We start from the raw sequence: 461,373 nt of genomic DNA, 5'->3' as shown, positions 1-461,373 counted from the left end.
TCAGATGGTCTTTAAGCTGATGAGCCAACGTATGCCCCTCTCTCACGGTAATTTCACTATCCACAATAGCATGTAGGTCAACGTGGTATTTTGTACCCGATTTGCGCACGTAGCATTTTTCCGTAGCTTCTATACCCGTGACCTCCAACGCATACTTCCGGATATCGTCAATAACTTCTTCGTAAACATTTTCATCCATGATCTCACCAAGAGCAGGTCTAAAAATATGATAACAATTATATAAAATAAAGCCAGCTGCAAATAGCGCTGCATAATCATCCGCATTTTCATACCCTTTACCTAATACTAAAGCGATAGATATACCAATAAAAGCGGCCACTGAGGTAATCGCATCGCTTCGATGATGCCATGCATCCGCTTTCAGCGAAGAACTATTGGTCTCACGGCTCTTTTTCATAACGATTCTATAGGAACATTCCTTCCATATAATAATCCCCCCTAAGACGATTAATGTCCATGGTTTAGGCAATTCATGAGGTGTCCCAATATTTTCGATGCTTTCATAGGCAATAATCGTCGCTGAAACAATGAGAAAACCTACAACGATAAAAGTAATCAGCGGTTCTACCCTTCCATGTCCATAAGGATGATTTTCATCCGCAGGCCGCTGCGCATATTTTAATCCAAGGAGCACTAAAAAGGAAGAAAAAATATCAGCTGTGGATTCAATAGCATCTGCTATAAGTGCATATGAATTCCCAAAAAAACCGGCCAACCACTTCAGCAAAGCTAACATTGCATTTCCGACAATACTGAAATAAGTAGTTTTTATTGCTGTATGCTCTTTGAATTCAGACATATTACTATTATTGTGATGTATTACGAAGGTAATATTTTTTATAGTCAACTAAAAGAAGACATAAGATTCAATACTACGACATACTATTAAAAGTTTTCAATAATTTTAATACAAAATTATTTTTGGCTTAAAATTATTATCAGCTATGATTGAGATTGTAAACGAATACACTAAGTTTGGACCTTTATTTTTGGTCGATGAAGAACACTATGCTGAATTTTGTAGTTATCTCAAACTTGCAACCTATAAAAAATCAGATTTTTTTTTGAAAGAAGGCGAAAAATGCCAATACCTAGGTTTTTTAAAAACCGGTTTTATGCGGACCTTTTATATCAATGATAGCGGAGAAGATGTAACCTTCAATTTCCATTTCGACAATAACTTTTTTACCGATTACGAAAGTATTCTTTGTGATACCAAGTCTCGTATGAATATTAAAGCGGTATCAGATGCTGAAGTAATACTTCTTCACAAAAATGACCTTCAAAAACTCTATCAAAAGGATGTTTATTGGCAAGAATTTGGACGAAAGATGACCGAAGTTATTTATCTCGGGGCAAAAAAGAGAATTGAAGAGTTGTTATATTACTCACCAGAAATACGTTATAATAATCTACTGACCGAAAATGCACAGATATTTCAGCTCGTGGCCCAAAAGCATATTGCCAGTTATCTCGGTGTTAAGCCACCCTCATTGAGTAGAATCCGACGGCGAATTTTAAAACGTTAACTTAAGTTAATGTCTTTAATAACAACTTAAACATATCTTTATCCTATAAACTTCAACACATATGGAAAATCAGAATGTAACAATTATTTTAGTCCATGGAGCCTGGGGAGACGGATCCCATTGGAGACATGTTATTACGAATCTTCATGCGGAAGGATATACGGTACGAAGCGTACAAAATCCATTGACATCTGCCGAAGACGATATCCAAAAGACCAAAGATTTGATCGACCTGCAAGCTGGTAAGGTTATTTTGGTGGGTCACTCTTATGGTGGTGCAGTAATATCCGCCGCTGGACATCACGAAAAAGTTGTCGGATTGGTGTATATCGCAGCCTTCGCACCAGACAAAGGCGAAAGCTTGGGTGGCATCTTCGGCCGTAGAGAACAGCCATCCGGTGCAGCAAACCTTGTTCCAGATAAAAAAGGATTTATATGGATCAACTATGATAAATTCCACGAAAGCTTCGCTCAAGATTTAGACGACAAAGAGGCGGTCACGATGGCTTTGGCACAGAAACCGACACATGGAAGCATTTTCGCCGCAGAGGCAGGTGAACCAGCGTGGAAAACTAAACCCAGCTGGTATCAGGTATCGGACGAAGACAATATGATACCGCCAGCGACTCAACAAGAAATGGCCGAACGAATTAATGCGCGAAAAATTATTCATTTACCGACCAGTCACGCTTCACTAGCAACCCATCCAAACGAAATTACAGCATTGATCAAAGAGGCTGTTGCAGCAGTATCCTAAGTCAAGAATTACAAAAAGAGCTAAATAGGCTTTAAACCTATCTAGCTCTTTTTTTGCTTGCGAGTTGCACAATGCTTTAATAACCTTAATTTGCTTTTGTCAGTTCTTCTAAAGCTTTAGCAATCTCAGGTGCAGCATAATCTCTGCTACCTTCCAGGCGTTCTACAATTTTTCCATTTTTATCCAGGATAACTGTTGTTGGAATGGATCCACCTAAAAATTCTGGAGGTATCTCTCCAGCCGCTGTATATAACGGTAAATCATATTTATTCTCCGTCATAAATGCAGTCGATTGATCAATGTCATTGTCTACATCCACCATGATGAATTCAATATTTTTATTGTCTTTGAATCCTTGCCTTAATGTGTTGATGGACGGCATTTCATGTATACATGGCGGACACCAGGTTGCCCAAAAATTGATAAAAACAACTTTTCCTTTCAATGCACTCAGCGTAACCACATTACCGGCTTTATCCTTAAAGGAAAGGTCAGCAACCTTAGGGGCCTCAACTTCTTTAACACCTTGCTCTTCTTCCACTTTGGGTTTGTTAACTTTTATGGCGTTTCCACAGGCAGTCAAAATACTTACTGTAATAATAAAAAGCCCAAAACCTGTAATAATCCTATTAAATTTTATATTCATTATAACATATATAAGTTTCTATATTTTAAATATTTATACGCAAAAACAAAACCTAGTTACGATTTATTTACCCTAAGCTCTCCCACAGGTGAATATTGAGGCTGTCTCAAAGCCCAGAAATCGCCCCTTCTGTCAGCGCTTTGGTTCCATTTTTTATTGGAAGGATGTAAACAATACAAGAATAAACATTAAAGAGAATAGTAAGGTGTTGCCCATAGCTGCTGAGAATACTAGATTTAACTTCTGCCCATTAATGGCTAAAATAAGCTTATTTGTGCAAGGACACAAGCAACTTGTATTATTTTATTTGTTTTTAAAGACCAATCCTTATCTTTAACGATATCAAACCCAATAGGATCTCTTTATGAACAGATTGGCTATACCACTCAAAAAAAATATTGTGCTCTGCTGCCTAATGATACTTTTTGCCCTGACAAGCTTTAGTCAAAATAGGCCCACGATGTTTGATAAGGTTTATGAGCAAATTAAACTTAAAAACTTTTTTCGTGCGCGGGATCTTTTCGAATCATACAGCAAACATATAGACACTGAAAAACAAAATATTATCCTCATATTTCTCAACAATGCATTCAACAAACCGATGATATCCAATCAGAAGATCAACACATTTTTTCAGTCCGGATCTTCACAACCTGATTCCCTAATACTAAAAATATACCGCGTCCAAGAAGACAATTTTGTTAAACTACACGACTATAAACAAGCACAACAGGTTGTATTGAAAATAATCAATAAATTCAAGCAACAGCTTTCTACGGATGAAAAGGCTGACCTGGAAAATAACCTAAAAATCTGGACAGCCCTAGCCGCTGTAAATCCGCAAAAAACCGTTATTCATTCCGACACACGTATCAAAATAGAAAGAGATAAAGCAGGATTAAAAAACCTACCCGTAGACATCAATGCTGTCCGTACAAACTTTATTTTTGATACAGGGGCCAATTTATCCACTGTCTCCCTTTCTAATGCCAAGCGTTTAAATATGCAAATTATCCCGGCCAATATAGCTGTTGACGCGATTACCGGGATTTCCATCAAGGCCGACCTCGCGGTCTGTAAAAAACTGAATTTAGGTAATATCACTATTGAGAACGTTATCTTCCTGGTTTTTGCTGACAGCGCGCTTCATTTCCCTCAGCTTAATTACCAGATTAACGGTATATTGGGATATCCCGTTATAGAGGCACTCAGGGAAGTGCAACTTACACAGGACGACTATTTTATCGTCCCTAAAGTTGAAACAAAAAACGATACATTATCCAATTTAGCCATTAACGGCCTATCACCACTTATTAATATCGAGGGGCAACATTTTACATTTGATACCGGAGCCGAGCAAACAATACTTTATGCAGCCTTCTACGAGCAATCTAAAAAGAAATTTGATCAGCAGTATACTACGACAAAGATTAGAATGGGCGGTGCTGGCGGAACAACCGAATATAGCGGATTTAAGATTGATCCTGTCTTTCAAGTCATGGGCAGGTCCATTTCACTTAAAAATGTCAGTTTACTCACGGCGAAAATTGATAAAGAGACAGTTTACGGCAATATTGGTCAAGATTTAATCCGTCAATTTAGCAAAATGACGATCAATTTTGATCAAATGTTTATACGTTTTGAATAGCAGCTCCCTGCATAGCAATATGCATACAAGCGAGAAAGTCGTCCCTTATCCGCGACGACTTTTTCTGATTCCTGCGCTCAATTTATTCAACAAGAGGTGCGGCTATGAAACCTTTTCTTTTAATGATTTCAATGACTTCCTCTTCAGAGATACCGTTCGATTTCACTGATAGAATTTTATCGCTGTTTGACGTATCCACGCTCCATTCGCAGATCCCAGCGGCATTGTCTAGATCCGCACTCACTTTTGATACACAACCTCCACAGTTGAGGTTTGTTTTGAATTGAATATTTTTGTTTTCCATGTTATTGAATTTTAATGTTATTATTTATGATTACTTATCTATTTTTTCCATTTTAAACGTAAGCTATTGCTGACGACACTAACGCTACTCAAGGCCATTGCCGCTCCAGCGAGCATGGGATTCAAAAGAAAACCATTAATTGGGAAAAGTATACCTGCAGCAACCGGAATACCGATGACATTGTATATAAACGCCCAGAACAGATTTTGTCTGATGGTGGCCACCGTTTGTTTGGATAGCCGGATCGCTTGCGGTATTTTAGTCAAATCCGAGGAGATAATGGTCATTTTTGCAACATCCATAGCGATATCACTTCCTTTCCCCATCGCGATACTGACATCTGCTGTTGCCAGCGCAGTGCTATCATTGATACCATCGCCAACCATCGCCACCACCTTTCCGCGTTGCTGGAGTTCTTTCACAAAATCCGCTTTCTGCTGGGGCATTACTTCGGCTTTATAATGCTTAATGCCCGTTTGTTCTGCAATAGCTTTGGCTGTAGATTCATTATCACCAGTGAGCATATAGAGTTCAATACCCATTTCCTGCATTTCTTGTATCGCCAACACCGAGCTGTCTTTAATTTTATCAGCAATCGCGATGACCGCTAATGCTTGGGTACTGTTAGCAAACCAGATAACCGTTTTTGCGGCTGCGCTCCATGCTGTTGCCTGCTGTTGCAATTGCTCTGCCACAGCGATTCCATTTTCCATCAAAAGTTTTCTGTTACCTACATAGTAGGTGTCCGAACCATGATTGGCTTTTGCGCCCTTACCGGTAATACTATCAAATCCCGATATTGATGTCGCCGATACAGCACTAAGGTGGTTGACTACTGCTTCTGCAAGCGGATGTTCCGATTGTTTCTCTATACTCAATAATATCGCGCTCGGGCTGTCATCTTCGTTCAACCAGCGGATACCTGTCACCTGTGGCCTACCTTCGGTAATGGTACCGGTCTTATCCAATACAATGGCATTTACACGCTTGGCAAGTTCTAAGCTCTCGGCATCTTTGATCAGGATACCATGCTCTGCTCCTTTACCTACACCGACCATGATCGCAGTCGGTGTTGCTAGTCCTAGCGCACAAGGACAGGCAATGACCAATACCGTCACTGCAGCGAGCAGCCCCTGTACCACCGCATTATCGCCGCCCAGGATAACCCACAATGCAAAAGTCAATATGGCAATACCAATCACTACCGGAACAAATATTCCAGCAATCTTATCAACCATTTTCTGCACCGGAGCCTTGCTGCCCTGCGCATCTTGTACCATCTTAATGATCTGCGCCAGCATCGTCTCCTTACCGACTTTAACTGCGCTGAATCGGAAGCTACCTTTTTGATTAATCGTTCCGGCAAAGACCTTCTCATTTTCTTTTTTTAGTACGGGAACAGGTTCGCCGCTCAACATGCTTTCATCCACATAGGAGTCGCCCCAAATGACCATCCCATCCACGGCAATTTTCTCTCCGGGTTTGACCAGAATAATGTCTCCGGCTTTTACGGCTTCTATAGCGACCTCGCGTTCAGACCCATCGGCTTGTATGACTACTACTGTTTTGGGCTGTAGTCCCATCAACTTTTTTATAGCCGAAGAGGTGTTACCTTTTGCTTTTTCCTCCAATAATTTCCCTAACAAAATAAAAGCGATAACCACTGCAGCAGCTTCGAAATAGACATGCGCATGCAGACCACGCTGATGCCAGAAATCGGCAAATAACATATTGAAAACACTGAATATATAGGCGATTCCCGTGCTCAATGCCACCAGCGTATCCATATTTGCGGATCGATGTTTGGCTTGTTTCCACGCATTGATAAAAAAGTCCTTACCTAACCAGAGTACCACAGGTGTTGCAAAAAACCACATGATTGGATTCGCATAAGGCATATCCATAAAAAACATACCGATCACCACCACAGGCAGAGAAAGGATAATCGCCCAGATTGTTTTGGTTTTAAGGGCCCTGAATTTTTCAGCGTGGATAGATTCCAAAGTTTCCTGTTGTGTTGCTTCGTCTTCCACTAACAGATCGTACCCCCCGGCCTGCACTGCTTTTTGGATTTTGGTCGCATCAGTGATATTCGGAAGATATTCTACGGTCAAGTTTCCGGTTGCAAAATTTACGGATGCATTCACTACACCTGGTTCGTATTTTACCATACTCTCTGCACTGCCTGCACAAGAAGCACAAGTCATTCCCAGGACAGGAAATGTTTTAACTACTGTAGACACGCCATAGCCAAGATCCTTTACCGCTTTCACCGCACTGGCTACAACCTCATTATTTTTGACCGTAATAGCCGCCCTATGATTATTCAGCTCAACTTTGTGGCTTTCTATCCCTTTTATTTGGGCCAGTTCTTTTTCAACAATTAATGCACAGTGTTCGCTGTCCACATCTTCCAAAGGAATATAAATTGTCTCGTTATAATTATTTGTAGCCATATCTGTATGTTTTAATCTTACATTACAAATTTGGCTACAAACCTGGAGGATATCGTTACATAATTACAGAATTGATTTGTAATATTATGGCCTATTTTCTGTCCTCCAATTTTTAAATGAAGAATGAAAATTCTAACCAAGTACAGCAGTATGGGCTAGCCTTTAGATGCTAGGCCATTTTTAAATGTTTTCTTAGATATACCGCCGTCGGTGACGTCTTATCCCTCAATAGATGGGCCACAGTTCCTTCGAAGAGCAGCTTACCACCATATTTACCAGCTCCGGGACCAATATCTATAATCCAATCCGCCTGGGCAATAATATCAAGATTATGTTCGATCACAATAACAGTATTCTTATTTTCCACCAATCTGTCTATAAAGTCCAGTAGCTTTTGGGTATCCGATGGATGCAATCCCGTACTTGGCTCATCGAGAACGATAATGCCGTCACTGTGGTTGAGTTCCCGTGTCAGTTTCAAGCGCTGACGTTCACCACCGGAAAAACTATCCAAGCGCTGTCCTAAGCTGAGATAACCGAGGCCTAGACGAGATAACATGTTAAATACCCCATAGAAAGGCTCCTCCGGAAAAAATACAGCTGCCTCTGCAACCGTCATATGCATTATATCGACTATATTTTTGCCTTTATAATCATAATCTAGTATCTTGGGCGTAAATCCTGATCCATGACAGCGCTCACAGACCTGCTCAATATCATCCATAAAAGCCAGATCAATTCGCTCAAGCCCTAAGCCCTTGCAATTTTCGCATGCACCTAAACTATTTCTACTGAACAGTTTATCAGATACATTATTGGCCTTTGAAAAAAGTTTCCTGATAATATCTGATAAATTAAGATAGGTAAGTAGATTTGAGCGCGCGCTGGAAGCAAATAACGCCTGATCAACGACGGTCACCTCTGGATAATATATGGGCAAAATTTTATTGATCAGCGTACTCTTACCTGAACCGGCAACACCTGTAACCACCGATAGTACCTGTTTTGGTATCTTCACATGGATATTCTTCAAATTATGTAAACTCGCGTTTTTAATCTCCAGGTAACCTTGGGCTTGACGTGGATGCTGATTAAAATCAAAACTTTGGCTAAAATAAGATCCCGTTTTTCCTTTTGAATATTGAAGTCCTTCAAACTCACCTTCGTAGACTATTTCACCGCCCGATTTTCCGGATTCTGGCCCCATATCGATAATCCAATCTGCAATTCGGATGAGATCCGGATCGTGTTCTACAATAATTACGGTATTGCCCTTTTCTTTGATCTGTTGAATAATGGTCGCGATATTTTGCAGATCTTTAGGATGGAGACCAATACTAGGTTCATCAAAAATATAGAGTAAATCAGTTAAACTATTACCGAGATTACGTACCATCTTGATGCGTTGCGATTCCCCTCCGGATAAGGTATCTGTCCGTCGATCTAAAGTCAGGTACTGGAGGCCGATATCGATTATATGTTGCAATTTTTTCCTCAGTTCGTCTAATAAAACACCATAGGTTTTGGAATTTATCATACCCACAAAATCGAGCAGCTCGTCCACTGATAGCGATGCACAATCTGCGATACTTTTACCTAATATTTTACACGATAGCACCTTACTATTTAGTCTTTTACCACTACATGCAGGGCAGCTTTTTTTAATTATGATACCTTTGAGAGCTTCTTTACGAGTCCTGTTCTCCCTCGAATCTTTTTTTAAAAATGCTTTTTCTATACGCGGAATCAGGCCTTCATATTTCACTGTCTTTCCCCACTGTTTGTCTGGAGATTTGGGCTTATGTTCCACTGCATTTAGGAGCATCTCCAGCTCGGATTTGTCATAATCTTTTAATTTCTTATCATTGTCAAAGTATCCAGATAAGGTATATCGCGTTAAACGCCAGCCGCCAGGCTGAAATGTCGGAAATGTTATTGCACCTTCATTCAAAGATTTTTCCATATTCAAGAGCTGGGTAATGTCAATTGTCTGTACAAAACCGAGGCCTTCACATTCCCGGCACATGCCAAGCGGGTTGTTAAATGAAAACACATTGGAATATCCTACAAATGGAGTACCCATTCTTGAAAAAAGCAACCGTAGTGAACTATAGATATCCGTGGCTGTACCTACGGTAGAGCGGGCGTTTCCTCCTAGTCTCTTCTGATTGATAATAATAGGTACATTCAAATGTTCAATCTTATCCACTTCGGGGACACCGATATGCTGTAAGCGGTTTCGGATAAAACTGGCCTGAGTTTCGTTAAACTGCCGCTGTGCTTCTGCGCCAATTGTTTCAAATACCAAAGATGACTTTCCCGAACCGGATACACCTGTGAAAACAATGATTTTTCTTTTAGGAATATGGAGCGATATATTCTTTAGATTGTTTTGCTTTGCATTTATAATAACAATATTATCCATTTTAATTATCTTTGATATTAATTAACCAAGTTAAATATAATACTTAACAAAGTTAACTAAAGTATTGTTTTATGAATAAGAGTGAAACCAGTTTCTATCAAGTCTTTACAGACCTACAGTGTTTTATATTGGCCAATATGAATCGAGGAAATATCCATGGGGTGACGGCTACACATTACAATTTAATTGAATATGTTTATAGGCATCGCGGGGTTACAGCGAAGCAGATTGCTGAAGCCTTTCAAATTAGTCAGGCCGCCGTTTCCAAGCAGCTTAAATTTTTGACGGAAAATAAATTGATTGAGCAACAGCAATCCGCGGCCGATCGTAGATTTTTTGAGCTGACCGTGACCGATGCAGGTCGGTATATCATAGATAATTCAGAAAACTTCCGGGAAGGTATGGCAAAAAAAGCCTCGCGGACACTCACAAAGGAGGAGTTGAAAACACTTACTTCACTTCTTTATAAGCTCATGCAACAAGTAAAATAGGGATGCCATTGTTTCGTATTGCTATTGACAATCTGTTGTCATCTACGGCTGCTAATTTTGCCTATCGTTTACAACTTATCAAAATGATACTTTATTCAAGTAAATGTTGTTATACGATGCCATACTGCATGTCGGTATGTAAATTAAATATATGCTGAACTATATATACTATTTATGAGTCTTATAAAGGATATTTATTCCAGGAGTTTTTATCAACTACTTGCTGATCAATTTGGTCGTGTAAAGTCCGATTTCGATGGAGAGCAATTTATCACAAGAATCTTCAGCAGTAATTTCGACCATATGGAATGGAAGCAAAGGACCAAACATACGACACAAACTTTGCATGAATTTATGCCGTCCCATTTTCCGGAAGCAATAGCGTTAATCACTCAGGTTGTCGAGAATTTGATTGCGGCTGGATATTCCGGTGGGCTTGAATTTATGATATTCCCCGATTACATCGAAACTTATGGCATTGATCATTTCGAAACCTCCGTTAGATCGCTTGAAATAATCACACAGTTCATATCCTGTGAATTTGCTGTCCGCCCCTTTATTATCAAGTATAAACAACAGATGATTACCATAATGGAACAATGGGCTTGCAGCCCGCATGCACAGGTACGTCGCCTGGCAAGTGAAGGTATTCGCCCACGACTTCCATGGGCTATGGCGATACCCTTTTTGAAGAAAGACCCGGCTCCCATCTTACCCATTTTGGATTTACTGAAAAATGACCTATCAGAAATGGTTAGAAGAAGTGTCGCCAATAATTTAAACGATATCTCTAAGGATCACCCGGATATTTTGTTGACCATTGCAAAGAACTGGAAAGGGATCGGTAGAAATACTGACGGAATTATTAAACATGGCTGCCGTACCTTGCTAAAACAAGGACACCCGGAGATTTTGTATTACTATGGCTTGGACGGTAAAGATTTCGAGGTTTCTGATCTTCAAATCGGGACACCTTATGTGAAAATTGGAGAATACCTTACTTTTTCATTTCAGATCGAAAATACCCATGTACACTCAAAACCACTTCGGCTGGAGTATGGATTGTATTATCAAAAATCAAATGGCCTAATGTCCCGCAAAGTTTTTAAAATTAGCGAAAAGACCTATCTATCGGCTGAAAAAAATAGGATTGAACGCAGACAATCATTTAAAATAATTACAACCAGAAAATTCTATATTGGCAAACATAAGATTTCAATTATTGTCAATGGCAGGGAAACATTGGAGAAGGAATTTGAATTGGTTGAATAATTTTCAGTGAATAGATGTGCTGATTGATTAGGGTTAGAGCTTCCAGCTAAAACAAAGTGGTGGGTAGGATGTTTTTATCCATAGGTTCCTGTCTAAGATGACATTGATTTAAAGGTTTCACCACAAACAACATGGTTATGAAGAAGCTACTTTTGGTGCTATTGCTATTACTGATTGTGATTTTTATTGGTCTATTGATCAACACATTAGTCTTCCCTTTCGCCAAAACAAAAAAATCCGATACACCAGCATTTAAGCCCTCTTCCGACGATAGTACCTTATCCAGATTAGCTGGGGGAATTAAAATACCATCGGTTTCCAATAGTGACCCTAATCTATTTTTATATGCCCCATTTGATACTTTTAAGCAGTATATCGCAGCGACTTATCCCCTTCTTCATCAGCAATTGGAGGTCTATACGGTTCATTCTTATGGTTTAGTTTTCAGACTTAAAGGCAGCAATAACAACTTATTACCCCTCCTATTTTTATCCCATTACGATGTTGTTCCCCCCGGCTCAGCTGAAATTAAAAACAAGTCCGAACAGATCTTCCGTCCATCAGATCCCCCTAGCCCTCCAGTCACCGCAATAGCTGAAGATTGGGATTATGCTCCTTTTTCAGGCGTTGTAGCGGATGGTCGGATTTATGGGCGAGGGACCTTAGACATGAAAGGGATGCTCTTTGCGTTGCTTGAAGCTATGCAAAAAATAGTGCTGGATGAGCAAAGACCACAACGTGATATCTATCTCGCTTTTGGTTTTGATGAGGAAGTAGGTGGCAAACTCGGCGCAAGCGAAATAGCCGCCGATTTTAAGGGTAAGGGACTTCGGTTTGAGGCTGTCTACGATGAAGGTGGACTCATTTTGGAACAGGGATCTGTTAATGGAATAAATTCTGATGTAGCATTAATTGGCTGTGCCGAAAAGGGATTCCTGTCTTTAAAAATTAAGGTTAAAGGCTTAGGTGGGCATTCTTCAATGCCACCTTCGGAAACGGCTATTGGCAAAGCAGCGGTGATCATGCAGCGGCTTGAAGAACAACAGATGAAACCAATGATCAGCCCCCTTATTCAGCGTTTTTTTCAGCAGATTGGCGGTTCAATGCCATTTGTTTCCCGTTTTGCCATCGCAAATAAATGGTTGATGGAACCGCTGCTACTTGCCCAGTTGACTAAAAATCACGCTACAAATGCTTTGGTCCGCACCACAACGGCTCTTACCATGATGAAAGGTAGTGATGCGCCCAATGTACTCTCACCAGAAGTCGAATTTGTTGTCAATTTTAGGTTATTGCCTGAAAATACAATTCAGCAGGTGCTAGCTCATGTTAAGAAAGCGACCAGGGGTTTTGATGTCGAGGTAGAACAAGTGGATAATGCCCGAGAGGCATCCAATGTATCTCCTAGTGATACTAAAGCTTACCAGATGATGGAATCTTCGATCCGAAGGTTATACCCAGATCTGATTGTCACGCCATACCTTACCGTCGGTGGCACAGATGCCGTCAAATACCAGGAACTCAGCAAAAATATTTACCGATTTATGCCCATCAAAATCAATCATTCCGAACAACAGAGCATACACAGTACCAATGAATATATCAGTGTCGAAAACTATATGAAAATGATTTCGTATTTCTATTATATTATGCGTAATTATGATGAGCCAACGCCTTTATCTAAATAAGACCGATCAGTCCCATCCTATGGTTTTCTGAATTTCAAGCAATCGTGTGCGATCAGTTTCCACTTTTAAAAGTCAAAAAAAACGTATGTTTGTAATAACCACTGATTAAACAAAAAAATCAGAAATTAATAGCACAGTCATGTGTCTGCTGTTATTTTTGATTCAGAGGCCCAATAGCATGTCGCTAAGATATAAGTAGAGAAATATAACCAATTGGATGCCTGATGGTATCACAAATCTTAAAAAACTCAGAATGAAAATTAAAATCATATTTTTATCACTCTTATCTGTTCTTTTCTATAATAAAGGTATTGGCCAACAAAAGAACAGCCCCTTGAAAGTTGGCTTAATAGCAGACCCTCAATATGCGGATCAGGACACAAAAGGGAGTCGATTCTACCGTAATTCACTTTCGAAATTAGATTCAGCAACAAAAGCTATCAATACAGCCGGAGTGGATTTTACGGTTATGGTGGGAGATTTAGTCGATATGGGAACAAAAGATCTGGCTCCAGCCTTACAGCGCCTGAACAAACTCAATGCGCCAGTCTACAATTTGCTGGGCAACCATGATTACGTCAATGTAGAAAAGGGAGCCACACTCTACAAGGCCTATTGCATGCCAGCTCCCTATTATACTGTAGAGAAAGAACATTGGTTATTTGTTCTCCTCAACACCAATGAACTCAGCGAATATGCAACTACAGCGACCTCAGCAGAACGCACGGCATGGCAATCTTTAAATAATCGGCTAAAACTTGAGCAACGGAAAAATACTCAGCCATGGAATGGCGGGATCAGCATACAACAGCTTAAATGGTTGGAAAAGCAGCTAGAAAAAGCAGAAAAGGAATCCAAAAACGTTATCATTTTCACCCATCATCCTTTATTTCCAGAGAATGGACTTGAAGCACTAAACAACAGAGATATATTAGCGCTTATCGAAAAATATCCTGCTGTGAAGGCAGTTATCTCGGGACATCATCACCCCGGCAACTTCGATTACTATAAAGGGATTCCTATGATTACCCTTGAAGGAATGATTGAAACCAACAATGAAAATGCTTTCGGGGTTTTGGAACTATCCCCAGGTCAAATAGAACTGAAAGGTCAAGGTCGCATGACCTCCAGAAAATTTAAATTTTAATACGATGACTTCAACCTTGATGCTATTCAATCTCAGATTTCGCATTCCCTTAAGCAAGCCTTTTTTCCTTTGATAACGCATTCATGGATTGATATGTTGGATAACTCATTGCCAAAGTGTTAGCTTACTGTTAAATTAGATTCGATTCAAATTACAATTAGATGCCTATAAAGAGGCAGAAAGCTAAGTTTTAAAATTATCTTTAACCTGCTAAATATAATGAGCAACGGATATGGAAAAAATCAGAACTTTTCAGCAATATGAATTAAACAAAATCAGGAAAACCGGTAAAGAGAGCGGGCTGCAATTCGAAAAGTTTGGAAGATCTTCAAATATAATGGATTATTCTGATAGAGAAATCAACGAGATGATCCTAGGCATCTATAAAGATAGTAAGCATTTAATGGTTGATGGAGGTTATTTTATCGATGTTTCGACTGTTCAGAAGGCTACTTGCGTTTTAACCGACATCTCCTATTCTCGCAGGATAAAACTGGATAGAACCGTCCCGATCAAATTAAAAAATATCAGAAACTTTTATATTCAGGACTATTTCCTAGAGACAAGTGAAAAGTTTTCAAATTCAGCTAAGCACAAAATAACCGGATACCTAAAAAAAATAGGCGGAATCAGTCTCGGCAAGGGAAAATACAGTCATGCTTATTCTATTCCAAACGATTTCAAAACCTTCTATCAGGGTATCCCAATCGACCTTTTTTACCCCATTCAGCATTATATCAATGGCCTATTTTTCGGAGATGATTACCACATATCAACTTTCGATGTAGTCACTGATTTAACGATCATAGACGAGTAGGCTTTCCATTCTCCCCCAAACAAAGCCGATCCATTCCAACATCTGTAATTGAGCAAGTTGCACAGCTTATTTTCCATCAGTCAATATTCCCCGGTTTTTTTTAAATTTAATTCACACAATACAACCATGGGATATGAGAAAAGTAATCGCGGCAATAAATATGAGTCTGGACGGTTTTTGCGATCATACGCTAATGCTTCCTGATGATGAAATTCATCAACATTATACGGACTTATTACGTGAATCTGATACCATATTATATGGTAGAATAACCTATCAACTCATGGAATATTGGCGGGCCTTCCTGTCGACCTCGAGTGGCAATAAGTCCTCAGATGAATTTGCGCAGGTCATGAACAGCATTCCCAAAATCGTTTTTTCCAGAACCCTAAAAAATCTGGATTGGGATAGTGCCAGATTGGCCAGCCGAAATATCGTCGAAGAACTTACAGTCCTTAAAGAACTACCGGGCGGAGATATCTTGGTAGGAAGCCCGAGTCTAATTGTTGCTTTAACAAAAAGTGGCCTAATAGATGAATATCAAATTTGTATCCATCCTATTATAGCCGGAAGTGGACTGCCCTTATTTAACAACTTAAGTAAAAAAATACTGCTGAAATATCTAAAAACAAAAAACTTTGGTGGTGGTGCTACAATTCTATATTATGAGCCAATACGTCAATAAGACACTCCTGTTCTTATAAGCACCAACAGCCATGAAAATCAACTGAAGGTTCTTTCTGTTCAATAGAAATCAGACACTTTCAGATTTCACAAAAAAGCGCCGCCCCCCCGCCTATGACTGATTCCCGACAATGCGTCTTAAAAGCTTTAGCCTAGTCTTTAGAACACAGAATAAGCTAAAGTGTGGCTTATTTTAAGTTTATAAACCAAAACTGTTCAAAAAGTTTTCCAATTCTTCTATCGGAACCTGGTTTGCCGAAGCAACAACAGCATAGCGATTGCCCTCTAAGTATTGTATACTTGTCATGCCATCGCTTTCGAACATACTCCAGTCAAATGAGACGAGCCAGCCCTTATAATTTTTCACTGCAGACTTGTCTTCCGGTGTATAAATTTCTTTCAGTTCTAAATAATTCAATAAATTAGCTTTCACCTGCTCAGATCCGGGTCCCGCACCATCCGTTATCATGAGATAAATATTCCCTCCATCCTTTGCATAGTTGGCCGAGGCAAAGGAGCCAGTTTCCGGGTCTTCAAATGCCTTAACTTCCGTCAGTTTAAATCCATTGATCTCTTTTTTAAACTTTGCTTCAAAATCAGTGGTACGGATAGGTTTAAGTTTCTTTAATTCTTTCACCAGATTCTCCACTTTTGTGGAATCCGAATTAATCTGCACGTTTTCAAAAGAATGAACACTTTGTTGATGGCCAGAAACAGTATTATAACGCATCATTAGCGCTAATCCGACACCTAACGTTGCCATCCCTAAATAAAAAGATTTCATATTGATATAAATATTTTAAATGTCAGGCTACACAAAAAACGCACCAATTCCCACCTTGAACAGCATCTTTGGTAATTATTTGCTCCACATTATTACAATCCAATTAAAATAAACAACTTATAAATATTAAAATATGGCCTAGGAAAATACTTTTTTTTCATCACGCCATCGGATGGTCGAACTTCAGTAACTCTTGGCAGAGACCATTTCGATAAGCACATTCGACGGTTTTGCAGCAGAAATTTGACAAACATTGATTATTAGGAAATAAAAAGTATGTAAAATAGCCCTTCTTTAGCATTTAAACTAAATCAAGTCGCTTTTAAGTTTTTTTTACAAAATCAATTAAACCAATAAGTTGTAGATATCAAACTACAGTTTCAATAATCACTAGGAGGGCAATTTACAATGGGCATGACTTTTGCAAATTAAATTAATAAGTAATAAATAAAAAAGATCTTGAGAAGAACACCCTATACAACAACTGTCATCGTTTTATTGGTCATATGTGTTGTCGTATTGATGACAACCTGTACTAGCCTCGTTTAATTGCCCCTGCGAATTCCGGCCCAATACAATAGACCGATAAAAGACCAGGTGCTTACTGCACCTAGTCCTCTACTATTGATGCCGCAACATCACTAACAGCCTATGCTTACACTATTTGAAATAATAGCATTTTTTTTGATAACAACAATACCATCGCAGATGGTATGCGTCTGAAAATCGCCGTCTTTCAGATGTGAGCCTCCTTTTATTCTGACATCATTGCCGATCCTGCAATTTTTATCCAAAATAGCATTTTCGATATAACAGCGTTCTCCCACACCGACCGGTGGCGGTTTTTGTGTATTCCCTAATTCAATGACCTCTTCAAGTTGCTCGTAATAGTCCGAGCCCATCATATAAGTAGACTTCATGACTGTACCTTCACCGATACGCGAACGTATACCGATCACAGAACGTTCGAGTTTATCTGCATTAAGAATGCAGCCATCTGCGATGACCGTATTATTCAGTGTTGTTCCCGAAACCTTAGAGGGTGGTAACATACGCGCGCGTGTAAATACGGTCTCATCAAATAAATTGAAATCAGGAACATCTGCAGTCAGGCCAATATTGGCATCAAAAAATGATCTAATCGTTCCGATATCCGTCCAATAGCCATCGAATTGGTAGCTGAGTACTTTATACTTGTTAATCGCATCTGGCAGTATTTCCTTGCCAAAATCCATACCCGGATTGGCAAGCAATAAATTGAGCAGGACACCTTTCGAAAAAACATAAATACCCATTGACGCCAGATAATTCCGACCACATTTCGCCATCTCACCCGAGACCTCTGAAGACCAATTTAACAGCTCCTCTTTATTGGGTTTTTCGGTAAAGGCTGTAATTACATTTGCTTCGTTCGCTTTAAGGATACCAAAGCCCGTTGCATCATGGACATTAACAGGAATGGTTGCAACGGTGATGTGCCCACCATTCTGCACATGGAAGTCCACCAAAGCCGAATAATCCATTTGATAGAGCTGATCACCCGATAAGACCAGTACATAATCGTAGTCAACATTCAAGAGGTGCTTATGTGTACGTCGCACAGCGTCAGCTGTCCCCTGAAACCAACGGTCCCCCTCATTTGTTTGTTCCGCAGCCAGAATATCCACAAAACCCTTACTGAAAATACTGAAATTGTAAGCGTTTTTGATATGTGTGTTCAATGACGCGGAATTGAACTGCGTTAAAACGAATATCTTATTATATCCGGAATTTAGACAATTCGAAATAGGAATATCGACCAGTCGATATTTTCCAGCAATAGGAACAGCCGGCTTCGAACGCTGTTGTGTCAATGGATAAAGTCGAGACCCTCTACCCCCTCCCAAAATAAGGGAAACTACTTTGTGTGCCATACCTCAAATTAAATAATTGGTTTATAAATCTAATTAACTATCGAACGCATCCCCCAAAGGATCTATATGACAATCCGCCTGATCATATTTAGCTATTTTATGCCCGGCACAGGATATTCTTCTCTTGTCTTTTGTTTAATTTGACGCAATTGGTTATTATTAGCCTTAGCTTACCGCCCCTTTTGGACCACGCTAGGCTACCTAAATATAATAAAATAAATCTCCGAAACAAAAAAATATTGGCCAACCTAACCCTCGGACAACATCGTCACCGCAGTACCCGAAAACTATAAACCCGATTTTTTCAGCGTGATAACAGTAATTTCTGGCCATACACCGATCCTACCTTTGAATCCATGATAACCAAAACCCCGGTTAACATACAAATATTTACCTTGTTTTTGATATAAGCCCGCCCACTGTTCGTAGAAATATTGTATCGGGCTCCATTTAAATCCAAATAACTCTATCCCAAATTGCATCCCATGGGTATGCCCCGCCAATGTCAGGTGCACGTGTTTGTCGTGATCTAAGGTCACATGATCCCAATGTGACGGATCATGTGACATCAATATATTAAAGGAGTCCGTCGACAGCCCAGATGTCGCTTTGTTCAAATCCCCATATTGATGGAAACCACCCTTTCCCCAATTTTCCACACCGATCAATGCAATGCTTGAACCCTTTTTCTGAATAGTAATAGATTCGTTCAATAATAGCTTAAATCCCATCTCCTGATGAATTTGTTTCAACCTGACAAGATTAGACGCCTTTGACGCAGCACTATCCCAGGCGGTATAATCTCCGTAATCATGATTTCCGAGTACAGAAAATTTGCCAAAAGGAGCTTTTAATGAAGTAAAATCCGAGATCCAGGATTCCATCTCAGCCGCTTTGTTATTCACAAGATCTCCCGTAAACAGAAGCAGATCACTCTGTTGCGCATTCGCCAATGCAATCCCTTTTCGGACAGCCTTTATGTTGGATAAACTCCCGGAATGTATATCCGAGATCTGTGTGATCTTAAATCCATCAAACGCATCGGGCAGGTCCGAAAAACTCAAAACTTCCTCTCTTACCCGATATAAATACCGCCCTCTGGTAAGGCCAAAAGCAATAATTAAAACCATTACTAGCGCCAATGCGAGTACAAATTCGCTCAAATACGTATTTCGTGGTGGAAAATTCTGCAATACCCGGAACAAATCTTCAGTCAATAAGATTGGAAACGCCGGTAATTTGGGAATAAATACAATTAAAAAAGATGTAACCAGATTTCCAGCCAATTGTTGAATATCTTTCCCTTGTTGCCGAAGAACAATAAGGGCAAATACCCCGATAAGCAACAATAAATCCAAATACCAATAAACCTTATGTAAAAATGCGGTATGAATAACAGTTGTAAATGCCTGAAAGAAATAAACATCAGCAACTACAAACAGCATGAATATAAGCAATAACCTCTTTGCCATGTTTTAAATTATTTAAATCTAAACCGGCGAATGATATGCCAAAAAAAAGGACATGACAACAAGAGCGCTTCCTAAAGAGAATAGTGATAACACCGTGACAATAGAAGTGCTTATCAATCGAGTCCCTTTTCTATTAGGGACAGATTGGCAGTGCTATACTTTGTCTCCACTTTCAATCCGATCTTTTTCATTTTCTCCATAGGCCCAAGAGAGAATTGTTTTAACCGCATTGCGAATTCTGTCCAAACCATCAGCGTTCAGTTCAATCTCACAGAAGGTGCTGTCTGTATTGATGGAATGAAGTACCAAATAATAGATCCCTGCGGTAAGAATACTACTGATAGCCCGCAAATCGACATTTTTACCCTCCATTTCCCGATCGGCGAAGGCGAAAAACAAAGCGCTCATCTTTTCTCGTTCCCTTGTGATCTGCGACATAATTTCAGACTTTTCACTGATCTGCCAAAGAACGGCTTTCTGCATTTCAGTGTTCTCCAGAAAGCTATCCATCTGATTGAGCAGCAATGATTCGAGAAAACCTTTTGACCCCTCGGTTGGGGCAGTACCAAAATATTCAACGGCACCTAGCGTAGCAGCTACCCAGTAGTCTTTACTCCTGATGTACGTTTCCACTAAATTTTCAACGGAACCGAAATAAAGCGAAATGAGCTTCCTATCAACACCTGCTGTTTTAGAAATATTAGCAATTGTTAATCCGGTATATCCCTTATCCCGAAGAACCTTACCAACAGACAAAATAAGTTTGTTCATGGTACGTTCTTTATCATTCTTTTCTCCTTTATAAGTTTTACGCATGCGTTATTGATATGGTATTGATCTGAACCCTAAAATTAAGTATTCAGATCAATATAATAAATATTTAAATAGTATAAGATTTATTTATCTTGACTTTTTTAAACTTACGAGCTTACTGATATCCGCCAATGTATTTAATACTTTATCCAAATGTTCTTTGGTATGAGTGGCCATCAGGCTTGTACGGATACGGGCATCCTTTTTTGCCACACCGGGATAGACAATGCAATTGGCATAAACACCACGTTGTAATAACATACGCGATATCTGTGCGGTACGGATTGGATCACCAATCTTGATTGGAATAATTGGCGAAGATGATGCACCGATATCGACACCCAAAGCAAGCAATCCATTCTTAAAATAGTTTACATTATCCCTAAGCCTTGTCCGCCAGTAAGGTTCTTCATCAATTAAATCAATGGCCTTCAATAGACCAAAACTTGCCGGTGTTGACGTAGAAGAAAATACTTGTTGCCTGGACTGATACCGAAGGTAATTGATGATTTCTGGCGTGGAAACTATAAAACCGCCGATATGACCGAATGCCTTACTCAAGGTACCGGCAATGATATCGACTTTGTCCAGAAGATTATAGACTTCCATGACCCCTCTACCGGTATCGCCCATCACCCCTATGCCATGCGCATCATCCACCATTAAATAGGCACCATACTTCCTTGTTAACGCATAAATTTCATCCATTGTCGCTAAATCACCATTTTGGGAATAGACACCATCAATGATCACCAGTTTGGTTCTGAACTTATTCTCCGCGTCAGCCAATGCACGTTCAAGATGAATCATACTATTATGGGGAAAGCGTTTGACATTTGTATTCAATAAACCCTCATAGACGCTAGCATGTACTTCCATATCAACAATAGCACAGTCTTCCTGTTTCAATAAGCTCAGTAACGTAGCGCTATTTGCAGTATATCCAGTTGTAAAAACGATACTCGATCCTTCCGGACGATTGAAAAATTTACAAATCTTATCTTCCAGTGCGACATGATATTCATGGTGTCCTCCTATCAACGGTGATGCACCGGCTCCAGTACCATATTTCTCTATTCCAGCTATGGCTGCGGCTTTTACTTTGGGATGTTGGGAAAAATTAAGATAATCGTTTGACACAAGACTAATGCATTCCGTTGGTTTCTCTAAAAATGCTGAGCTAACTATAGCAGTCGGACCGCAGCCCTGTGTTACAAACCTAAAGTTAAGATGTTGATTTTCTTTCATATAATTGATATAGGAACTGAAATACTTTGCAGTATCCACCATATCAAGGCCAGCAATATTCTCAAATTCTTTGAAACTTGCTGTCGCAAAATCAATGTGATCATTAATTTTCATAGATAGTTTTTTAGGTATTCATAATAATACCATAAATATAAAGTAAAAATCAGATCGTTATCTCTTCGGCAAGCCATTTAGAAGAAATTATTCAGCATGTCATTGGAATAGCACAAAACAACCCAGTCTGGAAAAATCCAATTTTAACAAAAAACATCTGGGACGACGAAACATCTGGCGAAGAAAAGAAAATAGGAAGGCCAATAAACCGCGATTATAAACAACAGTGGCAGCCCCTACAGCTACCACCGTTAAATTATACACCTACCTACAGTATACATATCAAATTTACATTTTATAGGGAAATACCCCCTATTTAAAAGCTTATTCAGATTGCGCATTAAAACCGAATAAGTAAAAACGTCGTATTGATGTACAAATATAAAAAAATAAAATTTCCCTTGTATGTCAAAATTAAAAAAAAATAATAAAAATACTTTTGAGCGCCTCTGGCCACAGTTTTATACAAAACCAAATTACGTGTTTGAACTTTATAACTATAGTTATGATATTTTTTCATTCCTATAAGAAAATACCAGTACTATCCTCTATTTGAATAATAAATTTTCTCAAAAGAAGGAATATTATAAATTATTGTTATAAATTTGAATAGTAAAAAGGGATAAAATAACCTATTGTTACTTTATGCAATATGTCAGGCGAATTAGCAGATGAATCAACCATAAACTCCGCATAGCGTAATAAAAGAAAAATGGCCACTAATCTGTTGATTTGTAGCCATTTATGATAGGTATACTGTAGGGTGCTGCGCAATAATGCTGTAAATCTACGGAAAAATACTGTAAAACATTTCTTTTTCGTAAAAAAAAATGTTTAAAACACAGATGAAATTAGTAATAATGTAGATAATAATTTCCTTGAAACCTATTGAAAAATCCGTAGGATATCTATCTCACCCTATCTTATTTATTGAATTACCATGACAATAGTCCGCCGTTGTCACGCTTCATTGAACAGCTTCTTCCTTTGGATTAAGAAGATGTGGGCCAATTCTTATTGTGCAATCTTTGCTTTATCTTTCGAAGTAAATGCTTTTACAATGACCGGCGCAGTTGCAATTAATACAATAACGATAATAACAAGCTCCAGATTTTCCTTCACCCATACATTCTCGCCCAACAAGTAACCCAGGGTAACCAGGCTTCCTGACCAGACAATTGCGCCAATCACATTGTACAACACAAATTTTCTGAATTCCATTCCAACAATACCGGCGACAATGGGCGCAAAAGTACGAACAATAGGAAGAAACCTTGCAAGAACAATGGCACCGCCCCCCCTTTTTTCGTAAAACTCCTGTGCTTTAAAGATGTAGCTCTTTTTGAAAAACCAGCTATCCTCCATGCTCATAATTCTCTTTCCAAAAACCTTCCCACACCAATATCCTACAAAGTTACCCAAAATTGCAGCTAAGGACACAAGCACAATCCAATACAATAAAGTCGGTATCTGCTCCGAAGGTGAAATGCTCATATTGGAAACTATCATACCAGCAATGAACAGAATAGGGTCTCCGGGAAGAAAAAATCCAATAAGTATACCCGTTTCAGCAAAAATAATAAATAACAAAAGGTATAAACCGCCATGAGAAACAATCCAATCCGGATTTGTGAGGTTATTTAGAAATTCAAAAAAAACATCCATCAAATAAGTCGAATAATATCAAAAACAAAAATAATCAGTCTCTCTTCCAACGACGACCTGACGCCCTTATCCTACCAATGTATTAAAATAAGATACAAATGAAAAATAATTTTTTTAAGTATCAAGCGTTCAGTTAAACCCACCAAGAGCCCGAATATCGTATAGCCATGTGATCTTTAATTAAAGGCGCAAGATAGAAAATAGCTTCCAATTGTAGGCAATTTTTCGCACTTATTTTTGGAACAAAAAATCCATTTTAGAAGAGGTCTGTTGGAGGGGATATTTGGATTAGAAATATGGCGTTCTTACGGATTCGATCGGTCTATAAAGATCCTTTTTAGTAGATTTTGCAAATCGTCCCCCCTTAGGTTACGGGCAATTATTCTTCCTTCTGGATCGAGCAGAAAACTGGCCAGAATAACATTGATTCCATAAATTTTTGCAGCGAGACTATCCCAGCCTTTTAGATCAGAAACCTGAGGCCATAATAGGTTGTCTTTCTTTATGGCTTCGACCCAAGCATCTTTCCGTGCAGCATCGTCCAGGGAGATTCCCAATATCTCAAATCCTTTATCATGATATTTTTGATAAGCTTTTACCAGGTTGGGATTTTCTGCACGACAAGGGTCACACCAACTCGCCCAAAAATCTAACAATAAGTACTTCCCAAATAGTCCGAAATTTTGATGGCCTTCCCCGCCGGGTTGTTGAGCGTTAGGTCTGGCGCCTGCTGCCCGACTTTGGTCTTGAACTGGGCTTCTAACTGCAACGGAATTACCTTTCCTAACGGACTTTCTTTTAGCCTATTCGAAAGACCATCATACGCTGATTTAGCCGATGCATAAAATTTCTCCTGACCGGCAACAAAACTTAAACCAATTACACTGATGTATGAATCAGGATGGCTTCTAGCAAAATCCAGATAGACACTGTAATTTTCATCCATAAGATTCTTTTCACGCATGACAAACTGGGCAAATATGACAGAATCTTTCTGTTGTTCTGGTGGAAGTTTGGCAAATTCTTTATTTAATGCATCAAATTTATTGTCAACAGTTTTTTTCATCTCTAGGAGTTCCACATTTTCCGTGTTGAGCTTGGAACCATTCCACACAATATTTTTTAGTGAATCCTTCGCATTCATTCCAATCTGAGCAGCTTCTAGATAAAAGCGGATGTAGTCCAGCTTTTCATTGGGCTGCAACTTGGTTGTATAGGGATTTTTATGGAGATAAAGTGTAGAATAAACCGGATACCCGAGCTGCCCCTTAAAGTTAAAACGCCCATCTTTGGCTGCTGTTGAATCGACAAACGAAACACCATCATTGTTATAGACCAGAAAAAGCTTACTGCCATCTTTCAATTGATCTACTTTACCTCTAATTATGTAATGACCCTGAGCAAAGGTCAAAATAGGAAGTAGCAAAAATAAGGATAAACACCGTAAAGAAGTTCTCATCAAGCTCAGCTTTAAGCCTATTAATCAGATAATTATTAAAAATAGTAAATTTATTTCAATCAAATGAATAGTTAAATATCCTGAGATATCCGTGTATGGGGAAATAATTTTTTCATGACGGCAATCAATTGCTTAATTTCTTTCATATCAGCACCTATTGGAACGGCGATATGTGAATCTTCTAAGTTATATAAAGCAGGATCCTTTATCTTCAGAAGCATTTCACTTTTGCTCTTTCCAAGGTAGCGTTTAAAATTGATCTCCTGGATATCATTGACAAAGACAAATTGATAATCACTCATGTATATCCCCTTGGGAGCCAACTTGATGATTGTTTTCGTGCTAAATGGACTCAGCAAAAAATGCCCGCCAAGAAATAAGATGAAAACTCCAAAGATTGATTTCTCGTACAACATACCAATTCCCGAAAAGCAAATAATTGATCCAAGAATCATCATCGCTAATATACTTTGACTTACTGTATATGTCTCTTTGTAATTTATCGTCCCTTTACTCAATGAGCGCTGATGAACTGCTTTATATTTTTGTATAAACTCCCTTTTTTTTGCATCTTTTTTCCATTCCAGGAAATAATATAAATTGATCAGGGTCAAACCAATAACACAAAAGCTGAGCCCTGTCGATTTCATTTCGAATCGATAATACAACAATAGACTGGATACAACATACATGACATTGTATCCTATGACCCTATAAACTCTTTTATTATTCATCCAGCATCCATTAATTATCTACAAAGATAATCATTCCACCTATCATTCATTCCTTAGTCAACTGACATCACATGTTCATTTATGAACAGACCGCACTTACCCAATCAGCAATAAAATTGACGTTTCAATCCACATTTACATAGGTAATTTACGTATATTTATTACCGCAATTAAGTAATCAGAGATGTCAAGCCCGTTAGTACAATTATGGTTATATAACGATTGGGCGAATAACCTTCTCATCGAAAAAATGAAACAGGAAGTTGAAAAAACTCCCCCGGTTTGTCTACGGCTATTCAGTCATATAGTGAATGCGCAACTGATATGATTATACCGGTTGGATGGAGAAAAACCACCCGTAGGAGTTTGGGATGAGCACAGTTTGTCAACATGTGAACACTACCATGGACTCGCTTCTTCGGGATTTAAAGCAAAAGTCCTCGCTCAGGAGGCTGAGATAGCAAAAACTATATCCTATACCAATACAAAGCATGAGCAGTTCCAAAATTCGTTTGGAGATATCCTTTTACATGTGTTTAATCATGGCACCTATCATAGAGCACAAATAGCTTCCGAAATGAGAAGAAATGGACTTGAACCTATCAACACGGATTATATTTCTTTTGTTCGAACATAAAGTTGGTATTAAAAAGTAGAAATTAATAAAAAATGCTAAATTCATTACATGAGTTTCAAACATTACTTTAAGGCTGGTTTAACCTGGTTTCGCCAGGAACAGTCGGCATCGTTATCCAAAATATACCACAAGAGTCATCGGATTTCCATCCAGGGCAAGGCGGATTTACAGGTTTCGGCAGCAAAAGCCTTCAAAGGTGATCCAACATTACACAACCCCGAAGATCTTTTCCTAAGTAGCCTTGTTTCCTGTCATATGATGTCTTATCTCTATGTATGTTCCAAAAATAACATCGACGTGATTTCTTATACGGACAATGCAGAGGCCGTTTTAGAAACTCGTTCTGATGCCAGTGGTAGATTTGTGCAGGTTGACCTGTTTCCAGAAGTCATTATTTCGGATCCTGATAAAATAGCGTTGGCGACATCACTACATCAAGAAGCAAATCAACTTTGCTTTATCGCCAATTCCTGTAACTTCCCCGTACGACATCATGCTGTTTGTCGCGCTATTTAGGCGCTGAAAACAGGGTCAATACAAATTTATTTTATCCGGCAGATTCGAGACTCACAACATGAACAGTGGCATGATCGGGCAATTTTCTCAATTAGCCCGATAGTTTACCACAAATTAACCTTTTAAAATATAGATATATTTTTCAGGAATTTTCTATTTTTAGGCCATGATTGACAACTCCAAGAAAAAGGCCGCCATAGGCTTTATATTTATCACTTTACTTATTGATATCACAGGATGGGGTATTATCATTCCAGTGGTCCCCAAGTTGATTGAAGAACTGATCCACAGCGACATCAGTGAAGCTGCAAAATATGGTGGCTGGCTGGGTTTTGCTTATGCTTTCACACAGTTTATATTCTCACCTGTAGTGGGTAATCTGAGTGACAAATATGGACGAAGACCGATTATTTTGATTTCGTTGTTCGGTTTTGCAGTAGACTACATTTTTCTGGCCCTCGCCCCTTCTATAGGTTGGCTATTCTTGGGACGGGTTATTGCTGGATTGACCGGAGCAAGTTTCACGACTGCCAGCGCTTATATTGCGGATATTTCTACCGATGAGGATCGGGCCAAAAACTTCGGATTAATTGGCGCTGCCTTCGGCTTGGGCTTTATTATTGGCCCCGTAATCGGCGGATTGCTTGGCCATTATGGCGCGCGGGTTCCTTTTTACGCAGCGGCAGGCTTATGTCTGTTAAATTTTCTGTATGGGTATTTTATTCTGCCCGAAAGTCTGGATAAGGATAAGCGACGGGCTTTTGACTGGAAACGTGCTAACCCCATCGGATCCTTTCGCTTTCTGGGAAAACACCCCGAGATTTCTGGTTTGATCGTAGCATTGATCCTAATCTATATTGCAGGCCATGCCGTACAGAGCAACTGGAATTTCTTTACCATATACAAATTTGATTGGACCGAAAGAATGGTTGGTATCTCACTTGGCGTCATCGGTCTTTTGATTGGTCTGGTACAAGGAGTCTTGATCCGTTGGACCACACCAAAACTCGGTGAGCAAAAAAGCATTTATTATGGGTTGATATTTTATGCAATAGGGTTATTATTGTTTGCATTTGCCAATCAGGGCTGGATGATGTTTGTCTTTCTTATTCCTTATTGCCTGGGTGGAATATGTGGTCCTGCACTGCAATCTGTCATTACCAAAAATGTCCCATCAAATGAACAGGGCGAACTTCAGGGAGCATTAACCAGTTTAATGAGTGCCACATCGATTATTGGCCCTCCGATGATGACCAATCTGTTTTACTTTTTTACACATGACAATGCCCCATTCAAATTCTCGGGCGCGCCCTTTTTTCTCGCGTTTATTCTAATGACAATCAGCGTCATTATCGTATATTCAGCCTTTAAACGAAAGCGTAAAGAACAGCTTGAAAATTAAATTTCGAAGATTATACCATCCAACAAAGGCCAGCCCATTTATTGATGGGCTGGCCTTTGCTTTAATCAAATATCAATCTGATTCATCCCACGAATTAAAACATATGTATATTCGCATAGAGAAAACAAGCTGTTATGAATAAGATGCTCCGATTTTTTGATCTGCACCCGGGAGAGGAACGAAAAGAGGCCGTTCTTGATAATGTGATCAGCAACATTTCATTCCGTGGCGCCAATGCATGGATCTTGGCATGTGCCATTGTGATTGCTTCTGTTGGTCTAAATGTCAATTCAACAGCGGTAATTATTGGTGCGATGCTTATCTCCCCACTCATGGGCCCGATTGTGGGAGCCGGCTTTGCGCTGGGTACATTTGATTTTCAGCTCTTAAAGAAATCCCTTAAGAATCTATTGATCGCAACCCTGATCAGTCTGGTTGTATCCTCTTTGTATTTTCTTCTGAGCCCATTTAAAGAAGCGCAATCCGAATTGCTCGCCCGTACTTCACCCAATATCTATGATGTACTTATTGCACTTTTTGGTGGCTTGGTAGGCGTAATTGCCATAACCCGGGTCGATAAAGGTAATCCAATACCCGGGGTGGCTATTGCAACAGCTTTGATGCCTCCGCTCTGTACCGCAGGCTATGGGCTGGCTATAGGAAATTTAAGTTACTTCGCTGGTGCCTTATTTCTATATATTATCAATTGTGTTTTTATATGCATTGCGACATTTACGATCGTGAAATACCTTAGATATCCCAAAAAACATTATGTTGATCCTAAAAGAGAAAAAAGAATAAGCCAAAGTATCAGCCTGATTATCCTTGCCTTAGTAATACCGAGCTTATATTTTGCCTACAATCTCCTACAGGAAAAGAAATACACAAATAAGGTTAAACAATTTGTTCAACAACAATTTAGTGATAAAGGTTATACGGTCGTCTATGAAAAATTGCTCACCAAGCCGAAACGTTTGGAGCTAGCCTTCTTAGCAAAGAAATTTAGTGACCAGGAAATTGCTGCATTAAAAAAATCCATGGAGTCATTTGGCATCACGCATACCGACCTGATCATCCGTCAGGATAGCCTCGATCTCAAAACCACAATCCTCAGTGAAATCGACAAACGAAGTGCTGCTGTGAATGATAAGGATTTAACCATCCGGGCACTCAACAATGAGCTTGCTAAATATCAGGTCGCAAGCCCACAATTAGCTAACGACTTAGCAGTACTTTTCCCCGAACTACAGTCCTATAGCATAGGACAACAACAGTACTATGCAAAAAAGGATAGCTTAGCAAATATGGTTGCCTTTATTTATTCATCGAAAGTTCCTTTAGCTGAAATACAACAAATAAAATTGCGTCTTTGGTTAAAAAACCGTTTTCCAAAAGACAGCCTCGAGATCATAGAACGGAACTTCAAATAATCCGTGAACTATTCAATTTCCAAGTATGAACAGTTGATCGAACAGGGATCGTCTATGGAGCAATCCGGTATTCACCGGTTCCGCTGTGCACTTCCAGTCGTATTTTGCACCGAGCTGCAGAGAGAAACGTCTCCTGCTCCATATGGTAGTCCCAATTATAAAGATATAATTGGGACTGTTTTGCACCTGCATCTCGCTTAAATATTTCGAGCACTTTCCTCAATAGGTCAATGCACATATAGGGAGCGAAATTTAACCAAGCCCCTTATCTGAATCCGTGAAAACGATTCTGCTTTATTTATTGAATTCAGGATAAGGAAAACCTTTTCCTGTTTCACACAAAAATTTCAGGCTCCTAAAGAAAAGCGCCCAATCATAGCTACAGGAGGCAAATTCCTCACTATATTTAGCCCAACCGTCATGATGGAACAAGAGCGTACAGCCTTTCTGATGTGGAATCAATTCAAATGTCAGTGTTGTTCCTATCCATTCCTCAAAGCCCTCCTTACATTGCCATGCGACAAGTGCATAAGGATATAATGCAAGGACTTCCATTTTTTTGAAATAATCAGGGCCAAAGCCAAACCGCAAGATGCTTCCTATTTCCGGTGCTGCAATGGTATCGGGCGTCCACCAGCCCGCCAGCCCTTCCTGAGTAGTGATTGCCCAGTATACTTTTTCAACTGGTGTTTTAATCAATAATCTATGATAAATACTTTTACCCTTTTGTTTTGCCAACAATTGCTCCCTAATTTCCGCTAAGGACAATATGTTCTCTTTGGGCGTAGCAAGCCCCTGTCCTGTTAGAATCAATTGCTGCAGACTTTCTTGGATATAATATGTCCATGCAGCCTGACAGACATCATAACATTCCATATCAGGCACCAGCCCCTGATGAGTAAATTTTAATTGCGTCTTACCGCCGAGATCAATGATATCAAAGATCACATAGCTCTCCACCCATTCCTGTTTATCGGTCGTAAATTTGAAATCGTTCTCCAACACCCGCCATACAACTTTGACATTGCTCTGCACTTCAACGAGCTTTACTTTACACTCGTGTATATCCTGGTAGTGATAAGAAAATACATCATCTAGTGCTGCTGTGCCGCCTTCAATGTTTTCTGACCACCAGCCACGAACATTGATAATCGCGTCAAATACCTGTTGCGGCTTCGCTCCAACGATTATATCGGTTGTAAAATCTTTTTTTTCCATCCTCTATTTTTTTGTTAATATTTATTTTTCAACCACTTAAATATCCAGCCTCCACTAGAATAAGTCAAAGTTATAGACATTTAAGATTTAAAATAGGGTGCCAAATAGACATTCTGAGCGGTTGATTTGGACAACACATTTCCTTATATTTGAATAATACACCACACATCGGATCATTCAATTTTAAACCAAGAAAGATGAAACACTTAACAATTTTGGTACCTGAAGTTCAGACTGGCCCAAATACACTTTCATGCATTATTGGCACTTATCATATCTTTACCGAAGCCAATAGGTACTACCAACAACATCATGATAAAACGGTATTTGAAATTGAACTCGTCGGACTTTCCAGACAATCCGTTTTTCTGAATGGTTTACTCGCTGTAATGCCGCAGAAAGAAATTACTGCCGTCCAGCGGACAGATCTGATTGTAATTCCCGCCGTTGCCCCAGACTTCACTGTATTAAACACCGAAAACAGACCATTTATAGACTGGTTATGTAAACAATATCGCAATGGAGCTCAGGTTGCCAGCATGTGTACCGGAGCCTATATCCTTGCCTCAACAGGTCTTTTAGAAAAGAAAAACTGTTCAATCCATTGGAGCGCCGAAACAAATTTCAAACAGTTATTTCCCAATGTCATCATGAAGACCGACCGAATTATAACAGATGAAGAAGGCATTTGTACCAATGGTGGTGGATATTCATTTCTGCACCTGCTCATTTATCTGGTTGAAAAGTATTATGATCGAAAGACGGCAATCTATTGCTCCAAGATATTCCAGATTAACCTTGACCGGCAACAACAATCTGATTTCGTTATCTTTAATGGTCAAAAAAGGCATGGCGATGAAACGATCATCAAAGCTCAGGAGTATATTGAGCATAATTTCGCCCAGAAGATTTCCATTCAACAACTTTCAGAACGATTTACCATTGGCCGACGGAACTTCAACCGGCGATTTATAAAAGCGACAGGTAATACACCAATTGAATATCTCCAAAGGGTCAAAATTGAATCTGCAAAAAAAGAACTGGAAATCTCCGGAAAAACAGTGAACGAAGTCATGTACGAAGTAGGCTATTCCGATTCAAAAGCCTTTAGGGAAATATTTCGCAAAGTTACCGGCCTCTCTCCTTTGGCCTATCGCAACAAATACAACAAATCCGCAATGAAATAATGATTCTTTGTCCTGCATTCGTAATGGGTCGGTAAAAATTATTTCCAATCTCATCAGGATAGAAAATAGAAAAATACAACAAATGTGATCCTTTCGGTGTTCTACGATTATGGAAAGACACTATCGCAAAGGAAACAGCATTTACAGTGGTCACAGTGCCCACAAGGGGGACAATACAAGAAAGTACATCGTCAGTGAAATTATCCGCGATGGTGAGCTTGCTGGCGTGGGCATTTATTATGATGGAACTGAGGAACTTCGTGCCGCTGTCATAAAGAATGAGCAAGGGCAAGCTGTTGAAATCCGCAATTTACATGATGAGCATTATCCCGAAGCCCAATCAGATGACGACTTGACAGTACTCTGGCCGCTCTATGAGAAACTTTTAGCAGAATAAGCATCAGTTCCCCGTCACTCGATAACTCTTTTGTTAAAAAAAAGTATATAAAAAATATACTTTTACATCGATAACACTAAAATAATTCATTTTCTTATATTTAATAGCTATACAAAATCTAAAAAAAATAATACATTTTAAAGAATTAAACAAACATTATTATAGCTTTTAGGAACAGAGTCCGAGTCTTTTCGCTTATTCGACTTATAGTTGGCCCTTCTTTTGGACTTAATATGCCTTTATTCGCCCCTCAGTCGATATGCGAGCATAGTCAATACATCGTCACACCACCATGAAACCGTGTTAGACTCGGACTCACCACGGATGCATGTTGGACACAGAACGAAGCAGGTACGACGCAAGGCAGACGGAGGTTCGACGAAATCCCATGCGATACCCGAACCCAGCTAAGACATCAGAAGCCTACCCTTCCAGCATTTCAGCCCGAAGGGTAAGCACATCTTTAACGAAAATTAATTTAGAACTTCATCTTCTGAATGCGAATCGCGTTGAGTATGGCAATAAGTGAAACACCAACATCTGCAAACACAGCTTCCCACATGGTCGCCAGCCCTCCGGCGCCAAGGATTAGAACAACTCCCTTGACCACAAATGCCAACCCTATATTTTGGTAAACCACTTTTTTGGTCTGTTTACCAATATGAATCGCCATTGGTATCTTTGATGGTCTATCATCTTGGATAACTACATCTGCCGTTTCGATGGTTGCATCACTGCCTAGTCCCCCCATAGCTATACCCACATCACTCAAGGCCACGACAGGCGCGTCGTTGACGCCATCACCAACGAAAGCCACACTTTCACCAACAGAATTTATCTCCTTGACTTTATTTACCTTATCTTCCGGAAGAAGATCTCCAAAGGCTTTATCAATCCCCAATTCGTTTGCCACATACGCGACAACCGTACTCTTATCGCCACTGAGCATGGTTGCTTTCACTCCAAGTTTGTGCAAGAGTTGTATGGTCTGTGCAGCATCTTCTTTGATACTATCTGCAATGGTAATATATCCAACGAAGCGATTATCCCATGCAATGGCTATTGTGGTATAAACGATTGTATCCGGATCGATGGTATAGCTGATATTAAACTTGTCCAAAAGCTTAAAGTTACCAACCAAAAATACCTTGCCGTCCACATTACCCTTCAGTCCATGCCCTGGTATTTCTTCAACATCGGTCAGATTTATAGATTCATCGACCTCTCCCACATATTCCCTGATTGCTGTGGCTACAGGATGGCTGCTATGACTTTCGATTTTATTGACCAATCTAAGCATGGTTGCTTCCTCAAAACCTGGTTCCAAACGAACTTCCTGCACCTTGAAAACCCCTTCGGTCATTGTTCCGGTTTTATCCATGACTACATTCTGTATCGCTGCCATCGCATCCAGAAAATTACTTCCTTTGAACAGAATACCGTTTCTACTCGCCGCACCGATACCACCAAAATAGCCCAATGGGATCGAGATGACCAAGGCACATGGACAGGAAATCACGAGAAACACAAGCGCGCGATAAAGCCAATCGCTAAATACGTATTGCCCGACAAAAAAGTAAGGTAGCAGACAGATCGCTATCGCCAAAAGAACCACAATCGGCGTATAGATTTTTGCAAATTTCCGGATAAAGAGTTCCGTAGGCGCCTTCTGCGAGGTCGCATTTTGTACAAGCTCAAGGATTTTGCTCAATTTACTGTCCTGGTATGCTGTTGTCACCTTTACCAGACTCACGGTATTCATGTTGATCATTCCGGCCAGCACAACTTCACCTTTGGTCTTTGTGTCAGGTTTACTTTCTCCCGTCAACGCCGCCGTATTGAAGGAAGCGGTATCGGAGATAAGTTCCCCGTCCAAGCCCAACTTCTCCCCGGGCTTCAGTTGGATGACATCACCGATTGCTGCAGCATCAGCTTTGATGACCCTGCTACTACTTCCCTCAACGATCGTCACCTCATCTGGACGCTGATCCAGAAGCGCTTTAATATTACTTTTGGCACGACTGACCGCCAATGTCTGAAACACCTCACCTACCGCATAGAAAAGCATTACGGCAACTGCCTCGGGATATTCTCGAATTGCAAAGGCTCCAATGGTGGCGATACTCATCAATAAGAATTCAGAGAATATTTCCCCTTTTCCAATACTTTTCAATGCATCTTTAATCACGGGCAGACCAACAGGAATATAGGCCAGCACATACCAGGCAATCCGGATCCACCCTCTAAACCATTCCTGCGCTATCCAATTGTCGAATGCAATGGCTGCAATCAGCAGGACAAATGAGATTATTGCTGGCAGAAACAGCTGCAATGTACTCCCTCCTGCCACTGAATGATCATGACCGTCATCATCACTGTGACTGTGTGCCTGATCCTGTGCAGCTGCGCCCTGTATTAAACGTTGGGCGCCTGCCTGATTATATATTTTTTCCGTCTGTGTACAACAAAGTTGTTTACCTTGTGCATCATAAATATGTTTGTGTTCCATAGCTTATCATGATTACTTTGTTAACAAATGCGACTACTTAATGTTCATGCCCTCCTGTATTGCTCATCTTGGCATTGATAAAAAATGCCCCTTTCACAACGATTCTGGTCTGCGCAGGAATTTCCTGTACTGGTGTAATTGCTGTATATCCCAATGCGGAGACACCTTTTTGAATTTCAATTTTCTCAAAATTCACATTCTTACCCTGTTCAGTGGCATGTTTAGCCGCTTCTGATTCATTTTTATGTTCGTGCTTAGTCTCACCCTCATCATGCGCATGTCCATGATCATCGTGTCCTTCTTCATGCTCTTCGACCTGCTTACTTGTTTCTACGAAAATGTAGAACTTACCATCCGCTTCCACAATCGCGTCATTTGGAACGGCCGGAGTGGTCACATTATTGATTCCGATCATCCCGGTAATATTCATACCGTCTATCAGACCAACCTTGCTACCGATCACAGTACTATGAACAGCAATTGTTTTACTATCATTTTCAAAAGACGATCCTATCGTAAATACTTTAGCTGAATAAGTTTTATCAGGGTTGTTTGTCAGCTGAAAATTTATAATCTGCCCAATTTTGATCATAGGAAGATCCTTTTCAAAAACCTGAAGATCAAGGTGCAATAGACTATTATCTATAATCTCAATAACCGGCGATGAAACATCCACATAACTACCTATTTTGGCAAAGACATTACTCACAGTACCGTTAATAGGACTTGTCACCACAAGTGAAGACCGCAAATTGGAAAGGCTCACAGTGTTGGGATTGATGCCCATCAGTTGGATCTGCTGCTGCAGCGATGCTTTTCTGGCGCGAAGGCTATTGAAATCAGCCGTCGCGGACTGCAAGTTTTTCCTTGCTCCGGCGTTGCCCTCATTGAGCTCTTGCTGTCTTGCCATCTCCTGTTCTGCAAGCGTAATTTTACTCGCCAGCGCAACATATTCTTCCTGAAGCTGAATAAATTGTGGATTCGTAATGGTTGCTATGACCTGGCCTTTGCGCACGATGTCACCTAGTTGTACATTTAAAGTCTTAATTACGCCACCATACAAGGTTGTTGCATTGGCTTTATTGTTATTGGGAACACTCAGAAGACCATTGGCTTTGATCGTCGCTGTCAGCTCCTTTTCCTCAATCGTTCCGAAAGCAATACCTACAGCCTTTATCTGTTGTTCACTCAAGGCTGCTACGGTCACTGGCCCTTCCTCATGGCTTTCTTCGGCAGCACCTTTCCCTTCCTCCTTCTTGGCATCGCCAGCACCTTTTGAATCTGACCCGCAGCTATATAAAACTGTTGTAATCGCTAGTGCAAAAAATATTTTTATGATAACTCTCATTGTTGACTTATTTATTATTAAAGTAATTGTATTGGATTGCTGATTGATTATATTGATTGAGCACATCTAAATAGTTCTGTCTGATCCCGATCGCCTGACTCAAGAACTGGCTCATCTCCGCAAAACTTATTTCACCGGTTCTGTAACCAAGGCTTGCGGCTTTGATGATGGCGTCAGCTTGCTTGAGGCCCGCGGATTCATAGAACTGCAATAACGCCGCATTTTTTTCAATATCAGCCAATGCATTCACCTTATTCGTCTGAAAAACTTGTGTATCATATTCCAGTTGTCTTTGTTGCGCCTCCATTTCCGCGTTTGCAGCCTTTACCTTGCTTTTATAAGCACCCAGGCCAAATACAGGAAATGACGCCGATACCGAGAATCCTGTAAAAGGATCTTTTGCGCCCCAAAGGCGCTGCGAAAAGAATCTGCCCGAAAATTCAGGCTTATTTGTATTTTTCTGTACCGCAATATTGGAGGATGCAATATTGACATTCTGTTGTTGCAAAGCTAAAACAGGATGTGAAGCATCAACCGATGGATTTTGTACATCCACGTCCATTTTTATCTTTTCCAGCGATTGCTCTACAGGCAATATCCATTCATTGCGGTTCAGGAGCATCATCAATTGCTGCTGCTGAACCAACATATTCTGCTTGTTTTGAACCAATTGAGCCTGCAGTTCCCGTAATTTCGCCTCCGCGGCAATTTTATCCAATGCTGCGACATCTCCGGTTTTGAAACGTAATTCGGTCGCCTTAAACATCGCCGAGTAGATACTGTCCAGCTCCACATAGAGCTTCTGTCTATCTTGAAGATACCAGAGCTGATAATATGCCGTGCGTACATCTTTCTTGATATTGGCGTTGAGCACTGCGGTATTCAGATTGGCATATTTTAGCTGCTGCTTAAAATATTCCTTACGCGCCGAATAGAGTCCCGGCCAAGCAATGCTTTGCGTGATACCGATTTTCATGATCCCTGTCTTGTCGCTGGGTCGGTAATCTTCATTCTCCACAAAAACACCTGTCTTTGGGATTTCATTGGCGGTCTTGACATTATAAGTCGCTCCGGTTATTTCAGCCGCATTGACCTGAAACTGGCGATTGCTCTTCAATGCCATGCCGATTGCGTTGTCAATCCCGATGCGTTCTTGTGAAAACGCCTTAAATCCAGTGGCAGAAAATAGGAAAACCAATATGGTCGTAATAGTTTTACCCGCATTTCCTTTTTTCATATTCAGTTTTGAGTTAAAAATAATATAAAGTAAAGGCAGTACGAACAAGGTCAGGAAGGTTGCGGTCACCAGTCCACCGATCACAACTGTGGCCAGCGGTTTTTGAACTTCTGCACCAGCACTCGTACTGATTGCCATGGGGAGAAAACCCAGCGACGCTACCGTAGCAGTCATCAGCACAGGGCGCAACCTGGTCAGTGTTCCCTCCTTTACACGCTGAAAAATATCATCCATACCCCCCTTCTTCAATTGATTGAAAGTCCCGATCAATACGATCCCATTTAGTACAGCAACACCAAAGAGGGCAATAAAACCGATTCCCGCGCTGATACTGAAGGGCATGCCACGGAGCATCAGGGCAAATACACCACCAATTGCGCTCATCGGAATTGCCGTAAAGATCAGTGTTGCTTGCTTAAAGGAATGGAATGTAAAATACAATAACATAAAGATGAGCAAGAGGGAAACAGGCACCGCAATCATCAGACGGGCACTCGCTTTCTGTAGGTTCTCAAACTGGCCACCATAAGTAAAATAATAACCCGAAGGCAATTTAACCTTGCTGGATAGCTGCTGCTGAATATCTTTGACCACGCTTTCCACATCTCTCCCTGCGACATTGAAGCCAATGACAATGCGTCGTTTACCCGCTTCTCTACTGATCTGTGCCGGACCGAGTTTATAATCAATGGCCGCTACCTGCGATAGTGGAATCTGAATACCAGTATCAGTCGGAATCATCAGATTGCGTACATCGTCTATACTATTGCGATGTGTCGTATCCAGACGAACAACTAAATCAAAACGGCGTTCATTTTCATAGATCTGTCCTGTGCTCTTACCTGCGAATGCTGTACTCACCACATCATTGACATCTTGAATGGTCAGACCATAATTGGCAATGCGCGTACGGTCATAGATGATATTGATCTGTGGCAATCCCGATACCCGTTCCACCTGCGGGGAAGTAGCCCCTTTAACGGACTGGATCTGTGCTGCAACAATATTAGCGTAGGATGCTAGAGAATCGATGTTCTCACCGAAAATCTTCACGGCGACATCCTGACGAATTCCGGTCATTAGCTCATTGAACCGCATCTGTATCGGCTGGTTCTTTTCAAAGAAAACACCAGGGATAACTTCCAATTTCTCCAGGATAGCAGCTCCGAGTTCATTATAACTGCAACCTGACTTCCATTCCTTTTGAGGTTTCAGTACCACCATCAAATCTGTCGCTTCGGGAGGCATAGGATCGGTAGGAACCTCCGCGGCTCCGGTTTTTCCCACCACCATTTTTACCTCATCAAACTCCTTAATAATCCGGGAAGCCTGCATGGAGGTTTCTATACTTTGCGAGAGCGAGCTCCCCTGTGGTAATATGCAGTGAAAAGCATAATCCCCTTCCTGTAATTGCGGGATAAACTCTCCACCCATATTTTTAAAGAAGAAAACAGCTATGGCCAAAAAAGCCAGCGTCAAGCTAACGATGATATATTTGAAACGAATGGCTTTCTGCAGTAAAGGCGCGTAGATCCGCTGAAGTTTTTCGATAAAACGATCGCTAAAGGTCTTCTTGTCATGATGCTTTTTGGGTAAAAACAGCGCACACATCATCGGAATATAGGTCAGTGAGAGAATTAGTGCACCAAAGATTGCAAAACCCACTGTTTGAGCCATCGGACGGAACATCTTTCCTTCCACGCCCACCAATGTCAGGATGGGAATATAAACAATCAGAATAATAATTTCACCAAATGCTGCACTGGTCCGGATTTTTGACGCAGATTCAAAGACCTCATGATCCATTTCCGACTGCGTCAGCCTTTCAGTAGACTTGCGTAAGCCAAGATGATGCAGCGTCGCTTCCACAATAATGACCGCGCCATCGACAATAAGACCAAAGTCTATTGCACCTAAACTCATTAAATTGGCACTCACACCAAAAACATTCATCAGCCCCAAAGCAAACAGCAGGGATAATGGAATGGCTGAGGCGACAATAAGACCGGCACGAAGGTTTCCCAAAAACAGCACCAATACAAATATAACGATCAGCGCTCCCTCGATTAGGTTCTTTTCAACAGTACCTATTGCGCGGCCAACAAGATCTGTCCGGTCCAGGTAAGGCTCGATCACGACATCATTAGGTAAGGATTTTTGGATCGTAGGCAGCTTCTCTTTTACACGCTTGACCACCTCATTGCTATTTTCCCCCTTCAGCATCATCACGACACCACCCACGGCATCCACTTCCCCGTTATATGTCAGCGCACCATACCGGACCGCATGTCCAAAACGCACGTCGGCTACATCTTTGACATAAATAGGTACAGCACCCGTCTTTTTGATCGCAATATTCTTCACATCCTCCAGTGAGGTTGCCAGCCCAATGCCGCGAATGAAGTATGCATTCGGTTTTTTGTCAATATAGGCACCTCCGGTATTCTGGTTATTCTTCTCCAGTGCGGTGAAAATTTCGGGGATAGTGATATCCATCGCTTTCAGACGGTTAGGGTCTACAGCGACCTCATATTGTTTTAATTCACCACCAAAGCTATTCACTTCGGCAATACCGGGCGTACCGTACAGCTGGCGGGCAACGATCCAGTCTTGCATGGTCCGTAGATCCTTTGCATTATACTTGCTTTCGCTTCCCTTTTTGGGGTGAATGATATATTGATAGACCTCTCCCAAACCTGTACTGACAGGAGCAAGTTCGGGCTTACCGATACCTTGGGGAATTTGGTCCACCGCTTCCTTTAACCGCTCGCTGATAAGCTGGCGGGCAAAGTAAATATCGACCTCTTCTTCAAAAACAACGGTAATAACCGAAAGTCCAAAACGTGAAATACTTCTGATTTCTTCGATCTTTGGCACCGTAGCGATCCGCTGCTCGATCGGGAATGTAACCAGTTGCTCTACTTCCTGACCGGCCAAGGTCGGACAGGAAGTAAAAATCTGTACCTGATTATTGGTAATATCCGGAACGGCGTCTATGGGCAGCTTTGTGGCACTCCAACCACCCCAAATAATAAGTAACAAGGTCATTAAACCAATAATGATCTTATTCTTGATGCTAAATTTGATAATACTATCTAACACAATATGCTTGATTTATGCTTAAATAATAGATATATATAGAATATCTCATTTCCCTGTAAACCCAAAGGTTACAGCCACACACCCGTCGCTAACATAAATTAGAAAAGCAGTATTTTCCAATAATATTTGCGTACGGTTATAAAAAGTTGAAATTAAGCATCTACCTTAGGCGGCTGCCAGATAGTTCCGAAGTAGTTAGATGAAATAGGTATATCGAGAACGGGCATACGATTATCAAAATAAATTGAAATCGGAATACCTTCGATTTTTGGTAACTGATATTCGAAGACTGTAATATTTCCGCTACAACAGTTACAATAGCAGAAAATAGAACAGCTATCGTTCGTGTCTTCAGTATGGTTATGGGGTTCGTTCAGCTGCGTTTCCATGGCTGTCACCTCGCTGCGAATATTCGCATCACTGCATGGAACAAAGGAAAGTCCCAAGATATAGGTGATCAATATGAAAACAATTACCCTCATTGTTATACAAATGTAGAAAAATAATTCAAAAATTTATTCTTTTATAATAAGGCCGCTACCATATTTACCCAGCCATATAAATAGTTTATAACTTTTCATACGAAAACTGTGCCATAGCATTCAGGCTTGCTCTCCTAGGAATCAATCCTGCTAGGTTCCCATCCGCTTATTTAATGTTAACCAAAAGGAAAATATTCCCCCAGTAGATTTATAAATAAAAAAATAAGCAATTAATTGCAAAATGCTAAAAATCAGCACTTAAAGAATAATGCTTGCTTGTAGAAGTTTCTCTACAAGAAAAATTACTTAGTGAAAATCATAATGATTAAACAGGATGTGATATCTATAATTGCAGCGGAAAATTTAATACTGATCAAAAAACATGATGAAAATAGGTTTTAATAATTATTAATGTCACGGACAAAAAAAGTAAAAATCAAAACGTACAAATCAATCAAAAACACTACAAAACCAAGTTAAATTAAAATGTCTACTTACATGAAAACGAAAAGTTATCGCAACCTTAGAAATGGACTCATAATGGGCTGTATGGTACTGGTTGCTTCAAGTATTTACTCTTGTAAAAAGAGTGGTGAAAACACAGCCTTGACTGATGAAACAATTGTCAAGATCAATCTCCAGGGAGTTGAGGCTTATGGTGCAGATGGTAGCAACAGCATTGGCCAGAAGCAGGGCTCTACAAAAGCTGCAGCCAACAATGCTTCTGAAATACAGGAGATGACTGTCCCCTTTGGCAATAGTTCTTCCATTGATGTTGTCTTGACAAGTAGCTCTGCTCCCGCGGTCAATAAGGGATTATCGGCCTCATCGGGTAAAGCAGCAACTTCAGCTCAGGTAACGGAGAAGAAGCTGGACAAGGATGTCAAATATAAAGTCGTTGTCTATGACAGCCAAGGCAATTATGTTACCGAAAAGACCTATAGCTATGGTGGAGAAGCTGCAGCAGAAGGGATTGCTCTTGATGCCGGAAAAACGTATACCTTTGTCGCTTATTCGACCAATAGCACGAGTACAGTACCGAACCTTAGCAACCAAAGCACTTTGTCATCGGCAAGCCTTAACAATATCAGTGGCGACCTCATGTATTTCGCGAACACGCTGCAAGTAAATAAAGGTGTCAACAACCTGAATGTCATCTTAAAGCACCGTTTCAGTCAAATCACAACAACAATGACCATGGATGCCAATATGACCGGGGCAATTACTAAGCTTGAAAATGCTGTATTTAACCCTAGTCATACTTCGGCCAACCTCAAACTGTCGGATGAAGCACTTACCTACAACGGTTTGAACGATGCTGGTGTAGCTGCACAATTTCCGGCTTTGGGTATCGGTTTACGTACAGTTGTCAGCACTCCTTCCCTGTTGATCCACCCTGCGACAAATGCGGGAACACTGAAATTGGGAACATTGACCATTGATGGTGAAACCAAATCAAATGTCAGCATCCCAAATGTAAAAATCAACCCAGGACAGAAGTATGACCTGCAGCTTAATTTCAAAACCTGTACACAAGATGTGACCACAAATGGACTAAACTGGAGCTACCCTGTCGCATACTCCAATGGGAAACCGGGAATCCGGATCGACGGTGTCTTCTATCCGAGCGGAACGACAATATCCAAAAGCTTTACCGCACCTGCAGCAGATTATGGATTTGTGTTTGACATTACCGAACTGGACAATGCCTTCAACATGGAGATAAACGGCGTAAAACTGGCAAAAAACGAAATTCAGTTTGAGGTTGGCGCATCCTCAGCACAAAACATCCAATTCCTTGACGGAAGTAAATATGCGGGTACAAATGTACAAACAGGCAGAAGAATTGACCAGATTTACAATATGCAGGGAACTGCTGCCAATCCATTGATCAAACTTGTGATCAGCAGAACCGGTAAAGTGACGATGTTCGGAAGCAAAACAAACGGCGGACCGCTTTATGAGCTTGTATTGGTCAATGGCAATTCCTTCAATACTTTCCCATGGGGAAACACACAGAGCAATACCGTAAAAGTCACTCAACTGGTTGATGGCCGTACAATCATTAAAGGTGTAGGCGCTGGAAAGAAGAAAATACCTTGCAACTAAGCACCTTTAGATCAAAATAAAGACAAGTTTATCACATACAATAATAAAGACTATGAAAAAGAAAATGGCCTATATCGCACCGGAGGTTAAGGCGCACCTGATCGAACTTGAGCAGGGCATCGCAGCCGGTTCAGCAAGCGCTAGACCCGAAGACTCCAACGGACAAGTCAGTGAACAATGGGATCTTGGCGACAATGACAGCAGAACGATAGACTGGTAACAAGCCCCACAACATCAGTATGCATAAAGCCGTATTAAGCACAACAATAGCTGTGTTTAATACGGCTTCATTTATTTTTATGGTTATATTATGCCAAGATTTTCTGTAAACGTTTTGGAAATTCTTCAATCTTTGAAATACTCAGCTGTTTCATTACCTGAAATAAGTGTGCTTTGAACATATTGATGGTATGTTCTCCCCCCGCGTTTCCTAAGGCGCCAACACCATACATAAATGGCCGCCCCATAAAGTTAAATTCAGATCCAACAGCATGCGCACGGGCCAGATCCACTCCGGAGCGGATACCACCATCCAACATAATCTTGATTTTGCTTTTATAATCTGGATTACCCGCTAGATGAATCAAGGAGTTAATGGATGATTCACTTGCATCAAGCTGTCTGCCGCCGTGGTTAGAGACGATAACCCCGTCTACCCCCAATGCAATGGCAGCCTGCATATCTTCATCGGTCGCAATTCCTTTCAATACCAAAGGCCCCTTCCATAGATCCCGGATAGCCCTGATCTTTTCAACATCCACTTTACCGGTGAATGTTCTGTTCATAAATTGCCCCAGCTGCGCCAGATCCAGGCCTTTGTCCATATAAGGCTTTAAAGTCGCAAAAGACGGAATACCATGTTTGAGGGTTTCAATACCCCAGGTAGGACAGGCAAATGTCTGTAAGATATTGGCGATGTTCATCTTTGGAGGCATGGACAGCCCACTTTTAATCTCTTTGTACCGAAGTCCAAAAGCCGGAACATCGACCAGGACAACAAGCACAGGACATTCCACTTCCTTCAGACGTCGTAGGATATCATCACGCAGCTTGTTCTCTGTCGGATGATAAAGCTGAAACCAGGCTTTACCCTGTGACACTTCGGCAATACGTTCGATACTACTGGTCGATACGGTACTCAAAATATATGGAATATCATGCGCTGCAGCAGCTTTTGCCAGAATTTCTGGTGCATTGGGCCACATCAGCCCTTGCAGACCAATAGGCGAAACCCCAAACGGAGCACTGTACTGGCGACCAAAGAGCTCTACAGACATATCAATCTCCCCGCTCGCCTGAAGGTACTGCGGCTTTAATAGAATGTTGTCAAAATCATTTTCATTTCGCGCAAGATTCAACTCTTCATTGCAACCGCCTATTAAATAGTCAAACGCAAATTTTGGAATTCTTTTCTTGGCTTGTTTTCTCAAGTCTTCAACAGCTGGAAATCGGGTATTGTATGTAAACTTCTGGCTCATGATTGATGTATTAATATTGGCAGCGATTTATCTGCGCGCCAAATATAGTATATAATTTGAAATTAGTTCATCATTTATCATTAATCTCCTCACTATTCCGTTTGGCAGCCAAACACAGTTCCCCACCGAAATGCAGTTCATGCCCGAGATACAGCCTGCCTGATCGGAGGCAGAATTTGCTGGTACGAACGGGCTCTTTATCATCCCGCAGACCTAAGGACTAAACTGGACTTGAATGGATAGCATCAGGGGCAGCTTCGGTATATAAGGATAATCTTTTTTATAATTTTAATTTTTCCTTCAGCTGGAGCAGCAGCGCTACATCCGTATCCTTGATACGTCCCTCCCTGTTTGGTCCAACATTCAGAATCAGGATATTATCCTGTGCCGTTGCCGTTCGGTAGATCTCCTCCAGTTCCGCAAGTGTCTTGTACTTTTTGTCAGTCGTATTATAAAACCAGCGTTCGCCAAGCACAACTGTAGTTTCAAAAGGCATATAGTAGGTATTTCCCTGTGCGGTAAAGAGTTTGGGATCTGAACTACTTGGTAAATAGGGATCACCTAAACGGAAGTCACTGGGGAAATAACGTATGGGAAATAAATTCTGCTGATCCTTGGGCAGTACAGCATGTTTATCTGCATTTTCAGGACTACCAATACTCCAATTAATACCTACCTGACACTGAGGCACCTTAGTTTTGACCAAGGTATAAATTTCCTGCGCTGGCCATCTGTAATTCGCCTTTTCCCAACCACCATCCAACCAAAGTTCGACGATATCTGTATATTTCTTCGTCATGTCAAGCAATTCATTCAATTGATTAAGCATGTAGGTATTATAGGCTCCATCCGCTTGGCTGTCATTTACATTTCCATTTTGTTTCCTGTCCCACAGCGAGTAATAAAGCCCGAGACGGATACCCTGCTTGCGGCATTCCTTAGCCAATTCGACAACAACATTCGTCTTATTCGCTGAATTTGCCACGTCATAATCGGTATATTTACTATCCCATAAGCAAAAACCGTCGTGATGCTTGCTTACCAATATGATATATTTCATTCCCGCGGCTTTCGCTGTAGACACCCATTGTTTTGCGTCAATAGTTGTAGGCGCGTAAGAAGCGGCAGGTTTCGATCCATCGGTCCATTCCTGATCGTGAAAGGTATTCATACCAAAATGTATAAACATGCCGTACTTCCGATCGATCTGCTCCTGTTGATAGCGGTTGGGTTTATCAGATGCAGTAGGTACAACAACTTTCGTCTGGGCTAACAGCTTAGCTGCCAACAAATAGAAGGTCAAACTAAAAAAAACCAGCTTTTTCATCGTTTTTGTTTTAGGTTATTATTCGGTTTTTATTGCGTCAATCAGTTTATATAAAACACCACTTCCATATCCCACCGGATAGGCCCTTTCGCACAAGGGCTGACCGGGTATTTTTGATATCGTTACCCCTTTTTTAAACATCGCTAAGCTACTATTCCTGGGAGAATAAAACTGTACCTAGATTGCTCAATATTGACACTATATTAACAGTGTTTAGATTACTATTTCATATTTAAGATAAAATAAGCTATTTTTAACGTCCAAGTAATAATTCAATAACCCTAAATGAAACCCATCTTCACAAGAATACTGGAAGGATCCGAGATTGCGACATATGCCACAAAGGAAGTTTGTCAGCCTTTTTTTTCTACAGAATTCCATTTTCACAGGGCCTGCCAGATGACCTATATTGTCCAAAGTGAAGGTAAACGTATTATAGGCGACAGTATCGACAGCTTTTCGACCGATGAATTGACTTTCGTAGGGCCTGACCTTCCCCATGTTTGGTATAACAACAGTTCAAACCGGGATTCTACACATTTATCGCGCTCAATGGCACTTTATGTGGAACCTAAATTATTGCTAGAGGTATTTGGGCAGCTATTTAAAACACATAAAATCGAAACTTTTTTGACCGCATCCAAGCGGGGACTTCTATTCCGGGGCGAAACAAAACAGCAGCTAAAACACAAACTGGAACAGATGCTTCAGCTTGACTATGGTTTTAAAAAAACAATATTGCTTCTTGAAGTCATTGAATTATTAATCACAACCGATGAATATGAATACCTTTCCAGTCCAGGTTATACACATAATTACAGTTCGATGGATAACGAGAAAATCGACCGTATCTTTAAATTTGTTTTCAACAATTTCACAAAAGAGATTCCATTGGATCAGGTTGCGGCACTAGCGAATATGTCCAAACATTCGTTTTGCCGTTATTTTAAGTCGCGTACACAAAAGACTTTCGTACAGTTCGTCAATGAAGTACGCGTCAGCGAATCATGTCGGCTGATTACTGAAAACAAATTACAGATCACCAATATAGCCTTTGCCTGCGGATTCAATAGCTTATCTAATTTTAATAAGATTTTTAAAGGTATAAAGGGTATAACGCCAAGTACATACAGAGCTCAGTTACGGATATAAAACAATAATTCCATATAGAAAAATCTGCATCAGCGATCCATCTCCTGAAGTCCTGAGGTCGCTGGTCCGTTCAATAACTTGCCTTCAATATCAAAACGGGATCCATGGCAGGGGCAATCCCAGCTCTTTTCGGATGGATTCCAATTTACCGTACAGCCCATGTGTGGGCAGACTGAACTTAGACAGTGCAATACAGCCTGTTCATCACGATAGACAGCAAATGTCTTGCCCTCGTATTTCACGATGCGTCCTTCCTCCAATGGTATATTTTCAAATGCATCAATCTTATCGGCGGACAATTTATCCATGATAAAATGCTGCGATGCGCTCCATCCTTCCGACAGTACACTTTTTGCACTAGCTATCGGCTTAATACGGGCGGGCGAGAGCAATTTGGCCAATGCTGTTTCTTTATTTAATAACAGGTCGGGAATAATTAATGAAGCCATTGAACCGAAGGTCATTCCATTTCCACCATAGCCGGTAGCAATATACACGTTAGGTTCATTCGGCATACGACCAATATAGGGTAAACCGTCAGCTGATACATAATACTGAGATGACCATTGCGCTGTTACTTCCTGGTATTCAAAATTCTTATTTACCAGCTCTTTGAGATCGTAAAAATGTTTTTCTGTATCCCGTTCATCCCCGGTTCTATGATCAAAACCACCGGCAATGAGATAGTACCCGTCGCCAGTGCGATGATATCTAAAGTAATGATAAGGATCATACAGGTCTGCGGTCTGGGCAAGCATCTCCGGCGCATGCTGAAGTTTCAACGTAAGGGCATAACTCCGATAGGGTGCTACCAATAGATCAAACCTATTTCTCCCAGGTGGTATATGGGTAGCCCAAACGATATTTTTTGCTGTAAAGATGCGTTCATCACTTGTTTTCAAGGTGATTTCGCCCTCTTTATTTTCATATGCGACAATGGATTGATTTGTCAAAATCGCCCCGCCATTTTTCCCGAAAGCATCCAGGAGCCCAAGTAGATATTTCAATGGATGAAATTGCGCCTGACCTTCAATTCTGATCGCTTTTACAAATGGAAGGCTAAAAGGCAAGGTATTACTGGGAAGAGTTTTTAAACCCAATTGTTGATGTGCGGCAAGAATACGATCGAGCTGTTCGTTCTGACTTTCTTCGGCACTGAAGAGAAAAAAATCACATTCTTCAAAATCGCAATTTATATGGTACCTAAGTACATTCTTCTTTATATGATCCAAGGTATCCTTCGTACTATTGACCAATAACCGAGCGGCCTGTTCGCCAAAATTCGCGATAATTTCATCGTAGGATGCATCGTAAAAATTATTGATATGGGCCGTTGTTCCACCTGTGGTGCCGAATCCGGGGTTTTCCTTATCCAGAAGCAGACATTTCACACCGCTATCCTGCAGTTTCTTCGCGAGGGTCACACCAGTGATTCCTGCTCCAACAATAATGGTATCAAACACCAAGTCAGTAAAATCCGTGGAAAAATTTTGCCCCTCGAGAGTCTGCCAAAAGCTCTTGTTTCTACCGTCACGTTTCATCTATGATTCAATTTTAAAGACTGGGCGCAATGCGCCCAGTCTTTGGTGGTATAACTAATTATGATTTGTAAGGAAAGAACCAATCCCCCAGATAATCGTTTTGGGAAGAAATACGTAAAAAAAAGAAGAAGTACGCCATCGAATACTGGACCAAACCTTCTCAATTCAGCCATTGTTCTTCACGAAACAAGCAAAAAGTAATATGACAAATCACCCCAACGCGTATGTAAATTCCGTTATGCATCCCTGGATAAAGGATAAAAAGATAATGATTACCGGCGGGACTACAGGTATCGGCCGGGCCACAGCCCTATTGCATGCCAGCCTAGGCAACGATGTTTTTATTTGTGGTCATCATGAAAGACAACTCGAGGATACGTTGTCTGATTTCGAAAAATTAAATGCCTTGGGTTCGCTGACAGGGCTTGCAATTGATTTAGCCACAGAAGAAGGCATAGCTGAGCTTTTTAAAAAATTCGACAGTATGTATGATCATATAGATGTCCTTGTTAATAATGCCGCAATTGCTTTTCAATCGGTCAAGGAAGGCAGCTATGACGATCAGGCTTACATCTTACGAACCAACATCCTTGCTTACCTTTCCTGTGCGCAGGCTGCATTGTACCGCATGGAACCACGAGGTGAAGGTCACATCGTTAATGTAGGGTCGATGAGCGCGGATGTAAGGGAAGCGCAAAGCTCGGTTTATGTGTGCACAAAAGGTGGAATTCAAGCTTTCACCGAATCCTTGCGTAAAGAAGCTAACCCCAAGGGCATTCAGATATCACTTATCGAACCAGGATCTGTTGGAACAGACATGCAGCCCTACTCTCCAGCAGAGCAGCGTAAAAAAATTGAAGCGATGGAAATGCTATACGCGGAAGACATCGCCCGATCCATCGTGTTTATGCTATCTCAGCCAACACGCACCTCAGTCGTAAGTATGCAGGTAAAACCTCTACGTCAAATTATATAGTAAAACGGCGTGCAGCCTGTATCAATATAGCAAATGATTATACGATCAAAATAAAACGCATGAAAAAGAAGAAAAATTTATTCGAACGGTTTTCGAACTGGGCCACACATGCTACCGGAAGTTCAGCGGCATTTATTTTGGCAACCTCCACTGTTATTGCCTGGGCAGTAAGCGGTCCTATCTTTGATTACTCTGAAACCTGGCAACTGGTGATCAACACAGGTACAACAATTGTTACCTTTCTCATGGTATTTCTCATCCAAAAATCACAGAATAAAGATTCCAAAGCACTCCATTTGAAACTCAATGAGCTGATTGCATCCCATGAAGGAACGAGCAACCGGATGGTGAGCTTAGAGGACTTGAGTGAGGAGGAATTGGACCAGCTTGCCAAGTTTTATGCACACATCGCAAAACTTGCCCTCAAAGAGAATGATCTCACCCATACACATTCCATTGATGCAGCGCAGGAAAACCATAACTTTAAAAATAAACAGCGTCAAAAACGAAAAGACAGTAGTCCGTCAACAAAACAGCCGAAGGACTTATAAACAAAACGTATAATTTAATTCCGCATCCCATCAAACTTATCGCTTAATCCATATTTATTTATCCCAGGAGCGGGAAAGAATTAGCGGGCCTAAAAATCTGTTAAGCAATAGTTTTAAAACAAAAAAAACAGGATTGTCCAAATTCTTTGGACAATCCTGTTTGGTTTTCCTTCAGTCAGAAGAACAGCGATCCTAGTCGTGGCCTTCAGTTTTAACGATCTTGTTGTAGATACCCAATAATAAAAATGGTGCAGCCCATTGTCCAACGAACAATGCCGTTTTATCTTGCATCATACATTTTAACGTAGCCGATAAGCCCATTGCGAGTAAAGCTGCCCCTAAGAATACCGTTGAAGGGACTTTAGAAGTTTGTTTTTCAATTTTTTTGGTGATTTCACCCTCGTTTCCAGTTATTAGTGCCATAATGCTAAATGTTTATGCTCAAAGAGCGGTTCATTTAACTAAACAGCGTCAAAAGTTCATTCGTTCGCTTAGATGATTAGAAATCTTCAAAACACGCATATAATCCTTATAAAAGGTAAAAACCTCATTTTCAAACGATAAAACCGCGTTGTATAAAATGATTGCTTTTACGTACTAATCGTCCCCGAAATCGTACTAATTCTACTAACTATTTGCAGAATAGATCTGTTCGTCCTATGAAACTAATATAAAATAAATGAACAGCAATCTGATTACGCAAGAAAGGTATCAAGGTATACCGATCATTGCATTCACCGTCATTCAGGGTGGTCCAAATGATTTTCCGGAGGATATACCGGATCGACCCGAAGAAGAGTTACCGGAAAATGATCCCAATGATCAACCCGAAATCGATCAGGAGGATCTGGACACAGAGGAAGAATTAGACCTTGGTGAACAGGAAGAAGTTCCTGAGCTAGATGAAGAAGAAATCGACGAAAGCGCCAACGATGCGGAAGGTGTCCCCGTAGAACCTCGAAATCCCCCTTCGGACTTAAATGAGACAACTATTTAACAAAAAAGGTATGCATAATGGGCCGTATTAATTTCAATACCGGCCCATTTATCTGGCTTGACAATGCCATTAAGGCAGCGAATCATTTAACTTAACAGTTTGGTTTTAAATCCAAATCGGATCAATCCGGCTGTATTGCGGGAATTTGTTTTCTCCAATAGTTGTTGCCGATGCCCTTCCACAGTACGTTTGCTTAAAAATATTTGGTCCGCAATCTCGGCATTGGTATAACCTTCGGCAATTCGTTCCAGTACCAATAACTCACGCTCAGAGAGTTCATACCTTTCCATAACATCGTTTTTATTTACCGCCCTAGGGATATGCTGGGACGAATAATCCATCAGATCAAATGAGAGTGCTGAACTGATATAACGTCCGCCGCGCTGAACCTGTCTGATGCCAAATAGAATCTCATCCAGGTGTGAACTTTTGAGCAGATAGCCATCAACACCGAGATCAAATGCGTCAGCTACGAGATGAAAATCATTATCCATGGTTAATATAATAATTTTGATGTCCGGAGAGCGGGCTTTTACCGCCTTAATAAATCTTATCCCATCCATTTTATCCATATGGAGGTCCGTAAGAATGAGGTCCGGCTGAGGAGCCCCTACAAGATACTCCAAGGCATTTTTACCATTTTCTGCCTCTGCAATTACAGTTATATCTTCTTGAGCCTCTAAAATTAATCGGAAACCTGAACGTACCAGTGCATGGTCGTCTACTAAAAGTAACTGTGTCATAGCTCTCTGTTTTGTCTTCGTGGTTTAAGTATGAATAAATTTATTTTTTACTGTAACAATTCACCTCGGGGAATAGTTTTTTTAATTTGTTTTCCTCAAAAACGCACTTCTACGATAAGGCTGCGTATCAGTCTCAAATTTTGCTTTAAATACCTAAAATAATGGTTTTCAAAACGCAGCCTTGTCCAGCCATGTTCCTAAAGTAACATTTTAAAGGAGGAAGCTATGTTTACATCTATTATTATTGGTATTGTCTTTATCCTGGTGGCTACTTACATCATTATTAATTATAGGCACCGGAGGAGCGGTACGCGCAACAGGAAGAATCGTTAATATTAAATAATTGCATTATGAAAATCATTTTAAGAATCGTTGGCTTATGTATAGCCATAATGACCTGGACAATGGTCATTTACGCACAGGACAACAGTCAGACCCAGGCACAGTCTGGCGATATAGACTTTGCTAGCAAAGCAACAGCAAGTAATAACTTCGAAATCCAGGCTGCAAATATTGCGCTGACAAAATCGCAGGATCAAAATGTCAAGCAATATGCGCAAATGATCGTCGATGATCATACAGCCGCCGGAAACGAACTGTCAACATTGGTTAAAAACAAAAACTGGCAATTGAGCACGCCCGATAACCAAAATTACACGCAGTTAATCGATCAGTTGAACAATGCGGACCCAGCCAATTTTGATCGTACTTATGTTGATCTGATGGCCAAAAGCCACCAGGATGCCATCACCCTGTTTAAGGATGCCAGCACCGGCACTGCCACTACAGACGCAGAACTGCGTAAATTTGCAACTGACAAAATTCCGGCTTTCCAGAAACATCTCGATCAGCTAAAGACGATGCAGCCCGCGGCAGATACCACAACAAAAGATACATTAAAAAATACGAGCCCAGGCGCACCAAGCCCAAACAAGTCAAAAATGCCCAAACCCATGTTAAAATAAATTATATTACTCCAACTTTTCAATGTTGAGGACAAAGTTATAGGCTTTGTCCTCCTCTTTTTAAATAAACTTTTTTATGGAACAGACATTCGATTATATACACGAACTTTTAAATAGACAGATGGCCCTTCGGGCGAAAATTGAAGCTAGTCCCAGCGCCGGTGAAATTAGTTTTAGCTATGGCGAGGATTATTATCAAGAAGAAGTCAGGAGTATGGGCCTGGCGATGATCCGTGAGGGCATGAACGATGAAGGTGAGCAACTGATCCTCGACTTTACCCAGGAGCATTATCCAGATAAAATTGATAATGAGCGTCTATGGATACAAAAAATGATGCGCTATCTAAATGCCATTACCGATACATTGATTGATAATTTACATGCGGAAGGTTACAAATGGCTACAGGGAAACGTCGATATGCCCAACGAGCATGCCATATTCTATCCCCTGTTTGACCTTAATGCCGATAGCTTACAATCGTTGGAGCTGGGACTAAATACAATTGTTGATTTGAGTAAGCCCGAGGAATTGGAAAGTCTACATGGCTGGCTTTATTATCGATCCGAAAAAAAATGCTAATGGTAAGGGTGCATTGTTTCGCTAGGCAGAACTAACTTTCGTGTCGTATTTAATCGCTTCAATCCTGACGGTCTCCAGAAACTTACTTCTGAAACGTTCGATCTGTTGTACATTCTGAATCCCAACCTGCACCGACAGAATATAGGCTTCTGCTGTTATATCCTTGGTGAATATTTTCAATGGGATTCCCGGATCAATTTCGTCAAAGGAAGGGATTATCTCCAGAAGCCATTGTTTCCATTGCGCAACAGCTCTTGTGGAAATAAAAGTCAATTGTAGATTTAAGCGGATATCAGCTTCACCAAATGTCCAATTAACCAAACGTCCGGACAGAAGGTCACCATTGGGAATAATGACCTGAGCCCCTTGGTCAGTAAGCAATATACTGGATCGGATACCGATCTGCAATACTTGTCCTTTTTTGTCGGCTAGCTCTACATAATCACCGACTTTAAATGGTCGTTCAAAAACCAAAATAACCCCTGAAACAAAATTATTAATAATGTTCTGCAGGCCCAAACCAATACCAACACTCAAAGCACCTACGATTACCGTAAGTTTATCCATGCTGAGCCCAAGAATTCGTATACCGATCAGAAAGCCAACGATGAAAATAAATACACGGACCAAAGGCAGAAGGGCCGTCCGACGCTGATTTTTCTTGGAGATCGGATCTTCCAGCAGGTCTTTCAGATTTTTTTGTATCCAGTTTGCAAGGGCAATTACCGCAATTGCGAGAACAACGTCACCATAGGTATATGTTAGACCTCCTATACTGTGACTGCTATTCAACAGTCTATCCAGCAGACGGCGCACCTCACTTGTGAGGTGCAGGCTATTTGTCCAAACGATCAGGACAAGGATAAAAGCAAAAAGCCCCACAATCCGGCCCAATGCCTGGACCATTTTTGTCTTGTCGAACCGGCGTATGAATCGTTCCTCACCTGCCTTCTCGTAAGAATTGACCAGATCATGTGCTAACATATCCCGAAAAGCCCGTAAAGATAAAGCCTGTAAAAGGCCGATACCGACCGCGATACTGCATATCCGTGCTAGATTTAGAAAACCAAAAAGGTTAAATAAAATGGCGCATGTACCTACCAAAATCAATATCCATCGCATAAGATAATGCAGGTGATCAAAAGGATTGTCTTCGTCCGTCTGTTTTCCTAAAGCCCAGACCAAACGTAAGCCAGCCAAATTGACAGCCACAGCAATGCCTCTAGTCAGCAAATCGCTGTCCACGACCAGGTGAATTCCTAACAGGGCAATATAATAAAGGAAAACTAAACGCATAATGCGAACTTTCACGGCCGAAAGTTCAACATGAAGTAGGATATATAAAAAGGTAAATATTAAGAGGTAGCTTAATTCGAGCACCAGCACTGGAATACGGAATGATGTCAGGGGCAACATAATAAGAAAGAAAATCGCAAATTTTAACAAAGGAATCCACCAGGGCTGATTACGGTGAAGTGGTAGCTCCTCCCCGGCCCCTACGGCTCGCCGCCGCATCAAATATAAGCAATACAAATAGGTTAGGCTCACCAATATCAACAGCAGCCGCCCGTCCCAGGCGGAATCGTAATAGCGTAACGATAATCCATCCTGCTCGAGATTTTTCCGTACCACTTTCTGTAAATGTGACCAAAACGTACCTGCTTGCGCTGCCTGAATGACCTGTTGCTGTTGTTTTGCTTTTATGCCCATATCCCTCAAGTCAACAAGCAGCTGTTCGGCATCGGTTGCCAGGGCAGCTACACTATCTTGCACGCTTTTCCAGGATGAGGCCAGGGAGTCTGGCAGTATGACCTGCTTCTGTGCAATTCTGATTTTATTTCCTAGATTCTGTACCGGTGGAATGGTGCGGCTGATATAGCGCTGTACCTCCCGTGGAATCGACTGGTTGTATTCTTGACGCTGCCAGGCGAGCATACGCTTGACGCTGTCCAGTTCGGAATAATAAAGATCCAGCTGTGCCCGCCATTGATGGGCATAATTTCTTAAGGTAATAAGGGGGCTCTCCGGTAGCGAGTCCCTTAGACTTGCTGAATCTAAAGCAGCCTTAGTTGAATCTAGCGGCTGCCCATACAGCAGCGCACAAAAGAGGCTCAGGTAAACTAAGCTACCCAGCCTCCAAATGCTGCATTTTGATAGAATTCTTCTTCCAACCACCATAACTGGTATTCAGGCTCACTATTGTGGTTTCGCCGGAGATGGCTGACGTTGTAGGCTATCCGTACTATCTGAAGCAAGCGTATCCCTGCCAGCTGGAGGAGTCTGCCCTTCGTCCGGTGTCATGGATGAATCATAAGAACCGTTTGCCTGATTTCCCTTATTGCTACTGTTGTCGCATCCCCACAATCCGAGAAGTAATACGACTAAAAGACTGATTTTTTTCATATACAAGTGTTTAAGTGTTCAAACTATTTGGATGTTGAACCTTATCAAAAATGGAAAAGTTCTCCTAACTTCCAATTTGAGTACTTCCTTACAATAACAGGTAGAACTACGTAAACTTATTCGCCGTCCTTTTCCCGGTCAAGATTGTCCAAAGGAACACCCTGCTCTTTCATGGCAATACTGTCCTGAAGTGTATCTGCGGGGCGACTACGGTGAATATTATCCAGCGGGACACCCTGACTGTTCGCTGCGGTATCGGTTACAGGTATATTGTCTTCAGCGGTTTTATCCGTTCTGTCCCTGCATGCAAGCAGCACGAACGTTAGAGCTAGGACGCCCATTATTAATTTCGATCTTTTCATTTTAATCCAATTTATATTGATAATATTCTGAATCTGTATAGATCAGTTCTTTCCGGTTTGCGCATGTGGCGCATCTACAGGTTTGGATTCCGGAGATCCTTTTTGTCTTAAGAAAATGGTAAAAAATACAATTGACAGTACGGATAAAAATTCACTCTGCCAGTTTTGAAAGGTTTCAAACCAGAATTGAGGCATCAGCAGATAAGTCCAGACGGCATCAGGCGGCAAACCATCAAGTATTTGTTCCATATTATGCTGGCGCCAGCTTCCATAAAAATGTACGACCCAACTGATCAGGAATAGCAGCGCAAAACAAATAAACAAGGATGAACTGTATATACGCAGCAGCCATCCTCCTTTTCGAACAGGATAAGGTGCGTCCGGTCCGGGTTTTGGTTCACGGTCCACCTCCTCAGGTTCATCCAGCTTTTTTGATTCCGCGGATCCCCATTGGCGCAATCCCACCGTAAGCATGACGTAAAGCGCCATCTGTAAAAATTCACTTTCAAAATTTTCAAAAGTGGCTGAAATAAAATGTCCGGTTCTGAGGTAGGAAACTAATGTCAAAGGCGCTTGCTGCGCTTGTTGTAACTCCTCGTTGTGTACCTTCCAACCTGTGACAAATTGCATTCCGAGCGCAAAAATAAAAAGGATTAAGAATACCAGGCTCAAACCATTCCGGTATAAAAAGGAATAAGAATCTTTCGTTTTCATAACTGTTATTTTATGATAAGATATTATGCTTTTGTTTTCAGGGTAAAGCTGATCCTACCGTTGGGTTCCATGAATGCGATATCAACTTCATCGAGATGCTTACTGTGCGTCTCCAGGCGCAAACTGGTCAATAAATCTGTTCGGCTAACTCCCAAACGATCCATCTGATCCCATTGAATCTGATCATTTTTATATAATACAGCAGGTTTCCCTTTGACGAGATTACCCAAATAAGGGAGGCGAGCCGATACTTGCGCCAAAATCTTATTGACCATAATCATTACAGCTCCTGCAAATACAGTCGACATAAAAGGCGATGCACCTACTATGCCCCGTGCCAATACCGAACCCAACATGATTATAATCACAAAATCCACTCCTGATTTTCTGCCCAATATCCTGATTCCACCCAAACGAACTAAAAATAGGGCTACCATAAACATAATCAATGCACGCATTCCCATCTGAACCATTGAGAGCTCCTCACCCGAGCCGAATAAACTTTCCATGATTTTTTCAGTTTAATTTAATTGTTCGATAAACAAGAGTAAAGCCGTTTAGGGTTGAATCCTTTGTCATAAAACAGCTCCTTTTGCTTTAATGAGAACCTCTGCAGGCATCGAAGCGGTTTGCCTGAGAATGGAAATCAAGTACTTATACCCGAGCTAAATGTGGGGAATACGTTTTCATGAGCTAAATCCAAACTACTACGATTTTAAGGCTGTTTTAACTAAAAATGATACTATGATCGATCTTGATAATCCCCCTAAAGAATGCATTACATTCTTTCAGGATACACTACAGCTGCTAAACAGCAGCGGCAGCTCTTTTATGGTTGGCGGGGCACTGGCAATGTTTCATTACACGGGGATTATCCGGCCCACCAAAGATCTCGATATTTTTTGCAAAAGCAGTGCTTATCCGGCAATACTGAAACATTTTGCCGCCAATGGTTACCAGACTGAATTGACCGATGTCCGCTGGCTTGCCAAAATTCATAAAGCACCTTATTTTATTGATATCATATTCGATAGTGTCAATCATAACTGCACGATAGAACAAGATTGGTACGATCGTGCACCGGAAGGCATCTTATTTGACACGCCGGTGCGCTACGTTCCGGCAGAAGAACTTGTCTGGTGCAAATTATACGTACAAAATCGGGAACGTCATGATAGTGCTGACATTAATCATCTGTGGCTCCGTTATGGAAAACAATTCGACTGGAATCATTTATTGATGCGCATGGATCAACATTGGCATCTTCTACTGGCGCAGCTGATTATATTCCAGTTTACTTATCCACATGATTATCGCGATATTATCCCACGGGATTTGTTCGACGAACTGATCAAACGTGCGCAGGAACAGTATGATCTTCCTCCCTGCCTCGAAAAAGTGTGTTTGGGTCCGCTGATTGATCAGACGCAATACCAAATTGATATCAAAGAATGGGATTATAAATCATATACGATAAAAACTGTATAGCGATGGCAAAGAAAACAACAATTGCAGCAATAGGTGATATTCATATGAATCAGAGCCAACATGGAAAATGGAAAACTATATTTGAGGAAATTTCCACAAAAGCCAAAGTTCTGCTCTTATGTGGCGATCTGACAGATACGGGTGACGAAGAAGAAGCGGAAATGCTCGTTGCGGAATTACAGCACTTAAAAGTTCCGGTGATTGCAGTTCTAGGGAATCACGACTATGAAAAAGGCCGTCAAAAGCAGATTCGTCAGATTCTGACAGATAGCAAGGTCAGCGTCCTGGATGGGGAGGCTATTGTCACAGCAGGCATCGGTTTTGCTGGCGTGAAGGGGTTTGGCGGCGGCTTTGACCGCTATATGCTCTCGATGTTTGGCGAAGATGCGATGAAAAGTTTTGTTCAGGAAGCAGTTAACGAATCCCTCCTATTGGATCGGGCGCTAGCAAGGCTAGAGCAGGAATATACAGACATAAAAAAGGTAGCGCTGCTCCATTACGCTCCCATCGCCGAAACTGTAGTGGGCGAACCCAAAGAGATCTACCCTTTTTTGGGTTCTACGCATCTGATGGAACCTATTCAGCGCCGAAATGTCACAGCCGCATTCCACGGCCATGCACATGCGGGCAAATTTAAAGCGCAATCCCCCGCAGGCATCCCGATTTACAATGTGGCCGTTCCTGTTTTGAAGGCGCATCATGGCGATGATACCAGTTTTGCCCTCATCGACATCTAGCGGGCGACCGCCCCCGGCCTTGCTGGGCAGTCCGGGCCTTAGCTTATTCCTTGGCGGGGAGATCCTTCCGTTTCAAAATCTGCTTTAACTGCGCATGTAAAGTAATAATATTCCCCACGAGCAGACGTTCTTTTAACCCGGCCCGAAACCGCTTTTTCATAATACGCTTTACCAATTGGTGACTTACCTCCCCGTTTTCCTGCACTTTGCCAAGCCAGCGGAGCGAAAAAAAGGCCAGTATTGAAGCCAGTAGAAACAGAAAATTCCATTCATGCAGATAAATCAATTTTGCGACGGATTCCAAATTCGGACTTTTCCAGGAAATACTGATCTGCAGTTCGCGCGTCGCGAAGTAGTCTACCAGTAAACCGCCCAATATTGGCCCCAGTGCGGTAAAAAAAGAGGCGACCATATTCTTTACGGTGATATATATAATAGCGTCAGTTTTTGGCGCGAGTTTCAGGCCAATATTTGTGAGCGCCAAATTGATGCCTCCAGTCGAGATTCCGGTCATGATATGGAGAAGAACCAAAAGAATCAGGTTGGGCAGTGCCCGGGAATAGATGCCAACAAATATCCATAAAAGAATACAACAGATATAGATCGGTGCCGTCAGGTAAATTATACTTTTATTACTATACCGATCCGACAATTTGCCCCATAAAGGCAGGCCGGCAACACTGGCGACCTGGCTGACCACGGTCAGCAAAATAACGACTTTCATCGACAGCCCCAAGGTTTTAAGCATAAACACGGTGAAAAAGGGAATCGCTAAGTTAATGGCCAGTACCCATGCCGCATTAAAAATAAGCAGATTTTTAAAGTTTGTGTTTTTTAGGGGCTCAAGCAATAAACTTCCTAAATTCCCGCCAGATATTTCCTGTTTGGGTTCGCTGACCTGTACGAGAAAGAACGCACCAATTGCACCTATCAGACCAGCAGCAAAAAAATAAATGCCGTACAGATTGGGTAATTCATCCCCCCTGTTCCTGGTATAGTAATCAACCAACGCTGCCACAGCCAGACTTATCGCAATATTTGTTAGCTGCATGAGCCGTGTACGTTTGGAAAAATAAGTTCCCAGCTGCTGTTCGGGAACAAGATCCTTAATCCAGGCATTCCAGCCGGCCCCACCTAGGGCACTCAGAAAATAATGAATAAACATAAAAATCAGCAGGATACTGAAGGATAGCTGTGTATTTCTCCATAGCACGATTCCAATAATCAACAGCGGTATCTTTGCCAGAAATACCGCTAACACCGTAATTAACTTTCTGTTGGGGTAACGTTGTATCAATAAAATGGTAAGCAGTTGTGCCAAGTTACAAAGCGTAGGAAAAGAAGCGAGTAGGCCGATCTGGAAATTGCTTGCTCCGAGCAGCAGTGCAGCACCGATTAAAATCGCGCCACTGCTCAAACAGACAACCACTTCAGAACACAAGCCATCGATAATGACCATGCGCAGACTTCGATTAATTTCTGCTGGTTCCAGATGCAGCTTTGGCTTGATATCCATAACGTTTTCTGATGTAACGTCTGCCTAGATAGTTTGGTTGCTCAAAAGTTAAAATATAGTTTTTATACGCAACACGGCGTATTTCTTTCCTTTAAAAGGGTATTAGTCCATTCAACCAACTGCCGCCGTCAGCAGTTCATTAATCAAAAGATAAGTTGACTAGGCTTGGTCGGGACGAACGTGACCTCGATAGTTGGATTGATCCTTTTACATTTTTATTAAACAAGAAAAATTATGGCACACAAACCACGCGTCCTCACTTGGCACATCCATGGTTCTTATTTATACTATTTATCCCTGGGGGATTACATTCTTTATGTTCCCTATACCCCGGAACATGGCTCAAGATATGTCGGCCGGGGCAGCACCTTCCCTTTTGGAGAAAATGTGATCGAGGTTCCGGCGAGCGAGGTGCGGAATCTTGAACTGGACCTTATTCTCTTTCAATGTGATGAAAATTATCTGCAAGATCAATATGATATCTTATCGTCGGAGCAGCGTCAACTCCCGGGTATTTATATTGAGCATGACCCGCCCTGGCAGCATCCCTGTGATGAGGTGCATCCCGTGACAAATCCTGCAGTAACATTGGTGCATGTGACGCATTTCAATCAATTGATGTGGAAAACGGATCTCCCGGACGTACGGGTTATCACCCATGGTGTGGAAGTACATGGCGTTAAATATACAGGTCTTCTCGACAGAGGGATTGTGGTTGTTAACAACCTGCCTTCCCGTGGTCGCATGCTGGGTAGTGACTTATTTGAGCGCGTCCAAAAACAGGTGCCGCTAGATCTGATCGGCATGGGCAATGAACCTTGGGGTATTGGAGAGGTATTGCATCCGGAACTCCCTGAATTCATTAAAGACTATCGTTTTTTTTTCAATCCGATCCGGTATACGAGTCTCGGGCTGGCGATCTGTGAAGCGATGATGGTCGGCTTGCCCGTAGTGGGTTTGGCGACCACTGAGCTATCAACTATTATCGAAAATGGAAAAACGGGATATATAGGTTTGGACATCGACATTTTGGTCGAAAAAATGAAAATGCTACTTGACAATCCGAAACATGCGCAGCACTTAGGCGAACAGGCCGCACAGAAGGCCGCTGACCTTTTTGATATCCAGCGTTTTGCACAACAATGGACTTATCTCATTCATCAAAAAATTAACTAACTCAAAATATCATGCAAAAGAAAATAGCTTTTATCAGTGATCATGCCTCTCCATTGGCCACTTTAGGTGGCAAAGATAGTGGTGGGCAAAATGTTTATGTTGCGGAGGTAGCCACTCAGCTTGCTTTGCTGGGCTACCAGGTCGATATCTATACACGAAAGGAAAGCGAGGAGCAAGAACAGATTATCTACTGGAAACCGCTGATCCGTGTGATCCACGTGGAGGCTGGTCCAGCTCATATACTTCCGAAGGAAGAGCTTTATGGATGCATGGACGAATTCAGTTCAGCAATGATCAAGTTTATCCAAGGTAATGAGCTCAGCTACCATTTGGTCCATGCCCATTTTTGGCTTTCAGGGATGGTAGCGATGGCACTAAAAAAACAACTTAAAATCCCTTTTGTTATTACTTTTCATGCCCTAGGTGCTGTCCGTCGATTACATCAGGGCTGTTCGGATAAATTTCCTAAAGTGCGGGAACAAATCGAAAAAGATATCATTTGGCAGGCTGAGCGCATTATCGCTGAATGCCCAAATGATCTAAAGGATCTGATTCAACATTATCAGGCCCCACAGGATAAAATAGAAATTATCCCATGCGGTTATAACCCCAATGACTTCCACCCCTTGGACCGGACAGAAGCAAAAGAAAAGTTGGGACTCGATCCAGCATTTACCTATATTTTACAGCTTGGACGTATGGTGAAACGTAAGGGCATCGACAACGTGATCGAGGCGTTTTCCCATGCCCAGCACCTGCTTCCCGAATTAAGGCTGCTGGTTGTTGGCGGGAACCTGGAGGCCGCGGATGACCAAGCAGAATTTATGCGTCTTCAACAGCTTTGTTCCGCGCTGAATGTAAGCGATAAGGTGATTTTCACTGGACAGAAAACACGGGATACACTCAAATATTATTATGCTGCAAGTGAATTGTTTATTACCACCCCTTGGTATGAACCTTTTGGTATCACTCCTTTGGAGTCGATGGCCTGCGGTACACCTGTTATCGGTGCAGACGTCGGGGGTATTTCCTTTACCGTACGCAACGGGGAGACAGGCATCCTGGTGCCGCCGCAGCAACCGCAACAGCTTTCCGCGGCGATAGTGGATTTAATTAATGATGAGCGAAAACGTACCCGGTTCGCGGTTAATGCACTGAAACATATGCGAAGCTTTACCTGGAACAAAATCAGTGAAAGTATTGCGCAACTTTACGAGCAATGTATACCAATGCGGCGCGAAAAAGAAGCGATTGAGCAGATTAAGGATACTTTTATGGGCTCTTCCCGGACCTTTGAACTGGCGGCCGAAGTTTTGGCCGGAGGCATTGCCAGACTGGCTTACAAAATGGTGGATGTCTTGCGTCAGGGTAAGAAGATCATGATCTGTGGTAACGGCGGCAGCGCTGCTGAAAGCCAACATTTTGCGGCGGAGCTGATCGGCCGTTTTGAAATTCCACATCGGCCGGGGTATCCTGTAATTTCCCTGAATACGGATTCTTCGGTCCTGACCGCATGGGCAAATGATTTCGGTTACGACAGTATTTTCTCACGGCAAGTTCAAGCATTGGGACAGCCGGGGGATATGCTTATTTGCCTGAGCACGAGCGGAAAATCGGAGAATATCATCAATGCACTTAAGGAGGCTAACAAGATGGATATTACCTGTGTAAACCTCCTCGGAAAAGACGGTGGACAGGCGACAGCCTATGGCGAATACAATCTGATAGTTCCCTCCGAGAACACCGCACGCATCCAGGAAGTCCAGCTCCATATCATCCATCAGCTCTGTGCCCTGGTCGAGCAGCAGATGAACCTGGGTTCCATTTCCAAGCAACATCATCTCGTTCACAAAAAACTGATCGCATAAACAATGGAAAAAGCAATATTTCTGGACAAAGACGGAACGCTCATCAAGGATGTGCCTTACAACGTTGATCCTGCCCGTATCAAATGTTACCCTGATATTTTTCCTGCGCTCCGGCTACTTCAAAAAAGAGGCTATAAATTAGTCGTGATCAGCAACCAGTCTGGCATTGCCAAACGGTATTTTACCGTAGCAGATCTGGAAATCGCGTTTTCGGAGCTACGGGATCAGCTGAAAACCGAACATATCATCTTGGACGGGATTTATTATTGCCCACATTCGGATGTGACAGCGGAGCCACAGTGTGACTGCCGTAAACCACTGCCCGGTTTACTTTTTAAGGCAGCTGACGACCTCCACATCGACCTCAAAAAATCCTGGATGATCGGTGATATTCTCAACGATGTAGCCGCGGGCCGGGCAGCGGGCTGTCATACCATTCTGGTAGATAGAAACAAAAGAGAACGTTTAGACGACCGGATTAGCAATCCCAAATTTACACCCGATTTTGTTCTTGATGATTTCACGGAGCTCAATCAGCTTATTGCGTTAAAAAACAAACATTATGAAGGATACGAGATTAAATGAATTGGTAGAGAATGGATTTAACAAACCAAAGGTTTTGGTTCTTGGAGATTGTATGCTGGATATCTATCTTGACGGTGCGTGTAAAAGGCTTGCGCCCGATGTAGGTGTTCCGGTACTTGATGTGAATACCGTTGTGCATTGCCTCGGCGGAGCTGGAAACGTCATCGTTAATCTTCACAGTATGGGAGCAATCGTATCTGTTGTTACCGTGCTTGGGGACGATTCCAATGCTGCCCTTATTGCAGATCAGCTGCAGCAAAAAGGAATTGAAACTAATGGAATTTTGTATAGTAAAAGCTGCCAGACGCTTACCAAGACACGACTGCGAAGGGAGCAACAGTGTTTGCTACGTTACGATATCGGTCAAAAATATAGCTTTGACGATGCCATGCTACAATACTACCTGCTAGCGGTTAAAGATGCCCTTCAATCGGTTGATATTGTTTTCATTGCGGATTATGATAAAGGCAGCATTCCGGACGAATTAATTCAGATGCTCTATCAGGAGCAACAACTGCATCCTAAAATAATTGTTGTGGATAGTAAAGATTACCGGAAATACAGCTGCCTTCGTCCGAATCTGATCAAACCGAACTATGAAGAGGCGCGCCTGATATTAGGCCAGCGAGAAAATGAAGATCGCGCCCGTCAGGGGATGCAGTGGTCGAAGCAGCTGGCTGAAGTCGCCAATGCGCACTGGGTGGCGCTTACATTAGACAAAGATGGTGTTATTCTATTCAAAAGGGACGGCGCCCCTATCCATTACCGGGTGCCTGAGATAAAAGAAGGTAATTTTTCGGGCGCCGGCGATACATTTCTGACGGCGCTCTGTCTCGCCTATTTTAACGGGCTCGATCAGGATAACGCTATTGATTTGAGTATCAAGGCAGCACATATCGGAATAGCAAAAAGTGGAACCGCATCTTGTAGCTTTCAGGAACTGGCGCAAAAGATCCGCGAACCGAATAACAAAGTTATAGCTGAACTGAACGAATTAGAAGCACTATGCGATAGGCTCCGCAAAGAACATCGCCTGGTCTTTACCAATGGCTGTTTCGATATTTTCCACGCCGGGCATGCCCATTACCTGGGCAAGGCGAAAGCAACGGGCGATATCCTTATCGTAGGCATCAATACGGATGATAGCATTAGCCGGTTGAAAGGAGCTTCGCGCCCAGTGAACAGGCTGGAGGATCGTATTGAAGTGCTTTGCGCGCTGGAAGCCGTGGATTACGTCGTCCCTTTTGGCGATGCAGGCTCCGATAATCCGATCCCACTTTTAGAAAAGGTAAGACCACATGTATTTGTAAAGGGCGAAGCTTACCGGGATGAAGATATACCCGAAAAGGGATTGTTGCACTCCTTGGGGACCAAATTGGTTTATGTTGAGCATGTGCACCAGCAATCAACGACCAAAATCATCCAGCGTGTGCAGGAAAATAAGCAAGTATTAAAGAAAATAAGCTAATATGGGACAGTGGAAAGATTGTAGAAACCTATTGGTCATTCGCCTCGATAATATGGGTGATCTTATTATGAACAATGCAGCGCTCCAGGAAATTAAACATCAAATGCCATCCTGCAAAATTACGCTGCTTGCCTCAAAAATGGCCATTCCAATTATACCGTATCTGGGGACTATTGATGACTATATCCAATACGATGCCCCCTGGATGAAACTAACAGAGCAAGATTCAGCAGCAAGCACCGAAGCCCTTATTCACGTTATCAAAGCACTGCATTTTGATGGCTGCCTGATTTTTAACGTTTATAGCCAGAATCCCATGGCTGCTATCTTCCTGGCGTATATGGCAGGCATTCCCAAACGGGCAGCGTATATGCGGGAGAACCCCTATGCCCTGCTTACTGATTGGGTGCCAGACCAAGAACCATTATTTCAGGTTCAGCATCAAATTATACGAGATCTGGGGCTGCTAACTCATTTAGGGATCTCATCGCATACAAATAGGCTTCCTACCTTAAAAATGCCGGATCATCCCTGCAGTTTAAGATTAGCAGCGCCACTTAGTCACTATATCATCCTTAATTATGATGTTTCGGAAGAAAAGCGGCGTATTCCGGTAGAAATCGCGCAGGAACTTATTCAAAAGTTGCTCGACCAGCATTATCCGGTGCTACTCGTGGGTAAAAATGATAACGATTATTTGGCTGCCTGCCGAAAAAATATCGGGTCGCGACAAATGTTCAACCTCATCGGTAAGACATCTATCCCGGATCTACTCTCACTTGTCAAGGGTGCGAGGGCCGTGATTACAGTCAATACAGGTTTGGTTCACATGGCTTGTGCCTTAAAGACCCCGACCCTAGTGCTTTATGCACAGACAAATCCTCAACATATCCCTTGGTCGCAGGAGTCTACCTTTATATTATACCCTGTCAGTGCTGGCAAACGCTCCAAAAATTCCATCAATATTTTTGTCGATCAGCAACACACTCAGGCGGAATATACCCCATTCACGGTGGATACTATCCTCGAGAAATTTTCGGAGTTGCTGCTACGTTTTGACCGACGGGAGACTGAAATTCATGAAGGGAATCAATTGCACTAAAAATATCAGTTAATTGGATGGGTTTTCTTGCGTCAAAGGTTTTATGTATGCACTTATTCTGAGGTCCCCATCGTTCGGGCTCGCCGTCCATGCTGAGCACAATACTTCGGGTTTCCAAGGCGGCCGCGATATGTGAGATTCCCGTGCAGTTACAGATGACCAGGAAAGCTTGCTGCACAAGACAGCCCAGTACGCCCAGATCGAGCTGCGCGCATAGGTTGAGCACCTTGAAAGTCAGCAGGTTTTCAAACGTAGCGATCCTTTGCTTCTCCGCTGAGACTCCTGTCAGCACAATTTGGTAACCTTTGGCATGGAGGTGCTCTGCTAACTGTACAAAATTTTCAAGCGGCCACTGCCTGTTTGTATCCCGGCTTCCCACATGAACAATAACAAAAGGATAAGCAAGCCTATTTTTTATTACTTCAAAGCCAGACCAATCCGAGCTAAATAAAGGATAGTACATGGTCCTATTTGGAATTTGGAGACCCAAGAAGTCAATAAGTGCCAAATGCCGATCTACTTCATGCAGCTTATCGGGATATTCAAGCCAGCCGCTGTCCTCCGCTGATCCACTCGGTCGAAAGCCAACCAACCGCTTGGCTCCAAAATTCTTTAAGAAATCATTTACGATTGTACCATTTCCTTGTAGTTGTAGAAGGAGATCAAACTTTTCAGCTTGCATTCGTTTTACAAAATCTGCCAAAGCCAAAGGATGACAAGGGAGTTCCGGGAGTTCGGGATGCCCAGGAAAGGCTATAAATTCATCCACACAATCGAAGCGCTGCAATAGCGGCCTCATATGCGGGAGGCCAATAAAATATAACCTAGATTCAGGATAATTATATTTTAATGCGGTGATTGCGGGCATTGCACAGAGCAGATCACCCAATTGAAGCGCACGGAAAACAGCAATTTTAAGCATCATAGTATGATTTACAAAATGGACAATGTTCAAGGACAAAGGGTTTGCGGAAATGCAGTTTAATTTCAGATTAATCAAACTTTCCATGAAGGAAAACCGTTCAATATAAGAACAAAACATATAAGAACAAAACATTTCTTCACATGGAAAAATTAAAAGATAAAAAGATCGCTATCCTGGTTGCCGATGGTTTTGAAGAAATCGAGTTGAGCAGTCCGAAAGAAGCATTGGAAAATGCAGGTGCCAAAACCCATATTATCTCACCTTCAAAGGATAAAGTTCGCTCAAAAAAAGGCGATGAATGGTCTAAAGCGTATGCTGTCGATGTCACGCTTCAGGAGGCCGAGGAAAATAAATACGACGCCCTCCTACTACCCGGTGGTGTCGTCAATCCCGATAAACTTCGCACCAACAAGACTGCCATTGCATTGATTAACGCTTTTTGGGAGCGTAATAAACCAATTGCTGCCATCTGCCATGGGCCACAGCTTTTGATCAATGCAGATCTTGTCAGAGGCAAGAAAATGACTTCGGTAGAAGCAATTAAAATAGATTTAATCAACGCTGGTGCCAATTGGGAAGATAGTGCTGTTGTCATTGACGAGGGACTAATAAGTAGCCGTACACCTGATGATCTACCGGAATTCAATAAAGCAATTATTAAAGCTTTTGCAAAGACATAAATCCCTTAAAAAGACGTAGAAGTACATGATCTTTACGTAGTAAATCGGTCAACATTTAGGTTCACTAAGCTGTTCAGCTATTAAGTAACACGTAAATCAAAATATTATGAACACAGCGAAACGTACCGCCAGTAACACGTCCAAAGGACAGTCACATGGCAACACTGACAAAGCAAAAAGCATGAACAAAAGTAACACAAAAGGTTCGTCAGCTCAACGAAGTACCGAAAATGGCAATGCCAGTAAAACAAAAGATGAACTCTTGCAAATGGCCAAAAAACTTGAAATCACTGGCCGTCACGATATGACCAAGGATGAGCTGATCAAGGCTATTGAGAAACAAGGCAAAAACTAGGAAAAGGAAATAAAGAAAGTCGCCTACTGAAGCGACTTTCTTTATTTCCTTTTCTCTTTGGGCCGGTCCGTAGGATCATTTGGCATATCATTCAGTTGGTCAACCTGCGGATCCACTCCCGCTTCAGCGTCCCCCCTATCTTTATGATCCACATCTTTTAACACTTCACCATCGGTACCAAGTTTCACTTTTTTCTTTTTCTCCATTTCTTTTCCCACCAGTCTATTTTCATTTTTTGTCGCCATAACTATTTATTTTATTAATGTAAAAGCATATTATGAAAACCGAATCTGACCAATTCAGCTGTATTTCTCGTTCTCGTTTTTTCGATCAGGCGCTGCCGATGTCCTTCCACTGTACGTTTACTTAAAAATATACGGTCAGCGATCTCTGCATTGGTATAGCCTTCTGAAATCAATTCAAGCACAGCCAATTCCCGTTCAGAGATATCATATTTAGTCATTATAAACCCTTTATCCGGATTATTTTCCATGTATAGTCTGTAATTCTCTATACAGGAAAGGCCTAATGAAACACTTAGGTATTTCTCTCCGTTCGCAATCTGGCGAATCCCAAAGACGACCTCATCAGCGGAACTATCTTTGACGAGATAACCGTCTCCGCCAGCACGTAACACTTCAAAAACTGTCTGTATATCGTTCATCATCGAAAGGGCAAGTACTTTGATTTGCGGATATTTTTCCTTGATACGTCCTATGAATGTGATGCCATTCATTTTTTCCATTTTCACGTCCGTTAAAATGATATCCGGGAGCTTATTTTGTGCCAACAAATCCAAAGCTCCTTCCGCACTCTCGACATCAGCCAATACAGCCATATCTTCTTGAGTTTCCAAAATTAGTCGAAAACCATTTCTCACTAAATGATGGTCGTCTACAAGCATTAACTGTATCATAATTTCCAATTTACATGAACTTATTATCTATACTAATAGGAACATAAGTAAACTGTAAAAAGTTTTTCACAAAAATATATCAACGTATAGAGCTACTAAGACGGGGGGGTATCGAATAGATAATCAAAAAAACTAAAATTTAAAAAATTAAACGACTTTTGAGATGGAGCTGTTCTATTAATACAATGCCTGCTTGACAGCGCAACAGATTAATAAATGTAATCCTTATGAAGAAGACAACGAAAGCCTTTATGGCGGCATCAGCCATTCTATTCGCAATTTACGGATGCAATGGTAAAACCACTGATCAGAAATCGAGTGAATTAATGCGTGATTCTGTACCAAATGACACGACAACAATCCAGTATCGAGATACGAATTCAAGGGAATCGCGAGGTGATATTCCGCCTACGCCACAACCAGACACATCTGCAAAAAAATAAAACGATATGGTTTTGATTATTGTTCATCCAGTGATAATAGCATAATTATGTGCTCTTCCGTCGGGAGACGGCCGGAGATAGATTTATTGTAGGAAGCTAGACACCTCCGTGTCTAGCTTTTTTTATTTTACCCAACAAGCAGTGAATTTATTCGAATGTCAGGTTGATTTTTGAAAATCCCAATCCTTGTAATAATGGTTTAAAGACCGTAGTTGCATTTGCTTTGGTCTGCTGCAGAATATCGGATTTTTTCACATCATCGGCTACCGCTTTTTCAGCAGTTTTATAGGCTTCATCAACCAGTTCTGCCTCTCTTAGGAAAGCCATCTTCGTATCATAGACTTTTGAGGCCTCGTGGTCAATCTTGATGTAACAAATTTCCGGTGCTGGCAGTTTAATAGAAACAGAGTCTCCAACCACCTTAATATCCTCGGGTGTCAGTTTTGTTAAATTAACACAACCAACGGCATCAGCCTTCACAATAAGCAAAACGCTAGCCGTAGGCAAAAAAGTATTGATATTTTTATGTTCTACGACATCGCTGTAACGGTATTTGACCAATTCCAATTTCCCCATGGCTTCAATACGGTCCACCAAAAGCTGGTGTTTACTTTCCACTCTGGGTCCACTGTTATACTTTTGATAAACAAACCAAGCCCCCACTGCCAAAATGGCTAAGATAATTAAAAATTTTAAAAATTTTCCCATAAATAGTAATGTACAAATAATAGACCAAGGTCCAATAATGGATATTTGCAGCGAAAATATTACGCGAATATTATCTTTTACCGCCTTATCATACCATCTGATAAAAATATACCATTTGATAGACAATTGTTTAATTAAAAAGTTTAAAAAACATTTGGAAGATATGGCGTATAATACTACTTTTGTGACATCAAAATCACGGTAGGTATAGCTCAGTTGGTTAGAGCACTAGATTGTGGTTCTAGGGGTCGTCGGTTCGAGCCCGATTACTTACCCAAAAAGGCAGATCATAAAATGATTTGCCTTTTTTAATTTATAAGGCATTTCAACAGCCTTTTATTCCTAATCTTTATTTTTTGCCAACCATTCAATTGATAGCCCTGTTCATTTCCTGTAAGCTTAACAATACGAAGATGAAAAAGGGAAAGATTTATGTAGGAACATCAGGTTGGCATTATAAACATTGGAAAAACACGTATTATCCGGCGGGGCTTAAGAACGAAGACCTGTTGAATTATTATTCGAAACATTTCTATTCCGCAGAGATTAATAATTCATTTTATAGGTTACCTACAACGGGAATGTTTGAAAATTGGTATAAACAGGTTCCTGAGGACTTTGTGTTTGCGGTAAAAGGTAGCCGCTTTATCACACATTTGAAAAAACTTCACGTCGAACCTGCGGACATCGACCAATTTATCGAAAGAGCGTCTTACCTAAGGAAAAAACTAGGACCTATCCTATTTCAATTGCCACCAAAATGGCGGGTTAATCCAGAACGTTTGGCGTATTTTCTAAAATTGTTGCCTGCCGATCACAGGTTTGCATTTGAGTTTCGAGATCATTCCTGGAATGTTGCGGAAGTTTACCAACTACTTGAGCAGCACAATTGCGCCTATTGCATTTATGACCTTGCTGGATATCAAAGCCCACAACTGCTGACGGCAGATTTTGTTTACATTCGTCTGCATGGTCCCGGAAACAAATATGAAGGGAGCTACACTAGGGAAAATTTAGAAGCTTGGGCGGACTACTGCACAAACTGTCAAAAAGAAGGAAAAGATGTTTACCTCTATTTTGATAACGACCAGCAGGCTTTTGCGCCAGCGAATGCGCAGACAATACGAAATTTTTTCAAATAAAGCATTCATTAAAAATGATTTTAAAAAGAATCAAACCATCACTTTCTTAGCGCTGTTCCCTTTATAAAATTATAAAATATTAAAATTATGGCAACATCAACGCAAAACAATCAACAAATGCCGAATGCGCATTTACATGAGTTATTCGTAGACGAGTTAAAAGATATCCTGGGTGCGGAGAAACAACTTCTGAAAGGCCTTAAAAAGCTGAGCAAGGCAGCCGAGAGCGATGAGCTGAAACAAGCATTTGATCAGCACTACGAACAGACAGAAGGCCATGTTGAACGTTTAAAAGAGGTCTTCTCCAGTTTGAATATGAGTGCAAGAGGCAAAAAATGCAAGGCAATGGAAGGTTTGTTAGAGGAAGCTGACGAGATTATCGACAGTTTTGAAGGCGACCCTGCATTGGATGCAGCACTTATTTCGGCTGCACAAAAAGTAGAACATTATGAGATTGCGAGCTACGGCTGTTTGGTGACCTATGCAAAACTTATGGAGCATAGCGAAGCTGAACAACTGCTCCAGCAGACTTTGGATGAAGAAAAACAAACAGATAGCCTGCTGACAGATATCGCGATCTCCAGCGTTAACGAGTCTGCATCCTAACGATTAAAAATGCCCGAAGATTCGGGCATTTTTAATTTTAATTCTGACCTCTCCTTTAAAAAAAAATGGAACAGCAAGGTGTTCGTTTCCTCCCAAAATAGTGCATCAAATTTTGCCATCGCAAGGTTTACTTTATGTAGTAAAGAAGCCAACAAGACTTTTAATCATTTCAGGCTATCAATAATAGCCATGAGGATGCCCAAGGTGTTCGAACCGAAGCGATATAAAAGAAAATAGCTAGGTTGGAAAGAACCTAGCTAAAAAAAACTTTCTTCATGACTGGGACAAGCAGTCTTCACTAAAAGGACAAGAGCTAACATGTGTTTGTTTGCACTAAATTATTTTTCTTTAAATAGCTAACAGTTTATATTAATATATCTACCATTTGACAAACCATATATCTCTCACTCGCAAGATTTGAAATATTTAATAAAACTTTTGCTGGAGCAGCACGCTTCATCAGCTAGTTGGGAATAATAGGCCGAAGAAAAGAAGCTTTAATTTTGATACTATGATAAACCCTGTTACACCATGGATGGCAACCGTTCAAGCAGATATCGCTCGACATAAGCATATATGTGAACTGTCTATTGAAAATTACAATATCAAACTATTCAATACTGGAGATTCCATATGGTTAGTTTCCACCTGGCCAAATGGTGGGCGGATCGCTTTCAGACTGGCCTTTGGAATGAATAGTAACTTTGAAAAAGTAAATATCGACGAGAAGCCTAATGAAATTCTTGTAACCGCTACCACGCGATTAGGATACTATCGTATGACTATATCGATTCCTGCTAATGAAAAAGCAGTATTTCGTTATACAACCAGCTTTCGGGGAAACTTACCAATATTGATACCCTTCTGGCCACGGGATATCGCCCCTCTTACCAAGGAAGGGAATGTCCAAAATACGGCCGGTATTATTCATGCACATCAAGTAGGAACAAGGTCGGGCCAGCTTTATTTTAGCATGACCAAACCGACTGTCGGTTCGGTGTTTTATTTCCAAAATCTGACGGCAATATCGGCATATTGCCAGGCAACCGAAGCGTCCCTTCGGGAAACTGTAGGTGGGAACTGGCCAGAGATAGGTTTCCAGCTTCCCATAAACGCTCAAAAGCCGCTTCCAGCGGATACCGAATATATCCTATCCGATGCATTTGTTTTGTTGGACCAGCATATCCCCGTAGCGGATAATGACATTGCTACAAAATTTCTCGATCATTTATCCAGCATTTATACCCTCATACCAAAACCCGAACCAAAATATCATGACTGGATAGCGATCGCCAAGAATGTAATGAACGATCTCTATCATAATAAGGGCTGCTGGACTCAGACGAATGGTATTCCTTTTCTAAATGCCTATGTAGCAGATTACGAAACTCCTAGTGAAATTATGGTGCAATTGGCCGTACTTTTGCCCTTACAGGAATATTTGACATGGGATGGTTCTGATCATCCGCTTTTTAATGATCTGGATAGCGGGCTGAAAGTGTTTTACGACGAACAGCTAAAAACTATTGTACGCTGGCATCCAGCACTCGAAGACAAGCTCGACAAATCCGAGGAACAGAAACGTGAAATGGTAATGGATTCCTGGTATCTTCACCATCCGCTGTTGAATCTTGCGCGATTGGCATTACGGGGTGGGCAGACGGCAAGAAAACTTTTTTTGGATTCAGTGGATTACGCTATTCATGTAGCCAGACATTTTGAATATAACTGGCCGGTGTTTTATAAAATGACGACCCTGGAAGTATTAAAAGCGGAAACTTCGCCCGGGAAGGGCGGTGAAAAAGATGTTCCGGGTTCCTATGCTCATGTGATGCTGATGGCCTGGCACCTAACAGGCGAAAAACGATTTATTCGTGAGGCCGAAAAAGCCTTAAAAAGCCTGGATGGCTTGGCTTTTGACATCTTCTATCAGGCCAATAATACCACCTTTGCTGCAGGCGCATTGGTCGAAATGTACAAAGAAACGGGAGAATCACGCTACTTAGAATTGAGTTACTGCTGTCTGGCAGGTATATTCAAAAACTGCCAGATTTGGGAATGTGATTACGGGTATGGGCAAAATTTCCCCTATTTTTTTGGCGTTTTTCCATTAAATGATGCGCCATATACAGCAGCTTATGAAGAATTGGAAGTGTTTGCAGCCCTTCATCATTACCTGGAGGTCAGCAATGGAATAGAAATTCTACCCGCTTTAAAAATACTTATTCCAGAATTTATTAAATATGCGCTGGATAGGTTAGCTTACTATTTTCCACCAATGTTACCTCGTGAAATAATCTCGGAGGATGTTAAGACGGGAGAAGTTCAAAATGATCTATGGATTCCCCTTGAAGATCTCCACGACGGCTGGGAAAAAAACGGAACCGTTGGTCAGGAAGTATACGGTGCGGGTCTCGCCTTTGGGATTGTCCCGCGACAATATTACAGGCTAGCTGATCCAGATCTCCTTATCTTTATAGATTATCCGGTCACAAACTTTCAGACCAGCAAAAAGTCAGCCTCATTCGATCTGACGGGCAGTTCTCGATTCAAGTGTACGATCAGGCTGATCCGCACTTCCCAAATAGGGCTTTCAACATTTGAAGTCAGACAGAAAAATAAATCCAACTATCAGACCATTAAAGAAAAATCGCCTGGCCTGTTTGAGCTAGCAGGAACGGGTACAGTACGGATAACCTGGAAATAACGCATTACTGTTCAAGCACTTTCATATTTATCCGGCCAACTTCACGGGTTAAATTTTTCGAAAAAATAATCGAAAAAGCCGCCTATGCAGGTGATGACTCGATTGCCATCAAATAGAAATGACGATTAGGTTTATAATTTTTATGAACTATTTCGAATTTCCAGCGGTTCTTTTTAGCGAGAGATAAGTTAAACTTAAAATCAATACTATGACACAATTTAAAAATCCACACACGAAATATCCAGTTCCCCCTTTTCCTAAACAAGAACAACAGGTGCCCGGCATTGAAGCCGAAATGAAGCCTTTGGCCGATCATGGTGAAGAAAGCTATGTCGGCAACGGAAGGCTTAAAGGGGCCCGCGCCATCATCACTGGTGGAGATTCAGGGATAGGTCGCGCCGTAGCCATTGCCTATGCCCGAGAAGGGGCAGATCTAATCATTAGCTACGGCTATGATATGGAGGACGGGGATGCGGCCGAAACTGCCCGTCTGGTGGAAAAAGCTGGTCGCAAAGCCATTCTTTCCAAAGGCGATCTGCGGGACGAAACCTATGCTAACGGACTTATCGATCTCGCTGTCCGAGAATTGGGAGGAATAGACATTCTCGTCAATAATGCCGCCTACCAGATGGCCCATAAAACGCTGGAAGAACTGACGTCCCAGGAATGGGACCGCACCTTTGAAACGAATATTCGCAGTATGTTTTATTTATGTAAGGCAGCCGTCCCGTATATGGAGGCCGGGAGTTCGATCATCAATACAGCCTCCGTCAATTCCTATCATCCCAACGCCGTGCTACTCGATTATGCTGCAACGAAAGGCGCCATTCAGAATTTCACGGCCAATCTTGCGCAGATGCTTCTCGAACAGGACAAAGGAATTCGCGTCAATGCCGTTGCTCCCGGTCCGGTGTGGACGCCGCTAATCCCTTCAACGATGCCCGAACCTGAGAATTTCGGGAAGGATAGTCCTATCAAAAGACCTGCACAACCAGCCGAAATTGCACCGGCTTATGTTTTCTTGGCCTCAGAAGAGAGCAGTTATATCGCTGGAGCTACGATCGCTGTTACAGGTGGGAAAATTGCGATGTAAGTTGTATTGAATTGTCCAACCCCTTGTCGGGTTGGCAATTACTTTATTTCTTGGCCTTTCTACAGCAAAATAAGAAGACCTTACAAGACGATTGCCCAATTTATCAAAGTGTGAATCACAAAAATCAAACAACAACACGGGAAACCTTTAAAGTGGAGTCCACGAGTTGAAGTTTGATTTCACTTTGTAATCATAAAATAAACAGTGGAAAATTAATTCAATTTATATAATTTAAGCTGCTTCTGTAATTTTTTACGGGATACATGAATCCGCGTCTTTATTGTTCCTTCTGGCATATTAAAGTAGTCGGCAATTTCATTGTATTTATAACCTTCCAAAAACAAGCGGAAGATCTCATAGTTTTCAGGTGTTAACTTACACATTGCTTTCTCGATATCTTCTGCCATAAATTTATTAACTTCCTTATTATGGACTATATTATTGGAGCTTTCTAAGGCAACATATGTATCCTGAATTTCATCAACGCGTTTTGTTTTACGGTACTTATTAATATAAACATGTTTCATAATCACATACAACCAGCTCATTAATTTAGGATGCTGTACAAACTTATCGAGCGATTTTAGGGCCCGGATCCAAGTTTCTTGAATCAGATCTTCCTTTTCATCCGGATCGGTGGTAAATTTAGCTGCGAAGTGATTTAACATACCTCTTTTCTCGTTAATAAGTACATTTAAATTGTAGTTGTCCATAACTTATCCTCTCTTTTGTTTAAATTGATATTATTAAGGTTGATCTGTACATGGTACTACAAGAAGGGTGCTAAGAGTGAAGGCATGTATCAACAGCAATATGCCTTCGACAGTTTAGCGTAGTAATACGTTTTATCAATAGAAGGTAGAAAGGAGGAAGTTTTAAATTTGTTTTAAGGTATTTTATTTACAATTATTTAAAAAAAAGTAACTAAACTGAAAAATAAAAATTAGGTAATAAACCGTAGCGGTAATGTTAGAAATACCTTGTTATTGTACAAAAATCAACGATTATGGCTGCGAGCAGTGTAGCTTTTTGCAGACCCTCCACATGCCTGCCGAGGAGCGTTGATTCGATTGATTAAGAAAAAGGATAAAATAGCGCTCCAAACCCTGATTAGCGTACAGCATGCTCACGATGAAGGATTAGAAATTCAGATGGTCTTAAACCTGATTTTAGGATTAAAAACCCTTAGTTCACAAAAGGAAGCTGTGAACCAAAGGGTGACGAAAGTTGCAATGGGTAGTAGGTAGCCCTATTGGATAGCCAGCTATTTTTCATACTTAAGCGCCCTATACTGGCTAGGAGTCATACCAGTGCTCGATTTTACAAACCGTGTCAATGTCGATGCCGAAGCAAAGCCATACTTGTCACACAAGGTTTTCATGCGAATTTCCGTTGTTGTCAAATCTTTCTTAATGCGCTCCACTATAAAATTCCGTAAAAACTTTGCAGGAGATAAACCCAACACATCTGCCGATATCCGCTCTAATTCCAGTTTTGAAATATTAAGCTTGGACAAATAAAAATCCAGTCGTTTGTGTTTATGAAGATACTGCTCAATGAGTGTTTTAAATGCAAGGATTGTTTCCTCATCATTTTTTTTCCAAAAATCTCTTCCGTTGATCATCATCGTTATAAATTATGTTTTAATCCAATCTATACGTTACTTACAGCAACTCAATAGATTCTTCGTTGGCAATAAAGTTAATATTCACTTTGCGTTTAGATATAGGACGAAAACCTCAATTAATGGAACAGAAACAGGAAATATTGGTACAATTGATGACTACCTTCAGATCTTACCCGAAATACGCGATTCGAATACCCTACTCTTCAACTTCGCGCTTAAAATTGTCTCATTGGCCCTGCCCTCCAGCGTAACTAAAAATAACTTGTACATAGCAGCTCGTCGGACTCCATTTTCGGTATTCTATTGATACAAAGAGAGCTGTTCCCTGGCACAGCTATAGCGCTTGTCAAGCCCCCACAATGCACTTATTTATGACAAGGTCGTATGTGTCTCTATGGAGCCATAACAGGAGATAAGGATTGTTCCTATTTACCTTGTTTAGAACCTGTAACCTGAATAACGCCACTGCAGGACCTGTAACAAGGTAGAAAACTAAGGGCGCCAGATTTAAGGGCACCCTTAGGTAAGATTTAGGAAAACTAATTTTAACGTATCCTGGTTTTCATTAGAACTTATAGGCGAGGTTTAACCTGAACCCCTGTGGGTTGACCGTCCGCCAGCCATAATGGGTATAGCCCCAGGCTCCGGGATAGAAACCAACGTAATTATAGCGGTTTGTCACGTTATTGACCAAAAGTGCAATGTGATAGTTATGTTTCTGATAGGACGCGCCCAAATCTATAGAAAACAGATCATCAGGTAGGTACTTATGATCCTGGACAACTGGCCAGGTTGCACGCTTGGCCTGATATTCGTAGCCTGCGGAAAATCCAAGGCCTTCTAAACTCCCTTCTGTAATTGTATATTTTATCCATGCATTGCTAATATGACGGGCTGTACCGTATAACATTCCACCGATCTTTTTGGGATCTTTATCTTTCGTAACCTTGGCGTCAGTATAAGCATAATTGAATACCAGATTCCAGTTTTTGTTAATAAGCCCGTTGACATCCAATTCGATTCCCTTTGAAGTTGCTTCGCCAGATTGTTCAAACTTTCCGGGATTGTCCACTCCGGCTGCAGTAAGCATATTGGTCTTCGTCAGATGATAAGCGGTCAAATTGGTTATCAGTTTATTCTGAAACCAGGTTTTCTTCAGGCCGACCTCTTTATTTCGCCCGTAGGATGGTTCGGCAGTTCCTCCATTCAACAGTACCCCAGTCTGTTCCTGAAATGTCTCGTCATATAACGCATAGAGGGTAAAGGTAGGCGTCAACAGCCCTGCCACACTAAATCGCGGTGTAAACGCCTCATTTTTAACTTCATTACCCTTATTGGCCATAGACACTTTCTTCGTCTCCGTATACCTTAGGCCGGCGGCAATCCTCAACTTATCCTCTAAAAAATGGACTTCATCCTGAATATGGACAGAAGTATACGAATAATCCGATATATAATTGGCGCCACGTTCCCGCAATGACTTGGATCGATCATACACTGGCAACATATCCTTGGTCAAATTGCCATAGATAGGATTATAAATATTAAAGATCACCTCTCCATCGGAATTGACCGGCAGCCTTTTGCTGGGATCGATAATACTACCGGCTTCGGACCAATCCGCCACATAGAATTTCTTGCCCATGTCTAATCCTGCAAGAATATGGTGGCTGATCTCTCCTGTTTTGAATTTACCCCGCGTAAATATCTGCCCGACAGTTGATGTATTCAATGCATCGTTTATACTGAGGTTACGGGTTACATCCCCCTTTTTTACACCATCAGCACCATCTTTTAAAGCAATCGTATTGTAATTCGCATACAGGGAAGCTCCTTCCATTTCGGAGCGGACGTAACCGAACTGTGCCGTCAACAGCCAGTCTTCGTTAAAGTTATGATTAATTGTACCGAAAATGTTGTGTTCCCAGGACTTGGTCGGATCTATAATTGGATCGCTAAATGAAAAGTTCTTCTTTACCTCCTTAAAACCATCAATACCATAGGCATATTTTGCAAATCCACCCTCAAAATTATTTTGTGAGAGAATATATTCAAATATTACATTCGTATTTTCGCTGGCATTATACTTAAAGGATGGGTTCAGAACAAATTGTTCGTGAGCGACATTTTGCTGAAAATTTCCTTTCTTGGTTCCCATAACGTTAAACCGGCCTAAAAACTTACCATCACTGCTCAAGCGCTGGTCAATATCAACCGCGGCGCGTAATAAATTGTAGCTTCCCAAGTTCATTTGCGCTGTTCTTTGATTATTTCCAGACGGCTTTTTGGTCACGATATTATAGAAACCGCCAGGCTGCGTATTACCCATCATAAAGCCTGCCGGCCCCTTCACGAATTCAACACGCTCCACAAAAGCCATGTCTTCACGTAGTGGTCCAAAACTACCACTTACGTCCATCCCATTCCGAAGATTTGATGCTTGAAATCCACGTACAGCAATTCCAACACTGCCCTCTTCCTGATGCGTGATCGTTCGCACACCACTTACATTGCGCGACAAACCTTCCGCAGTCGTTAATATCATCTGATCCTGGAGCAGACGCTGATCGATAACCTGAATATTTTGCGGTGTCACCAAAAGGTTTTCACCAAGACGTAAGGTCGAAGAAGGTATTGTTGTTCTGTTAGCAACAACGTTCGCTGTCGATAGCACATAGGATTTTGTACTATCCACCTTTATGGAGTCAACTGCAGGATTTATTTTATTCTTCCCTTTTTCTGTCTTGTCGCTTTGTGCCAATACAACAGTGGGTAAAACCAAGATGCTCCAAAGGATACTTTTCTTTAACATACTCTACTATTTAGAATTAATATAATTAAATTTACACCGCAAAAGTAGAGCACATTTGGGCAATCAAATTTCGAATTCGGGAGAAAAACATTAGAATATGGGAGCAATTAAAACAAATCGGGAACTGATGGATGAAGTATTATGTTTTTACGATCAGGACGCGGATGAGCAAACCGTAAAACATCTGAAAACCCCATTAGGCAGTTTTACGACAACCTATATTTACGAAAGCCCAGAATTTATCATTAGAGATTACGCATATACCTATGCTCAAGACATCACATTAACGTATAAAACTTCGACAAAAAACTATATTCAGGTCGCCTTTTTCCTGAATCAACATGTGCTAAAAGACAGCATTAACAAAAAGTACAATAGCTATCTACCGCAGCATAATTATATCTATTTCACACCATCTGAATCAGATGTGGAAATATTTTTCAGGAAAGGTATCGCTTATCGCAATTTCGATATCTATGTGGAATCTGACTATTTCCATCAGTTTGTTGCGGAAACACAGCTGATAGATTTATTTATCGCTCAGGTTGACAAGAATAATTTTGTCCGACTTGTCGAAGAGGGCATTCCAATCAGTCCACAGATGCTTCATATCCTTGAGGAAATGAGATCCTGCCGCAAAAAAGGTATTCAACGACAGTACTTTATGAAAGGTAGAACGATGATCCTACTACAATTACTATTTGAATGGATCGATCAAGAAGAAACGCAAAGCGATATGAGCGGTAGTTTTGGAGAAACTGATGCCAATTTATTCTATACGATCCAGGATTTCATCGTGAAAAATACCAGAGAATTCTATACAATCGAGCAATTAGCTATCAAATTCGGTGTCAATGAATATAAACTGAAAAAGGAATTTAAGAACATATTTGGCATGGGCCTCTTCCAATTTGCAACAAAAGTACATATTCGAGAAGCAATCTCCCTATTAAAAACAACTGATCTATCCATTAAGGAGATTGCCTTCAGAACAGGATATTCATCGCCCTCGTCCTTTTCGGTCGCATTCAAAAAGCAATGTGGCATAGCCCCCAATCAATTTCGAAAGAAAGCGGATACATATGCTGAGAAAGATTCAATAAAATAAAATTTACGGCAATCTGCTATTCTTCTATCACCGGTTTATTGTTTTCACAACGTACGCCTTTGGGAGAAGCAAGTAAATTTTCACATTTTACATAGCTGGGATCCAATTTAGCCAGTCTACGAGATAAGGCTTGATGTTGACGATAAATAGCATTAAAATCCCTTCTGCTTTCGTTATTTGAATCATTTTGAAATAGTACATATTTCAATTTGCAGTCTTTAACTATCGGTAGCGCATACCAATTACTCGGGTCAGCACAGATTGGGTTAGCATAGAAAGTTTCTAATGCGCTTATATTCGTATTCAATTTTTCTCTCGTTTGCTCGAGGTTAAAATCTGATGCCAACAGTACTTTCGGAGAACCATCCATACAACCAATTCCAAAATGAGGCTCAGATTCAACCAACATAGTCAATATTGGCCGTTCATCTAATTTTCTAGCGGCCTCCAACAATGACATATACTCGGATTTCAGTTTGTTGTAGGCATTTTTTGTCTCATTACCTACGGGAAAGTATCTGTAAACAGCATTGTAACCACCATTATACCCACCAATAACACTATCAATTCGCAAACTGCTGAGATTGCTACAAGATGATGTCTTGATCAACTCCTCAATTTCAACAATTTTTTCATCAGCCTTTTTATAGAGCTCTTCGTAGGACTGATTATCTTTTTTACAAGCTGCACAAAGAACTATCAAGGAAAGCAGTCGGGTTAATTTCATAATTATTTGGTTTACTATAAAATGTGCTATTTACATCATACGTAAAACTTATCTTCCACGCTACAAAAAATAAAAAATATTCACATAAGTGTTATAGAGAAGTCCAATTCGCTTAATCTTCTTCCAAATAAATATTATGGACGACAAACCTAATATTTTTGCTGAATAATAGCATATCCTCGACATCATCCGAATCAATCGCATAAAGCGTATCCTGTTCTCCCCCATCCAAAAGCTCCGAATCAGGTATTAGCTCAAAAAAGGTAATCCCTTCGATGGTAGACAATTCTTCTACCTTAATATAGGAGACATCTTGGTTTTTCCAGATCGATAGAATCTCTTTGGAAAATAATTGATAGCTATTTGCATGCATTGACATATGTGCAAATTAGCAAAAAATTAGTTCATTACACTTTTATTATAAGGTTTCTAAAATCTTATTTGCTTTTTCATTTTTAGGATTGATTTCGAGCAGCTTTATATAGCACTGCTTTGCTTTGTCTCTCTGACCTGCTTTCAGATATGCTTCTGCCAGACTATCGTATACATTTTCGCTCTTTGGGTATAAAATTGTATTGACCTTAAAAATATCGATCGCTTGGGTCAATTTCTTTTGAGAAAGGAGCTCATATCCTGTGCCATTCAGAAAACCTTCTGAAAGCAAGCGATGCCCACTGTCCTCTTGTTTTGCCCGTTGATAAGCTTTAACTCCCCGTTCAAAATGACCTCCTAAAATCAGCTCCAGCGGAATCATATCGCCTGCATTAAGTTTTGGATTTCTGGCATGGATTGTTTTATCACGCAAAATCTGAACAAGCTCCTGCTTACCTGTAGCTTTATCTTTTACAAAGGCCATTTTAAAATCCCAGTCATGCATTGCGAAAGTGTCTACCCCAACTTTAATCAGTTCAACGGGTGCGTCCAGATTCTGAATAGCCATCAGTTTATCATTTTCCATATAGACTTTGATGATTCCATATTTATCAGCACGATAACGACCAACATATGAACTCAGCTCTTTTGCGCTTGACGGTAAAATTTTATTAGCTGGAGCAATGTAATTTGACCATTGATAGGTTAAAGCGACAGCGCGAACGAGTTCGTTGACAAATAAGGGTTTGTTGGTATTTGTTAGTACAACAACCCCGTCACCACTTGTCTTGCTTCCTATAAAATAAGAACTAAAACCTTCATTCCAGCCGCCATGACAAAAGTAAACCGCTCCGGCATAGTTTTCAATGAACAGCCCTAGACCGATAAAGGATTCAATGAAAGGACTGGTAAACTCTTCTGCCGTTTTTTTGGAAATAACTGTACTGCTTTTGCCTGCCAATGTATGTTGAATATCAATCACAAACTTGGCGTAGTCTTCAGCTGTAGACCACAATCCTGCTGCAGCCTGCTCCGGATAAACATGATATCGTCCTTCAACAGGCTTTCCATCTGCAGAATAGGCTGTGGCGGCAAGCGCTGCCTGTGCGGCTGGAAGTGGTTGTGCGAATGTGCTATTCTTCATTCCCAATGGCAGCAGTACTTTCTCATTCATAATGCTTGTGTAATCTTTCCTCTCAATATCGATAAGCATCTGTTGCATCACAGTATATCCACCTCCTGAATAGCGAAAATTTGCTCCCGGAAGCTTATCGACAAAGACTGCAGGGGTATTGGCGGGCTTTTCCCCTTTCAACACCTCCACTGCCGTGGGAATAGGATCTGTTACCTTATATCCTGGAAATCCACTTACCGTGAAACCAGCAGTATGGCTGACGATATTCTTGAGGGTGACTTTTCTCGTTTTGGTCCATTCGTTTACTGGAACTTTCCATGACGTTAAAAATGAATTCACATCCGTATCTACAGCTAACTTACCAAGCTCTACTTCTTTTAACGCAGCATAAGCACTGACCGGCTTACTCATCGAAGCAACCTGAAACAATGTTTTAGTAGTGACTGGAGCCTTGGATTCAAGATCTACAACACCGTAGCTCTTACTCCAGATGACCTTGGAATCTTTGATAACAGCTATACTCACACCAGGAATATTATAAAACTTCATGCGTGAGGCAATATCCCAAGATGGCTCCCCCACAAAGCGGACAGGTGGTATCAGCCCCGATTCAACAGCAGAAATTTCTTTTTGGAGCTGACTTTCGGTTTGCGCACAAGCTGTTGCGACCATTAGGCCGAAAATAAGGGCAATAGGTAAAGATTTTATGACCTTCATAAGATGTTAGGTTTTAGATTCTGAGTAATATAATTCATGTCGCTTTTTTCGGTTTTTGTTGCAAAAAAGCGGTTGATTTTCGCTTGATCTTTTACGCAATTTTCTCGATTAACTTCCTAATCAACTCGCTTGCCAAAACAGTATACCACTGTTAACCAACGCACTAAAATATATTTATAATCAGAGATTGATCATAATCGGACACCAAATGTTCAGAATCGAACGATACGACAACCATTCCAAAATTAAATATGCAAGCTTAAATCCAAAACAGGAAAAATCACTAGCACTAGCGATTTTTCACTATTCGGGACTTCTGTAAATTTGGAAAAAATCTATTATTATGAAAATGATATTAATCGTAGCCAATTTTCTTTGGCAAGGTCCTTTTCGTTTAATTGTGTCCTGAAATTCATATACACAGTAAAATTTATAAAATAAAACGCAGAAAGCTGATGGGATATCAGGTTACAGCGAATTAAAAAGAAAACCATTAAAAAAACGAGAAATGAGAACCGTAAATAAAAACATACTTGTCAATTTGACAAAGGAGAAGTACGAGCTACCTCAAATAAAAACCGTACATGTTAGCATGGAGGCTGAAATTGCTGCAGGTTCGGCAACAACCAAACCTAATAGCAATGTAAATACGGAGTGGCAGAACATGCCGGAAACATCAACAGACCTCGACTGGTAGCTCAGCTGAGCCTGAAGATGGGGACGCTACTTGATAAGAATAATTGACTAACGGACTTACTATTAACCGAAATAGAAAAAATGAAGAATAAGATTTTCAACAACAGATTCAATTCTATCTGCGGAATGACGGCTTTACTTTTTATTGTTTTGTTTGCCCTCGCAGGCTGCCATACAAAAGATGACCATTCTGCTGTCTCAGCAGAAAAAGCTGTGGTTAAAGTCAATATACTGGGCAACCATTATGACAACGAAGAAAATATAGAAAAAAAATCAGCAACAGGACTTCATACCACCGATAATAACAAAGTCCAGTATCAGGAGACCGCTTTCAATGATGAATACACGCTGGTTGCAGAGCTGGCTCCGGCCTACTTGCATGAGCCTATTACGACGAAAGCAGGCACCAAAGCCAGTACAGAAACAAAACCGCTTGATCCGGGAATACGTTATAAAATGGCCGTGTATAATTCCTCCGGGGAATATGTCACTGAACGGGATTATATTCGTGGAAGCGAAAACAGTACCACCCAATTGAGTTTGGATGCCGGACAAAGTTATACCTTTGTTGCTTACTCCGTAAACAGTACAACAGATCTTCCTTCGATTACTTTTGCGAATCCAGCAAACAAAACATTAACGACATCAAGTTTAGTGGGCGTTTCCGGCAGTACGGACTTTATGTATTTTAGGAAAGACAATATGGTTGTCAGTGGCAACACAGTCAATTATATAGATATCACATTGGCACATAAGATGAGCATGATCACCACAATCATTGATGCTTCGGCGACTGGATATGAGGTTACTGCCATCAGTGCTTCGATTAGCCCTCACTTTCTGACAACGACTATTCAATTATCTAATGGCGTGCCATCGCAATCGGACGAAGTCGGAAATGTTCCACTTATATTTCAAACGCTTAATACGGCAACTATTGTTTCAAATCCAGTAATCTTGAATGCCACGACCTCTACTGGTAAGCTTAACCTAGCATCTATTACAATTGGACCTCTGACCCCGCAAAATATTATCTCTCTTAATAATCTGGTTATCAGCCCGGGCGTGAAATATGATCTCCGGATCCGTATCAATCCAAAAGATGTTTTCCTGGATCATCAGGGACAAAAAGCAGCGCGTATCAATGGGGTCATCTGGATGCGCTATGACTTGGGTGCCCCAGGTGCCAGCATCAACATCGACCCTGATCAGGATCCTTCAACGATGGATCTCTACGGTAATTTTTATCAATGGGGAAGAATACCAGCAATAGGAACCGCGAACTGGCCCGGTGTAACGAATTGGAGTTCAAATATTGTACAACCAGACAATGCCTGGAATAGTGGCACTGAAAATGCACCCGTAAAAACTGCTGCCGATCCTTGTCCCAGTGGTTATCGCATACCCACCAAAAGAGAAGCTGAGTTCCTGATCAACGGCACAACAGCAAGCAATATCGGGTCATGGGCCGCTAGTCAGTCTAATTACAGTGCTGCAAAAGTTCTGACCAGTATACGCAACAAAAATGTGAAATTGACTCTTCCTGTAGGTGGCCGTGTTCAAACACATGATTATGGAGGTATTTATGGTCCACTGGGCTATGAACATCGCGGACAATTTGCTTATTTCCATACAAGTTATACCGAGGGAAACAATATCTATTATCTACAGGGATCTTCTATGGATATGGTGGTAAATACACCCGGCGACAATAATGTTATGAATAAATTTCAAGCTTTTCCGATCCGTTGTGTAGCCGAATAAAGAATTTACCGCATTTTTTAATCCCCTAAATCAATGAACCTATAAGAGAGGAGCTGTAGCTCCTCTCTTATAGGTTATGTCCCAAAGTCAGCTTTCCTAATTCAGGTTTTCTCTTGTCTGTTATCTGATAGCTTTTAGAAAAGAGCCGCCCTTTCCTAGATATTGCCATGGTATTTGTCCTTTTGTCGTTTTTCCCCCTTGAAATTGTCGGATATGCGGTCTAAACCCAACATCAAAAATGGATAGATTTGCTTATAAAATTTTAACAATCAGATAAATATGGAAACCAAAAAAACATTAGGGCGAATGATGGTAATATTTTTCACATTATTACTATCCTGTCAACAGCAGAAAAACGATCGTACGGACTCTCCAGAAAACAGGTCGATTGCTAAAACAGCCAAGCCATCCGAAACGGGTTATGCTGATGTGAATGGATTAAAAATGTATTATGAAGTTTACGGCGAGGGTAAACCTCTTGTATTACTTCACGGATCTTATATGACGATCCCATTGAACTGGTCTCAGGCTATCCCCATGTTTAAAGGTCGGAAAGTAATAGTCGCGGAAATGCAGGGACATGGACGGACCAGAGACATTGCACGAAAAATCAGTTATGAGGGGATGGCCGATGATGTATCCGGCCTATTGAAACATCTTCAAATAGATAGTGCCGACATATTGGGCTACAGCATGGGGGGTGGCGTAGCATTTCAACTGGCTATACGGCATCCCGAGCAGGTACGAAGGCTTATTGTATTGTCAGGTAGCTATGCACATGACGGATGGTGGCCTGATGTAGAAGCATCCTATTCGTCGATAACTGCGGATATATTTAAAGGTTCGCCAATCGAGAAGCAATACGACAGCCTCGGTAATGATCCAAAACATTTTCCCGAATTTGTAAAGAAAGTGATCAGCATCGATCTAGAACCCTATGACTGGTCCAAAGACGCAAAACAAATAAAAGCCCCCTTATTTATGGCCATCGGCGATGCCGATGGAATACAGTATGAACATGCATTGGCATTATTTCGTGCCTTAGGAGGTGGGAAAATGGGCGATATACACGGATTACCCAAATCTCGTCTGGCTATCCTCCCTGGAACAACACATATCGGTATGATGTACCGCATGGATTGGTTAGTTCCGATGATTGACGACTTTCTGAATTCTGATCTGAACACCGCAGCACCGGCATTTTAGTGCTTTTTGACAGATCCGTATTGCGTTTATACCTGCAAAGTAAAGAGTCGACCCCAACGGGTTGACTCTTTTCTCATCATCGACTTGTACTTTTTTGTGACTTTTACTGTAAAGATTACGGATAACACTTCATGTTTATTATAGTCATCAATGCGTGTTAAAGGAACCAGCTTTCCAGAGGAACATTTAAATGCGCTTTCTTTGGTATAAATTTTAAATGGGCCTTAAATCTTTTTAAAAATTTAATATATATTTATGCATCTAAAACGAATAAATGTTAGAAAATTTCGCATTCTATCTATTTTTGGTTCTGCTGATTACCATGCTCATTATGCTGGCAAAAAAAATTCAGGTAGCTTATCCTGTTTTGCTTGTATTGGCGGGACTTTTAATAAGTTTTATTCCGGGAGTACCAGCCATAAAAGTAGAACCTGAATTAATATTTATTATTTTCTTACCACCATTATTGTATGAAGCGGCTTGGTCAACCTCTTGGAAGGAACTTTGGCGATGGCGCCGGATTATTTTTAGCTTTGCTTTTGTGGTGGTATTTTTCACCGCATTATCAGTAGCGGTTTTTGCGAACTATTTTATTCCCGGATTTTCTTTAGCCCTTGGATTTTTATTGGGTGGAATAGTTTCTCCGCCTGACGCTGTGAGCGCTGGTGCAATATTAAAATTTGTGAAAGTACCGAAGAGACTAGCTTCAATTCTTGAAGGCGAAAGCTTGCTGAATGATGCTTCCTCGCTGATTATTTTCCGCTTTGCGATGATAGCTGCTGCTACAGGTCAATTTGTATGGTACGAGGCCGCAGGAAGCTTTATCTGGATGTGTGTCGGCGGCGTAGGTATAGGACTTGGACTTGCCTATATTTTCTTGAAAATGCACAAGATTCTACCAACTGATTCAAATACAGACATATTGCTCACTTTTATTGCGCCATTTTCAATGTATCTGGTCGCCGAGGAGCTGCATGCTTCCGGAGTTTTGGCGGTGGTAAGTGGTGGTCTATTTCTTTCCTACCGCAGCCACGATTTTTTGAGTAGCGCATCTAGAATACGTACTGTAACGGTTTGGGAAAGTTTTTGCTTTTTGCTGAACGGAATTGTTTTTATGCTCATTGGTTTGGACCTGCCTGAAATCGTAAACGGATTGGGCGATACTGATATATCTACCGCAATCGGTTATGGAGTTGCGGTTACTGCTGTTCTGATTATTGTAAGAATCTTCGCCGGCTATGGTGCAGTAATTACCACACTAGTGATGAGAAATTTCATCACCGTGGCCGATGCACAGTCTCCGGGCTGGAAAACACCCCTGATCATTGGCTGGACAGGAATGCGCGGTGTCGTTTCCCTAGCCGCAGCACTTTCAATTCCCCTTACCTTAGAGAACGGTACACCTTTTCCCCAAAGAAATCTGATCCTTTTCATCACATTCGTTGCTATCCTGTTAACATTGTTGGTACAGGGACTCACCCTCCCTTTTTTATTAAAGAAATTTCCGCCGATAGATCGGGATTTCGTACGAACAGAAAAGGAGATTGATTACGAAATTCAAAACAAACTTGCTCAAGTAGCGGTAGAGAAAATCCGTAAAGATTATGCTGACAAAATAGATAGCTTTCCGACTTTGAAAGACCAGCTGCAGAAATATGAAAATCAATTGACCAGTTCGGAAATCATCATTAACTATGCCGAGTACCGAAAAATCTATATCGACATCCTGGAAGCTCAGCGGATCTGGTTAATCAATAAAAATCGAGAAGAGCTTCTGTTGGACGAAGAAATCATTCGAAAACATCTTCGTTTACTTGATCTTCAGGAAGAACGAATGAATATGAAAAGTTAATCGTAATTTGGATCTCAGTTCTACTCATTCTACGCTTAAAAATACGATTAGATCACTATTTTTAAGCGTAGAATGAGCTTAACCTATTTCCGTAAAGCGATTAATTATGCGGACGGATATTCACCACATCGATATGACACCAAAAATGGGGTAAGACAAAACTAACCTATAGAGAAACCCAGGAGGTCATAAAAAATGCAAAAAAGAATTACATAGATGCGGCGATAGCGTTCATTGAAAACACAAAAAATCTTTAGTAATTATTTTCTTGGTCTATATGAGGGTACCACTTATTCTTTCCGGCAAGGGGTTTTATTTATCAAAAATAATCCAACAAGTTCTTTTGAGCGGCCTTTTATCTAATAATCTCCAGGGAGGTCGATCCTTTGGGCATATACAACAGCATATCGACAAAAGTTTTTCTATTTAGGCCGTTTTTATCGATGTCTTCATAGCCTAACAAAGATTCACCCTTATTAGCGCCATACCGCGACTCTAGCCGAACCAATCGGCCATCTCCGTAAAATTTCAGATCGTAATTCTGGAGCGAATAAAATGTACGTGAATTTCGCGTTGAAGTTGATAAAGTTATTGCAACGGACTTCCCCTTCCTACCCTTTGTCGTTTGGAACTTTGTAATAATATCTTTGGGGAAGTACAAGGCTTGATACCATTCCGCATCCGCCTTTAGGAATTTTGTATTTAGATCATCGAATTCCTTGTTTTCAAAAGCAGATAACATCTGTTTATAGAAGCTGAGAACCTGCTGTTCTAACTGTACGCGATCCAATTGGGTCAAATCCTGCCCATTTGTCCATCCCTCGAGCTGATAAGGAACATCGGCTTTAAAATGAATATCTTTTTTGTACGTTTTCAATTTCGCTAAATCTGTTGTTTCATTAGCAGTTTTATACAAAACAATTTCTTCCGGAGTCTTCAAGTTACCACCTTTATCCCAACCTGTTTTCTCAATTTTAAGGGAAAATTTGCTACCGTTTTCGAGATACTGTTTGACCGTGCCTTGGCCATCGTAACCAGGATAAAGCGCTATAGTAACCTGTTGTTGACCACTTTTAAGGATATATGGATTGATATCCACTCTCGCCATTCCAGGCCTTTGATCAAAATTCGAATAAACAGGACAGCCATTCATCAGAATACTGAAACTCAAAACACTTTCGACCTCCAGCTGGTACAGTGGCTCTTGCTTGAACCGACGAACCTTTTCAGAAAGATAGCTTATCCGATCGCCGCTTGACATTACCTTATCTTTTACCTCCTGCGCACATCCACTGAAATACAATATTGTCAACAGTAAAGCCGTTGTTATTTTATTCATATCTATCGTATTACGAGGGTACAAATTAACACGCTATTTATCATTTTATAGAGAACCTTTTAATATTCGTCACGGTCTATTTACTATCTGCAAAAACTCCACAAAGTGTATTTTCCTGAAGCTTCCAATGCTCCCTCTAATTAATTTGGGTATGCATAGATGACCTATTTTGTAGCGGACACTTTTGATCAAATAAAAAAGAAGGGAATGTCGATTACACAGTCCTATTTAGAAAGTCATGCTATAGGCTCTCGACCAAGTGCCAACCTAATAACAGGCCAATAATGAGAAAGCAAGCCGACATCAAAGCAATTCCGTACGAACCGTAAGTAAAGTTCTCCGCTTCAATCTGTTTGGCCACTTTCCTATATTTGATATAAGCCAATACAACAGTAACAGAACCTATAAGAACGATGGAAACACCAACAATCCCAGAATATTCCGGTTCAATATCCATGGTCTTTTTTGAGTTAAGCATTAAGGTTACCTGCTGTATAAACAACGAAAACTTAACGACGACAAAACCAAATCCCATGATACCCAAGCTGGTGGTTATCCAGGCTAAAAAAGTGCGCTCATTGGCCAAATGATCATTGATTTTTTTTGAATTATTCTTTTCTATCATATCCTAATAAATACTGTTTAAGACTTCACATATTCTCGCTGTTGTGATTTCGTACATAAACCATTATCTGGCGCTTATTGTTTAGAATGAGGATAGAAAATAAATAGCTATGACAATACCTTTTTCAATCAAGGAATAAATTTCCTCACTAAGAGAAAAATACTTAGTTGCGGTGTTTTTTTGCGGTTAATGCCGCAAACTTTACGGATTCGGCATTTGAAAACTACGGGTATGATATAAATACGGTCTTTTGGGTACAGCTTTTGATTTACAAAAGGAAAACAATATACCACCTTAATCATAATACTTAATATGGAAAATAATATAGAACAACAAGCAAAAAAAATGGGACTAGAAAAGGGATATTATCTATTACTGATGGCTATTTTGGATATCCCGGTAAATAACGAGAAAGAAGAAACAAAAAAGGCCTAGGTATTATGCAAAGAATCGTTATTATAAGCACTTATCCACCCCAGGAATGTGGATTGGCAACGTTCTCAAAAGATCTTAAACAAGGCATGAGCGCGGACAAAGATATTATCGTCGATGTAATCGCCGTTTCAAAATCTGGCATTGAAAAGTTCGACCCATCAGTACGCTTTGTTATAGATAAGGAAAGGCTAGACAGTTATATCCAAGCCAGCCATATTATCAATGCCGAGTACGACTATTGCATTGTACAGCACGAATATGGAATATTCGGTGGCGCCGATGGGGTATTTATCAATCAGCTGATCAATCATTTAACTATACCTTTGTTAACTATATTTCATACCATATTACTATCGCCCTCATTGCGTCAAAAGGAAATTATGGAAGCGCTTCTTATAAAATCGCAAGCCGTGGTAGCCTTATCGCCAAAGGGAAGTGAATTGTTAAACGAGCTATTTCCGATGGTTGACCCTAAAAAAATCAACGTTATACCACATGGTGTACCACAATTTGACTACAAACAGGGGCTATCAAAATATCGATTGGGTCTTCAGGATTATTTTGTGATGATGACTTTTGGATTGATCGGCCGAAGTAAAGGACTTGAGTACGCCATCCGCTCGTTGGAAGGCCTAGATTTACCAAATTTCAAATATCTCATTGTCGGCAAAACACATCCGAATGTATTAGCCCACGAAGGTGAATCCTATCGGTTTGAATTAAAAAGTCTGGTAGAACAGTTGCAATTGCAAGATAAAGTGGTTTTTGTGGACGAATTCTTAACGGATGAGCAGTTAAAAGAATATTTAACTGCTTGTGATATTTACTTGTCTCCTTATCAACATGAACAACAGATCAGTAGTGGTACCCTATCTTTTGCTGTTGGCGCGGGAGCCGCTGTTATATCAACACCTTATTGGCATGCAGCAGATCTTTTGAAAGATGATCGGGGAATTCTCACACCATTTAATGATATCAAAAAAATGGGTCAGCATATCAAATTACTCTATAAGTCTCGGCGATTACTTGCATGGCATCGCTTCAAAGCACGTAGTTACGGGGAACAGACAACCTGGAAGATGGTCGCTAAATCATATATAGCACTTTTATCGACATTGACCACACCAATAAGGTCCTTAGTCCACTATAAGGATTATCACTCGTTTGATTTAAAGCAAGAAGCATAAGGAATAGGAGCAGTCCACAAAAGGCTGCTCCTTATATTTTGTCTAATCTTTTAAAATGATTTTTCTAAGGTCAAACAAAATGCCTGTAGGGCTTTCGTAGTATACGTAAACTGAGCCTCCTCAGCTACGGTTTGCGGATCCAGCTCAACTTTTTCGGTAATTAAAACCTGACCTTGGTAAGCGATTGAAAAAAAGGCATATAGTTTTCCTTCTGATTCGGGTACAATCGTTGCATAACCCGTGGTCGCAATGCCCCATCCCGTCTGAAATAACGTAGTTATCCTAGCCGCCATTTGTTCTGTAATCCCCGGAGAGACACAATCACATTGCTCGGCTTCCTTGACATCGACTTGTAATAAACGAGTCTTTTCTTCGATAGTATATGCTGTAATGCCTCCAGCAAATACATCTGTCGCATTTTCCATCTGCGCGCAGGCAAATTGCAACATACCCGCTGTGACACTCTCAGCCACGGCTAAACGCTCCTGACGAGCAAATAGCGAATCCTTAATTCGCTTGAGCAATACCTCGGAAAACTGTATTTTGTCCATACTTGTTTGAATTGAACTTCAGAAATTATCTCTTTCTTACTGGAATAACTGTTCCACAAATATCGGCACTATAAAACGGTATAAATTCTGATCTCAGGTGTATCTACAGCAAGGGATTTTAATGCGACAAGGATATCGTTATTGAACAACTCGGTCGATAGGAAAACGTGAGCGTCTTCTGCTGTATCAAAAACATGCAATAGCTGAACATGCTCATCTCCAACGAGTAGTTCCATTGCGATCGCGCCTTTTATCTGATCAAGAAACGCGTCCTGAAATTTGTTATATATGCCTGTTACTGCACCTTTTTCACTAGGATTGATTTTTAAGGTTATTTGTAAATACGCTTTTGCCATTGTGTTCTTTTTTTGAGTTTATCCTTCTTGAATAAAAGGGAAACAATATATCGTAGATTATTCAACTTCAGTAAATAGAAACTTTAACAGATAACCGTAGTCAGCAGCAGATCGTTTGTTTTTTTTATTATAAAACAATCATCAAACGGCTGTTGTTCTTAGTGAAAAATATATCAATATTATGGGAAATTTATTATACATCATTGCCGTCATTTTGGTAATCATTTGGGCAATCAGTTTTTTTGGAGGTTATGCGACAGGAAATATAATCCACATCTTGTTGGTCATCGCAATTATAGTTGTGTTATTACGGGTAATCCGGGGTGCGGCTTAATTGAATTATCTAAAAGCTGGGAAACTTTGAAACTGGCTTTTAGATAACTTTATGTTTAAAATTAAGGCTCCAACAAAAGAGCTTCTTAAAAAATGTCTTTGCAATATTAAAAGATAGCACTATGATACAAATGACACAAGTGATTATTCACGCAGCACGATTAGGAAACGTTGCGGTACTACAAGAACTTATCCGACAGGATATTGATTTGAATTGTCGTGACGATAAAGGCTATACGCCATTAATTATTGCCTGCTATAATAATCAAATTCAAGCTGCACGAGTTTTGCTGGAAGCAGGTGCGGACGTTAACGCTCAAGATCTGGGAGGGAATACTGCGCTTATGGGTGTTGCTTTTAAAGGATATAAAGACATTGCGGAACTTTTAATCCACTATGGCGCTAATTTAGACCTACAGCATGGAAATGGTGGAACAGCGCTTATGTTTGCTGCCATGTTTGGCAGAAACGAGGTATTACAACTTCTGTTGGAAAAAGGGGCGAACAAAACCTTATTGGATGTGCGTGGACTTTCGGTTATGGATCTAGCTGTACAACAAGGTAATGAAGCCGCCATTACAATATTGCAAAACTAAATAAGTATTTCAAAGTAAAGCCCGCTTAAAGCGGGCTTTACTTTTGTATGGCAAATTTGCATTAAGCTGGCACCTGCCGCAGTTTTTCACGTTCCCAAAATCGGTGTTTTGCAATTGCTTTTATAAACTGATCCGCCAAGATAGCGGGATCCTCTCCAATAAAAACTCCATCAGCCAATGTCGGAACTTCAGAACTTTCAGCCGGCAATTTTTCGAAAAAATAAGTTTGCCGCAAGATCTCCTTTGCTTCGGCATCAATCGCGATTGCCTTACAGTGCTTGAAAGCTTCATTCAAGAAATGGATCGCATCGGGTTCTTCTGCCAGTGTTGCTACACTACGTTTTCCTCCAGGCACATATACCGCATCGTATAAGACGGATGCTCCGGTCAATAAGCTCTCTTCCACCAATATCTTTGACTTGTTAGATGCAATTATTTCACCGTGTTTAGGAGCAATAACATGTACAACGGCACCCTCTCCCATTAGCAGTTCTGTAACCTTCATTAAGGATTCCCCATTTACGCCATCCGCAGCAAGTACAGCAACTTTTCGACTCCGAATGGTATTTTTAACTGTGTTTTCCATACTCAAAGCATTAGATTTCTCCAGGGTTGCTTTCACCTGAATAGGCTCATAATCGGCTGGATTACCATCAGCGAGGATACTGTGATTAATAGGTTGTTCTGGTTTTTGGGGCAGCTTGAGTCCCAGTCCAGCTGCCACTTTAGTAGCCAATTCTACGTCTACCAGTGACAGGATACCAATCATACGCTGGCGTACAGAGACAGCTTTAACCTTTCCTAATTCAAAACGAAAGGCATCGATCAGATGATTTTTTTCGGGTTCGGACTGGCTATGAAAAAATAACCGTGCCTGGCTAAAATGATCGCGGAAGCTCGCGCTTCTGCCTCTTATTTTTTTAGCATCGATGCGTTCTTGATAGCTCGTAAAACCTCCCTCGGCTTCTTTAACCTGAGCCGGATAATTGTTACCCAAAGAATTGGGCCCATAACTCGTCTTACCTCTGTCAATGCGCTGACGCATAAATCCATCACGCTGGTTGTTATGTGATGGGCTTATGGGCCGATTAATCGGGATCTCGTGAAAATTAGGACCGCCCAGGCGTATCAGCTGAGTATCTGTATACGAAAATAGCCGCCCCTGGAGCAAGGGGTCATTCGTGAAATCTATCCCAGGCACGATATTCCCAACATGAAAAGCACTCTGCTCTGTTTCGGCAAAAAAGTTATCGGGATTTTTATTGAGGGTCATCTTTCCAATCCGCTGGACAGGCACCAATTCTTCAGGCACGATTTTCGTCGGATCCAATAAGTCAAAATCAAATTTAAATTCATCGGCTTCAGGAATAATCTGTATACCTAGCTCCCACTCTGGAAAAACCCCGCTTTCAATTGCCTCCCATAGATCACGCCGATGAAAATCGGGATCCTTCCCCGAGATATTTTGCGCTTCATCCCAGGCTACAGAATGCACACCGAGCAAAGGTTTCCAGTGGAATTTCACAAAATTTGACTCCCCCTTTTCATTAATAAGCCGGAAAGTATGTACACCAAAGCCTTCCATCATCCGATAACTCCGCGGGATAGCACGGTCACTCATGAGCCACATGACCATATGGGTAGATTCGGGCATTAAGGAAATAAAATCCCAAAAAGTGTCGTGAGCCGATGCCGCTTGGGGAATCTCATTGTCGGGTTCAGGTTTTACCGCATGTACCAGATCTGGAAATTTCATGGCGTCCTGAATAAAAAACACAGGCATATTATTGCCCACCAAATCAAAGTTACCCTCTTGCGTGTAAAATTTAACCGCAAAACCACGTACATCGCGAGCAAGGTCTGTTGAGCCTCTGGAACCTGCTACAGTTGAAAAACGTACAAAAACAGGAGTTTCGATTTCAGTGTTATTCAAAAAGCCAGCCTTTGTTAAATTACCCAACGATTTATATAACCTGAAAATACCATGCGCTCCCGCCCCACGGGCATGTACCACACGTTCAGGAATACGTTCATGATCAAAATGGGTAATTTTTTCCCGGAGAATAAAATCCTCCAATAGCGTGGCACCCCGCTCGCCAGCTTTAAGCGAGTTTTGATCATCATTGATCCTAACGCCCTGATCTGTTCTCATCTGTTCACCACTTGCATCAGAGATATGCTGGTTTAATGATCTTATTTTTTCATTTTCAATCTGATTTTCTGCTTTTTCAATGCGTTCTCTTTTCTTCGTCATAATAGATTTTGTTTTATTACTCGATGGATAGAATTGTTAAAATGACCTGTGGTCTCTCTTATGAACTCATCCTGAAAAGAAATCGTTTTGTTTAATTCTAAAGTAAGTTGTGTGTCACTGGCTTTGTCTTCTCATAACACTGCTGGGCTAGCAGAACACTAAATACTAATTTTAAAATTTTTGTCGGTCGCAAGAAGGATAATACTAAGCATACACATTAGTAATGAATTATAATAATGATTATATTCCTGATGAGCCATATGTGCCGTAAAAGCACCAATCGCAAATGGAAATAAAAGTAAAATTCCTACTGTTTTGAATTCTGGTTTGTACAAACCTATAAGAAGAAATATAACACCCAGCAACTCGCCTATTCCAATGCCTAATGTCCAGGTTTTGTTAAACCCCAAAGAATCCATACTCTGCATCATGGACTGTTTCTGAAAAACTTTAAATAAGGAAGCATAACCAAATACATAGAGGTAATAGGCGTAGCTCAACCAATGAACGATAGATTTTGTTGTTTCCATTTTTATACTTTATAAGATGAGCTACAAATTTCTTTATTAAATTGCATCAATAACAGTACGCACGAAATTGTATGATACCAACAGAAAAGTAAGTATGAATAACAGAAAAGAAAGCTCCACCAATAATATCAACGAAACTTTCTGGAAAGGTCATTGTGGCATCGCTTTCACTTTATCCGTAATTGGGGGAAGATGGAAAATAAATATCCTCTCCTATCTCCTACATGAAGAAAGGTTGCGTTATGGTGAATTGCGAAAAAGACTTGTCGGTATTTCAGAGCGCATGCTGATTGCCAAATTGAAAGAACTTGAGCAGGATAAACTGATCAATCGGATCGTTTATCAACAAGTACCACCCAAAGTAGAATATGAACTAACAGCATTGGGGCGTTCATTGGAAAAAATTTTAGTACTTATGGATGAATGGGGCGAGACAAATATGTAAGCTACAGATTCTGTAAATTCAGAAACTGTAGCTTAGTGCTGTAAGCGTCGATCCAATCCCAGCTTTTAGCAGACCGTGGGCCTAATTTTTAGAAAGTGCATAAAGTGCAAAAGTCCCCAACCAATGGGAGCCCATATAGTCATCCTTGGAGGTGATATTTGGTAATGAATATTTTAAGTGCTTATTGGCGAGACCATGTAGATGATTCAGCTCAGGCAGTGCCTTAGCAATACCATTTAAACAGGTGGCCCGGCTAAAATTCAATCCATCCAAGTGAACTAGATGCCCATCTGTACGATCTTTTACAATGCCGGGTTCCAAATTAAAGTCTGGATTAAAAAGCTCCGGAAGAAAGTCCTTTAGCCATTTGCGATATTCATCTTGCCCCAAAACCGCACTCATGCATAGCGCCTCTTCAAGACAAGGGGAAAGAAAATCACTACCGCTAGGCTCAAAGGAAATATTACAATTTTTGTCATGGTCATATAACCTTACCGCATTTGTCGTTAATGATTTTTCAAAGGCAACATTATTGGCTCCCCTTGCATAATCTAAAGCCAGCGAGAGACCAAAAGCTGAATTATCATGATAGCCAGTACGAATTGGATACACCAATTTCGGCAAATATTCCTGATAGGCTTTCACAATATGTTTTGCCATTGGATCCAGAATTTTTGCCCAGCGTTCCGCATCGGGATCTTTCCAGGTCAATAACTCTTTTTGCAGTTGTAATAACCAGGCCCAACCGTAGGTGCGTTCAAAGTTTTTATTATTTTTATCTTGAAAGAATGCTAATTCTGTTGCCGCATTTTCTGCTGTAATAATCTGATTGAGCTGCTTCCGGATCAGGCCAGACTTGTCTAGATCAGGAAATTGTTTCAAAATTCGGACAATTGACCAATAACCATGAACAGAAGAGTGCCAGTCAAAACAGCCGTAAAAAATTGGATGTAGCGCGCGCGGCCCTTTTAGATCTTTGTCACTTCCGAGTACCTGTCCCAATTTGTTCGGATATTCAACTTCAATACAATGCAAGGGCAAGGTAAGCAAATGTCTTGCTTGCGCACTATCCAATTGTATCGGCGCATTGTTTGTACTATGATTTACTTTGATCGCCGAGTTATTGTGGCAAGAAATGGCCAATACCGAACTACAAATCAGTCCTATTATTCTTTTCATTTTTTAAGTTTTTAATCTATCTCTCAATAAAGTTATCCTATTTATGAGGTTTTACGCAACTTTCTCCTCGTTCAAACCGTAAACTACCTGTGTTTATAATGCACTGTTATATCATTCTCCAACTGAGGCTTCCTGAAGCAGCTGAGTTACCAAAATAGGAACCGCAACAGTCGCGGCCTCCTCAAAGCATTTTATACGCCCCAATCTTGTGCTATCCGGAATCTGCTTGTCTATCAAAAATGAGCGGCAATAGCTTGGTGCAAATTGTCGCAGTCCGGCCGCTGGATAAACCTGCAGGGAAGTTCCGATGATGATTAGGATATCTGCTTTAGAAACATAGGCCATTGCCCGTTCAATCTCTGGAACAGCCTCACCAAACCACACGATATTCGGTCGCAATTGACTGCCTTTTTCGCAGAGATCTCCCATCTTTATCTCATCCCCCTCAATGGGGTAAATCAAACGATCGTCAATGGACGACTTGGATTGATCCAATCGACCGTGTAAATGTATAATCTTTGTAGATCCGGCCTGCTCATGCAACAGATCTACATTCTGCGTAATGATGGTGACCTGGTAGGCCGACTCTAACTGCTGCAAAGCGAGATGCGCTGCATTTGGTTTTGCGGCTAACGCTGCCTTCCGTCTAAGGTTGTAAAATTGCTGAACAAGTGCTGGGTTTTTCTTCCAGCCTTCAATAGAAGCAACAGCCATCACATCATGTCCTTCCCATAATCCATTTGCATCCCTAAAGGTTGGTATCCCGCTTTCAGCTGAAATACCTGCTCCGGTTAAAACAACAATATTTTTCTTTTCCATTTGCTTGCTTAGTCCCTAAAAATAAATAAATCTATTGGGTTCGAAAGGATACTTTTTAGATAATAAACAAATACACTACTCTTTTAGCAATTTAGTAGCATAGTCATCGGGAAGTTCCAGTCGGATCGAATCTTTACTAGTAGCAGCTTTTCGGTTCATCTCATCAAAAGAACGTTGATAGTAGACAAAAGCCTTATTGGGGATATGCAGATCTTTTGCTTGTTTTACAGCAAAATGATAACGGTTGGCTGACAGCTTAACATGTTTATAAATGCGATAGGTTACAATTTGAATCTGCACCTTGTCAAATTTAGGTATCGCCTTCAAATCAGCCGGTTCATAAAAGTATTTTTCATTGAAATACATAAATTCATCTGATTTGGCCAGTCGTTCCAAACTCATTTTTCCTTTAACCACTTCATTCGTCAGCGAATCTGCACGTTGTCGCTCCACTTTATTGCCATCTCCCGCAGTACAGGAAATACATAGCACGGCAGTTGACAGCGCTATAAGAGAGGTATATAATAGACTCATCGTCCTAAGTTAGCATAAAAATAATTCCCGCCATAACAGCGGCAACAAAAATTATTTTGACTGGATAAAAAAGCCCAAGATGCTATCATCTTGGGCGCCAATATTTTGTTTAGCAGCGATTAAAGGTTATTTTCAATTGCGCCAACTTTCTCACGGTGCAATGCCAAGGGTGAGTCCAATAGTACGGCAATAACAGTCATATTTTTATCCAGGCGTTCCTTTGGTGCCTGAATATAAACGATCCCCGGAATACTGCTCCAGTATAATTTATTGAAAATTTCATGATTGATCATAGAACCTTCTCCTACCAACCGAATCCGTGCAATCCCATTCTTTATTCCTTTTAACGCGATGGGTCCTGTCGGTGTCCCTTCGACAAAAAGATAGAGGGTCTGACGATCTTTGGAAACTGCGCTTAATCCTTCATAATGTCCCTCCGGCAGTCCTTTTCCAGTTTCATAAAGTGCTTCGGCATGATTTTTTATCCAATCTAATACAGTTGGGTTTGTCAGATTTCCTGTTGGCAGCTTGGTTTCCAAACCGTCTAAAGTCAAACCGGAATGATCAAAAATATTTTTTCCATCGTGCAGGGTTGATGCAATCTGATTTAAAGCGGTAACAGTATGCTTATTATTTAACACAGATACCAAACTTACCGCTTTTTCCTGCGGGGTTTGCCACCGAACCTTATCCTTAAATTCCACTGCCAATACTGTGACATCCTGATCGAAGTTCACTTTCGTCAGATCCAACTGGATCGTTGCATCGGAAGCTGTTGCCATCACCTTCGAAGCCGCATCCCCGACAACGGAAATCCGTTGAACGGAATTATTCAGCAATCCCTTAAGTTGCAATTGTGTTTTCTGCTCATATACATAGAGATAAAGGGTTTTTCCATCTTTTGATAAAGCGGACTTACCGTTATAATTTTCGAATGGGATACCTGCTCTAGTTCCATAAATAGCGGCTGCGTGTTTATTCGTCCATCTACCCAGCTGCTTCAAAATATTTATCTGCTCTTCTGGAATGCTTCCATCCGCTTTTGGACCAATATCCAAAAGGAGATTGCCCCCCATGGAGATACAATCGACCAACGTACGGATAATCATATTGGGTGATTTGTATTTCTTATCAAAAGGCTGATATCCCCAAGAGTCATTCATGGTATAGCAAAGTTCCCAGAATTTAGCGTCCGGCCGGGTTACTGGAATGCCTTGCTCAGGAGTCTCGTAATCGCCATGGTGATTTAAACGCGAATTAATAATGATATTGGGGTTATATTTGCGCAACAGCGATAAAGTTTCCTTAGATTTCCACTCCTCAGCACTATGTTCCCAATCCCCATCAAACCAAATCAATTCGGGTTTATATTGTTGTGATAACTCGCTTAACTGTTTTTGATAATATTCAACATAATGGTTCCAACGATCGGGCTCCTTAGCCAGTTCGTAGCGTTTTCTTGCACGGGTAAATACGTCGTAATAAGGATGGCTCCAGTCTGGTAAAGAATAGTAGAGACCGGTATGTAGCCCCTCCTGTTGGATAGCCTCTACAAATGGTGTAATAACATCCTGTTTGGCAGCGGCATCTTTCACCGTGGTGATGGCTTTGTCCGCTTTGGTATTCCATAAAGAGATTCCATCATGATGTTTTGTTGTAATGACGCTGTACTTCGCCCCAGCTTGTTTGATCAATTTAGCCCATTCGCTTGGCTTATAGTTTTTGGCGGTAAAACCATCAAGCTGTTTGATATAATTATCGTGGTTAATATAATTATTGAAGAAAGACCATGATTCTGAGATACCATCAACGGAATATATCCCCCAATGAATAAAGACACCCAGCTTGGCATCCTCAAACCACTGCATTTTTTGAGCTGACGTTGTGTTCTGTGCGCTGACGTTGAAACATGCCGACGCTAAAAGAACAAAAAGAGAAACCTTTTGAAACTTCATAAAGTTAAATTATCGAGTACATAACGAGTTTAAGCCAGCAAAATACATATAAATCGTCATAATTTTATCGTGTAAGCGATAAATTACAGCGAAAACGCTTATGCTAAACCGAATAAATCATATTATATACAGATTGTCAGGATGTCGCAGGGAGTCCGCACAATTATAATTGTATTTAAACACAAATTTATCTAAGTTTGGAAGGTATGATCGAATTATATACAGACGGGGCATCCAGTGGAAATCCGGGCCCAGGGGGGTATGGAACCATCTTAAGGACTATCTATACAGGCGACAACGAGGCATTCAAAGGCAAATTAATTGAAAAAGAATTCTCTGGAGGATATAGAAAAACGACCAATAACCGTATGGAATTGATGGCCGTCATAGTAGGCCTCGAAGCGTTAAAAAACTTAAATCAGAACGTTACGGTTTATTCTGATTCCAAATATGTGATCGATGCTATTGACAAAAATTGGGTATATGGATGGATCCAAAAAGGCTTTGCAGGTAAAAAGAATAAAGACCTTTGGATGCGTTTAATGAATGTTTATAAACTGCATAAGGTCAAATTAGTGTGGGTAAAAGGCCATGCCGGACATCCCTTGAACGAGCGTTGTGACCGTTTGGCAGTGGCTGCGTCCAAAGATAAAGCCAATTGGAAGATTGACACGGTATTTGAAGTCGAAGAAAATAAATAGAACGGTAAGGTTTCAACAGTCAGGTTGAGCAATGACTTAATAATAGCCGAATATAATTCGGATATAGAAAGGCACCAGACCCAATGGAACATGGTGCCTTTTTAATGGAATATAAACTGCATCGTTTAAATCGCATTCAATCGGATTATAGAAATGCTGTTTTATTTGAAAATTTATTTTTTAGAAACGAAATGCTGGTGCTGCAATTTCCTGCACCTTAATTTCCCTAAACTCCTTCATACTGACCGGCTCTTTACTTTCTAATTCTGCAAAATCCACTACCCCGTTTTCCTTGGCCCAGCGAAAGTAAGCCGTGGATAGTCGGGACACAACGTCGTGATGCTTGGCGGCAATATCTTTTCGTTCTGTCGGATCCTGTTCCAGGTCATATAGTTCCCATTTGTAGGAAGGCCATGTGGACACCAGTTTCCACTTTCCTATCCGTGCTGCACGATTCCCGGCCCGTTCCCAAAAAAGACCTTCTTCGCGCTTTACAGTATCCTCTTGATTAAAAAGGACTGGAAGTAAGCTTTTCCCGGGGAGTTTATTTGCCTGATGCCCTTGAAATTCCTTGGGATAAATAGCTCCGGCGAGTTCATAAAAAGTTGGCGCCAAATCAATGATATGACCAATTCCCTTTTTCACGCCTTTTGCAATCTTCCCGGGAAACCAGGCGATAAATGGGGCATTGATTCCACCTTCGTAGGTATAATCTTTAAATGCCTTGAATGGTGTATTTGATGCATAGGACCAATTTTTGCTTTGTGATTCAAACGAACCTACGGTGCCCACTGGTCCACTGTTTAACCGGGCACCATGGAACCAGCGAACCAAGTCCTCCGCAGGTGCACCATTATCGGACAGGAACACAATTAGCGTATTGTCTAATTGTCCATTTTCTTTGAGTTTTTGCAGCAATTTACCGATGGTCTGATCCAAGCGATCGACCATTGCAGCGAACACTTCCATTTTCCTGGCCCACAACTGCCTTTGGTCAAAGGATAAACGTTGCCAATCGTAAATATCTTCGTCAGCAATAGAAAGTGTTGTTGTTTGATCGACGATCCCCAGCTCTTTTTGGCGCTCAAAACGTGCCCGACGAATACTCTCCCAACCTTTATCGTACCGTCCTTTGTACTTCGCAATATCCTGCGGCAAAGCCACTAAAGGCCAATGCGGTGCAGTATGCGCCAAATATAGAAAGAAGGGCTTGTCCTGACCTTTGATCTGATCCAGAAAACCTTCGGCCTCTCGATTGATGATCTCTGTAGAAAAGGAACTCTCCAAGGGATAGCCTGCGGCATCTGTCGCTCCTTTAAAGGTTGGAGCGCCCGAATCTGAATTCTTCTCTTCTTTCGGAAAAACCAAGTCGAAACCGCGGTCCCAGGGTAGGCTCTTCCCTTTTCCTGACACATGCCATTTGCCCGAGGTCGCTGTAATGTATCCATTTGAGCGAAGAACTTCAGCAATGGTCAATGATTCGGCGTTGATATAACCTTGATAGGCTGGTAAGCCCAGATCATTGGAAAAATAACCTACTCCGGCCTTATGCTGATACTGACCGGTAATCAGTGATGCGCGTGTCGGGGCACAGATGGAGTTGTTATAAAATTGTTTTAGACGTATTCCCTCGTTAGCTAAACGATCCAGGTTAGGAGTTTCGATTTCCGAACCATAGGCACCTAAATCGGAGTACCCCAGGTCGTCGGCGAGAATCAGAATAATATTAGGCTTTTTTTCTTGTGCCAAAAGAGCACCTGCCCATCCCAAAATAAGGGCGATACATAGTGTTACTTTTTTCATCTATTTAAATTATTTGTTCATCAATAATGTTTAGATTGAGGTATGTCCGCTGTCTTTGGCGGTATACATGTTAAGTTTCATGCGTATCAATGCACTTTTTTACACGTTTTAGATATGTCATGAAGTTTTTCGCCGGCCCACTTTCTAGGCCTAACGAAATTGGTTGTTTGTTTTCAGCAGATTATAGTCCACGACACCATTCTGCTGTGCCCATATTTTATAACGTGCTTCGAGGTCTTGGACAATTGCTGGATATTGTTCTGCAACATTCTTATTTTCCCCTCTGTCTTCATCAATATTGTAAAGCTGTGGCTTATTCCCATCTTTGAATAAAGACACAAGTTTCCATTTACCATATCGTACAGCTTTATTACCTGCACGTTCCCAAAACAGTGGGCTTTGACGGTCAATCTGATTTTTATCAGTGCGCAACAATTCGCGCAGACTAAGGCCTGGTAAAGGATTGATGGTTGAATCCCCTTGTGTTGACGGGTATTTTGCTTGTGCAAAATCATATAGCGTAGGTGCAATATCAATCAGGTGCCCCGTCCCCTTTTTAACGACGTTCGCTTTCACTTCCTTTGGGAACCAGACAATGAAAGGTGCCCCGATTCCCCCTTCATAGGGGTTATCCTTATAGCTTCGCAAAGGGGAATTCCCTGTTTGGGACCAGTTGCTATTTTGCATATCATAAGAACCTGGCAAACCTACAGTCTCTGTATTTCGGGAGGTGTAGATTCGGTTGCGCTCTCCACCCTGGGCTCCATTGTCGGACAAAAAGATGATGATCGTATTTTTGTCTTTCTTGAGTTCTTTTAATGTTTGCCTGACTTTTCCAATACTTTGGTCCACCCGATCGACCATGGCGGCAAACACCTGCTGTCGACGTTGCCAATATTGCTGTTCATCATAGGTAAGCTTGTTCCATTGCTGCACAGTTGAGTCCTTTGCGGCAATAGGCTGGCCTTTAGGGAAAACGCCCTTTTGAACCGCATTTTCATAGCGTTTCATACGCAAACTGTCCCAGCCCTGCTGATATACTCCCTGATATTTCTGGGTTTCGTGTTCTGGAGCTTGCAAAGGCCAATGAGGTGCATTAAAGGCGAGATACAGAAAAAAAGGTTTTTTATCCTGCGCCTGCTCGCGCAGAAAACCAATTGCCTGATCTGTAATTTCGTCGGTTAGATAACGTCCCTTGGGTAGATAGAATGGTTTGTTATTTCGGTACAAGGGTACACTAGGATTTTCAGGCCCATTAATTTCATAAAAATTGGATGCACCGCCCACAAAATTAAACGAGCGTTCAAAACCTCGCTGCGCTGGCCATTGATCATAGTCATCGCCAACATGCCATTTTCCAGAAATAATGGTGGAATACCCCGCTCCTTTCAGTACTTCGGCCAGCGTCTGCGATTCGTGGTTTAAAAATCCCTGGTATGCGGGTAAGCCCAGGTTAACATTAAAATATCCTATACCAGCACGATGGGCATATTGACCTGTCAACAATGTTGCGCGAGTGGGAGCACAGATCGAATTATTATAAAATTCCTGGAACCGGGTCCCCTGTTTTGCCAGCTCTGTCAAATTTGGTGTACGGAAATCTATTCCACCATAAGGTTCTATATCTGAAAAACCCAAGTCATCAACTAGGATCAACACAATATTTGGTCGTTTGTCCTGCGCTATACTCTTATTGAATATCCAGCTTATACAAAGTGCGATAAGAATGTATATTGTTTTCATAATTTATCATATTTTGCGATGCGAATAAAATCAAATTATTTTCTCACAGCGCTGTAATTCACTATTTGGCCAACCAGTCCGGATGTTGAACCAATTTCGGATTCAAATTCAGCTCTCGTTGCGGCGTTGGAAAATGAAGATGTCGCGGTGCGGCATTCGTTTTTCCCGCAGCTTTTAATTTGCTGATATAATAATTCGCCCCTCGACGTACCAAATCAAACCAGCGCTGGTACTCGTACACCAATTCTTTCCGTCGTTCCTCAAATACCAGTTCCCGAAAGCTATCTTTGTTTTCAGTCCCAGACAGCTTTTCGATGCCGGCCCTTGCGCGCACCGCATTAATTGCATCCCGAGCCTCCTGTGTTGGACCATTTAATTCATTCTCTGCTTCAGCCAGTATAAGCAAAACTTCAGCATATCGTATGATGGGCGTATTTTTTGAAGACTGAGATTGATTACCGACCACGGTCTGGTCATAATACTTATTGAATTGTGGTTTGGTCAGCGCATAGTATTTACCATCTTTGGGTGATATCATACCTGTTGTAAAGGTCACAGAAAGGCGTTTATCATCTACTGCGAAGCTCTTATAGAGACCACCCTCGCTATGTAAAGCATCGGCATAGTCCCCATTGATCCCGGGTATATCCGCCGGCGCAGAACGACTTGCCAATGAATTCCCTTGGTAACCACTATTTCCTTTAAATTGCGCCGAAAAAATATGTTCAATACCATTTTTTTTCTCTGTATTGAAGACATCTGAAAAATCTGGAAAAAGCGCATATCCTTCTTTGTCAATCACATCCTTGGCCAGCAGCTTCGCATTAGTCCAATCTGACTGGGTCAGGTATACCTTTGCCAGAAGGCTTTTAGCCGCACCGGATGTAGCCCGCCCTTTGTCTGCATCGCCATAATTTTTATAATTCGGCAAGCTGGAAGCCGCTTTTAAATCGTTTATAATCTGTGCATAGACCTCATTTTCTGACGCCTTTGACACATACAGTTCTTCTGCCGATAAACCTTCAATCGGACGTAAAACGAGTGGAACAGGGCCAAACCAGCGTACTAGATTGAAATAATGTAATGCCCGTAGGAATTTGGCTTCATTGATCAACCGTTGCTGTATGGTGACATCAATCTGATTTTGCGTCATCGCTTCAATATTAACGATATTCAGATTTGATGCATTAATGGCATCATAACTCTGTTTCCAGAGTTGTTCCATTCGGTCATTTGAGGCGTCGTGGGTTAAGTTGCTTATAGCGCGCACATGGGCATTCCGCGCGCGAGGTCCGGCCTCATAATCATCTGTCGCCATTTCCACAGCAATCTGAAATAAACTGTTGTACAAAGATTGTCCTGTTTCATACAGTTTTCGATAAGTACCTGTCACTGCAGCAACGGCCTGTCCTTGATTCAGGTAGAACTGCTCCGAAACCAATGCGCTCTCGGGCTTCTCAGTCAATTTTGAACAAGATATTCCGGTTAACAAAACGATGAATAAGGTGATGGGATAATATTTTTTTTTCATTGCGATCTGTATAAGTTAGAAGGTTAAGGATAAACCTATAGATATAGACTTAGCGGCAGGATAAATTCCAGCATCCGTACCAATCTGGACATTGCTACCTGAAGTTACCTCAGGATCAAACCCCCTATAATTGGTCCATGTCAATAGATTTTGTGCAGCCAGATATAGGTTCAAATTTGTAATATGTGCATTTTTCAACCATTCTTTTGGAAAGTTGTAGCCAAACTGCAGGGATTTCAGCCGGGCAAATGATCCACTTTCAACAAACTGATTCGAGAATACCGGAGCAGGATCCAGCTTGGCCCTCGGGTATAGCTGACTTGGATTGCTTGTTGTCCAGCGTTTAAGTGCATCAATTGATGCGTTCTGCTGACCGGTAAACATCTCAAGGTTTTGGCGGTTGATGTTCAGTAAGTCATTGCCAACAGTTCCCTGAATCAAGAAAGACAAATCAAATCCTTTGTAAGAAAGCGTATTACTGATACCAAATATAAAATCAGGTTGTGCGTTGCCGATGATGGTCCGGTCGTTGGCAGTGGTAAACTGGCCGTCGCCATTAATATCCTTATACACGCGATCCCCAGCCTTCGGATTGGCGTTCCCGGTTAATACTCCTTTACTACTCTCCTCACCCAGTTGTAAAATACCATCGATTACGGTCCCATAGAAAGTACCCAAAGGCTCTCCTACCTTAATAATATAGTTTCCAGTAATGTAAGATGTAGCTCCTTCACCAATAGTTAACACTTTATTTCGGTTAAAAGAGATATTTAGATCTGTATTCCAACTAAAGTTTCCCTGTAGATTTTTTGATTTCAGGCCAAACTCCAAACCTTGATTTGAAACAGATCCAAAGTTTTGTAAGGAAGTGGCATAACCTGAGGTCCAGGGTATCTCAACATTCAACAATAGGTCTTTCGTCTTTTTATAATAATAGTCGGCGGTAAACTGTAATCGGTTTTTCAAGAGTGAAAGGTCAAAACCAGCATCATATTGGAACGTGGTTTCCCAGCCCAGATTCTTGTTTGGAACCCGTTGCGACGCAAAGCCTGTGACCACGTTATTTCCAAAGAGATAATTTAGGCTATACAGTGTGGAGAGTGACTGATATTGTCCTATCTCCTGATTTCCGGTTGTACCAAAACTTGTTCGTATTTTAAAGTCATCAATAGCAGGGAAAGCCTGTTTAAAAAAAGGTTCATTTATTATACGCCAGGAGAATGCCAATGAGGGAAAATTGCCCCATTTATTGTTAGCGCCAAACCTGGAGCTACCATCACGGCGTATGCTGGCTGAAACATAGTATTTATTTGAATAATTATAGTTTACCCGTGCTAAATAGGAATGCAAGACCCAATTATAAGTGTCCGACGAAGGTCGAGTCAAGGTAGACCCACTCTGTAAACTATTGAAAAGTAAATCATCTGTAACAAAATTCTGCGCACCGGCACTAAATACTTCGTTTTTATTTTCCTGTTGTGTAAAACCAAGGAGCGCGTTAAAATTATGCTGTCCGATAACCCCGGTATAGGTTAGGGTATTTTCATTCAACCAAGAGTTACCATTTAAATTTCCTAAGCTCGCCTCCCCCTTCGATCCCGCACCCTCATAGATATAAGACGGAAGATAGAATTTGTCATCCCGATTATTCAGATCGACCCCAAAAAGCACTTTTGCCTGCAGTCCTTGTAAAATACGATATTGCGCAAAGGAAGTACCCAAAACCCGTAAACCATTTGATGTATTTGTCGTTTCTTTCAATGTTGCTATCGGATTAGCGAAAATATTCTCAAAGGGGTTACGCAGTGTGTAAGTACCATTAGGTTCGTATATCGTTGCTGTCGGCGGCATAATAAGCAATGCATTCACAATACCTGCTGGAGCGATCTGTGCGTTTGTTTTATTAATGGATAAGTTGGCCCCTACCTGCAGGCGATCGAAGGGATTTGCGTTGATATTTGAGCGAAATCCCAAGCGTCTGAAATCTGTATTTAGGATGACACCTTCCTGATCAAAATAATTAGCACCCAGAAAATACTGAACCTTCTCAGCTCCTCCAGACAACGATAGTTGGTGGTTTTGTATTCTTCCGGTCCGGAAGGCCGCTTTTTGCCAATCTGTTCCTTCGCCCAATTGATCCAGTTCTGACTGTTTCCGATATTGATTTGGCCCCAAACTTGGGTTGGCATCATACAGCGCATCGTTGCGGAGAATGGCAAAATCACGCGCTTTCAGCACATCAATCTTTTTGAGCACAGTTTGTGTCCCGATACTACCATCATAGTTTAACTGCACATGGCCGGCTTTTCCTTTTTTCGTGGTGACCAGAATAACGCCATTCGCACCGCGCGATCCATATATTGCAGTCGCCGCAGCGTCTTTAAGCACTTCAATACTTTCAATATCTGCAGGATTGATACTGGCTAAAGGATTCACGGGAGTACCGCTTCCGACACCTGTACTTTCTGTCTGATTATATACTGGAAAGCCATCGATGACATACAGCGGCTCATTTCCACCTTGTATGGAAGCACCGCCCCGAATACGAATGCTCACCCCTCCTCCAGGCTGTCCTGAGGTTTGTGTAACCTGAACACCGGCGATTCCACCTTTTAAGGTCTGATCGAGCGAAGACACTGGTTGTTTAAGGAGGTTTTCCGGTAAGGAAGCCACTGCCCCCGTCAAATCACGTCGTTTTTGGGTTCCGTATCCGACCACCACGACTTCCTCCAGATCCTCCGAGCTTGGAGAAAGCTCAATAACAGCCGGAGAGGTATTTACGACGACCCTTTTCTTCTGATAACCAACAAAGGTTAGGATAAGGGTAAAAGGAAGTTTCTGTCCCGTGACAAATTGAAACTTACCATTACGGTCTGTTTTTACACTATGTGTTACGGCCTCTAGTTGTATGGTCACCCCTTCAATGGGTTCTTTGGTCGTGCCATCAATTACTGTTCCTATTAAGGAGGCATTGATGATCGGTTGAGGTTGCTGTGCCAGGACCGGTACAAAGGTATACAGTACAAGCAGGATTAATATAGCATACGAAAGTACGCTGAAATTTTTCATTGTCAGTTCTATTTTAAAGTGAATACGCAAACAAGTGCCAACGCCATTGGTATCCTTGTTATTAAAATTCGAATTACTTACTTAACGAAGTATAAATAAGGAAAAAGGGGTGCTTAACAGCACATTCGCATTCGACAAATGAAAAGGAAGGAATTAAAAATTGGAGTAGTTTCTCCGTTGCTTCTAAAAGCGATTAGATAGTCGTTTTTCATACTTGTTCAAAATTTGTAGTCTAGATTTTATGTTCGTTGCCAACGCCAATTGTTAACGACAGAACAAATATAAAAATAGTTTTCAAAAAGACTACTAATCAAGTAGTCTTTTTGAAAACTATTTTTATATTCTGCCCAGGACTTATTTATTTTTACAAGATAGATCCAGGTAAATAGCAGTTATCTAAAAAAAAGCCCGATATCAAATCGGGCTTTTTGGACAGCAACTTTAATCCATATATTCTATTGGGAGTAATCCGTTGTTGGAATTCCCTATTTTGCAGATTGTGTTATTCTCCGCTTTCTTTGGCAGCAAGGTATCTTTCTGCTTCAAGCGCAGCCATACAGCCGGTACCGGCGGCAGTAATTGCTTGACGAAATATATTATCCTGTACATCTCCACATGCAAAGACTCCAGGTATATTGGTTGCAGTACTATCTGGCTTAGTAATCAGGTAGCCAGTTTCATCCATATCCAATATCCCCGTAAATAACTCCGTATTCGGTTTATGACCAATTGCAACGAAGAAACCTGTCACTTCCAGGACTTTCTCGGATTGGTCTTTGTTGTTGATGACGCGAATTCCAGTGACTACCTGGCCATCACCTAAAACCTCTTTTGCTTCGGAGTTGTAATGTACTTCGATATTAGGTGTGTTCATAACGCGGTGTACCATGGCTTTGGATGCGCGGAACTCATCACGGCGCACTAACATATGTACTTTGGAACATAATTTCGCAAGGTAAGTGGCTTCCTCAGCGGCAGTATCTCCAGCACCCACAATGGCCACTTCCTGATTTTTAAAGAAGAAACCGTCGCATACAGCACAAGCTGATACCCCAAAACCGTTATATTTTTGTTCAGATTCCAAGCCCAGCCATTTTGCTGTTGCTCCTGTAGCAATAATCACTGTATCTGCAGTAACTTGTACTGTGCCATCAATTTCTACACGATGTACATCGCCAGTAAAATCTACTTTGGTCACATAACCAAAGCGCACAGATGTCCCAAAGCGTTCAGCTTGTTCCCGCAGATCTTCCATCATAACCGGACCGGTAATCCCTTTTGGATATCCCGGAAAATTGTCTACTTCTGTTGTTTGTGTCAATTGCCCCCCCGGTACAATACCTGTATAAACCACCGGTTTCATATCCGCACGGGCTGCATAAATCGCTGCAGTATACCCCGCTGGACCTGAACCAATAATCAAACATTGTACATGCTCCACTTCTTGTTTGAATTCCATAATCCTTTTTCTAAGCTATTAATAAAGTTATTTTTTAAATTTATCCTGCAATTCTTTCAGCATATCCAGCGAGATACTTTGAGCTGTCTCTTCTTTCTGTTGATTGAATTCCTTTTTAGCAGTCTTTTTATCCTCTACCGAATGATTAGATGCTGCTTTCGCTTTTTGCTCACTTTTTTCTTTCTTATATTTTATCCAGATATTTTCCAATACCTTTTTGGTGTATAAAGGGAAATCACCGTTCTGCATCCAGGCGTAATAACTTGGTTCCTGCTCAAATACTTCCACAATAGGTTTTCCTTTGTGCTTACCAAAATTGATGGTTTCTAATCCATCTTCGTTATATACAATGCGCCCTGCAAAATCTACAGGCTTACTTAAGTTGGTAAATTCGTGTAAAGCAGCGACATCATTGACTACAGGATACGAAACGACCCCATGACGATCCTCAAATGCTGCTCCCTCATACTTGGTGAGTTGCGCTTTTAACACTTCGTAAGTCGCACGTACATCTGCTTCAGCGGTATGCGCATTCTCCAGGTTCTCATCGCAATAGAACTTATAGGCGGCTTTTAATGTACGCTGTTCCATTTGATGGAAGATGTTTTGTACATCAACAAAGGCACGGCCTTCCAACGAAAAGTCTACGCCAGCACGTAAAAATTCTTCCATAAGCATCGGCACATCAAACTTATTCGAATTGTATCCTGCCAAATCCGCATCACCGATGAAGGTAGCCAATTCTACAGCAATGGTTTTAAATGTAGGTGCGTCTTTAATATCCTCATCACGAATGCCATGAAAAAACGTGGATTCTGCAGGAATAGGTCTTTCCGGGTTAATTTTCTTCGTATATACAGTTTCTTCACCATTGGGCATCACTTTCAAAAATGATACTTCGACAATTCGATCGGTTGCAACATTAACACCTGTCGTCTCTAAATCGAAAAATACCAATGGTCTGTTTAATTTTAATTCCATGCTGGATCGTATGCTTTTTTAACAAAAACCAAAAATACAAAGTTGAATTTGATTTTTGTAGTCTGAGAAATTTAATTTACAACCGCTTGATGAATCGGCTCCATTGGATTGAACTTACCCACAATAACCTTTACCATTTGCTTAAAATCAAGGTATTTATTGGCAATATCACGAACTTTTTCGGGTGTCATATTTTTAATTTCCTCCATGTAATAAGAATAATACGTTAAGTTCATATCGTTCAAAAGAACACTCTTGAATTTATCCGCATGAGAAAATATACTCTCTAACGATCCCAGCATTGATCCTTCCATATAGGTTTTTACCAAATCAACTTCCTCTACCGACGCCAATGTGGTCTTTAGCAGATCGATTTCCTTTTCTATCTCGGCTAAAGTCGCATTCGTCACCTCTACGCCTACTTCTGTCGCAATGGTCAAAAATCCAGTATGCTTTAATGTTGCTACGGCCGACCCAATACTGTAGGTATATCCTTTTTCCTCTCGGATATTACGCATCAGTCTGGAGCCAAAAAAGCCCCCGAGCAGCGTATTTACAAACTGTAATGCGGGGTAATCCGGATGGGTTCTCGATATAGTCTGACTTCCTAAACGAATGGCTGATTGCAGCGCATTTTCTTTCTCTTCATATGCCAAATCGCCCGACTTTTGCGTTAATAATGGGCCATCCGCAGAGGAGGCGGTCCCAAGTTTAAGCCACTCAAATCCAAAGATCTGTTCCAGTTCACTGATGAGATCTTCGGAGACATTGCCCGAAACAATCAAGGTACAATTATCAGGAACAATTTCTTTTCGATACAGTTCTATCAATTGCTCACGGCTAATGGCATCATAATCTTCGAATTTTGGTGTACGCCCATAACGGTTACTTTCACCGAAGATCAGATTATAGAACTTGCGTCTCGCTAGGTAATCATTTTTTTGAATCGATACCTGAAACTTTTGTTTGTTATTACGCAGATAGGTATCAAGTTCTTCTTGCGGAATCGATGCTTCCGTTAAAATATCTTTTACAAGTGGTAGTAAAACCTTACTGTGTCGATTTAAGGTATACAAAGACAGGGAAGTTACATCGAAAGAATATTCAGGGACAAGAAATGCGCCATAAAAATCTACTTTGTCTGCAATTTCAGCGCTTGACATACTCATTGTCCCCTCTTTAAGCAAGGCACTTAATGCACTGTTAAGCAGCGGGTTTTCGATTTGCCCATCGAGATACTTATTCTCAAAAATCCACTCAATACGGACAAGTTCCTGTTCAGGAGAATGAAATATATACACAGGTAGTCCGTTGGCAAACTGCTTTTTGACAGGTTCTTTCAAGCTTATATGACCGATTTCACGGAATTCGGGTGCTTTTGTTCTATCCAACATGTCGTACCTCCTCCTCTTGTGCTTTATACATTAATATTGATGCGTTTTCGGGATTAAAAATAGCTTTTGCTTGCTGTTGTACTTCTTCGGCAGTGACAGCTAGATATTTTGACACTTCTGTATTAATGCCGTTGGCGTCACCAAGCAATTCATGAAAAGCCAAATTCATCGCCTTATCCAAGATAGATAATTCGGCAAACACATTTGTTGACTCGATTTTATTTTTCACCTTTTCCAGCTCGGAGTCAGACACCAACTCTTTTTTCAATAGATCAAGCTCAGCCCATACAGCACGTTCGGCTTCCTCCAATGATACTCCTTCGGAGGGTTTGCCTTCAATAACAAATAAGTTATTATCGATGCTGCCCATGACATAGGCATTTAATTCACTAAAGAGTTGCTCCTCTTTTACCAATCTACGATAAAGCCTTGACGAAGAGCCTCTGGAAAGGATATCCGATAGCAAATCCATTGCGAAATATCCCTCTTCTAACCGTGCTGGGCCATGAAATGCCATATACAGGGCATCCAAAGGTACCGCTGCATAAGCAGTTTCTCTTCTCAATTCCTGCTGTTTCGGCTCTTGCGGTAACTGCCGATTGTATTTTTGGCCAGGCGCAATATCGCCAAACCATTTTTCCACCAAGGATTTCACTTCCTCATAATGTACATCCCCCGAAATAACCATAATTGCACTCTGTGGGTTGTAATGCAATTTAAAGAAGGCTTTGACATCTGCCATCGTTGCATCTTCGATGTGTTTCAGCTCTTTCCCAATAGTAGCCCAACGATATGGGTGAACCTTATAAGCCAGTGGACGCAGCTTGAGCCAGGCATCGCCATAGGGTTGATTAAGATAGCGTTGTTTAAACTCTTCGCTCACGACATTTCGCTGTACTTCAAGGCTCTGCGGAGAGAATGCCAGACTTAACATGCGGTCGGATTCCAACCAGAGTGCGGTCTCCAGATTGGAAGAAGGTAATGTAATATAGTAATTGGTAATATCATTGCTTGTAAAAGCATTGTTCTCACCACCAACTTTTTGCAGCTCTGTATCAAAATTAGGGATATTAACGCTCCCACCAAACATGAGATGCTCAAACAAATGGGCAAAACCAGTCTGCTCAGGAGATTCGTCGCGAGCGCCGACGTCATATAATATATTCACACAGGCCATAGCCGTGTTGTGATCTTCGTGCACTAATACACGAAGTCCATTTTCTAATGTAAATTTCTGGTATGAAACCATGCTGTTTTTTTCGATTTTATGAAATCCAGTTAATACCTTTTCGCAATAAGGATAAGGTCTTGGCTTCTTCGGAGCCTTCTTCAGGTCGATGGTCATATACCCAATTGGCCTGGGCAGGTAGACTCATCAATATAGACTCTATGCGGCCATTTGTTTCAAGTCCAAATTTAGTACCGGAATCCCAGACTAAGTTAAACTCAACGTAACGTCCCCGACGGATCAATTGCCAATTTTTCTGCGCCTCATTAAATGTTTTACTTCTATTTTTTTCGACCAGCGCAGTATAGGTCGGCGCAAAGCTACGGCCCAAGTCACAGGAAAATGCAAAAATATCTTCCATAGACATTCCGGTCTTCGCGGTATTTAGCTTATCGTAGAAAACGCCGCCTATTCCCCGAGTTTCCTCCCTGTGGCGAATGAAAAAATAGTCATCGGCCCATTTTTTAAATTCATCGTAAAAGCTCGGATTATGTTTATCACAGACCGATTTTAACTGCTGATGAAAAAAACGGGCATCCGTTTCATTTACATAATGCGGTGTCAGGTCGATTCCCCCTCCAAACCATCGCATTTGTTCATTCAATTCGAAATATCGGATGTTCATATGGATAATGGGCACCCATGGATTATTGGGATGGATAACAATGGAAACTCCGGTGGCAAAGAAATCATCTTCATCAACACCAAAGGCTTTCTTTATGGTTTCCGGTAATTTACCATGTACAGCAGAAAAGTTGACTCCACCTTTTTCCAATATATTACCGTTCTGAATAATCCGTGTACGACCTCCGCCTCCGCCTTCTCTTTCCCATAGTTCTTCTTCAAACCGGGCCGAACCATCCAAACGCTCCAGCGCCTGGCATATTTCATCTTGAATTTCTTTATAAGCTAAAGCAATCGCTTCTTTTGTTATCATCTACTTCGTTGCTAGGTTTAAGTTAATTTTTCGCTCAAAGCCTGAATAATTTTGGATGCAGGTTGATGAGCATATAAAATCTGATATACGGCATCACAAATAGGCAGTTCAACAGCATACTTTTCTGCATATTGCTGAATACAGGCGGACGCATAATAGCCTTCAGCGACCATATTCATTTCGAGCTGAGCAGATTGCACACTATACCCTTTTCCGATCATATTCCCAAATGTTCTGTTGCGACTGAATTGTGAGTATGCCGTAACCAATAAATCGCCTAGGTAAGCAGAAGTATTGACATCACGGGATGTGTCGCCATCTACTTTAGCTACAAAACGACGCATCTCCCGAATAGCGTTGGAAACCAATACAGCCTGAAAGTTGTCGCCATAGCCTAATCCATGGCATATCCCCCCTGCCAATGCATAAATATTCTTTAATACGGCTCCAAATTCAATTCCTAAGATATCTTCTGAAAGGATCGTTTTAATAACCCGGGAAGATAAAAATGAAGCCACCAAGGCCGCATTATCCAAATTTTTACAACCAAATGTCAAGTACGACAGCTTCCCCAAGGCTACTTCTTCGGCGTGACAGGGACCACCAATCACACAGATCTGTTTCATATCGATAGCATAGTACTGCTCCAAAAACTCCCCGATAATTAAGTTGTCCTTAGGAATAATCCCTTTGATAGCGGATACAACTATTTTATCCTTGAAGTCTTCCTGGGTGACACCCCGCAGTGCATCTTTCAAATAAGCTGCTGGCGTATTTAAAATAACAATATCCGAATTAGCAACTACATTTTTGGCATTCGTATCAATGCTGGTAATACTCAAATCAACAGCGACCCCGCTCAAATAGGTCGGGTTATGTTTAAATTTTTGGATGTATTCAGCATCTTCCTCTTTTCTAATCCACCAAAAAATATGTTTATCTTGGTCATTTTCGCATAGCATCTTAATCATCGCCGTCGCCCAGCTCCCGCTACCTATTATACCAATCTTTTTCCCCTGCATGTTTTTAATTTGTTTTCGAAAGCAAATATACTTATTTACTGCTTAGATATGCGATTGCATGGAGAGATATGATACTTTAGTTACTTTTAGAACCTAGAAAATTTTGCCAAAAACCTGTCTCAATACCTACAAAATAGGCACTGTCTTCTTCTTTGACCGGGTATATATGAATAAAATCATGCTGAGCAGGATTGCCTTTCCCTGTCACAAGATCAAACTCATGCCGATGAAAGGGACAGATCACTTTCCCTCGTTCACACCAACCATTTTTCAAGGGAGCTCCCGCATGCGGACATTTTCTGGAAAACGCGTACAATTGATCTTCAAACCAAGTTAGACAAATGGTCTTTCCACCAACCTTATGCTCTATTATCCCTTTATCCTTTAAAAATTGGGCATCGTCAATTTTGTACCACTGAAGCATGGTACAAGATAGTTAAAAATTACAGTGAATTTTCTATCTTTGTGCAATTTCAAAAATTTGCACTATATATGGCTTTACAATGCGGTATCGTAGGTTTACCAAACGTTGGTAAATCAACATTATTTAACTGTCTGTCAAATGCGAAAGCACAGGCAGCAAACTTTCCATTTTGTACTATTGAACCAAATGTTGGGGTAATTACCGTACCGGATGCCCGTCTAAATAAATTAGCTGAATTAGTCAATCCACAACGTATCGTTCCGAATACCATTGAAATCGTTGATATCGCCGGATTGGTAAAAGGCGCATCAAAAGGAGAAGGATTAGGGAATCAGTTCTTGGGAAATATTCGTACGACAAATGCGATCATTCACGTTTTGAGATGTTTTGATGATGGTAATGTCATTCATGTGGACGGTTCAGTAGATCCAATCAGAGATAAAGAAATCATCGATACCGAACTGCAATTAAAGGATTTGGATACGGTCGTAAAACGTATCCAGAAAGTGGAGAAAATGGCAAAAACAGGCGGTGATAAAGATGCAAAAAAGACTTTTGATATACTTTCCATTGTTAAAGAACATTTAGAATCTGGAAAATCAGCTCGTACAGCCGCTATTGAAGCTGAAGATTTTGAATTTATTCAAGACTTAGCTTTATTAACAGCGAAACCGGTCCTTTATGTATGCAATGTTGATGAAGGTTCTGTTAATACCGGTAATGCGTATGTTGAACGTGTAAAAGAAGCGGTTAAGGATGAGAAAGCCGAAGTTTTAATCATCTCAGCACAAATTGAATCTGAAATTGCCCAACTGGAGAGCTATGAAGAACGCAAAATGTTTTTGGACGATCTTGGTTTAGAGGAATCCGGTGTTCATAAATTAATTAGAGCGGCGTATTCACTCCTGAATTTAGCTACTTATTTTACCGCTGGTGTTCAGGAGGTACGTGCTTGGACAATTGAAAAAGGTTTTACTGCCCCTCAGGCAGCGGGTGTTATCCATACAGATTTTGAAAAAGGTTTTATCCGCGCAGAGGTAATCAAATACGATGATTTTGTCAATCTTGGCTCAGAAAGCGCGGTAAAAGAGGCCGGCAAATTAGCTGTAGAGGGAAAAACTTATATTGTTCAGGACGGAGACATTATGCACTTCCGTTTCAATGTGTAAATAGCTGATAAAAGTATATTTTAAAAATTAAGCTGCCGAAAAGATGATTTTCGGCAGCTTAATTTTATCCAATATTTTTAGGATCTAAATTTCAACTATACTTGTTTCATAGTTGTACTGCAACAACAGCGAACCGCGGTAAGCCCAAGTAGAGACGCGCTCTCGATTGTTACCATGAAGGTTAAAGCTTGCAAAAAAGTAAAATTTGCAGCTTGTACAAATGATATAACAAGATAATTGTGGATGAAGTATAGCTCGCCAGGGTTATTTAACAAAATAACGATGCTCAATTACTTCGACTTTTTTAACATCCTTATCTTCCAGCATTTTTTTGACATCACAATGCCCGGTTACGCCTCGATAAATTAAAGTCCCACCAAGCGTCAATCCTGAAAGCCCTGTCAGCGGTGATTTAAATATTTTTTTTACGCCCAAACCTAAAATAAAACCGCCGGCAATTACAGATAACACGCGTTCAGAAGCGCCAATATTCTCCTCAATGCAATCATCCTTTATCTTAGCCTTAATCTTGTCAAATGCAAATGTCAATAGGTTACTCATAATTATCTCTATTTAAGTATTGTTTCTTTATGTAAACAAATGGTGGTCCAAAAAAGTTTAGAAATAGAATATTAGTTTTTATACGATTTCTCGGATTACATCTCTTATATTCGTATTTATCAAATTAAATATTCATGCAAGTCAAAAAATATTCCGGTGAATTAGTTCCCTTTAATGGAGAGGCTTTAAAACACTCTCTTTCCCGTTCTGGAGCAAATACCGATCAGGTGAACGAGGTATATAGTAGTGTTGTAAGTGAATTATATGACGGCATTTCGACCAGAGAGTTATATCAGCTGGCTTTCGATAAACTGAAAACTGTCCGAAATTCTTTTGCTGCGCGATATAGCCTAAAAAAAGCATTACGTGATCTTGGACCTGAAGGCTTTTATTTTGAAAAATATATTTCCCATTTGCTGCGTTCGATCGGTTATGAAAGTACCACTGGGCAGATGGTACATGGCCATGCTGTTTCCCATGAACTGGATGTTGTGGCTTATAAGGACGGTAAATTGATGACGGCGGAATGTAAGTTCAGGAATGATATTGATGCCAAGATTTCTGTTACAACGCCAATGTATTACCTATCAAGGTTCAAGGATATCAGTGGAATTGACTATAATTTTTTTGGCAAAAAATTGCAGTTTCAGGAAGGCTGGCTTATTACCAACGCTTATTTTACCTCAGATTCGATCGATTTCGCAAACTATTATGGTATCAATTTGCTCTCATGGGATTATCCCAAAGAAACCAGTATCAAAAGAAGAGTAGATAAAGCAGTATTTTATCCCGTCACCTGCTTAACAACTCTTTCGGACCTGGAAGAACAACAACTGTTGAAAAACCAGCTGATCCTGGTAAAAGATCTTGTAAATAATCCGGATAAGCTGGATATCCTTGGACTTAACGCAGAAAGAAAAGAGAAGGTCCTCAAAGAAGCGCGTGAATTACTAGATTATAAAGTGGAAGAAGAATATTGATATCAGCAATCAAAAAAGCAATAGGCCGAGATATAGGCCTATTGCTTTTTTCAGGTTAATATCATTTGTTTAATACAGTGGGGTAATAGACCTTACCGTATTTGGAAAATTCGTTTAAATCCATCTTTTCCCAGAAGATAGCATAGATTGCAGCACCGGAGCCAGACATTGAGGTATAGATAGCGCCTTTGCGATACAAAGCCTCTTTAATTTCTTTGAGCAGTGGATAACGTTCAAAAATAGACTCTTCAAAATCATTTCGAATATGAAATTTCCACTCCTGAATAGGCAATCGAATTGCTTCTTCCAAATTGACAGCTGAAGGCATTGGTTTCACACCGCTGTAAGCTTCGGCAGTGGAAACATGGATATCGGGCATAATAACCGCCATATGGTATTCACTCAGATCGAGTGATATCTCCTTAAAATCTGTCCCTATTCCAGTTGCAAACACAGGAGTATTTGCAATAAAGAATGGGCAATCTGCCCCCAATTGGGCTGCGTATTTCATTAACTGAGCATTTGTTAAGTTTAATTGAAACAGATCATTGAGTCCTTTCAATACAAAAGATGCATCCGCTGATCCGCCGCCCAGCCCAGCTCCGATCGGAATCTGCTTGATCAGATCAATAGAGACGGCCGGGATATCAAACTCATTTTTTAACAGTCCATAAGCCTTTATACAGAGATTATCCGCGGTATTACCTGGTATGCGATTACCTTGTACACTCAATACGCAATGCTCTGCATCCGTCTCTAATAGCTCGATAATATCATAAATTGGTAAGGGATAGAAAATACTATTCAGTTCATGATAGCCATCCGCTCGTTTAGCGGTAACCTGCAGCCCAATATTTATTTTAGCATTTGCAAAGAGTATCATAAGATCGTCTAAATCAACACTTAGATTTTATATTAATAGCTCACCAATGAGGAGATCCTGTCACTAAACCGGGACAATCTGCCTTTTGCTTTGAGAAAGTCCAATGAAATGATAAAACTATAGGCTGCAATCACTCCGCCCAATTTTTCAATAAGTTTGCTTGCCGCGACGACAGTTCCACCCGTTGCCAGCAGATCATCATGGATCAGAATACGGCTACCTTTTTCGAAGGCATCTTCATGGATTTCTATTGTTGCCTGACCATATTCTAATGCATAAGACTCGGAAATAGTTTTAAATGGTAATTTCCCTTGTTTACGAATAGGAATAAAGGGCAAGCCGAGTCTGTTCGCAAGTAAAAAGCCGAAAAGAAACCCACGACTTTCAATACCTGCAATAGCATCGATTTCTATTCCTTGAAGTTGGTCAATAATCGCGTCGATCATTTCATTACATAGTGTAGCATCTTTCAACAAAGGGGTGATATCTTTGAATACAATACCCGGTTTTGGAAAATCCACAATATCCCGGATTTCCAATTTCAATTTATCTTGAATCATTCTCAAATATTAAATACGGCGCGATTTTAGCAATAGCAAGATCCGAAAGTGTACCTATCTTGGTAAAGTCTTCTATATTGGTATAATTCCCATGTTGATCTCGATAATTAACTATTAACTTCGCATCCTTCGGGCTAAGATACGGATGTTTGCCCAATGAATTGGCATCAATCTGGTTAATATTGATTTTTTTGATTCCTTCTAAATTAGACACTGTAATATAGTCCTTAATGAGGTCGTATGTCTCCGAAGTAACACCATAAACCTCCTTTAATTGCTCAATCCTATAGAAGCCGCCAAGTACCTCTTTATATTTCAAAATACGTTTAGAAAGAATTGTTCCGATCCCTTTGAGGCTCATCAAGGCTGTTGTATCACAGGTATTAATATCGATAAGTTCGGCATGGTTGGTTTCAAATTTATCGTAAAGTAGAGGAGCTTTAGCTGTTGCGCCCGCACCTATATTCTCCGCTTGAATACGGATATAGGGTTCGAGCTTTTCGTATAATTTTGCATTGATGGAATACATTTTCCGAACATCATTTTTATTTTTAAACCGCCCCCCTTTTTTCTCGTAATTCTTGATCACCGCAATTTGCTTATCTGAAAGACCAAGCCTACGCCAGCTATCGATGGATAAATTATTGGGATCAAAATAAAACAGCTTGGTATCCCTGTTGTCATCGTCAGCACCTATATCCCGATCTATGGGAGCTGTTTTCTTTTCCAGATGGACATCAGCTACTTTAAATTTCCTATTGGGATAATCTACGGCATCAGCTGAATCGCGAAATGACTGCTCGAAAACCCGAGCCTGATGAACTATGGGATCATTTTTATCGTTTCTACTGACAAGGGAATATATAATACTAAAGAGAATGATTACTACCAATATAACAAAGAACCCATTTTGCTCTGTTTTGTTAAATTTAAAATAAGTCAATAGCCTTTTCATAAGCTGTCAGTGGTTGGGTTATGTAAATTTAATAAATTAAAAGGAAAATAAAAAGGGAGGTGTTTAAAAAAACACCTCCCTTTTATAATTAATATTATATGGATACCATTTTATAACAGGGATTTATCTACTTTTTCCACTTTACTACCATCCTTCAGGGTTTTGGAAATTGCGTCGAATGGTCGCGAAACGACCTGATCTCCCTTTTTCAATCCAGATAGGATAATAATATTTTTGTCGTCTTGGATTCCCGTTTTAATAGGAACCTGTTTTACAGTCTGATCTTTTAAAACAAAGACATATTCCTGTATTTTCTTATTTGTATTTGTAGAATCCTTATCATCCGATCGCACAGTAACCGATTGGATAGGCACCACTAAGCCTTTGTCATGTTTCGTAAAAATCTGTACTGTAGCGGATAGTCCGGGTTTGAACGGTGAAGCGACATTTTCTTTGATCAAATCCTGATAAGATTCTGCACTGATACGCACCTTTACATTAAAATTTGTTACTTGATCTGTAGACGAGGTTGTCGCAGTTGTCGTAGCGATATTTTTGGAGGAGCTTGCAATTTCAGTAACAATACCTTTAAACTTTCGGTCCTGAAAAGCATCCACCTCAATTTCAGCTTGGTTACCTACTCTCACGTTGTTAATATCGTTCTCATTGACATCCACATTTACTTCCATCGAAGACATATTAGCAATGCGCATAATTTCCGTACCAGCCATTTGAGCTGTTCCCACGACACGCTCTCCCTGTTCGATCGACAATAAAGAAATAATACCGTCTGTTGGAGCATAGATAGTTGTCCTGTTCAGATTATCCTGGGCTTCTTTAACAGAAGCTTGAGATTGATCTATAGCATACCTAGTCGACCGTACCGTCTCCCTTTGGGCCTGAATTGCGGCAAGGGTCGAAAAGTATTCGGAAGAACTTTTATCCATTTCAGCAGCAGAAATAACCCGTTTTTCAAAAAGCTCCTGATTCCTCTTGTAGGTTGCTGCTACATTTTTAAAATTTTCTTCCTGCTGTTTGAGTTGTTGTTGGGCAGCCGCCAGGTTGGCACGCTGTGAATTCATCGCAGCTACAGAACGATCGTAGCCGGACTGTAAGATATCAGGCTTTATCCTACAGAGGATTTGTCCTTTCTTCACAAAATCTCCTTCTTTGATATTAAGCTCAACGACCTCACCCGAGACCTCGGAACTCAGCTTAACTTCAATTTCTGGCTGTATTTTTCCACTGGCAGACACCAATTCATCCACATCTGCTTCCTTCACAACGTCTACAGCGACTTTAGTAATATCTCCTTTTCCAAACCAACCGGCCTTAAAGCCGATAAAAACAAAAATTGCCAGGAGCGCTATGACTATTAATAGAATCTTTACTACACTACGTTTTTTCTTTGCCATTGTTTTTGTTAATCAAATAGGTTAATTGTTGTCGAATTGAATTGGATTTCCTAAGTAATAATCAATAATCTTGGATCTAAATATTACATTATATTTTGCCTGAATTAGATCAAATTCCGCTTTGTTTCGTTCGGTCTGTGCCGTAAATAATTCCAAAGAATTTGCCATACCGATATCGTACCGTTCTTTAGTTGCTTTATAAGCTGTTTCAGCACTTTCAAAAGCTGTCGTTGCCGAAGTATATTTTTGTTTGGCTGCGCTTACGTCCAAAATCGCCTGATTGACGGCTTTATTTAAATTGTTCTTCGCTAATTGTTCGGCTGCCTCAGCCTGTTTTAAACCAATTTTGGCCTTTGCTACATTAACTTTATTCTGATTCTTGGAAAAAATGGGGACAGCGAGTGATAAACCAGTGAAAAATGATTTGTTATCCGATATTTGCCGGCTAAAAGGCACGCGATATGTTGTTGTGATATCTAATGGATCAGTTTGCCTAGTTGTTGCAGATGAATAATTTGTACCATAGCTGACACTTAAATTAAGCGTTGGATAGTACCCACCCTTTGCAATATCAATTTGTTTTAATGCGGCTTCTTTATCCAAAGCAGATTTGTGAATATCAGGTTGTCTTGTTAATGCTTTTTGATATACATCTACTGCATTTTTATCTACTGCAGTTAGCAAAACAGATTCTAAACTTGGCCGTTCCAACGAAATTATTGTTTCAGGAGGCATTTCCATCAATTGTTTCAAGGTTAACAAGGACATTTCGTATGAATTCTTCAAATTCACTTTGTTCAATTCATTCGTAGCAACCTGATTTTTTGATTTTGCAAGGTCAGCAATAGTCTTATTTCCAACAGCAAATTGAATAGAATCCAATGAGAATTGTTGTTTCGACAACGCAATCTGATCTTCACTAGCAATCATCATTTCATGATTTGTGATGGCTTCTAAATAATTCACCAATACATTTAGAATAAGATCATTTTTTATCTTGTCGACCTGCGTCGCTGCAGATTCTAACTGTAATTTATTTGCTTTTATTTGATTAACTTGTTGAAAGCCTTGAAATATATTCACGCTTGACCCTACCGACCCAGCGGTTGTTCTAGTCCATGCATTATTGACAATTTGTGCCGAAGTCAAATCGAAGGCAAAACCATAACGGAAATTTTGATCAACTGAAGCACTTAAGTCCGGCAATAAATTACTTTTTGCTTGAAATAAATCCTGAGCTGCGAGATCTTTGCTCAGTTCGGCCTGCTTTATCTGTACATTGCGTTCCAAAGTCATACGTATAGCCTCGGTTACCCCGACAATCTGTTGGGCTTGGATGGGGCTGTTCGTTCCAAGAAAAAAACCAGTAAATACTACTGCAGAATAATAAAATCTTTTCATGTTCATATGTAGAACCATACAATTTTTATAGATTTGAACTTCATTTATCGGTTATGTATTTTGTCAAATCCCCTTTCTTCCTTCGTTGGCTTTATCCCAAATCAATCTGGCATATGCCGAGGACGGAAAAAAAAGTCTATCTCACTTTTGATGATGGTCCAATTCCTGAAATTACACCTTTTATACTCGATATCCTAAAAAAATATCAGGTCAAGGCAACATTTTTTTGTGTTGGTGAAAATATTAAAAAAAATCCACATTTATTTCAAAGAATTTTACAAGAAGGACATCAGGTTGGCAATCATACTTACAATCATCTCAAAGGTTGGGAGACAAGTGACCAAACCTATATCGATAATATCAGGCTATGTCAGGAACTAACGCAAACAGATCTTTTTCGGCCACCTTATGCTAAAGCCACAAAATCACAGCTTAAAAAATTATATAAAAATTATCGTGTGGTAATGTGGGATATTATGTCGGGTGACTTTGATCAGAACCTAAGTCCAGAAAAATGCCTTGAGAACGTACTTCCCAATATACAGAATGGCTCAATCATCATCTTCCACGACAATATCAAAGCGATTCCCCGCGTGGAATACGCTTTACCTAAAACGATTGAATTTCTGCTAGCAAATCAGTATCAAATAGCAAGAATGGAATAAATGTCAGGGTCTACTTCCAGATAAAACCACTTCAGATTCATAATACTTGCCCACACTCACACTAAAATATCCCAAAACATTATTGGATAGATTTGAAATCGGATTTGCTGGAGATGCTGCGCCTGGATTAATCATCTGGAAGCTGTTCCAGTAATTGTAAGCCCCTAGGTCGATACATTGACGCAATACACGTATTCTGTCTCCTATCTTAAGGTCTCTATCGCGATCGACAATATCATGCTGCACTTGCAATCCATTATTATATTTATCGCTAAAAACATCAACAAAGCGCAATTCACCACCATTCACGGACATTTTATATTTGTAATAATTTCCTTTTTCCGGAGGATCATTAAAGACCAATGTAGGATAATAGATGGTGTCTGTAAATATAATCCGTTCGGAGAGCCCTATCGAGTCGACATCAACATAGGATGGTACCGTCGAGGTTCCTTCAATTTCTTTTCCATCGACAGTTTTTACATACAATCGATAGCTGTTCTTTTCCTGCAGCCGCAATGTTTTATTGGTATACACACCGTTGGCTCCAGGTAAAAAGATATATATTTGGTTATTTTGCAGATTTTTCACGGATACTTCCGCATCCGTTATGGGAGACAACATCGAATCTTTTAAACCCACTACTTTCTGAATACTGATCTCATGCTGCTTATCCGACACCATCAGATCGGCGGTGATCACCAGCTGCCCTGTATTTTCAGGCAATTTAAGGTCAATTTTGTCTTCACAACCAATCAAAGTCATCCAAATTAATGCGATCAATCCTATTATCTTTCTCATGTTGTGTTAAAATTTAAAGTTCCAGGTAACGGATGGTATGGCACCAAATAATGCGATCCTATAGATCTCGGTCACATTAGATTGACCTTCTTTCTCTCTAAAATCAATTAAATAAGCATTTTTGCGATTATAAGCGTTATAAATCCCAAAAGATAAACTTGAATAGGTATTTTTTGTACGCTTGATATCATAAGTTGCAGCGAGGTCCAAACGATGATAAGCTGGCATACGCTGGCCATTTCGCTTATCGTAATAGAATATCGTTCTATCGTCAACAAAATATTTACCAGCGGGCATTGTTACAGCATCCCCGGTATAGTATACAAAGTTCGCACTCAGATTCCATTTAGGCTTCAATTGATACTGTGCCACAACAGCTATATTATGAATCTTATCCTGACGCGCATTAAACCACTGTCCATCATTGATCTGCTCGAATTGTCTTTCACTTCTGGACAGTGTATAGCTGATCCATCCATTAAACCTTCCCGATCTTTTCTTTATAAACCATTCCACACCATATGCCCTTCCTTTTCCAAATAGTAGTTCGCCATCCAAAAATTCATTGGCCTGTAAATCGGCTCCATTCCTATAGTCGATCTGGTTTTTCAGATCCCTATAGTAACCTTCTACGGAAAACTCATACCTATTGGACGCAAAATTCCGGAAATAGCCCAGCGAATACTGTGTTGACAATTGTGGTTTAATGGTATTATTGCTTAATACATACTGATCAGTCGGCAAGCTACTTGTGGTGTTACTCAACTGATGTAAATACTGTACATTCTTGTTATAAGATGCCTTTAAGGTAGTCAATTCATTCAAGACATAGTTCAGCGATATACGTGGTTCCAGATAAACATATTTTTTTCCGATGGCTCCGCTCTCCACATAAGTTGAATCAACAGCTTCACCTGCATGATCGTAGGTATAGAACATACCTGGCCCTAAAGCGGCATAAGCTGTCGCCCTAATACCGTAATTCAGTTTGAACTTATCATTTATTGACCAATCATCCGAGAAATAAGCAGCAATATCCGCTCCTTTGCGCTCTTGAATACGTAATGAGTTTACTTTAGAATCTTCACCGGCTTCAATACTCGCCGGACGAATTTTCTGTAAAGCTGCCTGCAGACCAAATTTTAGATTATGGTGATCCGAGAGGCTATATTGAAAATCCTGTTTAAAGTTATAATTGAAGATATCTGAGCGGATCTTGAAGTTATTATCGTCTTCGATCTTCACCTGATAGTTAAATTTACTGAAGATCAATGTGGTATTACTGAACAGGCGGTTATTCCAAACATGATTCCAGCGCATCGTTCCGGTCGCATTCCCCCAACTGAAGTCAAATAAATCATGGTATGCCATGGCATCCTTACCGAAATATCCTGATAAATAAATGGTGTTTTTATCGTTAATTCTATAATTAAATTTGGCATTTAGATCATAGAAAAATAAAGCACTATTTTTAATATTTTCATCATTTGAGAGCTTCAGGAACAAATCGGCATAAGTACGTCTACCGGATATCATAAATGAGCTCTTTCCCTTTTGTAATGGCCCCTCTACCTTCAGCCGTGACGCAATTAGCCCCAGTCCCCCTTCGACATTAAAATGTTGATTATTCCCATCCAAGGTTGTTATTTCCATGACCGAAGAGATCTTACCACCATATTGGGCGGGCACACCTCCTTTATAAAAATTGACGTCTTTGATGGCATCGGAATTAAAGGTCGAAAAGAAACCAAAAAGGTGAGCACTGTTGTAAACCGGAGCCTCATCCAACAGAATCAGGTTTTGATCCCCACCACCTCCACGTACATAAAAGCTGCTACTTCCCTCGCCTCCACTCGCCACTCCGGGAAACAATTGGATCGTCTTCAAAATGTCTTTCTCACCAAACAATACAGGAACCTTCTCAATCTCCTTTGGGCTAAACTGAGTCAAGCCCGGAGTCAGATCTTTGATCGATTTTCTTCTATTTCCAGTAACAACTACCTCTGCCAATTGGTTCTCTTCGGGTACCAATTGTACAATATAGGTCGAGTCTTTTCCCATCGTCACAGGCAATATTTTGGTTTTATATCCTATTGAGGAAACTTCGAGGTAAGTATCAACTCCGCGAAGGGACAAACTAAAAAAGCCGTATTTATTGGAAGCCGTCGATTTTTTCTCAAGGTCATTCCGGACCAAAGCACCAATAATATTTTCACCGCTGATGCTATCCCTGATAAATCCCGATATAGATTTAGATTGTTGGCCATAGGATTGCTGTGCGCAAAACAAAATAGAAGAAAAATAAAAAACAACCTTTAGAGGTTTAAGCATAGCAGATTGAAATCAAAAATTTATTGAAAATAATAAAAAAGCCTTACAATTTGTAAGGCTTAATAATAAGTTTATAATTTGTTAGTCAAGATCTTCTTTAACAAAAATAGTATTTTATTCATTTAAGCCAAATATTTATCTATTTTTCTTGTTATTTTTTTTCTACCGGATTGAAAAAATCATAGAAAAAGGCCATTTGATAGACAATGGAGCGTGACCAATACGCCCAATTATGTCCGCCTTCACTTGTAACGAAGGTATGATTTATATTATGATACATGAGCTTATCGTGAAGTGCAATATTGACTTGATGGAAAAAGTCCTCCTTTCCACAATCAATAATTAACCGAAGTTTATTATTTACTAATTTAGGAATCATATTGATCACCACGCGATCGTCCCAGGCCTGCGTCGAATCGGCATAATTCCCGATACGATCCTTAATTTCCCAGTTTAAAGGAAATGGTCTAAAATCTACCCCACCGGCAGTACTGCCTGCTGCACCATAAAGATCCTGATGTTTAATCGCAAGTGACAAAGCTCCATGCCCACCCATGCTAAGCCCCGAAATCGCTCTTCCTTTACGATCCTGAACTGTCGCATAATGACCATCTATATAATCAATCAGCTCTTTGGCGACAAATGTTTCATATTGGTAATTTCGATCATTTTTTATATCCCAATACCAACTGCCATATCCTCCGTCCGGACAAACAATCATGTATCCATACTGATCTGCCAAAGCAGCCACATTGGAATGCTTCACCCAATTACTATAATTACCCGAATATCCGTGAAGTAAATAAAGAACCGGATATTTCGTATCTGTCGAATAACCTTTCGGGAGTATTACTACTGTTTTTATATTTTTTGCCATGCTCCGACTCGGAATACGCAAAGTATCCACTTTGGCAGCTTTACTAACAGCGACAATATAAAATAGCGCAAGTGATAAAAGTAAAAATTGTTTTAAATTCATTATATCAGTATTTGGATGTAATTATTCTACTCAGACCAATATTATTGATCCAATTTTCTGAATCAAGTCAGCTTATTTATCAATGGATTTAGAGCATCTTTCAAAATAATAAAGATAAGATTTTAAACCAAATGGACGCTCGCTGATGGTATAAAAACCAGCGTTGTTATTATCAAAAGTAAGCGCTTCTCCTTGCGGCTCTACCTTATAAGGAACTTCGATTGGCCTTCGGTTTAGCGCCTTTTGCCATGACTCGCCCGAATTCCTTTTCCAGTAAAAAATATGCGTGATATTCTTGATAAGCATCTCTTTTCCGGAAGGATTAATAGCCGAAGCTGTAGCAAAAGTAAAAGGAAGTTCAGCCACTTTATCTAATGTAAAATACTGTTGATTTTTATTTCTGAAAACTGGCGCACTATATACTGTAGACCGAAATTCCCGCTTAGAAACGATATACAACATATTATCGCGCGGATCCACCATAATAGACTCGGCATCCAAACGTTTTTGTCCGGGGAATTTAAGAAATATGGTTTTAATATTCTTTTTTGATATCATTGAAGAATCTTGCGGTGAAGGTTCTGGAAATACATATAGGCTTGCCCAAGTCCGCTTGCCAAGATTATTGCCTATATCTGCTAAAATCAGATAAATTTTACCATCAATTTTTACGCGGTCGATATCCTCACAGTCTGTCACAGTCACACCTTCAAGCGTAAATCTTTTGAGTAGATTGGCCTGCCGGTTGATCAGATAGATATTCGCCCCGTCACCACTGTCATTATGCACCCAAAAGCTTCCCTCCTCGTGAGCTGCTACAATTCCTGATACTTCTTTTAGCTGCGGATCTGTTATTTCACCCAAGGGAATTTGTGTTTTAAAATAATCCTTGTTATTTTGGGCAGATATCCGCAAGCCGGACAAAAAAAGTACAATCATTAAGAGTACTTTTGTTCGTGCAATATTCATGTTTAAAGATACGTTTTTATTGACATTTTATGCCCGTTATGAACAAATCCCTTAAATATATCTTATTTTTTATCCCCTTATTTCTAATCCAATATACTACACAGGCACAGAGCAGCGTATTCCGGATAAAAGTTAAATCAGGACTTGACAATACACCGCCCTATCTCGTAAAGTATTACAACAGTAAAGACTGGGAGAAATTCTATGCTGAAATCCTGCAGTTTAATTATAACCCAGGGTTTGAGTACAATATCCGTGTAAAAAAAACGACAACTGCCCAAGCTTCAATCTATACACTCCAACAAATCATTAATCAATCACCGGCTGAAAATACTGAAATCGCAATTTGGGATGTGGCTGAGTATTATGTCAATAATCCAATGTCAGGCAAATTGGCCTGTCTGCAGATAAAATCCAACAAAAAAAACAAATGGGAATATATCGCAGGCCCTATTTTAGGTTTTGATTACCAAGAGCAATATCGCTATCGTATCAAAGTGAAGCAAACGAAAGTAAAAGATACCGACAGTTTACGCTACGAATTGATGGATATTATTTCCAAAGAAAGGGTAACCGAACTGCCCAGTGTAGCTTCTTTTCTCGCAAGGTTCAAATGGAATTTGCTTCAATTAAACGGGAAAGATGTAACGAGCAGCAAAGCCTATATTGGCTTTGACGCGAAAAACGGAACAATCGCCGGATCAACAGGCTGTAATAATTTCTGGGGAAATTTTAATATAAAAGGCAATTTGATCAGCTTTCCACACCTAGCAAGCAATATGAAATCCTGTAATGGTCCCAATAATATTGAAAATGACTTTTTTGCGATCATTGAGCAAAAACAAATTCAATTTGATATCGCCGAACAAACCCTAAACTTGTATATCGACGGAAAATTAGTTATGATTTTTGGCTTAGAGCGCGAATAAAAAAAACACCCGAAGTCTGGGGAACTTCGGGTATCTTAGCCATATTATTAACCTATTTTATGAAAAGTATTTATGCCATTTGGAAATGACATAAACAAATATGTGAAATAAATCGGAAAGAACCGAAAGCTACACTTCATTTTAACATAATTTTAACACTTTAAAAATATTGAGAAAAATTGGCGTAAAAATGATATTTTTTGGAACATTAGGGCAGCAAAGTTGTAGTATCTTAATGGTTTAAACCATAACGATGATCAGAACATTTTTTACGACAGCCGCTTTATTTTTGACAACGATGCTCTTTGCCCAAGAGAATCCGATTATTCGTGGGAACTACGCCGATCCTGAAGGAATTATCTATGGCAATAATTATTGGATTTTCCCCACCTACTCAGCTCCCTATGAAGAACAGCTGTTTTTTGATGCCTTTTCCTCGCCCGATCTGGCCCATTGGACAAAGCACCCGCGGGTACTCCAAAATAGTGAGGTAACATGGGCAAAAAAAGCAATGTGGGCACCCGCTGTTTTGGAAAATAAGGGCAAGTATTATTTATTCTTTAGTGCTAACGATGTTCACCAGGGCGAAATCGGCGGAATCGGCGTGGCCGTAGCCGATAAACCCGAAGGGCCTTATAAAGATTTGCTAGGCAAACCACTGATCAATGATATCATCAACGGTGCGCAGCCCATTGACCAATTTGTATTTAAAGATCGGGACGGAACGTTTTACATGTATTACGGTGGCTGGAAGCACTGTAATATGGTAAAACTGAAGCCGGATTTTTCCGGTCTGCTCCCATTTGATGACGGAACCTATTACAAGGAAATTACACCCGAGAACTACGTGGAAGGTCCATTTATGTTTATTAAAAATGGCAAATACTACTTTATGTGGTCCGAGGGTGGTTGGACCGGACCGGATTATAAGGTAGCTTATGCAATTGCGGACTCTCCGTTCGGGCCGTTTAAACGTATTGGAACAATTCTCGAGCGCGACCCAAAAGTTGCTGTTGGGGCAGGCCACCATTCTGTTATTAAAGTGCCCAATAAAGACAAGTATTTCATCGTCTATCACCGCAGGCCATTAGGTAAGGAAGGCGCCAATGAGCGTGTCACTTGTATAGATGAAATGAAATTTGACGAAAAAGGTCATATTATACCCGTCAAAATGACCTTTGAAGGAGTCAAATATCCATTAAAATAAATCAACCCTCTCTGTATAATACAAGCAACCCAACCTAAACAGAAGAGCCCCGATCAAAAACCGGGGCTCTCATTATTTAATTAAGATAATCAGCGTTTAAATATTGGCGATTGCGTTATTTAATGTCGCAGAAGGACGCATAGCTTTTGTTGCTAATTCATCATTCGGGAAGTAATAACCACCAATATTTTGAGCCTGTCCCTGTGCCCCTATCAATTCTTCATTAATTTTAGCCTCATTGTCAGTCAGTACTTTTGCAACAGGTGCAAATCTGCTTGCTAAATCTGCATCTTTCGTTTGAGCAGCTAAAGCCTGCGCCCAATATAAAGTTAAATAGAAATGGGATCCACGGTTATCGATCTGACCTACTCTACGTGCCGGAGATTTGTCATTTGCCAGGAATTTCTCTGTTGCCACATCCAAGGTTTCCGCTAAAACTAATGCTTTAGGATTATTTTGTGTTTGTGATAAATGTTCCAATGAAGCTCCTAAAGCTAAAAATTCGCCCAATGAATCCCAACGTAGGTAACCTTCCTGAAGGAATTGTTCGACGTGCTTCGGAGCTGAGCCTCCAGCACCGGTTTCGAACAAACCGCCACCATTCATCAATGGTACAATAGATAACATTTTTGCTGAAGTACCGACTTCCAAAATAGGGAATAAATCAGTCAGATAATCACGTAAGACGTTACCTGTTACGGAAATAGCATCTTCACCTTTACGAATGCGCTCCAAAGAGAATTTAGTAGCTTCTATCGGTGATAAGATTCGAATATCTAAACCTGCGGTATCAAAATCTGGCAAGTATTTTTCTACTTTTTTGATGATCTCTCTGTCATGTGCGCGGTCTTTATCTAACCAAAATACTGCTGGTGTATTGGATAAACGTGCACGGTTTACAGCTAATTTTACCCAGTCCTGGATAGGTGCATCTTTTGTTTGACACATACGGAAAATATCACCTTCTTCGACTTTTTGCTCCATGAATACATGACCTTCCGCATCCACAACACGGATCACACCTTTACCAGCTGCTTGGAAAGTTTTGTCATGCGAACCATATTCTTCTGCTTTTTGAGCCATCAAGCCCACATTTGGAACAGATCCCATTGTTTTTGGATCCAAAGCACCATGTATTTTACAATCCTCTATTGTAGCCTCATAAACGCCAGCGTAAGAACGGTCAGGCACCATTGCGATCGTATCTTCTTCTTGACCATCCTTATTCCACATTTTACCACCAATACGGATCATTGCTGGCATAGAAGCATCAATGATAACATCGGAAGGAACATGGAAGTTTGTAATACCTTTATCTGAGTTGACCATAGCTAAAGCGGGACCTTGCGCGATAGCAGCATCAATAGCAGCTTTCACTTCCGCTTCTTTTGCATGACCTGCAATTTTAGCATATACTTCCCCTAAGCCGTTGTTTTTATTGACACCTAATTCTTTAAACAAGTCGCCATAAGTAGCAAACACGTCCGCAAAATAAGTTTCAACCACCGCACCAAAGATAATCGGATCTGAAACCTTCATCATTGTTGCTTTTAAATGTGCAGATAACAATACCCCTGCAGCTTTCGCTTCAGCAATTGTATCAGCGACAAAACCTTTCAGTGCGTTCAAACTTAAGGTTGAAGAGTCAATTACTTCACCAGCCTTTAATGGAGAAAGACCTTTTAATTCGGTAACAGCTCCTTCGCTATCCACAAATTCAATTTTGAATTGACCTGCATTTTCTACTGTTACAGATTGCTCTGAACCATAGAAATCGCCAGATGTCATCGATGCGACTTTAGTTTTTGAATCTTTTGCCCAAGCCCCCATTTTGTGCGGATTAGCTTTCGCATAATTCTTCACGGCTTTAGGTGCACGACGATCTGAATTACCTTCACGTAAGACAGGATTTACAGCTGAACCCAATACTTTCGCATATTTGGCTTTGATCGTTTTTTCTTCTTCGGTAATTGCTTCATCGGGATAGTTAGGAATAGCATAACCTGCTTTTTGTAATTCTGCGATAGCTCCTTTTAATTGTGGAATCGACGCTGAAATATTCGGTAATTTGATGATGTTTGCTTCAGGAGTTGTCGCCATTTCTCCCAGCTCGGCCAAAGCATCGGCAATTTTTTGATCTTCTTTTAAAAATTCTGGAAAGCTCGCAAGAACACGCCCCGCTAAAGAGATATCTCTCAATTCCACATCGATATCAGCTGTAGCTGTAATCGCTTGTACAATAGGCAAAAACGAGTAAGTCGCCAACAAAGGTGCTTCATCTGTTTTTGTCCAAACAATTTTTGATTTGTTTGACATAGTAATCTATTAGAAATATGTTTAATTTTTAATGCTATGCGAAATCAGTGAAAAATCTAAATTTCTCAAAATTTCGCCTAAAGATAAGAATTAATGCTATAAACCATGGCTTAATCCGACCTTTTTGACAATAAAAATGTGAAAATAAATATATTTTGGCAATACAGAATAACTTGGTCTCTCCATTTTAAAGGACAGTCCTCTTGACATTTCAGTGACGGGATAATTCAATTGAAATCCTAATTTAGTCAGACAAAAAATACTATTAAGCATGAAATCATTCAAATTGAACAATGGGATAGATATTCCAACAATTGGATTTGGAACCTGGCAAATTCCGGAAGGAGAAGACGCCTATCAAGCTGTTAAAGAAGCGTTGGCTGTAGGATACACGCATATTGACACAGCAGCTATTTATGGTAATGAGAAGAGTGTGGGCAAGGCGATCAAGGATAGCGGAATAGATCGTAATACGTTGTTTATAACAACCAAACTATGGAATACCGAACGTGGTTATGACAAAACGATCACTGCATTTGAAAAATCTCTTACAGATCTAGGGTTGGAATATATAGACCTCTATTTGATCCACTGGCCAGCTAACGAAACTCAATTTGAAGATTGGGCAGTTATTAATGCCGATACCTGGAGAGCTTTTGAATATTTATACGAACAAGGAAAAGTAAAAGCGATCGGGGTTAGCAATTTTCCAAAAGAGTACCTGGCGAAATTACTGGAGACTGCGACGATCATACCTAGTGTCAATCAAATTGAGTTTCATCCAGGTTATCTGCAACAGGAAACTGTTGACTTTTGCAAATCAAATAACATCCTGGTGCAGGCCTGGTCTCCACTAGGCTCAGGAAGGATATTACAGAACGAAACCCTGATTGCTTTAGCAGAGCAAAAAGCTACCAGTATTGGGCAAATCTGTATTAAATTTGCACTTTCACAAGGTATTTTACCGCTTCCAAAATCCACCAATCCGACAAATATTAAACGAAACTTAGCTGTTGACAGTTTCGATCTTACGGACGAGGATATCCGAATGATTCGGGCATTACCAGCAATGGGGTTCTCTGGATCTGATCCCAAAAAAGTCGCATTCTAGATTATTGAAAGGAATCTAAAATATACGCTATAGAGTCCGCCCAACGAAACTAGGTAGGCGGACTCTTTTTTTTCCTATCCCCTTTAATCTCACCATCTTTATCCCTGAATTTTACCGGAAATGTACTCAGCCTCTCGGTATCTGTAGAGTGATATCCGTAGCACATCTACTGATGTTTGCACGATTCAGCACTAAAAAAGAAATATAAGCTTTCCCCGAAACAAAAGATTAGGATAGCTGTTAATAATACAACAATTCATATCATGAGGCCTACTCGAAATGCAATATGCCGAAACAAAGCGTTTGCAGAGGAGAACTATCGTATTATTGAAAGAGTATTTGAACCAATTAGCGTTAAACAGTACTGAAGTTTAGTAAATGCTAAAATCAATATTGCGTAGCATTTCACAAATTTTTGAGAGACCGCAAAAATTTAAATTTAAAAACACGATTATGGCACATTCATTTTTAAAAACGATCAGATCCTCCGTTAAACATTGGTATATACCGCTTATTATTGGAATTCTTTTAATTTTATTAGGCTTCTATACGATAGCTACGCCGATCACATCCTTTCTTGCCTTGAGTATTTTGTTTTCTTGGTCATTCATTGTGTCGGGGATACTTGAAATTACATTTGCCTTACAAAACAAAAATGAAGTGGATGGTTGGGGCTGGTACCTTACCGGTGGCATCCTTTATGTCTTATTCGGAATTTTACTCATGACCAATCCCCTATTGTCTGCAAGCACTTTGGCTTTTATTGTCGGATTTTATGCTTTGTTCAGATCCGTTCAATTATTATCCTTCTCCTTTGACCTGAAAAATTATGGAAGTAAATCCTGGGGCTGGATCACCCTATTTGCAATATTGGGCATTATCTTTAGTTTTATTCTCCTATGGAACCCAATTTTCGCCGGCTTTTCCCTTGTAATTTGGACAGGAATGGCGCTTAGTACAGTCGGTTTTGCAGCCTGCGTATTTGCGTTTCAGTTGAAAAGTCTGAAAAATATCCCCGACAAACTGCCTAATGAATGGAAAGAACGCTACGACAAATTAAAAGAGGAATTTGAACAGTACAACAAATAAAAATCATATATAAAAATTGCTATCTTAAAGGGAAAACCATCTTTTTCAAGATGGTTTTATTCTTTGATTTCCACTATACTGAAAGGCACCTTTTCCAGCGGGAAATCTTGTTGATCTGTTTTCGATCGACTGATCTTCAAGATTACATCCAAGCCCTGATATATTTCACCAAAGACTGTAAAATCTTGATCAAGTCTAGGTTGGCCACCACGCAATAAATATTCTTCACGCTGCTCCTTACCGTATTTTATGCCCTTTTTAATTTCCAGACCATCCAGTTCTGCTGAGCTAACCTTTTTACCAACGACAAAATAGATCTGATTCAGGAATGATGCCTTTTCAGGGTTACCATCACGTCCCGCCCCCAACGCGCCCATTTTGTGAAAAGCGCGTTGGTCAAACTCAGCCGCCAAACGAGGTTTGCGATGCTGAGGATCTGCCGCTTCCTTCTTTTCGATATCGATATCATGTTCTCCACCTTGCACCACAAAATTTTCAATTATACGATTGAATAATGCCCCCTGATAAACACTGTCCTTAATCGACTTTAACATCAGATCACGATGATTGGGTGTGAAATCATAGAGTACCACCTTAAATTCTCCAAATGCGGTTTTAAATAACAATCGTTTTGACTGTGCATTAGTGTTACTCATCCAGATGAACACAATTGCTATAATCAGCGTAATTTTTCTCATATCTTTTGGTCGCATCGACTTATTCAAAATTTCGTATAAAAATACATTAAATTTCAATTCGAGGAAATCTGTTTATTGTTATATTTGACTATAACAATTCAAATCTATGCAGTATACCCCTAACCCTGAACGCTACAAACAGATGATATACAATCGTTGTGGTAAATCCGGTCTTCAGTTACCAGCTATTTCTTTAGGTCTATGGCACAACTTTGGAAATGACACAGCTCATCAAACCAAAGTTGATATCTGTACAACAGCTTTTGATCTGGGAATCACCCATTTTGACCTTGCCAATAACTATGGGCCGCCTCCAGGAAGTGCAGAAATAGCATTTGGACAGATTCTCAAACAACAATTCGCTGGGTATAGGGATGAGCTCATTATCTCTTCAAAGGCAGGCTACCATATGTGGGATGGTCCCTATGGTGAATGGGGCAGCAGAAAATATATTATTTCCAGTTGCGACCAATCATTAAAACGCTTAGGAACAGATTATGTTGATATTTTCTATTCACATCGCTTCGACCCAAACACCCCGCTGGAAGAAACCATGATGGCCCTCGATCAACTTGTTCGGAATGGCAAAGCCCTTTATATCGGTATTTCGTCCTATAATTCGCAACGCACCAAAGAAGCTTATGCGATATTGAAATCATTAGGAACACCGTTTATTATTCACCAACCCAGCTATTCAATGTTAAACCGATGGGTTGAGTCGGACGGGCTATTGGACACATTGGATGAAATCGGAATTGGCTCCATTGTTTTTTCACCACTCGCTCAGGGCATGCTCACGGATAAGTATTTACATCATATTCCACAGGACAGCAGGGCATCACAGTCAAAATCTTTGCAGACCAAGTTTTTGAGCGAGGAGAACAGACAGAATATCCAGGCACTTCATGCTATTGCGCAACGTAGAGGACAGTCTTTAGCCCAAATGGCCATCGCTTGGGTATTTCGGAAACAACAGGTAACTTCAGCACTAATCGGCGCATCCAGACCTCAACAGGTCATCGACTGCGTAGGCGCGCTCGAAAACCTATCGTTTACTTCGGAAGAAATCCGAGAAATTGATCTATATGCGAAAGATGGCCACATCAATATATGGGCACAATCTGCTGAGCTTAATAAAGCTTAACGAAATATGAACTACATTAAAAAAGTGTATTGATGTTCGGAAGACAAATCAATACGCTTTTTTTAATAGACTTCATGAAATAAACTCAAATTGCGCTAATGCATGAGTTTTAAAATTTTCTCAAATGTATTTACATTCCTACTGGTGAATTTATCCTTCAGGCTTTTCTTACCTAATATTTTCCCAAATGTTGAATCCAATGTATTTCCTTTGGGCACATACCAGTAAAACAGTCCATTGACCACATCAGCTTTTTCATTATCTGCTTTTATACTACGATTGAATTCGTCCATCAGCACCTCTTCTATTCCCTGTAAACCTACAAAAGTATAAATATGAAAATCAGGATGTCTTTCAAAAGGAATACTACTCCAAAAAAGAGCAGTTTCTGCTTGCGACTTAATAAAAAGGAAGGCTTCATAGGAAAAATAATTGGACATCGCTTCTTCCAAAATTACTTTAAGTTCGTCGACAGATCTTTCTGAAGAAAAAACAATATTTCCAGAAGCCAGCACTGAGCTCACATCCTCCATTCCAGCTTCTCTAAAGACCCGGCATACATCGGCCATCTTCATGTTTGTCCCCTTAACATTTACCCCCCGTAGAAATGCACAGTATTTCATCTTTTATCAATTTTATTAAATTTCATCCATTGGATTCCAAAATATCTTTTTAAAATCCTTAATGCGGAGATTGTTAATTACAACGCCTTCGTTTTCCAATTTAGCCTCAAATGCAGGGACCGACAATACTCCACTGCTCGAAATCACCCGATGTGCAGGCACTTCTTTGGGGCATCCCCCCATCGCTTTTCCAACATGGCGGGAATGATTTGGATAACCTAGCGCTTTCGCAATTGCTCCATAAGTTGAAACACGTCCTTTTGGGATCAGTCTTGCCAATTCGTACACTTGCTGTTTGAATATTTCATCCATATTCTATCTATTTAGATCATTAGTTCAACTGCCAGTTGGACCTTAAAAAATTTCCTTCGGTCAGCAATAATACGCCAAACCGAGTATATTTCAAAGTTGACTAAAATACAAAAAACGAATACCTAATACCTTATAAAAGCGCTGTGAACTTATTTAGTCAACCAATTTAATCCTCTGCCTACGTTTCTACGTAAAAAACAGTTCTATTTTTTATAAAAGGAACAAATTGAAAAGAAAACGCGCAGTGTAAATATTTTATAATTGAGTCGATATCCAGCTCATATAGGCTATAGATACTAGTAAATAAAAAAGTCCTTAATATTCATATTAAGGACTTTTTGCGATTCTGTACGCCAATCAGGATTCGAACCTGAGACCGTCGGTTTAGAAAACCGATGCTCTATCCAGCTGAGCTATTGGCGCGTCGTTTTCGGTAATGCAAAAGTAGACATTTGTTCAACAATTCCAAAATATCATCTGCTTTTTTTTGCGGTTTTCCAATAACTGATTGCTTTTCAACAAGATTATTTTATTGATCTAGGTCAAACAAAAACCAAAAGGTTGCTGTTACCTTTGTGTTGTAAACAAATAAGAAAACACAAAAATTATGGCACAAGGAAAATGGGAATTGGACGCTGCACATAGCGAAATAGAATTCAAGGTAAAACACATGATGATCACTAATGTCAAAGGAAACTTCGACAGTTTTAAAATCGATCTTAATACAGCGGATGATACCTTTGAGAATGCACTTGCAAAGGTAACTATCGAAACAGCATCCATCAACACACGAAATGAACAAAGGGACGGGCACTTAAAAAGTGCTGATTTTTTTGATGTCGAAAAATACCCTGCAATAACATTTGAAACAACGAGCTTAGCGAACGAACAGATTAAAGGAAATCTGACTATCCGTGACGTAACTCGTCCTGTGGTTTTTGACCTGGAATTTGCAGGAATTCAAAAAGACCCTTGGGGAAATAGCAAAGCGGGATTTGTCGTAGAAGGGAAAATCAAACGTTCAGAGTTCGGGCTTAATTGGAATGCAGCTTTAGAAACAGGTGGTGTCATGGTGAGTGGTGAAGTAAAATTTAGCGCTGATATCCAGTTTATAAAAGCAAATTAAGAAGTATTTCTGAAATAAAATTTGGCAGGAGAGCAAAAATTCGTACTTTTGTCGCGGAGAGTTGGCAGAGTGGTCGAATGCGGCGGTCTTGAAAACCGTTAACTGTCACAGGTTCGGGGGTTCGAATCCCTCACTCTCCGCAGAACAAGCCTTTCAGAAATGAAAGGCTTTTTTCATTGTATTCGGATTCGGACCAGAAGCACTGGCTGGGTTTCGAACGCTATCATCGCAGACGTTATTCAAATACTTATCAACGTAGAATAAAAGCAAGCCTACAAAAATATGTAGGCTATCATTCGTTGGTTAATAGAATAGATCATGGTTGGATCCTATGAGATATATTTATTTACGATACCTTCAAGATCATCCAGATCAAAAGGCTTGGACAGGAAGTCATCTGCTCCGGCACGGGCAGCTAATGACTCTATATCATTGTTAGCGGACACATAAATAACCGGGATATGTTTAAACCGGTCATCTGCCTTCAAAAGACGGGTCGCTTCTACCCCTCCAATATTTGGAATCCAATTATCCATCAAAATAAGATTAGGTTCTGTAGACTCCACCTTCTGAATAATATCATGAGATGTCTCCGAAACCTCAACCTGAAAACCCAGATCTGTTAGCACGACTGTTATTACCTCCAAAATAATCGTATCATCTTCAAATATCAGTACAGTTTTTCTTTTACTCATATAGCTTATTTTATGTCTTTTATAGGGCTACTATGGATTAAATGTCATTCCATTGTTAAGTATAACCATATTATAACGAATAAAGTTTTTTCCAAATTTTTTGATCTCCTATTGGGCTGAAATTCTGCTGGATACTCGAGAAACGGATAGTCTCTTTACTGCCTAGGGCCAGATATCCCAAATTTTCCAGACTCGCATCAAAGAGCTTAAAAACACGATCCTGTAAATCCTTATTAAAATAAATCAACACATTCCGACACAAAATCAATTGAAAGCTGTTAAATGAGGTATCTGATACCAGATTATGGGTTGAAAGGATGATCTTCTGTTTCAATTCGGGGTTAAATTTCGCCCATTCGTAATTTGCCGTATAATAATTAGAAAAGTCCTGCTTCCCACCTGACTCCATATAATTTTCTGAAAACAACTTAATCTGATTTAATGGATAGATTCCATTACGTGCTATTTCCAACACCCGCGGATTGATGTCTGTTGCATAGATTAAGGATTTATGATGCAGGTTAGCCTCCTTCAATAAAATCGCAAGTGAATAGGCTTCTTCGCCACTTGAACATCCTGCTACCCAAATACGGATAAGCGGATAGGTTCCCAACTGCGGCAAAATCTCCTCACGCAACTGGCGAAAAAATAAAGGATCCCTGAACATTTCCGTCAAATTCACTGTAATTTCTTCAACAAAATGTTGAAGAAACGCTGGATTGTCCTTCAGCGCGAATCGCAGCTCCGCAAAACTTGCAAATCGGCCATTCGTCATGATTCGATTGATCCTTCTCTTAATCGATGCCCGACTATATTGCATGAAATCGTAGCCATAACGCTGGTAGATATCTTCCAATAAAATATCTATCTCCTCATCCTTAATAATATTATGGCCCAACATAGCTAGATCAACTGTTCAATTTCAACTATTAACTTATCCACATCAATTGGTTTCGACACATAAGCCTGTGCACCCGCTGCAAGACATTTTTCGCGATCCCCGCTCATTGCTTGAGCAGTAACCGCGATAATCGGAATATCTTTAATAACTGCTGAACTCCGAATCAAACGGATAGCCTCATATCCGTCAATTTCGGGCATCATCATATCCATCAAAACTAATGAAACATGATTGTCAGCCGTTAATAATTCAATTGCATCCTTTGCCATGGTACAACTAAGGATCTGGTATCCCTTGGCTTTTAATGTTAAACCCAAAGCAAAAATATTCCGATTGTCATCGTCTACAATTAATATTATTTTATTTCTATTCATTAAAGCCGCTCAATTAATTTTCGTATAACCATACCCGTAACAATGACAAAAGCTGATCTACATCAACAGGTTTTGATATATAATCTGAAGCTCCTGCTTGTATACATTTTTCCCGATCACCAATCATAGATTTGGCCGTAACGGCAATAATAGGTAATGTAGCAAATGAAGCTTCCTGTCTAATATTCCGGATCGTTTCGTACCCATCCATTTCGGGCATCATCATATCCATTAGGACAATATCAATTGTTTCACCTGAATTTAGCACTTCCAGTGCCTCCTTACCGTCCATTGCTGGTATGACTTGCACCTGAAATTTTTCCAATGCTTTTGTCATAGAAAATATATTACGCACATCATCATCAGCTACCAGTACTTTCTTCCCTTTTAATACATCTGTCAGCGCACCCAGACCATTGTTTTTCCGGCGTACATCATCCGAATTGTTGGTTTCAATCAAATGTAGGAATAAGCCTACTTCATCGAGAATACGTTGATAGGAATGTGCGGTCTTGACGACTACAGAATCTGCATATTTTTTAATCTTTAGTTCCTCGGATTTTGATAGATTTTTGCCCGTAAATATAATTATTGGCAAGTTTTCGAGACCTTCATGCTGTTTTATCGCTTCCAAGGTATTATATCCCATTTCATCAGGCACACCCATATCCAAAATTACACAATCTACCTCAGCAGTCCCCAGTGCATTGATGCTATCTGTAACATTATCTTTTACTTCAAGTGAAATATCAAAACTGCTTAAAAAATAAGCCAATGCACGTGCATGTTTCGGATTTTCTTCAACAATAAGAACCTTTTTTGGCGATTTACTTAAGGCGGATTCAATTTTCTGAAACACCGATGTCATCTGCTCGAGGGCCACGGGTTTATTGATAAAATCAATTGCACCTTTAAGCAAACTTTCCTTCTTCACTTCAAGTGACGACATGATATGTACTGGAATATGGCGTGTCTCCTTATCACCTTTTAACTCATCCATCACCGCCCAGCCGTCCATAATCGGCAACTGAATATCCAACAATACAGCCTGCGGATGATACTTCTTGGCGGCCGGTAGGGCATGATCTCCCCGTACCACAACAACACCCTTGTAATGCTGGCTATGTGTATATTTCAATAATGCTTTGGCAAAATTGATATCATCTTCAACAATCAGAATAACCTTGTCTCCTTCGGTAATATTATTTCGATCATCAGGTAATTCTTCTGGTATACGTATGGTAGCCGGATTATAAGTATCTTCTGTGACGAGCTCACGTACCTCCTCAACTTCAGAGTGGATCTCTTCCACAAGCTGTTGCTCCTTTGTTTGGACTTCACCAAGTTCAACTTTATGATCCGGTATGATAAACGAAAATGTACTACCTTTTCCTTCCTCACTCGTCAACTTGATTTCTCCTCCAAGCAAACGGGCGATCTCCCTACTAATCGATAAGCCTAGCCCAGTACCACCAAATTTTCTCCGGGTCGAACCATCCGCTTGTTGGAATGCCTCGAAAATTATCTTTTGTTTCTCGAGGGGTATTCCGATACCAGAGTCTACTACAGCAAAGACAAGTTTATCTTTTGTCGCACTATCGCCATAAATATCCAATCTAACTTCGCCAGCCGCAGTAAATTTAATTGCATTGGAAATCAGATTACGCAACACCTGATCTATCCTAAGCCGATCACCCTGAAAATTTCGTTTGAGTTTCGGATCAATATTGATCGTGAAGGCCAAACCTTTCTCCTTGACGATTGGCAAAAATAAATTATTCAGATCTGCGCATATATCATTTAAATTCAGGTTCGCATATTCCAAGGTCATTTTACCGGATTCAATCTTTGAAAGATCCAATATCTCGTCGATTAATGTCAATAGACTCGTTCCGGAACTTTGGATCACTTTGGCCGATTCGATTTGATCCGCATTCAGGTTCTGTTCATTATTTTCGGATAGCAAGCGGGAAAGAAGCAGAATAGAATTTAACGGTGTACGCAGTTCATGAGACATATTTGCCAAAAATTCGGACTTATATTTTGTACTCAATGCGAGTTCTTCGGCCTTCTGTTGGATTTCCAGGTTCCGCTCAGCAATCATAAGATTTTTGTCTTCCAACAATTTTGAACGTTCCTCCAACTCCTGATTAGATTGCATCAATTCTTCGTGCTGAACTTTAAGCTCCTCCTCAGACGACTGTAAACGCAAGGTCTGGGCCTCCAACTCTGTATTTAGATTCTCAAGTTCAGCGTGCTGTGACAACAACTCCTCCGATTGAACCTGTGTTTCCTCCAAAAGTGCCTGGATTTTGGCGCGGCCTTTTGCAGATGCAAGAGCGATGCTAAGTTGTCTGGCAGATTCGGTCAGGAAAATCACTTCTAATTCAGTAAACGGCTGACGGTGTCCTATTTCCAAAACACCCAACACTTGATCTGTAGATACAATGGGGACAAAAATAAGATGTGGCACATTGATTTTTCCAGAGGCAAAACTGACCAAATAATCTTCTTCACGGATATTATTGATCACTTTCGTTTCCTTATCGACAAATACCTGTCCGACATACCCCTCCCCTGGAAGAAAATAGAGCTGCGCTTTCGGATCCAATCCATAGCAACCCGATCGTTCAAGTTTCTCCTCATTAAAGATATATATTGCTCCAGTAATTGCACCAATATAATTTACCAGTCCTTTTATTGAATCCGTTGCAAGCAACCTTTCGGTTTTATTACCGACCAGGCCTGTGTAGAGATCAGCATAGCCCATATGTAACCAGTCATTATCCCGAAGCTGATCAAAGGACTTTTTTAGGGATTTTGACATCCGGTTCACAGATTTTGCAATCGCACCTAGATCATCATCTTCAATATCCTCCGCTTTTACATCGTAGTCTCCAGAAGCAATACGATTGGTAATATTTTGAACCAGATTTAACCTGCGTGCAATTCCCTCATCCTTTTCAACCAGCGATTTTTCCAGTGCCAAGCGTCTAAGAAAATCTGCCCTTAAGCGAAAATAAAAATATGCTGTAATAATCAGCGATAGTAAAGCGCTGATAACGATAAACAGGGTCGTAATAAATGAAGAATTATCCAAATTGGCAGCTTTCCGGTCTATATCATCATCTTCATAATGAATAATATCCTTGATAATATTACGGCATTTATCCATCGCTGTTTTACTTTCATCCAACTTCTCCACAGTGACAGTCCCGCCCTTTCTTTTGGTGTCTACGGACTCCTTTAATACCGCCAACCGCCATTGAACAGCAGTAAACAAGCTATCTACTCGGCTCCGCTGGATCGGATCTGCTTCCGTAAGTTCCTTTATTTCATTTAATTCGTTCGGCAAACTCGCTAGAGCCATATTAAATGGATCCAGGTAATTCTCTTTACCCGTAAGCAAATACCCCCGGTTTCCCGTTTCGGCCCCCTGTAAGGAATTCAGTATAATATTTGATAAACTGATTATTTTTCGGGTGACAGTGAGCTCTTCGCGATGTTTATTTTGATCTTTAATTCCCATGTAAGAGGCTGTAGAACTTACCAGTAGTACAAATAAGGACAAGCCAATTCCTATGGATAAATTATTCAGTGTTTTATTTGGCATCTATAGGCAGATTTAATGGTAATGTAAAATAAAATGTGGCCCCTTTCCCAGCTGAACTTTCGACAGCTATAGTGCCTTGATGGCTACGGATAATTTCCGAACAGATATAAAGGCCTATTCCCAGCCCCTGAAAATCAAAAGAGGTTTCTTCCACACGGTAAAACTTATTAAAAACTTCAGACAGCTTGCTTTCAGGTATTCCGATCCCGAAATCTATTACACTTATTTTGACAAAGTCATCCATGACCCTACAATCAACGATCACTTTCTCTGTCCCAGCTGCATATTTATAGGCATTGGTCAAAAAATTAACCAGCACCTGTTCCAGTCTTATTTCATCCCCATACACCATTAAGCCCGAAATATCTCCTTGCCTATGGAGTTCCATCTTGCTCTGGTCATGGGTCTGCACGATGGAATCAACAGCGTTCTGAACCATACGCTCGAGCGAGAAAACTTTTTTGTTTATACCTAATTTGCCATTGTCGATTTTCGATAAATCGAGCAGATCTGTGATCAGACTATTAAGTTTCTCCACCTGATCCTGAACTCTATTGACGTATTTCGCCTCTGCACAATCTCCGTCAAGTTTTAATTTTCGGTCAAGTAACTGCATATACGCTTTTATACTTGTCAACGGAGTCTTGAGTTCATGGCTGGCAATACTCAAAAATTCATCCTTTTCTTTTTCAGCTTTCTTCTGAGCATCTATATTGGTAAAGGTTCCAACCCAATTATTTTCCCCATTTTCTAGAATCGGCCATACCCTTAACAATTGATAAGAATAACCCGGTTCATCCCGCTTCTTGACCCGCACCTCCATTTCCAACGGCTTACCTGAATCAAGGCTTTCCTGCAACTCGGCAGCAATTGGCTTATCATCGGGATGAGTCTGTGGGAATGCCTGCTCATTATCCGAAAATTGAAACCAACGACCATTAACAAATCCGATATTCCCACGATGATCGCAGGTAAATGCAATCTGAGGCAATGATTCCAATAGCGTATGTAGGTAATCTACTTTCGAACGGAGTTCTTTCTGCGCCTGTTTCCTTCCTTCTACTTCCTTTTCCAAGGCTAACTGGATATCCTTTAAAGCCTGTGTTTGTTCATACAACCGATAGAATGTTTTGACTTTGAGCATCAGGATATCTGGATCTACAGGTTTGGTCACATAATCCAGTCCTCCAGAATCATAACCTTTGGTAATAAAGCGTTTATCTGTGTTGACGGCGGACAGGAATATAATAGGTGTTTCCTTTGTCTTGCTAAATCCAGCAATATTCTCGGCAACCTCAAAACCATCCATATCAGGCATCTGCACATCCAATATGATCAAAGCATAATTATATTTTAAAATTTTCTTTAAAGCTTCTTCACCAGACTGGGCGGTATCAACTTCAAAATTTTTGGACTCTAATAACTTTTGTAACGAATAAATATTATCTGGGTTATCATCAACTATTAATATCATAGAGAGCTAAAACTAAGGATCAACGTAAACAAATGTAAAAAAATTAACTGAATCCACCTTATAATGATTGCAGGCAAAAAATCTCCTTAGCCCGGAATGTAAATACTGTGATCGGCTTTCGCTAAAAAATAAACAAAACTTTAACTTATGCCTACCTGTTTGAATACATAACATGCTGCAAACAGCAGTCATGTTGTCAAAAACAAGTATTCGCTATGATTCAATTCACATCAAAAGGTATTTATTGTATTCCGGGCAAATTTTACTTAGATCCCTGGCAACCAGTTGATCTTGCCATTATCACCCATGGACATGCAGATCATGCGCGACCGGGGATGAAAAAGTATCTTTGCCATCATTTTACAGTTGGCATATTGAAAAGCCGGATTGGCGCAGATATTCAGGTGGAGGGCATAGCTTACAACCAAACCATTCGTATTAACGGTGTAAAAATTTCTTTACATCCTGCTGGGCATATTATTGGCTCGGCTCAGATACGTATGGAATACAAAGGAAAAGTAATTGTTTTCACCGGAGATTATAAGCTTCAGGATGACGGACTCTCCACTCCTTTTGAACCTGTAAAATGTCATGAATTAATTACTGAAAGTACTTTTGGTCTTCCAATCTATCGTTGGGAAAGTATTGGGAGCCAAAATCAACGTTTAAATACATGGATCACGCACAATCAAGGATATAAAAAAACTTCCGTATTTATTGGTTATTCATTAGGCAAGTCTCAAAGGATATTAAATGCGGTGAAAGATATGGGCGAAATATATGTACATTACAGTATCGCTAAATTAAATATGGCCTATAGGGATGTGGGGATAAATTTACCCCCTTATCACATTATCGACCCAACGACGGACATGAAGCAACTGGATGGTAAGATCGTACTACTACCACCAGCATTACTGGACACACAACTACTTCAAAAGATACCACATGTTGCCTATGCGATCTGTTCCGGTTGGATGCAGATTCGTGGCGCACGCAGATGGCGCAGCGCAGATGCCGGTTTTGCTATCAGTGATCATGCAGATTGGAATGGATTGCTGCAGGCAGTAAAGGAAAGTGAGGCCGAAAAAGTCTATGTGACGCATGGACAGACAGCTTCATTTAGTAAGTACCTGAATGAGATAGGTATTGCTGCTGAAGAGGTTAACACGGATTATGGTGAAGAACTAAGCGTATGATAGAATTTGCAACTTTAATCAATGCCTTGGACAGCAGCAATAAAGCCAGCTTGAAAAAGGAAGCTATTATTCGCTTTCTAACATTTGCCCCTGAGAAAGACAAACGCTGGTTTTTGGCCTTAATGACGGGTAAACGGCCTAGACGTCCGGTTTCAACAAAGGATCTCAAAACTTGGGCATTGGAAATCACAGGTATTCCGGAGTGGTTATTTATCGAATCCTATGCAGCTGTTGGAGATCTTTCCGAAACCCTATCTTTGATATTGCCACCACCATTGGAGAAAACAGACAGAAGTCTAAACGACTGGATGGAAGATATTCTGCTTATAGGAAATGCTTCACTCGCAGAAAAAAAAGAATTTGTACTCGCCTCCTGGAATAGGCTCAACACAATTGAGCGTTTTATTTTCAACAAACTGCTGGGCGGTAGCTTTCGTTTGGGGATCTCTTCCAAAGGATTAATAAATACCATTGCGACACATTTTCAGATCGAGCCGAGCATTGTTACCCATAGCATTATGGGCGAGTGGAATCCGCATGACTTCGCGTTTGACAAACTCGTCCGCGGAGAATATAGCAATACCAACCTGTCAAAACCTTACCCCTTCTGTCTGGCTTACCCCATTGAAAAAGAAGTGGAAGAACTTGGTCCAATTTCGGCATGGCAATGCGAATACAAATGGGATGGGATACGTGGACAACTGATCAAAAGAGGAGACGAAATCTTTATCTGGTCCAGAGGAGAAGAACTGGTCACCTCACAATTCCCGGAAATTAGCGATGCATTGAAACAATGGAATGGGAGCTTTGTTTTAGACGGCGAAATTCTGGCAGCGAAAGACGGACAAATATTGAATTTTAATGAACTACAAAAACGCATTAATCGCAAAGTAATATCCAAATCTTTGCGTGAAGAAGTCCCTATTGTTGCCTATCTCTATGACCTATTGGAGTTGGATGGTAAAGACCTCCGGTCAGAAACGTTACAGGACAGACGCAAATTATTGGAACAGTTGTATCAACCTAATGTTGGACCTACAATCCAATTGTCACCACTTATCCATTGCGAAAATTGGGCCGAGCTACGAACCTTACAAGCTACATCGCGTGAGTTAAACAGCGAAGGCATTATGCTCAAAAAGAAAGACTCTGTTTATTATGTTGGCCGGAAAAAGGGTGGCTGGTGGAAATGGAAAGTCAATCCGATGACCATTGACGCAGTATTAATATATGCACAAAAAGGCAGCGGACGTAGAAGTGCGCATTACACAGACTACACTTTTGCCGTTAAAGATGGGGATCAATTAGTAAGCATCGCAAAAGCATATTCAGGACTTACAGATAAAGAGATACTTGAGGTTAGTCGCTATGTCCGACAGCATGCAATAGAGAAATTTGGACCTGTACGGACTGTCAAGCCCGAGCTGGTGTTTGAAATTGCCTTCGAGGGGATTGGTTACAGTAAACGCCACAAATCTGGTGTAGCCTTGCGCTTCCCGCGAATTTTGCGTTGGCGCAGGGACAAAAAGGTCGATGAAATAGATACATTAGAGAACATCAAAAAATTAATACCATAAAGTTGAGTCAGAAGATCATACACAGTGAAGGATTCAAGATCGTCAATCGTTATTTTGAATCCTTGGGCAATACTCCTTTTGGCTTCCAGGTTAAGACTTGGGACCGATATATGCTGGGGTACAGCGGAATGGTCATTGCCCCTACAGGATTTGGCAAAACGTTTTCGGTGTTTATGGCTGTCTTGATCGATTACATGAACCATCCTGAACACTATCAAAAAGGATTAAAATTACTGTGGCTCACACCTTTGCGCTCTTTGGCAAAGGATTTGGCCCGAGCAATGCAAACCGCTATTGACGATATTGGATTAGATTGGGTTGTACAGGTGCGTAATGGGGATACCGATCCAAAGATCCGAGCGCAACAGACCAAAGCAATGCCCGATATCCTTTTGGTGACTCCGGAAAGCCTGCATCTCCTGCTCGCCCAAAAACAACGTGACAAATATTTCAAAAACATCCGCTGCGTTACTGTAGATGAATGGCACGAACTTATTGGAAATAAACGCGGTGTCATGGTAGAACTGGCCTTGTCATATTTAAAACATCAGCATCCGCATCTTCGGATCTGGGGTATAACTGCCACCATAGGCAATCTGGATCAAGCAATGGATGTACTGCTGCCATTAGAAAAAAAACGGGTTCAGATTATCGCAAAGGAGAAAAAGAAAATTGCCATCAAATCGATCTATCCAGATAAAGTAGAACTACTTCCTTGGGCAGGACATCTTGGTGGCAATCTCGTGAATCAGGTCGTCCCCATTATTCTCGAAAGCAAGAGTACGATCCTTTTCACCAATACGCGTAGCCAAAGTGAATTATGGTATCAGCTATTACTGCAAGCACATCCTGATTTTGCGGGACAGATTGCGCTGCATCACAGTTCAGTAGACGCCCATATCCGCGAATGGATAGAAGAAAATCTGAGCAGTGGAAGGCTAAAAGCAGTGGTATCCACATCATCACTCGATTTGGGGGTGGATTTTAAGCCTGTTGATACCGTCATCCAAATCGGGTCAAGCAAAGGTGTCGCCAGATTTATGCAACGCGCCGGAAGAAGTGGCCACAGCCCTTTCGAAACATCCATTATCTACTTCGTTCCGACACATTCCCTGGAGCTTATTGAAGTCGCTGCTTTAAAGGAAGCGGTCAAAACCCAAACGATAGAAAACCGCGACCCCATGGTCCAGAGTTTCGATGTGCTGGTCCAGTTTATGGTGACAATCGCCCTTGGAGGCGGCTTCCAATCGACTGAGCTCCAGCAGATCGTTGCCGGGACCCACGCATTTAGCTATATGGAAGATGAGGAATGGCAGTGGTGCATGTACTTTATCACTGCGGGAGGTAAAATCGGCAAACGCTATGAGGAATTTCACAAAGTAGTACAAGACAGCGATGGTAACTGGATTATAAAAAATAGGCGCATCGCCCTTCTCCATCGGCTGAATATCGGTGCCATTGTTGGCGATGCCATGATGCGCGTAAAGTTCCTCTCGGGCGGATATATCGGTATGATTGAGGAATATTTTATCAGCAAACTGAAGAAAGGCGAACGATTTAACCTTGCTGGCCGTATTCTTGAACTTGTTATGGTCAAGGATATGACTGTATTTGTCAAAAATTCTTCCGGTAAGGCCATCACTCCAAGCTGGCTGGGAGGCAGATTGCCCCTTTCATCCAACCTCAGCCATTTTTTACGTAAAAAACTTGCAGAAGCGAAAGCTCCCAACCATACAGAAAAAGAACTGCGCTTCCTGGCGCCATTGATCCAGCAGCAGCAAAGTCTTTCGGCTGTTCCCAATGAATCACAATTTCTGGTCGAACATATTAAGACCAATGAAGGTCATCATTTATTCTTTTATCCGTTGGAAGGCCGCTTGATCCATGAAGTCATGGCTGCCCTGATCGCTTACCGCATCAGCAAACGCTATCCCATTAGTTTCTCCATGGCCATGAACGACTATGGTTTTGAACTCTTTTCCGATAAAGAAATTCAATTGGATCAAGCGCAATTAACCGAGATATTGAGCCGGGAAAATCTGATGCAAGATGTGATCAGTAGTATCAACTCCGCTGAAATGGCAAGCCGCAAATTTCGCGATATTGCCGTAATTTCGGGATTGGTGGTCCAAAATTATCCCGGCACCCAACAAAACAACAAATCCTTACAAGCTTCTTCGGGTATTATATTTCGTGTTTTGATGGATCATGATCCTGACAATTTATTGTTAAAACAAGCTTTCACCGAAGTATTCAATCAGCAATTGGAAGAATACCGTCTGATAAAAGCATTTGAAAGAATAAATAATAGCCAAATCATCTATACCTTTGTAGAGGAATATACTCCGCTGAGTTTCCCGATCAAAGTGGACAGTTTACGGCAATCCCTTTCCAGTGAAGCCTTGACTGAACGAATTCAACGCATGGAGCATGCAAATAAATCAAAACGCCGACGAAGAAAATGAATATACAGGAACAGCTTATTACATTCAATAAACAACAACTCATCCTTAATAATCAACGGACTATCTTTTGGCCAAAACAAAACACCCTGATTCTATCAGACCTTCATCTTGGTAAAGCTGCTCATTTTCGTAAACATGGCATTCCTATTCCTTCAGATACAGCTAACCTAGATCTGCAAAGATTAGCTACATTAATAGATTATTATAAAGCAGCGAATATTTTGGTTGTCGGTGACCTTATTCATGCGGGGATCAATCAGGAAGTTTTTTTACTGAAAGAGTTTAAACAAAAATATGCCGATCTCAATTTTCATCTGGTCTTGGGTAACCATGATCGAATGGTGGAGAAATTAGCGAAGCAGATTGATTTGATCTATCACAAGGACAAGTTCGAACTCGAGCAGATCTCCTTTGTACATGAACCGACAACAGCCCCTTCGGCTTTCAGCATCAGCGGACATATTCATCCGGGAGTCAGTATCAAACTCCCACCCAACAAGCATCTCCGTCTGCCCTGCTTTTGGGTCTCTGCACAACAGATTATTTTACCGGCATTTAGCAAATTTACAGGATTGGATAGCCGAAAAATGCCATCGGAATATGCATGTTTCGCTGTACACGACGAAATAATCCTACCGCTAAAGAATAGCTAATTACATTTTAAGTTCGCCAGGAGATATTCCATAGTATTTTTTAAAGGCGCTGCTAAAGTTATTCTGATGACCATATCCGGTCAGCAAAGCAACTTCATAAACCGTCATCTTATCATCCAATAGATAACTTTTGGCTTTTTCCATTCGTATTCTCGTTAAATAATCATGGATTGTCACCGAAAAATATTCTTTAAAGTCCTTTCGCAGCTTGCTTTCACTGGTTAATACCTCTGCCGCCAGCTCTTTTTGTGTCGGCGGATTGGCAATGCGCTGTTCGAGAATCTGCCGCGCCAGTTCCAGGCGCTGTACATCCTCTTCGTGGAATAAAGAGACATCTTGTTCACTTTTCTCGTTATACTGTTCAAATTGATACATCAGCAACTCAACAATACGAGATTCGGTATGGAGCCTTCGTATCTCACCTTTTTTCTTGGATTCAATAAGTTCCGCTATGGTATGCTGCATTTCGTAGGTTGCCATCAGATCCTCTTCTGAAAACGATGTGTATTCGCCTTTTTCAATTTCATGCACAAACTGCTGGTGCAATAAAGAATCCCGCTTGATGAGATTGAGATAATACTCCTTGGATATGACCGCAATAAAATAGGTATATTCTATACCCGGCTCTACTTCATGTATCGATTTAACAGAGGGTATATACCTGATATTGTGCCGGCTCATGCCATAAGGCAGCTTGCTATCAGTAGGTTTAAAAAAGATAAATTGACTGGTAATGGTCTCCCCTTCAATCTCAGTCAATATCTGTACAGGCCGATCAAATTGCATTTTCGAATGCAATATAAACAAGCCTGAGGTAGAGAGCTGAAAATTTTCCATGTGAACGGGCTCCGTATGGATCGTGATTTTATTTTCTACCAAAGGTTTGTCAGGCACATAGCTGTCTGGAATTTCTTCTTCAAAAAGCCAATCAGCCAACTCAACTATTTTACTTTTCACCAACATGATTACAATTCAAATAAGCCTGATGCAGTTAAAATTAACGAATTAGGGTGGGAAATAAAAATTATTTATAATCTATCTAAATAAACTCCTGGTAGACAGGCACAATGTCAAAATGGTCTGGTCTATTCCAGATCAATATCCATCTCCTCCAATTGAACATAAGGTTTTAATGTCCTTGGATTCATGATCACATTGGATTCAACCGAAAAAATCGTATAGATTTCCTGCTGCGCCAAAACCTCTACGGGTGTACCATGAAAAAGTTTGCGCCCATGTTTGAGCATCAGTATCCGGTCGGCATACATCGCTGCAAAATTAACATCATGGACAACCAAAACAACCATAAACCCCTTACGGGCCAGTGCTCTGGCTATAGCAAGCACCTTTTGCTGATAATGTAAGTCCAGGGCAGAAATAGGTTCATCTAATAATAAGAGCGCATCTGGATTATCCCATATCTGTGCTAACACACGGGCAAGGTGAACACGCTGCTGTTCCCCGCCCGAAAGACTCAGAAAATCCCGATCGGCAAAAGCCGTCACACCACAGAGTTCCATCGTCTCGGCCAGCACCTTATAGTCATGCGCTGTGGGTGTATTTCTATAATGAGGGTATCTGCCCATTAAAACAATCTCTTCCACCTTAAAACTTAATGTCATCTGTTGCTGCTGACTTAACATAGCCCTGCATCTGGACAATGCTGCTGCATCGTATGCAGAGAGGGATTTTCCGTTAAGATAGATGTGCCCGGAATCAGGTTTTTTCTCTCCGCATAATACCCCCATCAGGGTGGACTTCCCTGCCCCATTGGCACCAAGTACAGCCAAGACTTCACCTTTACGCACCTGAAAGGTGATGTCCTTGAGTAGTTTTCGGCCTTTCAGCTCACAGTTGATTTTCTCTACACGCAACATAAGACAATATTAGTTAGACATCCGAAGGAAGGCTATTTATCCTTGATTAAAATATACAAAAAAACCGGTGTTCCAAGTAAGGCCGTAATCACACCGATAGGCAATTCTATCGGCGCCACTGAGACCCGGGCGATAACATCCGCCAGGGTCAGCACCAATGCACCAAGGATCAATGAGCCCGGAAGCACAAAACGATGATCCGGGCCGCCCATCAGGCGTACCGTATGTGGAACAATTAATCCTACAAAACCGATAATCCCCGATACCGCCACCGAAGCGCCTACTGCCAATGTAGACAAGACCACCACAAATCTTTTTACACGATCAGTACGCATGCCCAATAGATCCGCCTGCAGTTCTCCTAAGGCAAAAGCATTCAATGATTTTCCGAAAAAAGGCAGGATTATTATAGAAATACCGATAAAAGGTCCTACAGCCAATAAATTTTCCCAGCTTGCGCCGCCCAAACTTCCAAGCATCCAAAAGGTTATGGTGCGGAGCTGTTGTTCTGTAGACAAATAAGTCATTAAGCCTGTTAGGGCGCCAGCAAAGGCATTAATGGCAATGCCTGCCAACAACATTGTCGTCACGTTGGGCCGTCCATTTTTACTGGCAATACGATAAACCAGAAAGGCCGTCAATCCGGCTCCGGCAAATGCACCAAATGCCAAAATATAATAACCGATCCAGGCCGAAAGTGAGGTTAGCAGGAACGTTTCAAATGCAATGATCAATACCGCGAATAAGGAGGCACCCGAAGAAATACCAATTAATCCGGGTTCTGCAAGCGGATTTCGAAAAATCCCCTGAATGGCAGCACCCGAAATACCCAGAGCAGCACCAACCAAAATCCCCAGCAATAAACGTGGCATGCGGATCTCAAATAAAACATCAGCGTGCATGCTATTTTGATCGGTAGATCCCGGATGATTTATCTTCGCCATCAACATGGATAAAATATCTTGGGGAGGTATGTGATAAGCACCTAAACCTAATGCAATAATACATATGACAATCAATATTAGGCTCAATGCCAGTAATATTACTTTCTGTTTCTTCTGCACCTGATCTATTTTGAGTCCATTACTTTTTCAAATCCCCGGTGCAGTTCCAAGATCGCATCTGGTAGCCGGTTACTAAAATTGACCAGCAAGGAGGCGTTCATAACCAATATGCGCTCTTTTTTACCCGCATTGGTAATACGCATCCCAGGTAATTTAAGAATGGCTTCTGCGCCCCCAAGGCTACTAGCCCCAAAATCGAACAGCAATACAATATCCGGATTGGCCTGTACCAATGCTTCTGTTGTATAGGGTTTGAAATCCGAGAATTCCTGCACGGCGTTTTTCCCTCCAGCCAGATTAATCATCGCATCCAGACTACTGCCCTTTCCCGCAACACTCATTGTACCTGTCCCACGGGCATACAAAAACAGTACTTTCGGCGTAGCTTTACCTTTATTTTCTTTATTTACCAACTCCAGGGTACGATCCAGGCTTGTTTTTGTACGTGATACCAGAGATTTCCCTAAGGATGGCTCTCCGACAGCATCAGCAACCCCCTGAATATAACGCAGTGCGCCTTGGGCCGAATAATTTGGCTTAATCGCAATAAACCTTACCCCAGCGGCACGGATCTGTTGGATTACCGAATTGGAGATATCCCCCTCATTCGCCAGAACAAGCGTAGGCTTAAAAGACAATAAACCTTCAGCCGAAACAGAACGGTTTTTGCTTACCCTTGGCAATGCTGCTGCTGCCTTTGGCGATATACTGGTCACATCTGTCGCAATCATACGATCCCCTATCCCGAGCCCATAAATTGTTTCTGTCAGTGAACTGTTCAATGTAATAATCCGTTGCTGTGCACTTGCCCATCCGCCAAGATGGAGCAAACAACAGAGCATAATGATGTAAATTCTACGCATCTCTTTCTTCTCCATTAGAACCACACAAGATTTTGTTTCTTGTTTTCTTGTATGACAATTGTATTTGACTACAAAACAAATCAATAATCAGTCTAAATACAAATTATTTTCACTTCCCCTAAATAAAGGTTTAGAGTAGAATAAATAAGCTATCACACTATAAAACAATAAAATAGCACATAAAACTAGGCCAGTTAGGGTTAACAAAAATCGGATTAAATAGAATTTATGACAATTTGCATATAGAAAAATCCAATAGTATTGCCTTTTTTTGTAACATTATTTAGAATGATTAAAAATAAAAATAGTGTTTAAAAGTCGCTCTTCTATTCGAATAAGTATAGTAATCGCGCTGTGCGCCTGCCAGATCTTAGCGGTGCAAGCACAGGAAAAATGGAAACTATCCGGAACCTTAAAGAATGAGTCCGACAAAGCGATAGCCAATGCAACCGTTTACCTGTATCCGGATAAATATGCTTTCAAAACAGATAGTGCTGGAAAATTTCAATTTAATAAACTCTATTCAGGTCGTTATGAGCTTGTCGCACAAGCGCTAGGCTATAAGGAGCTGCGTCAATTTGTAGACTTGAGCGATAAAAACCAGGAACTGACCCTTACGGTACATGCAGATAGTCGTCAAATCGGCGAGGTCGAAGTAAACCGTAAATTGGAGGCCGTCGATAATCTTATCAAAGCCGAAAACGCCGCTATGCCGGTCAAGGTCATCACAAAAAGAGAGATTGAGCTGATGGGAAGCCGTCGGTTAGACGAAGTGCTAAAAGAACAGACTGGTATTGCTATCGTCAATGATATCGCGGGTGGTTCTCGAGCTGTCGGCGTTCAGATTCAAGGCTTTAGCAGCAACTATGTCATGGTATTGGTAGATGGACAACCCATGCTCGGTCGTAATAGTGGTAATTTTGATCTTTCCCGTATTTCGGTGACCAATATTGAGCGTATTGAGATTATCAAGGGCGCATCCTCCTGTCTCTACGGTAGTGATGCACTTGGTGGTGCCATCAATATCATTACCCGCCATGGCGCCATCACACCACAGGCGCATGCTTCTCTGCTCTATGGTAGCTTAAATACAGTTGATGCGACATTGGAAGGCGAAACACCATTTTCCAATCAAAGAGGTAGCGCCGTTGTTTCCGGAAATTACTACCGTACAGATGGATTCAATACGGACAAGCAATATCTCAACCCAACAAGCACAACATTCCCGCCTTATACCAACTATAGTTTTCAGGGGCGCGTACGCTATCGCACGAGCAAAAATGGTACCGTGGGAATGACTGGCCGGTTTGCTGCCCGCGAATCTGAAATGATCAATGCCTGGTCTGAAGACCGCACCTTGCAGGACAAGCAAAAAGATCAGGACATCAATCTGTCAGCCAGCTACGACCATAATTTTGAATCAGGACTGCGCAGCATGACACGCTACTATTTTTCCAGGTTTCATTCGCAGATTGCTGCGCAATGGTTACGACAAGGAGTTTTAGCCAGTGCTGAAGAGTTCGGACAGAATGTACACCGCATCGAACAGCAATTTGCCTATAATCCCATACAACAAGTTAAATTTACTGGAGGAATCGGTGGTAGTCTAGAGCAGATGGATAATCAGGATCTGGATGCCAAACGCTCGTTGAACAGTGCGTTTATCTACTTCCAAACGGAGTGGAAACCGGTAGACCGCTTGCTGACGACACTGGGACTACGTTACGACCAGACCAATGTTTATAACGGGCATCTGAGCCCAAGCCTAGGCTTACGGTATCATATCAGTCCAACATTATTGATCAAAGGAGGTGTTGGCGCTGGGTTCAAAGCTCCGGATTACAAAATGCGTTATCAGGTGTTTTTCAATCCCGCTGCGAATTATCTGGTTGTAGGCACCGAACGGGTAGCCGATGTGGTTGCGGCCATGGACCAAGCGGGTGAATTGAGTTACAAGAACAGCTATATGCTGAATTTAGTCGCAGGTAACCTCAAGGCCGAAACTAGCCTCTCCAACAATATTGGGCTTACCTGGAATCCTTCAACCAAATTTCAGGCAGATTTTTCTGTTTTCTATCATCGTATCAACAATCAGATCAATACGGTCAGTGTAGGTAATGGTACCAGTATCGCGCAGATCTATAGTTACCGTAATTTACCGAAAGCGATGAATAAGGGTTTTGAAGTTTCAATAAGTTATCAGGCTACCAGGGATCTGCAATTATCCATGGGCTATCAATATCTTGTCGCAAAAGATCTTAGCGTATTGGATAGTATCGCAGCGGGTCATTACCCCTATAATCAAATAAACGATGCTGCAAGTGATCTCTATCGACAGAGCAAAAAATCAGATTACTGGGGCATTGAGGACCGTTCGCGTCATATGCTCAATTTCAAAGCTCAATACGAATACAAACCCTGGGGAGTCAATGTTAATGCCCGCGTTAATTTTCGTGGAAAGACACCTTTTCAAGAATACAACGGAAATCAATTTATTGACAAGTATGACATCTTTATCCCCTATCATACGCTTCTGAACATGACGATCGAAAAAAGTCTGATGAACCGGAGGTTAACCTTTCGTCTGATCGGCGACAACCTGTTCAATTTTACGAGCCGCTATCTATTGGGGCAGCCCGGTAGAGTGATTATGGGCGGAGTCAGTTACCGGTGGATGAAGGATTAGCGATTGGAGATTGGAGATTAAAGCTAAAAATAAGTACACAAAATAGTAGATAAAACAATGAGAACAATTAATATCATTATAGCGGAATGCAGCATCTGGCTTTCATTCCATAAGATTGGACGTTGTATTTTTTCAGGTTTTCTGGCACTTATGCTCCTTTCCTGTGGGAAGGACAAAGACTATACGATTGGATTAGAAGATGGCAAAAGTGTCGTTATCAAAGATCTGGCTGGTGATACCGATGCCGCCATGGGTGATGGTGCTGAAGGTAAAGAAAAACGACCATTCAACATGTTTCTTTTTCGATTTAAGGACAAAAAGCAAATCTGGATCAAGACAAAGGCCGACTCCGCACAATGGTTAAAAACAAAAGATTGGGATATTGCCTTTACGGGTCCCTACAATTCTGAAGTCTTTGTCAATAATGCTGATGATGAGTTCAATCCAGGTTATCAGGGCGAAGCCAACAATACAGCTGTCATGCTATTAAAGCAATCTTACCAAAGCCTGACTGTAGCACCTTCGGACGAAGAATTTAATAAAAACGGAACGGGCAAAATTGGTTGGGCATCCAACTCGGAGTCCCTGGGATGGTTTCAGTATAGTCTGAGTACCCATATTATGCAAGCGCTGCCCAATCGCACCTACGTTATCCGGCTTCCCGATGGTAAATATGCCAAGTTACAATTGATCAATGCCTATAAAGGAAATCCATCGGCAGTGACCAATATGAACTGGCCGGCTCCCTATTACACCTTTAAATATTATGTACAGGAAGATGGCAGTAAAGATTTAAATACAAACACATTATAAATAAGGAAAAATTACACAAATAAATTAAAGATGAACAAATTATTTACAACAGCGGCACTTTTATGTGCATTGAGTCTAGGTTTTACTTCCTGTAGCAAGGATAATGATAAAGTTGAGGAAAACAAATTGAATGATGCTACAGCTGTCACCGCTACTGCCAAGATTGAAATTCCTGCAGGCGCAAAAGTTTACTATGATTTCAAGACAAATAGTGTTCAGGAGGAAGCAAAAAGTATGATAAATCTATCTGGCATGTATGGTTCTACTTTGCAAAAAACATCAGCTGAAAACTATAAAATGGGATATTTCGATCAAGAGAATACAAGTATTGAAAAATTGACATTAGCGGCAGTATTAGGTTCCAACATAACTTCCACAGATAAATTAGGCATAGACGCTTCCAGTGCTGGTGCTCCAGTGACAGGCCCCACATGGATAATCTATGACTTTAAGAACAATCATGCAGTATACCCCACCCCTAACCGTTACATCGTCATGTATAAAGGGGAAAAGCTAAGCGAGAAGAGTGATGAGCTTTTCGTTATTCAGGCAGCTGGAATTACTGCTCTCAATGGAAATGCAACGTACAATATTAATTTTAAAAAGTTTGTAAAATAATTTATTAAAAGGTACAATCAGTCTTCTTAAAGAAATGTCTCCAAATATATTCAATCAAAAAACGTACATGAATTAAATTTGGAGACATCATTATTATTTTTTCCATCAAAAAGCTCCTAATTGAAGTTCCATTAAGATATGCAAAGAACATATTACATATTAAGTTAAACGGTTAACATCAAAATTAATATATAAAATATCATTTTTCATACACAAGTAATAGGGTAAACTCTTTACCTTTACCATTATTTAGAATGATTTTAAATAAAAACAAACATACAACAAATGAATATAGCAAGACAGCTCAACAGAATAAAATATATTGCATTGCTTTGCATTGGTCTAGCCATCCATACTTCTTGCAGCAAATCGGATCCAACAGTAGAACCTGTTGTCGAGCCACCGAAAGAAGAAGAGAGCAATGCCAGCCTATTCAATAAACTCATTCAAGTACGCAATTTTGTTGGTACAGCTAAAAATGACGGCAACAACGCTGCTCCTACGGTCTATTATAGCCTAGAGACAAACAAAGGCATTCTAGAAACACACCGTCAGACCCGAAACTGGGATATCGCATTCAGCAATATTTTCAACAGTCATGTATCCGGTAATAATGGCACGAACAACACAAATTTTGGTTATGGAAACAATGCGACAGGCGGTATCCTGATCGTCGAAAAAGCATTTGATGAAGTCACCGAAATTCCCGCAGATTCCCAGTTTAAACTTATAGGCGATGCAATTGGCATGGATCAAAACGGGGACGAAGGAAATGGTATGGGTTGGTTACTCTACGACTTTTACGGCAAACTGGTACGCGATCACAACATTCAGAATGAACACGTTGCTTACGCGCTAGGAAACGGACTGACACTAAAAAGTGGAAAAGTGATTAAACCCAGAACTTTGATTGTCCGTACAGCAAAAGGAAATTATGCCAAAATTAAACCCGTATCCATGTATAAAGATCTGTATACATCGGATAAATGGTTTAAGGATTCACCCCATGTGTTTATCTCATTTGATTATGTCATTGTGCCAAAAGGGAGCAAAACGTTTGAAATAAAACCATAGATCGTACAATTCTTATTCAAAAAAAAACCGGATATACGGTCGAGGTACATCCGGTATCAAATTGACTAATTAACATATATTTATTAACTAGCCCACTGTAGAAGTGGCAAAATTACGAAAAAGAAATGAAAATCAAATTCAGAACTTTATCAATTGCCTTCGGTATTGCCGCGATTGGCATGACCGCATCCTGTAGCAAAGACAATTCACTTGCTCCTAATGTAGAAGAGCAATCATTCAGCAAACGCGCTGCCACACCTTCAACAACCATAGGCGGTACAGTAAACTTTACTGCTACTGGCACAAAAGGATATTTAAAAACTCTTGCCACAGGCACTTATGGTGCACGCAACTTCCATCAGGGTACAGTACCTGACCTGGTCGATACAACGCAATGGAAAAACCCAGCGAGCACTTATTATTATGATTTGGTCAATAACGATGGCGGCACATCGGCTGGCTACGACTTTCAATTCAGTGGCACAGCCAATGCAAGCCTGACTGTAAATACAACAAAATACAACCTCTATTACGTCAATACAGCTTTTGATGCTGTGACAGCAGCGACTACCGGTACATTGATTTCAACAGGTACCGCAGGATCTAACAGCATCAACGGAACAGGAAACCCATCAAGCGCAGGTTGGTATATCTATAACATTAGCAATCACATCATGAGCAGCTATGGTCCAAGAACGTATATCCTGGTCAATAAAACGACAAATACAAAATGGAAATTGCGTTTGAATAGTGTATACAAGGATGAGGTGCCTAATGCCCCTTATGCTGCAACCAATTTCCCTTTTATGAGTTTCGACTACAAAAAGTTGAACTAATAGGTTCGCACACTCTTTTTTTGATAAGAATTGTAAATTTTAAATCCGGTATCAGCTACGCTGATACCGGTTACTTCCCAGATAATAATGAAAACTCAATTATTAACTCTACAAAGATCAATACTAACTTCAGGAGTTTTAATAGGAAGCCTATTTATCTCCTCCTGTACGAAAACTGAAATTCAGCCTTATGAAAAAGAAGAAATGGCTCGAATCAGCAGCTTCAAAATTATTAATACCAATCAGGAAATTATTGGTGCTATCGATAATAGCAATAAAACTATCACCGTCACTCTTCCAGCAAATCTTTATATGACAAGCTTGGAACCAGAAGTAAAGGTCGCTTCTGGGGCTACTTTAAAGCAAGGGACAGATACTTTGATCACCAATATGATGGACTATTTCAGCAATGGTCGCATCATACAATACCCTGTGACAGCCACAGATGGAAGTAGTGCGACGTATACCTTAACCATAAAAAGTGATCAAATCCCGCTCAATCCACAGGAAGTCAGCACAGATTTAAATAATCCTATCGCCTACGATCAGACCTTTTGGTATACCCGAAATGACATCTACGTCCTTAATACCCTTAGCTCATACCCCTATATCGCTACACCAGAAAGTGACCTCGAACTGGCCAAGGCAAGTTTAGTCGATAAAAATGGAAAGGAATATGCATTTAAAAGTATCTCATCAGCAACTTCTCCATCGGTAGAAAAAGCCTACATGCTGCTTAATCTAAACGACATCGAGGGACGCGTAACAGGAAGCGGACGGGATATTAAATACAACAAAGTACCTGCTGCTGGCGACTATTTTATTAAGCTTCGTTATTACAGCCGCGAAGTGACCTTAAAAAATCCGATACGGATTTTTTACAATAATTAACCATCCTGAAGTAAACCAATAGATCGTAGTCAGATTAATTAAATTAAGAATATTTTATTCGACTACCGAAAGTCATGATTAATATGAAAACAAGATACAGCATATATACCTTTCCTGCTCTGTTGCTATTGGCAGGAATACTCTTCTCGGCCTGTAAAAAAGAATATGAGATTGCTCCTACTCCTTATGCCGAAATTACTTCCTTTAAAATCCCTTACAATGCAGGTAAAGATACGATTGTAGCCATAGTGAATGGGGAGAACATCCATGTCTCCTGGCCGGGATCAACAGAATGGCCTATTCCGGAGACTATCAGCCCTATTATTCACATCTCGAAGAATGCCAGTATTAGCCCAGCCTCAGGAACAGCAATTGCACTCCATGATGGCGCTCAGTATCAGGTAAAAGCGCAGGATGGTACGACCAAGGTCTATACGATTAAACTTTCCAATGGAGCCGTACTGCCTTCCTTTGTGGATGAAGAGACAGTGCTCCCGCTTGCATTGGGCGGTACCTATTCGATCCCATTCTGTAATCTTGCTACCGATGGCAGTGATAGCCTTTTCCTGGTAAATGATCAGAATAAATTATTCACATTGATCGCTGCGTCACGAAACCAGCTCAGTAGCTTTCAATTTATTGCAGACCAATATGACGGGACAGGCATACCAGCCGGTGATTATTATGTTCAAGTAAACAATAAATACCTAGTCCCCGTCAGAAGCAGTAAAAAAATAGTTCATATTACCTCAGGAACAGCCTATCCCTATCCTTATTTCAATCATCCGAAAACCTGGGAAGTAAAAAGAGGAGATGTGATCAGTATCCCTGTTCGACATCTATCAAAACAACTTTTGTTTTCCGCTGTTTCTTTTAATTTTATAAACGAATCGGGCTATCCTGACGCTTTTCCTTTGGAATTTTTGGCTATTTCAGAAGACCTAAAGTCAATTCGTGTCAAGATTCCGAATGATGCTCCTACAAACGTATCAACTTCGCTCAGTGGTGGGATATCACTTAGTTTATCGGGTGATTGGTCTACTTTCTTAACATCACCATATTATCAATATCCGATCAAAATCGTAGAATAAAAATCCTGTCGTTTTTCATAGATGATAAATCAGAAAACAGCATAGATATTTGGAAATAAATACGAATCTTTGTATAGAATCGTTATAAATAAAAAGAAGAACATGTTAAGTCAACATATCAAAGAGCAGACGCACGCTGCTCACCAAAACGTAGAAGGAACGATCGTGCGTCAATTGAAAAATATTCGTTCTGAAGCAGATTATGCTGAGGTATTAAAAGGGTTCTATGCTTATTTCCGTGCGGTGGAAGATAACGTAGCACCTTTCGTTACAGCCGAAGTATTACCTGATCTGGCAGAGCGCCGCAACTCGTCTTATATCAAAAGTGATATTGAAGCCTTAGGCGGTAATCTCGATAATCTTCCGGATGCAACAGCTCCAGTTGTAACCAATATACAGGAAGCACTCGCATCACTATACGTGCTAGAAGGTTCTATTATGGGTGGTCCGTATATCGTACAGATGCTGAACAAATATGGTGTCAATAAGGGAACCTCTTTCTTCGAAGGTTATGGTGAAAATAGCCGCGAGATGTGGGCTGGTTTCACGGCTGTATTAAATAAATATGCTGAAAATTCCACAACTTATGATCGTTCTGTAGAAATTGCGAACCAAACTTTTTATAACTTTGGAGACGTATTCACGCCGATCACAAGTGCAAACTAAAAAGGCCTGATATTGTTTAATCCTTCAGATGGAGCAAAAAGACAATAATAAAGACAATAAATCAAAATGGTTGAAGCGTGCCGGCATGGGGGCATTTCTCTTCTTCCTTGCCAAGGGACTTGTGTGGCTTGCGGTATTTTTCTTCGCGGCAAAGTCCTGTAGCATATCTATTTAGTATTAATAGCCAGGTTTTAATAATGTGTAAAAGTTATAGAGATGTGGAGTTAAACCGACTTCACATTTTTTATTTCTATTCCTAACATACTTTTACTAGGACACAGCAACGACCACTTCTTTTATGAAAGTAATAAGATTGTCGGCGCATCAATTTTTTATTTTTTTCTGCAATTCCCTCAGCTGCCCATAATTATTTATCTCTACCACACCGGGTGTAGCTGCCTCAATCACGGTTAATGCTCGGTCACCGGAATGATAACCATAGATATGATTTTTGTCCCGAAAAAAATAATTATATTCGATCACCACCGGTATCTGTCCCCTGCCCCCATCGCAACCTTCAATGACGTCCACAGTAGAACCGAGTAATTCCATGCTTTCTAGATCGGCGCTATTGGGAATCTCCTTATTTTCTATCAGCAATTTACCATCATAAGCATAGGCTAATTTTAGATCTTTTAAACTAGATTGATGTACTATCGTTCTTTTCATCGCCATTGTATCGTCGGAAAACACCAACTGTCGGCCATCGTCAAAAAATCCAGAAATTCCTTTTTGATAGGAATAAACACCCTGGATAAACTTACTGTCTTTACTGAGCCATGTCACAGGTGCCAACATTCCTGCTCCGTCTTGGTCCTTATAAAAAGCCTTACCATCAAAATAGAGTCCAGCATTGGTAATTTCCAGTAGCTTTGACTGTGCAACAGCTGTCACATTCATAGCTGGCTGATCGTTGATCATGTCCCAACCATTATAATATATCTTACCATCTTTATTGATAAGTTGATGCTGCTTGTTCAGCCACTGTGCCTTTATGGGATAGAAATAGGTAGTTGTGCCATCCTCCAAATCCAGTCCAGCAGAAACATAGCACCAAATATTTCCATCGTTAAAATCGACAAAGGAATTCAGCCAGTTTCGACTCACTTGATGCCCCTTTAACTATTTTTTTTGTATATGGATCAAAAGAAAAGGAAAACCATTTTCCTTGAATGCAAAGCAGATCTGCATCAAATGTAGCCTTCACATCTTTACGATCTGCAATTTTCACAGGCTTTACATGATCAACATCATAGAATTCGATTGCAAGTAAATAGTATGCATTATTGTCTGCCAGAAGCAAATTGTAAGCATCTCGATTTATAATTTTGATATCGGCACCGACCGCTACCATCGGAATATCTTCCTGAGAGACAATACTGATATCGTTTGGATCTTTTACACTAATCCGCAACAATAGAATTCCTTTTATCGCGACGATTTCATAATTTTTCTTCGTATGGTAATGATAGCATTCGCTTGCCCGTAGTCCAACCTGGACAAATAGTAAGAATAACGTGACTATGATTACTTTTTTCATTTCCTAAAGCTATTATTAAAATTATCCACAGCATTGGCTCATCAAGCTATCCACTATTGACAATATTGCTGGTGGTAATCTATGATCAGATTTTTAAGTTCACAGAAATCAACAGCCAATTGATCAGCTGTCACGACTAGTCCATTGCTTATAACAAACTGTTGCAACTGCGACGAAAGATTTTGAATATGACCTTCTGGGTTCCGCAATTTCAAAGAGATAAATGGAGCACGATGGGCAACTCCCTCCGATACAGACTGCACTGCAGTCCATTTTATTAAGCCAATCGCTTTCGCCAAGGGCGTCCCCCTAAAAAGTATTCCATCTGCATTTAAAATAAGACCTACCCGATCTTTATCAAACATACTCTTTGTACCTGAAATTAAACCATAGCAAGCTAGGCAACTCATCATTAGCATCAATGTACCAAAAGTTATATTTATTCTTTGAGCAACAAAGAATATGTAGTAAGCAAAGGTCAACGTTGCGAAGGTAAATACAATGCCAAACAGGAACAATTTCAGTCGTTTTTTGCTATCAAATTCTATAATAGTCTCATTCATATATCGGTTTTCTTTAAGTGGTTTATAGGCCGCCATCTCTTTCGGAGCTTTTCGCCAACGCTACTGTATGCCTCAAGGTTAATGTATTCGAGGCAAAACAGCCCATCTGATATCGACTCTATCGCCAATTTATTACCCAATTAATGAAGCACCGGAACCAGCAAACCGAATAAACAGGATAATCAGCCATTGAATAGCAATACAGATCCAAAAGGGTTTATTATTTGCCTCGGTAAGCATCTCCAATACATCGATGAATTTGGACTTTACAATATCGTAGAAGTTGTTATTGTTGTCGAGATCTAAACTGTCGAAACTTATCTTGTTCAGTCCAAACACCACAATACGCTTGATCCAGGGATTTTCAATCCTTGTGTTTTTCACTTCGTTGATTAACTTGAGCTTAGCAAAAGTGTAGTCACCAGCATTTTGAATAAGATCGGGCTGGTTGGATTGAAAAACCAGTAGCACTTTATCCAAAGCAGGAATAATTAAATCGTCTTGCCGCTCTTCCACAACCTTGCTTGCGACAGTAGAGAAAACATATTTATTGCTAAATAGGAATAATAAGATTGGCAACAAAACCAACCCGATTAACCACAGAAACTTTCCAACGGCTTGTAAGGAGTCCGTGGTTGAAAAAAAGGAACCGCCCGAATTGCTCCTGAGCAGCAGATACCCAACAATGAGATACAACACTGTTGACAGAATAGCCAATAAATAACACTTAAATAAGGTTTTTGTTGCCAGAACGGTTAATTTTTTAAGATAGGATAAATGCGTATTCATAAAGTTAAACTACTAATGTATGGTACTAAATTAATACTATTGTCTCCAACTTTATAGGTCAATTCCAATTCGCTGGAATTCATTTTAAATTCGCTATATTTTCGCGTCTATTCGAATCTCTGCAATCTATTCCTGAGCAAACCTGCAGACGAAATCTTGTATTACTTTATCCCTATTTTATCCGTTGAGCGTTTTATTTTTTAGGTAAAGGACGCATTATCCATAAAATATATGCGGGCAGGTTGGAGGCTAATACATGAATAAGGTTCAAATCCATAAGAACTTGAACCTTATTCATGTATTGCCCTGGCATTCCAAAGCTTAACGTATTACCTCAATTGCCAAAATTCGTTGTTTGAAGCAGCTCTTCTGTTAACGCGACTGGGCTATTGACCTTTTTTTTTTTCAAGATCGGTAATTGCCGTCCACAAAACACCGGCTTCTCCTCTGAAACTAGCAGAACCCTGAGGCTTGTTATCAGGCGTGTACCACTCATAAAAACCATTATTTTTAATAACACGGTCCAACATAGGCTCAAGCGCCTCCCGGGCTTCATCCATCAGACCAAAGCGAATCAACTGCGAAATCATGCGCCCACCAAACCAGGTCCAGTCACCGCCATTCTGATAAGAATATGGTCCCATACTCCCATTTTTAAAGAATCCCTGTGGATATACGGGATAAATTGTCAATCCGATAGTTGCCGCATTCGCCCTTCTAACGTTCTCCTGCATCTTTCTGTAGGCTACTTTTACTTCAGCCTTACTGAGCAATCCCGCTTCTATGGCCACTGCTGTACCACCGTGATAGTAGATTTCAGACTCATTAAATGAAGCCGGAAAAGGCGAACCGTTCAGATAAATATGTGGTATAAATTTCTCATTCTTTTTATCCCAAAGATGCTTACGGACATTCTTCGCAATTTTGTCTTTAATGGCCTTCCAATGTTTCTGTTGCGCCTCTGTTAGGTCCGCAACCTCTAGAAAATCATTAATGGCTATGATAAACATTGCATTATCATAGATATCAATTGTCAGGTGGGAATTCTCATCCAATACAACTCCCCAGTCATGTTCTGGTTGGACATCGCCCCAATCGACAGTTGTCGCTCCCCATAATAATCCGTATTTTTCATTATAACGTTTTGTCAATAGAAAATCCATTGCTCGCTCAAGCCCCTTCTGTACAGAAACTCCACCGATATTATTATTCAAAATACTTTTGTCTCCAGTACTTCTGATATACTTTGCCACTGCTTGGATCAATGAGGTCTCCTGATCCGTCTCTACAGTATTCTTGTGCCCTGCATAATCAGGCGCCAACGCGGAATGATAATAATTATACGGAACAGCTCCTTTCTTGACAGGTACATAACCATCCAAAATACCGCCATCGGGTTGTTGAAACTGAAAAAAAGTAAGTAAATGTTTTTTTATCAACTCCTTATCATTAACTGTACTGGCAACAGTAACAAAAGTATTCAGGTCTCTTATCCAGACTTCACCGTAACCATCACCAGCGGTAAAACCCTTTTTGACCAATTGTTCAGCCATTGTTTTCACGGCATCTGCTTTCGACTTAATTTCAACTCTTCCGGAGTTATTCATGGTTCTCAGATCCTGGCCATAGCTGCTCCTACTCCCAGTAAAAGCACATAGACCTGCTAGCACTACCATTTTTACATTCATTTGCATCTTATAATAGTAATTGATTTAGACTTTTAATTATTCTTATCTCTCGTATATACACAAAGCCTGGCACTCCATAACTTCCATCCCACATATTAGGTATCACTCACCCATGATTGGCGGTAGCGTCCATGGGAAGCACATATTCTTTAAATTTAGCTTTATCAAGCTCACGTTCCAATCCGGGAACTACAAGCCCGACATATGCGACGGAAAAAGTATTCTCAGCATTTGGATCCGGTTTAAACAATGCCCTATATCTAATAAAACTTGTATTTGCCTCAAAGTTGTACCAACTCTATTCGACACGAATATCTTGATCCCCATAACCCCATTTTTGTGTCGATATAACAGCTCGACATCGATATCATCAAGACGGGGATTCAACTCAACCAAGAAAAATTAAGAATAGTCCCCGTCAAAAACAAACAGAGGAGGGTGTGCCTCCTAAAGTAATAAATGATACTTTGGCTCATAATTTTTGGTTAGTTAAGAGCAAGCCTATATTAAATAGCTCTTTCTTGTATATACATAGTTACATATTAAAATTTTAATTTCAAATTTTTTGTTGTTTTTTTAAGAAAAAGCCCAAAGCAAGCGATCGCATAGGAATACCCTCGCTATTCAAGCAAATAAATACACCATCATATCAAAGCTATTAACACCACCTAGTTCAACACAAGAAAACACAACATTGTACATACATACAAAGAAATGTTTATTCGTTTTAAACATCCACCTAAAATCGTTAGTCAATCCATGGCTAACCAATCACTTATTCCGGCTTAAAACAAAAAAAATATAAAAAACACTTGTGTAGTTAAACGGCAACATATAAATTTGTAGTCAAATAACTTCACAATGAATTTAAGAAGAGATGTTTTCCAAGCCATTGCAGACCCAACCCGAAGAGCCATTCTCCTTCTTTTGGTGTCGCAATCCATGACCGCAGGAGCTATTGCGGCAAACTTTAACACCGCAAGGCCAACGGTATCCAAGCACCTGCAGATTCTTAGTGAATGTGAGCTTCTGAAATCGGAGCAACACGGTCGCGAAATTTACTACCAGCTCAATCCGCCAAAAATGAAAGAAATCGCTGATTTTATTGAACCCTTCCGCGACATGTGGGATGATCGATTTAATAAATTGGAAGAAATTATGAAAAATTACAAGGACAAATAAGATGGAAAAGAAAACAAAAATCCATGCCGAAGAGGGTAAGCAGGAAATTTTGATCACCAGGGAATTTGATTTACCGCTATCACTTTTATTTAAAGCGTATAAAGAAGCTGAAATCTTTGAGCAGTGGATGGGAACTAAAGTACTGAAATGGGACAATCAAAAACATGGCTCCTATGCCTTTGAAACTTCTCACAATAATAATGTTGTATTTAAAGCGAACGGCACAATACACGAATTTATACCAAATGAGAAAATCACGAGAACATTCGAAATGGAAGACAGCCCTTTCCCCGTACAGTTGGAATATCTGTACTTCGAAAAAGTAACCGACAATAGCAGCAAACTCCGCATGCATATTATATTTCAGTCCATCGAATTCCGTGACAAGCTCCTTCAAATGCCCTTTGCACAAGGCATTAATATTGCCCACAACAGACTTGAGACAATTGCAGCCAAACATATCTAACACGCAACTAATTAAACCAAAAACAGCATCATGAACCTAAAAGCAACACACTTCTTCGAGCATGCAAAAAAATGGAACGAAGAATTTAATTTATTACGAGAAATTGTCACCGAAAACCAATCGCTCGTAGAGGATTACAAATGGATGCACCCATGTTATACCTATGAAGGAAAAAATATTGTTTTAATTCACGGATTCAAAGATTACTGTGCCTTATTATTCCATAAAGGCGCCCTCTTGAAGGATAAAAAACAGCTATTGATTCAACAGACTGAAAACGTCCAAGCAGGCCGACAACTCAGATTTACGAACATTGAACAAATTGCAAATTTAAGGGAAACAATCGTAAATTATATCCAGGAAGCGATCGTGATTGAAAAGTCCGGCGCAAAGGTCAGTATGCGAAAAACGGAAGACTATCCCATTCCTGAAGAATTCGCGAAGGCGTTAAATGAAGACAAAGAATTTCAACAGGCATTTCGATCCCTTACTCCGGGGCGCCAAAAAGGATATTTATTTTATTTCAATCAGGCAAAACAGGCAAAAACGCGTGTGGCCAGGATCGAAAAATATTATCAGCATATTTTGGATGGTAAAGGTATAGATGATTAAAAGAATTGAACGATAATGCTTAAAATTACGATGACAGATCAGTAGCATATACTCCCGTATTTATAAGATATCGATTTCGGCCTATTAGTAGTATGCAGTTTTCGCGTCCGCAGATTCATTCCACTTTAAGAAAGTAGACTTTTGGCGATCACAATGCGAATATGACTGGAATTTGGTAGCTTTGTTATGCAAGGCCGAACAGACCTAAACCAGCATCTGTACGATTATGCATTAGACGGAATGAATTGCACACATAAGGAGAATATACATGAATAAAAAACTATTTTGGTTTATCTGCGGCTTACTACCATTTATAACACAAGCTCAGCAAGAAATCGACAATAAAACACGTCCAAATATTATCTTTATCCTTACTGATGACTTCACTGCGCAAGCTTGGGGTGTTTATGGCGGAATTTTAAAAGATATTGTAAAGAACCCCAACATCGAAAATCTTGCTAAACAAGGCGCAACGCTAAATAACGCATTCTGTACCAACTCCATCTGCACACCTAGTCGAGCATCCATCCTTACCGGACAATACAGCAACAAAAACCAGGTTTACACCCTGGATGATGCCCTGAATCCGGACAGGGAGAATATCGCCAAAGACCTACAACGTGCAGGCTACCAAACGGCTGTTTTCGGAAAATGGCATCTTAAAAAGAAACCTTCGGGATTTGATGATTTTAAGGTCCTGCCAGGACATGGTGTTTACCATAACCCAACATATCTTTCCAACGATAACTGGAATGACAATGAAGAGGCCGGCAGCCCCTACACCGGTTATGTAGATGATATTACAACACAATTAAGCCTTGATTGGCTATCGCAGCGCAATCCTGACAAACCTTTCTTTTTACTATGTCATTATAAAGCGACGCATGAGCCTTTTGAATTCGCCGATAGATTCAAGGATTTATATCAGGATATTGAATTCCCTTATCCCGAAACTTTTCTGGATTCTGGCGCAACAACCACTGGGCGATCTTTTGAAGGCCAGCCTCTCGAAGAACTTGGTCAGCGCTATGAAAAAGCATCCACTGGCCCCTTCTGGACCAGCTACCCTGACCTTCCTTTCTCCACCAAAGGCATGAATGCCCTGGATGCCCGCAAAAAGATTTACCAAAAGCTTATGAAGGATTATTTACGCTGTGTCGCAGGCGTGGATGACAATCTCGGGAAGATTATGCGTTATCTAAAAACATCCAAAATTGATGAAAACACAGTAATTATCCTCGCATCAGACCAGGGCTATTTTCTTGGAGAGCATAATTTTATGGACAAACGACTGATGTACGAAGAGTCGCTCCGTATGCCATTTGTCATCCGTTACCCAAAAGAAATTAAAGCGGGCAGTAAACTCGATGATATGGTCCTAAATATAGACTTTGCGGCACTATTTGCAGACTATGCAGGTATAAAAAAACCGGCTTATATACAGGGAAAAAGTTTTCGCAAAAACCTGGCTGGTGTTACACCAAACAATTGGCGCAAATCAATGTATTATCGCTATTGGCAACACGCCCCTATACGCCCTGCCCACCTGGGTGTTCGTGACGAACGCTATAAACTCATCTATTTTTATGGACAACCACTGGAAATGACCGGTACCGATAAAAAAACTACCGCTCCAGCATGGGAATTCTATGATCTGCAAAAAGACCCCATGGAAACACATAATGCGATCCATGACAAGCAGTACATAAAAGAGATAAATCGATTAAAAAAAGAACTCATTAAACTCAAAGAGGAAGCTGAAGATAGTGATGCAAGCCGTTCTTCTTTCCAGCAGCAGTTGATCAATGAAAATTTAGCGAACAAATAACAAGATAATAAATTAAAGCGGTCTCTATTTTCATTGATTATCCATCGATTAACATCGAGATAGCTGATGAAAAATAGCGGCACCATAATAATATCAGGTGCCGCTCTTTTTTTTATATAATCGACTTTATAAACTGTATCCCTACAATTCATCAAACTAGTCTTGATCCCGAAGCTGTGGGTATTTTTGATACAGCCTGTCTAAAAAAAAGCGTCCCATCAATTGAAGTTTCGACTGTGTTTCAAACATACCTGAGCCTGGAGATATAATTCCATCAGGCATCCGTTGTACAGTGCCATAATAGATAATATCAACACTATTTCCATTGATATCAAGGTGCATTTTTTTAGGCTTCAATCCCATAATGGACCCCATACGCGTAACCTTTTCTGAGTTACTGATTTGGGCCGGCCGAGCGTTCAACAACGTCTGATGATCAAAAATCAAATGATCTTTGGCTTCACCATCATCAAAAAACACATAATGCAATTCATTGTTGCTAAGGACAAGAAAGGAGGCGTTGTCACGCTCGGTATATCTTGCCTTCACTCCAACTGCGGCCCAAGCCACAGTTTTCGCCGCGGTTGCCGCTGCAGAAGCTACCTTATCACCTACAGTAGCGATATAAGCACATTGTGTAAATGCCTCAATTGGAGCTCCATTCATTTGTTTGGTTAATGCTCGAAACTCCTGGCGCAACAGTTCATCCTTAATACCAGAAGCCAAAGCAATTCCGGCCTCTCCTTCATACTTTCTAGCCGTCTCTTTTTGCTTTTTCATCATCATGAGCGAGAAAAAAACACAGACAACTACGATCACAGCAAAAATACCGATGTATAAAATCATATTAATTATAATTTAGAAAATGGTTAATAATTCAACAAAATTTAGCGTCAAAAAAGAGGATACTGAAAATCACTATCCTCTTATCGTGCGTGTTAACAACACAAATTTTGCCAAATTAGATTAGCCGATATTTCCCTCCATACCTTAATTATATGAATAGCTACTTTTTTAGGAATAGATTTAACGCTAATGTTCTCGCTCTTTTAGTTCCAACTGAAGTAGAATATCCCGCTTCTTTCCCTCAATCAAGGATAAATTACCTGCTACGAACACCCCTTTTTCTCCTGAATTCCGGCTTATCCCATATACCGTAGACTCATCATCTGGATCTGATGCTCCCTCATAGCGAAATAGGTAATCGATCTTAAATTCGTCTGCATGCGCCAATAAATCCTCAAATTCGATGTTATAATCTATCGTATAGCCCAAGCCGCTTAACTTTTCCAATGCCACGCTAGCTGACGAGTATCCATGCATTCTCTCCATAACTGATTGTTCTTAAGTTGATCTAAATAATGCTTTTTTATTATAAAACGGCCAGCTCCCCACTTTTGTTTTCCTCAATTTCAAATAGTTTATTAGAAATCATATTTCTATTTTTGTAACACGAAAACTCAATATCATATGGCAAATCTAGCAGCTCCGGCTTACCAGCATACCCCCCAACTTGCATTCCAACGTCTACTCGATGTTTTATATACCCTAAGAATTGAATGCCCTTGGGACAAGAAACAAACCATGGAATCTTTGCGTCATCTAACGATCGAAGAGCTATATGAGTTAACAGATGCTATCTTGGAACAGGATTACCCTGAAATAAAAAAGGAGCTTGGCGACGTGCTGATGCACCTGCTGTTCTATGCCCGTATTGCAGAAGAAGAAGGGCATTTTAACATCGTGGATGTCTTGAATGCTATCTGTGATAAGCTGATTACCCGCCATCCCCATATCTATGCTGATGCAAATGCAAACACCGAAGATCAAGTGAAGTCCAACTGGGAAGCCATCAAACTTAAGGAGGGCAATAAATCGGTTCTCGCTGGTGTTCCAAAGGGATTACCTGCTCTTGTCAAAGCCTACCGCATCCAGGACAAAGTAAGAGGAGTTGGTTTTGATTGGGAGGACAAAAGACAAGTATGGGAAAAAGTTGAGGAAGAACTCGCGGAATTTAAAACAGAATTCAATATCGAGACCACCGAAGCCATTGACCGTGAAAAGGCGGAAGCTGAATTTGGCGACCTCTTATTCTCGCTCATAAATTATGCACGACACATTGGTATCAATCCTGAAAATGCATTAGAACGTACTAATAAAAAGTTCATCAGCCGATTTACTTATCTAGAGCAAAAAGCGGCGGAAAACCAGCTACAGCTACAAGATATGAGCCTCGAAGAAATGGACGTCTACTGGAACGAAGCAAAAAAATTAAAAAAATAACAACAATCCATTAAAAGGCAGCTGACTCACGGAATTTAATTCTACTTTGTCAAATTTATCCGTAAATTCGCAGGAATATGGAAACAGTTGTTAGTGGTATCAGAAGTACCGGAAAATTACATTTAGGAAATTACTATGGTGCATTGAGCAATTTTGTGAAAATGCAAAATGAATATAATTGCTTTTTTTTTATTGCGGATCTGCATTCTTTGACGACACACCCGACCCCGCATGGTCTTCAGGGTACTGTACGTCAAGTCATCGTTGAATATTTAGCGGCAGGTATAGACCCCGAAAAATCAACTATTTACGTTCAATCCGATGTCCCTGAAGTTGCTGAGCTTTACTTGTACATGAATATGAATGCCTATTTGGGCGAACTTGAGCGTGCGACAGCTTTTAAAGATAAAGTACGCAGTAACCCTGACAATGTCAATGCCGGCTTGCTGACCTATCCCGTGTTAATGGCTTGTGACATCCTAATCCACCATGGAACGAAAGTCCCTGTCGGAAAAGACCAGGAACAACATTTAGAAATGACACGTACTTTTGGCAATCGTTTTAATCGTTTATATAATGTCGATTATTTTAAGGAAGCTTTTGCTTTCTCCTACTCCGACAAATTGGTTAAAATACCAGGATTGGCAGGACAAGGTAAAATGGGCAAATCCAATGGTGAAGCTGATTGTATCTATCTTTCGGATACCGCGGATGCCATTCGTAAAAAAGTGATGCGTGCAGTCTCCGACTCTGGCCCAACGGAAATGAATCAACCCAAACCCGAAGCGGTCCAAAATTTATTTGATCTTATGAAAGTGGTTTCGACGCCCGATACATTACAGCACTTTGACGAGCTTTACAATAAATGTGAGATCCGTTATGGCGACTTCAAAAAGCAATTGGCCGAAGATATGGTTTTAGCAACAAATGATGTACGCCTTCGTATTGAAGACATATCAAACGATGATGCTTATATTGCAAAAGTTGCAAAATTGGGCGCCGAAAAAGCGAGTGAGTCTGCGCGTAAGACATTAAAAGAAGTTCGCGAAATTATTGGTATCAAGAGATTTTATTAAACAAGGAAAGAGCATATGCATATAGCTATCGTAGGAAATATAGGTGCTGGAAAAACGACGCTAACGGAATTATTGGCGAGTCATTTCAAATTCGAACCTCAGTTTGAGGCCGTGGACAATAATCCTTATCTAGAGGACTTCTATTCGGACATGAAACGTTGGGCCTTCAATCTTCAGATCTTCTTCTTGAATAGCCGTTTTAGGCATATTGTAAAGCTTCAGGAGACGGAGATTAATATGATTCAGGATCGTACAATCTATGAAGATGCCTATATCTTTGCCGAAAACTTATATGACATGGGCTTAATGAGTGCCCGTGACTTTGAAAACTATAGCAACATATTCCAAAGTATCATCCATTACATTAAACCACCCGATTTATTGATCTACTTAAAAGCGTCTGTTCCCACTTTAGTTAACAATATCCAAAAAAGAGGCCGTGACTATGAATCAGGCATCCGGTTGGATTATTTATCTAAATTGAATGATAAATATGACAAATGGATCAATAATTACAAGGAAGGTAAAGTCATGATTTTAGATAAAGATAATCTTGATTTCACAACTAATCCAGAGGATCTTGGTGGAATCATACAAAAGATAGAAGCCGAATTATTCGGATTATTTGAATAACAATAGACAACAGATAGATAAGAGCCTGTAAATTGATAATTTTACAGGCTTTTTATTAAATAGAAATTCACAAATTATCATGAAATTTTTAGGCATTATTCCTGCCCGATATGCTTCAAGCAGATTTCCAGGTAAACCTTTGATTGATATTGAAGGCAAGACCATGATCCGACGGGTATATGAGCAGGTAAAGAAATCAAAAAAATTGACCGAAGTAATTGTCGCGACCGATGACGAACGCATAGCTGCAGAAGTACTTTCCTTTGGTGGCAATGTGCTAATGACATCCGATACACATCAATCCGGTACAGACCGTTGTGCCGAAGTTATTGCTAATAATCGGGAATATGATGTCGTGATCAATATCCAGGGCGATGAACCTTTTATCAATCCTGAGCAGATAGATCTTTTGGCTTCCTGTTTTGAAAATCCACGCACAAAAATTGCAACCCTCGTGAAAGAAATTCAGACTGCAGAGGAATTGTTCAATCAAAATATTCCCAAAGTTGTCCGAAACACATCTGGGGAAGCGATTTATTTCAGCAGGCAAACGATTCCTTTTTTAAGAGGAGTTGATCAGGCACAATGGCTTACGAAGCAAACCTTCTACAAGCATATTGGTATTTATGCCTATCAAGCGGAAACGTTAAGATCTTTGACTAAGTTACCCGTATCGAGTCTGGAAGAAGCTGAAGCGCTCGAACAGTTGCGTTGGATAGAAAATGGCTACGCAATTCAAACTGCGGTCACCTCCCATGAAACTGTCGCAGTAGATACGAAAGAAGATCTCGACAAAATATTAAAACTATTTTTTAATAAATAGACCCTTAGCGGTGTTCGGTATAATATAAAGACCGGACACCGTCCAGTAATTTCTTCTTATCTCCCTCATTTAATTGCCTGATCTGCTTTGTTGTTAAGAGCAATTCATCCAGCTGCAATTTAGTACTAATCCCTACCACTGCGGTTGCTACCGCAGGATTAGAAAGCACATAAGAGAGTGATTCCGTCGCCCTGTCTTTTCCCGAATGTTTTGCCATGCTGTCCAGATTGCGGAGCACATGTGCCACCTCTCCTGAACTATATTGAAGATACGCTTCCACCGGTTTATTAACTAAAAGTCCTTTCGCCAGTGTTCCCCGGGCTAAGATGCCAACACTGTTCGTACGCAATAATGCATCCATCTCCTCCTCAATCCGCCTATCCAATAAATTATACTGCATCATCACCGACGAAATGGTTGATTTGGACAAAAATTCTTTAATAACATTGGGACGAATTGACGAGAGCCCATAAGCACGTATCTTGCCTTGCTTCTTCAATAATTCAAACGCCTCGACGATTTCATCTATTGGATCTTCTATGGTACCCCCGTGTAGCTGATAAAGATCAATATAATCGGTTTTCAATCGCGAAAGTGACCCTTCAATAGCTCTAACGATGTAATCTTTTGATGCTTTCCAATCCCAGCCCGAGCCATCTGGCCGCCAGAGATTACCTACTTTACTGGCCAGGACAATCTGCTTACGAAAGGCCTGCACACTTTCACCGACAACCATTTCATTTTGGCCCTTATCATAAAGATCGGCGGTGTCAAAAAATGTAATTCCCTTATCAAAAGCTTTTTGGATAATATCCTTGGATTGTTTGGGCTGATTGCTTTTTAATGACATACAGCCCAAACCAATTTCCGAAACCATCAGGCCAGTATTGCCTAATTTACGTTGTTCCATTCGTATTAAAATCAAGCAATTCTACCTCAAATACCAAAGTACTGTTGGCTGGAATTTCACCCGTAGCCCTTTCACCATAGGCGAGCCGGCTCGGTATAAAAAACTTATATTTAGCCCCTTTGGACATCAATGGGATACCAATTTGCCATCCTTTGATCACCTGCCCCAATGACAATTTCAATGGCTCATTGCGATCATACGAACTGTCAAATTGCTTACCGTTCAATAAAGTCCCGCGGTAATGTACGGTAACTTCGTCATTGGCTGTAGGTTTTGCACCTTCTGCCTGGTTTAATACGATATATTGGATTCCTTCAGCTGTCGTTTTCATTCCTGCTACTTTTGCGTTTTCAGCAAAGAATTTATCTTCTTGAGCACGACTTACAGCCTCTTTCTCAGCACGTATATCCATTATGGCTTTTTGGATAACTTCCCTTGTTTGTCCATCTTCCAATAAGGTTTTCTCATTTTTTAGTGTGGCCGTAATTGCTTTTGCGATAACATCCGCTTTTAAATAAGCTACTTCGGTAGATTTCAACGACTTTCCAATATCCATACCGAATGCATAGGATACCGAGTCCGCCTTAGTTGGCAACAGATTGGTTGAACTTGTTTTTGTTGTGGTTATCTTTTTTTTGACCGTACTGGTCTTTTTTTTCTGCTGGGCAAATCCAGCTACGGTTGTCAGAGACAATAGGGCTAATGTGATGTATTTCATGTTTTACTTAACGGTGCTTTTGCACAATTTCCTCAATAATTTCCTGCGTTATATTAGGGTAATCAACTTCAACCCTGGATTTACTGTTTAGCCAGGCTTCTATAGCCAGCATATTTTTCTGTTTTAAACTTGAAATCACCGGAACGCCCATTTCTTCCAGTGATGCAGCATTTAGATGTTGCTCATACTGATTTTTCATTGGGACGACCAATAGTTTCTTTTTCAAATATAAGGCTTCTGCCGGGGTTTCAAAACCTGCACCACATAAAACTCCGGAGGACGAGGCCATACTTTCAATAAATGCCTGATTATTGATCGGTTTAATGGTTACGTTCTTCATCTCAAAAGGTCTCGAATTATGTTTGCTAAAGACATCCCATTTGACGTCCGGGAACTTCATTAAATGTTTCAACAGGTGTGCATCATCGTAGGCCGGCAAATAGACCGTATAATGTCCTTCGTCCGAAACACTTAGATTGCGTACGGCATTCCGGATAACTGGAGGATAAATATTTTTAGCATATCTTTTAAAATGAAAACCATAAGAATACGTCGAAGGAGCGTAATTCTTCATAATAAACTTACCCAACATATCACTTTCTTCAGGTTTGGGACTCGCAGGATCCAATGCCCCGATCTGATGACTCAAACCGATACAGTCCAGATCTTTAGAATGGCATGCCCAAGCTGAAATAGGTTCGAAATCATTAATCACGAGATCGTAACCTTCGATTGGCAGGCTTTTTATCTCGTTAGTAAATTTGCGGATGGTCGAACTCATAAAGGTTTTCCACAGGTCTACCCCGCCCGATTTACCGAAAATAAAGCTTAAACCATGAAAACGATACTTCACTTCAAAAGGCAACGAGAGATCGGCCTGAATTCCACTGACCAATATATCCACTTCTCCCAAGGCTTTCAAACAGGGAACAATATCCATAGCACGGCTCAGGTGTCCATTGCCAGTCCCTTGTACGGCGTACAATATTTTCATAATGACTGTATTTATGCAGGCAAATTAATGAATTTTAACGACTATCAATATTATTTTATTGTTTACCTATGTTAAGATAAGATAAATTAATATAAAGAATCCATAGCGTTAACCGCTTTTTTATTCCTTTTTATGTATATTTAATATTAACAATTATTTAATAACCAATTTACTATGAAAAGGTCTCCTCTCCTTTTGATACTTTCCTTTGTTATGCTGCTTATATTTAATGCATGGGGATTTTTTGCGCATAAAAAAATCAATCACTATGCCGTTTTTGCACTCCCAGCAAAGTTAGCCAATTTTTATAAGGCCAATATTGACCTTATTACCGAGAAAGCGGTCGACCCCGACAAACGTTGTTTTATCGACAGTGCCGAGGGACCACGGCACTTTATAGATATTGATGATTACCGCGAAGACCGTCAGATCGATTCAATACCCGTACATTGGTCGCAAGCAAAGGAAAAATTTCAAGAACGTCAATTACTTAAAAACGGAATTATTCCCTGGCAAATCAATTTCACCTATATAAAACTTGTAAAAGCATTCCAATCCAAAGACTACAGTAAAATTATCAAACACTCCGCAGATTTAGGGCATTATATAGCAGATGCACATGTCCCCTTACATACCACTAAAAATTATAATGGCCAGCTGACAGATCAGATCGGCATTCACGCTTTCTGGGAGAGCCGACTTCCCGAAATGTTTGCCGGTAAGTATAACCTACTTGTGGGAAAAGCTATTTATATCGAAGACCCTTTAAACGAAGCCTGGAATATTGTCCGTGAAAGCAATCAACTTGTCGATTCTGTGCTCAGTATAGAATCACTACTCAATAAAAAATTTAAAGCCTCCCAAAAAAACTCATTTATCGAACGGAATAATCAATTGCTATGGACCTATTCCGATAATTATGCAAAGGCCTATCACCATGCATTGAACGGGATGGTAGAACGAAGAATGCGTAAAACAATTCTCCGCGTGGCCTCCTATTGGTACTCTGCCTGGCTCGAAGCTGGCCAGCCCAACCTTGCCCCTACGGCTAAAATCCAACTTGAAAATAAACAGGACAGCATTGCTACACAGGATAAAAAACGTATCGGCCGCGAAGAATGGATGTAAGCAGATGTCAAATAACCCACCGGACTACACACAATATTAGTGCCGGACTATTTACTTTCTAAACCAACTGAATTAGTTTTGCGGCATAAAACCTATGATCCTCAGCGTGATTTTTAATAACCGCGAATAACCGCGAAATCACGGAAAAGGACTTCAATCGACAAAAGGCAAAAAGAGCCTATCAGATCTCTTTAAAACCAGGTTCGTTTGTGAGTATTAGGAAAATTAAATGAAATTATGTTGAACAAAAAAACAGCGCTAACGAAGCTCGCCATTATGCTGACTGTAAGTGCCACCTATGCACAAGTAAGGGATACCACAGCATTAAACGAAGTCATTATTAATCAGAACAGGCTCCAGATCCCCTTTTCAAAGCAAAGTAAAAATATACATATACTCACACAAGAGGATATTCAACGCCTACCAAACCGTTCCATTAACGAACTATTGACAAATATACCTGGTGTAGATGTACGCCAAAGAGGCCCCTTTGGTTCACAGGCTGATGTCAGTATAGATGGTGGCTCATTTGAACAAACTGCTATCCTATTAAATGGAGTTAAAATTATGGATCCACAGTCCTCGCACCATAACATGAATTTCCCTGTACCTGTGGAGGCCATCGAACGTATCGAAATAATCAGAGGTCCGGCATCACGTATCTTTGGCATCAATGCGCTAACTGGAGCAATTAATATCGTTACAAAAAAAATCGAATCCAACCAGATTAGTGCACAGGTCTATGGAGGCTCCTCATTTAAAGATAATGAACAGACAAACTCTGGTAAATATTACGGCAAAGGCGCCCAATTAGGCGCGCAATTTAGCAGTGGACTGACGAGCCATGGAATCTATTTTGGGCATGAAGATTCCAATGGTCAGCGCTACAATACAGCCTCCAATAACAACAAATTGTATTACGACGGAACTTATCAGCCCAATGCATCCAATCAAATAAAAGCGAACTTCGGCTATATTAACAATCAATTTGGTGCCAACGGATATTATGCTGCCCCAACCGACAAAGAAGCATATGAACAAGTTAAAACAGCATTCTCATCCCTGCAGTCGAAACATCAGTTGAGCAAAGACTTTTCCATCAGCCCACGAATCAGTAACAGATATAATGAAGACGAATATTGGTATCTCGGAAAACAGAGCAGCAAAGGACGGTCAAAACATTATAGCAATGTTTTTGGAGCCGAAGTAAATGCCGCTTTAGAACAGCATTACGGAACTTTTGGCCTTGGATTGGAAAGCCGGTTCGAGCGGATCAGCAGTACCGCCATTGGCACCCATAATCGCGAAAATTATGGCGGTTATTTCGAGTTCAAGACCGAAGCAATTGCCAGATTAATGATCAATGCGGGAGCCTATGTAAATTATAACTCCAAATTTGGCTGGCAGGTATTTCCGGGACTTGACTTGGGTTATAATCTGACAGAACAGTTAAAATTTGTTTTTAGTGCCGGATCCGCCCAACGCATTCCATCCTTTACAGACCTTTATACCAAACAGACAGCCAATATCGGAAATCCTGAACTGACCTCAGAGAATGCTTATCAGATTGAAGGTGGAATCAAATACCTTTCCGATCGTATCGTTGCTCAGGCAAGCTATTTCCACCGAAATATAAATGATTTTATAGATTGGCAAAAGACAGACGCTCCGGCCCCGGAAGGAACTGTGGTACCCTGGAAACCTTCGAATATTGGAAAAAATACGGTTGATGGCGTTAATGGATCTTTTCGTTATCAGCTCAATGACCCAATGGCCAGCACACGCTATTACACCACATTAAGTTATAACTATCTAAATCCGAAAATCAACGTTGAAGATGAAATCCGCTCCAAATATGCCATTGAAAATTTAAGGCATCAGGTTATTCTCAATTTTACGGTGAGTCATAAAAACTGGATGCTGACAACAGCCAACCGCTTCAACGAGCGCATCAGCTACAAGAATTATTTTATCGCAGATATAAGAGCTTCCTATCAGCTTAATGAGCTCAATATTTTCGCCGATATGCAGAATATTTTTGACAAGAGCTATATTGAAGCTGCAGCGGTTCCTATGCCCGGAAGATGGTTAAGCTTAGGTGCAAAATATAAATTCACTTACTAACACTTAAGGCTGCCAGAATACGCCTGCTCCATAAAAACGAGCAACTGTCTCCTCTACATAAAAATACCCCATCATTGATAATCAATGATGGGGTATTGGACATATTATCCCCTTAACATGAAGACATACAAGTCATCATGTATCTATAAGTAAATTTAGACAGCTTGCACTATTTTTTCGGAAGTACAGATAAAATACCTCCAATCAGATGTTTTTGAAACGCTGGCTCATCATATGACTCTTCTGTGTGCCCCAATCCAGTATAGAAAACCTTTCCACCATCATAATTTTGACTCCATGAGATCGGGTGATGATCCCCCATTTTTCCTCCGTTATAACTCTTCTCATCCAAATTCATCAATACATGTAGACCCTCTTTGACATCTTTAAAGTTATACCATTCATCCTTATGCAGCCATGTAGGCTCAAGATGTTTGGTAGCCGCATGTTTCCTATCGAGAACATCTATCTTCGCCTGCTGTACAGCTGGATGAGATGTAAAATAAGCCCCTACCAAACCGTTGTACCAAGGCCAGTCAAATTCGGTATCTGTGGCTGCATGAATCCCTACAAAACCTTTGCCCGACTGAATATAACGCATAAATGCATCTTGCTGGTTGCTATCTAAAATATCTCCGGTAGTGCTTAAAAAGATAATAGCATCGTATTTTTTCAAACCTTGGTCCGTAAATAAGGCGGCATCTTCCGAATGGTTTGAACTGATCTTTTCCTTATCCAATAATTGTTTAAGAACCCGGGCTCCCTTTTCGATACTACCGTGCCTAAATCCCTGTGTTTTACTAAAAATCAGTACCTGTTTTTGAGCATTAGCGGTCAATGTTACCGTAAAAAGAGAAAATAAAAAAATGAAGAGTTTACTCATGATTTAAATGGTTATAATTAGAATTTAGTTTAGGTTATTCTCCACAAGTTTAATTCACAGCACTTTTTTATGTATTAAAAACGTAGAGTATCGTCAAAAAAGCTGTGCACTCTCCCTGTACACAGCTTTTCCATTATTCTAGCCGCTGATTAGCTCACGGTAGAAATCAAGGCTTTCGATAATATCGTCCTCAGAGACGAAAATATCATACTGACAGCTACCTATTTTATCAAGGAGCGCAAAGCCGATCTGGTTGGATAAGTTTTTCTTATCGTTACGCATCAGATCCAACAAAGTTGTATCTATAGCTGAACTAAAGGCATAATCCGTAAAGTACCTTCTAAAAGTGGCAATCAGGTCATTCAATTCATCCAAGGAAAGGCCATTCAATTTATAAGAAAGATAACCTTCACAAATCATCCCAATGGCAATAGCTTCGCCGTGTAATAAAGGCTTGCGATCATTCAACAACGAATAGCCCTCAATGGCATGACCGATTGTATGTCCGAAATTCAGGATCTTACGAAGCCCCTTTTCTTTGGGATCATCCAGGACCACTTTATTCTTTATAGAAACGGAATGTTTGACCAGCGTATTGTCCACCTGCGTTATATCGAGCATTTTCACACGCTCATAATATGCCCGGTCAAAGATCAGCCCGTGTTTGATAACTTCTGCAAATCCAGATATCAATTGTCTCTGATCCAATGTTTTTAAAAACTGGCTTGAGATAAACACAGCCTGAGGTTGAGCAAATGTTCCGATTATATTTTTCACACTTCCCATATCGATTCCGGTCTTTCCGCCGACAGAAGCATCTACCTGCGAAAGCAAGGTTGTGGGAATCTGAATAAAGTCCATTCCACGCTTAAAAGTAGATGCTGCGAAACCTCCCATATCAGTCACAACGCCTCCGCCGAGATTAATCAGCAGCGAATGTCGGTCAGCACCAAAATCAAGCATATTCTGCCAGACCCCTATACAGAAATCTATATTTTTATTTTCTTCCCCCGGATCTACTTCTATGACATCATAGTTGGATAAATTAGGTAGGGCCTGTTGAAACAAAGGCAAACAATTGTCTAAAGTATTGCTATCTACCAAAACGATGATTTTTGAATAATTACGTTCAGCTAAAAACGTCTCCAAAGAGGCCAACGTATCATCAAAATATACCTGATAGCCCAAACTTTCTATGACTTCCATTCTACGATTCTTTAAGGTTTAAGTTTTCTATTTACCAATATTGTTTAATATTACACCAATTTTACTTCCATTCCGTCGAATTCCACAACATCACCAGGCTTCAATTTCAGTCTTTTCCGATAATCAATCTGACCGTTATACTTCACATAACCTTCAGCAACAACCCACTGAGCCATAGCACCATGCTCTACCCAATTTAAAGCTTTAAGTAACTGGATAAGCTGTATATATTCCCCTTCGATTTTAAATTCTTGCATTTCACAAAAATAGTGGTTTAACCGAGGAATACAAGAATAATCATCGTTTTAATGCTTACTAAATTGCTACATTTGCCTTATTGCAAATAAAGATTATGATTGAGAATTCTGAGCCCAGAACATTGTCCTTTGATAATACAGAGATTGCTTTTAAAAGTAAAAGCGATAAGGATTTAGAAAGAGCGTATTGGTTATTCAAAATAATAGCGAATAACTTTTTGACAAAAGTAGGTCCATCCATGACCAACTTTGCGCTGAACATTGGATTACCGATCCAGGGTATAATCCGTAGTACGATCTTCAAACATTTTTGTGGAGGAGAAACCATTGAAGGTTGTGAAACAGCCATTAATGAATTGGGTGAAAATGGTGTTGGTACGATTTTGGACTATTCGGTTGAAGGCGAAGAGACCGAAATTGCTTTTGATGCCTGTTGCAATGAAGTACTGCGTACGGTCTCCGCAGCGAGCAAGAATAAGTATATTCCGTTTTCAGTATTCAAACCGACGGGATTAGGCCGTTTTGAATTGTTCGAGAAGGTTAATGCGAAACAAACATTAACAGAATCAGAGCAGGCAGAATACCAACGTATGCTTGACCGTACCGACCGCATCTGTAAAGCTTGTCATGAAGCGGGTGTAAAGGTATTGGTCGATGCCGAACATTCATGGATCCAGGATGCCATTGATGACATCGCTCGGGAGATGATGGAGAAATACAATATGGAAAAACCTATTGTATATAATACCTACCAATTATACCGTAGCGACAAGTTGGCTTCTCTAAAAGCTGATTTTGAATATGCCAAGATCAGAGGATTCCATATGGGTGCAAAAATAGTTCGTGGAGCCTATATGGAGATCGAACGTGCCCGCGCTGCGCAAATGGGATATGCAGATCCTATCCAACCAAATAAAGCGGCTTCCGATAGAGATTACAATGAAGCCATTGAATTTATCTTGGATCACCTGGACAACTTCGGACTGATGGCGGGTACGCATAACGAAGACAGTAGCATGTTACTGGCAGAGGAAATAGACAAACGTGGTATCGACAGATCAACAGATCGTATCTATTTTGCACAATTGCTGGGAATGTCAGACAATTTAAGTTTTAATCTGGCTGCTCATGGCTACAATGTCGCTAAATATATGCCTTATGGTCCGGTTAAAGCAGTAATGCCTTACCTATTCAGAAGGGCACAGGAAAATACCTCCGTTGCAGGAGCCACTGGTCGCGAACTAGGGCTATTGATCAAGGAAAAACAAAGAAGAAAAGCTAGTCGTCGATAACGACTAGCTTTTCTTTTTCATTTCGACTTTCCACTAGACTTCACAATCCGATACTCCCACCCTTTTCTTCAGGTCAAGCCTCCGCTTGTCTCATGCCTGCCCCCTCCATTGCGAACGAGCTAATTACAAATTGATTCCCAATTATTGAAACAATTATTTATGTTTGCAAACTTTTCCCCTGAAATAAAGTTCATAGGAAAAGGCTGTTCCCATGGGACAAAAATGTATATATATTTGAAATGGAAGAAAAACTTAGATTATTTGATCTTGCCCATCAACAGATCAGCAAATATCCCGATCTCAACATGTTTGCGCATAAACTGGATGGCAAGTGGAACTATATCAAAACGGCTGATTTTCTTGAAAAGGTAGATAGTCTTTCCAAAGGGCTACTAGAGCTCGGTGTAAAGCCCAACGAAAAGGTCGGTCTTATCGCTGGCAGTAGTGTGGAATGGCACATGATAGATTTTGCCATTCAACAGATCGGTGCAGTTGTAGTGGCTATCTATCCCAATATTACTGATGCCGATTACCAGTATATCTTTAATGATGCTGAAATCAGAGTCTGTATTGTCAGTAATAAAGGGTTATATGACCGTTTGATGAATCTCACAGAATCTATCTACAGCTTAAAATATATCTTTTGTATTTCGGAACAGGAAGGCACCAGAAGCTGGAATGAGCTAAACGACCTGGGCGTCAACAGTACCGATGAAACATTAACTAAATTGCGTGAGCAGATCAAACCGGAGGATCTGGCCACATTAATTTATACCTCCGGCACTACCGGTAAGCCAAAGGGAGTCATGCTCTCCCATAACAATATTTTTTCAAATGTATTGGGCGCTGCAGAGATTACCCCCTGTAAAGCTTATGACCGGGGACTCACTTTTCTTCCCCCCTGTCATGCTTACGAGCGCATGGTGCTGTATACCTACATGTACCTGGGCTTTACCATACATATTGCAGAGTCCTTTGATAAAATTGGGGATAACCTAAAAGAAGTAAAACCGCATATCATGACCGTCGTTCCCCGTATTCTTGAGAAAGTGTATGAGAAGATCATGAAAACAGGTCATGAACTTTCGGGCGTCAAAAGAAAAGTATTTGATTGGGCAGTAAGCGTAGCTGAAGAATACGATCCTAATCCTGCCAAGAGAAGTTTCGCCTATAATATGAAGCTCAAACTTGCCAAACAGCTTGTGCTCAACAAATGGTATGAAGCTTTGGGCGGCGAGCTGTTGACCGTAGCCTCGGGTTCGGCCTCGCTGCATAATAGGCTGACACGCGCTTTTTTAGCGGCCGGAATCCCATTATATGAGGGATATGGCATGACTGAGGCCTCACCTTTGATCTCGGTCAACCATTACATCAAAGGAATACGCATCGGTACCGTTGGTCTTCCTGTTCGCTTCGTAGAAATCAAGCTAGCCGAGGACGGCGAGATATTGGTCAAAGGACCTAATGTCATGTTGGGATATTACAAAAATAAAGCAGAGACGGACAAAACGATCATTGACGGCTGGTTACATACCGGCGACATCGGTAAATGGGAAGATGAAAAATTCCTAAAAATTATCGACCGAAAAAAAGAAATGTTCAAGATTTCAGGCGGCAAGTATGTTATCCCACAGCCTATCGAGACCAAACTCGTGGAATCCAAATTTATTGAGCAAGCCATGGTCATCGGCGACGGAATGAAATTTGCGTCCGCATTTATTGTCCCCAATTATTCCCACCTATTGGATTGGGCTAAAAACGATGCTCCAGAATTAGCAGATATGAGCAAAGAGGACTTCCTGACCAGTCCTCCCATTATCAAAAAAGTAAATCAGGAAGTACGTCGCGCCAATCAACATTTTGGCAATTGGGAACAGATTAAGAAGCCTATTATTTTAAAGGATGAATTCACGATTGAAAATGGGGAGCTGACGCCGACCTTGAAAATGAAACGTAAAGTTATTCTCGAACATCATCAGGAAGAATTCAATAACTTATATCAAATGGAGACCGATTAACCGCGTCACTCCTATTTGAGTATATCTTCGCAATTATTTATAAAAAGTATCACATGAAATTATTAAAGGATAGAATCCTTAATGACGGTAAAAGTCTCTCTGGGGGCATATTGAAAGTAGACAGCTTTATCAATCATCAGATGGATCCTGTATTGATGAAGTCTATTGCTGTAGAATTTGTACGTCGTTTTGCAGATCTACCCATCAACAAGATCATCACTGTTGAAGCGAGTGGCATTGCGCCAGCTATCATGCTTGGCTACCTACTCGAGCTCCCTGTAGTTTTTGTTAAAAAGGCCAAACCCAAGACCATGGGCGATATGTATACGAGTGAAGTGCATTCCTTTACCAAAAATCGGACTTACGATATCTGTGTGAGCAAGGAATTTTTGACAGCGGATGACAAGGTACTCTTTATAGACGATTTTTTAGCGAATGGAAATGCAGCATTCGGTATATTGGACCTCATTCAGCAATCTGGCGCAGCAGTACTTGGTATGGGTTTTATTATTGAAAAATCCTTTCAGGAAGGTGGCAACAGACTGCGCGAATTACCCCATATCAGGATAGAATCTTTAGCACGGATAAAATCCTTAGAAGTGGGCAAAGTCAGTTTCGAAGAAAATTAACAGCATAAATTAAAAGCCTCAATTCCATAAAGAATGAGGCTTTTAAACTTAAACAACAAGATAAATTATATTTTAATCCCAGCGGTAGTCATCATAAAAATCTTCGGGATGTCTACTTATCGGCACATCTTTCACCACACGGATGTTAGCTGCTCCCAGGTTCACGTTTAGCATGAAAGAAGGTACACTTGCCGAAAAACTCCAGCGTCCGTTTCTCATATAAACATATCCATTACGATAAGGGTCATAAAATGTTTTATAGTCTCTGAAATAAACGTGATGTCTATTATCGTATCGATGCGCTCGCGCCCAGGCTGGCGGGCCATGTCTGTATTGTTTGCGATAACTCTTGGCTACCTTTTCATAATATTTCCGATCTTCCTTATCTCTTTTTTCCCAGTATTTCCGTTCTTCCCGATCCCTTTTTTCCTCGTATTTCCGGTACTCTTTATCATGCTTCCATTCGCGATCATGTCCACGATGTTGAGCTGAAGACTCTTTTGGGGAGAGTAAGGTAAGTCCCCCAATTGCCAATGCGAAGTATATCATCTTTTTCATAACCCATCATTTAAATTATAAATCAAATACGTTTTTGCTAATTTTTATAAGCATTTCTATCAGTATGACATCCGTGTTTGAACAAAGGTTTAATCCATCATTGTAAATTTAATTTGTTCGGCCATTGGGCGCTTCATTCAGCCAATTTAACGTATCTTTGCAGCATGTCCAATACAGGTTATATTACTGAAGATACAATAGTCGCATTGGCGACATCGGCTGGTAAGAATGGTGCAATTGCTGTCATTCGTGTCTCAGGTCCACAGGCCATTACAATCACCAATGACATTTTCAAAGGTAAGGATCTGCTCCAGCAGGCCTCACATACCATCCATTTTGGCACCATTCGCGATGGCGAAGAGATTATCGATGAGGTGCTTGTCTCCCTTTTTGTCGCGCCCAATTCGTATACCAAAGAAAATTCCGTAGAAATTTCCACACACAATTCCAAATATATTATTGAGCGTGTCATCAACTTGCTTATCAAACAAGGAGCTCGGGCTGCGCGCCCCGGTGAATTTACGCTTCGTGCGTTCCTCAATGGAGGAATGGATCTTTCACAGGCTGAAGCAGTAGCAGACTTAATCGCTTCCAATTCGGCTGCCTCCCATCAAATTGCCATGCAGCAGATGCGTGGCGGATTTTCCAACCAACTTAAATCCCTCCGTGAGGACTTGATCCACTTTGCTTCCCTAATTGAGCTTGAACTGGATTTCTCGGAGGAAGATGTAGAATTTGCGAATAGAGACCAGCTCAAAAATCTAATCAATAAAATAAAAGTAATTGTACAAAAACTAATTCAGTCTTTTGAACAGGGAAATGTATTAAAAAATGGTGTTCCTGTGGTTATTGCCGGAAAACCAAATGTAGGTAAATCAACTTTGTTGAATGCTTTCCTGAACGAGGAACGTGCCATTGTCTCAGACATCGCCGGAACAACGCGCGATACCATTGAAGATGAAATTAATATCCATGGGGTAACCTTCAGGTTTATCGATACCGCAGGGATTCGGGAGACCGCAGATATTATTGAGGCCAAGGGCGTTGAACGTACACGCGAAAAAATGAAACAGGCTAGATTGATTATTTATCTTTTTGATCCAATGCAGGATAAAATAGATGATGTGCAGTCACAGTTGTCCGAAATTCAAAACCTGCAAATTCCATTTTTGACGATTATCAATAAAAGCGACTTATTATCCGATCAACAAAAGGCAGCATATGCGCCACTTAATCCGCTTTATATTTCAGCAAAAGAGCAGACAGGAGTCGAAGAATTAAAAGAGGAACTGATCAACAGAGTACAACTTGGCAACCTCAACACAGACGATGTCATGGTCACCAACATCCGACATGTAGAGGCATTACAGAAGACATCCGATTCACTGGAGCGTGTATTATTTGGTATTGACAATCCGGTTACTTCGGATTTCTTGGCAATGGACATCCGTCAGGCCTTATATCATCTTGGTGAGATCACTGGAACAGTTTCCACAGATGATTTATTGGACAATATCTTCTCCAAATTCTGTATCGGCAAGTAAATACATTATAATAATTTTTCGCAGCCCAAACTAGGTACTGAATGTTTCCTTTTACTTACAAGAAAAGGAAACATTCACGACTTCTTTGACTTTTATGTCCACAGAAAAAAGATGTCCATAAAACACATCGGCTTCTTGAATACCCAGTTTGTCTGGACGCTATTTGATGCCCTTGGATTTGTAGTCCCGATGCCTGCAAAAGAACGATCGGGATAACACATCTCTCATCAGCTTGTTGTCGGATTTAGAACCGTTAAAATCAGAAGTCGCTGCATTATTTATCCAATTCGCTGATCGCCCGTTTTACATATTCATCTGCTAGATCCTCCCCTGTAATCCGATCATCCCAAGACAAATAACCATTTTTATCTTTAGCAAAACAACCGACCACCGTACTTTTGACTTTAAAGGTCTTATAGTCTACATGATCTAAAATACCTCGGCGATTCTCATAGATATGCCTTTTATCTTTAGCGTAGCAATCACCAAGCGCTACAAAAGTTGCATGATCAGCTTCTTCAAAAGTAGAAAAACTTCCACCATAGGCCATTGCATAATAGCGATAAATATGTTTTTTATCTTTATAGAATGCATTGTTCAGCTTTTGAAATGTACTGGTATCAATGATTGCATTCAATGGTTCCTCGGTATTAAAGCCCATTTTTGTAAGATAACTATCAACAAAAGTAACACCTTCATTTCCAATAGCGATCTTTTCCTTCAATCCGATATCTCCATTTTTATTAATCCATAGATCATTTTTCAAAAACCTCCATTTTAAGCTCTTATTGGTGCTATCAATAGCTTGTGCAAGCATTTTATCCCGTTGTATCGCCATCTCATGAGGGCACCGAATATGCTTTATTCCAGCAAAGCACAATAGCCCACCAAGTTTCTTTTCTTGAATAATATTTGTATCTATCTGATAGATTCCCATGCGGTATCGGTATAGATTATCCTCACCGCAGCTGTTGGCATAAGGAATCGGCTTCAAAAATGAAATAAGGCAAAAAATACAGGCAAATAGGATCACCAGCACAAATATAATTTTCAATAATTTCATACTAGGGCGTCTTTTGTAAAGAATAGGGCTTCCGGCATATCAATACTACCAAAACAATCAATATCAATTGAAATACAATGATCAAAAGCGCGAATAGTTGTGTTTGAAAAGCCCGCTCCGAAATCTGCCTTTCATTGACACGTTTCAGGTCTATCTGATTTTTGATAAGTTGTTTTTCGCAGGAATCAATATCACTCCGTTGATCCACCTGCCACTTTTGCTCACTTGCAAACTGATCATTCTTATTGGACGGAATATCCAAAGAGCTCGTCAGACCAAGGATGAGCCATCCACAGATTATAATGGTCATCACTGCCAGCACAATAACAATGCTTTTCTTTATCATAAAACCGTACCTCCCATGATTTCGATCTATACTACCATTGATTTCATTGTCCATAATCATTCCCCACCGCTATAAGCCATGCTACTTTGAGCATACGCACACCAGTTTCATTCCCTGCTGCTTTTGCTTGCATAACTCTCCAATATCTTCGGACATTGATTCCCGCTTAGAACTCACTGTTTTCTGCTACGGGATATCTTCTTCTTTGAAAAAGATTGTATTTGCCTGACCCAAAAATAGATCAGCCAACTAGAAAAACCGATATGGGCTATGGTCTGAAAAGCAAACCGGATCGGTCTTTCAGCCCAACTTATCCTTGTATAGCCCCCTCCGGTCCTGCTAAATCTCAACTTATATTCGCCTTTTCTCAGCCCCTCAATAGCCATACAGACCGCCAGTCCCGCCAGCCCCAATAGAAATATCAGCATCGCTACATGCATTACATAATATCCCAAGCTAAATACCTTTTCAATGAGGTCTTTCCCTGAACCTTTTGCCGATATAACCTTAAGTCCAAAATATACCAACATCAACAAGACGCCAGCGGTTAAACTGACAATGCCAATGCATAGTATCGCTATAAATATCACTTCTATGATATGCATTTATCTGAGATTATTTAACACCTTATATCTTAACATCTATATTAGCCAATAAACATTCGCCATCGGTTCATTTTTTGAAGAAAGACTTTTCCAATACATGCTTAGTTAAGCTTAATCTTAGATGAACCAAGTTAACACAAAGATATCAAGTTATTTTTGGTTGTCGTTAGACGAATCTTAAGTGAATCCCAACGAATCATAATTGTCTGCTACGAAGACGCTAACCCGCTATTTCTACATGTATCAAATTAATGTGCAACATATGGTCAGCTCCTGCGACATAGACCTAACAGCGCAAACATACGCGGTGGATATAAAACTAAAAATGCAAACTCAACGGACCCCCTGCACGATCATGCTTAACCATTCGACAAAGAGATCAATTTTGATCACATTTATAAACCTATTGCTGTGTTTATCGACAACCGGACTCTTTGCCCAACAGGCTCCGAAAAATGAATTTACATTGTCAGGGAAAATAGCGGGCACAGAAATTTCCAGTCTGGAAATTCACTTATTCAATACGGAGAGCCGACTCGTCAAGACCGAATTCCCTAATCAGCAGGGTGAATTCCATTTTGACGCAGTTGCCAAAGGAGCCTATTATATCAAAGTTCGGCGCGGGCAAGCCGACCTCTACAATTCCGAAGTAATCCAGGTAACGCAGCAGGATATCCCCTTGCCAGAAATTCGGATCAACGAACAACGGCTGGAAACCGTCGTGATCAACAGGTCACGTCCATATATCGAACGACATGATGGCAAACTGATCTTAAATGTGGAAAGTAGCCTTCAAAATACGGGCGGATCAGCGTTGGAAGTACTTGAAAAAGCGCCCGGTGTTACCGTCGACGGGAATAACAACATTATTCTGCGGGGAAAAAGCAATATTCTTGTACAGATTGATGGAAAAAACTCAGCACTTACCGGTGAGGAGCTCGCCAGTTACCTGCGCGGGCTCCCCGCCTCTGCCATTGATAAAATTGAACTCATCACCAATCCCTCTGCAAAATACGATGCTGCCGGAACCGCCATTATCAATATAAAACTGAAAAAAGGAACAAATAAAGGCACCAATGGCAGCTTCTCTACCGCAGTAGGTGCCGCGAGATACCTTAAAAATAACAACAGTTTTAATATCAATCATCGTAACGATAAGCTCAACGTCTTTGCGAATTATGATTTTGCTTACCGCAAGACATATAATGAGCTTATGCTCGATCGAAGATTTTATAAGGACGGTCATTTGGAGAAAACTTTCATTCAGGATAACTTCTTTAAGTTCAGCTCCCGCAACCACAACGGTAAAATTGGCTTCGATTACAACCTGACGGACAAAAACCTGGTCGGTGCCGCTGTCAGCTTCACAAGTAATGTATTTAAACCGCTTGGAGATAGCAAGACAACGCTGATGGGTCCTGACCAGCAGGCGATCAACCATACCGCTACACTAAGTCAGACGGTCAATACCACAAAAAACATCTCCGCAAACCTCAACCATAAATACCTTATGGACACCCTTGGGTCTGAACTGAGCACCGATTTCGACTTCATTCGCTATACCAGCGCCTCAAATCAAAGTTTTGATACCAGAACCAGCGACAATAACGGTGGCCCTATCGGTATACCCTATATCTTAAAGGGCAAGACTGACGGTGATTTGAATATCTTTGCATTAAAGAGCGACTGGATCAAGATCCTTCCTAGAAGCCTTAAACTGGAGATCGGCTTTAAAACGAGTTATGTTAAGTCAGATAACGATATTAAGTTCTATGACCATAGTACATCACCGGCAGTACCTGACAGCAATAAGTCCAACCATTATATCTACCAGGAGTACATCCATGCCGCTTATGGAAATGTTTCAAAAAAATGGGATAAGCTGAAAACTGTACTCGGCTTGCGTATAGAAAACACCAATGTTACCGGAACACAGCTAACCACCGACCAAATTAATAAGCGGAAGTACACGCAGCTATTTCCGAGTGTCGTTTTTTCCTATGATTTCACCGCTGATCATAATCTCGAAGTTAACCTCAGCCGTCGTATCAACCGCCCCAATTACCAACAGCTCAATCCTTTTAAATATTATATCAATGCGACGACATACCGCGTTGGCAATCCTGATCTAAATGCGCAGACATCACAAAACTACGAGTTGACCTATAGTTTCAAAGGTAAATACATAGCCACCTTGAGTTATAGCAAAATAAGTGACAACATCACCACTGTCATCAAGCCCATTCTCGAAAATGGAGAAAATATCACCGTTCAGACCGAAGAAAACCTGAAATCAGCCGCCTATTATTCGCTTAATCTGATTCTGCCGCTCAAGCCAACCAATTGGTGGGATATAAACAACAACGCCAACTTCTATTATGGTTCCTATACAGGCAATGTTTCGGGAACGCAGATTAACAATATCGGTAATTTTACCCTCGATATCAATAGCATCCATACCCTTAAATTGGGTAAAAATTTCGTCGCTGAACTGGCAGCCAGTTATAAAGCAACAGAGGTTTATGCCTTTGTCCGTATCTCCCCTTACTGGAATCTCAATATCGGGTTGCAGAAGAAATTTAAGGAAAAGAACAGCCTGAAACTTGCCCTTACCGATGCCTTCAACAGCAATAATAGAAAGGGGTTGACTGCCTACAATAATTACGAGGAAAGTTTCAAGAGCAGAAGAGAACCCCGCATCCTGACCTTATCTTATAGCTATAATTTTGGATCCAGCAAATCCGGACAGTCACGTAAAACCGGCGCTGCCGAAGATCTCAGACAAAGGGCCGAGTAGCTACTAATAAAGCCCAGAACGACAGCCCCCTGGGCTATGGTTTATCGGCTATCAATGGCCGTGGATCAAAGACTACCTTTATCTTCAGGATCAGTTCGTTTTCCACCTGATACCAGCCTGCACTAAATATTTCCTTCCCGCCCATATTGATATGATAGAAGATGGCGACGTGATTGCCGTTTGTCATCACCTCTTTAATATTATATTTTAACTTCATCTTCTTCATATCTGCAATATAATGGTCTGCAGTATGTCTGCTTCCCAGTACCCCTTCAAAGACCATGTCCTTATCCAGTAATTCATATGCAGCCGTAAAATCTTCTTTGTTCAGACTTTCCAGAAAACTGAGCACAATGTATTTTGCTGATTTCATCTTTTTGCGTTCTAATGGTTATTTATACGATTTCCTAATTTGATTGCTGTCCCGGTGAATGCTTAACAGCAATTCAGCACATCCAAATCTACTTTAGTTAAAAGAACAACAAAATGGCCTAAGCGTTTGATCGTTTTTGATTTTTTCGCTTTCATTCATTTCTACCCCTAAATTTTCATCAAGAACAAATCTATTTTGCAAACCTATCCCTATAAATATATCACAATCGGCTTCCAAAAAGAACTTGACAGGGTCAAAAATTTATTTAAATTTGTACCGAACAGAACAATTATATAACCTTTTTAATACATCCTAACCCATTAAGACATGCCAGCAAATAAAGCATTATCCGATTTAACCATCGACGAGTTAAACAAAAAGAAAAAAAAATCTACAGCAGTTATGCTATCTTTTGGCATCGTAATGTGCGTAGCCATAGTACTGTTGGTTTATCTAGGATTTAAAACCAAAAAATATGCGCTTTCGGGTATTCCAGCTTCATTATTTTGCCTTTTTATACCCATCTATGTGAATTACGCACAGATCAACCAGGAAATTAAATCCCGCCAATCCAAGAAGGAATAAAACAACTAAAAGCGATTCACCCCCGTCGTTTAATTTCCAGAGCACCTCTACCAGACTTTTACCTAGTAATTTCAGTATATATTCTACTAGCGGGGGCAGCTCTTTAAAGACTTCCTTGGAAGTATTCTGTCATTAGGCGCTTTGCTTCAGAAGCTATACGGTCCAGAGATGTATGGTGTGCACATATTGATGCGTTGAAACAAAATCCCGCCATTGCATTACCCGTATTAGAAGCCTTAAAGTGTGACCTATCCCGGTATGTACAAAACAGCGTGGCTAACTGGCTGGATGACACCGCCAAAACCTGTCCGCTATTTGTTAAAGAATTATTTACCAGATGGGAAACAGAAAGTAAAAGTAAAGAAACCATATACATCGTAAAGCGAGCGGTCAGAAACCTCAATTGAGACGACAGATAACGCGAAATATCAAATCATTTTTAATTTTTCATACAAGAGGAAATACGTACATTTGGTATACATCAACTCAAGGATTAGGCCATGCAGATACTCCCGCCAAAAGAATTATTGCCTTACATCAAGCACTACCTCTTTTTGGAAAGCGCTGCTGATCCGCAAAAAACGCTACGCTTATTCTCGGACGGCAATACAGGAATGGTATTTCTTTTGAATGAAGGCCAATTATCCATCAACCGAAGCGATCATCTTCCCCACTCATTTTTGTATGGTCAGATCAGTCATTTTAAAGATCTCTGTCTGATCGAACGCATTTCCTTTATTATTGTTGTATTTCAACCCGATGGTATCTACAAATTGCTGGGTATACCGGCACATGAGCTAAAAGATCAAATCATTGGCTTGAAGGATATCTTTGGACAGTCAGCAGACCGGCTTTACCATCAGCTTATGTGCTGCAAGCATCCAACAGCCAAATTAAATGCATTAAACACCTTCTTTTATGCACTCGACACTCGACACAAATCGCTAGGTCAGACCTCCTTTTCTAACGTATTAAAATATATTACCGACCACAAAGGGCTCCTCTCTGTGGAAGAATTACTCAAACTTAGTGGTCATAATGAGCGGCAGATGGAACGGATATTTGCCGAACAGGTCGGTATGAGTCCAAAAAAATTCGGAAGCATTGTCCAACTCCATTTCTTTTTGAAGCTACTTCGCAATAAACCTGATGGTACAACACTGACGACGATCTCCTACGAAAGCGGGTATTTTGATCAATCTCATCTCATCAGAACGTTTAAAAAATATACTGGTTTTACGCCATCCATATATTTGAACAATACATGCAGACTGGCAATCAATTTTATGGAGTTCCAAGCCTTGCCTGATCGCTTGTCGGATTTGTACAATTTATCTTAACAACTTACGAGTAGATTTGTCTATAGATCAAAGAAAGAAATATGGACAAATTAAAAATTGCCACAGCACAATTTGAGCATAAAAGTGCGGATAAAGCCTATAATCTGACAATCATAGAGACCCTTGCGCAACAGGCCGCAGCCCAAGGTGCTGATGTGATTGCTTTTCACGAATGTTCCATTACTGGTTATACTTTCGCAAGAAATTTAGATAAACAGCAAATGCTCGATATTGCCGAACTCGTTCCCAAAGGAAACAGCACCCAGAAGTTGATCGAGATAGCAACCAAATACAATATTACCATTCTTGCCGGTTTATTTGAAAAAGATGAAAACGACAATTTATATAAGCCTTATATCTGTGTCGACAAAGATGGGTTAGTCGCCAAACATCGCAAATTACATCCTTTTATAAACCCCTATCTGACTCCAGGTCAAGCTTATACGGTATTTGAGATCAAAGGATGGAAATGCGGCATTTTGATCTGCTACGACAATAATGTCATTGAGAATGTACGCGCAACAAAATTATTGGGAGCCGACATTATCTTTATGCCACATGTTACCATGTGTACTCCTTCATCTAGACCTGGAGCGGGCTTTGTGGATCCTCAGCTCTGGCACAACCGTGAACAGGATCCAACCTCCTTGCGATTGGAGTTTGATGGAATGAAAGGACGCAGTTGGTTAATGAAATGGTTGCCAGCCAGGGCCTATGACAACGCAGTTTACACCGTGTTTTCAAACCCCATCGGAATGGATGACGATCAGTTAAAAAATGGTTGTTCAATGATCTTAGATCCTTTCGGGGATATTCTCGCAGAATGCCATACATTTGACGATAGTTTTGTCATAGCCACAGTCACACCCGAAAAACTGATACAGGCTGGTGGGTATCGTTATATCAGCGCCCGACGACCAGAACTCTACCGCAACATTATTGGTCAGCAACATGAAGCAGAGCAAAAAGTAGTCTGGTTACATACAGAAAATAGCTAATTTCCATCAATCCAGCAACTGATTTAAGACCTTTCAACTCAGGTTTTAAATCAGTTGCAGACCAATAAATAAGCAGGGACAGCCCCCAGTCTACTGCCAATTAAAGTATAGCGAACATTTTTTTATCTGTATCACGCGACAACACCTTATTTATGTTAATTTAGCGGATTAATATTCACTAGCAGATTAAATAAAATTATGAAGTATATCCGAAGATATTGGAACATACTTACAAATATCGGTACGCATCCGGATATTTCCTATGTCAATCTCAAAAGGATACAGATGGTCAATCTGATTGCCATACTTTGTTTATTGCCCACGCTTTGCTTTTTTGTCCTTAATATCATGGACAAACGTTACCTCTTATCGGCGATCAACTTATCTAACGCGATCTGTTCTATTACGGTTCTTTTCCTACAGTATGATGGCAAACATAATTTTGCAAAGGCCATGTTATTGATCAGCAATTTTATCTTTTTTTTTCTAGGAGCCATGTTATTTAAAAACGGGGGTGAGTACTTTCTCTTGTGTGCGCTGATTGCTTCGATGTTACTTTATGACGATCGCCGCATCCATATTGTTTTCTGTCTTGCTACTGCCTGCTCCATCGCACTGCTCTATTTCCTGCCCCCGCTTATTCCCCTGTCCCAACGCGTACCACGGCTGAGACTGATCTTCAATATCAGCAATGCACTTGCCTTCATTGTTATCGCTGTCAATTCTTTCTTACAGATTATTTACAACAATATGGAGAAGATCGAGGAACAGCGCCGCAAATTGGAATCCATGAACCGCGATAAGGAAAAAATATTCTCTATCGTCGCCCATGATATCAAAAGCCCCTTGGCCAGTTTGGAAGCATTGGTGCTGATGCTCCGTGACCAGGTTCTCGACAATACGATATCCAGGGAATATATCCAACAACTTTATCAGCAGATCGTTCTTCAAAACCAGGCATTGGACGATTTTTTACACTGGGGTACCAGCAGCATGCGTGGCATTACGAACCCAGCAGTATTGGTCATGGTCAAACCACTGATACAGGAAATCATAAGCCTGTTTGCCGACCAGATCCAGGCCAAACAACTCAGGATCGAGATTGACATCCCCGAAAGCACAGAGATTTTTGCCAACAGGGATCACACCGCCATTATCTTCCGCAACCTGATCAGCAACGCCATCAAATTTAGCTATGTTGCCGGAAAGATAAGTATCTATTGCAGTACGAAGGGAAGCCATACCCACATCCATATCCAGGACGAGGGGGTTGGGATCAATCCCTCTAAATCCGCGATGTTATTTAATGTGGCTCAGCACAAATCATTCGGCACAGAAGCAGAACCCGGATCGGGCCTGGGGCTTGTCCTCTGTAAAGACCTGATCGAACGCAACAAAGGTATAGTCGATATCCAGAGTATACCCCATAAAGGTTCGATTTTTAGCGTTGGCTTACCGTCATTTCCCACAAGAAATCAACCCGCAAAAAAAGAAGCACAGACGGTAAGCTAAAACCAGTCTGTGCCGCCAAGGTTATGCGATATTCGCCTTATCTTATAATCACTTTTCCGTTTAAACAAGGTGTTCCCTGCTTTTATCGGCTAAAAGCCAAAGGTCACCAGCAGGGCCTTGTGATCTGTAGGCCATACTCCCTTTGGACGCAGAAATTCATCTTTGCTATCTCTGTCCTGTTTTTTGGCATATTTTACTGTTTCCACAGGACCTACAATCTTTGTCGCCTTCACTTTTAGCGGTTGCTTGCTGCGATAATAGACATAGTCTATTCTGTCCCGATCATCTGCTGTCGGCGCCCAGGCCAGCTTATCAATAGGTACATCCTTATTGAATGCAGGATAAGTAAAACCAGGATGGCTTACGGGGTCGGGATACATCATACGAAAACTATCGATAAATCCCGCCTTTTCCAGCAGAACCGAGCAGTCCCAGGGCACGACGGCACCCCGATGGTCGAACAGATCCTTGGTCGCTACTGTCCAGTCCAGGTGTGAGGGTTCATTAAAATCACCGGCGATAATAAAGGACTGGGATTGCTCCTCTCCGTCCACATCGCGTATAATATCGCGTATCGCTTCATCCCTTTTGCTTTTGCGATTCGCTTCCACAATAGCCGAGACCGCGGTGATCGGGTTCTCCAATTTCTTCCAGGTCACTCCATCATATCCGCGGGGTAAATAGCAGGCATAATTGGTATAATCCAGGTGTAAAGAATAAAAGACAAAATTGCGTTTACCGACTTTAATTTTGCTCTTCAGCACGCCTCCCATTCCACTTTCGAGGTCATAAAGTGCACGCTGTTCTCCTACCTGAAATTTTGAGATTAGTCCCACATCCAGTTTTTCATCACTTGACTTACCGAAATAGCTTGCACCTCTGGATTTTAACGCAGTCAATATACGCTGAATATAATCAGTTCCCTTGTAATTGCGCACCTCACTAAAAAGCACAATGTCTGCATCTTTGTCTATGATTTCATCCGCAATAGCCGCAAAACCATTGGGCACTACCGTCCCTTCCTGCCAGATATTGATCTGCAGAACTTTAAGTTCCGTTTTCCCTTTCGCAGATAGCATCTGTACGATGCTGAACAGTAGCAACAGTAGGATAAATTTTCCTAGTTTCATCTTTATGGTATGTCTTAACTCATCAATTTAGGATACCTGCTCCAGCGGACTAAAACAGGTATCCTGTTCAAATATCTAAAGACTTTGGTACAAGTCCTATTTTATTTTTGTAACAACCATATGAGTTTGTCGACATTGTCCACACCACCCCACTGACGTTGTATAGCCGCATCTACATGCTCCCGATTGGTATCAAATTCCGAGTTTGGATACATCCAGCGCATCGGCATTTTCGTATTCGTGATATTCTGATTTGTATTTGGATTAATCGGAAATTTAGGATATCCTGTGCGACGGTAGTCATAATACGACTCCCACTCACGTTGCATAAAAGACAATAAGTATTTCTGATATATAATTTTTTCCAAATCAGTTTCAAAATTTCCAGTCAAAAGGTTTGACGGATGGTTTTGCACAGCTTGGATATTGGCTGCATCAATCTTCTTATTATGGTGATAGTCGGCTATATCCGGCGTATTATCGGCTACAAAGGCCATGCTCGCACGAATACCCTCATTATAATAGCTATTGGCCGAACCTGAAATCCAGCCACGCAATGCGGCTTCAGCTAAGATAAATTGCTGTTCGGCATAACCGAGCTTAACAACGGGCTCTCCGCTGGGCAATTGCGTATAACGCGCATTAATTCCCGAGAATTGACCCGAAGACCACTTTTTGCTGATCACATCAAAGGATACTGATGGGTCTACGCCTAAATAGGCATCCGGACTGTTGGCCGGTATCTGCTTATCTGTTTCGCTTTTAGCAGGTTTGGCAAAATAATACAACCTGTTATCTGCACTCTCTTTCAATTTGTCGACGATTAAGTAACTCAACATTGCATAAGGATTATGGTTAAGCCGGGTAAAATAAACCGGATAATATTCCTTAGCGTTGTTGGCATAGGTACGCTGAAAGTTGTCTGCACTCGAAGCCATCAAATCTGATTTCACATAGTTTTGGAAACGGCTGATTACTTTGAGATCATTGTCGGCCTGCTTCATCGACAGATGCATCAATACTTTGAGTTGGAATGCCCGAACAGTCTTTCGCCATTTGACCGGGTCTCCTTTAAAAATAGGATCACCATCCAGTTTAACCCCTTTATTAAACGATTCATAGGCCTGATCGAGATCACTTAGAATTGCCAAAAGTACTTCCTTCTGCGTATCGTACTTTGGTTTCAATACCCCTGTCTCTCCCTGAAATCCCTCCGAATAGGGTATATCTCCCAATTGCATCGTCAGATAAAATAGTTGGTAAGCCTTCGAGAAATAATACAGCCCCTCATACGCTGGCCGGGATGCCTCCGTTGTTAATTCCAACATTTTATTACCGTTGATAACGGTACTATAGCCGCTAAATTCCGATCGGCCGAAATAATTATATTGATCGCCATCAGCGCTTTCACCCCAGGCCAGGCTTTTTGACAGCAGTTGATTGCCATAAAACGGTTTCCCCATTTTACTCGAGGTTAGTTCAAGTATAATATTCGTAGCCAGCAACGGCCTAGATGCCTGAGTTGACCCATTCGGATCCGTATTGATCTCTTCGAAATTGTTGCAAGAAGCAAGTACAGTTGTGCTGACAGCGAATACAAGCACAAATAATTTATTTATTTTTTGTTTCATGATGCTGCGGATTAAAATTGAAGTTTTAGATTCATACCAATGTAGCGTATAGATGCCGAATTAAGGTTATCCAAACCTACGTCGGGATCCGAATATTTAAAGTCTTTGGTCCACATCCATAGGTTCTGGCCTATCAGACCCACAGAGGTATTTTTTGCTTTAATTTTCTGCGACCAGGTAGCAGGCAAACGGTACTCTAAACTCAGATCCCTTAATTTGACAAAAGTCTGTGAGAACATAAACTGGGACCTTGGACTACCGATATAGGGAGCCATACGCATTTGATAATTTTCATAAGAAACAGGTACGTCATTGGCCGCAAATACCCGGTCATCTCTTGTGATGTTACCATACGAATCATAGTCTACCGAGCCAGACACCACTTTTACGCCCTGTCCTACATAATTATTTTTACCATTGACTACCATATCATAGCGATATTCATTATCACTGTCAGGATGACTACCAGAATTCCACATCGCCTGGTCGGTCACACTATGTGTGATCCCACCCACACGTCCATCAAAAGAGAGATTCAATGTAAACTGTTTGTAGGAAAAAGTATTTGACCAGCCCCAGATAAAATCAGCCTCATTGTACCCAGCAACGGTCTGGTAAGCACTGGCTCTCGGTAATCCGCCATAATGGATAATATTGCCGTTCTGATCTCTTTCCCAATCATACACTGCCACCCAATTCCATCGTGCTCCATCTTTTACCCAAGGTTTATCTGTTGAATAATCCGGATCCACCCGATCATAAGTATACCGATCCCTCGACCAGTTGATTTTGGAATTCCAGTTGAAATCCTGATTTCTTATTACATCCGCGCCCAACATAATTTCGATCCCTTTTCTACGTAAGTCTTCTTTGATGTTAATCTGAGTCTGCGAAAAACCGGTAGCTGAACTGACTGCAGCATTACGTTGCTGATTAAATGTTAAAGCATTATAATAGGTAACATCTAGCTGTATCCTATTTTTCAAGAAATTAAGTCCCGTCCCGAGCTCCCAAGTATCAATTGTGACCGGCTTAATCGAGGCGTTCCTCAAGACCGTTGGATACGCAGCAGTCCCGAGCCCCTGCCAGACATCACTGGAAATTGCATATTGCTGATTAATGGCATAGATTTCGGGTGGAGTTTTTGTTCTGACCCATGAGCCTCTCACTTTCCAGAAACTCAACACGGTAGGTAATTTTATTAGATCCGATAATACTGCACTAGAAGATATTGAGGGATAGAAAAATGAACGGTTATTTTTATCCAGTGTAGATGTCCAATCATTCCGGCCTGTGACTTCCACAAAGATCGCATTTCTCCAAGATGTCGTTAACCGCCCATATACTGCGTTCTCTTGCCGGCGTGTTAAACTTGAACTCGTGGTAGCAGGATTTACTGAAGCCCGCAAAGAGTAAAATCCCGGAATTGTTAATCCGCCGGAAGTTGCTCCGCTTTGGCTGTCGTTATTTCGATAATTTAACCCAGTTCCTAGGAATGCTTCAAACGCAAATTGATTGATTTCCTTTTTTGCGGTAGCCATTAAATCCCCATTGACACTGTAACCACCCTGGCGGGTATTCGAGAAATACCCCAATTTGTTCCAGCCCCCAACAGCACCAATAGGATTTCGGTATTGATCAAGCTGTGAATACATATCTGACCCTAGGCGTGCATTAATCGTCAACCAGTCATTTGCTTTAAACTCCGTATTTAGATAACCATTTAAAATATTATAATCATTGGAATGTACAATCTCATTGGCAATAAAATAGGGATTATCATACCAGGAAGCATCCATCCAGTTCTGCTTTTCATGGGGAGTTACCCAATAGTTTTTATAGTCCCTGATGTCATATTCAGTTCCCGACCAGACAGTTAAGTTGTAAAGAATCCCACCACCACCATATCCCGTGGCTCCCATATTTGGATAGTATCGCTTATTATAGTTCAGTCCGCCCTCAAATTTAAATTTACCGGCGGTCATATCACCCGATACTGCATACGTCATCTTGTTCAGCTTGTTATTTTCATATTGGCCTTTGTTATAAACATGCGTAAATGAAGCCCTGACACCACCATTTTCCCCCCGTTGAGAAATGCTGATATTATTGTTGGTAATAAAGCTCTGTTGTTGAAAATTCTTTAGGTTATCCTTTCCTATAGATCGCAATTCGGTGTCTTCTAGCTGGTAGGTATAAGGATTGTAAATCTTTGCTGTTCTTCCGATATCCAGTTTATCCCCCCAGACATAACTTCCCGGTTGATATTTCCCTCCTTGGCCCGTACTGTAAGATGTCTGGACTTCCGGTCTCCGCAGATAGCCCGCATTAAACATTGTACTGCTATTGATCTGCACATCCATTCCTTTGCCTTTGCTCTTTTTCGTCGTGATCATGATGGCTCCACCGCCGCCTCTGCTACCATATAAAGCTGCGGCTGTCGCCCCTTTCAATACACTGATATCTTCAATATCATCCGCCGGGACATCACGCAGACTGACAAATTGCGAAGCTACCCCATCAATAACGATCAGTGGAGCACGTCCGCGCAGTTCAATTGTTGGTGTAGTATTAAATTCGGTGCTGTTTTTGATATTCAGACCCGCCACACGGCCGGTCAAAGAAGTTGCCACATCCACACCTTTCGCTGAAGAAAGTGCTGCTCCCCCAACCTTTTGAACGGCATAGCCCAATGCCTTCTGATCGCGTTTCACTCCCAAAGCGGTAACCACTACCTCATCCAACGCTTTATTTCCTGCTTTCAATTGGACACGGAGCGTATGCGAATTCGAAGGACTTAGTTCCACGCTTTCAAAACCGACTGCATTGACGAACAGATTTTCATCCGCTTGTACACGGATTGTAAATTTCCCCTGTTGATCTGTACTTGTCTTGCGCTCCCCCTGACTGACTGTCGCACCGGAAAAAGGCTTTTGTGATTCGTCCAGTACAACCCCGCTGACTGTGATCAATTGTTGCTGCCCTTCCGATTTTGTCAGCGTTGATTTTTCTCTTACCGAAAGGATGATATTCCCTTCCATAATACGGTAGTTAATCTCTGTGCCTTTAAAAAGCCGCTCAAGCACAGCATTGATATCCTCCCCTTTGGCATTGACCGAAAAACTGCGTTTTGTGTCAATCTGGTTATTGTTGTAAAAAAACCGAAAGCCAGATTTCTTTTCAATTTCATCCAGAATAGTCTGCATGCTTTTGTTGTTAACAGACAAAGTCAGGGACTTCTGCTGTGCTTGGACAAATTGGAACGTAGAGATTCCAACCCCCAATAAGATCAGTTTTAATCTTAACTTGTTCATGATAATGGTTAATAAATTGTATAAGTAGAATTTTATTGTTTACATGATAAGGACTTATTTATAGAGTTCTACGGTAATCGAACCATCGGTTTTACTACCGTCATTAACAATATTATATTGGATCTGAGAAGATATCTTGATGTGCTCCAGCACGGTGATCAGCTGTTGTGAATCAAACACACCGGTAAGTCGTTCGTCATTTAGTTTTTGTGATTTTAGATTAAACTTGACGTTGAAGCGCTTGGATATAATGGTCAGTAACTCCGTCAGGCTTGTGTTGTTGAGCACAATCTGGTTGTCTTTCCAGGAGGTCAGGGTCTTTTCGTTCAGCTCATTGGGTACAATCGACCTGTTTTTTTTGTTATAGACTACGGTTTGGCTTGGCTCTAGCAGCAAGGATTTGGGGCCAGTATCAGATTGGTATTTAAATTGTACACGCCCCTCTTCGAGCGTTGTGCGCACAGTTGAGTCTGTATGGTAGGCATCCACGTTAAAGCGGGTGCCCAATACCTCAACGACTGCATTAGCGGCAGTCTGTACACTAAATTTCTTTTTCGGATTTTTTGTCACGTCAAAAAATGCTTCACCATCCAATTTGACAAGACGCTCCTTAGTGAATCGTTGTGGGTAGCTGATCACGGTATTTGCATTTAACCATACCGTTGTACTGTCCGGCAGCTGTATCGAAGCCACCATTCCCGGATTGGTGCGCATAGTGACCCAGGTTACAGCCTCAGACCTGCTATACCACTGATAAAGCTGAACCAGCAATAGCGGCACGAACAATATCGCAGCCGCGCGCTGCAGTATATGCAGATAATTCAAGCGTCTAGTAGGTCTGAATTCGCTGATCTCTGAAGTCATTTTTTCAAAGGCCCGATCAGTATCAGTGCTTTCCAATATGGCATAAGCATCAATTTGGTGGTAAAACTCACAAAAAGAACGTGCTTTTTCCCGGTTACTTTCCGATTCTAGCAACCAGTTCCTCAAATTTTCCTCTTCTTCCGCCGATAAATTATTATTAATAAAATTCAAAAGCAGAGTTTCTATATATTGATCATTTTTATGCATTTTTACAACGATTTTAAAGGATGACTATTTAAGGGGAGTATGTCCTAAAAATTTTTTTATTTTTTTTATGAATACGAGTTTAGGCGACGAGATCCTCGTCGAAAATCTGGTTAAAGGAGATAAATACGCGTTCGAGTCTATTTTCAAAAAGTACTATGCCCCACTATTGGCTTACGGCAAGCAATACGTAGAATTGGCTGATGCTCAAGAAAATGTACAGGACTTGATGTTATGGCTCTGGAACAACCGTGAGAATCTCTATTTTAGCACTTCCCTAAAAAGTTATCTGTTTTCAGCGGTACGCAACCGTTGTCTTACAGCGATCAAGAAGGAAAAAACGAAAGCAAGTTCTTTTTATGAATTAAGTCAACTGACTGGATTCGAACAATCGGGCCAGGATCTTTATTTTGAAAAAGAACTGAAAGAGAAGATCGATAGAGCGATCAGCAATCTCCCGGATTCGTTCCGAGAGGCTTTTGAATTGAATAGGTTTGAGCATCTGACCTATAAAGAAATTGCATTGAAGTTAGGTGTATCCCCCAAGACCGTTGATTACCGCATCCAGCAGGCATTAAAAATCCTGAGGAAAGACCTCAGGAATTACCTGCCGCTGTTGGTCTACTTTTATCCCATGTTACGCCTCTGATCTTCCCTATCAAAAAAATCCCCCAAGCTTTTTGAGCCCAGGGGAAGTTCCTGATAAGATTTCTGCATCGGCGATTTTCGGGAACGGTGACCGTCGATAGCGAAAAATGTTACTATGACCATGAATGATTAGTCAAGCGTACCGAATTTACCAGCCTGGAAATCTTCAAAAGCCTGATAGATCTCTTCTTGTTTATTCATCACAAAGGGGCCATAACTCACGATAGGCTCCTCAATAGGTTCTCCGCTCATAAACAGCAAGACGGCTTGCTCGTTGGCTTTGATCACGATTTCATCGCCATCGTTTTCAAATAGCACAAAACTATGTTCGCTGGCCAACTGACCATTTACTTCAGCTTCTCCATTGACAAGCAGTAGGCCGGCATTGTGATGTTGCGGAACATGAAATGTCGTCTGCTGCCCCTTTTCCAATTTAATATCAAAGAGATTCACGGCGGTATAGGTCTCGGCAGGCCCTTTTGTATCCTGGAATACACCGGCAATGACGTTGACCTGTCCAGCTCCGTCAGGTAGCTGTACTTTGCCCATCTGATCCGCTGTGATCCCCTGATAATGCGGTGCTGTAAACTTATCTTTGGCAGGTAGATTGACCCAGAGCTGTACCATTTCAAAGGGACCACCAGTCCTGGAGAAGTTCTCCTCATGATACTCCTTATGCAATATACCCGATCCCGCTGTCATCCATTGGACGTCTCCGGGATTGATCACCCCACTGTTGCCCGAACTGTCGTGATGCGCCACACTACCCTTATAGGCAATTGTCACCGTTTCAAAACCTTTATGCGGATGCACATCTACCCCACGGATATGATCCGATGGACCAAAATCAAATTCCGCATTGAAATCCAATAAGAGGAAAGGACTCATCCTTCTTTTGCTGATCCCGTTACCGGGAACCATATTGTATACACGAAATCCGTCACCTACCATACCCGGTTGCGCAGGACGAGGGAAGATTTTTTCAATTGATTTTTTCATTTTAGTACTCCTATCTTTTAGATCAATGCATTATCGAACATATGCTTGCTTGCTTGCTTGCTTGCTTGCTTGCTTGCTTGCTTGCTTGCTTGCTTGCCGATTTGCATAGTCAAATTTACGCCAACAAGGAAGTACAATCCAATAAGCTAGTTTAAGGTAAAAAGTTAATGTAGATTAAGTATTTATCACTAGCTATCCCGAACGGCTTTTTACCCCATGTCGCAACATCAAAAACCGGGACAAGGCCATACGAACCTGTGTTAGATCATTCAGAAAACAGTCATAACCATTGGTTATAACCACCTATTTTTTTAATTATATTTTTAATTCAAATAAAGATCACAACTAAATAATTAACAAAGTGTAACAATAAAAAAAACAAACAGCAACAAGCGCCCAATTTTCACACGCTCGTCCGCTGTGAGTAGCTGATCACATAGGAATTTATCTTACCGATCTCATCGTATTCATAAGCGTTCCATAATGACCTTTGGATTCGTTGTGTATTACTTTCTGTAATCCCCTATTAAAATGATCTTCCTGTTAACGAAAAAGCGGTGATCAGAACTCCTCTAAAGACAGCAAATAAAAACACATATAATACTTAAAAAACAACAAATTACAATTCTTAACCTAAATATAATATTTACATTTATTTTTAGGATCATTTAATCGTATTATAACACCTCAATCTTTCCCATTGGATACCATCCATCAGGGCTTAGCCCGGCGATTATTCCCTGCATTCCTCCTGAGGTGACAGGGCTCAGCTTCTTGTAACTGTTAAAGAATCTGTCCTACACGTTGTTTATCTGAAGTAATTCCCTTGCAGATAATCAAAAATTCCGCTACGGAAAACAAACAATTGCTATCCAGCAACTGTTCCTTTCCGAAAGATAGCAACATCATATAAAATCATGGAAGATATTTTGATCAAAGACCGTATTCAGCAGTTAAAGGATGTCGAAAGCACCGACATGTGGATCGACGAAAATTTTCAAAAGAAACTATCGCAGGTCGATGGAACAACAGCTTTTGAACGGCCGATTGCCGAAATGCACAGTATAGCAGAGTTAGCCTCACATTTAATAGAATGGCGCAGAGAAGTGCTGAGCCGCCTAAAAGGAAATCCAAGGGGGCTTGAAATGAGCGATGCGGCAAACTGGCGAACGAATGATGACTTAAGACAGCGGGGCTGGGAAAATCTATTACAGGATTTTCACGCAATACAGCAAGATATTATTTCTTTTCTGGAGGGAAAAGATGACTCCTTCCTGCATACAGTCTATCCTCATGCCGACAGCTCTTTTCCACATGATTATAATTACCTGGTGACAGGTTTAATTCACCATGACATGTACCACCTCGGACAGATGGGTATTACAATTAAATTCCTCAAAATGCAGCATTTGGATATATAGTAATTCTCCATAAATTGCTCTTCGCTATTACGGTATTAAAAAAGCCTAACAGTTGTTAGGCTTTTTTAATACCTATATGCACCTGAATATGTACCTGACCGATCACATTTCTGTACTAATATTCGGCTAACTGTTCTTTCGCCACCTAAAATTTCGTCGTGGAGCCCAATTCCTTTAATTATTCATCACGCAGGTCATCTGAGATATTTACACGTGATACCCTAATGATATGTATCCCGACTGTACCGGCTACTGCTACAAGAATCCCGATAGCGCTTAGGCCAAATAACCATGCGCTTAGATCTATCCGGTAAGCAAATCCGTCCAGCCATTTTCCGGCTATCCACCAACTTACCGGCACAGCAATGACAACAGCAAGAATAATCAACCGGATATAGTTTTTGCCGAGTAATAGTCCCAGATCGACAAGATCTGCACCAAGCACCCGACGTACACTGATCTCCTTTCTACGCTGACCAATAAGAAAAGCTGTCAATGCGAATAGACCAATCAACGAAATAACAATGGCCGTTATACCGAAAAATGAAACAATGCGTTGCAGTCTGATATGAGTGGCGAAGAATTGCTGAAAATCATCATTCAGAAATGAATATTTCATATCAAAATCTGGCTCGATGTCTTTCCATGCTGCTCTAATGGATTTGACGGTTCCATTGATATCCCCGCCATTTATTTTTACTAGAATTGCCCCTCCAGACTGAAACATACAAGCTTCATTGCCAATTGTAAACACCGTAGGCTGTATCTCCTGTTCCATGCCCAAAACATTAAAATCCTCCACTACTCCCACCACCTGCAGGGGAATACTATCACAATCAGGAAAGGCTATTGAGCTCTGCTTTCCATTTTTATATCCCAACTTGTTAGCAGCTGTCTGATTGATAATTGCGGAACGCGTGTGCTGATCAGCATAACTATCGTCAAACAACCTCCCCTGATCCAGATTGATGTCCAAGGTTTTAAAAAAATCTTTACTTACCTTGACCGAACTCATCCGATATAGGTTGCCCTCAGCTTTAAATGCAACCGTTGTTGTATCTATAAACTTGTCTCCCGGTATTTTTGTTGACTTAGAAACAGATTCCACTCCCTTGATTTGCATTAATCGTGATTGTAACGCATTAAAGCCCTCCTCCCGGGTGCTCATCTTATAGGCTTGGATCCGCAAAATCTGTTCTCCAGAAAAACCTTTGTCCCTAGTTTGCATATAATCCAATTGTTTGGTCACGACGACTACGCTGTAGATAAAAAATGTTGCTACGACAAACTGGAGCACAATAAGCGCGTTGCGAAAAACAACTCCATTTTTACCTCTCGAATAATCACCCTTTAAAACCTTAGTCGTATTGAAACGTGTCAAAAAAATCGCTGGATACAAGCCTGAAAGAATTACCACCACGATAAAAGATAGGAAAAGCTGAACCGCGATTGTGTAAGTTATGCCGTTCTTCAGAAGGCTCAAATTAACATTAAATTGCTGGTTAAAATAAGGTAAAGCAAGATACAATAGCAAAGCAGCAATGGTAAATGCAATGCCACATTGTATGGCTACTTCTCCCATAAAGTGCCAAAACAGTCGCTTCTGACTTGAGCCGAGAACCTTCTTTACTCCGATTTCTTTTGCACGGGGTAGCGCTGCCGCAATAGAAAGATTACTGAAGTTGATTGTCCCAGCAATCAGCAGCATGGCAGCCAAGACAATGAGAATAGAAACTGTTTTGATATTGCTGCTACCATAGCGTGGAAAGTTATGGATATCATGAACGAAGTCTAAAAATAAACCTTCCTGAGGACCTGATACGCTAAATTCTGCGTAAGACTTATTATTGTGTTTGGTCTTCAGCCGCTCCTCGTAAAAAATCTTAGCTATTGTAGCCTCTACATCCCCCCGCTTCACTGCAGGCTTAGTCTTGATATAAGTTAGATAAGAATAATTGCCCCAGTGGTAATTGTTTTTTTCGTTGGGATTCCGAAATACAATCTCTACGTTCATATGCCCTGGCCCTGTAGCTTCTTTCATCACTGCTGTAACTTCGCAATCCAAAGCGTTGAAGAATTTAATTGATTTACCGATAGGACTTTCGTTCCCAAACAGCTTTTTTGCTATGTTTTCACTGATGACTACCGTATTAGGCCGGTTTAAAGGGCCATTACGTTCTCCAGCTATAATCTCATATGGAAACACTTTGAAGAAAAGGGAATCGGCGGCTATAGTCCCTTTTTGAACGATTCGTTTCTCAGGGGTCGACAAAGGAGTCTCAAAATTTTCATCCCGTGATAAATTCGTAGCGGATTCAACGACGGAAGCCTTCTCTCTTAATAAAGCAGCTAACGGTGCCTGTGTTGAATTTAACACATCCTCATTTTCCAGAAGGGATACTTTGGCAACCCGTTCAAGGTCCGGATGCCAACGGTCATAACTTAATTCGTAATTTAGATACAGCAGTAGGATAAGGAAGCTACATACACCTATAGACAGACCGAGGATATTAACGAGTGAATAGCCCAGTGATCGCCTGATATTTCTAAAAGATAATTTTAAATAATGTCCTAACATAATTTTATTCGGTCTAACGGTCAAATCTGTTTACGTTGAATACACAAGCCAGACCAATATTACAAAACACTACTTATCAGTAAATTACCAAAAACAGCCATTTTAACAACCTGTTCGAATTCGGACAATACATGTGCAAAACCGGACAAAAAGTTTACCCGAATTTAATAGCAGAAGTTGTATTCGATCAATTCACGTTGGTCTGTCCGCCATTTTACCCATTTGGAAATAGGTTTATAATCTTCGACATAATCACAGGTTGATTTTGGGACTGATTTGATTAACATAAAATCATTCTTTATCTCCAGTACCTGGTACAGGTATTTTCGTTCTGTTATACTGATGTTCTGCACAGCTGTTGTTAATCGTACAAATGCGGATTTGATGTAGTCATTCAGCTCAAAAAACTATATTGAAGGTCTTTTTTCAGAATAAGTTTCCTTTCCTTGTTGATGAGGACAGTTAAATAGGCGCTATCCTGATCTGGAGATTCCGCATCAAATTCAAAAAGTCGAAGTTCGGAATAGGGGATGATCTGACGGGCGATCACAATTTGCGGCAGATTAATTTCATAGTCCACAAGCTCAACTGCCTTACTTGGTACGATACTTCCATAGATCGTTTTGTCCAGATTTAAAATCTCAACTTTCTGGTCAATGGACAACACCGCTGCCATGCATCGTATTTTCTGTAATGAAAGAAATGCCTTTATATTCTACTGTATTCAATTGCGTTATGTCCCCTACTGAGCTTTCAACACCTGGCATTAGCCTGATCTCTGTGGTATTTTGCGAGTGATCATTCACCACTTTTGACCCTGCTGTAGCTTGAGAACCATTATGACATGAAGTCCTACCAATTCCGATCATAATCCAATATATACATAGCGGAATATTCAGCAGTTTTCTTTGTTTTCCTTTCATCGTTAATCACTATATACTATCTGAAATCATAAAGATAGAAATACTGAAAACTGCAAAAGGAACTGTTTTATATATGCTTGAAAAGACTTATGATTCAAAAGACTTATGATTCGTTAACCGCTACTAAATTCACTCATTACATACCTATGTGCATATGAAAGATTGTTCCGGTTGGACCACCGAATCTGGACCACCGTGCCTCCTAGCAATAATCAAAGTAGTAAAACCATAGACGTAAATCTCATGTCTATTACTAAGATCCATGACTTGCAAGCTCTATTTAAGCCCTAGATAATAAAATATATTGGCCAATAATATCAAGATCAACCGAAAACTCACAGCTCCAAGAAGGCAGCATGAAAATGATTTTATATAATTAATGATTTTTTTCTCCCCAAAAAACTGTCCGATTGACCAAAACACATATAAATAGGCCGCAAATACACCAACGTTTGCAATCACGTTACTTTTAAATAATTGCCCAGTTAATGCAAACAGACAAACAATTAAAAAGGATTGACCAATTGAGTAGCATAACAGAACAGTTATTTCATAAATATTGTATCCATGCTTTTTGAAAAATAGAGATATCCATAACGAAATTAAAAATCCAATAAATAAGGAAGTATAACCGATATGACTATTCACCCAATTACTGATCATTTCTTTTTTTAGATATTGATCAACATTTCCTATTTCTTGATTTAGCGAAAAAAAATGATATTCGGTATGAAAGAAATGGAAGAGCAATGTAAACAATGTCGCTGAAAATATTAGAAAGATAAGCGGTTTGGTTGCCTTTGTTCTATCGGCTAAAATAAAACTCCTGACAAGTTTTCCCGGACGAAAAAAAAGCTCCTTAACCGTATATAAGAATCCACTTTCTAGGTGTAAAAGATGCTGAAGCTCATGGCTGATATAAGAAAAGTTAATCCTCTTTACTTGATTTGTTGGGTTTTGGTTGCCTGTATCTTTCATTTATAATAGATAATTTTGATTATACTGCCGATTTCGTTAAAAAATCTTCAACATGTGACCAGTAGTTTCCTGACCGCTAAGATAATTAAATCGAATTTATCAAAAAGAACTATTTTAATATCCGCTTGAAAAGACTTATGATTCGTAAACTGCAACTAAATCCACTCATTTACATACCTAGTGTATATGAAGGATTGTTCCGGTTGTCCCACCGAATCGGGACCACAGTGTATGCGCAATAAACTGCTTCCTTCAAATCAAGTCATTCCCTAAAACTTAAGGTACATTAAGTCATGTGCTTAATCTGCTTCATTTTCCACTAAAGATGCTGTACCTACCTTTAACCAACGATTTATTATTCACATTTAAATTTTAAAATCATGGTACTTACAACGAGAATCAATGCAGACGATGTAGCATTTTTACTGATCGATCACCAAAGTGGTCTGTTCCAGATGGTCAAAGATATCGAGATCCCTACATTGCGAAACAATGTCATCGCGCTCGCTCAAATCGCGGCAGTCGAACAAATTCCAGTCATCACTACGGCATCCGAACCCAAAGGCCCCAACGGACCGTTAATGCCCGAAATTCATGAGCATGCAGCCCATGCTGTATATGTAGGCCGTACCGGCGAGGTGAATGCCTGGGATACACCCGCTTTTGTTCAGGCTGTAAAGAATACAGGAAAGAAAAAATTAGTGATTGCTGGCGTACTCACCAGTGTCTGTGTTGCTTTTCCTGCTATTTCAGCCATCGCCGAAGGTTATGAGGTATTTGCGGTCATCGATGCCTCTGGCGATATGAGCCCACTATCCACACAGGTGACCATAGCGCGGCTACAGCTGGCCGGTGTTATCCCAATCACAACCACAGCAGTCATCAGCGAGGTGTTAAAAACCTGGCAGCACAAAGATGCCGCGAAGTACGCTAAGGCATTATCCACGGTAATGCCTAATTATCAGGCCCTGATCGAAAGTTATTACAAAGCACAGGAAGTAGCCCTCGAGAATAAGTAATCATCCTGTAACCAGACAGTGCCATAAGTTGGTTTTTGGAAACCTTTACCAGATCAAATAATGGGCAAAGGTTTAGTTTACGAAAACGGGTAATTTTCGATGTAAGAATTACCCGTTTTTTATTTTCCAAAAGTAACCTTAAGCCGGTGACCAGATTTTATATTGCACATTCAACTTTGATCTTACCTATAAGGGACCTACAGCAGTGATAAGGTTTAACTTTTATTCGAGCCGCTGGCTTACCGGAATTGCTTTGGTTTCATCTGCAGAGAGGCCTGTTCTGCAATTTCCGTTATTCGTTTATTTCGGGTTTCGGGGCGCTTGGCAATCACGATCCATTGCAAAAGCATCTTTTTCACCGATCTGCTCAGCCCATCAAAATAAGCCGCTGCGCCGGGATGATTCTTCAATGCACTGTCCAGATCTTCGGGAATAAGCAGTTCCTCCACGCTATCGAGAATGGACCAGGAACCGTTTTTCTGTGCGATGCGAATGGTCTCCAGTCCCGCGGCCGTCATCTTCCCGCTGGCAATAAGCCTTTCTATTTTCTCCTTATTGACCTTGGACCAGGTCCCGCGCGGTTTGCGCCTGCTGAACAACTGTTTAAACGAACCCTGCTGAATTGTTTTTCTCGTACTGTCAATCCAGCCGAAACACAATGCCTCATCAACCAGTTCACTCCATGCTACAGCTGGCTGCCCCGAACCCTTTGTGTTACAGATGACCCATACGGAATGTTCGACCAGATGATGGTCCAACAGCCACTGTCGCCACTCTTCCGCTGTATGGATACGGATGGATCGTACCTCATTTACCTGTTGTATGTTGCTCATTTTTGGTTTATTTGTTATTTCCAGACCTAGACGGATTATCCCCATATTTCCACTTACGAAGCATTTTACCGCATCGTCAGCGCTAAACTTTCCTACTACTTGCATATAAAATTAATAAAACATAAGACAACTGTCTGTCAGCACGAAATATTTCTACAGAACTATTTCGGACATACCTCGCCTGCAACAGAAATTTGCCCGTTTAATTCAGCGAAAAAAAGGTTAAAACCTTGCAACTCATTACCAAATTAACATTATATTTAATAAACTGATTATGGATGATTTTCCAGCTAAATGATGACATAACATATATTACCTAAAACTACTAGAATTATGAAAAACATTAAAATTGAGATCAAATGGGCTATTTGTTTCACGTTTATGACGCTAACTTGGATGCTCTTAGAAAAAATATGCGGGCTCCATGGCAAGTATATTGACTATCATCTTTACCTGACCAATCTTTTTGCTATACCAGCCATCCTGTTTATGGTCCTGGCACTGAAAGATAAAAAGAAAAATTTCTACCATGGCAATATGAGCTATATTCAGGGCTTAATCTCCGGTTTAGTACTTTCTGCAATTATCGCTTTATTAAGTCCGCTGACACAATGGATTATTTCTTATGTCATCAGTCCCGAGTATTTCCCTAACGTCATCAAGCGATCGGTCGAAATAGGCTATTATAAAACAACAGCCGAAGCAGAAGCAAATTTCAATTATAAGAATTATGCCATTAATTCTACTATTTTTGCCTTTATTTTCGGCGCTGTCACGACGGTGATCGCGATGATTTTTATTCGTACAAAAAAATGACCCTTGCCCGGCAAAGGCAAGCCTTGGCAAGTTTATGCTTTTAACGGATTAAAAATCCGCAATAATGTTGATTCGCCCGTATCCAGGATGGTCGGTAATTATACGCATATCATCATTGGCAAACTGAATATCGTATGCGGCTTTACTAGCCAACTCCTTCTCCGGATCTGGAAGCCACAGGCCAACAGCTCCGTGCTTTATATTAGGCATGATTATCTCCGTCTGTATATGATGGAACAAAGCCACATCTTCCTTTCTGTTTGAACCATAAGGTTGCCAATGACGTGGATCGACCGTCAGCTTTTTCCGACCTACAATTTTATTGTCTTTATCAAATATAATAAGGTATACGGGCCTCGGATTATGAATAGCCGAAAAACCGACATTTTTGACGACAATGTCAACAGTCAGTCCCTTGTTATGACGTTGAACTGTTGTATTGGCACGGTCTATATAAAGCCTATACCCGAGGTGATCCCTTATAAAATCATAGGCTGATCGAGCTACAGTATCCTTATTCTCTTTAAAATAGCTTGGATCAAACAAGATCCCCATCGACCTGAGCATATCAGGCGTCAATGCAGTTTTCTTCCAATTCGAAATATTCAATTCATTGTTTTGTGTGATATCAAAGAGACTATAATGATGTTCCTTCAACGCTTTGAGGCTATTCGTTACCGAAATAAGACTGTGTAGCCCCCATTCAGTTGCCTCGGCGTAAGGAATCTCCCCCATCACCTGTACATCAGGGGATTCACGTTTGACCTGTTCATACGCATTACTCCCAAATGTATAATCATTGTCTGGTGCTTTTGGGTGTTCTGATGCCGTAAAATAATCGTTATTATATCCTATTCGATTTAAATACGTCGATTCCAGTTTAAGTCTTGTCTTTTGATTAGGGTAACGGATTGTCGTCTGTCTATCTTTAAAAATATCCAGTATTCGCCTTACCATTTTTGCTTTATTATAATCATCGGAACTCATTGGCGAACTATGCCCCTCTCCCCATGCACCGACAAATCCAATCTGCCAAATATCAATTAAACCTATATTTTTTTTGATCAGAGGCTCAAGCTGGTTGATATGCTTAAAGACATCATTAAAATTGGCTTTGGTACTTCCATAATCGACATCGTAGGCAAACCGCAGCACAACCTTAAAACCTTTCTTTTCGACCTCATCAAAAATGAATTGCATCTTATCCAGTCCTTCTTTCGTAATATCACCTCCCACATAATCAGTGAGGTAAAAGTAAAGCTGTAAGACCGAAATTTGGTCATCAGGACGACCATAGCGGAGGATCTGTTCGTCTATCCACCCCTCCGGGTAAGCAATTTTGTGAAAAGGGTTATATAAATTATGTGCAAAATAATTAGCCTCTAGATGATATCCCCGTTCGGGATTATGGATCGCTTTTTTAGCAACAATTTCCATGTACTGGTCCTTTTGTTGCAAGGTATCCGTCGAAATGCTTCCGAACGTCTGAGATATGGGCGCCATTAGCGCCCATACCAAACTCAGCTGTTTGATTGTTTTTTCCATCTTACATTTTTTATCAAAAACGAACCTTAATAACCAGGATTTTGCTGGATTTTCTTATTTTCATTGATTGCCCATTGCGGTATTGGAAACAATAGCCTGCTTTCATCTGAATAAGATGCACCACGTTTCTTAGCTTCCGAAAGATATTTACCATGCCGGATCAGGTCTTCCCGACGGTGTCCTTCCATAAACAGCTCTCTAAACCTTTCATCCAATATGAAGTCATTCAAAGCATTTTCTCCAGCAAAATCTGAAGCCTCAATAGTTGTTGTCTTCGCGCGGCTCCGTACCATATTAATCAAACCTATCGCTTCACTACTAAGAGGAGAAAGGTGATTTAAGGCTTCAGCCCGAAGAAGCAAAACATCCGCATAGCGGTATACGACCCAGTCATTTCCGTGCGCCTCGCCATTTGAAGCAGGATCAGCAGGATATTTATAGGGTACAGCGCCCATCTGTGCCCAGGATTCATTGATTGAACGAAGATCAACCATGCCTTTGCTGGTATTAATACTGCCCCAAATTGATTTCAGACGGTCATCGCCAGCTTTAAATTTATCAAACATCGTCCAAGGCACTTTATATCCACCCCATTTTTGTACCGGTATACCATTGGGTTCAACATATTCCGAAGGCAACACGTGCGCAAGCCAATTATTATAGCGATCGTTTACCGTCAAACATGGAATAGCAAAGATGATTTCCGAATTCATCTCATTGTCCACGGCAAAAATGGATGGATACGACGTTTGTAGCGCGTACAGTTTCAAATCCATAATCTCCTTTGAAATTTGAGCTGCTTCCGTCCAGTTCTTTTCATGCATCGCCAGTTTGAGCAACACCATCAACGCGGTTCCTTTCGTAAAACGACCATAATCCTGTGACGAATAACTAATGGGAAGGTTATCGGCGGCCTCCCGAGCTGTAGATTTGATAAAATTCACCATCCATGCTTTCGTAGGTCTTTCAGGCTGAAAATTCGTGTTCGGATCCAAGGTTATCGCAGGATCGGTCACTATAGCTGTTGGCCCATAGAAATCATATAAGGTGTAGGCCAACAGGGCAGTAATCCCCTTTAGTTCGGCACGATAGCGTGTCTTAAGCTCAGCGTTCATACTGATCGGCTCAAGCTGCTCAGCGATATTCACACAATTGGTAATTGCTTTAATGTACGGGCCATAGGTTTTGGCTGTCACGTGCTCACTATTCGAATTCCAGAGAAATTTGGCATAGGTTTCCCAGACACCACCACCCCAATAGCAGACGAACTCATCAGTAGTAGCTGTATTCATGACCCAGCGTGATTGCCAGGATATATCCGAAAATCCACCATATGCTCCGCGGTTGAGAATACCATAGACTCCGGTGACCAGCGTACGCGCGTCTTCTTCATTTTTCGGGTAATTCGATGGACTCAAGCGGTCAAACACTTGTGGTTCAAGATTCTCGCAGGAGTAAAGCCAGGACACTCCTAGCAATAAAATAAATATTTTTTTCATTATAATAAATGTATTAAAGCCAGTAATTTGATTAAAATCCAACACTAAGTCCCAGTGTAAAGGATTTCGCTGGTGGATAGATTCCCGTAAATTCAGGATCTATACCTTTGAAACTGGTAAAAACAATAGGGTTTGAAGCATCTACATATACCCGAAAGGCGTTGAACCATTTTTTGTGAAACAAGGGGTTAAGATCATAACCCAACGTAATGTTGCGCACCCGGACGAAGTCAGACTTTTGCAATAGAAACTGTCCAGCTCCCGGAAATGGATTGACAACAAATGGATTAGGATATGTCCCTTGTGTATTGCTGCTCGACCAAAATTGGTCGACCATATTCGGCATATTCCAACCTCGGTTGATATTGGGGTTCATCTCCGTCACATAGCCCATGTAATCATTGTTGCGTCTCGTTCCAAACATACCATATACATGGATATTCAGGTCAAAACCCTTGTATCGAAAGGTATTACCAAAGCCCATGATGAGTCTGGGATCTGCATTGGCAAGTTTAACTACATCGGCATCATTAATCTTACCATCTGGTTTTCCTGTCAATTGATTGTTTTCATCGAAACCATTGATATCTTTGACTTTTTGCACACCAGGCAATGCACCAGGCATATGAGGGACTACTTCTCCTGGTTGCACCAGACCATCCAATACATATCCCCAGTGCACGCGGATGGGATCTGTAATTGATTCGTAGGATCGAAGGACCACATCTGGGCTTCGCTCTTTCCAGCGGTCACGATATGCAGACAACGTCAATGTACTAGTCCATTGAAATGCACCTGTAAGGTTCTGTGTATTCAAGGTCACCTCAAAACCTTTACTAGAGGTTTTACCAAGATTGGCCGCTACCTTATCCAAGGGAAGATAGGTCTTTAGCTGCCTTTCACCCAATAGGTCGGATATCGTTTTGGAAAACAATTCTGTTGTTACACTGATACGCTCGTCAAATAGGCCAAAATCCAGTCCGAGGTTATACTCCGTTGTCGTTTCCCATTTCAGATCAGGATTGGCATAAGAAGAAAGGTAAGTCCCTGTATTGACAGCATTCCCAAAAAGGTAATCACTTCCAAAAGAATAAAAGGCAAAGGCGCCAGAAATGTTGCTGTTACCTGTTTGACCAGCGCTCAGCCGCAGTTTGGCACTTGAGATCCATTTCGCATCAGACATAAAAGATTCTCGATCGATCTTCCATGCAAATGCACCCGATGGAAAATATCCAAATTTATTTCCTGCTCCAAAACGGCTAGAGCCATCGGCACGCATAGTAAAAGTAAATAGATACTTATCCATCAGACTATAATTTAACCTTCCGAAATAAGACGCCAGTTCATTGATGCTCTTGTAAGACCCAACGGTTGGACGTACAGACTCTCCCGCGCCGATGTTGCTCGTGCCAAAGGCATCTGTCGGAAATTTATTATTGGATAAGTTGTGGCCCGAACTTCCCATGGACTGCCATTCATAACCGAGTAACAGACTTAGATCATGTATCTCATTGAGCACTTTTCTGTAGCTGACGGTCGTATTAAATAATTTATCAAAACGATTATTCTGCCCAATGGTCGCTTGTCCTCCCACAGCCTCACCATATAGTGTAGACTTCGGTAGATAGGTATTATTCACCGCGTCCTGCTTGTCAAATCCTAGCTGTGTACGAATTTTGAGATCTTTGATCGGTTCTATTTCAGCAAAGGTCTGCACCATCAAACGGTTCTGCTCCGTTACATTGCTAATATCGAGTAAGGAAACAGGATTTGGGAAGAACGTCGAATTCGGAACAATGGAGTAACTTCCATCCGGGAGATAAACCGGTAGTGTAGGCGTAAATTTAAGTGCCGACTCCAATACGCCGGTATTCTCTGCTCCTCCGGTTCCCAATGCTGGATTGTTGATATCGATCCGGCTTCCACTAGCACGTACACCAGCCTTGAGCCAGCTATTGACCTCTTGGGTGATATTTACACGTCCAGTATAGCGATTGAAGTCATTCTTTTTTACAATACCATCCTGTCCAAAATAATTAAATGATATGAGATAATTTGTCTTATCATTAGCGCCGCTGATACTCAGATTATGATCTTGAATACGTCCTTTTCGAGTAACCTCATCGATCCAGTTTGTACCCTTACCGGCTGCATTAATTTCATCTTCGGTATACGGAGCAGTAAATGCTGGTACAGTTGAGGGATCTTTACCACCGTATACACCAACTTTGTTATTGACCATCCAAAGTTCATATAAATAATTACCGCGCGCACGCATCCACTGACTGGCATCCATCATTTCCCATGGCTTCTGAACACGTTGCATACTCGTTTTCAGATCATAGGAAACCCTTGCGCGCCCCTGTTTGCCAGATTTAGTTGTGATCAAAATAACCCCATTTGCAGCGCGGGCACCATAAATTGCTGTTGCACTGGCATCCTTTAACACCTCAATAGATTCGATATCATTAGGATTAATCGAATTGAGTGGACTGCGACTACCGATGGAATAGCGGGTATTTGTTCCAGGATCCACACCGCCAGTCACTGGAAACCCGTCAATTATATATAGGGGTGCGTTTCCTGCTCCTGTCGAAGCTGCGCCCCTAATCAAAACCTCGACTCCTCCCCCTGGCTGTGCATCGGTCGACCGCACTTGTACTCCAGCGGCTTTTCCTGCCAACATCTGTTCCACCGAAGCACTGGCAGCTTTCGGAAGATCTTCTGCTTTGATGGAACTGATCGCGCCTGTAAGGTCAGCTCTCTTCTGTGTTCCATAACCGATTACCACAACTTCTTCCAATTTACTATCCCCGGCTGGAATCATCGTAATAGTCGCCATCCTATTTGAACCAACAGCTACAGTACTGGACCTAAAGCCAATGTATTTAAACTCCAGCTGATCCCCTATATTGGCTTTGATTTCATAATTACCCTGTTCGTCTGTGGCCGTAGTGATTCCTTTACCGATAACATTCACCGACACACCAGCCAAAGGCTGATTATCTGCCTGAACAACCTTTCCACGCACAGCAGCTTGTTGAACGACAACCGAATTTCGAGAAATCGTTACTGTCCCATCATAGATATGATATTCAAAAGGCTGATTTTTGAAAGCAATTTCCAGGACTTCACTCAACGGGGCATTTTGTAGATTAAGATTCACTGGTAGAGAGTTTTCCAAAATACCCCTTTTATACATAAAGCGATAGTTTGTCTGTTTTTGCAATTCAGTTAGCAACGCTTTTAAAGTGATATTTTTCTTTTGAAGGTTTACTTTTTGCCCCAAAACACTGGCATGAACGCTTACTGTCAATGCAAGTGAAAACGCTAAAGAAAGTTTCATGACTAATACTGTTTTTCGAAGGTTAATGCCATAACGAGGCTCGTCTGGGTATTGCCTTAACCAGATTTTATACATAATTTTGAATTGATTAGGTTATTAAACTATTTGTTACTACACATTTGGTATGCCGAATTACTTCCGGGGATATTTGCAGTATCTCCGGATTCCTTATACCATCATCATTTAGGTCAGTTTATTTCATTTTTCCTCCTTTATTTTTTTTTGACAATTAATTTCTTTCCATTGATTTCGAACTTGTATTGGGACATATCCGTCAGCATCTTACAGATTGTACCTAAAGTGTTCGAGCGTTTTGCGCCACCCATATACGTCGTTTGATCTAAACTTATCTGATAGTCGAGGCTGACATCATACCATCTTGATACGTCGCCAAGAATTTCCTGAAGTGTCTTTCCGTCAAAGTAAAAATAACCATCACGCCAGGACAATGCTTCGTTGATATCTGCTGTTTCTGTTTGTAGAAACTCCCCTTTATTAACCACGGCCTGCCCAGGAAATAGGCTAGCACGTGTCTTCTTACCTATTACGTCTACTTTACCTTCAGTCAATAAAGTTTTGACAATATTAGCCTCATAATTATTGATATTAAATGCTGTACCTGTTACATGAACTGCATACCCTTGTGTTTCTACAATAAATGGTTTTTGTTTGTTCTTGGCTACCTCAAAAAATGCTTCTCCAGAAAGCAACTTTATGCGTCGTTCGTTAGGAGAAAACTGGCTTGGGAATTCAATTTCGCTATTTGCGTTTAACCATATTTTGGTACCATCAGCCAGAATAGTCTGAAAAGTTCCTCCTTTTGGGGTTTGGATGCGATTAGCCCTGTATTCATTGGTATTTGTTTCATTCCTAAATTCTACAGAACCCTTAGAAATATGAATCAGGTTTGTATCAATTAGCTCCCCTTGCTGGCCTGTTGACCCTAATTCTACCACGCGTCCATCGGCCAAAGTTAAGATTGCCCCGGCATGCCCCGGCGTGACATCATTTTTATAACCAAATTGATGATCTGGAATAATTGAAGTATTGGATTCGATTTGACGGTTTAAAAATAAAGAAACCGCAGCAATAAGTATCGCCGCAGACGTCGATAGCCAAATAATTAAGGTCGAAACAGGTCTACGAGATGCTGCTTTTGTTTGCCCCCTCTCTTCAAAGTTAGCCCATCGCTGCTCAAGATCTATTTTACCCAATTCTTCGAGGTCTTGATCAAGCCGGTTAGTTTCTCTTAGATTAACAAGTATTTCACTTGCTTGAGGATTTTCGTCCATGTATTTTTTCAATCTCACGATTTCCTCTTCAGAGGATATACCCTGAATGCACTTCGCTAAAAGTCCGGCAAAATAAAGGTGTTCTCCATTTTTATCCATACGGTAACTTAGGTTTTTTAATACTATGTACCATTACTAATAAAAACGGGTGAAAAGAAAATATTTTTTTTAGTGACAAAGGTAAATACATAGCAGTGCGAAAGCTTGGGGAGAGATTTTGTCCCTTAAAAGTTGGAGTGCACGCTTCTTTTGTGTCTTGACTGTATTAATACTAACACCCAACATATCAGCTATCTCCTGATTTTTTAGTCCTTCTAAATAGCCTAATTTACAAATTTGCTTGCAGCCTGGTGGCAGAGATTCCAAAGCAAGGTAGAGCTCAGCAATAACTTCCGCCTGAAAAAGCTTCTCGAAAACAGCGGCATCTTCCCACTCTTCCGTCTTCTCTTTACGAAAAAAAAGCTGTGCCGATTTTTGTTTTCTGATATTTTTGGATGCGAGATTTCTGACCGTTGTATATAAAAAAGATTTAATTACAGGAGGAGCATCCGAAGTCTTCATATTAGCACGTATCAACACTATAAAACTATCTTGAACAAGATCATGTGCGATCTCTGTATCATTTACCAAGCTTTTAGCAAAAAGAAACAAGCGATGATAATTCAGATCAAAATAGATCTTGATTTCTTCATTAGATAGATTTCCCATATTGAATCCGTTTTTTAGGTGTTAAACACAAACGATGTCAAAACAACTGGTGTAACAAATCAAAGTTAAAAGTTATCGACAATTATCCAAATTTAATTTATCTGGGTAAAAAAAAGCCCGACAATTTATGCCGGGCTCGCTATATACCTTGAAGACGAATTTTACTTCATTCTTTGCTGCTTTTCTATAAAATCAAGCAGCTCATTTTTATTACCGAGAAACGTAAAGTTTCCGCTCAATGTTGAATAATTTCTTTTGTCCGAACAATTTCCGTACGCCGCCTTGGCGACTTTCAGCTTTCCGTCATCCCATTGAAAACGTTTCATGATTTCACTGATCTGTTCAACACGGAGCGTTGTCTCAGAAAAGATGGGGTTAATTATTTTGAATTTCGCATCGTCAAAAGCTTCCCTGTTCATGAGACTGAATAAACGGTCCAATTCTGCTCTGCTGATCGGGGTAATCGAGTTTATCGGCGGGATTCCCATATCCGGTCCATCGTCCAGGTGAATAGGTCTGCCCGGTGCGCCATAGGCATAGGCCACCCCATTACCATTGTCTATGGAAGACATATCTATCGGAATCTGAGCAAATAGATTAATATGTTGGCCACGACTCCGCGTATTGCGCTGGTTGCCGACCTTAAAGATCATCTCCACATAATCACCATTTTCATTGCGTACAGCAATCTGCCTACGCTCCATTTCCCGTTGCCCCCTTCCGCTTATCAGCGTACTTATCGCATACAATTGATCTGAAAGTCCGTCAATGGTCACCTGCAGCTCAGGCCGATCGTTGTATACGACTCCATTCAGAGACAATATAAAAGGCTGGCTGTCGGAGATAACAGTAATCCTCCCTGCATTGCCGGAACGATATTGTGCATGTAGATTGATCCCGATCAATTGGACGAGAAAAAAAACGACGCTATATTTCAACATAAAAAAATAGATTATTTAGTACTATGACTCATTCCTAGGTCCGAAGATTAATTCACCCTACAATTTTTTAATAAAGTTATTTAATCCGTCACCTGCTGCATCGCGTATCCCAGTAGCAGCAGGATTTAAGCTGATATTTTTACGCTATTTTTTATACCCTTAGTGAGTCCGTTCCTGATCTTCCAAGGCGGAAATCCCAGTTTTTCTTTTATAAACACCAATTGCTTAAATTGAATCCCTGCCCCGGTCAATCCTCAGGTCTTCAGTCCCCTCCAAAGGTGTATATATATTTATATTATCCCCGTTTCTTCTTTTGAGATAATATTGAATTTTGGTCGTATCAATACTGTCGACATCGGAAGCTGTCCAGATCTTTTGCCCACCGGTCTCATCTATGGTCACGATCGTATCAATCCCATGTGCAATGATTTTCTGTAAGCCCATTGCAGTGCGCTCACCCTCACGCGTCAATAGATGAATATGACCATCTTTGTCCACGAATTGGATCTTTGGCTTTTCGCTACAGCTGGCACATAGAAAAGAAGCCAATACCAAAAGGGCGAAATTCTTCCAATTCATAATTCCTATATTAATAAATAACATAAATCAACTCATTTTCTTATTTGCATTGCTGCTGATAAACATCTCATTTTTCTCTTCCGAAATAATTTCCAAAAAGCGTTCATAGTGTTTGAGCACATCACTGATCAGCTCATTTTTCGTAAAGTACTGCACGTCATATCCCTCCCGGGCATCACCAAAATAAGATTTTGGAAAATAGGTCTTCTTATCCTGCAGATCCGGCAGGTTTTCCTCCTCCAGCAAATAATCAGAAACGACTTTGACCTGGTTTTTGACCCCGTATATAAAATTGTTGACTACGTCGTGGCGGATTTCAATTTCTATCCTTTTAGGGCTATCCGACCGTTTTATTTTAGCTTCAATATCATTCTGCTTGAATTCAGCCTGCAATTCTCCGAAGGCGCTCCCAACCATAGTGTCGATAAACTGATCGACAGACTCACGGCTTTTGAACGAAACAATCTGTTTTAACCGGTCTTTCCAAAACTCGCCCGACCAGGGCACCGTGCTGACCGAAAAATCCCGTTCGTAATAACTCCGGTCGATTACCAGGGCTTTGAACAAACTGACGCAAAAGAGCAGCATAATCAGGGAGAATGGCAAAGCCGTAATAAGTGTCATGGTCTGCAAGGCCTGCAGTCCGCCTGTATTTAACAACATCAGCGCAAGAATGGCCAGCAGGGTGCCCCAAAACACCATCTGCCATTTTGGGGACTTTGCAGCGTTCCGGGTCGCAATACTGTTCATCACAAATATTCCTGAATCTGCTGAGGTCACAAAAAAGATGATAATGATTAAGATGACCAGATAGCTGACCAGCTCTGACCCGGGTAGATAATCCAAAAATTTAAACATCAGCGCATCGGGATTATCCGCTAAGGCACTAAGAGCACCTTTGGCGATGTTAATGTCAAACCAGATGGCACTATTCCCAAACACAGACATCCATATAAAATTGAACAATGTCGGAATGATCAGTACAGCGGCAACAAACTCCCGTATTGTACGCCCTTTTGAAATTTTTGCGATAAACAGTCCCACGTAAGGAGACCAGGAGATCCACCAGGCCCAGTACAGGATCGTCCAGCTGTAAAACCAGGGTAAGGTAGCTTCGTCATAAACGTGGGTATCAAATGTCAGGCTGAAAAAATTATTGATATAGTTTCCGATCCCTTCCGTGAAACTACCGATCAGGTAAAATGTAGGGCCCAGCAACAGTACAAACAATAATAGGACAATCACCGTAATGATGTTGATTTTGCTCAATAACTTCACCCCCTTGTCTACCCCTGAGGTTGCCGACAGGATGGAAAGCGAGGTCAACACGCCCACAATAATGATCTGGTAGGTAAAGCTACTTTCGGGGACAACACCCAGGGTCTGTAAACCCGCATTGACCTGAACAACACCAAAACCCAACGTGGTGGTAATACCAAAGAAGGTACTACACAGTGCAAACACGTCAATGGCGTTCCCCCATTTTCCATTGATCCTGTTTTTCAGCAGCGGATAAAAACAGCTGCGCAGCGAAAGGGGCAGTCTGTAGCGGTAGGCAAAATACGAAAGCGCCAATCCCACGACCCCGTAGATGGCCCAGGCATGGATACCCCAGTGGAAGAAGGTATAGAGTTGCGCATTCTTTGCGCGGTTGATATAATGGTTTGAAGCGAATACCTCGGTGGAGTAATGCTGCATGGGTTCGGCCACGCTGAAATACATCAATCCGATCCCCATCCCGGCAGCAAACAACATCGAGATCCAGGAAAAGAACGAATATTCTGGCTTACTATCGTTGCTCCCCAATTTGGTATTGCCAAACTTGCTGAACATCAGGTAGACCAGAAAAATAACAAACAATGTCACCCCCCACACATAGACCCAGTTGAAGTTAACGAAAATAAATTCCTTTACGGTGTCTAAAATACGTACGGTCAACGTCGGGAGAAATACCGATAGTAGGCAAGTCCCGATGATGAAGATCAGGCTGGGGACAACGATGCCCTTTTTTAAAGTAGATTTGAATAAGATCACTAAATTTTATTTATATGATGGAATAAACGGAGGCCAATAACAGGCTCCGTTTTTGATTTTAAAGATTATGCTTTGCTCCTGATATGAATATCCCGTTGCGGAAAGGGAATTTCAATCCCGGCCTTATCCAGCGCCTCTTTGCAATCGATAATCAGCTGTTCCTGCATGGTCCAAAAGTTTTCGTTTGATGTTGAAACCCGCACGGAGAGATTGATCGCACTGTCACCAAGCTCGGTCACCACCACCTGCGGAGCCGGCTCCTTAAAAGCAAATTCATTGTTCTGGGCGACATGGAGCAGAATTTCCTTAGCATATTTAAGATCTGCATTATAAGCAACACCGATATCAAACCAAGTCCGTCTCGTACCGAGCTGTGTATAATTGGTGATGCTACTATTCGATAAAACACCATTGGGGACGACGATCCGTTGATTTTGCGGCGTAGTCAGTTTCGTATTGAAAATATCGATTTCATTGACGGTCCCGGAGACGTCTGCGCTTGACGAGATATAATCACCTACCCGGAAAGGCTTCAGCAACAGGATCAGGATCCCTCCCGCAAAATTGGACAATGATCCTTGCAGTGCCAGACCCACAGCCAGACCGGCCGCCCCGATGATCGCGACAAAAGCCGAAGTCTGTACCCCCAACTGGGTCACCACGACTATAAATAACAATATATTTAAGATCCAGCTGATCAGATTACTTAAAAAACGTTGTAAGGAGACATCCATCTGACGGCGTTCAAAGGCCTTATCAATCATTCGCTTGACCAGGCGAATGATCCAGGAACCTATCAGATAAATGAGTAAAGCGGAGATTACGGCAGTAATAATACGAGGTGCCCAAGCAATGGCAGAGGAAATAAATTTATTCCAATGTTGCTGGACATCGTTCAGTTCTAAATTGTTCATAGCACTCATATTTTAATAAAAATGTAAAGTAAGGGGCATAAAATAGCAAAAGATTAACTATTCTTCAAACAACCACCTTATTCTTTACGTTTTCAACAACCAAAGTCGTCTATTTGTTTGTGAATTACATGAAATTAACATACGCTATCCGAGTTAAACCAAGAGTATAGAGACAATAGATACATCCACATCCTCTTATCAATATAATCTATGTATTATTTAGCAAAGCCTTAATAGTTTTAAGTATTTTTAGCCGCCCTATGGGTTTCAATTATAACTAATGGAAAATCTGATCGACAAAATTTATAATATCATCTGGAGTGATGCACTCATCTACCTCTGTTTATTGACCGGAATCTATTTTACAATCCGTCTTCGATTCCCCCAACTGACACAGATCCGTGAAATGCTGCGTTTGCTTTTCAATGGGAGTAGTTCTGACAAAGGAATATCCTCATTTCAGGCTTTTTCGCTGGCCATCTCGGGGCGTGTGGGCACGGGCAATATTGCCGGTGTGGCCACGGCGATTGCCATGGGCGGCCCGGGAGCCATATTCTGGATGTGGGTGATTGCCTTTTTGGGCAGTGCCTCCGCCATTGTCGAGGCTACACTCGGACAGATGTACAAGGAAGTAAATGATGGTGAATATCGGGGCGGACCAGCTTATTATATCCTCAAAGGTCTGCGGTCCCGGGCTTTTGCCTGGACTTTTGCGATCGCGACCATTATCAGTACCGGATTTTTGCTGCCCGGTGTCCAGAGCAATAGCATCAGTTCGGCTATGACATCAGCCTTTGAGCTCTCGCCGAGTGTTACCGGTATGGCTATTGCCGCTTTGCTGGCTATCATCATTATCGGCGGAGTGCGGCGGATCAGTACTGTTGCCGAATATGTAGTTCCATTTATGGCAGGCGCTTACATCTTGATGGCTTTGGTGATTATCGGGCTTAATTTCACGCAGATCCCCGCCGTTTTTGCCCTGATTTTTAAGGCTGCATTCAATATGGAGGCTACTTTCGGCGCAGTTGCCGGGATGGCCATTTCCTGGGGCGTCAAACGTGGCATCTACAGCAATGAGGCCGGACAAGGGACTGCACCCCACGCAGCGGCGGCAGCTGAAGTGACCCACCCGATTAAACAGGGCCTGGTACAGGGCTTTTCGGTCTACGTCGATACGATGTTTGTCTGTACCGCCACCGCACTCATGATCCTATTCACCGGACAGTATAATGTAGAAAACCCGGCAGGCGGATTTCTCGTCCAGCATCTGCCAGCGACAGAAATGGGCCCCGGATTTACCCAACAGGCCGTCTCCCATCACTTCCCTTCCATTGGCAAGGCTTTTGTCGCTTTGGCCCTGGCCTTCTTTGCTTTTACAACGATTATGGCTTATTACTACATCGCCGAGACCAATATCAGCTTTGTCAGCCGCAAGAAAGTACACAAGACCGTGTTGATCTGGGTGTTGCGTATCCTTATTTTAGTTTCCGTCTATATTGGCTGTATCAGTACCGCCAAAACCGCCTGGACCCTGGGCGATATCGGTGTGGGTCTGATGGCCTGGCTCAATTTAATAGCGATTATACTCTTGCACAAAAAGGTATTAGTCTTATATACAGATTACCGCGATCAACAGAAAGCCAAGCAGGATCCCATATTTGACAATTCAACATATCAATTTCCGGATATGGAGCTCTGGTCCAAGAAACAAGATTGAAGCAAAATCAGGGAATGACAATAAGGTCGTCACTCCCTGATACAATCAACATCAAAATAGTATTTTTTGTCCAGTAGGCTTTATCTATTCCACGGTAAACCAGCGGTAACTCTCGGCCGGTATGGTCAGGGTGATCGTTGTATTAGCGCGGTGATCCAAAGACGCTGTTTTTACGGCCTTGTCATCAAAGCTTATTTTCGCCTGCCCCGTTAATCCGGTATAGTAAAGCGGTAGTTCAATGGTCCGTGTGATGGCCGTTTTCAATGGGTTAAACAGCATACCCAATCCCTTGATCCCCTTCTCCGAGGCATTCACATGCAAGAAGCCGTCCCAGTCGCGACCATCTGCACGGCGTAGGTGGATCAGGTCAGCGTTGAGGATGTTACGGTACTTTTTATACCATTGGATCACCTCAATGACCGTCTGCTTGGTCTGCTCCGTATCATAGAGGCGCGGCCCGCGGTAGCAGGCCTGCACACCGGCGCCATAATATTGCATCATCAGTTGTTTATAATCCTCCCGATGCTCATGCAAAGGTTCCAGTACCGCTTCTTTTCCGCCACCCTGATAAGCTGTTAAGGGCACAAATCCCCAGCCCATGGACGGGTTCTGTTCCCAGAGCGCGTCATAGATATTCTGCCGGTTGAGGATACGCTGGTTCTCACGGGGCAATGAAAAGTTGACCTCCCGGTAGCCGATTCCGGTCTTGTTGGAACCGTCCAAAAAGTACCAGTCCGGGGAATTGATATACACACCTCGCGCATTCAGCCAATGATAAAGTTGTTTTTGCATATTAAACTGCACCCATTGGCTATCCTCCAGGCCATGGTGACCGGGATGACTTGTCGAGGCGCATTGATCCCCCGGAAAGGGGCCGTCATTTTCCCAGATGTCAAATCCCGTTTTTTCAAAGAAGGTCTTGATCCGTTGCGCATAGCCTATCCCCCAGTTGGAACCGAAACAAGGTGCATTTTCAAAAAATGTGCCCCCCGTTTTTCCCGTTTTGGGGTTGATGATATCATCCGCTTCGCTGATCTTGCGGGAGCTGAACAAGGAATAAGCCCCTATTTTAATATTTTTGCTGTGTGCATAATCCGCCAGCTTTTTCAGCGCGGCGAGGTTCGCGGCTGTTGTATCCTCCATATTGACATGGCTACCAAAGCTAAGGATCAGGGCTTCATAGCCTGTGGCCGCGCACTGGTCTATGGCGCTGTACACCTGTTCGTCTTTTTTGCTTACCAGGTGCATAAAGATCGGATTGGCAGTGGTCCAAGGCGCAATAGTCCTGTACATCTTTCGGATGGCCAGTCCACGGCGCTCCCGGTCATAACTATCCATCAGCAGTTCCCAGGAGCGGATGGAACTGAAGTTTTCCTCAGCGGCCAGTTTGATGCCAACTCCCACTGTCGGGTATATTTCCAGGATGGCCGGTGTTTTCAGGTTGTAATTCACCTGAGAAGTATAAGTAGAATCCGCTTTCCAGTGCAGCGACTGATCGCTCAGGTGGTACCGCATCGCATTGTTGAAAGCAAAATTGCTTTCGACGTACAGGCCATGCTGCTTCTTCATATCTTCAACTGAGCCCACTACGGCACTTTCCTCTTCGACCAGCGCCAGTTTTTCGTTGATCACCTGGTTAATCTGCACGGTCTGCTTGCTGTGATTCTGCACCGTTACCCATTTGCTGATCAAGGGAATACCGTCGTAAATGGCATAATGCACCTTGACCTCAACCCCATTCAATGCCGCATTTGCCGGGGCAGCATAGGTAAAGGTCAGCACCTTCCCTTTTCCAGCGGCTTTATGTGTAGACCACCACTTATCTCCTTTCCAGGGCAATAAGGGATCCAGTTCTGCGATCTCATGTTTGACATAACTAAAATCGTTGGCATTGGCCGTAAAGCCCGGCATCCATTCCGGCCGTAGGTAAGCCCGCTCCTTCTGTCCGTCCACACCGCCGACATTATACCACTTGCCGTTGAGCTGCAGCTGCGCTTCGGGCTGTACGGCACGAATCAGTTGCTGGCCCGTGGTCAGGTTGGTATAATCATAGCAGAAGGCATTGGGGCTGATGCGAAAGGAACGGCGCACGAGCCCATTGTCCAGGACAATATCCTGCCCCGCAAGGGTGATGCGGGATTGATACGGCGCAGCAGTATTGATCAGCCAGTCCTGTGTTTTATTTTCTTTGTTCTGTGCGAATCCATTTTCCGTGGCTATCCATGCCAGTGCAAGTATAATTAGCTTAAATCTCATGTTCTGTATAAATTAGGAAAGTAATCGTCCTTTCAGTATTGCCCTGCTGGTATTGGAGCAGGGCGCTCGTATTTTATTGGGTTTATAATCCTGCCAATGGATCAAATATACCATTTCCCCAGCCCTTTGTCTGCTGCAATTTTGCATTGCCCTGCATGGTCGCTGTAGATAAAGGTAGAAAATACATATTCTGGTTATAGATCATCGGTGAAAAATCACGTTCGGTTAAGGTATACGTATACCCACCTGGTGCTCCAGCCTGCTGATGCAAGACTAATGCAAAGCGTTTTTGTTGGCCTACCATGATCTGATCCATGGCTTTCCATCTGCGGAGATCCCAGAGGCGCTTTTGCTCAAATGCAAATTCAATATAGCGTTCATCTCGTACTGCCTGACGCATTTCTGTCTGTCCCATGCCAGGGCTCAGTCCATAAAGCTTGCCCGCCAGTTCAGGATCCCCGACTGTTATTTCGGCAATTCCCGCCCGTTTGCGAATAGCTTTGAGCGCATCAAAAGCTTCAACCAGACGGCCAGTCTCCAAGGCCGCTTCCGCCATATTCATTAGCACTTCGGCATAGCGCATTTCAATAAAATCAGTTCCCGAGATCTGCGAATTGGTGATATCCAAAGATTCATCGACAGCCTTACGCGAATAATAACCTGTCAATGAACCATTTTGCTTACCATATGCATAGCCATTTTGCGCATTATCATAAAGCGCCATAGTTGTACCCAGGTAACTGGCTCCGTTGTACGCAATGGTCGTATAAAATCGGTCATCCCGATTCTGCCAGCTCAGGGTGGCATCACCTTTAAATTGCGGGCTATTCCACTGTACTTTCTTGCCGCTTTTAAGCGGAAAGGCATCCACGAGTTTCTGTATCGGATGGCAGCCGCCCGTTGCATTTGCTGTAAAATCAATGGGGCGAACCGCAGCATCCCGATTTTGGCTGCGTCCAGGTTGCAGATATCGGATGGCAAAAATCACCTCCTTGTTCATCTCAGCCAGAAATAAACTTGCGTTGTCATATTTAGCAACCAAGCCATAGCCGTTAGCATTGAGAAAGGACAATGCTTCTTGATTGGCTTTGTAAGCCGTCTCCCAGAGGGATATCGTATTATTCGGGTTAAACTGTGGGCTGGCGCGAAACAATAGCACACGGCCCTTCATTGCCAATGCCGTAGCTTTGGTAATCCTTCCAAGATCATCTGCAGACGTATATTTTACGGGAAGCTCATCGGCAGCCTGATTTAGTTCGTTGATGATAAAATCAAAACATTCTTTTGTACTATTGCGTTCCACAAGCAGATTCTCGGTACGTTCCTGCGGTGTTAAGATCAACGGTACACCACCATAACGTTTCACCATCTCAAAATAGGTATATGCCCGAATAAAGCGCACTTGTCCTTTCAGTACCTTACGTGTTTCGGGGGCAATGGTACTCTGAGATCCATCAATTTCCTTTAGGAAAATATTCATTTTTCGGATATCACTATAGGGCCAGTATCCAGGCCCACCATTATCAATAGTTGTCGTTCCATCAATCCAATTTGTTTTCCTGGATGCTTCATCCGTTGCATCTGCCAGACCGACATCCCAACCTGGCAGTGTCGTATATATATTGTTGACAAAGGCAGTCGCCAATTTGGGATCCGACCATACCACAGGTTCGCTGATCGCAGATAGGTCATTCTTGTCCAGCACCTTGCTGCACGAACTCATCGCGAGTGCCCCAACTGTTATCAAGCTATATAGTGTATTAAAATTTTTCATTGCTCAAAAAGATTAGTTTATCATTAGGTTTAAAATTTGAAGGATAAGCCAGCCGTAATACTTTTCATGATCGGATACTGGTACACACCGTAATTACCTGCTATTGCCTCCGGATCGGCAATCTTGACACGATCAAACGTCAGTAGATTGGTTCCTGAAACATACACCCGCAATCCGCCAATTCCCTGGCGTTTTATCAATGATTCACTGAGTGTATAGCCTATCTCCAGATTTTTCAACCGCATGTAGTTGCCATTCATTAACCAGAATGACGAGGCCTCCCTGCTGGCGCCAAGACTACTGGCACCGATACCACCTACGCGAGGATAGTTAGCATTTGGAGTCTCCGGCGACCAGCTATCCGTGAAAATACGGAGTACAGCCTGCTCGTCCCATAGATCAGCTCGATTGGGGAACATAATCTCTCGATTGGCCACACCTTGGAAAAATGCATTCAAATCAAGTCCTTTCCATTTGCCACCTAAAGTAAACCCATAAATGATTTCTGGGTTAATGCTTTTTTTACTTAAGACTATTCTATCAGCGCCAGTAATATCAGCATCTCCATTTTGGTCCTTGAGCATTATATCGCCCAGACTATAGTTAAATCCATTGTATTTAGGCAGCCCTGCGAGGTCTGACGCTGTACGAGCGATCCCATCCGATTGGTAGCCCGTGATAAAATCGATTGGTCTACCCACACGTTGTTCAAAGTTAAAAGCTCCAGGGGAGACATCCCACTTTTCCACTTTATTGCGTGCAAAACTGAAGTTTCCACCGATAAAATAACTTAGATCCTTATTGATCTGTCGATCATGACGTAGCGAGAACTCAATTCCGTAGTTGTTGACAATACCATAATTTTCCCTCGGTAAAAGAGCTCCGAAAGTATTAGGTGTTGATGCTATGCGGGATCCCAGAATATCATAGGTATGTTTTTGAAAATATTCCAGGGAACCATTGAGTGCCCCCTTCAAAAAGCCAAAGTCAATTCCAACATTGGTAATACGCGTCTTTTCCCATGTAATAGCATAATTCGGCAAAGCCCCAGGCATAATTCCTACTGTGGCACCGCCAAATATAGCACCTGAGGTAGTCGAATAACGATTGATATAGCCATATTCGGCTACATTGTCGCCACCATCATTACCCAGTAATCCATGGGAAATACGGAGTTTGAGGTTGTCCACAAAGGTCCATCGATCTTTAACAAAAGATTCCTCTGACAACACCCAACCTACTGCAACAGAAGGAAAAAAGCCCCAACGTCCTTCGGGAGCAAATTTTAACGAGGCATCGTACCTGAAATTTGCCTCCAGAAGATAGCGATTGTCATAACCGTACGTAAAACGGCCTACGTAACCCAGCCGACCAGTTTCGGTTTCACTTCCCGTCGCATCCTTATTTTCCGCGGCGGCATCACCGATGAAGAGCTGTTCGATCGAAGTGGACAGCATTTTATTTCGGAATCCGTAGAGATAAGCCGTATTACCCTCGCTCTGTTCGTACAGAAAAAGTCCGGTCACCGCGTGCTTACCAAATACGCGGTTATAATCCAAGGAAAGATTCAGGGTATAGGAATTATTTTGATTAAAGGATGCATAGGCACTGTTTTCCCAGTCACCCAGCTGCAAAGTCCGGATTACCTTATCCGTTGTGAGATGGTTGTGTCCGCCTGTTGTTTCAAACTCGGCCACATTATATTTCTTCCGAACGGTTTTATTGTAATCATAGTATTTCCGGTAGTTCATTGTTGCATTGGCTTTCAGTCCTTCAATACCCGGTATTTTATAATCTAGGCGCAGAAGCCCATTGAAGGTATTACGGTTCCATTTGCTAAAGCCGCCGTTGTCAATCAGTGCAATGGGATTCCATTGTTGGTAGGCTCGCACATAGTTATCACCGATTTTCCAGGGCATCATCGGCGGTTTGTTAAGCAGGCCGCGATAGAGGTCAAACATTCGGTCATCATCACCACCATCGTAAGGCCAATAAGGTCTTGAACGCCCTTGTAGGGAGGCATCCAGGTTGAGCGACACACTCAGCCTTTCGGAAATCTTTGCATCGACATTCGACCGCAGGTTATAGCGGTTATAGTTCAGGTTGTTGAACGCGCCATCCTGATAATAATAGCCAATGGAAGAGAAATAACGGATATTTTCGCTACCGCCATTCACGGTCAGATCATGTTTGGTATAAACGGGATTATGCCAGGCTCCTTTAAACCAGTCGTAATTGGTCTGATTGTCCTTAAAATATTGGATTTCATCATCCGTATAATAACTTGGATCCGTCAATGGGAGATTGTTGAATTTGGCTACCCTATTTCTATAGATCGAATGTTCATAGGCGTTCATTCTTTCGGGCACGCGGGTATAGGTATCTTTTCCCACAAAAGAGGAATAGCTGATGACGGGCGCCTGCATACTGCCGCGCTTGGTGGTGACCAACACGACACCATTTGCCGCCCGGGCCCCATATACCGCAGCCGATGTGGCGTCCTTCAGAATGGAAATTGTTTCGATCTCTTCGGTGCTCAGCGCCTGAAAATCATTGAGCGTACGCGGGATACCATCGATGACATACAGCGGAGCAGTACCATTGGTCGTACTTTTACCGCGGATGACAATATCCGAACCCGAACCGGGACCACCACTGCGCTGGCTAGCAAATACCCCGTTCACACGTCCGGCAAGGGCGTTGGTAATATTGGACGTAGGGAAGGTATTCAGATCCTTGCCCGATACGCTGGAAATGGAACCTGTGATATTTCGCTTCTTCTGATTACCATAACCGACAACGACCACTTCATCCAGACCGACGTTGGAAGATGATAATACGATTTTTAGTTCGCCTAGATTTTCCAGCATAAGTTCCTGCCGGTCGTAGCCCACCGAGCTAAAGACCAGTCGGTCACCAATTGCAGCTTTTTCCAGAACGAAACGACCATCTTCGCCGGTCTTGGTGCTAGTTGTCCTGCCAATTATGGTGACGCTTACACCACTGATGATTTCCCCTTTACCGTTTCTGACAGTACCCCTAATCCCTTGCTGTTGCTCAGCGATGTTATTTGTGGTAGATTCCATCGCATTTAAGTTTGAAGTACGACGTTCGCGGGGCGCAATGGAGTACAGCTCATTATTTAGTTTGGTGACTGTGGCATCCGGCATCAATTCTTGTAAAAATTGGATAAGCTCCCCTTTTGACTTTGGTGTTTCAGAGCCATTGGCCGAAATCTCTTTAATCAAATCCGGGCTGTAACTAAATTTTACATTGAATTTTCGTTCAATTTTATTCAGCAAATGGATGATAGATTTTGAGGTTTCCACACGTTGCATAGCAACCCCTTCGCGCCAGGTGCTCCCCCAGGCCAGGGCAGCAGGAGACATTGCCAGTGCCGTCAGGACAAATGTCGGCCCAGCAATTCCTTTCAGAATTTTACTCATAATAATTAGTTTAATTGGTTGGGTTCAATAATATATTTACCGTCGATGAGCTCCACGGTACAATTCAATGATTTACTTAAGGTATTCAAGGCCAGTTTCAGGTCATTCCGCGGTATATAGCCCGTAAATGTCATCCGCGATAAATTGGCATCTGCGATTTCAATGGAGCAAGAATATTGACGCCCTATTTTCTGCACCACATCTTTCAGCACATCATTATTAAAAGCCAGCAAGTTATTTTTCCAGGCGTTATAGAAGACCGTATCCACCGATTTTTTTTCCATTCGCTGCTCCAAAGAGCTGAAAAGAGCTTTCTCCCCCGGTTGCAGTCGCAGCTGCTGATCCGCGGCATTCACTTCGACACTACCTTTATTGAGCACCACATATGCTTTATCTTTCCAGGCACTCACATTAAATTCTGTGCCCAATACTTTGACATTCATGCCGGCAAGGGTATGCACAATAAAAGGTTTTTTCTTGTTATGAGCGACACTGAAGTAGCCATCCCCTTTAATCCAGACCTCCCGGATAGAATCTATACCGAAATGGTTGGATACCTCGAGCTCGGAACCTTTGTCCAGTGTAACCGCTGTCCCATCCGGAAGTTGATAGATTTTCTTTTCATCTGCTGCGCGATAGACCGTTTTGATATTTTTGGGGATCTGCTGTACCGTAAAGAGATAATAAATTCCGGATAGCAACAGCAATGAGGCTGCCACCGCCCACCACCTTCCGGAACTGAATCGTGGATCTGCAACTGGTTGAGCTGGAATTTCAGTCTCGAGAATAGCTGCAAAAATCCGGTCCGAAGCATCCACTTTCAGTACATCTTTTTTGGTAATAAATGGGGCAATCTGATCATATTCAGGAAAAGCATCCCTATACTGTTCCTCTCTAAGGACTGATAGCAATACATCTATTTCAGCCTGGGTGCACTGCCCTTGGATAAATTTGATATAAAGCGCGGTTACTTCTTGGTTGGTCATCATATTTACTCGGTTATATAGAGCTAATACAACCAAGTCACTTCGAGGGACGATCCCCTTTTTTTATTTTTTTTGAATATAATGATAAAACACTAACAATAAGCTTGTTAAATTTGCATTTACTTCCAGGTAATGGCGTATAAACTTAAGTGATTTCACCATTTGGTCCTTGACGGTATTTTTTGAGATCTGCAGTTGTTCAGCAATTTCCTCATGGCTCAAATTCTCTTCGCGGCTCAGTCTAAAGATGCGCTGCCGCTGGCTAGGCAGCTTATCTACCGCCTGATCATAGATCCCTTTCAATTCTTTATAATGGACGAGTTCTTCGACCGCATTGCTTTCGATGGAATAGTTGTAGAAAACGTCGTTCAAATAAGTCTGCTGTACCACAAAAGACTTCAATTTGTTGTAAATGGTATGTTTGGCAATGGTGAAGATATAAGACTTGATATTTTTATCCCTATCGATTGACTCCCAGTTGAGCCAAAGTTTCATAAAAACATCCTGCACCAATTCTTCGGATAGTTCCCGCGACCTAAAAAAACGTAAAGCATAACCAAACACATCATCTTTGTATTGGTCAAAAAGAGCCTTAAAAGCATGTTCTTTACTTAGGTGATCGGTACTACCCATTGTTTATAAAACAGTTCTGTCGGCGAAATATAGGAGATTTAATCAAATTGCAAAAAATTAAAAGTCATGCAATCGATTGTTTAAAATTTTATCAGACATGGGGTATACAGCATATCGCTAGAAGGGATTGCACATCTTTCAAAACTTTTGCATTGCAATCAACGAGGTTTAATATTTTCGGAACTCGAAATTTTTATTAAATTTAAACTATTATTAGCTATTTTTTTAAGACTCCCCGCTCCCTTGACTTTTATACCGCATTTTTTGGAAATTAAAATGAAGAAAATAATGAAAGTTTCAATAATGGTCGTAATTGCTTTTGTTTTTATACAATGCACAAACAGACAAAATGAGAAATCAGAAAATTTTGATTGGTTATTGGGAAAATGGGAACGCACCAATGAAGCGGCCGGTAAAAGAACATTTGAGAATTGGGGGAAAATTAACGATTCAACCTACACTGGCTTTTCTTTCACGCTACAAAACAATGACACCGTCAATCAAGAAAAAATGGATATCATAAAGAGCTACGATAATTGGAAGTTACGTGTAAAAACACCCGACGAGAAGGATTATATTTCATTTAAAATGAGCGCCATAAATACAGATCAATTTGAATGCAAAAATGATTCCTTGCCATTTCCGAACAGAATTAAATATTGGCGAGATGGCGACCAATTAAAAGCGACAGTTTCAGGAGATAGTCTACAAATTCCATTCGAATTTAAGAAGCTTTAAACAATTTCGATGAAAAATGGAAAAGATACAAAGGTCGTTAAGTTTGACCCTGAATCGGATATGTTTTGTGCATATTCAACAAATGCCGATGCGCTGAAAACATTTATCATCGCATTTAAAGAAGCCTGTGAAAATGAAAAATTAATACAGGATTTGTTTTCGAGAGCTGAGACGGATTAGAACCTAATCATTATATTACTGATCCTTCAAGTATTTTACTCCCATTTGCCCGTAATATAGGCATACATCGCAGTGGCATAGCCATGACCTAATTCGAAATCCTTTTTAAGCCAATTAACGATTTGGGTTGCTTTTATCCCTGTCTTTAATTTTCCGGCCTCAGTAAACCCTTTTTCAATAGCGAACTTTCCAAAATCAGCTCGGGACTTTCCCGTTTTTTCTTCAATGTTTTTAATATAGGTTTGAAATGACATAAGATTTTTATTTTTTGTTAATTTAGATACTAAAAACCCACATTTTTCATAATTTCCTTGGACTAATCCATGAACTCACTCAATCTCTCTATGATCATATCCCAATCGTTCTCATGCAGTTCATGCCCGGTACCATCTAACTTCAAAAGTTCCGAATTTTTAATCTCCGATAATAGCTTGTCCGTATGTCCAAAATGCCATATTTTATCATCAGAACCATGGATGATCAATGTTGGTGATTTGATCTCATTTAAGCGATCATAATAGGCCTCCCCACCTTGCAGCAGGGCATGGTTAAACATGCTTCTGTAGTTTATGGATCGATGAAAATCCGCCCGGATTCTTTCTTCTTCTTTCGCATAGTTTACTGTTTTTTGGCCAGCCATCAAACGCGAACTTTCCAGCATATATTTTAATGTGGCTTCTTCATCGTCCCAATTAACAGCTGATGCTTTGAGCTGAAAATCAATAATCTGCTGATCCATTTCAGGAATATTTGGATCAGGTGTCCCCCATGGTCCAGTAGACATTAAAGCGAGTGAACTAACCCGTTCAGGATACTTGATCGCTATAATCTGGGCGATCAAACCACCTAATGAAATTCCCATAATAGCCGCTTGTCTGATAGCATAGCCGTCTAAAATATGAATGGCATCATCAGCGAGGTCCTCTACACTGTAGGAGATGGAACCCGGTTTTCCTGTCATTGATTTACCGACGTCTCTGTTGTCGTACCGAATGACAAAAAATCCCTGTTGGGCTAATCTTTCACAAAACTCCTTATCCCAGTATAATAGCGACACCGTGGCCCCGGCAATTAATAAAATCGCAGGATTTTCTGGTTGTCCAAAAGACTCTGTGTAAATGGAAATTCCATTCGTGATGATCGTTTTTTCATGATATGAATTCATACAACTATTGATTAAATTGATAATGAGTAAAAAAAGGACCGATTCTTTTTTATACCCAAAAGTACCATCAGCTTATAAATTGAAATTGTATAAATTCGACATTTATTCTTTTAAGAACAAGGACAGGTTCTCAGAAAAATAGGTTGCAGGCTTTTTACCCGTAAAAGCTCGAAATTCTCTGATCATATGTGATTGGTCAAAATAACCTGCCTGCAAGGCCACTTCGGTCAATGACAGATCTTTATTCATGGCGGTCTCGATACTTTTCTCAAAACGGACAATTCTTGAAAAGTTTTTAGGGGAAAAACCTGTCAATAACTTAAAGTTACGTTCAAACTGCCGCTGAGATAGAAATTGTTGTCCGAGAACTTCTGTCATTTTCATGCTCCCCTTATGAAAAACAATATGCTGTATTGCAGCAATGGTATCATCGAGCCTTGGTGAAAATTTATTTATTCTTTGTACTAGAAATTCCGTCATCACAGCGACCCTTTCCTGTGTATTGACACAGTTCAAAATCTTTTCTTCCAAAAAAACACCATCCTTACCCAATAACGCAGTTATTTCAATATGTTGATTCGTCATTTCGGATGTCGGAAGACCAAAGAGAAATGGTATCGCGTACGGCTGAAAATAAATTCCAAAGATCCCTACTTTTTGTTCGGCAGACAGTTGGCAAAAGGTATCAGTTTGCGACTGAAAACCACTGTTGAACAAATTGCTTATTTTATGATTGTTGGAAATTTTCATTCCCGGAATATATTGAAAGGCTAATTTCGGATATATTGACGCTACAGATGAATGTAAGTACGAAGATGCCGCTCCAAAATCAGCCTCAAAATTCCAGAAAAAGCAGACGAGCTGCTTGATACTTTCCTTCGGATATACTTTTTCATACTTCATCTTGTCGTATTTAGAAAGTGAGAATTTACGAAAATTAATCACGAGAACCAAAGGGAATAGCTCAAGATGGATATGAACGATCGTCCTCCGCCCCTTCGAGGTACAACAAGGTAATATTAGTTTTTTCACTAAACTATCCACGCAGTAAACTTGTTCCCTTAAGAAAAGATCAGGTATGAATACGAAAATTACATTAGTTATTGCAGCAATCGCCGGTACTGCCCTGATGGTACTCAAACATTGGAAAAAACAGGCTACAACAACAAAAACAGACGGTCAGCAGCGCCGCAATAAACAAGCGCGTCCGCCAGGTTATCGCCCGCTTCCTGACCTGTCCCAGGCAGATGCGCCCAATATTGTTGCCCTGCAATATGTAAATCCCGCCTTATCATCGAGCAGCGGTAATCATGCAGCAGATTTTAACAGAAATATTCCTTACCACCAACGGGGAACGCGGCATCATTAACCATACGCGCCTCCGCAATGATGCTGGCTGATCAGACCGGAAAATCCATTCGCTTCGAATTGATGCCCGATAAGAAAAGAAAAGTTTCGTTGTTAATTTAAATCAGCTTAACCAACGGGTTCAGCGTGTATCCGATATTGAAATGGACCATCATACTCCCTTTTCAGATACACCAAGGCAATATTGGATTTCGCTGTCTTCCAGATTTTCAGCACTTTATCTTTCGGTATGGAAGCTTTAAAAAGCTGCTTAAATTGCTGATTTAAAACAGCTTCATCCCCCTCAAAAGCGGCTTTGCCATACAAATCTGTGATATAGGCTGCAAGCACCGTCCGTTCTTTAGCAGCCAAACCAGGATTTGGTTGTCTATAATCAGTAGAATCAAAAGTGACTGTCAGTCCCGAGAATAGGATATCATTCTCCTTCCTATTCAGAATCTGAAATTCATGCCCTACCGTGCCGTTGCTTGTATAGCCTGTATTTATATCTATATTTTTAACCTGATCCCAACGGACATTCAGAAAATCGGCCGAGGCAGCAATATGCACCTTCATCGAATCCCGCACCACCCTAAGATTGTCCTTATAGCCCGATAAAAAGGTTTTATAGGTACCGGGAAGGTAAAAATTATGACTCCATTCCGAAGTAAACTCAAAACCGTTGCCCTTTTTACGCAAAAGATCAAACGTTTTGGAGTCGCCTTCGACTTCCCAGACCAGCGAATCCAGTTCGCTATATTTAAATGGCATCAAGGCCCATTCTTTACCCTCCTGAATGGTTGTATCCTTCAATTTAAAGACTACCATATCATAGATCCCCGCATTTTTTTTGTCCGCGACAAGAGACAATGGCAAGGGGCTTACTATTTCTTCTTTAGGCTCCTTATCCTCATCTTGATCCAATTGTTCGTATTTATCTGAACAACTCATGATAAGTAAGGTCGAAAAAGCAAAAGCACTTAAATATTTTAACATAGAAATATAAATCATACAATGATTAACTGGATCGTAAGATCCAGCAAACCTACAAAATATTTAGTTAACCAAACAATAAAAATGCTTTTCGCTAAATTTCAAATAGTTCCAAAGATCACCATTAACATGCTATTTCCAGCAAGATCATAATCAAACTGCCATCGACGGTTATACACATTCGACAGTTATTATGCGTTCCACTGTTATACACGTTCGACAGCGATAAGCTCTCGACAGTGATACGCGTCTACGTACTCTCCACCGCCGATAAAAACGCAGCCTTAAATCCCCGGATGGCGATCAGGTTCAAGATAGCGGCTTCGTCGCGTTTTAAGGTCCGTACCGTTATTGTACATAACCTGTCCTGCAAGTCAGCGGAAATATATTTCAGGTCAGCGATATGACGACTAAGATAGCTGATGAGATCGGCACGTTTGGCCAGCACCTGGGCCGAAACTGAAAAGGTCAATAAGTAATACTTCATTGTTGCACATTATTTTTGGTCCATAACCAAATTCATAACACGGGCTGATCATCCCCATGAGCCCCTTGTTAGCTTCTGTTATTTATTATAACAAATATAAAAACTTTTGACCATCAAACAACGATAGTCAAAAATAAAGTATAAAAAAAATGCAGCCCTCCGGCAGCGCAATAGTCCAAATGAAGATTAATAATTTATTAATATTCGTAAAACGCAGAGGTATAATTGCCTATCTATATTTGGTTTTGCTTAATTATCATGGCTAATTGTGAATTTACAGCACTTACAGATCAGGAACTGCTCGATTTGGTCCAATTGAAAGACAATAAAGCTGCTTTTTCCGAACTCTATAACCGTTATTGGGAACCCTTAATCAATCTGGCAGGCAAAAGGACACTCTCCCTTGCCCTGGCCGAGGAAATCGTCCAAGATGTTTTTGTTAATTTTTATTTGCGGCGAAAGGAAATCCAGCTCAGCCATTCCCTGGAGGCCTACTTAAAAACAGCAATTAAATTTCAGGTCTTTAAGACCTATCGGGCGCAAAAAGTCCAGGATAAATACATCGAGACTGTAGCCTACATCGGGCATAGCGCTCCGGTCCAGCCCGACAATATCCTCGAGTCCAAACAGATCCATGCCGAGATTTTTAAGATCACCGAAAAAATGCCCGCCACCTGCAAAGAGGTCTTTCTATTGAGCCGTTTCGAAAAACGTTCCAATCAGGATATCGCCGACCAACTGAATATTTCTGTGGCCATGGTGCGCAAGCACATTACCAAATCCATGCATATCATGCGCACCGAGATCAAAGAAAAGCAAATGGATATTTTCTATCTGCTGCTGCTGTTCTATATGCACAAAAATTAAGCGAATTCATTTTTTTTGAAATTCCCGTTCCCGCTTTTGAAGACTTAGGGTACTAGTTAGTATAAAGCAAAGGAAATGGACGATCAAAATCAATACATACTCGACATACTCGCGAAATACGAAGCCGGAACGATCACGGAAGAGGAACTCCAGACGCTCGATGACTGGTACGCCTCATTTGAAAGCAATCCGGATATCACCAACAGTTTAAGCTCGGAGGAGCGTGCCGTCCGCAAAAAACAATTGCAGGAAAAGATTTTCGATCAGCTGGGCCCAGAGATCAATCCAGCGGCAGAAATACCCAAAAAGCACGCTTTCCTACACCCGCGCAATAGGCTGTGGCAAGTAGCGGCATCGCTGATCCTGCTCTGTGCTGCCTCATTTTACCTCTTCAAGAAGCAGCCAGACAAGCAATCCCTGAGCACAGCGGCACAAAGCAGTACGATCCAGCCCGCAACGGATCAAGCCATCCTGACACTCGGCAATGGGCAAAAGATCCTGCTGGATGAATCCAAAAACGGCGAGCTCAGCAGCGATGGAAATATTCATATCAACAAAATCAAACCGGGCAACCTGGTCTATACCGCCGACAATAAAGTCAGCAAGGTACATGTCAATACCCTATCCACCCCCCGTGGCGGCAGGTATCAGCTGACCTTAGCGGACGGCACCCAGGTCTGGCTGAATGCACAATCTTCGATCACCTACCCCTCTGCCTTCCGCGGTAATTCACGGGAAGTGACGATCAGCGGCGAGGTATACTTTGAGGTAGCACACAATGCCGCCATGCCTTTCCGGGTGAAGTCCGAAAACCAAACGATCGAAGTGCTAGGCACCCACTTTAACGTCAATACCTACCAGGCCAAATCCAGGACCAAAACAACCCTCCTGAGCGGTTCCATCGCCCTGAGCAATGCCCTGCAGCGCATTGTCCTCAAGCCCGGTCAACAAGGTATCGTGGCCGGCAGCTCCCTATCCGTCAAACAGGTGGACCCCGCCGAGATCATCGCCTGGAAAGAGGGCTACTTTGACTTTACGGATGCCGATATCGGCAGCGTCATCGACGAACTGGGCCGTTGGTACAATGTGGACATCCATTATCAGGGCGCCGCGACAAAGGAAACCTTTACGGGAAGGATACCGCGTTCCTGGCCTTTTGAAAAAGTATTGAATCTATTAAAAACGTTTAAAAGCATTCAGGTAGAAATGCAAGGAAGGAGGCTTATTGTAGAAACAAGATAATACACAACCCAATGTCCGATTCCAAAAAAAGCCAATAGTGGTCGTAACACTACTGGCCGATAGCCGGAATAGGCAAATGAATTTCTCGATCCGATTTAACACATATTTCAGCTTAACAAATGTATAAAAAAAATACAAACATACTATTGAAAATGAAGCTAAGCACCTTCATGACCGCTTTTGGCATGCTACAGATCAGCTTGGGGGCAGTAGGACAAAACATCAGCCTCTCCGAGAAGAACAGCTCACTGGCCAAAGTATTCAAAAAAATAAGTACGCAGACAGGCTATGGATTTTTGGTCGAAGGCAGCCTGCTCAAAATGTCCAGACCGGTCAGCATAGAAACTAAAAACACCGATATTAACACTGTACTGGCAGAAATCTTCAAAAACCAGCCGCTGAGCTTTGAACTGCGGGATCAATCCGTGCTTGTTTCGGCAAAAAAGACAAACAGCAGTCCCCTTTCAGCCGCCAGGGGCACAAGCAACATCGGCGCCCAACAGCAGGGCACGATCAGTGGGAGGATTACAGACGAAAACGGCGAAGCGCTCGCAGATGCCAGCATCACCGTGCTCCAAACGGGCCAGGCCCTGAAAAGTAAGGCCGATGGTAGTTATACGCTCAACATCCCTGCCGGGACCTATACCATGGAAGTCCGTTACATATCCCATCAGACAAAAAGGATCACCGACATCCTTGTCCATGCCGGCAAGCAGACCAACCTCAGCATCGTGTTAAAGGATGCCGTAAAAAGCCTGGAACAGGTGGTCGTCACCGGCAGCTATAAACAGGAAAGTATTGCTTCGCTCTATACCAAACAAAAAAATGCAGCGACGATCTCCAACGGAATCAGTCGGGAGCAGATAGCTGTTTTACCCGACAAAAACGTTGGTGAGACCCTGAAGCGCATCTCCGGTGTCAGCACCAATGACAACCGCCGGGTCGTGATCCGCGGTATTGCCGAACGCTATAACCTCGCCATGATGGATGGCGCGACCCTCCCCAGCACCGACGTGCAGGTCCGGGACTTCGAATTTGATATCGTACCGAGCAACCTGATCGACAATGTCGTTATCCACAAGACCGCATCGCCGGACCTGAGCTTTGGCTTTGGCGGTGGACTGGTCCAGATCAACACCCTGGCCATTCCATTGAAAAATTTCACCTCCTTTTCGCTGGGCAGCAAATATATCAATGGCTCTACGGGAAAAGATTTCCTGGGCTATGGCCGTGGCAGCTGGGACTACCTGGCTTTTGACGATGGCACACGGGGCAAGTTCCCGCGGGATCTGACCGTATTCAACGGCATCAACTACGATCCCGCCAACCCGTACAAACCCGTGCCCGAAGGAGTCACGCCTTTTACGCCCGAAATGATTGGGGCACAGAACAAGCGCATCGGCGGACTGGAACGTCTGGGAACACGAAAATATACCGCGCTACCCGGACAAAACTATCAGTTCAGCCTGGGGCGGAGCTACAATAGCACGAAAGGAATCTTTGGTTTTGTAGGTTCAATCAGTTACCGCAATGAACAGTCTATTGACCAGATCTCCGATTTTGAACGAGGCAACTGGCAAAAAACAGACGGAAAAAGCTACGATATCAGCAGCGGAAAAGAAATCAATCCGACCAGCGCTAGGCAGTACAACTTCAATTCAAGTCTAAGCGGATTGGTCAACCTGGGCTGGAACAGCAAAAATCATAAAATAACTGCCCGCAACTTTTATTCCCGCATGTTCAACAATCAGTTTTCCGTGATTGAGGGTTGGGGAAACGACATTGGCCATGGTTCGAGACCCGCTATCCGGGAGTATGACCGCCCCAAATTTATCGATATGCTCCAGAACAGGCTGGATGGCGAACATCGTTTCGGTAATTTTAAAGCCGAATGGAATATTGCCCGCAACCGGCTGAACAACCGAGAGAAAGATGCCACCGAAGCCTGGCTCGAACCCCGGGGCACCCTCAATGATACCCTGTACAATGTTGTGCCTTCGCACTATGCCAATGCCGGTGACGGCACATTTACACGCTCCGAATACCATTATACGGAGACCAACCAAATTGCCGAGGGCGCATTGAGCTACCAGACCAACTGGCTCGGGCAAAAGCAGACCCTGAAAGCCGGCTATCAGTTTATGGATCGCCATGGCTTGTTCGAATGGGTCTCCCTGCCGATTGTTTCGGTCGGTGCAAATACCTTTTCGCCCGTCAACACCTGGTCGAAGTACCTGGATTTTAAAGACCCTCTACATGGGATGTTCTATTATCCCGCCGCCTTCTCCATCAGCGCCTATGAAGGCAAGAATATCAACCAGGCCGTCTATGGCATGCTAGACAACCGGTTCAACTCCTGGATCCGGCTGGTCTGGGGACTACGTGCCGAATACTTCAAGTATAAAAGCCTGCAGAATGGCGATAATGACCTGCAGATGGATGCCCGCACCATTGCCATGCGCAAGCAGCGCTTTGTCGATCCGAAAACCGGCAAACTGGTGGGCATGACGGCAGATCCCGAGACCGAAGAGAAAACCTGGCGCTACCTGCCCTCGGCGAGCCTGACCTTGACCCCCGTACAGGACTTCAATATCCGGATGGCCTATTCGCAGTCGGTCGTGCGCCCCGCACTGATCGAAAACTCCAGGATGGTACGGCAGGATCCTGCACTGGGCGGTGCCTACCGCCGCAATGAAGGTGTGCTGTCTACCGTCATAGACCATTATGATATGCGTCTGGAATGGTATCCTTCCCTAGCGGAAGTGATCTCCATTGGATTTTTCTATAAATATTTCCAGAACCCGATCGAATTGTACCGGCAGATGATGGATTCCTCCCACCGCATCTATGTCACCACCAACAACTCCGAATGGGCCAAAGTCAAGGGGCTGGAGTTTGATATACGCAAGAACCTCGGGTTTATACTGCCGGGCTCCCTGCTCGAGGATTTTAATTTCAGCGGCAACGTCACCCTGCAAAGCTCCGAAGTGCAGTCCGCCGAATTCAGGGCCAAGAGCATCGACACGGATAAATATGGGAATACCTTTGAGTACCGCGAAAAACAGTTCCTCAAAAGCAAGCGCCCGCTCTATGGACAGATCCCCGTCGTCTACAATGCCGCCTTACAATATGCCGGAGACCGCCTAGGTGCCAACGTCGCCTTCAACCATATGGGGTACAAAACCTTTATGACCGCCATGAGCGAAGACCTGATCGAATACGAGCGTCCCCGCAATCAGCTGGATGCGCAGCTGAGCTACAAATTGCTGAAAAACAAAAACCTGGACCTTAAGCTCAACCTCAGCAATCTGCTGAATAGCCCCTTCCGTTTTTATGTCAACAGGCCCGAAACCTACAAGATACAGGACCGCTGGAAAGGCCTGTCAAACTCCGAGTGGCCGACCCAGGAGTGGGACGAGATCTACGAGTGGAAATTCGGGTTTTCCCAAAAATATGAGGAAGGTTACTACGAGACCTCTAAGGACGGAACCAAAAAGATGCGCATAGGCGACAAAGAAACCTTTAACCGCAAAGTAGGCAGTTCCTTTAGCCTGTCCATTGGATATACATTTTAAATCAAGCGTAATGAACATAAAAAACATTTTAACAGCCACGGCAATCAGCTTTTTTCTGCTCTTCGGCCTCCTGTCCTGCAACAAAGGCGGAGACGAGCTTTTGTACCATTCCAATATACATCTGTTCAATTTAAGTGGGTACAATAACAGCAATGAGGAACTTACGCTGCAACTTGACACCTTTCCTCCTACAGTGACGTCAGCATTTAGCAAAATTGCTTTTGGCGCCACCTATAATTTCAATGACCCGAAGAAGCAAAGCTTAAAATTCACCATGAAATCCAAAGCCAGCGATAAAATTCTGCTGGAGCGGGAAATCAGAGCCAACGATACGGAAGCCGAGACCAACCTCAACCTGATCTATATGAACGGAAAGGTAGGCGATTTCCCAGTGATCCCGGCACCCGTGGAGGGCAAGGTGCAATTGGTCTATATGTTCCAGTCCAATATTTTAAATTACCGCGAACCCGTGGATATTGTATTCAAGAAATACTATTTTATCCCCAAAGTGTTTGAAGAGGTCGTCCGGATCAAAAACCTAAAGCCCAACGAGTTCTCTCAGCCCATTTCTTTTGCTCCCTTCCCCTTAGGCGTACAGGAATATAATGGGCAGAAAACGCCGGTCTTGTTTCGGGCCCATATTTATAAAGCCGGGACCGACATCCCCTATACCCAGGGCACATCCTATGAATTCAATCCGCTGACCTCGGTTGCTCCGACGCCCTCGCCAGTAAAGGCCAGTTCCAAGTTGCTGATCATCAATGAAGCTCCGGTCAATAATATGATACAGTTTAATAAGGTTTTAGAATTATAATTTATACAGATGAAAAATTTGTTGACAAAGACATTTTTCCCATGCATGGCACTGCTGCTGCTCGGTGTTCCCTTTTTTTTCAGCGCCTGCAACAAGGACGCTGTTGAAGTCGAGCGCGCGATGCATATCCTGATCAATGGCTACAATGGTGCTGAGCATCCTTTGGTCGTGGCGATTGATACCACCGTATTTGATCATAAAGAGGGTGCTTTTATCATCCAGCCCCAGAGCAATATCCATTTTACCACGGCTTTTAGCTACAGGGTACCCAAAAAACGGCTGGTTACACTGACCGATACCGTGACCAGGAAAGTAGTGTATAGCGTTGAATTGCCCGAGAATACCATCAGGGTAAATTTCAATTACCTCTATTTTGACGGCAAGGTACAGCAGGTGGTTCCCCCCGCTGCTGACCCCAATGTCAATAAGCTGGGCTTTTACATTTATGATAAAAGCATTGATTTTCCGGTTGATATTTCGTTACAGCAGGTCGATGCAACTACGGGCAATGTCCGTAAGGAGTATATTGCAAAACGTGTGCTTCCCGGAAAATGGGTCTATGTCGATTATCTGCCACTCAAGGGCTTTGACAAAGAGGTCGACCTGCGGAGTGCCACAGTACATTTCACCAAGGCCAATACCGATGAATGGGCTTTTGAAGGCGATGAAGCAAAAAGTAAATTGCCTGCCGTTGGCTTCTTTTTCCCAAAATTGAATGATAAGGGCAAGGTGCAACCCTATTTTATTGCGCCCAAAGTGCCGAATCAAATCTTCAGCCGGCTTTTCTTCTATCTGGATTAAGCGATCCATGGGATAGCACTGGCGGGCAGGTAAACCTCATGGGGCTTACCTGCCCGCCATTTTTCTTTAACATTGCATATAGCCACCAGCGCCTTTACTATAGGGCTGTTATATACGAAGTTCCTGATTCACTTCCTGCTGCTGTCCAAAATACGCAATTTACCGTATAAGTCCGCTATCCGCAAAATAGGCAAACGAATGCTGCGGCACATCCCTTCCCTAGATAAGTGTCCTTGAACGGGCGCTAGCTTTTTGATCGTTTAAAACTTTAGGAATTATGCTTGCAATGAATTACCGGGGGCCCTATCGCGTACGCGCCGACAAAAACGCCCCATTGCCAGAGATCCTCCATCCACAGGATGCCATTGTCCGGGTCTTGCGTTCCTGTATCTGCGGATCAGACCTGCATCTCTACCATGGGCTGGTACCCGACACCCGGGTAGGCTCTACTTTTGGACACGAATTTATAGGTGAAGTGGTTGAGGTCGGCGCCGGAATAGAAAGTCTACAGGTTGGCGACCGGGTGATGGTGCCTTTTAATATTGCCTGCGGCAAATGTGCCTTTTGCCGGCAGGAACTGTACGGCAACTGCCATGAGTCCAATCCGGAGGCTACAGCTGTCGGCGGTATCTTTGGCTATTCCCATACAGCGGGAGGCTATGCTGGCGGGCAGGCCGAATATGTCCGTGTCCCCTATGCGGATGTCGGCCCCGTGGTTATTCCCGATTGGATGGACCCGGACGACGCTGTCCTGTTGACAGATGTGGTACCAACGGGTTATCAGGCGGCCGAAATGGCCGGTATCCAACCCGGCGATACCGTGGTTGTTTTTGGCGCTGGCCCAATCGGTATTATGGCCGCCAAGTGCTCCTGGCTTTTTGGTGCAGGACGCGTTATTATCATCGACCAGGTTGACTACAGGCTTGAATTTGCCGAACGATACGCGCAATGCGAAGCCGTTAATTTCCGTTCCATTGGCGATCCCGTAGTTTTTGTAAAGACAATTACCGATTCACTGGGAGCCGATGTGTGCATCGATGCCGTCGGCTGTGAAGCTGCCGGCAATACAATGAATACGCTGTTGGGCCGCTATCTTATGTTACAGGGCGGATCCACCACGGCCTTGCACTGGGCCATTAATAGCGTCAAAAAAGGCGGTATCGTATCCATTGTTGGGGTATACGGCCCTATCGACAGTCTGGTGCCCATTGGCAATGTACTCAACAAAGGAATCAGCATACGGGCTAACCAAGCCTCGGTAAAGCGACTTCTGCCCAAACTGATCCAACATGTACAAGATGGGATCATCAATCCCAAGGAATTGATCACACACCGGGTTCCATTGGAAGAAGTTGCTGACGCTTATCATATTTTCTCTTCCAAACTGGACAATTGTATCAAAACTGTGCTTATTCCACCCTTCGCTTAAATCCTAAAATTTATATAATGATGACAGATCAAACTACACCCGAAGATTTTATCAACGACAGACAATGGCGCTACAGCCATATTAAGGGTTGGGGCATCGATTTTGATCCCAAGAATGATCCGACCTATCCCCTTAAAAAACGCAACAATGCCGAACATCAGGGCTATTCCTGGCAGCGTCCGCCGCTACAGGAGGAGACCGTAGAGATCCTCAAGTCTGTAGAAAGGCCCAATCTGACAGCAGTCTATGGCACCAGCAATCCGCCTATTGGCCTCAGTGGAGTCCTCAGGCGAATTGCCTTTCAGTATAGCGAATCCAGCTACGGGCGCTGGCTACCCCTGGTGCTCGCCGACCGGGTCAATATGATAGAAGGCATCCTTTGCGATATTAAAAAGGGGCACCTTCCGAATTTAGTCAACGAACTGGGCTTAAGGGCCGAATGGAAGCATAATAAAAAATCCTTGATCGGCAAGTCTATTGTGGCCGCTGTAATGATTGGATTGGTGGCCTATCAGTTTTGTTCCAAAAAGAAAAAATAAAGGATAAACTAAAATAATAGCCTATGAGAGTTCTCAGCACCAAGATGCATGGCATACTAGATTATCTAACAGCGATCTTTCTGATTCTCTGCCCACAGCTGTTTGATCTCAGCAGCAGTAGTCCCGAAGGAGCAGTATTTGTGCTACTCGGCATATTGACCTTGGTATACAGTGCTATTACACAATACGAACTTGCTCTATTTCGTGTTGTGCCGATGGACGTGCATCTGGTATTTGATATCTTTTCGGGCCTATTCCTGGCGGCATCACCATGGCTTTTGGATTTTAGCCGGTACAGTTACTTACCCCATGTCATCATAGGCTGCGCGGAGATCGCTATTGCCTCTATGTCACGGCCAAGGCCCAAGGGGCCGATTTGAGCGCGCGAGTCCAGCAAGCTGCTGCTTTGAGTAATAGTCCAGCACGCTGTTGAGCGCGTGCTGGACAGATTTTGGCATCCGCCGATGTAATTGCAACAATCGCCAGGATCATTTTCGCCCCCTGTTATTCCATCGTCCAATGAGCCGGCTCGTCACGAAGCTGACCATCGTACCCAGTGCAGCGGTCAGCACCGTCTGCAATATATCCCCAAGTGTGATACTCGCCCAGATCGAACAGATGGTGCCAGCGAAAGCAGAGATGCGGATATCATTGAGTTTCATTAGTATCCCTCCTTTCCTCCATATCGCGATCGCCCGGATTTGTATTTTCATCTGGCTGATCTACAGCTTCCGGCGGTGGCTTATCTTCTTTCATCACCGTTTCTAGTATCCCTAGCCCCAGTGCAATGTACGTCAGTATATTCGATGCCTTACCCGGCAGTTTGAGCGGCGCTGCGAGGACCACCTGCAGCACTGCTCCTATTTTGTCTAAGATTTTTTTCATACTTATTAGTTTTTAAAGAGACTGGATGAACGGTCAAAGCCTTATATTCCGACTGCAAATTGATGAAGTACAATGGCGTTAAAAATGAATTCTTGTCTGAACGAAGTGAGTTTGAATTCATTTAGCCGTTGTGTAAAAGCAATTGCACCAAGGAATATAGCGGTAGACCGTCATCCAATCACCGCCTTCTCTATTCGACGCAAATAGGCGGACAAAGAATTGAAAGCCTAGCATTCCATCCTCCACAACCAGTTTCGGTAAATCCGAGGTAGAGGAATAGAAAGCAATATAGGAGGACAAAGAATTCGAAGCATAGCATTCCGACTGCCTGTCGCTGACGCAATATGACGGTAGCATAAATCACTGTCCGAGCAGAGCGAGTTTGATTTATGCCGTCATATTGCTAAAAAGATGGCACAAAGGAATGCAGCGCCAAATTCTTGTCCTCGAATCACATAAGAAGCCATGATCTATTCAGGCCCTTCATTTATCGAATATTCAAATACACTTCATCCCCCATATCCCACAGATTATACACCAGTGCTTTAAGTTTTGCTAAAGCTTTACCACTGTAATCGCCAGTACCTTCACCTGTTAAGGTTGTTACCGGAGCGATACAGCCATGCAGTTCCCGCAATGCGTTGTTAGCTGCATGGATCAATATCGCTTCGCGGCCCAGCACATTCGGTATGCCGATCTGCTCCCCATGCTTTGGATAGCGCTGTCTTTCCAGTCTGTAGCGGCCTACCGGAATACAGCTGATCCTGGGGCGGTTGTTGTGATCTGGCAACTCAATGGAATGGCAGATATGCTCGCCCTGGTAGCTGATGGTTCCATTGGTTCCCTGTGCTCCATACTTTCGTTGGAGCAGCAGGGTGTGTTGGACAGCCATCTTAGCTAATGATCAATTCGCCCAGATAAAAACTCGGTGAGGTCTTGACACCGTCCCGATGACCGGTAAAAACCCATCCCTCGAGCGTATCACCAGAATAACTGGCCGGCAACGTGAAATCAAGATTGGCAGCCGCCCGGGTCGAAGACTCCAGAATACTAAAGAAATTTTTATTCTTATTGTACATGAGCAGGATGACCGAATCATCCGCAAAGGAGTTATATTTGTTGAGCTCCGGTGTCCAGGTCAATGAAATCTCCTGCGGAAAAAGCTCTGTCCATTCGGCGCCCATCAGATTGGACAATGAACCTTTGGCAATAACGATCTTTGAATAATCGATTTCCAGTGTAGGGTACGTACCCGTCACACCACCATTGTTCATCAGATATTGCAGCGCCTTGTTATAGCCGGTTGCTTTGCCCTGCAGCTTGTCCGAATAGCCCAGGTTGAGCAGGTCCATGATCGGCGACAGAAAGGCTACCGCCATTGCAAATTTAGCCCGCTGTGCGATCTGTCCTGCACTTGCTTTTTTGTTTGAGATCTTGGAGAGTGAGCGGACATAATCCACACCTCGCCAACTGCTTCCTATTACACTACCTACTTTCCCAGAGTAAGCCCCGTGTATCCCTTTTAAGAATCTTGCCATGATTATACATGTTTGATTTATAAATAATTACGACTGTCATGAGCAGTCTTTGTTTTGCTAGCAAGAGCTAAATTACATGGACTTTATAGCTAAAAAGAATAAGTACAGAGATTGATTATAAATGATTGGGAGCCTTGTCATTGCCTGTCAGATTTGGACAATAAATTTTAAAAACCGAAAGGCTATCGGGTTACTATCCGGTTAATTTGGGAGAGGAAAGATTTGGCCGTTGTACCGCCCCAAGGAGGTCGGCGGTTCGGTTAGTATTCGGCCCATTATTGGCTCTTTGTCGGGCCCTGTTCGGCTCCTGTTGCAGGCAGCTCCAGCTCCGCTTCGGCTGCTGTTCGGCTACGGTTCGGGTGGCCTTCGGCTGGAAGCCGAAGCCGAGCCGAAGAGCTCTCGAAGCCCGGCCGAAGAAGGCCCGAGCATGTCTCGAAGCTGTCCCGGAGCAGAGCTAAAGGAGAGCCGAAGCCCTGTCGAAAGTGAGTCCAATATCAGCAAGGATCTGCCAATAAATCCAGCACATCAATCCGCGAACGAAAAGATAAAAATATATTTTAAATGCCGGTTTGATGTTCTGCGATGATTCGCCAATGCGTAAACAAACTACATCACTCAAATTGAGTGTAAGAATGTTTTTACCCAATGCGTTTGGAATGATTCACAATTGTGCCAATCAATAAAACTATTCGTGTCATCGTACTTCTTTAAAACTCGTCATAATTTATTTTGACAGTTGCACTTATGGGAACTGCTACGCATGCCAAAATCAGACCTTGCTGTACATGTGCTTCGGACAGGACAAAATTTCTCTTGAGGCGTACTTCGCCCTCTTCCAATTTACATACGCAAGTACCGCAAGTCCCCCTGCAACAGGAATGCGGAGCATCAATACCTGCATGGAGCATTGCATCCAGCAAAGGTATCTGTTTGTTCCATTGGATATGTTTTGTATTACCGTTCAATGTCAATGTTACTTTCACGTTTTCCGATTGCTCGTCTGGGGTTTCGGCAAGTTTAGTTTCTTCTTTCGGGGTCATATTATAATTTGCTTGTTTTAACTTATCACTGAAACAATAATGTATAAAACCCGAAAGCAGTAAAGACTTCCGGGCTTTAGATTGTGATTACTTCAAATCTTCTATTGAAGCACCAAAGTTAATGTGTAACACATTGCCGTTAGACAAAACCAATGCAGGAACAGATTTTACACCTGCACTTTCTGCATCTTTTACTTTTATTTTGTCTGTACCCAAGTGGATGACTTCAACCTGATTTTCAGGTATGAGATTTAAAATGTCCTTTTCTGCACTTACGCATACAGGACAACCTGCGTGATAAAAAATTGCTTTTGCCATTTTTACTTTGTTTTAGAATTATTGTTATTACTGATAAACTTCACTTTCAATAGCCGAAAGTATGCTGTCCAGTTCTACTATTTCAGCTTCATTAAGCGGTTTCAAAGGACTTTTGAGACCTCCACCCCCTACACCCAACAAATCTAAACCGGCCTTGATAGAGCGTGGCAAACCTTTGGCTACAATGAATTTTAACAAATCCATCTGTTTGTAGAATACTCTTTGGGCTTTTTCCAAATCGTTTTCCTGTACAGCATCGTATAGGGCAATGTTAAGTTCGGGTATTAAATTGGGTGAAGCCGTACACCAGCCTCTAGCACCTGCCGAGAAAGCGGACAATGCCAATGGATTGGAACCGTTGAAAAAAGCGACTTCTTCGCCCAATTCTTTTCTCAAATAGTGCATACGCTGAATGTCACCCGAACTTTCCTTTATCATCGTAACATTTGGGATTTCCAATAAGCGTTTCAGCAATGCGGGCGACATATCCACACCACCTGTGGCGGGGTTGTTGTATGCCATTATCGGAATGGAAATTTTAGATGCAACAGCATCATAATGCTTCACAATTTCGTCATCGGTCAATTTCCAATAACTCATCGGGATAATCATTACAGCCGTTGCTCCTGCTTTCTCGGCAAACTGTGCGTGGTAAACGGTTTTGTCTGTGGTAAGATTAGAAACGCCGACCAATGTAGGCACTCTGCCCGCTACCTGCTGTATGCAGGTTTCGGTCAATTCCTCTTTTTCGGTATCATTGAGGTACGGCATTACGCCTGTGCTTCCCAATGGGGCGATGCCGTGAGAACCTGCCGTAACCAAGCGTTCAACTTGTTTTTTGAATAACGGAATATCAATATTCTCGTCGCTGTCAAATGGTGTAACAGGATAAGCAATTACACCTTTAAATGGTACTTTGTTCATTTATCGTTTTGTTTTTAAAAGTTAGAAATCTCTGCCCTCTTCTTCACGCAACGCTACGCCCAAGTTTTGCAGTTGAGGAGCATTCTCGCAAGCGATATATTTGGCAGGTTCGCTATCACTTAAATTATGGTGCTGATGCCAGGCCCAAGACGGAATATAAACAGCATCGCCTGCTTCCCATTGTACGATTTCATCTTCTACAAGCGTTGAACCCTTGCCCTCAAGCACATATAATATTGTTTCGTAAGTGTGACGATGTTTGTGTGTTTTTTGTCCGGGCAATAAACCGCCGATAGTCATACTGACATTTTTGCTCGGTAAGTCCACAAAGAAAACAGGATGCTTTCTTTCTTCCGAAAACTGATTGTGTACACCTGCTTTTTCAACATTTTTGTGAATTACGTGTGATGTTCTCGCAAATGTCGGTCTCGCAAATGTCTGGTGGAAATCCTTTGAGCTGAATTGTTTTTGCTCTGCGTGGATTGATTTTTTTACTTCTGTAGCTGTTTCTAATTTTGACATAATTGAAAATTTTTATTGTTTTTTGCACCATTGCGATACAAAAGTATTGTACCTTTGGACTAGTATAATGATACAGTTTTTGTAAAAATAAATAGTCCAGATGTTACGCAGTTGGAATTTTGAAATACAGTTAGATGAAAAATCGGATAAAGCCGTTTATCTGCAAATAGCCGATGCTATTATAAAAGATATTCATTCGGGCAGGTTAAAGGCAGGCGATGCTTTGCCGGGGAGTAGAAACCTTGCACAACTTCTAAAGCTCAATCGGAATACCGTTGTGGAAGCTCTGAACGTACTGATTATTGAAGGGTGGCTAATTCCCAAAGAAAGGCAAGGAACTTTTGTTGCCGATACATTGCCCGATTTTAAGGAAGTACAAAAAGGCAATCGTGTAACTGCTATTGCAAAATGTACAACAGACAAGCATTATCATTTGCAGTTTGATGACGGAATCCCAGACAGTAAAATTGCCCCCATTACTGAGCTGGCAAGGGCTTACCGCCAAATCTTCAATCAAAAAGCTAGGTGGCAAATGATGGGCTATGGCAACGAATTAGGTGATTTGGAATTTAGAAAATCCGTTGTTCAAATGCTCAATCATCAAAGAGGTATGCAGGTAAACGAACACAATATCTGTATCACTCGGGGCAGTCAAATGGCTATGTATCTGACGGCGCAATACATGTTTACAAAAAATGATTATGTAATCGTTGAAAATCCAGGCTATAAGCCCGCTTGGTCTGCATTTGAGAATGCAGGTGCAAAGTTGTTGCCTGTAGGTGTAGATAAAGACGGTTTGCTGATTGATGATGTTATTTCTTATCTGAAATCAGGCAAAAAAATAAAGGCGATTTACGTTACACCGCACCGCCAATATCCGACCACGGTAACATTGATTTTGAAAAGAAGGTTGGAATTGATACGGCTTTCTAATGAATATGGTTTTACGATTATCGAAGATGATTATGATAATGAGTTTCATTTTGGCTACCGTCCTGTATTGCCATTGTCAAGTTTTACGGAGCTGAAAAATTATGTTTACATCGGCACAATGAGCAAGGTGGTTGCACCTGCTCTGCGTATCGGTTATCTGGCAAGCAATGATGATACTTTGATTGAAAAGGTAGGCAGTTTGCGAAAAATTATTGATGTGCAAGGTGACAGCATAATGGAACAGGCTGTTCTGCAACTAATCAAAGACGGTACAGTAAAACGGCATATTAAAAAGGCCACAAACCACTACAAAGCCAAAAGGGATTTTATGGCAACTGTGCTCAATAAACATATTAAGGACAAAGCAACTTATGCAATTCCTGAAGGTGGTTTGGCTTTCTGGATTGTACCAAATAAACAAATGGATTGGTCGCAGGTTTCCAAAAAACTAAATAGCAAAGGTATCAAAATCATTATTCCCGATGCTTATAGCTTCGATGAAACCGTAAACGGCATAAGATTAGGATACGGCTCGCTTACTGAAAATGAAATGGAAGAGGGGATTGTTGCTTTGGCCAAATTGTTATGATATTCCGATTCCCAATTGTACTCCCCAACCTCTTCAGCTCTGTGGCTTATGGTAGTCAAGATATGGCATTGGCAAAGGCCTGTTTAAAAAAAAAAAAAAAAATGGCCAGAATTTCTTCCGGCCATGGCTGGCCGCCCGGCTCCCCTTTAGAGCGAGCTAAATCCGCCCCTTTCTCCTACTCTCCTCGAGCTGCTCGTGCAGATCCGAAAGGTAGTAATAATGCCGTTTGCCGAGCTTCCTCGGCCTGAGCTTTCCATCGCGGACCAAGCGGTAATACTTGGATTCAGATATCCCCAATTTGTCGAGCACATGAGCAATATCGAGCATATGGTCCAGTTCAGCAGCTGTATCCACTGCTTCTACGCGATCTTGATTCATTTCTTCGGTTATATACCTCAAGATTGCCTGCAGTAATGATGATATTACCTCCAGGAGGTCACATATGCGATTCAATAAATTTAACATAACCATGCCATTAGAAATGCTGGTCGCCGAAACGAGCCGCTTCGCACAATAGGCATTGTGCAGGGGCTCCATCACCACAGCGTTAAACAATACATCCATTTTAAGCCAGATTAAATTCCTCTTCCAATTTGGTTTCATCTAGCGTATCTATTATTCCCCAAAAATTATTGATGTTGTTGCGCAGCTCACGCGAGGGCGTGACCAGGATTTTGAGCTTATCCTCCGGCAACAATCTCTGTAGTTTTTCTTTGATCTCAGCGGTAAGTTCCAACATAGTGGGCCGGTTTACCGGCACCCGAAAAAAAAGCATATTAACATACACTTTTGCCCGTACTTTTACCAACCAGGGATTCTCCCGCAGCACTTTGGTAGTCACTTCTATCCGGCAAAACTTGCCATTATGCATATAGACATCCGCCGTACGCTGTTCTTTATAGATGATCACCGCATTCAGGCATTTGATCGTAGTACCCGCTATCAGCTCTTCATCCTCCCATTTGCGCAAGAGGTACACCATCAGCGCCAAGCGATCCCGATCGCGCTGCCACAGACTGAGTAGCGTAGCCTGGGATTCTGCTTTTGTCAAAGACGAGAGATCCATCGCTGTCGACTGGTCGTTATTCCAAGAGAGCTGCCTTGGAATCTTTTCCAGTTGATCAGTGGTTTTTGCACCGGGATCTTGATTTTCACCCGTTCCGGTTCCCAGGGTTAATAAAAGTGGCGCTGGATGTTGCCCAAGCCGAGCTTTCTCAACTGGCTTATAGATCGTCATCTGGCCAAATGGCAGCCAGTCAAGCAGTACCCATTTTGGAAACCGGTGGACAAACAGCGTATAGGCGACCACCATCGGAAAGAAAAACCAAAAATCAGTCGTCAGATACCATCGCGAAAGCAAGATTAATCCCGGCCTGTCAGGCAGCAATATTTCCAGCACAACCCCGTGAATAGCTAGGACAACACAGAACGAACAGAGCGCATAAATCATAAAATTCAGCTTGGCATTCCTTCCGAAGCGTTGCCGAACCATCAAGGCCGTGTGCATGTAACTGATCAGCATAGCGTAGACCAGTAGCAGTAAAACAGTACCGATCCATATTGCTATAAAGCGCTTGCTTAGGATACGGTCAGGCATCTTGCTACCAGCGGAGCCCAGATTGATGACCAACGAAAAGATGGAGCAAAAGAAAATATAAAGCGGATAAAAGAATATTCGGCCCCATCGGCAAGGAGCAATTTTTAATAAATACGAAAACAACCTTCTCTTACTATTTAATTTACCAGATCGCATAATGATTACAAATTGGTTAGGTAATGGCCTTTAAAATAAATCAGCCTGCATTTTAAGGTTGATTATCAGTATACAATTCTATCATCGACTGGGCATCAACACAAAGCTAAAAAAAATACTTATCTCAAAGATATAAAATTTCTTTTAAATAACGCTTTATTGCTCTTTGAAACATTCCGTCAAAATATACGGAATCCTGTCATATCTGATCCAAACACTTGTTTTCCGTGGTTTTTGAGAGTTTATTTGGGGTTTTACTTATCAGAATAAATATGAAAAGAACATTTGACCAAGCAGATGTAAACAATCTGCAAAAGGAAGTATTGGCCCTCCCTTATGCCGAGCGCCTTGTTATTATCAACTTTATCATGAGTGACTTCGTCGGCTTTATGATGGCCTATTTTGAGCTACGCCTCAGCCAGATCCAATATCTGAATACGATGTCGCTCGCACTCAAAACTGAACTTAGCATCGGGATTGCCGATAGCTGGAATAACACCCTAGCGGTCGATTTCCAAAAAGAGAGCAGCTCAGTTGATGAAGAGGAAGATACACCCAAGGATATCATCCTATCACGATACAATTCATCCAGTACCCCAGCTGTCACAAGCAATTTATTGCCGACAGGTTATTTTTCTATCCGCATTGTTTACCGGAATTCAGCATACCGCTAACCCACGTTTCCCCGAAACAAACGTGGAATATTCCCCAAAATCAACAGCTATATGCAGACCGAATCATTCAGGTTGATAGAAGCAGAAATGGATTTTGTGAGCAAAAGTACGCTCACAAAATCCTTTATTCATCGGCTACCAGGTAGCCGAACAAGACTGCTCAGCAATAATCAGATCAGTATTTATGAAGAATATTTAAAAACAGGCAATCTGGAAAGCTACAGTTATGCCATCGAGGTCAGCACCGCTACCCACATCTGTTTTGAGATCTTAAGCCCACAGACCCACCTACTTTATCACCTGGACGGACGCAAACCCATCCAGTATCAGCAGCCCCATATACAGGCCACGTTTAGCTTCCGCCCTTTTCACGGTGCATTTTTCTATGCACCAAAGACGGTTATCAGCTTACATTTTGAACCCGGCAAGTACCATATCCAAGGTTTTACATTGCCCCTTGACCTGCTTGATCTGAATGGATTGTCAGGCTTTGATTATCTGGATGAGGTTGTGGGAGCCCATCGGCAGCAGCAGCCGCAATACCGGGTGAGCCTTGATTTTGAAGCGATGGAGCATACCCGACGTATCCTCGGCGAATTAACCAAGGAGCTGCTCACAAAGCCTCTCATCCCCAAATTATGTATCCTAAAAAAAATTCAGGAGCTGCTTTATTTGATCAAGGACAAAATGCTCAGAGCAAAGGGCTTATTGCGCCATCCTGATCTCATCGTACAGCTGGCACGGGAGCTGATCGGCAGCCGGATCGCCGAGACTGACGGACCGGTACTGATCATCCACATTGCGGAAAGCTTATTCGTCGAATCTCAATATCTAAATTATCTTCACAAGGAGCGCTATGGCGTACCGATAACGCATTATAGTAATCAGGAGCTCTTAAAAAAAGCCAAGCATTGTCTAGGGCAAAAGCTATCGATCAAAATCACCACCAGCCGATGTGGCTTTAGTGACCAGTCCAGCTTCTGTCATTTCTTTAAGCGGCATACCGGCCAGACACCGAGTGCATACATCAGATCGCTATAGTCGCTCAAGGCCGAAGATTAACTATGGGTTTGACCAAATCAAAGTCTGTATTCAATCAAAAAATAGGACTTTTTTGCCATTAGATTTGGATTAATGAAACACATACCCTTAGGACTGGGTGAATTTATAAACAGAAAAGTATGACAGGGCAAGAGCATATACAGCGTACAGAACGAGTCAGAATGCATTCTTTAAATGAGAAACCATTCGCCGCGGATTTGAGAACCCCGCGCCGGCAATGGCCTTCACAATTGGTGCAGCGAAAGTACTCCGGCTTGGCAAAGATAAACCTCCTGCGGTCAACCACCTGCTGCTGTGCCGGCCCTGTACGTGACCGGCATGGGCGCAGGTTTACGACATTCCCGTGTGTCGGTACGATACAGCATTTACTCGAAAAGGACTGGCCCAGTACGGCGTTTCGGTCAGCCCGGCAGAATCTGTGAAACCGGATATATTGAGGATGTATCTGATTAATTAACACGATTTGACTATTAAAATTTTGCAACATGGCAACATTTCAATTAAACAACCCAAACGCTCCTGGCAATCCAGCAAGCTACTCATTGGGTACGCCGTCTTGTTCAGGAAATAATCAAATCTGTACGATCGAAGCACCCAATTCAGGAGGTGTCCCTACGATCTCGTCTGCATTAAAGGACGAAATGCTACAGGCTTTGAATACCAGAACCAGCACGACTAACGTCAAATTAAAAGCATAGACCCACCCGACTGGGTCTATAAAGAGAGGGCTACCAGATCGGTAGCCCTTTTTGATTATCTGATCACTAAACAAGGAATATTTCTTTCCTGCTGAACCAGTAAAAAGCCATTTTTCTTTAATTCGACCTGCAAATCTTTAAATGCCGAAGCTCCGGTAAAGCTGTATGGCCGGGTGTCATTAGATTCATTAATAACTGGCGGAATATCTCCATTGAGGTCGAGCATAAAAGCAAAGTCAGCGATCGTCTGCCCATCCGCTGTCCGCTGTGCCTTTTTTCCATTGGGATCATCCATGATCACCCAACAAACGACAGACCGAGGTGTCAGTGCTGTTTTCACTCCCATTTTAATCTCCATATCTGCGATCATCGCTCTGGCTTTCTCTTTGGGATCAGCCTTGATATCAAAATTAGCTTCATAGCTGATACCGTATTTCCGTCTCCAACTTTCGCGGTATTTGGATTGAATTTTATCAAAGACAAAACGCTCTTTATCTGGCCGCTCCACCACAATACGACTATCTTTTATAAAAGGGAGTGCCTCCAGTTTTCCATAGCAGTATAAATAAGCCGCTATAATCTCGCCATTAACAATATATTCACGAACGATACCATTCACACTATCTACTTGTTGCCCAAAGTTGCTGTTGGCTGCTTCAATAAATCCTGTCAGAAAAGAATACCTACCAGCCTGGCTTCCTATCAACGGGCGTGTAAAGTCAAAAGTCAGGAAATCATCTTTGACCGGTATAGCGATCTTGCCATCCTTGACCACCCGATCGATCATTTCCTGGCTTACATATTCACTATGGGTGATGGCCACAACTTTACCCTTGTAGATCCACACCATATGCGAGACCGTCTGGTGTGGAAAATATTTGGACCATATGGAATCTTCCACAATAAAATCAAGTTTATTTGAGCGAAAGAGTTCATTATTTTTTCTAAAAGCTTTGACCCGATCTGTTTTCTCGTAGGATATCGAGATGATCTTAAGCACATTATCGTTTGCTTGTTGCAATTGTCCTAAACGTGGCAATGCTGCAATACAGCTGGTACAGGCTGTATTCATAAAATCCAGGATGACCAGATCTTGCGGTAAGTCACCTATGGGCGGTATGATCTTACCGTCTATTGTCTTACCAAGCAATTCTTTGGGTGCATCCATGCCTATTGCTATACCTTCGGGTACTTTCAGGTTTTTATTGCTTTGACCAAAAAGCAACACCGGGAATAAAAGAATGATTATTTTAAATAGTAGTTTCATTATCGTATTGTTTGTGTTAAAGATGAATTATTGATTACCTCACGTGGGATCAGCATCGTGTAAAAGCCAGCGCCTGGCTGCAGCTGATAATCCTTGCCCGCTATTGTCCGTTTCAGTGATACTGCGGTGGCCGGATCCAGATTCAGACGTTTCAGATCCGCCCAGCGTCGTTGCCGCATCACCAATTCTTTCCTGCGCTCCTGCAAAATAATTTCAAGTAGTAACGCGACATCGTTTGTGACTACAGGCTGATACACTTCTTTTTTATAGCGCTTTAGCCCCAAGTGATTAATGGTCTCCTTGGCCTCGTCTAGCTGATTCAAACGAACCAAGCATTCAGCTTTGTTGAGTATAAGTTCGTCGACAGCAAGGCCACTAAAGGGCGACTGATTTAATTCACCATCATAATTGCCCTTGAAGGAGAAAGTATTGTCCCCATTATCCATGTAGTAGAGCTGCTTTCGGAGATCATGATCCGCATAACTGTTGTAAAGCTGGGGCGAGGCTTTCCATATGGTATAGTAAAACGTAAAGCTCCCGGAAGAAATAGCCTGAAAAATCACTTCCGGATTGAATTGCTTAAACGGACTTTCCTCATACATGGGTAAGGTGTTATAATCCATCAGGGTATTTTGCTGATCAAGAGCGGTATTGGCGTAGACCAGGGCCTTTTCATAATCCTGCAAATACAGGTAGATACGCGATAAGAGCGCAGCCGCAGCCGTGCTGTTCGGCCGCGATGGAAGCCCAGCGGAGCGAGGAAGTAATTCCCTAGCGTTATCCAGGTCCGTCAACAGCAACGCAAAATACTCACCCAGGGGTACTCGCTCCACCTTTTCCTCGATATTTGGTGAGGTACGGTACGGCAGCGCCATTACCCCCGCATTGCTACCATCTTTTAAGGGTATGGGGGCAAATAGCTCTGCCAGTGCAAACAGTGCATAGGCACGGTAAAAGTAGGCAGCCCCCTCCATCTGCTGGCGACGTGCCCCCGCGGGCAAAGTTTCTAGGATGGACAGCACCTGATTGGCGATATACACTGTCTGGTAAGGTCCGGCCCATTGCGACTGCGGTGGAGTAACCTGATTATCCCAGATATAGAGCATACGGTCTTCATATACCTCCAATCCAGCCCAGTATTCCGAGGTCAGCGAGAAATCGTTCGTACAGAGTTCGCCAACATACGGGTAGCTCATGTTTACCGTACCATACCCATCCAATAACGCCTGACAGTCTTCGAAGCTATCGGGAATGGCCAATTTGGTATCCGGTTTGGTTTCCAAAAATTTGTTGCAGCCCTGCAGGCAGAGCATCGCCATGCCTAGCAGTAAATAGTAATGTATTTTTTTCATGATTTTATCAGTTAAAAAGTAGCTTTCATCCCTAGCGTATACATTCTTGGTGTCGGAATCAGAAAATTGAAATCAGGATCATTATTATAATCCGACTTGCGCCAGAGGATAAAATTCAGATTATCCGCATTGACATAGACCGTTAACGATTTTACCCCCTTCAGCTGCGTATTCATAGTATATTGCAGATTGATGTCTTTCAGGCGGATATGGTCAGCAGGCTCAATCAAGATATCCGAGTTCTGATAAAATAGGTCGCGTTGACTATTCATGGGATAGATCATTGCCGGTACATTGGTATGCAATTCATCCCCTGGCTGCTTCCACCGCCTGTCAAAGTCATTATTCATCTGCCAATACTGCGCTAGCCCATTGTAATTGATACTTGGTCTCCGGTAAAAGTATTTGAATTTGTACTGTAGGTTTGCCCGAAGCGACCATGATTTCCATGAGAAGGTATTCGCCAGGAAACCACTATACAACGGTACACTTGATCCCAGGTAAGCCACATCGTCAATGCCCACCGACATGATCTTCGCATAATCTTTGGACACTTCACCCTCGTAATACCCCTGCGGTGCACCCGTGTCATGATCCAGTCCGGCAAACTTAAAGGCATATAATCCATATAGGTCCCTGCCGACAACAGGGTTTGGTGCAGTCGTTGCCCACATATAGCTCTCCACATTCGCGTGTTTGTAATTATATTTTGTGACCACGCTTTTGCTATACGTAAATAAGAGATTTGAATTCCATCTAAAATCCTCGGCATTTATATTTACACTCTGTAGATTGAGTTCCAACCCTTTATTTCTGAAATCGGCAATATTGACCGCCTGCGTATAAAAACCTTTTGTCGGATCGATATTGCTTAGCGCTACCAGATCTTTTGCATCTTTTACAAAAAAATCCATCGTACCATTCAAGCGTTTACCTCTTGTTGACCAATCCGCACCGATATTGACAATACGTACCCTTTCGGCCCGGTAGTCTGGATTTGGCGGATTGACCATATATGCATTGGTATACCCTGTATATGGGAATATACCATCATAAGCAATCGTAGGGTAAGCGGAGATCTGCGTGGTCACATTGCCATTTACACCATAGGTAGCCCGGAGTTTTAAATAAGAAAATACATCCTTCGGAAAGAAATCTTCTTTACTCGGTTCCCAAGCAGCCCCTACCGACCATAATGGCTGCCACTTGTTATTGGTAGCAACCCCAAAGAGATTGGCCGCATCCCGGCGCAAACTGCCAGACAATACATACCTGTTTTCCAAGGTATAGGAACCATTAATAAATACCGAAAAGAAGCGCTGTTTATATTCCTCCAGTTTATTTCCACTGATGATCTGACCCCGCCCCTGCAATCCATTAAGCAAGGGAAAACTCGTCTTATAATCCACAGGTGTAAATTCTATCCGGTCCGCATTGTAGCCATATAGTTTATAGCCTTCGATACGGTTGTCCATACTTTTCACTTCCATCCCCGCCAGCATATTTAGCGTACCCAGCCCTACCTGCCTATCAAAAATGGCCGTACCCCGTAGGTAGTGCGAAAACAAATCCCCTATACGCTGCGAATAAATATCTCCCACTGGCACATGATACGTCAATGAGCTGGGTGTGAATTCAGTAAATAGATTGATATAGTGTTGTGCAAAATAAGAATCAATAGACTCATTATTCGTTACCTTACTCAGTGAACGCTGAAACTGATATGAAGTATTCAAACGTAATGCATCACTCAAGCTATAATTTGCAGCTATACTCATGGTTACATCAGTGACACGCGCTAGGTTTTCGCTGGCGTACAATTCATTCAGCATATTGTAATGCGCAGGGAGCATCCGTCCATTTGCCAAGGTATCAATATACGATTTACGTAAGGTCGTTGTCTCCAGATCAATCCCTTTCCCCTGATTATCCACCAGCCGTAGATAAGGATAAAAAGTCTTACCGGCACCCGAATAAAGCGAGCCATAGGCGACCTTTGAGTCACTGCCCTGCGATTTGCGTCCGTTGTCCGAAAATCCGATATTGAGATCTAGCGATAGACGGTCTGTCGGACGGATCGAAGTAACAAATTTGGCACTGATACGATATGTGCTGTTATTCCGGATATTTTCGGCAGCCCGATCATAGCCTAGACTTCCTCTGAAGTCAAGCTTTTTACTCCCATAAGCCAGACTCGTATAGTACTGCTGCGCCACATTATTGCGATACACATATTTCATATAATCATCGCGCACATCATACCGCTCAAATTGAAGCTTCTGCTTATCATAATCATCCTTATTCATCTTACCATCACGAAGCTGACTAAGCAAGTTAACGATGGGTGAGATGGTATAGTCAGGATAGTTTAGCATCCAATCGTAGTAATTGTTTTTAAATAAAATCTCCTCAGCTTCGATAAAGCTTTTGCTCGACATATAAGGAAGCTTATAGATATCCGGCTTCTGCCCTATCTGGATATTGGAACTCGCCTCCAGTTGCATGCGGTCCAGCTTGGCGCCCGATTTTGTTGTCAATACAATAACGCCATTTCCCGACCGGGTACCCCATATGGATGCCGCAGCTGCATCTTTAAGGATGGTTATATTTTCGATGTCATTTGGATTGATATTGCTGAGGTCACCCTCATACGGAAAATTGTCCAGAATGATCAGGGGACTCCAGGCGCCGAGTAAGGTTGAATTACCTCGCTGGTAGATCTGCTCTTCGGGCTTTAGATTAGGTACACGCTTTTCAAAACGCAGCGATGGCGAGAGCCCATCCAACCTATTAATAAAATGGGAAGATTTGCTCACATTAATCTGCTCATTGGTCAGCAGCTCAAAACTTCCTGTCGCCCTTTCCTTCGGAATCTTTTGGTAGCCAGTAGAGACTACCTCCACCTCATCCAATTGATTCTCTAATGGTATCAGTTTTACTTGTAGTGATACCCCTGCGACATAAGATAGTTGTAAGCGCTTGAATCCCATGTGGGAGAACGAAACTGTACCTTTGGGATTGGAAACTGGTAATGAAAATGAACCATCCTTATTAGAAGAGGTCCTTCCCTTTTCACCTTCGACACGGATGGAAACTCCTTGGATAGGTTTACCGTCACTGAACGATACGACAGTACCGCTGATGGATAACAACCCATCCGCCCCGCTGTCCTTGCGGGGCGTTTGAGCTGATAAACTAAACATAGAAACAAGTATGAATACTATAATGAGTATTATAATCTGTATAGTTGGAATACTCGCTACCTTATCTAATAAGGCAGACATACGGTTTGATCTATTTGTCATCTGCTTATCGTTAAGGTTAGTCTACTAATCGTACAAAAAACTCGTGAATTCGCTTGGTGATCTCCAGCTCATCCAAACTAAAACCTGTTGTTTCAGCGTCTGAAAAATCTAATTTGCTCATGTCTACATAGTCTTTATGCACGTGGAAATAGGCAATCAGTACCGCTAACAGATCGAAACCGAATACCTGCTTGTGGCAGAGTTCCAATACGTTTTCATTAGGCCAGCGGTCTGCTGACTTCTTAAGTAGTAAAGAAATGGTATTCTGGATGGTACGGATATCATACTTTTTCCAAAAATCGGCGATCTTATCCGTGGGATCATAATCTTGATCGTGTACTTGGTATATGGCTAGTTCTAAGGCTAGCACATTTGAATATTTTTGATTCATTTTTAAGGTTCATAAAGATGACTTAAGCTTTGTCCGATCAAATGAAACGGACATAGCTTCCCCATTTTCGATTTTTTCGAATTAAAAAGGGTTATCATTAGCAGTATTTTTTTAATACTGTTTATACAACAAATAAAAATTAACGAATCCGCAAAGCGCCCTCAAATCGGTTACTAGTCATCTTCAGGGGTCATTATGGCGCTTCCTTTCGGAAAGAAATAAAAGCCCGATCTACTTTATATAGAATAACAATACAATATTATAGTTTTTAATTTTGTTGTTTAAAAATAAAACGCTACTTTTAAGGTGTTTTACGGCTCGAAAGAGCTTTTATTTAACTTACCCAAAATTAAAGGGTAGTGTATCGAATACAAATCGGGAAAACCTAGTCTAGGGGCCTTTCTAGTGAATACCTATTCGGCACAAACTATTATGCGGATGCCGCTATCCCCTATTTTGGTTTTATATTTTTAACCGATTATTCTGGCCCTGGAATAATCTTGCTAATTAAAATTGAATTGGAAAACCAAATGCTAACCTCCTTGAGGTAAGCCTTGTGTTTTTGGCGGTCTTTGAATCGTTTTATCATAATCATTTTGGTTATTCAAAAACGATAGCACTTATGGAAGCGTGGAAAAGACAATTGGTAAAAAATCAATGAAGCGAACTTCCATGCTTTGCACGTGGCGCCGTCAAGAGCCTCTAAGATCGAAATCTTAATTCCACAAAGACTGACAGGAAGCCCGCTCCATCGAAATGTATGCAAAGATAACAAAATCAATGGAAAGCGAACCCCGTGTCGACCTACGTGGAAAATTTGACGGCTTTCGTGCGTAAGTGACATCGTTTAGAATGAATTAACATTCCTATTGTCGCATTTATTAACTAATACAAATATAGGTCATATTAATGACTTTCGCAAAAATAATTTAAAAAACTCATTAAATAATCTGAAATATGAGCACGTTATTCGGAAAATACTTTGACAAATTAAAAGCAAGCAAAACAAAGGTCGCTGATCTTACAAGCTTAAAAAGACAAAGGATAAGTGACCTCTGCAATAAGGATAACAGTAAATCAACCCCTTTAGAATTTTACAAAATAATACTGACTGCGATCTTATTAAAAAACCTACCGGAAACTGAGTTCAATAATGCTGTAAACGAAATATTCCCTAATAGACCCAATGAAGACCTTCTAAAAGGATTGGATTTTTTATCACCAGAAGTTAAGTTTATACTAACTCACTGTTTATCACAAAAACAAGTTGAAAAAGACATTAAGATGTCTGATGGCAAAATAAGTCGACTCGCTAGTGGTATAGTAAGAGATCTCGAGGCAATTGAATTTATAAGTTTTATCGAGGGATTAGGAGGGAATGTTTTAGAAACCTTTAAAAGAATTTACGGGTCAATAAAAATTGCTGAAAATTCCTTACCTGATGCCGCCATTTTAAATGATAGAACAAATAAGATTTTCCAGTACGTGCGAGCTTATAATAGTATGGACGTGGAAAATATGATAGCAGATTTCACCCAAGACGTTATTTTCAAAAATATTATGAATGGCGAACAAACCCTGCACTTACAAGGAATCGAGGAATTCAAAAAACAAGCCATTGGAGCTCTCTCCTATTTCAGCGAGAGAGAGCAGTCCATCGAGTCAATAACCCACACACATAGTTCGACTGAAATCACGATTAACTACCGAGCGATCGCAGCGATGGATTTTCCTAATGGATTGAAAAAAGATGATGAGATCAATTTGGAAGGCAAGTCTGTCTTTGAGTTTTCTACCGATGGGAAGATAGTTAGGTTGACAGATATTTCCTAACTCACTTTGTGTGCCACCACGCTTAAGAACAAAATTGATAAATGAATTACCACAATCGAATATTCAAAGTTGTCACCAATTCAGATAACGGCAACACTTCAAGTGAAACAACTTTTCACTACAAGCAAGAGGGAAATATCCTCACCTCTATTTATTCTGGTGGTAGCATTGTCTCCGGACATTTGCTCGGAGTCGTCGACGATGATGGAAATATAGATATGCGATATCATCATATTAATCGGGATGGGAAAATAATGACAGGGGTTTGTAAATCTAGACCAGAGATTCTTGAAGATGGAAGAATTAGACTTCACGAGGAATGGCGGTGGACCAATGGCGACCAATCGAGCGGAAAATCTACACTTGAAGAAATTTTATAACCAAGGAATCATTTTTAAAAGTGGTAGAAATTCCAAGCTACTACACTCATATATTGGCTTAACAACTCACAGTAAATGGAGACTATCATACGAGAAATTGAATTTAAAAACTGGCTTCAAGAAAACCATAAGCAAATAACTAGGCCAGAAAAATATATTGGAACTATAAAAACTATATCAAATGATTTAAAACTTCACATTGAAATTAATTCATTATTTCATATAGAGGAAGCTAGCAAAATCAAGGAACTTTACGATTTATATTTTAGTATTCTTGCTTTTGAGAAAAAGAATTCAAGAGGAAACAACATGTACAGCCGTGCATTTGATCTATATCTTGAATTTATGTCAGAACATCAAGGAAACAGCTTTAATGATATCATTGATATTATTAACAGCAACAAAGAAGGCGGCGAAAAAGAGACGTTGATTTTAGCCCGCCTGGGTCAAGGCAGATTTAAAAATAGCTTAATTAAAAGAGGTGGAGGTTGTGCCATTTCCGGTTACCTTAATTCCGACCTTCTTATCGCCTCCCACATCAAACCGTGGAGCAAATGTGATAATTATGAGAAAGTTGACCCTGATAATGGGCTGCTGCTTCTTCCTAATTATGACAAACTCTTTGATAAAGGACTAATCTCTTTTGACGATAATGGATGTATATTGATTTCTGAATTCTTTCTCGATTCTGAAATATTTGGAATAAAGAAGTCTCTAAAAATTAAATTGGGTAGAGGCAGTAAAAAATATATGGAGTTTCATAGATCAAACGTGTTCAAATATTAAGTCATCGACACAAATAGCCAATAAAATCTTATTGCAACGGTTTAGACAGAATAAAAATCGGATAATAAAAATGTTTCTATGAATAATAACTATAACTTTCCTGCTTCGGAAGAATTGAATAGAATAATTGCGAAAAAAAGCGAACAGATTGGTAAGACTTTCAACGGGCCACCTTATGTAGCCATACAGACAATCGTTAGGGCGATAGATATACTTTTTACATTTCATCCTGAAATAACGAATGAAGATCACTTTGACATGGAACTAATTAAATTCGGATGGCCTCAATTATTAAAACCGTTTTATTTTAATTTAAAAATTGATGAAATCAGTCCATTACCTTCCACAACGGAAAAGTTGAGAAATTGGGCTATTTCTAATTTGATCCATTCCGGAAAAATTGCCCTTTGTCAACAAATACTTAGTTATGAAAAAGCTGACCTAATCTCGATTAAAAGGCAGACAGATAAACATTTTATTTTCGAATGTTTACATTCAAATACCGGAATTGAAAGATTTGATCGAGAAAGCATGGATTTTCTAAAACATAATATTATTAGCAGAATAATTGAAGATAAAAAAGCGGCGCTATCTTTCGATGTAGATAGAATCGCAAAAGAATTCAAGAAATTGATAAAAAACCCGTTTGGTGATTACATTAGTTACCAAACTACACCTGATATCGACGACTACTATAATGAACAAGGACATTATCTACTCCTTAAAATGCAAGGTTATGATAATTTTGATCCGAATGACAAATTTGGCGGGATTGAATATCACAAGTACATCACCATCATTGAATTAATTATTGGTGTAGCAATTAAACATTCTGATGCCTGCTTATATTTAAAAGGCAAAAAACCAAATGTACAACTCGAGAATTTAATTTCATATACTCAAAATAAGAATAATGCTATTAATGATTATGCATCATATATTGGTTGGGATCGCCATATAGTTAAACAGATTTTTGAATGCATAACTTTAACAAAAGAAAATTTTGATTACTATTTAGAATATCCTGCACCCCCTCCCCCAATGTTTATCGAAGTAAGCGGTAGCCTTCTGATACGATCAATTGCGGGTTGTCTAGGAAATCCTTTTGCACTATTAAATCGAGAGCTGAAACGAAAATTTATTAAGGATTTTGATAAAGCCGTAAATAATAGAGAGGATAGATTTAGAAAAGAACTTTTTAATTTTTTCTCGAAAGAAAGCATAATTAAAATAGATAGAGAAATTAAAATATCCTTTGATGATGTAAAAACGGATATTGATGCAATAGTTTACAATAAGGAAACCAACACATTAGGCCTATTTCAATTAAAATGGCAAGACCCTTTTTCTCATTCGATTAAAGAACGATTTAGCCGAATAAATAATCTTTTTCCAAAAGCTAACGAATGGCTAACAAAAATAAAAAGGTGGTTGTCCACTTTTGATGATAGGACCATTCTGAATGCGCTTCAAATTGAAAATGTGCTGGGAGAAAAAAGGACGATTGAGCGAGTATACCTTTTTGTGCTTGCAAGAAATCAAATTAATTTCACAGGAATAGAAATGGATGAAACTGCCGCGTGGGGTTCCTGGTATCAACTAATAGAAGCTTATTCCACCATACATACGACATTAAACGACCCTATTGAGGATATGTTTGTTAGACTCAAGGCCTCTTCTCCCCAAGAGAGAATCAAACGAGAAAAGGCTCCGGATTTAGGAGATTTTTGCATCGATTTTGGCGATTTAAAATTGACAAACTAAAAAAATTAGAACAATATTTTGTAGAAAGAACATTTTTAAACTTTGCTAACTATTAAAACTGTTATCTAAATAAAAGTTGATATCATAAAAAAAAATACAAGCCTGATTACCAGAACAAAACAAAAAACAATTTGTCTATTTAAAAACAAAAATGTATTTTTTATCCATGTCTAAGAATACCTATATTGATCTGTTTGCTGGTTGTGGCGGTCTTTCACTTGGCTTTTTTAATTCTAAAGAATGGAAAGCCCAATTTGCTATTGAAAAAAGTCCCGATGCTTTCGAAACACTTCGTTACAATTTAATAGATCAACATAATCATTTTGACTGGCCTGAATGGCTTCCGATCAAAAATCATGATATCAATGATATTATTGATAATTATGGTGACAAATTAAGATCGCTTCGCGGATCAATCGACTTAGTTGCAGGAGGGCCTCCATGTCAGGGGTTTTCAACTGCTGGGAGACGTATTGAAAATGATACGAGAAATAAATTAGTAGAATCCTACGTTAGATTTATTCGTTTAGTCCAACCAAAACTAATTTTCTTTGAGAATGTCAAAGGTTTCACTCAAAAATTTGATAAAAACAAGGTTAAAGGCCGAATCTACTCAGAATATGTCAAGAATTCCTTAAGACGTGTAATGAAAAAGGAAAAGTTTCTGGGTTATGAAGTTTATGGCAAGCTTGTAGACTTTTCTGAATTTGGTGTACCTCAAAAACGGACTCGATTTATTTTAGTTGGCATTAGAAAAGATGTTGTTTCAAAATATAAACCTTATGATTTTTTTAAGCTTTTAATTTCAAATAAGAAGACTTTCGCAGATTCAAAAGGAATAAATCATACCAACAATCTAGAAGATGCTATTTCAGACTTGTTAAGGATCCAAGAAACAGATTGTCCCGATTCGAAAGGATTCAAATCAGGTATTTATAATCAAGAATCATCGAGTTATCAAAAACTCATGCGGAGAGGTTATTTGGACAATATCCCTGATAGCCATCGTTTTGCGAAACATAGCATCAAGACAATTCAAAAGTTTGAATATTTATTGAAATATGCCGAGAAGGGGAAGTCTTTATCCAAGGAAATAAGAGAGAAGTACGATTTGAAGAAAAGAACAATTATACCATTGAGTGGCCAATCTCCCACCCCTACTATCACTACTCTCCCAGATGATTATATCCATTATTGCGAACCACGTATATTTACCGTAAGGGAGTATGCCCGTATACAGTCATTCAATGACTGGTATAAATTCCGCAATAAGTATACAACTGGAGGCAATAGAAGAACACAAGAGGTTCCAAGATATTCTCAAATAGGTAATGCTATCCCTCCTCTTTTTGGCGAGCAAGCTGGTATTATTTTATCACAACTACTATAGATTTCTAATGGAAAACTTTTTACATTTTAAAACTAATGTTCAGCTTAAGAGTATTATAGGAAAAGATCTGATTAACGATGACAACATAGCTATTTTGGAGCTAGTAAAAAATTCTTTTGATGCTGATGCCAAGAAAGTAACCGTATCTTATATTAATCAAAAATATAACGACGACGAAAACGTTGAACAATTTTCCTCCAAGACTTCAAGATTGATTATTCAAGACAATGGAATAGGAATGGATATTGACGACGTCCAAAATAAATGGTTAAATATTGCATATTCGTCTAAAAAGTTAAATAAAACTCAACATAAACGAAGAATGGCAGGGGCAAAAGGCGTTGGCCGTTTTTCTTGCGATCGCTTAGGTGAATATTTAAATCTTTATACAAGGACAACTAAGGATCCTTTATACTATAAACTCACTATAGATTGGAAGTTATTTGAAGTCGAAGATGAAGGAAAACAGATTCAATCTGTTCCTCTAAAATATGAGACTTTGACACAAAATGAATTCAATTTGTTAGGATTTAAAAACTTTAAGCACGGAGTACTCCTCGAAATAATTAAATTGAGAAGTAAATGGGTATATCCTATTTATGATAAAAACAAAAATTTAATCAGTTGGGACGTATCTAAGTTTGTTGACTTAAAAAAATATCTCGAAAAACTCATAAATCCCCATCAAGCTTTTGAAATTAACGATTTCGGAATATTCATTGATACGCCTGAATTTATTCAAGAAAACCTTTCCAAAAGTGTACACGAAAGATTTATTGGTAAAGTGGAAAACCGAATTTTCGACACCTTAGAATTTAAATCTACAGTAATTGAATCTAAAACTGTAGATAACGGCAAAGCTATATTAACTGAATTAAAAGATAAAGGTGAAACAGTATATTGGATAAAAGAGAAGAACTCTTTTTACCCCCAAATTAAGGATACAAAGCTATCAATGTATTTCTTAAACTCCTATGCAAAAGCATTCTTCACAAAACAAACTGGCATTCAATCGGTAAATTATGGATCAATATTTCTTTTCATAAATGGATTTAGAATTCCGCCATATGGCGATGTTGGAAATGACTGGCTGGCTTTAGACCAGCGAAAAGCGCAAGGCACCAGACGATATTTAGGTTCTAGAGATATAATTGGTCAAATCGAAATAACTGATGAAGACAATGATTTTCAGATAATTTCTAGTCGAGAAGGAATTGTTAATAACGAAAACTTTAGAAAGTTAACCTCTTCGGAAAGAAATGACAGCTATTTTTATAAAACACTAAGACGATTAGAAAGATATGTTGTCGAAGGATTAAATTGGGATAGCTCCATTTACGACTCTCAAGACAAAGAAGAATCAACAAAATTAAAAGAAGTTGAATCAAAAATAATTTCAGGCTCTCTTCGAGAGGAAGATCTACAATATAGAGAAGATGAAAGAACCAAAAAATCGAGAGTATATGCCACAATACATACGCTGATTGCTGCCAAAGCTTCAGAAGTTTTAGAGCTATATATAAACGAAAATCTAATAATTCAAAAAATAGAAGAAGAGCGAGAAATATCGGAAAGAGAGTTTAATCAACTTATAGATGATTTTGCGAAGAAAAAAATAGATGGAGAAATTCTTAGTAAAATACTTCATAAAAAAGCTCAGGAAAATGAAGAGTTGGAAAAACAATTAAAAGAGTTTTCGAAATATACGACAAATGACGCGACCTCGAAAGCAATACTAGAAATTCAACTTTATAAAAACACCATTGAAAAACAAACGTTTTTAATCAAAGATTTACAGAATCAATTATTAGAGTTAAAAAACCAAAAAGAGTCGGCTGAAAATTCAGCTAATACCTTAAAGAATAAGATTATAAAGGCAGAGTCTGATTTGGATATCGAAAAGGAAAAAAATCTATATTTACTAGCAACGAGAAGGACCTTAAGCCCAGACGCAGATGGGCTCATACACACCATCAAGATCAATAATATTGAGGTACGAGATGGTATTGAGAATATTATTGACAATTTAACGGAAAATGATTTCGAAATTCATAGCCTAATTGAAAAGTTGGGATTTTTGAAAGTATGTGCAGAAAGGTCCCTAAAGATGGCTGAATTTGTAACAAGGGCAGATTTAAAAGAAGACATTGAAAAGAAAGATGTAGATGTGGTAAAGTATATTGTTGAATATGTATCCTTATACGGAAATACTTTCTCAGATAGCTTATCATTTTCCTTTTTAAACGAGAATGAAAAATTAATAAAAAATATTAGTGTATTAAATATGTCTATTGTATTAGATAATTTAATAAGCAATTCTGTTAAATGGAACGCGAAAAATATTCAAATAGAATTTATTAAAACAAACGAAAAACAGCTAGTTATTTATTTTTCTGATGACGGAATAGGGTTATCTAAAAATTTTACTAATAATTCTAAACAGATTTTTGAATTGTCAGTCAGAGATATCCCTCCAGCTGGAGCTAGTGGTTCGGGGATTGGATTGTATTATACCAAAAATCTTCTATCTGAAATAAATAGTGATATTGAATTTTCAGGAAATGGACTAAAGTTGTCTGGAGCAACCTTTAAAATTATTATAAATACTATATGAACATAAAAAGAATACTTTATATTGATGATAATAAAATAAATGCTCAAATTGAAAACCTTCGAAGTAAATTAAAGAAACAGGGTTATGAATTAAATGAGACTTTTTTACATCTAAACGAGGACTTTATGAAGAAGAATCCCGATACTGGTGAAACGGTCCTTGACAAAAGCAAAATTCAGGCTTATATAAATGAGAATTATGTTAATGACAGTTTTGATATCGTGGCATCTGATTATGATTTTAAAGACAAAAATTTAGATGGATTTGAATTACTGAAATGGATAAAAAACGAATGCGTTTCAAAAAAATATAGATTACGAAGAGCTAAATTTTGCCTATATTCAGCAGAACAAGATAAAGTAGCCAGAATTTTTAATACCCCTGAACAAGTTAAAAAGCTAATTAAACTAAAAATAGATGATTTTATAGATAGAGGTAGAATACCAGAAGAAATCACTCAAATCCTTACAGCACCACAAAAGACATATTATTTTAGAGACCATATAATTGGATACTTAGAAAGATTTGGTGAAGAAAAATTTAAAAGTGCTTATCCTAAATTTAAGGGGATGAAGCTTGCTGATATTGCTCACGAAATCGATAAGGATTTACCTAACGGAATTGAATTTCAAAAACATTTAGTAGAGCTAACTGTAGCTCATTTAATTGAACTTAATAACTTTCCACAAGAGTGATTCAAATTATTATATCTATTGATCCTTCTACAGATTTCCTGTATGGAATCGTCGAAAATTTTAAAAATAAAAATATTAACTACAATCTTACAGAGATTCATCCGAACGAAGAATCATATGAAAGTGCTTTCGAATTCATTTCAAATGTTACAAAAAAAACTGTAATAATATTTCTTGGTCACGGGCAACCAAATTTACTATATGGTGGTGAATCCAGTGAACACTTCCCAAAAAGGGCTTTTGTTAAGTTGAATGAAATGGCTATATTTGAAGGGCAATATTTGTTTCTCCTTGCTTGTAATTCGGCATCATTAATCAGAAGTTCTTTTAAGCAATCAAAAACAATTAATTCTATTGGATTTGGGGCTTTACCTACTTCATTGGAAGAAGTTGAAAATAATAGAAGATTAGAATCCGAAAAAATCTCTAAAGCAACAATTGAAGATTTTAAACAAGAAATTGTGATAACAGTTTCAGATGCTATTATACGTTATCACAATGACTTTAACAGATTATCTGACTATTTAGCTTTACTTCTGGATCAAAGGATTAATAATGCTGTTTTGGTAAAAAAAGATAGGTTATTGGCTGATCTATTGTTCCATATGAGAAAGGAATTAATTATATTCTGATTTTATTGGTAAGCCCAATTCTTAAAAATTTTCTCTTTAATATCCCTTTAAATAAGAAACAAATTTCATAAATAACTTGTAACCAAACAATTAAAATCCTAACGAACTGTTTTTCCGTCTTTATATAAAACAAATAGAATTTTATAAATTAGATAATGAGTTATTACGATGAAAGCGACAGAATTCATGTTCCCCAATTTGAGGAAGCTGCAGGATTCTATACAAGCAAAAAACGTAGTGCACAAATGTCCAAGATCAAGAGCCGCAATTCAAAACCCGAGCTGATCCTGCGGAGGGCGCTCTGGTCAAAAAACATCCGTTTCCGCCTACACGACAAATCCCTTCCCGGCACTCCCGACATCGTAATAAAAAAATACAAGCTTGCGATATTTGTCGACGGCGAATTCTGGCATGGATTCGACTGGAAAAATAATAAGGAACGTATAAAATCCAACCGCCTTTTCTGGATACCCAAGATCGAGCGCAATATGCAAAAGGATATCCGCGTCAATAGAGCCCTACGTGACATGGACTACGTCGTATTCAGGTTCTGGACGCAAGATATTCTTAAAAACCTACCTAAAGTACTGAATCAGATAGAGCTATTCTTAGAAACCAGAAAACTCTGGAAATAGGTAAATCATCCTTTAAAAACATTTTCGCGATGCCAAGCTAGGTTTTCCTGCGATGGATAATACCTGTTTACCTGAGGGAGCAAAATTGTCCTTCCTTTCAATTTCGATAAACTATAGGGATGGTCTACCAGCTCGTCGATATGAGCTGAAACCATAATGGTATAATTCTCTACAACACTGACCAGTCCCCTATCAAATGCACGATGCAGGTTTGGACATAGTGCTATCCCATTCGTCACCTTGTCATCATGCGTCACCGCAAAAGGAACGATATGGCACGCATCAATAAAATTGTATTTGAAAGTAGACCGCATCCGCATACCTGTCATGGCACAGGTATCCTGATAGAGCTGCGGGATATAGCGTTTGAACAACCCCGATCTGACAAACACATCTTCCTCGGTCTGAATGGAAATATGTTTGTACTGTGCCTCGGCCTCATTTAGCACCAAAGATTGTACTTCATGGTAAAAGCCGTCATTCAGTTCCTTATGGCGATGGTATGCTAGCCGCTCATCCGGAAAGTAAACAGAAAGTAGCTGATCACGAACTGCAGCGCGATTTAATGGATCACTGAGCAAAACAGCCAGCTTATCGTCGAATGCACCATAGGCTATTACCTCCGAAAGGATCTTTACACTTTTGATATGTGCATTGATCTGAAAGCCGGGATTTGGATAAAGAGCCCAGAAGCCCCGCCCTGCTGCTTTGTCGGACTGCAAATAATAAAAGGGCTGCGTGAAGTCGGGTTGATTTGATGTACGTACCAGCAGGCGCCAGTTTTCCTGAAACAATCCCACAAGATCGACATTGACTTCAAAGCGGTTGTCTAGTATAAGAGCTTTGTCGATCAGTTCGACCAAAGTCAGGAGCAAGATCGGCTTATGTGGTGCCAATCCATATTTTGTATTTGCCCTTTTCACACGGGCGAAAGCATTGAGATAAACTTGCAGATCAGGATTCATTGGGATTAAAGTTAGTAAAGATCGTCTGAATTGGAAACGATTATTCTAAACCTCTCTCCTATAAGAACTTTTTAGCTATGATAATCAACCTTTAGACCACTATGCCGCAAGTAAGTTGTGCGATTATTAGAACACGCTAATAAAATATTGATCTACCAACGGTCGGCTCTGATACATTCCAAACTAGTCTATTAAGCGCTGCTTTTTCAATTCTTCCAATATAAGGATGTCCACTGCAGACGTTCTATATCTATCTTCATATTTTATCCACTCAAATGACTCGACTTCATTAGAAGCCTTTAATGTTCCACTGAAATCAGAGAAATAGCATAACATTCGTACTACAACTCCCGGTTCGTGGCCATCAGCTTGAGCTTCAAAACTTCCAAAGAATTTCACGGTGTTTTCCAATATATGGACATTAAGTTCCTCTAAAATTTCCCTTTTAAGACATTCTACATCTGATTCGTTGTTTTCTCTTTTTCCACCTGGGAAGTAAAGCTTGTTTTTTGATTTGGAAAGGGTGCTGAGAACACTATTGTTACTAATATGAATCAAAGCCACCTTGTCTATTATTTTATTCATTATAAGTTTTTTTAATATTACACGTAAAGATAATCAAACGCGATTATTTCATTTTGTTTTTGATCAGTACGGAGTCGTTCACTTCGACAGATCAAGTTAGGAACAATAATATACGGACATTCATGGAATGAAAGACCGATAATCAGCTTAAACCATCAACACATCAGGATTGGTGAAATCTAATTTCTAAAGCTGGATAACGACGTTTCATCGTTAAAATAGCAAAATCCCTGTTCTCAAATTTACCCTCGTCCCATTTCCAATAAACTGGATGCAATTTCTCCTTAGGATCAATGAGCACTCACCAGGCTTTAAAACGGGTGCCGTAAGTTTCTTTAAAAATTTCGATATGCTCTTTATATGCTGTCATCACAATATGGTATGTCCAAACTTACATAAAATCTGCTAATTACACAGATGGAATTAAAAAGGGGCAATTCTTTACGACCGATTGCTTCAAACAAGATAATCATTAACTTTGAACCACTATGCTGCAAGTAACCTGTGCGATAATAGAACACGCCAATAAAATACTGATCTGCCAACGGTCGGCTTCAATGAAACTTCCATTGAAATGGGAGTTTGCGGGTGGCAAGATTGAAACCGGAGAATCTAAAGAAGAATGTCTACACAGAGAAATCAAAGAGGAACTCCATATTGATATTAATATACATAGCGCACTAACGATGGTAGAGCACCACTACGCCGACTTCTCGCTGCAGCTCTACCCTTTTGTATGCAGCCTAAAATCAGGAGAAGTAAAAGCACTGGAACATGCCCAGGCGATATGGGTAGCTGCTGCTCAATTAAGAAACTACGACTGGGCAGAAGCGGACCTGCCTATTGTAAACGAGTATACCGCTTACGCAACATCGACTAAGTAATAGCACCTATCTGCGTATATAAAGCCCCAAAAACAAAAAGAGCTTCCCTCTAACCGGCAGAGGGAAGCAATTTGGCTAATGAGCTGGTTTATTTAACCTTACTTTGGCATTTTGCTGATGCATTGCTGCAGCTAAGTACCGCTAACGAAGGAGTATATCCATGATTAGCAATTAAAGTTTGATCCGATAAAGCTGCTTACGCATCTGAACCAATTGCAGCCTTAGCTTAACCTGATCTGGCGCTACCGGAAGTAAACTGTGCAAGCAAAGTTCCTGTACTTCCTGAAAAAGCTCTTGCGACCAGACGAAAAGTTCATCATAGCTATAGGCGCCACTCTTGATGCACAGGAGCTCTTCCCTATTGGGACGTCGTATCTGCAGTTCACTTTTGGACAAAATCTCCTTTGCCTGTTGCAATAGACGTATGGTATGCATCATATTTTTGGCGTCATAGCCTTGCCCGTGATTCATTGTCCCTTCAAAGCGCGCCTCATTGCGTTCTGAAACCCAGCGAAAATATTCATTATAAGCCTTGCAATAGGAAGAATAAGCATCATGATTAACAAAAAGGTACGCACAAAGTGTTTCTTCCTTAGGGATAGAACTGTAGGAAACCTCATTACTCTCCAATGTGGCCACGACACCTTTGTAACCCAGAGTCTGGATCTGATCATAATACAAGGCATACATACCCTTTGCATGTTCGATCTTTGCTAAACCGCAGTTTTCCTGTTTCCAATATCGGTTGCTTAACCAATCTCTTAACGATAAACTTCCATGACCAGCTATAACAAAGCAGAAATCCAGCAAACTTTTACGTTCACGATCCATTGGATTGTTGATTTTCTTATTCAATCCTTTTGCCTTCCGCACCTGTACCATCGCGTATTGCGCAAAGGTCATAGCTGCCTCTCGCGTGATAAAATCCTGCATTTTAAATTGCTCCATTATTGGATCTTGGTATACGATGCAATCAGCAGGACTAGCCAAAAGCTCCAATATATTGGGATTACTCTTTGAAAGTAGCTCCACAAAGCGTCCGAGCTCATAATACACTTCATCATTACTGGCATTAGCCACCTGGGCAATATATTGACCGCTCAAGTAATCTTCCACGGGTAGATAAAATATCCCCCTGATATCGGTATCTGAAGATGCTGTGGCCAATCCATATGCCCGGCTGCCGACAACGGCCTCAAACAGGATCAGCCCGCTCTTTCGAAGTTCGTCTATAGTCATCTTAATAGGATTTTAAAGTAACTCTCCAGTCCCTCTTTATCCGATACGGATACGGGAACCTGTTTTACTTGATTATCTAAATATATCAACCTTGTTTCAATATAATTCCTTATGGTCGCAGAACAACTGTATATAAACCCCTCATCGACTTGGCTCTTCAACTCCTGCAATTCCATAACTTCGTCTTTAACGACATGAGGCAATAATACGGATAGTTCTGCCAATGTCATGGGCGCATAACTGCGGTAGGTAATACACCAGTCTGCCGCAAGTAAAGACCTTAGGCTATAAAACAAGCTCTTAAGCTTCATCGTTTCGTGTTGAAGATCTTCTATTTTGCTACGGACAATCCCTAAATAATGATGGGCGTGCCTACGTGCGTCAAAATAATTTTCGATCATTGTCCTAAAACTTATTTTGAATCCATTAAGCTCGTAATAGACCACTGGTGATTGGATCCATTCAAATGGACTGACATTACTCTTATACAATAATTTTAGTACTTTAAACAGATCCCAGCCTGCTATATCGAGGTCATCGATTATCGGAAACCGCATTTCGGTAGCCAGCGGAAATAAGCGGGTGTAGTCCTCCACTTTTCTCACATAAATAAACCGAACGTCGTAATCACTGTCGGTTGAGGGGAATCCCCAACCTCTACTTCCAGATTCACAGGCAAAAAGTATACGTACCCCTTCGCTCGCTTCTATTTCCATTAGCTTATTGATGATATGTGCTTTCATTTCTTAGTGCTTTTTTAAAATTTTCATTAACACAAAGATCAATTGCGATACTGAAGCCTTTTTGCGCACAAAAAAAAGAGTATAAAAATCAGAGGAGACCGCTTGTTATCAGGCAGATAATTTTCTTTAAAAAAATTGAAGCTTGCACGGCAACACAAAAGTACGCAGATAGATTGCGTAGCATAAGGCAACTAAGTATGTTTGATTGAAAAGAAAGAAAATTAAAATTTGAGAATATGACACTTACAACTAGCTCTTCATTTACGTTTCAACAATAGCTGGGGGTTGAGTACAGCTTAATTATAATTCTTTTATTTATTCACCTTGCTGTCCGCCCTTTAACGGTCCTTTGACCTGATGAATAACCTCAAAGGAAGGAGGCCGGTAGTCATTTATTTGGATTTGTCATAGAATGATTGTAACTCATCTTTTGATTCCGTGAATTTAAAATATTTTGGCTCGTGTAAAATAGAATTGAAATAAATTTCTTGCATCCTTTTCTTATCCTTTAATTCAGCAGATGCACTGAATTGTGCAATCAATATACTGTAAAAACTACTAATGTGCCATTCATTGTATGCTACTGTTTTATCGTACCCAACCCAATCAAAGTCTGCGTAGTCAAAGTTTTTAAAGTAGAAATATTCCTTGCTATTAAACTTTGGAAGTTTGTCGCAAAACTCAAGTACCTTTTTATTGTTCTTCATCATCTGTAGAACTTTGAAGCGTGCTCCAACCAAAGCATCCATCATATTCAAAAAGAAGATTGCCTTTTCAGTGTCGTCCTTAAATCCTAAACTGTCCATATTGAAATTGTACTTGCTCAAATCAGCTTCGTTAAACAATGAGGCTATACCACCATGTATGCGATAGTAGTAGTTATCAAGCAACCATCGACTATCAATCTGCTTGGAAAGAACTTCATTTGCTACCGCTACAACTGGTCTTGCCTTGACTTTTTCGTTTGTCCTATTGTAATGAATTTCGCGGACGACATACCATAATACCAACTCTTCGTCGTTTGGTCTTGCAAGAAAGTGAGTCTCCAAAATTGTATGGTCACCTTTGCCAACCGCAATCAAAGCATCAACAATATGATTCAGCTTAGGTGTCCGTAATGAGTCAATTGATTTGGCAAATTGATCTCCTCTTGCATTTGTATTATAGGAATAGAGCTCAGCAATAGCTATTAAATTATTGAGGTCTTTTTGATCAAGCTTTATTTGGGCTTTAGTAAAAAACGATGCTGCCAAAAGGATAAGACTTAGAAAGTATTTCATTATTATTCGTCTATGTGTTTGCATATTTGTTCTATCCGCGTCCAATTAGTTTCGTGAAAACCTCACAGCTTCAACGCCAAGGGTCCATCTTTAGTAACAAGACTAGACCAACCTGGACGAGATCCCACAGTCAGCTTTGCGATCAATCTCTCGGATAAAAATATATTGGCCACTGTTTCTTCTCCAAAATCCCAAGTCACTTCAACAGGCGACCATGCATTAAATGGTTCAAGATTCTCATTAACAAATTCCACAGGATTTAAAAAGAGTATATTTTCCTTTTGATGCCATTCAGGTTCGCTTGGAGTTGGAGCGCTATTATATAACCATATATCTCCAACGATTTTTTTTTCTTCCCATAAGTACGCATAACATACCGTGTCGTCATCTTCGATATACACCGCGAACTCTGGTCGATCGTTTGATACATATTTTGTTAAACTAGCCATTGGCTGAAGGGTTAAAACAACGAAGTCTGCACGGTATCACTTCCTAATGGTGGCAATCCCTCCCAGTCGAAGGCTTCATAACGATGCTTCCCATCGGGGCGATTTGGATAACCTCGCAAGGTATACACGGGATAATGCTTTAGCTTTTCATTGGGCATTTCAAACAGTAAAATCGGCGGCATATCCTCTTCCTGAATATCCTCGATCCATTGGCGCTCGAGATCCTCCGGTAAAAATAAAGGCATCCGATGCTTATTTGGCCCATCATTGTGGATATTGGCCATCACTTCATTGGCTGCCCGAGTAAGCATACCAAAAGATCCTACGCGTTCGACTACGCCATCTTCATCCACCGTCTCATGCCACTGGTACAAGCCTGGTAGATAGAACAACTCCCTGCCCTCCGCACCAATAAAATAAGGGACTTTCTTTTTCCAGCCCTTTACCGCACGATGCTCATATGTACCACTCACAGGGATAAGACAGCGCTGCTTGCGCAGGCGGTACCAATAGGATTTTTTATCCTCTAGGATACGCTCGCTACGGACATTGATCATATTGCGCCTTCGATCGGCCTGCAACTTGGGATCATCAATATAGGTCGGCAATACGCCCCACTCCATCTCGGTCAAGGCCAGCTGACTTGAATCCTTGTCCTTATACAGGATCGGATATTTGGGAAAGGTAATGGCCTGGACATTTTCCAGATAGTCATAATTGTAATCCAATTGACGACGCTCGTCCCGCAGTTGCGGAAAGGTCTTTTTGATAATCTCAATATCGGTATGGAGGCTAATATCCCAGCACATAATGGTGTCCTTTCTTTGTTTGGCTTTGATACGAATATACACAATTTACGCTGTAAATTTGATCGATCTAAAGCAAGAAAATAGGGCTTTTCGGTTCGTACTGGATCGGGCTAACGAAGGATGTCTATAGCAAATACTTTCTTTTGGGTCTGCCCGTCGGTAATGGTAGCCACCACTCGGCCATACTCTAGTGAAAACAGGATGTCGATGGGATTCTTGCGCTGGAACCTGGTCTTGGTACGCAGGTAGTTGACGATGTTTTTTTCGTAGAGCTTGAGCATGCGCTTGTCCCAGTTCTCCTCCTTGATACGGTTGAGAAAGATACGGTAGCCTGATCCGGTCGCCAGCATGCTCTCAATCTTATCGGCATCCTGTGGCAGCTGCATGGCTCTTCCCTCCTTCGCCCCAAGTTGATGGGCATGCTGATCGGCGCTTTCCTTATCATCGTAAGGGGTAAGTAGAAACCCTGTCTTGTCTTTGACATCAGGCCACTCAAAGCGCTGCAGCACAAAGTCGGTATAACCGGACTCGACGAGCTCGCGAAAGGAGCTTTTGGTGACTTGTTCAAAGGGATTGTACAACATAGGACTAAGATAGGATTAATTATTCACTCCTGGGATCGGGCTTTAGCGGCATCTTGGCACAGCGGATCACCTCGATCGATGGACACCCATATTCGACAACAACTTTACCCTCGATCAGATAGATACCAGCTCCTCTTAGCGGATATTTCACCAGTGTCTGTGGAAAGTGTACGGTATCAAAAAAGCGCCCCTCGGCATCGAGGAAAGTACCGAATTTCATCAGGTCGCCACGCCTGGTCTTGACAAATTTCTCGCAGACAAAATCCCCTACCAGACGTACTATTTTCCCTTCATGCAAATGGAGCTCGCGAGCTGGCATATCACCCTGGTAATCGCTTTTGGCCAGGTCAAACAACGTACCGGTCACGCAAAAGCCGATCAACTCGATCTCATCGTAGTAGTCTTCCAGGATATCCTCCTCCAAAGGTGGAAGAATGGGTTTGCGGCTCTCGGTCTCAAAGAGGGCCATGCCGACAGTCGCTGGCTTATGCCTGCTCATCAGCAGATGGGCCTCCCAGAGCAAGGCCTTCTTCCCTATCCCCGTAAACCGCAGGGCACCGACACGGATCAGGATAATGACCTGCTCGAGCCCTGCCTGCGTCCGCTTGACAAAGTCCTGCAAACTTTGATAATGACCATTTGCTTCCCGTTCTGCGATGATGCGATGGGCCAGCTTGCCTTCAAAATTGAGCAGACAGTCAAAACCCAGATAAATATCCTTTCCGCGGATGGAGGTATTAAAGACCGACTGATTCACACAGGGCAAGCAGATATTGCCTCCCGAAATCCGCGCTTCATTGACATAGACCTTGCGGTTGTAAAACCCACCATAATTGTTGAGCACCGCAACCATAAACTCCAAGGGATAATAGGTCTTGAGAAAAAGGCTCTGGTAACTCTCTACAGCAAAGGAAGCGGAGTGCGCCTTGTTAAAGGAATAGCCGGCAAAGCTTTCCATCTGCCGCCAGATCTCGCGGCTGACTTGCTCGTCATAGCCCTTGGCCTTGCAGTTGGAGAAAAACTTATCTTCAATCTCGATCAGATGGTCTTTGCTGCGATATTTGCCCGACATCATGCGCCTGAGCACATCGGCATCGGCCATATCGAGTCCACCATAGGCGTTGGCTATCTTCATCACATCTTCCTGATAGACCATCACGCCGTAGGTCTCTTCGAGCTGTTCCTTAAACACCGGGTGGGGATAGATGACCGTTGTGGGATCATGATGCCGGCGGATGTATTCGCCCATCATACCCGAACTGGCTACGCCCGGACGGATAATGGAGGAGGCTGCCACCAAGGTCAGGTAGTCATCACAGCGCAGCTTGGTCAGCAGCTGCCGCATCGCCGGGCTCTCGATATAGAAACAGCCGATGGTATTGGCCGATTTGAGCTGTGCAGCAATCTGGGGATCCTCAAAAAATCGCTTCGGATTGTCGGTATCAATGACTACACCGAGATTTTCCCGCACAATGGTACGGCAATCTTTGATATGGCCGATCCCGCGCTGCGAAAGTATATCAAATTTTTCAAAACCGATATCTTCGGCCACATACATATCAAATTGCATGGTGGGCAATCCCTTTGGTGGATTGTCCATGGCGGAATAACAGGTCAGCGGTTCCTCGGAAATCAATACGCCACTGGCGTGTATGGTGCGCTGATTGGGAAAATCAGCCATGCGGTTGTACACGCTTAAAATGGTGTTGGTCACCTCATTCTTGTTGAGCATATGCTCGGGCTCATGCACCAGGCGGTCGATCTCGGCCTTGGGCAAGCCGTATACTTTGCCCAGTTCACGTAGGATACTCCTGGAGCGAAAGGTGCTCATGGCGCCCATCAAAGCGGTATGCCCGGTCTGATAGCGGTTGAAGATAAAATCATAGATCTCGTCTCGCTCGTTCCAGCTAAAATCAATATCAAAGTCGGGTGGACTCTTGCGCTTGGGGTTGAGGAAACGCTCAAAGGGCAGGTTGAGGGCTATGGGGTCAACATCGGTGATACCCAAGCAATAAGCAACGGCGGAATTGGCTCCAGATCCGCGGCCTACATAGTGAAAATTGCGTCCCCGAGCATAACGGCAGATCTCGTCCGTAATCAGGAAATAACTCGAGAAACGCAGGTTTTCGATAATCTCGAGCTCACTCTGGATGCGTTCGGTCGCGATCCGGTCATTGCGGCCATAGCGCCTGGAAAAACCGTCCATACAGTACTTATGCAGCAGCTGCTTATCATTGTAGCGATTGCCGGTAAAGGTTGCCTTGTTTTTGACGCTGGTAAAATCAAAACCAAAGGAACATTGCCCCAGGATACGGTTGGTGTTGGCGAGCAGCTGCGGCAGTTCGGAAAACAGGCGCATCAGTTTGACCCGGGGGATAAATACCTCATCCTCGGGGGCGACCTGCTCCGGACCGAGCTGCGAGATCAGCAGGTTGTTGTCAATCGCCCGGAGCTGCCGATGTAAGGTATAGTCGGTCCTGCGGAAACTCACCGTAGCCAGGATCACACAGCGATCGAGCAGTTTTCGATCCATGAGCTGGGCGCGCGTACGTTCGCTGGGCCGGATGCCGATGTACTCGAAATCACGCAGTGGAAAGCCATTGAGCTTGTGAAAGGGATAGATCACAAACACCTGCTCAAAGTCTGGCGATCGCTCCGGTGTAGGGCGGTTTTCCATATTGAGCTTGGTGCGGAATTCGTTGATCTCACGGAAGCCCTGTTCGTTCTTGGCAATGGCCACGAAACAGAGCTGATCGCCGCTGCGAAATTCCATGCCTGCAAGCAGGTTGAGTCCGGCTGCGCGGCCCATTTTGATAAAGTCCAGCGATCCGGAACTGTTATTGATATCGGTGAGCACAGCGGTATCATAGCCCCCAGCGAGCATGCCCGAAATAAGATCCTGCAGGCTGAGGGTACCAAAGCGCAGGCTATAATAGCTATGTAGATTTAAGAGCATGCTCCCCTCCTTTCTCTGGCGGCGGTGCACAGATGGCTTTCATCAGAAATTCGGCGCCATAGCGTTTCCGGATCTTGTCCATGGCCTGCATCAGGTTGACCTCCTCGGCGCTATCGTCAAAGAGGTCGGTCTGATAGGAACCGTAGATCAGCCCCGAGAACTTGATCCCGATAAGGCGGATCAGCATCCTGCGGCTATAGAGTTTTTTGAACAGGGAAAGCACCACATCCGTGAGTTTTCTGTCCGAATTGGTATAAGGAATCTGCAGCTGTTGGGTATGGGTATCGAAATTGCTGTACCGAATCTTGAGGGTAACGCAGCTAGTCAGCTTCTGATCTTTGCGCAGGTCAAAGGCCAGCGTGTCGACCATGCCGATGAGGGTACGGCGGAGCACATCCATATCAATGGTATCCTGCTGGAAGGTGTTTTCCTTGGACATGGATTTCTGTTCACGAAAAGGTACGACCAGCGAATCATCCAGCCCATTGGCTTTGCGCCAGATATTGATCCCGTTCTCCCCGAGGACCTTCTGCATCGTGAACACCTCCATCTGCTGTAAGGTACCGATCTTGGAGATCCCCATATTGCGGAGCAGGGTAAAGGACTTCTCGCCGACCATGGGAATCTTGCGGATAGATAGCGGCGCCAGGAAGCCCTTCTCAGTACCATTTTGCACCTGCTTCTCGCCACAGGGTTTGGCTGTACCGGTGGCAATCTTGGACACGGTCTTGTTGACTGATAGGCCAAAACTAATCGGAAGGCCCGTCTCTTTGATAATGCGCTGGCGGAGTTCCTGCGTCCACTTCCAACAACCAAAGAAGCGGTCCATGCCTGATACATCGAGATAGTGTTCGTCTATACTGGCTTTTTCGACAATGGGGGTTTCCTCTTCGATGATCTGGGTGACGATACTGGAATACTGACTATAGCGATCGTGATCGCCCCGCACCACAACGGCCTCAGGACACATACGCAGCGCCAGCCGCATCGGCATAGCGGAATGCACGCCAAACTTACGCGCTTCATACGAACAGGACGCCACTACCCCACGGTCGCTGTTGCCGCCGATGAGCACAGGTACGCCCTGGAGCTTGCTGTTCTGCAAGCGCTCCACCGATACAAAAAAGGTATCGAGATCACAATGTACTATACTCCTTTCCATGTCTTTCAATTGCCTAAAAAGCCCTGTATTGTGGCTTTTGATTTTTGGTAGTTGCTCTGATCAAAAATACTAATATTATTAGCAAACAAACAAGAGAATGTTTTGGTTTAGTTTTTATCACATTCACAGTCAGCGATATAATTTATGGTGGGCATCGCGTTAGTTGTCCCTTAAATTATTAAGTTATTTTTTCTGTATTGTAAAATAGGCTTTCTTTCAAAAACAATCACAAATTCAACAAGAATGACCTCTACTGAAAATACATTCTATCTTTAGTAAAAAGTGTGGAATAAAAAAGCGCAACGTCATGAAATAATCCATGCGTTGCGCCAAATTGAACACCACTACCTACAAAATTTTTAATTCATGGGCAAATTAATAAGATCTATATTGGGAGCAGTACCAGTAGCAGGTCTTGTAAAAACAGTATTTTCTGCCACGAAATCATTAAAAAATCCACCGTTTTGCAAAAAGAACTTACCGTTCTCAACTCCACCTCTATAATCGCCGCGTTGATTATTATCACCTGCGCCGTCCACACTAAATTTACAAGAAGTTGATTCGATCCATGTACCCGTTGTTGTCCTAACCCAAAAATTTGAATAATATGCCTTTCGGCCCAAGTAGCCCATCGTATTATTGAAATTTTCAAGAAAAGAGTAAGCACCTTTTATGTAGGTTGAAATAGCCGGTCTTTTAAAGGTCGCAATATATTTCCATGTTCCTAACTCTGGAACATAAAACCAAGATGAATAAAGTGTACTTCCTAACCCGTCCGGTCTTATTCTTGTCAGGAACTTATACGTCGTCCCGGTTGACCAGTCGTATGTCCAATTACTTTTTCCGCCTGTTCCCTCGCCACCGAAACCACTGACGACCACATCTGTACCGCTACTCACTGCAGTGGTTTTACCGTCAGCCTCATTGCTTGGATCCCATACGGAAAATATAATTTTTCGTTGTGTAGCTGAATTGACCTGAAAGCCAAAATATCCTTGTCCAAATCCATTTGCCATGTAATAACTACCTACAGGATCCTGTCCTGCGGGAACAGTCACTTCATTATACATCCATTCATAGGAATTTCCAGTAGGAAGACTTGGCGTTAAATGTACCGAAGGGCCACGACGTGAAAAATAATAGCTTGCAGGTATGTTCGCATAGGTAAGACCGGAGGAAGCTACCGCACCACCGATAAGAATATCGGTCATATTACCGATGTAAGTCGAAGTTTTGCTTATTCCCTGTAGATCTACTTTTACATAACCAGGTGCAGCAATCTGCACTGCACCTGCATAATAGTCTTTTGCAGGTGCTCCACCTGTCAAGGTTACATCGAAACTCTGTCCATTGACAGTCAAACGGACCACACTCGTGCCTGTGGTGACGTAGCCTCGTATTCCCAAATGTAAAGTACCTGATTGTGTTACCTTGAAATAGGTACTTACCACAGCCGAAAGGCTGGTCCAGTTACGCAGCCCATAATTTGAATTATCAAAAATCTCTGCCCCACCGGATCCATTGGTCACAAACGCATTCCCACCCATAGGAATCGCAAGCGTCAGATCATTGATATCTCCCTGGATCAGACTCGAACCCTTTTTGCTAACTGTTTCGGACGGATTATGCTCTACGGCATGATCTCTTTCACATGAGAGAAGCAAAAAGCCTGCAAAACTCAAAACCGCGAAAAATAGATATAAATATTTGATCTTTACCATTTCAGTTGTTGTCATGATCGCAATTTCTTATTGTTTAACCAGCCTGAATTTCTGTGCATTGCCTGTATGCGCTGAATAGATTTGTATCTGCGTATCGTTGGCGGTACTTGATCCATTTACATCAAGGTTTTTACCTATGGCAGATGCTGGCTCAAGGTTATAATTGCCGCTTCCCACATAAGTAATCTTCCACCGTTGTGCAGAAGTATTTGCAAATGTGGCCACCTGAACAGGCGTGCTGTTTGCAGATCCACCGCCCCGTACTTCCAATACTTTAGTCGTATCAGCCACATTCTTCAAGGCATAATATCCACTTCCAACACTTCTCAATTTCCAGACCTGATTGGGCGTTGTCGGATAATTATAAGTCCATAAGGTGACATCCTCACCATTAACTGGAGGGTTACCGTTGGCATCAACCAGCTTGCTCGGCTCTTTGGTTAATGCAGATACGATTTTGTAATTGGCTCCATCTGTCAAAATACCTTGTGGCGAGTAAAATGTAATCAATAATATATCGAGATGTGAATATCCTGACAGTTTGCTTGCGAGGTCTGCTTCTCCGTAATAACGTGATAGTGCCCATGCATACATCTTCACACGTTCTGTGCCAACGGTTTTGGTCGGGAAGTAAGATTTCATCGCATTATCGACAGATGCATCGTAACTAATTCCATCCACACCATAGGTAGTCAACTTGCTGTACATAGAATCCATGACAACCTGTTGCTGCGCAGCTGTCTTGCCGCTCAAATCTGACCAGTTGCAATAGTAACTTACCTTCCAACCAAGCTGCTTAAAGCCTGTCAAATGCTGCGGATACATACTTTCTATCAATACTCTGTTTTTAATGGAATACAGGCTATCCATTTTCTTCAAAGTCTTTAAAAATAATTGTTCATTTGTGGCGCTGTTCAAATCTTTACAATCCAACCAAAGGGAAGTATAGCCCGGAAGCTTCTGATTTAGGTTGGCAAAATACTCTTCCAATGTCTGTCCTGTTGCTGTTCCGGCTTCATGTCCGATTAGGCAGGTTGGCTGGCCGTTTTTATTGGCAACATAGATATCCACCTCCAGGCTATTAATCCCTTCGTTGATAATCTCATCAACCTTAATCAGATCATTGGCCCGATGTGCACTTACAAAGGTCGGACCAGCCAATGTCGTATTGACTTTGCTTGTTTTTTTGGGCGCGTTTTCCTGAATTTGGGTAATATCTTTCTGACAGCCCGCAAATAGATAAGTCATACAGGCAAACATACAGACTGCTTTGCCAAACATTAATGTTGTTTTTCTCATAATTTTTATTGTTTAAATAGTAAGTATATCGTTAAAAGTTAATTTTTCTGGCTGTCATCCGCCCTGCTCCATGAATATTCAGCTGATGATCATTGAGCTCCAAAACACCAAAAGCATTTTGGTCGGCGGTTTCGATCATCCCTTCTAGTGTAATCATCGGAATACCTTTATAGCTTGCAAAATTACCGGGATGATGATGACCTGAGATAACCGCCTTTACAACCGGATATTTTTCGATAAGGGCCAATATCACTCGGTTATTCAGTGCTTCAAGGCCATTCTCGGGGAACAAGGGATGATGTGTGAAAACAATCACTTTTTTGGATGCTGACTGGGCTTTGTGAAGTTGTCTTTCCATCCATTTCAGCTGTTTCTCGCTGATGCCTCCATTCCAGGGCTGATCATTGTTTCTTTTTGCTGTCTTCAGTATATCATTGAGTTTCTTCCAAGCCTCACGTTGGCCTGATCCCGCCTTAGTGGCATATTCGGCAAGTTCATTGGTATTGAGCATGATAAACAGCCATTCACCTTTTTCTACAGTATAGTAAGGATTTGGCATGTTATATAACTCATATAAATGAGCCCCGTCATCAACATCCACATAATCGTGGTTTCCCAAGATATTGTAGACCGGTCTTTTGAGCTTGTTGAGTCGCTGAAGCGCCGGCTGCAGATCTTTGGGTCCTACATCGACCAAATCGCCAAGCATGACCGTAAAATCCACCTCCTCCCTGTTGATCGCTGTGATGGCCGAATCCAATTTGTCAAGTGAGTTTCGGTAGAAACGGCTGCCACGGGTATCCTTATCTGCGTACTGTGGATCGGCGATAAGACCGATCCTAACAACAGATTGAGCCTGGATCATACTGTAAAATAGGATGAACAGCAATGGCAAAAATACTTTTATTCCCATCCTGGATTTTGTTTTAAGTTATTATTCAATGTGATTTCATTTAGCGGTATACATTCGAGATAATCGCGGTTTTCCTTAAATCCATAGCCATTCGGCAGCTGCGTTGCAAAAGGATCCAGCAAACCGTCCGCATCAACTTTATAGTTGATTTTTGTACCCGTCCAATCCGAGGCCAAAAATGGATAACCTTTGGGACGTTTGCCTTTCAGCAGTTTATGGGCGGCCCATCGCCTAATATCGTCATAGCGAAATCCTTCGGCTCCAAGTTCTACGGTGCGCTCGCGTCGGATTTCTCTTAGCTGGTCTGATATATTGTAACCATAGTCAGCATACTTGTCCTTATTTTGATCGTCGCGAATAGCAAAATCCGGCATACCTGATCTTTTGCGGAGCAGATTGATTGATTTGGTATAATCGACTGTTTCTCCGAGTTCAGCCTTCGCTTCGGCATAATTCAATAAGGCTTCGGCGTAACGAAAGATGACTGCACCGGTTTCATCACTTGAGCTCCAGGAAACACCACCACCTGCTAGAGCCGATTTTGGATCATTTCCCTTCCGGATCTGGAAACCGGTATTATTCAAGGCTTCGCCGGATTTGTCCAGAAATGGCTTTTTAAAGGTGGCTTTACCAAATCCATTATCCCACATCACAGCTCCTGGTGTCCAAATAGTCTGGGATAGGCGTGGATCACAATCGGTCCGTATTTTTTCTAAAAAAGCATTGCCTTTCACAGTCTTACCAAGGGTAAAATAATCGTATGGCTGACCATTCCGGCCAAGGTAATGCTCCACCTGCTCAAAAGTCATGGATATTCCCGCTGTGCGATCGGACACGTAAATTTGAAAAGAGTGTGACAAATCACGGTTGACCGAATATGCCTTCCAAAGGATCACCTCTTTATTGGCAAGCTGATCTTTCAGGGAAAATAGTTTGCAGTAATCATTTTCGGGATCGTTGTTGCTATACAGCGACATGCCATATTTTGCATCCATCAGCGTTTCGGCGGCGGCAGCAGCTTGTCGGAAGTACTTATTGGGATCAGCGCCAGCTGTACCAAATGCTGTACCTTTGTGGTATTTCTGCCAGCTGCCTTCAAATAGGGCGACCCTGGATTTGAAGAGCAGGGCAGCCTGTTTAGAAAGCCTATTGTTTTTACCTTTTACTGTAGCCACAGGTTCCAGATATTCAATCGCTTTATCCAGGTGTGCCAAAATCGAGTCCACTACCGTTGTACGTGGGTCTCGTGCTTTGAATAATTCTTCAGAGTCCATCTCCAATGGATCCGTATACCAGGGAACATCACCGTAGAGTCTGACTTTTTCGAAATAAAACCAAGCTTTAAAGAAATGGGCCTCTCCTAAAAACTGTTTATATTTTTCAAAAGGATCTTTGCATTTCGTATAATTCTTGAAAAAGATATTGACACTCCGGATATTACCCCAGGTCCAGTTTCCGCCTGATGAAACCGGCGATTCGGTACCATTCCAGACTGTACTTGGTGAACTGGAAATCTGCACGTCGGATCCTCGCGTACCATCCCAACCGATTGATCCCAAATAACTACCTACTGTGTTAAAAGCTGGGAATACCGTATAAAATTGTATGGTATAATTTTCCAGGTCATTTGCCGTTTTCCAGTAGATTTCATTATCGATCTCTGTCAATGGTGGTTTATCCAAAAATTCTTTGGAGCAGGAACTGATAAACAGTAAAAAGACTGCTGTATATATTAAGATTATAATTTTTTTCATTGGTTATTGATTTCTTACTATAAATTTTCTGGCACTTACTAATAGCCGTTTATTATTTAATAGCAAATGTGGCTACAGTGAGATATTCATTCCGAATGCCCAAATCGCCTGTGAAAACATGCTTTTTCCATTTCCTAATTCTCCTAAAGTCGCCGTCTCAGGATCGAAACCGACCGGAAGCTTAGATAAAGTATAGATATTCTCACCGGAAAAATAGATACGCGCGCGCTTCAATCCGATTTTTTGGAGCATTAGCGGCGGAATGCTGTATCCGATCTGAAGATTTTTAAGACGTGCATAGGCACCATTCTGCAGATAGCGCGTTTGAACCTCTTTATTTTTGCTGTCCTGACCGGTGTTACTATAAGGACGAGGATAATAAGCGTTCGTATTTATACCAAGCCCCGAATAGCGGTCACCTTCGGTATCCCTATAGTAATCCATGTGGTGCGGGAACAGGGAAGATTGATTCCAGGCTCTAAAACCCCAGAATACATTGCCATCCAACCATAGATCACGCTTTCCAGTACCTTGGATAAATACCGCTATATCGATATTTTTATAGTTGGCTGTTAAATTAAGTCCAAACTGATAGCGACGGGTTGTATTACCAATGATTTTAAGGTCTCCATGGTCATTTATGGTGTTTTTGCCCTTATTGATTACCCCATCTCCATTGAGATCACGATATTCAACATCTCCCTTTTGCCAAGTCTGACCATTGATAAATTTCTGATAGCCAGAAGCGTTGATCTCATCAGCGCGTTCCTTTGTATTGATCAAGCCAACGGTTTCATAGCCCCAGATTTCTCCAGCATCTTTGCCCACATAGTCCGTTGTCAGGATACCCGTAGGATTGGTATACTTTGTAATTATATTTTTATAGTCAAACACATTTGCCGCTATGGAATAATTAAAATCCGAGCCGACTTTTCCATTCCAGCGTAAGCTAAAATCCCAGCCTTTGGTCTTGAGTTCAGAATTATTCTCTTTAGGAATATTTGCTCCCAATACCGCTGGAAGTGCCTGAGCTGGGCCAAGACGGTCATAGGTCAAGCGTTGGTAATATTCGAATTCGGCCTGCAGACGGTTTTGTAGAAAACCCGCTTCGACGGCCATGTTCGTTGAACGGGATGATTCCCATGTGAGAAAGCGATTGACCAAGTTGGGTGCGGTGGTGTATGCAGGGCGCATGCCATCAATAAGCCAACCTAAATTACTTTTGACGCCCAATAATGCGAGATCCTGATAGGCTGCGACGTTCTGATTTCCTAGTCGTCCCCAGGATCCTTTAAGCTTAAAGAAAGGAACATAAGCTTGAAGGCCAGCCCAAAATTTCTCTTTTGAAACCACCCATCCTGCTGATAGCGAAGGGAACGAGCCCCACCTTTTACCAGGAGCAAATTTCGATGTACCATCATATCGTATATTACCCTCAAAGAGATATTTGTCCGCATAATTATAATTTAAACGAGCAAAATAGCCTAATGTAGACCAATGACTAAGGGCATCGGATATCTGCATTTCACCGGTTGCAGTTGTTAAGGAAGGCACATCTGGTGTGATAAGTTCCCTTTTTAAACCACTGAGAAGGTCATAGGAATTAATTTCATTCTGAAATCCAGCAAGTGCAATAAAATGGTGATCCGTTCCAAAATCTAAATTATAGCTTGTATAAATATTAAGGGCTTTGTAGGTGGTATTGGATTTGTCTTTACTGATATAGGAAGGAACCGTAAGCGATATTGGCACGAGCGTACCATCTACTTCATCCTCATAAGCCACCTGATTGACGCCCTCATAATTGTAGATTTTATAATCTATGGAATAATCGGCATTGATTTTCCAGTTTTTAAGGGGGCTGATCTCTGTGGCCAAACGCTGAACCAGATTATTGTCCGTCAATTTTTGATACCCCGCCTGCATCTGCGGCACCCGAGAAAGTTGCGAGTAATAACCATTTGGCGATTTAAGAAAAACCTCGGGATGCGTCCTGAAAATCTGGTGAATTATCATTCCGTATCCCCCTTCACCATTGTAGATCGGTCGGTTGCGCTGTTCATTTGTCAAGCGAGTATTCGAACTGATCTTCCACCAATCCGTAATATTGGCATCAAGCTTAGCCTGAAAATTGTAGCGTTTATACTTATCATCGACGATTCTGAAAACCCCTTTTTCGGATGCATGTCCAAGAGACAAAAAATAGGCCATGTCTTTTGATCCTCCTTTGACAGATAAATTTTCCTGCATCCGGCGTCCATTGCCATAATGGATATCTATCCAGTCATTATTGCCGTTTGAGAATTGATAGGTGGACCACTTCTTCGGATTGTTGGCATCAGGCACGGTCTCAGGTAATGAGGGATCATCGATATACGCTATGATCCTGTCGATCGTAGATTCTGAAAACAATCTGGCAACCCCCTGGTTGTCATGCATTTCATTCATGGCGCGGGCAAACGTGTAGGAATCAACCATTTTCGGTTTATTGATAATGGTTGTAGGTCCGCCATTCATCGAAAAATCAATCTGAGGTTTCTGATTAGCTTTCCCTGATTTGGTTGTTATCAGCAACACTCCATAAGGTGCACGGGCGCCATAAATTGCCGAAGCAGCTGCATCTTTTAAGATAGAAACACTTTCAACAGTGTTCGGATCGATGGTATTAATATCTCCGGCGGTGCCATCGATCAGGACATACGGACTACCTTGCCCCCGGATCTGTACCGACGGTGCAGCGCCGGGTTCAAAACCATTGTTACCATATGCGATGGTCAGACCACTGACTGTTCCATAAAGTGATTGGGAAACGTTGTTTACCGGTCGGTCCTGTAAACGTTTGCCATCGACAACCGCAACAGATCCCGTGAGATTAACTTTCTTTTGAACACCATATCCCACAACGACCACCTCATCAAGCTCGCGCGCCCGGTCAGCAGCCAGCCGAATCACAAAATCTCCGGTGAGGTCACTATTAATTAAAGTATCTATCGGTTTAAATCCCATAAAATGCACGGATAGCGTATCCGAAGGAAAAATCGAATTCAGCAGAAACATCCCTTTGTCATCAGTTTTGGATTTTGTGTTGGAGCGCTTTAAATTTAGGGTAGCTCCCGAAACCGGCGTACCGGAGGGATCGACGACTTTTCCGGAAATAGGTTTTACTTGGCGTTGTGCCTGTCGCGCTAAAACAAAACCACTATCCGTCTTTTTTACCTGAATACCATAGGGAGATAATAGTCTTCGTAAGACCTGGTCTAAAGACTCATTTTTGGTATCGAACCTCGCTATATTTATATTTTTTAGACCCAAGCTCTCTGTAAAAGAAATATCTGAGCCAGATCTCTTTTGTAGATCCAGGATAACATCCCGCAGATTTGTTTTTTGGTAGTTCTGGTTATAGATCTTGGCATTCTCCTGTGCATATATACTGTTCAATGGAAAAGTGCCGGATAATAGCAGTAGCGCCCCACCAAGACTTAAAGAAAGGTATTTGTTGCTTCTTTTTTCTTTTACTATTAGTTTTTTGTTAATCATTTGTTAATTTTGTATTGATTAAGGTTTTACGTCAATGAAACCGGGTATGGAATCGGGTGAGATAGATTCCATATAATTCTGTAAAGGGTCTTACACTATGTGAGCCCTTTTATATTTAATATAAAATGATCTCTTTTCCCTCCTGCTTATTATTAAAACTAATTTTCTTACCGGTCAATAACTGAATCTCTTCCAGCGCGGCTGTCATTGTTTTGGATTGTCGGAAATTAATATTATAACGATCCTTTAATAATTTCTCATCGGCTGTATGGAGTGAGAATCCATAGAAATTCTTAAAATTTTGGTTTAATTCTTCAAAACTTGCCTGATCCAGCTTAACATGGTCCGATAGCCATGAGTTCTCTAAAGAATATTCAGCATTGGTCAATTTAAAATTGCTAGATTTGCGATCGTAAGATATATTTTCATCAGCCAGCAATGTGCGCAGATTTTTCTCGTTGTTGTCAACCTGCACTTTACCTGTACACACCGATACCGATGTATTACTAATATCGCGATAAGCCTTAACATTAAAACTGGTACCTAACACCTTGATATGTAATCCACCGCCATGTACCGTAAAGGGTCTAGACGGGTCTCTCTTGACATCAAAGAAGGCTTCACCATAGAGTTTCACATCACGCCGACGGTTGTAATTGCCGACCGTTATGCCTGAGTTGGCATTGAGGATCACTTTCGTACCATCGTTCAGGATGACTGTCGTTCGTTCGGCAGTACCAGTGGATATCGTTCCTCTATCGAGATATACTATTTTGATTGGCTTTATCAGGCGGTCAATATGCGACGTTGAAAAATACTGATTATATAAAACGGTTGATAGCATAAACAGCATGATGCTCGCGACAGCGACATATATAAAACGTCGTCGGTTAGCGGATCGCTTACTTGCATATTCAGAAGCAGCCCCAATAATCCGTTGCTTAAGATTTTTGCGGTCTGGAATTAATTTTATTTCTGGATCTTCGTCTTTTTGTTGCCCCAAGGATTCATACCAATATTCCACAACAAATTTCTCCGCAGCACTCGCTGTACCTTCCCGGTACTTCTTGATTAGTTTTTTTAACTGGTTTTGATCCACTGGTAATCCTTTCTAGATGTGTTCTTTCTAGTAAGACAGTTGGTGATAATCAAAAGTATGTAAGAAATTAAAAAATTATTTGACCAGCAAAAAGGAAAGCATTACTGTCAGAGAACGAGCAAATTCGGGATGACGCTCTATTAACATGGCTTTAATACGGCGATGCATTTCTGCACTGTATCCTTTGACGGTCTGTTCGGCCAATCCTAAAGCGACAGCAATCTCTTTGAGGGTAAAATCTTCGTTGCGTAGCTTAAAAATCTTTTGCATGTGATCAGGTAACTCGTTCAAAATTTCCGAAAACAAGATGTTTAGATCTTTCTCGATCAAAAGATTGACCAAGGAAAGATCTACGACTTCAAGGTTTAGTGCAAGCTTATTTTTCACGTCCTGGCTAAGCTTGGCCTTAGCAAAATAATTCATAATTTTATTCCGCAGGGAAACATAGAGGTAATTGTAGACCGGACCATGTATAACAATGGACTCTCTTTTGATCCAGAGATTGATAAAGAGATCCTGTACAAGATCTTCCGCATCCTGCAGGTTTCCAATTTTTAAGAAAGCAGTCTGTGTCAGCTTGTCGGTATGGGTATTCACCAACATTTCAAAATCTGAAATATCTTTGATCAACAATTTTGATTTCATAATTTAATAGCTGGTTTAATTGCGTATAATATTGCTGTTCTTAATCAAACATACTGGATTTTTTTTGCATTAAAAGTCAAGCTTTTAAAACAAACGTTTGCGTAAATTTTCATTTTATCCCTTTCTGGATACAATACTTATCCAAGGTTGTTTTATTTGAAATTTTATTAAGTGGCGGGAAGTAATAAAATACCAATTCTTTAGCTTACCGATTGGCATCTTTTATAAATAATCGCATTCAAGCACTTCAAGCTGCTAACTTCCACGAAGCTGGGCACATTGGAATAATATTTAGGTACTTAAAACTTCGTATTAAATAAGATATATTTATACCATATTTATTTTAATTACTTAGAATTTATCTGAAAACAAAATACATTTATACAAAAAGAGCAAACACCGTTTACCATTTTATTTGAAAGACGAGTGCTATTCACTCCGCGGGTCTGGCTTTAACTGATAAAGACACCCTGGGGGAGCCAAAAGTATGGCTCTAGACTAGACAATCTGAGGAAAATAAGCTATATATGAGCGGAATATCCGGAATATTATACGTTCAGACCTTAGGACTAGATAGATAGATAGATAGATAGATAGAGATATCAAGTCCATGGGCTGGAGAGCAAAACAGCCTCCCATGGAGGCTGTTTCAACATATTATTTGGTATATTTTTACCAGTTGTCATTCGACTTGCTCATATTTATACTATTTGTAATCGCGATAATATAATTATTGATAAACTGTTCCAATTCCTGCTTCGCCGCTTCTCGCCTGACTTTACCATCTGTATTGAAAAGGGCTGTCTTTACCCAAAGATTACTTTTTTTGACCAATGGGTACTCAATTCCATTGTAGTTTTCGAGGTATTTATAATTGGGAGAAAAACGCAGCCGTCCATCCTTAAAGTCCATGGTAATCTTATAAAAAAAATCAAGATCATTACCTCTACCCCAAGCCGTTGCTTTTACTTTCATCGCATCGACGACAATCTGCTCACCTTCTATTTTTGTCGTAACTTTCTCCGGGTTATTGTAATACGAGTTCACAAATTTCAGCGCTGCTTTATACAGATCACTTTGCGATTTTCCTGCAAAATTCAGGACGACATAATTCTTCGATTCGTCTGCAGCATCTACAAAGTCATTGGGAGTTAATTTCATGGACTGCGCGTTTGCAAATACTGTTGTAACTAAAAACAGTAAAACAACAACAAAATTTTTTATCATTTATCAAGCGTATTTATTTTAAATTAGGATCAATTACATGAACAACTGTTGCTACGGCAACAGATATTATGCCAAAATTATATATTCGAATATTTAAATAAAATAAGTCCCCAGAGCGCAGTAGATTTTCAAACTCAAAAGGAATTTTTCCCTTCTTTTTTCTTAAACGAAATAAAAAGGTAATGGAACCCTACTACTGGAATCCATGCCCCTTTTGTTTGATCCCGATACTGTTCAAATCAATGAAATTGCAGAAATCTGCAGGTTTTACTACCTTAACTGCAGGAGATACACGAACCTCAAACTGATCTGAATATCGTGTTGAGGGAACTGAAAGATCTGCCATCAGCAGTTATCGAAAAATAAACATTAAATTCATAATTTATGGACGTTATTAAATCGGACGGAGACCATATAAAGATCATATTGAAAGAAATTTCTTTGAAAGATGCTAAGTCATTTTACCGATTGTATTTTGGAAATGAATCAGCCATTCAGGATCGGAAAACTGATGGGGAGCATATGAATCCGGTACAGTTTACAGAACATATTCTATCTCTTTGTAAGGAACTCTACAGTATACGAACTGTGGAAAATGAGGATATAGTTATTGGTGACTGCGCCTTACACCACTGGAATCAGGAAGAAAAGAAAATTGAGATTGGTGGTTCTCTGCTGCTCGAATATTGGGGAAAAGGAATAATGTCTGCAGCTTTTGAGTTGTTGATAGCATTGGCAAAAGAAAAGTACCAGGTAAACGTATTGGTAGCAAAGACAGAAATAACGAATCTTAAAGCACTTAAATTTGCGGAAAAATTGGGTTTTCAGAAGATGACTAATGAAGGAAATATCATTATTCTTGAAAAACGGGTTTTATAGATCTATATTCAGAATAATCCAAAAAAAAGCTTTCCCTCTTTTAATTTGAGGGAAGCGGTTCGAATAGGTACAAATCGATTTTATTGTAGCACTACATTTTTATAATGACTTATTGTATGAGTGCTTCAATATGCTTAGCGAATGTGGATTTTGTATAATCTGAGTATACCACCCTAAACCACTTCGGAAAGTTTACGCTTTTTGCTTCATTAATAGCTGCATAATTAATTTACTTTTTGAGCAATCGTCTTATTTTCGCTAGAGGATTTCGACTGAGACATACCAAAATATACTGCATCAACATGGCCGACAAATTGATGAACAAGTTTGATACTGCTTACGATGATCACAATGCCCCCATCGTCCGGTCCGGGATCGGGAGTAGATGGCGCTAGATAATAAACAATCGGCACTAGGGTATCCCCTTTTTGATAATAACCTAATAACTGAACTCCCTCATAAGTTCCGTTTTGTAAAGCTGTAATTTCAGCGGCAGATAAGCCTCGTATAGCTGCCATCGTTTCTTTAACTAAAAATTGATTTGCCATATTCTTTGTTTTTATGTGTATAGCAAAAGTATGGCTGCTACGGAAGGTATCTGAGGAAAAGAAGGTTTATGTAAGCGGTATGGGAGAAATACCGAAAAGTACTTATTGGATTGCCTGCTTTTCAAAATTATAGAACGTCCCTATTAAGCAAAAAATGGAATATCCTTGCGAATATTCCATTTCTCTAACAGCTCAATATCGTTAATTTGACTGTTGACCACTCGCTCGATCAGACTGTAACTTCGCATTTAGCTGAGCCTTCAACTCGTTAATCAGATCAACTGCCTGATTGTATTTGGATTTCAGGTCATTCACCAGGGCTACAGAAGTAGCTAAATCAGTGGCATCATTAAGAACTGATTTTGTACCGTTACTCGCGACGACATTGGCTACTACCGCAGACTGTGAGACAATGCCTTTAATCGTGGTGGTTGCGAGATTATTGTCGTGAATAAGCCTACGTAAGGGCGACCAATCCGTTGTCGCTCCAGTACCAAAAAGCTTTTTGGTAAAATATAGTTCATCCAGGGTATTGGCTTTTGAAAATATCCGAAAGGAGCTTATGGAATTAGTATCATTGAAATTCCCTGTTCTGTCCACTCCCAATGCAACCCCCTGAATCGGCCAGAATGGTGCTGTATCTTTAATAATAATCGGGGAAAATCCTCCTACAGGATTAATGCTGTTAATTGGCGTAAGGATATCATTTTTTTCCTTTACCTCATATGAATCGGCAGCTATTGTCCCATCGATTTCGATGTTTTGTTTTATAAATTCTTCTGAGTCAAAATCCTCTACATTAACAAAGGATGTACGCTTCCCTAAATCAAAAATTCCTTTTGCTCCATTTTTAAATCGGTTGTAGACAGAATTCTTGATTTCAATATATCGTGCTCCATCTTGTATTTCAATCCGTCCGATCATCGCTCCGACAACAGAGATCTGCTTGGCTGTGCTGCCTATACGCAGGATATTCCCAAAGTAACAATTGGTATAAGTACTATAACTTGAGCTATCGGAAACATCAACAGGATTGGCCTCCAATCCGACACCGATGAATGTATTTACCTTACAATCCTTACCCACAACGATGCCATATACGCTATTGGCTTCTGAGCTTCCGCCGATAAAGGTATTTTCGTCAGCTTGGGACATCAATACACCAATGCTCAAACCTTCAAAATAGTTTTGATAAAACGTGTTGTTGGTACTGTTACCCGCAGTGATACTACCACGCTGTCCCAATCCGATAAATATACCTGCATATGGGACGCTTGCCATTGGGGTGAGATACTTGCTACATCCACAGCCCAAAAATTGTGTCAGCTGTACGGAAGCGAGGTACCATCCATATCCATCACTACTATTCTTGCCATCCCCTACCCACACATTGGAGAACTTACTCCGTGCAATACCTCTAAGGTATAAGGTAATGGTGGTGTTGGCATTTCCGGAGAAAACCATATCACTGATAGTGATATTGTTGATAAACTGGGTTGTTTCGGTACCACCTTTAAATGCGTCAATCTCAAAAGCCCTGTCTGCAGATCCAGTAAACTTCAATATGGTGCCTTTTCCCTGTCCTCTAAGCTTGGCTCCTTCGAAAACAAAGTTTAGTGTCTGACTATAGGCGATCGTTCCGATGGGTAAAACCCCTTCTAGCGCTTTGTTTTCCTTTAGATAGTCGAAGAACACAGTCAAGCGCGTGGCATTATCAGCAAGTGAGGTACTGACACCAAAATAAAGTGCATTGGCATGTTCAATAAATTGGTGTTCCAATTTGATGCCTCCAGTTTCGACAATACTCCCGCCGTTGTCTGCCAATAAAGTTGTACTCCGTGTGTAAATAATAGGTGCTGGGGTATCCCCTTTCTCATAATACCCTAATAGTTCCACTCCTGCACAGCATCCGCTCTGTAATGCCAGAATTTCACAAGCAGATAAGCCTCGCATATCCGCCATCGTCTCTTTAATTAAAAATTGATTTGCCATATTCTTTTGTTTTTATGTGTATAGCAAAAGTATGGTTGCTACGGAGGCTATCCGAGGAAAACAAGGCATATGTAAGCGGTATACCGAAGATACCGAAAAGTACGCCTTCAACGCAATTTTTATTTGTATTAGCAGACGGCACATAAAACAAAACAGCTTCCCTCTTTTAATTGAGGGAAGCTGTTCGAATAGGTACAAATCAATTTTATTTAAACATTACATTTATGATGATGACTTATTGTATGAGCAAACAAAATATAAATAAGAGGTGTAATTCCCTCGCATCTTGCCCCCTTCAAATAAAAGCTGGGCAATAATTAAAAAAGATAGACGAACTTTAGTCCAACCAACACCTACGTAAAGAAGCTGTTGGTAAACTCTTCAATTTTGTATCTCAATTACATACTGCGATCAACGTAAATTTAGTTCTTTAAAGACTGCTTCTTTATACGTCTTTCCCAAAGGAAGATCTTTTATGTTATTCCTCATGACGACTTTGTCATGTGCCACCGCTTTTATGTAGTTGAGATTTACAATATAAGATTTGTGAATACGCATAAACATCTTTGTTGGAAGCACATCGATCATTTTCTTCAACGAATTGATTGTTAGATGCTCTTTATCGATTGTTTGAATCTTTATATACTCCTGGTCACCTTCTATATATTGAATTTGATCATATGGTATTAAATAATTCATATATTTATCTTTCAACGTATAAAACGTATTTCTACCTTTGTCAACATCAAGCCTTTGTTTTGAAAAGGTTACTTTATATCGAAGTAGAGATCTCATTAAACGGTCAAACCGATAGGGTTTTCGGATAAAATCAAAGACCTCAAGATCATACATGTCTGCTGCATGTGCAACTTTATCAGTGATAAATATAAAATGTGGTTTCTTTGATAAACCTTTCAAAAAATCTATACCATTTAACCCCGGCATATTAATATCTGATATCACTAGATCGACTTCGTTTTCTAACAGATAAGCCAATGCAGACATCGCATGATTAAAACTCGCTTTCAGATTACAAAAAGGAATTTGTCCGATATGTTTCTCAATCCCTTGCTTCGCTATTGGTTCATCTTCTATTAAAATACAATCAATCATAAAATTTACGATAAATTAAAATTTCAGATCTTGCGCATTATCCAGAAGGAGGAGCGATCATGAAATAATAATTATTAAAACAATTAGTGTGAGCTCGAATATATAGAATTTAATTTTATCCCACAATGTAAAGACTGCTCGCTTACAAATTATCGCTATATATAATATAATTATTACAATAGCCAAATTTACTTTACTTATTGACGCAATAAGTATGAAGGAATTTGATGCTAAAGATCCAATAGTACTTAAAAGTAGTTTTCAAAAGTATATAAGAGAAAGAAGAAAAAAACTAGCAACCTAAAATAAAAATGACCGAGTAAAATTTACTCGGCCATTTCTCTATAGTTAGTTAGATGATTAAAACTTTTCTATCTCTTTTAATGTAATGTATAAATAAATGTGTTTAATCTATTATTTAAAAGTCACTTTTATAAGTGAATTATCATTTTTACCCAATGTAGATGGTACACTGCGGGTTCGAAGTCTTTGCCTTAGATATTATTGATTTGGAATCACCATCTAAGATTTCAAATTTTTTCTGACAAGAGCTAAGCAAACTTACGGCTAGTAAAGTATACGTAATACGATTCATAAAGATTTAATGATTATTTTGAAATATTTAACTGACAATTGGAAAATCCATAGCCTACATTTTGTGGACATATGGAACTTAAATCATTTCTATTAATGTATTTATTCAAGAGAGATTGGGGGATGACGCCCTTTAGATTATTCTTTGACAGCACGAAATAGCTGCTACTAGAACCAAGTTCTTCGGGAATATCCCCACTCAATTGGTTAGAAGCCAGATTAACATCACAATTATTTAACGCAGCTAACTCTTTTGGAATTACTCCGGATATTTTATTTACAACGAAACTTAATTCTTTTAATTTTTGCAACTTCCCCAGTTCTTTTGGCAAATTTCCCGTTAAGCCAATGTTTCTCAAATAAAATTTCTCAAGGTTTTTTAAATTACCAAATTCGGGGTGCAATGTTCCTGAAATATTTTCACTGTTGCCAACGTACAAGTAATTCAGGTTTTCGAGATTTCCCAATTCTTTTGGCAGGCCAGCAGTAAGGTCCGGATTTTCATCAATTTCTAAACTATTCAGTTGTTTTAGATTACCAATCTCTTTTGGTAAAGGACCTGAAAGCCCGGTTGTATAAATCCTTAGTAGTTGGAGATCTTTTAGCTGCCCGATTTCAGAAGGAATTTCTCCCTTTAATTTTCTCCCTGTAAGGCCTAACACCTTTAATGATGCTAAATCTCCAATTTTTGGCGAGATCTTACCCTCTACTTCTAGCAAATTAGAAAACCAGAGTTCCACGACACGATACTCGTTGCCTTCCTGTGCTACCTTTACTCCTCGCCATTTGCTTACTGGAGTATCTGTATTCCACTGATATTGTTTGCTCCAATACTGCCCACCCATTCTTTCGTAGATATCCAATAGAGCAAGACTGTCATTCTGATTGAGCTTTGGTACCCCCCGCTCAGGAGTAGTTGATTCATTTTTTGAACAAGATAAAATGGAAGTTCCTAAGAAAATTAGCGCTGCTCCGAGTTTTGAAATATTAGCAAATATACTTCGATATATTTTCATAAAAGATTAGACCTCTTTAGGTTCGTTTTTAATTAAATTTACTATAACAGTTATTACTTACCCACCAAGATAAGAACATAAGGAGAAATATAAAAAGTTATTCCATTAACGTCACATTTTCCTCTACGAAAGCAGACTATTTCCATACAAAAACATTTTTCCTTTAGTTTCAAGGTATTTTATTTAAAGCATTTTCATTTATAGAAATAAGCATTCGTTATTGGAGGCTATTTTGAGAAAAAGATAGTTATAAGCGGGATGAGGGAGATACCGAAAAGTACTTATTGGATTGCCTGCTTTTCAACCCGAGAAAAACAAGGTGTATGTAAGCGGTATACGGGAGATACCGAAAAGTATACTTACCTGCCTTTTCGTTCAGAGCTAGAGCGGGCGATCCTAAAAACAAGAGGTAATAAAAAACAAAGAGTTTCCCTCTAACAGGCAGAGGGAAGAAACATAAACAGTTATTTTCAATAACTATCATCGTAGAAACCCTGGTTTCACTTCTTTCTACGCGCTACAGCTTTCTTTTTTTGCGGTTTTGGAGGAGTTTTAATTTTTTTCTGAACCGTTTCCTGCCGTTTCCGCCATGTCAGGATCTGCGGATCTTCATAAACTGGGAGCCCCTTGTCATTGAGAAGCCCCATTGATTTAGCCAGGCTGAGACTGAGCCGGGCAGATTTACGGTTTGCCTTCTTCCAGATCTGTTGATCGTCCTTTATATCTTTTTCATATGCGCCGATGGCCTGCTTAATAATTGCCAATTCTTTTTTATAATCTTTTAGCTTTCGATAAAGAATCATTAAGCGATTGTATGCCCCGGCCTGCAATGGATCTTTGCGTATAACTTGGCTGTAGCTTTTGATGGCATCTTGCATTTTACCTTCAAGTTCCTGCACTCGTGCTTCCTTTAGCAGCTCATTTTGGGATTTCTTGCTAGCAACAATCTTCATTTTTTATCTTTCAATTTAATCCAGACCGGCGCATGATCGCTGGTTTTTTCCCAGCCCCGTACCTGTCGGTCGATCCCGCCTTCCAATAGCAACGGAGCAACGGTTGGGCTTAAAAGAATATGATCCAGCCGGAGGCCGGCATTTCGACCATATGCATTCCTAAAGTAATCCCAAAAGGTATAAACCTGCTGATCTTTAAAAAGCGTCCGTATCGAATCGAGCCACCCTTGGCCGATAAGCTGTTTAAATGCTTTTCGGACTTCAATGCTAAAAAGAGCATCTTCTATATATTTTTCCGGCTTGTAGACATCCTGTTCCGTAGGGATAATATTGAAATCACCGATAAGGATAACAGGCACTTCCATTTTTATAAGCGCTTTTGACCGTTTCATTAATCGCTTTATCCAGGCCATTTTATACTCGAATTTAGGTCCTGGATAAGGATTGCCATTGGGCAGATAAAGACAGCATATTAAAAGTTGGTTGATGATAACCTCCATGTACCGGCTATGGCTATCCTCTTTATCGCCAGGTAACTCCCTTGTCACTTCGGCAATTTCAAATTTAGAAAGGACAGCGACACCGTTCCAGCTTTTCTGCCCATGCCACACCGCATTATAACCTGCATCATTAATGGCCTTTAGGGGAAAACGTTCCTGCGGCGCTTTTAGTTCCTGTAAACAAACGATATCCGGCGACTCCTCCTTTAACCAGCGAAGCAATACGTTTAGTCGCCCATTAATACCATTGACGTTGTAGGTTGCTATTTTCATTTATCGTTATTTCAATTGTCATCCTTATTACGGTCAACCTCCAATAAAAAAAGCAATTTGCTGATGGCAGGTTTATGCCACTGCTCCGGCAGATCACCTTTGATATAAGCCAGGTCTTCATCTAAAATCAGCTGGCAGCCGTCCATCGTAATGCGAGCATACTGGCCGCTCTCTCCCTCCTTGCCAACTTCGAAATCAAAATATTTTTCTAGCCCCTCGCTATTGGTTACCGGGATTCCTGTAAATGTGGTTCTATCTGTCATATCATTTCTTATTATTTTTTAGATATTTAGAAATCTCTTCCCTGCTATTACCGACCTTCTCGATTGCCGCTTCGACTTCATGCCGCGATACGCCAAGTTCTGTTGCGATATAATCTACTTCATACGATTCGCCAACAGCAACCTGATTGCGGTCTCTTGCGGCCTTTTGATGTTTATTGTCTGACATACAAAGCGGTTTTTTGAATAGAACAAGCGTCAACACATACAGTTTGATTGTTTTGAGATATTAACGAAACAGTTAATATTCGACAACTAAAAGCATGTGGTTTATGTTTACCTGAAAAGTCCTGTGATGAAAAAGATGCCTGCCCATATAAGCCCGATGCTTTGCACCCTGGTAAAAGCCCCCTTGGATACTGAGGAGTATCTCTATGAAGTGAAATGGGATGGTTACGGGATTACCTTACTTAAATAGAATATATCATCTTTTATTTTAAGATTCCGAGAATTTCGGTTTCAAAAATTATGGTTGCCCCCTTCTTTATTGCATCCGCACTAATAAGCTTGGCAGGAATATATATTCTATAAGTACTCCCGAGGTTCATTAGAGTTAATCCTTCGATCAAACCTGGCATTAGATTTCGAACTTCATAAATAGTTGGAAAGCCATATCCTCCCTGTTCTTTTATTTCCTTACCAAACATTAAAGTTTTCTTGTGAATAGCTTGAATTTTATCCGATAGCAATACTTTGGGACCAGTTCCTTGCTTTAATATTTCGTATTGTAATCCACTTGCTGTAGTTACTACCCCTGGTTTATTTTTATTTTCTTCGAAAAAAAGATTGGCTTCTTCTGAGTCGGTCAGAGCTTTTTCAGTAATTGGGCTTACAGACCTTTCTATTTTTTCTTTTTTATTTGAATTTGAACTTGCCATTGAAGGCTTGGTTATTTTTCCTTTCCCAGCTGATACAACATACATTGGGTCTACTGCGGATTCAATTCTTTGTCCGTTTTTCAATAATCTATAGGATGCATAATTCTGATCCATTCCTGTAATATAAACATCACCTGCTGAAACTGCAATGGAAAATGGATACACGTCATTTTCCAGCTTTTGTTGTACCCCATTTTTCCACAAATACCCTGTTCCACTATTGCCATAACCTGGATACATATTTTTACTAAAATATTCGCCAAGAACTCCTGCAACATATACATTATCTCCATCAATGGCAATAGCCGTAGCCATACTCTCTTCGGAAGAAAGCACTTTTGTTTGCCCGTTTTTCCAATAGGCCGCCCGTTTATCCTTTGCTCCTATTGCATATACGTCACCATTCAGTTCTTTAATAACAACGACCCGCTGTAAATCATTGTTTATAGCATTTACTTTCTGCCCATTTTTCCAATATACGGGCTCGTATACGGCTGTTCCGATTACATACACGTCATTGTCAACAACCGCTATACTATTTACGTAAGTGTTAGCTTCCATACCCGAAAAAATATGACGGGGTAGGACTATTTCCTGTCCGTTTTTCCAGTATCTCGGATATACATTATCTCCATTTTTAGAGCCAGTACCACCAACATAAACGTCATTTCCAACAACGATAATACAGGTTGCTGTGGAGGTAGGTTCACTGCAAGTCAAATAATGCGCCTGTCCATTTTTCCAATAGACGGCTTTTTCTTTGATATCTCCAGCCACATAAACATCATCTCCCACCACCTGAATAGCATAGGCGAGACCATACTCGGTCTTGGTAAGTGGGGTCCGTTCCCCGTTCTTTGTATATGCTGGTCCAAAAAATTGCCCTTGAATAATATAATTACCAGCAACATAAATATCCGCAGGATTTTGAATGTTCTTATTGTTTTTTGATGAAGCTACATTTTTGGTCTGCGCATTAAGCAAAAAACTAAATAGAAAACTAAGGAGCGCACAGCATCGTAATGCGTACAAAATAGGGTTTTTCATGGCGTAGTTTTTATACTACTAAATTTACGAAAATTTTAAATCAAAATTCCTCCTATAACCATATTTTAAAATCATGGCAAATAACTGAAAGAATAAACACATCTCTTCCATTTCTTAAGAATATTAAAAAAATGCCATTTGTCGTAAGATGGTTTTTTCATACTGACTGTCAAATTTTCATATTTCTTACTGTAAACTGAGAATGGAGCTATTTAAGAAATCAAAGTAAATTACCGGCTGAGGTTTCTTCCTTCGACGATGCTTCACCAAAATTTAAAGATAGATGTTCTTTGAGCTGTTGGAGGTTAATTATGGTAGTGATTTTGCCCTTCCTTTTATGGCAGAATCATGGTCGTAAGCAACTGCAGCAGTTCCTTCCAGTCGAAAGCTTCATAGCGATGTTGCAGCAAAACGCAGTATAGACGGACACTACGAACTCGCGAAACGAACTTTTGGTGACTTGGTCAAAGGGTATATACAGCATAGGGTTAAGATACCAACTTCTCCTATAAAAAGAAAAAGGCCGCTTGGACAGTATCCAAGCGGCCGTAAAACCTTATATCGCTATATGCTTTATTTTCCTTTAGCTATCTCCGCCTCGATCAGCTTTACAAACTCTACAGTGACGTTCGCAAGTTCGGCAACTTCCGAAATCGAAAACTTATCCAGAGACAAAAGATTCTTTATTACCTCAGCTTTTCCCTTAGCTTCTCCTTGAGCTTCCCCCTCTGCTCTTCCCTCTGCTCTTCCTTCTGCCATTGCTTTTTCACGCGCTCGTTTCAATTGCGCTTCCTGACTACTTCGGATACTCTCGGCATCCCATTTATTCCTTAAACTTGCGTTTTACATCTCTCGTTCCTCCGGTTTTAGTTTGCTATACTCTGCTAACTGAAATAACTTTTCAAATATTGGCTTCCGCAGATATTTTGAAAGTCCCTTTAGCGAGGACATGTTTTGAGTATATAAAGCCAACGATCCAAATCATTATCTAACTCTGCCTCAGCTCTAACAAAGTTAACCTATTCTAAATATATAAAACCCAGATCTTCGTAAAATATTTTACCGTGATCCCGATAACATAGACAAATATCGATCCTATCCACTCCTGGGATCGGGATTTAGCGGCATCTTGGCACAACGGATCACCTCGATCGATGGACAAGCATATTCTACAACAACTTTACCCTCGATGAGATAGATTCCCGTGCCACGGAGTGGATATTTCACCTCCCCCTATTTTACTTTGTTCTCATAAACTTATTATGCTTATAAAAACGAATAACAGCTTCCAATACAACAAAAACAATGTTTTAAACAATACTCGTCAATACAAGTTTTAACAGATATGAATTCAAAAGTATTTTGTCAGGTATAGTATCAAAGCCAACCTTTTCATCAACTTCTGAGAAACCTATTCGATCAGGTTCAAATTGAAAAACGTAGAATTTTCTATTATTCCAAACATCTAGCATTATTGAACCAGATGAAAATTTCATATATTCTCCAAAAATCCCAAGTCACTTCAACGGGCGACCATGCATTAAATGGAAGAGACTTATCTAAATTTGATTTGTAAATAAAAACCTGTAAATTCAATGGAAATTAGCCTCTTTCCATTATGCAAAGCAACAATTGGTTCAGGATGCTTGCCGAGTCATTTATTGAAATTCCTATTAGAGAATTACATTTATAGTATACCAAAATAAACGATCAAATCGGATGAGTTTGAATAAAAATTTATCTAAAGTTTTAAATTCCAAAATACTTCAAGGAATTTTGATAGCCAACATTTTCGCATTCCTAATTATTGGTATCCAGTCTTCATTGGCACCTAAGGATACTGGTATACTTGTTTTTTCAGAGTTTGTGATTATTCCAATGTTAATGGGAATTATCACGGCTTGGTTTTGGAAAGACATGGCGATAAGGGGAAAACAAATAACCGGATATTCTATCCTGAATGGTCTTATCGCCATTTTAATAAGCTTTTTCTTCTTAGGTGAGGGCTTTATTTGTCTACTGATTGTTTCACCTCTTATTTTTGGCTTTATCATCTCAGGTGCCTTTATTGGAAGGGCTATGTTTAAAAAGAGAAATCAAAAATTGAATATAAGCATTGTAAGCCTTTTACTTGGGATTTTCATTGTTGACTCCCTGAGCGACCATCATCACGAAAATATGGTTTCTGATGAGCTATTGATTCAGGCAAGCCCAGAAGAGGTATGGCAACACGTGGTCGCCTTCGATCCAATATCCCAAAAGGAAAACTATTGGCTCTTTAAAATTGGGATGCCGAGCCCCATGGCCACAACGGTAAGTGAGCATAAACTGGGTGCAAACCGAAAATGTATTTTTAGCAATGGATATATCTTCGATGAGAAGATTGTAAAATTTGATATCAATAAAAACCTAATTTTTGATATCGTTGATCAACCCAAAGACCCGGAAATTATGGGACATATAGATATAAAAAGGGGCGAATTTATATTAAAGGACAATGGAAACGGTACCACTACTCTTATTGGAAACAGTTGGTATAACCTTCATGTCTTCCCTACCTGGTACTACGATCTATGGGCAGAAAGTATCACCAGAAATGTCCATTTTAGAGTAATGCAGCATATTAAATTACTAAGCGAGAGATAGCCTATGTTTTCTTTTGTGGTAAAAAGAGTCGGTTTTTTAAAGGACCTCCCTTTATTCGCCATTATATTTGATAGTCTCATGAGATTTTGGATGTTCTTAACGAAACCTGAATTACTGGATTGGATTGATGATCTGGAAGAAAATGTGACGCAGATGCCCGAAACTACGATTGGAATACATAAATATGGTGGGATTGGGTTTAATTATATGGGAAAAGAGTTTGCTCATGTACATAGTAATGGCTTACTGGATGTCTTATTAAATACAGAACTAAAAAATTCGTTAATGACTGAAGGAAAAATTAAGGACCATCATGTATTTAAAAATTCTGGGTGGATAAGCTTTTACCTTCAAAATAAACAGGACCTAGACTACGCATGTATTCTTTTAGACAAGGCCTACGACCGCGCCAAACAAAAGCATAATTCTATACAGCTAGATGCTATATAAAAATTATTCCATGCTTCTCCGTAGAAGAGGGAAATGGATTTCATATTCAACCAAATGAAATTCATAGAATTTTCAATAGAACAGCCAATGATTTAAAATTCATAGTAATTTCACAGCCTAAATCTAATGGAGATCGAACCAATCTGCGATCGAACTAATTAAGGTGCCTAACTTCAGTGATGTTGGATCATTCAAAGCCCTGTAATATTTTAACAGAATCATTACCTTTAAGCTACTATGCTGCAAGTAACCTATTTGAGAATATACTATGTGCAAATTTAATTAATGTATCTTTCTGCGGAAGTTTATATTTGTTTCCCTGATGCGAGGATTATTTATACAAGATCAAAGCAGATAAATTTATCCACTTTGACCTTGTAAAGAAATTATTTCGGAGGAAGGCGATCTCCTATTTTCTATCTGTATGTACTCAATGGCTATTTTTCCGTAAATTTTCATTAAAAAAAGAGTCAACTACGTGTTGATTATGAGGAAAATTAAACACTTCTTTAATTTTTCCTTCTTCAAATTTCCATAATAAACAAGATAAATTATTTAAGTTGTCTATATTTTCTAATTCACTCCAATCTGTGACAGTCAATCACATAATCATCACTTACCCCTAATACTACACCTTCGGCTCTAAAGTTAAAGCTGCCTAATTGGTTGAGGTATTCTACAATCTCTCCAACCCCGGTTTTAATTCCACTTAAAGTGTGTCTGCCAGGAATATGCCATTTTACATCAGCATGGAATATATCCTGCAATACATCGAATGAATTACTCGAATATGCGTTGAAAAATTTGTTTACTAAAACTAAGTTTGGATGTTCATTCATGATTTTTTAAAATATAATTTTAATTAATGCTCCCGACTAAACCAAGCTCCGGAGGTCCTTATCTTCAATAAAACGTTTCTGATCTGCCAAAACAAGAAAACGGTCATATATATTTTCAAAATGTTCAGCCGGAAAATCTATTTCCATACTTTTTAACCGGTCTTTTAATGCTGCACGTCCACTCCTTGCGGATAAAAACAATTCAGGCAACTTCCCCCCTATGATTCGGGGATCGATAATTTCATAGTTTCTACGGTCTTTCAGAACGCCATCCTGGTGGATACCGGAAGAATGCGCGAAAGCATTTTTCCCAACAATGGCCTTATTGGCCTGTACAGGATTTGACATCGCCCGTTCGACCATACCGCTTAGTTCCACAATATATTTTGGATCAATTCCGGTCGCAATCCCTAGATTTTCCTTTACAATGAGTGTCAAAATAATTTCTTCCAGGGCAGCATTGCCAGCACGTTCGCCCACACCATTAATCGTTCCTTCCACCTGAAGCGCACCTGCCATTAGCCCTGCAATACTATTGGCTGTAGCCATACCTAAATCATTATGACAGTGGACAGAAAGAATGGCGTTCTCTTTTTCCCTTCTATTTTGGTTCACATAGGCTATTTTTTCAAAGTACTCAAAGGGTGTACAAAAGCCATTGGTATCAGGGAGATTCACCACCTTCGCACCCGCTTCAATCACCGTATCGGTCATTTGAACCAAAAAATCATTGTCTGCGCGGCCAGCATCTTCGGCAAAAAATTGTACTTCATCACATTTATCCGAAGCATAAGCCACCATTTCATAAGCTTTGGCCAAGATGACCTCGCGTGTGGTATTAAATTTATGTTTAATATGAATGTCAGATGTTCCAATTCCGAGCTGAATCCGTGCCACCTTTGCCTTACGCAAGGCCGAAGAGGCCTGTTCGATATCTTTCCTATTGGCCCTGGCTAATGCACAGACTGTTGCCTTTTTCACCAGTTTACAAACCTCTGTCACTGCCTTAAAATCTCCGGGCGAACTTATTGGAAACCCTGCCTCTATCACATCTACTCCCATCGCATCGAGTTTTTCAGCAATTTGTAATTTATCATTCAGTGTCAACTGGCAGCCCGGCCCCTGCTCTCCGTCGCGTAAAGTAGTATCGAAAATCTTAACTTGTTTCATATTCAACTTATTTTTATAGCTCAAAAGTACCGGAACTACAGAATTTAATATATTTGAAAATAAAACAATTGTTATTCAATAATGCCAAAATCCACCATTCCCTTCGTTCAGTGTGCCAAGAACTTTCACGATGGCACAATTGACTTACGCAACTATGGACAATTCAATACAGAAATGCATGCTCATGAACAAGTACAGATACTTAGCCCAACAAATGGTACCCTCTTTATTTATACAGAAAAAGCTAGTTTCTGTGTACCTAGTACTTTCTTTGTATATATCCCAGCACATGTCCCGCACAAACTCATCTCCCGTTCCCAGCAACTGTCGCTAAAAACCATTTTTTTGGATATGAACAATATGCACGAGGAAGTTAAGGTGTATCCATCAAATGAATTGTTGAATCATTTTTTGATTTTTGGCCAGCAACATTGGAAGCTGAACGATCACGACACGTTGACAATAGCTACCTTGGAGGCCTTCAAGGCTATGCTCCCCATACTATTGGCAAAACCGATCCTATTACAAATCACTCCGGCAAAAAGTGAATTGATGATCCGGGTGAGCACGTATATCCTCCAACACCTCGACAATAAATTGTCAATCGCTGAGATTAGCGCTAAATTTTTTCTATCGGAGCGAACACTTTTCAGACAGTTTAAGGAAGAAATGCAGATCACCATATTCCAGTTCATAAAACAGCATCGCCTTTTAAAGGCACTTCAATTGTTGGAAAATAAGGATATGCATATCGCTGAAATTGTCTATCAAATTGGGTATGAAAGCATACCTAACTTTTCCAACCTATTCAAAGAATATTTTGGACTGTCACCTCAACAGTATAGGGCGAGGGTATAATAAATAATCTTAATGGATTATTCTATTGACACGGCTTACGTTATAGTCTCATCCATACTGCATACAAGGTTTGTATATCCCCTAAAGAAATTGAAATACTTTATAAAGTAATAACAACAGCCCTCCAATTATAAAAAAAATCCAATATTTCCTTAAAGGGCTATAACTGTCTTGAGAAAAGTATTTAAGCATAAATCCCAAGAAAACTAGGCAAATCGCCGCGATAAAATTATCAACTTATAAAAAGAAGTTGAAAAAGCAGGCAATTTTCATTATTTTGACAAAAAAACAAGTATGCCAAATATTTATATTATCTCGGGGTGCAATGGAGCAGGAAAGACAACTGCGAGTTATACTGTACTACCTGAGATATTAGATTGCAGGGAATTTGTAAATGCGGACAATATAGCAGCAGGTATTTCTCCATTTAATCCGCAAAGTGTGGCTGTGTCAGCGGGGCGTATTATGTTAGATCGTATTGCGGAATTAATGAAAACTGGAGCTGATTTTGCTTTTGAAACAACCCTTTCTACCCGTAGCTATAAAAACTTAGTATTTGATGCGCAAAAAAAAGGATATTCAGTCACCTTACTTTATTTTTGGCTCGACTCTCCCTCATTGGCTATACAACGTGTAAAAAAAAGAGTTGAGAACGGAGGGCATAATATCCCTTCTGATGTGATAGAGAGACGATATCATCGTGGTTTAGAAAACTTGTTTAACATCTATATCCCTATATGTGATCGATGGTTGGTCTTTGACAACATGGATTTAATACCCGAAATAATTGCTCAGGGTGATAGATTTGGAGAACTCGTTTCAAATAGCGAAATTTGGTCAACACTAAAATTGAAGTATTACAATGAACAATAAGGTAAATATTGAAAATATCAACCTTGCTGAACGAATTCGTTTAGGAGTACAGAAAGCTTTGCGAAAATTGGCAGAAGAAAGTGCAGCAAAGGGTGAAAGTTTGGTTGTAAAAGTTGACGGAAAAATAAAAGAAGTCCCTGCGGAGGAGCTGCTCATGAATTTACCAAAATAGGTTCTTCATATAAATGCTTATCACTAATACTAGCCTTTTTGTTTATCTATTATTTTCAAATCGAATTGACTAATTAACTGTATTTAACTTTCTCTACTCATTCCTTGGCTACCACATTAAAGGCGTCTTGGCACGGCGGATCGCCCGAGACATAGGATAAAAAAATCCAATATTTCCTTAAAGGGCTATAACTGTATTGACAAGAGTACCTAAGCACCCTTGTCAATCGTTAAGAGAGTCTTTTTAGCTAGACGCCCACTATAAAATGACATTAAATTACAGCTTCTTTATCGGTAAAAATCTGGACTCCTGCTTTGTCTTCAATTAACTGTAGCGGATATAGTTCAGGATTATATACACCATTAAGAACCTCATTCAAAGCATTTTTCTTGGATTTACCGAAGGTAACAATCAGAATATTTTCAGCTTTATTGATAATAGGTTCAGTCAAAGTAATCCTGAACATTGCCTGTGGCTTTAGATAGTAGGCATCCACCCATTTTTCTTTTTCTTGTAAAATCTTTTCACCTGGAAACAGAGAAGCTGTGTGGCCATCATCTCCCATTCCTAAAAGGATGAAATCAAAAATACCGTCAGCTCCCAAAACATTTCTGAGCTGAGTTTCGTATTCTTTAGCGTAATTTTCAGGCTGAATTCCCTCTTTATACATGGGGAAAATCTGATTATTATTGACTGGAACCTTATTCAAAAGTACGTCCCAAGTCATCTTAAAATTACTTTTCTCATCGTCAAGAGAAACCCACCTTTCATCTACCCAAAAAAAATGGATTTTGTTCCAAATTATTTTATCTGCATACTCGGGAGTAGCTAATAAGCTAAAAATGGCCTTCGGTGAAGAGCCACCACTCAAGGCGACCACAAATTTATCATGCTTCTGAATTGCTTTTTTCGAAAGCTCAACAAATGTATCTGCTGCTTTTTTATATAATGCATCCAGATGATCAAATATCGTAATATTCATTTTCTTTTCATTAGAGTTTAAACCCACTGATGTCCCTGCCTTTCGACCAATGCATCACTTTCATCAGGGCCCCAGTTTCCCGAAGCATAATTTGGGAAAGAGGGGTCTTTGGTTTTTTCCCAGGTTTCCTGAATCGTTTTTATCACATCCCAAGCTTCTTCTACCTGATCAGAGCGCATAAACAGTGTAAGGTCTCCCACAAGTGCTTCCAATAAAAGAGTTTCATAAGCCTCGGGAGTATCGGTCTGACAGGCAAAATTATCGAAAATCATTTCCACAGGTTTAAGCTGTAAAGACAAGCCTGGTTTTTTAGACATAAACTGCAATCTGATGTCCATTTGTGGCTGGATATTAATAACCAATCGGTTAGCCGACAGAAGCGAAGTGCTTTCTGAAAACATAGAATTTGGAAGTGGCTTAAACTGAATCGTTATATAAGAATGCTTTTCTTTCATCTTCTTCCCGGTACGAACATAAAAAGGAACATCCTCCCATCTTTCATTATCCAGATAAAACTTAATCGCGACAAATGTTTCCGTATTGGAATCATGAGCAATTCCCTCTTCCTGGCGATAGCCATTGACTTTTAGCCCATTTACTTTGCCTCGTCCGTACTGCCCTCTTACCGCATAATGATCTACTTTTTCGGGCGAAATCCTACGGATGGATTTTAAAACATCAACTTTTCGATCCCTGATCTCACCCGATTCAAGTGAAGCCGGAGGTTCCATGGCAACCATACAAAGAATTTGCAAAAGATGGTTCTGAATCATATCGCGCAAAGCTCCTGTCTGCTCATAAAAACTGGCTCTTGTTTCCACTCCCACTTCCTCGGCAACGGTAATCTGCACCGATTCTATATGTCTGTGATTCCAAAGAGGTTCAAAAATTGAATTTCCGAACCTGAACGCCAAAATATTCTGAACGGTTTCTTTACCCAAATAATGATCGATACGATAAATCTGTTCTTCTTGAAAAGTTTGTGAAAGAAGATTATTTAGCTCAATGGCAGATTCTTTATTGTGACCAAAAGGTTTTTCGATAATAATTCGATCTGTTGCAGGATCAGATGCTATTGCGGTATTTTTAAGATGATTTGAAATGACCGATACAAAGTTTGGTGCAATCGACAGATAGAATAGTCTGTTCCCTCTCATTCCGTACACTTTATCAAAATTTTCCAGTTTCTGATATAAATTCTGATAAGAGCTTTCTTCATCAAGCTGATGCTGAAAATAGCTGATGTGGGCCTGAAAACCAGCCCACTCTTCTTTGATTACGGTCTTCCTGGAATAACTCTCCAGATTTTCTTTAATATAAGCCCTGAATTTTTCATCCGTATTTTCGGCTCTTCCTAAAGCTAAAATATTAAAGCCTTTGGGCATTCTACCATCGATATATAAATTGAAAAAGGCAGGAAAAAGCTTTCTTTTGGCCAAATCCCCTGTTGCACCAAAAATAACGATGGTTGTTGGATGCAGGATTGTGTTGTCACTCATTGTTAGGATTTAGTTATTTGGGTTTTGCCATGACGTATGAAAGACTCCTTCGCTGTCAGTTCTTTGGTAGGTGTGTGCACCAAAATAATCACGCTGAGCCTGAAGCAGGTTCACAGGTAAAGATGCTGTGGTGTAAGCTTCGAAATACCCTAGAGCCGACTGAATTCCTAAGCTCGGAATTCCGTTTGATACAGCAAAAGCAGCTGTTTTTCTCAATGAAGATATTTTATCTTTTACAATTTCTGAAATTTCCTGATCCAATAAAATATTAGATAAGTTCTCGTCTTTAGAATAAGCCAGATAGAATTTTTCCAATAAAACAGAACGGATAATACATCCACCCCTCCAGATTTTAACAACATCTTTTAACGGAATTTCAAACTGATATTCTTCAGAAGCTTTTACCAATAATGCCAAACCTTGAGCATAACTGATTAAAGTTGACAAATACAAAGCATCCCCCACTTCTTTGATGAACAATTCTGTATTTTCCGGAGTTTTTACCTCTTCTTTAGCATATAGTTGAGAAGCTTTCACGCGCTCATCTTTGTAAGCAGATAAAATTCTTGATGTGACTGCAATATCGATGGTTGGAATAGACACTCCAACTTCCATAGCCTCCTGGGAGGTCCATTTTCCGGTTCCTTTTGCTCCTGCTTTATCTAAAATCTTGTCGACAAGAAAACCATCTGTTACATCATCTTTTTGCTGGAAAATATCTCTTGTTATTTCGATAAGGAAAGAATTCATCTCGCCTTCATTCCATCTTTTGAAAACTTCATACAATTGGTTATTGTTAAGATTAGCTCCTTTTCGCAGTAAATCGTATGCTTCACTGATTAATTGCATGATGGCATATTCAATACCGTTGTGAACCATTTTAACATAATTCCCAGCAGCTCCTTTCCCCATATAAGCGGTGCAAGGCTCCCCTTTTACTTTTGCTGAAATCACTTCCAGCATAGGCTTCACCAAATTGAAAACTTCCAAATCTCCCCCCGGCATAATACTCGGTCCTCGTCTTGCGCCCTGCTCGCCTCCAGAAACTCCCATTCCCATAAAATGAAGGTCTTTAGAAGCTAAATAAGCTATACGTCTCTCGGTATCTTTGAAATAAGAATTTCCCGCATCAACGACAATATCTTTTGGACTCAGAAGCGGTGTTATGCTTTCAAGAACAGCATCAACCGGTTTGCCTGCAGGAACCATCAAAATAACTTTTCGCGGACTGTCTAAACTCAACACAAATTCCTCCAGAGAAACAGTTCCAACAACCTTTGTACCTGAAGCCACTCCTTTACGAAGTTCTATTACCTTTTGTTCATCTAAATCGAATCCTGCGACAGAGAAACCATTGTCGGCAATATTGTAAAGCAGATTTCTTCCCATTACACCTAGGCCAATGACCCCGTAATTATACTTTTCCATTCTTACTTAAAGTTTATTTATAAATCAAAATTACTGAAATGCATGCCAGTAAAAAAATTATCTAAAATTTTCTTTCAATTGTGACTTAGTTATCATCAACTGGAAAATGTCTGATACGCCTATTGCATTACAGTTTTGGTCAAAAATGTAAAGCTATAGACATATAATACCGATTTAACCATTAGTCCTAAAAAGACTCGGTAAATTGCTTCTTTAGCTCAAACTATTAAATACCCGATACTAATTTCAAAAAACAATTGGTTGCTGAGGGTATTGAAAAGCACTGGAATTCTATGAAATCAATGCCGATTATCGGAGCGTAACAAATCAAATCGAACAACCTAATAATGATAGGAACGATAAACTATCTGGATCCGCAAATTGTTCTATTAAAAAAAGGAGGAACTATGCCTTGGTATAATGGAGATTATCCACCATCCTATAAAAATCAGCCTGTTGAAATACGGGAGAAAGCGACAGAGATTGCGAATGCGCTATTGGAAGAGGGTACTGAAGAAGGTATTGCAATAGCCACCGGGCTTAAAAGAGCGCGAGAGCATTTCAAGAAGGAAAAAGAAAACGATAAAAAGAAAAAAAGCGAATAGAACCGCTTATCGCGGACAGCCCATTGCACACAATAATCAAATCTTTAAAATATGCCAGAGCTACCAGATCTACAGGCTTTCAGCAACAACCTCACCAAAATGTTGAAAGGGAAAGTGCTTGAAAATGCTGTTATTTATAATAAGCAAAAAATAAAAGTGAACGAAAAATCGCTTCAAACGTTAATTGGCAAAAAGCTCATTAAAGTTTACCGCGAAGGCAAGCGGCTTTATTTTGACTTTGGGAAGGAAGCTGTCTTATCGCTTCATTTGATGCTGCATGGCAAGCTGGTCTATTCAGAAGATGAAAATCCTAAATATTCACTGGTAGCAATGAAATTTAAGGATGGTAAAACCCTTGCGATTACTGACTTTCAGAAGATGGCAAATATTGAATTGAATCCAGATCCTTCCGAGGGAATCGACGCTCTTTCTCCGAAACTTACAGCCAACATGCTTTCTGAATTATTACAGTCAAGGAAAGCCAAAATCAAAACTGTTCTGATGGATCAGAACGTTATTGGGGGTATAGGAAATGCCTACGCTGACGAGATCCTCTATGAAGCAGGAATATCGCCACTTTCAGTCTCCAATAAGATTCCTGAAAAGGGGGTACAAAAGCTTGTGAAAGCTATTAAACACGTACTGGAAAGCGCAGAAAAACAGATACTAAAAGAACATCCCGATATTATTAATGGTGAGGTTAGAGACTTTATGAAGGTTCATATAAAAAACGCCGATACGGATAAAAAGGGAAATGAAATCTTGGAAACGAAAATCGGTGGTCGAACTACCTATTATACCAAACAGCAGGAGGTTTTCAAATAATGAACCTAAACAAATATTGAATTTCAGCGTGCCGGTAAAACAAAAAGAACCTAATCGGGTAGAAATCCTGGTTTCACTTCTTTGTACTTGCTACAGCTTTCTTTTTTGCGGTTTTGGAGGAGTTTTATTTTTTTTCTGAACCGTGTCCTGCCGTTTCCGCCACGTTAGGATCTGCGGATCTTCATAAATAGGAAAGCCTTTATCGTCGAGAAGCCCCATGATGGTTATCGGATCTTTTGATTTGTAGAGAAAGGAAAGGTACACATGGACTCCCGCAGCGGGCATAATTACACAGCTAAGTATCCTCCGGTAGAAAAGGCCCTAAAGAGCAAAACTAAGTCAACTCTATTTTAGATATTTTATAAAAAACCAGTCCGTTGTCGAAATGATTTTATCCTTATTTCTTGCCTGTACCTTATATCGATGAACTTGTGCTCCGGCACCATCAAAAGTAACGGAATTGGATTGGGTTTTACCACTTATATACGGATAGAAATTAACGGCCTCCTTAAAACTAAGATGAGCATTTCCAGGACCGGAAGCATATTCAATAATTATCTCATAGTCTGTCGCTTTCGCTACTGGTGTCCATGCTATCTTGGTCGTGCGCGGAAAATGAGAAATTACCGCATAGTTTTCAGGTTCAATAATTTGCGCCACATTTGCATTATTATTTTCGGGGCTAATCATACTTTGTTTTGATACAGTAGGCTCAGCTCTCTGTTTAGATGTTACGAAATTTGGAAAAGACCAATCAGATCCTTCAATATTACTTAACTCTATTGTTTGACCATTCTTCAATAATTTCGTACCTGAACTAGAAGGCCCAAAATAGGTTTGGCCTACGATATATACATCATTGCCCGATACAGCCATGGAGGTCGGGCGATACCTATAAAAATCTGTCCCTTTGAGATCCGCAAGTAACTGTCCGTTTTTCCAACATTTACCCACATCTCCATTCTCTGCATAGCCGTTTCCATTGCTATCATCAAAACCTGCTACATATATATCATTGCCGGATACAGCTATGCAAGTAGCACAGCCCGCTATGGAGGATAGAATTTCGGTATGCCCGTTTTTCCAGTATGCAGCTCGTTCGCTTTGGGTTATACCTACAGCATAGGCATTGCCGTACAGTTGTGCAATGGTGGATACATATCTTAATTCATTGATTGTTTTTACTGCTTTGCCGTTCTTCCAGTATGCCTGTCCGGATTGATTATTCCCTATAATATAAATATCCTCACCCATAGCAGCTATGAGATTTGCACTGCTATGATAGGGGACACTTCTACCAGTTGAAGCATTGTATTCCATAGGAACGGGTAGAGCTATAGGCTGCCCGTTTTTCCAGTACATCGCCATATCTATATAGGCCGTACTATAAGTGTAGTCTCTATAGTAACCAGCCACGTATACATCCCCATTTATAACAGCGATAGAGTAAGCGGTATTGTAATCCCCTTCATCTTTACTAAACCTTGTTTCCTGTCCGTTTTTCCAAAATACAGCCTGTCCCCCAACATTCCCGGCAATATAGATATCATTCCCTACCACAGTGATGGAGGTCGCTTCTGCATCACTGCGTCCGTCAGTCAGCGCTACCGGCTGTCCATTTTTCCAATACACAGCAGTATGGCGTCTTGTACTTTTGTTGTAGCATGCTCCTGCTACATATATATCTACTTGTTTCTGGTTATTCTTACCATTCACTGAGTTCTGTTTGGAAACTGAAGACTTAGAGATCTGAGCATAAGAAGGAAAACTAAAAAGAAAACCGAAGACCGCACACCATCGTAATGGCAGCAAAATAGGATTTTTCATGGCGTAGATTTTATACTATTAAATTTATGCAAAATTTATGTTACAGTTCCCAAAAATTCTTCCTTTTTAAATGAATAGAGCCATTAAATTTCTCTTAAAATTTCTACGAACATAGAATACAGCGCCGGGATAAGATAGAATTAATATCCTAATAGACTTTATCACTTTCTATAAATACACTTCCTGACAAATAGTGCTCATCAACATTGGCCAGTACATAATCAATATCAAGAATATTAGGACGAGCTATAGATCCCTGCCCACAATACAAGCTCCTAATCCAGGTATCGACGTCCTCTACCCACACCGCTTTCCAGGTAATATTTTGTAGATCCTCGACATCAACAGGCGAAATCAGCACATTATACCCCATCGCTCGCAGAGCGCTCAATACCACTCGATTTATTTTGACAAATTTCATCTTCAAAAGCTATATACGGTTCTCTTTACTGTGGAACAGCAACTCGGCTCATATCGTTCTAAAAGTCATCACCTTTTTGATTAGTAACAGACCATAATACGACTTGATCTGACGGATAGCTTACGTCGGAAATAAGGGGGCTGTATGGCAGGGTACGCAAAAGGTCATATAAGCGCGCCACCACCTTGCTATCCGTCACTATAGAGGAGTCAGGTTCGGAAACACCAATACCACTGCGTTCGTAGTGAATACTTACGATATGGCTGGGCAAAAGTGGTAAAATAGGATCAAATGTATCATCGGTTTCCCATTTCGTCCCAAAGGATCGGTGTCGCTCGCAAATGAAGCTTTTTATTGATTATTTCCAGTTCAACCTCATCATTCTCATTTTGAACAGGTGGAATCACCAGGATATTTGCACACCTACTAATATAAATATAATTACATGTAGCCCTTTCATACCATAAGCCATTGTTTTTTTATTTAGCGTTTATATGTTGAATACTATTGAATAAGAGAGTTGGGAGCTACGTTAGGATATGTCGCTTTTCTGCTTTCTACTAACTTGTCCCTGTTATCATATTTTTTTATTTCACCGGTTGAAAACAGCTCGACCTCATAATAATCTAGTTGCCCATTTTTGTAGTAATATCGCATCTTTCGTGATTGGTCTGCGCTATTGCAATTTTTGCTGACAATAGTTCCATTCTCAAAATGTTCAGTACACCATGCCTTATCTTTGGAGTAGTAGCTATGTGTTGTTTTCTGTCCATTTTCATTAAAATAAATTTTTTCTTCTGTACCGGAATGATAAAAATATTCTGCTTTCCCATTTTCATAAAATAATCTTGTCGTTTTATTTATATGGTCGTTTTCCGATTTTACATTCCCATTCTCATAGTAAGTTGTCTCGACAGCATCAGAGAGACCTCCCCCAATTTTTAAAACGATTTTTTTGGCTAATTTCCCGGTTAGACGAAAATGTTGGACTACAAAAGCGGAGTCTTTCGTTTCAAAATGGCTGATAAGATGTCCTGAAGTATCCTTCAGATCTGTTTTAATCGCCTGCCCATTTTCAAAAGTAAAATACAAAGTATATAATTTCTTTCCTTTGGTTATTTGGGCTTTGGCGGTTTCCGTAAATTCATGTTTATCGTTTATTGTAAACCAAAACTTCTGATTTGTATTCTCCAAAAAATAGGCTCCTTTTTCGAGTATAATCACCTCCTTTTCACGATGTTCTGCATTTGCTTTTATTTCCAAAATACCAGAACCTTTTTCAAATTTCTCTAAATCCAAAAAATAGCGATCATCAAGTTTTTTCACATCTTGACCGTAGGCTGAAATAGCTAGAAAAAACAGGATGACAAGTGTAATAATTTGTTTCATTTTTACTGATGTAATAACTTTAAAGTGCTGATATATTGTCTTCAATCTATTTTATTGAAACAGCATGATTTTTCTGATCATTAAAAAATAAATTCGGCTTAAATCTAAGGCATTTTCTCATCGCAACAAATCACAATCTTATATTCGAAGGGCATATTTTATAATTCGTCTTGGTATGGTATTTATTTGCAATAATGTTCAACTTATTTTGTATCCCTGCTCTCTCCTTTTTCTTTCCGGCGAATATATAAGTCAAGAAGGTCTATGTCCGCGGTCCATGTTCTCACGGAAGTCGCTTTTGTTAACTTTTTCAAGTGTGGTATAGCGTTGAGCTAAATTAACTACTTATCTGATAAAAAGAAAAAGGCCGCTTGGACAGTATCCAAGTGGCCGTAACCATTGCTGCTTTTAATTGTACTATGTTCGTCAGAGTGCAAACATCTAAAGGTATTTTTAATTCTTTATAGCTTTGTCCGCGCCCCTTAGTAAAAAATACTGTCCCAAAAATCATACTATATAGACCGAGACTCAAATATTTATTTGAGCCTTTCCCAGCTAGCGATCCACCAGAACTTTCACTGATTCGCCATTTTGGTCAATATATGTAGTCTGCGTTTTAAATAGCTGATACCACTTTCGGAACGTACCTATAAAAACAAGCAGCATCAGCAGCATGGCCAATATCGCCAGTGAAGCTAATAGGAACTGCCCCTTGGGCAAATAAATATCCAACACCTGCAGATAGCCTGCCCAAAAGGTGATAGCGGCCATAAATACGCCTGGTAACGCCGTAAATAAGGCATATTTCTTCCTATTCATCCGAATAAGCATCGTCGTACAGACAATGAGGCCACAGGCAGCCAATAGCTGGTTGCTAATGCCAAACAAGGGCCAAATACTGCTTACATTACCGGTAAAAACAAGATAGCCCCAGGAAAAAGTGAAAAGAGCACTGCATAGCCAAACACCGGGTTTCCAATCTTTGTCTTTAAAAGCTGGAAAGACATTGCCCAGCATTTCCTGCAAAAAGAATCGTCCGACCCGCGTCCCGGCATCGATAGCCGTAAGGATAAACACGGCTTCAAACATAATGGCAAAATTGTACCAGTAAGCCATCACATCGTTCATAAAGGGTACTTTATCAAAGATATGGGCCATCCCTACGGCAAGGGAAACAGCTCCGCCTGTACGGCCATGGAGGTCTACTCCTATCCGATCTGAAAAATGCTGTAGATCCACGGCCTTTAATTCGGGATGCCGTGCCAGAAAATTTGCATAATCACTGACTGGCGTATTGATCGCAAAATAGTCGCCCGGTAGCAGGGTGCATGCTGCGATCAAGGCCATTAAGGCCACAAATCCTTCGACTAACATCGCGCCATAGCCTACAAATAGGATCTCTTTTTCAGTGCCCAACATCTTAGGTGTGGTGCCTGTGGCAATAATCGCATGGAAACCCGAAATTGCCCCACAGGCGATCACGATAAAAATAAATGGCAGCACAGGCCCGCCGATCACAGGCCCACCGCCGTGAATAAAATTGGTCAGCGCTGGCATTTGTATTATCGGGTGCACAAAGACAATGCCCACGGCCAGCATCAGAATCGTGCCAATCTTGAGATAGGTGGAAAGGTAATCCCTTGGAACAAGAAGCAGCCAGATGGGTAACACCGAGGCCAAAAATCCGTAAATAGCAATCGCGATCGAAATGGTCTTGACATCCCAATCAAAAAGGTTGTAAATGACCGGAATCTCCATCAAACGATGGCCTGCAATGATGCCTACGACCAATAATATCCCTCCTAATATACTGGCCAAGGTGACGGAGCCGGCTCTATACCGCATCAATAGTCCCATAAATATGGCAATCGGCATGGTCAGTATAATGGTAAATAAGGACCAAGGTGCCTCATGCATGGCGCTGATACAGGCTAGGGAAAGGCCTGCCAAGGTCAGGATCAGGATAAACAGAACGGCTATACCGGCTATACCGCCCACAACGGGGCCGATCTCCTTGGACGCAATGGTAGCCAGGCTCTGCCCTTTGTGCCTAACCGAAGCAAATAGCACGACCATATCGTGCACACCACCGCCAAGGACACAACCAATTAAAATCCAGAGTGCACCGGGAAGGTAGCCAAACTGGGCGGCAAGAACTGGCCCTACCAATGGTCCGGCAGCAGCTATGGCTGCAAAATGATGTCCAAACAACACCTTACGGTCTGTCTTGACGTAATCATGGCCATCGGCAAATTCGACGGCTGGCGTCGTGATGGCATTGTTGAGCCGGAGTACTTTCTGCGCCATAAAGACCCCGTAAAATCGGTAGGCGATTGCAAAAATTAAAATTGACGCAAAAACCAGCGTAAGGGCATTCATATGATCTAAATCCATCCTATATCTAGCATAATTCTATTTCAATATATTATTTTTTTTCCAATACTTGGCCCGAATCCAGCAGTTGTTTTTTTAACATGCCGTAATCCACGTGCTGCACAACTCCATCATTATCAAGAGCTAATACCGCAGCCACTCCTGCACTCTGCCCCAACACCATAAATACAGGCTCCATACGGATAGAACCAAAAGCAATATGTGAACTGGAGAGGCATACCGGAACGAGTAAATTGCTACATTCTTCGCTTTTTGGGATAATCGATCCATAGGAAATGGCGTAAGGTGCTGGCACATGGACACCGATATCGCCCTCATTCTGGACAAATCCCTCTTTGGTAACATAGCGTTGGACATTGTGCGAATCCAAGGTATAGGAGCCCATGCCAATCGGATCTTGTACTTTGCGCTTGCCCAGAATATTGTGTTCGGTCGTCACATAGTGTCCTAGCATCCGCCTGGCTTCTCGTATATATAATTGCCAAGGCCAATTGTCATTATCTTTAAACTCATCTTTTGCCAGCCCCCATTCGGCCATCTTTGTCCTGATTGCTGTTGGGACCGAAGGGTCATTGGCCATAAAATAATATAGGCCCTGTTGATACCGGCGATGGGCTTCGATAATGGATTGGCGTTCGGCATAGCTTGCTTCGGGATAAGCATAATTCATCCCAATAAAATCTGTGCTGAACGGACCGTGGTTATTGGCATCGGTCTTATGGTTGGGCACCAGATCAAATTTTTGAAAGGCTTCGTCCCAGCCTGCGCGGAATAAACGCTGCAGCAAGACATAATGCTGCGGATCGTAGGCAATAGGTTTGGCAAAGGGCTTCCGATTGCGAGCATCATTGGTCAGGCACATGCGGAAGCAATAGGCCTGCAGCTTCTGATCTGCTGCGCCATATTGCCCGGGATCTTGTGCTGAAACGCCAAATGCCAGGCCGCTGCTCGGATCTCCCTCGCGCTTGTAGGGGCTGATCTGAGCGATAAAGTGGTGCCTATGCTGAAAGACTCCGGTCTGAACACCATTCCACTGCTCCCCGTAGGTGTGGTTGGCCTCCCGCCCGATCGTGTAACTTACTTTGGCCAGCGCCATCAGATCACCTTCATAAGTGGCATCAATAAATATCTTCGCTGCATAGATCTTTCCGTCTACCGTTTTAATGGTCTTAATGGTTGTGCCGTCCTTAACGATAGCACTTTCCTCCCGATCTAAATATGCACCACGAACCACATCAATCTGATGATCACGCACCCAAGAATCGAAAATGTCCTCGGCTACATGGGGTTCAAAAATCCACATCGTCCGATGCGCACTATCCATCGCGACGGTGCCTTGCCCACGATTACCAAACGAGGCCCGGGATTGCCAATTCCAGCTCGACTCCTTGGAGTAATGGTCATATACATCCTGGTAGAATTTTTTGGCCAGGCCACCAATAACTGTTTTATTGCCGGTATCGGTAAAACCAAGTCCTCCCGAACTCAGACCTCCCAAATGCTGATCTGGGGATAAAAGAAGCACAGATTTGCCGGACTGCTTTACTTGCAATGCAGCGGTGATGGCTGCCGGTGTACCGCCGTAAACGACGACGTCTACCTTCTTGGTCGAATGCTGGGCCTCTACCTGCAGAAAAGCCAAGACAAGCACTAACTTTAACCCTATTTTTATCTTTTGCATATGGACTTACTTTTGGTCTGAAAAGGGAACCCACAAGATGGCATTTGCAGCCAATATGCCTTTTGCGTCCGAGGTAATCTCAACATAGGGCTTGCTTTTTCCCTTTTCAAAAGCATATTCGCCGAGCGCTACCCAAGTACTTGTGGTCTGTCCCAGGATATTGACTTCTTTAAAATTTATTGTTTTTTCGATCCTTGACTTCCCTGTATGGATAATGAATGTCCCGCTCGCGGGGCTCTCTGAAGTTCTAGGGAAATAGCTGTACAGCATATATTTTCCACCGGCAAAATCTTTGCCGGGCGTGAAACGGGCCATGGTCCCCGGGCTGCTATCGGCTTCCTGATAACTCATACCATAACCTTTTTTTGCGGATTTACGCCAAGTCCCTTTCAACATAACCTGATCTTTATCTTCTACATGAATGATATAATCGGCCCGACGGCCATCTGCCTTTGGGTTGTCGCGCAATATTTTTTGCACGCGTCTTATATCAACATCCTGAACGGCGATTTTGTTGTCAATCGCCTCGCAGGCTGCCACAGCAGCGGACTGCCCCAGCACCATAAACACAGGCTCCATGCGAATGGAACCAAAGGCGATGTGACTTGCCGACAGGCACACCGGAACCAAAAGATTATTGATCTCTTCTTTCTTGGGGACGATCGCTCTGTAGGAAATCGGGAAGGGAGAAAATCCGCCAACCTCAACGTTACCTTCATTTTTAACCATGCCATTGACGATCACTCGATCACAATTGTGCGAATCCATGGTGTAGGCAGCATAGCCTACCCCATCGGACACGACTTTCCGGCCCTGACAGTGGTCTTGGGTCATGACGACATCACCGATCATCCTTCTGGCTTCGCGGATATATAATTGCGGTGACCAATGTCCATTGTCAGGATATTCGTCTTTGGGGTAGCCCCATTTTTTGAATTCGCTTCGAATGGGCTCGGGCACCGAAGGATCGTTTGCGACAAAATATAATAGGCCTTTGGTGTAATCTTCATGGGCCTGGATAATCTCTTTCCGTTCGAAAAAATCAGCTTCGGGATAATGCCAGTTCATGCCAATCATATCTGTTGAAAATCCATTTCTGTTATTGATATCAGTCTTTCCATTGGGCATAAGACTCCAGATAAATACGTCCTGGATACTCTTCCAGGGCTGTATCTCCTTTTGCCGCTTTAAGAGTTCATATTTGGTTGCGTCGTAATTGTGGGGTTTGGTGATTGCTATTCTGTTTTCAGGGACATTGGTCAATGTGATCCGATAATTATAGGCTTGAACCTTGGCGTCTCCCGTTCCGTTTTCTTTTAAAGGCCCCGTATTGATCCCCCATAAAATACCGCTCCCGGGATCACCTTTTATCTTATAAGGATCTACACCGTCCGGAAACTGATGGCCATCAAGCAATTGCACCCCGTTAATGGTTTCGCCATAAGTGCTATTCGACTCCCGCCCCACGTGGAAGGACACGCCAGCTTTGGCCATAAGATCGCCCTCATAGCTACAGTCCATAAAGACGTTGGCTGTAACGGTTATATTTTTGCCTTCCCTGCTTTCACTCGGAAGCAGGGTTATGCTTTTGATGGAACGATGCGCCGTCTCTACGCCTGTCAAACGATGCCCCATCAGTGTTTGTGTGCCCGCATGTGCCAGATAGCCCTTAAAAATTGATTCCGCTACCTTGGGTTCAAAAACCCATTGTTCAAAACTGCCATAGTGCTTGCCCATTTTTCGGTAAAAATCAAGGGCGAGCCCGGTGACGACATATTTATTCCCGATATCCGTCTGCCCCAATCCGCCAGAACTGAGCCCACCTACCCGTGTGCCCGGATCAATCAGTAACACCGATTTTCCGGCCTGAGAAGCGGTGTAGGCGGCTATTACACCGGCTGAGGTGGCACCATAGATACATAGATCCACCTGTCTGTCGGTCTGCCCTTTGACTAAATGCCAAAACATAGTCAAAAGGCCAATGGTCATTAAAAGTGTTTTTCTCATCATCATTAGGATTTAATAGCCTGGATTTTGTTCCAGGTTTTTATTGGTTACAATTTCAATATTCGGGATCGGCCAAAGGTAATTCTTGTTGGGATCGAACTTGCGGAGCTCGATGACCCGCATGTCTTTCTGATTAGCAACATTTTTATAATCCACGTAACTATCTGCATCGATCGTCGGCGCATTGGCCAACAAACCTCTTGGAATGCGGCCATAGAAAGTCGAATTCATGAATTTATCGGCCAGTTTCCAACGTCTCAAATCGACCAGACGAAAACCCTCATTGGCCAATTCATAAAGTCTTTCTTTGCGTACGATCTCGCGCAGCTCCATTTGCGTTTTACCGCTAGGAATTGCTGGCATGTCAACGCTAGGACGCTGCCGAATACTGTTGATCGCATCATACACCGTTTGGTCGATCTTATTACTTTCGATCATCGCCTCGGCATATATCAACAACACTTCGGCATACCGGCTCTGAATAATATTTAACTCCGATTCCATGGTAAAGTCCTTGTCTTTGATATCGACATATTTTTTCCAGCAATAACCAGAAAAGGTCGCATAGGCATTGATCGCGTCCTGATTTTGGATGCGTACTGCCGAAGAAGTATTGTAGGTGTAGTTCCAGCAGGTTATGCTATCCTTATGGGTCTCAAACTGAAAACCAAAAAACGTGCTGCCGGGAAGTGCAATGGTATACCCCAGACGCGGATCCCGATTGGCGAATGGTTTTTTAGGATCAAATCTGGGCGATTTATCAATGGCAAATCCGTCGGTACAGAGATAGCTATCAACAACGGATTGTGAAGGAATTTTGTTGGAAGTTCCCTGTGCGTTGCGCGACAGAAATCCGCGCGTAGCACTGTGGGTCTTTGTTTTTTGTAATCGTAGGTACTGAAAAGCAAAAATAATCTCCTTGGATGCCTCTCCATCATAGGTAAACAATTGGCCGAAGTCGGGGTGTAAGGCGTATACTTTCAGGTCCATGACTTCTTTGGCAGAACGGGCTGCTTCTTCCCACAGCCCATTATTGAGTGCTGCCCGAGCCCGTATGGCCAAAGCCGCTCCTTTGGTAGCGCGTCCTACATCTGCCGAGCCATAGCTCACCGGCAAGATAGCGGACGCTTCAGCAAGTTCTTTGAGGATGAATGCTGCAATTTCGGCCTTTGCTGTTTTAGGGACGTTGGCATCCGCGAGGCTCAGGCCGCTCGTCACTAAAGGCACTCCGCCAAAATAATCAATCAAATATTGGTAGACATAGGCCCGGATAAACTGTGTCTCTGCTTTATAACGCTTTTGAAGATTGGCGTCCATCTTTCCATCCAACTTCTGGATATTGTCGAGTATAAAATTACATTTGCCAATGACCTTATAGGAATTGGTCCAGATATTCCGGATGTAACCATTGTTGCTGTCGTGATCGCCTCTTCCCACAGCCTGTAAATCAGAGGTATTACGGTCCCATCCAATATCGGTCACATCATCAAGTGTGAGGTTGATAGGCATCTCATCCGTGGGATGAAATGCCAGGGCACTGTACAAACCATTGACAACCAAGGTCAACTCATCCTTATTTTTAAAATAATTTTCGTCCGAAGGACCATCCAAGGGAGATCTGTCCAAGTATTTTTCGCATGCCCCCACCAAAAGGAGAGCTGCAATCGAAAGAATATATATCGCGAGTTTATTTAGAGTTTTCATACATGCCAAGTTTATAATGTAATATCCAATCCAAAAGAATACACCTTTACCTGTGGATAAAAGTTACCATAGCCTACAGGTGCTTCGACGTCATAACCATCCCAAAACTTGTCTACGCTGAATAGATTTGAGCCATTGACAAATACCCTAAACCTATTCAATCCGATAGACTTTAGCAGGTCTGCCTGGAATGAATAGCCGAGCTGCAAATTCTTCAGCCGAAGGTAGGCGGCATTTTTCATCCAAAACTGGGAGGACTGCTGATTGTTATTCTGTCCGAAAGCCAGGCGCGGATATTTTGCCGCAGTATGGTCCGGCGTCCATCGGTCTTTATTGTCCTCACGGATCGTTCCGCCAATTGCTCCCGTCGTTGTAAAAGGTTGTATACCGGCACCATAGAGGTAGCCGTCGGCTTTTCCCACACCTTGTAACAGAAAACTGAGGTCGAATCCTTTAAAACTGACGTTGGAATTGAGCGAATAGGTATATCGTGGAATCGTACTCCCGATAATGACCTTATCGGATTCATTAACTACACCATCGCCATTTTGATCGCGATATTTGAGGTCTCCCGGGGCCAAGGTACCAAACTGTGTGGCATGTGCTTTCACTTCATCGGCCGTCTGGAAAAAGCCTTCCGAAACATAGCCAAAGATCGAGTTAATGGGATAGCCTTCCCGATTGACCGTCAGACCAGTCTGATTGATTCCCCGCATATCCAACACTTTGTTTCTGACATCAGAGAGGTTAAACGTAAAATGATATTTAAAGGCTTTGCCCGGATCACTCCGATAGCCCATGGAGAGTTCCCAACCTTTATTTTCGACCACGCCCGCATTTTGATAAGGCTTATTCAATCCAATGATGAGCGGGATGTCCAGCTGTAATAATATATCACTGGTTTTTCTGTTGTATAGATCTGCGGTAATAGTCCATCGCTTAAATAAGGTAAGATCAATTCCTATATTTTTCTCCTCTGTAGACTCCCATGTAATATTAGGATTGGACATATCATTTAGCGCTGCCGTGTTGACGATGCCATTGCCCAATGTGTACGAACCTAGGTTTAAAGATGCCACAGCCGGATAGGTCCCGATATTCTGATTTCCCAGTTTACCCCATGATGCCCTGATTTTTCCCTCTGTAAGCCAGCCCTTGGATGCGGTTAGGAACTGCTCCTCAGAAAAACGCCATCCTGCAGATGCCGACGGAAAAAAGCCATAACGATTACCTTTGGCAAACCTGGATGAACCGTCATAGCGTGCATTGAGCTCCAAAAGATAACGATCTTTGAAAACGTAATTGATCCGGGAAAATAAGGATTGTAACGCCCATTCGGAAGCACTTCCCGTAGCTGACTGATTCAGTGCCGACCCCGCATTAAGCACTTCATAGTCAGGGAGAACGTAGGTGTCCCTAAAACCCTGCGAGTAATCAATCTTGTAGTCTTCCCGCGAACCGCCAATCAACGCTTTAAACTGATGTGAGCCAAAATCCTTGTTTAGCGTAAGGGTCGCTCGCATATTATTAAAAAGTTCTTGGCTATTATACTGGGTAAGCGCTGTACGCACTGGGACCGAAAAGCTCGGCGTGCCATCGGGAAAATACGACTGTACTGCTTTTCGGAAATTCTTATTTACCTGCGTCGCATATTTCGGTGCATAATTGACCTCGGCAGTCAACCATTCTTTGGGTCTGTAGATCAATGATGCGTTGATACTACCAAATGGACTTTTGTTGGTAGCAACACCACCGTCAGCAGCAGCCGAGACGGGATTATTACCATTCCAACCTAGTCCCCAGGTACCATTGGAATTTCTAAAGGATTGATTGGCAGGAATACTGCTCATCCACTGAAAAAGCTCTTCAATGCTCGCTGCGGGTGAGGTAACGATCGGATTGACGTATTGAAAGTCAAATTTAACAGCAAGCTGATCTGAGAATTTAACATCCACGTTGTTGCGGATCGTATAGCGCTTAAACGAACTATTCAGTGTCAACCCCTTTTGGTCGAAATAACCTACCGAAGTCAGCATTTTTACCTTGTTTGTGCCTGCATTGACTGTCAGAAAATGGCTTTGCTGAAATCCATTCCCCTGCAATGATTCCTTTTGCCAATCGGTATTGGGATACTCGTCCGAACTACCATTACCCTGACTACGATAGGCGGCAATGATATCCTCCGGATACAATGGGCTTGCACCAACATTGGTATAAGCTTCATTAGTCAGCAGCATATGATCCAGGGCATTGACGATTTTGGGCATATTGGTCGCCGACTGCCAGCCGAAATAATTATTGTAGGCAATAGCGACTTTATCCGAACTTCCCCTTTTGGTCGTGACCAACACGACACCATTGGCAGCTCTAGAACCGTAGATCGATGCGGATGCGGCATCTTTTAATATGGAAATATTCTCTATTAAATTGGGGTCGATATTATTGATGGAGCCTTCGATCCCATCAATCAGCACTAAAGGTGCCGCGTTGCCAAGTGTACCGATACCGCGGATACGGATATCCGCGCCGTCAGCCCCCGGCTTGCCGGAACGTTGTGTGACGGTTACTCCCGAGGCCATGCCCTGAAGGGCCGAAGACGTTTGCCCTGCGGGCCTATTGTTCAGATCTTCTCCCGATACGGCGGAAACAGCGCCCGTCAAATTGACCTTTTTCTGAACACCATAACCGACGACAACAACTTCCTCTATCATTCCGGTGTTTGGTTTCAAACGGATAAGCACGGTGTTTTTGCTGCTAGCGGTAGCCACAAAATGCTTAACAGAATCCGTATCGTAGCCGAGATGGTGGGCATAGATCGTATAATTTTCGCCAGCAACAAGCGGGGTTAAAACAAACAATCCGTTGTTATCGGCCACAAAGTGGAGTTTTTTACTGCTCTTTTCGTGGATAAGATCAATAGTAGCGCCGGGTAATGTATTACCGTCGTTGTCTACTATTTTACCATTTACTCTCAGGTTTGATTGCGCAAATCCTACAGAAAAGTATGGAAATAGCAATCCCACGAGCATTAATTTGATTAGAATATGCTTCATAATTGTTTACAGTTGATTACTCTGATTTATATTGGTTTATTTTTTCCGCGTCGGGTTGATTCTATCCTACTGTTCGTCCTCCTTTCTTCCCGAATTACTGATGTTGACAATACCATTGTTCACTTGGAATGTACAACCGTTCAATTGGCAGAAGCTGGTCAAGAAATTGGTTAGCGATTCTTTGCTATTTAAACTTCCTGTAAATGAACTGTTGAGTAAATCAGGATTATCGCATATAATCGAAACATCATAAAGGCTTTCGATTACTCGTAAGAGTTGAATGTTTTTAGTTTGATTAAATTTGACAGACTGATTAGTCCATTCTACATTGGCGGTTAGATGCGGAATGAGTTTTCTTAGCTCCTTATCCACACGGGCAGGCTGAGATTTTGTCAATTCGGGCTCCGAAAACTTAATCATCTGCTGAAGTTTTAAGTTAACCAATACTTCTTCTTTTGGTTGGAGGTATATTAAATTTCGGCTATCGGCCGTAACTGATCCGACAGAGATTTTGCCCTCCATTAGTTTGATTAATACATGATCGGCATCCTTGGGGTCTACGCTGAATATTGTGCCTAAGGCAGTGGTCAAATATCCGCTGTAATTGACTTGAAAAGGCGCATTTTTGTTTTTGTGCACCTTGTAAATAACGCGACCTTGCAGCTGCTGTACATCGCGGTGGCCTTGGTCACTATATTCAAATCCAATTTTAGCCTGTGGATAAAGGATAACAGTGGTGCTATCAGGGAGCTGAGCATAGATCGTATAGGCATTTTTATTTTCATACCAAGTAATCTGGTCCTCTATGGAGGTAGAGAAATTTTTCAAAAAGAGAACCGACAGTACGCAGAGTAGAACGGCGGCACAGGAAGCCCAGACCCAGGGGCTTATGCTCCGGATTAGTGCGGGCTTGGGCGGATCTAGGGCATAGATATGATCGAGCACTTTTCGATGAACAAGGCTTAAATCTGGTAAGTGAACCTGTTGTAATGCTTGTCCTTCATCCTGATCCAGCAACTCAGCGATCCATGATTCCAGAATTGCAGCATCCATCTCGGCCATTTCGTCAAAAAATGACTCATAATACTGCGCATCCAAGCGGTTGTGGATATACGCCAATAATTGATCTTTAAAGGATTTCTCTTTCAAAATTTTCTATAATTAGTTCAATACATTGCTGTATTTGTTACTCTATACGTTTGGCAAAGAGAATCACACTATTGCTTTTTTATTTTTTTTTATAGCTTAAATAAAAAGGCCGCAAAAAGACTGATTATATACTCATCTCGGTAATTTTCCTGAATATATTTTTTGATATCTTTGAGTGCGCTGACCAATTGATTGCTCACTGTAGATACTGAGATGCCCAGTAAATCGGCTATTTCTTTATAACTTTTTTCCTCAAATTTATTGAGCATCAGAATCTCCTTTCGTTTGGGGCTTAGGGAGTCGATTGCATTGTTCAGCATCTGTTGTTTATCTTTGAAAAACAGTTTTTCTTCGGTATGATAATACAGTTCTATGGCTGAAGCCCATATTTCCAATTGAAGTGCCTTGTCTCTTTGCACTTTTCGAAAAAAATCCATGGCCAAATTATCCGAAATATGATTGAGGAATGAGACAAATCCTTTATTAGGGTCAATTTTTTCACGTTGCAGCCATATTTTGGTAAATACTTCCTGTAGGATTTCTTCTGCAATAGCCTGATCTTTGACCAGTTTGATCAATCTAATATAGATCTTTGGCGAATAATGGAAATAAATTTCATTAAACGAATTGAGGTCTCCATTTTTAAGTTTTTCCAGTATAGCAGCTTCTTTAGGAGATTTCATTTGGCAAATTCATATAATTGGAACGAACGACGATGAACATAATGATAAATTTACTAAATCTAAATCATTGGTACCCTAAATAAAATTTTATATTTCCTATTGATTGGCTTGCTTCCCTTTAAACCATCGTTTTCGACTTCAGAAAGATTCCTCATAACCTTCTGTATAGACCGAGCCCAGAATAGTTGAGCCTTTCAACAAAGTAATCTGGGCTTTCTAACAAATCTTCAAAGACGGCAACGAAGTAATTTTGTATCAATAATAACGATGCTTTTGAGCTAAGTTTAAAAGACAGCAAAATGAAAATAATCAACCAGCATTACATCGATGGTCAATTTCGGCCTTCGATAGGTACCGAGCAGATGGATATCATTAATCCTTCGGATGAAAGCCTCATCGGCCATGTCATATTGGGCAGTGAGCAGGATATGGAGGCTGCAATAGTTGCTGCATCAGCAGCGTTACTTTCCTTTTCACAGACAAATAGAGAACAGCGCATGGATTACCTACAGCAATTACACGATGCGCTGCTGGATCGGCTCGACGATCTGCAGGAAGTAACCACTACAGAATATGGTGCAACGGCACAACGGTCGCGCTGGTCAAACCAGTATGCCGCAGAGACCTTCCTTTACTTCAAGGAAATTCTGAAGGATTTTTCTTTCGAACGCTGCATAGGTCAGTCAGCAATTGCTATGGTGCCTATCGGCGTAACTGGGATCATGACGGCCTGGAATGCCAATTCAGGTTCTATATGTGTAAAACTCGCCGCGGCAATTGCTGCTGGCTGTACCGTAGTAATCAAACCCAGTGAAATGAGTGCGATTCAATCGCAGGTTCTGGCAGAATGCTTTGACCAGGCGGGACTTCCAGCCGGCGTAATCAATATGGTGCATGGACGTGGAGATATTTTGGGAACGGTATTGTCTACCCATCCTGCTGTGGCCAAAATTCTGTTCACAGGCTCTACAGTGGTCGGCAAGATCATTGCACGTAATGCTGTAGATACCATGAAGCGCATCACGCTGGAACTAAGCGGAAAATCACCCAATATCATCCTTGATGATGCAGATCTCAAAACTGCAATACCCATGGCGGTAAATGCGGCCTTTATGAATAGCGGTCAGGCCTGTATTGCCGGAACACGACTGCTGGTGCCGGAATCTGTCCTACCAGAGGTTAAAGGTATCTTGCTGAAAACGATGGCTACACAAAAAGTTGGTGATCCAAGAGATGGGCAGACGGTCATTGGGCCAATGGCCAGTCAGAAACAATTTGACCGGATTCAGCATTATATCAGGCGGGGTATCGACGAGGGCGCGGAAGTTTTAGTTGGTGGTCTGGGTAAACCGGATGGATTGGAGAACGGATTTTACGTCAAACCCACTATATTTACAGGTGTGAGTAATGAAATGACGATTGCGCAGGAAGAAATTTTCGGGCCTGTATTATCCGTTATTACTTACAATACAGAGGAAGAAGCTATTGCCATTGCCAACGATACGATATATGGACTGCATGCTTATGTAAGCAGCTCAGACATGGCGCGGGCGCAGCGAGTGGCTGCACAGATCAATGCAGGCAGGGTCGCGATCAATTCGATCTATCACGATGCGCTGGCACCATTCGGCGGATTTAAACAATCGGGCCTGGGCAGAGAAGGCGGCATATATGGCCTCGAGGAACAATTAGAACCAAAAGTAATCATAAGCTAATCGCTATGGAATGCAAAAATGATATTTCCGAAAAAGCAAAAGATGCCGCTACAGGCCCCAGAATAGTGCTAAATACGTATTCCGGCAATACGATCGAAGGCGAAGCTTTTGTAGCAGATCATATCTTCAGTTATATTCTCCAGGGGAAACAGGATGTCTGGCTTGCTGATCAAAAGCATTCCTATCGGGAAGGTGACTTCCGCTTTTTCCGACGCAATCAGCTGACCAAATACGTGAAAAGTACCACCGATGGAAGTTTCAGATCTATAGCAGTGCATATTGATCAGTGCACCTTAAAGGAAATGAGCGAGCAGTACGGACTGAAAGCCGATAGTATAATTAATCCCCATACCGCACTTCTTATCCAGCCAAGTGCATTGCTGAAAGGTTTTGTAGATTCCCTGGTTCCTTATCTGCAACAACAAATGGATGACCGCATTGTCCCGCTAAAAGCCAGAGAGCTCGTTTTACTGCTTATTCAGCATAATCCGGCATTTAAAAATGTGTTGTTTGATTTTAATGAACCGGGTAAGATTGACCTCGAAGCTTTTATGAACAGCCATTACCGCTACAATGTACCAATGGAACGTTTTGCTTTTCTTACGGGCCGCAGCCTTTCGGGTTTTAAGCGCGATTTTGAGAAGCAGTTTCATACCAGCCCGGGCAGATGGTTGTTGCAGAAGCGTCTGGATACAGCCCGCTTCTTGATCGAACAGCAAAAACAGAAACCGTCCGATGTATACTTAGATCTGGGTTTTGAGGACCTCTCCCACTTTTCCTTTGCCTACAAAAAGGAATTTGGTTATGCGCCAAATAAAAAACATTCATAACATAAAAATCAATTAAAATGGACATACAATTAAGGGGTAAACGTGCCCTGGTCACTGGATCTAGTTCCGGATTGGGCGAAGCCATTGCTAAAATGCTCGCAAGTGAAGGCGCGACGGTAATTATACATGGGCGTAACCTTAAACGGGCCGAAGATGTAGCTGCAGAGATTAACGCTTCTGGTGGTTCTGCGGCAATAGCGATTGGAGACCTTGCGACAGACGAAGGCGCAGATGCAGTGGCTGCAGCGGCACTCTCATCCGGACCGGTGGATATATTGGTTAATAATGCCGGGGTCACTTCCCACAAATCATGGGGCGAAGCAAGTACCGAAGACTGGCTAGCGTTGTACAATACCAATGTGGTTTCATATGTACGTATGATACAGCGCATCGTTCCACAGATGAAGGAGCTCGGTTGGGGCAGGTTAATACATATTGGCGGAGGATTGGCCATACAACCCATAAACGAACAGCCACATTATAATGCTACCCTTGCCGCGCGGCATAACATGTCTGTATCCCTCGCAAGGCAGCTTAAAGAGACGGGTATCACTTCTAACATCGTATCACCTGGAGCCATTATCAATCCAATGGTAGAACAATGGCTCGAGCAGGCAGCACCTAAATTTGACTGGGGAACGAATATGGAAGAGATTAAGTACAAAGCAGTCCAGGAGCTTATCCCAAATGATACCGGTAGATTTGGTGCACCTGAAGAAATTGCGGGTGCCGTTGTCTACCTCTGTAGTCGTTTTGCTGACTATATTAGCGGTTCTGTGCTACGGGTCGACGGGGGGACAATACGTTGTTTATAAAATCAGACCGACAAAGTGAAACAGCGGTTTATTGACTGCTGTTTTCTTTTGTAGAAACTTTTGCTTTCATATTTACTATAACTGTTTCAATACTATAGACTAATATAAGGTCTCCCGATTGATGGAAAATGCCCTAATCACTAAAGTATAGCTAATGCCATTATTATTTATATTATTCAGAACATGATCTACGATAGCATCATCTTGTTCGCGGTTTAAAATAACCAACTCGACAGCTATTATGTCCACTTGAACCGATTGTTTCTTTCTACCGCCCTCGGCCTGGTTTACATTTGTCTCAACAAAAAGAAATCAGAACAAAAATTTAAAACAAGAAACAATGAAAACAAAACTTACAACGGTTCTTTTAGCAGCAGCATTCTCTCTAAGTATACCTACCATTGCCAGTGCTCAAAACAACAAAACAACAAGTACTGTTTCAAAAACAGACACCAGTATCCGGCCATTTAAGATCAACATTCCACAGTCAAAGCTTGACGAGCTCAAACGCCGTATCGCGGAAACTCGCTTTCCCGATAAAGAAACTGTGAATGATGAATCTCAGGGCATTCAATTAGCACAGTTGAAGGAACTGCTCACTTATTGGGGAAAAGGATATGACTGGCGAAAACTTGAAAAAAAATTAAATGCTCTTCCTCAATACATAACAAAAATTGATGGTTTGGATATCCAGTTCATACATGTACGCTCAAAAGAATCCAATGCACTACCGGTACTCCTTACCCATGGTTGGCCAGGGTCACCACTAGAATTTATAGATGCCATTGGCCTGCTGACTGACCCTGTAAAATATGGTGGAAAAGCGGAGGATGCGTTCGATGTGATTATCCCTGCAATTCCAGGATATGGCTTTTCGGAAATCCCCAAAGAAACGGGCTGGAATCCGGACCGTGTAGCCAAAGCTTGGGATGTATTGGTAAAACGCCTTGGCTACACAAAATATGTTTCGGAAGGGGGCGATCATGGGTCGGTGATCTCAGATGCCCTGGCACGACAGGCTCCAGCCGGACTTCTTGGAATACACCTTACGATGCCCGCAACAATTCCCGCTGAGTTAGTAAAACCCATTAACGCTGGTGACCCTGCTCCTACTGGACTTTCAGAAGATGAAACTAAAGCCTATAATTCTTTAAGCACATTCTTTGGAAGAAATGCTGCTTATGGTGGAATGATGGTTACAAGACCACAGACAACAGGTTATCTTCTGTCTGATTCTCCGGGTGCACTCGCTGCATTCTTGTACGAAAAAATTGCAGAATGGACAGAAAGTGACCTGCAACCAGAAAAAGTAATCCCCAAAGATGCAATACTAGATGATATTACCTTGTATTGGTTGACGAATACCGGTGCTTCCTCTTCACGATTCTATTGGGAAAACAATAACAATAATTTCAGTTCAGATCATCAAAAAACAAAAACTATAAAAGTTCCTGTGGCGATTTCCGTATTCCCACATGAAATCTACCAGGCACCTGAAAGCTGGTCAAAAGCCGCTTATCCCACGATGTATTATTATCATAAAGCGAAAAAAGGAGGACACTTTGCGGCATGGGAGCAACCTCAGATTTTTACGGAAGAGCTTAGAGCTGCATTCAAATCCCTTAGATAATATCGTTTAAGGTTCCACAAATTGGAATAAGACGGTCATTTAGCTGATCGGAAGGAACCGCAACGCTTTACAAAAGAAATGAGAAATGCTTTCAGATCATTAAGATCAAATCTGCATAACAAAACAACTTTTTTAACAATTTAAAAGAATAAGAAATATGAACAAGCTAGCAATTTTAATGATCGCGGTCCTAATGATATGCTGCGGTTATTCCAAAGGCCAAAATCCCAATGGTCAGGTAACATGGGAATGTATACTCAAAAGAAAATCCCTAGACGAAGGGGAAATTTCCATGAAAGCAAAAATACCCGTAGGGTGGCATATGTATGCACTGGGTAATAGCTCCAAAAGCCCCATAAAAATGAACTTTAAATTCCTGCCTGATAAATCTTATGAACTGGTAGGGAAAGTGACCCAACCCACACCACTCCGAAAGTTCGAAAAAGTATTGGGTATTCCTGTAACCTATTTTGAGAACGATGTTGAGTTTAGTCAAAGAATCAAAATAAAAGGAAAGAACGGTACGATCAGGGGGACAATTCAGTTTATGCAATGCAGCGATGAAATCTGTATCCCACCTCAAGACTTCGGTTTTGCCCTCAAAATCTTTAGTTTATAGTCGACAAAACAAGATCCCTAATTTCACCTTTCATCAATAAAATAAAATCAATAGCATGAAATCGATAAAAGAGATATTATACGTCTTAAGTCTACCTTTGATCATCACACTGATTATGGCTTTCAAAGGATTTGCAGATGACCAGAAACTGGAAAACATCAAAGCAAAAAATACCGATAGAAGCTTCGCCGTCGTCGAACTATTCACTTCAGAGGGTTGCTGGAGCTGTCCTCCGGCGGATGAACTGATCGCTAGGCTCGAAAAGGATAAAGAAAACAAGAAACTGTTTATTCTGGCATACCACGTAGATTATTGGGATCATCAGGGATGGAAAGACCGTTTCAGCAAAGCCAGGTTCACAGAAAGACAGAAACAATATGCAACATGGATGAACCTAGGTACGTTATACACGCCTCAGATGGTAATCAACGGCAAGACAGAAACAGTTGGCTCCGAATCCACCAAAGTACTGCGCAACATTCAATCTGCAATGCTGGAGACCCATGCGGAAAACCTGATTATAAAAATAAAAAAATCCGAAGGTAAATCTATTCAGGTCAGCTACACTTCAAAATCAGCATCGAAAAACTCGGCAATCTTCATGGCACTTATTCAAAAGAAAGCCTCCTCGCGGGTGTCAGCAGGTGAAAATGCAGGGAAAGCGCTTTCGCATGTACAAATTGTCCGGGATCTACAGAGCCGCACACTTCGTGCGAATGACAGCTTCTCATTCGAACTTCCGGATACCAAAGAAGATTGGGAAATTATCGCTTTTGAACAGAACCAAAATACTGGAGAAATCATTGATGCGACCAGCGTAAGTTTATAGCCCCCCTGTCCGGTCCAACAGCAGAAATGCTTTATTCAACTTTCAATATGTCCGGTTCAACGTCTTTCATCTTTTCGGCTGGCATTGTTTACTATAATTTTATCAAAACAAAAGAGAAAATATCATGAAGCACCTAAAACAAATAAGAATATTACCCATTGTCTTACTCTGTATCTCAGCAGGTTTTATAGCCTTACAGTTTTTCAATGCGCCGATCGAACAAAGGCCGGTGACCGGGCCTATGAAAAATGTACCTAAAGAGGTAACTCAGATTTTAGAACGCTCCTGCTATGGCTGTCATTCAAATGCTCAAAATCTTACTTTCTTAGATAAACTCGCTCCAATTTCATGGATCGTCAACAAAGACATCAGGAGAGCACGTGAAGTAATGAACTTTTCGGAATGGGACAAATTATCCGAAGTTGAGCAAAAGGGGAAATTCTACGCCATATTCAATATGGTTCGAGCCGAAAAGATGCCTCTCCCCTCCTATGCCATGACACATCCGGGAGCTAAACTCTCACGAAATGAGATTGAAATCATTAAGCAGTTTGCTTTGTCTCTTTCAAAAAAAGACAGTTTTATTCCAGCACATATGAGCCCTGTGGAAGCTGGTCCTAAAGTAGAAACTTTGACCACTGCCATACAAGCTGGAGTTCCAGTTTCTCCCAATGGGATCAGCTACAATGCGGACTTCAAAAATTGGAAAGTGATCGGCATGAGCACACTCATTGACAACAGCATACGAGTAATCTACGGAAATGACATCGCTGTAAAAGCGATTCAGGAAGAAAATTTTCATCCATGGCCTGACGGAAGCGCAATAGCAAAGGTCGTTTTCAAACAGGCAAAAAAACCGAATGGTGAAATTGTGCCGGGCGACTTTGTGAACATGCAATACATGGTCAAAGACGGAAAAGAATATACGAAAACTGAAGGCTGGGGATTTGCAAAATTCAATGGACAGGAATTGAAACCAACAGGAAAAACAGCATTGTTCGCACAGCAGTCCTGTATCAGTTGCCACAGGCAGCTAGCGGAATCGACAGGTTATCTTTTCAATGTACCTCCAAAAGTAAACTCTAGGAAATTAATTGAACAATATTTAAAAACCGCTTCAAAATGAAAAAAGTCCTATACATACTTCTATTCGGTAGTTTAATTTTTGGCTCATGTGCCAAAAATCCTGAAAAAGAAACTGGAAAAATCCGCTTTATGTTTGATCCTGGAAGCCTGAAGTTTATTTCATCTTCCTTTAATCCAAACCTACAGACCATGTCTGCACTTTATGGCAACCAAAAGGGAATTTCAGCACTGGAAGCAAAAAAAGGAATCATAGGAGTAGATCTTAAGCTCGTTACCTATAAAATGCAAGATGACCCAAATTATTTTGGAAGTAAGGTCAATGGTGAGTTGTTAAGTGTCGAGACCGTTAAATCCGATCAAATGGGAAATCTCAAATATGGAATCGAATTCGGGAAGGTTTCTTCTAATGAATCCAGCAAGCAGCGCATCAGTTCGATCCTTGAATACCAGCCCCTAAAATTGCCGCAGTAATTCTCCAACGCTTAAAAATTTAAATCCACTTAAATATTGACACTATGAATATGCAATTAAATACAATAACAAAGATGCTCATATTTTCCGTTATCATGATGATGGGAGCAGGAATCTCCAAACTGAATGCACAAACATCGGTTAATGAAAAAAAGAGCCAAACAAAAGATACGATAAATTTCCAGCAGACTAAAACTGTCCAAGCCGGGCTTCTAAACGTAGGATATGCTGAAATAGGCCCAAGAGACGGTAAGCCGGTTATCCTTCTTCATGGATGGCCATATGATATTCACAGCTTTGAACATTCCTCCGCTATCCTTGCCAAAAAGGGATACCGCGTACTGGTACCTTACCTGCGGGGATACGGAACCACAACATTTCTTTCTGCCAAAACCATGCGAAACGGGCAACAGTCTGCGGTCGCACTTGATATCATCAAATTTATGGATGTACTGAAAATTGAAAAGGCGATTATCGGTGGGTTCGACTGGGGAGCCAGAACCGCGGATATTATCGCAGCATTGTGGCCTGAACGTTGTTCGGCTTTGGTCGCTGTAAGTGGATATCTTATTGGTAGCCCCAAAGCGAATGAAAACCCGCTTCCACCAAATGCCGAATTTTTATGGTGGTATCAATATTATTTCTCCACTGAAAGGGGCTATAAAGGCTACAAAGCAAATACGCAGGAATTCAATAAACTGATCTGGAAAACAGCTTCACCAAAATGGAACTTTGATGACCAGACCTATAAACGTTCCTCAAAGTCATTCGAGAACCCTGATCATACGGATATTGTCATCCATAATTACCGTTGGCGGCTGGGATTGGCCAAAGGCGAAAAACAATACGACGAACTTGAAGACAAGCTTGCAAAAGCTCCGGATATTATTGTGCCCACTGTGACCCTTGAAGGTGATGCAAATGGGGCTGCCTTTCCGCCGCCAGCAAGCTATGCATCAAAATATAAAGGTAAGTATAAGCATCATACTTTAAAGGGTGGTATCGGCCATAACCTACCCCAGGAAGCACCGGAGACTTTCGCCGCCGCGATCATTGAAGCCGACGTGATGGCAAAGTAAACAATGATTTTTTATGAGTTTTGATTTAAATACCCCATAAAAAACATAACTTCAAACAGAAAACAACCTTCATTAAAATGTTTAAACCCAAAAAGCAAATACCTTTTGAAATTTCAGGTCGTCTGATATGGATTAGTTCGATTTCATTGGGAATATTAACCTCAATCCCTAAAATTGTAGACCATCACTTTGTTGTGGCCGAAGGTATAGCCGATTTCGCTGTAACATCCGGTTTTGCATTATTGATCTGGTATTATAATATCTATTCGATACCTGCTTATACAAAGAAAACAGGCAGTAAAAAAGTACTATCAGGTCAGCTGTTCAGGGGATTGGGAGTGGGTTTAATACTGATGTTTTTCCTTTCTTCCATTCAATACTACATTTTATCTCACCTAAATTTCGGCCCCCAAATATTGATGTACGAGGTAAGAGGTATATTGATCAACCTAACATTTTATATGTTTATCCATATATTATACCAGACTTATCTTAACCAACAATACGTAAGGGAACTAGAACGTTCGATGGCTGCAAATCTTGAAGCACAATATGAGCTTTTAAAACAACAGGTAAATCCCCATTTTCTTTTTAATAGTCTCAACACCCTAAAATATATGGTAGAGAGCCATGATGAGCAATCTTCGGAATTTATCATAAAACTTGCTGATTTCTACAGATTTACTCTTGGAAGTCTAAAGCTTAAAGTCCTAACGTTAAAAGAAGAACTGGCCATTATGGAATCGTACGTATATCTATTGAAAGCCCGTTTTGAAGAAGGCCTTTTTGTGACACAAAATCTTGGAAGTGATAGTCATGACACTTACATTCCGCCTTTTACACTGCAGCTATTAGTAGAAAACTGCATCAAACATAATATTGTTTCGTTGGAGAAACCGCTTTACATTGCGATCTATCAGGAAGAAGACTATTTGGTCATTGAGAATAATCTGCAGGAAAGGAAAATTCCTGAACCTTCCACCGGAATGGGACTCAAAAATATCAATCAACGGTACCTCCACCTTATCCAGAAAAATATTATCGTTACAGCAACAGACGAAAAATTCACTATAAAACTTCCCATATTATATGAACATCCTAATAATTGAAGACGAAATTAAAGCTGCGCGTTCACTTGAGAATCTGATATTACATTTGCAGCCAGGTTCTCGGATTCTCGCAAAGATCCAAAGTGTCGAGGGCGCTATAGACTATTTGTCCAATAACCCATCGCCAGAGCTGATCTTTATGGATATCCAGCTGTCCGATGGTATTAGCTTTGACATCTTTAAAGCTGTGAAAATCGTATGTCCAGTAATTTTTTGCACAGCTTTCGGTGAATATGCCATGGAAGCTATTAAAGAAAACGGGATTGATTATCTGCTCAAACCATTTTCGGAAGATGATTTAAAAAATGCTTTTGAGAAAGTGCATAATTTTAGAAATATTTTCCAAAAAGCCTCTGCAAATGATCTTGTAGATATAATCAGTCGGATAAATGATCAAGAAAGTAAGAAAACGAGTTTCCTGGTTTTTAAAAACAACAAATACCTTACAGTCAAAACGGATGATATCGCCTATATTTATATCAACTATACCTCCCCTTCCCTTGTAACCTTTAAAGGCGAACAATATGATGTTAACCAATCTTTGGATCATTTGGGAAGCATCCTTTCCGATAAACAGTTTTTTAGACTCAACAGACAGTATCTCATCAATTTTTCTGCCGTAAAGGAAGTTGAGCATTATTTTGGAAGAAAACTCTTTGTAAAACTGACCGTTCCAACAGAAGAAAAACTTTTGATCGGAAAAGATAAAACCGCCATGTTCCTGAATTGGTTGGAAAACCGCTAAACCAGGTAGGTGTAAATGGGATAAGAAACGTCATATTTTATGCAACAATGAACGGATACGGATTCCCATTTGCATACTTTTTATCTGCTATTAACAGCCGATATAATTATTCTTGACAAGCGAACAAACGACTTTGGCATCAGGAAAATATAGTTTGGACCAAATCGATAAAAGACAACAAAGGCTCCTTAGTGGAGATATCCAACGATAAAGTCTTTGTCAAAAAAAAAGATATCTCTTTAACTTCTCACCGATCATTTCCAAGAGGCATTAAAATGTCTTGTATACATTTGAAGATCTGCACGATATTATAAATAGATCAGCTAAAGGAACTCAAAATAGTAAAGTCATTACAAAATGATGTTTGCTTGTAATTCGAAAAGATACTTTACCTTTTTTCCCGTTAGACCTTAGCGTTCTCTACTTTAAAAATTATATTCCCTGATATTATTTAAAATAAAAATGGGCAGATCAACACTAAGTTGATCTGCCCAGAACTAAAAGTCAAAGCTGCTATTGTTCTCAATCAGTTTACTTACCAATTGTTTGTAAAGTGCCTTTTATTCATTCAATAAGAACTTCAGCGTCTTTCATCGGGCCAAAATGTCCTACATTGTTAAGTGTTAGGGCATAAACCGCATTAAACTACCCGACTAAATAGTTCATCTTCGACAATGCCCACTCTATTTTTGGTTGTTGCAAACGGATAAATGTTTCCATAGACTCCAGGCGCATCAATAAGCTTTTTGATATTTAGTATGTTATTCTGCCAAAAATGCGAGTGCTTTTGTTAAGAATGCTTCATGATTCTGATAAAAAGCCGCATGTCCAGAATCTGAAAACTCAACTAGTACAGCGTTCTCTAAATTTTGTTTCATATGATATGCATTTTGAACAGAAATTGGAAGATCCTTATCACCATGAACGATTAGAACAGGTTTTTTAATAGTTTTAATTTCCTCAAGTGCATTTGCATCAGGTTGCGCCCATGCTAGTACTGCTGTAAATTGAGCGGTTGAAGTAGCATCACTTAGTGCCGGATCTCGATCAACAGTACGTTGATGTACACGGGCAAACGACGCTTTTCCTGCCGCAATGCTTGCTTGTGAATTAGTAAATCCAAATTTTAAGTAGGATTCTTCTGCGGTAAGTCCAGCAGTTCCTGCTACAATATTTGGAAGATTTGCAAGACCGATTGCTCCTTTAGGTCCACTATCAGCCAAAATAATCTTATTAACTATCGCCGGCTCTGTTAACACAATCCTTTGGGCGACAAATCCTCCCATTGAGAATCCCATGAGATTTACGGTTCCAAGGTTCATTGCTTTGATAAAATCAATAGCGTCATTAGTCATCGCTTGGACTGAATTAGGAGTTGTCCCTTTGGATGAGGCTACTCCCTTGTTATCAAAAATGATTATTTTAAATTGTTTTGCGAGTCCATTGGTTACCGCGGGATCCCAGTCGTCCATAGAACCACCAGTTCCTGGCAATAACACTAGAGGTATTCCTCCTTCCTTACCCCAGCTGCGATAAGCAAGCTCTACTCCTTTCACGCTGATAAAATTAGTTTTTGCATTGTTATGATTTGCCGGCAACGACTCCTGCTCTGTCGGAAACTCGTTGTCATCACTACATGAAATTGTTGCTACGGAAAAAAGGGATACACATAATGCGCCTGCGATTGTAAATTTTCTAATTGTTTTCATTATTATCTTTTTGAGAATGATTATAAAGCAAACTTAAATCAATCATACAGGCTAAATAAGGACATTATAGTTAAACCGGACCAATTAGCACCTGGATCGGACATTCCGGATGTTAAAAAAATATTGGAGCCCTCACACTACGTTTATAAACAAAGCGCTGCAGCAAAAAGTCGGTATAGGCTTACTCGATGGATTCGCGAAAGGAACTTTTGGTGACTATTTCAAAAGGATTGTACAACATAGGTCCAAGATAGGATTTATTATTCCTCCTGGGATCGGGCATTAGCGGTATGCTGGCACAGCGTATAATCCCGATCAATGACAGCAATAAAAAATTTAAGCGGAAGGTTTACTTACTTTTAGCATAAAGTGCAACCTCAGGAGCAAGGTGTTCTAACCAAGTATTTCAACTTCGAGCAATTAAGCTTAGTCTATTCTTTGGTTAATAAAAGGGCGATATCCTGTTTTGCAAGCACATGGCCTTTATTAACAATATCACTTTTGAGATAAACAAAACATTGATCGCTGTGATCGAGTTTACCTATAACAAGCTTGATAGATTTTATATCCATTTGCGTCGGATCTGCTTTATTCTGATCTGCAATTAATTGTCCGTCTTTGCGATATTCTTCGAGTTGCCAGGAGTATCCAGTCCAAGGCCCTGCAACCAGTGTTGTCTTTTTGGCATCCATAGTGATCTGTCCTTTGTAGAGCAAGCGTAGACTATCGACCATAACCGTATGGTCTTTTAAATGGATGACTAGATATTTTAAATAATCGCCGAAATCTTTAGGTTCGAAATATACAGCACTGTCCCTGTGGATAACCTTAAGGGCTATAGCGCCTAGTTTGTCCATTTTAACAGATTGGGAAAACTGCATAAAAGCGGCATACTCCGCTTCACTAATACCCAGATTTTTGTGATATGGAATAGGTTGTCCAGGTTCCAATTCTTTCATTACGTGGAGAAACCAATCTTCATTATCTTTGATGGCAAGTTTCATTTTCTCAACAATTGCAAGCTGCGATGCGTTCGGCCTGGGAATCCCCAACACCGCAGCGGTATAGTGACCTTCAGAAAGTAGTCGGTCAACGAACTGGAACGCGACAGCATTACTGTCCACACTAGATTGTTTTTGTGCGAAAACATCAACGGAAAGTATTAATGCCGCTAGCAATAAAGTCAAACGAATATATCGATATAGAAATGTCATGTTAAAGCTGTTTGATCGATGAAATTACGGATTTATCCTAATAATCTTCCATTTTCCGCGCAAATTAACGCTACGAGCTCACAAAAGAACTTTTGGTGACTGTTCAAATGAGTTGTAAAGTCTAAAACTACGATACCCTCGTCCTTTAAAAAGAAAGGCCGCTTGAACAGTATCCAAGCGGCCGTAAAGTCCAATATTGTAATATGGATTATTTTCCTTTAGTTATCTCTGCCTCGATCTGCTTTACAAACGCTACAGTGACGTTCGCAAGTTCGGCAACTTCCGAAATCGAAAACTTATTCGAAGACAAAAGATTTTTGATTACCTCTGCTTTTACCTTAGCTTCTCCTTGAACTTCTCCCTCTAACCTGTTGAAGCAAGTAATTTGGCTGCTTTGTCGCTTCGATAGCTGCGGTACGGAATCTGCAGAAAAATAGTTAAATTGGATGCGATCATTTTATATTTAAACAATGAAAACGGCAGCATTTTCTTACGTTTTATCGGTTAGCGAACAGCAGAACCTCCCCACTGAAGGATTCAGTAATGAGGATACGCTAAACTATTTACTGGACCGTCAATTTTTATTACAAATTGACTGGAAGGGTGAATCCTATTTAAATGAAATAGGCAGCTTCTTACAGCAACGGGCAATTACTTTTAAAACAGAAGCTACATTCGATTTTACAGCAGCTTATAAGATGGCCAACGATCAGGCGGTGACGCCCGGAGATTTCATCCCCGCTCTTCTGAAAGCATTAAATCATGAGCTTAAAAACAAGGGTTTAGAAATCGTGCAACTTGATTTAAGTAACGATAGCTATTATATAGGCGTCATGGAAAAGAGCAAACAGATCAAAAAAGCCAGCGATGAGTTTTGGCGCTTCAAACCCTGGGGAAGCCAAACCGGAGAAGTTCTTTATACAGTCTACTGTAGCTGCGGAAGTATGAATGTGTGGCAGTTAAAAATGGGCGAATCACTTAGCGATGACAGCTGTCAGGAATGCGGTACCGTAATTTTCGATAGCGAAGGCAATTCAATTTTCAAGGTCAGCAAAGATTATATTTAACATTACAAAAAAAGGTCGAGCTCTTCAAACCCGACCTTTCATCTAACTTTTCATTAAACAATAAAATTAATTAGCAAATACAAATAATAGGTATAAAAACCTTGATCATTCCCAGCCACGATTGTTTATATTTGCTCGAGCCTCGATTTCTTCTTGTTTTAATGCTGCCTAAACATCCTTAACTTGACCTTGATTTTCCTACAGCTAAAATACGGATAAGCTTGGTATTAAAGTCAGCCATTCACGATTCGTAGGGCTTGATTTATTATTCGTTGTATTTTTCTGACTGCAATTGTAGAGAAAAAAACTGTTTTAAAAAAAAAGCAAACGATGGATGCTCCTCTAGTGTTCAACTAAAAAAAACAATTATGACCTTTATGTCCAATATAAAAAATACACAGTTAATCGCCCGCAGAATGTCTGCACCGCTATATCTGGTGACTCTTGCCCTACTCATACTTTTGGGCAGCTGCCATAAGGACGATAGCCCTGCTCCCGAGCAGGCGCGCCTAAACGTAAAGGTAAAAAGTGACAGTGATCAGTATGATGCAGTCTATCTTGAGATCCAACAGCTATGGACCCGCACGTCTACAGGTGGGGGCAAAATCAACGCAAATAAAAGATTAAACATCCTAGAGGTACAAAAGGACAGCATCATTGCTGGTGGCCACGTCCCCCACGGCACCCTACAGGAAGTAATGCTAAAAGTATCCGCTACGGGCAATCAAATAGTCAGGAATGGCTCCTCCTATCCGGTAGAGACGCCACAAGGACAATATATTGCCATTAATATCCCCGGTGACAAGCTGCTCATGCCGAATGAGACGCATGCCCTGATGCTTGATATCGATCTATCAGATTTTATCGAAGAGACGGATAATGCAAAATTTGCGATCAATCCAAGCATAACTGCGGTACTGGACTAGCGGTGCTATTCACTCCTGGAATCGAGCTTTAAAGGCATCTTGACACAACATATAATCTCAATAGAAGAACGTCCGTATTTACAGTGACTTGCCTTCGACCAGGTAGATGCCAGCTCCTCTTATGGGATATTTCTTGAGTGTTGTGGAAAGTGCACGGTATCAAAGAAATGTCCCACAGCATCGAGGAACGATAGCGAAACAAGGTGTATGTAAGCGGTATGTGGAGATTTGATTTGTAAATAAAAACCTGTAATTTCATTGGAATTAATCTCTTTCTATTATGCAAACCAATAAATGGTTCGTCAAGTTTAAAAACATCCAACGAAAAAGAACATTTTTGTTAATTATACTATTAACTATCTTTTATAACACAAGCTCTGCACAAAAAGATCCGCAGCTCAGGGAAGCACTGTCGACCATGACAAAAGCATCTATATCTGGTGACGTTGAAGGTATTCTAAGCCAAACTTCACCCCGAATAATTGAAAGCATGGGCGGAATAGACCAAGCAACAAAACTGACCAAGGAACTTTATTCTTCCCTTATAAAATACGGAATTAAGATTGATTCCACGATCAATTACGTTGATATAGATGTCTCTAAAATTGATAGCATAGCCTATTGCTTTATTCCCCAGGTATTGGTAATGTCTACGCCGGAAAAAGACAAAATGGTAATCACTTCAGCTAACTTATTAGCACTAAAAGAAGGCGAACCAAAAAAATGGACTTTTTTTAATTTCAATAAAATGGATCAGGAAAAAATTAATTTGTTTTTTCCTGAGTTTAATGGCAGGATTTCGCTTCCTTCTGGTCTAGAAAAAAAGACATTGGTGGTGCGGAAAGAAGAAGTAGCTAAAACTGTTGATCATCTATTGAAACTTATAGATGAATCTGTCAAAAAACGTAACTAGTTTTAAATCATTCGATCTTTAAAATACTGTCTGTAATTGAGCCGCCCCTATCAATGGAAACAACAGTGTATTTAATAATAATATTTTCTTCATAAGCTCTTTTGGATAATACCCCTGATTAATTAATATAATGCCTAGATTTTGCATGCTCAGTGCCGCTATTTAGAAATCAGTCTACATGGAAAATTCAAACATATTACTTGGCGGTAGGTTAATATACAATTTGATTTGAATCTCTCATCGCAACCAACTATACATCTTTTATTTATCTTTTAAAATAAACATTATTACTAGTATAACCGTTTTGCATAGTTCTGCCCGACTGTATAAATTGAATGTGATGCCTTGGTCTTTAAAGCTGGGTTAAAAATGAAGACTTGCGAATTCGGGTATTGGTGCCGTACGTCATCCCCTGTCGGGTAGACAAATATAAAGCCATCAAGGGCGAATAATAAATCGTGTCAGAATATCCCAGAATTATCGTATATATTTAATTGAGGTCCTATACTTTCGATCAGTTCTAATGATGTATCGTTGCTATTTCATTGGAACTGGATAATAAAAGAAGTGAAATGGAACATTTGAGTGAAACGTCGAAACATCTATAGATAATTTGACCAATGAAAAAGATTGAAAAGAATTTTAGTAATGCGATCTATCAAAATTTTGATGAGATACAGCAATCGTTAAAAAAATCATTAAATCGAGTTCGGATTGCATCAGGGAATGGTTATCGAGATTTGTTTAATTCTAATGCCTGGGGAAGACAGTATCATAAACTGTCCATCGAAGAATTGTTTTTTATGAACCTTAACAATGATGCAATACTGGCGATATTAAATGTGTCAATTTATCATGCTATCGTTCAAAACGATTATAGTCATTTGTTAAATGGCGTATTTACTTATTCGCGGTTAAGGTCTCTCCAAAGGGCGTATATTCCCGGAGCTAATGACTGGAACGTAGTCGAAAGTCTAATCAATAATGATATTGCACTGCGGGATATAGAATATCCCAAGTCTTTAGGCTTTAATACGAATGTATTTTATGATACAACGCTTCTATTGAGCGGGAACTTACTCAGAACAATTTTGACCAATCCCGATTTAAAAACGCTGACCCTCGAACAATATTCAAAATTTATTGGTGAAGTTTCATCAAAATTTGATAGGGCTCTCTTACAATATCTATACGGATTGACGACAGAAGATGACAAGCTATGCAAAACTAACTTTGCGGAAATGGAACAGTTGTATAATAGATGCCAATGGCTATCCTCGGGCTGGTACCGAGATGCTAATTTGAATAAATCCGTTCCAATATTTCTTTTGGGGCTTTATCAACTCAAAAATATTGTCAATATCAATATTGAAATTGAATTAGAAAATGAATTTTTAAAAAATACAGATCGCTTTATCGTTGACAACCCCAATTATATCCCTCAAATCTTTAACTATTTTGACGGCGAACTTGAGTTCCTAAATGAAACGTTAACGAATAGTTTCGTTCCGTTTTATCACGACTACAAAATCAAGTTAGATGAAATCAAAACAGCCACTCAGGCAAAGAGATGAGAAAAGCCATCAAGGTATGGTCATCCAGCGTAAAGCTGTTCTGGAAGAAGAATGTTCCTCCACTGGTATTAAAGCTCGCTGCATTTAGCCACAAATTGCTCAAACGTCCCGCTTTTATTGATCATGACCGGTCCATGGCCGAAACAGATTATGGCAGGTTTCAGTTTGGCCAGCTTCTTTAGCGATTGGATATTGCGTTGCTGATCCGTGGTGAATAGACCTGGCGGCAGCCGTAGTCCGGCTGCCGTCGTGAGCAGGTTCATATTGACCGCCGCATCTCCGATGATGAGTACACCATCCCGCTCTCGGAATAAAGAGATATGACCTGCCGAATGTCCGGGTGTCTCAATGACCCGAAAGTTTCCGATCATGTCGTTTTCAACAATTGTCCGTTGGACTTTATGTCCCTGACCTGCCCAATACTTTTGTTGAAGCTTTGCTATCCAATGTTGCGGTCTTGGATAGGCTTTGGTAACCATACCCGTTTCGGCCCTGAGCACTTCGTTGGGATGGCAGAGCAAGGGTATCGCGAATTCATCACATAGTTGATCGCTACAGCCCTGGTGATCTGCATGTGCGTGCGTCAGGATATGTTGATAAACGGGTAGTTCCTCCAGGGCTTTCTTGACAGTGGCATACGAACTCCGTATTCCCGAGTCGACCAATACACCTTCGATAATATAGCAGTTGATACCGTTTCGAGGCATCAGTGAAATCTGAACCACCTCGGGAGCAATGTGACGTAACATATTTTTTTGTGCAAATCTACATCGCTAATCCGAACGGCATAAGGACATTTGTCCTATAATTCCTTGGATCGGTGCAATTGCCCCTTGGCCCGGGTAAGCGAACGTTGCGTAATACCTAGGTACGATGCTAGATCTTGTGTGGCTACGCGCCGGATGAGCATCGGTTCGTTCATCAAAACATGACGGTATTTATCCAAAGCCGACCGATTGTTGTAATTCAGCAGGTAAAGCTCCTTTTGGCTATACTCCCGCGCTATCACCGATTTTATAATATTGTTCCAGGCGGTAACCTGACCAAGCAGATGCAGATAGTCGGGATGGCTTATCCCATAGATGATGCTATCTTCGATCACCCTGATACTCCTTCTGGATTTTTCCTGCGCCACAAATTCCGAAAATGAGGTGGCAAATTCATTTTCAAACTTGAAGCAGGTTATATTTTCTATTCCTTCTTTGTCAATAGCATATGCCTTTACAGCACCTCGGACAATAAATCCAATATAACGGCAGGTATCACCCTCTTTAATAAAAAAATCACCTTTCTTCAAGCTGATAGGTTTGAAGAAATCCGCAGAAAAGTGGATCTCCTCTTCTGAAAGTGCTCCGGTCATGGACAGGTATTTTTTGAGTGTGTCAGTCATTGGACTATCTTTCCGTTCTTTTAATTTCATTTTGACTGTCTAGCCTTATTTTCACGTTTAAATGTACATATATTTCTTAATTTGGGAATAGACAGGCAATGAAATCCACACCGATCATTAAAAATTATACCGCAACGACCTTCTTACCGGAAAGCCATCGTTATGCATTTATTGAAACATTAGGTTTGCTTAAACGTTGGTAATGAAACGATAAAAAAAGGGCCTTGGTCTTAACCAAAGCCCCAGGAAACATTTATTCCTTCGCCAGCATTATCTGGATCAGGTGCTATGGGTATATTCTCAGGTTTTTTCAAACCACCCCTAAATGCTTCCAATAATAGGACAACAGCTAGCGGTTTTTAGTTTTAGCTATGTTAAATAATTTAAACGTTTTTCAACCTAGTATTGGTGAAGGTTATATTATTCTTTAAAATGGAACTGATGTAATTCCTTTTTTCTCAGAATGGAAGTTGTCACAAAAGTTCTTGGAGCTTTTCCTGAAAATTTTCCTGATTGTATGACATCAGGATATCGATAAAGCTATTACTTAAATCTATAGCTAAAAATCGAATGTAACGTCACAAAAGACGCTTTGGTATATCGACTGAGATACGTAAGCACACTCCTTGTTCCCAGAGTACCGTCGGATGGAGCCAATTTCACGCAAATATAGGCTCTCCTTACTCCCTTGCCAGCTCATTCGATAGTAACCACTTATTTCAAAACCACATATACAACTAATTATCAGACAATTACATTCCTATAAAAATTTTAAAAAAAAGTCTTTTTATTTCGTAACTTTTCCTTTACATTTATATAAACAATGCTAAAGTTGATTCGGCTTGTCGGCGTTTGGATCTTCATCTACTTGGGTCAAACATTATTTTTAACCAATTTTTAATTACATGATTATGAGTAAAATTCTGTCTTTTTTACTTCTATGGCTAGTGATCGTCCCACTGGCCCATGGTCAACAACGCATGCTAAAAGGAAGCCTTGTGGACCTCGCCACCAATGCCCCCTTGGGAGGTGCAACGATCCGGCTAGAATCTACCTCCATCGGAACCTCCACCGACGATCAGGGGAAATTTACATTAAATGTACCGCAGGGCGCAGTCAAACTACTGGTTACACTGGTGGGTTATGAAGATGCAAGACGTACCGTAACGGCACAAGAAAGCGACATCACCATCAAAATGACAAGCAAATCGTCTGCCCTAGAGACTGTCGTGGTCACTGCGCTGGGTATTCAGCGTAAAGCCAAGAGCCTGACCTACTCGACGCAGGTCGTAAAAGGTGACGAACTGACCAAGGTGAAAGATGTCAATCCCATGAACAACCTGACCGGTAAAGTCTCGGGTGTGCAGATCAATCGCAGTTCATCGGGTATGGGCGGATCCGTAAACATTGTGCTACGCGGATTTAAATCAAACCGCAACAACCAGCCTTTGTATGTTATTGACGGTCTCCCAATCACAAATACAGACGGTAGTGGCAACTCAGGCGCCTTTGGCGGAGGTACCGACCGTGGGGATATCCTGAGCACCTTAAATGCGGATGACATCGCCGCCATCAACGTATTGAAGGGTGCGTCTGCATCGGCATTGTACGGTAGCCAAGGGGCTAATGGTGCCATTATGATCACCACAAAAAAGGGTGCCGAAGGAAATCTGAAAATTGACCTCTCCAGTGGATTCACGGCTGACAAAGCATTTTACCTGCCCAAATTGCAATACCGCTATGGACAGACCACCCCTTCCAGCGAGGAAAGTTGGGGTGAAAAAGGTAATTTTGCTGATCCTGTAAAAGATTTCTACAATACTGGTACAACCTTTATCAATACCCTGGCGCTGAGCGGTGGAACCAATCGCATACAGAATTATTTCTCCTATGCCAACACCAGCAACAAGGGGATACTGCCAACCAACACCTTTAAACAGCATAGCGCAACCTTTCGAAATTCGATGAATTTCTTTGACAATAAGCTCTTGTTTGACGGAAGCTTGATGTATTCGCGTCAGAATATTCATAATCGCCCTTCCTCAGGGCTGTACTTCAGTCCAATAGCGGGCTTATACCTGTTTCCACGGGGGCAGGATTTTGAGAAGTACAAAAATTTCGAATATTTCTCCGAAAGCCGCAACTTCTACTTACAGGATTGGTGGAATATCAATGCTGACGCTAAACTCACCGGAACGCATCATCAGCAAAATCCGTACTGGGTGCTCAACCGCATTCCTACAGATCAAAAAAGGGATAATATTATCGGACAGGCACAATTCCGCTATACCCTAACGGACTGGCTGTCCGTAAGTGCCCGCGGAACCCTGAACAAACGCTGGGATCACTGGGAACGCCGCATCTATGCCGGAACACAGGGTGTATTGTCGGGCCTGCCGATCGACGGCAAACTGGGCGACAATGGCCGTTATAATATCGACCGCAGCGAAAGCACGGCCTTATATGGTGATCTATTATTAACCGGTAATAAACAATGGGCGGAACAGCTTGATTTAAATTTTACAGCAGGTACCTCAATCAATGATTTACGCTCAAATGGAACTGTTTTGGATCTGGCCAGGCTCGCCTTAGCCAATAAGTTTCTGTTGAGCAATATCTACCGTGACGCTCCAATGCAGTCTGCGACTGAAACCATTTCACGTAGGCAGATCCAGTCTTTATTTGCCTCGGCCAACCTGGGCTACCGCGAAAAGGTTTACCTGGATTTAACGGCCCGAAACGACTGGGCTTCTACGCTAGCGAATACCCCCAAAGAACACAAAGGTTATTTTTACTGGTCGGCAGGTGTGTCAACAGTGCTGAGTGAATTATTCAAATTGCCAAGCGCCATTACCTACAGTAAGCTCCGTCTATCTTTTGCACAGGTGGGGAACGATGTTGCCGCTTATAGTACAATACCTGTAAACACTTTAAATACGGGCATTCTGAGCCCAAATGTATCAGGCCCTTATATGGGTATACCATTGAAACCAGAAATTAGCAAAAGTATCGAATTAGGGTACGAAGGCCGCTTTTGGAAAGACCGCATCAATCTGGATATCGCGCTTTACAGAACCAACACAAAAGATCAATATTTTGAGTATCAGGGACCTGTGGGCGTAGTTAACACGACCGTATTTTTGAATGCAGGAGATGTTGAAAATAAAGGTATCGAAGCAGCTTTGGGTGTGACGGCAATCAAAAAAGAGCAGTTTAGCTGGAACACAGGATTTAATTTTACTGCCAACCGCAATAAGATACTAAAATTAGCTCCCAATCTCGGAAATACGTACCCATTGGGCGGAAATTTCAATGTCCTTCGCCTTGGTGGTTCCTTTGGCGATTTCTGGGCGCCTATGTTTAAGCGTGATCCGAACGGAACAATTATCGTCGACGACAATGGCCGGCCACAGATCGCTCCTGCAGGTTATATCGGCAACAATACGCCTAAAGCCATCGTCGGATGGACCAATAATGTGAATTACAAAGATTTTGGCCTGAGCTTTACCATAGACGGCAGGTTCGGCGGAAAAGTAATCAGTATCACAGACGGTTACCTCAATTCCTTTGGTGTGAGTGAAGAAAGTGCGGCCGCAAGGGATCGCGGTGGAGTTGACATTGCAGCTGTTAAAATGGACGGCACACCTTGGCAAGGTCTACTTCCAGCACAGGCCTACTATAGTGCCATTGGCAACCGTGACGGTATCATCGAAGGCCAACTATACAGTGCCACCAATATCCGGATGCGTGAGATTGCATTCAGCTATAAACTCCCTATCAAATGGCAGGGCATTAAACAGGCCTCCATATCATTGACCGGAAGAAACTTATTTTTCTTTCGCAACGATGCCCCTTACGACCCTGAACTCAATACAACAACCGGTGTCGGCGGCCAGGGATACGATAGCTTTGCCCTTCCAACGACCCGCAGTTATGGTTTAAATCTCAAGGTATCCTTTTAACAACGTAGATCATGGACAATACAATCAAATTTTTCGCTTATAGCAGATTGATCTGCCTCTTGCTCGTTACTGTCTTGTTAACGGGCTGTACCAAAAATTTCACCGACTTAAATACAAATCCGGCAGGTGTAACGGACGAAGAAGCAAATGCCGACTATGCATTGATTGCCTCATTCCTGGCTCAGGCACAACGTGACATCATCCCCGAAAACGTCGGTGAATACCAGTTGGCCAATAACCTCTGCAGTGATACCTATGCGGGGTACCTTACCCCGCCCACTCCCTTCGTTGGAAATGCGAATAACGTTACTTATAGCCTTGTTCCCGGCTGGTATCAGGCCATTTTCGTCGATCGCTATATCAAAGCGATGAACCCGCTTTTTCGCGTTGAACAAGCAACACGTAAAGAAGAAAGACTACAGGATATTTTCGCATTTGCCAAACTGCTCAAAGTATCAGCCATGCATCGCACCAGTGACAAAGTTGGCCCTATTATCTACAGTAAATATAACGTACTGAATGAAAATGGACAGATCGATTATGATTCACAGGAAAATGCCTATAAAAACTTCTTTTTGGACCTGGATACTGCGGCAACTATTTTAAAAGGCATTCAGAACAATGCACTATCGGCAGCGATGGCAAAGTCTGATATGGCGTATACCGCAGACAATTACAAACGTTGGCTACGCTATACAAATACGCTGCGCCTGCGTCTGGCCTTACGTGTCGTCGCCATAGCACCCAATATTGCAAAAACAGAGGGTGAAAAAGCGCTCAATCCAGCCAATGGTGGGCTGCTGGAGGTAAACGCTGACAACTGTATTATCGGACTCAGTACAGATCATCCCTTAAATACCATCACGGGTGCCTGGGGTGATACCCGCATGAGTGCGCCCGTAGAGTCGATACTCGGCGGGTATGGTGACCCACGCTTGGCAAAGTGGTTTAATCCCGCAACGGACGCCGCAGTAGCCGGACAGTATAAGGGTATACGTTCAGGCATCAATATCGATGGTAAAAGCCGTTATGAAAATTACTCGAAGCTAAAAGCTTTCCCCAACCGGATGCAATTAATGGTCGCTGCTGAAAGCTGGTTTTTGAAAGCGGAAGCTGCGCTACGTGGCTGGGCCAATGCAGGTACAGTAAAGACAAACTACGAAACCGGTATAGAACGTTCTTTTGAAATGTATGACCTAGGCGGAGAACTTGCAGCTTATAGGAGTAACAGCACGAGCAAGCCCAAAGCTTATGTTGATCCAAAAGCGATTAAAGCCGGTGAAAATAATGTAGCTATTGGTTCTCCTTATTTGAGCACGATGACTATACGCTGGGAAGATGGAGATTCGAATGACAGGAAGCTTGAACGTATCATCACACAAAAGTGGATTGCCATGTTTCCAGACGGTGATGAGGCCTGGGCAGATTACCGCCGTACAGGATATCCCATTCTGTTCCCTAACGTTGTCAATTTCAGCGGCAACGCCATACCTACAGTTCCGGGTATCCGACGTATGCCCTATCCACAACGGGAATATGACAGTAATAACCAAGCGGTTACTGCAGCTGTAAAGTTATTGGGTGGCCCTGATAACGGTGGTACACGATTGTGGTGGGACGTAGCGAACAAGAAGTTTTAATAAACTTTTTTATTCATTTTTTAAACTATAATAGCCGGTTAATAACCGGCTATTATAGTTAAATTCAAGATTATTCTGAGCTCTTGAATAAGGAGTCTACCTCTGAGAATTTCAGATTTGTTCAAGCAACAGCTTATCTCCAGAATAACCTGCATGATCGCTTTTGTTATCAGTTTGACCGTACAGCAAAATACATCTGCTTTCATCAAGATCGTCTGTCGACAGCGGAATGTGGCTGGCACATCCTTAAACGCCTATAGCGCTTAACGATATCAATAGATTAGATTCTCTTATTAGAATATGTAAGACATTTCGATAATTTGGAAGCTCTTCTCTTTTATAATTAATATCTTTGAGCTATGAATATCGAACAGATCGGACAACCTTTTCTCAAAAAATTTCCCGGAGATTTTTCCGGTAATCCCGCACAAAGAAACACGCCAAAAGTTTTATTTGCAACGATTAAACCTACCGGGTTTAAACAGCCACAATTAATTGCTTTTAACGAGGCACTTTCTGAGGAAATAGGGCTCGGAAAATTTGAAGAGAAAGATCTTCATTTTCTGGTGGGATCTCAGCTTCCCCATACCATGCAGACCTACGCGACAGCTTACGCCGGACATCAATTTGGTAACTGGGCAGGGCAGCTGGGAGACGGAAGAGCGATTCTCGCAGGGGAGATTACCAATACAAACGGCAAGAAAACAGAGATCCAATGGAAAGGAGCCGGTGCAACACCCTATTCAAGACGTGCAGACGGAAGAGCTGTATTGCGGTCGTCCGTACGCGAATACCTGATGAGTGAAGCGATGTATCATCTGGGCGTACCTACAACCAGAGCATTGAGCCTGGCCTTTACAGGCGAAGATGTTATTCGAGATATCATGTATAATGGCAATCCGCAATACGAAAAAGGGGCTGTAATCATCAGAACGGCCGAAAGCTTCCTTCGTTTCGGGCATTTTGAATTGATGGCCGCTCAGGGAGAATATAAGCTATTGCAGGATCTGCTTGATTTTACGATCGAAAATTACTTCCCTGAAATTGTTTCATCCGATCATCAGAAATACAAGGATTTTTTTGAAAATGTGTGCACCCGGACGGCAGACTTAATGGTAGAATGGTACAGGGTAGGTTTTGTACATGGCGTAATGAACACAGATAATATGTCCATCTTGGGCTTAACCATTGACTACGGCCCCTACTCCATGATGGATGAATATAATTTAAACTTCACCCCCAATACAACTGATCTTCCGGGAAGACGATATGCATTTGGAAAGCAGGGACAAATTGCACAATGGAATCTATGGAAACTTGCGAACGCCCTCAAGCCGATAATCAACGATGACAAATTTCTTGAAAGCAAGCTAAATAATTTCGCTGTCTATTTTTGGGAGGCCCATGACAAAATGCTTTGCAAAAAATTCGGATTTGATGAGCTCAAAACAACGGATGATGAGTTTTTCAGCAAGTGGCAGGGTATAATGCAGGAGTTGGAATTGGATCACACCTTATTCTTCAATCAATTAGAGAAAATAAATCCGGATACGGATTTAAAAGAACATTTCAGTCCGGTAGCGTATAGTGTCTTAAATGAAGAAAAACTCATAAAACTTAAAGACTTCATTGAACATTATCAATCCCGTCTGCATTCAAATTCGATTTCAAAGGAAGCGTCTCTGGAATTAATGAAAAAGACAAATCCTAAATTTATACTGCGTAACTATCTGCTTTACGAGTGTATCGAAGAAATTGGTAAAGGGAAAACAGAAATGTTGACTAAACTAACTCAGGCCTTGGAAAACCCATATCAGGAGCTATTTCCGGAATTTTCGGTAAAGCGCCCGCCCAGCTATAACGACACGGCTGGATGCTCTACACTCTCCTGTAGCTCATAGCAACGGATATTCCTTTTGCTTGATGCACGAATAAGGCAACCATACGTCATCCTATTTAAAACAACGACGTATAGCTGCTCAATGGAGGACTTTCATCGCATAAGGATAAAGGATGTTAAATGTAAAATTTAAGCGGTACCTCTTACAAATCGAAAAGATAAAAACACATCTGCTTTCATCAAAGTCAATAATGCATCTCTTAATAGGTCATTAGCACTATAACAATAACGTAATCAAAATTGATTACCACTAAATGATTGCAAAGAAAAACACGAGCAATACAAATAAAAGACGGTATTTCATAAGCTATTCTTTCGTATAGTTTGATTTTCCATTGATATCAACTGACTCCCCCAGATACTTTGGTATTCTGCCTCTGATAACATCCAAAGCGGCTTTAGTAACGGATAGCTTTTCCCGAAATACATAATATCTATACCCCGGATATACTCCCCTATCCGCACTATAGCCAAATGATTTTATGCCCAATTTATCGCCGAGGTAAATACATCTGTTCAAGTGGTATTTCTGAGAGACCAAGATTGCTGTGTCAACATGAAAGATATGTTTTGCACGAAACATCGTCGAATAGCTATCGAAGCCGGCATAGTCGATGTAGATCTTTGTGGTATCAACGCCATTTTTCTGACAATATAACTTCATGACAGTAAGCTCATCGTATTCATCCTTTCCGTTATCTCCCGACAGCAATATTTTATCCACTTTGTTGTTTTTGTACAACGAAATTCCAGCATCAAGCCTATCTTTTAAATACCTACTTGGCTGATCGCCGTTTATACCAGCGCCAAAAATAATGGCTACTTTGACTTTGGGAACATCTTTAAGTTCGGTGAAAATCAGCTTCTCCGTTTTGGCTGTTATATTACTGTCGGTTGCCAAAACAACAACTAGGACTATTAAACATAGAATGATACCCGATATAAGAAACTTTTTAATCTTGTTCATGCTTTTGATTTTAAAACAGTTTATAAAAATCGTCCTTTTTACGCCTTTGGCAAAACTGCTTACAAAGCTATTTGACAAACATCCCAGAAAGCAACATGCTATCATTAAAATTTAAGGTCACTTTATACGGTGAAGTTTTAATTTCAATATAATTGGCAAAATCAACCGGGTTATAGGCTATTTTCAACTTTTCCAACAATTTTAATACCTCTTCAAATTTTAATCCTGGTTTTAAGCCATTTTCAAATGAGATATCCACCTTCCTAAAGTCATTGATAGCATAGCCATTGATGAAATTTTCCCTTTGATTATCGGGATTGCCTTTACTTGCAGTAAAATAAAAGTAGAAATCATGATAGTTATTTTGATAATAGATTTCGTTCGTTTTTCCAGTCATGCCATCAATTTCTGTCATTCGTTCAAAACGTTTGTTTGTGGACGATTTTACAAAGTCTTCCTCAGTTGCTTTACCAACAACCAAATCATTTATGTTCCAGTTTTTATCAATTTTTATCGTAGGTTTCTCTTTAACATCTTCTGGCTTGGTTGCATTTTTCATCAAGTCTGCCATATATTTTTCATTATTGCATCCACCAAAATCAATTAGACCATTCATGACATCCCAATAGCAGGACTTAGATAGATCAGTATTGTTCAGGATAATTAATCTGCTGTAATCTGGAGCATAAAAAATAAACTTATTTTGAGCCTTTACATTCCAGTATAAACCGTGGTCCGTATTTGGATTTTTGGTTCCCTTACCGTATTTCGCCTCCAATTTCTTTAAGATATCGGTCTGTAGTTTTGGCGTTTTCAGCTCAATTCTAATACCGTAGATTTTACTTTCGGCATCGTAACTTTTTAAAGCCGCATTTAACTCATCAATATTTTTGACGGGTTTGAGATCGATATGCCCGCCTCCAAAACGAGTTATACTGTCCGTCTTGAGTTTCTCGGCATCGATTTGGAAAATAATCCGCTGGCCTTCCAGATCTATTCCGTCAAACCTATATTTCTTCGATTTTTCAACCTCTAACAACAAACTAAAAGGGTACTCTACGGTTTCTACACCTATGCGTAATGCGTCATCAAAACTGCTTACTTTTTCTATTGGTTCGTTTAAGTTGAGAGTCGCTAAGTCTATTTTTTCCTGACTTCTGCAAGAAAAAAATAGCGTTAAAACAGCTAGTGATATTATTTTCTTCATATATGATTATTCTAAAATGCCAACGTATTGGCTGACGATGTCTACTTTATTTGATCTTTAAATTTAGCTGTAAAACCTATAGGAAATTGAACAAATTATAATTCGCTGGGGATAAATTATCATTCGCAGGTATTTGCGTTTTTTTAGGGGGGCTGAATCGGACTTTATCTGTGATTGTAAAAACCACCAAAGTATACGTATAGGCCAATGATAGATTCTATAAATGAAATAATATTTCATTTATAGAACCATTTGCTTTATCTTAATGCTGTATATTCCGAAATAGAATGCCATATTCCCACTTATATGAATTACCACAACAATTTTTATTAAAATTTACAGATTACTCTTAGGTAGGCATGATAGAATTTAGATCTCCACAAAATGAAAAATTACTTAGCTACATCGAGGGCTACTATTATTTATCGGAAAAAAATGAAAAATTACCACACTACCTTACATTCCCGAATAATTATACTATTGTTACTTTTATTAAAAATGGTTCTGTACAACAAAAAGGCAAAATTATTTATATTACAAAATCGAATGGAAATTCACTATTGAGTGTGATTACTCAATACAAAAGTCCCTTGGAGATTAGGTATTTAGATCCTGTGGATGAAATTACTATTTATTTAAAACCTGGTGCTTTGGCTTGCATTTTCCCCGAACTCATCAACGACTCCCAAGTTAAAACAGTCTTTGATTGCGACGCTCAATTCTTGAAAAAGGAGTTCAATAGGATTTCTAATAAAGAAGGGAACAAAGATTTAGATACTGAAATTGAGAAATTCCTGGCCAATAGGATTGGTCGTAAAATCGATGGCTTGTTAGCAGAAATGATTAAGAGGTTAAACAATAATCAAACGATTGGTGAAATTTCTGCTGAGCTAAATCTATCCCGACAATATATCAGCAATTATTTTAAAGATGGTATAGGGAAATCCCCAACTGAATTTAGAACAATATCAAGATTTCGCAAAGCAATCAAAAATCATGCTATTGATGAAACGCTCACAAAGCTGACCTATGAGAATTCCTTTTTCGACCAAGCTCATTTCAACAAGTATTTTAAACTATTAACGTCCTATAAACCTAAAGATTTTTTTAAGCAGACTCAAGGAAATAATAAAGTCGTTTGGCTGATTATTTAAGTTTACATTTTTACAATTCTTAATAACAGATCGAGATTAAATTTGAATGTAAATTTAGAATATCAAATGAAAACAAAATTAGTTTCTATAATTATTATCTCGATTTTTATTGCCTCCTGCAAGACAAGAGTTACTCCAAAATTCATGATCGACAACGACGGCATCTTAGTAGAGAAGTTTGACTCGACCGATGTTGACGACAATAGATACAATCGCGACAATAAAATTTATGTCGCTGGAACAAAATTCATCTATAGCTATAAGCACATCGGGAATGACAAACGGGCATATCTTATCGGAAAAATAAGCAAATCAGAAAAAAAAACGAATGAATGGGAATTCATACCAATTGAAAGAAAGAATGATTCTACCATTCTTAATATTGCAATCATACCACTAAATGGCAATGCTTTCAAGGCGTTTATTCCAGATTACAACCAAACCAATTTTTTATACAACTTTTTAAATATTGAGGGACAATCAATTGGGCAAGAAATAACCGGTGTAATTGAAAATAAAAAGAATATTTGGATACATCCGCCGCGATTTGCGCTGTTTTCTATCTTGGAACTAAATCCATTTCCATATATTTCATTTCCTATTAAAACCGGTAAAAAATGGGACTGGCATTTGAGTATAGGAGATCAGTGGGCAAATGTTAGGTGGAAAAAATGGATAGGACGTATCGAAAACCAATATATCTATGAGATACTTGAGCACAAAAAAGTAAAAACAAAATTTGGAGAAATTAAATGTGTCGTTTCAAGGGCAACTGCCAACAGTCAACTTGGTAAGACATTTCTGATCTCATATTTTAATGAAAAATATGGGTTCATAAAATTGGAATACATCAATATAGATGGTTCTCAAACAATATTTGAATTAGATAAAGTAATAAAAAATTAAATGGCTCTTACTTACATATGTCAGTTTCCCTAACTCCTGGATTGGAGAGGTAATAGTATTCTTTCAAGAAGGTAACCACATTTCTTGATAAGAAGATTGGTTTCTACAGCAATTGGTTAACAATCCTACTTCGAGAGTGCCTCAATTGTAGTATACATAGTCCAGGCACTGCACGCCAAAGCAAACAGGAGGCAGTATAAAAAAATATCTATAGACCTTCTAAGCTTGATCAAAAAAACAACGACAAACATCAATGGACAAACTACGATAAAAATAAAAATACCTGCGGCAATTGTCTCAAAAATATCCTGACTATAATTCATCAGCAAGAGTAAGATCCCGATGTAAAACAGCCAAACGAAAAACGGAGCAACAAAACATAACAGCAAACCCCATAATAATCGAAGTTTAAAGTGCTCTGGCCGGGCTTTACGATAATTTGTATATAAAAAATAACTTATACCAGCCATGCATAGGATTAAAACAGCCAACTGAATATAGGTATTAAAAATGCTGTCTGCCCGGGTATTGATCGTTGAAGTTGATTTGATTTTATCCCCACTGTAGCGTTTGACCTGGGTGGCTTCCCCATTGACAAATGTCTGTATGATCTTATCATCTCCGAGAGTGTCCCTAATCGTCCAAATCGAGTCTTCCAGCCCCATCTTATAAAACCCTTCAATGATGGTTTTACCACCTTTGGTTCGTGTAAACACTCCGTCAAGCCGCCCACCATTAAACCGCAAAGAATCAATGCCCTGGTCGGTATTAAGGGTTAGCAAGCTTATTTTTCCGGGAGGAATCAGACTGGCACTATCTGCCAGAAGGCGCAAAACTGTAAGGTCAAGATTTTCCACCGATCGGTTTTTATTGTAATCGTCATTCCGCTCAGGTCTACGGATATATAGGTAGTTTATTTTGACCGCGAGCAAGGAATCTCTCTTGTAAAGCTTGAGTTCATCGTGGGCATTAAGATACCGGATGGTTGGATTTTTTAACAATACATATTGAGGTTGCTCGAAAAACTGGATATATCGTGGCTGACTGGTCGCGCAAAAAGAGAAAATTGCAATGCTACCGATAAAATAGGTACTAAACTGGGTCTTTAACATTGTTCCGGTAGCTGTCGGTGAATCTCTTTTTATGTATAACCATGCGAACAAGAGCATGGGCAATGCAATCAGATCGGAAGGATCCACAGTCCTTGCAATACCAAAATAGGGTTTCAGAAATTGAATAATCCCAGAAGAATGTTCACTTTTCCAAAAGACAAATAAGATTGCGGTAGTGATAAAAACCGATAATTTATGTTTAGGAAAAATAGCTGACCAGAAAATTGAAAAAATAAAAAGTCCGCTGAAATCGGAAAGTTTTCCGGTAAACGAATTATGGAAAGCCGCTTTCAGAAAAAAATCATTTACGATCAATAGAACAAGAAAAAAAATAAAAAGCGGCGAACGAAGATGCTTTAGGCGTTCATACATATTTTAGCGTTTACATTTTCTATTGATACCCATTACGTAATTTGGTAACCTGTATACGATTTGACCTGCCAAACCGCATCGGCTACAAATAACTTCTTTCACAGCAAAGAATTCCCATGTCATTATTTAATTTTGCTGGTATCAACTGGCCAGGTATCGGTCCTAAAAGGAGCGACAGGTAAGCCTTCTTTACTAAAGATATTCCCAATTCCCGTATTGCTAAACTGGTATCGAACAGCAACCGGATTGTTTACCCGCTTATTTGAAACGATCATTTGTTTGCCTTTTATTTCTACGGTTGCAGGATAAAATTTCTGATCTGCCCCCGAAATAAAAATTTCCTTTCCTTCATTTCCCCTTATTGTCAAACCGGATCCCAGGTTGTCGAAATCAATCACGATTTGATTTTTTCGCACTGTAAAAGACTTAAAGATCGGACTTTTATAAAATCCTTTATTTAGGCCATAAGTTTCGGATAGGGCATAATTCGCCAGGCGCAAACCTACATCTTTCTTGTTTGCAGGATGGATATTTAGTGTATCACTGACCAGATCCGAAATGACAACCATTCCTGTATTTTCAGTCATTAAATTCTTGGTCTGCGCTTCCCGGAGTAAAGCCCCAACATGGTGATTTAAATATTTATTTGGCGCAATCTGAACGTAATAAAACGGGAAATTTTTATGCCAGGAGGTACGCCAGGAGGCGATCAGGGTATCCATTAATTGGGTATAACTAGCGGCGGTTTCAACGTTACTCTCCCCTTGATACCATATCGCACCGGCAATGTTGAAATTGGTAAATGGTGCAATCATAGCATTGTAAGTATATCCTGGGGTAATAGGCCACCAAGAAGAGGGTTTCTTTTGAGCAGCTGCATCTTTCAGCGTACGATTACTTTCGACCAGCTCGACTGGTGTCCATACTTCGGCAGGAGTCCCCCCCCAGTTACTACTGATCAAACCTATAGGAACATTTAATTCCTTGTTGAGTACTTTTCCAAAATAATAAGCTACCGCACTAAAATTTTTCAGGGCATTGCTATCACAGACCATCCAGTTTCCCTCATTGTTGTCCTGCGGTGTCTTCGCTGTTGCTTTAGTGACCTGGAACAGCTTGATATTTAACTTGTCGAGATCCGAAAACTCATCCTTAATGCTGGAAATACCATTATAATAATTCCATTCCATATTGGACTGACCACTGCAAATCCAGACCTCACCGATCAATACATTCTCAAGAATAATTTTATTTTCACCTTCAAATGTGATGGTATAGGGGCCACCGGCTCTCGGTGTTTGGACTGAAGCTTGCCATTTGGCATTTCCATCTGCTGTTACCTCAGCCGTCTTATTATCCCAAGAGGTTGTAATTTTGACTTTTTCTCCCGGTTTGGACCATCCCCATAATTCGGCCTTAGATTGCTGCTGTAGAACCATGTTATCCGCCAAAATACTTGGTAAACGAATTGCTGCCTGCAATGAAGACATAAAAAAACAGAAAATCAGAAAGAAAAGAGACTTGTACATATCATTTGAATTTATAATTAAGTTAGCCTTCGAATACTACTCCAAATGATATCAAAATTTGGAGTGGTAAGTTTTTTATCAAACTCTAAGTTAACCCATTAATAATAAAGTATGCTGATTTTTATTGACATTTTTTCTAATAATGTTTAAATAAGAAGGCTTTTGAAACTAACCAGTATTGATCGACCGGCATATTAATTTCAACTAGCCTGTCTCCTGCACATTAAATTTAAACTCGTTAAGCTGCAAATTTTAATTATCCAATGCAGTAAGCTATTTAGGTGAATTTATTGTCCACAGACCAATTGATCAGCTATACCTTAGCCAATGCGTCATTAGCATCCCTTCGGAGTTTTGATAATAATTAATTTTGGTGATGATCAGGCCCCGACAAGAGGCTCTATGGGAATAATCCATTGGACTGAGAAAAGCGAAAGAGTTTTATCCATTTTTAAAATTTAATGAATTACTCTTATCTTTAATACTGCAAATATTTATTTTTTTATGAAGGCACATACATACGAAACACAATCAACAATTACTCCTGAAAAAGCATTAAACTTCTTAAAAGAAGGTAATCAACGCTTTGTCAATAATCTAAAAGCAAACCGGGATCTTCTCGAACAAGTAAATGCTACCCGTGAAGGACAGTGGCCATTTGCTGTGGTGCTTAGCTGTATTGATAGCCGTACTTCTGCTGAACTTATATTTGATCAAGGTCTAGGTGATATTTTCAGTATCAGGATTGCTGGAAATTTCATCAATCAGGACATTCTGGGCTCCATGGAGTTTGGCTGTAATGTTGCTGGATCTAAACTGGTTGTCGTATTAGGCCACACCAAATGTGGCGCTCTAAAAGGCGGACTGGACGCTGAACAGATCGAAGGATTGGGAATGGACAACTTGAACCATCTGGTCAGTCATTTTGATCCTATTATCAATGAGGTGATTGGTGAAAACGAAGAACGCTCTTCAAAAAATAGTGTATTGTTGGAGAAACTAAACCAACAGAATATCAAACATGCAATTAAAGATATTCGCAGACAAAGTTCAACTCTCCGTAAGCTTGAAGAAGAAGGCAAGATCAAGATTGTGGGTGCAAACTATGATGTTGAAACAGGAAGCGTAACTTGGTTATAAAATAATTCAAGAATTGCTATCGACTCTATTGAAAACATACCCATGCTATAATACAAAAAGGCCGTTTGGAAAGTACCTAAGCGGCCTTCTATTATATTCCTACTATTTATTTGAGATAATTTTCAACATCGACAAGCTCGTACTTGGGACTTCTCTGCATGAATTCATCCAAAAAAGCGCTATGGGTAGCTCCCATAATTATAAATATTCGATCATCGTTATTGACTGGTATCTGGTTCAAATTGGAGAATATCCGCAGATTTCGTCTATAGAATTTACTCGCTTCATCTGCCCCTTCGAAATTGCCTTTTGTGCTGTTGTGAGTTAATATATCAGCATTGAGATTTATGAATTTTTGGAAAGTCGCTTTGCGATTAAATAGCTTCAATTTTTCTAGCACAGAAAGGTTTTCTGCTGCCATAAATTCTTTGAAAATACTGGCGCTATATTTTTTTGAGGTTATACTGTCGACTTGATTTTCCAATTCACGCCCTATATTATAGTTATAAGCTGCAGTCTGCTGCTCGTCTATACCATATATTTTGTTTACGCCAGCCATTTTACCAATTTCGTAAGCAATTAGAGCTATTTCCCCTGCATATTTTGGTGTATACTCTTTATTTTCCTTAAAATTCCTATAATCGGAATTCAATTCCTCATTTTTGGTTGGAAGTACTTCCACACAAATTATTGTCGGTTTGAATTCCGCCAGCATTTTTGCAATTTTATAAGTCTCTTTTTTATTTTTGTCATCCTTTTCATTAAATTTTACTTTATGTGCATCAGGTGTATATGTCATGTGAAAAGTTGCAAAATTTAAGACTTTTGTTTTTTGCGCATATACTTTTCCAAAAAGGATTCCACAAAGCAATATGGGGACAATTTTTAAATTGATTCCTTTTGTTCTATTAGATAATTGTATCAACTGTGCTGTGTTTTTCAGGCTATTCATATATTAGTTTGTTCTTAATGCTCCAAAAATATCACAGTTCGCTCGAATAAAGGCTACACTTGGGTGTAGTTTAGAGATTGATTTCCTCCTTAATTCTTATCAGGTTTTGGCCAAGTTCAGTATGGTCATGAGTGCTATCCTTTTTTCGCTCTGTATTGGCACAATGTACTAAGAATAGGAGGACCACCTGACCGAGTATTTTTCGCATTACTCTATAAAATCTGGACATAATTTAAGAATGTCGTTTTTCATGCTAAGTTGGCAATGGACAACTGTTTGCGACCTTCATTCTAATTAGTTCTTCCTTATTATAATCGAACTCATTGATATAACCGACTTTTGGTTTCACATTTAGCTTTTTAGCCCATATTTTATCAAGCTCATCTGTAGTCGTTAGCGTTTGATACACTGTAGAAATTGTGTTTTTCGATCAGCTGATCTTTAAACGTAGGAGTTTATTTTATTATTCTGGAACCTATAGCTGCATCAAAGAAATTGAATAAATTTAACCTAAATACAAACGATCTAAAAAGGGTAAAAAGAATGGAAATAGAACAATATATCAGTACGCTTTCCGAAGGCGCACAAAAAGCCATCCAACAGTTCCGGAAGGTAATTTCTGAAAATGACAAAGCGGTTTCAGAAAGTTTTGGGAAATTCATGTCTAATCCGAATGCAATCAGCTATAATGAGCAAGATGTTTTTAAATACGGACTTACCGTTGCCAAAAACTATATTTCATTCCATTCACTGGTAATGTATTCAAATCCCGAATTAATGGATGAACTAAAATCAAAATTGCCCAAAGCTAAATTCCAAAAGGGCTGTATTAATTTCAAATCGTTGGATGAATTTCCAGAATCGGTTCTGACAGCGCACATGCAGAGGTCCTCTCAAATAGATTTTAGTCCTGTGATAAATCGTTATCTGAAAAAGAAGTAAAACCTTTTAAATATTCTATTTCTTGCTGGCATTGCGCTAAGAAGCGGATACCTCAAAAAAAGCTTCCCTTGAACTAGCAGGGAAGCTTTTGGCAATCGCTAAAGATTATTTCGCAGATAACCCTGAAAATTATCTTGAAACTGCAGGTTGTTTCCTGTTCTATATTTACTTAATTTATTGTTTAGCGCCAGCCCCCACAGTATAAATTCAGCCAGGAAATAGCGATCTTCGGCTTTCGTTTCTGGCTGGTATTTTTGTATCAGTGTTTGGATAGGTATCATTTGATCCAATAGACTTTTGTAATCTACATCAGTAAGCTCATCAGATAATTCGATCCCCTCCGATTCCGAAAACCAACGGACAATCTCGTCATAGGGATAGCGTTCGTTGTCCTTCTCCAGCTTCTCAATTTTGGGGAATAAGATCGGAAAGAGGCTTTTTACCGCATTATCGATCAACTGGAGGGCCACGGAAGCTGCCCCTTCCTGTTCACCTTCATAAACGAGTTCCACCTTACCAGTTATCGCCGGTACGATACCCATAAAGTCACTCAGGCGTACTGCGGTTACTCTTGTACTGCTTCTAAGCATCCGCAATTCTGCCGTACTTAATAAATTCTGAAATGCTGTAATACTCATCCGCGCGCTGACACCACTTTTTTCGTCTACATATTCGCTATTTCGAGCTTCAAAACTGATCTGTTCGATTAATTCACTTGCCAACTCAGGAACATATATATGCTCCTTCTGTGCTACTTCCAAGTTTGCCTCCTGTGCTGTAATAGTCTTCGCTACCTCGATAGATGTAGGATAATGCGTTAATATCTGTGACCCGATCCGATCCTTGAGTGGTGTCACAATACTTCCTCTGTTGGTATAATCTTCCGGATTTGCAGTAAACACAAACTGTACGTCTAATGGTAGACGCAACTTAAATCCGCGGATCTGGATATCCCCTTCCTGCAAAATATTGAAAAGGGCTACTTGAATCCGAGCTTGGAGATCCGGGAGTTCATTTATGACGAATATCGAACGGTTTGCACGTGGAATCATGCCAAAATGAATCACACGGTCATCCGCATAGCTCAGTTTCAAATTAGCAGCTTTGATTGGATCGACATCACCGATCAGATCCGCTACAGTCACATCCGGTGTCGCAAGCTTTTCAGCAAAACGGTCATTTCGATGCAGCCAGCTTATCGCTGTGTCATCGCCATTTTCCTTCAATAGCTCCTGTGCATAACGTGATATGGGGCTAAATGGATCATCGTTAATCTCTGAGCCTTGCACCACAGGCACATACTCATCCAGCAGATTAACCATTAGTCGAGCCAAGCGTGTCTTTGCCTGACCACGGAGACCAAGAAAATTAATATTGTGTTTGGAAAGAATGGCTCTTTCAAGTTCGGGAATAACCGTATCCTCATAACCATGAACACCCGTGAAAACGGTTTCGCCCTTAGTAATCTTTTCAATCAGGTTTTGACGCAATTCTTCCTTTATCGTTTTGGGTTTATAGCCTGCACTTTTCAATGCGCCAAATGTTGTAATCGTCGTATAGTTCATATATTGTGCTAATGAAGCGCAAATGCTGCGCAGATGATATCTTCTTATCGTTAAACGATCTGTTTATCGTATCCGTTTTTTACGATTTTCTTCATAATCTTCAAAAATCATTCCTCCCAGATCTCCGAGTCCTGTATAGTAGGCCTTGCCTTGATTCGACGCTGTAAATTCGTTGACAAATTGCTGTAAATAAGGATCAGAAGTGATCATAAAGGTCGTAATGGGTATCCCCAGCTTTCGGGCCTGCGCTGCCATACTATAACATTTACTGGTAATGAACGGATCCAATCCCATCGGGTTCTTATAGTAAGTACCGTCTGGCATGTTTAGGCAGCTCGGTTTCCCGTCCGTAATCATGAAGATCTGTTTGTTCGCATGCCGCTTTCGCCGGAGTATGTCCATTGCTAACTTTAAGCCGGCGACAGTATTGGTATGAAACGGCCCTACTTGCAGGTAAGGCAAGTCTTTAATCGCGATGGGCCAAGCATCATTGCCGAAAACAATGACATCAAGGGAATCCTTGGGATAACGTGTGATGATAAGCTCCGATAAAGCCATGGCTACTTTCTTTGCAGGTGTGATCCGATCCTCTCCATATAGAATCATACTATGGCTGATGTCGATCATCAACACGGTACTCATCTGGGATTTAAATTGTGTATCTTCTACGACCAGATCGTTCTCTGACAGACTGAACTCCCCCATCCCATGATTGATCTGAGCATTTTTCAGACTCTCGGTCAATGCTATTTTTTCTAAGTTGTCTCCAAACTGATAACTCCTAAAATCACCTGTATTTTCGTCACTCCGACCTTGATGATTGGTTTTATGATTGCCTGAAACTCCTTTTCGCATTTTCCCAAAAATCTGATCTAAGGCATTCTGTCGCAATGCTTTTTCCAACTTTGAGGTCATATCTACACCGCCCTCAGTCCCGAATCCTAATTTCTCCCGTATATATCCTTTATTCTTTAAATCCGCTATGAAATCATCGATCGTATATTCCGGAGTAGTCAACTTGAACTCTCTATCCAATTGACGTAACCAGTCTATAGCTTCGTCAAAATCGCCAGCGGTATGGGTAATCAGTTCTTTAAAAATTTCAAATAATTTATCAAAAGGAGTCTGAAACGGCTCGGCATATTGTGTGAAGAGAAAACCCCTATTTCGTCTCGTACTGCTCATGCATTCCTTGTTTTAAGAATAAAGAAGCTATCCGTCGATTGAATCCGGAATCACTTCGTAGTATAAATTTACGAAATATTAATTCTTATAAAGAGCCCTGCACCGAAATTTCGTACTCAGGGTATCAATCAGAAAATAGAATTAATACTTATCCTTTTTACTAATTCATTGACTTGCTCCCTATGATTTTCCCGTACATTTTCAATTGACAATGTCCCCCCTAGTATGAGCATTTCCCTGTGCTGAAAGCGTTTCCCTAACCTATCCTCAAGCATAACCTTTTCCATACTTTGGGCAATGCCGATCTCCTCTAAAAAATGATTGGGATGGCCCGCGGTGCAGATAACTATTCCATGTTTGATTATTTTCATTTTTGGCAGGTCTGGTTTTTGCCCATAAGCATAACCGACGGAATAAACTCTGTCAAACCAACCTTTCATCATTGCCGGACAGTCACTCCACCAGACTGGATATAGGAAGATAACACAGTCCGCATTTTCTATCTTTTGCTGCTCTCCAATCACATCCGCTGGGACGGGCAATGTCGTATCTGCATTGCCTTCTCTTTGGTATTCCGTTAAGGTCATAATACCCTGAAAATTATTCGCATATAAATCAGAAACTTCCACATTCCATCTTTGGGCAACCAACATATTCTTCAGGTGGCTCAATATCTCGAATGTATAGGATTTCTCGCTCGGATGACTGTAAACAATTAAAATATTCATAATGACACAATTAGGATTACATTTTCTTTTGTGAATCTTGTGGGAACTTCGAATCGGATTGTTTAATCAAAACGGGATTGACAACAGAATATTCATAACAACCTATTATTCAACGCAAAAGCCAAGGCTTCATTCATATTTCCCACACCCAATTTTTCAAACAATTTCCGTCGATGGAATTTCACCGTATCTATTGAAATGAAGATCTTCTTGGAAGTTTCGTGGATAGAAAGCCCGCGATGATAATAGCGTAAAATTTCGATTTCACGTTCTGTGAGATTAACTTTTGTACGAGCAATCCATTTACCAGTCAATAGGTCAAGCTCCCATAGCAAATCAGAATGAAGTTTTTCTATGGTTACATTTCCTGAAGAAATATTTGAAGATAAAGATACAATACACATCGCTTTCCATATCTTTCCCTCCTCAGTTAGAAAAAATGGTGTTAACTTATGATTGATCAAAATATATTTCTTATTTGCATCTTGTATTTGAAAATCATAGGATATAACATGTTGCTTCCGCTCTTCCAACGGAATATTTTCATAGAAATTAAAACCGGCATTGTTAATCTGAATGAGCATCTGAAAATCCGGGGCAGGTACATATTTCTGGTAAAATCCGTATCCCATCTCAATAACCTGTTTTGAAGTTAAACCTGCAAGAAACAACGGATTATCTGAAACAAATTCAAATGCTTTCAATTGATAATCGATCACGTAAATACTTTGGTAAGTAATACGCGCGAAAGCTTTAACAATTTCTATATAATCTTTGGTCTGTTCTAAATCTTTTGCTGATAGACTATCCACAGCATTCTTGGGTGAAAATAAATCGTTAACATCCATGTTCAAACTATATACTTCAAAAGTAAATAAAACTACACTCAGGTGTAGCTCTTATTATGATAATGTGTAATATTTTTGAACAAAATAGAAATCGATAGGCAGCGTTTTAGCACGTACCAGACCGAAACATATCATTACAGCCTTAATTACCTTAAAAATGACAAATTGCAAAAACTGTGGAACTGATATCATCTCCAATTTCTGCCCAAATTGTGGTCAACCCGCGGTCCTCAAAAGGATAGATGCGCACTATATCGTCCATGAGATTGAACATGTCCTTCATTTCGAACGGGGGATTTTGTATACTATCCGGGAACTTTTCACTACCCCGGGAAAAAATGTACGGAATTACCTTTCTGAAAATCGAAGTCGCTTGGTCAAACCCGTTATTTTTATTATTGTCACCTCATTGATCTACTCGATTGTAAGCCATTATTTTCATGTTGAAGATAAATATGTTAGTTATTATGAATCCCTACACTCTACAACGGGCGCTATGTACCTCTGGATCCAAAACCATTACGGTTATGCTAATATTATAATGGGGATATTTATTGCATTTTGGACAAAAATATTTTTTAAAAAATATGGGTTCAATCTTTTTGAAATTATTATCCTATTGTGTTTTACTTTAGGAATGAGCATGTTAATATATACATTTTTCGCAATACTGGAAGGTGCTACAGATAAAAATGTTACGGTACTCTCGAGTATAATAGGTATGTTATATTGCGTTTGGTCTATAGGACAGTTTTTCGATCCACATAAAACAGTTGGTTATCTTAAAGCCCTATCTGCTTACATTTTAGGATGTATCACGTTTACAATAGCAGTTTTTACTATTGGTTCTACGATAGATCTTATCTTTCATTGACAATAATAGTTTTCGGACCCATCCATAAATAGATAAACCGCCACCATCTTAAAACTTAATTTTTATCAAAAAAATTAATAAATGTTACAAAACAATTCTCAACATTGATTTATCAATCGATTGATTAAACAATACTGGATAAAAATGTAATTTTTTTTTCGAGACAATCAGTCCAATGGGCTATATTCATTATTATACAATATAAACCATTATGAGAAAACTTTTAAATTTATTGATTGCCACCTTGGCCCTAGGTGTAGCGTCCTGTAATAAGACGCTCGTCCCAACGGATGAAAACAGTGAAAATTTAAAACTTAAAGCATCCAACACAACAATTACCAATGAGTGGCGTACAAATCCGTACAAACTCAACGTCATTTACTTTGTACCCAATGATGTCGATTCGATTCCTAATTTTAGAAAACGAATCAGCCGGATCCTTCTGGACGCACAGGAAATGTTTGCCTCGAATATGAATCGTGAAGGATTTGGCCGCAAATCCTTCGGATTGGACCTGACAAATGATACGTTGATCAACATCCACTACATTGCTGGAAAATTTGGGAAATCAACCTATCCCTATTCCGGTGGTAGCGGTGCCGTCAAATCCGAAGTGGATGCTTATTTCACCCAGAACCCTACAGCAAAGAAAAGTGCGCACAACCTGATTATTATTCCTACCTATAATACTGATCCGGCCAATCCAGGAGGTCCTCCCTTCTATGGTACCGGTACCACCTGTTATGCCTTGGATTACATAAATCTGGATGCCAAAAACTTAGGAATAGGTGGAGACATCGGCTGGAAGGCAACAGTTTGGATAGGCGGAATGATCCATGAACTTGGGCATGGTTTAAATGCCAGTCACAATCGGATGAATAAGACATTAGCTCCAACGCTAGGTACCGCATTGATGGGTTCTGGTAATTCGACCTATGGAATCTCCACCACTTCATTGACAGCTACCACCGCCGCGACCTTTAATAACAGTCAGGTGTTTAGCACCGTAACAAGAAATGACTGGTATGCTTCAGCGACAGCGGAGATCACTTCATTGTCCTCAAGTTATAGCAACGACAAGATCATTATTTCTGGCAAATTTACCACGACCAAGCCTGTAAATGATATCGTGGTTTGGCATGACAGAGAGCCATTTGGGGGTAACAACGACTATGATGCAGTACAATGGGCCACTAAAATCATTGGTCAGGATAGTTTCAGATTCGAATGTCCATTGGCAGATTTTTATGATTTAACAGGAAACTATGAAATGCGTATCGGCTTTATGCATGTCAACGGAAGTCGCTCAACATTAGGATATGCCTATAACTTCGTCAATAATATTCCTGATCTCAGTAAAGTTGTTACGCATAAACTATTACCGACAACAGGCTGGTCAATCATAGGTAGTGACAGCAACGAATCCGGTGCCCCAGCAAGCAATGTGCTTGACATGAACAGAAGTACAATCTGGCACACACCATGGTCTTCTGCACAAACACCACAACCGCACTTCTTCTCCGTGAATATGGGCGCTCTACGCTCAATAAAGGGGCTCGCGTTTCGAAACCGTGATAATCTGAACGGAGCAATGAAAGATATCAATATTTATACAAGTACAAACGGGACAAGCTGGACCTTGGTTAAATCGGCGCAGCTGAGCAAAGTTTCTGGCTCTTGGATTAATGTTAACCTTGATTCGACAATAAGCACGCGCTATCTTAAAATAGAATCTGTGAATTCTTGGGGTGATTTCTTTTACTCACATCTGGCAGACTTCGGGGTCTTTTCTGATTAGTTTTTTATTCGCTTAATTCTTTAAAGGAGTGTTCACAAAGGCAGAACACTCCTATTTTTCCTCCTACACCCCACAATTTCTTTTCTCAAACCTTTAATCTCCAGACGCATTTTAAAGTCCTTTATTTATTCCGATACTATGGGCCTCAACTGCTAATGTGGAGCTGATGAAAATAAAACTAGTCCCTGAAATCTGAGCATGAATTTCTATGGATATATTGCTACTTTGGCTATCGTATATCAGAATCAAATGATGAAAGGCTAATGATAGACCAGAAACAATAGCATTGCCTGCGGAGAGCAAAAACATTGTGAGGCTTACCATGCGTCTGGACTTTATTTAGCTGGTAACGATAAGAGTGATTTGCAATATACATAGGAACAGCCAGAGTAAAGCTCCGAAAGAATCTAACTGGAGTGGAAAGAGAAAAATCCACGCAGGTTTTACACCTGGCGAAACAATCGAAGCCCAAGGTGGAAGTTTGTTGATTTTTAATACAAAACTTTTTTTCGTTACAATTTTAAGGCAAACATGATAAAAACCACAGCCGAATTATCCCAATAAAGCAAAAAAAACACCACTTAAAAACAAACCTTTCAATTACTTACACGCAAAAACAGCTCAGGAAGGACATTATATAAATTACGTACATTGTTTCTAATATTTTTGTATAATAGCTATATTTTTAAAAAAATAGCTAGGTAATGTTGTCCATCGAATACTATTTTAAAACATATTTTCTACAGCTCTGCACCTTTGCCTTTCCATGGGTCAACTCAGAGGAGATAGCTAAGGATATTGTACAAGATGCTTTTATTGTCCTGATGGACAGACCTGAATTGTTGGAAAAGGGAGAACGCGTTATCAAAAGTTTTCTTTACACCTCTGTAAAAAATATGGCAATGAACGCCAAACGACGGGATATGGTATTTGATAAGATACGTGGTTCCATAACCGTAGAAGAATCCGACAATCATAATATTCTTGATGATCTTATCAATGCTGAACTGATTGGCGCATTACACCGCGAGCTCAACCAATTGCCTGAAGGCTGTCAGCGTATTTGCCGTTTAATCTATTTGGACGGTATGAAATATGAGGAGGTCGCACGGGAATTGGACGTATCTGTCAACACCGTAAAAACGCAACGGGTTCGTGCAATAAACCTTTTGAAAACCAAATTCCTAAATCTAATATTAAACTTCCTTTTGCTTTAAAGATTATCCTTCTTTATTTTTTTTTCATCCTGAGTCACCCTTTTTGATTCCTCAAGTTATTTAGTATTAAATTATGATAGAAACCGATAAAATAGTGTTGGCAGAATTGGCTTCATTACTTCTGAAAGATGGGCAATTAGCTACTGCACAAGAAAATGAGCTAAAACGTTTGTTGGAAAAATATCCCGACGCAAAGGAAAGTTTACGCTACCGTCTTGCGAATACGGATATCCAAGTTCCATTTGATTTACGCAACACCGATTTAGATCAGGAGTGGGAAATTTTAAAAACCAAATATAATGAAAGAAAAATTACGCCAAATTATCGTTGGTGGAATGGACAATGGAAAGTTAGGATCGGAGAAGCTGCCGCGCTATTATTACTCTTTACTTTTGTTTGGATCTGGAAATCCTATGTTAAACCTATCAACTATCTTATTCCGGATAAGGTCTATGGCCAAAAAAACGATGTTCTTCCAGGGGAAAATGGTGCTATCTTGAAGATTAAAGGAAAGGACGATATCAACCTAATGAATAAGCAAGTCGACCAAAGCCTTTCTCAGGGGATTGAATTTAAAAATGGAGAATTATTATACGCGCAGCTCAAAACTAAAGAGTACAATCCGATGCACACATTAATTGTACCCAAAAGATCTACTATAGCAATAACATTAAGCGATGGTACGCGTGTATGGGTAAATTCGGAATCGGAACTGATCTATAATGCAAATTTCAATGAAAAAGAACGGAAAGTACGACTAAAAGGGGAAGCTTATTTTGAAGTAGCCAAGGACGCAAAACGGCCATTTATCGTAGAAGCCAATGACCTTAGCATCCAAGCGATAGGAACAGCTTTTGATATCAATTCCTATACCCAAAATGCCAAAGTACTGCTAACTGAAGGACGCTTAAAAGTCAATGGACAAGAAAAAGAGATTTTTATAGATGCTGGAAATGGTGCAAAAATGATTAAAAATCAATTGGTTGCCTTCCCAATACCGGACATGGAAGAAGCGACGGCATGGAAGGATGGCTATTTCTATTTCGAAAACAAAACTATGCAGCAGATTCTCGATGAATTAAGCCGCTGGTATGGTATTAAAATTGATTCTAATGTTTCATTAGATAAAATACGTTACAAAGGAGGCATAAAAAGAGATGTAACCCTTGCAGAGGTCTGTAATCTACTGAAAGACCTGACTGGCTATCAGCTGACAATCGACAAAGAAAAATTAATCGTAACAAACCGACCGAAAAAAAATAAATAAACTATCTAAACAAGAAAAGGAGGGCTTATAATATGTAAGAAGATAAATACCTAAATATTGTATGAAAAAGAATGCAGAAGTACTCCAATACTCCTGCATCTAACTGAATTAACAACTGATCGTAAACTATTAATTCTCTACCAAATTATGAATAATTTATTTTATTCAAAAGGAATTCTTTGTCCTATAGACAAGGGGAAAATTTTGAACAATCTAATCAAAATGAAACTGACCGGAATATTATTAGCAACATCCATGGTGGGTGCCTACGCTTCAAGCTCTGCTCAGATTACACTGCATGCCAAAAACGCCAAGATTGAAACAGTCCTCAAAAACATCACCAAACAGACAGGCATACGTTTTATCTTTATGGAGGGCTTACTGAATAATGAAAAAGCAAATCTTGAAATAACAGATGCAACCCTGAATAAAGCACTTGATCAGCTCTTTAAGAATAGCGCATTTTATTACATGGTACATCGGGGTACCGTCGTCATAAAACGGAAACAGGAAAATATTCCTAATGATCTATCAAATAGTGAAATGCTTTATCAGCAACGAACCCTTAAAGGGAAAATACATGACACAAAAGGAAATCTATTAAGTGCAGTCAGCATATTGCTCAAAGGGACAAACATTGGAACTACAACAAATGCTAGAGGTGAATTTCAGCTTTCTCTACCAAATGGGAATAAAGGTACATTGATCTTCAGCGCTGTGGGCTTTAAACAGCTTGAGTTACCCATCAACAACAAAACCGAGCTCAATATTGTCATGGACAGTGATGAGATTGGGCTTGAAGAGGTTGTGGTGGTCGGATTTTCAGAGGTTGATAAAAAGCACCTGGCTTCTTCGGTATCCCAAATGGATATGGAAAAAGTAAAAAACCGGCCTATCTATAAAATGCAGGATGCCTTTTCGGGAACAATTCCCGGTGTTACGATGATGCGGGGGAATAGTCTTCCTGGAAGTGTACCTGGCACCATTTCTATTCGTGGTATCAGCACCTTACAAAACGCCGATCCTCTGGTCATCGTGGATGGAATGGAACAGAGTATCCACGATATCGATCCTAACCAGGTGAAAAGTATTACTGTACTTAAAGATGCAGCTTCAGCGTCTATGTATGGCTCACGTGGCGCCAATGGCGTCATTATCATCGAAACGGAACGTGGGCAAACTGGCCAATTTAAAGTTTTTACAAACAACTGGTATGCCATAAACAAACCGATCGATCTTCCAGAATTTGTGGGGGCAGTTGATTTTATGAAATTGCGAAACGAAACACTGGTCCAACAAGGACAACCTGCGATCTATTCGGATGAAACAATTGAACAATACGCCAGCGGAAAAATAAAAGGGGTCAATTGGCTGGACGAAATCATGGAACGCACGTCTACGGCAATTAACAACAACGCCAGTATTTCAGGCGGCGGTGGCGTAGGTACCTTTAACCTTATGTTGGGCCATATTAAGGAAAATGGCCTCAACAATATTGAAGGTACACAAAAATTCTCGGCCAGGTTCAATACGAATATCAATATTGCAGATAAGTTTGTCTTGATGGCCGATTTTTACGCACATCGTCTGCAAGTCAACCGGCTAATGGCAAATGATGATGGTCACGGACTCTATCAACAAGCCTGGCGCCTGAACCCAACACAACAGATCTACTATGATGTAGACAGGCCTGAACCATTCATACTGCATAACAACATAAATCCCCTCGCTTCGATTAAACATGGTGGCACCAAAAACTATATGCATGACCGTAGTACGATCAATCTCCGGCCTAAATATAATATCAACAGTAACCTAAATATCGAAGGTAATGTATCCTACATGATCAATAAATCTGCCGACAAGCAAAAGCGATTAACCTACAAATTCTTTGATGAAAAAGGGGCACCGATCAGCATATGGGGTAATGATGTGAATGCTTCGCAAGGAGTCAGTGAGAGCCAGCTGACTGCGCGGGCATTAGTCAATTACAACAAAGAACTGCGTCAGGATAAAGACAAAATCTATCTCACCGCAGGCTCTGAGATCATGAGCTATACCTTTACCGATTTTAGGGAAATTAGCAAGGCATCCTTTTTTGGTAAATTAAACTATTCATTTGACAACCGTTATATATTTGAGTTAACAGGTCGTTCGGATGGGAGCAGTAAATTTGCACCGGGTCATCGCTGGGGTTTCTTTCCATCAGGGGCATTTGCGTGGAATCTGCATAATGAGCGCTTTTTCAAGCCAATTCTCGAATCCGAGGCGATCAACAATATTAAGATCCGTGCCTCATACGGATTGATCGGTAATGAAAATGTCGCACCCTATCTGTGGCAGGAATCTGTCAATACCTGGGGATGGACAATGCGTGTTCCCAATTCTAATTTTTCATGGGAGAAACAAAAACAATGGAATCTCGGTCTCGATATGAATGCGCTCAAAAATAGACTTTCTTTAACAGCGGAAGTATACCATAAAAATTCGTATGATTTAATCTATGACCAATTTGCTGTTCCGCCCTTAACAGGATCATACAACTTAGTCTCCGCAGTAAATATTGGTGCGGTAGAGAATAATGGCTGGGAAGTTTCAGTAAACTGGTCTGACAAGAAAGATGATTTCTCCTATAAAGTCGGTGCGATGCTATTCAATAACCGCAACCGCATACTCAAGGCTGGTTATAATGAAAATGACCGCTTGATTTTCAAAGGCAATAATGATCAGATATGGTATAAAGGGATACCGATCAATAATTATTATGGCTTTCAATCAAATGGTTACTTCCAGAATCAACAAGAAATTGATGAAACCGCAGCGAAAATGCCCAATTCCAGACCTGGCGATATCCGCTATGTCGATCAAAATCAGGATGGCTTAATTAACGACAATGACCGAGTTTATCTAGCAGATCCTCTTCCCTATTACAATTACGCCATCAATATGGACCTGCATTATAAACGCTGGGATTTTTCTGCGCTTGGTCAAGGCGTGGGTAAAAGAACGGGTAGGCTAGCTGGGCAGGAAGCTTATCCGGTGTATGTCGATGGAAACAGCAATGACCTAGGGGCACCACGTGTTGAATATGTTGCCGACCATTGGAGTCCGGAAAATCCAAATAGCCGCTTCCCGCGTCTCTGGACCGGCTCAACGCCGAACACACTTTTGAGTAATGTATGGCTCAGCAATGCTGCCTTTTTCCGTGTCAAATCACTTCAACTGGGATACACTTTTCCATCCATTGGTAAAAGTATCAAAAACCTAAGGATGTATGTTAATGCCCAGGATGTATTCACCATTACAAAATGGGAAGGACTAGACCCTGAGCGGATCGGTAGTGGTAATGGAAATTACCCACGGATGGCAACATACAGTTTTGGATTAAGTGCGAGCATTTTTTAATATCACCACAATGAAAAAGAAAATTATTACCCTGATAATTGCATTGACAACACTTAGTAGCTGCGAAAAATTTCTTGATAAGCGAGATCCGACAGCAACTTCTTTTGATGAGTTTTTTAACACGGAGGAGGATTTACGCCGTGTGGTCTACAGCAGCTATTTGGATGCTTTTATGGGTCCAGGTGAACGTCGTCTCCTTTTTTATATGACCGAAGGTCGTTCGGACAATGCTTATGCCCGCATTGAGACAGACCACCACATGATCATTGCCAACGGCAATATGACCAGCAACTCTCCTTTAGCCGTTTACTACTGGAATTTACATAATCAGCACATAGGACGTATTAACACGTATTTGGCAAATGTTAATGTACCTTATGTCGAAAATGAATCTACCCGTCAAAGATATAAAGCAATTCTTGAAGGTTTGCGCATCTGGCATTACTTTAGGATAACAGAATTTTGGGGTAATGTCCCCTTTGTGCTTACTCCTGTTAAACTGGAAGAGGCAACACCACCTGTCACACCTAAAGCTGAAATCCTTGATAAACTCTTTGAAATGAGTGAAGATGTTGCAAATAGACTTCCAGAAAATGAAGGCACGACAAATGCATATATGTTCAATAAGTATTCTTTTAAAACATTGGTCATGCGCTATGCGCTCTATAATGGAAGATACGAACTCGCGGCAAGGCTTGCTAAAGAAATAATGGATAGTGGGAAATATCAACTCCACCCCCAATATGCTAATCTATTTAACTATCAAGCTGATAAAACTAATAAAGAGTTTATCATTAAGTTCGATATGGAAAGTCATAACAATTCCGCAACGGCGTCATTTCAACATCTGGCCCCACAATATCGAACTGGGAATGGACAATCTTATGTTGTTCCTCTAAAAGCACTTGTGGATAGTTATTGGACTCTACAGGGCCGACCAATTGACAACTGTCCATTACACAGCAAACAAGCCTATGAGCTTAATCCAAAATTAAACCGCGATCCGCGGTATGAAGCCAGTGTGTTTGGTCATGGCGATCTCTTCAATAATGAAAAAATAGACATCTATGATGCCAAAAGCGCTTTTTACTACCAAAACCTACGCAGTAGTAGATCGGGATACTGGTTTAAGAAATTTGTGGACCAAGCCGATGCGTTCCGTACTGGTGGAAATATGCATTTTTCTTTAGCTCGCTATGCCGAAGTCCTTTTAACCTATGCTGAAGCCAAAATAATGTTGAATGAAATAGATGATCTGGCCAAAAGTTGTATCAATCAAATTCGCAAAAGAGCCGGACTCGATATGACCGTTGCGGATGTCAATTTAGTTGCAAAATCACAACAGGAATGGATAGCACTCATCCGCAACGAAAGAAGAATCGAATTCGCTGGGGAAGGATTGCGCTATAGCGATATCTTGCGATGGAAAACGGCAGAAACGGTACTTAATCAAGCAGCTCTCGGTCATATGCGTTTGAATGGCTCTGGACAGTCTGAAGTACTCAAAATTGAGGATCGAAAGTTCTTAAAACATCAATACCTATGGCCATTTCACGAGAGTAGTTTTCAGGTGGAACCTAACTTGGTGCAAAATCCGGGCTATTAGTCACTAGTAAAAAACGACTTTCCAAATGGAAAGTCGTTTTTTACTTAGCTAGTGCTGCTATGTTACTTTGATTTTTTCCGAGTCTCGAATCCCGCTTTCACTAAAAATCTCTCACCTCGTCAAACCAGTCATTAGCGGTCTCCGACTGTATTTTTACCGGTGACGCTTCTATTAATTGCTGAATGGCAATACCAGTGTCTTCTCGCTCGGCAGTTTCAATGTTGGATAGTTTGTTAATTGTTTCGATCAATTCTACAAGGGCTTGTTTTATCTCGTTTTCTGTTTTACCATTAACGATTTTCTGTAAAGCAGCTTTATAAGCTTTGGTGGCAATTTTAGCGCTTTTGCTTTCCCAGTTTGTAAAGGGAATTCCATATTCTGTCGTAAACCACACTGAGTTCCGCAGTTTGGAGACTGAACAATATTCTAGTTCTTTTCCTGACTTAACGAGCTCCTTTAATTCGGTTTTCAATCTTTTTCCTGTAATCTCCTCAATATTCCACCCGATAAATGATTTCAGGTTGTCCCAAGAATTTAAAGAAGGGAAATTTTCTAAGTTGGGAGCATAACGAATAGCTAAACTTTCCAACTTTTCAAGTTTGTTTAGACTGGCTACATTACTAAGATTTCCTGTAAGACTTAACCCTTGCAAATTGGGAAATTGCAATAAACTTTCGCAATCTAGCGCTTGCCCCAACAGTTCAACAATCACGTCGAGTCCGGTAATTTTTCCCAGGGATTTAAAAGCAGGTAGTCGATAAGGTAATGCGATTTTATCTCTCGTTACATTAGGATAGAGGCGGATGTATGGATTTGCATTTTCCGATAAAATTTCAAATTTTCCCAGATCCCCTGATAGGTTAAGCGATCTCAAACCAAGGAGGCAATCATCTTCGCCTGATGGTAAAGCAATTTTTACAGGAATTTTATTCGAACGAACTGTCAAATTTCCGATCTGAGCAGCATTTAAATTAATATCAGCTGGTATGGATGGCTGCCAGAAGAAATCTTCAATCGCTCTTTTTTTTGACCATTCAAGGAAACCCGTATCATTACCATAATAATAAAAAAATCTTGGCCAATGACTACCAGCCGGTGTCATATATGTATCAAAGGCGTTCCAGTTGATGGCCGATTCTCTTTCAACAAGAACATCAAATTTTTTCTTGTCCATATCAGCTTCACCAATAGAAAAACTGCCTTGACCTGCCTCAATTTTCACGGTGTGACTATTCGTGCTCGTCAACGAAAGATGGATCGGACTTTCTCTATTCATATTGTAGGCGTTAACAGCTTCTTTTGGTTTAAAATTTTGAGCATCTCTTTCTATAATTTTATTGCTGGCATTTTCCTCTTTGTTATGCTAGGAGTCTGTTACAGCATTTGACTAATTTACAAAAAACAATCTTATTCTATTTTGCGACCTAAGATTATCATTCCTAAATATCCGTTTTGTTCCGCATTAAATAGACTATAAAATAAATAGTCTGTATCAGATCGAGCAGTACTTGGTATGAAAACGATCGCAATAAACTTTATCAAAGGTGGACACGGCTATTTATACTTTCCCATGTTCCATAATTTTTCAACAATCTCGTTTTGATTATATTCAAAATAATTGCCCTTTTTATCTTTTTGTCTCTGAAAAAGACTATGGTCAAAAGTTGTAAAATTTAAGCTTAGAAAATCAATGAAATAATCATCAAGATGATAATGAAACTGCGCTCTCAAACTTTTATCATTCTCATCCTGGATGACAAAAGTCTTTTGTCGTCTCACAATTTCAGTCAGTTCACCCTTTGTGATATGTTCAATAACTTTCGGAGCGGGAAGTGATATTCTGAATGCCAAAACCTCAGCACCTTCTTCCTCCCACCATTCCCAAAGATTAAATTGAGACATATCTTTACCCGTCATTTCATGAAGCGTATTTTCAAGCTTTTGATATTCGGTACTATCTTCATCTCCATTCTCTTCACAATAGTCTGAATATGCTAGAATAAGTTTTAGAACTTCCGGATAGTGTTTTTCCGCTGATTTAAAATCGGGTTCAATTTCTTTTCTTAATTCCATTATCCAAATATAACGTCAAAAGTACCTTCATCTTGTTTTGTACAACCTCCTTGACCTATGACCAAACAACTAGGTTCTGGTCTTTTACACCAAAAAGACGAGATCGGCAAACAAAAATATAATAATAATTTAAACCGACTGTATTTCGCGACCTTGCTAGTAGTAAACTGAACCAGTAATAAATAATTAAAAAATCAGTAAATTCACGATATGATAACACTTGATCAGCGTATAAATATCATAAGATGTAGCCTATAAAAGAAAGTGAAAATGAGTAAGCGAGCGTTGCGCATCTATTAACAATTGGAAAACGGTTATGAAACTATCATCGACAGCAGAAAATATTATGATGCAAATTAACGACAAGAAAACCAAACTTGGTGACTTGCGTAAAATTGCCAACATCATAAAGAAGGATCAGGAACTAGCCATGGAGCTTTGGGCCACAGCGCAGTATCTCCCAAGACAATTGGCTATCCTCCTTATGGACAAGAAATTACTTTCTAAAGAAATTATTGATAGATTGGTAAGCGATATTGAACAACATCGGGAAGACGAAAAACTGCAGCTGATTGATTGGTTTATGGCGAATCAACTTGCCAAGGACAAAAGAACAATTACATTGATGGAAAGTTGGGAAAACAGTATATCTCCCCTTCAAAGACGTACTTTTTGGTACCATCAAGCCCGATTGCGATGGGTAGGACAAACACCGCCGCCTAATAGCGAGGAATTACTTGCAAAAATTGAATCCCGAATTGAAAATGAAGTACCTGAAGTCCAGTGGGCGATGAATTTTACTGCCGCTCAAATCGGTATCTTTCAGGAAAATTTCCGAGCAAGATGTATCAATATCGGAGAGCAAACCGGACTCTATAAAGACGAAATCGTAGCAAAAAACTGTACTCCAAATTATCTGCCGAAATTCATAGCTAAACAGGTGGCAAAACTTGGTAAATAAATCACCGAATTATCCTGGAAATATTCGGTGATTCATCCTATTTAGCTAAAACTGGCTATCGCACGGTTGCGAATCTCTGAAACATTTAATCCAGCATCTTCAAGCTTTTGTTCAGCCTGTTTCTCAATTAAATCCTTCAATACAACAAAGGTATCATCAAATTGAACATGTTTGCCAATTACAAAGGATAAGTCATATTCGATCTCTTCCCAGGTAGAAATATCAGCATGATTATGTTGTAATTGTACCTCTAATTTATCAATGGCATTCGCAACTTTTGCTTCGAAAGTATCCTTCTCTTCAAATTCATAAAAAAGATCATAGATTTCTTGACCATTCGTCGATGTGAGCATTTCCTTAATATTAGAGATGGCCTTCTCCTCATTTTGTTGCTTGATCTTTTTGACATCTGGATTACGAATCTGATCCAATACGGAAACATCCCCTGCTTCTGCTTCCACCAGATCATGAATAATGATCATTTTTAGCAGACGGGAAAGATCAATTTTTTCATCCAGAAGTGGTTCGATCAAAACAGCCATCAACGACATCCGCCAGGTATGCTCCGCAACACTCTCCTGACGTCCGTTTGATAACCAGCTATGTCGTAACTCGAATTTTAATTTTTCAGCCAATTTCAGGACATCTAATATCGCTGACAATTGTTCCATCTTTATTTGATTAATCATTTTATTTACAAAGGCTCTCCTGACCTATCAGTTATATCAATACCAATACTAAATTAATATTTTCTAAATGTTAATAAAGGAATTTTTTAACGAAAAAACGGATGTCGATTTAATAAAGCCTGTCAGGAATACTTGCCTCTGAGTGATTTCATCATCTAGGCTATTATGACGATAATACCATTATTGGCTATAAATATTGGCAGTCGCAAAAGGAATATGACAATTGTCACCGAATTGCCAATTACTCTTCCTACCTTTGTTTCCAAATAAAACACATATGCCAAAAGAAACAAAAGCGGGACTTTATCAGGGAACCATAGAAAAAGATGCGAATGGAAATTACTTTTGTGGCCCTTATCTATTGGATTATCAAACCGTAGAAGCTTATTTTAAATTGGGTGATCGGGTCAGCTTAAAAAGTATCATCAAAAATACCAGCCGTATGAGTATGGAAACTTATCCACAAAAATCAATTAAGTTTTCATATGCTACTGAAAATCATGACAATGATTAAGATGAACTAAATCGTTCAATACAGAACTCATGCTGAATACACTTCATCTGTTTTCATAACCCTTGTAAAATGGAACCTATGAAAACAGATGGATAATAAAGTATCAGCCCTGCAACCTAGGCGTAAACGAAATTGAAGATCAACTTTTAGAGATGATAAAATCCTGATAAACAATTTCATATTCCTACTGTTAGGTATAGAACAGATAATATTGTTTATGCCTCATTTTATTATAGAATGTTCACAAGATATTCTTCAAATGATAGCCCCTGATGAACTCATGGACGCTGTATACGATACCGCAGATGCTACAGGAATTTTTGCCCCCAATGATATAAAGGTTAGAATTCAGTCTTTCTCCCATTTTAAACTTGGAAGCAATAAGACCAATTTTCTACATGTATTCGGATATATTATGGAGGGACGAACAACGGAACAAAAGGCAAATCTCTCAAAAACAATCACTGCCCGACTGAGGAAATTGCTTCCTTCGACCTCTTTCCTTTCGGTCAGCATCAGCGAATTTGAAGCAGCAACCTATTGCAACAGTTCGTTAATAAATCCTCGGAATACGAATCATGACCGCCATTTCGAATTATAAGATCTCCTCCATTAATTTTCGGCTAAAATGATCCATCTCATTTACGTTTGAGATATGGATCACGATGATCCCTAATCATTCTGCTTACCTTAGTGTATATTCAAAAAAGGAGATAACATGACGAATACAATGAAAGCCGCACGTTGGCATGCTGCAAAAGACATTCGGGTAGAATCAACTGAAATTCCTGAACCAAAGACCGGTCAAGTTAAGATAGCTGTTCATTTTGCTGGCATCTGTGGGTCTGATCTACATGAATATGTACATGGTCCGCAATTAATTCCAGTAGATCAACCTTATCCACTAAATGGGCATCAGGGAACCACTACATTAGGCCATGAGTTTTCAGGAGTTATAGATGCGATAGGTGAAGGCGTCCAGCATCTAAAAGTAGGTGACCGTGTCGTCGTAGAACCGATTTTTAAGAATTTCGACAGTCCTTTTATCGCGAATGGCGCATATAACTTATCTGAACCTTTGGGATTTGTAGGTCTTTCCAGCAATGGTGGGTTTGCATCGTATGCTGTGGTCGAAGACTATATGGTACACAAGATACCAGATAGCATGTCGTTCGAACAGGGAGCATTAGTAGAACCAACTGCAGTAGCAGTTTATGCCGTGCTCCAAAGTGGACTTAAAATCGGACAAACGGTATTAGTTTCTGGAGCTGGTCCAATAGGTTTACTATGTGTCCAAGCTGCACTTGCAGCAGGTGCAACAACAGTTATTGTGACTGACATCGCAGACAAACGATTGGAGAAAGCTAAAGCCATCGGCGCTACCCATATCATCAATGCAAAAGAAGAAGGTATACCGCAAAAAATTAAGTCCATCACAGGGCTCGGAGTGGATGTATTTCTGGATTGCGCCGGTGTACAAGCCTCCTATACAACTGGAATTGATAGTTTAAAAAATGGTGGAACTGCCGTTTTAGTTGCACTTTTTGGCAAACCTGTAACGACCGATGCGCTGGATCAGGTCCTGCGGGAAATCACCATTAAAGGTATTATTGCTTATCGTAATATCTTTCCACAGGTTATCGCGCTTATCGATAGTGGACGTATGCCCGTAGAAAAACTTGTGACACGCAAAATAAGCTTAGACAATATCGTTTCAGAAGGATTTGAAGCTCTGGTGAATGATCCCACTGAAGTCAAAATCTTAATTGATATACAGAAAAATTAACACTATCAGGATACAGATGATAGGGCAATAATAAGCATCGTATCGAAATAATAATGTCGTTTTATAAATCTGGCCGTTGGGTTGACCCAAGCGGTCCAGATTTATTCGGTTTGCCAAATCTTTGTAAACGGCTTACATTCTATTTGGTAGTTATCTTTGGTCCTTAATACGGATCCTGCGATAACCAATAAGAAAACAGTTACAGCTAAGCTTTATAACCTTGGCTTTGGAGCCTTGCTATTTTTATAGTACCAAGATATGGTAATAAAAGCAGCAGGACAACCAAGTGGGCTAAATTTCTATCGCAAAGCTTCCGAAACCGCATAACTGTCTTCCAACAGTGTATATTCGATAATTTTATGGTTGTGTATCCTCAAGTGAATAAAGAATACAGAACTGACCAACCTTCCTGTCTCCAACATCTTGGAAGTAAAATTCCCTTTTATAATAGCCTGATCTTCGTTGGTCAATACTGTCTGTATTGCAGCCTTTACGGGTTCTACGGCTGACCATAGTAACTTAAAAAGTTGTTCCACTTCCGGTTTCGAACTTCTCGATCCCAGCCATTTTATCTTTGCTGTATTGCCTGGAATTTCCAGGTAAAACTCTTCGGCAAAAAGATCAACCAGATTTTTCAGTTCTCGCCGCTGCAAGCAGCCTAGGAAGGTATCCACAAGTGTATTGATATTTTCCATCTCAAATATTGTTTAGATTTCTGTTCTGCAAATAAGCCATCATTCCAACCCATGCGGCAACAGCTAGGATCATAACAGAACCTATCATACTGATCGTATAAAACAAGGAGATGACAGCAATAACGCTGGCAATAACCCAAATAACATCAAGCGTAATGATAAATTTGGTCCAACTTTTCGGGATAATTTTCTTCATAGCCGTTGCCAGTACAAATACAGAAAACACGATCAGAAAACCTCCCACTAAGGTAAATGGACTACTGTGTGGTGTTTTAAATAGTTGTGTAAATAAAGAAGGCATAGTCGCTAATAAGATCCCGGTCATTCCTGAGCTGATCGCATTGGTCAGCAATACATTTTTTAGTGTCATAATTTCTATCTTTTTGTTATTCAAAAGTATTGCTGTACGGACTGTTTTTTATTATCTATAAGCGACAGGGTATTGACATTATGCGACAATCAGACACAAATTGTAAAACATATCATTAGATTTACAGTATGAATTATAGACAAACCATGTTGCAAGCCTTAATTGCCTTTTGTGGCGAGCGTGGGTTAGATAATGCTAAAATTACTGCATTATCAGGGTTTTCGATTGCCCAGTTAATGAATGGCTCCAGGTTTGATATCTCCGATCAACAGGTGGAAAATCTATGGAAGAACATTGTTCAGTTTTCCAACGATGAGCTGATAGGCTTGCATTTTGGAGCCACAATGCAGTTAGCGGCGCTGAATATTGTCGGACAGATTATCCAGACGAGTAGCACTGTGAAAGATGCCCTGCTACAAGTACGATCAATGATGCACCTCGTCACGGATCTTTATACAATGGAAATAGAACTGGGGCCTAAAACATGTGTCATCCAATACCTTAAAAATACAGGTTTTGACCATTTACAGATGACCCAAAGACAATTCGGGGACTTCCTTATAGCGTTTACAATTTATGAACTGAAAGGGCTGTTACTTAAAAATCTGAAACCCACGAAGGTTGGTCTACCAAGCTTTCAGAAAGATCGCTACTTGGACTATGAGATAATTTTGAAATGTCCAATAGTTAAAGCAGAATATTATACGGTAGAATTTCCCAAAGAATACCTGGACTTTGCGATCATTACAGCCAACTATGAGGTGCAAACTTTGCTCATTAACCAAATGAACAAATTGCAAAATCCAAACGAGTTAACAGGTGCTCTTTCCAAGAGGATATTCAACTACCTTCTAGCGAACTCTTACCTTTACTCACTCTCGATTGAAGCGGTAGCAGGAAATTTCAATGTCAGTGTAAGGACTTTACAACGTAAACTCAAGGATGAGGGAGCATCTTATGTACAAATTGTTGAGGAGGTGCGTAAGTCAATGGCTGTCCACTACATGCAAAACAGTAATTCTTCCATAAAAGAAATTTCAACCATTTTGGGCTATGCTGAGCCAAGTGCCTTCGTTCGGGCATTTAAAAAATGGACAGGGAAAACACCTACAGCATATCGAACGGCTGGTCTTTAGATTAATTATCATAACTTAAGCTTATACCAACAGCGAATGGAATGCAGATTGCCAACCGCCTCAATTTTCAAGACAGTTCGTATTTGAAACGTTATTTTAAGAGACAAACAGGTATGACCTTAACGCAATACCGAAAATAATTTATGGGAACGCTTGATCATTCCCATACCTCCCATTCCCCACGCTGGAAATCATACTTTGCGTATTCCCCACTGTCAGTAAATTCTGAAGCGACCATTCCTACTTCAAAAATTGAGTTTGCATTCCAGCTTGCTGTAAAGTAGAGTGCATTTCCGGTTAATAAGGCGGTGCCAAAATCACCATCGGAATGGCTAAAATGTAGACCATGATCATCCTCCCCAGTGATCTTGTAGTTGTAGTTTAAAAGTCGCTCTTTAAGCTCTTGAAACTGTTGTCCAGTAAAAGGAACGAGGTTTTCTTCTTTTTCGAAAAAATCCGCATCATGAGCATTTTCTTCCCTTACCTTTGTTTCAGTCCTGTATAGTGAAATATCGTAACTCATCGGTTTTGAAATGTTTTTATTATTCTTTTTCAATTGGCATATTTTGACAAATGCTGACCGAGTCTTGTGGTACTCTATAAGATCCTTTGTAACGCCTTAAACCCCAAAATACCATTATTCAATTTTAATCATAGCCTTTCAAGCAACCGAAATATGCACTTTTAATTTGCTTTATTAAATATAGTGAGTAATGATCTTGAATACCAGATAGATTTATGATTCGGAGGGTAGGACTTAATATCTGTCCAAAATAATCGATTATTTGCAGCATCATTAATATCAAATTAAGCTTCTTGAATAGACCACACATATCCATTGTGGAGATCTATCGCAACTTGAGGCGAACTTCAATCAATCGATGAGATTGCGCCTCGAAGTAAGACAAACGTCAGCGGTAGAGTTCTTCCCGCAATTCCACCAAAAGTTTTGTCAGCATAGCCTGATCCGGGGCGGATGGAAGCATGCTCGATAAAGATGAATTTGGTATACATTTCTAGCATATATTCAGAAAACAATGAGCGAGTTCCCTTTTATTTAACTTATATGGCGATATCTTAAATAATTTTGGTAAATTAAGCAAAAGAAGGCTCAGTCCAGAAAATGTCTACATTGAAATTTATAAATCACTGGGCATCGTAACCAATTGCTGCTTTCCACAAAGAACAATACAGAAACCAACTCAATAATTGAGAAACGGAGGGAAATTAATGAATATAAAAATTATTGGGTCAGGCAGCTATCTTCCGGACAATAAAATCAATAACGCGAATTTTGAAGATCGTATTTTTTTGGATGAGGCCGGTGAGCCTATCAAATACCCTGAATCCATTATAGGTAAGTTTAAAGATATTACTGGCATTGAAGAACGTCGTTATGCCAATAATGATCAGGTGGCTTCCGATCTAGCGTCTATTGCCGCGGGGCGGGCAATCGCTAACGCAGACATCGATCAAGAGACACTTGATTATATTATTGTCGCACATAACTATGGCGATGTACCCTATGGAAAAGTTCAATCCGATACTGTTCCCAGTCTGGCAACACGGGTCAAGAAAAAATTAGGTATACGAAATCCGCATTGTATCGCCTATGATCTTTTATTCGGTTGTCCGGGCTGGAATGAAGGCGTGATACAAGCTAATGCTTTTATCAAATCAGGCATGGCTAAACGCTGTATGGTTATCGGTGCCGAGACTCTTTCCCGTGTCGTAGATCCATACGATCGTGATTCAATGATCTATGCTGATGGTGCTGGCGTAGTTATCGTAGAAGCGACAACAGAGGAAGCAGGATTACTATCCTTTGAAAGTGCAACTTATGCATTTGATGAGGCCGACTATCTTTATTTTGGAGGCTCCTTTAACAGCCAACATGAAGAAGGCACCCGCTACATTAAGATGAAGGGGCGAAAGATATATGAATTCGCGCTGAGTAAGGTTCCTTTAGCCATGCAAGTCTGTATAGAGAAAGCTAATCTTGACATTAATGCCATAAAAAAGATATTAATTCATCAGGCCAATGAGAAAATGGATGAGGCCATTATTTCGCGATTCTATGGATTATATCATATGCAGCCGCCCAAAGATATTATGCCGATGTCCATTCATAAATTTGGGAACAGCAGTGTAGCAACTATTCCAACACTCTATGATTTAATTAGGCAGGGAAAAATTGAAGGACATTCATTCAATAAAAATGATATCATCTTATTTGCCTCTGTAGGTGCAGGAATGAATATCAATGCATTCACCTATAGACTTTAGCAATTCGTCAACATGTCCAGTCAATTTACTTTCAATGAGCGAAAACAAAACAAGCTTAATCTTATAAAAGAAGGCATATTTGGCAACTAAGAGCATTTTAAGTTTTATACTAAAAGAGCGAGCAAAAGCGCGGTCCAATACTGAATAATATTGAAGTAGCCGACCTCCTATCAAAATCACTGAAAGGAAAAGAGCTGAACTCCGTTAATTAAATTTAAGATTCAACCAACGGCATAGGTTAGCAAAACTATACGATAATTTTTCTGAGAGTCAAAATACTTGCCCTAGGACAAGTATTTCAAAGGGAATTTCTTGTAGTTTTATATCATAAATCTGCATTTCTATGCCTGTTGTTTTTTCCGTTTCCACTTTAGCATGCCTCATTTTATTTGGACTCGCTTCCCCCAATAAAATGGTGGTGATTCCTATTGCGATATGGGCATTTGCACTCTCAACGGTATCATCCCTTAATATTTTTCTGATTTTCCCTCCTACTTTTGTACTTGTCTTGGTGAGCGCGCTCTTACTTAGTATCAGTTACTATAGATTAGCAAAAAATTTAAGCTTGAACGCTTATTATCTGCTTGGTATCCATATCGTAAGACTCCCTATTGAATTCATTATTTTCCAACTTTTTGAGCATAAAATGCTACCCATAGAAATGACATATTTGGGTTGGAACTATGATCTATTTTTCGGCATTACCGCCGTTTTATTTTTAATACTTAGTAGTTTCAATCCAAAAATACTCACATCTGCAGTTTTCAAAGCCTGGAATATTTTGGGCATCTGTTCACTGCTGATTGTCGTGGTGATTGGTATATTATCATCGCCATTACCTTTACAGTCAATGGCATTTGACCAACCTAATATTGCTGTACTACAGTTTCCTTATGTCTTGCTTCCAACAATCATAGTACCTATTGTTATACTATCGCACTTTCACCTGCTGGGAAAGAGCGCTATTGCTGAACACCGATAGTAACTAATGCTGCTACCATAGCCTGAAATCAGCATTTTATCGCTTTTGCTGCAAATTGAATACGGTACCAGCGGGGTCGGTAATCCAATGCATATTCTCCGGAAGCTCCTCAATTTCGTCACAGGTTTCCACCCCACTTGACAATAGATAATCGGTCGCTTCAGCAACATTCGGAACAGTAAGCTGCAACCAAGTTTCGGAATGGGTGTAGTTATCCACACAATCCAGCCAGATAATATTATGCCCAAATTTCACCTCATGTGTCCTGGAGACCGTCGGGTTATCGATCGGCTTCTCCTCGACAGCCAATTTCAGAATATCCCTGTAAAAAGCTACCGTCTTTTCATATTTATTTTTGGGAATTTTTATGGCAATATTAATCCCAGCTTCAAATTTTGTATTCATATTTGTTATTTTTAACGAAAATACAAGATAAATAAATTAATTAGTCAAAAGACTTGCCCTATGGCAAGATTTGGTTCAGACAAACAAGCTTTTATATGATCCCACAGTTATACAGTTTCTTAAAAATCATCTTTATATTTCTTCTTTTTGATATTTTAATATATTTAAGGTTATGCAGACTGGCAGTATGGAAATCACAACCATTAACCGCAAACGTAATTTGGTGGTTATTGAGTATTTTCTCTTATGCCTGCATGTTCCTGAACTTATTTTTCGAGTGGAACAATTTTATCGCTGCTTGTTTCATGTTTTTCCCCATTTCATTATTGCTTGCAAAGGCAGTCCTTCTTTTCTCCATCGGCGTGGATATACTTTCGATATTTTTTAGAAATATTGGCGGACGACTAACAAACAATAACATAATACCAGATGCAAATAAAAAGACCATAGGAAGATCTGATTTCATTATCAAAAGTGGTCTTTTGTTGAGCAGTATCCCTTTAGTCGCTTTAACCCGTGGTTTTATATCCAATCTCTATGATTACCAAATCAAACAGGTCAATTTGATTTTACCCGATCTTCCAAAATCGTTCGAGGGCAAGATCATCGCTCAGCTTTCTGACATACACGCTGGCAGTCTTTATAATTTAAATGCCGTAAAAAAGGGTATAAACCTATTGCTTTCACAAAAGCCAGATATCATTTTCTTCACAGGAGATCTGGTGAACGACTTTGCCAATGAGATGGATGATTACCTCTCCATATTTGGTAAACTAACGGCCCCCTTGGGTGTATTTTCTATTTTGGGAAATCACGACTATGGGGACTATCATTTTAATAGGTTCCATTTCAACAATGAGCGTAAGTTGACCAAACAGCAGAACCTGAGCAATGTAAAAGATATCCATCGTAAACTTGGTTGGCAGCTCCTGTTAAACGAGTCGAAGGAGATTGTCGTAAATAATGAAAAAATCACGCTTGTAGGTGTAGAGAACTGGGGGGCGAACAACCCGCACAATTATGGCGACCTCGATCTGGCCATGTCCAAGGTTGATCCTTCTTCACCCATCAACTTCCTCCTTTCACATGACCCGTCACATTGGAGGGCTGAGGTATTACCAAAATATCCGATGATCGATGTCACCTTTAGTGGACACACACATGGTGGTCAATTCGGCTTTAGCAATCCAGATTATCAATGGAGCCCAATTAAATATGCCTATCGTGAATGGGCCGGTCTGTATCAGGAAAAACATCAATCACTTTATGTAAATGTAGGTTTCGGCTACCTGGATTACCCCAGTCGAGTGGGAATATTACCTGAGATCACGATATTCCATTTAAAAAGTAAGGTTTAATATGATGTCATGGACTTCAGTATTAAACCTTACAGAAATAAACAGATGTTTTTTCAAAAAACGACTTAAAACCTTGAAATTAGGGAATCAATTCCCTACAAACGATCTTTAGACAAAAAATCTATGGTCGCAAATGGTATGCTTTGGGCTGAACAAAAGCGCGGATTCCTTGCGCAGATAGGGTTGATCCCAGCCCTGAGTTTTTTCGTCCAGACCAAGGGACGTTGGGACTTACCCGATCACAGCAATTCCAATACACTGTTCCCGTGTCCATTTTTTCCAGTATTGCCATGGCCCTATCCTGATCAGCTGAAAATACGGCTGCAGTCAGGCCATACGTGGTATCCTGCATGAGATGGATCGCCTCATCATCTGAAGTCACCTTTTGGATGCCGATCAAAGGGCCGAAACTCTCCTCCTTCATCAATTCCATGTCGTGATTGCAATACTCAAAAACTGTAGGTGCATAGTAATAACCTGTATCTTCCAGTGTATGCCCCCCCAGGCGCAAGGTTGCTCCCTTTGCAAGCGCATCTTTTACTTGGGCATCAAGCACAGTCAGCTGAGCGGCTCTGGTTAGTGGCCCGATAAATACATCTTGCTTCATCGGATCTCCAATGGTATAAGAGGCTACTTCTTCAACAAAAGCTTCAACAAATTGATCGTATATTTTGTCCGATACATAAATACGCTCCACAGCACAACAACTTTGTCCATTATTGTAAAATGCGCCTTCTGCGGCAAGAATTGCGGCCTTCTTAATATCCACGATATCATCGGCAACATACAGCGGATCCTTCCCGCCTAGTTCCAATTGAACGGGAACTAATTTATGTGCCACTGTGGTCGCAATATGGAGACCAGTCTTATACGACCCTGTAAAAAAATAGCCATCCAGAGGTAGCTCCAATAATTGCTGGCCAATCTCAGCATCTCCGACAACACATTTGAATACATCCTGGGGAATACCCGCTTGATACAGGTATTTCTCAAACTGTATGCCGGTACCAGTAGCAAACTCCGATGGCTTATAAAGCACGGCATTGCCAGCTACAAGTGCATACAGAAATACATTAAACCCAACATTATAAGGGAAATTCCATGCGGAAATATTGGCGATCAGCCCCAGGGGTTCATACACAATCTTTTCGTGGGTGGCCCCAGTTGTTGTAATCAGTTCCTCAGAAAGCCATTTGCTCGCATTTGTCCGAAGATGTTCGATACGGTTTTGCGCCCCTACAATTTCGTTTAGCGACTGGGTAATAGGTTTTCCCGTTTCCTTAGTAAGGATTTCGGCAAGTTCTTGTTTATTGGCCAGAATTAACTGTCCAAACGCAATTATGCAGTCTAAACGTTGTTGTAATGGCACTTTTGCCCAAGAAAGCTGTCCTTTTTTTAAAAGAGCGACCGCTGTCTCTAATTCGGATGCTGTGATAACAGGGATCACAGCATCTACCTCCCCCGTAGCGGGGTTTCTAATTTCTATGTTGTTTTGCATGTTCTAGAAAAACATTAAAAATCAATTCTTCATCCAACAGTTCGCCGGCTTGCGTAGCAGAAAACTCCGGATGCCATTGTACACCCATCACTTTACCTGGAGCTGCTTTGGTATATCCAAATGCCTCGATAAAACCATCATCCGAATGAGCGTATACTTCCAAATCTTGTCCAAGCTGTTTGACCGCCTGATGATGTACGGTGTTTACCTTAGGATTAGCGATATGCCCATACAAATCCCCAAGCAAGGTTCCAGGTACAAAGTTTATGGGATGATTAATCGTATCGTATAATTCTGCCGACCGATGGACTCCTGCACCAGGTATCTGTGAAGGGATATCCTGATAAAGTGAACCTCCAAAATAAACATTCATCAATTGGAATCCCCTACAAATACCCAATACTGGTTTTTCCTGCCTGATTGCATAATCCAATATTTTTAACTCATACTTATCCCGGTAAGCGTCTCCTCTCCACTTACCTATAGGCTCTTCGCCATAGTGTTCAGGAGCTATATCACTCCCTCCCTGGAGGATGATGCCATCCATCTGATCGATTACATCCATCAATAAATCTTCATCCAAATCAGGAAGCAGTACCGGAAGCACTCCCTTCTTTCCTATCCAGCGGGCCATATCATTTTCCATATAGCTCAATGATTTAGCACCAAAAACAGCACGCTCCTTGTCAGGATAGAAAAAGCAGGCGCTTATACCTATTTTAATCATACTATTTTTTTATTAGAATGCTGTTTCATAAATAGCAAGGAAATCTTCTGTTGTCACCGGCTTCGGATTTGAAGGATGACAGAAATCCGCGTATGCAAGTTCCGACAATGGCGCAAGATGTTGCTTTTGTACACCGATGGATGATAAATGGGTAGGTAAATCCAGGCGTGTATTCAGTTCAAATAAATAGTCCACGACTTTATCGCCAGCGTTATTGCCAATACCGAGCGCTACTGCCATTTTATCAAAACGATCTTCGAATCCCGCATAGTTAAATTGCATACCGTAAGGTAGATTAATGGCATTCGCAAGTCCATGATGCGTGTCTAACAACGAGGAAAGCGGATGTGCCAGACTATGAACGATACCCAGCCCCTTTTGAAAAGCCACTGCCCCCATGAGTGAGGCCAAAAGCATCTTCGAACGTGATTCTAAATCAGATTCCTTGGTTGCATTTTCAATAGCTGCTGCCACCATCGCCATTCCCTCTAACGCTATACCATCACACATCGGATGATATCCTTTTGCTAAATAGGCTTCCATATTGTGTGTGAGCGCATCCATTCCTGTAGCTGCTGTGACGAATGCCGGAAGATCCATCGTGAGGAGCGGATCCGCAAAGACTATTTTCGCCATCAACCTAGGGCTGAACAAAATACGTTTCTTTTTGGTTTTATCTTCGGAAATAATAGCGCTACGACCGACCTCACTCCCAGTGCCTGCTGTAGTGGGTACAGTGATCAGATGTGGGATCTCATTGGTTACATAAATATCTCCACCGATAAGATCGTCATAGTCAAAGAGATCACGATGATGATGTGCACGCAATGCTATTGCCCGCGCAACATCAAGTGCGGCTCCACCTCCAACACCGATGATAGAATCCCTATTGTTCTCCCGATAGACATCTCCACCTTGCAGCACATCGGATTTAACCGGGTTTTTGTGTAAATCATGAAACACAATCACGTCTATCCCTCTGCCCGCCAATTTACGCTGGATTTCCTTAAAAAAAGGAAGCTCGGCAATGGTTGGATCCGTTACCAATAAAGGACGGTTAAGACCATTGCGCAATAGGTAATCCGGTAATTCATTGATCGCTCCTGCACCAAAACGAATCGGTGTCGGAAAATTAAAACCATAAATTTTATCTGTATCCATCTTGCAGTTAAATAATTTCAAAATATCTTTTTGTTTCCCAATCCGTTACTTGTTCTGAAAACTGCCGCCATTCCCATAACCTGGATTTACAGAAGTGGTCAACAAACTTTTCACCGAACAATTCTGATGCTATTTCAGACTGCGCCATCCGGTTCGTAGCTTCATAGAGATTTCTTGGTAAAACGCCATGTTGCAAATCCTTATAACCATTACCCACAGTATACGGATTGTCCAAGGATAGTTTATGCTTGATACCGTAAAGTCCACTCGCTAGACAAGCCGCTATGGCGAGGTATGGATTAACATCCGAACCAACCACCCGATGTTCAATACGTGTAGCCTTTGGTCCACCATCGATGACCCGCAGGGCCGTAGTCCTATTGTCTATCCCCCAGGTTAAAGTCGTGGGAGCCCAAGCGCCTTCCGTGAGTCTTTTATAGCTGTTAACAGTTGGTGCAAATAAGGGTAGAATATCCCGCAGACAATACAGTTGTCCAGCAAGAAATTGCTTCATCAGTTCACTCATGCCTAACTGATCGTCGGCATCATAAAATAGATTTTTTTCTTTTTTTAAGTCCCAGAGGCTCTGATGTACGTGACCGCTACAGCCCGGTAATTCTTTCGTCTGCTTGGCCATAAAGCTAGCGACAATACCATGTCTTTTACCGATCTCCTTTACGGCTGACTTAAAAAGTGTAGCGCGATCTGCAGCTTCCAGCGCATTGCTGCATTGAATCGCCGCCTCCATTACGCCAGGTCCTGTCTCAGTATGCAAACCTTCCAAGGGAATATCAAACTGTTCGAGCATCGCAAGAAGATCACGAAAGAACCCGTAATTATCAGACATCCGCAAGATGGAATAACCGAACATTCCGGAGGTAATCGGTGTCATTTCTTTAAAGCTGTTCTGTGATGCATTGATATCACCTTTAATAAAATTGAACCATTCAAATTCCTGTGCAAAAATGGGTTTGTAGCCAGCCTGTTCAGACTGTGCTATGATATTTTTTAACAGCGCCCTCGGGCACACATTTTGATCTGTAGCATGTGTCGATTCAAAGTCAGCCAGAAAAAATGGGACATCCTCCTGCCAGGGTATCTTTCGGAAGGTATTTCCATCTATACGAGCGGGAAAATCTCCATAACCGGTATGCCAGCCAGTAATTTCCACATTGTCATAAACTTGGTCATTGACATCCCATCCAAATACGACAGAACAAAAGCCGAACTCATTGTCCAATGAAGAGATAAACTTATCACGGTGCATAAATTTGCCCCGCAATACGCCATCAATATCTGCTACGGCGACTTTGACGTGTGTACTGGTACTTGCCTTTAATTTGGAAATAATTTCTTTTTTGTCGATCATGATTTGATGGTTTTATCCTTGTCAAGGAAGATTAAGAAATAGAGGTATGATAAGATGACAAGCCCAAAGAATAATAAGGCTGTCAATGGATTGTAGTAAATCATAGCAATCAGGCAGATCAGGGCGATGATCAGCGCAAGCATAGGAAATAAAGGATACAAAGGAACTTTAAATGGGCGCTCCAATGCGGGTTCTTTCTTGCGTAAGGCGAAAAAAGACCACATGGATATAATATAGAGACTGATTGCACCAAAACAGGCAATGGTAATGATCCCAGCCGTCTTCCCCGTCAGTAGCGCGACTATACCAACAGCCATATTGACCAATAGCGCATTAGCTGGTGTTTTAAAGCGTGAATGAACTTTTCCTAAGATAGACGGTGCATATCCTACCCGCCCAAATTCAAAAGTGGCGCGCCCTCCGGCCAAAATAATACCATGGAACGACGCAATAAGCCCCAACAACCCTACCCCGATAAGTAATTTGTATAGAATATGGGAGCTATCAATGACGTTGGCAATAGCAAGAGGTAAAGGAGAATCCGAGGCTTCGGTACTTCCTGGTGGATAGACAACGGCTTCCCAGCCAGCGACACCAACCGCTGATAAAAATGTAATGATACACAACACGACCAAAGTAACGATAGCTGATCCAAAACCGATCAATACATTTTTCTGTGGATTGATGGTTTCCTCAGCCACATTGGCGACCCCTTCAATGGCTAGAAAAAACCAGATGGCAAATGGAATGGATGCAAAAATGCCTGAATACCCATTGGGAAGTGCATTTTGTTGAAGATTAGAAAATTCAAATGCTGGCAGCGTCACCCCGGCGAATATCAATAATTCAATAACCGCAAGGACTGTCACAACCAATTCAAACGAAGCAGCGAGTTTCACACCTAAAATATTCATTGCTGTAAAAATCAGATAGGCTCCGATCGCAAAAGTAAGGTAGCCTACCCCGGGATGAAGCAAATGAAGGTAAGCACCTATCGCCGCTGCAATAGCCGGCGGTGCAAAAACGAATTCTATATTTTGAGCAATCCCTGCGACAAACCCCAATTGTTTTCCCAGTCCCCTATTGGCATATTCAAAAGCCCCTCCAGCTTTCGGTATGGCACATGCCATTTCTGTATAACTGAAGGTAAAGGTTAGGTACATAATTATGACGAATATAGTCGCAATGGCTAACCCTAAAGTCCCTCCTTCTGCCAGACCAAGGTTCCATCCAAAATACATTCCTGAAATTACATACCCTACCCCCAATCCCCACAACATGACGGGGCCAAGGACTTTCTTTAATTGGGGATCACTCATAATTCTTTTTCTAGGTTGGTAATTGATATTAAGTAATATAAATTTACTACTTTAAATTAAATAATAGTGATAAATACCTGCAATTAAACTTATTTAAGTAAAATTATATTGAAATATTATTATTTTTAGATTCGCGATTCCAACAACAGGCTTATACCCCTTTGTTTTTAGATTTAAATTACTACAACAATGAAACTAGACGAAAAAGATCTTATGATCTTGGACCTTTTGCAACAGGATGCCAACATGAGTAACAAGGAAATTTCCGATCGAGTCAACTTATCCATGACTCCTGTATACGAACGGATTAAGAAGTTGACGGCTATGGCTGTGCTCAAACAAAAGGTATATTTGCTGGATCGAAGAAAACTGGACCTGAACCTGATGGTTCTTGTATCGATCAGTATGGAAAAGCATTCAAACGAAAGTGCTTTGTTATTTATGGAAGAAATACAGAAATTTCCGGAAGTGGTCGAATGCTTCCATGTGACAGGAGCTTTTGATTATCAGCTCAAGGTTATGGTCAGAGATGTCGACCATTATCATGAATTTAACTTCAATAAGCTTGCAACGATTAAAGGAATCAGACATATGGAAAGCTATTTTGTCATGAAAGAAATTGTCAACGCAACACGACTTCCACTTTTCCTTTAACGATCTCCATCTGGCAAACTAAAATGTGCTTGCAAATTTTCAGACCGAGATCTGCGTTTATTTTAAGTGTGCTCCAAGCCCTGCTGCTTAGTTTTCCACTCCTTGTACTTTTCCCTCATACAATGAGCACATGGTCTATATCCATGGCTGACGGCATCAGCTTCATCCCGAAAGAAAACACGATGCTCGACTTTCATCCGTTTGCCACTAGCACAGTTTAGACGGCCGTAAATCTTAGCCTTTTTATATCCGCCCAAGGTAATTTCTCCCTTTCGAATGAAGGAACTTAAGGACTTCGTTCTATCAGCAGCTGTCCCTCCCAAATCCATATGTCTGACCATATTTCGTTTTTAATTTTTGATCTATTGTATACATACCTATAATTTAAATCGGCTATTTTACCTACAAGAATCTCTTAGTCTTAGCTAAGGCCATCATGGAATATAATCCCAAGACTATGCCTATGCCCCTTGTGCAATGGACTAACACCATGCTTCATATGGACCCGATAATAGCCTTTGGAGCCTTTCGCTGCGCGAAAATTAGTCGTAAAGATGATCATATCGCCGCGCTTGGGTTTTAAGACATTAACCTTAGACTGCGCCCTTGGTATCTGTTCCGTGATAACAAACTCACCACCGGTATAATCCTGATCCACCTGATCCAACAGCAATACGATTTGCATGGGAAAGTAAATTTCACCGTATAGATCCTGGTGTAGCGTATTAAATCCGCCTGTATTATACTTTAAAATAAGGACGGTAGGTTCCACCTGTCCATGCTGCTGACAAAGTTCTCGCATGGCAGCATGCGAAGCTGGAAATCTTCGGTCCATATTAAGCTCGTCCATCCATTGATTGGCGACTGGTGCAATCAATGCGTATACTTTTTCCCTTATTGTCGTAATCAGCTCGGGCAAGGGATATTGAAAGTATTTGTATTCCCCCAAACCAAAGCGATAACGTTCCATTACAATAGTTTTTCGATACCTATTGTCAGCACCGTAAGCTGCAACCAGTTCATCACATTCGACTTGATTTAATAGATCGGGTACTATTACAAAACCTTTATCATGTAATTCCTTGGTGATTGCTGTCCAATCCTTGGCCTGCAATCTAGATACTATATTTTCCATGACGATAATTTTCAACAGCTCAAAATTAGACCTATCAATCAAGGTAAAAAATCCGAAACCTGCTGTTTTTCCTTTTTTGGAGATCAATGTTAACAAAATGCGCAACAAATTATCATTCATATCAATCACCGTTTTTGCTAAATGTAAAGAGCCCGGTATTCTACCGAGCTCTAGCACAAAAAACTTAATTTTGTTAATCCGTCTAACTTTTGAGGTTCACTTCAATAGTGGACGATTCCTATTTTTTCATGTTGTTGACACTATTTATTTAACGAAGCCATATCAATGACAAACCGGTATTTTACATCACTGTCCAATACACGTTGGTAAGCCTCGTTCACATAATCGATGTCAATCAATTCGGTTTCTGGAAGGATATTATGCTCAGCACAAAAATCAAGCATATCCTGTGTTTCCTGTATACCACCAATGCTTGAAGCCGTCAAAATTTTATTTCCTCCCATAATCGATCGTCCGTTAATTTCCATTGGCGCTGCTGGGATACCAACACAGATGTATACACCTTTGGTTTTTAGCAATGCCAAATAGAGATTATAATCATGAGGTGCCGATACGGTGTCTATGATAAAATCAAAATATGCTGAAAACTCCTTCAACTCCGAAGGCTCATGCGTATTTAAAAACTTCTGGGCACCTAACAGCACCGCATCTGCTTTTTTACGGGGCGAATGGCTTATCATCGTAACTTCAGCTCCCATGGCGACAGCGATCTTCACTGCCATGTGGCCTAAACCACCTAACCCTAGCACGCCAACTTTATGCCCCTTGCTGATATTCCATCGTTTCAAGGGCGAGTAAGTGGTGATCCCCGCACAAAGTAAAGGAGCTACCTTTTTGATATCAAGCGATTCCGGCACATGCAAGACAAAGTCTGCATCAGCCACAATATTATCGCTATACCCACCATAGGTGCAAGAGTGATCGTGCATCACATCGGTGCTATTATAAGTCCACACAGTTTTCTTCTCCGAACAAAACTGTTGCTGATCCGATTTACAATTATCGCACTCACCACAGGATGCCACCATACAACCAACACCGGCTAGGTCACCTTTTTTAAACTTGGTCACCGCACTGCCTACCGCACTGATGCGACCAACGATCTCATGCCCCGGAACAATTGGATATTGTGTTCCACCCCATTCATCATGCACCTGATGAATATCTGAATGGCAAATACCACTATACAAGATATCGATTAAAACATCATTTGAACCAAGTTCTCTTCTTTCAAATTCCCAATATTCAAGCGGGGAATTGCCATCCTTCGCCGCGTAACCTTTCGATTTAATCATTCTTTTGTTTTTTATAAAATACCAATTGGATCCAAATTATCAATAAATAAGATCCATTTACTACATGGTGCGAAGTTAATGGGGATTTGCCCGAAAAAAAGAATCTGTCAGGCATTATTGACATTGAGCAAACAATGAAAAACGCAAAATGTTCTTGGTCAACCACTCCGAACAGTCAATTTGATCCCTTTCAAATTTTATTCCCTTTCAAAATCAATCTCCTATTCCTTAATCACCTTCAAAAGCTTTCTTTAGAAGCTCCGATCCAGCATTCTCTAACTATTAGACAATTAATATCCTTCTTAGAGCAAAGAAAAAGATAATAAATCGTGAGATCATCCACAGTGTATCTGCTGGATTTTCCACCTTTTATAGTCAATTCTCCGTTTAGTACGAAGAAATTTAAGTCGATCGATCCTTAAATACGGTAGATTTAATTGATTATTTCCCCATTACTGTCTGCCAAACGTTCACGGAACCGCTGAAGCTCTTCGGGGCTCGGTCTGACCCAGTCGCTTACTTCACCAATGATTTTCAATGCCATTGTGGAGCGGTAAGAACGTGTCGGGTTACCTGGGAATTTTTTATCGGTTAGATTTGGATCATTTTCATAGCTTCCCATAGGTTCAATAATATAAACACGTTCGTGACCATCGCCTTTTGCCAAAGCCGCCGCGAGTCCGGCTCCGTTAACTAATGCGGTGAAATAAATATGATTCATGGTAAGTTCAGATTGATAGTTGGAATTACCTCCCGCTGTCAATAGCGCACCCACTGGTAAATCAGCTCTTGTACCATGATAAAATGGACCGGTATCAGATGGTTTTTCCCCAAAGACTGCAGCCAGATCAGCATATCCATGAGACTTATCACTATCCCCTAGCGCTTCATAGTATTTGGCAAGGTTCAAATAAAGATTTGGCAAAGCACTCTTAACCGTATCATCATTTAGTTTTAATGCATGGCTCAAGGCAGCTTCCAGCCATGTCAATCTGTCGGAAATATCCTCTTGATTCCGGGCGATATAATAAGCCGCAAGAAAGTGTTCGTGATCGTCTGTGGCTTCGTTCCAAGCTTGCATAAATAAGTTAAGGGCTTCTTCAGTATGCTTGGCCTCTTCCATGCTCATACCCTGAAGACAAAGTTTAACAACGTTGTTGAAAGGTGAAAATTCCATATGCGTATCTTTTTTTACATCGCCGAATGTACCGTTGGCACAGGGAGATTTAAAATCCACATGCACCGGTATCTGCAGGATTAAAGTTCTACATATTTTTATACATTTCCGTATGTTGTTCGTAAATCGTATTGCATCGACCTTCGTACAATTCGTAATTATTCCTAAAAACAACAGATTGACATCAAGGTTTTACCCCCTTATATTGTCGCAATTGCACCTCATACATACTTTTAGACTTCGCTAAATTTGAATTGATAATCAAACACTTGAAACAATGAGAAAGATCCGAATTTTCGAACACATTTCCCTTGATGGCATCATCGAACACGATGGGGATTACGCCTATGGTGCATGGACAACTGCCTATAGAAGTCCCGCAGGAGCGGAAATGCTCTTTCAGGCATATGGCTCAGACTTCGACCTTCTTTTAGGTCGTCAGACCTATGATATCTTTAGTGGCTTCTGGCCCAATGCAGGAGATTTTCCTATGGCCAACGCCATAAATGCTGCAATGAAATATGTTGCAACTCACCATCCCGACAGTCTAACCTGGGGGCCAGTAAAAAATTTGGGTGCGAACATTGTCGGTGCGATTCATGCCCTCAAGTCAATGGATGGTCCCGATCTGATTGTTGTAGGTAGTTCTACACTGACCTCGCTATTACTTGAGCAGGGTCTCGTGGACGAAGTGGTACTCATTACCTACCCCGTTTTGCTGGGACATGGCAAGCGCCTACTCTCAGATAAGGTGTTCGCCCAGGAACTTGTCTTCCTCAACTCAAAGGCAACGCCGACTGGCATACTCATCAATAGCTATAAATATATTGGACCGCTTAAAAGATAATATTCCTACAATGGATAAGTTCCCATCCTAGCCAACTTTATACGGGTCAGGAGCTGATATCCTTAATTTTACAGAATAAATCATGTTATAAAAATTTACCCATTTTTTTCAGGAATGGTTACAATCATTGATTTAAAACTATCGTTTATATAATCATTACCTTACTCATTTGAATTTGCCTACTTTCTTGTATATTTGATTTTAAACAAATCATCTCTATGAAAAGAACCTTATTATTCATTGCTATTATTTGCAGTACTTCCTTTACTTTTGCACAAAAAACAACGTATAAAGTCAGTACGCAATCATCAACAATCAAATGGAATGCGAAGAAAGTCGTCGGTGGTCATGTTGGTACCATTGCCTTGAAAGACGGAACGATCCAAACAGATAAAGGTAAAATTACCGGTGGTGGATTTACCATTGATATGAATTCGATGGCATGTACTGATGCGCCAAAACTAACTGGCCATCTTAAAAATGAAGATTTCTTTGATGTACCGAAGTATCCAACAGCAAAATTCATTATCAGCAAAGTGGATAACAGCAAGGCTACTCCAGTAATCACAGGGAATCTTACCATTAAAAACAAAACGAAAACGATATCTTTTCCCGCAAAGGTAACCAGCACCACTGACGGACTTTCGGCCGAAGCATTGGGTGTAAAGGTAAATCGATTGGATTTTGATATCCAATATCGTTCGGCCAGCTTTTTCTCTGACCTCGGGAATCGGGCGATTGAGGACGAATTTACATTGGACATTCAGATCAAAGCCGCAAAATAGCTATGATAACAAACAATGATGTAGCAAAAAAACTGCGACATCATTGTTTGTCTAAAGCAGCTCGATCCCCTGAGCGATATATTTGCGCATTTCGGGACTCGTTGATTCATGTTCTGTCACAATGATATCAAGCTTTTTGGTTTTATCGATGATAAAGCTTGACTCCGTATCAAACTTATCGGAAGTACACAATCCAACGATGCGAACACTCTGTTTCATCATTGCACGTTTCGTTTCAGCATCTTCCTGATAATTACAGGACAAATTTTCAGGAGTAATTGAACAAACGCCCAAAAAGTATAAATCAGCTTTAAAATTGGCAATGCTTTCCAACGTAGTATTGCCAAAAGTGGTAAAGGCGGACTTATAAAGTCGGCCTCCCAAAAATATGATATCGATCAAAGGATGGTCTTCGATCACACTCGCGACAGGAAAACTATTTGTAATGATAGTGACTTTAAGATCCTTTGGTAAAATTTTAGTCAACTCCAGGATAGATGTACCCCCATCGAAAAAAAGTACCTGATCCTCTTTTATTAATGATAAAGCTTTTTGTGCAATAATCTTTTTCTGTTCCAGCCCTGCTTTCTCGCGATCACGATAATGATATTTTTTTTGCACAATGCTGTGAGCTCCCCCCCGTACTGCGCGAAGAAGATCCCGATCATTCAATTCCTTGATATCTCTCCGTATGGTATCTTCAGATACCGAAAGCTTTTTGCTCAAGGTTTGAAATGAAACCGAGCCCTCCCTATTGGTGATATCTAAAATGGTTTGCAGACGATCGTACTTTAGCATAGGAACAAATATATAGATTTACCAGAATAAAATGAATTGCAAAAATTTGCTATAATTGCAATATTTTGCAATTATATAATTACATTTGTGCAATAATAAAGATAAAACTTATGATAAAAAAGACAATTTCCATTGATATGGACGGTGTACTTGCAGACATCCAACGGCACTATCTTTCACATTATTTTGAAGAAACGGGTATACGGATAAATGAAAACGATATCGTAGGGCTGAAGGAAGCGGATTGTTTACCTGATCAGACGGCAGTCTTACGGTATTTGCATACACCAGGTTTTTTCCGCAGTATCCCTGTTGCACAAGATGCACAAGACGTGGTAAAGGAATTACAAAACTATTATGAAATTTTTGTTGTATCTGCCGCAATGGAATTTCCCAATAGTCTTTTAGAGAAACGGGAATGGCTACAGGAATATTTTCCATTTATCTCGTGGAAGAACATCGTATTCTGTGGGAATAAAGGTATTATCGACACCGATTTTCTTATTGACGATCATCTAAAGAATCTAGACAGTTTTTCTGGAAAAGGGCTTATGTTTAATACATTTCACAATGTCAATGAGCACCGATTTGAACGGTTGAAGAACTGGACTGATGCACATCGTTTTTTTGTTGCTGACCTGCAAAATAAAACGTTCAACTGAGTATTTATAGCTGGCCAATCACAAGAGGTAATTGCCCAGCTATAGTTTGCAAGAATTTATTTTCTAGCCTGGAATTTCCAATAAATCCAATAAGACACGGAAAGTGAAAGCATAAGAAAAGCAACGACGATAAGCGAGACTGAAATTCCATAAAATTGGGCAACTCCACCCAACAAGGCGGGGCCCAACAACTGTCCCGAGTGCCCCAATGTTGACATAACCGGGATACTTGCTGATGCCCCAACCCCTTTTAAATTTCCGGCATGACTAAATAAAATCGGAACAATATTAGCGGCACCAAAGCCCAATAGGATAAATCCGGCTAATGCACCCCAATAAGAAGGTGATAAAACAGCTACCAGCAAACCGAATACCGCTAAGAGTCCCCCTCCGACCACAACAAACCGATGATCTAACCGGACAACAAGTACATCGCCAAAAAGTCGCATTGTTGCCATGGCGATGGAAAAGGCAGCATACCCTATCCCCGCAATTTCAAGCGGTGCATTTTTTTCCTCATGCAAAAATACCGCACTCCAATCCAACATTGAACCTTCGGAGAGATAAGCACAGAAACAGAGCATGCCCAGAAATAAAACATGCAAATTGAACCAACCAGCCCATTTGGACTGACCTGCAGCCATTTTCTTGTCATCATGATGACTATTAATGCGTATTTCATCATCATGCGCATACAACCTACGATACATGACGAACATAATTACAACGATCAGTAAGGAGATCAATAACATGGCATAGGTAGCCTGAAACCCTAACTTTATCAACAGTCCTAATCCGAGCGACCCCGTTAATCCTCCCACACTAAAGATACCGTGCAGACCGGATAAGATCGGCCGATCAAAGAGTTTCTGGATAAGGATTGAGTGCGCATTTGCGGAAACTTCTATTCCTCCCATACACATACCAAAAAAGAATAGTGTAATCCCCATTGTTATGATCGAATTAGCAATTAACAACATCGGCAGTATCAATGCGAGCGTGATACCCGAAAGAAAGATAATTTTTCTTGTTCCAAATTTATTTAGAAGGATGGTCGAAAATGGCATAATAAAAAGAGCTCCGCCGCCGATAAGAAGCATCAAAAGTCCCAATACACCATCATCTATTCCAAGCCTTTGCTTAACATAAGGAACGACAGGTGCCCAACTGGCGAGTCCCAACCCACACACAAAAAAGATAAACCTGACAGCATTTCTCGCTGTATCCGGACGAATGGGTAATGATTTAATTTCCATATAATTTGAGATAAACTAAAATAGTATAGCGATAGACTTGTCTAGGCTTAGTTGTACAAAACTATCAATAATAAATCAAAATAGAAGCATATTATTGCATAATATTGCAAAAAATGCAAATTAAAGCAATAAAACAACCAGTCCCATTAAATAATACTGTCATTAGTAATCGTTTACAATTTTTATTTCAAGGACTAATATCTCCATACATTTTTTGGCGCATTAATCTTCACTTTCTATTTTTGCTATAATTGTGATTTATACCTAAATTGCTATTAGAAAGTGAATTCTTTCCAATAAAAAGGCTTGAGTCATCCGGTATAGGCAAAACGTTTATTTTACCACATGAACTATAAAACGATAGGCTATTTTCTTTTATCAACACTAATTATAGGGTCACTCTATACAAATGGTTGGTTTAATATATCTTACACATTCCGACAGCTTATAGGGATTATATTCATCATAGCTTACTTTGCAGGAACGGTCTTCTTCACTCGCACACCTATTTTGAGAGATAAACAATTAAAAAGACATCTCTTAATAAGATTGGGTATCTTAATACTAATTGGCCTTATTATCATTATTTCCCAATGGTATATGCATAAAGAAAATGATCGCCTGGGTGCTGGCTATTTATTTTATTTCGAAATGCTCGGTTTTGGAATTCCGCTCCTCATTTATACAGTAATAGAATCAATTTGGTTATTTGCGAAGAAGAAATATGCAGCGCTGTGCATCAATCTGCTGTTGGCGATGGGAATATATTGTATTGTTATCTTTAGCGGACTCTTCGGTTTTTAAATTGGCTGTAGTCTTCCGCGAGGCAGATCTTAATAGTTAAAAATCACTTGAAGATAAATCTGTTTTAACGCCTTTGCAAAACCAACGGCCGCAAGCCGTCCTCATTAAAAAATAAACGGGATTATCCCCCATAAATAAACTAAAAATATGCAAACTCGAGCAGAAAAATTACAGCAGATTATGGATTGGGCGCAAGAAAATCCGGATATTCGGGCAGTTCTTCTAACCAGTTCTTTGGTAAATCCACTGGCACCTGTCGATGAGTTAAGTGATTTAGATATCGAACTTGTATTTGATGACAATACCACGTATGTCGCCGATAAGAATTGGTTAAATAACTTTGGCACTCCTATCGCCATGATTGAAGAGGATGAAAGCTACTTCGATAGCAAACATGCCATGAAGATGGTTTTATACGCAGATCACACAAAAGTTGATTTTAAGTTATATAGTAAGCCTAATTTTTTGGAAGAGGTGCGCCAAAGCCCGTTATGTGAAGATTGGGATATTGGTTATCAAGTACTACTTGACAAAGAGGGCATAACGGAAGCGATACAAAAACCCTCCTATCGGGTGTCAATCATAAAAAAACCTACCGAGCAAAAATTAAGACAGCTACTCAACGATTTTTGGTGGGACTGTACTTATGTAGCCAAATGTCTTGTCAGGGAAGATATTTTTTATGCAAAATTTATGTCCGAAGACAATATACGTACCGATTATCTGGTACCGCTGATTGAGTGGCATATTGCTAGCCAGCATGACTGGAACATCACAACCAATAAACATGGACGCCTATTCAAAAAATACCTGACCGAGAAAACCTGGGAGGAAGTAATGCGGACTTTTTCAGGCGGCGATATCAATGAAAATTGGACGGCGCTATTCGCAATGGCCGATCTCGTCGCTGAAATTGGCAGGGAACTAGCGAATAAATTGGGCTATACATACCCTATAAAACTTGAACAGGATATTAGGATATATCTCAATGCTATACAGACGAAATGAATTTGATTAATTTTTTAATCTGGATTATTCGGCATCTTCGCTTCTATATATCCATTACAGTGTCCAATCCGCCCCCCCCCTCAAAGGTCGACAACTTACTTAAAGCTATCAAAATCCCTTTTATGTAGGGCTCCGTGCCATATTCGCATCGCGACGAAGGATTAATGTTTCGTCCTTTTCAGCTCAACACCAAGAATATGCCCTTGTAAGCGTACGGAATACCCATGTATTGACGTTAATTCTTTATAGCCAATATCGCATAGACCATTGGAATTTTATCCTCCAATAGTTCAATCCGATACTTATTCTTTTCAAATTCAATCGTCCCGCTAAAGCAATTATAGGGGGAATAATCAAATTCATCAAGCTGTGCGATTTGGAGCCCATTTTTTATCAGGCTATTGACCACTTCACTTATACCATGATTCCACATAACATACTCCGCTGTTATAGCCGCATTTTTGTCCGCATAAGTTCCTGTCTCGGTTTCTATAATTGCTCCTGAGTTAAAGTATCGGTAGCCGATTTTCTCAAAATCATTATCAAACATCCAAACGACAGGATGAAATTCGACAAATATAAATTTTCCATTCGGTTTCAAGAATCTCGAAATAACCTGTGCCCATTTATTCAAATCAGGCAACCATCCGATTGTACCGTAGCTCGTAAAAACAAGATCAAATTGCTGATCCAAATGATTCGGCAGATCGTATAGATCACAGCAGATAAAGCGAACATCAGAATTGGTCTGTTCAGCAATTTTTCGCGCACTTTCAATAGCCTTATCGGACAAGTCGATCCCAGTTACTTCAGCACCCAGCCGGCTCAGTGAAATTGTGTCTTGACCAAAATGACATTGCAGATGCAATATTGTTTTCCCCTGAATATCATCGAGCAGATCTAGCTCAATCTCATTCAAAGAACTTCTCCCCTGAAGAAAACCCGGAAGATCGTAAAATTCTGATTTGAGATGTGAATCTATCCTATTATTCCAGGACGTTCTGTTTATATCCAAATAATGCTGTTCTTTATTCATATCTTAAATCTACTTTTTTATCAGTATTATTTAGTAAAGAAGAATTAATGCACATAACAACTGTAATACTTCGTTGTTTTAAGAAGATAGGCTTAATTTAAGCATTTCCCGTTCACAATGATTTGGATTTCCCAAAAAATAATAACATATGCTCTCGATTTTATTTTCGACACAAATAAAGAATACGGGAAACTCATGACTAAGACTGCATTTCATAAGGGATGAATATTTCGAATTAGTATTGTGCTAGCGAACATGAGCGCAAAGAAATTAAAGCGGTATATAAGCTATGCAAAAGTATTCGATCAATGTTAAAGGCTTCAGCTTGTAGTGCAGTTTCATATACAATTATCTTTTCTGGACTAACAGCAGACTACCTTTGTTGATACCATACAATATACAGGCTTTCCATTTTCCACCAAGTATTTTCATTGTGACGACTATGCCACAGTCAAGATCTTCGGGAATCTTTTTACTATACATAATTTCATAATTTTCATTAAAACTACTGAATTTTGCAATTCCATAGGGAATAATTTTTCCCTGGCTGAATCCTTTTTCCCTTATTGCCAGCGTACCGGCTTGTCCTCATATTTGTTGCATAAAAATAAACAAAGAAGCACATGGAGACATTGAAAAATAAAATCAGCATTATCGGCCTAGGTCCAATGGGTATAAAAATAGCACAGCTCTATCTACAAAAAGGTTTTCAGGTCACCGTATTCAATCGAACCGCAGCGAAAGCAGATCAACTAGTAAAAGAAGGGGCTCGATTAGCAAAAAACATCAGCGAGGCCATTGAGGCAAGTCCAGTGAGTATCGTTATCGTTCTTAACTATTCAGTAGCGAATGATCTTTTTTCATCAATCGAAACGGGGCGTGCATTAGCGGGCAAACTCATTGTGCAATTGACTACAGGTACATCGGAGGAAGCACGTTTAAGTGAAACCTGGTTTAATGGTAAAACAGCTAGTTACCTTGATGGAGCTATACAGGTGGCGCCAGAACAGATGGCACAGGCAGATACAACAATACTGTTTTCGGGTAATAGCGAAAAGTATTTGGAAATCGAAGATAAATTGAAAATTCTGGGTGGAAATCTAAAATATCTAGGCGAAAATATTGGTACTGCGGCGGCCATGGATACCGCTACACTCTCTTATATTTATGGCGCAGCAGCAGGTTTTCTACATGGCGCTCTAATTGCCGAATCCGAAAATTTTGACGTCAGGGAGTATGGCAATATCATCGCAGAAATTGCCCCAGGAATGGGCGAATTTTTAAAGCATGAGGGTGCCGTAATCAGTAGCGGAGATTTTAAGCTTTCCCAAAGTCCACTTGCCATCTCTGTAGAGGCAACAGAAAGAATTCTTGCAACAGCAAAATTAAGTGGAATAAATAGTGAATTCCCGCAATTTGCAGCAAATTGGCTCAAAAGAGCAAAAGATGCGGGCTATGAACAGGAAGAATTTGCTGCCGTGATTAAGACATTGCGGACACCGCAATAACCAAAGCCTGCTCACTTAAAGGTAGCTTTGCACAAAACTTTATAATCGGATAGTTTTATAAACCTAATCTGGTGATGTAGCTATCCGATTATAGCTAAAATTTACGGTCAACCAATTAAAGGATATAATAGAATTGCTCAGCAGGTGCTATTGGCTTCGGAGCAGGTTCGCCAATAGCCTCCAACAGATTCATCTCAATGGTCTGGCAGATCGTTGTCATCGGCGTATCCATGGGTTTATTTTCAAAGGGATCTTGCATTAAGATTGCAGTACGTTCGATAATAATAAATATAATGGGAATACCAATCGTCAGCATCATTTTCACCAAGATAACATCGTCATTCAGACTAAAGGGCAATAAGAGCGCAAATAGATAAATCAGAAAATGGATCAGCTTACCATAAGACACCGGAAAAACCGTATTTTTGATCCGCTCACATCGCCCCATTGAATCCGAAAATCGCGTTAACATCTCGTCTACAGCAACCTGCCTAAATTCAGTAATCAATCCCTCCTGGGCCAATAAACGCAAATGCTTTCCATGCGCATTTAAAATTCCATAAACAGCATTTGTATCCTTTATTTGATAATTTTCCAAATAGTCGCTTACCCGTTTTGAATACGGCTCCTTTCGCAGCGATTCGCTCAAGGCATAATTCCATATAATCTGTCTTTCAACAAACATTTTTAGATGGATGTCCTGATCTTTATTGATAAAAGTCTGCAAAAGACGAATTAGGCTACGTGAATCATTGACAATTCCGCCCCAAACAATACGTGCTTCCCACCATCTATCGTAAGATTGTGCAGTTCGAAAAGCCAGCAAAAGCGATATCGCTGTACCAACGATGGCAATTAAAGATAAAGGAATTTCCAGTGTGAGAAAGTCTTTGTGTTTTGCCAGTAGGCCCACTAGACAGCCAAAAAATACTATTCGAACCAGATCAGTCTGAATGGTCTTTAAGAAGTATAAGACAGAGATCCTCCTATTAAGTAACATATAACAATCGTTCTTTAGTTGAAATAATACATCATAATAAATCCGAAAGTTGTTTTTTGTTTTAAAAAACAAAAAACAAAATGTTAAAAACCTACAATAAAGCGAATTAATATTTTTCATCTCTATCAAGGTTATTGTTAACGTTATGAACAGGTTGTCAGGTAAAAAAACAAAAATAATGCCGTATTACACAAGATTTCCTTAAATTGGATCGCTTGATTTACCAAGTGTATAATACAATGGATATATTGGATTTGAATAAAGAATATTGGGACAGCCGCTATAAAAACAGGGAGACCGGATGGGATATTGGCTATGCCTCACCGGCATTAATCGAATATGCGGAGACGGTGATACCCAAAGACGCTTCTATTTTGATTCCTGGCTGTGGTAATGCTTATGAAGCGAAAGCACTACTTGAGATCGGGTTTGAAAACATCACGCTACTTGATATCGCACCAACATTAGTCCATCAGGTTCAAAAAAATTTTGGGGAAGCTGCACAGGTCCGCGTTATCTGCCAAGATTTTTTTGAGCATGGAGAAAAATACGATTATATCCTCGAGCAGACTTTTTTTTGTGCATTAGATCCCAGCCTACGCAAAAAATACAGCAACAAAATAGCTGAATTGCTCCATCCCAATGGTATTCTTGCAGGCTTATTGTTTAATCGTGAATTCGACTCCGAGGGGCCACCTTTTGGCGGAAAAAAATCAGGGTATCAACAATTGTTTCAGAAAGACTTTCATATTTTAAAAATGGAAGACTGTTCCAATAGTATCCCCCAACGTCAGGGTAGCGAACTTTTCATTGTGTTAAAAAGAAAATAAGCTATTTCCCGGGCATCACCTGATAGGTCGGGTCCTCCATAATATTAACGACTGCGATTCCCTCTGCATTTTTGAGCAAGGAACGACAATCCTCACTAAGATGCCATAGTTCTATCTTCTTATTTTTTGCGGCATAACGTTCGGTGATTTTATTTAATGCATCTACCGCGGACATATCTACGACACGGCTTTCCCTGAAATCCACAATGACGCGATCCGGATCCTCTAGAAGATCAAACTTATCCAAAAAATTAGCAGTAGAACCAAAAAAAAGAGGGCCATATATTTCATAGTGCTTCACACCGTCCCGGTCAAGATACTTTCTTGCCCGTATACGTTTTGCATTATCCCAGGCAAAAACCAATGCCGATACCACTACACCGGCAAGCACAGCTAAAGCTAGATTGTGCAATAACACCGTTATTGCAGCAACAAGCACACCGACAAAAATATCCGATTTCGGAAATTTGTTGATGATACGTAAACTCACCCATTGAAAAGTTCCAATCGCCACCATCATCATTACGCCGACAAGTGCGGCCATTGGTATCTGTTCAATAAACGGCGCTCCAACCAAAATAATTACAAGGATTGTTATGGCTCCAATAAAAGCAGATAGCCGCGTCCTTGCACCAGCATTCAAATTTACCAGCGTCTGAGCAACCATGGCACATCCACCCATCCCACCAAAAAATCCATTAACTGTATTGGCAAGTCCCTGCGCCATAGATTCGCGATTTGCATTCCCTTTACTCGCTGTAATTTCGTCCACCATATTAAGAGTCAACAGAGACTCAACAAGGCCCACGCCGGCCATCACAAGTGAATAGGGAAAGATCAACTGCAATGTTTCCCAGCTCCAGGGAACATTGGGCAAATGAAAACGCGGCAGTGATCCACTGACCGAAGCGATATCCACTACTTTTTTTGTTTCGATCCCCAATAGGGAAACCAGACCAAAAACGACTAAAATAGCGACCAGAGACGCCGGAACTGCTTTTGTCAGTCGGGGAAAAACAAGCACAATCAACATCGTTAATGCCGTAAGCCCTCCCATAATATATAAAGTTGACCCCGACATCCACGCTGTGCCTGTTCCATTATTCACTTTAAATTGGACAACCTGCGCCATGAAAATAATAATGGCCAGCCCATTCAAAAAACCATACATTACCGGTTGCGGAATCAGCCGGACAAATTTCCCCCATTTAAAAAGACCCACCAAAAATTGCAATATACCCGCCAGGACAACAGCTGCGAAAAGATAATCGATACCATGACTTGCTGCAAGCGCCATCAAAACAACAATCGTCGCACCGGCGCCTCCAGATACCATACCGGGCCTTCCACCTAAAACGGCTGTCACAAGTCCCATTAAGAAAGCTGCATAAAGTCCTGTCAAAGGGGGGAGGCCAGCCAATATTGCAAATGAAAGTGATTCAGGTATCATGGTCATGGCAACCGTCAAACCGGCAAATAGCTCGTTCTTAAAATTGACGGATCGCACATTAAAAAATTCAAAGGTATTGTTCATATCAAAATTCAGTTGAACAGTATTAAAGCCCTGCAAAGGTAACAATCAATACCGCAAATCACCAAGCTACAGCGTCTAAAACACAAAGAAATCGCAATCGTAAAAACACTTTTAATGACTATTTGTTATTTATTGCAAGTTTTATTGCAAAACAGTATATTAACCCATATGAAACAATCTCCAACTATATATCGTTCTATTTTATTTTTATTTCTAAATCTATTTATTACCATTTTTGGGCCGCCGGTCTTTACCAATTCCACAGTTAGGGGCTCTACCTATATGAGTCAGCCTGTTGTACAATGTTCAATTTTAAATCCCCTGTCGGCAGCAGGCAGCATACAGGTAGAACCACCAACAGACAGCATAATCCGCTTCGCCGCCCCACAAAATTTAACGGATAGCATAACTGTATCGATGCGACAGATAAAATGGATTTCAGATCGGGTCAATGCCAATCTACCCGATAGCATCGCAAATTATCAGAAAAAAAACTTTCTACGTGCCGGAATAGAATGGTTCTCTATTCAGGCCATACCTGCATCCGTCAATTATTTCATCCGGAAAGACCCTGTCTCCCATATTTCCTTCAAAAACTTCTTCAGTCATCTGAAGTTTTCCGCATGGACATGGGACGACAATCTTTTTGCGACGAATCAGATTGCACATCCCTACCATGGTCAGTTCTATTTCAACTCATTCCGATCAAACAATTTTAGTTTCCTGCAATCTACGCTGGCAACTGTCGCTGGAAGTTACATCTGGGAGACAGCGGGTGAAACCGAACCTCCTTCGATCAACGATATTGTCAATACCAGTTTTGGCGGAACAATCCTAGGAGAAATGACTCATCGTCTTTCACAGCATCTGCTCGCCAGACCAAGTGTTACGAAAGGACAACGTAATAAAAAGGAAATTTTGGCGATGTTGATCAATCCGATGAATGGTTTAAATCGGTTGCTCGACGGTCGTTGGGGTAATACAACAAAAGGTGCCGTGGTTGATAGCTCATTGGTGCATACCGAAGTGGAATTGGGGATCCGTCGATTTGATGCCAAAGAGCATGATGTACTCAACCGCGGTAAAAATGACATTTATGCACGTATAAAATTGATTTACAACAACGATGATGTTGACAAAAAGAAACCATTCGACGATTTCTTTCTAAATCTCGAAATTGGATCCGATGATAGCTCGATCGTAAATGCTGTGAATGTCTACGCCTCGCTCTACGGAAATCGTATTTTATCCAATTTAACAGGTCGGCATCGTGGTATCGTTTCTGCCCATTTTGACTTTTTGCGAAATGAAGCTTTCTATTACGGCTCACAGAGTATCAATTACAATATTTTTTCCAACTACAATATCGGTACACGGACGAAATTGAGTACTATACTGGGAGGTGGTCCAGTTGTACTGGCAGCAGTGCCTGATCCCTATCTTCATTTCGGCGAAAGTCGTACCTATGATTATGGTCCCGGAGCAGACATCCGTGCCTCCGCCACGCTAAGCACACTCAATCGCTTAAAATTTGGCATAGATTACCGCGGTGGGTATTTTGTCACGATCAGTGGCAATAAATCTCATCATTATCTTCACACCGCATCCACCAGTGCATCTGTGCGGATATGGAAAAACTTTGGTGTCAATCTTTACTCCGGATATTTTAGACTTGAAGGCCATTACAAAGATCATCAAAATGTCAACAAAGATTATCCGTTTGTTCGTTTGGCTCTAGCCTATAACTCCGAATATTAGTAGATGAAACATCACAAAAAAATACCCCAAAATAAGTGTCTAGCTTTTTTGGGGCATGTTCAAACCGTTCTCCAGTTAAGTCTTTTCTAATTTGTCCAATATTTTTTTAACGCCTCTTTCAATCGTGGGTCATATCCATAAATATCTGGATAGGAAACTAGTTTACCATCGTCATCTAGCCAGGTTGTATAATAAGTAAGGTATACAGGCATCTGACGTTTCAGTGTTACCCAACGTGATTTCGAGATCGAGTCTGTTGTTATTTCATGGGCAATCTTCTCTGCCTGTTTCTCGTTATTGACAAGGTAGCTGGCCAAGTCTACAGGTTTCTCAACCCGTACACATCCGTGGCTTACGGCGCGGTTGCTCTGTCCGAACATTTGTTTGGCCGGTGTATCATGGAGATAGATCGAATAAGCATTTTCAAATAAGAATTTCACATTACCCAAAGAGTTATCTGAGCCAGGATTTTGTTTAAAACGGAACTTCTCCACCGAATCGGCATGCCAATTTACAGTACTGGGATCCACCTGCTTTCCTTTATAATAGGCCACCATATTGCGTGAAGCTAGATAGTTGGGATTGTTACGCACACTTGCCAATAGTTCCTTTTTTACGATACTACTTGGGATATTCCATACGGGGTTGACCTGCATAGCATCTAAAATGCCCTGCATAACTGGAGTTTCATGGTTTTCCCCTTTACGGGTGTAAGCTGGATTATCAGTTTCGCCAACACATACATTCATCAACTGGCGTGTTTTTCCGTCTTCCATGATGTGCAATCGTTGTTCCGGAATATTGACAAATACATATTTGTCTGGAAATGCCTCTCCCATCCAACGCAATTTTTCAAGCACCATCAGCACTTTTGTTCTTTGGGTATCATCCAGATTACCATTTGCCAGTAAATCCTGAAATTGGATGTAATACTGGTTTTTTGGCTGAATACCAGCCATTAATGATCCGATCTCAACACTATCCAATAGGCGAACTACGCTGGCATAGTTCATCCGTTTTTGAGGTACAAAATACCTTCCGTACAAACGTTTTGGATTGATAACACCATATTTCATGCTGCTTACATAGGCTACTAGACCATCGGTTCCCAGGAGATCCAACTTCGCCAACAACGGATAAGATTCTGCTACATCTTTAGGTTTCAGTTTACGGAGAGAAAATAAAGTTTCCTTGATCTCTGTTGTATGAAAATAGCTGCTACGGAGCCCGTGTTCTTCACTGCGCTCGAAATAATTCAATAGCGTATCAATACTACTATCGAATAAATGTCCGGCAATTAAGGTCATTCCATCGGTAGAATCAGACAAGTCCTTCATCCAACTGGGGTTATGCAGTTTGGCCTTCTGTTTTCCATACACCTCCCTAAATACCTTCATATAGGCTGTTGTATCAAATTCCTTATAAGATTTTTGCTCAAAACCTTTTGCAAGCACATCACCATAAGTGGGGAGATTCTCTTTACAGGAAAAAAATAAAATTGAAACGAAGGAAATAAAAACTAAAAAACGTGACATACTACAAATAATGAAAAAGAAATGGCCTCGCAATAATGAAGCCATTTTCTAAGGACAAAGATAAATAATTCTTATTGACAAACGAATCTTACCTGTCATCGAATCACTACAGAATGAATTACTGCTGTTTTTGCAGGAAATCCTCGAGCAATTCGACCATCTCCGAGTTACCCAAAAAAACCGCAGTTCGTTGGTGCAGGCTCTTGGGTTCAATGTCCAAAATACGTTGATATCCATTTGTGGCCTTGCCTCCGGCCTGTTCAATAATAAAAGCAATCGGATTACATTCATACATCAGTCGCAACTTTCCATTCGGATGGGCGGAAGTAGTAGGGTAAAGAAATATTCCACCCTTTAATAAATTGCGATGAATGTCCGCAACCATAGATCCAATATAACGGGAAGCATAGGGGCGCTGGGTGGAAGCATCTTCCATTTGGCAATACTTGATATATTGCTTGACACCATTCGGAAATTTAGAATAGTTCCCCTCATTGATCGAATAGATATGGCCAGCTTCGGGAATCTTCATATCGGGATGTGACAGACAGAATTCACCTATAGAAGGATCTAAAGTGAAACCATTCACCCCCTTGCCTGTGGTATACACCAACATGGTCGAACTTCCGTAAATCACATATCCTGCAGCAACCTGTTTGGTTCCATGCTGTAGAATATCATTGCTATTACAAGATACCCCAGTATCCGAAAGCCGACGGTAAATCGAAAAAATGGTTCCTACGGAAACATTTACATCAATATTACTCGAACCATCCAGTGGATCTATACAAACAATATATTTTGCATTTTTAGAAACTCCAGACTGCATGTAAACGGGGTTTTCATGTTCCTCAGAGGCAACCACACAGCATTCTCCCCCGCTTTGGAGCGCTTTGATAAACTGCTCATCAGCATATACATCCAGCTTTTTCTGCCCTTCCCCCTGAATATTGGTCTGTCCTGCATCCCCCAGGATGTCAACCAGTCCAGCTTTATTGACCTCCCTGTTAACGATTTTTGCTGCTATACCGATATCGCGCAACAGCCTGGACAGCTCGCCTTTCGCATAGGGAAAATCGGCTTGTTTTTCTATAATAAATTGACCTAGTGTTTTTATACCACTCATAATAGTGTTTTATTGGATATTTGTTGCACAAAGCTAAAAAAGTAAAATATATTTTAGCAAAACTTCCTGCTTGCCAAGCTAAAATTTAGCGGACGGAATACGCAATCGATTGCGTATTTCTTTGAAAACTTTCATATGCTAAAACGATTATCACCTACAAAAAGATAAAAATGAAGCAAAAGAAGTAGATATCTATTAAATAACTGCAAATAAAAAAAAACTAAAAAATGATAAGTATTTGGTAATTTTGGCAAAATATATTGATACAATGCAACAACTTTTACAGCTCGTCGAAAAGGAAAAACTAGGCAAGCAGCCAGTTACACAACATACGTTGATTATTGACGACAAACAGGTCATCCATGGGGCACTTTTTTTCGTTAAAACAGCCCGTAAGACCTTTAAAATAATGGTTCCAACACCGTATTACGAAGCATTGTTAACAAGCAAACTAACCGTTCAGAGCTTATTGAAACACCCCGAAGCTATGCTACTTTCCTAAACCTAAGCTTTGCTCCTGGTTACAGCTTAGCCTACGCCTCCCTCCCGCAGTGCCGCTCTTATTCCATTTGATATTGTCGCTGTAAACAAATAGCCTTATTTCGGTGTTTATTTTACGTAAAACATCAATGCAGTCATCCATCCATATCGATTTCTTTTCGAAAGAGCGGATATAAGCATTTGAAATATTACAAAAAAACGGTGTAAAAGTATAACATTACCCAGGTGATAAGCCTTAAATTTAATGTATAACAAAATGCTATGCAATACCAATATAAACTTTCAGGCATGTCCTGCGACGGGTGTAGAACAATAATTGAAAATACGATCAATCAACTTCCTGAAATTCAGGCTAAAGTTACATTAGACCCACCATTACTGACAATAGAATCGTCAAAAGGAATTTCGGCAAAACAACTACAGGAAACCCTAGATCAATTAGGGGGTTATTCTATTGAAGAAATCGATAAACCAGTAGACGATATGCCGCATAGTGAACAATCAAAACCATTTAAATCAAGTAAATACCAATGCCCCATGCACTGCGAAGGTGATAAAACCTACGATCAACCCGGGCGCTGTCCAGTTTGTGGAATGCATCTCGCAGCAATAGAAAATATCGGCGATGCAAACCATAATGCACAGACCCCAGATCAACTGCCATCAACTGTAACACACACAGCTATTAATAAACAGCAGCATGAATCTATCATGCCGGAGCACAATCATCTAGCGCATCAACACGAACATCTCCATCAAGAACATGGACAAGAGCACAATCAGCAGCAACAAGATGAATCAGTGCCACATGAGCATAACCACGGCCAACAAAAGCATGCCCAGCACGCCCCTATTGCTGCAATACCCCTGCAGCAGAATGTGAGTTCAGCGGGAAAATACTACTGTCCAATGCACTGTGAGGGCGACAAGCTTTATGATCAACCGGGCAACTGCCCAGTTTGCGGGATGAATTTGGAGAGAGTTCCGGAATTAAATAGCAACACACAATATAGCTGTCCGATGCATCCCGAAATTGTACAGGATCATCCCGGAAGCTGCCCGATCTGTGGTATGGATCTCGTCCCTATCGCTGGGGGCAGTGACGTTGAAGATGATAGAACCTATAAAGACCTCCGGATGAAACTATGGCTATCTATCTTGTTCACAGTTCCGATATTTATACTGTCCATGGGAGAAATGCTTCCCGGTAATCCAATCGGGAAAGTCGTTCCTCCGGCTTGGTCGGGCTGGATACAATTGTTTTTATCCCTTCCGGTTGTCTTCTACACGTGTTGGTCTTTTTTCCAACGTGGTTGGCTCTCTTTTAAAACCTGGCGTCTGAATATGTTCAGCTTGATTGCCCTTGGCGCTGGTGCTGGCTTCGTATATAGTCTTGTCGGTCTGTTTTTTCCACAGTTGTTCCCAGATGACCTCAAAAATCACCACGGTTATATTGCTTTATACTTTGAATCCGTTACCGTCATCCTGACCTTAGTTCTCCTGGGGCAGGTGATGGAAGCTAAAGCACATTCCAAAACCAATTCAGCCATCAAAGAACTCATTAAACTCAGCCCCTCTGATGCTACCCGGGTCGAAAACGGGGTTGATGTCAAAATTAGTGTCGATCAGATTAAGATCGGTGATACCCTAAAAGTAAAGCCTGGGGACAAAATCCCCGTGGATGGCCAGATCACAAATGGGACAACAAGCATTGATGAATCCATGCTCACGGGCGAACCTTTGCCTATCGAAAAACAGGAAGGTGACAAGGTTAGCTCCGGTACCATCAACGGTGAACGAAGTTTCCTCATGAAAGCTGAACGTATTGGTTCGGATACCCTATTGGCTCAGATCATTCAGATGGTCAATAATGCCAGTAGAAGCAAAGCCCCCATCCAACGCCTTACGGATAAAGTCTCCGAAATATTTGTTCCAATTGTGATTGTAATCGCATTATTGACATTCATTGCATGGTGGATCTGGGGCCCTACCCCCTCGCTGTCTTATGGTTTTGCCAATGCCTTGGCGGTTCTTATCGTTGCTTGCCCCTGTGCCCTTGGCCTGGCCACCCCGATGTCCGTTATGGTTGGTGTCGGCAAAGGAGCCACAAATGGCATATTGATCAAAGACGCCAGTGCCTTAGAAAAAATGAACAAAGTCGATGTACTGTTAACGGACAAAACAGGAACGATAACCGAAGGTAAACCCACCGTTGATGATATTCAACCCAGCGCGCTCAGCAGTATCAATGAAATATTAGCATTGGCTGCTTCGCTAAACAGCAACAGCACGCATCCCCTTGGTCAGGCTATTATTGAAAGGGCTAAAAAGGACGGTACTGAAATAGAGCAACAGGTTTCAGGGTTCGAAAACGTTGCCGGACAAGGGATCAAGGGGCATATTAACGGCCAATTAATTGCCCTCGGTAATCAATTGTTGATGGAATCCCTGCAAGTGACCATCTCAGAGGAGATACGAAAAGCCGTAGAATCAGCCCAATCCAATGGCAAAACCGTTTCCTATCTGTCGAAAGGAAGTGATTTACTTGGCTATTTTAGCATCTCTGATCAGATCAAAGCTTCTTCCAAACAGGCTATACACTACCTGCTTCAGCACGATGTAGATATAATTATGCTTACGGGAGACAATGCACACACTGCAAAATCCGTCGCTGGGCAGGTCGGTATCAAACATTTCAAAGCAAATGCTTTACCAAAGGATAAATTACAGGAAATTCATAAGCTACAAGAACAGGGACATATTGTGGCAATGGCCGGTGATGGGATTAACGATGCTCCTGCCCTTGCTCAAGCCGATATTGGTATCGCCATGGGTACAGGAACAGACGTAGCAATACAAAGTGCATCCCTCACCCTATTACAGGGAGACCTAATAGGCATCGCTAAAGCCAAAATACTGAGTCAGAAACTACTGCGAAATATCAAAGAGAATTTAGGCTTTGCCTTTATCTATAATATTCTAGGTATCCCTTTAGCCGCTGGACTGCTATACCCAAGTTTCGGCATCTTATTATCACCCATGATTGCTGCTGCCGCCATGAGCTTTAGTTCCGTTTCCGTGATTTTAAACTCGCTGCGCTTAAATCGGGCAACAATAGGAATAGATAAGAAGTAGACAAAAAGAAGATGCTTGATAGTAACAAAAATAGATAATTAATTATATTCGCTGTTACTAATGACATATATTTATCATTATTATGCGCAATATACTTTTAATATTTCTATCGGTTATTGTAACACTGGTTTGTGTCAAAAATTCACAAATGATCGATATCGATCTCTTTGCGACAGGCAAAATAGCGTTATGGAAACTCCTGCTGGCATTTTTTGCGATGGGAGTACTCTTCGCCTTTTTGCTAAAAGGTGGTAAAAAGGCAAAACAACAAGAAAATACAACGCTTTTTGATTTATCTGAAGACGACGAACAGGAACCAAAGTCCAAATTATCCGACGAAGATCGGGATTTTCTATCCTAGGAATAAAAAATAAATCGCTAAAAATGAAGGTTTAAACATATTAAAGGCATTTTTATCACCTAAATAGTTGCGTAGAATAGAGATTAAGCCTATCTTTGCATCACTTCAAACAAGGAACAATAGTTCAAAAATAAAGAAGTAAGATTCCGTAGCTCAGCTGGTAGAGCAATACACTTTTAATGTATGGGTCCTGGGTTCGAATCCCAGCGGGATCACAAAAGAAAAGCTAATCGCAAGATTAGCTTTTTTTGTTTTAGCGGTATTAAGGATAATGAATCCAATGTTTATTTGCGTTCAATTTGCATGACAGGTTAAGATCATATCTTTTTTTCAGGAAAAATTCATAATTTGGACAAACGATAAAATAAGCGACCAACATCGCTATTATCCCAGTATCTAGCATAAATCTAAAACCACTTTGCGAATTATTTATGTCAATTAATTCTTCAAAAAAATAAAAACATGACACAAAATATTGGATTAACGAAAGATTCTGGCTGGCAGTTTGGTGTAAGAAAAACGCTACCATCCAATTTAGAACATCTGTGGGATCTTTTTTTTTCGGAAAAGGGATTAAAATATTGGTCTGAGGAGGTTGATCAAAATTTCTCAACCTTTAAAGAATATTCACATATACGTACAAAGTGGAAACATGCAGGATTCGAGGAAGGCGCGAATTTGCAGATCAGGTTTATTCCTAACAAAAATCGGGATAAAACTACAATTTCTATTCACATTGATCAACTAAAGAATGAAAATCAACGGGAGGAAGCAAAAAGATACTGGTCTAAAATAATTGAAATTTTACCAAATCTACTGAGACTAGAGAGCAAATAAAATATCCTGCGATACGAGCCTCAATATACTTCCGCCTTGATATTCGGAATTTCCCATACTAATGTGGTATAACATGATGTTGCTGTCTGCTCTTAGCAATGTGCTTGTCTTATTCTAAGATATAAAGCACATTGATCTATTAAGGAGTTTGAAGGATGATTAGAATACTCCACCTGGATCTCTATTACAATATTATTTAAATACTTAGTCAATACTTGATCGATACTTAATGTGTACGTTAAGCGTGCTTTTCCTGTACTTAACTACCGCCTAAAAAACCCCTGATTTCATGGATATTAAAGGCATTTATATTATGGTATTTTTGATATATTAGAAAAAATACATCACATGAAGTTCATTTTCATACTCCTTTTTGCATCGTCAAGCGCTTTTATTCATGCGCAAACTAAGCCTATTTCCAACAATTTATCCTATCCTGATCTAATTCCAGTACTGGTAAACGATAGTCTATATGGTTACTGTGACAGTCTTCTTGACATCAAACTGGCTCCTGCATATCAAAGCGCAGGATTATTTGAAGAAGATTTTAATTTCCAGGTTTTCCATGTCAATAAACCCGAAATTGTGAAATATGGATCTGCCGAATACGCTTGGGTTCAGCATAATGGAGAGCTATACCGTATCAACAAAAAAGGCGAACCTGTTTACAAATATGATGAAGCCGATTTCAAAACCGGAGAAACCCTTATTCAGCTCTTTAAAAACGCTGGGGAACATGTAATAGAAAAAGTAGATGATACGACTCTATTTCAACAGATAAAAGACAATCAAACGGGACAGATTGTGTTTCCAGACGATCAGTCGATCGCCGACTTTAGAGAAAAGAATAAGACATTTATCGACGCAGGAATTCGGCTAATTTATTATCCCCACTTCACAGCAGTTCCTTACACATATTTTACCAATGAACAAACGCAGCTCAAAGGAATAAAGAATAAAGCAACAGGTGACATCTTGGTCAAAGCGCGTTATGCTTCCATCGAAGAGTTTTACAATAATCCCCAGCGTATACGACAATACCCTTTGGTCGTCGCCTATCGTGGAGATCTGGATAAATATGTGTATGTTGGACTCAATGGAACAGAATATGTCCTTTATTCTGCCCAAATAGAATAAAGATGTAAAAAGCTGAGTACAACGTAAATTTCAATTCAAAAAAAGTAGCCAAAACAATAGTTTGCTATACTGTCTAAGGTCTAATCTGGGAGTTCCAGTCATTCTTATGGATTTTATTCCACGGCCCTAATCAGACCTGTTAGTATTTAAACTTTACCCAGTCACCATCAACGAGATCCAGGTCAAGGATTGCATCCATTGATGACTTTTTACAGATAAATAAGGAGGTGCTAGGACGCTCATTGACAATCCGTAAGTCCTTGTCCGGGATTCTTGCATTAATCTGTTCCAGCCGCTCTGGTCGCGCTGGATTAAAAATTGAAACGATCTGAAACATCTGTTCTTTTCCTTCCCAAGTATAACGATACATACGTGTATAGGTCGAACCAGCAACAGAATCCAACTTAACAGGATTACCAAAACCTGCATTAAGATCCTTATACAAATTATTCAATTCAACACCTGTAAGCTCAGCCTGGGCATTGACCAGCTTAAATTTCCCATCATTTCCTGTGATAGCATTCACCCGATTAAAAATCACCTCATCAAATTTAGCTACGATGTCTTTGTTGGAAAATTTCTTTACTTCAAAAGTCGACCAACCGTTTGTGAGGTTAAAGACTTCAACAAATTGTTTTTTACTATCAACGTTAAGATTAGATTTTTGTGTTGCTGACCGATAGAAAAGCTCAGCATCCATGCTAAAATCAATATTTTTTAGATCCAGAACCTCCTGCTGGTAGCTGGGCCCATCTGTTGAACATGCTCCCATAATAAGGGTCAAACCAATCATTATGCTTTTGATATTTGGAAATCTGTATTTTACAAGGCGTTCTGTCATTGGAATTTTCAATCTTTTCTAAAGGTGCGAATAATTCCAAAAATTAAAAAGCAGCAATAAACATTCGCCAATACAGAACTCATATTTTACTTTCTGCATACAAGATCTGCCCTATTCGAGCAATGTGGTAAAAAATATTATTTTTTTCACTAAGATTTCCTCTCCATACTACGTATCTATCTAAAATTATAAACCATGAGGCTAACAGAAGATATCAAGCAACTTATTGTAAAATGCATAAAGGGCAATTTATCGCCTGCGGAAAAAAATGCGTTGTCCTCCTGGTTGGCCGAATCCCCTGCGCATGGCACTTATCTTGATGATCTGTTGCAAAAAGAAGATCTTGTACGGGATTTGAGACAGCGGATCTCACTGGAGGAATCAGATGCTACAGATTGGTCTGAACGCCTCAAAACAAAAACCCTGGCAACGATCCATGCACGAGAGAAACCTATCCGTATCAACAGGATCAGGCGACTTATGCCTTATGCCGCGGCTCTATTTTCTGTTATTCTTGCGGGATTAATCTATCAATTTATTTGGAAGCCTTCGGCGCCCAATACCAATAGAATCGTCCTACATGATGTCGAATTACCAAATAATCATGCTGAAATACAGCTTTCGAACGGAAAAGTAATCCAACTGGACAATAGAAAGGGCGCATTGGTCACATCTGGTGGCTTGAAGTATGCCGATGGTAGTCTTATTCAATCGACAGCTCCCAATACAGATTTGATTGCGACTGTACATACAGCAGCTGGCAGCATGCTCCAAATTACCTTGGCAGATGGATCAGAGGTTACTCTCAATGCAAAGACATCATTCAAATACCCCTTGCAATTTACGCAAGACCAACGCCTTGTTGAAGTGGATGGGGAAGCTTATTTTAGAATCGCCAAAAATAAAAAAGTTCCCTTCCGTGTAAAATCCAATGGTCAATTAATTGAAGTAACAGGTACCGAATTTAATGTCAACACCTATTCAAAACAAAAAAGCAGTACGACACTTGTCGAAGGTTCGATCAATTTATCGGCCAATGGAAAACAAATACAGCTCAAACCCAATCAACAGGCCACCCTGTCATCGGGACGCCTTTCACAAAAAAACGTAGACCCACACAATTACATTGCCTGGATTGACAATAAATTCTATTTCAACGAGACAGACCTCCATACTGCCCTACTGGCGATTGGTCAATGGTATGATCTCCAGATTATTTATAAAAATAATAGCAAAGAGACCTATTTATATGGCGAAATTCAACGAACAAAAAGTTTATCCGCGGTATTGGAAATTTTAAAAAGAAGTAATATCCAGTTTGAGTTGATCCAAGAAGATGGTGTTCGTAAGCTCATCGTATCCAATTAACCCATTATATAACCAAAAACTAAATTATATAGATGAAAAAGCCAACTTAACGAAGCTAATCAGAGCCGCTAAAAAAAGCCGAAAAATGCTTCCAACATTAATCGGCCAATACATTAGCGATCTCCATTTTTGACCGATTCACTCAATCAGTTTACCAATAGATTATATCCCTAATTCAACAAATTTATGAATTTTAAATTTCTTGTCCATAGAAAACCTATAGCTATGGACATACCCAAACAATGGAAGACCAAGATGAAGCTTAGCGCCTTTTTTACGCTTGCATGTGTTGTCAAACTCTCAGCAGCTGGATATGCACAATCTATTACCATAGATGCAAGCAAAACATCGCTTATACAGGTTCTGCGAACTATCCAAAAGCAGAGTGGCGTTCCCTTTCTGTTAAATGGTAAGGAACTCGCCGAAATAAAAATTGAAGGGCATGTAAAGAATATGCCTTTAGACAAAGCGATGTCAGTACTGTTGAAAAACAAACCCGTTAGCTGGAGTTTCAAAGACAATATGCTTGTCGTAACCGCAGTGAAAACAAACAGTTCCGCTGTCATTAGTCCAACAAATTATACGTTTATGTTGCAGACAAGGACCGTAAAGGGCAATGTCCATGACAGCCAGGGGCAACCAATCTCTGGGGCTACAATCACAGTCAAAGGAACAAGCAAAGCGACCACAACAGATGCCAGTGGAAATTTTCAGCTGGATGTCAATGACCGTAATGCCATACTTGTTGTTAAGATGATTGGATTTCAACAGAAAGAAATTCCCTTAAATACACAAATCTATCTTGATATTGCGCTTAATCAACAGATTGACGCCTTGGAAGAGGTGGTAATCGTGGGCTATGGCGCTACGAAAAAGAAGGAATTGATCGGTTCGGTATCGCAGATTGATGGTAAGCAGCTTGCCAAACGAACGGTTCCCCAACTTGCGCAGGCACTAACAGGACAGATGCCTGGTGTAACGGTAATCCAACGTTCGGGGCAACCCGGTGCGGCCAACAATAGCATACAGATCAGAGGTGTAGGCTCTTTTGGTGCCACCACCGATGCCTTTATACTGGTCGATGGTATTCCAACCAGTTCATTCAATGATATCGACCCCAATGATGTAGCCTCCATCTCTGTTTTGAAAGATGCCTCATCAGCAGCAATATATGGTGCCAGGGCTGCCAACGGTGTTATCCTCGTCACCACAAAAACAGGGTCAACAGCTGGAAAGTTAGCCGTTAATTATAGCGGATATTTTGGTATTCAAAAACCAACAGCCTTTCCTGAGTTTGTCAATTCATGGGAATATGCTAGCCTGCTCAATGAAACCACAAATGGTGGCGGTGGTTATACCGAAGAAGAAATTCAAAAATTTAAGGATGGATCTGATCCTGACAATTACCCCAATAGCGACTATATTGGTAGTACATTTAAATCACAGGCAGCCCAGACTGGACATAATCTGAATATTTCCAATACAACCGAAAAGATACAGTATACCCTATCTGCCGGGTTCCTCAATCAGAAAGGTATTGTCATTAAAAATAATTTTAATAAATACAATGTTCGACTTAATTTGATTTCCAAGCTGAGTGATAAACTTAAATTAACGACAAGAGTATCGGCGATACAGACCGACACCGATGAACCCGCTGCACCAGCAACGCTTGATTTTTCGCGAATGACCGATATTATCTCCCAGGTTATCCGCTATCCCGCAACATTTCCGATCCGTATGAGCAATGGTGATTGGGGAGCTGGAAATAATCTAAAAGGAACACCTGTCTCTTTTCTTGAAAGCGAATCATTTTACAAAGAGAAAGTATCCGATATCTCTGGGAATGCACGTTTCGACTGGAATCCAATTTCTGATCTGACACTCTCGGCAATTGGTGGTTATACCCAAACCAATGGTCGTTCCAAGTTGTTTCGTGCAACACAGCGCATTAATAGCTCCATTACACTTGCTCCTTCTACACTAGAACAGAGCGCCCCATATACGACATATAAAACTTTTCAGGCATTAGCCGATTATAGCAAATCATTCAACGATCATTCCGTTAAAATCCTTGCTGGTTATTCCTTTGAAAAAGGTTACAGTGAAGGACTGTCGGCCTCACGTCAAAACTTCCCGAGCAATGAGCTTACAGAATTAAATATTGGTTCACCAGATGGACAACTTAACTCGGGCTCAGCATCCGAATGGGCATTGGAATCGCTCTTTGGTCGGGTTCAGTACAATTACGCAAAAAAATACCTCTTAGAAGGTGTGATTCGATACGATGGTTCATCCCGCTTTCCCACAAGTAAACGGTATGCTATTTTCCCTTCACTTGCTGCGGGTTGGCTAATCAGTGAAGAAACTTTTATAAAAGATAAATTTGACTGGATTACTGAGTTGAAATTAAAAGGCTCCTATGGTGTTTTAGGTAATCAGAATATTGTGGAAAATCTTACCTCAAGAGTAGTATCAAATTATCCCTACCAAAACATCTTAAATACGGGTTACAATTATCCCTTCGGAAATAGTATATCGCCTGGGGTCGCCCGTGTGACGATTGTAGATCCAAACTTACGCTGGGAATCGACCCGAACTGCTGATGCCGGACTCGAAATCGCATTATTTAAAAATCTACTGACCTTTAGCAGCACCTATTACAATCGTTTTACTTATGATATTTTAGTCAGCCCCAGCTCAAGCATTTCAAAGGTATTAGGCTTTGATGTTGGTATACAAAACTCCGGAAAACTTAGAAATACTGGCTGGGAATTTACGTTAGGCCATCAACATAAGATCAATGAGTTCTCCTATAATGTCAATCTAAACTTCTCCACCGTCAAGAATAAAGTCGTCGATTTGGGTATTGGCAATATCAACCAATCCAATGGCATGATTGGTAACGGATCCGATTTGTTTATCGGCTATCCGATACAGGCTTATTATGGCTATCAGACTGACGGTTTATTTGTTGATGCTGCTGATGTGGCATCTTGGGCAGATCAAAAAAGTATTAATCCACAATCACAACCGGGCGATATCCGGTACAAGGATATCAGTGGACCGGACGGTGTCCCTGATGGTAAGGTCGATGCAACCTATGACCGCACGGTTATTGGATCCCGTATTCCCAAATATACCTATGGAATGAATCTTGGATTTAATTACAAGGGCTTTGACCTTGGTCTCCTACTCCAGGGTGTAAGTGGTGTGCAGGGTTTATTAAATAACTATGCTGGATTTGCATTAACTCAGAATGGCAATATTCAACGTTGGCAAGCCGATGGCCGATGGACTACTGCAAACCCAGATCGAAATGCCATATACCCAAGATTCGAACAGCTGCCAAGTACCGGAACACCAAATACACTCTTATCAGACTATTGGATGCTTGATGCGAGCTACTTGCGTTTAAAAAATATACAGTTGGGATATGCTATCCCAAAACAGCTGGTTGCCAAATGGAAATTGTCAGGCTTACGTATCTATGCAAATGCCGAGAATCTATTTACAAGCAGCAATTATCGAAAAGGTTGGGATCCAGAGATCAATTCAAGTGGAGCATACTATCCGATTATGCGAAATTTCACGTTCGGCGTAAATCTTAGTTTTTAAATCAATTCATAACCATAACATGAAACGTATAATTTATAAAAATATAAAACTGGTCCTTTGTATATTTTTTGCATCTGGTCTAACGATAAGCTGCAAAAAACAATTGGATACAAACCCGCTGGATAAGTTTGCCAATGATACATTCTGGACCAGCGAGACCAATGCACGGCTTGCCATCACAGGTCTGTACAAAGGCGAAATCCAAATGAATAGTTTAGCCGAGTTTAGCCCCTCAGACTGGTGGTCCTACCATGGCTTGCTTTACCTAGAGTTTGCCTCCGACAACGCCTATGACCGACGCGGGGATAATTCAGCATTCAATAAATTGTCCGATGGTACACTCACCAGCAATATTGGTATATTGTCCAACTATTGGACACTCTCCTACAAACGGATTGCCCGTGCAAATTTCTTTTTAGAGCATGTGGACAAAACGCCTGTTTCACCTGAGCTTTTGGCCCGCTTTAAGGCTGAAGCTCGTTTTATTCGCGCCTGCCAATACTTCTACCTATCACAGTATTGGGGAGATGCACCCTTGGTAACCCGAACCTTGACACCTGACGAAGCTAATGATGTCTCGAAAAATAAAAAGCAAGAACTAGTGGACTTTGTCGAACGCGAGTTGCAGGAAGCCGCGAATGACCTTCCAAGCTATGGCAAATTACCCGCAGCAGAACGGGGCCGCGCGACGAAACAAGCCGCTTATGCATTTCTGGGGCGTCTACAATTAGCCGAAAAATCTTACGCCGCAGCAATTAAGACCTACGAAAATATCATCAATGCCAATGAAAATAGTATTGATCCCAACTATACAAGTCTTTTTGATGGCAGTAATGAATCCAGTAAAGAGATTATTTTTGCCACACAATACCTTGTAGACCTTGCCGGAAATGGTATGTTTCAACATAACTTTCCAGCAATAGCTGGTGGTTGGCATCTCCATTGTCCATTGGGAAGCTTAGTGGAGAGTTATACCTTCACGGATGGAACGGCTTTTTCCTATACTGATCCCAGATATAACGCACAAAATATCACCCAAAATCGGGATCCGAGATTAGGATTTACGGTCATCAGCAACGGAGACCGGTTCAAAAACCTCCGTTATATCTCGCATCCAGATTCAACCCTGTCCATTGACCAGCTCACAACCACCAAGCAAGCAACACGCACGGGTTACGGTCTTCGTAAATTTAACGCTGAAAATTTTAGCGGCAATTTACAGAATTCCGGAACAGATCTTCCTATTATCCGCTACGCCGAGGTGCTATTGAGCTACCTTGAAGCCAAACTTGAAAATGGTGATCCTCTGACAGCGGAGCTACTGGATAAAACCATCAATGCAGTCCGCCGACGCAGCAGCGTCAATATGCCTCCTATCGCTGTCGCCAACGCGACTACAGTCCGGGCAGCATTACGTAATGAAAGACGTGTGGAACTAGCCTTAGAAGGTATACGCTATTGGGACCTCCTGCGTTGGGATACAGCAAAAGATGTTTTAAATGGTGATTTCTATGGCGCCGCATTTCCCGATGCCAAAAATATCCGCGTGAAAGCAGGTAGTAGCAGAGACAGTTATAGCCGCTGGTATGTAACCAAAAAATCATTTAGAGCAGGCCAGGATAATCACTGGCCGATCCCCCAAAGTGAAATTGATATCAATCCAAATTTAAAATAGTATATTGGGTGTCGTCAACAAAAAGACGACACCCTATCAACGTATTTGCACAATATGAAAAAGACCCTATCTCTTACGATCCTACTTTCTTCGAGTCTGGCGGTGACACTTCCCCTGACTACATTCGCACAAAAACTGAATAAACCGAACGTTATCTATATCTATGCGGATGATCTTGGTTTTGGTGATTTAAGCAGCTATGGAGCCCAACAGATTGAAACTCCAAACTTGGATAAATTGGCGCACAGCGGTACGCGCTTCACCAATGCACATAGTACCTCCGCTACCTGTACGCCTTCTCGCTTTGCTTTGATGACCGGCACCTATCCGTGGCGCCAGACGGGTACAGGCATCCTGCCCGGAGATGCCAAGCTGATTGTACCAACAGACAAAATCACATTGCCCAAAGTATTCAAAAATGCAGGCTACGCTACAGCAATTGTCGGTAAATGGCATATGGGACTTGGCAACGAAGTCAAAAAAGACTGGAATGCAGCCATCAAACCCGGACCCAACGATGTTGGTTTTGATTACTCATTTATCTTCCCTGCAACTGCCGACCGGGTTCCGACCGTTTTCCTAGAAAATGATCGGGTTGTCGCTGCAGAAGCAAACGATCCCATCCTTGTTGATTATGAGAAGAAAATAGGCAATGATCCTACGGGCAAAGAGCATCCCGAATTGCTCAAAATGCAATCCTCTCCCGGCCAAGGGCACAACCAGACAATTGTCAATGGCATCGGACGGATTGGTTACATGAGCGGCGGCACACGTGCACGCTGGGTAGACGAAGAAGTTTCCACAACCTTTCTACATAAAGCACAAGATTTCATTTCACAACATCAAAATAAGCCATTCTTCCTCTACTTCTGTTTAACGGAACCCCACGTGCCACGTATGCCGGCCACACAATTTAGGGGCAAAAGTAAGCTCGGTTACCGCGGAGATGCCATTCTTCAATTAGATTGGACAGTCGGACAGATCCAACAGCAATTGCAGCTACTGGGCATGGACAAAAACACCATTATCATTTTCAGCAGTGACAATGGTCCGGTATTGGATGACGGCTATGTGGATGGTGCCGTGGCTCAGCTTAATGGACACCAGCCTGCAGGACCGCTCAGAGGTGGCAAATATAGTATCTTTGAGGGCGGAACACGTGTACCTTTTATCGTCAGTGGACAAGGGGTTGCCAAAGGTAAGGTATCCAATGCATTGATCAGTCAAATGGACCTGTTGGCAACAAGCGCGCAGCTCGTAGGCGTAAAATTAAAAGCTGATGAAGCAAAAGACAGTAAGGCATTATTGAAAACCTTAACCGGCGAAGATCCCAAAGGGCGTAGCAGCATAATCCAACATGCACAAACTCTGGCGATTGTCAAGGACGACTGGAAATATATTGCACCAAGCAACGGTACCGCCTATATGAAATTGACGGATACTGAAACCGGAAATCTCCCCGAAGATCAATTGTACGACCTCAAAAATGATATCGGAGAAAAAAACAACGTTGCTGCTAAATATCCTGAAAAAGTGAATGAGTTGAAACAGTTGTTGGAAGGAGAACGGAAAAAATGAAAAAAGGAATAGGTCTTACCCTCATCCTACTGGGATGGGGGATGCTTTTTGCACAACAAAAGCAAGCAGCTAAAAAGCTGCCCAATATCATCTTTTTTTATGCGGATGACTTGGGCTATGCCGAGACAGAACCCTACGGACAACAGCTGATCAAAACCCCCAACCTGCAAAAGTTGGCGCAGGAGGGACTTCGTTTTATCAATCATTACACAAGTGCTCCAGTTTGTGCCCCAGCTCGTTGCATGTTATTGACAGGTAAACATGCTGGTCAGTCCTATATCCGGGGTAATTATGAATTGGGCGGGTTTGCCGATAGCCTCGAAGGTGGACAAATGCCCCTACCCGAGGGAACCTACACCATGGCTCACCTATTTAAAAAAGCTGGTTATCATACTGGCGCCATCGGAAAATGGGGCCTCGGCATGCAAAATACAACCGGAAGCCCAAACAAACAGGGATTTGACTATTTCTTTGGTTACCTCGACCAAAAGCAGGCCCACAATTACTATCCAAGCCATCTCTGGGAAAACGAGCAAAAATATCCACTCCAAAACAAAGAAAAGTTTGTGCATATTCCACTCGACTCCACCAAAGCAACTGCCAAAGATTTCGAGCAATTCAGTGGCAAACAATATGCTCCGGAAGTTATGACGGAAAAGGCATTGGCATTTATTGATAAGAACCGAAACAGTCCTTTCTTCCTCTATCTTCCGTACACCCTACCCCATCTTTCCTTACAGGTACCCCAGGAATATGTGGATCGATATAAGGATCTTTTTCATGACCATCCTTACTATGGGCAGGATGGCTACACGGCAACGCCTTATCCAAGAGCTACCTATGCAGGCATGATCACTTATCTGGATGACCAAGTGGGCCTGATCATGAAACATATTAAATCCCTGGGTCTGGATGACAATACCATTATCTTGTTTTCCAGCGACAATGGCACGGGTTTCAATGGTGGTATAGACTACCGCTTTTTCAAGAGCGTCGATTCACTCAGAGGATTAAAAATGGATGTGTTTGAAGGG

413 protein-coding genes, 4 tRNA genes, 1 pseudogene and 1 riboswitch (2 of these 419 running past the window's edge) are annotated in these 461,373 nt (G+C 40.9%); of the genes and pseudogenes, 188 read left to right on the top strand and 230 right to left on the bottom strand.

Going from position 1 to position 461,373, the window contains the following annotated elements:
* Positions 1-820, bottom strand: partial view of a cation diffusion facilitator family transporter gene (locus BWD42_RS03685; RefSeq protein WP_077433240.1) — the 5' portion only. Its footprint begins 65 nt before the window's first position; only the first 820 of its 885 coding nucleotides appear in the window; the start codon lies at positions 818-820; its stop codon lies beyond the left edge, outside the window.
* 145 nt (positions 821-965) lie between these two features.
* On the opposite strand from BWD42_RS03685, the gene BWD42_RS03680 reads away from it, so the two are divergent.
* On the top strand, positions 966-1,550 hold the full coding sequence (locus tag BWD42_RS03680; RefSeq protein ID WP_077433238.1) for a Crp/Fnr family transcriptional regulator: 585 nt from the start codon (positions 966-968) through the stop codon (positions 1,548-1,550).
* 61 nt (positions 1,551-1,611) lie between these two features.
* Entirely contained in the window at positions 1,612-2,307 is a 696-nt protein-coding gene (locus BWD42_RS03675) for an alpha/beta fold hydrolase (protein WP_077433236.1), read from the top strand.
* Between the two features lie 85 nt (positions 2,308-2,392).
* Here BWD42_RS03675 and BWD42_RS03670 read toward each other — a convergent pair whose 3' ends face one another.
* Complete coding sequence (locus tag BWD42_RS03670; protein WP_077433234.1) at positions 2,393-2,953, bottom strand: TlpA family protein disulfide reductase; 561 nt, start codon at positions 2,951-2,953, stop codon at positions 2,393-2,395.
* Positions 2,954-3,317: 364 nt separating this feature from the next.
* Here BWD42_RS03670 and BWD42_RS03665 point away from each other — a divergent pair, with 364 nt between their 5' ends.
* Positions 3,318-4,601, top strand: coding sequence for a pepsin/retropepsin-like aspartic protease family protein (locus BWD42_RS03665; RefSeq protein ID WP_077433232.1), 1,284 nt, complete (start codon positions 3,318-3,320; stop codon positions 4,599-4,601).
* An 82-nt stretch (positions 4,602-4,683) separates the two neighbouring features.
* Here the strand turns inward: BWD42_RS03665 and BWD42_RS03660 are convergent, their stop codons facing one another.
* The 3 genes from BWD42_RS03660 to BWD42_RS03650 all read right to left on the bottom strand — a co-directional run bounded on the left by BWD42_RS03660 (position 4,684) and on the right by BWD42_RS03650 (position 9,786).
* Positions 4,684-4,905: a hypothetical protein gene (locus BWD42_RS03660; protein ID WP_077433229.1), complete on the bottom strand. Its 222-nt coding sequence runs from the start codon at positions 4,903-4,905 to the stop codon at positions 4,684-4,686.
* A gap of 38 nt (positions 4,906-4,943) precedes the next feature.
* Entirely contained in the window at positions 4,944-7,361 is a 2,418-nt protein-coding gene (locus BWD42_RS03655; RefSeq protein WP_077433227.1) for a heavy metal translocating P-type ATPase, read from the bottom strand.
* A gap of 169 nt (positions 7,362-7,530) precedes the next feature.
* Positions 7,531-9,786 carry an ATP-binding cassette domain-containing protein gene (locus BWD42_RS03650; RefSeq protein WP_077433225.1) on the bottom strand — a complete coding sequence of 752 codons (2,256 nt, stop codon included), beginning with the start codon at positions 9,784-9,786 and terminating at the stop codon, positions 7,531-7,533.
* A gap of 71 nt (positions 9,787-9,857) precedes the next feature.
* Here BWD42_RS03650 and BWD42_RS03645 point away from each other — a divergent pair, with 71 nt between their 5' ends.
* The 6 genes from BWD42_RS03645 to BWD42_RS03620 all read left to right on the top strand — a co-directional run bounded on the left by BWD42_RS03645 (position 9,858) and on the right by BWD42_RS03620 (position 15,886).
* Positions 9,858-10,277 carry a MarR family winged helix-turn-helix transcriptional regulator gene (locus tag BWD42_RS03645; protein ID WP_077433223.1) on the top strand — a complete coding sequence of 140 codons (420 nt, stop codon included), beginning with the start codon at positions 9,858-9,860 and terminating at the stop codon, positions 10,275-10,277.
* Positions 10,278-10,451: 174 nt separating this feature from the next.
* Positions 10,452-11,549, top strand: coding sequence for a DNA alkylation repair protein (locus tag BWD42_RS03640; RefSeq protein ID WP_077433221.1), 1,098 nt, complete (start codon positions 10,452-10,454; stop codon positions 11,547-11,549).
* Between the two features lie 137 nt (positions 11,550-11,686).
* Entirely contained in the window at positions 11,687-13,237 is a 1,551-nt protein-coding gene (locus BWD42_RS03635) for a M20/M25/M40 family metallo-hydrolase (protein ID WP_077435739.1), read from the top strand.
* Between the two features lie 253 nt (positions 13,238-13,490).
* Positions 13,491-14,384, top strand: coding sequence for a metallophosphoesterase (locus BWD42_RS03630; protein WP_254846168.1), 894 nt, complete (start codon positions 13,491-13,493; stop codon positions 14,382-14,384).
* A 232-nt stretch (positions 14,385-14,616) separates the two neighbouring features.
* Positions 14,617-15,201 carry a hypothetical protein gene (locus tag BWD42_RS03625; protein WP_077433217.1) on the top strand — a complete coding sequence of 195 codons (585 nt, stop codon included), beginning with the start codon at positions 14,617-14,619 and terminating at the stop codon, positions 15,199-15,201.
* A 133-nt stretch (positions 15,202-15,334) separates the two neighbouring features.
* On the top strand, positions 15,335-15,886 hold the full coding sequence (locus BWD42_RS03620) for a dihydrofolate reductase family protein (RefSeq protein WP_077433215.1): 552 nt from the start codon (positions 15,335-15,337) through the stop codon (positions 15,884-15,886).
* A 198-nt stretch (positions 15,887-16,084) separates the two neighbouring features.
* Here the strand turns inward: BWD42_RS03620 and BWD42_RS03615 are convergent, their stop codons facing one another.
* From BWD42_RS03615 to BWD42_RS03575, 9 genes are all read right to left on the bottom strand, one after another.
* Positions 16,085-16,669, bottom strand: a complete 585-nt coding sequence (locus tag BWD42_RS03615; protein WP_077433213.1) for a hypothetical protein — start codon at positions 16,667-16,669, stop codon at positions 16,085-16,087.
* A gap of 641 nt (positions 16,670-17,310) precedes the next feature.
* Positions 17,311-18,582 (bottom strand): glucose-1-phosphate adenylyltransferase, encoded by a 1,272-nt coding sequence (locus tag BWD42_RS03610; protein ID WP_077433211.1) that lies wholly within the window; start codon positions 18,580-18,582, stop codon positions 17,311-17,313.
* 287 nt (positions 18,583-18,869) lie between these two features.
* Entirely contained in the window at positions 18,870-20,054 is a 1,185-nt protein-coding gene (locus BWD42_RS03605; RefSeq protein ID WP_077433209.1) for a metallophosphoesterase, read from the bottom strand.
* A gap of 153 nt (positions 20,055-20,207) precedes the next feature.
* The gene (locus tag BWD42_RS03600) at positions 20,208-20,870 is read right to left on the bottom strand and encodes a TetR/AcrR family transcriptional regulator (RefSeq protein WP_077433207.1); all 663 of its coding nucleotides are present in this window, start codon (positions 20,868-20,870) and stop codon (positions 20,208-20,210) included.
* Positions 20,871-20,954: 84 nt separating this feature from the next.
* Positions 20,955-22,229 (bottom strand): aminotransferase class I/II-fold pyridoxal phosphate-dependent enzyme, encoded by a 1,275-nt coding sequence (locus BWD42_RS03595; protein ID WP_077433205.1) that lies wholly within the window; start codon positions 22,227-22,229, stop codon positions 20,955-20,957.
* A gap of 1,014 nt (positions 22,230-23,243) precedes the next feature.
* Positions 23,244-23,894, bottom strand: coding sequence for a DedA family protein (locus BWD42_RS03590; RefSeq protein ID WP_077433203.1), 651 nt, complete (start codon positions 23,892-23,894; stop codon positions 23,244-23,246).
* Positions 23,895-24,199: 305 nt separating this feature from the next.
* Positions 24,200-24,550: a peroxiredoxin family protein gene (locus tag BWD42_RS03585; protein ID WP_077433201.1), complete on the bottom strand. Its 351-nt coding sequence runs from the start codon at positions 24,548-24,550 to the stop codon at positions 24,200-24,202.
* Positions 24,544-25,353 carry a DUF4369 domain-containing protein gene (locus BWD42_RS03580; RefSeq protein WP_077433199.1) on the bottom strand — a complete coding sequence of 270 codons (810 nt, stop codon included), beginning with the start codon at positions 25,351-25,353 and terminating at the stop codon, positions 24,544-24,546. Before BWD42_RS03580 ends, BWD42_RS03585 begins: the two co-directional genes overlap by 7 nt.
* Positions 25,354-25,424: 71 nt before the next feature.
* Complete coding sequence (locus BWD42_RS03575; protein WP_139351005.1) at positions 25,425-26,087, bottom strand: hypothetical protein; 663 nt, start codon at positions 26,085-26,087, stop codon at positions 25,425-25,427.
* Positions 26,088-26,424: 337 nt separating this feature from the next.
* On the opposite strand from BWD42_RS03575, the gene BWD42_RS25165 reads away from it, so the two are divergent.
* The 4 genes from BWD42_RS25165 (at position 26,425) to BWD42_RS03555 (ending at position 30,072) form a co-directional block, all read left to right on the top strand.
* On the top strand, positions 26,425-26,724 hold the full coding sequence (locus BWD42_RS25165; RefSeq protein ID WP_077433195.1) for a DinB family protein: 300 nt from the start codon (positions 26,425-26,427) through the stop codon (positions 26,722-26,724).
* A gap of 48 nt (positions 26,725-26,772) precedes the next feature.
* The gene (locus tag BWD42_RS03565) at positions 26,773-27,240 is read left to right on the top strand and encodes an OsmC family protein (protein WP_077433193.1); all 468 of its coding nucleotides are present in this window, start codon (positions 26,773-26,775) and stop codon (positions 27,238-27,240) included.
* Positions 27,241-27,406: 166 nt separating this feature from the next.
* The gene (locus BWD42_RS03560) at positions 27,407-28,642 is read left to right on the top strand and encodes a TCR/Tet family MFS transporter (protein WP_077433191.1); all 1,236 of its coding nucleotides are present in this window, start codon (positions 27,407-27,409) and stop codon (positions 28,640-28,642) included.
* Between the two features lie 134 nt (positions 28,643-28,776).
* The gene (locus BWD42_RS03555; protein WP_077433189.1) at positions 28,777-30,072 is read left to right on the top strand and encodes a DUF389 domain-containing protein; all 1,296 of its coding nucleotides are present in this window, start codon (positions 28,777-28,779) and stop codon (positions 30,070-30,072) included.
* A gap of 294 nt (positions 30,073-30,366) precedes the next feature.
* Here BWD42_RS03555 and BWD42_RS03550 read toward each other — a convergent pair whose 3' ends face one another.
* Complete coding sequence (locus BWD42_RS03550) at positions 30,367-31,290, bottom strand: SRPBCC family protein (RefSeq protein ID WP_077433187.1); 924 nt, start codon at positions 31,288-31,290, stop codon at positions 30,367-30,369.
* Between the two features lie 197 nt (positions 31,291-31,487).
* Here BWD42_RS03550 and BWD42_RS03545 point away from each other — a divergent pair, with 197 nt between their 5' ends.
* Together BWD42_RS03545 and BWD42_RS03540 are read left to right on the top strand one after the other, a co-directional pair.
* Positions 31,488-32,477, top strand: coding sequence for a GlxA family transcriptional regulator (locus BWD42_RS03545; protein ID WP_077433185.1), 990 nt, complete (start codon positions 31,488-31,490; stop codon positions 32,475-32,477).
* 109 nt (positions 32,478-32,586) lie between these two features.
* Positions 32,587-32,874, top strand: coding sequence for a hypothetical protein (locus tag BWD42_RS03540; RefSeq protein WP_077433183.1), 288 nt, complete (start codon positions 32,587-32,589; stop codon positions 32,872-32,874).
* Between the two features lie 478 nt (positions 32,875-33,352).
* Here the strand turns inward: BWD42_RS03540 and BWD42_RS03535 are convergent, their stop codons facing one another.
* The 4 genes from BWD42_RS03535 to BWD42_RS03520 form a co-directional block, all read right to left on the bottom strand.
* Positions 33,353-35,383 carry a heavy metal translocating P-type ATPase gene (locus BWD42_RS03535; RefSeq protein WP_077433181.1) on the bottom strand — a complete coding sequence of 677 codons (2,031 nt, stop codon included), beginning with the start codon at positions 35,381-35,383 and terminating at the stop codon, positions 33,353-33,355.
* Between the two features lie 37 nt (positions 35,384-35,420).
* Entirely contained in the window at positions 35,421-36,731 is a 1,311-nt protein-coding gene (locus tag BWD42_RS03530) for an efflux RND transporter periplasmic adaptor subunit (RefSeq protein WP_077433179.1), read from the bottom strand.
* 7 nt (positions 36,732-36,738) lie between these two features.
* The gene (locus BWD42_RS03525) at positions 36,739-41,070 is read right to left on the bottom strand and encodes a CusA/CzcA family heavy metal efflux RND transporter (protein WP_077433177.1); all 4,332 of its coding nucleotides are present in this window, start codon (positions 41,068-41,070) and stop codon (positions 36,739-36,741) included.
* 152 nt (positions 41,071-41,222) lie between these two features.
* A complete protein-coding gene (locus BWD42_RS03520) occupies positions 41,223-41,552 on the bottom strand; it encodes a DUF6660 family protein (protein WP_077433175.1) in 330 nt (109 codons plus the stop codon).
* A 498-nt stretch (positions 41,553-42,050) separates the two neighbouring features.
* On the opposite strand from BWD42_RS03520, the gene BWD42_RS03515 reads away from it, so the two are divergent.
* Together BWD42_RS03515 and BWD42_RS24600 are read left to right on the top strand one after the other, a co-directional pair.
* Positions 42,051-43,661 (top strand): fimbrillin family protein, encoded by a 1,611-nt coding sequence (locus tag BWD42_RS03515; protein WP_077433173.1) that lies wholly within the window; start codon positions 42,051-42,053, stop codon positions 43,659-43,661.
* Positions 43,662-43,713: 52 nt separating this feature from the next.
* Positions 43,714-43,881, top strand: a complete 168-nt coding sequence (locus BWD42_RS24600) for a hypothetical protein (RefSeq protein ID WP_175991943.1) — start codon at positions 43,714-43,716, stop codon at positions 43,879-43,881.
* Positions 43,882-43,969: 88 nt separating this feature from the next.
* Here the strand turns inward: BWD42_RS24600 and BWD42_RS03510 are convergent, their stop codons facing one another.
* Both BWD42_RS03510 and BWD42_RS03505 read right to left on the bottom strand, forming a co-directional pair.
* Positions 43,970-45,139 carry an alpha-hydroxy acid oxidase gene (locus tag BWD42_RS03510; RefSeq protein ID WP_077433171.1) on the bottom strand — a complete coding sequence of 390 codons (1,170 nt, stop codon included), beginning with the start codon at positions 45,137-45,139 and terminating at the stop codon, positions 43,970-43,972.
* A 280-nt stretch (positions 45,140-45,419) separates the two neighbouring features.
* Positions 45,420-46,466 (bottom strand): alpha-L-fucosidase, encoded by a 1,047-nt coding sequence (locus tag BWD42_RS03505; RefSeq protein WP_077433169.1) that lies wholly within the window; start codon positions 46,464-46,466, stop codon positions 45,420-45,422.
* A 285-nt stretch (positions 46,467-46,751) separates the two neighbouring features.
* On the opposite strand from BWD42_RS03505, the gene BWD42_RS03500 reads away from it, so the two are divergent.
* Complete coding sequence (locus BWD42_RS03500; protein ID WP_077433167.1) at positions 46,752-47,618, top strand: AraC family transcriptional regulator; 867 nt, start codon at positions 46,752-46,754, stop codon at positions 47,616-47,618.
* Between the two features lie 29 nt (positions 47,619-47,647).
* On the opposite strand, the gene BWD42_RS03495 is transcribed toward BWD42_RS03500, so the two are convergent.
* Positions 47,648-49,159 (bottom strand): FAD-dependent oxidoreductase, encoded by a 1,512-nt coding sequence (locus BWD42_RS03495; protein ID WP_077433165.1) that lies wholly within the window; start codon positions 49,157-49,159, stop codon positions 47,648-47,650.
* A 202-nt stretch (positions 49,160-49,361) separates the two neighbouring features.
* Here BWD42_RS03495 and BWD42_RS03490 point away from each other — a divergent pair, with 202 nt between their 5' ends.
* Both BWD42_RS03490 and BWD42_RS03485 read left to right on the top strand, forming a co-directional pair.
* Complete coding sequence (locus BWD42_RS03490; protein WP_077433163.1) at positions 49,362-50,135, top strand: SDR family oxidoreductase; 774 nt, start codon at positions 49,362-49,364, stop codon at positions 50,133-50,135.
* 59 nt (positions 50,136-50,194) lie between these two features.
* Positions 50,195-50,686, top strand: a complete 492-nt coding sequence (locus BWD42_RS03485) for a low affinity iron permease family protein (protein ID WP_077433161.1) — start codon at positions 50,195-50,197, stop codon at positions 50,684-50,686.
* 192 nt (positions 50,687-50,878) lie between these two features.
* Here the strand turns inward: BWD42_RS03485 and BWD42_RS03480 are convergent, their stop codons facing one another.
* A complete protein-coding gene (locus BWD42_RS03480) occupies positions 50,879-51,109 on the bottom strand; it encodes a hypothetical protein (protein ID WP_077433159.1) in 231 nt (76 codons plus the stop codon).
* 256 nt (positions 51,110-51,365) lie between these two features.
* Between BWD42_RS03480 and BWD42_RS03475 the strand changes: the two genes are divergently transcribed.
* Positions 51,366-51,683 (top strand): hypothetical protein, encoded by a 318-nt coding sequence (locus BWD42_RS03475; RefSeq protein WP_077433157.1) that lies wholly within the window; start codon positions 51,366-51,368, stop codon positions 51,681-51,683.
* An 86-nt stretch (positions 51,684-51,769) separates the two neighbouring features.
* Here the strand turns inward: BWD42_RS03475 and BWD42_RS03470 are convergent, their stop codons facing one another.
* Positions 51,770-52,426 (bottom strand): response regulator transcription factor, encoded by a 657-nt coding sequence (locus tag BWD42_RS03470; protein ID WP_077433155.1) that lies wholly within the window; start codon positions 52,424-52,426, stop codon positions 51,770-51,772.
* 350 nt (positions 52,427-52,776) lie between these two features.
* Here BWD42_RS03470 and BWD42_RS03465 point away from each other — a divergent pair, with 350 nt between their 5' ends.
* Positions 52,777-53,391 (top strand): DUF4142 domain-containing protein, encoded by a 615-nt coding sequence (locus tag BWD42_RS03465; protein ID WP_077433153.1) that lies wholly within the window; start codon positions 52,777-52,779, stop codon positions 53,389-53,391.
* Positions 53,392-53,467: 76 nt separating this feature from the next.
* On the top strand, positions 53,468-53,971 hold the full coding sequence (locus BWD42_RS03460) for a hypothetical protein (RefSeq protein WP_077433151.1): 504 nt from the start codon (positions 53,468-53,470) through the stop codon (positions 53,969-53,971).
* Between the two features lie 21 nt (positions 53,972-53,992).
* On the opposite strand, the gene BWD42_RS03455 is transcribed toward BWD42_RS03460, so the two are convergent.
* From BWD42_RS03455 to BWD42_RS03435, 5 genes are all read right to left on the bottom strand, one after another.
* Positions 53,993-56,149 carry a mechanosensitive ion channel family protein gene (locus tag BWD42_RS03455; RefSeq protein WP_077433149.1) on the bottom strand — a complete coding sequence of 719 codons (2,157 nt, stop codon included), beginning with the start codon at positions 56,147-56,149 and terminating at the stop codon, positions 53,993-53,995.
* Positions 56,150-56,167: 18 nt separating this feature from the next.
* Entirely contained in the window at positions 56,168-56,374 is a 207-nt protein-coding gene (locus tag BWD42_RS03450; RefSeq protein ID WP_077433147.1) for a hypothetical protein, read from the bottom strand.
* A gap of 116 nt (positions 56,375-56,490) precedes the next feature.
* Positions 56,491-56,736, bottom strand: a complete 246-nt coding sequence (locus BWD42_RS03445) for a hypothetical protein (protein ID WP_139351004.1) — start codon at positions 56,734-56,736, stop codon at positions 56,491-56,493.
* 42 nt (positions 56,737-56,778) lie between these two features.
* On the bottom strand, positions 56,779-57,450 hold the full coding sequence (locus tag BWD42_RS03440) for a DUF6766 family protein (RefSeq protein ID WP_077433143.1): 672 nt from the start codon (positions 57,448-57,450) through the stop codon (positions 56,779-56,781).
* A gap of 23 nt (positions 57,451-57,473) precedes the next feature.
* Positions 57,474-57,959, bottom strand: coding sequence for a DUF421 domain-containing protein (locus tag BWD42_RS03435; protein WP_077433141.1), 486 nt, complete (start codon positions 57,957-57,959; stop codon positions 57,474-57,476).
* A gap of 235 nt (positions 57,960-58,194) precedes the next feature.
* Here BWD42_RS03435 and BWD42_RS03430 point away from each other — a divergent pair, with 235 nt between their 5' ends.
* Positions 58,195-58,938: a hypothetical protein gene (locus BWD42_RS03430; RefSeq protein WP_077435737.1), complete on the top strand. Its 744-nt coding sequence runs from the start codon at positions 58,195-58,197 to the stop codon at positions 58,936-58,938.
* 2 nt (positions 58,939-58,940) lie between these two features.
* Positions 58,941-59,675, top strand: coding sequence for a metallophosphoesterase (locus BWD42_RS03425; RefSeq protein WP_077433139.1), 735 nt, complete (start codon positions 58,941-58,943; stop codon positions 59,673-59,675).
* A 43-nt stretch (positions 59,676-59,718) separates the two neighbouring features.
* Here BWD42_RS03425 and BWD42_RS03420 read toward each other — a convergent pair whose 3' ends face one another.
* On the bottom strand, positions 59,719-61,191 hold the full coding sequence (locus tag BWD42_RS03420) for an MFS transporter (protein WP_254846167.1): 1,473 nt from the start codon (positions 61,189-61,191) through the stop codon (positions 59,719-59,721).
* 234 nt (positions 61,192-61,425) lie between these two features.
* Between BWD42_RS03420 and BWD42_RS03415 the strand changes: the two genes are divergently transcribed.
* From BWD42_RS03415 to BWD42_RS03395, 5 genes are read left to right on the top strand one after another with little or no spacing between them, the layout of a single operon-like run.
* A complete protein-coding gene (locus tag BWD42_RS03415) occupies positions 61,426-62,367 on the top strand; it encodes a glycosyltransferase (RefSeq protein ID WP_077433137.1) in 942 nt (313 codons plus the stop codon).
* 11 nt (positions 62,368-62,378) lie between these two features.
* Positions 62,379-64,235, top strand: a complete 1,857-nt coding sequence (locus tag BWD42_RS03410; RefSeq protein WP_077433135.1) for a glycosyltransferase — start codon at positions 62,379-62,381, stop codon at positions 64,233-64,235.
* A gap of 3 nt (positions 64,236-64,238) precedes the next feature.
* Positions 64,239-64,820, top strand: coding sequence for a D-glycero-alpha-D-manno-heptose-1,7-bisphosphate 7-phosphatase (locus BWD42_RS03405; protein WP_077433133.1), 582 nt, complete (start codon positions 64,239-64,241; stop codon positions 64,818-64,820).
* Positions 64,798-66,288, top strand: coding sequence for a PfkB family carbohydrate kinase (locus tag BWD42_RS03400; protein WP_077433131.1), 1,491 nt, complete (start codon positions 64,798-64,800; stop codon positions 66,286-66,288). Before BWD42_RS03405 ends, BWD42_RS03400 begins: the two co-directional genes overlap by 23 nt.
* A 1-nt stretch (position 66,289) precedes the next feature.
* Complete coding sequence (locus BWD42_RS03395; RefSeq protein ID WP_077433129.1) at positions 66,290-67,390, top strand: glycosyltransferase family 9 protein; 1,101 nt, start codon at positions 66,290-66,292, stop codon at positions 67,388-67,390.
* Here BWD42_RS03395 and BWD42_RS03390 read toward each other — a convergent pair.
* Positions 67,308-68,315: a glycosyltransferase family 9 protein gene (locus tag BWD42_RS03390; protein ID WP_175991942.1), complete on the bottom strand. Its 1,008-nt coding sequence runs from the start codon at positions 68,313-68,315 to the stop codon at positions 67,308-67,310. The genes BWD42_RS03395 and BWD42_RS03390 overlap by 83 nt on opposite strands.
* Before the next feature lie 140 nt (positions 68,316-68,455).
* Between BWD42_RS03390 and BWD42_RS03385 the strand changes: the two genes are divergently transcribed.
* Together BWD42_RS03385 and BWD42_RS03380 are read left to right on the top strand one after the other, a co-directional pair.
* Positions 68,456-68,995, top strand: coding sequence for a type 1 glutamine amidotransferase domain-containing protein (locus BWD42_RS03385; protein ID WP_077433125.1), 540 nt, complete (start codon positions 68,456-68,458; stop codon positions 68,993-68,995).
* 106 nt (positions 68,996-69,101) lie between these two features.
* The gene (locus BWD42_RS03380; protein ID WP_077433123.1) at positions 69,102-69,350 is read left to right on the top strand and encodes a Rho termination factor N-terminal domain-containing protein; all 249 of its coding nucleotides are present in this window, start codon (positions 69,102-69,104) and stop codon (positions 69,348-69,350) included.
* Positions 69,351-69,391: 41 nt separating this feature from the next.
* On the opposite strand, the gene BWD42_RS03375 is transcribed toward BWD42_RS03380, so the two are convergent.
* Together BWD42_RS03375 and BWD42_RS03370 are read right to left on the bottom strand one after the other, a co-directional pair.
* Positions 69,392-69,595, bottom strand: coding sequence for a hypothetical protein (locus BWD42_RS03375; RefSeq protein WP_077433121.1), 204 nt, complete (start codon positions 69,593-69,595; stop codon positions 69,392-69,394).
* 14 nt (positions 69,596-69,609) lie between these two features.
* Complete coding sequence (locus tag BWD42_RS03370; protein ID WP_077433119.1) at positions 69,610-70,266, bottom strand: response regulator transcription factor; 657 nt, start codon at positions 70,264-70,266, stop codon at positions 69,610-69,612.
* 227 nt (positions 70,267-70,493) lie between these two features.
* Here BWD42_RS03370 and BWD42_RS03365 point away from each other — a divergent pair, with 227 nt between their 5' ends.
* On the top strand, positions 70,494-70,709 hold the full coding sequence (locus BWD42_RS03365; protein WP_077433117.1) for a hypothetical protein: 216 nt from the start codon (positions 70,494-70,496) through the stop codon (positions 70,707-70,709).
* Positions 70,710-70,856: 147 nt separating this feature from the next.
* Here the strand turns inward: BWD42_RS03365 and BWD42_RS03360 are convergent, their stop codons facing one another.
* Complete coding sequence (locus tag BWD42_RS03360) at positions 70,857-71,417, bottom strand: DUF4230 domain-containing protein (RefSeq protein WP_077433115.1); 561 nt, start codon at positions 71,415-71,417, stop codon at positions 70,857-70,859.
* Positions 71,418-71,618: 201 nt separating this feature from the next.
* Here BWD42_RS03360 and BWD42_RS03355 point away from each other — a divergent pair.
* The 5 genes from BWD42_RS03355 to BWD42_RS03335 all read left to right on the top strand — a co-directional run bounded on the left by BWD42_RS03355 (position 71,619) and on the right by BWD42_RS03335 (position 76,965).
* Positions 71,619-71,692 (top strand) — tRNA-His (locus BWD42_RS03355).
* A gap of 138 nt (positions 71,693-71,830) precedes the next feature.
* The gene (locus BWD42_RS03350) at positions 71,831-72,559 is read left to right on the top strand and encodes a DUF72 domain-containing protein (RefSeq protein ID WP_077435733.1); all 729 of its coding nucleotides are present in this window, start codon (positions 71,831-71,833) and stop codon (positions 72,557-72,559) included.
* An 87-nt stretch (positions 72,560-72,646) separates the two neighbouring features.
* Complete coding sequence (locus BWD42_RS03345; protein WP_077433113.1) at positions 72,647-73,165, top strand: ferritin-like domain-containing protein; 519 nt, start codon at positions 72,647-72,649, stop codon at positions 73,163-73,165.
* A 511-nt stretch (positions 73,166-73,676) separates the two neighbouring features.
* A complete protein-coding gene (locus BWD42_RS03340; RefSeq protein WP_077433111.1) occupies positions 73,677-75,872 on the top strand; it encodes a hypothetical protein in 2,196 nt (731 codons plus the stop codon).
* 208 nt (positions 75,873-76,080) lie between these two features.
* A complete protein-coding gene (locus tag BWD42_RS03335) occupies positions 76,081-76,965 on the top strand; it encodes an SDR family oxidoreductase (RefSeq protein WP_077433109.1) in 885 nt (294 codons plus the stop codon).
* Positions 76,966-77,177: 212 nt separating this feature from the next.
* Here the strand turns inward: BWD42_RS03335 and BWD42_RS03330 are convergent, their stop codons facing one another.
* The 3 genes from BWD42_RS03330 to BWD42_RS03315 form a co-directional block, all read right to left on the bottom strand.
* On the bottom strand, positions 77,178-77,678 hold the full coding sequence (locus BWD42_RS03330; RefSeq protein WP_077433107.1) for an RNA polymerase sigma factor: 501 nt from the start codon (positions 77,676-77,678) through the stop codon (positions 77,178-77,180).
* Between the two features lie 551 nt (positions 77,679-78,229).
* Positions 78,230-78,592 (bottom strand): helix-turn-helix domain-containing protein, encoded by a 363-nt coding sequence (locus BWD42_RS03320; protein WP_077433103.1) that lies wholly within the window; start codon positions 78,590-78,592, stop codon positions 78,230-78,232.
* A gap of 565 nt (positions 78,593-79,157) precedes the next feature.
* A complete protein-coding gene (locus tag BWD42_RS03315; RefSeq protein WP_077433101.1) occupies positions 79,158-81,404 on the bottom strand; it encodes a TonB-dependent siderophore receptor in 2,247 nt (748 codons plus the stop codon).
* A 97-nt stretch (positions 81,405-81,501) separates the two neighbouring features.
* Here BWD42_RS03315 and BWD42_RS03310 point away from each other — a divergent pair, with 97 nt between their 5' ends.
* A complete protein-coding gene (locus BWD42_RS03310; RefSeq protein ID WP_077433099.1) occupies positions 81,502-82,512 on the top strand; it encodes a helix-turn-helix domain-containing protein in 1,011 nt (336 codons plus the stop codon).
* Between the two features lie 16 nt (positions 82,513-82,528).
* Here BWD42_RS03310 and BWD42_RS03305 read toward each other — a convergent pair whose 3' ends face one another.
* The 3 genes from BWD42_RS03305 to BWD42_RS03295 all read right to left on the bottom strand — a co-directional run bounded on the left by BWD42_RS03305 (position 82,529) and on the right by BWD42_RS03295 (position 85,463).
* Positions 82,529-83,239 (bottom strand): hypothetical protein, encoded by a 711-nt coding sequence (locus tag BWD42_RS03305; protein ID WP_077433097.1) that lies wholly within the window; start codon positions 83,237-83,239, stop codon positions 82,529-82,531.
* Positions 83,240-83,351: 112 nt separating this feature from the next.
* On the bottom strand, positions 83,352-83,618 hold the full coding sequence (locus tag BWD42_RS03300) for a hypothetical protein (protein ID WP_077433095.1): 267 nt from the start codon (positions 83,616-83,618) through the stop codon (positions 83,352-83,354).
* A 39-nt stretch (positions 83,619-83,657) separates the two neighbouring features.
* On the bottom strand, positions 83,658-85,463 hold the full coding sequence (locus BWD42_RS03295) for a serine hydrolase (RefSeq protein ID WP_077433093.1): 1,806 nt from the start codon (positions 85,461-85,463) through the stop codon (positions 83,658-83,660).
* Between the two features lie 508 nt (positions 85,464-85,971).
* Here BWD42_RS03295 and BWD42_RS03290 point away from each other — a divergent pair.
* From BWD42_RS03290 to BWD42_RS03275, 4 genes are all read left to right on the top strand, one after another.
* Positions 85,972-86,160, top strand: a complete 189-nt coding sequence (locus BWD42_RS03290) for a hypothetical protein (RefSeq protein WP_077433091.1) — start codon at positions 85,972-85,974, stop codon at positions 86,158-86,160.
* Positions 86,161-86,240: 80 nt separating this feature from the next.
* Positions 86,241-87,923 (top strand): FISUMP domain-containing protein, encoded by a 1,683-nt coding sequence (locus BWD42_RS03285; protein WP_077433089.1) that lies wholly within the window; start codon positions 86,241-86,243, stop codon positions 87,921-87,923.
* Positions 87,924-88,229: 306 nt separating this feature from the next.
* Positions 88,230-89,129 carry an alpha/beta fold hydrolase gene (locus BWD42_RS03280; protein WP_254846166.1) on the top strand — a complete coding sequence of 300 codons (900 nt, stop codon included), beginning with the start codon at positions 88,230-88,232 and terminating at the stop codon, positions 89,127-89,129.
* Between the two features lie 274 nt (positions 89,130-89,403).
* Entirely contained in the window at positions 89,404-90,981 is a 1,578-nt protein-coding gene (locus BWD42_RS03275; RefSeq protein WP_077433085.1) for a Na+/H+ antiporter, read from the top strand.
* 355 nt (positions 90,982-91,336) lie between these two features.
* Here the strand turns inward: BWD42_RS03275 and BWD42_RS03270 are convergent, their stop codons facing one another.
* Together BWD42_RS03270 and BWD42_RS03265 are read right to left on the bottom strand one after the other, a co-directional pair.
* Entirely contained in the window at positions 91,337-92,320 is a 984-nt protein-coding gene (locus BWD42_RS03270; RefSeq protein WP_077433083.1) for a hypothetical protein, read from the bottom strand.
* A gap of 241 nt (positions 92,321-92,561) precedes the next feature.
* A complete protein-coding gene (locus BWD42_RS03265) occupies positions 92,562-92,945 on the bottom strand; it encodes a YidH family protein (protein WP_254846165.1) in 384 nt (127 codons plus the stop codon).
* A gap of 312 nt (positions 92,946-93,257) precedes the next feature.
* Here BWD42_RS03265 and BWD42_RS25055 point away from each other — a divergent pair, with 312 nt between their 5' ends.
* Together BWD42_RS25055 and BWD42_RS03260 are read left to right on the top strand one after the other, a co-directional pair.
* On the top strand, positions 93,258-93,380 hold the full coding sequence (locus BWD42_RS25055) for a hypothetical protein (RefSeq protein ID WP_262507804.1): 123 nt from the start codon (positions 93,258-93,260) through the stop codon (positions 93,378-93,380).
* Between the two features lie 5 nt (positions 93,381-93,385).
* Positions 93,386-94,567: a glycosyltransferase gene (locus BWD42_RS03260; protein WP_077433081.1), complete on the top strand. Its 1,182-nt coding sequence runs from the start codon at positions 93,386-93,388 to the stop codon at positions 94,565-94,567.
* A 50-nt stretch (positions 94,568-94,617) separates the two neighbouring features.
* On the opposite strand, the gene BWD42_RS03255 is transcribed toward BWD42_RS03260, so the two are convergent.
* Positions 94,618-95,118: a CinA family protein gene (locus BWD42_RS03255; protein ID WP_077433079.1), complete on the bottom strand. Its 501-nt coding sequence runs from the start codon at positions 95,116-95,118 to the stop codon at positions 94,618-94,620.
* Between the two features lie 68 nt (positions 95,119-95,186).
* Positions 95,187-95,474, bottom strand: coding sequence for a hypothetical protein (locus BWD42_RS03250; protein WP_077433077.1), 288 nt, complete (start codon positions 95,472-95,474; stop codon positions 95,187-95,189).
* A gap of 181 nt (positions 95,475-95,655) precedes the next feature.
* Here BWD42_RS03250 and BWD42_RS24435 point away from each other — a divergent pair, with 181 nt between their 5' ends.
* Both BWD42_RS24435 and BWD42_RS03245 read left to right on the top strand, forming a co-directional pair.
* A complete protein-coding gene (locus BWD42_RS24435; RefSeq protein WP_139351003.1) occupies positions 95,656-95,808 on the top strand; it encodes a lmo0937 family membrane protein in 153 nt (50 codons plus the stop codon).
* A 121-nt stretch (positions 95,809-95,929) separates the two neighbouring features.
* Positions 95,930-96,403, top strand: a complete 474-nt coding sequence (locus BWD42_RS03245) for an ankyrin repeat domain-containing protein (protein ID WP_077433075.1) — start codon at positions 95,930-95,932, stop codon at positions 96,401-96,403.
* A gap of 61 nt (positions 96,404-96,464) precedes the next feature.
* Here the strand turns inward: BWD42_RS03245 and BWD42_RS03240 are convergent, their stop codons facing one another.
* Together BWD42_RS03240 and BWD42_RS03235 are read right to left on the bottom strand one after the other, a co-directional pair.
* Entirely contained in the window at positions 96,465-98,657 is a 2,193-nt protein-coding gene (locus BWD42_RS03240) for a catalase (RefSeq protein ID WP_077433073.1), read from the bottom strand.
* Positions 98,658-98,815: 158 nt separating this feature from the next.
* Positions 98,816-99,187, bottom strand: coding sequence for a DoxX family protein (locus BWD42_RS03235; protein WP_077433071.1), 372 nt, complete (start codon positions 99,185-99,187; stop codon positions 98,816-98,818).
* Between the two features lie 94 nt (positions 99,188-99,281).
* Between BWD42_RS03235 and BWD42_RS03230 the strand changes: the two genes are divergently transcribed.
* Positions 99,282-99,632, top strand: a complete 351-nt coding sequence (locus BWD42_RS03230; protein ID WP_077433069.1) for a winged helix-turn-helix transcriptional regulator — start codon at positions 99,282-99,284, stop codon at positions 99,630-99,632.
* 81 nt (positions 99,633-99,713) lie between these two features.
* On the opposite strand, the gene BWD42_RS03225 is transcribed toward BWD42_RS03230, so the two are convergent.
* The 4 genes from BWD42_RS03225 to BWD42_RS03210 all read right to left on the bottom strand — a co-directional run bounded on the left by BWD42_RS03225 (position 99,714) and on the right by BWD42_RS03210 (position 104,119).
* Positions 99,714-100,811, bottom strand: coding sequence for a DUF2891 domain-containing protein (locus BWD42_RS03225; protein ID WP_077433067.1), 1,098 nt, complete (start codon positions 100,809-100,811; stop codon positions 99,714-99,716).
* A gap of 111 nt (positions 100,812-100,922) precedes the next feature.
* Positions 100,923-101,630 carry a Sir2 family NAD-dependent protein deacetylase gene (locus BWD42_RS03220; protein ID WP_077433065.1) on the bottom strand — a complete coding sequence of 236 codons (708 nt, stop codon included), beginning with the start codon at positions 101,628-101,630 and terminating at the stop codon, positions 100,923-100,925.
* A gap of 75 nt (positions 101,631-101,705) precedes the next feature.
* Entirely contained in the window at positions 101,706-102,164 is a 459-nt protein-coding gene (locus BWD42_RS03215) for a hypothetical protein (RefSeq protein WP_077433063.1), read from the bottom strand.
* A gap of 119 nt (positions 102,165-102,283) precedes the next feature.
* Positions 102,284-104,119 carry an alpha-L-fucosidase gene (locus BWD42_RS03210; RefSeq protein WP_077433061.1) on the bottom strand — a complete coding sequence of 612 codons (1,836 nt, stop codon included), beginning with the start codon at positions 104,117-104,119 and terminating at the stop codon, positions 102,284-102,286.
* Positions 104,120-104,325: 206 nt separating this feature from the next.
* Between BWD42_RS03210 and rnhA the strand changes: the two genes are divergently transcribed.
* Positions 104,326-104,820, top strand: coding sequence for a ribonuclease HI (rnhA, locus tag BWD42_RS03205; protein ID WP_077433059.1), 495 nt, complete (start codon positions 104,326-104,328; stop codon positions 104,818-104,820).
* A 180-nt stretch (positions 104,821-105,000) separates the two neighbouring features.
* Here rnhA and BWD42_RS03200 read toward each other — a convergent pair whose 3' ends face one another.
* The 11 genes from BWD42_RS03200 to BWD42_RS03150 form a co-directional block, all read right to left on the bottom strand.
* Complete coding sequence (locus BWD42_RS03200) at positions 105,001-106,623, bottom strand: arylsulfatase (protein ID WP_077433057.1); 1,623 nt, start codon at positions 106,621-106,623, stop codon at positions 105,001-105,003.
* Positions 106,624-106,773: 150 nt separating this feature from the next.
* The gene (locus BWD42_RS03195) at positions 106,774-108,366 is read right to left on the bottom strand and encodes a sulfatase-like hydrolase/transferase (protein ID WP_077433055.1); all 1,593 of its coding nucleotides are present in this window, start codon (positions 108,364-108,366) and stop codon (positions 106,774-106,776) included.
* 61 nt (positions 108,367-108,427) lie between these two features.
* Positions 108,428-109,897: a RagB/SusD family nutrient uptake outer membrane protein gene (locus tag BWD42_RS03190; protein ID WP_077433053.1), complete on the bottom strand. Its 1,470-nt coding sequence runs from the start codon at positions 109,895-109,897 to the stop codon at positions 108,428-108,430.
* A gap of 15 nt (positions 109,898-109,912) precedes the next feature.
* Positions 109,913-112,966, bottom strand: coding sequence for a SusC/RagA family TonB-linked outer membrane protein (locus BWD42_RS03185; protein ID WP_077433051.1), 3,054 nt, complete (start codon positions 112,964-112,966; stop codon positions 109,913-109,915).
* Positions 112,967-113,468: 502 nt separating this feature from the next.
* Positions 113,469-114,425 (bottom strand): thioredoxin-disulfide reductase, encoded by a 957-nt coding sequence (gene trxB, locus BWD42_RS03180; RefSeq protein WP_077433049.1) that lies wholly within the window; start codon positions 114,423-114,425, stop codon positions 113,469-113,471.
* Between the two features lie 27 nt (positions 114,426-114,452).
* Complete coding sequence (locus BWD42_RS03175) at positions 114,453-115,406, bottom strand: 3'-5' exonuclease (protein ID WP_077433047.1); 954 nt, start codon at positions 115,404-115,406, stop codon at positions 114,453-114,455.
* Between the two features lie 71 nt (positions 115,407-115,477).
* Complete coding sequence (locus BWD42_RS03170) at positions 115,478-116,800, bottom strand: M16 family metallopeptidase (protein ID WP_077433045.1); 1,323 nt, start codon at positions 116,798-116,800, stop codon at positions 115,478-115,480.
* Complete coding sequence (locus tag BWD42_RS03165; RefSeq protein WP_077433043.1) at positions 116,790-118,049, bottom strand: M16 family metallopeptidase; 1,260 nt, start codon at positions 118,047-118,049, stop codon at positions 116,790-116,792. The genes BWD42_RS03170 and BWD42_RS03165 overlap by 11 nt, the downstream gene beginning before the upstream one ends.
* A gap of 16 nt (positions 118,050-118,065) precedes the next feature.
* Positions 118,066-118,965 carry an oxygen-dependent coproporphyrinogen oxidase gene (gene hemF, locus BWD42_RS03160; protein WP_077433041.1) on the bottom strand — a complete coding sequence of 300 codons (900 nt, stop codon included), beginning with the start codon at positions 118,963-118,965 and terminating at the stop codon, positions 118,066-118,068.
* A 17-nt stretch (positions 118,966-118,982) separates the two neighbouring features.
* Positions 118,983-119,987, bottom strand: coding sequence for an NAD(P)H-dependent glycerol-3-phosphate dehydrogenase (locus tag BWD42_RS03155; protein ID WP_077433039.1), 1,005 nt, complete (start codon positions 119,985-119,987; stop codon positions 118,983-118,985).
* A gap of 76 nt (positions 119,988-120,063) precedes the next feature.
* Positions 120,064-120,411, bottom strand: coding sequence for a Rieske (2Fe-2S) protein (locus tag BWD42_RS03150; RefSeq protein ID WP_077433037.1), 348 nt, complete (start codon positions 120,409-120,411; stop codon positions 120,064-120,066).
* A 68-nt stretch (positions 120,412-120,479) separates the two neighbouring features.
* On the opposite strand from BWD42_RS03150, the gene ychF reads away from it, so the two are divergent.
* Complete coding sequence (gene ychF, locus BWD42_RS03145; protein WP_077433035.1) at positions 120,480-121,580, top strand: redox-regulated ATPase YchF; 1,101 nt, start codon at positions 120,480-120,482, stop codon at positions 121,578-121,580.
* Positions 121,581-121,844: 264 nt separating this feature from the next.
* Here ychF and BWD42_RS03140 read toward each other — a convergent pair whose 3' ends face one another.
* Complete coding sequence (locus BWD42_RS03140; protein ID WP_077433033.1) at positions 121,845-122,141, bottom strand: DUF2892 domain-containing protein; 297 nt, start codon at positions 122,139-122,141, stop codon at positions 121,845-121,847.
* Positions 122,142-122,275: 134 nt separating this feature from the next.
* Between BWD42_RS03140 and BWD42_RS03135 the strand changes: the two genes are divergently transcribed.
* Entirely contained in the window at positions 122,276-123,121 is an 846-nt protein-coding gene (locus BWD42_RS03135; RefSeq protein WP_077433031.1) for an ATP cone domain-containing protein, read from the top strand.
* A 61-nt stretch (positions 123,122-123,182) separates the two neighbouring features.
* On the opposite strand, the gene ispE is transcribed toward BWD42_RS03135, so the two are convergent.
* From ispE to BWD42_RS03110, 5 genes are all read right to left on the bottom strand, one after another.
* Positions 123,183-124,004: a 4-(cytidine 5'-diphospho)-2-C-methyl-D-erythritol kinase gene (ispE, locus tag BWD42_RS03130; protein ID WP_077433029.1), complete on the bottom strand. Its 822-nt coding sequence runs from the start codon at positions 124,002-124,004 to the stop codon at positions 123,183-123,185.
* Positions 124,005-124,036: 32 nt separating this feature from the next.
* The gene (locus BWD42_RS03125; protein WP_077433027.1) at positions 124,037-124,564 is read right to left on the bottom strand and encodes an adenine phosphoribosyltransferase; all 528 of its coding nucleotides are present in this window, start codon (positions 124,562-124,564) and stop codon (positions 124,037-124,039) included.
* A complete protein-coding gene (locus tag BWD42_RS03120) occupies positions 124,551-125,519 on the bottom strand; it encodes a ComEA family DNA-binding protein (RefSeq protein WP_077433025.1) in 969 nt (322 codons plus the stop codon). Before BWD42_RS03120 ends, BWD42_RS03125 begins: the two co-directional genes overlap by 14 nt.
* 110 nt (positions 125,520-125,629) lie before the next feature.
* A complete protein-coding gene (locus BWD42_RS03115; RefSeq protein ID WP_077433023.1) occupies positions 125,630-126,934 on the bottom strand; it encodes an efflux RND transporter periplasmic adaptor subunit in 1,305 nt (434 codons plus the stop codon).
* 21 nt (positions 126,935-126,955) lie between these two features.
* Positions 126,956-128,335 carry a TolC family protein gene (locus tag BWD42_RS03110; RefSeq protein WP_175991941.1) on the bottom strand — a complete coding sequence of 460 codons (1,380 nt, stop codon included), beginning with the start codon at positions 128,333-128,335 and terminating at the stop codon, positions 126,956-126,958.
* Between the two features lie 113 nt (positions 128,336-128,448).
* Between BWD42_RS03110 and BWD42_RS03105 the strand changes: the two genes are divergently transcribed.
* Positions 128,449-129,000 carry a polysaccharide deacetylase family protein gene (locus BWD42_RS03105; protein WP_410528278.1) on the top strand — a complete coding sequence of 184 codons (552 nt, stop codon included), beginning with the start codon at positions 128,449-128,451 and terminating at the stop codon, positions 128,998-129,000.
* 3 nt (positions 129,001-129,003) lie between these two features.
* Here the strand turns inward: BWD42_RS03105 and BWD42_RS03100 are convergent, their stop codons facing one another.
* From BWD42_RS03100 to BWD42_RS03085, 4 genes are all read right to left on the bottom strand, one after another.
* Positions 129,004-129,801, bottom strand: a complete 798-nt coding sequence (locus tag BWD42_RS03100) for a DUF4249 family protein (RefSeq protein ID WP_077433017.1) — start codon at positions 129,799-129,801, stop codon at positions 129,004-129,006.
* 6 nt (positions 129,802-129,807) lie between these two features.
* On the bottom strand, positions 129,808-132,132 hold the full coding sequence (locus tag BWD42_RS03095) for a TonB-dependent receptor domain-containing protein (RefSeq protein WP_077433015.1): 2,325 nt from the start codon (positions 132,130-132,132) through the stop codon (positions 129,808-129,810).
* Between the two features lie 151 nt (positions 132,133-132,283).
* Positions 132,284-133,111 (bottom strand): alpha/beta hydrolase, encoded by an 828-nt coding sequence (locus tag BWD42_RS03090; protein ID WP_077433013.1) that lies wholly within the window; start codon positions 133,109-133,111, stop codon positions 132,284-132,286.
* Between the two features lie 72 nt (positions 133,112-133,183).
* The gene (locus BWD42_RS03085) at positions 133,184-134,080 is read right to left on the bottom strand and encodes a hypothetical protein (RefSeq protein ID WP_077433011.1); all 897 of its coding nucleotides are present in this window, start codon (positions 134,078-134,080) and stop codon (positions 133,184-133,186) included.
* A 38-nt stretch (positions 134,081-134,118) separates the two neighbouring features.
* Between BWD42_RS03085 and BWD42_RS03080 the strand changes: the two genes are divergently transcribed.
* Together BWD42_RS03080 and BWD42_RS03075 are read left to right on the top strand one after the other, a co-directional pair.
* The gene (locus BWD42_RS03080) at positions 134,119-135,009 is read left to right on the top strand and encodes a DUF4377 domain-containing protein (protein ID WP_175991940.1); all 891 of its coding nucleotides are present in this window, start codon (positions 134,119-134,121) and stop codon (positions 135,007-135,009) included.
* A 253-nt stretch (positions 135,010-135,262) separates the two neighbouring features.
* Positions 135,263-136,216 (top strand): glycoside hydrolase family 43 protein, encoded by a 954-nt coding sequence (locus BWD42_RS03075; protein WP_077433007.1) that lies wholly within the window; start codon positions 135,263-135,265, stop codon positions 136,214-136,216.
* Between the two features lie 96 nt (positions 136,217-136,312).
* On the opposite strand, the gene BWD42_RS03070 is transcribed toward BWD42_RS03075, so the two are convergent.
* On the bottom strand, positions 136,313-138,532 hold the full coding sequence (locus BWD42_RS03070) for an NADP-dependent isocitrate dehydrogenase (RefSeq protein WP_077433005.1): 2,220 nt from the start codon (positions 138,530-138,532) through the stop codon (positions 136,313-136,315).
* Positions 138,533-138,803: 271 nt separating this feature from the next.
* On the opposite strand from BWD42_RS03070, the gene BWD42_RS03065 reads away from it, so the two are divergent.
* Together BWD42_RS03065 and BWD42_RS03060 are read left to right on the top strand one after the other, a co-directional pair.
* Positions 138,804-139,643: an aldo/keto reductase gene (locus BWD42_RS03065; protein WP_077433003.1), complete on the top strand. Its 840-nt coding sequence runs from the start codon at positions 138,804-138,806 to the stop codon at positions 139,641-139,643.
* Positions 139,644-140,096: 453 nt separating this feature from the next.
* Positions 140,097-140,732, top strand: coding sequence for an HdeD family acid-resistance protein (locus tag BWD42_RS03060; protein ID WP_077435729.1), 636 nt, complete (start codon positions 140,097-140,099; stop codon positions 140,730-140,732).
* A 56-nt stretch (positions 140,733-140,788) separates the two neighbouring features.
* Here the strand turns inward: BWD42_RS03060 and BWD42_RS03055 are convergent, their stop codons facing one another.
* Positions 140,789-141,430 carry a peptidylprolyl isomerase gene (locus BWD42_RS03055; RefSeq protein WP_077435727.1) on the bottom strand — a complete coding sequence of 214 codons (642 nt, stop codon included), beginning with the start codon at positions 141,428-141,430 and terminating at the stop codon, positions 140,789-140,791.
* A 106-nt stretch (positions 141,431-141,536) separates the two neighbouring features.
* Here BWD42_RS03055 and mgrA point away from each other — a divergent pair, with 106 nt between their 5' ends.
* Positions 141,537-142,574 (top strand): L-glyceraldehyde 3-phosphate reductase, encoded by a 1,038-nt coding sequence (gene mgrA / locus BWD42_RS03050; protein ID WP_077433001.1) that lies wholly within the window; start codon positions 141,537-141,539, stop codon positions 142,572-142,574.
* 95 nt (positions 142,575-142,669) lie between these two features.
* On the opposite strand, the gene BWD42_RS03045 is transcribed toward mgrA, so the two are convergent.
* The 3 genes from BWD42_RS03045 to BWD42_RS03035 form a co-directional block, all read right to left on the bottom strand.
* Positions 142,670-143,197 carry a DUF1697 domain-containing protein gene (locus tag BWD42_RS03045; RefSeq protein ID WP_077432999.1) on the bottom strand — a complete coding sequence of 176 codons (528 nt, stop codon included), beginning with the start codon at positions 143,195-143,197 and terminating at the stop codon, positions 142,670-142,672.
* A 15-nt stretch (positions 143,198-143,212) separates the two neighbouring features.
* The gene (locus BWD42_RS03040) at positions 143,213-143,509 is read right to left on the bottom strand and encodes an MGMT family protein (protein ID WP_077432997.1); all 297 of its coding nucleotides are present in this window, start codon (positions 143,507-143,509) and stop codon (positions 143,213-143,215) included.
* Positions 143,510-143,858: 349 nt separating this feature from the next.
* A tRNA-Arg gene (locus BWD42_RS03035) sits at positions 143,859-143,932 on the bottom strand.
* Positions 143,933-144,116: 184 nt separating this feature from the next.
* Between BWD42_RS03035 and BWD42_RS03030 the strand changes: the two genes are divergently transcribed.
* Entirely contained in the window at positions 144,117-144,635 is a 519-nt protein-coding gene (locus BWD42_RS03030; RefSeq protein WP_077432995.1) for a YceI family protein, read from the top strand.
* Between the two features lie 55 nt (positions 144,636-144,690).
* Positions 144,691-144,775: transfer RNA gene (locus BWD42_RS03025), tRNA-Ser, on the top strand.
* Between the two features lie 189 nt (positions 144,776-144,964).
* On the opposite strand, the gene BWD42_RS03020 is transcribed toward BWD42_RS03025, so the two are convergent.
* The 5 genes from BWD42_RS03020 to BWD42_RS03000 form a co-directional block, all read right to left on the bottom strand.
* Positions 144,965-145,330, bottom strand: coding sequence for a PleD family two-component system response regulator (locus BWD42_RS03020; RefSeq protein WP_077432993.1), 366 nt, complete (start codon positions 145,328-145,330; stop codon positions 144,965-144,967).
* Between the two features lie 70 nt (positions 145,331-145,400).
* Positions 145,401-146,231 carry a CheR family methyltransferase gene (locus tag BWD42_RS03015; RefSeq protein ID WP_077432991.1) on the bottom strand — a complete coding sequence of 277 codons (831 nt, stop codon included), beginning with the start codon at positions 146,229-146,231 and terminating at the stop codon, positions 145,401-145,403.
* A 2-nt stretch (positions 146,232-146,233) separates the two neighbouring features.
* Positions 146,234-146,605: a response regulator gene (locus tag BWD42_RS03010; protein ID WP_077432990.1), complete on the bottom strand. Its 372-nt coding sequence runs from the start codon at positions 146,603-146,605 to the stop codon at positions 146,234-146,236.
* A 13-nt stretch (positions 146,606-146,618) separates the two neighbouring features.
* Positions 146,619-150,218, bottom strand: a complete 3,600-nt coding sequence (locus BWD42_RS03005) for a response regulator (protein WP_077432989.1) — start codon at positions 150,216-150,218, stop codon at positions 146,619-146,621.
* Positions 150,208-151,692: an ATP-binding protein gene (locus BWD42_RS03000; protein ID WP_077432988.1), complete on the bottom strand. Its 1,485-nt coding sequence runs from the start codon at positions 151,690-151,692 to the stop codon at positions 150,208-150,210. Before BWD42_RS03000 ends, BWD42_RS03005 begins: the two co-directional genes overlap by 11 nt.
* A 215-nt stretch (positions 151,693-151,907) precedes the next feature.
* Here BWD42_RS03000 and BWD42_RS02995 point away from each other — a divergent pair, with 215 nt between their 5' ends.
* Genes BWD42_RS02995 through pdeM form a run of 4 tightly spaced genes read left to right on the top strand, consistent with a single transcriptional unit; the run spans position 151,908 to position 157,586 of the window.
* Positions 151,908-152,891, top strand: coding sequence for a ligase-associated DNA damage response exonuclease (locus BWD42_RS02995; RefSeq protein WP_077432987.1), 984 nt, complete (start codon positions 151,908-151,910; stop codon positions 152,889-152,891).
* A complete protein-coding gene (locus BWD42_RS02990) occupies positions 152,888-154,468 on the top strand; it encodes an ATP-dependent DNA ligase (protein ID WP_077432986.1) in 1,581 nt (526 codons plus the stop codon). Before BWD42_RS02995 ends, BWD42_RS02990 begins: the two co-directional genes overlap by 4 nt.
* A 2-nt stretch (positions 154,469-154,470) precedes the next feature.
* Entirely contained in the window at positions 154,471-156,933 is a 2,463-nt protein-coding gene (locus tag BWD42_RS02985; RefSeq protein WP_077432985.1) for a ligase-associated DNA damage response DEXH box helicase, read from the top strand.
* Positions 156,930-157,586, top strand: a complete 657-nt coding sequence (gene pdeM / locus BWD42_RS02980; protein WP_077432984.1) for a ligase-associated DNA damage response endonuclease PdeM — start codon at positions 156,930-156,932, stop codon at positions 157,584-157,586. The genes BWD42_RS02985 and pdeM overlap by 4 nt, the downstream gene beginning before the upstream one ends.
* Here pdeM and BWD42_RS02975 read toward each other — a convergent pair whose 3' ends face one another.
* From BWD42_RS02975 to BWD42_RS02960, 4 genes are all read right to left on the bottom strand, one after another.
* Positions 157,587-158,549, bottom strand: a complete 963-nt coding sequence (locus BWD42_RS02975; RefSeq protein ID WP_077432983.1) for a helix-turn-helix transcriptional regulator — start codon at positions 158,547-158,549, stop codon at positions 157,587-157,589.
* A gap of 122 nt (positions 158,550-158,671) precedes the next feature.
* A complete protein-coding gene (locus BWD42_RS02970; RefSeq protein WP_077432982.1) occupies positions 158,672-159,463 on the bottom strand; it encodes a heme ABC transporter ATP-binding protein in 792 nt (263 codons plus the stop codon).
* Positions 159,464-159,495: 32 nt separating this feature from the next.
* On the bottom strand, positions 159,496-160,527 hold the full coding sequence (locus BWD42_RS02965) for a FecCD family ABC transporter permease (protein ID WP_077432981.1): 1,032 nt from the start codon (positions 160,525-160,527) through the stop codon (positions 159,496-159,498).
* 5 nt (positions 160,528-160,532) lie between these two features.
* Complete coding sequence (locus BWD42_RS02960; RefSeq protein WP_254846164.1) at positions 160,533-161,405, bottom strand: hemin ABC transporter substrate-binding protein; 873 nt, start codon at positions 161,403-161,405, stop codon at positions 160,533-160,535.
* Positions 161,406-161,697: 292 nt separating this feature from the next.
* On the opposite strand from BWD42_RS02960, the gene BWD42_RS02955 reads away from it, so the two are divergent.
* From BWD42_RS02955 to BWD42_RS24595, 9 genes are all read left to right on the top strand, one after another.
* The gene (locus BWD42_RS02955) at positions 161,698-164,076 is read left to right on the top strand and encodes a TonB-dependent receptor (protein WP_317041788.1); all 2,379 of its coding nucleotides are present in this window, start codon (positions 161,698-161,700) and stop codon (positions 164,074-164,076) included.
* A 57-nt stretch (positions 164,077-164,133) separates the two neighbouring features.
* A complete protein-coding gene (locus BWD42_RS02950; RefSeq protein WP_077432980.1) occupies positions 164,134-164,889 on the top strand; it encodes an HmuY family protein in 756 nt (251 codons plus the stop codon).
* A 30-nt stretch (positions 164,890-164,919) separates the two neighbouring features.
* Entirely contained in the window at positions 164,920-165,507 is a 588-nt protein-coding gene (locus BWD42_RS02945; RefSeq protein WP_077432979.1) for a hypothetical protein, read from the top strand.
* Between the two features lie 285 nt (positions 165,508-165,792).
* Entirely contained in the window at positions 165,793-166,581 is a 789-nt protein-coding gene (locus BWD42_RS02940; protein WP_077432978.1) for an HmuY family protein, read from the top strand.
* Between the two features lie 125 nt (positions 166,582-166,706).
* On the top strand, positions 166,707-167,417 hold the full coding sequence (locus BWD42_RS02935) for a hypothetical protein (protein ID WP_077432977.1): 711 nt from the start codon (positions 166,707-166,709) through the stop codon (positions 167,415-167,417).
* 87 nt (positions 167,418-167,504) lie between these two features.
* Positions 167,505-168,308 carry a hypothetical protein gene (locus tag BWD42_RS02930; RefSeq protein WP_139351002.1) on the top strand — a complete coding sequence of 268 codons (804 nt, stop codon included), beginning with the start codon at positions 167,505-167,507 and terminating at the stop codon, positions 168,306-168,308.
* An 83-nt stretch (positions 168,309-168,391) separates the two neighbouring features.
* On the top strand, positions 168,392-169,399 hold the full coding sequence (locus BWD42_RS02925; RefSeq protein WP_139351001.1) for a hypothetical protein: 1,008 nt from the start codon (positions 168,392-168,394) through the stop codon (positions 169,397-169,399).
* A 102-nt stretch (positions 169,400-169,501) separates the two neighbouring features.
* Positions 169,502-170,065 carry a biliverdin-producing heme oxygenase gene (locus BWD42_RS02920; protein ID WP_077432974.1) on the top strand — a complete coding sequence of 188 codons (564 nt, stop codon included), beginning with the start codon at positions 169,502-169,504 and terminating at the stop codon, positions 170,063-170,065.
* Between the two features lie 28 nt (positions 170,066-170,093).
* The gene (locus BWD42_RS24595) at positions 170,094-170,240 is read left to right on the top strand and encodes a hypothetical protein (RefSeq protein WP_175991939.1); all 147 of its coding nucleotides are present in this window, start codon (positions 170,094-170,096) and stop codon (positions 170,238-170,240) included.
* A 149-nt stretch (positions 170,241-170,389) separates the two neighbouring features.
* On the opposite strand, the gene BWD42_RS02915 is transcribed toward BWD42_RS24595, so the two are convergent.
* From BWD42_RS02915 to BWD42_RS02895, 5 genes and pseudogenes are all read right to left on the bottom strand, one after another.
* A complete protein-coding gene (locus BWD42_RS02915; protein ID WP_077432973.1) occupies positions 170,390-171,172 on the bottom strand; it encodes a hypothetical protein in 783 nt (260 codons plus the stop codon).
* A gap of 176 nt (positions 171,173-171,348) precedes the next feature.
* Positions 171,349-171,408, bottom strand: a pseudogene (locus BWD42_RS25160) (hypothetical protein); the annotation flags it as partial.
* A gap of 250 nt (positions 171,409-171,658) precedes the next feature.
* Positions 171,659-172,168: an STM3941 family protein gene (locus tag BWD42_RS02905; RefSeq protein WP_139351000.1), complete on the bottom strand. Its 510-nt coding sequence runs from the start codon at positions 172,166-172,168 to the stop codon at positions 171,659-171,661.
* A 132-nt stretch (positions 172,169-172,300) separates the two neighbouring features.
* A complete protein-coding gene (locus tag BWD42_RS02900; RefSeq protein ID WP_077432970.1) occupies positions 172,301-172,957 on the bottom strand; it encodes a hypothetical protein in 657 nt (218 codons plus the stop codon).
* 386 nt (positions 172,958-173,343) lie between these two features.
* Positions 173,344-174,633, bottom strand: coding sequence for a hypothetical protein (locus tag BWD42_RS02895; RefSeq protein ID WP_254846163.1), 1,290 nt, complete (start codon positions 174,631-174,633; stop codon positions 173,344-173,346).
* Positions 174,634-175,506: 873 nt separating this feature from the next.
* On the opposite strand from BWD42_RS02895, the gene BWD42_RS02890 reads away from it, so the two are divergent.
* The 4 genes from BWD42_RS02890 (at position 175,507) to BWD42_RS02875 (ending at position 178,733) form a co-directional block, all read left to right on the top strand.
* Entirely contained in the window at positions 175,507-175,827 is a 321-nt protein-coding gene (locus tag BWD42_RS02890) for an ArsR/SmtB family transcription factor (protein ID WP_077432969.1), read from the top strand.
* A gap of 1 nt (position 175,828) precedes the next feature.
* Positions 175,829-176,293, top strand: coding sequence for an SRPBCC domain-containing protein (locus tag BWD42_RS02885; RefSeq protein ID WP_077432968.1), 465 nt, complete (start codon positions 175,829-175,831; stop codon positions 176,291-176,293).
* 30 nt (positions 176,294-176,323) lie between these two features.
* The gene (locus BWD42_RS02880; protein WP_077432967.1) at positions 176,324-176,905 is read left to right on the top strand and encodes a YdeI/OmpD-associated family protein; all 582 of its coding nucleotides are present in this window, start codon (positions 176,324-176,326) and stop codon (positions 176,903-176,905) included.
* Positions 176,906-177,173: 268 nt separating this feature from the next.
* Positions 177,174-178,733, top strand: coding sequence for a sulfatase (locus BWD42_RS02875; protein ID WP_077432966.1), 1,560 nt, complete (start codon positions 177,174-177,176; stop codon positions 178,731-178,733).
* A gap of 156 nt (positions 178,734-178,889) precedes the next feature.
* On the opposite strand, the gene BWD42_RS02870 is transcribed toward BWD42_RS02875, so the two are convergent.
* Both BWD42_RS02870 and BWD42_RS02865 read right to left on the bottom strand, forming a co-directional pair.
* Entirely contained in the window at positions 178,890-179,579 is a 690-nt protein-coding gene (locus BWD42_RS02870; protein ID WP_077432965.1) for a hypothetical protein, read from the bottom strand.
* Between the two features lie 186 nt (positions 179,580-179,765).
* Positions 179,766-180,065, bottom strand: a complete 300-nt coding sequence (locus tag BWD42_RS02865) for a hypothetical protein (protein ID WP_077432964.1) — start codon at positions 180,063-180,065, stop codon at positions 179,766-179,768.
* Between the two features lie 138 nt (positions 180,066-180,203).
* On the opposite strand from BWD42_RS02865, the gene mazG reads away from it, so the two are divergent.
* The 4 genes from mazG (at position 180,204) to kdsB (ending at position 183,548) form a co-directional block, all read left to right on the top strand.
* The gene (gene mazG / locus BWD42_RS02860; protein WP_077432963.1) at positions 180,204-181,016 is read left to right on the top strand and encodes a nucleoside triphosphate pyrophosphohydrolase; all 813 of its coding nucleotides are present in this window, start codon (positions 180,204-180,206) and stop codon (positions 181,014-181,016) included.
* 77 nt (positions 181,017-181,093) lie between these two features.
* Complete coding sequence (gene trpS, locus BWD42_RS02855) at positions 181,094-182,092, top strand: tryptophan--tRNA ligase (protein WP_077432962.1); 999 nt, start codon at positions 181,094-181,096, stop codon at positions 182,090-182,092.
* A gap of 15 nt (positions 182,093-182,107) precedes the next feature.
* Positions 182,108-182,725 carry a deoxynucleoside kinase gene (locus tag BWD42_RS02850; protein WP_077432961.1) on the top strand — a complete coding sequence of 206 codons (618 nt, stop codon included), beginning with the start codon at positions 182,108-182,110 and terminating at the stop codon, positions 182,723-182,725.
* Between the two features lie 79 nt (positions 182,726-182,804).
* On the top strand, positions 182,805-183,548 hold the full coding sequence (gene kdsB / locus BWD42_RS02845) for a 3-deoxy-manno-octulosonate cytidylyltransferase (protein ID WP_077432960.1): 744 nt from the start codon (positions 182,805-182,807) through the stop codon (positions 183,546-183,548).
* A gap of 4 nt (positions 183,549-183,552) precedes the next feature.
* Here the strand turns inward: kdsB and BWD42_RS02840 are convergent, their stop codons facing one another.
* From BWD42_RS02840 to BWD42_RS02830, 3 genes are read right to left on the bottom strand one after another with little or no spacing between them, the layout of a single operon-like run.
* Positions 183,553-184,458 (bottom strand): aldo/keto reductase, encoded by a 906-nt coding sequence (locus tag BWD42_RS02840; protein ID WP_077432959.1) that lies wholly within the window; start codon positions 184,456-184,458, stop codon positions 183,553-183,555.
* A complete protein-coding gene (locus BWD42_RS02835; RefSeq protein WP_077432958.1) occupies positions 184,445-185,176 on the bottom strand; it encodes an FKBP-type peptidyl-prolyl cis-trans isomerase in 732 nt (243 codons plus the stop codon). The genes BWD42_RS02840 and BWD42_RS02835 overlap by 14 nt, the downstream gene beginning before the upstream one ends.
* A 7-nt stretch (positions 185,177-185,183) precedes the next feature.
* Positions 185,184-186,170: a glycosyltransferase family protein gene (locus BWD42_RS02830; RefSeq protein ID WP_077432957.1), complete on the bottom strand. Its 987-nt coding sequence runs from the start codon at positions 186,168-186,170 to the stop codon at positions 185,184-185,186.
* Positions 186,171-186,344: 174 nt separating this feature from the next.
* On the opposite strand from BWD42_RS02830, the gene BWD42_RS02825 reads away from it, so the two are divergent.
* Positions 186,345-187,298, top strand: coding sequence for a zinc dependent phospholipase C family protein (locus BWD42_RS02825; RefSeq protein ID WP_077432956.1), 954 nt, complete (start codon positions 186,345-186,347; stop codon positions 187,296-187,298).
* Between the two features lie 237 nt (positions 187,299-187,535).
* Positions 187,536-189,422 carry a TonB-dependent receptor plug domain-containing protein gene (locus BWD42_RS02820; protein ID WP_077432955.1) on the top strand — a complete coding sequence of 629 codons (1,887 nt, stop codon included), beginning with the start codon at positions 187,536-187,538 and terminating at the stop codon, positions 189,420-189,422.
* 169 nt (positions 189,423-189,591) lie between these two features.
* On the opposite strand, the gene BWD42_RS02815 is transcribed toward BWD42_RS02820, so the two are convergent.
* From BWD42_RS02815 to BWD42_RS02805, 3 genes are all read right to left on the bottom strand, one after another.
* Positions 189,592-190,305 (bottom strand): ThuA domain-containing protein, encoded by a 714-nt coding sequence (locus BWD42_RS02815; RefSeq protein WP_077432954.1) that lies wholly within the window; start codon positions 190,303-190,305, stop codon positions 189,592-189,594.
* 138 nt (positions 190,306-190,443) lie between these two features.
* Entirely contained in the window at positions 190,444-191,511 is a 1,068-nt protein-coding gene (gene aroB, locus BWD42_RS02810) for a 3-dehydroquinate synthase (protein ID WP_077432953.1), read from the bottom strand.
* 50 nt (positions 191,512-191,561) lie between these two features.
* Positions 191,562-191,768 carry an RNA-binding S4 domain-containing protein gene (locus BWD42_RS02805; RefSeq protein WP_077432952.1) on the bottom strand — a complete coding sequence of 69 codons (207 nt, stop codon included), beginning with the start codon at positions 191,766-191,768 and terminating at the stop codon, positions 191,562-191,564.
* A 95-nt stretch (positions 191,769-191,863) separates the two neighbouring features.
* Between BWD42_RS02805 and BWD42_RS02800 the strand changes: the two genes are divergently transcribed.
* The 3 genes from BWD42_RS02800 (at position 191,864) to xpt (ending at position 195,707) form a co-directional block, all read left to right on the top strand.
* Positions 191,864-193,060: a proline dehydrogenase family protein gene (locus BWD42_RS02800; protein ID WP_077432951.1), complete on the top strand. Its 1,197-nt coding sequence runs from the start codon at positions 191,864-191,866 to the stop codon at positions 193,058-193,060.
* Positions 193,061-193,299: 239 nt separating this feature from the next.
* Entirely contained in the window at positions 193,300-195,078 is a 1,779-nt protein-coding gene (locus tag BWD42_RS02795; RefSeq protein ID WP_077432950.1) for an AMP-dependent synthetase/ligase, read from the top strand.
* A gap of 53 nt (positions 195,079-195,131) precedes the next feature.
* Positions 195,132-195,707: a xanthine phosphoribosyltransferase gene (gene xpt, locus BWD42_RS02790; protein ID WP_077432949.1), complete on the top strand. Its 576-nt coding sequence runs from the start codon at positions 195,132-195,134 to the stop codon at positions 195,705-195,707.
* Between the two features lie 72 nt (positions 195,708-195,779).
* Here the strand turns inward: xpt and BWD42_RS02785 are convergent, their stop codons facing one another.
* Positions 195,780-196,265: a hypothetical protein gene (locus BWD42_RS02785; protein ID WP_077432948.1), complete on the bottom strand. Its 486-nt coding sequence runs from the start codon at positions 196,263-196,265 to the stop codon at positions 195,780-195,782.
* 164 nt (positions 196,266-196,429) lie between these two features.
* Between BWD42_RS02785 and mnmE the strand changes: the two genes are divergently transcribed.
* Positions 196,430-197,809 (top strand): tRNA uridine-5-carboxymethylaminomethyl(34) synthesis GTPase MnmE, encoded by a 1,380-nt coding sequence (gene mnmE / locus BWD42_RS02780; RefSeq protein WP_077432947.1) that lies wholly within the window; start codon positions 196,430-196,432, stop codon positions 197,807-197,809.
* Between the two features lie 274 nt (positions 197,810-198,083).
* Here mnmE and BWD42_RS02775 read toward each other — a convergent pair whose 3' ends face one another.
* The 3 genes from BWD42_RS02775 to BWD42_RS02765 all read right to left on the bottom strand — a co-directional run bounded on the left by BWD42_RS02775 (position 198,084) and on the right by BWD42_RS02765 (position 199,823).
* Positions 198,084-198,872: a DKNYY domain-containing protein gene (locus BWD42_RS02775; RefSeq protein ID WP_077432946.1), complete on the bottom strand. Its 789-nt coding sequence runs from the start codon at positions 198,870-198,872 to the stop codon at positions 198,084-198,086.
* A gap of 1 nt (position 198,873) precedes the next feature.
* Positions 198,874-199,278 carry a hypothetical protein gene (locus BWD42_RS02770; RefSeq protein ID WP_139350999.1) on the bottom strand — a complete coding sequence of 135 codons (405 nt, stop codon included), beginning with the start codon at positions 199,276-199,278 and terminating at the stop codon, positions 198,874-198,876.
* Positions 199,279-199,391: 113 nt separating this feature from the next.
* Positions 199,392-199,823 (bottom strand): hypothetical protein, encoded by a 432-nt coding sequence (locus BWD42_RS02765; protein ID WP_139350998.1) that lies wholly within the window; start codon positions 199,821-199,823, stop codon positions 199,392-199,394.
* 385 nt (positions 199,824-200,208) lie between these two features.
* On the opposite strand from BWD42_RS02765, the gene BWD42_RS02760 reads away from it, so the two are divergent.
* Positions 200,209-202,620: an outer membrane beta-barrel family protein gene (locus BWD42_RS02760; RefSeq protein WP_175991938.1), complete on the top strand. Its 2,412-nt coding sequence runs from the start codon at positions 200,209-200,211 to the stop codon at positions 202,618-202,620.
* A gap of 34 nt (positions 202,621-202,654) precedes the next feature.
* Here BWD42_RS02760 and BWD42_RS02755 read toward each other — a convergent pair whose 3' ends face one another.
* A complete protein-coding gene (locus BWD42_RS02755) occupies positions 202,655-202,993 on the bottom strand; it encodes a nuclear transport factor 2 family protein (RefSeq protein ID WP_077432942.1) in 339 nt (112 codons plus the stop codon).
* 327 nt (positions 202,994-203,320) lie between these two features.
* Here BWD42_RS02755 and BWD42_RS02750 point away from each other — a divergent pair, with 327 nt between their 5' ends.
* The 4 genes from BWD42_RS02750 to BWD42_RS02730 all read left to right on the top strand — a co-directional run bounded on the left by BWD42_RS02750 (position 203,321) and on the right by BWD42_RS02730 (position 207,428).
* Entirely contained in the window at positions 203,321-203,578 is a 258-nt protein-coding gene (locus BWD42_RS02750) for a hypothetical protein (RefSeq protein WP_077432941.1), read from the top strand.
* A 500-nt stretch (positions 203,579-204,078) separates the two neighbouring features.
* A complete protein-coding gene (locus BWD42_RS02740) occupies positions 204,079-204,918 on the top strand; it encodes a helix-turn-helix transcriptional regulator (protein ID WP_077432939.1) in 840 nt (279 codons plus the stop codon).
* 41 nt (positions 204,919-204,959) lie between these two features.
* On the top strand, positions 204,960-205,916 hold the full coding sequence (locus BWD42_RS02735) for a nitrilase family protein (RefSeq protein ID WP_077432938.1): 957 nt from the start codon (positions 204,960-204,962) through the stop codon (positions 205,914-205,916).
* A 198-nt stretch (positions 205,917-206,114) separates the two neighbouring features.
* Positions 206,115-207,428 carry a sensor histidine kinase gene (locus tag BWD42_RS02730; RefSeq protein WP_077432937.1) on the top strand — a complete coding sequence of 438 codons (1,314 nt, stop codon included), beginning with the start codon at positions 206,115-206,117 and terminating at the stop codon, positions 207,426-207,428.
* Between the two features lie 89 nt (positions 207,429-207,517).
* Here BWD42_RS02730 and BWD42_RS02725 read toward each other — a convergent pair whose 3' ends face one another.
* From BWD42_RS02725 to BWD42_RS02710, 4 genes are all read right to left on the bottom strand, one after another.
* Positions 207,518-208,558, bottom strand: coding sequence for an endonuclease/exonuclease/phosphatase family protein (locus tag BWD42_RS02725; RefSeq protein WP_077432936.1), 1,041 nt, complete (start codon positions 208,556-208,558; stop codon positions 207,518-207,520).
* A gap of 101 nt (positions 208,559-208,659) precedes the next feature.
* Complete coding sequence (locus BWD42_RS02720) at positions 208,660-210,189, bottom strand: SusD/RagB family nutrient-binding outer membrane lipoprotein (RefSeq protein WP_077432935.1); 1,530 nt, start codon at positions 210,187-210,189, stop codon at positions 208,660-208,662.
* An 11-nt stretch (positions 210,190-210,200) separates the two neighbouring features.
* Positions 210,201-213,503: a SusC/RagA family TonB-linked outer membrane protein gene (locus tag BWD42_RS02715; RefSeq protein ID WP_077432934.1), complete on the bottom strand. Its 3,303-nt coding sequence runs from the start codon at positions 213,501-213,503 to the stop codon at positions 210,201-210,203.
* Positions 213,504-213,557: 54 nt separating this feature from the next.
* Positions 213,558-214,538, bottom strand: coding sequence for a FecR family protein (locus BWD42_RS02710; RefSeq protein WP_175991937.1), 981 nt, complete (start codon positions 214,536-214,538; stop codon positions 213,558-213,560).
* A 103-nt stretch (positions 214,539-214,641) separates the two neighbouring features.
* Here BWD42_RS02710 and BWD42_RS02705 point away from each other — a divergent pair, with 103 nt between their 5' ends.
* Positions 214,642-215,220 carry an RNA polymerase sigma-70 factor gene (locus tag BWD42_RS02705; protein ID WP_077432932.1) on the top strand — a complete coding sequence of 193 codons (579 nt, stop codon included), beginning with the start codon at positions 214,642-214,644 and terminating at the stop codon, positions 215,218-215,220.
* Between the two features lie 128 nt (positions 215,221-215,348).
* Here BWD42_RS02705 and BWD42_RS02700 read toward each other — a convergent pair whose 3' ends face one another.
* A complete protein-coding gene (locus tag BWD42_RS02700; protein WP_077432931.1) occupies positions 215,349-216,218 on the bottom strand; it encodes a pirin family protein in 870 nt (289 codons plus the stop codon).
* A 917-nt stretch (positions 216,219-217,135) separates the two neighbouring features.
* Between BWD42_RS02700 and BWD42_RS02695 the strand changes: the two genes are divergently transcribed.
* Positions 217,136-217,639 carry a DinB family protein gene (locus BWD42_RS02695; protein WP_077432930.1) on the top strand — a complete coding sequence of 168 codons (504 nt, stop codon included), beginning with the start codon at positions 217,136-217,138 and terminating at the stop codon, positions 217,637-217,639.
* A 178-nt stretch (positions 217,640-217,817) separates the two neighbouring features.
* Here the strand turns inward: BWD42_RS02695 and BWD42_RS02690 are convergent, their stop codons facing one another.
* The 5 genes from BWD42_RS02690 to BWD42_RS02670 form a co-directional block, all read right to left on the bottom strand.
* Positions 217,818-220,217, bottom strand: coding sequence for an ABC transporter permease (locus tag BWD42_RS02690; RefSeq protein ID WP_077432929.1), 2,400 nt, complete (start codon positions 220,215-220,217; stop codon positions 217,818-217,820).
* A 164-nt stretch (positions 220,218-220,381) separates the two neighbouring features.
* Positions 220,382-220,504 carry a hypothetical protein gene (locus BWD42_RS25050; protein WP_262507803.1) on the bottom strand — a complete coding sequence of 41 codons (123 nt, stop codon included), beginning with the start codon at positions 220,502-220,504 and terminating at the stop codon, positions 220,382-220,384.
* 107 nt (positions 220,505-220,611) lie between these two features.
* Entirely contained in the window at positions 220,612-220,893 is a 282-nt protein-coding gene (locus BWD42_RS02680; protein ID WP_077432927.1) for a hypothetical protein, read from the bottom strand.
* Complete coding sequence (locus BWD42_RS02675) at positions 220,871-221,140, bottom strand: hypothetical protein (protein ID WP_077432926.1); 270 nt, start codon at positions 221,138-221,140, stop codon at positions 220,871-220,873. Before BWD42_RS02675 ends, BWD42_RS02680 begins: the two co-directional genes overlap by 23 nt.
* A 276-nt stretch (positions 221,141-221,416) precedes the next feature.
* A complete protein-coding gene (locus tag BWD42_RS02670; protein ID WP_077432925.1) occupies positions 221,417-222,118 on the bottom strand; it encodes a DUF3667 domain-containing protein in 702 nt (233 codons plus the stop codon).
* A gap of 380 nt (positions 222,119-222,498) precedes the next feature.
* Here BWD42_RS02670 and BWD42_RS02665 point away from each other — a divergent pair, with 380 nt between their 5' ends.
* Positions 222,499-223,137 (top strand): isochorismatase family protein, encoded by a 639-nt coding sequence (locus BWD42_RS02665; RefSeq protein WP_077432924.1) that lies wholly within the window; start codon positions 222,499-222,501, stop codon positions 223,135-223,137.
* 239 nt (positions 223,138-223,376) lie between these two features.
* Here the strand turns inward: BWD42_RS02665 and BWD42_RS02660 are convergent, their stop codons facing one another.
* Positions 223,377-224,075, bottom strand: coding sequence for a YdeI/OmpD-associated family protein (locus BWD42_RS02660; RefSeq protein WP_254846162.1), 699 nt, complete (start codon positions 224,073-224,075; stop codon positions 223,377-223,379).
* A gap of 228 nt (positions 224,076-224,303) precedes the next feature.
* Between BWD42_RS02660 and BWD42_RS02655 the strand changes: the two genes are divergently transcribed.
* Positions 224,304-224,786, top strand: coding sequence for a DUF4199 domain-containing protein (locus BWD42_RS02655; protein ID WP_077432923.1), 483 nt, complete (start codon positions 224,304-224,306; stop codon positions 224,784-224,786).
* Positions 224,787-224,834: 48 nt separating this feature from the next.
* Here the strand turns inward: BWD42_RS02655 and BWD42_RS02650 are convergent, their stop codons facing one another.
* From BWD42_RS02650 to BWD42_RS02610, 9 genes are all read right to left on the bottom strand, one after another.
* Complete coding sequence (locus tag BWD42_RS02650; protein ID WP_077432922.1) at positions 224,835-226,331, bottom strand: DUF4832 domain-containing protein; 1,497 nt, start codon at positions 226,329-226,331, stop codon at positions 224,835-224,837.
* 26 nt (positions 226,332-226,357) lie between these two features.
* On the bottom strand, positions 226,358-227,830 hold the full coding sequence (locus tag BWD42_RS02645) for a RagB/SusD family nutrient uptake outer membrane protein (RefSeq protein WP_139350997.1): 1,473 nt from the start codon (positions 227,828-227,830) through the stop codon (positions 226,358-226,360).
* A gap of 31 nt (positions 227,831-227,861) precedes the next feature.
* The gene (locus BWD42_RS02640; protein ID WP_175991936.1) at positions 227,862-231,176 is read right to left on the bottom strand and encodes a SusC/RagA family TonB-linked outer membrane protein; all 3,315 of its coding nucleotides are present in this window, start codon (positions 231,174-231,176) and stop codon (positions 227,862-227,864) included.
* Between the two features lie 212 nt (positions 231,177-231,388).
* Entirely contained in the window at positions 231,389-232,567 is a 1,179-nt protein-coding gene (locus BWD42_RS02635) for a FecR family protein (protein ID WP_077432919.1), read from the bottom strand.
* Positions 232,568-232,636: 69 nt separating this feature from the next.
* Entirely contained in the window at positions 232,637-233,176 is a 540-nt protein-coding gene (locus BWD42_RS02630) for an RNA polymerase sigma factor (RefSeq protein ID WP_077432918.1), read from the bottom strand.
* A gap of 161 nt (positions 233,177-233,337) precedes the next feature.
* Positions 233,338-234,117, bottom strand: a complete 780-nt coding sequence (locus BWD42_RS02625; protein ID WP_077432917.1) for a DUF4476 domain-containing protein — start codon at positions 234,115-234,117, stop codon at positions 233,338-233,340.
* 225 nt (positions 234,118-234,342) lie between these two features.
* On the bottom strand, positions 234,343-234,696 hold the full coding sequence (locus BWD42_RS02620; RefSeq protein ID WP_139350996.1) for a hypothetical protein: 354 nt from the start codon (positions 234,694-234,696) through the stop codon (positions 234,343-234,345).
* A 27-nt stretch (positions 234,697-234,723) separates the two neighbouring features.
* A complete protein-coding gene (locus BWD42_RS02615) occupies positions 234,724-236,730 on the bottom strand; it encodes a BCCT family transporter (RefSeq protein WP_077432915.1) in 2,007 nt (668 codons plus the stop codon).
* Between the two features lie 65 nt (positions 236,731-236,795).
* The gene (locus BWD42_RS02610) at positions 236,796-237,644 is read right to left on the bottom strand and encodes a mechanosensitive ion channel family protein (RefSeq protein WP_077435717.1); all 849 of its coding nucleotides are present in this window, start codon (positions 237,642-237,644) and stop codon (positions 236,796-236,798) included.
* Between the two features lie 280 nt (positions 237,645-237,924).
* Here BWD42_RS02610 and BWD42_RS02605 point away from each other — a divergent pair, with 280 nt between their 5' ends.
* Positions 237,925-239,361 carry an alanine/glycine:cation symporter family protein gene (locus BWD42_RS02605; protein WP_077432914.1) on the top strand — a complete coding sequence of 479 codons (1,437 nt, stop codon included), beginning with the start codon at positions 237,925-237,927 and terminating at the stop codon, positions 239,359-239,361.
* An 84-nt stretch (positions 239,362-239,445) separates the two neighbouring features.
* Here BWD42_RS02605 and BWD42_RS02600 read toward each other — a convergent pair whose 3' ends face one another.
* The 5 genes from BWD42_RS02600 to BWD42_RS02580 form a co-directional block, all read right to left on the bottom strand.
* Positions 239,446-241,617, bottom strand: coding sequence for an alpha-galactosidase (locus tag BWD42_RS02600; RefSeq protein WP_077432913.1), 2,172 nt, complete (start codon positions 241,615-241,617; stop codon positions 239,446-239,448).
* Between the two features lie 82 nt (positions 241,618-241,699).
* The gene (locus BWD42_RS02595) at positions 241,700-243,391 is read right to left on the bottom strand and encodes a RagB/SusD family nutrient uptake outer membrane protein (protein ID WP_077432912.1); all 1,692 of its coding nucleotides are present in this window, start codon (positions 243,389-243,391) and stop codon (positions 241,700-241,702) included.
* Positions 243,392-243,420: 29 nt separating this feature from the next.
* Positions 243,421-246,837, bottom strand: coding sequence for a SusC/RagA family TonB-linked outer membrane protein (locus BWD42_RS02590; RefSeq protein WP_077432911.1), 3,417 nt, complete (start codon positions 246,835-246,837; stop codon positions 243,421-243,423).
* Between the two features lie 5 nt (positions 246,838-246,842).
* Positions 246,843-247,826, bottom strand: coding sequence for a FecR family protein (locus tag BWD42_RS02585; RefSeq protein WP_077432910.1), 984 nt, complete (start codon positions 247,824-247,826; stop codon positions 246,843-246,845).
* Positions 247,827-247,886: 60 nt separating this feature from the next.
* A complete protein-coding gene (locus tag BWD42_RS02580) occupies positions 247,887-248,456 on the bottom strand; it encodes an RNA polymerase sigma-70 factor (RefSeq protein WP_077432909.1) in 570 nt (189 codons plus the stop codon).
* Between the two features lie 288 nt (positions 248,457-248,744).
* On the opposite strand from BWD42_RS02580, the gene BWD42_RS02575 reads away from it, so the two are divergent.
* Together BWD42_RS02575 and BWD42_RS02570 are read left to right on the top strand one after the other, a co-directional pair.
* Entirely contained in the window at positions 248,745-249,194 is a 450-nt protein-coding gene (locus tag BWD42_RS02575; protein WP_254846161.1) for a DUF6265 family protein, read from the top strand.
* Positions 249,195-249,203: 9 nt separating this feature from the next.
* The gene (locus tag BWD42_RS02570) at positions 249,204-249,374 is read left to right on the top strand and encodes an Imm51 family immunity protein (RefSeq protein WP_077432907.1); all 171 of its coding nucleotides are present in this window, start codon (positions 249,204-249,206) and stop codon (positions 249,372-249,374) included.
* Positions 249,375-249,409: 35 nt separating this feature from the next.
* Here BWD42_RS02570 and BWD42_RS02565 read toward each other — a convergent pair whose 3' ends face one another.
* The 3 genes from BWD42_RS02565 to BWD42_RS02555 all read right to left on the bottom strand — a co-directional run bounded on the left by BWD42_RS02565 (position 249,410) and on the right by BWD42_RS02555 (position 251,442).
* A complete protein-coding gene (locus BWD42_RS02565; RefSeq protein ID WP_077432906.1) occupies positions 249,410-249,628 on the bottom strand; it encodes a DUF4287 domain-containing protein in 219 nt (72 codons plus the stop codon).
* A gap of 62 nt (positions 249,629-249,690) precedes the next feature.
* Positions 249,691-250,539, bottom strand: a complete 849-nt coding sequence (estT, locus tag BWD42_RS02560; RefSeq protein WP_077432905.1) for a macrolide hydrolase EstT — start codon at positions 250,537-250,539, stop codon at positions 249,691-249,693.
* A 102-nt stretch (positions 250,540-250,641) separates the two neighbouring features.
* Positions 250,642-251,442, bottom strand: a complete 801-nt coding sequence (locus BWD42_RS02555; RefSeq protein ID WP_077432904.1) for a helix-turn-helix domain-containing protein — start codon at positions 251,440-251,442, stop codon at positions 250,642-250,644.
* 175 nt (positions 251,443-251,617) lie between these two features.
* Between BWD42_RS02555 and BWD42_RS02550 the strand changes: the two genes are divergently transcribed.
* Positions 251,618-251,908 (top strand): hypothetical protein, encoded by a 291-nt coding sequence (locus BWD42_RS02550; protein ID WP_077432903.1) that lies wholly within the window; start codon positions 251,618-251,620, stop codon positions 251,906-251,908.
* A 107-nt stretch (positions 251,909-252,015) separates the two neighbouring features.
* Here BWD42_RS02550 and BWD42_RS02545 read toward each other — a convergent pair whose 3' ends face one another.
* Both BWD42_RS02545 and BWD42_RS02540 read right to left on the bottom strand, forming a co-directional pair.
* Positions 252,016-252,882 (bottom strand): hypothetical protein, encoded by an 867-nt coding sequence (locus BWD42_RS02545; protein WP_139350995.1) that lies wholly within the window; start codon positions 252,880-252,882, stop codon positions 252,016-252,018.
* 247 nt (positions 252,883-253,129) lie between these two features.
* Positions 253,130-253,366 carry a hypothetical protein gene (locus tag BWD42_RS02540; RefSeq protein WP_077432901.1) on the bottom strand — a complete coding sequence of 79 codons (237 nt, stop codon included), beginning with the start codon at positions 253,364-253,366 and terminating at the stop codon, positions 253,130-253,132.
* A 258-nt stretch (positions 253,367-253,624) separates the two neighbouring features.
* Here BWD42_RS02540 and BWD42_RS02535 point away from each other — a divergent pair, with 258 nt between their 5' ends.
* The 8 genes from BWD42_RS02535 (at position 253,625) to BWD42_RS24425 (ending at position 263,013) form a co-directional block, all read left to right on the top strand.
* Positions 253,625-254,233, top strand: coding sequence for an RNA polymerase sigma factor (locus BWD42_RS02535; protein ID WP_077432900.1), 609 nt, complete (start codon positions 253,625-253,627; stop codon positions 254,231-254,233).
* Between the two features lie 75 nt (positions 254,234-254,308).
* Entirely contained in the window at positions 254,309-255,475 is a 1,167-nt protein-coding gene (locus BWD42_RS02530; protein ID WP_077432899.1) for a FecR family protein, read from the top strand.
* Between the two features lie 152 nt (positions 255,476-255,627).
* Complete coding sequence (locus tag BWD42_RS02525) at positions 255,628-259,050, top strand: TonB-dependent receptor (protein WP_077435715.1); 3,423 nt, start codon at positions 255,628-255,630, stop codon at positions 259,048-259,050.
* Positions 259,051-259,060: 10 nt separating this feature from the next.
* On the top strand, positions 259,061-259,864 hold the full coding sequence (locus BWD42_RS02520) for a hypothetical protein (protein WP_077432898.1): 804 nt from the start codon (positions 259,061-259,063) through the stop codon (positions 259,862-259,864).
* A 9-nt stretch (positions 259,865-259,873) separates the two neighbouring features.
* Complete coding sequence (locus tag BWD42_RS02515) at positions 259,874-260,665, top strand: hypothetical protein (RefSeq protein ID WP_139350994.1); 792 nt, start codon at positions 259,874-259,876, stop codon at positions 260,663-260,665.
* 277 nt (positions 260,666-260,942) lie between these two features.
* Entirely contained in the window at positions 260,943-262,094 is a 1,152-nt protein-coding gene (locus tag BWD42_RS02510; protein ID WP_077432896.1) for a zinc-dependent alcohol dehydrogenase, read from the top strand.
* Positions 262,095-262,111: 17 nt separating this feature from the next.
* Positions 262,112-262,633 (top strand): hypothetical protein, encoded by a 522-nt coding sequence (locus tag BWD42_RS02505; RefSeq protein WP_077432895.1) that lies wholly within the window; start codon positions 262,112-262,114, stop codon positions 262,631-262,633.
* A gap of 23 nt (positions 262,634-262,656) precedes the next feature.
* Positions 262,657-263,013 carry a hypothetical protein gene (locus tag BWD42_RS24425; protein WP_139350993.1) on the top strand — a complete coding sequence of 119 codons (357 nt, stop codon included), beginning with the start codon at positions 262,657-262,659 and terminating at the stop codon, positions 263,011-263,013.
* Positions 263,014-263,121: 108 nt separating this feature from the next.
* On the opposite strand, the gene BWD42_RS24590 is transcribed toward BWD42_RS24425, so the two are convergent.
* The 4 genes from BWD42_RS24590 to BWD42_RS02490 all read right to left on the bottom strand — a co-directional run bounded on the left by BWD42_RS24590 (position 263,122) and on the right by BWD42_RS02490 (position 265,056).
* Positions 263,122-263,295: a hypothetical protein gene (locus BWD42_RS24590; protein WP_175991935.1), complete on the bottom strand. Its 174-nt coding sequence runs from the start codon at positions 263,293-263,295 to the stop codon at positions 263,122-263,124.
* Positions 263,282-263,518, bottom strand: a complete 237-nt coding sequence (locus BWD42_RS02500; protein ID WP_077432894.1) for a hypothetical protein — start codon at positions 263,516-263,518, stop codon at positions 263,282-263,284. The genes BWD42_RS24590 and BWD42_RS02500 overlap by 14 nt, the downstream gene beginning before the upstream one ends.
* A gap of 487 nt (positions 263,519-264,005) precedes the next feature.
* Positions 264,006-264,410 carry a DUF5675 family protein gene (locus BWD42_RS02495; protein ID WP_077432893.1) on the bottom strand — a complete coding sequence of 135 codons (405 nt, stop codon included), beginning with the start codon at positions 264,408-264,410 and terminating at the stop codon, positions 264,006-264,008.
* Position 264,411: 1 nt separating this feature from the next.
* Positions 264,412-265,056 carry a DUF6266 family protein gene (locus BWD42_RS02490; protein ID WP_077432892.1) on the bottom strand — a complete coding sequence of 215 codons (645 nt, stop codon included), beginning with the start codon at positions 265,054-265,056 and terminating at the stop codon, positions 264,412-264,414.
* 229 nt (positions 265,057-265,285) lie between these two features.
* Here BWD42_RS02490 and BWD42_RS24585 point away from each other — a divergent pair, with 229 nt between their 5' ends.
* The gene (locus tag BWD42_RS24585) at positions 265,286-265,642 is read left to right on the top strand and encodes a hypothetical protein (RefSeq protein ID WP_077432891.1); all 357 of its coding nucleotides are present in this window, start codon (positions 265,286-265,288) and stop codon (positions 265,640-265,642) included.
* Between the two features lie 121 nt (positions 265,643-265,763).
* On the opposite strand, the gene BWD42_RS02480 is transcribed toward BWD42_RS24585, so the two are convergent.
* From BWD42_RS02480 to BWD42_RS02465, 4 genes are all read right to left on the bottom strand, one after another.
* A complete protein-coding gene (locus tag BWD42_RS02480; RefSeq protein ID WP_077432890.1) occupies positions 265,764-266,096 on the bottom strand; it encodes a 2Fe-2S iron-sulfur cluster-binding protein in 333 nt (110 codons plus the stop codon).
* A gap of 87 nt (positions 266,097-266,183) precedes the next feature.
* A complete protein-coding gene (locus tag BWD42_RS02475; protein WP_077432889.1) occupies positions 266,184-266,414 on the bottom strand; it encodes a thioredoxin family protein in 231 nt (76 codons plus the stop codon).
* Between the two features lie 27 nt (positions 266,415-266,441).
* Positions 266,442-267,338 (bottom strand): dihydrodipicolinate synthase family protein, encoded by an 897-nt coding sequence (locus BWD42_RS02470; RefSeq protein WP_077432888.1) that lies wholly within the window; start codon positions 267,336-267,338, stop codon positions 266,442-266,444.
* A gap of 21 nt (positions 267,339-267,359) precedes the next feature.
* On the bottom strand, positions 267,360-267,860 hold the full coding sequence (locus tag BWD42_RS02465; RefSeq protein ID WP_077432887.1) for a cupin domain-containing protein: 501 nt from the start codon (positions 267,858-267,860) through the stop codon (positions 267,360-267,362).
* 100 nt (positions 267,861-267,960) lie between these two features.
* Here BWD42_RS02465 and BWD42_RS02460 point away from each other — a divergent pair, with 100 nt between their 5' ends.
* Positions 267,961-269,382, top strand: a complete 1,422-nt coding sequence (locus BWD42_RS02460) for a PLP-dependent aminotransferase family protein (protein WP_077432886.1) — start codon at positions 267,961-267,963, stop codon at positions 269,380-269,382.
* Positions 269,383-269,538: 156 nt separating this feature from the next.
* Here BWD42_RS02460 and BWD42_RS02455 read toward each other — a convergent pair whose 3' ends face one another.
* Together BWD42_RS02455 and BWD42_RS02450 are read right to left on the bottom strand one after the other, a co-directional pair.
* Positions 269,539-269,946: a helix-turn-helix transcriptional regulator gene (locus BWD42_RS02455; RefSeq protein ID WP_175991934.1), complete on the bottom strand. Its 408-nt coding sequence runs from the start codon at positions 269,944-269,946 to the stop codon at positions 269,539-269,541.
* A 1-nt stretch (position 269,947) separates the two neighbouring features.
* The gene (locus BWD42_RS02450; RefSeq protein ID WP_139350992.1) at positions 269,948-271,135 is read right to left on the bottom strand and encodes a Yip1 family protein; all 1,188 of its coding nucleotides are present in this window, start codon (positions 271,133-271,135) and stop codon (positions 269,948-269,950) included.
* Positions 271,136-271,407: 272 nt separating this feature from the next.
* Here BWD42_RS02450 and BWD42_RS02445 point away from each other — a divergent pair, with 272 nt between their 5' ends.
* From BWD42_RS02445 to BWD42_RS02435, 3 genes are all read left to right on the top strand, one after another.
* On the top strand, positions 271,408-271,809 hold the full coding sequence (locus BWD42_RS02445) for a hypothetical protein (protein WP_077432883.1): 402 nt from the start codon (positions 271,408-271,410) through the stop codon (positions 271,807-271,809).
* Between the two features lie 51 nt (positions 271,810-271,860).
* Positions 271,861-272,850: a helix-turn-helix domain-containing protein gene (locus BWD42_RS02440; protein WP_077432882.1), complete on the top strand. Its 990-nt coding sequence runs from the start codon at positions 271,861-271,863 to the stop codon at positions 272,848-272,850.
* A gap of 506 nt (positions 272,851-273,356) precedes the next feature.
* Positions 273,357-273,569, top strand: coding sequence for a hypothetical protein (locus BWD42_RS02435; protein WP_077432881.1), 213 nt, complete (start codon positions 273,357-273,359; stop codon positions 273,567-273,569).
* Between the two features lie 55 nt (positions 273,570-273,624).
* On the opposite strand, the gene BWD42_RS02430 is transcribed toward BWD42_RS02435, so the two are convergent.
* From BWD42_RS02430 to BWD42_RS02415, 4 genes are all read right to left on the bottom strand, one after another.
* Complete coding sequence (locus BWD42_RS02430) at positions 273,625-274,836, bottom strand: TlpA family protein disulfide reductase (RefSeq protein WP_077432880.1); 1,212 nt, start codon at positions 274,834-274,836, stop codon at positions 273,625-273,627.
* A complete protein-coding gene (locus BWD42_RS02425; RefSeq protein ID WP_077432879.1) occupies positions 274,836-276,188 on the bottom strand; it encodes a RagB/SusD family nutrient uptake outer membrane protein in 1,353 nt (450 codons plus the stop codon). Before BWD42_RS02425 ends, BWD42_RS02430 begins: the two co-directional genes overlap by 1 nt.
* Before the next feature lie 11 nt (positions 276,189-276,199).
* Positions 276,200-279,391 carry a SusC/RagA family TonB-linked outer membrane protein gene (locus BWD42_RS02420; RefSeq protein WP_175991933.1) on the bottom strand — a complete coding sequence of 1,064 codons (3,192 nt, stop codon included), beginning with the start codon at positions 279,389-279,391 and terminating at the stop codon, positions 276,200-276,202.
* A gap of 118 nt (positions 279,392-279,509) precedes the next feature.
* Positions 279,510-279,884 (bottom strand): hypothetical protein, encoded by a 375-nt coding sequence (locus BWD42_RS02415; protein ID WP_077432877.1) that lies wholly within the window; start codon positions 279,882-279,884, stop codon positions 279,510-279,512.
* Between the two features lie 957 nt (positions 279,885-280,841).
* On the opposite strand from BWD42_RS02415, the gene BWD42_RS24840 reads away from it, so the two are divergent.
* The 9 genes from BWD42_RS24840 to BWD42_RS02370 all read left to right on the top strand — a co-directional run bounded on the left by BWD42_RS24840 (position 280,842) and on the right by BWD42_RS02370 (position 290,613).
* Positions 280,842-281,717: a nuclear transport factor 2 family protein gene (locus tag BWD42_RS24840; RefSeq protein ID WP_217699984.1), complete on the top strand. Its 876-nt coding sequence runs from the start codon at positions 280,842-280,844 to the stop codon at positions 281,715-281,717.
* A 41-nt stretch (positions 281,718-281,758) separates the two neighbouring features.
* The gene (locus BWD42_RS02405; RefSeq protein ID WP_077432876.1) at positions 281,759-282,097 is read left to right on the top strand and encodes a n-acetylglutamate synthase; all 339 of its coding nucleotides are present in this window, start codon (positions 281,759-281,761) and stop codon (positions 282,095-282,097) included.
* 75 nt (positions 282,098-282,172) lie between these two features.
* Entirely contained in the window at positions 282,173-282,883 is a 711-nt protein-coding gene (locus BWD42_RS02400) for an HNH endonuclease (protein WP_077432875.1), read from the top strand.
* A 78-nt stretch (positions 282,884-282,961) separates the two neighbouring features.
* Entirely contained in the window at positions 282,962-284,647 is a 1,686-nt protein-coding gene (locus tag BWD42_RS02395; RefSeq protein WP_077432874.1) for a hypothetical protein, read from the top strand.
* A gap of 166 nt (positions 284,648-284,813) precedes the next feature.
* Complete coding sequence (locus BWD42_RS02390) at positions 284,814-286,037, top strand: DNA cytosine methyltransferase (RefSeq protein WP_077432873.1); 1,224 nt, start codon at positions 284,814-284,816, stop codon at positions 286,035-286,037.
* 7 nt (positions 286,038-286,044) lie between these two features.
* A complete protein-coding gene (locus tag BWD42_RS02385) occupies positions 286,045-288,651 on the top strand; it encodes an ATP-binding protein (RefSeq protein ID WP_077432872.1) in 2,607 nt (868 codons plus the stop codon).
* Positions 288,648-289,346, top strand: coding sequence for a hypothetical protein (locus tag BWD42_RS02380; protein WP_077432871.1), 699 nt, complete (start codon positions 288,648-288,650; stop codon positions 289,344-289,346). Before BWD42_RS02385 ends, BWD42_RS02380 begins: the two co-directional genes overlap by 4 nt.
* Entirely contained in the window at positions 289,343-289,978 is a 636-nt protein-coding gene (locus tag BWD42_RS02375; RefSeq protein WP_077432870.1) for a hypothetical protein, read from the top strand. Before BWD42_RS02380 ends, BWD42_RS02375 begins: the two co-directional genes overlap by 4 nt.
* Positions 289,979-290,133: 155 nt before the next feature.
* The gene (locus BWD42_RS02370) at positions 290,134-290,613 is read left to right on the top strand and encodes a very short patch repair endonuclease (RefSeq protein WP_077432869.1); all 480 of its coding nucleotides are present in this window, start codon (positions 290,134-290,136) and stop codon (positions 290,611-290,613) included.
* A gap of 5 nt (positions 290,614-290,618) precedes the next feature.
* On the opposite strand, the gene BWD42_RS02365 is transcribed toward BWD42_RS02370, so the two are convergent.
* Entirely contained in the window at positions 290,619-291,578 is a 960-nt protein-coding gene (locus tag BWD42_RS02365) for an HNH endonuclease (protein WP_077432868.1), read from the bottom strand.
* A 183-nt stretch (positions 291,579-291,761) separates the two neighbouring features.
* The gene (locus tag BWD42_RS02360; RefSeq protein ID WP_139350991.1) at positions 291,762-292,163 is read right to left on the bottom strand and encodes an NUDIX hydrolase; all 402 of its coding nucleotides are present in this window, start codon (positions 292,161-292,163) and stop codon (positions 291,762-291,764) included.
* 488 nt (positions 292,164-292,651) lie between these two features.
* On the opposite strand from BWD42_RS02360, the gene BWD42_RS02355 reads away from it, so the two are divergent.
* The gene (locus BWD42_RS02355) at positions 292,652-293,047 is read left to right on the top strand and encodes a (deoxy)nucleoside triphosphate pyrophosphohydrolase (RefSeq protein WP_077432867.1); all 396 of its coding nucleotides are present in this window, start codon (positions 292,652-292,654) and stop codon (positions 293,045-293,047) included.
* A gap of 171 nt (positions 293,048-293,218) precedes the next feature.
* Here the strand turns inward: BWD42_RS02355 and BWD42_RS02350 are convergent, their stop codons facing one another.
* From BWD42_RS02350 to BWD42_RS24580, 17 genes are all read right to left on the bottom strand, one after another.
* On the bottom strand, positions 293,219-294,286 hold the full coding sequence (locus BWD42_RS02350) for a DNA polymerase beta superfamily protein (protein WP_077432866.1): 1,068 nt from the start codon (positions 294,284-294,286) through the stop codon (positions 293,219-293,221).
* Positions 294,283-295,029, bottom strand: a complete 747-nt coding sequence (locus BWD42_RS02345) for a DNA polymerase beta superfamily protein (protein WP_077432865.1) — start codon at positions 295,027-295,029, stop codon at positions 294,283-294,285. The genes BWD42_RS02350 and BWD42_RS02345 overlap by 4 nt, the downstream gene beginning before the upstream one ends.
* 392 nt (positions 295,030-295,421) lie before the next feature.
* The gene (locus BWD42_RS02340; RefSeq protein ID WP_139350990.1) at positions 295,422-296,309 is read right to left on the bottom strand and encodes a hypothetical protein; all 888 of its coding nucleotides are present in this window, start codon (positions 296,307-296,309) and stop codon (positions 295,422-295,424) included.
* Between the two features lie 62 nt (positions 296,310-296,371).
* A complete protein-coding gene (locus BWD42_RS02335; protein ID WP_077432863.1) occupies positions 296,372-296,758 on the bottom strand; it encodes a hypothetical protein in 387 nt (128 codons plus the stop codon).
* Between the two features lie 11 nt (positions 296,759-296,769).
* Complete coding sequence (locus tag BWD42_RS02330) at positions 296,770-297,567, bottom strand: SOS response-associated peptidase (protein WP_139350989.1); 798 nt, start codon at positions 297,565-297,567, stop codon at positions 296,770-296,772.
* Between the two features lie 110 nt (positions 297,568-297,677).
* Positions 297,678-298,151, bottom strand: a complete 474-nt coding sequence (locus tag BWD42_RS02325; protein ID WP_077432861.1) for a hypothetical protein — start codon at positions 298,149-298,151, stop codon at positions 297,678-297,680.
* Positions 298,152-298,170: 19 nt separating this feature from the next.
* Entirely contained in the window at positions 298,171-301,107 is a 2,937-nt protein-coding gene (locus BWD42_RS02320) for a DNA polymerase III subunit alpha (RefSeq protein WP_077432860.1), read from the bottom strand.
* A complete protein-coding gene (gene dinB, locus BWD42_RS02315; protein WP_077432859.1) occupies positions 301,088-302,269 on the bottom strand; it encodes a DNA polymerase IV in 1,182 nt (393 codons plus the stop codon). Before dinB ends, BWD42_RS02320 begins: the two co-directional genes overlap by 20 nt.
* A 359-nt stretch (positions 302,270-302,628) precedes the next feature.
* A complete protein-coding gene (locus BWD42_RS02310) occupies positions 302,629-304,005 on the bottom strand; it encodes a DUF3472 domain-containing protein (RefSeq protein ID WP_077432858.1) in 1,377 nt (458 codons plus the stop codon).
* Positions 304,006-304,017: 12 nt separating this feature from the next.
* Complete coding sequence (locus BWD42_RS02305) at positions 304,018-305,289, bottom strand: RICIN domain-containing protein (protein WP_077432857.1); 1,272 nt, start codon at positions 305,287-305,289, stop codon at positions 304,018-304,020.
* Between the two features lie 31 nt (positions 305,290-305,320).
* Positions 305,321-306,202 carry a metallophosphoesterase gene (locus BWD42_RS02300; RefSeq protein WP_077432856.1) on the bottom strand — a complete coding sequence of 294 codons (882 nt, stop codon included), beginning with the start codon at positions 306,200-306,202 and terminating at the stop codon, positions 305,321-305,323.
* Positions 306,193-307,956, bottom strand: a complete 1,764-nt coding sequence (locus BWD42_RS02295; protein WP_077432855.1) for a RagB/SusD family nutrient uptake outer membrane protein — start codon at positions 307,954-307,956, stop codon at positions 306,193-306,195. Before BWD42_RS02295 ends, BWD42_RS02300 begins: the two co-directional genes overlap by 10 nt.
* A 72-nt stretch (positions 307,957-308,028) precedes the next feature.
* The gene (locus BWD42_RS02290) at positions 308,029-311,493 is read right to left on the bottom strand and encodes a SusC/RagA family TonB-linked outer membrane protein (protein WP_077432854.1); all 3,465 of its coding nucleotides are present in this window, start codon (positions 311,491-311,493) and stop codon (positions 308,029-308,031) included.
* A gap of 115 nt (positions 311,494-311,608) precedes the next feature.
* Positions 311,609-312,592 (bottom strand): FecR family protein, encoded by a 984-nt coding sequence (locus BWD42_RS02285; protein WP_077432853.1) that lies wholly within the window; start codon positions 312,590-312,592, stop codon positions 311,609-311,611.
* 75 nt (positions 312,593-312,667) lie between these two features.
* Positions 312,668-313,237, bottom strand: coding sequence for an RNA polymerase sigma factor (locus BWD42_RS02280; protein WP_077432852.1), 570 nt, complete (start codon positions 313,235-313,237; stop codon positions 312,668-312,670).
* A gap of 672 nt (positions 313,238-313,909) precedes the next feature.
* Positions 313,910-314,464 (bottom strand): DUF4468 domain-containing protein, encoded by a 555-nt coding sequence (locus BWD42_RS02275; RefSeq protein WP_077432851.1) that lies wholly within the window; start codon positions 314,462-314,464, stop codon positions 313,910-313,912.
* 193 nt (positions 314,465-314,657) lie between these two features.
* Positions 314,658-314,810: a hypothetical protein gene (locus BWD42_RS24580; RefSeq protein WP_175991932.1), complete on the bottom strand. Its 153-nt coding sequence runs from the start codon at positions 314,808-314,810 to the stop codon at positions 314,658-314,660.
* Positions 314,811-314,848: 38 nt separating this feature from the next.
* Here BWD42_RS24580 and BWD42_RS02270 point away from each other — a divergent pair, with 38 nt between their 5' ends.
* Positions 314,849-315,343 (top strand): GNAT family N-acetyltransferase, encoded by a 495-nt coding sequence (locus tag BWD42_RS02270; RefSeq protein ID WP_077432850.1) that lies wholly within the window; start codon positions 314,849-314,851, stop codon positions 315,341-315,343.
* 224 nt (positions 315,344-315,567) lie between these two features.
* On the opposite strand, the gene BWD42_RS02265 is transcribed toward BWD42_RS02270, so the two are convergent.
* From BWD42_RS02265 to BWD42_RS02225, 8 genes are all read right to left on the bottom strand, one after another.
* Positions 315,568-315,891 carry a hypothetical protein gene (locus BWD42_RS02265; protein ID WP_077432849.1) on the bottom strand — a complete coding sequence of 108 codons (324 nt, stop codon included), beginning with the start codon at positions 315,889-315,891 and terminating at the stop codon, positions 315,568-315,570.
* Positions 315,892-316,092: 201 nt separating this feature from the next.
* Positions 316,093-317,883 carry a hypothetical protein gene (locus tag BWD42_RS02260; protein WP_077432848.1) on the bottom strand — a complete coding sequence of 597 codons (1,791 nt, stop codon included), beginning with the start codon at positions 317,881-317,883 and terminating at the stop codon, positions 316,093-316,095.
* A 411-nt stretch (positions 317,884-318,294) separates the two neighbouring features.
* Positions 318,295-318,996, bottom strand: coding sequence for a LytR/AlgR family response regulator transcription factor (locus BWD42_RS02250; RefSeq protein ID WP_077432846.1), 702 nt, complete (start codon positions 318,994-318,996; stop codon positions 318,295-318,297).
* 608 nt (positions 318,997-319,604) lie between these two features.
* Complete coding sequence (locus BWD42_RS02245) at positions 319,605-320,606, bottom strand: hypothetical protein (protein WP_077432845.1); 1,002 nt, start codon at positions 320,604-320,606, stop codon at positions 319,605-319,607.
* A 500-nt stretch (positions 320,607-321,106) separates the two neighbouring features.
* Positions 321,107-321,559, bottom strand: coding sequence for a tetratricopeptide repeat protein (locus BWD42_RS02240; RefSeq protein ID WP_077432844.1), 453 nt, complete (start codon positions 321,557-321,559; stop codon positions 321,107-321,109).
* The gene (gene xth / locus BWD42_RS02235; RefSeq protein ID WP_077432843.1) at positions 321,556-322,332 is read right to left on the bottom strand and encodes an exodeoxyribonuclease III; all 777 of its coding nucleotides are present in this window, start codon (positions 322,330-322,332) and stop codon (positions 321,556-321,558) included. The genes BWD42_RS02240 and xth overlap by 4 nt, the downstream gene beginning before the upstream one ends.
* 11 nt (positions 322,333-322,343) lie before the next feature.
* A complete protein-coding gene (locus BWD42_RS02230; protein ID WP_077432842.1) occupies positions 322,344-322,595 on the bottom strand; it encodes a hypothetical protein in 252 nt (83 codons plus the stop codon).
* Between the two features lies 1 nt (position 322,596).
* A complete protein-coding gene (locus BWD42_RS02225; RefSeq protein ID WP_077432841.1) occupies positions 322,597-322,782 on the bottom strand; it encodes a DUF3606 domain-containing protein in 186 nt (61 codons plus the stop codon).
* Between the two features lie 126 nt (positions 322,783-322,908).
* Here BWD42_RS02225 and BWD42_RS25045 point away from each other — a divergent pair, with 126 nt between their 5' ends.
* On the top strand, positions 322,909-323,031 hold the full coding sequence (locus BWD42_RS25045; protein WP_262507802.1) for a hypothetical protein: 123 nt from the start codon (positions 322,909-322,911) through the stop codon (positions 323,029-323,031).
* A 13-nt stretch (positions 323,032-323,044) separates the two neighbouring features.
* On the opposite strand, the gene BWD42_RS02220 is transcribed toward BWD42_RS25045, so the two are convergent.
* From BWD42_RS02220 to BWD42_RS25040, 3 genes are all read right to left on the bottom strand, one after another.
* Positions 323,045-324,538: an FKBP-type peptidyl-prolyl cis-trans isomerase N-terminal domain-containing protein gene (locus BWD42_RS02220; protein WP_077432840.1), complete on the bottom strand. Its 1,494-nt coding sequence runs from the start codon at positions 324,536-324,538 to the stop codon at positions 323,045-323,047.
* A 573-nt stretch (positions 324,539-325,111) separates the two neighbouring features.
* Entirely contained in the window at positions 325,112-325,297 is a 186-nt protein-coding gene (locus BWD42_RS02215; protein ID WP_077432839.1) for a hypothetical protein, read from the bottom strand.
* 336 nt (positions 325,298-325,633) lie between these two features.
* Positions 325,634-325,765, bottom strand: coding sequence for a hypothetical protein (locus tag BWD42_RS25040; protein WP_262507801.1), 132 nt, complete (start codon positions 325,763-325,765; stop codon positions 325,634-325,636).
* Between the two features lie 498 nt (positions 325,766-326,263).
* On the opposite strand from BWD42_RS25040, the gene BWD42_RS02210 reads away from it, so the two are divergent.
* Positions 326,264-327,184: a hypothetical protein gene (locus BWD42_RS02210; protein ID WP_254846160.1), complete on the top strand. Its 921-nt coding sequence runs from the start codon at positions 326,264-326,266 to the stop codon at positions 327,182-327,184.
* Between the two features lie 78 nt (positions 327,185-327,262).
* Positions 327,263-327,634, top strand: a complete 372-nt coding sequence (locus tag BWD42_RS02205) for a luciferase family protein (RefSeq protein WP_139350988.1) — start codon at positions 327,263-327,265, stop codon at positions 327,632-327,634.
* 578 nt (positions 327,635-328,212) lie between these two features.
* Here BWD42_RS02205 and BWD42_RS02200 read toward each other — a convergent pair.
* Positions 328,213-328,473 carry a nuclear transport factor 2 family protein gene (locus BWD42_RS02200; protein ID WP_077432836.1) on the bottom strand — a complete coding sequence of 87 codons (261 nt, stop codon included), beginning with the start codon at positions 328,471-328,473 and terminating at the stop codon, positions 328,213-328,215.
* Positions 328,474-328,509: 36 nt separating this feature from the next.
* On the bottom strand, positions 328,510-329,643 hold the full coding sequence (locus BWD42_RS02195; RefSeq protein ID WP_077432835.1) for a 2-isopropylmalate synthase: 1,134 nt from the start codon (positions 329,641-329,643) through the stop codon (positions 328,510-328,512).
* Between the two features lie 81 nt (positions 329,644-329,724).
* Between BWD42_RS02195 and BWD42_RS02190 the strand changes: the two genes are divergently transcribed.
* The 3 genes from BWD42_RS02190 (at position 329,725) to BWD42_RS02180 (ending at position 331,546) form a co-directional block, all read left to right on the top strand.
* Positions 329,725-330,501 (top strand): helix-turn-helix domain-containing protein, encoded by a 777-nt coding sequence (locus BWD42_RS02190; protein WP_077432834.1) that lies wholly within the window; start codon positions 329,725-329,727, stop codon positions 330,499-330,501.
* Positions 330,502-330,795: 294 nt separating this feature from the next.
* On the top strand, positions 330,796-331,374 hold the full coding sequence (locus BWD42_RS02185) for a zeta toxin family protein (RefSeq protein ID WP_077432833.1): 579 nt from the start codon (positions 330,796-330,798) through the stop codon (positions 331,372-331,374).
* Positions 331,364-331,546, top strand: a complete 183-nt coding sequence (locus BWD42_RS02180; RefSeq protein ID WP_077432832.1) for a hypothetical protein — start codon at positions 331,364-331,366, stop codon at positions 331,544-331,546. The genes BWD42_RS02185 and BWD42_RS02180 overlap by 11 nt, the downstream gene beginning before the upstream one ends.
* Before the next feature lie 271 nt (positions 331,547-331,817).
* On the opposite strand, the gene pgl is transcribed toward BWD42_RS02180, so the two are convergent.
* Genes pgl through gndA form a run of 3 tightly spaced genes read right to left on the bottom strand, consistent with a single transcriptional unit; the run spans position 331,818 to position 335,455 of the window.
* Entirely contained in the window at positions 331,818-332,528 is a 711-nt protein-coding gene (gene pgl, locus BWD42_RS02175; RefSeq protein WP_077432831.1) for a 6-phosphogluconolactonase, read from the bottom strand.
* A 17-nt stretch (positions 332,529-332,545) separates the two neighbouring features.
* On the bottom strand, positions 332,546-334,027 hold the full coding sequence (gene zwf / locus BWD42_RS02170; protein ID WP_077432830.1) for a glucose-6-phosphate dehydrogenase: 1,482 nt from the start codon (positions 334,025-334,027) through the stop codon (positions 332,546-332,548).
* 9 nt (positions 334,028-334,036) lie between these two features.
* Positions 334,037-335,455: an NADP-dependent phosphogluconate dehydrogenase gene (gndA, locus tag BWD42_RS02165; protein WP_077432829.1), complete on the bottom strand. Its 1,419-nt coding sequence runs from the start codon at positions 335,453-335,455 to the stop codon at positions 334,037-334,039.
* 347 nt (positions 335,456-335,802) lie between these two features.
* Here gndA and BWD42_RS02160 point away from each other — a divergent pair, with 347 nt between their 5' ends.
* Positions 335,803-336,060: a hypothetical protein gene (locus BWD42_RS02160; protein WP_254846159.1), complete on the top strand. Its 258-nt coding sequence runs from the start codon at positions 335,803-335,805 to the stop codon at positions 336,058-336,060.
* A gap of 51 nt (positions 336,061-336,111) precedes the next feature.
* Positions 336,112-336,885 (top strand): DNA-formamidopyrimidine glycosylase family protein, encoded by a 774-nt coding sequence (locus tag BWD42_RS02155; protein WP_077432828.1) that lies wholly within the window; start codon positions 336,112-336,114, stop codon positions 336,883-336,885.
* 345 nt (positions 336,886-337,230) lie between these two features.
* On the opposite strand, the gene BWD42_RS02145 is transcribed toward BWD42_RS02155, so the two are convergent.
* The 10 genes from BWD42_RS02145 to BWD42_RS02100 all read right to left on the bottom strand — a co-directional run bounded on the left by BWD42_RS02145 (position 337,231) and on the right by BWD42_RS02100 (position 353,193).
* Positions 337,231-338,712: a hypothetical protein gene (locus tag BWD42_RS02145; protein ID WP_077432826.1), complete on the bottom strand. Its 1,482-nt coding sequence runs from the start codon at positions 338,710-338,712 to the stop codon at positions 337,231-337,233.
* Positions 338,713-338,860: 148 nt separating this feature from the next.
* A complete protein-coding gene (locus tag BWD42_RS02140) occupies positions 338,861-339,133 on the bottom strand; it encodes a hypothetical protein (protein ID WP_077432825.1) in 273 nt (90 codons plus the stop codon).
* 504 nt (positions 339,134-339,637) lie between these two features.
* Entirely contained in the window at positions 339,638-340,522 is an 885-nt protein-coding gene (locus BWD42_RS02135; protein WP_077432824.1) for a hypothetical protein, read from the bottom strand.
* 555 nt (positions 340,523-341,077) lie between these two features.
* Positions 341,078-342,916: a carbon starvation protein A gene (locus tag BWD42_RS02130; RefSeq protein WP_175991931.1), complete on the bottom strand. Its 1,839-nt coding sequence runs from the start codon at positions 342,914-342,916 to the stop codon at positions 341,078-341,080.
* Between the two features lie 31 nt (positions 342,917-342,947).
* A complete protein-coding gene (locus tag BWD42_RS02125) occupies positions 342,948-344,597 on the bottom strand; it encodes an FAD-dependent oxidoreductase (protein WP_077432823.1) in 1,650 nt (549 codons plus the stop codon).
* 6 nt (positions 344,598-344,603) lie between these two features.
* A complete protein-coding gene (locus tag BWD42_RS02120) occupies positions 344,604-346,610 on the bottom strand; it encodes an FAD-dependent oxidoreductase (protein WP_254846158.1) in 2,007 nt (668 codons plus the stop codon).
* Positions 346,611-346,616: 6 nt separating this feature from the next.
* Positions 346,617-348,308 carry a RagB/SusD family nutrient uptake outer membrane protein gene (locus tag BWD42_RS02115; protein WP_077432821.1) on the bottom strand — a complete coding sequence of 564 codons (1,692 nt, stop codon included), beginning with the start codon at positions 348,306-348,308 and terminating at the stop codon, positions 346,617-346,619.
* A gap of 11 nt (positions 348,309-348,319) precedes the next feature.
* The gene (locus BWD42_RS02110; protein ID WP_077432820.1) at positions 348,320-351,361 is read right to left on the bottom strand and encodes a SusC/RagA family TonB-linked outer membrane protein; all 3,042 of its coding nucleotides are present in this window, start codon (positions 351,359-351,361) and stop codon (positions 348,320-348,322) included.
* A 66-nt stretch (positions 351,362-351,427) separates the two neighbouring features.
* Positions 351,428-352,510, bottom strand: coding sequence for a FecR family protein (locus tag BWD42_RS02105; RefSeq protein WP_077432819.1), 1,083 nt, complete (start codon positions 352,508-352,510; stop codon positions 351,428-351,430).
* An 89-nt stretch (positions 352,511-352,599) separates the two neighbouring features.
* Complete coding sequence (locus tag BWD42_RS02100) at positions 352,600-353,193, bottom strand: RNA polymerase sigma factor (RefSeq protein ID WP_077432818.1); 594 nt, start codon at positions 353,191-353,193, stop codon at positions 352,600-352,602.
* 299 nt (positions 353,194-353,492) lie between these two features.
* Here BWD42_RS02100 and BWD42_RS02095 point away from each other — a divergent pair, with 299 nt between their 5' ends.
* The 11 genes from BWD42_RS02095 to BWD42_RS02045 all read left to right on the top strand — a co-directional run bounded on the left by BWD42_RS02095 (position 353,493) and on the right by BWD42_RS02045 (position 364,121).
* Complete coding sequence (locus tag BWD42_RS02095; RefSeq protein ID WP_077432817.1) at positions 353,493-354,908, top strand: aldehyde dehydrogenase family protein; 1,416 nt, start codon at positions 353,493-353,495, stop codon at positions 354,906-354,908.
* A gap of 5 nt (positions 354,909-354,913) precedes the next feature.
* Positions 354,914-355,738: a helix-turn-helix domain-containing protein gene (locus BWD42_RS02090; RefSeq protein ID WP_077432816.1), complete on the top strand. Its 825-nt coding sequence runs from the start codon at positions 354,914-354,916 to the stop codon at positions 355,736-355,738.
* 17 nt (positions 355,739-355,755) lie between these two features.
* Complete coding sequence (locus BWD42_RS02085) at positions 355,756-356,553, top strand: SDR family NAD(P)-dependent oxidoreductase (protein ID WP_077432815.1); 798 nt, start codon at positions 355,756-355,758, stop codon at positions 356,551-356,553.
* Positions 356,554-356,893: 340 nt separating this feature from the next.
* The gene (locus BWD42_RS02080; protein ID WP_077432814.1) at positions 356,894-358,183 is read left to right on the top strand and encodes an epoxide hydrolase family protein; all 1,290 of its coding nucleotides are present in this window, start codon (positions 356,894-356,896) and stop codon (positions 358,181-358,183) included.
* A 157-nt stretch (positions 358,184-358,340) separates the two neighbouring features.
* Positions 358,341-358,802 (top strand): protein-disulfide reductase DsbD domain-containing protein, encoded by a 462-nt coding sequence (locus BWD42_RS02075; protein WP_077432813.1) that lies wholly within the window; start codon positions 358,341-358,343, stop codon positions 358,800-358,802.
* 55 nt (positions 358,803-358,857) lie between these two features.
* A complete protein-coding gene (locus tag BWD42_RS02070) occupies positions 358,858-359,631 on the top strand; it encodes a DUF1223 domain-containing protein (protein WP_077432812.1) in 774 nt (257 codons plus the stop codon).
* 124 nt (positions 359,632-359,755) lie between these two features.
* The gene (locus BWD42_RS02065) at positions 359,756-360,757 is read left to right on the top strand and encodes a heme-binding domain-containing protein (protein WP_077432811.1); all 1,002 of its coding nucleotides are present in this window, start codon (positions 359,756-359,758) and stop codon (positions 360,755-360,757) included.
* Positions 360,754-361,188: a hypothetical protein gene (locus BWD42_RS02060; protein ID WP_077432810.1), complete on the top strand. Its 435-nt coding sequence runs from the start codon at positions 360,754-360,756 to the stop codon at positions 361,186-361,188. Before BWD42_RS02065 ends, BWD42_RS02060 begins: the two co-directional genes overlap by 4 nt.
* 44 nt (positions 361,189-361,232) lie before the next feature.
* A complete protein-coding gene (locus tag BWD42_RS02055) occupies positions 361,233-362,267 on the top strand; it encodes an alpha/beta fold hydrolase (protein WP_077432809.1) in 1,035 nt (344 codons plus the stop codon).
* Between the two features lie 77 nt (positions 362,268-362,344).
* On the top strand, positions 362,345-363,376 hold the full coding sequence (locus BWD42_RS02050) for a sensor histidine kinase (protein ID WP_077432808.1): 1,032 nt from the start codon (positions 362,345-362,347) through the stop codon (positions 363,374-363,376).
* Complete coding sequence (locus BWD42_RS02045; RefSeq protein ID WP_077432807.1) at positions 363,357-364,121, top strand: LytR/AlgR family response regulator transcription factor; 765 nt, start codon at positions 363,357-363,359, stop codon at positions 364,119-364,121. The genes BWD42_RS02050 and BWD42_RS02045 overlap by 20 nt, the downstream gene beginning before the upstream one ends.
* 761 nt (positions 364,122-364,882) lie before the next feature.
* On the opposite strand, the gene BWD42_RS02040 is transcribed toward BWD42_RS02045, so the two are convergent.
* Complete coding sequence (locus BWD42_RS02040) at positions 364,883-365,830, bottom strand: alpha/beta fold hydrolase (RefSeq protein ID WP_077432806.1); 948 nt, start codon at positions 365,828-365,830, stop codon at positions 364,883-364,885.
* 431 nt (positions 365,831-366,261) lie between these two features.
* Positions 366,262-367,044 (bottom strand): hypothetical protein, encoded by a 783-nt coding sequence (locus tag BWD42_RS02035; protein WP_077432805.1) that lies wholly within the window; start codon positions 367,042-367,044, stop codon positions 366,262-366,264.
* Between the two features lie 470 nt (positions 367,045-367,514).
* Between BWD42_RS02035 and BWD42_RS02030 the strand changes: the two genes are divergently transcribed.
* The 4 genes from BWD42_RS02030 (at position 367,515) to BWD42_RS02015 (ending at position 371,524) form a co-directional block, all read left to right on the top strand.
* Positions 367,515-368,111 carry a hypothetical protein gene (locus BWD42_RS02030; RefSeq protein WP_077432804.1) on the top strand — a complete coding sequence of 199 codons (597 nt, stop codon included), beginning with the start codon at positions 367,515-367,517 and terminating at the stop codon, positions 368,109-368,111.
* 377 nt (positions 368,112-368,488) lie between these two features.
* Complete coding sequence (locus BWD42_RS02025) at positions 368,489-369,037, top strand: DUF4382 domain-containing protein (RefSeq protein ID WP_175991930.1); 549 nt, start codon at positions 368,489-368,491, stop codon at positions 369,035-369,037.
* Positions 369,038-369,317: 280 nt separating this feature from the next.
* Entirely contained in the window at positions 369,318-369,950 is a 633-nt protein-coding gene (locus BWD42_RS02020; protein ID WP_077432802.1) for a hypothetical protein, read from the top strand.
* A gap of 620 nt (positions 369,951-370,570) precedes the next feature.
* Entirely contained in the window at positions 370,571-371,524 is a 954-nt protein-coding gene (locus BWD42_RS02015; RefSeq protein ID WP_077432801.1) for a hypothetical protein, read from the top strand.
* A gap of 68 nt (positions 371,525-371,592) precedes the next feature.
* Here BWD42_RS02015 and BWD42_RS02010 read toward each other — a convergent pair whose 3' ends face one another.
* Both BWD42_RS02010 and BWD42_RS02005 read right to left on the bottom strand, forming a co-directional pair.
* Positions 371,593-372,273, bottom strand: a complete 681-nt coding sequence (locus BWD42_RS02010) for an MBL fold metallo-hydrolase (protein ID WP_077432800.1) — start codon at positions 372,271-372,273, stop codon at positions 371,593-371,595.
* A 53-nt stretch (positions 372,274-372,326) separates the two neighbouring features.
* Positions 372,327-372,944, bottom strand: a complete 618-nt coding sequence (locus BWD42_RS02005; protein ID WP_217699983.1) for a Crp/Fnr family transcriptional regulator — start codon at positions 372,942-372,944, stop codon at positions 372,327-372,329.
* Positions 372,945-373,152: 208 nt separating this feature from the next.
* Positions 373,153-373,247: riboswitch (TPP riboswitch) on the bottom strand.
* A gap of 578 nt (positions 373,248-373,825) precedes the next feature.
* Here BWD42_RS02005 and BWD42_RS02000 point away from each other — a divergent pair.
* The 3 genes from BWD42_RS02000 to BWD42_RS01990 all read left to right on the top strand — a co-directional run bounded on the left by BWD42_RS02000 (position 373,826) and on the right by BWD42_RS01990 (position 380,417).
* Positions 373,826-376,876, top strand: coding sequence for a SusC/RagA family TonB-linked outer membrane protein (locus BWD42_RS02000; protein ID WP_077435703.1), 3,051 nt, complete (start codon positions 373,826-373,828; stop codon positions 376,874-376,876).
* A gap of 11 nt (positions 376,877-376,887) precedes the next feature.
* Positions 376,888-378,516 carry a SusD/RagB family nutrient-binding outer membrane lipoprotein gene (locus BWD42_RS01995; RefSeq protein ID WP_077432799.1) on the top strand — a complete coding sequence of 543 codons (1,629 nt, stop codon included), beginning with the start codon at positions 376,888-376,890 and terminating at the stop codon, positions 378,514-378,516.
* A gap of 359 nt (positions 378,517-378,875) precedes the next feature.
* Entirely contained in the window at positions 378,876-380,417 is a 1,542-nt protein-coding gene (locus tag BWD42_RS01990; protein ID WP_077432798.1) for a protein adenylyltransferase SelO, read from the top strand.
* Positions 380,418-380,723: 306 nt separating this feature from the next.
* On the opposite strand, the gene BWD42_RS01985 is transcribed toward BWD42_RS01990, so the two are convergent.
* Both BWD42_RS01985 and BWD42_RS01980 read right to left on the bottom strand, forming a co-directional pair.
* Positions 380,724-381,383: a vancomycin high temperature exclusion protein gene (locus BWD42_RS01985; RefSeq protein ID WP_139350986.1), complete on the bottom strand. Its 660-nt coding sequence runs from the start codon at positions 381,381-381,383 to the stop codon at positions 380,724-380,726.
* A 67-nt stretch (positions 381,384-381,450) separates the two neighbouring features.
* Positions 381,451-382,590, bottom strand: coding sequence for a hypothetical protein (locus BWD42_RS01980; protein ID WP_077432797.1), 1,140 nt, complete (start codon positions 382,588-382,590; stop codon positions 381,451-381,453).
* Positions 382,591-382,949: 359 nt separating this feature from the next.
* Between BWD42_RS01980 and BWD42_RS01975 the strand changes: the two genes are divergently transcribed.
* Together BWD42_RS01975 and BWD42_RS01970 are read left to right on the top strand one after the other, a co-directional pair.
* Positions 382,950-383,744 carry a helix-turn-helix domain-containing protein gene (locus BWD42_RS01975; RefSeq protein WP_077432796.1) on the top strand — a complete coding sequence of 265 codons (795 nt, stop codon included), beginning with the start codon at positions 382,950-382,952 and terminating at the stop codon, positions 383,742-383,744.
* Between the two features lie 66 nt (positions 383,745-383,810).
* Positions 383,811-384,650 carry a hypothetical protein gene (locus BWD42_RS01970; RefSeq protein WP_077432795.1) on the top strand — a complete coding sequence of 280 codons (840 nt, stop codon included), beginning with the start codon at positions 383,811-383,813 and terminating at the stop codon, positions 384,648-384,650.
* A 125-nt stretch (positions 384,651-384,775) separates the two neighbouring features.
* Here BWD42_RS01970 and BWD42_RS01965 read toward each other — a convergent pair whose 3' ends face one another.
* Together BWD42_RS01965 and BWD42_RS01960 are read right to left on the bottom strand one after the other, a co-directional pair.
* Positions 384,776-386,134, bottom strand: a complete 1,359-nt coding sequence (locus BWD42_RS01965) for a hypothetical protein (RefSeq protein ID WP_077432794.1) — start codon at positions 386,132-386,134, stop codon at positions 384,776-384,778.
* Between the two features lie 122 nt (positions 386,135-386,256).
* Positions 386,257-387,663 carry a sialate O-acetylesterase gene (locus BWD42_RS01960; RefSeq protein ID WP_077432793.1) on the bottom strand — a complete coding sequence of 469 codons (1,407 nt, stop codon included), beginning with the start codon at positions 387,661-387,663 and terminating at the stop codon, positions 386,257-386,259.
* A 504-nt stretch (positions 387,664-388,167) separates the two neighbouring features.
* Here BWD42_RS01960 and BWD42_RS01955 point away from each other — a divergent pair.
* On the top strand, positions 388,168-388,803 hold the full coding sequence (locus BWD42_RS01955) for a carbonic anhydrase (RefSeq protein WP_077432792.1): 636 nt from the start codon (positions 388,168-388,170) through the stop codon (positions 388,801-388,803).
* A gap of 106 nt (positions 388,804-388,909) precedes the next feature.
* Here the strand turns inward: BWD42_RS01955 and BWD42_RS01950 are convergent, their stop codons facing one another.
* Positions 388,910-389,602: a DUF5694 domain-containing protein gene (locus tag BWD42_RS01950; RefSeq protein ID WP_217699982.1), complete on the bottom strand. Its 693-nt coding sequence runs from the start codon at positions 389,600-389,602 to the stop codon at positions 388,910-388,912.
* A 696-nt stretch (positions 389,603-390,298) separates the two neighbouring features.
* Here BWD42_RS01950 and BWD42_RS01945 point away from each other — a divergent pair.
* Complete coding sequence (locus tag BWD42_RS01945) at positions 390,299-390,697, top strand: DUF1801 domain-containing protein (protein ID WP_077432791.1); 399 nt, start codon at positions 390,299-390,301, stop codon at positions 390,695-390,697.
* Positions 390,698-390,795: 98 nt separating this feature from the next.
* Here the strand turns inward: BWD42_RS01945 and BWD42_RS01940 are convergent, their stop codons facing one another.
* From BWD42_RS01940 to BWD42_RS01925, 4 genes are all read right to left on the bottom strand, one after another.
* Positions 390,796-392,262, bottom strand: coding sequence for a sigma 54-interacting transcriptional regulator (locus BWD42_RS01940; protein WP_077432790.1), 1,467 nt, complete (start codon positions 392,260-392,262; stop codon positions 390,796-390,798).
* A 63-nt stretch (positions 392,263-392,325) separates the two neighbouring features.
* On the bottom strand, positions 392,326-393,447 hold the full coding sequence (locus tag BWD42_RS01935; protein WP_077432789.1) for a vWA domain-containing protein: 1,122 nt from the start codon (positions 393,445-393,447) through the stop codon (positions 392,326-392,328).
* A 128-nt stretch (positions 393,448-393,575) separates the two neighbouring features.
* On the bottom strand, positions 393,576-394,175 hold the full coding sequence (locus BWD42_RS01930; RefSeq protein WP_077432788.1) for an NAD(P)H-dependent oxidoreductase: 600 nt from the start codon (positions 394,173-394,175) through the stop codon (positions 393,576-393,578).
* Between the two features lie 92 nt (positions 394,176-394,267).
* Positions 394,268-395,023 carry a response regulator transcription factor gene (locus BWD42_RS01925; protein ID WP_077432787.1) on the bottom strand — a complete coding sequence of 252 codons (756 nt, stop codon included), beginning with the start codon at positions 395,021-395,023 and terminating at the stop codon, positions 394,268-394,270.
* Between the two features lie 157 nt (positions 395,024-395,180).
* Here BWD42_RS01925 and BWD42_RS01920 point away from each other — a divergent pair, with 157 nt between their 5' ends.
* From BWD42_RS01920 to BWD42_RS01895, 6 genes are all read left to right on the top strand, one after another.
* Positions 395,181-395,897 carry a DUF3667 domain-containing protein gene (locus tag BWD42_RS01920; RefSeq protein WP_077432786.1) on the top strand — a complete coding sequence of 239 codons (717 nt, stop codon included), beginning with the start codon at positions 395,181-395,183 and terminating at the stop codon, positions 395,895-395,897.
* A 211-nt stretch (positions 395,898-396,108) separates the two neighbouring features.
* Complete coding sequence (locus BWD42_RS01915; protein ID WP_077432785.1) at positions 396,109-397,695, top strand: discoidin domain-containing protein; 1,587 nt, start codon at positions 396,109-396,111, stop codon at positions 397,693-397,695.
* Between the two features lie 704 nt (positions 397,696-398,399).
* Entirely contained in the window at positions 398,400-398,912 is a 513-nt protein-coding gene (locus tag BWD42_RS01910) for a sigma-70 family RNA polymerase sigma factor (protein ID WP_077432784.1), read from the top strand.
* Between the two features lie 73 nt (positions 398,913-398,985).
* On the top strand, positions 398,986-400,179 hold the full coding sequence (locus BWD42_RS01905; protein WP_077432783.1) for a FecR family protein: 1,194 nt from the start codon (positions 398,986-398,988) through the stop codon (positions 400,177-400,179).
* A gap of 147 nt (positions 400,180-400,326) precedes the next feature.
* Positions 400,327-403,584 (top strand): SusC/RagA family TonB-linked outer membrane protein, encoded by a 3,258-nt coding sequence (locus BWD42_RS01900; RefSeq protein WP_217699981.1) that lies wholly within the window; start codon positions 400,327-400,329, stop codon positions 403,582-403,584.
* Positions 403,585-403,594: 10 nt separating this feature from the next.
* On the top strand, positions 403,595-405,190 hold the full coding sequence (locus BWD42_RS01895; RefSeq protein WP_077432782.1) for a RagB/SusD family nutrient uptake outer membrane protein: 1,596 nt from the start codon (positions 403,595-403,597) through the stop codon (positions 405,188-405,190).
* Positions 405,191-405,290: 100 nt separating this feature from the next.
* Here BWD42_RS01895 and BWD42_RS01890 read toward each other — a convergent pair whose 3' ends face one another.
* Together BWD42_RS01890 and BWD42_RS01885 are read right to left on the bottom strand one after the other, a co-directional pair.
* On the bottom strand, positions 405,291-406,466 hold the full coding sequence (locus BWD42_RS01890) for a hypothetical protein (protein ID WP_077432781.1): 1,176 nt from the start codon (positions 406,464-406,466) through the stop codon (positions 405,291-405,293).
* Positions 406,467-406,744: 278 nt separating this feature from the next.
* A complete protein-coding gene (locus BWD42_RS01885) occupies positions 406,745-407,263 on the bottom strand; it encodes a hypothetical protein (RefSeq protein ID WP_077432780.1) in 519 nt (172 codons plus the stop codon).
* A 316-nt stretch (positions 407,264-407,579) separates the two neighbouring features.
* Between BWD42_RS01885 and BWD42_RS01880 the strand changes: the two genes are divergently transcribed.
* Entirely contained in the window at positions 407,580-408,224 is a 645-nt protein-coding gene (locus BWD42_RS01880; protein ID WP_077432779.1) for a DNA alkylation repair protein, read from the top strand.
* A 41-nt stretch (positions 408,225-408,265) separates the two neighbouring features.
* Here BWD42_RS01880 and BWD42_RS01875 read toward each other — a convergent pair whose 3' ends face one another.
* Positions 408,266-408,895, bottom strand: coding sequence for an HD domain-containing protein (locus BWD42_RS01875; protein WP_077432778.1), 630 nt, complete (start codon positions 408,893-408,895; stop codon positions 408,266-408,268).
* Positions 408,896-409,190: 295 nt separating this feature from the next.
* Here BWD42_RS01875 and BWD42_RS01870 point away from each other — a divergent pair, with 295 nt between their 5' ends.
* The 3 genes from BWD42_RS01870 to BWD42_RS01860 all read left to right on the top strand — a co-directional run bounded on the left by BWD42_RS01870 (position 409,191) and on the right by BWD42_RS01860 (position 411,213).
* Positions 409,191-409,427 (top strand): hypothetical protein, encoded by a 237-nt coding sequence (locus BWD42_RS01870; protein ID WP_077432777.1) that lies wholly within the window; start codon positions 409,191-409,193, stop codon positions 409,425-409,427.
* A gap of 217 nt (positions 409,428-409,644) precedes the next feature.
* Positions 409,645-410,028 carry a 5-carboxymethyl-2-hydroxymuconate Delta-isomerase gene (locus BWD42_RS01865; RefSeq protein WP_077432776.1) on the top strand — a complete coding sequence of 128 codons (384 nt, stop codon included), beginning with the start codon at positions 409,645-409,647 and terminating at the stop codon, positions 410,026-410,028.
* A gap of 117 nt (positions 410,029-410,145) precedes the next feature.
* Positions 410,146-411,213, top strand: a complete 1,068-nt coding sequence (locus BWD42_RS01860) for a 2,3-butanediol dehydrogenase (RefSeq protein ID WP_077432775.1) — start codon at positions 410,146-410,148, stop codon at positions 411,211-411,213.
* Between the two features lie 299 nt (positions 411,214-411,512).
* On the opposite strand, the gene BWD42_RS01855 is transcribed toward BWD42_RS01860, so the two are convergent.
* A complete protein-coding gene (locus BWD42_RS01855) occupies positions 411,513-411,908 on the bottom strand; it encodes a nuclear transport factor 2 family protein (protein WP_077432774.1) in 396 nt (131 codons plus the stop codon).
* Between the two features lies 1 nt (position 411,909).
* Complete coding sequence (locus tag BWD42_RS01850) at positions 411,910-412,278, bottom strand: hypothetical protein (RefSeq protein ID WP_077432773.1); 369 nt, start codon at positions 412,276-412,278, stop codon at positions 411,910-411,912.
* A gap of 128 nt (positions 412,279-412,406) precedes the next feature.
* On the opposite strand from BWD42_RS01850, the gene BWD42_RS01845 reads away from it, so the two are divergent.
* Together BWD42_RS01845 and BWD42_RS25155 are read left to right on the top strand one after the other, a co-directional pair.
* Entirely contained in the window at positions 412,407-413,414 is a 1,008-nt protein-coding gene (locus tag BWD42_RS01845) for an AraC family transcriptional regulator (protein ID WP_077432772.1), read from the top strand.
* Positions 413,415-413,455: 41 nt separating this feature from the next.
* Positions 413,456-413,554 (top strand): AraC family transcriptional regulator, encoded by a 99-nt coding sequence (locus BWD42_RS25155; protein WP_077432771.1) that lies wholly within the window; start codon positions 413,456-413,458, stop codon positions 413,552-413,554.
* 17 nt (positions 413,555-413,571) lie between these two features.
* Here BWD42_RS25155 and BWD42_RS01835 read toward each other — a convergent pair whose 3' ends face one another.
* Positions 413,572-413,937 (bottom strand): hypothetical protein, encoded by a 366-nt coding sequence (locus tag BWD42_RS01835; RefSeq protein WP_077432770.1) that lies wholly within the window; start codon positions 413,935-413,937, stop codon positions 413,572-413,574.
* Between the two features lie 707 nt (positions 413,938-414,644).
* Here BWD42_RS01835 and BWD42_RS01825 point away from each other — a divergent pair.
* Complete coding sequence (locus tag BWD42_RS01825) at positions 414,645-415,700, top strand: 3-oxoacyl-ACP synthase III family protein (RefSeq protein WP_077432768.1); 1,056 nt, start codon at positions 414,645-414,647, stop codon at positions 415,698-415,700.
* Positions 415,701-416,043: 343 nt separating this feature from the next.
* Entirely contained in the window at positions 416,044-416,682 is a 639-nt protein-coding gene (locus tag BWD42_RS01820; protein ID WP_139350985.1) for a hypothetical protein, read from the top strand.
* Between the two features lie 36 nt (positions 416,683-416,718).
* On the opposite strand, the gene BWD42_RS01815 is transcribed toward BWD42_RS01820, so the two are convergent.
* Positions 416,719-417,087 (bottom strand): VOC family protein, encoded by a 369-nt coding sequence (locus BWD42_RS01815; RefSeq protein WP_077432766.1) that lies wholly within the window; start codon positions 417,085-417,087, stop codon positions 416,719-416,721.
* A 230-nt stretch (positions 417,088-417,317) separates the two neighbouring features.
* On the opposite strand from BWD42_RS01815, the gene BWD42_RS01810 reads away from it, so the two are divergent.
* The gene (locus BWD42_RS01810) at positions 417,318-418,445 is read left to right on the top strand and encodes a metallophosphoesterase (RefSeq protein WP_217699979.1); all 1,128 of its coding nucleotides are present in this window, start codon (positions 417,318-417,320) and stop codon (positions 418,443-418,445) included.
* A gap of 121 nt (positions 418,446-418,566) precedes the next feature.
* On the opposite strand, the gene BWD42_RS01805 is transcribed toward BWD42_RS01810, so the two are convergent.
* Genes BWD42_RS01805 through eat form a run of 5 tightly spaced genes read right to left on the bottom strand, consistent with a single transcriptional unit; the run spans position 418,567 to position 424,519 of the window.
* Positions 418,567-419,943: an aldehyde dehydrogenase family protein gene (locus BWD42_RS01805; protein ID WP_139350984.1), complete on the bottom strand. Its 1,377-nt coding sequence runs from the start codon at positions 419,941-419,943 to the stop codon at positions 418,567-418,569.
* Positions 419,921-420,670, bottom strand: coding sequence for a gamma-glutamyl-gamma-aminobutyrate hydrolase family protein (locus BWD42_RS01800; RefSeq protein WP_077432764.1), 750 nt, complete (start codon positions 420,668-420,670; stop codon positions 419,921-419,923). Before BWD42_RS01800 ends, BWD42_RS01805 begins: the two co-directional genes overlap by 23 nt.
* A 12-nt stretch (positions 420,671-420,682) precedes the next feature.
* Positions 420,683-421,831, bottom strand: a complete 1,149-nt coding sequence (locus BWD42_RS01795) for an iron-containing alcohol dehydrogenase (RefSeq protein ID WP_077432763.1) — start codon at positions 421,829-421,831, stop codon at positions 420,683-420,685.
* A gap of 7 nt (positions 421,832-421,838) precedes the next feature.
* Complete coding sequence (locus BWD42_RS01790; protein ID WP_217699978.1) at positions 421,839-423,200, bottom strand: glutamine synthetase family protein; 1,362 nt, start codon at positions 423,198-423,200, stop codon at positions 421,839-421,841.
* Entirely contained in the window at positions 423,197-424,519 is a 1,323-nt protein-coding gene (eat, locus tag BWD42_RS01785; RefSeq protein WP_077432762.1) for an ethanolamine permease, read from the bottom strand. Before eat ends, BWD42_RS01790 begins: the two co-directional genes overlap by 4 nt.
* A 189-nt stretch (positions 424,520-424,708) precedes the next feature.
* Between eat and BWD42_RS01780 the strand changes: the two genes are divergently transcribed.
* Complete coding sequence (locus tag BWD42_RS01780; protein WP_077432761.1) at positions 424,709-425,173, top strand: Lrp/AsnC family transcriptional regulator; 465 nt, start codon at positions 424,709-424,711, stop codon at positions 425,171-425,173.
* Between the two features lie 62 nt (positions 425,174-425,235).
* Here BWD42_RS01780 and BWD42_RS01775 read toward each other — a convergent pair whose 3' ends face one another.
* The 4 genes from BWD42_RS01775 to arr form a co-directional block, all read right to left on the bottom strand.
* Positions 425,236-425,514, bottom strand: a complete 279-nt coding sequence (locus tag BWD42_RS01775) for an Ada metal-binding domain-containing protein (RefSeq protein ID WP_077432760.1) — start codon at positions 425,512-425,514, stop codon at positions 425,236-425,238.
* An 80-nt stretch (positions 425,515-425,594) separates the two neighbouring features.
* On the bottom strand, positions 425,595-426,428 hold the full coding sequence (locus BWD42_RS01770) for a 2OG-Fe(II) oxygenase (protein ID WP_254846157.1): 834 nt from the start codon (positions 426,426-426,428) through the stop codon (positions 425,595-425,597).
* A gap of 140 nt (positions 426,429-426,568) precedes the next feature.
* Complete coding sequence (locus tag BWD42_RS01765) at positions 426,569-427,624, bottom strand: NAD(P)-dependent alcohol dehydrogenase (protein WP_077432759.1); 1,056 nt, start codon at positions 427,622-427,624, stop codon at positions 426,569-426,571.
* Positions 427,625-428,057: 433 nt separating this feature from the next.
* Complete coding sequence (arr, locus tag BWD42_RS25150) at positions 428,058-428,471, bottom strand: NAD(+)--rifampin ADP-ribosyltransferase (protein ID WP_410528281.1); 414 nt, start codon at positions 428,469-428,471, stop codon at positions 428,058-428,060.
* A gap of 607 nt (positions 428,472-429,078) precedes the next feature.
* Here arr and BWD42_RS01755 point away from each other — a divergent pair.
* Positions 429,079-429,648, top strand: a complete 570-nt coding sequence (locus BWD42_RS01755) for a dihydrofolate reductase family protein (RefSeq protein ID WP_077432758.1) — start codon at positions 429,079-429,081, stop codon at positions 429,646-429,648.
* Positions 429,649-429,866: 218 nt separating this feature from the next.
* Positions 429,867-430,433, top strand: a complete 567-nt coding sequence (locus tag BWD42_RS01750) for a YceI family protein (protein WP_077432757.1) — start codon at positions 429,867-429,869, stop codon at positions 430,431-430,433.
* Between the two features lie 51 nt (positions 430,434-430,484).
* Here the strand turns inward: BWD42_RS01750 and BWD42_RS01745 are convergent, their stop codons facing one another.
* Complete coding sequence (locus tag BWD42_RS01745; RefSeq protein ID WP_077432756.1) at positions 430,485-431,231, bottom strand: DeoR/GlpR family DNA-binding transcription regulator; 747 nt, start codon at positions 431,229-431,231, stop codon at positions 430,485-430,487.
* Between the two features lie 110 nt (positions 431,232-431,341).
* Between BWD42_RS01745 and BWD42_RS01740 the strand changes: the two genes are divergently transcribed.
* Positions 431,342-431,893 carry a 5' nucleotidase, NT5C type gene (locus BWD42_RS01740; RefSeq protein ID WP_077432755.1) on the top strand — a complete coding sequence of 184 codons (552 nt, stop codon included), beginning with the start codon at positions 431,342-431,344 and terminating at the stop codon, positions 431,891-431,893.
* Positions 431,894-431,949: 56 nt separating this feature from the next.
* Here the strand turns inward: BWD42_RS01740 and BWD42_RS01735 are convergent, their stop codons facing one another.
* Entirely contained in the window at positions 431,950-433,149 is a 1,200-nt protein-coding gene (locus BWD42_RS01735) for an MFS transporter (protein ID WP_077432754.1), read from the bottom strand.
* A gap of 345 nt (positions 433,150-433,494) precedes the next feature.
* Here BWD42_RS01735 and BWD42_RS01730 point away from each other — a divergent pair, with 345 nt between their 5' ends.
* Positions 433,495-433,953, top strand: coding sequence for a hypothetical protein (locus tag BWD42_RS01730; RefSeq protein WP_077432753.1), 459 nt, complete (start codon positions 433,495-433,497; stop codon positions 433,951-433,953).
* Positions 433,954-434,100: 147 nt separating this feature from the next.
* Entirely contained in the window at positions 434,101-434,961 is an 861-nt protein-coding gene (locus BWD42_RS01725; protein WP_077432752.1) for an AadS family aminoglycoside 6-adenylyltransferase, read from the top strand.
* Between the two features lie 235 nt (positions 434,962-435,196).
* Here the strand turns inward: BWD42_RS01725 and BWD42_RS01720 are convergent, their stop codons facing one another.
* Both BWD42_RS01720 and BWD42_RS25035 read right to left on the bottom strand, forming a co-directional pair.
* On the bottom strand, positions 435,197-435,997 hold the full coding sequence (locus BWD42_RS01720; protein ID WP_077432751.1) for a class I SAM-dependent methyltransferase: 801 nt from the start codon (positions 435,995-435,997) through the stop codon (positions 435,197-435,199).
* A gap of 348 nt (positions 435,998-436,345) precedes the next feature.
* Positions 436,346-436,480 carry a hypothetical protein gene (locus tag BWD42_RS25035; protein ID WP_262507800.1) on the bottom strand — a complete coding sequence of 45 codons (135 nt, stop codon included), beginning with the start codon at positions 436,478-436,480 and terminating at the stop codon, positions 436,346-436,348.
* 140 nt (positions 436,481-436,620) lie between these two features.
* On the opposite strand from BWD42_RS25035, the gene BWD42_RS01710 reads away from it, so the two are divergent.
* A complete protein-coding gene (locus BWD42_RS01710; protein WP_077432750.1) occupies positions 436,621-437,505 on the top strand; it encodes an NAD(P)-dependent oxidoreductase in 885 nt (294 codons plus the stop codon).
* A gap of 115 nt (positions 437,506-437,620) precedes the next feature.
* On the opposite strand, the gene BWD42_RS01705 is transcribed toward BWD42_RS01710, so the two are convergent.
* Positions 437,621-438,505, bottom strand: coding sequence for a bestrophin family protein (locus tag BWD42_RS01705; protein WP_077435687.1), 885 nt, complete (start codon positions 438,503-438,505; stop codon positions 437,621-437,623).
* Between the two features lie 239 nt (positions 438,506-438,744).
* Between BWD42_RS01705 and BWD42_RS01700 the strand changes: the two genes are divergently transcribed.
* Positions 438,745-439,335, top strand: a complete 591-nt coding sequence (locus BWD42_RS01700; RefSeq protein WP_077432749.1) for a methyltransferase domain-containing protein — start codon at positions 438,745-438,747, stop codon at positions 439,333-439,335.
* 1 nt (position 439,336) lies between these two features.
* Here BWD42_RS01700 and BWD42_RS01695 read toward each other — a convergent pair whose 3' ends face one another.
* Positions 439,337-440,869, bottom strand: a complete 1,533-nt coding sequence (locus tag BWD42_RS01695; RefSeq protein WP_077432748.1) for a SulP family inorganic anion transporter — start codon at positions 440,867-440,869, stop codon at positions 439,337-439,339.
* Between the two features lie 168 nt (positions 440,870-441,037).
* Between BWD42_RS01695 and BWD42_RS01690 the strand changes: the two genes are divergently transcribed.
* Complete coding sequence (locus BWD42_RS01690) at positions 441,038-442,627, top strand: DUF3943 domain-containing protein (protein ID WP_175991928.1); 1,590 nt, start codon at positions 441,038-441,040, stop codon at positions 442,625-442,627.
* A gap of 86 nt (positions 442,628-442,713) precedes the next feature.
* On the opposite strand, the gene BWD42_RS01685 is transcribed toward BWD42_RS01690, so the two are convergent.
* Both BWD42_RS01685 and fbp read right to left on the bottom strand, forming a co-directional pair.
* Positions 442,714-444,162 (bottom strand): L,D-transpeptidase family protein, encoded by a 1,449-nt coding sequence (locus BWD42_RS01685; protein ID WP_175991927.1) that lies wholly within the window; start codon positions 444,160-444,162, stop codon positions 442,714-442,716.
* A gap of 118 nt (positions 444,163-444,280) precedes the next feature.
* The gene (gene fbp, locus BWD42_RS01680; protein WP_077432745.1) at positions 444,281-445,288 is read right to left on the bottom strand and encodes a class 1 fructose-bisphosphatase; all 1,008 of its coding nucleotides are present in this window, start codon (positions 445,286-445,288) and stop codon (positions 444,281-444,283) included.
* 268 nt (positions 445,289-445,556) lie between these two features.
* Here fbp and BWD42_RS01675 point away from each other — a divergent pair, with 268 nt between their 5' ends.
* The 6 genes from BWD42_RS01675 (at position 445,557) to BWD42_RS01650 (ending at position 451,259) form a co-directional block, all read left to right on the top strand.
* Positions 445,557-445,790: a hypothetical protein gene (locus tag BWD42_RS01675; RefSeq protein WP_077432744.1), complete on the top strand. Its 234-nt coding sequence runs from the start codon at positions 445,557-445,559 to the stop codon at positions 445,788-445,790.
* A gap of 260 nt (positions 445,791-446,050) precedes the next feature.
* Positions 446,051-448,924: a heavy metal translocating P-type ATPase gene (locus BWD42_RS01670; protein WP_077432743.1), complete on the top strand. Its 2,874-nt coding sequence runs from the start codon at positions 446,051-446,053 to the stop codon at positions 448,922-448,924.
* Between the two features lie 148 nt (positions 448,925-449,072).
* Positions 449,073-449,285, top strand: coding sequence for a hypothetical protein (locus BWD42_RS01665; protein ID WP_077432742.1), 213 nt, complete (start codon positions 449,073-449,075; stop codon positions 449,283-449,285).
* Positions 449,286-449,427: 142 nt separating this feature from the next.
* A tRNA-Lys gene (locus BWD42_RS01660) sits at positions 449,428-449,500 on the top strand.
* Positions 449,501-449,747: 247 nt separating this feature from the next.
* Positions 449,748-450,122, top strand: a complete 375-nt coding sequence (locus BWD42_RS01655) for a hypothetical protein (protein ID WP_077432741.1) — start codon at positions 449,748-449,750, stop codon at positions 450,120-450,122.
* 348 nt (positions 450,123-450,470) lie between these two features.
* Complete coding sequence (locus BWD42_RS01650) at positions 450,471-451,259, top strand: hypothetical protein (RefSeq protein WP_077432740.1); 789 nt, start codon at positions 450,471-450,473, stop codon at positions 451,257-451,259.
* Positions 451,260-451,398: 139 nt separating this feature from the next.
* Here the strand turns inward: BWD42_RS01650 and BWD42_RS01645 are convergent, their stop codons facing one another.
* A complete protein-coding gene (locus tag BWD42_RS01645) occupies positions 451,399-452,100 on the bottom strand; it encodes a hypothetical protein (protein ID WP_077432739.1) in 702 nt (233 codons plus the stop codon).
* 195 nt (positions 452,101-452,295) lie between these two features.
* Here BWD42_RS01645 and BWD42_RS01640 point away from each other — a divergent pair, with 195 nt between their 5' ends.
* The 5 genes from BWD42_RS01640 to BWD42_RS01620 all read left to right on the top strand — a co-directional run.
* Positions 452,296-453,468 carry a FecR family protein gene (locus BWD42_RS01640; RefSeq protein WP_077432738.1) on the top strand — a complete coding sequence of 391 codons (1,173 nt, stop codon included), beginning with the start codon at positions 452,296-452,298 and terminating at the stop codon, positions 453,466-453,468.
* A gap of 225 nt (positions 453,469-453,693) precedes the next feature.
* Positions 453,694-457,086 carry a SusC/RagA family TonB-linked outer membrane protein gene (locus BWD42_RS01635; protein WP_175991926.1) on the top strand — a complete coding sequence of 1,131 codons (3,393 nt, stop codon included), beginning with the start codon at positions 453,694-453,696 and terminating at the stop codon, positions 457,084-457,086.
* A gap of 19 nt (positions 457,087-457,105) precedes the next feature.
* Positions 457,106-458,761, top strand: a complete 1,656-nt coding sequence (locus BWD42_RS01630; protein ID WP_077432736.1) for a RagB/SusD family nutrient uptake outer membrane protein — start codon at positions 457,106-457,108, stop codon at positions 458,759-458,761.
* 54 nt (positions 458,762-458,815) lie between these two features.
* Positions 458,816-460,339 carry a sulfatase-like hydrolase/transferase gene (locus BWD42_RS01625; RefSeq protein WP_077432735.1) on the top strand — a complete coding sequence of 508 codons (1,524 nt, stop codon included), beginning with the start codon at positions 458,816-458,818 and terminating at the stop codon, positions 460,337-460,339.
* Positions 460,336-461,373, top strand: the 5' portion of a protein-coding gene (locus BWD42_RS01620; protein ID WP_077432734.1) for an arylsulfatase. The gene runs 453 nt beyond the window's last position; only the first 1,038 of its 1,491 coding nucleotides appear in the window; its start codon is at positions 460,336-460,338; the stop codon falls past the right edge of the window. Before BWD42_RS01625 ends, BWD42_RS01620 begins: the two co-directional genes overlap by 4 nt.

Origin of the sequence: Sphingobacterium sp. CZ-UAM (genome assembly GCF_002000245.1) — a bacterium.
Taxonomy (GTDB): Bacteria; Bacteroidota; Bacteroidia; order Sphingobacteriales; family Sphingobacteriaceae; genus Sphingobacterium.
The sequence above is the reverse complement of the archived record's forward strand: the minus strand, read 5'-3'. Positions and strand labels throughout refer to the sequence as shown.

Coding starts and splice junctions, on each gene's coding strand:
- BWD42_RS03680 (WP_077433238.1), top strand. CDS start 966: ATGATTGAGATTGTAAACGAATACACTAAGTTTGGACCTTTATTTTTG.
- BWD42_RS03675 (WP_077433236.1), top strand. CDS start 1,612: ATGGAAAATCAGAATGTAACAATTATTTTAGTCCATGGAGCCTGGGGA.
- BWD42_RS03670 (WP_077433234.1), bottom strand. CDS start 2,953: ATGAATATAAAATTTAATAGGATTATTACAGGTTTTGGGCTTTTTATT.
- BWD42_RS03665 (WP_077433232.1), top strand. CDS start 3,318: ATGAACAGATTGGCTATACCACTCAAAAAAAATATTGTGCTCTGCTGC.
- BWD42_RS03660 (WP_077433229.1), bottom strand. CDS start 4,905: ATGGAAAACAAAAATATTCAATTCAAAACAAACCTCAACTGTGGAGGT.
- BWD42_RS03655 (WP_077433227.1), bottom strand. CDS start 7,361: ATGGCTACAAATAATTATAACGAGACAATTTATATTCCTTTGGAAGAT.
- BWD42_RS03650 (WP_077433225.1), bottom strand. CDS start 9,786: ATGGATAATATTGTTATTATAAATGCAAAGCAAAACAATCTAAAGAAT.
- BWD42_RS03645 (WP_077433223.1), top strand. CDS start 9,858: ATGAATAAGAGTGAAACCAGTTTCTATCAAGTCTTTACAGACCTACAG.
- BWD42_RS03640 (WP_077433221.1), top strand. CDS start 10,452: ATGAGTCTTATAAAGGATATTTATTCCAGGAGTTTTTATCAACTACTT.
- BWD42_RS03635 (WP_077435739.1), top strand. CDS start 11,687: ATGAAGAAGCTACTTTTGGTGCTATTGCTATTACTGATTGTGATTTTT.
- BWD42_RS03630 (WP_254846168.1), top strand. CDS start 13,491: ATGAAAATTAAAATCATATTTTTATCACTCTTATCTGTTCTTTTCTAT.
- BWD42_RS03625 (WP_077433217.1), top strand. CDS start 14,617: ATGGAAAAAATCAGAACTTTTCAGCAATATGAATTAAACAAAATCAGG.
- BWD42_RS03620 (WP_077433215.1), top strand. CDS start 15,335: ATGAGAAAAGTAATCGCGGCAATAAATATGAGTCTGGACGGTTTTTGC.
- BWD42_RS03615 (WP_077433213.1), bottom strand. CDS start 16,669: ATGAAATCTTTTTATTTAGGGATGGCAACGTTAGGTGTCGGATTAGCG.
- BWD42_RS03610 (WP_077433211.1), bottom strand. CDS start 18,582: ATGGCACACAAAGTAGTTTCCCTTATTTTGGGAGGGGGTAGAGGGTCT.
- BWD42_RS03605 (WP_077433209.1), bottom strand. CDS start 20,054: ATGGCAAAGAGGTTATTGCTTATATTCATGCTGTTTGTAGTTGCTGAT.
- BWD42_RS03600 (WP_077433207.1), bottom strand. CDS start 20,870: ATGCGTAAAACTTATAAAGGAGAAAAGAATGATAAAGAACGTACCATG.
- BWD42_RS03595 (WP_077433205.1), bottom strand. CDS start 22,229: ATGAAAATTAATGATCACATTGATTTTGCGACAGCAAGTTTCAAAGAA.
- BWD42_RS03590 (WP_077433203.1), bottom strand. CDS start 23,894: ATGGATGTTTTTTTTGAATTTCTAAATAACCTCACAAATCCGGATTGG.
- BWD42_RS03580 (WP_077433199.1), bottom strand. CDS start 25,353: ATGAGAACTTCTTTACGGTGTTTATCCTTATTTTTGCTACTTCCTATT.
- BWD42_RS03575 (WP_139351005.1), bottom strand. CDS start 26,087: ATGAATAATAAAAGAGTTTATAGGGTCATAGGATACAATGTCATGTAT.
- BWD42_RS03565 (WP_077433193.1), top strand. CDS start 26,773: ATGAGTTTCAAACATTACTTTAAGGCTGGTTTAACCTGGTTTCGCCAG.
- BWD42_RS03560 (WP_077433191.1), top strand. CDS start 27,407: ATGATTGACAACTCCAAGAAAAAGGCCGCCATAGGCTTTATATTTATC.
- BWD42_RS03555 (WP_077433189.1), top strand. CDS start 28,777: ATGAATAAGATGCTCCGATTTTTTGATCTGCACCCGGGAGAGGAACGA.
- BWD42_RS03550 (WP_077433187.1), bottom strand. CDS start 31,290: ATGGAAAAAAAAGATTTTACAACCGATATAATCGTTGGAGCGAAGCCG.
- BWD42_RS03545 (WP_077433185.1), top strand. CDS start 31,488: ATGAAACACTTAACAATTTTGGTACCTGAAGTTCAGACTGGCCCAAAT.
- BWD42_RS03540 (WP_077433183.1), top strand. CDS start 32,587: ATGGAAAGACACTATCGCAAAGGAAACAGCATTTACAGTGGTCACAGT.
- BWD42_RS03535 (WP_077433181.1), bottom strand. CDS start 35,383: ATGGAACACAAACATATTTATGATGCACAAGGTAAACAACTTTGTTGT.
- BWD42_RS03530 (WP_077433179.1), bottom strand. CDS start 36,731: ATGAGAGTTATCATAAAAATATTTTTTGCACTAGCGATTACAACAGTT.
- BWD42_RS03520 (WP_077433175.1), bottom strand. CDS start 41,552: ATGAGGGTAATTGTTTTCATATTGATCACCTATATCTTGGGACTTTCC.
- BWD42_RS03515 (WP_077433173.1), top strand. CDS start 42,051: ATGAAAACGAAAAGTTATCGCAACCTTAGAAATGGACTCATAATGGGC.
- BWD42_RS24600 (WP_175991943.1), top strand. CDS start 43,714: ATGAAAAAGAAAATGGCCTATATCGCACCGGAGGTTAAGGCGCACCTG.
- BWD42_RS03510 (WP_077433171.1), bottom strand. CDS start 45,139: ATGAGCCAGAAGTTTACATACAATACCCGATTTCCAGCTGTTGAAGAC.
- BWD42_RS03505 (WP_077433169.1), bottom strand. CDS start 46,466: ATGAAAAAGCTGGTTTTTTTTAGTTTGACCTTCTATTTGTTGGCAGCT.
- BWD42_RS03500 (WP_077433167.1), top strand. CDS start 46,752: ATGAAACCCATCTTCACAAGAATACTGGAAGGATCCGAGATTGCGACA.
- BWD42_RS03495 (WP_077433165.1), bottom strand. CDS start 49,159: ATGAAACGTGACGGTAGAAACAAGAGCTTTTGGCAGACTCTCGAGGGG.
- BWD42_RS03490 (WP_077433163.1), top strand. CDS start 49,362: ATGACAAATCACCCCAACGCGTATGTAAATTCCGTTATGCATCCCTGG.
- BWD42_RS03485 (WP_077433161.1), top strand. CDS start 50,195: ATGAAAAAGAAGAAAAATTTATTCGAACGGTTTTCGAACTGGGCCACA.
- BWD42_RS03480 (WP_077433159.1), bottom strand. CDS start 51,109: ATGGCACTAATAACTGGAAACGAGGGTGAAATCACCAAAAAAATTGAA.
- BWD42_RS03475 (WP_077433157.1), top strand. CDS start 51,366: ATGAACAGCAATCTGATTACGCAAGAAAGGTATCAAGGTATACCGATC.
- BWD42_RS03470 (WP_077433155.1), bottom strand. CDS start 52,426: ATGACACAGTTACTTTTAGTAGACGACCATGCACTGGTACGTTCAGGT.
- BWD42_RS03465 (WP_077433153.1), top strand. CDS start 52,777: ATGAAAATCATTTTAAGAATCGTTGGCTTATGTATAGCCATAATGACC.
- BWD42_RS03460 (WP_077433151.1), top strand. CDS start 53,468: ATGGAACAGACATTCGATTATATACACGAACTTTTAAATAGACAGATG.
- BWD42_RS03455 (WP_077433149.1), bottom strand. CDS start 56,149: ATGGTGGTTGGAAGAAGAATTCTATCAAAATGCAGCATTTGGAGGCTG.
- BWD42_RS03450 (WP_077433147.1), bottom strand. CDS start 56,374: ATGAAAAAAATCAGTCTTTTAGTCGTATTACTTCTCGGATTGTGGGGA.
- BWD42_RS03445 (WP_139351004.1), bottom strand. CDS start 56,736: ATGAAAAGATCGAAATTAATAATGGGCGTCCTAGCTCTAACGTTCGTG.
- BWD42_RS03440 (WP_077433143.1), bottom strand. CDS start 57,450: ATGAAAACGAAAGATTCTTATTCCTTTTTATACCGGAATGGTTTGAGC.
- BWD42_RS03435 (WP_077433141.1), bottom strand. CDS start 57,959: ATGGAAAGTTTATTCGGCTCGGGTGAGGAGCTCTCAATGGTTCAGATG.
- BWD42_RS03430 (WP_077435737.1), top strand. CDS start 58,195: ATGATCGATCTTGATAATCCCCCTAAAGAATGCATTACATTCTTTCAG.
- BWD42_RS03425 (WP_077433139.1), top strand. CDS start 58,941: ATGGCAAAGAAAACAACAATTGCAGCAATAGGTGATATTCATATGAAT.
- BWD42_RS03420 (WP_254846167.1), bottom strand. CDS start 61,191: ATGGATATCAAGCCAAAGCTGCATCTGGAACCAGCAGAAATTAATCGA.
- BWD42_RS03415 (WP_077433137.1), top strand. CDS start 61,426: ATGGCACACAAACCACGCGTCCTCACTTGGCACATCCATGGTTCTTAT.
- BWD42_RS03410 (WP_077433135.1), top strand. CDS start 62,379: ATGCAAAAGAAAATAGCTTTTATCAGTGATCATGCCTCTCCATTGGCC.
- BWD42_RS03405 (WP_077433133.1), top strand. CDS start 64,239: ATGGAAAAAGCAATATTTCTGGACAAAGACGGAACGCTCATCAAGGAT.
- BWD42_RS03400 (WP_077433131.1), top strand. CDS start 64,798: ATGAAGGATACGAGATTAAATGAATTGGTAGAGAATGGATTTAACAAA.
- BWD42_RS03395 (WP_077433129.1), top strand. CDS start 66,290: ATGGGACAGTGGAAAGATTGTAGAAACCTATTGGTCATTCGCCTCGAT.
- BWD42_RS03390 (WP_175991942.1), bottom strand. CDS start 68,315: ATGATGCTTAAAATTGCTGTTTTCCGTGCGCTTCAATTGGGTGATCTG.
- BWD42_RS03385 (WP_077433125.1), top strand. CDS start 68,456: ATGGAAAAATTAAAAGATAAAAAGATCGCTATCCTGGTTGCCGATGGT.
- BWD42_RS03380 (WP_077433123.1), top strand. CDS start 69,102: ATGAACACAGCGAAACGTACCGCCAGTAACACGTCCAAAGGACAGTCA.
- BWD42_RS03375 (WP_077433121.1), bottom strand. CDS start 69,595: ATGGCGACAAAAAATGAAAATAGACTGGTGGGAAAAGAAATGGAGAAA.
- BWD42_RS03370 (WP_077433119.1), bottom strand. CDS start 70,266: ATGATACAGTTAATGCTTGTAGACGACCATCATTTAGTGAGAAATGGT.
- BWD42_RS03365 (WP_077433117.1), top strand. CDS start 70,494: ATGAAGAAGACAACGAAAGCCTTTATGGCGGCATCAGCCATTCTATTC.
- BWD42_RS03360 (WP_077433115.1), bottom strand. CDS start 71,417: ATGGGAAAATTTTTAAAATTTTTAATTATCTTAGCCATTTTGGCAGTG.
- BWD42_RS03350 (WP_077435733.1), top strand. CDS start 71,831: ATGAAAAAGGGAAAGATTTATGTAGGAACATCAGGTTGGCATTATAAA.
- BWD42_RS03345 (WP_077433113.1), top strand. CDS start 72,647: ATGGCAACATCAACGCAAAACAATCAACAAATGCCGAATGCGCATTTA.
- BWD42_RS03340 (WP_077433111.1), top strand. CDS start 73,677: ATGATAAACCCTGTTACACCATGGATGGCAACCGTTCAAGCAGATATC.
- BWD42_RS03335 (WP_077433109.1), top strand. CDS start 76,081: ATGACACAATTTAAAAATCCACACACGAAATATCCAGTTCCCCCTTTT.
- BWD42_RS03330 (WP_077433107.1), bottom strand. CDS start 77,678: ATGGACAACTACAATTTAAATGTACTTATTAACGAGAAAAGAGGTATG.
- BWD42_RS03320 (WP_077433103.1), bottom strand. CDS start 78,592: ATGATGATCAACGGAAGAGATTTTTGGAAAAAAAATGATGAGGAAACA.
- BWD42_RS03315 (WP_077433101.1), bottom strand. CDS start 81,404: ATGTTAAAGAAAAGTATCCTTTGGAGCATCTTGGTTTTACCCACTGTT.
- BWD42_RS03310 (WP_077433099.1), top strand. CDS start 81,502: ATGGGAGCAATTAAAACAAATCGGGAACTGATGGATGAAGTATTATGT.
- BWD42_RS03305 (WP_077433097.1), bottom strand. CDS start 83,239: ATGAAATTAACCCGACTGCTTTCCTTGATAGTTCTTTGTGCAGCTTGT.
- BWD42_RS03300 (WP_077433095.1), bottom strand. CDS start 83,618: ATGTCAATGCATGCAAATAGCTATCAATTATTTTCCAAAGAGATTCTA.
- BWD42_RS03295 (WP_077433093.1), bottom strand. CDS start 85,463: ATGAAGGTCATAAAATCTTTACCTATTGCCCTTATTTTCGGCCTAATG.
- BWD42_RS03290 (WP_077433091.1), top strand. CDS start 85,972: ATGAGAACCGTAAATAAAAACATACTTGTCAATTTGACAAAGGAGAAG.
- BWD42_RS03285 (WP_077433089.1), top strand. CDS start 86,241: ATGAAGAATAAGATTTTCAACAACAGATTCAATTCTATCTGCGGAATG.
- BWD42_RS03280 (WP_254846166.1), top strand. CDS start 88,230: ATGATGGTAATATTTTTCACATTATTACTATCCTGTCAACAGCAGAAA.
- BWD42_RS03275 (WP_077433085.1), top strand. CDS start 89,404: ATGTTAGAAAATTTCGCATTCTATCTATTTTTGGTTCTGCTGATTACC.
- BWD42_RS03270 (WP_077433083.1), bottom strand. CDS start 92,320: ATGAATAAAATAACAACGGCTTTACTGTTGACAATATTGTATTTCAGT.
- BWD42_RS03265 (WP_254846165.1), bottom strand. CDS start 92,945: ATGATAGAAAAGAATAATTCAAAAAAAATCAATGATCATTTGGCCAAT.
- BWD42_RS25055 (WP_262507804.1), top strand. CDS start 93,258: ATGGAAAATAATATAGAACAACAAGCAAAAAAAATGGGACTAGAAAAG.
- BWD42_RS03260 (WP_077433081.1), top strand. CDS start 93,386: ATGCAAAGAATCGTTATTATAAGCACTTATCCACCCCAGGAATGTGGA.
- BWD42_RS03255 (WP_077433079.1), bottom strand. CDS start 95,118: ATGGACAAAATACAGTTTTCCGAGGTATTGCTCAAGCGAATTAAGGAT.
- BWD42_RS03250 (WP_077433077.1), bottom strand. CDS start 95,474: ATGGCAAAAGCGTATTTACAAATAACCTTAAAAATCAATCCTAGTGAA.
- BWD42_RS24435 (WP_139351003.1), top strand. CDS start 95,656: ATGGGAAATTTATTATACATCATTGCCGTCATTTTGGTAATCATTTGG.
- BWD42_RS03245 (WP_077433075.1), top strand. CDS start 95,930: ATGATACAAATGACACAAGTGATTATTCACGCAGCACGATTAGGAAAC.
- BWD42_RS03240 (WP_077433073.1), bottom strand. CDS start 98,657: ATGACGAAGAAAAGAGAACGCATTGAAAAAGCAGAAAATCAGATTGAA.
- BWD42_RS03235 (WP_077433071.1), bottom strand. CDS start 99,187: ATGGAAACAACAAAATCTATCGTTCATTGGTTGAGCTACGCCTATTAC.
- BWD42_RS03230 (WP_077433069.1), top strand. CDS start 99,282: ATGAATAACAGAAAAGAAAGCTCCACCAATAATATCAACGAAACTTTC.
- BWD42_RS03225 (WP_077433067.1), bottom strand. CDS start 100,811: ATGAAAAGAATAATAGGACTGATTTGTAGTTCGGTATTGGCCATTTCT.
- BWD42_RS03220 (WP_077433065.1), bottom strand. CDS start 101,630: ATGGAAAAGAAAAATATTGTTGTTTTAACCGGAGCAGGTATTTCAGCT.
- BWD42_RS03215 (WP_077433063.1), bottom strand. CDS start 102,164: ATGAGTCTATTATATACCTCTCTTATAGCGCTGTCAACTGCCGTGCTA.
- BWD42_RS03210 (WP_077433061.1), bottom strand. CDS start 104,119: ATGAAGTTTCAAAAGGTTTCTCTTTTTGTTCTTTTAGCGTCGGCATGT.
- rnhA (WP_077433059.1), top strand. CDS start 104,326: ATGATCGAATTATATACAGACGGGGCATCCAGTGGAAATCCGGGCCCA.
- BWD42_RS03200 (WP_077433057.1), bottom strand. CDS start 106,623: ATGAAAAAAGTAACACTATGTATCGCCCTTATTTTGGGATGGGCAGGT.
- BWD42_RS03195 (WP_077433055.1), bottom strand. CDS start 108,366: ATGAAAACAATATACATTCTTATCGCACTTTGTATAAGCTGGATATTC.
- BWD42_RS03190 (WP_077433053.1), bottom strand. CDS start 109,897: ATGAAAAAAAAATATTATCCCATCACCTTATTCATCGTTTTGTTAACC.
- BWD42_RS03185 (WP_077433051.1), bottom strand. CDS start 112,966: ATGAAAAATTTCAGCGTACTTTCGTATGCTATATTAATCCTGCTTGTA.
- trxB (WP_077433049.1), bottom strand. CDS start 114,425: ATGGAATTCAAACAAGAAGTGGAGCATGTACAATGTTTGATTATTGGT.
- BWD42_RS03175 (WP_077433047.1), bottom strand. CDS start 115,406: ATGGAATTAAAATTAAACAGACCATTGGTATTTTTCGATTTAGAGACG.
- BWD42_RS03170 (WP_077433045.1), bottom strand. CDS start 116,800: ATGTTGGATAGAACAAAAGCACCCGAATTCCGTGAAATCGGTCATATA.
- BWD42_RS03165 (WP_077433043.1), bottom strand. CDS start 118,049: ATGGTTTCATACCAGAAATTTACATTAGAAAATGGACTTCGTGTATTA.
- hemF (WP_077433041.1), bottom strand. CDS start 118,965: ATGATAACAAAAGAAGCGATTGCTTTAGCTTATAAAGAAATTCAAGAT.
- BWD42_RS03155 (WP_077433039.1), bottom strand. CDS start 119,987: ATGCAGGGGAAAAAGATTGGTATAATAGGTAGCGGGAGCTGGGCGACG.
- BWD42_RS03150 (WP_077433037.1), bottom strand. CDS start 120,411: ATGCTTCAGTGGTACAAAATTGACGATGCCCAATTTTTAAAGGATAAA.
- ychF (WP_077433035.1), top strand. CDS start 120,480: ATGGCTTTACAATGCGGTATCGTAGGTTTACCAAACGTTGGTAAATCA.
- BWD42_RS03140 (WP_077433033.1), bottom strand. CDS start 122,141: ATGAGTAACCTATTGACATTTGCATTTGACAAGATTAAGGCTAAGATA.
- BWD42_RS03135 (WP_077433031.1), top strand. CDS start 122,276: ATGCAAGTCAAAAAATATTCCGGTGAATTAGTTCCCTTTAATGGAGAG.
- ispE (WP_077433029.1), bottom strand. CDS start 124,004: ATGATACTCTTTGCAAATGCTAAAATAAATATTGGGCTGCAGGTTACC.
- BWD42_RS03125 (WP_077433027.1), bottom strand. CDS start 124,564: ATGATTCAAGATAAATTGAAATTGGAAATCCGGGATATTGTGGATTTT.
- BWD42_RS03120 (WP_077433025.1), bottom strand. CDS start 125,519: ATGAAAAGGCTATTGACTTATTTTAAATTTAACAAAACAGAGCAAAAT.
- BWD42_RS03115 (WP_077433023.1), bottom strand. CDS start 126,934: ATGGCAAAGAAAAAACGTAGTGTAGTAAAGATTCTATTAATAGTCATA.
- BWD42_RS03110 (WP_175991941.1), bottom strand. CDS start 128,335: ATGAAAAGATTTTATTATTCTGCAGTAGTATTTACTGGTTTTTTTCTT.
- BWD42_RS03105 (WP_410528278.1), top strand. CDS start 128,449: ATGCCGAGGACGGAAAAAAAAGTCTATCTCACTTTTGATGATGGTCCA.
- BWD42_RS03100 (WP_077433017.1), bottom strand. CDS start 129,801: ATGAGAAAGATAATAGGATTGATCGCATTAATTTGGATGACTTTGATT.
- BWD42_RS03095 (WP_077433015.1), bottom strand. CDS start 132,132: ATGCTTAAACCTCTAAAGGTTGTTTTTTATTTTTCTTCTATTTTGTTT.
- BWD42_RS03090 (WP_077433013.1), bottom strand. CDS start 133,111: ATGAATTTAAAACAATTTTTACTTTTATCACTTGCGCTATTTTATATT.
- BWD42_RS03085 (WP_077433011.1), bottom strand. CDS start 134,080: ATGAATATTGCACGAACAAAAGTACTCTTAATGATTGTACTTTTTTTG.
- BWD42_RS03080 (WP_175991940.1), top strand. CDS start 134,119: ATGAACAAATCCCTTAAATATATCTTATTTTTTATCCCCTTATTTCTA.
- BWD42_RS03075 (WP_077433007.1), top strand. CDS start 135,263: ATGATCAGAACATTTTTTACGACAGCCGCTTTATTTTTGACAACGATG.
- BWD42_RS03070 (WP_077433005.1), bottom strand. CDS start 138,532: ATGTCAAACAAATCAAAAATTGTTTGGACAAAAACAGATGAAGCACCT.
- BWD42_RS03065 (WP_077433003.1), top strand. CDS start 138,804: ATGAAATCATTCAAATTGAACAATGGGATAGATATTCCAACAATTGGA.
- BWD42_RS03060 (WP_077435729.1), top strand. CDS start 140,097: ATGGCACATTCATTTTTAAAAACGATCAGATCCTCCGTTAAACATTGG.
- BWD42_RS03055 (WP_077435727.1), bottom strand. CDS start 141,430: ATGAGAAAAATTACGCTGATTATAGCAATTGTGTTCATCTGGATGAGT.
- mgrA (WP_077433001.1), top strand. CDS start 141,537: ATGCAGTATACCCCTAACCCTGAACGCTACAAACAGATGATATACAAT.
- BWD42_RS03045 (WP_077432999.1), bottom strand. CDS start 143,197: ATGAAATACTGTGCATTTCTACGGGGGGTAAATGTTAAGGGGACAAAC.
- BWD42_RS03040 (WP_077432997.1), bottom strand. CDS start 143,509: ATGGATGAAATATTCAAACAGCAAGTGTACGAATTGGCAAGACTGATC.
- BWD42_RS03030 (WP_077432995.1), top strand. CDS start 144,117: ATGGCACAAGGAAAATGGGAATTGGACGCTGCACATAGCGAAATAGAA.
- BWD42_RS03020 (WP_077432993.1), bottom strand. CDS start 145,330: ATGAGTAAAAGAAAAACTGTACTGATATTTGAAGATGATACGATTATT.
- BWD42_RS03015 (WP_077432991.1), bottom strand. CDS start 146,231: ATGTTGGGCCATAATATTATTAAGGATGAGGAGATAGATATTTTATTG.
- BWD42_RS03010 (WP_077432990.1), bottom strand. CDS start 146,605: ATGAATAGAAATAAAATAATATTAATTGTAGACGATGACAATCGGAAT.
- BWD42_RS03005 (WP_077432989.1), bottom strand. CDS start 150,218: ATGCCAAATAAAACACTGAATAATTTATCCATAGGAATTGGCTTGTCC.
- BWD42_RS03000 (WP_077432988.1), bottom strand. CDS start 151,692: ATGATATTAATAGTTGATGATAACCCAGATAATATTTATTCGTTACAA.
- BWD42_RS02995 (WP_077432987.1), top strand. CDS start 151,908: ATGATTCAATTCACATCAAAAGGTATTTATTGTATTCCGGGCAAATTT.
- BWD42_RS02990 (WP_077432986.1), top strand. CDS start 152,888: ATGATAGAATTTGCAACTTTAATCAATGCCTTGGACAGCAGCAATAAA.
- pdeM (WP_077432984.1), top strand. CDS start 156,930: ATGAATATACAGGAACAGCTTATTACATTCAATAAACAACAACTCATC.
- BWD42_RS02975 (WP_077432983.1), bottom strand. CDS start 158,549: ATGTTGGTGAAAAGTAAAATAGTTGAGTTGGCTGATTGGCTTTTTGAA.
- BWD42_RS02970 (WP_077432982.1), bottom strand. CDS start 159,463: ATGTTGCGTGTAGAGAAAATCAACTGTGAGCTGAAAGGCCGAAAACTA.
- BWD42_RS02960 (WP_254846164.1), bottom strand. CDS start 161,405: ATGGAGAAGAAAGAGATGCGTAGAATTTACATCATTATGCTCTGTTGT.
- BWD42_RS02950 (WP_077432980.1), top strand. CDS start 164,134: ATGAGAACAATTAATATCATTATAGCGGAATGCAGCATCTGGCTTTCA.
- BWD42_RS02945 (WP_077432979.1), top strand. CDS start 164,920: ATGAACAAATTATTTACAACAGCGGCACTTTTATGTGCATTGAGTCTA.
- BWD42_RS02940 (WP_077432978.1), top strand. CDS start 165,793: ATGAATATAGCAAGACAGCTCAACAGAATAAAATATATTGCATTGCTT.
- BWD42_RS02935 (WP_077432977.1), top strand. CDS start 166,707: ATGAAAATCAAATTCAGAACTTTATCAATTGCCTTCGGTATTGCCGCG.
- BWD42_RS02930 (WP_139351002.1), top strand. CDS start 167,505: ATGAAAACTCAATTATTAACTCTACAAAGATCAATACTAACTTCAGGA.
- BWD42_RS02925 (WP_139351001.1), top strand. CDS start 168,392: ATGAAAACAAGATACAGCATATATACCTTTCCTGCTCTGTTGCTATTG.
- BWD42_RS02920 (WP_077432974.1), top strand. CDS start 169,502: ATGTTAAGTCAACATATCAAAGAGCAGACGCACGCTGCTCACCAAAAC.
- BWD42_RS24595 (WP_175991939.1), top strand. CDS start 170,094: ATGGAGCAAAAAGACAATAATAAAGACAATAAATCAAAATGGTTGAAG.
- BWD42_RS02905 (WP_139351000.1), bottom strand. CDS start 172,168: ATGAATGAGACTATTATAGAATTTGATAGCAAAAAACGACTGAAATTG.
- BWD42_RS02900 (WP_077432970.1), bottom strand. CDS start 172,957: ATGAATACGCATTTATCCTATCTTAAAAAATTAACCGTTCTGGCAACA.
- BWD42_RS02895 (WP_254846163.1), bottom strand. CDS start 174,633: ATGGTAGTGCTAGCAGGTCTATGTGCTTTTACTGGGAGTAGGAGCAGC.
- BWD42_RS02890 (WP_077432969.1), top strand. CDS start 175,507: ATGAATTTAAGAAGAGATGTTTTCCAAGCCATTGCAGACCCAACCCGA.
- BWD42_RS02885 (WP_077432968.1), top strand. CDS start 175,829: ATGGAAAAGAAAACAAAAATCCATGCCGAAGAGGGTAAGCAGGAAATT.
- BWD42_RS02880 (WP_077432967.1), top strand. CDS start 176,324: ATGAACCTAAAAGCAACACACTTCTTCGAGCATGCAAAAAAATGGAAC.
- BWD42_RS02875 (WP_077432966.1), top strand. CDS start 177,174: ATGAATAAAAAACTATTTTGGTTTATCTGCGGCTTACTACCATTTATA.
- BWD42_RS02870 (WP_077432965.1), bottom strand. CDS start 179,579: ATGATTTTATACATCGGTATTTTTGCTGTGATCGTAGTTGTCTGTGTT.
- BWD42_RS02865 (WP_077432964.1), bottom strand. CDS start 180,065: ATGGAGAGAATGCATGGATACTCGTCAGCTAGCGTGGCATTGGAAAAG.
- mazG (WP_077432963.1), top strand. CDS start 180,204: ATGGCAAATCTAGCAGCTCCGGCTTACCAGCATACCCCCCAACTTGCA.
- trpS (WP_077432962.1), top strand. CDS start 181,094: ATGGAAACAGTTGTTAGTGGTATCAGAAGTACCGGAAAATTACATTTA.
- BWD42_RS02850 (WP_077432961.1), top strand. CDS start 182,108: ATGCATATAGCTATCGTAGGAAATATAGGTGCTGGAAAAACGACGCTA.
- kdsB (WP_077432960.1), top strand. CDS start 182,805: ATGAAATTTTTAGGCATTATTCCTGCCCGATATGCTTCAAGCAGATTT.
- BWD42_RS02840 (WP_077432959.1), bottom strand. CDS start 184,458: ATGGAACAACGTAAATTAGGCAATACTGGCCTGATGGTTTCGGAAATT.
- BWD42_RS02835 (WP_077432958.1), bottom strand. CDS start 185,176: ATGAAATACATCACATTAGCCCTATTGTCTCTGACAACCGTAGCTGGA.
- BWD42_RS02830 (WP_077432957.1), bottom strand. CDS start 186,170: ATGAAAATATTGTACGCCGTACAAGGGACTGGCAATGGACACCTGAGC.
- BWD42_RS02825 (WP_077432956.1), top strand. CDS start 186,345: ATGAAAAGGTCTCCTCTCCTTTTGATACTTTCCTTTGTTATGCTGCTT.
- BWD42_RS02820 (WP_077432955.1), top strand. CDS start 187,536: ATGTTGAACAAAAAAACAGCGCTAACGAAGCTCGCCATTATGCTGACT.
- BWD42_RS02815 (WP_077432954.1), bottom strand. CDS start 190,305: ATGAGTAAACTCTTCATTTTTTTATTTTCTCTTTTTACGGTAACATTG.
- aroB (WP_077432953.1), bottom strand. CDS start 191,511: ATGGAAGTCATAGAAAGTTTGGGCTATCAGGTATATTTTGATGATACG.
- BWD42_RS02805 (WP_077432952.1), bottom strand. CDS start 191,768: ATGCAAGAATTTAAAATCGAAGGGGAATATATACAGCTTATCCAGTTA.
- BWD42_RS02800 (WP_077432951.1), top strand. CDS start 191,864: ATGATTGAGAATTCTGAGCCCAGAACATTGTCCTTTGATAATACAGAG.
- BWD42_RS02795 (WP_077432950.1), top strand. CDS start 193,300: ATGGAAGAAAAACTTAGATTATTTGATCTTGCCCATCAACAGATCAGC.
- xpt (WP_077432949.1), top strand. CDS start 195,132: ATGAAATTATTAAAGGATAGAATCCTTAATGACGGTAAAAGTCTCTCT.
- BWD42_RS02785 (WP_077432948.1), bottom strand. CDS start 196,265: ATGAAAAAGATGATATACTTCGCATTGGCAATTGGGGGACTTACCTTA.
- mnmE (WP_077432947.1), top strand. CDS start 196,430: ATGTCCAATACAGGTTATATTACTGAAGATACAATAGTCGCATTGGCG.
- BWD42_RS02775 (WP_077432946.1), bottom strand. CDS start 198,872: ATGAAATTATTGAAAATTATATTTGTGCTGGTGATCCTATTTGCCTGT.
- BWD42_RS02770 (WP_139350999.1), bottom strand. CDS start 199,278: ATGATTATGGACAATGAAATCAATGGTAGTATAGATCGAAATCATGGG.
- BWD42_RS02765 (WP_139350998.1), bottom strand. CDS start 199,823: ATGCATATCATAGAAGTGATATTTATAGCGATACTATGCATTGGCATT.
- BWD42_RS02755 (WP_077432942.1), bottom strand. CDS start 202,993: ATGAAATCAGCAAAATACATTGTGCTCAGTTTTCTGGAAAGTCTGAAC.
- BWD42_RS02750 (WP_077432941.1), top strand. CDS start 203,321: ATGCCAGCAAATAAAGCATTATCCGATTTAACCATCGACGAGTTAAAC.
- BWD42_RS02740 (WP_077432939.1), top strand. CDS start 204,079: ATGCAGATACTCCCGCCAAAAGAATTATTGCCTTACATCAAGCACTAC.
- BWD42_RS02735 (WP_077432938.1), top strand. CDS start 204,960: ATGGACAAATTAAAAATTGCCACAGCACAATTTGAGCATAAAAGTGCG.
- BWD42_RS02730 (WP_077432937.1), top strand. CDS start 206,115: ATGAAGTATATCCGAAGATATTGGAACATACTTACAAATATCGGTACG.
- BWD42_RS02725 (WP_077432936.1), bottom strand. CDS start 208,558: ATGAAACTAGGAAAATTTATCCTACTGTTGCTACTGTTCAGCATCGTA.
- BWD42_RS02720 (WP_077432935.1), bottom strand. CDS start 210,189: ATGAAACAAAAAATAAATAAATTATTTGTGCTTGTATTCGCTGTCAGC.
- BWD42_RS02715 (WP_077432934.1), bottom strand. CDS start 213,503: ATGAACAAGTTAAGATTAAAACTGATCTTATTGGGGGTTGGAATCTCT.
- BWD42_RS02705 (WP_077432932.1), top strand. CDS start 214,642: ATGAATACGAGTTTAGGCGACGAGATCCTCGTCGAAAATCTGGTTAAA.
- BWD42_RS02700 (WP_077432931.1), bottom strand. CDS start 216,218: ATGAAAAAATCAATTGAAAAAATCTTCCCTCGTCCTGCGCAACCGGGT.
- BWD42_RS02695 (WP_077432930.1), top strand. CDS start 217,136: ATGGAAGATATTTTGATCAAAGACCGTATTCAGCAGTTAAAGGATGTC.
- BWD42_RS02690 (WP_077432929.1), bottom strand. CDS start 220,217: ATGTTAGGACATTATTTAAAATTATCTTTTAGAAATATCAGGCGATCA.
- BWD42_RS25050 (WP_262507803.1), bottom strand. CDS start 220,504: ATGTTAATCAAATCAGTCCCAAAATCAACCTGTGATTATGTCGAAGAT.
- BWD42_RS02680 (WP_077432927.1), bottom strand. CDS start 220,893: ATGGCAGCGGTGTTGTCCATTGACCAGAAAGTTGAGATTTTAAATCTG.
- BWD42_RS02675 (WP_077432926.1), bottom strand. CDS start 221,140: ATGAAAGGAAAACAAAGAAAACTGCTGAATATTCCGCTATGTATATAT.
- BWD42_RS02670 (WP_077432925.1), bottom strand. CDS start 222,118: ATGAAAGATACAGGCAACCAAAACCCAACAAATCAAGTAAAGAGGATT.
- BWD42_RS02665 (WP_077432924.1), top strand. CDS start 222,499: ATGGTACTTACAACGAGAATCAATGCAGACGATGTAGCATTTTTACTG.
- BWD42_RS02660 (WP_254846162.1), bottom strand. CDS start 224,075: ATGCAAGTAGTAGGAAAGTTTAGCGCTGACGATGCGGTAAAATGCTTC.
- BWD42_RS02655 (WP_077432923.1), top strand. CDS start 224,304: ATGAAAAACATTAAAATTGAGATCAAATGGGCTATTTGTTTCACGTTT.
- BWD42_RS02650 (WP_077432922.1), bottom strand. CDS start 226,331: ATGGAAAAAACAATCAAACAGCTGAGTTTGGTATGGGCGCTAATGGCG.
- BWD42_RS02645 (WP_139350997.1), bottom strand. CDS start 227,830: ATGAAAAAAATATTTATTTTATTGCTAGGAGTGTCCTGGCTTTACTCC.
- BWD42_RS02640 (WP_175991936.1), bottom strand. CDS start 231,176: ATGAAACTTTCTTTAGCGTTTTCACTTGCATTGACAGTAAGCGTTCAT.
- BWD42_RS02635 (WP_077432919.1), bottom strand. CDS start 232,567: ATGGATAAAAATGGAGAACACCTTTATTTTGCCGGACTTTTAGCGAAG.
- BWD42_RS02630 (WP_077432918.1), bottom strand. CDS start 233,176: ATGGGAAATCTATCTAATGAAGAAATCAAGATCTATTTTGATCTGAAT.
- BWD42_RS02625 (WP_077432917.1), bottom strand. CDS start 234,117: ATGTTGAAATATAGCGTCGTTTTTTTTCTCGTCCAATTGATCGGGATC.
- BWD42_RS02620 (WP_139350996.1), bottom strand. CDS start 234,696: ATGAATTGGAAGAATTTCGCCCTTTTGGTATTGGCTTCTTTTCTATGT.
- BWD42_RS02610 (WP_077435717.1), bottom strand. CDS start 237,644: ATGAACAATTTAGAACTGAACGATGTCCAGCAACATTGGAATAAATTT.
- BWD42_RS02605 (WP_077432914.1), top strand. CDS start 237,925: ATGGAAAATCTGATCGACAAAATTTATAATATCATCTGGAGTGATGCA.
- BWD42_RS02600 (WP_077432913.1), bottom strand. CDS start 241,617: ATGAGATTTAAGCTAATTATACTTGCACTGGCATGGATAGCCACGGAA.
- BWD42_RS02595 (WP_077432912.1), bottom strand. CDS start 243,391: ATGAAAAATTTTAATACACTATATAGCTTGATAACAGTTGGGGCACTC.
- BWD42_RS02590 (WP_077432911.1), bottom strand. CDS start 246,837: ATGAGTAAAATTCTGAAAGGAATTGCTGGGCCGACATTTGTCCTGACG.
- BWD42_RS02585 (WP_077432910.1), bottom strand. CDS start 247,826: ATGATGACCAACCAAGAAGTAACCGCGCTTTATATCAAATTTATCCAA.
- BWD42_RS02580 (WP_077432909.1), bottom strand. CDS start 248,456: ATGGGTAGTACCGATCACCTAAGTAAAGAACATGCTTTTAAGGCTCTT.
- BWD42_RS02575 (WP_254846161.1), top strand. CDS start 248,745: ATGAAAGTTTCAATAATGGTCGTAATTGCTTTTGTTTTTATACAATGC.
- BWD42_RS02570 (WP_077432907.1), top strand. CDS start 249,204: ATGAAAAATGGAAAAGATACAAAGGTCGTTAAGTTTGACCCTGAATCG.
- BWD42_RS02565 (WP_077432906.1), bottom strand. CDS start 249,628: ATGTCATTTCAAACCTATATTAAAAACATTGAAGAAAAAACGGGAAAG.
- estT (WP_077432905.1), bottom strand. CDS start 250,539: ATGAATTCATATCATGAAAAAACGATCATCACGAATGGAATTTCCATT.
- BWD42_RS02555 (WP_077432904.1), bottom strand. CDS start 251,442: ATGAAGTATGAAAAAGTATATCCGAAGGAAAGTATCAAGCAGCTCGTC.
- BWD42_RS02550 (WP_077432903.1), top strand. CDS start 251,618: ATGAATACGAAAATTACATTAGTTATTGCAGCAATCGCCGGTACTGCC.
- BWD42_RS02545 (WP_139350995.1), bottom strand. CDS start 252,882: ATGTTAAAATATTTAAGTGCTTTTGCTTTTTCGACCTTACTTATCATG.
- BWD42_RS02540 (WP_077432901.1), bottom strand. CDS start 253,366: ATGAAGTATTACTTATTGACCTTTTCAGTTTCGGCCCAGGTGCTGGCC.
- BWD42_RS02535 (WP_077432900.1), top strand. CDS start 253,625: ATGGCTAATTGTGAATTTACAGCACTTACAGATCAGGAACTGCTCGAT.
- BWD42_RS02530 (WP_077432899.1), top strand. CDS start 254,309: ATGGACGATCAAAATCAATACATACTCGACATACTCGCGAAATACGAA.
- BWD42_RS02525 (WP_077435715.1), top strand. CDS start 255,628: ATGAAGCTAAGCACCTTCATGACCGCTTTTGGCATGCTACAGATCAGC.
- BWD42_RS02520 (WP_077432898.1), top strand. CDS start 259,061: ATGAACATAAAAAACATTTTAACAGCCACGGCAATCAGCTTTTTTCTG.
- BWD42_RS02515 (WP_139350994.1), top strand. CDS start 259,874: ATGAAAAATTTGTTGACAAAGACATTTTTCCCATGCATGGCACTGCTG.
- BWD42_RS02510 (WP_077432896.1), top strand. CDS start 260,943: ATGCTTGCAATGAATTACCGGGGGCCCTATCGCGTACGCGCCGACAAA.
- BWD42_RS02505 (WP_077432895.1), top strand. CDS start 262,112: ATGATGACAGATCAAACTACACCCGAAGATTTTATCAACGACAGACAA.
- BWD42_RS24425 (WP_139350993.1), top strand. CDS start 262,657: ATGAGAGTTCTCAGCACCAAGATGCATGGCATACTAGATTATCTAACA.
- BWD42_RS24590 (WP_175991935.1), bottom strand. CDS start 263,295: ATGAAACTCAATGATATCCGCATCTCTGCTTTCGCTGGCACCATCTGT.
- BWD42_RS02500 (WP_077432894.1), bottom strand. CDS start 263,518: ATGAAAAAAATCTTAGACAAAATAGGAGCAGTGCTGCAGGTGGTCCTC.
- BWD42_RS02495 (WP_077432893.1), bottom strand. CDS start 264,410: ATGGCTGTCCAACACACCCTGCTGCTCCAACGAAAGTATGGAGCACAG.
- BWD42_RS02490 (WP_077432892.1), bottom strand. CDS start 265,056: ATGGCAAGATTCTTAAAAGGGATACACGGGGCTTACTCTGGGAAAGTA.
- BWD42_RS02480 (WP_077432890.1), bottom strand. CDS start 266,096: ATGACCCCGAAAGAAGAAACTAAACTTGCCGAAACCCCAGACGAGCAA.
- BWD42_RS02475 (WP_077432889.1), bottom strand. CDS start 266,414: ATGGCAAAAGCAATTTTTTATCACGCAGGTTGTCCTGTATGCGTAAGT.
- BWD42_RS02470 (WP_077432888.1), bottom strand. CDS start 267,338: ATGAACAAAGTACCATTTAAAGGTGTAATTGCTTATCCTGTTACACCA.
- BWD42_RS02465 (WP_077432887.1), bottom strand. CDS start 267,860: ATGTCAAAATTAGAAACAGCTACAGAAGTAAAAAAATCAATCCACGCA.
- BWD42_RS02460 (WP_077432886.1), top strand. CDS start 267,961: ATGTTACGCAGTTGGAATTTTGAAATACAGTTAGATGAAAAATCGGAT.
- BWD42_RS02455 (WP_175991934.1), bottom strand. CDS start 269,946: ATGGATGTATTGTTTAACGCTGTGGTGATGGAGCCCCTGCACAATGCC.
- BWD42_RS02450 (WP_139350992.1), bottom strand. CDS start 271,135: ATGCGATCTGGTAAATTAAATAGTAAGAGAAGGTTGTTTTCGTATTTA.
- BWD42_RS02445 (WP_077432883.1), top strand. CDS start 271,408: ATGAAAAGAACATTTGACCAAGCAGATGTAAACAATCTGCAAAAGGAA.
- BWD42_RS02440 (WP_077432882.1), top strand. CDS start 271,861: ATGCAGACCGAATCATTCAGGTTGATAGAAGCAGAAATGGATTTTGTG.
- BWD42_RS02435 (WP_077432881.1), top strand. CDS start 273,357: ATGGCAACATTTCAATTAAACAACCCAAACGCTCCTGGCAATCCAGCA.
- BWD42_RS02430 (WP_077432880.1), bottom strand. CDS start 274,836: ATGAAACTACTATTTAAAATAATCATTCTTTTATTCCCGGTGTTGCTT.
- BWD42_RS02425 (WP_077432879.1), bottom strand. CDS start 276,188: ATGAAAAAAATACATTACTATTTACTGCTAGGCATGGCGATGCTCTGC.
- BWD42_RS02420 (WP_175991933.1), bottom strand. CDS start 279,391: ATGTTTAGTTTATCAGCTCAAACGCCCCGCAAGGACAGCGGGGCGGAT.
- BWD42_RS02415 (WP_077432877.1), bottom strand. CDS start 279,884: ATGAATCAAAAATATTCAAATGTGCTAGCCTTAGAACTAGCCATATAC.
- BWD42_RS24840 (WP_217699984.1), top strand. CDS start 280,842: ATGAGCACGTTATTCGGAAAATACTTTGACAAATTAAAAGCAAGCAAA.
- BWD42_RS02405 (WP_077432876.1), top strand. CDS start 281,759: ATGAATTACCACAATCGAATATTCAAAGTTGTCACCAATTCAGATAAC.
- BWD42_RS02400 (WP_077432875.1), top strand. CDS start 282,173: ATGGAGACTATCATACGAGAAATTGAATTTAAAAACTGGCTTCAAGAA.
- BWD42_RS02395 (WP_077432874.1), top strand. CDS start 282,962: ATGAATAATAACTATAACTTTCCTGCTTCGGAAGAATTGAATAGAATA.
- BWD42_RS02390 (WP_077432873.1), top strand. CDS start 284,814: ATGTCTAAGAATACCTATATTGATCTGTTTGCTGGTTGTGGCGGTCTT.
- BWD42_RS02385 (WP_077432872.1), top strand. CDS start 286,045: ATGGAAAACTTTTTACATTTTAAAACTAATGTTCAGCTTAAGAGTATT.
- BWD42_RS02380 (WP_077432871.1), top strand. CDS start 288,648: ATGAACATAAAAAGAATACTTTATATTGATGATAATAAAATAAATGCT.
- BWD42_RS02370 (WP_077432869.1), top strand. CDS start 290,134: ATGAGTTATTACGATGAAAGCGACAGAATTCATGTTCCCCAATTTGAG.
- BWD42_RS02365 (WP_077432868.1), bottom strand. CDS start 291,578: ATGAATCCTGATCTGCAAGTTTATCTCAATGCTTTCGCCCGTGTGAAA.
- BWD42_RS02360 (WP_139350991.1), bottom strand. CDS start 292,163: ATGAATAAAATAATAGACAAGGTGGCTTTGATTCATATTAGTAACAAT.
- BWD42_RS02355 (WP_077432867.1), top strand. CDS start 292,652: ATGCTGCAAGTAACCTGTGCGATAATAGAACACGCCAATAAAATACTG.
- BWD42_RS02350 (WP_077432866.1), bottom strand. CDS start 294,286: ATGACTATAGACGAACTTCGAAAGAGCGGGCTGATCCTGTTTGAGGCC.
- BWD42_RS02345 (WP_077432865.1), bottom strand. CDS start 295,029: ATGAAAGCACATATCATCAATAAGCTAATGGAAATAGAAGCGAGCGAA.
- BWD42_RS02340 (WP_139350990.1), bottom strand. CDS start 296,309: ATGAAATACTTTCTAAGTCTTATCCTTTTGGCAGCATCGTTTTTTACT.
- BWD42_RS02335 (WP_077432863.1), bottom strand. CDS start 296,758: ATGGCTAGTTTAACAAAATATGTATCAAACGATCGACCAGAGTTCGCG.
- BWD42_RS02330 (WP_139350989.1), bottom strand. CDS start 297,567: ATGTGCTGGGATATTAGCCTCCATACCGATATTGAGATTATCAAAAAG.
- BWD42_RS02325 (WP_077432861.1), bottom strand. CDS start 298,151: ATGTTGTACAATCCCTTTGAACAAGTCACCAAAAGCTCCTTTCGCGAG.
- BWD42_RS02320 (WP_077432860.1), bottom strand. CDS start 301,107: ATGCTCTTAAATCTACATAGCTATTATAGCCTGCGCTTTGGTACCCTC.
- dinB (WP_077432859.1), bottom strand. CDS start 302,269: ATGGAAAGGAGTATAGTACATTGTGATCTCGATACCTTTTTTGTATCG.
- BWD42_RS02310 (WP_077432858.1), bottom strand. CDS start 304,005: ATGACAACAACTGAAATGGTAAAGATCAAATATTTATATCTATTTTTC.
- BWD42_RS02305 (WP_077432857.1), bottom strand. CDS start 305,289: ATGAGAAAAACAACATTAATGTTTGGCAAAGCAGTCTGTATGTTTGCC.
- BWD42_RS02300 (WP_077432856.1), bottom strand. CDS start 306,202: ATGGGAATAAAAGTATTTTTGCCATTGCTGTTCATCCTATTTTACAGT.
- BWD42_RS02295 (WP_077432855.1), bottom strand. CDS start 307,956: ATGAAAAAAATTATAATCTTAATATATACAGCAGTCTTTTTACTGTTT.
- BWD42_RS02290 (WP_077432854.1), bottom strand. CDS start 311,493: ATGATTAACAAAAAACTAATAGTAAAAGAAAAAAGAAGCAACAAATAC.
- BWD42_RS02280 (WP_077432852.1), bottom strand. CDS start 313,237: ATGAAATCAAAATTGTTGATCAAAGATATTTCAGATTTTGAAATGTTG.
- BWD42_RS02275 (WP_077432851.1), bottom strand. CDS start 314,464: ATGATAAAAAATTTTGTTGTTGTTTTACTGTTTTTAGTTACAACAGTA.
- BWD42_RS24580 (WP_175991932.1), bottom strand. CDS start 314,810: ATGGCAGATCTTTCAGTTCCCTCAACACGATATTCAGATCAGTTTGAG.
- BWD42_RS02270 (WP_077432850.1), top strand. CDS start 314,849: ATGGACGTTATTAAATCGGACGGAGACCATATAAAGATCATATTGAAA.
- BWD42_RS02265 (WP_077432849.1), bottom strand. CDS start 315,891: ATGGCAAATCAATTTTTAGTTAAAGAAACGATGGCAGCTATACGAGGC.
- BWD42_RS02260 (WP_077432848.1), bottom strand. CDS start 317,883: ATGGCAAATCAATTTTTAATTAAAGAGACGATGGCGGATATGCGAGGC.
- BWD42_RS02250 (WP_077432846.1), bottom strand. CDS start 318,996: ATGATTGATTGTATTTTAATAGAAGATGAACCAATAGCGAAGCAAGGG.
- BWD42_RS02245 (WP_077432845.1), bottom strand. CDS start 320,606: ATGAAAATATATCGAAGTATATTTGCTAATATTTCAAAACTCGGAGCA.
- BWD42_RS02240 (WP_077432844.1), bottom strand. CDS start 321,559: ATGAAGATTGTTGCTAGCAAGAAATCCCAAAATGAGCTGCTAAAGGAA.
- xth (WP_077432843.1), bottom strand. CDS start 322,332: ATGAAAATAGCAACCTACAACGTCAATGGTATTAATGGGCGACTAAAC.
- BWD42_RS02230 (WP_077432842.1), bottom strand. CDS start 322,595: ATGACAGATAGAACCACATTTACAGGAATCCCGGTAACCAATAGCGAG.
- BWD42_RS02225 (WP_077432841.1), bottom strand. CDS start 322,782: ATGTCAGACAATAAACATCAAAAGGCCGCAAGAGACCGCAATCAGGTT.
- BWD42_RS25045 (WP_262507802.1), top strand. CDS start 322,909: ATGAAAAAGATGCCTGCCCATATAAGCCCGATGCTTTGCACCCTGGTA.
- BWD42_RS02220 (WP_077432840.1), bottom strand. CDS start 324,538: ATGAAAAACCCTATTTTGTACGCATTACGATGCTGTGCGCTCCTTAGT.
- BWD42_RS02215 (WP_077432839.1), bottom strand. CDS start 325,297: ATGGCAGAAGGAAGAGCAGAGGGAAGAGCAGAGGGGGAAGCTCAAGGA.
- BWD42_RS02205 (WP_139350988.1), top strand. CDS start 327,263: ATGAGATTTTGGATGTTCTTAACGAAACCTGAATTACTGGATTGGATT.
- BWD42_RS02200 (WP_077432836.1), bottom strand. CDS start 328,473: ATGAATGAACATCCAAACTTAGTTTTAGTAAACAAATTTTTCAACGCA.
- BWD42_RS02195 (WP_077432835.1), bottom strand. CDS start 329,643: ATGAAACAAGTTAAGATTTTCGATACTACTTTACGCGACGGAGAGCAG.
- BWD42_RS02190 (WP_077432834.1), top strand. CDS start 329,725: ATGCCAAAATCCACCATTCCCTTCGTTCAGTGTGCCAAGAACTTTCAC.
- BWD42_RS02185 (WP_077432833.1), top strand. CDS start 330,796: ATGCCAAATATTTATATTATCTCGGGGTGCAATGGAGCAGGAAAGACA.
- BWD42_RS02180 (WP_077432832.1), top strand. CDS start 331,364: ATGAACAATAAGGTAAATATTGAAAATATCAACCTTGCTGAACGAATT.
- pgl (WP_077432831.1), bottom strand. CDS start 332,528: ATGAATATTACGATATTTGATCATCTGGATGCATTATATAAAAAAGCA.
- zwf (WP_077432830.1), bottom strand. CDS start 334,027: ATGAGTGACAACACAATCCTGCATCCAACAACCATCGTTATTTTTGGT.
- gndA (WP_077432829.1), bottom strand. CDS start 335,455: ATGGAAAAGTATAATTACGGGGTCATTGGCCTAGGTGTAATGGGAAGA.
- BWD42_RS02160 (WP_254846159.1), top strand. CDS start 335,803: ATGATAGGAACGATAAACTATCTGGATCCGCAAATTGTTCTATTAAAA.
- BWD42_RS02155 (WP_077432828.1), top strand. CDS start 336,112: ATGCCAGAGCTACCAGATCTACAGGCTTTCAGCAACAACCTCACCAAA.
- BWD42_RS02145 (WP_077432826.1), bottom strand. CDS start 338,712: ATGAAAAATCCTATTTTGCTGCCATTACGATGGTGTGCGGTCTTCGGT.
- BWD42_RS02140 (WP_077432825.1), bottom strand. CDS start 339,133: ATGAAATTTGTCAAAATAAATCGAGTGGTATTGAGCGCTCTGCGAGCG.
- BWD42_RS02135 (WP_077432824.1), bottom strand. CDS start 340,522: ATGAAACAAATTATTACACTTGTCATCCTGTTTTTTCTAGCTATTTCA.
- BWD42_RS02130 (WP_175991931.1), bottom strand. CDS start 342,916: ATGGATTTAGATCATATGAATGCCCTTACGCTGGTTTTTGCGTCAATT.
- BWD42_RS02125 (WP_077432823.1), bottom strand. CDS start 344,597: ATGCAAAAGATAAAAATAGGGTTAAAGTTAGTGCTTGTCTTGGCTTTT.
- BWD42_RS02120 (WP_254846158.1), bottom strand. CDS start 346,610: ATGATGATGAGAAAAACACTTTTAATGACCATTGGCCTTTTGACTATG.
- BWD42_RS02115 (WP_077432821.1), bottom strand. CDS start 348,308: ATGAAAACTCTAAATAAACTCGCGATATATATTCTTTCGATTGCAGCT.
- BWD42_RS02110 (WP_077432820.1), bottom strand. CDS start 351,361: ATGAAGCATATTCTAATCAAATTAATGCTCGTGGGATTGCTATTTCCA.
- BWD42_RS02100 (WP_077432818.1), bottom strand. CDS start 353,193: ATGAAATCTCCTAAAGAAGCTGCTATACTGGAAAAACTTAAAAATGGA.
- BWD42_RS02095 (WP_077432817.1), top strand. CDS start 353,493: ATGAAAATAATCAACCAGCATTACATCGATGGTCAATTTCGGCCTTCG.
- BWD42_RS02090 (WP_077432816.1), top strand. CDS start 354,914: ATGGAATGCAAAAATGATATTTCCGAAAAAGCAAAAGATGCCGCTACA.
- BWD42_RS02085 (WP_077432815.1), top strand. CDS start 355,756: ATGGACATACAATTAAGGGGTAAACGTGCCCTGGTCACTGGATCTAGT.
- BWD42_RS02080 (WP_077432814.1), top strand. CDS start 356,894: ATGAAAACAAAACTTACAACGGTTCTTTTAGCAGCAGCATTCTCTCTA.
- BWD42_RS02075 (WP_077432813.1), top strand. CDS start 358,341: ATGAACAAGCTAGCAATTTTAATGATCGCGGTCCTAATGATATGCTGC.
- BWD42_RS02070 (WP_077432812.1), top strand. CDS start 358,858: ATGAAATCGATAAAAGAGATATTATACGTCTTAAGTCTACCTTTGATC.
- BWD42_RS02065 (WP_077432811.1), top strand. CDS start 359,756: ATGAAGCACCTAAAACAAATAAGAATATTACCCATTGTCTTACTCTGT.
- BWD42_RS02060 (WP_077432810.1), top strand. CDS start 360,754: ATGAAAAAAGTCCTATACATACTTCTATTCGGTAGTTTAATTTTTGGC.
- BWD42_RS02055 (WP_077432809.1), top strand. CDS start 361,233: ATGAATATGCAATTAAATACAATAACAAAGATGCTCATATTTTCCGTT.
- BWD42_RS02050 (WP_077432808.1), top strand. CDS start 362,345: ATGTTTAAACCCAAAAAGCAAATACCTTTTGAAATTTCAGGTCGTCTG.
- BWD42_RS02045 (WP_077432807.1), top strand. CDS start 363,357: ATGAACATCCTAATAATTGAAGACGAAATTAAAGCTGCGCGTTCACTT.
- BWD42_RS02040 (WP_077432806.1), bottom strand. CDS start 365,830: ATGAAAACAATTAGAAAATTTACAATCGCAGGCGCATTATGTGTATCC.
- BWD42_RS02035 (WP_077432805.1), bottom strand. CDS start 367,044: ATGACATTTCTATATCGATATATTCGTTTGACTTTATTGCTAGCGGCA.
- BWD42_RS02030 (WP_077432804.1), top strand. CDS start 367,515: ATGAAAACGGCAGCATTTTCTTACGTTTTATCGGTTAGCGAACAGCAG.
- BWD42_RS02025 (WP_175991930.1), top strand. CDS start 368,489: ATGTCCAATATAAAAAATACACAGTTAATCGCCCGCAGAATGTCTGCA.
- BWD42_RS02020 (WP_077432802.1), top strand. CDS start 369,318: ATGCAAACCAATAAATGGTTCGTCAAGTTTAAAAACATCCAACGAAAA.
- BWD42_RS02015 (WP_077432801.1), top strand. CDS start 370,571: ATGAAAAAGATTGAAAAGAATTTTAGTAATGCGATCTATCAAAATTTT.
- BWD42_RS02010 (WP_077432800.1), bottom strand. CDS start 372,273: ATGTTACGTCACATTGCTCCCGAGGTGGTTCAGATTTCACTGATGCCT.
- BWD42_RS02005 (WP_217699983.1), bottom strand. CDS start 372,944: ATGAAATTAAAAGAACGGAAAGATAGTCCAATGACTGACACACTCAAA.
- BWD42_RS02000 (WP_077435703.1), top strand. CDS start 373,826: ATGAGTAAAATTCTGTCTTTTTTACTTCTATGGCTAGTGATCGTCCCA.
- BWD42_RS01995 (WP_077432799.1), top strand. CDS start 376,888: ATGGACAATACAATCAAATTTTTCGCTTATAGCAGATTGATCTGCCTC.
- BWD42_RS01990 (WP_077432798.1), top strand. CDS start 378,876: ATGAATATCGAACAGATCGGACAACCTTTTCTCAAAAAATTTCCCGGA.
- BWD42_RS01985 (WP_139350986.1), bottom strand. CDS start 381,383: ATGAACAAGATTAAAAAGTTTCTTATATCGGGTATCATTCTATGTTTA.
- BWD42_RS01980 (WP_077432797.1), bottom strand. CDS start 382,590: ATGAAGAAAATAATATCACTAGCTGTTTTAACGCTATTTTTTTCTTGC.
- BWD42_RS01975 (WP_077432796.1), top strand. CDS start 382,950: ATGATAGAATTTAGATCTCCACAAAATGAAAAATTACTTAGCTACATC.
- BWD42_RS01970 (WP_077432795.1), top strand. CDS start 383,811: ATGAAAACAAAATTAGTTTCTATAATTATTATCTCGATTTTTATTGCC.
- BWD42_RS01965 (WP_077432794.1), bottom strand. CDS start 386,134: ATGTATGAACGCCTAAAGCATCTTCGTTCGCCGCTTTTTATTTTTTTT.
- BWD42_RS01960 (WP_077432793.1), bottom strand. CDS start 387,663: ATGTACAAGTCTCTTTTCTTTCTGATTTTCTGTTTTTTTATGTCTTCA.
- BWD42_RS01955 (WP_077432792.1), top strand. CDS start 388,168: ATGAAGGCACATACATACGAAACACAATCAACAATTACTCCTGAAAAA.
- BWD42_RS01950 (WP_217699982.1), bottom strand. CDS start 389,602: ATGACATATACACCTGATGCACATAAAGTAAAATTTAATGAAAAGGAT.
- BWD42_RS01945 (WP_077432791.1), top strand. CDS start 390,299: ATGGAAATAGAACAATATATCAGTACGCTTTCCGAAGGCGCACAAAAA.
- BWD42_RS01940 (WP_077432790.1), bottom strand. CDS start 392,262: ATGAACTATACGACGATTACAACATTTGGCGCATTGAAAAGTGCAGGC.
- BWD42_RS01935 (WP_077432789.1), bottom strand. CDS start 393,447: ATGAGCAGTACGAGACGAAATAGGGGTTTTCTCTTCACACAATATGCC.
- BWD42_RS01930 (WP_077432788.1), bottom strand. CDS start 394,175: ATGAATATTTTAATTGTTTACAGTCATCCGAGCGAGAAATCCTATACA.
- BWD42_RS01925 (WP_077432787.1), bottom strand. CDS start 395,023: ATGGATGTTAACGATTTATTTTCACCCAAGAATGCTGTGGATAGTCTA.
- BWD42_RS01920 (WP_077432786.1), top strand. CDS start 395,181: ATGACAAATTGCAAAAACTGTGGAACTGATATCATCTCCAATTTCTGC.
- BWD42_RS01915 (WP_077432785.1), top strand. CDS start 396,109: ATGAGAAAACTTTTAAATTTATTGATTGCCACCTTGGCCCTAGGTGTA.
- BWD42_RS01910 (WP_077432784.1), top strand. CDS start 398,400: ATGTTGTCCATCGAATACTATTTTAAAACATATTTTCTACAGCTCTGC.
- BWD42_RS01905 (WP_077432783.1), top strand. CDS start 398,986: ATGATAGAAACCGATAAAATAGTGTTGGCAGAATTGGCTTCATTACTT.
- BWD42_RS01900 (WP_217699981.1), top strand. CDS start 400,327: ATGAATAATTTATTTTATTCAAAAGGAATTCTTTGTCCTATAGACAAG.
- BWD42_RS01895 (WP_077432782.1), top strand. CDS start 403,595: ATGAAAAAGAAAATTATTACCCTGATAATTGCATTGACAACACTTAGT.
- BWD42_RS01890 (WP_077432781.1), bottom strand. CDS start 406,466: ATGAATAGAGAAAGTCCGATCCATCTTTCGTTGACGAGCACGAATAGT.
- BWD42_RS01885 (WP_077432780.1), bottom strand. CDS start 407,263: ATGGAATTAAGAAAAGAAATTGAACCCGATTTTAAATCAGCGGAAAAA.
- BWD42_RS01880 (WP_077432779.1), top strand. CDS start 407,580: ATGAAACTATCATCGACAGCAGAAAATATTATGATGCAAATTAACGAC.
- BWD42_RS01875 (WP_077432778.1), bottom strand. CDS start 408,895: ATGGAACAATTGTCAGCGATATTAGATGTCCTGAAATTGGCTGAAAAA.
- BWD42_RS01870 (WP_077432777.1), top strand. CDS start 409,191: ATGCCAAAAGAAACAAAAGCGGGACTTTATCAGGGAACCATAGAAAAA.
- BWD42_RS01865 (WP_077432776.1), top strand. CDS start 409,645: ATGCCTCATTTTATTATAGAATGTTCACAAGATATTCTTCAAATGATA.
- BWD42_RS01860 (WP_077432775.1), top strand. CDS start 410,146: ATGACGAATACAATGAAAGCCGCACGTTGGCATGCTGCAAAAGACATT.
- BWD42_RS01855 (WP_077432774.1), bottom strand. CDS start 411,908: ATGGAAAATATCAATACACTTGTGGATACCTTCCTAGGCTGCTTGCAG.
- BWD42_RS01850 (WP_077432773.1), bottom strand. CDS start 412,278: ATGACACTAAAAAATGTATTGCTGACCAATGCGATCAGCTCAGGAATG.
- BWD42_RS01845 (WP_077432772.1), top strand. CDS start 412,407: ATGAATTATAGACAAACCATGTTGCAAGCCTTAATTGCCTTTTGTGGC.
- BWD42_RS25155 (WP_077432771.1), top strand. CDS start 413,456: ATGCAGATTGCCAACCGCCTCAATTTTCAAGACAGTTCGTATTTGAAA.
- BWD42_RS01835 (WP_077432770.1), bottom strand. CDS start 413,937: ATGAGTTACGATATTTCACTATACAGGACTGAAACAAAGGTAAGGGAA.
- BWD42_RS01825 (WP_077432768.1), top strand. CDS start 414,645: ATGAATATAAAAATTATTGGGTCAGGCAGCTATCTTCCGGACAATAAA.
- BWD42_RS01820 (WP_139350985.1), top strand. CDS start 416,044: ATGCCTGTTGTTTTTTCCGTTTCCACTTTAGCATGCCTCATTTTATTT.
- BWD42_RS01815 (WP_077432766.1), bottom strand. CDS start 417,087: ATGAATACAAAATTTGAAGCTGGGATTAATATTGCCATAAAAATTCCC.
- BWD42_RS01805 (WP_139350984.1), bottom strand. CDS start 419,943: ATGCAAAACAACATAGAAATTAGAAACCCCGCTACGGGGGAGGTAGAT.
- BWD42_RS01800 (WP_077432764.1), bottom strand. CDS start 420,670: ATGATTAAAATAGGTATAAGCGCCTGCTTTTTCTATCCTGACAAGGAG.
- BWD42_RS01795 (WP_077432763.1), bottom strand. CDS start 421,831: ATGGATACAGATAAAATTTATGGTTTTAATTTTCCGACACCGATTCGT.
- BWD42_RS01790 (WP_217699978.1), bottom strand. CDS start 423,200: ATGATCGACAAAAAAGAAATTATTTCCAAATTAAAGGCAAGTACCAGT.
- eat (WP_077432762.1), bottom strand. CDS start 424,519: ATGAGTGATCCCCAATTAAAGAAAGTCCTTGGCCCCGTCATGTTGTGG.
- BWD42_RS01780 (WP_077432761.1), top strand. CDS start 424,709: ATGAAACTAGACGAAAAAGATCTTATGATCTTGGACCTTTTGCAACAG.
- BWD42_RS01775 (WP_077432760.1), bottom strand. CDS start 425,514: ATGGTCAGACATATGGATTTGGGAGGGACAGCTGCTGATAGAACGAAG.
- BWD42_RS01770 (WP_254846157.1), bottom strand. CDS start 426,428: ATGAATGATAATTTGTTGCGCATTTTGTTAACATTGATCTCCAAAAAA.
- BWD42_RS01765 (WP_077432759.1), bottom strand. CDS start 427,624: ATGATTAAATCGAAAGGTTACGCGGCGAAGGATGGCAATTCCCCGCTT.
- BWD42_RS01755 (WP_077432758.1), top strand. CDS start 429,079: ATGAGAAAGATCCGAATTTTCGAACACATTTCCCTTGATGGCATCATC.
- BWD42_RS01750 (WP_077432757.1), top strand. CDS start 429,867: ATGAAAAGAACCTTATTATTCATTGCTATTATTTGCAGTACTTCCTTT.
- BWD42_RS01745 (WP_077432756.1), bottom strand. CDS start 431,231: ATGCTAAAGTACGATCGTCTGCAAACCATTTTAGATATCACCAATAGG.
- BWD42_RS01740 (WP_077432755.1), top strand. CDS start 431,342: ATGATAAAAAAGACAATTTCCATTGATATGGACGGTGTACTTGCAGAC.
- BWD42_RS01735 (WP_077432754.1), bottom strand. CDS start 433,149: ATGGAAATTAAATCATTACCCATTCGTCCGGATACAGCGAGAAATGCT.
- BWD42_RS01730 (WP_077432753.1), top strand. CDS start 433,495: ATGAACTATAAAACGATAGGCTATTTTCTTTTATCAACACTAATTATA.
- BWD42_RS01725 (WP_077432752.1), top strand. CDS start 434,101: ATGCAAACTCGAGCAGAAAAATTACAGCAGATTATGGATTGGGCGCAA.
- BWD42_RS01720 (WP_077432751.1), bottom strand. CDS start 435,997: ATGAATAAAGAACAGCATTATTTGGATATAAACAGAACGTCCTGGAAT.
- BWD42_RS25035 (WP_262507800.1), bottom strand. CDS start 436,480: ATGTATAGTAAAAAGATTCCCGAAGATCTTGACTGTGGCATAGTCGTC.
- BWD42_RS01710 (WP_077432750.1), top strand. CDS start 436,621: ATGGAGACATTGAAAAATAAAATCAGCATTATCGGCCTAGGTCCAATG.
- BWD42_RS01705 (WP_077435687.1), bottom strand. CDS start 438,505: ATGTTACTTAATAGGAGGATCTCTGTCTTATACTTCTTAAAGACCATT.
- BWD42_RS01700 (WP_077432749.1), top strand. CDS start 438,745: ATGGATATATTGGATTTGAATAAAGAATATTGGGACAGCCGCTATAAA.
- BWD42_RS01695 (WP_077432748.1), bottom strand. CDS start 440,869: ATGAACAATACCTTTGAATTTTTTAATGTGCGATCCGTCAATTTTAAG.
- BWD42_RS01690 (WP_175991928.1), top strand. CDS start 441,038: ATGAAACAATCTCCAACTATATATCGTTCTATTTTATTTTTATTTCTA.
- BWD42_RS01685 (WP_175991927.1), bottom strand. CDS start 444,162: ATGTCACGTTTTTTAGTTTTTATTTCCTTCGTTTCAATTTTATTTTTT.
- fbp (WP_077432745.1), bottom strand. CDS start 445,288: ATGAGTGGTATAAAAACACTAGGTCAATTTATTATAGAAAAACAAGCC.
- BWD42_RS01675 (WP_077432744.1), top strand. CDS start 445,557: ATGCAACAACTTTTACAGCTCGTCGAAAAGGAAAAACTAGGCAAGCAG.
- BWD42_RS01670 (WP_077432743.1), top strand. CDS start 446,051: ATGCAATACCAATATAAACTTTCAGGCATGTCCTGCGACGGGTGTAGA.
- BWD42_RS01665 (WP_077432742.1), top strand. CDS start 449,073: ATGATCGATATCGATCTCTTTGCGACAGGCAAAATAGCGTTATGGAAA.
- BWD42_RS01655 (WP_077432741.1), top strand. CDS start 449,748: ATGACACAAAATATTGGATTAACGAAAGATTCTGGCTGGCAGTTTGGT.
- BWD42_RS01650 (WP_077432740.1), top strand. CDS start 450,471: ATGAAGTTCATTTTCATACTCCTTTTTGCATCGTCAAGCGCTTTTATT.
- BWD42_RS01645 (WP_077432739.1), bottom strand. CDS start 452,100: ATGACAGAACGCCTTGTAAAATACAGATTTCCAAATATCAAAAGCATA.
- BWD42_RS01640 (WP_077432738.1), top strand. CDS start 452,296: ATGAGGCTAACAGAAGATATCAAGCAACTTATTGTAAAATGCATAAAG.
- BWD42_RS01635 (WP_175991926.1), top strand. CDS start 453,694: ATGGACATACCCAAACAATGGAAGACCAAGATGAAGCTTAGCGCCTTT.
- BWD42_RS01630 (WP_077432736.1), top strand. CDS start 457,106: ATGAAACGTATAATTTATAAAAATATAAAACTGGTCCTTTGTATATTT.
- BWD42_RS01625 (WP_077432735.1), top strand. CDS start 458,816: ATGAAAAAGACCCTATCTCTTACGATCCTACTTTCTTCGAGTCTGGCG.